417 protein-coding genes, 8 tRNA genes, 1 other RNA gene, 1 pseudogene and 5 riboswitches (1 of these 432 running past the window's edge) are annotated in these 442716 nt (G+C 65.7%); of the genes and pseudogenes, 228 read left to right on the plus strand and 199 right to left on the minus strand.

Translation table 11 applies throughout. The annotated features are described in order from the left end of the window. Positions 1-796 carry the 5' portion of a tripartite tricarboxylate transporter substrate binding protein gene (locus tag ACLIJ1_RS19075; RefSeq protein WP_411367141.1) on the minus strand. It extends 74 nt beyond the left edge of the window, so the window shows 796 of its 870 coding nt (coding positions 1-796); the start codon lies at positions 794-796; the stop codon falls past the left edge of the window. 364 nt (positions 797-1160) lie between these two features. On the opposite strand from ACLIJ1_RS19075, the gene ACLIJ1_RS19080 reads away from it, so the two are divergent. The 8 genes from ACLIJ1_RS19080 to ACLIJ1_RS19115 all read left to right on the plus strand — a co-directional run bounded on the left by ACLIJ1_RS19080 (position 1161) and on the right by ACLIJ1_RS19115 (position 8997). After that, a complete protein-coding gene (locus tag ACLIJ1_RS19080; protein ID WP_411367142.1) occupies positions 1161-2165 on the plus strand; it encodes a PQQ-dependent catabolism-associated beta-propeller protein in 1005 nt (334 codons plus the stop codon). Further along, positions 2162-3361, plus strand: a complete 1200-nt coding sequence (locus ACLIJ1_RS19085) for a branched-chain amino acid ABC transporter substrate-binding protein (RefSeq protein ID WP_411367143.1) — start codon at positions 2162-2164, stop codon at positions 3359-3361. The genes ACLIJ1_RS19080 and ACLIJ1_RS19085 overlap by 4 nt, the downstream gene beginning before the upstream one ends. Beyond that, positions 3343-4182 (plus strand): ABC transporter permease, encoded by an 840-nt coding sequence (locus tag ACLIJ1_RS19090; protein WP_411367144.1) that lies wholly within the window; start codon positions 3343-3345, stop codon positions 4180-4182. Before ACLIJ1_RS19085 ends, ACLIJ1_RS19090 begins: the two co-directional genes overlap by 19 nt. Before the next feature lie 18 nt (positions 4183-4200). Further along, positions 4201-5001, plus strand: a complete 801-nt coding sequence (locus tag ACLIJ1_RS19095; protein ID WP_411367145.1) for a quinoprotein dehydrogenase-associated SoxYZ-like carrier — start codon at positions 4201-4203, stop codon at positions 4999-5001. Further along, the gene (locus ACLIJ1_RS19100) at positions 4998-5993 is read left to right on the plus strand and encodes a quinoprotein relay system zinc metallohydrolase 1 (RefSeq protein ID WP_411367146.1); all 996 of its coding nucleotides are present in this window, start codon (positions 4998-5000) and stop codon (positions 5991-5993) included. The genes ACLIJ1_RS19095 and ACLIJ1_RS19100 overlap by 4 nt, the downstream gene beginning before the upstream one ends. A 286-nt stretch (positions 5994-6279) precedes the next feature. Beyond that, positions 6280-7968 (plus strand): PQQ-dependent methanol/ethanol family dehydrogenase, encoded by a 1689-nt coding sequence (locus ACLIJ1_RS19105; protein ID WP_411367541.1) that lies wholly within the window; start codon positions 6280-6282, stop codon positions 7966-7968. Positions 7969-8131: 163 nt separating this feature from the next. After that, entirely contained in the window at positions 8132-8455 is a 324-nt protein-coding gene (locus ACLIJ1_RS19110) for a c-type cytochrome (protein ID WP_411367147.1), read from the plus strand. Next, positions 8431-8997: a hypothetical protein gene (locus tag ACLIJ1_RS19115; RefSeq protein WP_411367148.1), complete on the plus strand. Its 567-nt coding sequence runs from the start codon at positions 8431-8433 to the stop codon at positions 8995-8997. The genes ACLIJ1_RS19110 and ACLIJ1_RS19115 overlap by 25 nt, the downstream gene beginning before the upstream one ends. Before the next feature lie 49 nt (positions 8998-9046). Here the strand turns inward: ACLIJ1_RS19115 and ACLIJ1_RS19120 are convergent, their stop codons facing one another. From ACLIJ1_RS19120 to pqqA, 10 genes are all read right to left on the minus strand, one after another. Beyond that, on the minus strand, positions 9047-9763 hold the full coding sequence (locus tag ACLIJ1_RS19120) for a DUF5666 domain-containing protein (protein ID WP_411367149.1): 717 nt from the start codon (positions 9761-9763) through the stop codon (positions 9047-9049). Between the two features lie 128 nt (positions 9764-9891). After that, positions 9892-10554, minus strand: coding sequence for a hypothetical protein (locus ACLIJ1_RS19125; RefSeq protein ID WP_411367150.1), 663 nt, complete (start codon positions 10552-10554; stop codon positions 9892-9894). Between the two features lie 29 nt (positions 10555-10583). Next, complete coding sequence (locus ACLIJ1_RS19130) at positions 10584-11108, minus strand: hypothetical protein (protein WP_411367151.1); 525 nt, start codon at positions 11106-11108, stop codon at positions 10584-10586. Positions 11109-11130: 22 nt separating this feature from the next. Beyond that, complete coding sequence (locus ACLIJ1_RS19135) at positions 11131-11742, minus strand: hypothetical protein (RefSeq protein WP_411367152.1); 612 nt, start codon at positions 11740-11742, stop codon at positions 11131-11133. Further along, on the minus strand, positions 11717-12469 hold the full coding sequence (locus tag ACLIJ1_RS19140) for a hypothetical protein (RefSeq protein ID WP_411367153.1): 753 nt from the start codon (positions 12467-12469) through the stop codon (positions 11717-11719). The genes ACLIJ1_RS19135 and ACLIJ1_RS19140 overlap by 26 nt, the downstream gene beginning before the upstream one ends. After that, the gene (gene pqqE / locus ACLIJ1_RS19145; protein ID WP_411367154.1) at positions 12466-13617 is read right to left on the minus strand and encodes a pyrroloquinoline quinone biosynthesis protein PqqE; all 1152 of its coding nucleotides are present in this window, start codon (positions 13615-13617) and stop codon (positions 12466-12468) included. Before pqqE ends, ACLIJ1_RS19140 begins: the two co-directional genes overlap by 4 nt. Continuing rightward, on the minus strand, positions 13601-13870 hold the full coding sequence (gene pqqD / locus ACLIJ1_RS19150) for a pyrroloquinoline quinone biosynthesis peptide chaperone PqqD (RefSeq protein WP_411367155.1): 270 nt from the start codon (positions 13868-13870) through the stop codon (positions 13601-13603). Before pqqD ends, pqqE begins: the two co-directional genes overlap by 17 nt. After that, a complete protein-coding gene (pqqC, locus tag ACLIJ1_RS19155) occupies positions 13867-14598 on the minus strand; it encodes a pyrroloquinoline-quinone synthase PqqC (protein ID WP_411367156.1) in 732 nt (243 codons plus the stop codon). The genes pqqD and pqqC overlap by 4 nt, the downstream gene beginning before the upstream one ends. 8 nt (positions 14599-14606) lie before the next feature. After that, positions 14607-15524 (minus strand): pyrroloquinoline quinone biosynthesis protein PqqB, encoded by a 918-nt coding sequence (gene pqqB, locus ACLIJ1_RS19160; RefSeq protein WP_411367157.1) that lies wholly within the window; start codon positions 15522-15524, stop codon positions 14607-14609. Positions 15525-15631: 107 nt separating this feature from the next. Next, a complete protein-coding gene (gene pqqA, locus ACLIJ1_RS19165) occupies positions 15632-15706 on the minus strand; it encodes a pyrroloquinoline quinone precursor peptide PqqA (RefSeq protein WP_068167214.1) in 75 nt (24 codons plus the stop codon). Positions 15707-15783: 77 nt separating this feature from the next. Between pqqA and ACLIJ1_RS19170 the strand changes: the two genes are divergently transcribed. Both ACLIJ1_RS19170 and ACLIJ1_RS19175 read left to right on the plus strand, forming a co-directional pair. Next, the gene (locus tag ACLIJ1_RS19170; protein ID WP_411367158.1) at positions 15784-16845 is read left to right on the plus strand and encodes an alpha/beta fold hydrolase; all 1062 of its coding nucleotides are present in this window, start codon (positions 15784-15786) and stop codon (positions 16843-16845) included. After that, positions 16842-17864 carry an MBL fold metallo-hydrolase gene (locus tag ACLIJ1_RS19175; protein ID WP_411367159.1) on the plus strand — a complete coding sequence of 341 codons (1023 nt, stop codon included), beginning with the start codon at positions 16842-16844 and terminating at the stop codon, positions 17862-17864. Before ACLIJ1_RS19170 ends, ACLIJ1_RS19175 begins: the two co-directional genes overlap by 4 nt. Here ACLIJ1_RS19175 and ACLIJ1_RS19180 read toward each other — a convergent pair. Further along, a complete protein-coding gene (locus ACLIJ1_RS19180; RefSeq protein ID WP_411367160.1) occupies positions 17841-19901 on the minus strand; it encodes a sigma-54-dependent Fis family transcriptional regulator in 2061 nt (686 codons plus the stop codon). The two genes, ACLIJ1_RS19175 and ACLIJ1_RS19180, sit on opposite strands and share 24 nt — an antisense overlap. Positions 19902-20323: 422 nt before the next feature. Here ACLIJ1_RS19180 and pedF point away from each other — a divergent pair, with 422 nt between their 5' ends. Beyond that, entirely contained in the window at positions 20324-20821 is a 498-nt protein-coding gene (gene pedF, locus ACLIJ1_RS19185) for a cytochrome c-550 PedF (protein WP_411367161.1), read from the plus strand. 57 nt (positions 20822-20878) lie between these two features. After that, the gene (locus ACLIJ1_RS19190; RefSeq protein ID WP_411367162.1) at positions 20879-21772 is read left to right on the plus strand and encodes a substrate-binding periplasmic protein; all 894 of its coding nucleotides are present in this window, start codon (positions 20879-20881) and stop codon (positions 21770-21772) included. A 110-nt stretch (positions 21773-21882) separates the two neighbouring features. Here ACLIJ1_RS19190 and ACLIJ1_RS19195 read toward each other — a convergent pair whose 3' ends face one another. The 8 genes from ACLIJ1_RS19195 to ACLIJ1_RS19230 all read right to left on the minus strand — a co-directional run bounded on the left by ACLIJ1_RS19195 (position 21883) and on the right by ACLIJ1_RS19230 (position 30756). Continuing rightward, positions 21883-22968: a helix-turn-helix domain-containing protein gene (locus tag ACLIJ1_RS19195; RefSeq protein ID WP_411367163.1), complete on the minus strand. Its 1086-nt coding sequence runs from the start codon at positions 22966-22968 to the stop codon at positions 21883-21885. Positions 22969-23135: 167 nt separating this feature from the next. Further along, on the minus strand, positions 23136-24209 hold the full coding sequence (locus ACLIJ1_RS19200; protein WP_411367164.1) for an XdhC family protein: 1074 nt from the start codon (positions 24207-24209) through the stop codon (positions 23136-23138). Positions 24210-24244: 35 nt separating this feature from the next. Then, positions 24245-24862 (minus strand): CoxG family protein, encoded by a 618-nt coding sequence (locus ACLIJ1_RS19205; RefSeq protein ID WP_411367165.1) that lies wholly within the window; start codon positions 24860-24862, stop codon positions 24245-24247. A 37-nt stretch (positions 24863-24899) separates the two neighbouring features. Next, positions 24900-26084 (minus strand): vWA domain-containing protein, encoded by a 1185-nt coding sequence (locus ACLIJ1_RS19210; protein ID WP_411367166.1) that lies wholly within the window; start codon positions 26082-26084, stop codon positions 24900-24902. A gap of 18 nt (positions 26085-26102) precedes the next feature. After that, entirely contained in the window at positions 26103-27023 is a 921-nt protein-coding gene (locus tag ACLIJ1_RS19215) for an AAA family ATPase (RefSeq protein WP_411367167.1), read from the minus strand. 73 nt (positions 27024-27096) lie between these two features. Beyond that, positions 27097-27885, minus strand: a complete 789-nt coding sequence (locus ACLIJ1_RS19220) for an FAD binding domain-containing protein (protein ID WP_411367168.1) — start codon at positions 27883-27885, stop codon at positions 27097-27099. Between the two features lie 15 nt (positions 27886-27900). Then, on the minus strand, positions 27901-30273 hold the full coding sequence (locus ACLIJ1_RS19225; protein ID WP_411367169.1) for a xanthine dehydrogenase family protein molybdopterin-binding subunit: 2373 nt from the start codon (positions 30271-30273) through the stop codon (positions 27901-27903). A 12-nt stretch (positions 30274-30285) separates the two neighbouring features. Further along, on the minus strand, positions 30286-30756 hold the full coding sequence (locus tag ACLIJ1_RS19230; RefSeq protein WP_411367170.1) for a (2Fe-2S)-binding protein: 471 nt from the start codon (positions 30754-30756) through the stop codon (positions 30286-30288). Between the two features lie 430 nt (positions 30757-31186). On the opposite strand from ACLIJ1_RS19230, the gene ACLIJ1_RS19235 reads away from it, so the two are divergent. The 6 genes from ACLIJ1_RS19235 to ACLIJ1_RS19260 all read left to right on the plus strand — a co-directional run bounded on the left by ACLIJ1_RS19235 (position 31187) and on the right by ACLIJ1_RS19260 (position 36179). After that, a complete protein-coding gene (locus tag ACLIJ1_RS19235; RefSeq protein ID WP_411367171.1) occupies positions 31187-31663 on the plus strand; it encodes a 4Fe-4S dicluster domain-containing protein in 477 nt (158 codons plus the stop codon). 28 nt (positions 31664-31691) lie between these two features. Continuing rightward, positions 31692-33539 carry an aldehyde ferredoxin oxidoreductase family protein gene (locus ACLIJ1_RS19240; RefSeq protein WP_411367172.1) on the plus strand — a complete coding sequence of 616 codons (1848 nt, stop codon included), beginning with the start codon at positions 31692-31694 and terminating at the stop codon, positions 33537-33539. Between the two features lie 77 nt (positions 33540-33616). Beyond that, on the plus strand, positions 33617-34972 hold the full coding sequence (locus ACLIJ1_RS19245; protein WP_411367173.1) for an NAD(P)/FAD-dependent oxidoreductase: 1356 nt from the start codon (positions 33617-33619) through the stop codon (positions 34970-34972). 7 nt (positions 34973-34979) lie between these two features. Next, positions 34980-35234, plus strand: coding sequence for a sulfur carrier protein ThiS (locus ACLIJ1_RS19250; RefSeq protein ID WP_411367174.1), 255 nt, complete (start codon positions 34980-34982; stop codon positions 35232-35234). 21 nt (positions 35235-35255) lie between these two features. Further along, positions 35256-35561 (plus strand): hypothetical protein, encoded by a 306-nt coding sequence (locus ACLIJ1_RS19255; protein WP_411367175.1) that lies wholly within the window; start codon positions 35256-35258, stop codon positions 35559-35561. Positions 35562-35720: 159 nt separating this feature from the next. Further along, on the plus strand, positions 35721-36179 hold the full coding sequence (locus ACLIJ1_RS19260) for a hypothetical protein (protein ID WP_411367176.1): 459 nt from the start codon (positions 35721-35723) through the stop codon (positions 36177-36179). 25 nt (positions 36180-36204) lie between these two features. Here ACLIJ1_RS19260 and crcB read toward each other — a convergent pair whose 3' ends face one another. The 6 genes from crcB to ACLIJ1_RS19290 form a co-directional block, all read right to left on the minus strand. Continuing rightward, on the minus strand, positions 36205-36591 hold the full coding sequence (gene crcB, locus ACLIJ1_RS19265) for a fluoride efflux transporter CrcB (protein ID WP_411367177.1): 387 nt from the start codon (positions 36589-36591) through the stop codon (positions 36205-36207). Between the two features lie 23 nt (positions 36592-36614). Continuing rightward, entirely contained in the window at positions 36615-37619 is a 1005-nt protein-coding gene (locus ACLIJ1_RS19270; RefSeq protein ID WP_411367178.1) for a recombination-associated protein RdgC, read from the minus strand. Positions 37620-37691: 72 nt separating this feature from the next. Next, positions 37692-38459, minus strand: a complete 768-nt coding sequence (locus tag ACLIJ1_RS19275; RefSeq protein ID WP_411367179.1) for a LamB/YcsF family protein — start codon at positions 38457-38459, stop codon at positions 37692-37694. Then, positions 38456-39508, minus strand: coding sequence for a biotin-dependent carboxyltransferase family protein (locus tag ACLIJ1_RS19280; RefSeq protein WP_411367180.1), 1053 nt, complete (start codon positions 39506-39508; stop codon positions 38456-38458). Before ACLIJ1_RS19280 ends, ACLIJ1_RS19275 begins: the two co-directional genes overlap by 4 nt. Beyond that, positions 39505-40251 carry a 5-oxoprolinase subunit PxpB gene (gene pxpB, locus ACLIJ1_RS19285; RefSeq protein ID WP_411367181.1) on the minus strand — a complete coding sequence of 249 codons (747 nt, stop codon included), beginning with the start codon at positions 40249-40251 and terminating at the stop codon, positions 39505-39507. The genes ACLIJ1_RS19280 and pxpB overlap by 4 nt, the downstream gene beginning before the upstream one ends. Then, a complete protein-coding gene (locus ACLIJ1_RS19290) occupies positions 40251-40802 on the minus strand; it encodes a winged helix DNA-binding protein (RefSeq protein WP_411367182.1) in 552 nt (183 codons plus the stop codon). Before ACLIJ1_RS19290 ends, pxpB begins: the two co-directional genes overlap by 1 nt. Positions 40803-40973: 171 nt before the next feature. Between ACLIJ1_RS19290 and ACLIJ1_RS19295 the strand changes: the two genes are divergently transcribed. The 3 genes from ACLIJ1_RS19295 to ACLIJ1_RS19305 are packed head-to-tail and all read left to right on the plus strand — an operon-like array spanning position 40974 to position 43769. Continuing rightward, positions 40974-41960, plus strand: a complete 987-nt coding sequence (locus ACLIJ1_RS19295; protein ID WP_411367183.1) for a TRAP transporter substrate-binding protein — start codon at positions 40974-40976, stop codon at positions 41958-41960. Between the two features lie 14 nt (positions 41961-41974). Then, a complete protein-coding gene (locus tag ACLIJ1_RS19300) occupies positions 41975-42481 on the plus strand; it encodes a TRAP transporter small permease (RefSeq protein ID WP_411367184.1) in 507 nt (168 codons plus the stop codon). Further along, complete coding sequence (locus tag ACLIJ1_RS19305) at positions 42474-43769, plus strand: TRAP transporter large permease (protein ID WP_411367185.1); 1296 nt, start codon at positions 42474-42476, stop codon at positions 43767-43769. Before ACLIJ1_RS19300 ends, ACLIJ1_RS19305 begins: the two co-directional genes overlap by 8 nt. A gap of 9 nt (positions 43770-43778) precedes the next feature. On the opposite strand, the gene ACLIJ1_RS19310 is transcribed toward ACLIJ1_RS19305, so the two are convergent. From ACLIJ1_RS19310 to gyrA, 10 genes are all read right to left on the minus strand, one after another. Further along, entirely contained in the window at positions 43779-45047 is a 1269-nt protein-coding gene (locus ACLIJ1_RS19310) for an NAD(P)/FAD-dependent oxidoreductase (RefSeq protein ID WP_411367186.1), read from the minus strand. A 13-nt stretch (positions 45048-45060) separates the two neighbouring features. Further along, positions 45061-46206, minus strand: coding sequence for a lipopolysaccharide assembly protein LapB (gene lapB, locus ACLIJ1_RS19315; protein ID WP_411367187.1), 1146 nt, complete (start codon positions 46204-46206; stop codon positions 45061-45063). After that, positions 46196-46504: a lipopolysaccharide assembly protein LapA domain-containing protein gene (locus tag ACLIJ1_RS19320; RefSeq protein ID WP_411367188.1), complete on the minus strand. Its 309-nt coding sequence runs from the start codon at positions 46502-46504 to the stop codon at positions 46196-46198. Before ACLIJ1_RS19320 ends, lapB begins: the two co-directional genes overlap by 11 nt. Positions 46505-46537: 33 nt before the next feature. Next, positions 46538-46858 (minus strand): integration host factor subunit beta, encoded by a 321-nt coding sequence (locus ACLIJ1_RS19325; protein WP_374407396.1) that lies wholly within the window; start codon positions 46856-46858, stop codon positions 46538-46540. A gap of 87 nt (positions 46859-46945) precedes the next feature. Continuing rightward, complete coding sequence (gene rpsA / locus ACLIJ1_RS19330; RefSeq protein ID WP_411367189.1) at positions 46946-48622, minus strand: 30S ribosomal protein S1; 1677 nt, start codon at positions 48620-48622, stop codon at positions 46946-46948. 181 nt (positions 48623-48803) lie between these two features. After that, positions 48804-50822, minus strand: a complete 2019-nt coding sequence (locus tag ACLIJ1_RS19335) for a bifunctional 3-phosphoshikimate 1-carboxyvinyltransferase/cytidylate kinase (RefSeq protein WP_411367190.1) — start codon at positions 50820-50822, stop codon at positions 48804-48806. A gap of 15 nt (positions 50823-50837) precedes the next feature. Continuing rightward, entirely contained in the window at positions 50838-51734 is an 897-nt protein-coding gene (locus ACLIJ1_RS19340) for a prephenate dehydrogenase (RefSeq protein ID WP_411367191.1), read from the minus strand. A gap of 1 nt (position 51735) precedes the next feature. Next, positions 51736-52839, minus strand: coding sequence for a prephenate dehydratase (pheA, locus tag ACLIJ1_RS19345; RefSeq protein ID WP_411367192.1), 1104 nt, complete (start codon positions 52837-52839; stop codon positions 51736-51738). Continuing rightward, a complete protein-coding gene (gene serC / locus ACLIJ1_RS19350) occupies positions 52836-53945 on the minus strand; it encodes a 3-phosphoserine/phosphohydroxythreonine transaminase (protein ID WP_411367193.1) in 1110 nt (369 codons plus the stop codon). Before serC ends, pheA begins: the two co-directional genes overlap by 4 nt. Continuing rightward, positions 53942-56590 carry a DNA gyrase subunit A gene (gene gyrA, locus ACLIJ1_RS19355; RefSeq protein ID WP_411367194.1) on the minus strand — a complete coding sequence of 883 codons (2649 nt, stop codon included), beginning with the start codon at positions 56588-56590 and terminating at the stop codon, positions 53942-53944. Before gyrA ends, serC begins: the two co-directional genes overlap by 4 nt. A gap of 251 nt (positions 56591-56841) precedes the next feature. On the opposite strand from gyrA, the gene ompA reads away from it, so the two are divergent. From ompA to ACLIJ1_RS19385, 6 genes are all read left to right on the plus strand, one after another. After that, on the plus strand, positions 56842-57519 hold the full coding sequence (gene ompA / locus ACLIJ1_RS19360) for an outer membrane protein OmpA (protein WP_411367195.1): 678 nt from the start codon (positions 56842-56844) through the stop codon (positions 57517-57519). Between the two features lie 539 nt (positions 57520-58058). Further along, positions 58059-59267: a hypothetical protein gene (locus ACLIJ1_RS19365; protein ID WP_411367196.1), complete on the plus strand. Its 1209-nt coding sequence runs from the start codon at positions 58059-58061 to the stop codon at positions 59265-59267. Between the two features lie 21 nt (positions 59268-59288). Next, a complete protein-coding gene (gene ubiG, locus ACLIJ1_RS19370) occupies positions 59289-59993 on the plus strand; it encodes a bifunctional 2-polyprenyl-6-hydroxyphenol methylase/3-demethylubiquinol 3-O-methyltransferase UbiG (protein WP_411367197.1) in 705 nt (234 codons plus the stop codon). After that, complete coding sequence (gene gph / locus ACLIJ1_RS19375) at positions 59990-60661, plus strand: phosphoglycolate phosphatase (protein WP_411367198.1); 672 nt, start codon at positions 59990-59992, stop codon at positions 60659-60661. The genes ubiG and gph overlap by 4 nt, the downstream gene beginning before the upstream one ends. Positions 60662-60674: 13 nt before the next feature. Next, positions 60675-61063: a transfer-messenger RNA gene (gene ssrA, locus ACLIJ1_RS19380) on the plus strand. Between the two features lie 62 nt (positions 61064-61125). Beyond that, positions 61126-61860 (plus strand): pseudouridine synthase, encoded by a 735-nt coding sequence (locus ACLIJ1_RS19385; RefSeq protein WP_411367542.1) that lies wholly within the window; start codon positions 61126-61128, stop codon positions 61858-61860. 6 nt (positions 61861-61866) lie between these two features. Here ACLIJ1_RS19385 and ACLIJ1_RS19390 read toward each other — a convergent pair whose 3' ends face one another. Together ACLIJ1_RS19390 and ACLIJ1_RS19395 are read right to left on the minus strand one after the other, a co-directional pair. Further along, a complete protein-coding gene (locus ACLIJ1_RS19390) occupies positions 61867-62598 on the minus strand; it encodes a hypothetical protein (RefSeq protein ID WP_411367199.1) in 732 nt (243 codons plus the stop codon). A gap of 294 nt (positions 62599-62892) precedes the next feature. After that, positions 62893-63711 carry an alpha/beta fold hydrolase gene (locus ACLIJ1_RS19395; RefSeq protein ID WP_411367200.1) on the minus strand — a complete coding sequence of 273 codons (819 nt, stop codon included), beginning with the start codon at positions 63709-63711 and terminating at the stop codon, positions 62893-62895. 58 nt (positions 63712-63769) lie between these two features. Here ACLIJ1_RS19395 and ACLIJ1_RS19400 point away from each other — a divergent pair, with 58 nt between their 5' ends. From ACLIJ1_RS19400 to ntrC, 6 genes are all read left to right on the plus strand, one after another. Next, positions 63770-64666, plus strand: a complete 897-nt coding sequence (locus ACLIJ1_RS19400; RefSeq protein ID WP_411367543.1) for an EI24 domain-containing protein — start codon at positions 63770-63772, stop codon at positions 64664-64666. 8 nt (positions 64667-64674) lie between these two features. Further along, the gene (locus tag ACLIJ1_RS19405; RefSeq protein WP_411367201.1) at positions 64675-65505 is read left to right on the plus strand and encodes a competence/damage-inducible protein A; all 831 of its coding nucleotides are present in this window, start codon (positions 64675-64677) and stop codon (positions 65503-65505) included. Between the two features lie 242 nt (positions 65506-65747). Next, entirely contained in the window at positions 65748-67163 is a 1416-nt protein-coding gene (gene glnA, locus ACLIJ1_RS19410; RefSeq protein ID WP_411367202.1) for a type I glutamate--ammonia ligase, read from the plus strand. A 226-nt stretch (positions 67164-67389) separates the two neighbouring features. Further along, positions 67390-67905 carry a hypothetical protein gene (locus ACLIJ1_RS19415; protein WP_411367544.1) on the plus strand — a complete coding sequence of 172 codons (516 nt, stop codon included), beginning with the start codon at positions 67390-67392 and terminating at the stop codon, positions 67903-67905. Between the two features lie 110 nt (positions 67906-68015). Beyond that, positions 68016-69047, plus strand: a complete 1032-nt coding sequence (glnL, locus tag ACLIJ1_RS19420) for a nitrogen regulation protein NR(II) (RefSeq protein WP_411367545.1) — start codon at positions 68016-68018, stop codon at positions 69045-69047. 38 nt (positions 69048-69085) lie between these two features. Continuing rightward, positions 69086-70642: a nitrogen regulation protein NR(I) gene (ntrC, locus tag ACLIJ1_RS19425; protein WP_411367203.1), complete on the plus strand. Its 1557-nt coding sequence runs from the start codon at positions 69086-69088 to the stop codon at positions 70640-70642. 108 nt (positions 70643-70750) lie between these two features. Here ntrC and xth read toward each other — a convergent pair whose 3' ends face one another. From xth to ACLIJ1_RS19450, 5 genes are all read right to left on the minus strand, one after another. After that, complete coding sequence (xth, locus tag ACLIJ1_RS19430) at positions 70751-71515, minus strand: exodeoxyribonuclease III (RefSeq protein WP_411367204.1); 765 nt, start codon at positions 71513-71515, stop codon at positions 70751-70753. Positions 71516-71523: 8 nt separating this feature from the next. Then, a complete protein-coding gene (locus ACLIJ1_RS19435; protein WP_411367205.1) occupies positions 71524-72033 on the minus strand; it encodes a dihydrofolate reductase in 510 nt (169 codons plus the stop codon). After that, positions 72026-72940, minus strand: coding sequence for a DMT family transporter (locus ACLIJ1_RS19440; RefSeq protein WP_411367206.1), 915 nt, complete (start codon positions 72938-72940; stop codon positions 72026-72028). The genes ACLIJ1_RS19435 and ACLIJ1_RS19440 overlap by 8 nt, the downstream gene beginning before the upstream one ends. A gap of 118 nt (positions 72941-73058) precedes the next feature. Next, the gene (locus tag ACLIJ1_RS19445) at positions 73059-74909 is read right to left on the minus strand and encodes a M48 family metalloprotease (protein WP_411367207.1); all 1851 of its coding nucleotides are present in this window, start codon (positions 74907-74909) and stop codon (positions 73059-73061) included. 37 nt (positions 74910-74946) lie between these two features. Then, positions 74947-75780, minus strand: coding sequence for a thymidylate synthase (locus ACLIJ1_RS19450; RefSeq protein WP_411367546.1), 834 nt, complete (start codon positions 75778-75780; stop codon positions 74947-74949). Between the two features lie 98 nt (positions 75781-75878). On the opposite strand from ACLIJ1_RS19450, the gene ACLIJ1_RS19455 reads away from it, so the two are divergent. Together ACLIJ1_RS19455 and ACLIJ1_RS19460 are read left to right on the plus strand one after the other, a co-directional pair. Beyond that, a complete protein-coding gene (locus tag ACLIJ1_RS19455; RefSeq protein ID WP_411367208.1) occupies positions 75879-76508 on the plus strand; it encodes a glutathione S-transferase family protein in 630 nt (209 codons plus the stop codon). A 29-nt stretch (positions 76509-76537) separates the two neighbouring features. Beyond that, positions 76538-78463, plus strand: coding sequence for a tetratricopeptide repeat protein (locus ACLIJ1_RS19460; RefSeq protein ID WP_411367209.1), 1926 nt, complete (start codon positions 76538-76540; stop codon positions 78461-78463). Positions 78464-78481: 18 nt separating this feature from the next. Here the strand turns inward: ACLIJ1_RS19460 and ACLIJ1_RS19465 are convergent, their stop codons facing one another. The 3 genes from ACLIJ1_RS19465 to ACLIJ1_RS19475 are packed head-to-tail and all read right to left on the minus strand — an operon-like array spanning position 78482 to position 81200. Then, positions 78482-79279, minus strand: coding sequence for a TylF/MycF/NovP-related O-methyltransferase (locus ACLIJ1_RS19465; protein ID WP_411367210.1), 798 nt, complete (start codon positions 79277-79279; stop codon positions 78482-78484). Further along, on the minus strand, positions 79276-80733 hold the full coding sequence (locus ACLIJ1_RS19470; protein WP_411367211.1) for an FAD-binding oxidoreductase: 1458 nt from the start codon (positions 80731-80733) through the stop codon (positions 79276-79278). Before ACLIJ1_RS19470 ends, ACLIJ1_RS19465 begins: the two co-directional genes overlap by 4 nt. Continuing rightward, positions 80730-81200, minus strand: coding sequence for a DUF2069 domain-containing protein (locus tag ACLIJ1_RS19475; RefSeq protein WP_411367212.1), 471 nt, complete (start codon positions 81198-81200; stop codon positions 80730-80732). The genes ACLIJ1_RS19470 and ACLIJ1_RS19475 overlap by 4 nt, the downstream gene beginning before the upstream one ends. 23 nt (positions 81201-81223) lie before the next feature. Between ACLIJ1_RS19475 and ACLIJ1_RS19480 the strand changes: the two genes are divergently transcribed. After that, on the plus strand, positions 81224-82459 hold the full coding sequence (locus tag ACLIJ1_RS19480) for a YihY family inner membrane protein (RefSeq protein ID WP_411367213.1): 1236 nt from the start codon (positions 81224-81226) through the stop codon (positions 82457-82459). Here ACLIJ1_RS19480 and ACLIJ1_RS19485 read toward each other — a convergent pair whose 3' ends face one another. Beyond that, entirely contained in the window at positions 82460-83746 is a 1287-nt protein-coding gene (locus tag ACLIJ1_RS19485; RefSeq protein ID WP_411367214.1) for a cytochrome P450, read from the minus strand. A 43-nt stretch (positions 83747-83789) separates the two neighbouring features. Beyond that, positions 83790-85304 (minus strand): PLP-dependent aminotransferase family protein, encoded by a 1515-nt coding sequence (locus ACLIJ1_RS19490; protein WP_411367215.1) that lies wholly within the window; start codon positions 85302-85304, stop codon positions 83790-83792. A gap of 194 nt (positions 85305-85498) precedes the next feature. Between ACLIJ1_RS19490 and ACLIJ1_RS19495 the strand changes: the two genes are divergently transcribed. Next, on the plus strand, positions 85499-85837 hold the full coding sequence (locus ACLIJ1_RS19495; RefSeq protein ID WP_411367216.1) for a DUF2917 domain-containing protein: 339 nt from the start codon (positions 85499-85501) through the stop codon (positions 85835-85837). On the opposite strand, the gene ACLIJ1_RS19500 is transcribed toward ACLIJ1_RS19495, so the two are convergent. Both ACLIJ1_RS19500 and ACLIJ1_RS19505 read right to left on the minus strand, forming a co-directional pair. Continuing rightward, the gene (locus ACLIJ1_RS19500) at positions 85774-86592 is read right to left on the minus strand and encodes an alpha/beta fold hydrolase (protein ID WP_411367217.1); all 819 of its coding nucleotides are present in this window, start codon (positions 86590-86592) and stop codon (positions 85774-85776) included. The two genes, ACLIJ1_RS19495 and ACLIJ1_RS19500, sit on opposite strands and share 64 nt — an antisense overlap. Before the next feature lie 2 nt (positions 86593-86594). Then, the gene (locus ACLIJ1_RS19505; RefSeq protein WP_411367218.1) at positions 86595-87905 is read right to left on the minus strand and encodes an O-acetylhomoserine aminocarboxypropyltransferase; all 1311 of its coding nucleotides are present in this window, start codon (positions 87903-87905) and stop codon (positions 86595-86597) included. A 117-nt stretch (positions 87906-88022) separates the two neighbouring features. Here ACLIJ1_RS19505 and ACLIJ1_RS19510 point away from each other — a divergent pair, with 117 nt between their 5' ends. Beyond that, the gene (locus ACLIJ1_RS19510; RefSeq protein ID WP_411367219.1) at positions 88023-88493 is read left to right on the plus strand and encodes a CBS domain-containing protein; all 471 of its coding nucleotides are present in this window, start codon (positions 88023-88025) and stop codon (positions 88491-88493) included. 63 nt (positions 88494-88556) lie between these two features. On the opposite strand, the gene ACLIJ1_RS19515 is transcribed toward ACLIJ1_RS19510, so the two are convergent. After that, on the minus strand, positions 88557-89774 hold the full coding sequence (locus ACLIJ1_RS19515) for a polyhydroxyalkanoate depolymerase (RefSeq protein ID WP_411367220.1): 1218 nt from the start codon (positions 89772-89774) through the stop codon (positions 88557-88559). A 134-nt stretch (positions 89775-89908) separates the two neighbouring features. On the opposite strand from ACLIJ1_RS19515, the gene ACLIJ1_RS19520 reads away from it, so the two are divergent. After that, complete coding sequence (locus ACLIJ1_RS19520; protein WP_411367221.1) at positions 89909-90565, plus strand: glutathione S-transferase; 657 nt, start codon at positions 89909-89911, stop codon at positions 90563-90565. A 1-nt stretch (position 90566) separates the two neighbouring features. Here the strand turns inward: ACLIJ1_RS19520 and ACLIJ1_RS19525 are convergent, their stop codons facing one another. Beyond that, complete coding sequence (locus tag ACLIJ1_RS19525) at positions 90567-90995, minus strand: cupin domain-containing protein (protein WP_411367222.1); 429 nt, start codon at positions 90993-90995, stop codon at positions 90567-90569. A gap of 99 nt (positions 90996-91094) precedes the next feature. Between ACLIJ1_RS19525 and aroC the strand changes: the two genes are divergently transcribed. Genes aroC through ACLIJ1_RS19540 form a run of 3 tightly spaced genes read left to right on the plus strand, consistent with a single transcriptional unit; the run spans position 91095 to position 94774 of the window. After that, positions 91095-92195, plus strand: coding sequence for a chorismate synthase (aroC, locus tag ACLIJ1_RS19530; protein WP_411367223.1), 1101 nt, complete (start codon positions 91095-91097; stop codon positions 92193-92195). Further along, on the plus strand, positions 92188-93360 hold the full coding sequence (locus ACLIJ1_RS19535) for an MFS transporter (protein WP_411367224.1): 1173 nt from the start codon (positions 92188-92190) through the stop codon (positions 93358-93360). Before aroC ends, ACLIJ1_RS19535 begins: the two co-directional genes overlap by 8 nt. Before the next feature lie 58 nt (positions 93361-93418). After that, positions 93419-94774, plus strand: a complete 1356-nt coding sequence (locus tag ACLIJ1_RS19540) for a tetratricopeptide repeat protein (protein WP_411367225.1) — start codon at positions 93419-93421, stop codon at positions 94772-94774. A 25-nt stretch (positions 94775-94799) separates the two neighbouring features. Here ACLIJ1_RS19540 and ACLIJ1_RS19545 read toward each other — a convergent pair whose 3' ends face one another. Together ACLIJ1_RS19545 and ACLIJ1_RS19550 are read right to left on the minus strand one after the other, a co-directional pair. After that, positions 94800-96335, minus strand: coding sequence for a rhomboid family intramembrane serine protease (locus ACLIJ1_RS19545; protein ID WP_411367226.1), 1536 nt, complete (start codon positions 96333-96335; stop codon positions 94800-94802). A 24-nt stretch (positions 96336-96359) separates the two neighbouring features. Next, entirely contained in the window at positions 96360-97148 is a 789-nt protein-coding gene (locus ACLIJ1_RS19550) for an IclR family transcriptional regulator C-terminal domain-containing protein (protein ID WP_411367227.1), read from the minus strand. Between the two features lie 162 nt (positions 97149-97310). Here ACLIJ1_RS19550 and ACLIJ1_RS19555 point away from each other — a divergent pair, with 162 nt between their 5' ends. Together ACLIJ1_RS19555 and ACLIJ1_RS19560 are read left to right on the plus strand one after the other, a co-directional pair. After that, entirely contained in the window at positions 97311-98234 is a 924-nt protein-coding gene (locus tag ACLIJ1_RS19555) for a 4-hydroxyphenylpyruvate dioxygenase (protein ID WP_411367228.1), read from the plus strand. A 4-nt stretch (positions 98235-98238) separates the two neighbouring features. Beyond that, the gene (locus ACLIJ1_RS19560; RefSeq protein ID WP_411367229.1) at positions 98239-99150 is read left to right on the plus strand and encodes a sugar phosphate isomerase/epimerase family protein; all 912 of its coding nucleotides are present in this window, start codon (positions 98239-98241) and stop codon (positions 99148-99150) included. Positions 99151-99163: 13 nt separating this feature from the next. On the opposite strand, the gene ACLIJ1_RS19565 is transcribed toward ACLIJ1_RS19560, so the two are convergent. The 4 genes from ACLIJ1_RS19565 to ACLIJ1_RS19580 all read right to left on the minus strand — a co-directional run bounded on the left by ACLIJ1_RS19565 (position 99164) and on the right by ACLIJ1_RS19580 (position 102921). Beyond that, the gene (locus tag ACLIJ1_RS19565) at positions 99164-99496 is read right to left on the minus strand and encodes a rhodanese-like domain-containing protein (protein WP_411367230.1); all 333 of its coding nucleotides are present in this window, start codon (positions 99494-99496) and stop codon (positions 99164-99166) included. 15 nt (positions 99497-99511) lie between these two features. After that, the gene (chrA, locus tag ACLIJ1_RS19570; protein WP_411367231.1) at positions 99512-100876 is read right to left on the minus strand and encodes a chromate efflux transporter; all 1365 of its coding nucleotides are present in this window, start codon (positions 100874-100876) and stop codon (positions 99512-99514) included. A 114-nt stretch (positions 100877-100990) separates the two neighbouring features. Further along, a complete protein-coding gene (locus ACLIJ1_RS19575) occupies positions 100991-102547 on the minus strand; it encodes a methyl-accepting chemotaxis protein (protein WP_411367232.1) in 1557 nt (518 codons plus the stop codon). Between the two features lie 215 nt (positions 102548-102762). Further along, positions 102763-102921, minus strand: a complete 159-nt coding sequence (locus ACLIJ1_RS19580) for a hypothetical protein (RefSeq protein WP_411367233.1) — start codon at positions 102919-102921, stop codon at positions 102763-102765. A gap of 204 nt (positions 102922-103125) precedes the next feature. Here ACLIJ1_RS19580 and ACLIJ1_RS19585 point away from each other — a divergent pair, with 204 nt between their 5' ends. Together ACLIJ1_RS19585 and ACLIJ1_RS19590 are read left to right on the plus strand one after the other, a co-directional pair. After that, the gene (locus ACLIJ1_RS19585; protein ID WP_411367234.1) at positions 103126-104493 is read left to right on the plus strand and encodes a DUF1800 domain-containing protein; all 1368 of its coding nucleotides are present in this window, start codon (positions 103126-103128) and stop codon (positions 104491-104493) included. A 4-nt stretch (positions 104494-104497) separates the two neighbouring features. After that, entirely contained in the window at positions 104498-105637 is a 1140-nt protein-coding gene (locus tag ACLIJ1_RS19590) for a DUF1501 domain-containing protein (protein ID WP_411367235.1), read from the plus strand. A gap of 27 nt (positions 105638-105664) precedes the next feature. Here the strand turns inward: ACLIJ1_RS19590 and ACLIJ1_RS19595 are convergent, their stop codons facing one another. Next, the gene (locus ACLIJ1_RS19595) at positions 105665-106921 is read right to left on the minus strand and encodes an Hsp70 family protein (protein ID WP_411367236.1); all 1257 of its coding nucleotides are present in this window, start codon (positions 106919-106921) and stop codon (positions 105665-105667) included. A gap of 235 nt (positions 106922-107156) precedes the next feature. Between ACLIJ1_RS19595 and ACLIJ1_RS19600 the strand changes: the two genes are divergently transcribed. From ACLIJ1_RS19600 to ACLIJ1_RS19615, 4 genes are all read left to right on the plus strand, one after another. Beyond that, positions 107157-107624, plus strand: coding sequence for a (2Fe-2S)-binding protein (locus ACLIJ1_RS19600; protein WP_411367237.1), 468 nt, complete (start codon positions 107157-107159; stop codon positions 107622-107624). A gap of 2 nt (positions 107625-107626) precedes the next feature. Then, a complete protein-coding gene (locus ACLIJ1_RS19605) occupies positions 107627-109780 on the plus strand; it encodes a molybdopterin cofactor-binding domain-containing protein (protein ID WP_411367238.1) in 2154 nt (717 codons plus the stop codon). Positions 109781-109864: 84 nt separating this feature from the next. Continuing rightward, positions 109865-110578: a YebC/PmpR family DNA-binding transcriptional regulator gene (locus ACLIJ1_RS19610; protein WP_411367239.1), complete on the plus strand. Its 714-nt coding sequence runs from the start codon at positions 109865-109867 to the stop codon at positions 110576-110578. Beyond that, positions 110578-111999 (plus strand): phospholipase D-like domain-containing protein, encoded by a 1422-nt coding sequence (locus ACLIJ1_RS19615; protein WP_411367240.1) that lies wholly within the window; start codon positions 110578-110580, stop codon positions 111997-111999. Before ACLIJ1_RS19610 ends, ACLIJ1_RS19615 begins: the two co-directional genes overlap by 1 nt. Before the next feature lie 22 nt (positions 112000-112021). Here the strand turns inward: ACLIJ1_RS19615 and ACLIJ1_RS19620 are convergent, their stop codons facing one another. Then, the gene (locus tag ACLIJ1_RS19620) at positions 112022-112849 is read right to left on the minus strand and encodes a DUF3047 domain-containing protein (protein WP_411367241.1); all 828 of its coding nucleotides are present in this window, start codon (positions 112847-112849) and stop codon (positions 112022-112024) included. 642 nt (positions 112850-113491) lie between these two features. On the opposite strand from ACLIJ1_RS19620, the gene ACLIJ1_RS19625 reads away from it, so the two are divergent. From ACLIJ1_RS19625 to ACLIJ1_RS19635, 3 genes are all read left to right on the plus strand, one after another. Further along, positions 113492-114169, plus strand: coding sequence for a DUF2971 domain-containing protein (locus ACLIJ1_RS19625; protein WP_411367242.1), 678 nt, complete (start codon positions 113492-113494; stop codon positions 114167-114169). A 144-nt stretch (positions 114170-114313) separates the two neighbouring features. Further along, on the plus strand, positions 114314-114904 hold the full coding sequence (locus tag ACLIJ1_RS19630; RefSeq protein ID WP_411367243.1) for a hypothetical protein: 591 nt from the start codon (positions 114314-114316) through the stop codon (positions 114902-114904). 727 nt (positions 114905-115631) lie between these two features. After that, positions 115632-117242 carry an AAA family ATPase gene (locus tag ACLIJ1_RS19635; protein WP_411367244.1) on the plus strand — a complete coding sequence of 537 codons (1611 nt, stop codon included), beginning with the start codon at positions 115632-115634 and terminating at the stop codon, positions 117240-117242. Between the two features lie 410 nt (positions 117243-117652). Here ACLIJ1_RS19635 and ACLIJ1_RS19640 read toward each other — a convergent pair whose 3' ends face one another. The 14 genes from ACLIJ1_RS19640 to ACLIJ1_RS19705 all read right to left on the minus strand — a co-directional run bounded on the left by ACLIJ1_RS19640 (position 117653) and on the right by ACLIJ1_RS19705 (position 131797). Beyond that, the gene (locus ACLIJ1_RS19640; protein WP_411367245.1) at positions 117653-118513 is read right to left on the minus strand and encodes a DMT family transporter; all 861 of its coding nucleotides are present in this window, start codon (positions 118511-118513) and stop codon (positions 117653-117655) included. A 38-nt stretch (positions 118514-118551) separates the two neighbouring features. Continuing rightward, positions 118552-119385: a shikimate dehydrogenase family protein gene (locus ACLIJ1_RS19645; protein ID WP_411367246.1), complete on the minus strand. Its 834-nt coding sequence runs from the start codon at positions 119383-119385 to the stop codon at positions 118552-118554. A gap of 142 nt (positions 119386-119527) precedes the next feature. Next, positions 119528-120004 carry a type II 3-dehydroquinate dehydratase gene (gene aroQ / locus ACLIJ1_RS19650; RefSeq protein ID WP_411367247.1) on the minus strand — a complete coding sequence of 159 codons (477 nt, stop codon included), beginning with the start codon at positions 120002-120004 and terminating at the stop codon, positions 119528-119530. A 69-nt stretch (positions 120005-120073) separates the two neighbouring features. Next, positions 120074-121072 carry a TRAP transporter substrate-binding protein gene (locus ACLIJ1_RS19655; RefSeq protein ID WP_411367248.1) on the minus strand — a complete coding sequence of 333 codons (999 nt, stop codon included), beginning with the start codon at positions 121070-121072 and terminating at the stop codon, positions 120074-120076. Positions 121073-121166: 94 nt separating this feature from the next. Further along, positions 121167-122444: a TRAP transporter large permease subunit gene (locus tag ACLIJ1_RS19660; RefSeq protein WP_411367249.1), complete on the minus strand. Its 1278-nt coding sequence runs from the start codon at positions 122442-122444 to the stop codon at positions 121167-121169. Between the two features lie 23 nt (positions 122445-122467). Beyond that, positions 122468-123001, minus strand: a complete 534-nt coding sequence (locus ACLIJ1_RS19665; protein WP_411367250.1) for a TRAP transporter small permease — start codon at positions 122999-123001, stop codon at positions 122468-122470. A 175-nt stretch (positions 123002-123176) separates the two neighbouring features. After that, a complete protein-coding gene (locus ACLIJ1_RS19670; RefSeq protein WP_411367251.1) occupies positions 123177-123860 on the minus strand; it encodes a TetR family transcriptional regulator in 684 nt (227 codons plus the stop codon). 34 nt (positions 123861-123894) lie between these two features. Beyond that, positions 123895-125475: an acyl CoA:acetate/3-ketoacid CoA transferase gene (locus tag ACLIJ1_RS19675; protein WP_411367252.1), complete on the minus strand. Its 1581-nt coding sequence runs from the start codon at positions 125473-125475 to the stop codon at positions 123895-123897. Positions 125476-125488: 13 nt separating this feature from the next. Further along, complete coding sequence (locus tag ACLIJ1_RS19680; RefSeq protein ID WP_411367253.1) at positions 125489-126652, minus strand: acyl-CoA dehydrogenase family protein; 1164 nt, start codon at positions 126650-126652, stop codon at positions 125489-125491. Positions 126653-126680: 28 nt separating this feature from the next. Then, the gene (locus ACLIJ1_RS19685; RefSeq protein ID WP_411367254.1) at positions 126681-127493 is read right to left on the minus strand and encodes a sugar phosphate isomerase/epimerase family protein; all 813 of its coding nucleotides are present in this window, start codon (positions 127491-127493) and stop codon (positions 126681-126683) included. A 7-nt stretch (positions 127494-127500) separates the two neighbouring features. Beyond that, positions 127501-128127, minus strand: a complete 627-nt coding sequence (locus ACLIJ1_RS19690; protein ID WP_411367255.1) for an NIPSNAP family protein — start codon at positions 128125-128127, stop codon at positions 127501-127503. A gap of 18 nt (positions 128128-128145) precedes the next feature. After that, on the minus strand, positions 128146-129879 hold the full coding sequence (locus ACLIJ1_RS19695) for an FAD-dependent oxidoreductase (RefSeq protein WP_411367256.1): 1734 nt from the start codon (positions 129877-129879) through the stop codon (positions 128146-128148). 18 nt (positions 129880-129897) lie between these two features. Further along, the gene (locus ACLIJ1_RS19700) at positions 129898-130731 is read right to left on the minus strand and encodes an IclR family transcriptional regulator (RefSeq protein ID WP_411367257.1); all 834 of its coding nucleotides are present in this window, start codon (positions 130729-130731) and stop codon (positions 129898-129900) included. 19 nt (positions 130732-130750) lie between these two features. Beyond that, positions 130751-131797 (minus strand): Gfo/Idh/MocA family protein, encoded by a 1047-nt coding sequence (locus ACLIJ1_RS19705; RefSeq protein ID WP_411367258.1) that lies wholly within the window; start codon positions 131795-131797, stop codon positions 130751-130753. A gap of 127 nt (positions 131798-131924) precedes the next feature. On the opposite strand from ACLIJ1_RS19705, the gene ACLIJ1_RS19710 reads away from it, so the two are divergent. The 7 genes from ACLIJ1_RS19710 to ACLIJ1_RS19740 all read left to right on the plus strand — a co-directional run bounded on the left by ACLIJ1_RS19710 (position 131925) and on the right by ACLIJ1_RS19740 (position 139294). Further along, a complete protein-coding gene (locus ACLIJ1_RS19710) occupies positions 131925-132719 on the plus strand; it encodes a shikimate dehydrogenase family protein (protein WP_411367259.1) in 795 nt (264 codons plus the stop codon). Positions 132720-132721: 2 nt separating this feature from the next. Beyond that, on the plus strand, positions 132722-134446 hold the full coding sequence (locus ACLIJ1_RS19715) for an FAD-dependent oxidoreductase (RefSeq protein WP_411367260.1): 1725 nt from the start codon (positions 132722-132724) through the stop codon (positions 134444-134446). 157 nt (positions 134447-134603) lie between these two features. Beyond that, positions 134604-135770: an ABC transporter substrate-binding protein gene (locus ACLIJ1_RS19720; protein WP_411367261.1), complete on the plus strand. Its 1167-nt coding sequence runs from the start codon at positions 134604-134606 to the stop codon at positions 135768-135770. 72 nt (positions 135771-135842) lie between these two features. Further along, the gene (locus ACLIJ1_RS19725) at positions 135843-136718 is read left to right on the plus strand and encodes a branched-chain amino acid ABC transporter permease (RefSeq protein WP_411367262.1); all 876 of its coding nucleotides are present in this window, start codon (positions 135843-135845) and stop codon (positions 136716-136718) included. Continuing rightward, on the plus strand, positions 136715-137707 hold the full coding sequence (locus ACLIJ1_RS19730; RefSeq protein WP_411367263.1) for a branched-chain amino acid ABC transporter permease: 993 nt from the start codon (positions 136715-136717) through the stop codon (positions 137705-137707). Before ACLIJ1_RS19725 ends, ACLIJ1_RS19730 begins: the two co-directional genes overlap by 4 nt. A 29-nt stretch (positions 137708-137736) precedes the next feature. Beyond that, positions 137737-138528: an ABC transporter ATP-binding protein gene (locus ACLIJ1_RS19735; RefSeq protein WP_411367547.1), complete on the plus strand. Its 792-nt coding sequence runs from the start codon at positions 137737-137739 to the stop codon at positions 138526-138528. A 13-nt stretch (positions 138529-138541) separates the two neighbouring features. Then, positions 138542-139294, plus strand: coding sequence for an ABC transporter ATP-binding protein (locus ACLIJ1_RS19740; RefSeq protein WP_411367264.1), 753 nt, complete (start codon positions 138542-138544; stop codon positions 139292-139294). 40 nt (positions 139295-139334) lie between these two features. On the opposite strand, the gene ACLIJ1_RS19745 is transcribed toward ACLIJ1_RS19740, so the two are convergent. Continuing rightward, positions 139335-140225, minus strand: a complete 891-nt coding sequence (locus ACLIJ1_RS19745; protein WP_411367265.1) for a DMT family transporter — start codon at positions 140223-140225, stop codon at positions 139335-139337. An 89-nt stretch (positions 140226-140314) separates the two neighbouring features. Between ACLIJ1_RS19745 and ACLIJ1_RS19750 the strand changes: the two genes are divergently transcribed. Next, entirely contained in the window at positions 140315-142321 is a 2007-nt protein-coding gene (locus ACLIJ1_RS19750) for a hypothetical protein (protein ID WP_411367266.1), read from the plus strand. A gap of 32 nt (positions 142322-142353) precedes the next feature. Next, positions 142354-143013, plus strand: a complete 660-nt coding sequence (locus tag ACLIJ1_RS19755; RefSeq protein ID WP_411367267.1) for a glutathione S-transferase family protein — start codon at positions 142354-142356, stop codon at positions 143011-143013. A gap of 21 nt (positions 143014-143034) precedes the next feature. Here the strand turns inward: ACLIJ1_RS19755 and ACLIJ1_RS19760 are convergent, their stop codons facing one another. The 6 genes from ACLIJ1_RS19760 to ACLIJ1_RS19785 form a co-directional block, all read right to left on the minus strand. Beyond that, a complete protein-coding gene (locus tag ACLIJ1_RS19760) occupies positions 143035-144963 on the minus strand; it encodes a potassium transporter Kup (RefSeq protein ID WP_411367268.1) in 1929 nt (642 codons plus the stop codon). Positions 144964-145049: 86 nt separating this feature from the next. Next, positions 145050-145760, minus strand: coding sequence for a response regulator (locus ACLIJ1_RS19765; RefSeq protein ID WP_411367269.1), 711 nt, complete (start codon positions 145758-145760; stop codon positions 145050-145052). Further along, complete coding sequence (locus ACLIJ1_RS19770; protein WP_411367270.1) at positions 145757-147361, minus strand: ATP-binding protein; 1605 nt, start codon at positions 147359-147361, stop codon at positions 145757-145759. The genes ACLIJ1_RS19765 and ACLIJ1_RS19770 overlap by 4 nt, the downstream gene beginning before the upstream one ends. A gap of 61 nt (positions 147362-147422) precedes the next feature. Further along, complete coding sequence (locus ACLIJ1_RS19775) at positions 147423-148058, minus strand: FMN-binding negative transcriptional regulator (protein WP_411367271.1); 636 nt, start codon at positions 148056-148058, stop codon at positions 147423-147425. Positions 148059-148064: 6 nt separating this feature from the next. Further along, the gene (locus ACLIJ1_RS19780; protein WP_411367272.1) at positions 148065-148709 is read right to left on the minus strand and encodes an FMN-binding negative transcriptional regulator; all 645 of its coding nucleotides are present in this window, start codon (positions 148707-148709) and stop codon (positions 148065-148067) included. Between the two features lie 9 nt (positions 148710-148718). Continuing rightward, complete coding sequence (locus tag ACLIJ1_RS19785) at positions 148719-149363, minus strand: LysE/ArgO family amino acid transporter (RefSeq protein WP_411367273.1); 645 nt, start codon at positions 149361-149363, stop codon at positions 148719-148721. 73 nt (positions 149364-149436) lie between these two features. On the opposite strand from ACLIJ1_RS19785, the gene ACLIJ1_RS19790 reads away from it, so the two are divergent. The 10 genes from ACLIJ1_RS19790 to ACLIJ1_RS19835 all read left to right on the plus strand — a co-directional run bounded on the left by ACLIJ1_RS19790 (position 149437) and on the right by ACLIJ1_RS19835 (position 158355). Further along, complete coding sequence (locus ACLIJ1_RS19790; protein ID WP_411367274.1) at positions 149437-150333, plus strand: LysR family transcriptional regulator ArgP; 897 nt, start codon at positions 149437-149439, stop codon at positions 150331-150333. Next, positions 150330-150941, plus strand: a complete 612-nt coding sequence (locus tag ACLIJ1_RS19795; RefSeq protein ID WP_411367275.1) for a tetratricopeptide repeat protein — start codon at positions 150330-150332, stop codon at positions 150939-150941. The genes ACLIJ1_RS19790 and ACLIJ1_RS19795 overlap by 4 nt, the downstream gene beginning before the upstream one ends. Before the next feature lie 60 nt (positions 150942-151001). Then, entirely contained in the window at positions 151002-151634 is a 633-nt protein-coding gene (locus ACLIJ1_RS19800) for an FxLYD domain-containing protein (RefSeq protein WP_411367276.1), read from the plus strand. A 21-nt stretch (positions 151635-151655) separates the two neighbouring features. Continuing rightward, entirely contained in the window at positions 151656-152090 is a 435-nt protein-coding gene (locus tag ACLIJ1_RS19805; RefSeq protein ID WP_411367277.1) for a hypothetical protein, read from the plus strand. Further along, positions 152075-152455, plus strand: coding sequence for a hypothetical protein (locus ACLIJ1_RS19810; RefSeq protein WP_411367278.1), 381 nt, complete (start codon positions 152075-152077; stop codon positions 152453-152455). The genes ACLIJ1_RS19805 and ACLIJ1_RS19810 overlap by 16 nt, the downstream gene beginning before the upstream one ends. 89 nt (positions 152456-152544) lie before the next feature. Further along, positions 152545-153294, plus strand: a complete 750-nt coding sequence (locus tag ACLIJ1_RS19815; protein WP_411367279.1) for an ABC transporter ATP-binding protein — start codon at positions 152545-152547, stop codon at positions 153292-153294. Positions 153295-153375: 81 nt separating this feature from the next. After that, positions 153376-155745, plus strand: a complete 2370-nt coding sequence (locus tag ACLIJ1_RS19820) for an ABC transporter permease (RefSeq protein WP_411367280.1) — start codon at positions 153376-153378, stop codon at positions 155743-155745. Beyond that, positions 155742-156962, plus strand: coding sequence for an efflux RND transporter periplasmic adaptor subunit (locus tag ACLIJ1_RS19825; protein WP_411367281.1), 1221 nt, complete (start codon positions 155742-155744; stop codon positions 156960-156962). The genes ACLIJ1_RS19820 and ACLIJ1_RS19825 overlap by 4 nt, the downstream gene beginning before the upstream one ends. A gap of 172 nt (positions 156963-157134) precedes the next feature. After that, positions 157135-157527 carry a cupin domain-containing protein gene (locus tag ACLIJ1_RS19830; protein WP_411367282.1) on the plus strand — a complete coding sequence of 131 codons (393 nt, stop codon included), beginning with the start codon at positions 157135-157137 and terminating at the stop codon, positions 157525-157527. A 15-nt stretch (positions 157528-157542) separates the two neighbouring features. After that, positions 157543-158355, plus strand: coding sequence for a transglutaminase-like domain-containing protein (locus ACLIJ1_RS19835; protein ID WP_411367548.1), 813 nt, complete (start codon positions 157543-157545; stop codon positions 158353-158355). A 12-nt stretch (positions 158356-158367) separates the two neighbouring features. On the opposite strand, the gene ACLIJ1_RS19840 is transcribed toward ACLIJ1_RS19835, so the two are convergent. Next, entirely contained in the window at positions 158368-158919 is a 552-nt protein-coding gene (locus tag ACLIJ1_RS19840; protein ID WP_411367283.1) for a hypothetical protein, read from the minus strand. 373 nt (positions 158920-159292) lie between these two features. Here ACLIJ1_RS19840 and ACLIJ1_RS19845 point away from each other — a divergent pair, with 373 nt between their 5' ends. The 10 genes from ACLIJ1_RS19845 (at position 159293) to ACLIJ1_RS19890 (ending at position 165760) form a co-directional block, all read left to right on the plus strand. Continuing rightward, positions 159293-159649: a DUF6794 domain-containing protein gene (locus ACLIJ1_RS19845; protein ID WP_411367284.1), complete on the plus strand. Its 357-nt coding sequence runs from the start codon at positions 159293-159295 to the stop codon at positions 159647-159649. A 110-nt stretch (positions 159650-159759) separates the two neighbouring features. Further along, positions 159760-160305, plus strand: coding sequence for a hypothetical protein (locus ACLIJ1_RS19850; RefSeq protein ID WP_411367285.1), 546 nt, complete (start codon positions 159760-159762; stop codon positions 160303-160305). A 99-nt stretch (positions 160306-160404) separates the two neighbouring features. Next, complete coding sequence (locus ACLIJ1_RS19855; protein WP_411367286.1) at positions 160405-160752, plus strand: hypothetical protein; 348 nt, start codon at positions 160405-160407, stop codon at positions 160750-160752. Positions 160753-160854: 102 nt separating this feature from the next. Continuing rightward, positions 160855-161307 carry a DUF4259 domain-containing protein gene (locus ACLIJ1_RS19860; RefSeq protein ID WP_411367287.1) on the plus strand — a complete coding sequence of 151 codons (453 nt, stop codon included), beginning with the start codon at positions 160855-160857 and terminating at the stop codon, positions 161305-161307. 100 nt (positions 161308-161407) lie between these two features. Further along, the gene (locus ACLIJ1_RS19865; protein WP_411367288.1) at positions 161408-161842 is read left to right on the plus strand and encodes a hypothetical protein; all 435 of its coding nucleotides are present in this window, start codon (positions 161408-161410) and stop codon (positions 161840-161842) included. Positions 161843-162450: 608 nt separating this feature from the next. Beyond that, positions 162451-162882 (plus strand): DUF4826 family protein, encoded by a 432-nt coding sequence (locus ACLIJ1_RS19870; protein WP_411367289.1) that lies wholly within the window; start codon positions 162451-162453, stop codon positions 162880-162882. 130 nt (positions 162883-163012) lie between these two features. Then, the gene (locus ACLIJ1_RS19875; RefSeq protein ID WP_411367290.1) at positions 163013-163408 is read left to right on the plus strand and encodes a hypothetical protein; all 396 of its coding nucleotides are present in this window, start codon (positions 163013-163015) and stop codon (positions 163406-163408) included. Between the two features lie 124 nt (positions 163409-163532). Continuing rightward, positions 163533-164075 carry a demethoxyubiquinone hydroxylase family protein gene (locus ACLIJ1_RS19880; RefSeq protein WP_411367291.1) on the plus strand — a complete coding sequence of 181 codons (543 nt, stop codon included), beginning with the start codon at positions 163533-163535 and terminating at the stop codon, positions 164073-164075. An 85-nt stretch (positions 164076-164160) separates the two neighbouring features. After that, positions 164161-164847 (plus strand): hypothetical protein, encoded by a 687-nt coding sequence (locus tag ACLIJ1_RS19885; protein WP_411367292.1) that lies wholly within the window; start codon positions 164161-164163, stop codon positions 164845-164847. 190 nt (positions 164848-165037) lie between these two features. Then, the gene (locus ACLIJ1_RS19890; RefSeq protein ID WP_411367293.1) at positions 165038-165760 is read left to right on the plus strand and encodes a hypothetical protein; all 723 of its coding nucleotides are present in this window, start codon (positions 165038-165040) and stop codon (positions 165758-165760) included. A 191-nt stretch (positions 165761-165951) separates the two neighbouring features. Here the strand turns inward: ACLIJ1_RS19890 and ccoG (ACLIJ1_RS19895) are convergent, their stop codons facing one another. Continuing rightward, positions 165952-167385, minus strand: a complete 1434-nt coding sequence (gene ccoG / locus ACLIJ1_RS19895) for a cytochrome c oxidase accessory protein CcoG (RefSeq protein ID WP_411367294.1) — start codon at positions 167383-167385, stop codon at positions 165952-165954. An 11-nt stretch (positions 167386-167396) separates the two neighbouring features. Beyond that, on the minus strand, positions 167397-168026 hold the full coding sequence (locus ACLIJ1_RS19900) for an acyl-CoA dehydrogenase family protein (RefSeq protein WP_411367295.1): 630 nt from the start codon (positions 168024-168026) through the stop codon (positions 167397-167399). 48 nt (positions 168027-168074) lie between these two features. Between ACLIJ1_RS19900 and ACLIJ1_RS19905 the strand changes: the two genes are divergently transcribed. Next, complete coding sequence (locus ACLIJ1_RS19905; RefSeq protein WP_411367296.1) at positions 168075-169514, plus strand: PLP-dependent aminotransferase family protein; 1440 nt, start codon at positions 168075-168077, stop codon at positions 169512-169514. Positions 169515-169573: 59 nt separating this feature from the next. Beyond that, positions 169574-169978, plus strand: coding sequence for a GFA family protein (locus ACLIJ1_RS19910; RefSeq protein ID WP_411367297.1), 405 nt, complete (start codon positions 169574-169576; stop codon positions 169976-169978). A gap of 6 nt (positions 169979-169984) precedes the next feature. On the opposite strand, the gene ACLIJ1_RS19915 is transcribed toward ACLIJ1_RS19910, so the two are convergent. Next, positions 169985-170464 (minus strand): VOC family protein, encoded by a 480-nt coding sequence (locus ACLIJ1_RS19915; RefSeq protein WP_411367298.1) that lies wholly within the window; start codon positions 170462-170464, stop codon positions 169985-169987. A gap of 192 nt (positions 170465-170656) precedes the next feature. Here ACLIJ1_RS19915 and ACLIJ1_RS19920 point away from each other — a divergent pair, with 192 nt between their 5' ends. Both ACLIJ1_RS19920 and ACLIJ1_RS19925 read left to right on the plus strand, forming a co-directional pair. Next, entirely contained in the window at positions 170657-171148 is a 492-nt protein-coding gene (locus tag ACLIJ1_RS19920) for a Cache 3/Cache 2 fusion domain-containing protein (protein ID WP_411367299.1), read from the plus strand. A 21-nt stretch (positions 171149-171169) separates the two neighbouring features. Next, the gene (locus ACLIJ1_RS19925; RefSeq protein WP_411367300.1) at positions 171170-172747 is read left to right on the plus strand and encodes a methyl-accepting chemotaxis protein; all 1578 of its coding nucleotides are present in this window, start codon (positions 171170-171172) and stop codon (positions 172745-172747) included. A gap of 18 nt (positions 172748-172765) precedes the next feature. Here the strand turns inward: ACLIJ1_RS19925 and ACLIJ1_RS19930 are convergent, their stop codons facing one another. Both ACLIJ1_RS19930 and aroE read right to left on the minus strand, forming a co-directional pair. Continuing rightward, on the minus strand, positions 172766-173656 hold the full coding sequence (locus tag ACLIJ1_RS19930; protein WP_411367301.1) for an EamA family transporter: 891 nt from the start codon (positions 173654-173656) through the stop codon (positions 172766-172768). 99 nt (positions 173657-173755) lie between these two features. Continuing rightward, positions 173756-174577 (minus strand): shikimate dehydrogenase, encoded by an 822-nt coding sequence (gene aroE / locus ACLIJ1_RS19935; RefSeq protein WP_411367302.1) that lies wholly within the window; start codon positions 174575-174577, stop codon positions 173756-173758. Between the two features lie 78 nt (positions 174578-174655). Here aroE and ACLIJ1_RS19940 point away from each other — a divergent pair, with 78 nt between their 5' ends. Next, positions 174656-175312 carry a DsbA family oxidoreductase gene (locus ACLIJ1_RS19940; RefSeq protein WP_411367303.1) on the plus strand — a complete coding sequence of 219 codons (657 nt, stop codon included), beginning with the start codon at positions 174656-174658 and terminating at the stop codon, positions 175310-175312. A 9-nt stretch (positions 175313-175321) separates the two neighbouring features. On the opposite strand, the gene ACLIJ1_RS19945 is transcribed toward ACLIJ1_RS19940, so the two are convergent. From ACLIJ1_RS19945 to ACLIJ1_RS19990, 10 genes are all read right to left on the minus strand, one after another. Further along, positions 175322-176878: a cryptochrome/photolyase family protein gene (locus tag ACLIJ1_RS19945; RefSeq protein WP_411367304.1), complete on the minus strand. Its 1557-nt coding sequence runs from the start codon at positions 176876-176878 to the stop codon at positions 175322-175324. Next, positions 176871-177038, minus strand: a complete 168-nt coding sequence (locus ACLIJ1_RS19950) for a DUF2256 domain-containing protein (protein WP_411367305.1) — start codon at positions 177036-177038, stop codon at positions 176871-176873. The genes ACLIJ1_RS19945 and ACLIJ1_RS19950 overlap by 8 nt, the downstream gene beginning before the upstream one ends. Positions 177039-177092: 54 nt before the next feature. Beyond that, positions 177093-177587 (minus strand): alpha/beta fold hydrolase, encoded by a 495-nt coding sequence (locus ACLIJ1_RS19955; protein WP_411367306.1) that lies wholly within the window; start codon positions 177585-177587, stop codon positions 177093-177095. Between the two features lie 17 nt (positions 177588-177604). After that, positions 177605-178207: a glutathione S-transferase gene (locus ACLIJ1_RS19960; protein ID WP_411367307.1), complete on the minus strand. Its 603-nt coding sequence runs from the start codon at positions 178205-178207 to the stop codon at positions 177605-177607. A 21-nt stretch (positions 178208-178228) separates the two neighbouring features. Then, a complete protein-coding gene (locus ACLIJ1_RS19965; protein WP_411367308.1) occupies positions 178229-180169 on the minus strand; it encodes a B12-binding domain-containing radical SAM protein in 1941 nt (646 codons plus the stop codon). Positions 180170-180207: 38 nt separating this feature from the next. Then, complete coding sequence (locus tag ACLIJ1_RS19970; protein ID WP_411367309.1) at positions 180208-181212, minus strand: hypothetical protein; 1005 nt, start codon at positions 181210-181212, stop codon at positions 180208-180210. Between the two features lie 84 nt (positions 181213-181296). After that, complete coding sequence (locus ACLIJ1_RS19975) at positions 181297-182685, minus strand: L-serine ammonia-lyase (protein WP_411367310.1); 1389 nt, start codon at positions 182683-182685, stop codon at positions 181297-181299. A 34-nt stretch (positions 182686-182719) separates the two neighbouring features. Continuing rightward, positions 182720-183979: a D-amino acid dehydrogenase gene (locus ACLIJ1_RS19980; protein WP_411367311.1), complete on the minus strand. Its 1260-nt coding sequence runs from the start codon at positions 183977-183979 to the stop codon at positions 182720-182722. 64 nt (positions 183980-184043) lie between these two features. Next, positions 184044-184151: riboswitch (glycine riboswitch) on the minus strand. Positions 184152-184163: 12 nt separating this feature from the next. Further along, a riboswitch (glycine riboswitch) is annotated at positions 184164-184259 on the minus strand. 8 nt (positions 184260-184267) lie between these two features. Further along, a complete protein-coding gene (locus ACLIJ1_RS19985) occupies positions 184268-185254 on the minus strand; it encodes a Bug family tripartite tricarboxylate transporter substrate binding protein (RefSeq protein ID WP_411367312.1) in 987 nt (328 codons plus the stop codon). A gap of 30 nt (positions 185255-185284) precedes the next feature. Continuing rightward, a complete protein-coding gene (locus tag ACLIJ1_RS19990; protein ID WP_411367313.1) occupies positions 185285-186466 on the minus strand; it encodes a M20 aminoacylase family protein in 1182 nt (393 codons plus the stop codon). A gap of 105 nt (positions 186467-186571) precedes the next feature. Between ACLIJ1_RS19990 and ACLIJ1_RS19995 the strand changes: the two genes are divergently transcribed. Then, positions 186572-187495 carry a LysR family transcriptional regulator gene (locus ACLIJ1_RS19995; protein WP_411367314.1) on the plus strand — a complete coding sequence of 308 codons (924 nt, stop codon included), beginning with the start codon at positions 186572-186574 and terminating at the stop codon, positions 187493-187495. On the opposite strand, the gene gcvP is transcribed toward ACLIJ1_RS19995, so the two are convergent. The 7 genes from gcvP to ACLIJ1_RS20030 form a co-directional block, all read right to left on the minus strand. Further along, positions 187441-190368, minus strand: a complete 2928-nt coding sequence (gene gcvP / locus ACLIJ1_RS20000) for an aminomethyl-transferring glycine dehydrogenase (protein WP_411367315.1) — start codon at positions 190366-190368, stop codon at positions 187441-187443. The genes ACLIJ1_RS19995 and gcvP overlap by 55 nt on opposite strands. A gap of 33 nt (positions 190369-190401) precedes the next feature. Beyond that, positions 190402-190773 carry a glycine cleavage system protein GcvH gene (gene gcvH / locus ACLIJ1_RS20005; RefSeq protein ID WP_411367316.1) on the minus strand — a complete coding sequence of 124 codons (372 nt, stop codon included), beginning with the start codon at positions 190771-190773 and terminating at the stop codon, positions 190402-190404. Between the two features lie 37 nt (positions 190774-190810). Continuing rightward, entirely contained in the window at positions 190811-191938 is a 1128-nt protein-coding gene (gene gcvT / locus ACLIJ1_RS20010; RefSeq protein ID WP_411367317.1) for a glycine cleavage system aminomethyltransferase GcvT, read from the minus strand. A 69-nt stretch (positions 191939-192007) separates the two neighbouring features. Further along, positions 192008-192112: riboswitch (glycine riboswitch) on the minus strand. 12 nt (positions 192113-192124) lie between these two features. Continuing rightward, positions 192125-192225, minus strand: a riboswitch (glycine riboswitch). A gap of 50 nt (positions 192226-192275) precedes the next feature. After that, a complete protein-coding gene (locus ACLIJ1_RS20015) occupies positions 192276-192806 on the minus strand; it encodes a hypothetical protein (protein ID WP_411367318.1) in 531 nt (176 codons plus the stop codon). Between the two features lie 83 nt (positions 192807-192889). Continuing rightward, on the minus strand, positions 192890-194188 hold the full coding sequence (locus ACLIJ1_RS20020; protein WP_411367319.1) for an ABC transporter substrate-binding protein: 1299 nt from the start codon (positions 194186-194188) through the stop codon (positions 192890-192892). Further along, positions 194185-195504: a TAXI family TRAP transporter solute-binding subunit gene (locus ACLIJ1_RS20025; protein ID WP_411367320.1), complete on the minus strand. Its 1320-nt coding sequence runs from the start codon at positions 195502-195504 to the stop codon at positions 194185-194187. The genes ACLIJ1_RS20020 and ACLIJ1_RS20025 overlap by 4 nt, the downstream gene beginning before the upstream one ends. A gap of 161 nt (positions 195505-195665) precedes the next feature. Beyond that, entirely contained in the window at positions 195666-197348 is a 1683-nt protein-coding gene (locus tag ACLIJ1_RS20030) for an electron transfer flavoprotein-ubiquinone oxidoreductase (protein WP_411367321.1), read from the minus strand. 148 nt (positions 197349-197496) lie between these two features. On the opposite strand from ACLIJ1_RS20030, the gene ACLIJ1_RS20035 reads away from it, so the two are divergent. From ACLIJ1_RS20035 to ACLIJ1_RS20045, 3 genes are read left to right on the plus strand one after another with little or no spacing between them, the layout of a single operon-like run. After that, the gene (locus ACLIJ1_RS20035) at positions 197497-198279 is read left to right on the plus strand and encodes an SDR family oxidoreductase (RefSeq protein WP_411367322.1); all 783 of its coding nucleotides are present in this window, start codon (positions 197497-197499) and stop codon (positions 198277-198279) included. A gap of 4 nt (positions 198280-198283) precedes the next feature. Then, positions 198284-199222 (plus strand): DMT family transporter, encoded by a 939-nt coding sequence (locus ACLIJ1_RS20040; protein ID WP_411367323.1) that lies wholly within the window; start codon positions 198284-198286, stop codon positions 199220-199222. A 24-nt stretch (positions 199223-199246) separates the two neighbouring features. Continuing rightward, positions 199247-199696, plus strand: coding sequence for an acyl-CoA thioesterase (locus tag ACLIJ1_RS20045; RefSeq protein ID WP_411367324.1), 450 nt, complete (start codon positions 199247-199249; stop codon positions 199694-199696). A 6-nt stretch (positions 199697-199702) separates the two neighbouring features. On the opposite strand, the gene ACLIJ1_RS20050 is transcribed toward ACLIJ1_RS20045, so the two are convergent. Next, positions 199703-200296: a peroxidase-related enzyme gene (locus ACLIJ1_RS20050; protein ID WP_411367325.1), complete on the minus strand. Its 594-nt coding sequence runs from the start codon at positions 200294-200296 to the stop codon at positions 199703-199705. A gap of 81 nt (positions 200297-200377) precedes the next feature. Here ACLIJ1_RS20050 and pcaC point away from each other — a divergent pair, with 81 nt between their 5' ends. Both pcaC and ACLIJ1_RS20060 read left to right on the plus strand, forming a co-directional pair. Continuing rightward, a complete protein-coding gene (gene pcaC, locus ACLIJ1_RS20055) occupies positions 200378-200755 on the plus strand; it encodes a 4-carboxymuconolactone decarboxylase (protein ID WP_411367326.1) in 378 nt (125 codons plus the stop codon). Between the two features lie 83 nt (positions 200756-200838). After that, positions 200839-201822 (plus strand): Bug family tripartite tricarboxylate transporter substrate binding protein, encoded by a 984-nt coding sequence (locus ACLIJ1_RS20060; protein WP_411367327.1) that lies wholly within the window; start codon positions 200839-200841, stop codon positions 201820-201822. A 5-nt stretch (positions 201823-201827) separates the two neighbouring features. Here the strand turns inward: ACLIJ1_RS20060 and ACLIJ1_RS20065 are convergent, their stop codons facing one another. After that, positions 201828-202388 (minus strand): LuxR C-terminal-related transcriptional regulator, encoded by a 561-nt coding sequence (locus ACLIJ1_RS20065; RefSeq protein ID WP_411367328.1) that lies wholly within the window; start codon positions 202386-202388, stop codon positions 201828-201830. A gap of 109 nt (positions 202389-202497) precedes the next feature. Here ACLIJ1_RS20065 and ACLIJ1_RS20070 point away from each other — a divergent pair, with 109 nt between their 5' ends. Next, positions 202498-203199, plus strand: a complete 702-nt coding sequence (locus ACLIJ1_RS20070) for a CoA transferase subunit A (RefSeq protein WP_411367329.1) — start codon at positions 202498-202500, stop codon at positions 203197-203199. Between the two features lie 10 nt (positions 203200-203209). After that, complete coding sequence (locus tag ACLIJ1_RS20075) at positions 203210-203848, plus strand: CoA transferase subunit B (protein ID WP_411367330.1); 639 nt, start codon at positions 203210-203212, stop codon at positions 203846-203848. Positions 203849-204288: 440 nt separating this feature from the next. On the opposite strand, the gene ACLIJ1_RS20080 is transcribed toward ACLIJ1_RS20075, so the two are convergent. The 15 genes from ACLIJ1_RS20080 to gabT all read right to left on the minus strand — a co-directional run bounded on the left by ACLIJ1_RS20080 (position 204289) and on the right by gabT (position 220733). Continuing rightward, entirely contained in the window at positions 204289-205734 is a 1446-nt protein-coding gene (locus tag ACLIJ1_RS20080; RefSeq protein WP_411367331.1) for a TolC family protein, read from the minus strand. Positions 205735-205750: 16 nt separating this feature from the next. Then, entirely contained in the window at positions 205751-207949 is a 2199-nt protein-coding gene (locus ACLIJ1_RS20085) for a peptidase domain-containing ABC transporter (RefSeq protein WP_411367332.1), read from the minus strand. After that, positions 207946-209229, minus strand: coding sequence for an HlyD family secretion protein (locus tag ACLIJ1_RS20090; RefSeq protein ID WP_411367333.1), 1284 nt, complete (start codon positions 209227-209229; stop codon positions 207946-207948). The genes ACLIJ1_RS20085 and ACLIJ1_RS20090 overlap by 4 nt, the downstream gene beginning before the upstream one ends. Positions 209230-209347: 118 nt before the next feature. Next, positions 209348-209421 (minus strand) — tRNA-Gly (locus tag ACLIJ1_RS20095). Positions 209422-209434: 13 nt separating this feature from the next. Continuing rightward, a complete protein-coding gene (locus tag ACLIJ1_RS20100) occupies positions 209435-210913 on the minus strand; it encodes an NAD-dependent succinate-semialdehyde dehydrogenase (protein WP_411367334.1) in 1479 nt (492 codons plus the stop codon). Positions 210914-211018: 105 nt separating this feature from the next. Then, positions 211019-212095 carry an ABC transporter substrate-binding protein gene (locus tag ACLIJ1_RS20105; RefSeq protein ID WP_411367335.1) on the minus strand — a complete coding sequence of 359 codons (1077 nt, stop codon included), beginning with the start codon at positions 212093-212095 and terminating at the stop codon, positions 211019-211021. A gap of 11 nt (positions 212096-212106) precedes the next feature. After that, positions 212107-212391 carry a cupin domain-containing protein gene (locus ACLIJ1_RS20110; RefSeq protein WP_411367336.1) on the minus strand — a complete coding sequence of 95 codons (285 nt, stop codon included), beginning with the start codon at positions 212389-212391 and terminating at the stop codon, positions 212107-212109. 16 nt (positions 212392-212407) lie between these two features. Then, complete coding sequence (speB, locus tag ACLIJ1_RS20115) at positions 212408-213367, minus strand: agmatinase (protein WP_411367337.1); 960 nt, start codon at positions 213365-213367, stop codon at positions 212408-212410. Between the two features lie 4 nt (positions 213368-213371). After that, the gene (locus tag ACLIJ1_RS20120) at positions 213372-213977 is read right to left on the minus strand and encodes a GNAT family N-acetyltransferase (RefSeq protein WP_411367338.1); all 606 of its coding nucleotides are present in this window, start codon (positions 213975-213977) and stop codon (positions 213372-213374) included. A gap of 15 nt (positions 213978-213992) precedes the next feature. Next, a complete protein-coding gene (locus ACLIJ1_RS20125; RefSeq protein WP_411367339.1) occupies positions 213993-214811 on the minus strand; it encodes an ABC transporter permease in 819 nt (272 codons plus the stop codon). Between the two features lie 13 nt (positions 214812-214824). Continuing rightward, positions 214825-216066, minus strand: coding sequence for an ABC transporter permease (locus ACLIJ1_RS20130; RefSeq protein ID WP_411367549.1), 1242 nt, complete (start codon positions 216064-216066; stop codon positions 214825-214827). Beyond that, complete coding sequence (locus ACLIJ1_RS20135; RefSeq protein WP_411367340.1) at positions 216066-217091, minus strand: ABC transporter substrate-binding protein; 1026 nt, start codon at positions 217089-217091, stop codon at positions 216066-216068. Before ACLIJ1_RS20135 ends, ACLIJ1_RS20130 begins: the two co-directional genes overlap by 1 nt. Before the next feature lie 66 nt (positions 217092-217157). Continuing rightward, positions 217158-218240 (minus strand): ABC transporter ATP-binding protein, encoded by a 1083-nt coding sequence (locus ACLIJ1_RS20140; RefSeq protein WP_411367341.1) that lies wholly within the window; start codon positions 218238-218240, stop codon positions 217158-217160. A gap of 40 nt (positions 218241-218280) precedes the next feature. Then, a complete protein-coding gene (locus ACLIJ1_RS20145; RefSeq protein ID WP_411367342.1) occupies positions 218281-219441 on the minus strand; it encodes a CaiB/BaiF CoA transferase family protein in 1161 nt (386 codons plus the stop codon). Then, a complete protein-coding gene (gene gabT / locus ACLIJ1_RS20150; RefSeq protein WP_411367343.1) occupies positions 219438-220733 on the minus strand; it encodes a 4-aminobutyrate--2-oxoglutarate transaminase in 1296 nt (431 codons plus the stop codon). Before gabT ends, ACLIJ1_RS20145 begins: the two co-directional genes overlap by 4 nt. 144 nt (positions 220734-220877) lie before the next feature. On the opposite strand from gabT, the gene ACLIJ1_RS20155 reads away from it, so the two are divergent. Further along, positions 220878-222281 (plus strand): PLP-dependent aminotransferase family protein, encoded by a 1404-nt coding sequence (locus ACLIJ1_RS20155; protein ID WP_411367344.1) that lies wholly within the window; start codon positions 220878-220880, stop codon positions 222279-222281. Positions 222282-222302: 21 nt separating this feature from the next. Here the strand turns inward: ACLIJ1_RS20155 and ACLIJ1_RS20160 are convergent, their stop codons facing one another. The 5 genes from ACLIJ1_RS20160 to ACLIJ1_RS20180 are packed head-to-tail and all read right to left on the minus strand — an operon-like array spanning position 222303 to position 227709. Beyond that, positions 222303-223742: a gamma-aminobutyraldehyde dehydrogenase gene (locus ACLIJ1_RS20160; protein ID WP_411367345.1), complete on the minus strand. Its 1440-nt coding sequence runs from the start codon at positions 223740-223742 to the stop codon at positions 222303-222305. Positions 223743-223788: 46 nt separating this feature from the next. Next, entirely contained in the window at positions 223789-224589 is an 801-nt protein-coding gene (locus tag ACLIJ1_RS20165; protein ID WP_411367346.1) for an ABC transporter permease, read from the minus strand. Beyond that, complete coding sequence (locus ACLIJ1_RS20170; RefSeq protein ID WP_411367347.1) at positions 224579-225481, minus strand: ABC transporter permease; 903 nt, start codon at positions 225479-225481, stop codon at positions 224579-224581. The genes ACLIJ1_RS20165 and ACLIJ1_RS20170 overlap by 11 nt, the downstream gene beginning before the upstream one ends. Before the next feature lie 10 nt (positions 225482-225491). Further along, positions 225492-226517 (minus strand): ABC transporter ATP-binding protein, encoded by a 1026-nt coding sequence (locus tag ACLIJ1_RS20175; RefSeq protein WP_411367348.1) that lies wholly within the window; start codon positions 226515-226517, stop codon positions 225492-225494. Positions 226518-226557: 40 nt separating this feature from the next. Then, positions 226558-227709 (minus strand): ABC transporter substrate-binding protein, encoded by a 1152-nt coding sequence (locus ACLIJ1_RS20180; RefSeq protein ID WP_411367349.1) that lies wholly within the window; start codon positions 227707-227709, stop codon positions 226558-226560. 230 nt (positions 227710-227939) lie between these two features. On the opposite strand from ACLIJ1_RS20180, the gene ACLIJ1_RS20185 reads away from it, so the two are divergent. The 4 genes from ACLIJ1_RS20185 (at position 227940) to ACLIJ1_RS20200 (ending at position 233383) form a co-directional block, all read left to right on the plus strand. Next, a complete protein-coding gene (locus tag ACLIJ1_RS20185; RefSeq protein ID WP_411367350.1) occupies positions 227940-228869 on the plus strand; it encodes a LysR family transcriptional regulator in 930 nt (309 codons plus the stop codon). 89 nt (positions 228870-228958) lie between these two features. Continuing rightward, entirely contained in the window at positions 228959-231580 is a 2622-nt protein-coding gene (gene alaS / locus ACLIJ1_RS20190) for an alanine--tRNA ligase (RefSeq protein ID WP_411367351.1), read from the plus strand. Positions 231581-231618: 38 nt separating this feature from the next. After that, on the plus strand, positions 231619-232140 hold the full coding sequence (locus ACLIJ1_RS20195) for a TlpA family protein disulfide reductase (protein ID WP_411367352.1): 522 nt from the start codon (positions 231619-231621) through the stop codon (positions 232138-232140). 94 nt (positions 232141-232234) lie between these two features. Beyond that, a complete protein-coding gene (locus tag ACLIJ1_RS20200) occupies positions 232235-233383 on the plus strand; it encodes a transglutaminase-like domain-containing protein (RefSeq protein ID WP_411367353.1) in 1149 nt (382 codons plus the stop codon). On the opposite strand, the gene ACLIJ1_RS20205 is transcribed toward ACLIJ1_RS20200, so the two are convergent. After that, a complete protein-coding gene (locus ACLIJ1_RS20205; RefSeq protein WP_411367354.1) occupies positions 233384-234316 on the minus strand; it encodes a pseudouridine synthase in 933 nt (310 codons plus the stop codon). It lies immediately after the preceding gene. An 81-nt stretch (positions 234317-234397) separates the two neighbouring features. Here ACLIJ1_RS20205 and ACLIJ1_RS20210 point away from each other — a divergent pair, with 81 nt between their 5' ends. After that, positions 234398-234652 carry a hypothetical protein gene (locus ACLIJ1_RS20210; protein ID WP_411367355.1) on the plus strand — a complete coding sequence of 85 codons (255 nt, stop codon included), beginning with the start codon at positions 234398-234400 and terminating at the stop codon, positions 234650-234652. A 23-nt stretch (positions 234653-234675) separates the two neighbouring features. On the opposite strand, the gene ACLIJ1_RS20215 is transcribed toward ACLIJ1_RS20210, so the two are convergent. Together ACLIJ1_RS20215 and trmB are read right to left on the minus strand one after the other, a co-directional pair. Next, a complete protein-coding gene (locus ACLIJ1_RS20215; protein WP_411367356.1) occupies positions 234676-235158 on the minus strand; it encodes a hypothetical protein in 483 nt (160 codons plus the stop codon). A 16-nt stretch (positions 235159-235174) separates the two neighbouring features. Then, positions 235175-235918, minus strand: a complete 744-nt coding sequence (gene trmB, locus ACLIJ1_RS20220; RefSeq protein WP_411367357.1) for a tRNA (guanosine(46)-N7)-methyltransferase TrmB — start codon at positions 235916-235918, stop codon at positions 235175-235177. A gap of 178 nt (positions 235919-236096) precedes the next feature. On the opposite strand from trmB, the gene ACLIJ1_RS20225 reads away from it, so the two are divergent. After that, positions 236097-237248, plus strand: coding sequence for an ABC transporter substrate-binding protein (locus tag ACLIJ1_RS20225; RefSeq protein WP_411367358.1), 1152 nt, complete (start codon positions 236097-236099; stop codon positions 237246-237248). On the opposite strand, the gene gluQRS is transcribed toward ACLIJ1_RS20225, so the two are convergent. The 3 genes from gluQRS to ACLIJ1_RS20240 all read right to left on the minus strand — a co-directional run bounded on the left by gluQRS (position 237220) and on the right by ACLIJ1_RS20240 (position 240303). Next, positions 237220-238146, minus strand: coding sequence for a tRNA glutamyl-Q(34) synthetase GluQRS (gene gluQRS / locus ACLIJ1_RS20230; protein ID WP_411367359.1), 927 nt, complete (start codon positions 238144-238146; stop codon positions 237220-237222). The two genes, ACLIJ1_RS20225 and gluQRS, sit on opposite strands and share 29 nt — an antisense overlap. A gap of 7 nt (positions 238147-238153) precedes the next feature. After that, entirely contained in the window at positions 238154-239287 is a 1134-nt protein-coding gene (locus tag ACLIJ1_RS20235) for an NAD(P)/FAD-dependent oxidoreductase (RefSeq protein WP_411367360.1), read from the minus strand. Positions 239288-239355: 68 nt separating this feature from the next. Further along, positions 239356-240303, minus strand: a complete 948-nt coding sequence (locus ACLIJ1_RS20240; RefSeq protein ID WP_411367361.1) for a LysR family transcriptional regulator — start codon at positions 240301-240303, stop codon at positions 239356-239358. A gap of 150 nt (positions 240304-240453) precedes the next feature. On the opposite strand from ACLIJ1_RS20240, the gene ACLIJ1_RS20245 reads away from it, so the two are divergent. Together ACLIJ1_RS20245 and ACLIJ1_RS20250 are read left to right on the plus strand one after the other, a co-directional pair. Beyond that, entirely contained in the window at positions 240454-241155 is a 702-nt protein-coding gene (locus ACLIJ1_RS20245) for a pirin family protein (protein ID WP_411367362.1), read from the plus strand. 77 nt (positions 241156-241232) lie between these two features. Next, positions 241233-241787 (plus strand): flavodoxin family protein, encoded by a 555-nt coding sequence (locus tag ACLIJ1_RS20250; RefSeq protein ID WP_411367363.1) that lies wholly within the window; start codon positions 241233-241235, stop codon positions 241785-241787. Between the two features lie 55 nt (positions 241788-241842). Here the strand turns inward: ACLIJ1_RS20250 and ACLIJ1_RS20255 are convergent, their stop codons facing one another. Then, positions 241843-242550, minus strand: a complete 708-nt coding sequence (locus ACLIJ1_RS20255; RefSeq protein ID WP_411367364.1) for a phosphatase PAP2 family protein — start codon at positions 242548-242550, stop codon at positions 241843-241845. Positions 242551-242719: 169 nt separating this feature from the next. Here ACLIJ1_RS20255 and ACLIJ1_RS20260 point away from each other — a divergent pair, with 169 nt between their 5' ends. From ACLIJ1_RS20260 to ACLIJ1_RS20330, 15 genes are all read left to right on the plus strand, one after another. After that, on the plus strand, positions 242720-242965 hold the full coding sequence (locus ACLIJ1_RS20260; RefSeq protein WP_411367365.1) for a phosphopantetheine-binding protein: 246 nt from the start codon (positions 242720-242722) through the stop codon (positions 242963-242965). After that, positions 242962-244221 carry a beta-ketoacyl-[acyl-carrier-protein] synthase family protein gene (locus tag ACLIJ1_RS20265; RefSeq protein ID WP_411367366.1) on the plus strand — a complete coding sequence of 420 codons (1260 nt, stop codon included), beginning with the start codon at positions 242962-242964 and terminating at the stop codon, positions 244219-244221. The genes ACLIJ1_RS20260 and ACLIJ1_RS20265 overlap by 4 nt, the downstream gene beginning before the upstream one ends. 16 nt (positions 244222-244237) lie before the next feature. Further along, positions 244238-244519 carry a phosphopantetheine-binding protein gene (locus ACLIJ1_RS20270; protein ID WP_411367367.1) on the plus strand — a complete coding sequence of 94 codons (282 nt, stop codon included), beginning with the start codon at positions 244238-244240 and terminating at the stop codon, positions 244517-244519. Then, positions 244516-245868, plus strand: a complete 1353-nt coding sequence (locus ACLIJ1_RS20275) for an AMP-binding protein (protein WP_411367368.1) — start codon at positions 244516-244518, stop codon at positions 245866-245868. The genes ACLIJ1_RS20270 and ACLIJ1_RS20275 overlap by 4 nt, the downstream gene beginning before the upstream one ends. After that, positions 245855-246160: a 3-hydroxyacyl-ACP dehydratase FabZ family protein gene (locus ACLIJ1_RS20280; protein WP_411367369.1), complete on the plus strand. Its 306-nt coding sequence runs from the start codon at positions 245855-245857 to the stop codon at positions 246158-246160. Before ACLIJ1_RS20275 ends, ACLIJ1_RS20280 begins: the two co-directional genes overlap by 14 nt. After that, entirely contained in the window at positions 246157-247077 is a 921-nt protein-coding gene (locus ACLIJ1_RS20285; RefSeq protein ID WP_411367370.1) for an acyl-CoA synthetase, read from the plus strand. Before ACLIJ1_RS20280 ends, ACLIJ1_RS20285 begins: the two co-directional genes overlap by 4 nt. Further along, positions 247077-247643, plus strand: coding sequence for a LolA-related protein (locus ACLIJ1_RS20290; protein ID WP_411367371.1), 567 nt, complete (start codon positions 247077-247079; stop codon positions 247641-247643). The genes ACLIJ1_RS20285 and ACLIJ1_RS20290 overlap by 1 nt, the downstream gene beginning before the upstream one ends. Further along, entirely contained in the window at positions 247640-250003 is a 2364-nt protein-coding gene (locus ACLIJ1_RS20295; RefSeq protein WP_411367372.1) for an MMPL family transporter, read from the plus strand. Before ACLIJ1_RS20290 ends, ACLIJ1_RS20295 begins: the two co-directional genes overlap by 4 nt. Next, entirely contained in the window at positions 250000-250641 is a 642-nt protein-coding gene (locus tag ACLIJ1_RS20300) for a hypothetical protein (protein WP_411367373.1), read from the plus strand. The genes ACLIJ1_RS20295 and ACLIJ1_RS20300 overlap by 4 nt, the downstream gene beginning before the upstream one ends. After that, on the plus strand, positions 250638-251438 hold the full coding sequence (locus ACLIJ1_RS20305) for a polysaccharide deacetylase family protein (protein WP_411367374.1): 801 nt from the start codon (positions 250638-250640) through the stop codon (positions 251436-251438). The genes ACLIJ1_RS20300 and ACLIJ1_RS20305 overlap by 4 nt, the downstream gene beginning before the upstream one ends. Before the next feature lie 65 nt (positions 251439-251503). After that, a complete protein-coding gene (locus ACLIJ1_RS20310) occupies positions 251504-252694 on the plus strand; it encodes a beta-ketoacyl-[acyl-carrier-protein] synthase family protein (RefSeq protein ID WP_411367375.1) in 1191 nt (396 codons plus the stop codon). Further along, positions 252691-253491 carry a beta-ketoacyl synthase chain length factor gene (locus tag ACLIJ1_RS20315; protein WP_411367376.1) on the plus strand — a complete coding sequence of 267 codons (801 nt, stop codon included), beginning with the start codon at positions 252691-252693 and terminating at the stop codon, positions 253489-253491. The genes ACLIJ1_RS20310 and ACLIJ1_RS20315 overlap by 4 nt, the downstream gene beginning before the upstream one ends. Then, positions 253476-253934, plus strand: coding sequence for a 3-hydroxylacyl-ACP dehydratase (locus ACLIJ1_RS20320; protein WP_411367377.1), 459 nt, complete (start codon positions 253476-253478; stop codon positions 253932-253934). Before ACLIJ1_RS20315 ends, ACLIJ1_RS20320 begins: the two co-directional genes overlap by 16 nt. 7 nt (positions 253935-253941) lie before the next feature. Further along, on the plus strand, positions 253942-254679 hold the full coding sequence (gene fabG, locus ACLIJ1_RS20325; protein ID WP_411367378.1) for a 3-oxoacyl-ACP reductase FabG: 738 nt from the start codon (positions 253942-253944) through the stop codon (positions 254677-254679). Positions 254680-254695: 16 nt separating this feature from the next. Then, positions 254696-255178 carry a hypothetical protein gene (locus tag ACLIJ1_RS20330; RefSeq protein WP_411367379.1) on the plus strand — a complete coding sequence of 161 codons (483 nt, stop codon included), beginning with the start codon at positions 254696-254698 and terminating at the stop codon, positions 255176-255178. A gap of 15 nt (positions 255179-255193) precedes the next feature. Here ACLIJ1_RS20330 and ACLIJ1_RS20335 read toward each other — a convergent pair whose 3' ends face one another. The 8 genes from ACLIJ1_RS20335 to ACLIJ1_RS20370 all read right to left on the minus strand — a co-directional run bounded on the left by ACLIJ1_RS20335 (position 255194) and on the right by ACLIJ1_RS20370 (position 263872). Continuing rightward, positions 255194-256366 carry a cation:proton antiporter gene (locus tag ACLIJ1_RS20335; RefSeq protein ID WP_411367380.1) on the minus strand — a complete coding sequence of 391 codons (1173 nt, stop codon included), beginning with the start codon at positions 256364-256366 and terminating at the stop codon, positions 255194-255196. Next, positions 256363-257136 carry a glycosyltransferase family 2 protein gene (locus tag ACLIJ1_RS20340; RefSeq protein WP_411367381.1) on the minus strand — a complete coding sequence of 258 codons (774 nt, stop codon included), beginning with the start codon at positions 257134-257136 and terminating at the stop codon, positions 256363-256365. The genes ACLIJ1_RS20335 and ACLIJ1_RS20340 overlap by 4 nt, the downstream gene beginning before the upstream one ends. A gap of 2 nt (positions 257137-257138) precedes the next feature. Next, the gene (locus ACLIJ1_RS20345) at positions 257139-257906 is read right to left on the minus strand and encodes a lysophospholipid acyltransferase family protein (protein ID WP_411367382.1); all 768 of its coding nucleotides are present in this window, start codon (positions 257904-257906) and stop codon (positions 257139-257141) included. Continuing rightward, positions 257899-258750, minus strand: coding sequence for a MipA/OmpV family protein (locus tag ACLIJ1_RS20350; protein ID WP_411367383.1), 852 nt, complete (start codon positions 258748-258750; stop codon positions 257899-257901). The genes ACLIJ1_RS20345 and ACLIJ1_RS20350 overlap by 8 nt, the downstream gene beginning before the upstream one ends. Positions 258751-258761: 11 nt before the next feature. Beyond that, entirely contained in the window at positions 258762-260096 is a 1335-nt protein-coding gene (locus ACLIJ1_RS20355) for an NAD(P)/FAD-dependent oxidoreductase (protein ID WP_411367384.1), read from the minus strand. 75 nt (positions 260097-260171) lie between these two features. After that, complete coding sequence (locus ACLIJ1_RS20360) at positions 260172-261809, minus strand: NAD(P)/FAD-dependent oxidoreductase (RefSeq protein ID WP_411367385.1); 1638 nt, start codon at positions 261807-261809, stop codon at positions 260172-260174. 57 nt (positions 261810-261866) lie between these two features. Next, positions 261867-262667: a beta-ketoacyl synthase chain length factor gene (locus ACLIJ1_RS20365; RefSeq protein ID WP_411367386.1), complete on the minus strand. Its 801-nt coding sequence runs from the start codon at positions 262665-262667 to the stop codon at positions 261867-261869. Further along, entirely contained in the window at positions 262664-263872 is a 1209-nt protein-coding gene (locus ACLIJ1_RS20370) for a beta-ketoacyl-ACP synthase (RefSeq protein ID WP_411367387.1), read from the minus strand. Before ACLIJ1_RS20370 ends, ACLIJ1_RS20365 begins: the two co-directional genes overlap by 4 nt. 107 nt (positions 263873-263979) lie before the next feature. Here ACLIJ1_RS20370 and ACLIJ1_RS20375 point away from each other — a divergent pair, with 107 nt between their 5' ends. The 3 genes from ACLIJ1_RS20375 (at position 263980) to ACLIJ1_RS20385 (ending at position 270581) form a co-directional block, all read left to right on the plus strand. Further along, positions 263980-264669 carry a hypothetical protein gene (locus tag ACLIJ1_RS20375; protein WP_411367388.1) on the plus strand — a complete coding sequence of 230 codons (690 nt, stop codon included), beginning with the start codon at positions 263980-263982 and terminating at the stop codon, positions 264667-264669. A gap of 8 nt (positions 264670-264677) precedes the next feature. Next, positions 264678-268244: a DNA polymerase III subunit alpha gene (gene dnaE, locus ACLIJ1_RS20380; protein ID WP_411367389.1), complete on the plus strand. Its 3567-nt coding sequence runs from the start codon at positions 264678-264680 to the stop codon at positions 268242-268244. Positions 268245-268358: 114 nt separating this feature from the next. After that, positions 268359-270581: an ATP-binding protein gene (locus tag ACLIJ1_RS20385; RefSeq protein ID WP_411367390.1), complete on the plus strand. Its 2223-nt coding sequence runs from the start codon at positions 268359-268361 to the stop codon at positions 270579-270581. Positions 270582-270613: 32 nt separating this feature from the next. Here ACLIJ1_RS20385 and tolA read toward each other — a convergent pair whose 3' ends face one another. The 19 genes from tolA to ACLIJ1_RS20480 form a co-directional block, all read right to left on the minus strand. Next, entirely contained in the window at positions 270614-271540 is a 927-nt protein-coding gene (gene tolA / locus ACLIJ1_RS20390) for a cell envelope integrity protein TolA (protein WP_411367391.1), read from the minus strand. Between the two features lie 12 nt (positions 271541-271552). Beyond that, the gene (locus ACLIJ1_RS20395; protein WP_411367392.1) at positions 271553-272005 is read right to left on the minus strand and encodes a biopolymer transporter ExbD; all 453 of its coding nucleotides are present in this window, start codon (positions 272003-272005) and stop codon (positions 271553-271555) included. Positions 272006-272008: 3 nt separating this feature from the next. Continuing rightward, the gene (gene tolQ, locus ACLIJ1_RS20400) at positions 272009-272713 is read right to left on the minus strand and encodes a protein TolQ (RefSeq protein WP_411367393.1); all 705 of its coding nucleotides are present in this window, start codon (positions 272711-272713) and stop codon (positions 272009-272011) included. A 43-nt stretch (positions 272714-272756) separates the two neighbouring features. Then, positions 272757-273275: a tol-pal system-associated acyl-CoA thioesterase gene (gene ybgC, locus ACLIJ1_RS20405; RefSeq protein ID WP_411367394.1), complete on the minus strand. Its 519-nt coding sequence runs from the start codon at positions 273273-273275 to the stop codon at positions 272757-272759. 5 nt (positions 273276-273280) lie between these two features. Then, positions 273281-274501 (minus strand): pyridoxal phosphate-dependent aminotransferase, encoded by a 1221-nt coding sequence (locus tag ACLIJ1_RS20410; RefSeq protein WP_411367550.1) that lies wholly within the window; start codon positions 274499-274501, stop codon positions 273281-273283. Between the two features lie 14 nt (positions 274502-274515). Then, a complete protein-coding gene (nusB, locus tag ACLIJ1_RS20415; protein WP_411367395.1) occupies positions 274516-275010 on the minus strand; it encodes a transcription antitermination factor NusB in 495 nt (164 codons plus the stop codon). 2 nt (positions 275011-275012) lie between these two features. After that, the gene (ribH, locus tag ACLIJ1_RS20420; protein WP_411367396.1) at positions 275013-275477 is read right to left on the minus strand and encodes a 6,7-dimethyl-8-ribityllumazine synthase; all 465 of its coding nucleotides are present in this window, start codon (positions 275475-275477) and stop codon (positions 275013-275015) included. Positions 275478-275501: 24 nt separating this feature from the next. Beyond that, on the minus strand, positions 275502-276134 hold the full coding sequence (locus ACLIJ1_RS20425) for a riboflavin synthase (RefSeq protein WP_411367397.1): 633 nt from the start codon (positions 276132-276134) through the stop codon (positions 275502-275504). Positions 276135-276204: 70 nt separating this feature from the next. Further along, the gene (gene ribD / locus ACLIJ1_RS20430) at positions 276205-277353 is read right to left on the minus strand and encodes a bifunctional diaminohydroxyphosphoribosylaminopyrimidine deaminase/5-amino-6-(5-phosphoribosylamino)uracil reductase RibD (protein WP_411367398.1); all 1149 of its coding nucleotides are present in this window, start codon (positions 277351-277353) and stop codon (positions 276205-276207) included. 4 nt (positions 277354-277357) lie between these two features. Next, on the minus strand, positions 277358-277849 hold the full coding sequence (locus ACLIJ1_RS20435) for a type IV pilin protein (protein ID WP_411367399.1): 492 nt from the start codon (positions 277847-277849) through the stop codon (positions 277358-277360). A 10-nt stretch (positions 277850-277859) separates the two neighbouring features. After that, positions 277860-282158, minus strand: a complete 4299-nt coding sequence (locus ACLIJ1_RS20440) for a pilus assembly protein (RefSeq protein ID WP_411367400.1) — start codon at positions 282156-282158, stop codon at positions 277860-277862. Between the two features lie 42 nt (positions 282159-282200). Further along, positions 282201-282794, minus strand: coding sequence for a hypothetical protein (locus ACLIJ1_RS20445; RefSeq protein WP_411367401.1), 594 nt, complete (start codon positions 282792-282794; stop codon positions 282201-282203). 25 nt (positions 282795-282819) lie between these two features. Next, the gene (locus ACLIJ1_RS20450; RefSeq protein ID WP_411367402.1) at positions 282820-283815 is read right to left on the minus strand and encodes a PilW family protein; all 996 of its coding nucleotides are present in this window, start codon (positions 283813-283815) and stop codon (positions 282820-282822) included. Positions 283816-283817: 2 nt separating this feature from the next. Beyond that, positions 283818-284429, minus strand: a complete 612-nt coding sequence (gene pilV, locus ACLIJ1_RS20455) for a type IV pilus modification protein PilV (RefSeq protein ID WP_411367403.1) — start codon at positions 284427-284429, stop codon at positions 283818-283820. 13 nt (positions 284430-284442) lie between these two features. After that, positions 284443-285012: a GspH/FimT family pseudopilin gene (locus ACLIJ1_RS20460; RefSeq protein ID WP_411367404.1), complete on the minus strand. Its 570-nt coding sequence runs from the start codon at positions 285010-285012 to the stop codon at positions 284443-284445. 125 nt (positions 285013-285137) lie between these two features. Then, positions 285138-285716, minus strand: coding sequence for a GspH/FimT family pseudopilin (locus tag ACLIJ1_RS20465; RefSeq protein ID WP_411367405.1), 579 nt, complete (start codon positions 285714-285716; stop codon positions 285138-285140). 109 nt (positions 285717-285825) lie between these two features. Further along, positions 285826-286275 carry a transcriptional regulator NrdR gene (gene nrdR, locus ACLIJ1_RS20470; RefSeq protein WP_066158421.1) on the minus strand — a complete coding sequence of 150 codons (450 nt, stop codon included), beginning with the start codon at positions 286273-286275 and terminating at the stop codon, positions 285826-285828. A gap of 19 nt (positions 286276-286294) precedes the next feature. After that, positions 286295-287539, minus strand: a complete 1245-nt coding sequence (glyA, locus tag ACLIJ1_RS20475; protein ID WP_411367406.1) for a serine hydroxymethyltransferase — start codon at positions 287537-287539, stop codon at positions 286295-286297. Between the two features lie 61 nt (positions 287540-287600). After that, positions 287601-287756, minus strand: a riboswitch (ZMP/ZTP riboswitch). A 47-nt stretch (positions 287757-287803) separates the two neighbouring features. After that, positions 287804-288721: a transglycosylase SLT domain-containing protein gene (locus ACLIJ1_RS20480; protein ID WP_411367407.1), complete on the minus strand. Its 918-nt coding sequence runs from the start codon at positions 288719-288721 to the stop codon at positions 287804-287806. Positions 288722-289495: 774 nt separating this feature from the next. Here ACLIJ1_RS20480 and ACLIJ1_RS20485 point away from each other — a divergent pair. Beyond that, positions 289496-292165 (plus strand): DUF349 domain-containing protein, encoded by a 2670-nt coding sequence (locus tag ACLIJ1_RS20485; RefSeq protein WP_411367408.1) that lies wholly within the window; start codon positions 289496-289498, stop codon positions 292163-292165. A 3-nt stretch (positions 292166-292168) separates the two neighbouring features. On the opposite strand, the gene ACLIJ1_RS20490 is transcribed toward ACLIJ1_RS20485, so the two are convergent. The 6 genes from ACLIJ1_RS20490 to ACLIJ1_RS20515 form a co-directional block, all read right to left on the minus strand. After that, positions 292169-293029, minus strand: a complete 861-nt coding sequence (locus ACLIJ1_RS20490) for a zinc-dependent peptidase (protein ID WP_411367409.1) — start codon at positions 293027-293029, stop codon at positions 292169-292171. After that, positions 293026-293817 (minus strand): UDP-2,3-diacylglucosamine diphosphatase, encoded by a 792-nt coding sequence (locus ACLIJ1_RS20495; RefSeq protein ID WP_411367410.1) that lies wholly within the window; start codon positions 293815-293817, stop codon positions 293026-293028. Before ACLIJ1_RS20495 ends, ACLIJ1_RS20490 begins: the two co-directional genes overlap by 4 nt. Positions 293818-293852: 35 nt before the next feature. Beyond that, entirely contained in the window at positions 293853-294359 is a 507-nt protein-coding gene (locus ACLIJ1_RS20500; RefSeq protein WP_411367411.1) for a peptidylprolyl isomerase, read from the minus strand. A gap of 2 nt (positions 294360-294361) precedes the next feature. Beyond that, positions 294362-295003, minus strand: a complete 642-nt coding sequence (locus tag ACLIJ1_RS20505; protein WP_411367551.1) for a peptidylprolyl isomerase — start codon at positions 295001-295003, stop codon at positions 294362-294364. 92 nt (positions 295004-295095) lie between these two features. Then, a complete protein-coding gene (locus tag ACLIJ1_RS20510; protein WP_411367412.1) occupies positions 295096-296523 on the minus strand; it encodes a L,D-transpeptidase family protein in 1428 nt (475 codons plus the stop codon). An 89-nt stretch (positions 296524-296612) separates the two neighbouring features. After that, complete coding sequence (locus ACLIJ1_RS20515) at positions 296613-297695, minus strand: tetratricopeptide repeat protein (protein WP_411367413.1); 1083 nt, start codon at positions 297693-297695, stop codon at positions 296613-296615. Between the two features lie 186 nt (positions 297696-297881). Between ACLIJ1_RS20515 and cysS the strand changes: the two genes are divergently transcribed. From cysS to ACLIJ1_RS20560, 9 genes are all read left to right on the plus strand, one after another. Next, positions 297882-299267 carry a cysteine--tRNA ligase gene (gene cysS, locus ACLIJ1_RS20520; protein WP_411367414.1) on the plus strand — a complete coding sequence of 462 codons (1386 nt, stop codon included), beginning with the start codon at positions 297882-297884 and terminating at the stop codon, positions 299265-299267. After that, on the plus strand, positions 299267-299917 hold the full coding sequence (locus ACLIJ1_RS20525) for a DNA-3-methyladenine glycosylase family protein (RefSeq protein WP_411367415.1): 651 nt from the start codon (positions 299267-299269) through the stop codon (positions 299915-299917). Before cysS ends, ACLIJ1_RS20525 begins: the two co-directional genes overlap by 1 nt. Positions 299918-299976: 59 nt before the next feature. Continuing rightward, positions 299977-300960, plus strand: a complete 984-nt coding sequence (locus tag ACLIJ1_RS20530; RefSeq protein WP_411367416.1) for an acetyl-CoA carboxylase carboxyltransferase subunit alpha — start codon at positions 299977-299979, stop codon at positions 300958-300960. Between the two features lie 8 nt (positions 300961-300968). Then, on the plus strand, positions 300969-301934 hold the full coding sequence (gene tilS, locus ACLIJ1_RS20535) for a tRNA lysidine(34) synthetase TilS (RefSeq protein ID WP_411367417.1): 966 nt from the start codon (positions 300969-300971) through the stop codon (positions 301932-301934). A gap of 91 nt (positions 301935-302025) precedes the next feature. Further along, positions 302026-303306 (plus strand): aspartate kinase, encoded by a 1281-nt coding sequence (locus ACLIJ1_RS20540; protein WP_411367418.1) that lies wholly within the window; start codon positions 302026-302028, stop codon positions 303304-303306. A 59-nt stretch (positions 303307-303365) separates the two neighbouring features. Continuing rightward, a tRNA-Ser gene (locus ACLIJ1_RS20545) sits at positions 303366-303458 on the plus strand. 535 nt (positions 303459-303993) lie between these two features. Next, positions 303994-304620: a class I SAM-dependent methyltransferase gene (locus ACLIJ1_RS20550; RefSeq protein WP_411367419.1), complete on the plus strand. Its 627-nt coding sequence runs from the start codon at positions 303994-303996 to the stop codon at positions 304618-304620. A gap of 389 nt (positions 304621-305009) precedes the next feature. Next, complete coding sequence (locus ACLIJ1_RS20555; protein ID WP_411367420.1) at positions 305010-305288, plus strand: TIGR02450 family Trp-rich protein; 279 nt, start codon at positions 305010-305012, stop codon at positions 305286-305288. Between the two features lie 917 nt (positions 305289-306205). Beyond that, positions 306206-307123, plus strand: a complete 918-nt coding sequence (locus ACLIJ1_RS20560; RefSeq protein ID WP_411367421.1) for a DUF6929 family protein — start codon at positions 306206-306208, stop codon at positions 307121-307123. A 271-nt stretch (positions 307124-307394) separates the two neighbouring features. Here the strand turns inward: ACLIJ1_RS20560 and ACLIJ1_RS20565 are convergent, their stop codons facing one another. After that, on the minus strand, positions 307395-307541 hold the full coding sequence (locus ACLIJ1_RS20565; protein ID WP_411367422.1) for a hypothetical protein: 147 nt from the start codon (positions 307539-307541) through the stop codon (positions 307395-307397). A 97-nt stretch (positions 307542-307638) separates the two neighbouring features. Continuing rightward, positions 307639-308079, minus strand: coding sequence for a hypothetical protein (locus ACLIJ1_RS20570; protein ID WP_411367423.1), 441 nt, complete (start codon positions 308077-308079; stop codon positions 307639-307641). 334 nt (positions 308080-308413) lie between these two features. On the opposite strand from ACLIJ1_RS20570, the gene ACLIJ1_RS20575 reads away from it, so the two are divergent. The 7 genes and pseudogenes from ACLIJ1_RS20575 (at position 308414) to ACLIJ1_RS20605 (ending at position 315252) form a co-directional block, all read left to right on the plus strand. Further along, complete coding sequence (locus ACLIJ1_RS20575) at positions 308414-309019, plus strand: TetR/AcrR family transcriptional regulator (protein WP_411367424.1); 606 nt, start codon at positions 308414-308416, stop codon at positions 309017-309019. A 112-nt stretch (positions 309020-309131) separates the two neighbouring features. After that, positions 309132-310133 (plus strand): NADP-dependent oxidoreductase, encoded by a 1002-nt coding sequence (locus ACLIJ1_RS20580; RefSeq protein ID WP_411367425.1) that lies wholly within the window; start codon positions 309132-309134, stop codon positions 310131-310133. A gap of 86 nt (positions 310134-310219) precedes the next feature. Beyond that, on the plus strand, positions 310220-310924 hold the full coding sequence (locus ACLIJ1_RS20585; protein ID WP_411367426.1) for an SDR family oxidoreductase: 705 nt from the start codon (positions 310220-310222) through the stop codon (positions 310922-310924). Between the two features lie 43 nt (positions 310925-310967). Then, a complete protein-coding gene (locus ACLIJ1_RS20590; protein WP_411367427.1) occupies positions 310968-312044 on the plus strand; it encodes an alkene reductase in 1077 nt (358 codons plus the stop codon). A 13-nt stretch (positions 312045-312057) separates the two neighbouring features. Further along, on the plus strand, positions 312058-313026 hold the full coding sequence (locus ACLIJ1_RS20595) for an alpha/beta fold hydrolase (RefSeq protein WP_411367428.1): 969 nt from the start codon (positions 312058-312060) through the stop codon (positions 313024-313026). Between the two features lie 42 nt (positions 313027-313068). Continuing rightward, positions 313069-313893 carry an SDR family NAD(P)-dependent oxidoreductase gene (locus ACLIJ1_RS20600; protein ID WP_411367429.1) on the plus strand — a complete coding sequence of 275 codons (825 nt, stop codon included), beginning with the start codon at positions 313069-313071 and terminating at the stop codon, positions 313891-313893. 246 nt (positions 313894-314139) lie between these two features. Continuing rightward, positions 314140-315252 (plus strand): annotated as a pseudogene (locus tag ACLIJ1_RS20605) (IS3 family transposase). A gap of 390 nt (positions 315253-315642) precedes the next feature. Here the strand turns inward: ACLIJ1_RS20605 and ACLIJ1_RS20610 are convergent. After that, a complete protein-coding gene (locus ACLIJ1_RS20610; protein WP_411367430.1) occupies positions 315643-316071 on the minus strand; it encodes a DUF2513 domain-containing protein in 429 nt (142 codons plus the stop codon). 205 nt (positions 316072-316276) lie between these two features. Here ACLIJ1_RS20610 and ACLIJ1_RS20615 point away from each other — a divergent pair, with 205 nt between their 5' ends. After that, on the plus strand, positions 316277-317185 hold the full coding sequence (locus ACLIJ1_RS20615) for a DMT family transporter (RefSeq protein WP_411367431.1): 909 nt from the start codon (positions 316277-316279) through the stop codon (positions 317183-317185). Between the two features lies 1 nt (position 317186). Here the strand turns inward: ACLIJ1_RS20615 and ACLIJ1_RS20620 are convergent, their stop codons facing one another. From ACLIJ1_RS20620 to ACLIJ1_RS20630, 3 genes are read right to left on the minus strand one after another with little or no spacing between them, the layout of a single operon-like run. Then, positions 317187-317639: an RNA-binding S4 domain-containing protein gene (locus ACLIJ1_RS20620; RefSeq protein ID WP_411367432.1), complete on the minus strand. Its 453-nt coding sequence runs from the start codon at positions 317637-317639 to the stop codon at positions 317187-317189. After that, entirely contained in the window at positions 317629-319068 is a 1440-nt protein-coding gene (locus tag ACLIJ1_RS20625) for a sensor histidine kinase (RefSeq protein ID WP_411367433.1), read from the minus strand. Before ACLIJ1_RS20625 ends, ACLIJ1_RS20620 begins: the two co-directional genes overlap by 11 nt. A gap of 19 nt (positions 319069-319087) precedes the next feature. Next, positions 319088-319774 carry a response regulator transcription factor gene (locus ACLIJ1_RS20630; protein WP_411367434.1) on the minus strand — a complete coding sequence of 229 codons (687 nt, stop codon included), beginning with the start codon at positions 319772-319774 and terminating at the stop codon, positions 319088-319090. 211 nt (positions 319775-319985) lie between these two features. Between ACLIJ1_RS20630 and ACLIJ1_RS20635 the strand changes: the two genes are divergently transcribed. The 20 genes from ACLIJ1_RS20635 (at position 319986) to ACLIJ1_RS20730 (ending at position 341822) form a co-directional block, all read left to right on the plus strand. Beyond that, positions 319986-320951 carry a Bug family tripartite tricarboxylate transporter substrate binding protein gene (locus tag ACLIJ1_RS20635; protein WP_411367435.1) on the plus strand — a complete coding sequence of 322 codons (966 nt, stop codon included), beginning with the start codon at positions 319986-319988 and terminating at the stop codon, positions 320949-320951. A 79-nt stretch (positions 320952-321030) separates the two neighbouring features. Next, entirely contained in the window at positions 321031-321567 is a 537-nt protein-coding gene (locus tag ACLIJ1_RS20640) for a tripartite tricarboxylate transporter TctB family protein (protein WP_411367436.1), read from the plus strand. Between the two features lie 13 nt (positions 321568-321580). After that, positions 321581-323074 carry a tripartite tricarboxylate transporter permease gene (locus tag ACLIJ1_RS20645; protein WP_411367437.1) on the plus strand — a complete coding sequence of 498 codons (1494 nt, stop codon included), beginning with the start codon at positions 321581-321583 and terminating at the stop codon, positions 323072-323074. 207 nt (positions 323075-323281) lie between these two features. Continuing rightward, a complete protein-coding gene (locus ACLIJ1_RS20650) occupies positions 323282-323965 on the plus strand; it encodes a response regulator transcription factor (RefSeq protein ID WP_411367438.1) in 684 nt (227 codons plus the stop codon). Positions 323966-324017: 52 nt separating this feature from the next. After that, on the plus strand, positions 324018-325034 hold the full coding sequence (locus tag ACLIJ1_RS20655) for a sensor histidine kinase (protein ID WP_411367439.1): 1017 nt from the start codon (positions 324018-324020) through the stop codon (positions 325032-325034). Further along, positions 325027-326088: an ABC transporter ATP-binding protein gene (locus ACLIJ1_RS20660; protein WP_411367440.1), complete on the plus strand. Its 1062-nt coding sequence runs from the start codon at positions 325027-325029 to the stop codon at positions 326086-326088. Before ACLIJ1_RS20655 ends, ACLIJ1_RS20660 begins: the two co-directional genes overlap by 8 nt. Positions 326089-326150: 62 nt before the next feature. Further along, complete coding sequence (locus ACLIJ1_RS20665) at positions 326151-327173, plus strand: ABC transporter substrate-binding protein (protein ID WP_411367441.1); 1023 nt, start codon at positions 326151-326153, stop codon at positions 327171-327173. Positions 327174-327197: 24 nt separating this feature from the next. After that, positions 327198-329390, plus strand: coding sequence for an ABC transporter permease (locus ACLIJ1_RS20670; RefSeq protein WP_411367442.1), 2193 nt, complete (start codon positions 327198-327200; stop codon positions 329388-329390). 16 nt (positions 329391-329406) lie between these two features. Continuing rightward, entirely contained in the window at positions 329407-330453 is a 1047-nt protein-coding gene (locus tag ACLIJ1_RS20675) for an ABC transporter ATP-binding protein (protein ID WP_411367443.1), read from the plus strand. 22 nt (positions 330454-330475) lie between these two features. Further along, positions 330476-331114, plus strand: a complete 639-nt coding sequence (locus ACLIJ1_RS20680; protein ID WP_411367444.1) for an HAD family hydrolase — start codon at positions 330476-330478, stop codon at positions 331112-331114. 107 nt (positions 331115-331221) lie between these two features. Then, positions 331222-331602, plus strand: a complete 381-nt coding sequence (locus ACLIJ1_RS20685) for a YciI family protein (RefSeq protein WP_411367445.1) — start codon at positions 331222-331224, stop codon at positions 331600-331602. Next, complete coding sequence (locus tag ACLIJ1_RS20690) at positions 331599-332849, plus strand: RNA polymerase sigma factor (protein ID WP_411367446.1); 1251 nt, start codon at positions 331599-331601, stop codon at positions 332847-332849. Before ACLIJ1_RS20685 ends, ACLIJ1_RS20690 begins: the two co-directional genes overlap by 4 nt. A gap of 9 nt (positions 332850-332858) precedes the next feature. Beyond that, positions 332859-334346: a sigma-54 interaction domain-containing protein gene (locus ACLIJ1_RS20695; RefSeq protein WP_411367447.1), complete on the plus strand. Its 1488-nt coding sequence runs from the start codon at positions 332859-332861 to the stop codon at positions 334344-334346. A gap of 164 nt (positions 334347-334510) precedes the next feature. Continuing rightward, entirely contained in the window at positions 334511-335707 is a 1197-nt protein-coding gene (locus ACLIJ1_RS20700; RefSeq protein WP_411367448.1) for a substrate-binding domain-containing protein, read from the plus strand. A 126-nt stretch (positions 335708-335833) separates the two neighbouring features. Beyond that, entirely contained in the window at positions 335834-337312 is a 1479-nt protein-coding gene (locus ACLIJ1_RS20705; RefSeq protein ID WP_411367449.1) for a PHB depolymerase family esterase, read from the plus strand. Between the two features lie 45 nt (positions 337313-337357). After that, entirely contained in the window at positions 337358-338131 is a 774-nt protein-coding gene (locus ACLIJ1_RS20710; RefSeq protein ID WP_411367450.1) for an ABC transporter ATP-binding protein, read from the plus strand. Further along, positions 338128-338865: an ABC transporter ATP-binding protein gene (locus tag ACLIJ1_RS20715; protein WP_411367451.1), complete on the plus strand. Its 738-nt coding sequence runs from the start codon at positions 338128-338130 to the stop codon at positions 338863-338865. The genes ACLIJ1_RS20710 and ACLIJ1_RS20715 overlap by 4 nt, the downstream gene beginning before the upstream one ends. Continuing rightward, positions 338862-339848 carry a branched-chain amino acid ABC transporter permease gene (locus ACLIJ1_RS20720; protein ID WP_411367452.1) on the plus strand — a complete coding sequence of 329 codons (987 nt, stop codon included), beginning with the start codon at positions 338862-338864 and terminating at the stop codon, positions 339846-339848. The genes ACLIJ1_RS20715 and ACLIJ1_RS20720 overlap by 4 nt, the downstream gene beginning before the upstream one ends. A 10-nt stretch (positions 339849-339858) precedes the next feature. Next, positions 339859-340959, plus strand: a complete 1101-nt coding sequence (locus ACLIJ1_RS20725; RefSeq protein WP_411367453.1) for a branched-chain amino acid ABC transporter permease — start codon at positions 339859-339861, stop codon at positions 340957-340959. Next, positions 340956-341822 carry an alpha/beta fold hydrolase gene (locus tag ACLIJ1_RS20730; protein ID WP_411367454.1) on the plus strand — a complete coding sequence of 289 codons (867 nt, stop codon included), beginning with the start codon at positions 340956-340958 and terminating at the stop codon, positions 341820-341822. The genes ACLIJ1_RS20725 and ACLIJ1_RS20730 overlap by 4 nt, the downstream gene beginning before the upstream one ends. A 642-nt stretch (positions 341823-342464) precedes the next feature. Here the strand turns inward: ACLIJ1_RS20730 and hemH are convergent. Next, positions 342465-343556, minus strand: coding sequence for a ferrochelatase (gene hemH, locus ACLIJ1_RS20735; RefSeq protein WP_411367455.1), 1092 nt, complete (start codon positions 343554-343556; stop codon positions 342465-342467). Positions 343557-343575: 19 nt separating this feature from the next. On the opposite strand from hemH, the gene ACLIJ1_RS20740 reads away from it, so the two are divergent. Together ACLIJ1_RS20740 and ACLIJ1_RS20745 are read left to right on the plus strand one after the other, a co-directional pair. Continuing rightward, positions 343576-344316 carry an HAD family hydrolase gene (locus ACLIJ1_RS20740; protein ID WP_411367456.1) on the plus strand — a complete coding sequence of 247 codons (741 nt, stop codon included), beginning with the start codon at positions 343576-343578 and terminating at the stop codon, positions 344314-344316. Between the two features lie 13 nt (positions 344317-344329). Next, entirely contained in the window at positions 344330-344986 is a 657-nt protein-coding gene (locus tag ACLIJ1_RS20745; RefSeq protein ID WP_411367457.1) for a glutathione S-transferase family protein, read from the plus strand. Positions 344987-344996: 10 nt separating this feature from the next. On the opposite strand, the gene hpnE is transcribed toward ACLIJ1_RS20745, so the two are convergent. The 3 genes from hpnE to ACLIJ1_RS20760 are packed head-to-tail and all read right to left on the minus strand — an operon-like array spanning position 344997 to position 347938. After that, positions 344997-346325: a hydroxysqualene dehydroxylase HpnE gene (gene hpnE / locus ACLIJ1_RS20750; RefSeq protein WP_411367458.1), complete on the minus strand. Its 1329-nt coding sequence runs from the start codon at positions 346323-346325 to the stop codon at positions 344997-344999. Then, positions 346322-347188: a presqualene diphosphate synthase HpnD gene (gene hpnD / locus ACLIJ1_RS20755; RefSeq protein WP_411367459.1), complete on the minus strand. Its 867-nt coding sequence runs from the start codon at positions 347186-347188 to the stop codon at positions 346322-346324. Before hpnD ends, hpnE begins: the two co-directional genes overlap by 4 nt. Before the next feature lie 45 nt (positions 347189-347233). Continuing rightward, positions 347234-347938 (minus strand): Crp/Fnr family transcriptional regulator, encoded by a 705-nt coding sequence (locus ACLIJ1_RS20760; protein WP_411367460.1) that lies wholly within the window; start codon positions 347936-347938, stop codon positions 347234-347236. A gap of 391 nt (positions 347939-348329) precedes the next feature. Between ACLIJ1_RS20760 and ACLIJ1_RS20765 the strand changes: the two genes are divergently transcribed. Continuing rightward, positions 348330-349133, plus strand: a complete 804-nt coding sequence (locus ACLIJ1_RS20765) for a sensor histidine kinase (protein ID WP_411367461.1) — start codon at positions 348330-348332, stop codon at positions 349131-349133. Here the strand turns inward: ACLIJ1_RS20765 and hpnC are convergent. Further along, positions 349108-350013, minus strand: coding sequence for a squalene synthase HpnC (gene hpnC / locus ACLIJ1_RS20770; protein WP_411367462.1), 906 nt, complete (start codon positions 350011-350013; stop codon positions 349108-349110). The genes ACLIJ1_RS20765 and hpnC overlap by 26 nt on opposite strands. 201 nt (positions 350014-350214) lie before the next feature. On the opposite strand from hpnC, the gene ACLIJ1_RS20775 reads away from it, so the two are divergent. The 13 genes from ACLIJ1_RS20775 (at position 350215) to ACLIJ1_RS20835 (ending at position 363359) form a co-directional block, all read left to right on the plus strand. Then, on the plus strand, positions 350215-351330 hold the full coding sequence (locus ACLIJ1_RS20775) for an efflux RND transporter periplasmic adaptor subunit (protein WP_411367463.1): 1116 nt from the start codon (positions 350215-350217) through the stop codon (positions 351328-351330). Between the two features lie 8 nt (positions 351331-351338). Next, entirely contained in the window at positions 351339-354494 is a 3156-nt protein-coding gene (locus ACLIJ1_RS20780; protein ID WP_411367464.1) for an efflux RND transporter permease subunit, read from the plus strand. A 61-nt stretch (positions 354495-354555) separates the two neighbouring features. Next, positions 354556-354642, plus strand: a tRNA-Leu gene (locus ACLIJ1_RS20785). Positions 354643-354711: 69 nt separating this feature from the next. Next, positions 354712-356022, plus strand: coding sequence for a trigger factor (gene tig, locus ACLIJ1_RS20790; RefSeq protein ID WP_411367465.1), 1311 nt, complete (start codon positions 354712-354714; stop codon positions 356020-356022). A gap of 196 nt (positions 356023-356218) precedes the next feature. Beyond that, positions 356219-356836 (plus strand): ATP-dependent Clp endopeptidase proteolytic subunit ClpP, encoded by a 618-nt coding sequence (gene clpP / locus ACLIJ1_RS20795; RefSeq protein WP_411367466.1) that lies wholly within the window; start codon positions 356219-356221, stop codon positions 356834-356836. 149 nt (positions 356837-356985) lie between these two features. Then, a complete protein-coding gene (gene clpX / locus ACLIJ1_RS20800) occupies positions 356986-358251 on the plus strand; it encodes an ATP-dependent Clp protease ATP-binding subunit ClpX (RefSeq protein ID WP_411367467.1) in 1266 nt (421 codons plus the stop codon). Between the two features lie 75 nt (positions 358252-358326). Next, complete coding sequence (gene lon / locus ACLIJ1_RS20805; protein ID WP_411367468.1) at positions 358327-360759, plus strand: endopeptidase La; 2433 nt, start codon at positions 358327-358329, stop codon at positions 360757-360759. 86 nt (positions 360760-360845) lie between these two features. Next, positions 360846-360921, plus strand: a tRNA-Gly gene (locus ACLIJ1_RS20810). Positions 360922-360993: 72 nt separating this feature from the next. After that, positions 360994-361067, plus strand: a tRNA-Cys gene (locus tag ACLIJ1_RS20815). A gap of 16 nt (positions 361068-361083) precedes the next feature. Next, positions 361084-361159: transfer RNA gene (locus ACLIJ1_RS20820), tRNA-Gly, on the plus strand. A 125-nt stretch (positions 361160-361284) separates the two neighbouring features. Beyond that, a tRNA-Leu gene (locus ACLIJ1_RS20825) sits at positions 361285-361377 on the plus strand. A gap of 51 nt (positions 361378-361428) precedes the next feature. Continuing rightward, positions 361429-362052: a DUF6806 family protein gene (locus ACLIJ1_RS20830; protein WP_411367469.1), complete on the plus strand. Its 624-nt coding sequence runs from the start codon at positions 361429-361431 to the stop codon at positions 362050-362052. Positions 362053-362060: 8 nt separating this feature from the next. Beyond that, positions 362061-363359 (plus strand): MFS transporter, encoded by a 1299-nt coding sequence (locus ACLIJ1_RS20835; protein ID WP_411367470.1) that lies wholly within the window; start codon positions 362061-362063, stop codon positions 363357-363359. A gap of 21 nt (positions 363360-363380) precedes the next feature. Here the strand turns inward: ACLIJ1_RS20835 and murI are convergent, their stop codons facing one another. The 3 genes from murI to ACLIJ1_RS20850 are packed head-to-tail and all read right to left on the minus strand — an operon-like array spanning position 363381 to position 366374. Then, a complete protein-coding gene (gene murI / locus ACLIJ1_RS20840; protein WP_411367471.1) occupies positions 363381-364193 on the minus strand; it encodes a glutamate racemase in 813 nt (270 codons plus the stop codon). Beyond that, entirely contained in the window at positions 364190-365740 is a 1551-nt protein-coding gene (locus tag ACLIJ1_RS20845; RefSeq protein ID WP_411367472.1) for a fumarate hydratase, read from the minus strand. Before ACLIJ1_RS20845 ends, murI begins: the two co-directional genes overlap by 4 nt. A 31-nt stretch (positions 365741-365771) precedes the next feature. Continuing rightward, on the minus strand, positions 365772-366374 hold the full coding sequence (locus ACLIJ1_RS20850; protein WP_411367473.1) for a TIGR00645 family protein: 603 nt from the start codon (positions 366372-366374) through the stop codon (positions 365772-365774). 184 nt (positions 366375-366558) lie between these two features. Here ACLIJ1_RS20850 and acs point away from each other — a divergent pair, with 184 nt between their 5' ends. Further along, complete coding sequence (gene acs / locus ACLIJ1_RS20855; protein ID WP_411367474.1) at positions 366559-368553, plus strand: acetate--CoA ligase; 1995 nt, start codon at positions 366559-366561, stop codon at positions 368551-368553. 96 nt (positions 368554-368649) lie between these two features. Here the strand turns inward: acs and ACLIJ1_RS20860 are convergent, their stop codons facing one another. After that, a complete protein-coding gene (locus ACLIJ1_RS20860) occupies positions 368650-368955 on the minus strand; it encodes a c-type cytochrome (protein ID WP_411367475.1) in 306 nt (101 codons plus the stop codon). Positions 368956-369078: 123 nt separating this feature from the next. Here ACLIJ1_RS20860 and ACLIJ1_RS20865 point away from each other — a divergent pair, with 123 nt between their 5' ends. The 8 genes from ACLIJ1_RS20865 to ACLIJ1_RS20900 all read left to right on the plus strand — a co-directional run bounded on the left by ACLIJ1_RS20865 (position 369079) and on the right by ACLIJ1_RS20900 (position 377620). Then, positions 369079-369318, plus strand: a complete 240-nt coding sequence (locus ACLIJ1_RS20865; protein WP_411367476.1) for a TIGR04438 family Trp-rich protein — start codon at positions 369079-369081, stop codon at positions 369316-369318. A gap of 101 nt (positions 369319-369419) precedes the next feature. Continuing rightward, complete coding sequence (gene ilvD / locus ACLIJ1_RS20870; protein WP_411367477.1) at positions 369420-371276, plus strand: dihydroxy-acid dehydratase; 1857 nt, start codon at positions 369420-369422, stop codon at positions 371274-371276. Between the two features lie 33 nt (positions 371277-371309). Then, positions 371310-372116, plus strand: a complete 807-nt coding sequence (gene lgt, locus ACLIJ1_RS20875) for a prolipoprotein diacylglyceryl transferase (RefSeq protein WP_411367478.1) — start codon at positions 371310-371312, stop codon at positions 372114-372116. Between the two features lie 125 nt (positions 372117-372241). Then, positions 372242-372910 (plus strand): GntR family transcriptional regulator, encoded by a 669-nt coding sequence (locus ACLIJ1_RS20880; RefSeq protein WP_411367479.1) that lies wholly within the window; start codon positions 372242-372244, stop codon positions 372908-372910. Further along, on the plus strand, positions 372907-374235 hold the full coding sequence (locus ACLIJ1_RS20885) for a malonyl-CoA decarboxylase domain-containing protein (protein ID WP_411367480.1): 1329 nt from the start codon (positions 372907-372909) through the stop codon (positions 374233-374235). The genes ACLIJ1_RS20880 and ACLIJ1_RS20885 overlap by 4 nt, the downstream gene beginning before the upstream one ends. Positions 374236-374270: 35 nt before the next feature. Further along, entirely contained in the window at positions 374271-375260 is a 990-nt protein-coding gene (locus ACLIJ1_RS20890; protein ID WP_411367481.1) for a Bug family tripartite tricarboxylate transporter substrate binding protein, read from the plus strand. 29 nt (positions 375261-375289) lie between these two features. Then, positions 375290-376057, plus strand: a complete 768-nt coding sequence (locus ACLIJ1_RS20895; RefSeq protein WP_411367482.1) for an enoyl-CoA hydratase/isomerase family protein — start codon at positions 375290-375292, stop codon at positions 376055-376057. 21 nt (positions 376058-376078) lie between these two features. Then, a complete protein-coding gene (locus ACLIJ1_RS20900; protein ID WP_411367483.1) occupies positions 376079-377620 on the plus strand; it encodes a malonate--CoA ligase in 1542 nt (513 codons plus the stop codon). 61 nt (positions 377621-377681) lie between these two features. Here the strand turns inward: ACLIJ1_RS20900 and ACLIJ1_RS20905 are convergent, their stop codons facing one another. After that, on the minus strand, positions 377682-378125 hold the full coding sequence (locus ACLIJ1_RS20905; protein WP_411367484.1) for a universal stress protein: 444 nt from the start codon (positions 378123-378125) through the stop codon (positions 377682-377684). A gap of 114 nt (positions 378126-378239) precedes the next feature. On the opposite strand from ACLIJ1_RS20905, the gene ACLIJ1_RS20910 reads away from it, so the two are divergent. The 9 genes from ACLIJ1_RS20910 to ACLIJ1_RS20950 all read left to right on the plus strand — a co-directional run bounded on the left by ACLIJ1_RS20910 (position 378240) and on the right by ACLIJ1_RS20950 (position 386342). Beyond that, positions 378240-380621 (plus strand): heavy metal translocating P-type ATPase, encoded by a 2382-nt coding sequence (locus ACLIJ1_RS20910; RefSeq protein ID WP_411367485.1) that lies wholly within the window; start codon positions 378240-378242, stop codon positions 380619-380621. A gap of 19 nt (positions 380622-380640) precedes the next feature. After that, the gene (gene ccoS, locus ACLIJ1_RS20915; protein WP_411367486.1) at positions 380641-380778 is read left to right on the plus strand and encodes a cbb3-type cytochrome oxidase assembly protein CcoS; all 138 of its coding nucleotides are present in this window, start codon (positions 380641-380643) and stop codon (positions 380776-380778) included. Positions 380779-380845: 67 nt separating this feature from the next. After that, positions 380846-382291 (plus strand): cytochrome-c oxidase, cbb3-type subunit I, encoded by a 1446-nt coding sequence (ccoN, locus tag ACLIJ1_RS20920; RefSeq protein ID WP_411367487.1) that lies wholly within the window; start codon positions 380846-380848, stop codon positions 382289-382291. 13 nt (positions 382292-382304) lie between these two features. After that, entirely contained in the window at positions 382305-383060 is a 756-nt protein-coding gene (gene ccoO, locus ACLIJ1_RS20925; protein ID WP_411367488.1) for a cytochrome-c oxidase, cbb3-type subunit II, read from the plus strand. A gap of 11 nt (positions 383061-383071) precedes the next feature. After that, positions 383072-383209 (plus strand): cbb3-type cytochrome oxidase subunit 3, encoded by a 138-nt coding sequence (locus tag ACLIJ1_RS20930; RefSeq protein WP_411367489.1) that lies wholly within the window; start codon positions 383072-383074, stop codon positions 383207-383209. Positions 383210-383239: 30 nt separating this feature from the next. After that, positions 383240-384154, plus strand: coding sequence for a cytochrome-c oxidase, cbb3-type subunit III (gene ccoP, locus ACLIJ1_RS20935; protein WP_411367490.1), 915 nt, complete (start codon positions 383240-383242; stop codon positions 384152-384154). A 141-nt stretch (positions 384155-384295) separates the two neighbouring features. Continuing rightward, complete coding sequence (gene ccoG, locus ACLIJ1_RS20940; protein WP_411367552.1) at positions 384296-385669, plus strand: cytochrome c oxidase accessory protein CcoG; 1374 nt, start codon at positions 384296-384298, stop codon at positions 385667-385669. Between the two features lie 92 nt (positions 385670-385761). Then, a complete protein-coding gene (locus tag ACLIJ1_RS20945; RefSeq protein WP_411367491.1) occupies positions 385762-386001 on the plus strand; it encodes a hypothetical protein in 240 nt (79 codons plus the stop codon). A 47-nt stretch (positions 386002-386048) separates the two neighbouring features. Next, entirely contained in the window at positions 386049-386342 is a 294-nt protein-coding gene (locus tag ACLIJ1_RS20950) for a hypothetical protein (protein WP_411367492.1), read from the plus strand. Positions 386343-386402: 60 nt separating this feature from the next. Here the strand turns inward: ACLIJ1_RS20950 and fnr are convergent, their stop codons facing one another. Then, complete coding sequence (gene fnr, locus ACLIJ1_RS20955) at positions 386403-387122, minus strand: fumarate/nitrate reduction transcriptional regulator Fnr (protein WP_411367493.1); 720 nt, start codon at positions 387120-387122, stop codon at positions 386403-386405. Between the two features lie 175 nt (positions 387123-387297). Here fnr and hemN point away from each other — a divergent pair, with 175 nt between their 5' ends. Both hemN and ACLIJ1_RS20965 read left to right on the plus strand, forming a co-directional pair. Further along, entirely contained in the window at positions 387298-388677 is a 1380-nt protein-coding gene (gene hemN, locus ACLIJ1_RS20960; RefSeq protein ID WP_411367494.1) for an oxygen-independent coproporphyrinogen III oxidase, read from the plus strand. 50 nt (positions 388678-388727) lie between these two features. Further along, a complete protein-coding gene (locus ACLIJ1_RS20965; RefSeq protein ID WP_411367495.1) occupies positions 388728-389405 on the plus strand; it encodes a sulfite exporter TauE/SafE family protein in 678 nt (225 codons plus the stop codon). Here the strand turns inward: ACLIJ1_RS20965 and ACLIJ1_RS20970 are convergent, their stop codons facing one another. Beyond that, positions 389406-390347, minus strand: a complete 942-nt coding sequence (locus ACLIJ1_RS20970; RefSeq protein ID WP_411367496.1) for a DMT family transporter — start codon at positions 390345-390347, stop codon at positions 389406-389408. A gap of 351 nt (positions 390348-390698) precedes the next feature. On the opposite strand from ACLIJ1_RS20970, the gene aceA reads away from it, so the two are divergent. Both aceA and ACLIJ1_RS20980 read left to right on the plus strand, forming a co-directional pair. Continuing rightward, positions 390699-392030: an isocitrate lyase gene (aceA, locus tag ACLIJ1_RS20975; protein WP_411367497.1), complete on the plus strand. Its 1332-nt coding sequence runs from the start codon at positions 390699-390701 to the stop codon at positions 392028-392030. 265 nt (positions 392031-392295) lie between these two features. Further along, positions 392296-392670: a DUF4189 domain-containing protein gene (locus tag ACLIJ1_RS20980; protein WP_411367553.1), complete on the plus strand. Its 375-nt coding sequence runs from the start codon at positions 392296-392298 to the stop codon at positions 392668-392670. 88 nt (positions 392671-392758) lie between these two features. Here ACLIJ1_RS20980 and ACLIJ1_RS20985 read toward each other — a convergent pair whose 3' ends face one another. Both ACLIJ1_RS20985 and ACLIJ1_RS20990 read right to left on the minus strand, forming a co-directional pair. Further along, positions 392759-393373, minus strand: coding sequence for a hypothetical protein (locus ACLIJ1_RS20985; RefSeq protein WP_411367498.1), 615 nt, complete (start codon positions 393371-393373; stop codon positions 392759-392761). Between the two features lie 98 nt (positions 393374-393471). After that, positions 393472-395913: a glycosyltransferase gene (locus tag ACLIJ1_RS20990; protein WP_411367499.1), complete on the minus strand. Its 2442-nt coding sequence runs from the start codon at positions 395911-395913 to the stop codon at positions 393472-393474. A 342-nt stretch (positions 395914-396255) separates the two neighbouring features. On the opposite strand from ACLIJ1_RS20990, the gene thrS reads away from it, so the two are divergent. From thrS to ACLIJ1_RS21035, 9 genes are all read left to right on the plus strand, one after another. Next, a complete protein-coding gene (thrS, locus tag ACLIJ1_RS20995; RefSeq protein ID WP_411367500.1) occupies positions 396256-398163 on the plus strand; it encodes a threonine--tRNA ligase in 1908 nt (635 codons plus the stop codon). 103 nt (positions 398164-398266) lie between these two features. Further along, positions 398267-398869, plus strand: coding sequence for a translation initiation factor IF-3 (gene infC / locus ACLIJ1_RS21000; protein WP_411367554.1), 603 nt, complete (start codon positions 398267-398269; stop codon positions 398867-398869). Positions 398870-399050: 181 nt separating this feature from the next. Beyond that, on the plus strand, positions 399051-399254 hold the full coding sequence (gene rpmI, locus ACLIJ1_RS21005; RefSeq protein WP_159596967.1) for a 50S ribosomal protein L35: 204 nt from the start codon (positions 399051-399053) through the stop codon (positions 399252-399254). Positions 399255-399278: 24 nt separating this feature from the next. Continuing rightward, positions 399279-399638 (plus strand): 50S ribosomal protein L20, encoded by a 360-nt coding sequence (rplT, locus tag ACLIJ1_RS21010; protein ID WP_066151478.1) that lies wholly within the window; start codon positions 399279-399281, stop codon positions 399636-399638. 128 nt (positions 399639-399766) lie between these two features. Then, entirely contained in the window at positions 399767-400819 is a 1053-nt protein-coding gene (pheS, locus tag ACLIJ1_RS21015) for a phenylalanine--tRNA ligase subunit alpha (RefSeq protein WP_411367501.1), read from the plus strand. An 18-nt stretch (positions 400820-400837) separates the two neighbouring features. Beyond that, positions 400838-403264 (plus strand): phenylalanine--tRNA ligase subunit beta, encoded by a 2427-nt coding sequence (gene pheT / locus ACLIJ1_RS21020; RefSeq protein ID WP_411367502.1) that lies wholly within the window; start codon positions 400838-400840, stop codon positions 403262-403264. Between the two features lie 36 nt (positions 403265-403300). Next, positions 403301-403630, plus strand: a complete 330-nt coding sequence (locus ACLIJ1_RS21025) for an integration host factor subunit alpha (protein ID WP_411367503.1) — start codon at positions 403301-403303, stop codon at positions 403628-403630. Positions 403631-403834: 204 nt separating this feature from the next. Then, positions 403835-404296, plus strand: coding sequence for a MerR family transcriptional regulator (locus ACLIJ1_RS21030; RefSeq protein WP_411367504.1), 462 nt, complete (start codon positions 403835-403837; stop codon positions 404294-404296). Between the two features lie 35 nt (positions 404297-404331). Continuing rightward, positions 404332-404408 (plus strand) — tRNA-Pro (locus ACLIJ1_RS21035). Positions 404409-404488: 80 nt separating this feature from the next. Here ACLIJ1_RS21035 and ACLIJ1_RS21040 read toward each other — a convergent pair. The 6 genes from ACLIJ1_RS21040 to ACLIJ1_RS21065 form a co-directional block, all read right to left on the minus strand. Next, positions 404489-405043, minus strand: coding sequence for an NUDIX hydrolase (locus ACLIJ1_RS21040; RefSeq protein ID WP_411367505.1), 555 nt, complete (start codon positions 405041-405043; stop codon positions 404489-404491). A gap of 69 nt (positions 405044-405112) precedes the next feature. Further along, positions 405113-406192: a TRAP transporter substrate-binding protein gene (locus ACLIJ1_RS21045; RefSeq protein ID WP_411367506.1), complete on the minus strand. Its 1080-nt coding sequence runs from the start codon at positions 406190-406192 to the stop codon at positions 405113-405115. Between the two features lie 80 nt (positions 406193-406272). Further along, entirely contained in the window at positions 406273-406968 is a 696-nt protein-coding gene (locus ACLIJ1_RS21050) for a fumarylacetoacetate hydrolase family protein (RefSeq protein WP_411367507.1), read from the minus strand. A 34-nt stretch (positions 406969-407002) separates the two neighbouring features. Beyond that, on the minus strand, positions 407003-407332 hold the full coding sequence (locus tag ACLIJ1_RS21055; protein WP_411367508.1) for a 2Fe-2S iron-sulfur cluster-binding protein: 330 nt from the start codon (positions 407330-407332) through the stop codon (positions 407003-407005). An 11-nt stretch (positions 407333-407343) separates the two neighbouring features. Further along, positions 407344-408822 carry a glutamine synthetase family protein gene (locus ACLIJ1_RS21060; protein WP_411367509.1) on the minus strand — a complete coding sequence of 493 codons (1479 nt, stop codon included), beginning with the start codon at positions 408820-408822 and terminating at the stop codon, positions 407344-407346. Further along, entirely contained in the window at positions 408819-410204 is a 1386-nt protein-coding gene (locus ACLIJ1_RS21065) for a Rieske 2Fe-2S domain-containing protein (RefSeq protein WP_411367510.1), read from the minus strand. The genes ACLIJ1_RS21060 and ACLIJ1_RS21065 overlap by 4 nt, the downstream gene beginning before the upstream one ends. 81 nt (positions 410205-410285) lie before the next feature. Here ACLIJ1_RS21065 and ACLIJ1_RS21070 point away from each other — a divergent pair, with 81 nt between their 5' ends. From ACLIJ1_RS21070 to pgeF, 4 genes are read left to right on the plus strand one after another with little or no spacing between them, the layout of a single operon-like run. Continuing rightward, complete coding sequence (locus tag ACLIJ1_RS21070; protein WP_411367511.1) at positions 410286-411857, plus strand: thymidine phosphorylase family protein; 1572 nt, start codon at positions 410286-410288, stop codon at positions 411855-411857. Next, on the plus strand, positions 411857-412753 hold the full coding sequence (locus ACLIJ1_RS21075; RefSeq protein ID WP_411367512.1) for a ribose-phosphate diphosphokinase: 897 nt from the start codon (positions 411857-411859) through the stop codon (positions 412751-412753). Before ACLIJ1_RS21070 ends, ACLIJ1_RS21075 begins: the two co-directional genes overlap by 1 nt. Positions 412754-412789: 36 nt before the next feature. Further along, positions 412790-413431, plus strand: a complete 642-nt coding sequence (gene maiA, locus ACLIJ1_RS21080; protein WP_411367513.1) for a maleylacetoacetate isomerase — start codon at positions 412790-412792, stop codon at positions 413429-413431. After that, positions 413431-414234, plus strand: a complete 804-nt coding sequence (gene pgeF / locus ACLIJ1_RS21085; RefSeq protein WP_411367514.1) for a peptidoglycan editing factor PgeF — start codon at positions 413431-413433, stop codon at positions 414232-414234. The genes maiA and pgeF overlap by 1 nt, the downstream gene beginning before the upstream one ends. On the opposite strand, the gene ACLIJ1_RS21090 is transcribed toward pgeF, so the two are convergent. After that, entirely contained in the window at positions 414154-414465 is a 312-nt protein-coding gene (locus ACLIJ1_RS21090; RefSeq protein WP_411367515.1) for a hypothetical protein, read from the minus strand. The two genes, pgeF and ACLIJ1_RS21090, sit on opposite strands and share 81 nt — an antisense overlap. Before the next feature lie 128 nt (positions 414466-414593). Here ACLIJ1_RS21090 and phaC point away from each other — a divergent pair, with 128 nt between their 5' ends. From phaC to ACLIJ1_RS21110, 4 genes are all read left to right on the plus strand, one after another. Further along, entirely contained in the window at positions 414594-416423 is a 1830-nt protein-coding gene (gene phaC / locus ACLIJ1_RS21095) for a class I poly(R)-hydroxyalkanoic acid synthase (RefSeq protein ID WP_411367516.1), read from the plus strand. A gap of 78 nt (positions 416424-416501) precedes the next feature. After that, entirely contained in the window at positions 416502-417683 is a 1182-nt protein-coding gene (locus ACLIJ1_RS21100; protein ID WP_411367517.1) for an acetyl-CoA C-acetyltransferase, read from the plus strand. A 51-nt stretch (positions 417684-417734) separates the two neighbouring features. Continuing rightward, a complete protein-coding gene (gene phbB / locus ACLIJ1_RS21105) occupies positions 417735-418472 on the plus strand; it encodes an acetoacetyl-CoA reductase (RefSeq protein ID WP_291102368.1) in 738 nt (245 codons plus the stop codon). Positions 418473-418618: 146 nt separating this feature from the next. Next, entirely contained in the window at positions 418619-419629 is a 1011-nt protein-coding gene (locus ACLIJ1_RS21110; RefSeq protein WP_411367518.1) for a PfkB family carbohydrate kinase, read from the plus strand. A 19-nt stretch (positions 419630-419648) separates the two neighbouring features. Here the strand turns inward: ACLIJ1_RS21110 and ACLIJ1_RS21115 are convergent, their stop codons facing one another. After that, positions 419649-420464 (minus strand): GntR family transcriptional regulator, encoded by an 816-nt coding sequence (locus ACLIJ1_RS21115; protein ID WP_411367519.1) that lies wholly within the window; start codon positions 420462-420464, stop codon positions 419649-419651. Between the two features lie 150 nt (positions 420465-420614). On the opposite strand from ACLIJ1_RS21115, the gene ACLIJ1_RS21120 reads away from it, so the two are divergent. From ACLIJ1_RS21120 to ACLIJ1_RS21140, 5 genes are read left to right on the plus strand one after another with little or no spacing between them, the layout of a single operon-like run. Continuing rightward, positions 420615-422396, plus strand: a complete 1782-nt coding sequence (locus ACLIJ1_RS21120; protein WP_411367520.1) for a DUF1566 domain-containing protein — start codon at positions 420615-420617, stop codon at positions 422394-422396. Between the two features lie 51 nt (positions 422397-422447). Next, positions 422448-424259, plus strand: coding sequence for a DUF1566 domain-containing protein (locus ACLIJ1_RS21125; RefSeq protein WP_411367521.1), 1812 nt, complete (start codon positions 422448-422450; stop codon positions 424257-424259). Positions 424260-424300: 41 nt separating this feature from the next. After that, positions 424301-425875, plus strand: a complete 1575-nt coding sequence (locus ACLIJ1_RS21130; protein ID WP_411367522.1) for a hypothetical protein — start codon at positions 424301-424303, stop codon at positions 425873-425875. Positions 425876-425929: 54 nt separating this feature from the next. Continuing rightward, positions 425930-426952: a tRNA dihydrouridine(20/20a) synthase DusA gene (gene dusA / locus ACLIJ1_RS21135; RefSeq protein ID WP_411367523.1), complete on the plus strand. Its 1023-nt coding sequence runs from the start codon at positions 425930-425932 to the stop codon at positions 426950-426952. A gap of 10 nt (positions 426953-426962) precedes the next feature. Further along, on the plus strand, positions 426963-427412 hold the full coding sequence (locus ACLIJ1_RS21140; protein WP_411367524.1) for an FKBP-type peptidyl-prolyl cis-trans isomerase: 450 nt from the start codon (positions 426963-426965) through the stop codon (positions 427410-427412). Between the two features lie 15 nt (positions 427413-427427). On the opposite strand, the gene ACLIJ1_RS21145 is transcribed toward ACLIJ1_RS21140, so the two are convergent. The 3 genes from ACLIJ1_RS21145 to ACLIJ1_RS21155 all read right to left on the minus strand — a co-directional run bounded on the left by ACLIJ1_RS21145 (position 427428) and on the right by ACLIJ1_RS21155 (position 430427). Further along, positions 427428-428717, minus strand: coding sequence for an NAD(P)/FAD-dependent oxidoreductase (locus ACLIJ1_RS21145; protein WP_411367525.1), 1290 nt, complete (start codon positions 428715-428717; stop codon positions 427428-427430). Positions 428718-428832: 115 nt separating this feature from the next. Then, positions 428833-429723, minus strand: a complete 891-nt coding sequence (locus tag ACLIJ1_RS21150) for a Dyp-type peroxidase (protein WP_411367526.1) — start codon at positions 429721-429723, stop codon at positions 428833-428835. 68 nt (positions 429724-429791) lie between these two features. Then, complete coding sequence (locus tag ACLIJ1_RS21155; RefSeq protein WP_411367527.1) at positions 429792-430427, minus strand: GntR family transcriptional regulator; 636 nt, start codon at positions 430425-430427, stop codon at positions 429792-429794. A 161-nt stretch (positions 430428-430588) separates the two neighbouring features. On the opposite strand from ACLIJ1_RS21155, the gene scpA reads away from it, so the two are divergent. The 6 genes from scpA (at position 430589) to ACLIJ1_RS21185 (ending at position 438713) form a co-directional block, all read left to right on the plus strand. Then, complete coding sequence (gene scpA / locus ACLIJ1_RS21160) at positions 430589-432745, plus strand: methylmalonyl-CoA mutase (protein ID WP_411367528.1); 2157 nt, start codon at positions 430589-430591, stop codon at positions 432743-432745. Beyond that, complete coding sequence (meaB, locus tag ACLIJ1_RS21165) at positions 432742-433746, plus strand: methylmalonyl Co-A mutase-associated GTPase MeaB (RefSeq protein WP_411367529.1); 1005 nt, start codon at positions 432742-432744, stop codon at positions 433744-433746. The genes scpA and meaB overlap by 4 nt, the downstream gene beginning before the upstream one ends. Before the next feature lie 32 nt (positions 433747-433778). After that, positions 433779-435311 (plus strand): acyl-CoA carboxylase subunit beta, encoded by a 1533-nt coding sequence (locus ACLIJ1_RS21170; protein WP_411367530.1) that lies wholly within the window; start codon positions 433779-433781, stop codon positions 435309-435311. Positions 435312-435333: 22 nt separating this feature from the next. Further along, positions 435334-436110, plus strand: coding sequence for a YdcF family protein (locus ACLIJ1_RS21175; protein ID WP_411367531.1), 777 nt, complete (start codon positions 435334-435336; stop codon positions 436108-436110). Between the two features lie 63 nt (positions 436111-436173). Then, positions 436174-438225, plus strand: coding sequence for an acetyl-CoA carboxylase biotin carboxylase subunit (accC, locus tag ACLIJ1_RS21180; RefSeq protein WP_411367532.1), 2052 nt, complete (start codon positions 436174-436176; stop codon positions 438223-438225). After that, complete coding sequence (locus ACLIJ1_RS21185; RefSeq protein WP_411367533.1) at positions 438222-438713, plus strand: VOC family protein; 492 nt, start codon at positions 438222-438224, stop codon at positions 438711-438713. Before accC ends, ACLIJ1_RS21185 begins: the two co-directional genes overlap by 4 nt. Positions 438714-438806: 93 nt before the next feature. On the opposite strand, the gene ACLIJ1_RS21190 is transcribed toward ACLIJ1_RS21185, so the two are convergent. After that, positions 438807-439178, minus strand: coding sequence for a cupin domain-containing protein (locus ACLIJ1_RS21190; RefSeq protein WP_411367534.1), 372 nt, complete (start codon positions 439176-439178; stop codon positions 438807-438809). Positions 439179-439307: 129 nt separating this feature from the next. Between ACLIJ1_RS21190 and ACLIJ1_RS21195 the strand changes: the two genes are divergently transcribed. Together ACLIJ1_RS21195 and ACLIJ1_RS21200 are read left to right on the plus strand one after the other, a co-directional pair. Continuing rightward, a complete protein-coding gene (locus ACLIJ1_RS21195; RefSeq protein ID WP_411367535.1) occupies positions 439308-439646 on the plus strand; it encodes a hypothetical protein in 339 nt (112 codons plus the stop codon). A gap of 86 nt (positions 439647-439732) precedes the next feature. Further along, a complete protein-coding gene (locus ACLIJ1_RS21200) occupies positions 439733-442048 on the plus strand; it encodes a methyl-accepting chemotaxis protein (RefSeq protein WP_411367536.1) in 2316 nt (771 codons plus the stop codon). Positions 442049-442064: 16 nt separating this feature from the next. Here the strand turns inward: ACLIJ1_RS21200 and rsxB are convergent. Next, the coding region (gene rsxB, locus ACLIJ1_RS21205) for an electron transport complex subunit RsxB (protein WP_411367537.1) at positions 442065-442716 on the minus strand (652 nt) is incomplete at its 5' end.

Here is a 442716-nt window from a genome sequence, read left to right on the forward strand (position 1 = left end):
ACTGGCGGTAGTCGCGCGTGCCGAGGTATTCCAGCGTCTGCTCATAGCGCGCGAGCGCCGACGTGTGGCGCTCGGCGTTCATCGCACGGCGGAACACATCGTGCAGCTTCTGGATCACTGCCTCGGGCGTGCCGGCGGGCGCTGCAAGGCCCCAGGGCGAGGTGTAGACCGCCTGCGGGTAGCCCAGCTCGCGCATGGTCGGCACCTCGGGCCAGCGGCTGCTTCGCGTTGCGTTGAAGGTGGCGATCAGCCGCATCTGGCCCTTTTCAACCCAGGGAGCGAAGCCGGTCGAGTTCACGCCGGCCATGATCTGGGCGCCCGCGATGGCCAGCATCTGGTCGGCCGTGCCCTTGTACGGCACGTGCACGTACTTCACGTTGTTTTGCAGCAGGATCTCTTCCATCGCGAGGTGAGCCGTGGTGCCGACGCCGGTCGAGCCCATGATGAGTTCGCCCGGACGCTTGACGGCCCAGTCGATCATGTCGGCGACGTTTCGGAACGGACTGTTGCCGGGCACCAGCAGCCCGAAGCTCACACCCGAGACTTGCAGGATCGGGGCGAGGTCGGTCACCGGGTCCCAGTTCACATGGTTCATGAGCGCGTGGCGGTAGACGGTGAGCGGCACCTGTCCGATCACGTGCCCGTCCGGCTCGGCGGCCTTCAGGGCTGGCGCGACCATGGTGCCGGCCGCGCCGGGCTTGTTGACCACGACGATGGGCTGCCCCAGCAGGGGTTCGGCTTCTTCGGCCAGGATGCGGATCGTCAGGTCGGTCTGTCCACCGGCGGGCCAGGGCACGATGAGCTGGATCGGTTTTGAAGGGAAGGGCGCCTGTGCCTGCGCCAGGGGGCTGACAGCGGTCAGCGCGAGCGCACCGGCGGCACCGAGAAAGTCCCTTCGCGAGACGGCAGTGTTCGGCCGGCTGGATCGAGTCAGGGTTATCCCTGTGTCATTTTTGAACGCTGGTCGCGGCGGTGTGTGTCTCATGCGTGGCCTGATAGTCTCATGTCCCTCGGAAAGCCCCCGGGACGCGGCATGATCAGGCAAATTCCGTTCCTGTACCAGCCGAATTCTGTTGGCACCGATTTTGCAGAATGATCGCGCGCTTCGGGCGCACCGGGCCATTGGTGCCCGGGTTTCGCAAAACAGTAGGAGACACACCATGGCCCTTTGCGCCAGCTTTGCTTCGCATTCCCTGCGCGCCCTGACCGCGGCCCTGTGTGCCGCTGGCGCAACCCTCGCCTTCAGCCTCCCGGCCCACGCCCAGAGCAAGGTCTACGTGTCCAGCGAGAAGGACAACAAGATCTACGTCTTCAACACGGCGGGCGAGCGCCAGGCCGCGATCGATGTCTGCAAGCGTCCGCGCGACATGTCGTTCAACGCCGACGGCAAGCAGATCTACGTGATCTGCGGCGACAGCAATGCCATGGGTGTGGTGGATGTGGGCGCGGGCAAGATGGATGGCACCGTACCGCTGGGTGAAAGCCCCGAGATGTTCGACCTCAGCCCCGATGGCAAGACCGCCTACGTGTCGATCGAAGACGACAGCGTCATGGCGGTCTACGACATCGCCACGAAGAAGGCGCTGTTCGAGGTCAAGACCGGCGGGGAGCCCGAAGGCGTGCTGGTCACAGCCGACGGGAAGACGGCCTATGTGACCTCCGAGGTTGCCAATGTGGTCCACGTGATCGATCTGGCCACCAAGAAGGTCACCAAGAACATCAAGGTCGGCAAGCGCCCGCGCCGTTTCGTCATGTCGCCCGACGGCGCCGAGCTATGGGTCACCAACGAGCTGGATGCGACCGTGAGCGTGGTCGACACCAAGACCCACACCGAAAAGCAGAAGATCAAGTTCGAGGTCAAGGGCATGCGCCAGAACGACATCACCCCGGTGGGCATGGCCATCAGCCCGGACGGCAAGAGCATGTGGGTGGGTCTGGGCCGCGCCAACCACGTGGCCGAGGTGGATGTGGCCAGCAAGACTGTGAAAAGCCAGGTTCTGGTGGGCAAACGGGCCTGGGGGCTGGGTTTTTCTCCCGACGGCAAGACGCTGTTCGTGGCCAACGGCATGTCGGACGACATGACGCTGATCGACACCGCCTCGGGCAAGGCGCTGAAGACGGTGCCGGCCGGCCGTGTGCCCCACACGATCCTGGTTTCCAAATGACCGTAGGCCTGAGCAAGCCGCTGCGCGCCCTGGCCGGCGCGCTGGTGCTGGCGGCGGCACTGCCGTCGCTGGCCGCGACCAAGGTCACGGTCGCCGTGGTGTCGCTCGACGGCGACCCGCGCTTTGCGCCGCGCCGCATGGAGAAGGCCTATCCCGGTCACCCGACCGGGCGCGCCATCGACGGGGTCAAGCTGGCGGCCGAAGACTCGGCGTTCGAGCTCGATGCCGCCGGGATCGAACTCGTGGTCCGGGACGTGGTGCTGCCCAACGTGGCGGCCTTGCCGAAGGTGCTCGCCGATCTCAAGGCGGCCAAGGTGCAGCACGTGGTGGCCGACCTGCCGGTGCCGGAGCTCAATGCGCTGGTGCAGGCGGCGCCGGCCGCGCTGGGTGGTGCGATCGTGATCAACAGCGGGCAGAAAGACGATGCGCTGCGCGGCGCGCAATGCGCAGCGTATCTGCTGCACACCTATCCGAGCCGCGCCATGTTCAGTGACGCGCTGGCGCAGTACCTGGCGGCGCGCAACTGGCGCAAGGCGCTGGTGCTGCAGGGCGCCTTGCCGGAAGATGTGCTGGAGCTGGAAGCCTTCAACCGCTCGGCCAAGCGCTATGGCATCAAGACGACGCAGCTCAAGCCTTTCAAGCTGACCGGCGATCCGCGCGAGCGCGACCTGGCCAACGTGCGGCTGCTCACGGGCGACCGCGAGCATGATGTGGTCGCGGTGCTCGACAGCGACGGCGAGTTCGCGCGCACCGTGCCCTATGCGACGCAATGGCCGCGGCCGGTGGTGAGCGCCAACGGTCTGGTGGCGGCACCCTGGCATCCTCTGTGGGAACGCAACGGCGGGCCGCAGCTCTCGCGGCGCTTCGCGAAGAAGGCCGGTCGCCCCATGAGCGGACACGACTGGGCTGCGTGGACCGCCGGCCGTGCGATCGCGACCGTGCTGGCCGAACAGCCCAAGGCGCCGATTGCCGCACAGCTCAAGGCCTTGCGCGGCGGTGCCGTGGGCGTCGACGGCTTCAAGGGGCCTCGCCTGTCGTTCCGAGCCTGGGACGGCCAGCTGCGCCAGCCGGTCTTCCTGAGCCACGTCGACGGTGTCGCCGGTGTGGCGCCGGTCGACGGCGTGCTGCATCCCAAGGAAGTGATGGACACGCTGGGTGTGGACGAAGCGGAGAGCACATGCAAGCAACGACCCTGAGCCCCGTCGATCCCGCGCCCGCACTGCTGCCTCACCTGCTGCGCGCGTTGCGGGCGGTCGTGGGCCGCGAGATCGGGCGCTTCCTGCGCCAGCCTTCGCGCCTGGGTTCGGCGCTGGTGCGGCCGCTGCTGTGGTTCGTGGTGTTCTCGGCCGGGTTTCACAACGTGTTCGGCGTGGCCATCGTGCCGCCCTACGAGACCTACATCGAATACAAGGTCTACATGGTGCCCGGGCTGCTGGGCATGGTGGCGCTGTTCAATGGCATGCAGAGTTCGCTCTCAATGGTCTACGACCGCGAGATGGGCGTGATGCGCCTGCTGCTGACGGCACCGCTGCCGCGCGGCTGGCTGCTGGCGTTCAAGCTGCTGGCGGGCACCAGCCTGTCGGTGCTGCAGATGACGGTGTTCCTTCTCATTGCCTGGGCCTTCGGGGTCGAGGTGCCGCTGGAGCACCTGCCGTGGCTGCTGCTGTCCATGGTCTGTGCGGCGGTGATGCTGGCCTCGGTCGGGCTGGTGCTGTCGGTCTACGTCAAGCAGCTGGAGAACTTCGCCGGCACGATGAACTTCGTGATCTTCCCGATGTTCTTCATCAGCCCCGCGCTCTACCCGCTGTGGAAGCTGGAGGAGTCGGGCGCGTGGTGGCTGCTCAAGCTGGCCGAGTTCAACCCCTTCACGCACGCGGTGGAAGCGATGCGCTTTGCCATGTACGGTCAGTTCAACGGCACGGCATGGGCCGTGGTGCTGGGCTGTACCGCCGTGTTCTTCCTGGCGGCGCTCTGGGGCTACGACCCGCAGCGTGGCTGGATCCGCCAGCGCGGCTGACTTTTCCGGAGCCCATTCATGCCAATGCCTTTGACCCGTCGCCATTTCGCCGCCGGTGTGGCCGGGCTGGCCTGCTGGCCTGTGGTTCACGCGCAGGAAGACCAGACCGGCGGTGACCCGCTGGGCTCCATGCAGTACCCCAGCCTGCGCGAGCAGACCATTGGCAAGGCGGTGGCGAAGTTCAGCGATGCCGTGATCGTCAAGGGACCGGACTTCGCCGACGACGCGATGAACGTGCCGCTGCTGGTCGACGCGCGCGGACTCTCAGGCACCGGCGGCGGGGTGCAGCGCATCCGTGTGGCGGTCGACCGCAACCCGGTGCGCCAGGTGCTGGAATTCGAGCCGTTGCGTTCTCTGCCGATGCTGGCGTTCCGCATTCGCATGGAACAGGCTTCCCCGGTGCGGGCCTTCGTGCAAACCATGGATGGCCAGTGGCATGTGGGCAGCACCTGGGTGCAGGCTTCGGGCGGGGGGTGCACCGTGCCCGGCCTGACGCGCGCCGACGGCTCGTGGAGCAAGACGCTGGGGCAGGTACAGGCGCGCTTCTTCAACAACGTCATCGAGGGCAGCCGCCGCTTGCGCCTGCGTGTCATGCACCCGATGGACACCGGTCTGGTTTCCGGCATCCCGTCGTTCCACATCGAGAACCTGCAACTCGAAGACGCCGGCGGGCTGGCCTGGTGGCGTCTGGTGCTGCACGAGCCGGTGTCGGAGAACCCGCTGATCACTTTCGAGCTGCCGACCCAGCTGCCGCCCAGCCTGCGCCTGGTAGGCCGCGACAACAACGGCAACCGCATCGATGCGGAGCTGCGGACATGAAGCGCATCGCTCTGCCGTTGCTCATTGCGTGCGTGATGTCGGCGCAGGCGCAGACCATTCCGGTCCCGCCACCCGCCTCGGTCCCTGACGTGGTCCGGCTCGACTACGACCTCAAGCCGCGCCAGATCGCGGCCGACACCTGGGTGATCGAGGGTGAGGTGGCGGACTTCAGCCGCGCCAACGGCTGCAACATCATCAACACCGCCTTCATCGCCACCGGCGCGGGCGTGCTGGTGATCAACACCGGACCGTCGCGTCTGTACGGCGAGCAGCAGCGGCGTGCGATCGAACGGGTGACGAAGGAGCCCGTGCTGCGCGTGCTGCAGCTGAACCTGCACCCCGACTATTTCTTCGGCAACCAGGCCTGGACCGACCGCCCGACGCTGGCGCTGGCCGGCAGCATCGCCGGCATGAAGGCCGAAGGTGGCGCATACGCCGACAACCTGTACCGCCTGTGCGGCGACTGGATGAAGGGCAGCGAGTCGACACCTTCACAGCAGGCCATCGACCCGAAGACGCTGCCGCGCACCGAGCAGCTCGGGAGCCACCGGCTGGAAATGTGGCGCCTCCATGGCCACACCGGTGACGACCTGGTGCTGCTGGACCACACGACCGGCGTGTTGTTCACCGGCGGGCTCGTGTTCGCCGAACGCGTGCCGACCACGCCGCATGCCGACTTCGCCGCCTGGCAAGCCAGCCTGGGCGCGCTGGAGCAGAAGATCGCCAGCGGTGCGGTGCGGGCGGTGGTGCCCAGCCACGGCCGGGTGCATGAAGGCCCTGCGGGCCTGCGGCAGACGCGCGACTGGCTGCAGTGGCTGACCACGACCATGCAGTCTGCTGCAGAGCGGGGCCTGGACCTCGGCGAGGTGCTGCGCACGCCGGTGCCCGAGCGTTTCGCGCGCTGGGCCGCGCAGCCGGCGGAGTTCCACCGCAGCCTCACGCAGTGGTATCCGCACTTCGAACAGAAGGTGCTGGCCGGGCCGGCGAAGTGACACATTTTTGAACAGTGTCACAAAGGTGTCCTGTCGCAGTGGCAGGCCTTTGGCGCAGTTGGGGTCGGCTCAAGGGCTTTCGGCGGCGTTTGATGCGCTGCAGCGTCCGTATAAACCCTAGGGCTTTTGCTGGCACAGAAGTTGCCAACTTCGGGTGGCGTGAACGTCGAAGACCGGAGGGTCGGAGCCACGAGAGCGGTCAGACGTCACCAACCACCGAAAAGCCATCAACCTTCGAACGAGCAGGAGACCCACAGTGAAACGCACCCTATTGAGCCTTCTGGTCATGGCCGCCACCGCACAGGTGAGCGCGCAGGTGACCGACGCCATGATCGCCAAAGACGCGGCCACCCCCGAAAACGTGTTGACCTGGGGCATGGGTACCCAGGGCCAGCGCCACTCGGACCTCAACGACGTCAATTCCAAGACCATCTCCAAGCTGGTCCCGGTGTGGTCGATGTCGTTCGGCGGTGAAAAACAGCGCGGCCAGGAATCGCAGCCGCTGGTGCACAACGGCAAGATGTTCGTCACCGCGTCCTATTCGCGCATCTTCGCGGTCGACTCCAAGACCGGCAAGAAGCTCTGGAAGTACGAGCACCGTCTGCCCGAAGGCATCATGCCCTGCTGCGACGTGATCAACCGCGGCGCTGCCCTGTACGACAACCTGGTGATCTTCGGCACGCTGGACGCCCAGCTCGTGGCCCTGGACCAGGACACCGGCAAGGTGGTGTGGCGCGAGAAGATCGACGACTACTCTGCGGGCTACAGCTACAGCGCTGCGCCCCTGATCGCCGAAGGCCTACTGCTGACCGGCGTGTCCGGCGGCGAGTTCGGCGTGATCGGCCGTGTCGAGGCCCGCGATCCCAAGACCGGCAAGATGGTCTGGACGCGTCCGGTGGTCGAAGGCCACATGGGCTACAAGGACGGCAAGGAAAACGGCATCACCGGTACCACCAACGCCTCCTGGCCGGGTGAGACCTGGAAGACCGGCGGCGCAGCCACCTGGCTGGGCGGCACCTACGATCCCAAGACCGGCCTGGCCTACTTCGGCACTGGCAACCCCGGCCCGTGGAACAGCCACGTGCGTCAGGGCGACAACCTGTACTCGGCGTCCACCGTCGCCATCGACGTGAAGTCGGGCCAGATCAAGTGGCACTACCAGACCACCCCGAACGACGGCTGGGACTATGACGGTGTGAACGAGTTCATCACCTTCGACATGGGCGGCAAGCGCATGGGCGCCAAGGCAGACCGCAACGGCTTCTTCTACGTGATCGACGCAGAAAACGGCAAGCTGCAAAACGCCTTCCCGTTCGTCAAGAAGGTGACCTGGGCCACCGGCGTGGACCTCAAGACGGGCCGCCCGAACTTCGACCCGGCCAACCGTCCTGGCGACCCGACGGCCGCTGGCGGTGACGGCACCAAGGGCAAGTCGGTGTTCTCGGCACCTGGCTTCCTGGGTGGCAAGAACCAGATGCCCATGGCCTACAGCCCGAAGACCGGCCTGTTCTACGTGCCTTCCAACGAATGGGGCATGGAGATCTGGAACGAACCCATCACCTACAAGAAGGGCGCTGCCTACCTGGGTGCTGGCTTCACGATCAAGCCGCTGAACGACGACTACATCGGCGCGATGCGCGCGGTCGATCCGAAGACCGGCAAGATCGTCTGGGAAGTCAAGAACAACGCTCCTCTGTGGGGTGGTGTGCTGACCGCCGGCGACCTGGTGTTCTGGGGCACGCCTGAAGGCTACCTGCAGGCCGCCGACGCCAAGACCGGCAAGATCGTCTGGAAGTTCCAGACTGGTTCCGGCATCGTTGCGCCTCCCATCACCTGGAAGGAAGGTGGCGAGCAGTACATCTCCGTCGTGTCCGGCTGGGGTGGTGCGGTTCCGCTGTGGGGCGGCGAAGTGGCCAAGCGCGTGAACTTCCTCGAACAGGGTGGTTCCGTCTGGACCTTCAAGCTGGCGAAGTGATTCCCTCCTGCGCCGCTACGCGGCTTCCCCCCTGAGGGGGGACCACACCTGAGGCCCGGTGAAGCCGGTTCCTCGGTGTGTGCCGGACAGGAGCACTTCTTCTGTTGTTGTCGAAGTGCTCCTGTCCTTTTTCTTTTTTCAGACTCTTTTCCCTTGCTGAGCCATGCGTACTTTCCTGATCCTCACCTCCAGCCTGCTGCTTGCCGCGGGTTCTGCCCACGCCGTTGACGAAGCTGCTGCCATGGAACTGGCCAAGAACAACGGATGCCTGTCCTGCCACTCGGCCAAGGAAAAGATCGTGGGCCCGGCCTACGCCTCGGTCGCAGAAAAGTACAAGGACGACAAGGACGCGGTGGCCACCCTGGTCCAGTCCATCCAGTACGGCAGCAAGGGCAAATGGGGCCGCATCCCGATGCCGCCGCACCCCAGCATGAGCGCAGCCGACATCAAGACCCTGGCCCAATGGGTGCTGTCCACCAAGCCCTGAGCGGGCTCTTTCTTGCCTTGATCGCCGGCGTGGCCGCTGCACAAGCGGCGCTGCCCGACGGCGAGAAGTCCATCGTGGCCGTCACCCGCGACGGCCAGCGCACGCGCATCGGAGCGATCACCTTTCGTCCAGCGGCCGCAGGCAAGGCCAGCTTTCGCGTGCAGATGGACCACGCGGTGATGAAGGACCATTTCCTGTCGATGCGGGAGTTCAAGTGCCTGCCCGCCGCCCAGGAGGTCAGCTGCTTCGTTCCGTATCCGTACGCCAACCCGGCCACCGTGTCGGCTGGTGACTGGGCCTGGCTTGAGCACAACCTGCTGTTCTTTTACAAGTTGCCGGCAGACTTCGGCGCCAAACTCTGGAATGGCGTCATCTTCACGCTGGTGCAGACCGAGAGCGGCCTGGTGGGCAAGCCGCAGGCCATCGACCTCAACCGCATCGGTTCGCCGCCCGACGATCTCAGCCTGCCGCCCTACGGCCCGATGGAGCGCGACGACTTCGCGCCCGGCGCGCGCTGGATCCAGCAACTGCGCATCGAGTGACGGTCACGGGGCACACGGCCCCGTGGTACCGATCTGAACGGCTGGTGACTCAGCGCTTGCCGCGGTTCTTGTCGTCGTCGCAGTCGGACGACTTGGTGCCGCCTGTCGCGGCCGTGGTGGTGCAGCGGCTGTCGTCCTTGTCGTCGTCTTTGTCGTCGTCCTTGCCGTCGTCGCAGCTGGACTTCGTGGTGGACGAGCAGTTGTGGTCGTCCTTGTCGTCGTCCGATCCGGAACTGGACGAACTGCCGCCCGAGTGATCCTCGATCTGGACGCGGCTGGCGACCATCACGCCGTTGCTCACCGTGCCGTGGATTTCGACGTGGGCGCCGACGGTCAGCGTCGTGGGGGCGGCACTGGCATCGACCGGGATGCCGTCGACGCTGAAGCTGGTCGGGCTGGTGTAGCTGGTCACGCGGCCATCGAGCTCGCTGGGGTCGGACTTGCTGTCGTCGGTGGAACTGTCGTCGTCGAATTCGACGCGTTGGGCCTGGATGGTGCCGTTGACCATCTGGCCCTGGATCTCTACCCGGCTGCCGGTCGTGACGCCTTGCGCTGCGGCGTTGGCAGCGCTGGCGTCCACCGGAATGCCATCGACGCTGAAGCTGGTGGGGCTGCTGACGCTGGTGACCGTGCCCTTGAACGACTTGTCGGTGGTAGTGCTGTCGCTGCCACCGCCACCGCCGCAGGCGGTGAGTGCCGCGAGAACGACCGAAGCGGCCAGCAGCTGGAAGCGGGGAAGGGGCAGGGGAAAGAGAGCTTGTCTCATGCAGGTTCCTTGGGAGTTTTTCGAACGTCCGGCAGGTTCGAAGCCGAGGCTTACAGCCAGATTAAGGCTGAAACAGCTTTGCATGACTTACCTTTGGTTTCGGCCGCCTCCGGCGGCCGCAGTGCCTTTCAGGGCTGCCACTCGGCGGTCAGCTTGCCGCCAGTGATGAAACCGGCCGGCACCTTTTCCTCGCGCTCAAACTTGATCAGCCCCTCACCCCGGCAGTACCACTCCCGGCTGGTCAGCGGTACCTCGTTGAAGCCGTTGACCGGGTCGGTGTAGAGGTTCAGGCGGGCCTGACCCAGCACCCGCAGGCAGGGCTTGTGCACGCTGCCGTCGGAGAGCGTGACGCTGTCGTCGACGGCTTCGATGCGCCAGGTCATCGGCACCTTGTGCGAGTACTTCAGGTCGCGCGGGTATTCGTTCTTGCGCTGCAGCAGGTAGGGCACGGTCGGCGTAACCCACTCGGTGCCGACCTGGAAGGGCGCCTTGAGCACCCACAGCGGCTCCGCGTCGGGGGTGGGGTCGCGGTCGATGTCGGTTCGGGTGGCCACGCGGCGCACACCCTGGTCGTCGGCCAGCAGGAAGTAGCTCACGCCGGCGGAGTGGTGGCGCACGGCGACCTTCTGGTCCTTGATCGTGGCTGGCGCCATGACCTGCATCGTCCACTGTTCGGGCTCGCGCGGCTCGTCCATCGCGTAGCGCACGTCCATCGTCTGTGAGGCACCCTCACGCAGCGGGAACCATTCGTTGCCCTGGTCGCGGCCGGCGCAGCCGCTCACCAGCAGCATGGTGAGAAGGTGTGGCAGGAGGCGGTGCATCATTTTTCGGGCAGCTGTGCGCGGGGAAGATCCCGCAGCTTGATCTCGACCTTGTCGTTGGCTGCGGGCCGCAGCCAGGCCAGGCCACCCTGGCCTCGGCGAGGTTCGGTCTCGCCCAGCTGGGTGTTGCCATCGCGTGCCTTCTTGACGCCGTCGCCCAGGATGCGGTGCAGGTCCTTCTCGTAGGGCAGCTTGAACTGGCGTGGCATCTCCAGCGGCTGGTTGTCCTTCATCGGGTTCACCCAGAGATAGATCGCACCCGGATGGCCGCGACCCGGACTTGGTTCATCGAACACCGCCGCCAGCAGGATGAACTTGGCTGGCAGCTCGTCGTCGGCCGGCCAGCCGGACATGCCGCGCAGCGACTGCCAGGAGAACATGTAGAAGCCGCTGACCACCAGCACGAGGGCGACCTTCAGGCTCCAGCGCCAGCGTGTGCCCAGGCACAGCACCAGCAGCAGGAACGCCAGCAGCGCATAGACGATCGCCAGCAGCAGCAATTGGGAGGGAACGGCAGGAATCATGTTGTTCTGGTCTCTGGGTATTTCACAGGCCGGTGCGCTGCACGATGGTCTTTGGGTTGGTGCTCAGGTCCAGCACCCGCCCACTCTCGTCGATCGTGAACCGCACCAGGGTGCGCTCGTCGCCCTTGCGCGGGATCTGCTGGGTGCCGGTGTAGACGATCTCTGCCTGCGGGTTGACCTTGACCACAGCGACCGAGACGTCGACCGGTTGCTGGTCGCGGCTGTCGTAGTAGTGCGCATTGACCACGTATTCGCCAGGCACGATGCCGCGCAGGGTGACGATCTCCTGCCGGATCGGGCTGGAGAGCTCGCGGCCGTTGACGATCACGCTGTTGTTCTTGGCGCCGCGGTCGTCGCGGTCCAGGTGCAGCAGGCCGGCATCGCGCTGGCGGAACCACAGCGTCTTGCCGCCGGGCTCCAGCACCCAGGTGTCGATGTCGTTGGGGTTGTTGTCGGGCCAGGAAACGGTGACCATGAACTCGGCCTTGGCCGGCACATCTCCGGCCTTGCGGGCTCGCGGGTTGAAGGCCAGGATGGCGATGACGAAACAGAAGACGAACGCGATCAACATGTTGAACAACATGTCGTAGAACGGATCGGCTTCGGTGTCACGGACCGGTCGGCCGATGGCCATCGCTACCTCCGTCGGTCGTGCCCGTTTGCCTGAGCGAGAGCGCCAGCGCATCGGCCACCAGTGCATCGGCGAAGCGGTCCAGCCGCATCAGCTGCAGGCCCAGCAGGATGTTGCCGGTCAGGCCGGTGACGGTGGTCAGCAGCGCGATGCCGAGGCCACCGGTCAGGCTCTTGAGCAACTGCGCGCTCTGGCTGGGGTCGAAGCTGTCCATCTGGCCCAGCTGCAGGGCGAGGATGGAAAAGCCGATCACCTTGCCCAGCAGGCCGAGCTTGAGCTGGATGCCGTTGAGCCACCAGGCCATCTCGTGCGGACCGTGCGCCTGTTCGCCCAGCACCTGCAGCCAGGCCGAACGATCGGCACCGGGCTGGCGCGTACCTTGCAGAAACTCGCCGCTCCAGCTGCCTTCGCCGATGTGACCGGCATCCAGCCGCTGGCGTTCCAGCCCCAGGAGCCAGGCGCGCTGGCCGGTCCAGAGCGAGCAACCGATGAACAGCAGCACGATGGCCACCGTGAGATGGGTCGGGTCGGCTTCGATCAGCCGGTGCCAGGCGCCGGCCTTCCACAGCAGCCAGGATGCAAACACCAGCAGACCCATGAAGGCCAGCCAGAGCAGGAACAGGCCCTGGTCGGCGCGTTCGAGGTTCATCGATGGCCGGTTCGCACCCGGCAGCCGGCGTGCCAGCAGGGCGCCGAACATGCGGTGGTTGGGGGCGCTGGTGGTGCTCATGGGTGCAATATGCGCGATTCGGCGTCGCTGCGGAACACGATGGGAATGTTTCGGCGCTTGGGCGCGTCGCGCACCACCGCGACCACCTTTTCGTGGTGTGCCGATTTGCTGCACACCGGGTCCGTCTCGGTCGCGTCGCCGGTCAGCAGGAATGCCTGGCAGCGGCAGCCGCCGAAGTCCTTGTGGCGGTCGTCGCAGCTGCGGCAGGTCGGCTTCATCCAGGCGTCGCCGCGGTAGGTGTTGAAGGCGTTGCTGCGTTGCCAGATGTCGGCGATCGACATGTCCTTGACGTTCGGCAGTTGCAGGCCGGGCAGGTCGCGCGCGTTGTGGCAGGGCATGGCCAGACCATCGGGCGCGACCGATAGGAACACGGAGCCCCAGCCGTTCATGCAGGCCTTGGGCCGTTCCTCAAAGTAGTCGGGCACGACGAAGAGCACGCGGCACTTCTGGCCCGTGGTCTTCGCGTCCTGCTCGGCGCGGAAGGCGTTGACTTCCGCCTCGGCGCGTTCCAGTTCTTCGCGCGTGGGCATCAGGTGGTCGCGGTTGACCCAGGCCCAGCCGTAGTACTGCGTGTTGGCGAGTTCGAGGTATTCGGCTTCGAGCGCGACCGCCATGTCAATGATCTTGCGCACGTGCGGCAGGTTGTGCCGGTGCAGCACGCAGTTCATCACCATCGGCCAGTCGTGCTCCTTGATCAGCCGCGCCACGCGCTGCTTGAGCTCGAAAGTCTTGGTGTGGCTGAGGAAGTCGTTCAGCTCCTTGGTCGAGTCCTGGAACGAGAGCTGCACGTGGTCCAGGCCAGCATCCTTGAGCTTCTGCGCCCGCGCGGGCGTCAGGCCCACGCCGGAGGTGATGAGGTTGGTGTAGTAGCCCAGCAGGTGCGCTTCCTGCACCAGCTCTTCGAGGTCGTCGCGCAGCAGCGGCTCGCCGCCCGAGAAGCCCAGCTGGGCCGCGCCGAGCTTGCGCGCCTGCACCATCACGTCGACCCATTGCGCCGTGGTCAGCTCCTCGGTGACCTTCGCGTGCTGCGTCGGGTTGTAGCAAAAGACGCAGTGCAGCGGGCACTTGTAGGTCAGCTCCGCCAGCAGCCACAGCGGCGGGCCGGCCGGGATGGGGGCCGCACTCAGCGGTTCACTCGATCCAGCCACGGCGTTGGCCTTCTTCCAGCAGGTTGCGGACTTCGGGGGCGATGCCCTGGGCGTTGAAAGTGGCTTCGAGCTCGCCCACGATGGCGTCGATGCTGCGTTCACCGTCGCAGCGCTTGAGGATTTCGGCCGCGCTCGGGTTGAGCTGCACCATGCCTTCCGGATAGAGCAGCACCCAGCGTTGCTGCACTTCTTCGTACTGCAGGCGGAACTTGCGCGAAAGCCGGGGCTGGTCGGGCAGGGTGGTTGCGGTCATTGGCAGGCTTTCTCGATCGCGTCGAGCATGGTCCACAGGATGTCGAGCTTGAACTGCAGGATGTCCAGCGCGCGGTGCTGCTGCTCGCGGGTCTTGAAATGGTCCAGTGTCACGCGCAGGCCGTGTTCCACGTCGCGGCTGGCCAGCGGGATGCGGCTGCGGAAATAGGTCAGGCCGTTGGCCTCGATCCAGGGGTAATGCGTGGGCCAGGTCGCCAGGCGGTCCTTGTGGATCTGCGGCGCGAACATCTCGGTCAGCGACGAACACACGGCTTCCTGCCACGGCGCGGTGGCGGCGAAGTTCACGTAGGCATCACAGGCGAACCGCACCGCTGGCACCACGTGCTGCAGCGACCACAGCTCTTCGCGCGACATGCCCACCGCTTCGCCCAGCCGCGTCCAGGCCTCGATGCCGCCGGCCGCCGAGCCCTGGTGGTCACCGTGGCCATCGTGGTCGAGGATGCGCTCGACCCAGAGGCGGCGGTGCTCGCGGTCCGGCATGTTGGCCAGGATGGCCGCGTCTTTGCGCGGGATGCAGATCTGGTAGTAGAAGCGGTTGGCCACCCAGCAGCGGATTTCGTCGGGCGTGCAGCCGCCCGAGTTCATGCGCACGTTGAACGGGTGGTGGATGTGGTAGCTGCGACCCTTGTCGCGCAGCTGCGCTTCGAACTCTTCGGGGCTCCAGGCCGGCAGGCCGGCGTGGGGGCGGGGGTAACGGGCGATCTCCATGGCTCTGCTCAGAAGGAAATGTCCATGCCGTCGTGGGCGACCTCGATGCCGTGCTGCGTCAGCAGTGCGCGCTCGGGCGAGTCTTCCACCAGCATGGGGTTGGTGTTGTTGATGTGAATGAGGATCTTGCGCACGCCGGCGGGCAGGCGGTCGAGCTGTTCGATCATGCCGCCCGGGCCGCTCTGCGGCAGGTGGCCCATGTCGAGCGCGGCCTTGGTCGACAGACCCAGGCGCTGCATTTCGTCGTGGGTCCAGAAGGTGCCGTCGACCAGCACCACGGCGCAGCCGCTCATGAGTTCGATCAGCGCGGGCGTGACCTCCGCCAGCCCGGGCGCGTAGAAGGCCTTGGCGCCGTTGGCCGGGTTGGTGACCAGCAGCCCGATGTTGTCTCCCGGGCGCGGGTTGCCGCGAAACGGTGAGTAAGGCGGCGGTTTGGACGACAGCGACACGGTCTGCATCTGCAGGCCGGGCAGGGCGGGGATCGCGACCGCGCTGCCGTCGATCGGCAGCTCCTGCTTCGCGGTATCGCAGTAGTGCGAGAGGATGCCGGTGATCGGGAACCCGCTGCCGATGTCGGAGAAGACTTCGGGTGTGGCCAGCAGAGGCAGCGGCGACTTGCGCTCGCGCAGCATCAGCAGTCCGGTCACGTGGTCGATCTGCGCGTCCATCAGCAGCACGGCGGCGATGCCGCTGTCGCGGATGGCGCGCGCCGGTTGCAGTTCGGGGTTCTCGCGGATCTGCTGCAGGATGTCGGGGGATGCGTTGACCAGCAACCAGTCCTGGTGGTTGTCGCTGATCGCAATCGATGACTGGGTGCGTGCCCGCGCGGTCAGGGTGCCGCGGCGCAAGCCGTCGCAATTGGGGCAGTTGCAGTTCCACTGGGGAAAGCCGCCGCCGGCCGAAGAGCCGAGAACGCGAATGCGCATAGACTGGATTGGCACGTCGCGGTGGAGCCGCCCGTGCAGGGGTCAGTGGAAAAGAAAAAGGCGCACGCGTGAAACACCCGTGCGCCTGAGTTCGCTCTCGCTGGTGGTCAGCGGTTGGCGATGTACATCGTGATTTCGAAACCGAAGCGCAGGTCGGTGAAGGCGGGCGTGGTCCACTGCATGGGTTTGTCTCCAAGTTGAGGTTGGCATGAATCATGACTGCTGACTTGCCTGCACCGTTGCAGCTCAAGCGCACCCGATGAAAAGCAATATCGATGCCAAAAATACCGGTCACTGGCGACGCCAGCGTGACCTGTCCCTGGGGGCGCCACACCGCATGGCCTGGTACGTCGGTGGAAACCCTGAGGGGCAGGCCTGGCTGCTCTTGCACGGAGGGCCGGGCGGTGGTGCCAATCCGGGACTGATGGCGCCGCTGGATCTGGCACGCCAGTGGGCCATCGCACCCGACCAGCGAGGCAGTGGCCTGAGCCGTCCGCGCGGCGCCACCCGCCGCAACCACACGGCGGCGCTGGTGTCCGATCTTGAAGCGCTGCGATTGCACCTGGGGTTGCAGCGGTGGTCGGTGCTGGCCGGATCGTGGGGAACGGTGCTTGCACTGGCCTACGCGCAGGCGCATCCGCAGCGGGTCGAGCACCTGGTGCTGCGCGGAGCGTTCGCCGTGTCGCGGCGCGAGATCGGTGGGCTGCTGCAGGCCCGGAGCTTCGGGAAAACACCTAAGGTGCCAGAGCGGCTCTGGCCGTCTTCGCGCAGCGTTCCACTGCCGGCTTTGCTGGCCCGTCTGCATCAGGTGCTCCAAAGCGTGACACCGGGTGTTGCACGGCTGGGCGTGGCGCGCCGCTGGGCACAGCTCGAATCCCGCGCAGCGGCCCGGGGCATGTGGCGCGCCTTGCTGCATGCGCCGCGGCCAGCGCCCGCGTTGCGGGTGGTCTGGGCGATACAGCGGCGGCGCGAGCGGCGGGCCATGGCGGGTTTCCAGCGCCGGGGCTCACGGGCAGACGGAAGCGACCGGCAGTTGTGCGCGAAGTTCCGCATCCTGGCGCACTACCTGCTGCACCACGGCTTTGTGAGGCCCGGTCAACTGGACGGTGCCGTGTGGTCGCTGGCGCAGGCGGGAGTGCCGGTGGACTGGGTGCACGGCCGCTACGACACGGTCTGCCCGCCAGTGAACAGCCGGCGCTGGAGCGCCATCGGCCGGCGCATCGATGTGTCAAGGATGTCGCTGACACTGACCACGGCCGGGCATCTGGGCCACGAACCGGACACGCTGGCAGCGCTGCGCGCCAGGGTGAGGCGCGCATGACCGGCTGCCTGCTGCCTTCGTGGTCCCGGTTGGTCCTGTGGCTGGCGGCACTGCTGTGGTGGCCGTCGCTGCAGGCCGCGCAGGACTGTAAGTCGCTGGAGCCCGTCCCCTGGCGTGCCGTGGTACCGGGGGTGTGGGTCTGGCTGCCGCCGGAGCGTGGTGACGTGACGCCTGCCAACGGCGGTCATGTGATGCCGGTGAGTGCCCTGATCGCCGGGCGAGAAGCGATGGTGATCGACCCGGGGCCCAGCCAGGCGCACGGACAGCGTCTGCGCCGCTCACTGGCCTGCCGCTTCGGTGCCCACGTGCGCTGGATCGTCAACACGCACGCACATTCGGAGAACACGCTGGCCAACTCGGCGTTTGCCGACGACATCGCGGCGGGCCGGGTCGAGGTGCTGGCCAGCGGGCCGACGCGCGAAGGCATGTCGCTGCGTTGCCCGGACTGTCTCGCCAGTCTGGTTCACCGTGCCGGCGAGCGGGCCATGGCCGGGACACGGATCGCGCTGCCAACGCGCACGCTGTCTGAGGGCGAGGAGCTGCGGGTGGGCCGTCTGCAGCTGCAGGTGATGCGGGTGGAACACGGGCACACCGAAGGCGATCTGGTGTTGTGGAACGCGCGCAGCAAGCTGTTGTGGGCAGGTGGACTGGTGTACCAGGACCGCGTGCCCGAGCTGGCGCAGGGACAGTTGCGCGGCTGGCTGTCCGCGCTGGATCGGTTGCAGGCCCTGGCGCCGCGCCACCTGATTTCGACCGTGTGGTCCATTTCGCCCGCAGAAGGCGAGCCTCCGCCGGCCTTGCCCGAGACACGCGCCTACCTGCAGGCGCTGCGCGAGGCCACGCTGCAGGCGATGGACGAAGGGGTGCAGCCGCAGGAGACCGGGCGGGTGGCCTTGCCAGCCTTCAGCGGCTGGGCAGGCTACGAGGCGCGGCACGGCTTCAATGTGCTGCGCGCCTGGCGCGAGCTGGAACCCGAGTGGATGGACCGGCTGCCGTCAGCCCAGGACGTCCGGCGGTAGCAGATTCTTCTTGCGGTAGATCGTGTTGCGCGAGACGCCCAGAGCCTTGGCCGCCGCCGACACGTTGCCCTTGTGCTGCCGCAGCATCTGCGCCATCGCGCTGAGCGCCACGTCCTGCAGCTTCTGACCGTCCACCGCCGGTTCGGGCATCGGCGGCGTGCTGGGAAACTCGGGCAACGCAGCGACGTCGGTGGGGACGATCGGCGTGCTCAGCCGCTGGGCGATCGGGTGCGGCAGGCCATGCTCCAGCTCTTCGAGGAAGTCGTCGGGCAGATGGACCATGTCGATCAGGCCGTCGTTGCCGACCATGACCACCGCCGTGCGCAGCAGGTTGTGCAGCTGCCGGAAGTTGCCGGGCCAGTGGTAGCGCTTGAAGATGTCCATCACCCGCGGCGCAATGCCGATGTGCTGGCCGCTCTCGGCCAGCGCCTTGACGATTTTCTGCACCACCAGGTCGAAGTCGGTCCGTTCGCGCAGCGCCGGCAGGCGCACCACCAGGCCGTTGAGCCGGTAGTAGAGGTCTTCACGGAAGTCGCCGCGCGCGATCATGTCCTTGAGGTTCTTGTGGGTCGCACTGACGATGGCGACATCGACATCGACCTCCTTGCCGGCGCCCAGCGGACTGACCTTGCGCTCCTGCAGCACACGCAGCAACCGGGCCTGCAGGTGCTTGGGCATGTCGCCGATCTCGTCGAGGAACAGCGTGCCGCCGTTGGCCTGCAGGATCTTGCCGATCGAGCCCTTCTTGCGGGCGCCGGTGAAGGCGCCTTCTTCGTAGCCGAACAGTTCGGACTCGATCAGGTTGTCGGGAATCGAGGCGCAGTTGACCGAGACGAAAGGCTGGCCCGAGCGGTTGGAATCGCCGTGGATGGCCTGGGCCAGCAGATCCTTGCCGGTACCGGTCTCGCCCAGGATCATCACCGGGATGTCCTTGCCCGAGACCATGCGCAGCTTGTGGATCACGGCCGACACCTGCGGATCCCCGGTGTCCAGGTACTGCAGGGTCGACAGGTGCGACTTGCGCGGCACAGGCCGGACAGGCGAGGACGTTGCTGGTGCGACGGAGGCCTGTTCTTCGGCCTGCTGCGGCGTGATCGGCGCGGTGCGCTCGGCCGACCAGGGGCTGGCCGCCTTGACCTTGACCCGGCACCACACCGCTACCCCGTTGTGCAGCACCAGTTGCTTGGGGGTGGGCAGCGACCCGCTGAACAGGTCGATCAGCGACGAGATCGGGATACCGAACAACGAGGAGAAGGTGTGCGCCTTGAGCGCGGAAAAGGGCAGGCCGATCTGGAACTGCGCGCTGCGGTTGGCAGAAATGAAGCGGCCCTCGGGCGAAAACACCGCGATGCCTTCGACCAGGGTGCCGAGGAACTCGGAGCGGGTGTGGAAGTGCACCCGGATCGCCTTCGGGAAGATGTCGGCGAACATGTGGTTCTCGATCATCTGTGCCGACATGCGCACCAGGGCGAGGGTGTGCTGGTGGAAGCTGCGCTGGTCGCCGGTCACGTCCAGCGCGCCGATCACCTGGCCGTAGGGGTCGAAGATCGGCGAGCAGGAGCAGGTGAGGAACTTGTTGGCGTTGAGGTAATGCTGGTTGCCGTGGACCGTCAGCGCTTCCTCTTCGGTCAGTGCGGTACCGATGGCGTTGGTGCCCTTGGTGCTTTCGGACCAGTCCATGCCGGGCATCAGGGCCACGCGCGAGGCCTTTTCCAGGAAGTCCGAGTCGCCCAGCGAATGCAGCACCATGCCTTTGGACGAGGTCAGCAACACCATGCTGTGGGTGTTGGCGATCTGGTCGTACAGCGTCTCCATGACCGGAGCTGCGTGCTGGAACAGGAAGCGGTTCTCGTCCAGCGCGCTGGTCAGGTCACCGCGCAGCGGGCTGGAGAAATCCGGCTCGGCCTGTTCGGTGATGCCAAAGGCACGCGACCGCTGGTGCGATTGACCAATGGGGTCGCGACCGACCGGGCTACCGACCGAAGGGGGCATGTCGACACGCTCCCCGCCGGAGGGCGTGTACGTGGCGGCACTCATGTTGTCTCCTGAGTCCGGAGGGAAACCCCCCCAGTAGTCCATCGTCCATATCGGCTCTTGCGAGCCGGACTGAAAGTGCTGATTGTCGTCGTGGTCTTGAGTCATGCGATTTTCTTCATATCTGTGCCACGAATCAACAGCGGGAATCCCCGAATGAAACAAGCTCGCAGCAAATGCCTCCTTCCGGTACAAAGCAATTCCCCGGCCAAGACTGGCAGGCCCCAGAGGGCAGTTCATGGCGGCTCTGGTGTCCCGGTGTGTGCCCTGTGTGACAGCGGGCTGATTCAATTTGGAACACTTGTGCCGTGTCACGCCGACGGTGTCTACCGGCTGGGGGTGGGCAGATCGCGATGGGGCGTCGGTGGCCTGCTTATTGCTTTTCAGGCCGCCAGTGCCCTTTTCCTGAATCCGGAGACAACCCCATGAAATCCATCTTTTCGTCCCATTTCCAGCGTCGCGCCGCCCAGGCCCTGGTGCTGTCTGTCGCCGCACTGGGCGCTGCCGCTGTCCTGGCCCACGGTGACGTGGTTCCCCAGGCAGTCGATACCCACACCCTGCCGCAGCTGGGTGCCAAGTGGCTGGAAGCCAACCCCTACAACGAACAGAGCCCGGCGCGCGCCGAAGCGCTGCGCATCGGCACGTCGGCCTACAACCAGAACTGCGCCCGCTGCCACGGCCTGGAAGCCATCTCCGGCGGCATCGCGCCCGACCTGCGCAAGATCGACAGCGAATGCCTTGGCCTGTCCGATGCGGGCAAGAAGGCCGCCTGCTTCAAGGAAATGGACGACTACTTCCTGTCCACCGTGCGCCGCGGCCGCACGCGCGATGGCCGCGTCTACATGCCTCCGTTCGAAGCCACGCTCTCGCAGGAAGCGATCTGGACGGTCCGCACCTACCTCGAGACCCGCCGCGTGCCCTGAGCCGGCTGATTCGGCGGGGCCGCAGCAACAGAACACCAACAGACAGAGACAAGACCCATGACCGATACCTCGAAGATGTCACGCAGCCAAGGCATGCGTCGCCGTGACGCGCTGGCCCTGCTGCCGCTGGCGCTGGCCACACCCTGGACGGCGATGGCACAGACCGATCTGACCGATCTGGAGCGTGTCCGCGCCACCGGCACACTCAAGGTCGCCGTGTACAAGGACAACGCGCCGTTCTCCAGCGGTCCGGTGGCCGACATGAAGGGTCTGGATGTTTCGCTCGCCGAGGCGCTGGCCCGTCAGATGAACCTCAAGCTCTCGCTGCTGCCCTTCGATGCGGGCGAGAACATGAACGACGACCTGCGCAACATGGTCTGGCGCGGCCACTACCTGGGCTACGGCCCGGCGGACGTGATGCTGCAGGTGCCGGCCGACCGCTACCTGGCCAATGCGAATCCGCAGGTCGCGATCATCTCGCCCTACATGCGCCAGTCCAATGTGCTGCTGCACGACACGCGGCGTCTGGCCGACCCGGCATCGCCCGAGGACCTCAAGGGCCTGGCGCTGGCGGGCGAGAAAGGCTCTGGCGCCGCCAGCGTGCTGATGGGCTATGGCGGCGGGCTGTTGCGCAACCAGGTGGTGATCTACAACTCCGGTGTCGAGGCGGCGCAGGCGGTGCTCGATGGCAAGGCCGTGGGGGCATTCGTCTCGCGTGCCCAGGCGGAGTCGGCGCTGTCGCGCCAGCCTGCAACCGCAGCCCAGTTCCGCATCAGCAAGCTCACCTTCAACAACGGCGTCGTCGACAACGGCTGGCCGGTGGCGCTGGCGATCAAGGCGTCCAACAAGAACCTGGGCAATGCGCTGGAGGCTGCGATGAAGGCCATCCGCGAAAGCGGGGAGATGCTGGCGATCTTCAAGCAGCACGGCTTGACGCTGACGGCGCCGTAACTGGGTCCCCCCCGCGCCTCGCTGCGCGCGGCACCCCCCAAGGGGCGATGCCTGTGGCCCGGCTGAGCCGGTTCCACGGCATCCTGGAGTGGAGACAACCTCCGCTCCGATTACGCCTTCTTCCTTGTCAGCTTGCGGTAGACGGTGGCGCGGCTGATGCCCAGGGCGCGGGCGGCTTCCATGACGTTGCCGCGGGCGTCTTCGACGGCGCGGCGGATCAGGGCGGCTTCGACGTCTTTGAGCGGCATGCTGTGGCTGGCTGGCCGTGCAGCGCCCGAGATCCGCCCCGGGCCCTGTGCCAGCAGCTGCAGGCGCAGTCCGGACCAGAGTGGGACTTCAAACGCCTGGCGCTGCGAACGCGCCGCGTCGAACAGGCTGTCGGTGGGCACGGCGAACACTTCACTGCAATGCATGGCGCCGTGCTGAGGTACCAGGCCCAGCATGTCGGTGGCGGCGCGGTTGGCGCCGGTGATCCGGCCCTCTTCGTCGACACAGACCAGCCCGTCGTTGTCGTCGCCCAGTACGCGGCCCGGCCAGTTCAGGCGCAGCAGCAGGCGGTGCGGTCGCGAGGTAGTGAGCGCGTTTTCGATGCTGCGGGCGGACTGCGTCACCAGGTGCTTGAGTGCCGGTTGCTCGGTCACGTCGATGCCGGTCAGGTCGAGCATGCCGACACAGTGGCCGTCCGGCCCCCAGATCGGTGCGCCAGCGCAGCTGAACACGCCGGTGTCGTTGAAGAAGTGTTCGCCCCGGTGGAGCCAGACCGGTTCATGCTCGGTCAGCGTGGTGCCGATGGCGGTGGTGCCGACAGCGGACTCCGACAGGTCGACACCGACCCGGGCAATGGCCGCCGCCCGCGGGTTGTTGCGGTCCACCGGACCGTCGACATCGATCACCGTGCCGCTGGCATCGGTCAGGATGGCGAAGTAGCGCGTGTGCACCATGGCCCGCGACAGCGAGCGGATCACCGGGGTGGCGGCCTGCACCAGAGGCTTGCTGGCCTCCAGCGCCAGCCGCACATCGCCCGCGGTCACCGGTTCGAAGGCCACCCGCTGCTGCGGCTGGTGCCCCATGGCCAGACAGCGCCGCCAGGAACGTTCGATCGAAGGGGCCAGCCACGGCGTTGGACCGTTCTCGCGGGCATCCAGTACCGCATGACGGGCGCGCTCGATGAGGGCCAGTCGCTGGTCGGGGGGCATGGGAGTCTGTGCGTTAGGGATCACGTCGGCCTCTGCGATCGGGGACAGTAGTGTTGCAGATTGCGACACGGATGAACAACTTGTTGATCCATGCGCCGCTGCAACACCCTTTCCGCAAATCACGTGCCACGCCGGCCACGTGACACGCCGTGACACCGGGTTGCCACTCAGGCGGTGCGCGACCCGCTGAAGCACACGGGGGCATCGGCTTCCCGGGGCTGGATGCGGTCTTTGGCCGGCCCGACCTGCGTGTCGCGGGGCAGGGCCACGCCGTTCTTCACCGCCAGAAGTTCGGCCATGATGCTGACCGCGATCTCCGAGGGCATCTTGCTGCCGATGTAGATGCCGATCGGCCCGCGCATCATGGCCAGGCTTTCTTCGGTCTGTTCGAAGTGTTCGATCATGCGGGCGCGCCGTGCCTCGTTGTTGCGCCGCGAACCGATGGCACCGACATAGAAGGCCTCGGTGCCCAGGGCTTCCAGCAAGGCCAGGTCGTCGAGCTTGGGGTCGTGGGTGAGGGCGATCACGCAGGTGCGCCGGTCGACATTGAATTCGCGCACCACGTCGTCGGGCATGCCAGTGACCAGCTGCGCGGCCGGCACGTTCCAGCTGCCGCGGTATTCCTCGCGCGGGTCGCAGACCGTGACCGAGAAGCCGCAGAAGATCGCCATGGTCGACAGGTACTCGGCCAGCTGGCCGGCACCGATCAGCAGCATGCGGTATTCGGGGCCGAAGGTGTTGCGCAGCACCTTGCCGTCGTCGCTGAGGCCCTCGGGCCGCTCGCAGGGCGCGATCGTCACCTCGCCGGTCGAGAGGTTGGTGCAGCGCAACATCAGGCGCCCTGCGCCCAGCGACTGCACCAGCGCGGCCAGCACCGCCGCATCGGGGTTGAATTCGAGCATCAGCTCCAGCGTGCCCCCACAGGGCAGGCCGAAGCGGTGGGCCTCGTCGGCGCTGACGCCGTACTTCACACGCTCAGGCGGACCATCGGGAATGTCGTGCGTCGGGCCGGTGGTGTCAGCGGCATCGGCGGGCCGGCGGTAGCGGTAGATGAGGTCGTCCTCGATGCAGCCTCCCGACACCGAACCGACGACCGAACCGGTTTCGCACAGGGCCATGATCGATCCCACCGGGCGTGGCGATGAGCCCCAGGTGCGGATCACCGTCGCCAGCAGCGCGCGGCGCCCTTGCTGACGCCACTGCAGCAGCTGTCGCAGGACGGTGATGTCGAGGTTTTCCATGAAAGGTCTCCGGGGCGGGATGCGGTCGGGCTGATTCAGCGATTGAACCACCAGAGTGCCAGCAGCACAGCCGCGCCCGCGACCCAGACCCAGGTGGGGATGCCCCCGCCCTGGGCTGGAGCGCCGGTCACCGCCGGTGTTCCGCCGGAACCGGCGGCGGGTGCTACGGCCGCCGCCTGTGCTGCGTCACGCGCGGCGTAGGCTTCAGGGTGGGCCTTCTGCATCGCCTCGTCGAAGCGCTTGAAGAAGTCTTCGGCCATCGACTTGGCCGTGCCGTCGATCAGGCGCTGGCCCAGCTGGGCGACCTTGCCGCCGACCGTGGCGTGCACCTTGTAGTCCAGCTCGCAGCCCGTGCCGCTGGGCGTGAGCTTGACCTCGGCCGTGCCCTTGCCGAAACCGGCCACGCCGCCCTGGCCTTCGAAGTTGATCTTGTAGGACTCGGGCGCAACGATGTCGGAGAGCAGGATCTTGCCGGCGAACTTGGCCGCGACCGGCCCGATCTTGAGCGCCATGCCGACCGCGTACTGGTTGTCGCCGCTGGCCTCGACCTTGTCGCAGCCGGGGATGCAGGCCTTGAGGACTTCGGGGTCGTTCAGGGCGTCCCAGGCGTGCTGCTGGGAGATGGCCAGGGATCGGTTGCCTTGCATGTCCATGGTGGTGTTCCTCTTTGTTGTGTGGGGCGTGGATCGGTCAGCGTTGCAGCACAGCCGCGATGCTCGCGGCCAGGTCTTCGAGCTTGCTGAGGTTGTGCACGGCGAGCATGCCGTGCGCGTGGGTGTGCAGCGCGGCTGCGCCGCGGGCGAGCGGGGCGTAGCCGTCAAAACGCAGCAGCGGGTTGAGCCAGAGCAGGCGGCCGCAGCGCCGGCGCATCCAGGCCAGCGCGTCGGACAGTACCTCGGGCTCGCCCGTGTCCAGTCCGTCGCTGACGACCAGCACCAGGGTGCGCCGTCCGACCAGTCGTCGGCCGTGCTCGTGGCGCAGGGTCTGCAGCGCGGCGCCCAGCTGGGTGCCGCCGGCGAAGTCGGCGATGGCTTCGTTGGCGTGCGCCAGCATCTCGTCGGTGTCGGCCAGCTTGAAGGCGGGCGTAAGGTCGGTGAGGCGTGTGCCGAAGGCGAACACGTCGCGCCGCCGGTGGTTCCGGGTCGCTGCGTGCAGGAAGGCCAGCAGCAATCGGGTGTAGCGCTCCATCGAGCCCGACACGTCGACCAGCACCATCAGTGGCAGCGGCTGCTCGCGGCGCGCCAGCCGGGGCAGTTCCATCAGCTCGCCGCCGTGGCGCACCGCGCGGTGCATCGCGCGTTGCCAGTGGGGCCGCGCGCCTTTCGGCCCGGGCTGCGTGCGGCGCGCGTCGTAGGTGGGCAGTGGCAGACGGATGTCACGCGCCAGCCGCTCGACCAGCCGGTACTCCTTGCCCGAGAGGGCGTTGAAGTCGGCGTGGCGCAGGCGCTGGATGTCGCTGGCCGTCATCGCCGCGTCGAACTCGACCTTCTGGTCCTCTTCCTTGGGCTTGGCCTGGTGGCCGTAGGCTTTCTGCGGCGAGAGCGCCTCCCGCACGCGCGGACGGCGCTTGCTCGGCTCGGCCTTGCCCTCGGCAGAGGGCAGCAGTTGTGACAGCAGCTTCTGCGCGATCTCGGGGTTGCGGAAGTAGGTGTCGAAGAGTTCGCGGAATACCATGCGGTCCTGCTCGCGCGCGACCAGCACGGCCTCCATCGCGGCACTCACGTCTTCCTTGCGTTCCAGGCGGACCGCCAGTGCCGCCGAGGTGGCGAGCGCGATGCGCGAACTGTCGACGCGCACGCCGGCGCGGCGCAAGGCGCGCCCGAAACCGGCGATGTTGTCGGCCAGCTTGCCGCTGCGTGCGTCACCGAGTTGCATGGCGAATCCGCGGGGCCATCAGGCGGGAGCGTCCGCCGGCTTGAGCAGTTCGGCGGCCATGTCGCGGGTCAGGGCCGCGACGTCTTCGCGCTGCTTGAACAGGATGCCGGCGGTGTCGGCCAGCACCTCCGGATCGATCGCCAGCGTGTCCAGTGCGACCAGGGCCTTGGCCCATTCGACGCTCTCGGCGATCCCGGGCGAACGCTGGAAGGCGTTGGCAAACGGCGCGCTGCGCAGCCGGCCGACGACTTCGGCGACCTGCGCCGAAAGTTCGGCGGAAGCCTGCGGCACCTGAGCCCGCACGATGTCCAGTTCGCGCTCGCGCTCGGGGTAGTCGAGCCAGTGGTAGAGGCAGCGGCGCTTGACCGCGTCGTTGAGCTCGCGGGTGCGGTTGCTGGTCAGGATGGTGACTGGCGCGAACGCGGCGCGCACCGTGCCCAGCTCGGGAATGCTGACCTGGTATTCGCCCAGGTATTCCAGCAGGAAGGCTTCGAAGGGCTCGTCGGCGCGGTCGACCTCGTCGATCAGCAGCATCGCGCCGGGGGCCGGGGTCTGGAGCGCGGCGAGCAGCGGGCGCTTGATCAGGTAACGCTCCTGGTAGACCTCGCGCTCGATGTGTGCGACGTCGTCCGCCTGGGCGTGTTCCAGCCGGCTCTGCGCCGCGCGCATGTGCAGCAGCTGCGCCGCGTAGTTCCATTCGTACAGGGCTTCGCGCTGTTCCAGCCCGTCGTAGCACTGCAGGCGCAGCAGTTCGCGCTGCAGCGCCACCGCCAGTGCCTTGGCCAGCTCGGTCTTGCCGACGCCGGGTTCGCCTTCGAGCAGCAGCGGGCGCTGCAGCTTCAACGCCAGGAACACGGCGGTGGCAAGGCGCCGGTCCGCGTAGTAGCCGGCACCCTGCAGGGCCTGCGTCAGTGCGTCGATGGAAGAAAAGGCAGTCATGGGGTGTGGGCACGGTGGCGGAAAAAGGGCCCCGGGTCGGTCAACGCGGGGCCCTGGCGGTGACAGCCGGAAATCAGGCCAGCTGGGCGACGGCGCGCTGGGTCAGCACGCTGATCAGGTTGGCGCGGTAGGCGGCGCTGGCGTGGATGTCGGCGCCACAGTCGTCGGCGCTGACCTTCACGCCGGCCGCGGACTGGGCCGTGAAGCTGGCGTTGAGCGCGCCTTCCAGGCCGGCGTGGCGGAACACGCCGTTGCCCGCACCGGTCACCGCCACCCGTACACCGCTGTCGGTCTGTGCGACGAACACGCCGATCAGCGCGAAGCGCGAGGCCGGTTGGTTGAACTTCACGTAGGCCGCCTTCTTCGGCACCGGGTAGCTGATCGCGGTGATCAGTTCACCCTCTTCGAGGGCAGTGGTGAACATGCCCTGGAAGAAGTCGTCGGCCGCGATCTTGCGTTTCGTGGTGTGCACGGTCGCGCCCAGGCCAAGCACGGCGCTGGGGTAGCAGGCCGACGGGTCGTTGTTGGCGACCGATCCGCCCATGGTGCCCATGGCGCGCACCTGCTTGTCGCCGATGTGGCTGGCCAGGTGGGTGAGGGCGGGAATGGTCGCGGCGACGTCGGCGCTGGTGGCCACATCGACGTGGCGCGTCATGGCGCCGATCACCAGGGCGTTGCCTTCCTTGCGGATGCCGGCGAGCTCCTTGACGCCGCCCAGGTCGACCAGATTGCCCGGGTCGGACAGGCGCAGCTTCATCGAGGCCAGCAGGGTCTGGCCACCGGCCAGGGGCTTGGCGCCGCCGGCGGTCGCCTTGGTGGCGTCGGCCAGGGTCGCGGGTTTGTCGAGCGTGAATGTGTACATGAGGTGCTCCTGCGGTCAGGCCTTGGCAGACTGGATGGCTTCCCAGACACGGCCGGGCGAAGCGGGCATGTCGAATTCCTTGACGCCCAGCGGTTTGAGAGCGTCCAGCACGGCGTTGATCACCGCCGGTGGCGAGCCGATCGCACCGGCTTCACCGCAGCCCTTGGTGCCCAGCGGGTTGTGGGTGCATGGCGTGCAGATGGTGCCGATCTTGAACTCGGGGAAGTCGTCGGCGCGCGGCATGGCGTAGTCCATGAACGAGCCGGTCAGCAGCTGGCCGGTTTCCTTGTCGTAGACACAGTTCTCGAGGATCGCCTGGCCGATGCCCTGCACGATGCCGCCGTGGACCTGACCCTCGACGATCATCGGGTTGATGATGGTGCCGAAGTCATCGACCGCGGTGAACTTGTCGACGCGGGTCTTGCCGGTCGCCGGGTCGATCTCGACCTCGCAGATGTAGGTGCCGGCCGGGAAGGTGAAGTTGGTCGGGTCGTAGAACGCGGTCTCGTTCAGTCCCGGCTCCAGCTTGTCCAGCGGGTAGTTGTGCGGCACGTAGGCGGTCAGCGCGACCTGGCCGAAGGTGACCTTCTTGTCGGTGCCCTTGACGGTGAACTCGCCGTTGGCGAACTCGACGTCGGCGTCGCTGGCCTCCATCAGGTGGGCCGCGATCTTCTTGGCCTTGGTCTCGATCTTGTCGAGCGCCTTCATGATCGCTGCGCCGCCGACCGAGATCGAACGCGAGCCGTAGGTGCCCATGCCGAAGGGCACGCGACCGGTGTCGCCATGCACCACGTCGACCGCGTCGACCGCGATGCCCAGACGGGCAGCGACGACCTGCGCGAAGGTGGTTTCGTGGCCCTGACCGTGGCTGTGCGAACCGGTGAAAACCGTCACGCTGCCGGTCGGATGCACGCGCACTTCGCCGCATTCGAACAGGCCGGCGCGCGCACCGAGCGCACCCGCGATGTTCGACGGCGCAATGCCGCAGGCCTCGATGTACGAGCTGTAGCCGATGCCGCGCAGCAGGCCCTTGGCGGCGCTGGCTGCCTTGCGCTGGGTGAAGCCGGCCACGTCGGCCATGTCTTCGGCCTTGGTCATCGCGCCCAGGTAGTCGCCCACGTCGTACTGCAGCGCGACAGGAGTCTGGTAGGGCCAGCTTCTGATGAAGTTGCGCTTGCGGATCTCGGCCTGCGACAAGCCCAGGTCCCAGCCGCATCGGCTGACCAGGCGTTCCAGCAGGTAGGTCGCTTCCGGACGGCCGGCGCCGCGGTAGGCGTCGACTGGCGCGGTGTTGGTGAACCAGGCGTCGACCTCGACGTAGATCTGCGGGCAGGTGTACTGGCCGGCCAGCAGGGTGGCGTAAAGGATGGTCGGCACCGCGGACGCGAAGGTCGACAGGTAGGCGCCCATGTTGGCGTCGGTGTGCACGCGCATCGCCAGGAACTTGCCGTCCTTGTCCATCGCCATTTCGGCGTGGCTGATGTGGTCGCGGCCGTGGGCATCGGTCAGGAAGGATTCGCTGCGTTCGCAGGTCCACTTGATGCTGCGGTTGGTCTGCTTGGCGGCCCAGGTCAGCGCCACGTCTTCGGCGTACAGGAAGATCTTCGAGCCGAAGCCGCCGCCGACGTCGGGCGCGATCACGCGCACCTTGTGCTCCGGCAGGCCGAGCACGAAGGCCGTCATCAACAGGCGCTCGACGTGCGGGTTCTGGTTGGCGACATAGAGGGTGTATTCCTCGGTCGCGCGGTTGTACATGCCGATGGCGGCACGCGGTTCCATCGCGTTGGGCACCAGGCGGTTGTTGGTCAGGTCCAGCTTGGTCACATGGGCCGCGTTCGCGAACGCGGCGTCGACTTGCGACTTGTCACCGATGGCCCATTTGTAGCAGTGGTTGTCGGGCGCGGCGTCGTGCACGGCAGGGCCTTGTGCGGCGGTGCGCATGTCGATCACGGCGGGCAGCACGTCGTAGTCGACGTCCACCGCCTCGGCCGCGTTCTTGGCCTGCTCCAGCGTCTCGGCGATCACCATCGCCACCTGGTCACCAACGTAGCGCGCCTTGCCGATCGCCAGGATCGGGTGCGGCGGTTCCTTCATCGGTGTGCCGTCGGTCGAGGTGATGAGCCAGCCGCAGGGCAGCCCGCCCATCTTGCCGTCGATGTCGGCGCCGGTGAAGATCGCCACGACGCCGGGCATTGCCTTGGCGCGTGCGGTGTCGATGCTCTTGATGTTGGCGTGTGCGTGCGGGCTGCGCACGAACACCGCATAGCTCTGGCTGGCCTGCGTGATGTCGTCGGTGTACTGACCGGCACCGGTCAGGAAACGGTAATCCTCCTTGCGGCGGACTGCGGAGCCGATGTGCGGCAGGTTGCTGAAGTCGGAAGCGCCCATGTTCTGTTCTCCTCAGGCGGAAGCCATGTCGGCCTTGCCCTTGAGCACGGCCTTGACGATGTTCTGGTAACCGGTGCAGCGGCACAGGTTGCCTTCAAGCAGTTCACGCACCTCGGCCTCGCCGGCCTTGGGATGGTGTTTGCACAGGTCGACCGCGCTCATGACCATGCCCGGAGTGCAGAAACCGCACTGCAGACCGTGGCACTCCTTGAACGCTGCCTGCATCGGGTGCATGGTGCCGTCGGCGCTGGCCAGGCCTTCGATCGTGGTGATCTCCGAGCCGCTGACCTGGGCGGCCAGCACGTTGCACGACTTGATTGCCCGCCCGTCCTTGATCACGGTGCAGGCGCCGCACTGCGAGGTGTCGCAGCCGACGTGGGTGCCGGTGAGCTTCAGGTGCTCGCGCAGCACCTGGACGAGGAGGGTGTTGGGAGGGACGTCGACGGACTTCGACTGACCGTTGACCTTGAGCTGAACCTGCATCGTTGTCTCCTGTTTGTGGGGTCCTCAAACAGTTGAGCATCGACGCTCGGGCCTTGAATTGCGTGTTAACCCTCAAACCCAAATCTCGGTCTGAAACATTCTCAAATTGAGACGTTTGGATGGGTCGTAAAAGTTGTTGATTTCAAAGGAAAAATATGAATTCACAGTGTGCTGTTTTGTTATGCTGTTCAATGCATAAGTGAGCGGTTTCAGTGAATTGAAAAGAAGCCGGTGGAGGTGAAATTGCCTTTAAATTCAATTGACTTTCCGGAATTCTTCTCAATGTCTCAAACTGAGACTTTCTGGATGAAGTGACAGGTGTTTCGGGTTAACCCTGACGATTTCAAAGGGTTTGGCGACAACAATCCTATGAACACATGGTCATACGCCCGTCGATGTCTGTGTGTGCCCCACCACCGGAGAAAAAACCATGCAGAAAACACTCCACATCAACCCGGACAAATGCACCGGCTGCCTGCAGTGCGAAATGGCCTGCTCGTTCGAGAACTACGGCACCTACGCCACCTCGAAATCGCGCATCAAGGTCTTCGACTTCCACCACACGGGCAAGAAGGTTCCCTACACCTGCACGCAGTGCGATGAGGCCTGGTGTCTGCACGCCTGTCCGGTGGAGGCCATCACGGTCGACAAGGACACGGGTGCCAAGGTGGTGAACGAAACCACCTGCGTGGGCTGCAAGGTCTGCACCATCAGCTGCCCCTTCGGCACCATCAACTACGTGCAGGAAACGGGCAAGGTCCAGAAGTGCGACCTGTGCGGTGGCGATCCGGCCTGTGCCGACGCCTGCCCGACCGGCGCGATCACCTTTGTCGACGCCAACTGGACCGGCATGGACAAGATGAAGCAGTGGGCCGACAAGCTGGGCAACCAGCCTTCCGCCGCCTGATCCCCCAACACATTCAAGGAGCATCAACATGTCTTGGGCTGGAAAAATCCTCCGCGTCAACCTGACGGCGGGCACCGTCACCTCCGAACCGCTGAACATGGAGTGGGCCAAGGCCTACCTGGGTTCGCGCGGTCTGGCGTCCAAATACCTCATCAGCGAGATCGATCCCAAGGTGGATCCCCTCGCCCCAGAGAACAAGATCATCTGGGCCACCGGCCCGCTGACCGGCACCATGGCCTCCACCGGCGGCCGCTACACCGTGGTCACCAAGGGTCCGCTGACCGGCGCCATTGCCTGCTCCAACTCGGGCGGCTACTGGGGCGCCGAGCTGAAGATGGCCGGCTGGGACATGGTCATCTTCGAAGGCAAGTCGGCCAAGCCGGTCTACCTCTACATCAACGACGACGTGGCCGAGTTGCGCGATGCGTCGCACCTGTGGGGCCAGAGCGTCTGGAAGACCGAAGAAGCCCTCAAGACCAGCCTGCAGGATCCGCTGCTGCGCGTCTCGAGCATCGGCAAGTCCGGTGAAGTCGGCGTGCTCTATGCGGCCGTCGTGAACGACCTGCACCGCGCGGCCGGCCGCTCGGGCGTGGGCACCGTCATGGGTTCCAAGAACCTCAAGGCCATCGCCGTGCGCGGCACCAAGGGTGTCGGCAATGTGCGTGACCCGAAGGCCTTCATGGCCGCTGCCAAGGCCGCCAAGAAGGTGCTGGCCGACAACGCCGTCACCGGCCAGGGCCTGCCCACCTACGGCACCCAGGTGCTGATGAACGTGATCAACGAGATTGGTGGTCTGCCGACGCGCAACCACCGTGACGTGCAGTTCGAAGGCGCCAAGGACATCTCGGCCGAGGCCATGGTCACACCACGGGCCACCGACGGCAAGAAGCACCTGGTGACCAACCAGGCCTGTTTCGGCTGCACCATCGCGTGCGGCCGCATTTCCAAGATCGACGAAGGCCACTTCTCGGTCGCCAACAAGCCCGAATACTGGGGCGCCAATGGCGGACTGGAGTACGAAGCGGCCTGGGCGCTGGGCGCCGCCAATGGCGTGAACGACCTGGAAGCGCTGCAGTTCGCCAACCTGATCTGCAACGAAGAGGGCATGGACCCGATCTCCTTCGGCGCCACCATCGGTGCGGTGATGGAGCTGTACGAAATGGGCGTGCTGACCAAGGAGCAGATCGGCATTGAAGCGCCGTTCGGCTCGGCCAAGGCGCTGTGCGAACTGGCGATCATGACCGCGCGTGGCGAAGGCTTCGGCAAGGAAATCGGTCTGGGTTCCAAGCGCCTGACCGCCAAGTACGGCCACCCCGACCTGTCCATGAGCGTCAAGGGCCAGGAATTCCCGGCCTACGACGGTCGCGTGATCCAGGGCATCGGCCTGGCGTACGCCACCTCCAACCGCGGCGCCTGCCACCTGCGCGGCTACACCATCGCCTCCGAAGTGCTGGGCATCCCGGTGAAGACCGAGCCGTCCGAGAGCGAGGGCAAGCCCGAACTCGTGAAGGCCTTCCAGGACGCGACCGCCGCGTTCGACTCCGCCGGCATCTGCATCTTCACCAGCTTTGCCTGGACCCTGGCCGACGTGGCGCCTCAGGTGCAGGCCGCCTGCGGTGAGGAGTTCACGATGGAACACCTCAACCACATCGGCGAGCGCATCTGGAACATGGAGCGCGAGTTCAACAACGCAGCCGGCTTCACCAAGGCCGACGACAACCTGCCCAAGCGCCTGATGACCGAAGCCGCCAAGACCGGCCCGGGCAAGGGCACCGTGAGCAAGCTGCCCGAAATGCTGCCCAAGTACTACGCCGCCCGTGGCTGGGACAGCGAAGGTCGCCCGACCACCGACACCAAGGCGCGCCTGGGTCTCTGACCTGCGCATCGGGGACCGATGCATGGAAGAAGCGGTCCCCGTGACCGCTTCTTTTTTTGGAGTTTGGAGAACAGAACATGACCCATCACGTCATCCTCGGCGCCGGCCCGGCCGGCGTCATCGCGGCCGAAACCATCCGCAAGCACGCACCCAAGGACCAGATCACGGTCATTGGCGACGAGAACGAGTCGCCGTATTCGCGCATGGCGATTCCTTATCTGCTGATCGGCAAAGTGGGCGAAGAGGGCACGCACCTTCGCCACACCGAGGGGCATTTCGAGAAGCTCAACATCACCATCAAGCGCGGCGTGCGCGCCAAGCTGCTGGACTCGGCCAAGCGGACCATCGAACTGAGTGACGGCAACACCATTGCCTTCGACAAGCTGCTGATTGCCACCGGCTCTTCTCCCGCCACACCGCCGATTCCTGGCATCAAGGGCCCCGGCGTGCACAGCTGCTGGACTTTGGCCGACGCACGCGCCATCGCCAACCTTGCGAAGCCCGGCGCCAAGGTGCTGCAGATGGGCGCAGGCTTCATCGGCTGCATCATCATGGAAGCGCTGCAGCAGCGCGGTGTGGAGCTGTCGGTGGTCGAGATGGGCGACCGCATGGTGCCGCGCATGATGGGCCCGACGGCGGGCGGCATGATCAAGGACTGGTGCGAAACCAAGGGTGTGAAGGTCTACACCGGCGCCAAGGTCGAGGCCATCGAGCGCGGTACCAGCGCCGAACCCGGCCTGCTGGGCAAGATCGCTGCGGTGGTTGGTCTGGGCAGTTCGGCCATGCCCACCGGCAAGATGACGGTGCGCCTGTCCACCGGCCAGCAGCTTGAAGCCGATCTGGTCATCAGCGCCACCGGCGTGCGGCCCAACATCGGCTTCCTGGAAAACTCCGGCGTGCGCTGCCTGGTCGGCGTGCTGACCGACGAGCACCTGCAGACCAACGTGCCCGGCATCTATGCCGCGGGCGACTGCGCGGAAGCTTTCGACAAGGTCAGCGGCAAGACCATCGTCAGCGCGATCCAGCCCAATGCCGCCGAACAGGCGCGGGTGGCGGCGCTGAACATGGTGGGGCAGACGGCAGAGCTCAATGGCGTGACGCAGATCAACGTGCTCGACACGCTGGGCCTGATTTCCAGCAGCTTCGGCAACTGGGAAGGCCTGGCTGGTGGCGAGCATGTGGAGCTGACCGACAAGGCCAACCACAAGCACCTGAGCCTGCAGTTCAAGGGAGATCAGATGGTGGGTTGCAACAGCGTGGGCTGGACCGACCACGTCGGCGTGATGCGCGGACTGGTCGAAGGTCAGGTGAATCTGGGCGAGTGGAAGGACCGGCTGATGGCGGACCCCACGAAACTGATGGACGCTTACCTGTCGGCCGCGCAGGGTCAAGGCCACTGGGCTGGTGCGGCCGACGGGCGCCGCCGGGCATGATCCGGGCATGAAGATCACCTTCAAGCTCTTTGCCACGCTCACCGACTACCTGCCCCCCGACGCCCGGCGCAGCAACCAGGTCGAACTGGATGTCGCGCCGGACGCGCCGATCAGCCAGATCATCGAGCCCTTCGGCCTGCCGGCGAAGCTGGTGCATCTGGTGCTGGTCAACGGCAAGTACATCGCACCCGAACTTCGGCTGACGGCCACGCTCACCGAAGGCGATGTGCTGGCCATCTGGCCGCCCATTGCCGGCGGGTGAGTCGGCGGCAGATCTGGCCCCATGCAGTCGTCCTATCCGGAGCGCTTCGAGCGCGACATGGGGACCACCGAAGCCGAATGGCTGGCTGCGCTGCCGCGTGCCATCGGGCCCGCAGGCCAGTGGTCCCTGGACGGTGAACGCAGCGCGGTGGTCCATGTCGGCGCCGGCATCCTGCGCATCTCCTGGACCATCCTGCCGGAGCGGCGCATTGCTCTGCTCGTGATGAAACGGCTGGCTGTGTCGTTCGAGTTCCAGGGAGTGGATGCCGGGCAGCGTCTGGCCTTCATGAAGCCTTTTGATCTGGCGATGCAACGCGGCGGCGGTTGAACTTTGGTGTTGCGCGGAACAGCCTGCTTAACACTTGGGTGTCCGTTGTAAAGCTTTGTTCGGGCGGTCAATTTCCCCGGTTTCCTGTCGATGTACTGGTCAGACCCCAGGCTCCGCCCGGGGGCTGGCCAAAAAGTCCAACGCTCGAAAGGGAATGACATGAAGCTCACCGCCATCGTCCTGTCTGCCTGCGCCGTCCTGGCGCTGTCCGCCTGTTCCACCGCACCGGTGTCGGCACCCGCGGCGGCGGTCAAACCCACCTTCCTGGCACAGATCACCCAGTTCGGCGACCCCAAGGTCAACGAAGCAGCGAGCGCGTATGTCTCCTCCTACAAGCAGGCGATCGAAGAGAGCCTGCAGTCGGGCAAGTACCAGCGCGAGCTGGCCTTCAAGCACCTGAACGCCGAGTCCTGCTTCGACAGCCGGGTCAGCCGCCTGCTCGAGAGGTCGCTCACGCCCGAACAGAAGGTCAGTCTGGTGCAGCCGTATGTGGCGCCCGAGAAGCTCAAGGCCTACGAGACCCTGGCCCGCGGCCATCTCCTGCGCGCCAACGGCCTGGAGACTTTCTCCTGCGAAATCGCCGGTCTGTCGGTCGATCGCGCCAACGTCAAGTACTGATCGGCGGCGGGCGCTGCGAACGGACTCAGCCGGCGGCGCCGAACCAGCCACCGGCCATCTTCATGCCGAACAGCGTCAGCGCCAGCGAGCCCAGTACGTGCAGGCTCGCCGTGCCGAAGGCCAGCAGGTAGCGCCCATGCTGCAGCATGCTCACCACCTCGGCAGAGAAGGTGGAGAAGGTGGTCAGACCGCCGAGGAAGCCGGTGATGATGGCCAGGCGCCAGGCCGGGTCAAGTTGCGTCTGGCTCTGGAAAAACACCACAGCCACGCCTACCAGCCAGGCTCCCGCCCAGTTGGCCGCCAGCGTGCCCCAGGGCAGGACCGCGTGGCCCTGGTTGAGCCAGAGGCTCAGCTGCCAGCGAGATAGCGCGCCAACGCTGGCCCCCAGGCTGATGGCGATCACTTGCAGCATGGTTCAGGTACCGGTTGGTGCAATCAGAACGGCGGGTCGTCGTCGCCGACGGCGGTGACGGCTTCCTGCTTGGGTTTCGCCGGCTTGGTGACGGGCGCTTCGGATGCCGTGGGCAGCACGGCGCCGGGTTCGATCTCGCCACCCAGCGCGGCAATCACGGCCGGGATCAGCTTGCTCAGTTCGCCGGTGGCCAGCGCGACGTCGGTGTCGAAGCCGCTTTCATCGTCGTTGGGCCGGTCGTCGAACACGCCTTCGAGGAACGCCAGCTTCTTGAGCTGCATGGACTCGGTGAGGGTGAAGCCGATGCGGCCTTCCCAGCTCAGCGCCAGTCGCGTTGGCAGCTTGCCTTCGGCGAGGTGCTTGCGGACTTCGTCGGTCAGCAGGTAGTGGCGGGTGAATTTCACTGCCGACTTCTCTTCGTCGGCCGACTTGAGTTCGCACTCGCGCTCGACGTTGAATCCTTCGGGCCAGTCGTTCTCGGGCTCGGTGGTCGCCAGCCATTGCGTCATCACGGTCTGAGGCGTCATGGCGGTTTGCAGCAGTGTGAGGGCCAGGCCGTCAAAGACGCGCACCAGCGCGGTCACGACTTCGTCGTTTTTGCCCTGGCTGCTGGCGTCGGTGACCAGAAGGCCGTTCTGCAGATCGAACCAGACCCAGACGCTGCCGCGGCGCGGAAATGCCTGCGGCAGCAGGGTCTGCAGCGCGTCTTCGCGCAGCTCTTTCGTTTCTTTCTTGCCGGGCTTGCGGCCGGTGGTGGCCTCAATGTGGTCGGCCGCTTCCTGCGCCTTTTCCTTCACCACGGCGCCGGGCACGGCCTTGGTCTCGATCATCAGCTTGAGGATGCGCTGGCCGGCCACGGATTCGACCAGCGGGCCGTGCTCTTCGCCGCGGGGTTCGGCCCAGCCGACCGATTTGTCCTGCGAGGCGCTGCAGGGCACGAAACGCACCGCGTCCAGCACGGCCTCCATCGACTCCAGCGTCGCTTCCCAACCGGGAGCGATGCGGTAGATCGTCACATTCTTGAACACGGATTTCCTTCGAACGGGTGGTGCGCGGTGTCGCGAACCTCGGGTTCGATGATACCGAGACGGGCTGGCCGGTCAGGGCAGGTCGGGCAGCGTGGCGAGCTGGTAGCCGGCGCCCTGCAATGCCACCCGGATCAGCTGTGCCGAGGCCACCGCGTCCGGCCCGTCGCCGTGCACGCAGATGCTGTGGATCGGCGTTGGCAGGAGCCGGCCCTGCGCGGTGACGATGCCACCGGCTTCCAGCATGCGCAGCACATGGTCCACACACTCCTGCGCAGCGTGCAGCACGGACCCGGGCTGGGAGCGCGGCGTGAGCTGGCCATCGTCCTGGTAGGTGCGGTCGGCAAACACCTCGCGGCACACCCGCAGGCCCGCCGCCTCACCGGCCCGTTCCAGCGCGGAGTGCGCAGGGGCCAGCAGGATGAGCTCGCGGTCCAGCGCCCGCACGGCCTTGGCGACGGTGGCTGCCATGGTGTCATCGGCGCAGGCCATGTTGCTCAGCGCACCGTGCGGCTTGACGTGCGTGACCCGGCCACCTTCGGCCGCGGCCATGGCCTGCAGCGCGCCGACCTGGTAGAGCACGGTCGCTTCCAGTTCCCTGGGCGACAGCTGCATCGCGCGGCGGCCAAAGCCCTGCAGATCGGGAAACGAGGGATGTGCACCCAGGCTCACCCCGTTGGCCAGCGCCAGGCGGACGGTTTCGCGCATCACGACCGGGTCGCCGGCGTGGAAACCGCAGGCGATGTTGGCGCTATTGATCACCTGCAGCAGCGCCGCGTCGTCGCCCATCCGCCAGGCGCCGAAGCTTTCGCCGAGGTCGGCGTTGAGGTTGATGGGGATCATGGGGTGTCCTCTCCGGGTTGGGTGGCCAGCATGCCGCTGATCAGGTTGCTGCCATACAGCGCCGCATCGTCGACGGTGCCGGGCGGCAGGAAGGTTTCGCGCGACGCCAGCCAGTGCACCCAGCGCTGGCGTTCGGCCTGCAGCGCCTGGTGCGCCTGCGCGAGCGTCACCGGTTCGAAGCGGATGCGGGTGCCCGGCCGCAGGTGCGCCAGGCGCGGCAGGTCGGCGCTGATGATGGTCGCGATCTTGGGGTAGCCGCCCACGGTCTGACCATCGGCCAGCAGCACGATGGGCTGGCCGTTGGCGGGTACCTGGATGGCGCCGGGCGTCACGCCGTCGGACACGATGTCGGCCGTGGCCGGACTGAGGTGTGCCAGAGGCTCGCCCTGCAGCCGCAGTCCCATGCGGTCCTGCGCCGCTGTGGCCTGCCATTCCTGTGCGAAGAACGATGCGATCGCGGCGGGCGGGAAGTGGTCGTCCTGCGGGCCGGGCACGACGCGGACCGTGCCCTGCGAGCCGTCCCACGGCGATCGGCTGCGCCATTCGCGCGGATCGGTGCCTGCGTCGCTGCGGCACGGCAAGCGATCCCCCGGCTGGAACGGTCGCCCGAGCACGCCAGAGAGTCCGGCGCGCCAGTAGCTGGAGCGGCTGCCAAAGGCCAGCGCAAGGTCGATGCCGCCAGAGACCGCGAGGTAGGCACAGCCACTTTCTGCCGCGCCCAGTTGCAGCAGGTCGCCTTCGCGCAGCGTGGCGCTGTGCCAGGCCGGCAGCGCACTGCGCGCGCCGTCCGCACCGAGACGGATCGCGCCGACACGCCCGGCGAGTGCGACACGCACCGGTCCTTTGACGACCTTGAACACCGTGCCCACACCGCGCAGTTCCAGCACCGCTGCGTGCAACGGATTGCCCAGCAGCGCGTTGGCCGCCTGCGCGAGCGGCCCGTCCATCCAGCCCGACAGCGGCAGGCCATGGTGCCGGTGGCCAGGGCGGCCCCGGTCCTGCACCGTGGTGCCGATGCCGGGTTGAACCACTTCCAGCAGGCCGCTCATGCCTTGGTCACCAGAAACGTCTCGCGGGGCAGGCCCCGGGCGATGTCGGCGGCGAGCTGGTCGTGGGTGGTCCGGTCGACCGAGGTCCACCGCACCTCGTCGCCCGCGCTCAGCATGGCGGGTTGCTCGGTCTGCGAGGGATCGAACAGCACGACCGGTGTGCGGCCCAGCAGGTTCCAGCCGCCAGGGCTTTCCCAGGGATAGACCGAACACATGTCCAGCGCGATCGCCACCGACTGCGCCGGCACCTTCTGGCGCGGCGACGGCAGGCGCGGCGTGGCCAGTTCGGGGGGGAGGCCGCCCATGTAGGGGAAGCCGGGCTGGAATCCGAGCATGTAGACGCGAAAGGTGGCGGCGAGCAGGTGGTCGATCACCTGCGTGCGCGAAAGCTGCCTGAGTTCGCACACCCGCGTGAGGTCGGGGGCAAAGGCGTCGTCGAAACACACGGGCAGCTGCCAACGCCGGCCCAGCGTCGCGACGCCGGTGCCCTCCTGCGCCATCGTGAGCAGCGTCTGTCCCAGCGCACCGGCATCGGCCGTCCACGGGTCGAAATGCACCGTGAGCGAGCGGAATGTCGGCACCAGGTCGGTGATCGGGGCGCACCGCGGGTCCGAGATGCGAGCCTGCGCAATCCGTTGGGCCAGCCCCATGACACTGGCGTTGGTTGCCGCGTCGATGGTGCTGCCGAACTCCAGGGTCCAGGCGCTGTCGCCCAGCGGCAGCAGACGGGGAGAGACGGTCATCACAAAGAGGCTGCGGACCGCGCCGCCTGGTCGTACATGCCCGAGAGCACGCGCAGCAGTCGCGCCAGCTCGCCGATGTCCTTGTTCAACCCGTCGTCGGCGTGCAGCGCCTGGATCAGACATTGCTCTCGGATCTCGCGGTAACGCTGCACGCTGACGCTGCCCGCTTCGGTGGCGGCGTAGGTCACTTCCTTGCCCGATTTGCTCGACGCCACCACGCCCAGGCTCACCAGCTTTTTGAGCGAGTAGTTCACCAGGTGCGTGTCTTCGATGTTCATGATGAAGCAGATGTCCGACAGGCGCTTGTCCCTGGCGCGGTGGGAAACATGGTGCAGCACCAGCACGTCCAGCGGCATCAGGTCTTTCAGGCCCGCGGCGGACATGCAGTGCACCACCCATCGGTGGAACGCGTTGCTGGCCACGATGAGGCCGAACTCGAACTCGCTCATCTCCGCGCTCTGGGGTGAGACCAGGTGGGCCGAGGACACGATGTGCGTGCTCGGTCGGGTGGTTGCCACTGGCGTGCTGCTTGCTTTGGGGGACTTGGCCATGGGTGTCTCCGGGTATGCCGGGGAGTTTATGGATTTGGCGACGATTTGCCAACAATTTGTTGACGATAAGGGAAAACACTGGTCACAATGTGTTGCCCTGGCTTCTACAGTCCACGCACCCGTTTCCCGCAGAACCTCTGCGATCTGTTCAACCCCGCACCCGGAGCTTTCATGAAACGTCGCGCTTTCCAACTCTCCATGGCCGCTGCCGCCATCGCTTTCACCACGATGACCGCGACCTCGGCGTTTGCCCAGGCCAAGTGGGACCTCGCCACCGCCTACCCGGCCACCAACTTCCACACGGTGAACATCAACCAGTTCGCCGCCGATGTGGACAAGGCCAGCGGCGGCAAGCTCAAGATCACGGTGCACGCCAACGCCTCGCTGTTCAAGGCGCCCGAGATCAAGCGCGCAGTGCAGGGTGGTCAGGCCCAGGCCGGCGAAATCCTGCTGGTGAACTACCAGAACGAGTGGCAGATCTTTGGTGCCGATGGCCTGCCGTTCGTGGCCGACAGCTATGACGAAGCCGCCAAGCTGTGGAAGGTGCAGCGCCCGGTGCTGGAGAAGAAGCTGGCCGAGCAGGGCATGATGGTTTTGTACGCTGTGCCGTGGCCGCCACAGGGCGTCTACAGCAAGAAGCCGCTGAACAGCGCGGCCGATCTCAAGGGCATCAAGTGGCGCGCCTACAGCCCGGCCACCTCCCGCATCGCCGAACTTGTGGGAGCCCAACCCGTGACGGTGCAGGCGGCCGAAGTCAGCCAGGCCTTTGCCACTGGCGTGACCGAAAGCATGATGTCCAGTGGCTCCACCGGCGCCGACGCGAAGCTGTATGAGCACGTGAAGTACTGGTACGACACCCAGGCCTGGCTGCCCAAGAACGCGCTGCTGGTCAACAAGAAGGCCTTTGACGCGCTGGACAAGCCGACGCAGGATGCGGTGATGAAGGCGGCCGCCGAGGCCGAGACCCGCGGCTGGGCCGAAAGCAAGAAGGCCAACGGCGAGAGCCTGGACAAGCTCAAGGCCGGCGGCATGCAGATCCTGCCAGCGCCCGCACAGCTCAAGGCCGACATGAAGAAGGTCGGCGACACCATGCTCAAGGAATGGCTGGAAAAAGCCGGACCGGAAGGCCAGGCCCTGGTCGACGCGTTCCGCAAGTGAGCGGCGGCAGCACCATGCGGCGCACGCTGAATGCTCTGTACGACGGCTGCGCCTGGCTCGCGGCGGTATTCATGATCGGCGTGCTGGTCATGGTGCTGCTGTCGGTGCTGGGCCGGCAGTTCCATTTCCATGTGCCAGGCACCGACGCCTACGCGGGTTACACCATGGCGGCGGCCGGCTTCCTGGCGCTGGCGCACACGCTCAAGCGCAACGAGCACATCCGCGTGACACTGGTGCTGGGCAAGCTCACCGGCGGCGCACGCCATGGGCTGGAACTGTGGTCGCTGAGTGCGGCGGTGCTGCTCTCCGGCCTGTTCGCCTGGTTTGCGCTGCGTCTGGTGCTGCAGTCGCACGAGTTCAACGACATTTCGACCGGCAACGACGCCACGCCGCTGTGGATTCCGCAGCTGGCGATGGCGCTCGGGACGCTGGTGCTGTTCATTGCCTTTGTCGACGAGTGGGTGCTGGAGTTGCGTGGCCAGCGCCAGCACATCGGCGGATCGGAGACGCGCCATGAATGACATGCTCGTCACGGGTCTGCTGATCGTCTCGCTGTTCCTGCTCCTGGGCAGCGGGGTCTGGATCGGGCTTACGCTGGCCGGTGTGGCCTGGATCGGGATGGAGCTGTTTTCCTCGCGCAGCGCAGGGGATGCGATGGCGGTTACCATCTGGGGCTCGGCCAGCAGCTGGACGCTGACCGCGCTGCCGCTGTTCGTCTGGATGGGTGAAATCCTGTTCCGCACCAAGCTGTCCGAGAACATGTTCAAGGGGCTTGCGCCGTGGGTCAATGCGCTGCCCGGCCGCCTGCTTCACACCAACATCCTGGGCAGTACCATCTTTGCGGCGGTATCGGGCTCGTCGGCTGCGACCTGCGCGACCATCGGCAAGATGACGATCCCCGAGCTGACCGAACGCGGCTACCCCGTCGAGCGCGTCATCGGTTCGCTCGGAGGCGCCAGCACCTTGGGACTGCTGATACCGCCCTCGATCGTGATGATCGTCTATGGCGTCGCGGCCGAGGTGTCGATCGCCAAGCTGTTTGTCGCAGGCGTCATTCCGGGGCTGATGCTGGCCGGGCTGTTCAGCGGCTATCTGATGGTCTGGGCACTGATGAACCCAGACAAGATTCCCAAGGCCGACGCCGACATGAGCTTTGCCGAGAAGATGCGAGCCTCCAGCGAGTTGATCCCGGTCATCCTGTTGATTGGAGGAGTGATAGGGTCCATCTATGTTGGCGTGGCCACCGCGACCGAAGCGGCCGCCATCGGCGTGGTCGGGTCATTGCTGCTGTCGGCGTACCAGCGCTCGCTCTCCTGGCAGAACTTCAGAGACGCGCTGCTGGGGGCGACGCGGCTGTACTGCATGATGGCGCTGATCCTCGCGGGCGCCGCTTTCCTGACGCTGTCGATGGGCTACATCGGCCTGCCGAGGCACCTCGCCGAATGGGTCGGTTCGCTGGGCCTGTCGCCTGGCCTGCTGCTGATCGCGCTGGCGCTTTTTTACATCGTGCTCGGCTGCTTCCTCGACGGCATCTCGATGATCGTGCTGACCATGGGCGTGATCGTGCCGACGGTGCAGGCCGCCGGCATCGATCTGATCTGGTTCGGCATCTTCATCGTGATCGTGGTCGAGATGGCACAGATCACGCCACCGGTGGGCTTCAATCTGTTCGTGTTGCAGGGCATGACGCGGCGCGAGATCAACTGGATCGCACGGGTCTGCATGCCTTACTTCTTCATCATGGTGCTGGCGGTGTGCCTGCTGTGGTGGTTCCCGCAGATCGTGATGTGGCTGCCGGGGAACATGTGACCGGTCGGTTCAGCCCCGCAGGAAACGCTGCGGTCTGAACGGGTGCGGGTCGATGCTGGTCGGTTCGCCCAGCATCAGCTGAGCCAGCAGCTCACCGGTGCCTGGACCGGTGGAGAAACCGATGTGCTGGTGGCCCAGCGCCAGCCACAGGCCTTCGTGGCCAGGGCACTCGCCGATCATGGGGCGGCAGTCGGGCAGGGTGGGGCGGCTGCCCAGCCAGTCGGGGTCTGCGGTGCGCTCGCCCAGCGGCAGGGCTTCGCGCGCTGAGCGCTCTGCCGCTGCCAGCTGTTCCTTGTGTGGCGGCGCATGTTGTGCGTTGAGCTCGACGCCGGTCGTGAGGCGCAACCCCTGCGCCATCGGCGCCAGCACGTAACCACCGGCGGTGTCGTACACCGGCCGGTTCAGGGTCGCATCGCCCACTGGCTGGAAGTGGCGGTGCTGGCCGCGTTCGAAGCCCATGGGCAGCTTCAAGCCCGTTTGCGTCCGCAGGAAGTCGCGTGACCACGGTCCGAGTGCCACGATGACCTGATCGGCCCGTTGTGACGCGCCGTCGGCGGTGCCGACGCGCCAGCCCGTGTCGTCACGTTGCAGGTGCGCGGCCTCGGTGAGCAGGAACGTCCCGCCGCGTTCCACTAGAAGCCTGGCATAGGCCTGCACCACCGCAGCCGGGCTGTCGACTGAGCTGGCGTCCCGGACCCACAAGGCGCGCTGGAACACCGGTTTGAGGTGCGGCTCCAGATCGTGCAGCTCGTGCGGCGACAGCGCCGCCGTCGCGACGCCGAAGTGCGCCAGCGTCTCGCGACCGAAGGCTCCTGCGTCGAACCCGGCCTGGCTGCGGTAGAGGAACAGCCAGCCATCGTCGCGGCGCCGGTGCGTCACGCCGGCTTCCTCCATCCACACGCGATGCACCGCGGCGGAATGGCGGATGAGGGTGTCGAGCGCGATGGTTGTTGCCTGAAAGTCTTGCTCGCGCGCGTGGGCCAGGAAGGCCAGGCCCCATCGCCACTGCTCCAGCAGCCACAGCGGGTGGTAGCGAAAACCCGGGTTCTTCCCGCGCAGCAGTCCGGGCAACTGCGACCAGAGGCGGGGGTGGTTGAACGGCATGAGCGAGCTGCGCGCCAGCACGCCGGCATTGCCGTGTGAGGTCGCGGCGCCCGGTCCCAGCGGGTCGATCACGGTGACCATGAGGCCACGTTGCCGCAGCGACAGCGCGCAGGCGACGCCCACCATGCCAGCTCCCAGCACCACCGCGTGTTGTCCGGGTCTGGCCCGCGTCATGGGGCGATCGCGTTCAGAGCTCTTCGACGCGCCGGGCCGGATAGCTGTCCCAGCTCTGGCAGCCTGGGCAATGCCAGAAATGCTGGCGTGCCTCGAAGCCGCAGGCGGCACAGCGGTAACGCTTGAGTGGATTGCTGGCCTGTTCGAGCGCAGCCTGCACGCGCTTCTGTGCCACCGGATCCGAGAAAGTTTCACCGGCGAGCCACTGCGCAGCAATCACCAGCGAGGGTTCGCGCTCAAGATGCTGGAGGTAGTGCGCACGGGCAGACTGGGCATTGCCGCTGAGCGCGGCGAGGGCTTCGGTGATGTCCAGCGAAGGCGCATGCGCCTGGGCTTCGTTCAGCAGCTCGACCGCTTCAGCCTGGCGGCCGGTCGCGACCGACAGGTCTGCAATCGGGCGCGCCGCGAGCGGCAGTCCTTGAGGTGCATGGCGGGCCAGCGACTTCAGGCTGTCAAACGCGCCCTGTGCGTCACCCTGCTGCGATCGGAGAGCCGACAGCGCCATCCAGCCGCGCGCCTGCTCGGGAGCACGTTCCACGGCCTTTTTCAGCAGCCGCAGCGCCTCGGTTGCGTCTCCCTTGCTCTGGGCCAGCTCAGCCTCTTCGCACAGATAGTGGCCCAGGCGCGGGGCAAAGCTGCCCTGGTGGGTGTCTTCCAGACGCTGCGCCAGACCCTGTGCCTGGGGCCAGTCGCGCGAGCGTTCGGCGATCGCCAGCAAGGCCATCAGGGCCTCGGCTTCGTAGGCAGAGCCTTCGAGCTTGTGCAGCGCCGATTCGGCGCGGTCAAGCAGGCCGGCCTTGAGGAAGTCCATCGCCAGCGCGTGCTGCGCGCGGTCGCGGTCCTTGCGGTCTAGGTCGGCGCGCGCCAGCAGGTGTTCGTGCACCCGCACGGCGCGGTCGTAGTCACCGCGGCGGCGGAACAGGTTGCCCAGTGCAAAGTGCAGCTCGGCGGTGTCGGGATCGCCCTGCACCGCTTCGATGAAGGCGTCGATGGCCTGGTCCTGCTGTTCGTTGAGCAGGTGGTTCAGGCCGCGGAAATAGGCCTTGGGTGTCTGGCGGCTTTCCATGCGCCATTGACGCAGGTCCAGCCGCGAGGCGACCCAGCCCAGCGCAAAGGCCAGCGGCAGGCCCCAGAGGAGCCAGGTCAGGTCAAGATCCATGGGGAAGCGATTGGGGTGGGACGGCGACCGCGTCGGGTACCTGAGGGGCGACCGGTGCAATGGGCGCGGGTGCGACGGCGATCCGGCGCGAACGGCGGGCACGCAACCACAACGGGAGCATCACCACGACACCCAGCACCACACCGAGCAGCAGGGCACACAGCAGGATCAGCACCAGCGGCGCCTGCCAGCGGGCACCGAAGAACAGGTGCAGCGTCACGGCGTCCTGGTTGTTCAGCGCGAAGGCGAACAACACAAAAAAAATGGCTGCGTTGAGCAGCCACATCAGGTACTTCAAATCATCCCCTCTGTGGTGGGACGATTGTAGCGATCAGTCCGGTTTTTTCGGCTCGCGTCCGAGGATCTCGGCCGTCTTGGCATCCACCTGCTCGCGCAGGGCTTTGCCAGGCTTGAAATGCGGCACACGCTTTTCCGGAATCATCACGCTCTCGCCCGAACGCGGATTGCGTCCGATGCGGGGGGAGCGGCGGTTGACGGAGAAGCTGCCGAAACCACGGATTTCGATGCGGTGGCCTTTCACCAGGGCGTCACCCATCGCGTCGAGGATGGCCTTGACGGCAAATTCGGCATCGCGGTGGGTGAGCTGGCTGAAACGGCTGGCCAGGGCTTCGACAAGGTCGCTGCGGGTCATGACTGAAATCGGGCGTGGAATGGTCCGTTACAGCATCTGGCGCCGCCGACACCCGAAGGCATCGGCGGTGGGCCATCAGGCGGGATCTCAGTTGTTGCTGTCCAGCTTGGCCTTGAGCAGGGCGCCCAGGTTGGTCGTGCCGGCGTTGCCGGTGTTCTGGTTCAGGCTGGCCATGGCTTCGTTCTGGTCGGCCATGTCCTTGGCCTTGATCGACAGCTGGATGTTGCGGGTCTTGCGATCCACGTTCACCACCACGGCGTTGACTTCGTCGCCTTCCTTGAGCACGTTGCGGGCGTCTTCCACGCGGTCGCGGGAGATTTCCGAAGCGCGCAGGTAGCCGATGACGTCTTCGCCCAGGTCGATTTCAGCGCCCTTGGCGTCCACGGTCTTGACCTTGCCGGTCACCACGGAGCCCTTGTCGTTGACCGACACGAAGGTGCTGAACGGGTCACCGTCGAGCTGCTTGATGCCCAGGGAGATGCGCTCGCGCTCGACGTCGATGGCCAGCACGATGGCGTCCACTTCCTGGCCCTTCTTGAAGTTGCGCACGGCAGCTTCGCCCGGTTCGTTCCAGGACAGGTCAGACAGGTGCACCAGGCCGTCGATACCGGCAGCCAGACCCACGAACACACCGAAGTCGGTGATCGACTTGATCGGGCCCTTGACGCGGTCGCCGCGCTTGGTCTGCTCGGCGAACTCGTGCCAGGGGTTGGCGCGGCACTGCTTCATGCCCAGGGAGATGCGACGCTTGTCTTCGTCGATGTCCAGCACCATGACTTCGACTTCGTCACCCAGCGACACCAGCTTGGAAGGAGCAACGTTCTTGTTGGTCCAGTCCATTTCGGAGACGTGCACCAGGCCTTCGATGCCGGGTTCGAGTTCCACGAACGCGCCGTAGTCGGCGATGTTGGTGATCTTGCCGAACATGCGCGTGCCTTGCGGGTAGCGGCGGCCAACGCCCATCCAGGGATCGTCGCCCATCTGCTTCAGACCCAGCGAGACGCGGTGCTTCTCGGTGTCGAACTTCAGGATCTTGGCGGTGATTTCCTGGCCAGCCGTCACCACTTCGCTCGGGTGACGGACACGGCGCCATGCCATGTCGGTGATGTGCAGCAGGCCGTCGATGCCGCCCAGGTCCACAAACGCACCGTATTCGGTGATGTTCTTGACCACGCCGTTGACGATGGCACCTTCCTTGAGGTTTTCCATCAGCTTGGCGCGCTCTTCGCCCATGGAGGCTTCCACCACGGCGCGGCGGCTCAGCACCACGTTGTTGCGCTTGCGGTCGAGCTTGATGACCTTGAATTCCAGGGTCTTGTTTTCGTACGGGGTCAGGTCCTTGGTCGGACGGCTGTCGACCAGCGAGCCCGGCAGGAAGGCGCTGATGCCGTTGACCATGACCTTCAGGCCGCCCTTGACCTTGCTGGAAGTCGTGCCGGTGACGAATTCGCCGGATTCCAGGGCCTTTTCCAGGGCCATCCACGAAGCCAGGCGCTTGGCCTTGTCGCGCGACAGCAGGGTGTCGCCGAAGCCGTTTTCGACGGAGTCGATCGCCACGGAGACGAAATCGCCCACCTGGACTTCAAGTTCACCCTGGTCGTTCTTGAATTCGGCCAGCGGAACGTAGGCTTCCGACTTGAGGCCGGCGTTGACCACCACGTGGTTGTGCTCGATGCGCACGACCTCGGCGGTGATGACTTCGCCCGAGCGCATTTCAGCGCGTTTCAGGGACTCTTCGAACAGGGCGGCAAAAGATTCAGACATTGAATTTCCTAAAGCCAGCTCAGCGTCGGGGCACAGCACCGCATGCGCGGGATGCACGGAAATCGACGGATGGGCGGCGTTGACATTGCGGTGCGTGACACCGCGGGTTAAGTGAAAGAACCATCGGGCCTGCGGGTTGTGAACACCCGGCGGGGCCATCTGGGCCATCGCGATGGCGGATTCAGCTGCCCGAATCCGCCGGTTTGCCTTGCCACCAGTCCAGAACCTGTTGCACCGAGGCTTCGATGCTCAGCTCGGAGTTGTCCAGCAGCTTGGCGTCTTCGGCGGGCTTCAAGGGGGCGTGTGCCCGGGACATGTCCCGGTGGTCACGGGCCTTCAGGTCCGCCAAAAGGTCGCCGATGTTAGCAGGAATTCCCTTGGAAATCAATTGTTTATGGCGTCTCTGGGCCCGTTGCTCGGCGCTGGCGGTGAGGTACACCTTGAGGGCCGCGCCTGGGAAAACGACGGTTCCCATGTCGCGCCCGTCGGCCACCAGGCCGGGCAGACGCTGGAAGCCCAGCTGGAGCCCGTGCAGGGCCTGCCGGACGGACGGGTACTGCGACACGCGCGAGGCCATGCCGCCGGTGGATTCGAGCCGCAATGGGTCGGTGATGTCGCGACCGCCCAGGAAAACGCTGTGGTCCTGGAAACGCACCGGCAGCCGCGCGGCCAGGAGGGCCAGTGCGGCTTCGTCGTCCAGGTCGATGCCGGCGTCCTGTGCGGCCAGCGCGGTGGCACGGTACAGTGCGCCCGAATCCAGCAAGTGGTAGCCGAGTTTCTTGGCAACCTCCGAGGCCAGTGTGCCCTTGCCGGAGGCGGTAGGGCCATCAATGCAGATCACCGGGATCCGGTCTGCGGGCGTGGCGCACAGTTCGAACAGCGCCTCGAAGTAGTCCGGAAAAGTCTTGGCGACGCACTTCGGGTCTTCGATGCGCACCGTGACGCCGGCCGGATTGAACGCGGCCAGCGAAAAACACATGGCGACCCGGTGGTCGTCGTAGGTGTGGATGCTTGCGGACGTCCAGCGGGTCGGGGGCGTGATCCGGATGAAGTCCTGGCCTTCTTCGACCGTGGCGCCGAGCTTGCGGCACTCCTTGGCCATGGCGGCAATGCGGTCGGTTTCCTTGACACGCCAGCTGGCGATGTTGCGCAGCGTGGTCGTGCCGTCGGCATACAGTGCCATCACGGCCAGCGTCATCGCCGCGTCGGGAATGTGGTTGCAGTCCAGGTCGATGGCCTTGAGCGGCCACTGCCCGCGCCGGATGTGCAGGCGGTTGGCTTCGCCCGAAATCTCGGCCCCCATGGCGCGCGCCGCTTCGACGAAGCGGATGTCGCCCTGGATCGAAGCCAGACCCACGCCTTCGATGGTCACACCATCGGTACCTTCGCGGGCCGGTGCGATGGCACCCAGGGCAATGAAGTAGCTGGCCGATGAGGCGTCGCCCTCGACATGGACCAGGCCGGGCGACAAATAGCGACTGCCGGCCGGGATGGTGAAGCGTGACCATCCCTCGCGTTGCACGCGCACGCCAAAGCGTTCCAGCAGGTTGAGGGTGATCTCGATGTAGGGCTTGGAAATCAATTCACCGACGACGTCGATCACCACCGGCTGCTCGCGCGCCACCAGTGGAAGGGCCAGCAGCAAGGCGGTCAGGAACTGGCTGGAGACGTCGCCGCGCACGCGGATCGGCTGGTCGAGCTTCAGGTCGACCAGCGATCCGTTGCCCAGACGCAGCGGAGGGTAGCCTTCCTGTCCAAGGCACTCGACCGGGCAGCCCAGCTGGCGCAGGGCATCGACCAGGTCGCCGATGGGACGTTCGTGCATGCGCGCGATGCCGCTGAGTTCAAAGCAGCCACCCAGCTCGGCCGCCAGCAGGGCCAACGCCGCGGTGAGCGGGCGCATGGCGGTGCCGGCATTGCCCAGGAACAGTTGCGTATCTTTGACTGGCAGTTGGCCACCAAGCCCCTGCACCCGGATCACGCCGTCGGGGCGGTGTTCGATGGCGCAACCAAGCTTGGCCAGCGCCGCCAGCATCACACGGGTGTCGTCCGAATCGAGCAGGTCGGCGATGTCGGTGTGACCGACGGACAGTGCGGCCAGCAACAGGACGCGGTTGGAGATGCTCTTTGAGCCAGGCAGGCGGACCGTGCCGCCCGCGCTTTGCAGAGCCGGGATGTCGAGATGGTCAATGGCGTACATGCGCGGGAAAAGTCGTCAGCCCTGGGGCTTGTGGGCGTTCATGCGCCAGTGCGAGCGCGCCTGGCTGGCCTTGTCGATCAGGGCCTCCAGTGCGTCTGGGTCGCCGGCGGCAACGGCCGCCTCGAAGGCGTGCAGCGCGCGCTGGAACTGGCGCGACTGCGCGATCAGCTCTTCGCGGTTGGACGACAGGATGTCGCGCCAGACGCTCGGGTCGCTGGCGGCGATGCGGGTGAAGTCACGGAAACCCGGGCCGGCCAGCGACAGGAACTGCTTGCCGTGCTCCTGGCCGGTGATGGCGTTCATCAGGGCAAACGCGATCATGTGCGGCAGGTGGCTGACGGCGGCGTAGGCTGCGTCGTGGGCCTCGGGCGACATGACCTGCACATGGCAACCCAGGGCGGTCCAAAGCTGGGTGGCTTTTTCGACCTGGGGAGCATCGGTGCGTTCGATCGGTGTCAGGATGACCTGACGGCCGTGATACAGATCGGCGTCGGCATGCTCGACGCCAGCCTGTTCCTTGCCGGCGATCGGATGCGCGGGCACGAACACGCCGACCTGGTCCTTGAGCACGCGCCGTGCGGCGTCGATCACATCGCGCTTGGTGGACCCGACGTCCATCACCAGCGTGTCTTTGGAGAGCAGGTGGCGGATCGCCTTGAACGTCGATTCGGTGGCGGAGACGGGCACCGCCAGCAGCACCAGATCGGCGCCCGACACGGCCAGCAGCGCCGACGGAGCCTCGATGTCGATCACGCCCATCTGGCGCGCGCGCTCGGTGGTGGACGGCGACTTGCTGTAGCCGACCACGCGCTTGACCAGCCCGGCTTTCTTCAGGGCCAGCGCAAACGAGCCGCCCATCAGCCCGCAGCCGATCAGGCCCAGTTGTTCGAATTTCACAGGGGACGCGGCCATGTCATTCGCTGACCGGGTAGGCACCCAGCACTTTGTAGAACGCGCACAGCCCCTGGAGTTCTTTCAGGGCCGCTGCGACGTGGGGTTGGGTGGGATGTCCGGCGATGTCGATGTAGAAGTAGTACTCCCACTGACCGGACTTGGCCGGACGCGACTCGAACCGCGTCATGGACACGCCGTTGTTCTTCAGCGGCACCAGCAGGTCGTGCACTGCTCCCGGCCGGTTGGGCACCGACACCACAAGGCTGGTGCAGTCCTTGCCCGAGGCTGGCGGCATGGCCAGGGTCTGGGGCAGGGCGATCACGGCGAAGCGCGTGCGGTTGTAGGCCTCGTCCTGGATGGCGTGCGCCACGATGTGCAGGCCGAACTGCGCGGCGGCGCGTTCGCTCGCCAGCCCGGCCCAGGCCGGGTTGGTGGCCGCCAGTCGTGCACCTTCGGCGTTGCTCGACACCGCGCGGCGTTCGGCATTGGGCAGGTGCTGCGTGAGCCAGCCCTGGCATTGCGCCAGCGCCTGCGGATGCGCCATCACCACCTCGATGCCGTCAAGGTGGTTGACCTGGCGCAGCAGGTTGTGCCGCACGAGCAGGCTGACTTCGCCCACCACATGCACCGGCGACCGCAGGAACAGGTCCAGCGAGCGCGCGACCACGCCTTCGGTCGAGTTCTCCATGCCGACCACGCCGTACTGCGCCGTGCCCGCCGCCGTGGCGTGGAAGACCTCGTCGAAGTTGGCGCAATAGATCATGTTCGCGGCGCTGCCGAAGAACTCGATGGCGGCCTGCTCGCAGAAGGTACCTTGCGGGCCGAGCACGGCCACGCGCTGTGGCGCCTCGAGCGCCAGGCAGGCAGACATGATCTCGCGCCAGATCGAAGCCACATGCTGGTTGAGCAGCGGGCCCTGGTTGGCGCCCTGAATTTTCTCGATCACCTGGGCCACGCGGTCCGGCCGGAAGAACGGCGAACCTTCGGCGCGCTTGATCTCGCCCACCTTTTCGGCCACGTTGGCGCGCTGGTTGAGCAGCGAGAGCAACTGCTGGTCGATGCTGTCGATCTGCACCCGAAGCGCACCCAGGGCTTCGGATTGAACGGGCTTGCTGGTGCTCATGCGCTGGTCTTTTCGAAGTCGCGCAGGTAGTCCACCAGCGCCTGCACGCCCGCCAGAGGCATGGCGTTGTAGATGCTGGCGCGCATGCCGCCCACCGACTTGTGGCCCTTGAGTTGCAGCAGGCCACGCTCCTTGGCACCGGCCAGGAAGGCGTCGTTGCGCGACTCGTCGCGCAGGAAGAACGGCACGTTCATCCGCGAACGGCAATCTTTGGCGACCTTGTTCACATAGAACTGCGAACGGTCAATGAAGTTGTAGAGCAGGGTGGCCTTGGCGATGTTGCGCTCTTCCATGGCTGCGATGCCGGTGAAGGCACCTTCCTTCTGGCGCTTGAGCCACTGAAACACCAGACCCGCCATGTAGATGCTGTAGGTCGGGGGCGTGTTGTACATGGACCCGTTGTCTGCCACCGTCTTGTAGTCGAACGCACTGGGGCAGATGGACAGCGCCTGACCCAGCAGGTCTTCGCGCACCACCACCAGCGTCACTCCGGCCGGGCCAAGGTTCTTCTGCGCACCACCGAAGGCCAGGCCGACGCGCGACCAGTCCACGGGCCGGGAAGCCACATGCGACGAAAAGTCGATCACCAGCGGGGCAAGGCTGCCCAGGGCCTTCAGGTCAGGCAACTCGTGAAACTCCACGCCATGGATGGTCTCGTTGCTGCAGATGTGCACGTACTTCGCGTCTTTGCTCAGTTTCCAGCTTCCCGGGACGGGCAGGGAGGTGTGGCCGTCAGCCTCATTGCTGGCGATCACCGTCGAGGCAGCGTACTTGCGCGCCTCCTTGGCCGACTTCTGGCTCCAGCTGCCGGTGACCACGAAATCCACAGCGCCACCGCGGGAGAGGTTCAGCGGCACGATGGCGTTTTCGGCCAGGCCACCGCCCTGCATGAACAGGATGCGGAAATTCGACGGAACCGACAGCAATTCGCGCAGATCCGCTTCGGCCTGCGCAGCGATGGACATGAATTCCTTGCCGCGGTGGCTCATCTCCACCACGCCCATGCCGCTGCCGTTCCAGTCCAGCATCTCCGCCGCAGCCTGCTGCAGCACTTCTTCGGGCATGGCGGCCGGACCGGCCGAGAAGTTGTACGGACGTTGCGTCATTCGGCGTCACCCGCCGCGTCGTCCCCGCCTTCTGCGGCATCCGGTGCACCGGCATCAACGTTGGCGTCGTTCTCGACAATGCGCTGCAGACCCGACAGTTCGGCGCCTTCGTCCAGCGCGATCAGCGTCACGCCCTGCGTGGCGCGGCCCATTTCGCGGATCTCGCTCACGCGGGTGCGCACCAGCACACCCTTGTCGGTGATCAGCATGATTTCGTCTTCGCTGTGCACCAGGGTAGCGGCGACCACCTTGCCGTTGCGTTCGCTCTGCTGGATCGCGATCATGCCCTTGGTGCCTCGGCCGTGGCGGGTGTACTCGCCGATCGGCGTGCGCTTGCCGTAGCCGTTGATGGTCGCGGTCAGCACGCTCTGCTGCTCGTCTTCGGCCACCAGCATGGCGATCACGCTCTGGCCTTCTTCAATGGTCATGCCACGCACGCCGCGTGCATTGCGACCAAGCGGGCGCACGTCGTTTTCATCGAAGCGCACGGCCTTGCCACCGTCGCTGAACAGCATCACGTCGTGCTGGCCATCGGTCAGCGCCGCGCCGATCAGGAAGTCGCCTTCATCGAGGTTGACCGCGATGATGCCGCCCTTGCGCGGGTTGCTGAATTCGTCCAGCGATGTCTTCTTCACCGTGCCCATGCTGGTCGCCATGAACACGAAACGGTTGTCAGGGAAACTGCGGGCGTCGCCGGTCAGCGGCAGCACCACGTTTATCTTCTCGCCGTCCTGCAGCGGGAACATGTTGACGATGGGGCGGCCACGCGAGCCGCGCGAACCGGCCGGCACTTCCCAGACCTTGAGCCAGTACAGGCGGCCGCGGTTGGAGAAGCACAGGATGTAGTCGTGCGTGTTGGCGATGAAGAGCTGGTCGATCCAGTCGTCTTCCTTGGTCGCCGTGGCCTGTTTGCCGCGACCGCCTCGCTTCTGGGCGCGGTATTCGGACAGAGGCTGGCTCTTGATGTAGCCGCTGTGGGACAGCGTCACCACCATGTCGGTCGGCGTGATCAGGTCTTCGGTGCTCAGGTCCTGGGCGCTGTGTTCGATCTCGCTGCGGCGGGCGCCCAGCTTGGTCTGGCCGAACTCGTTCTTCACCGCAACCAGCTCTTCGCTGATGATGATCGAGACCCGCTCAGGCCGGGCCAGGATGTCCAGCAGGTCGTCGATGACAGCCATGACGTCCTTGTATTCGGCGACGATCTTGTCCTGCTCAAGGCCGGTCAGGCGCTGCAGACGCATCTGCAGGATTTCCTGCGCCTGCGTTTCGGACAGGCGGTACAGGCCGTCGGCCTGCATGCCGAATTCGCGCTCCAGGCCTTCGGGGCGGTAGTCGTCGGCGCTGACCGTGCCCCCGTCCTGCTTGGCCCGGGTCAGCATCTCGCGCACCAGCTGGCTGTCCCAGCTGCGGGTCATCAGCTCGGCCTTGGCCACCGGCGGGGTGGGGCTCTCGCGGATGATCTTGATGAACTCGTCGATGTTGGCCAGCGCGACCGCGAGGCCTTCGAGCACGTGGCCGCGCTCGCGCGCCTTGCGCAGCTCGAACACCGTGCGGCGGGTCACCACCTCGCGGCGGTGTTCCAGGAACACCGTGATCAGGTCCTTCAGGTTGCACAGCTTGGGCTGACCGTCGATCAGCGCCACCATGTTGATGCCAAAGGTGTCCTGCAGCTGCGTCTGCTTGTACAGGTTGTTCAGCACCACCTCGGGCACTTCGCCGCGCTTGAGCTCGATCACCAGACGCATGCCGGATTTGTCGGACTCGTCCTGGATGTGGCTGATGCCTTCGAGCTTCTTCTCGTGCACCAGCTCGGCAATGCGTTCCTGCAGCGTCTTCTTGTTGACCTGGTAGGGGATCTCGTCAACGATGATTGCCTGGCGCTGACCCTTGTCGATGTCTTCGAAATGGCACTTGGCGCGCATCACCACGCGGCCACGGCCGGTGCGGTAGCCGTCCTTGACGCCATTGATGCCGTAAATGATGCCGCCGGTGGGGAAGTCTGGCGCCGGGATGATCTCCATCAGCTCGTCGATGGAGCAGTCCGGGTTCTTGAGCGAGTGCAGGCAGGCGTCCACCACCTCGTTGAGGTTATGCGGCGGGATGTTGGTGGCCATGCCCACGGCGATGCCGCCAGAGCCGTTGACCAGCAGGTTGGGCAGGCGGGTGGGCAGCACCAGCGGCTCTTTTTCCGAACCGTCGTAGTTCGGGCCGAAATCCACCGTCTCCTTGTCGATGTCCGCGAGCATCTCGTGGGCGATCTTGGACATGCGGATTTCGGTGTAGCGCATGGCGGCGGCGTTGTCGCCGTCGACCGAGCCGAAGTTGCCCTGGCCGTCGACCAACATGTGACGCAATGAAAAATCCTGCGCCATCCGAACAATGGTGTCGTACACCGCACTGTCGCCGTGCGGGTGGTATTTACCGATCACGTCGCCGACGATACGGGCCGATTTCTTGTATGGCCGGTTCCAGTCGTTGTTGAGTTCGTGCATCGCGTACAGGACGCGGCGATGCACCGGCTTCAGACCGTCCCGGGCGTCCGGCAGCGCGCGACCCACAATCACGCTCATGGCGTAGTCGAGGTAGCTTCGGCGCATTTCCTCTTCAAGGCTGATCGGCAGGGTTTCTTTGGCGAACTGGGTCATGAGCGTTGAAGAAGTCGGAAGTCGTCAGGGGGAAACCCACCAATTTTAGTGGACAGGGGGACAGACGCTTTGGGTGTGTCTATGTTGTGTGTGGGCAACGAGTTCGGCGGCCATCGTCTCGTGGTTGTCCCGGGGCCGACCCTGGCAAATTGAATGCTTGTGGCACAATGATTTGAGCGTTTCTGGTGGTGGTCACCTTGAGCGCGCTCATTCGAAATCAGCCGTCTGCGGCTTACTCCAAGAGGAAAACCATGAAAAAACTGAACTCAGTGGCAATGCTGTTCGCAACCGCCGCCATGGCATCGGCCGCTTTCGCTGCTCCCTCCAGCGGTACTGCGACGAACGACAACTGGCGCAGCGGCCATGGCAACCTCCAGTGGAAGAACGGTGACGGCACCCTGTGCTGGCGCGATGCCAATTGGACGCCCGCCACCGCTGCCAAGGGCTGCGACGGCGAAATCATCCCGGCTCCTGCGCCTGCTCCGGCTCCTGTCGCTGCTCCGGCACCCGCTCCCGCTCCGGCACCTGCTCCCGCTCCCGCTCCCGCACCAGCTCCTGCCGCTCCGGCCGCCACCAAGGTGACCTATGCCGCCGACGCCTTCTTCGACTTCGACAAGGCTGTGCTCAAGCCCGAAGGCAAGGCCAAGCTGGACGACCTCGCCGACAAGGTCAAGGGCATCAACCTGGAAGTCGTGATCGCCGTGGGTCACACCGACTCCAAGGGTACCGATGGCTACAACCAGAAGCTGTCTGTCCGCCGCGCCGAAGCCGTCAAGGCCTATCTGGTGAGCAAGGGCATCGAAAGCAACCGCGTCTACACCGAAGGCAAGGGCGAAGGCCAGCCGGTGGCCGACAACGCTACCAAGGAAGGCCGCGCCAAGAACCGTCGCGTGGAAGTCGAAGTGGTCGGTACCCGCACCAACAAGTAAGACTTGCCCGGCTCGTCTTGCCGAAAGAACCCCAGGCGTGCAAGCGCCCGGGGTTTTTTTTCGCCCTTTCGCTTCGGTTGGCTGATCGCCGGAGCGCTGGTGAGCACAGTTGGCCGTGCAGACGTTCTGCCTCTGCCGGGTGAATGTTTGCGCGCGATTGGGCTGCCCGAGCAACGGACTGTTGTGCTGAGTGTGCTGTCACCGCGCATGGTTTACAGCGTGACGGAGTGGCCGCGGATGCAGGCAGCCGCCGAGGCCGAGGGGTTTGTCGTCATGGCGTGGCGGTCGCCGCTGGTTCCACAGGCAGAGTGGCGGTCTGCGGTGGCGCAGGCAGGGTGGGCGAGGGACTTGTCGGAGCTGGTTCCCACTGTCTGCACGGCCTGGCTCGGTCGTCCGAACCATTTTCCTTACAGCCTCGTGATCGCGCAGGGGCGCGTCCATCCCTGGCCGATCTGGGGTGTTCTGCCGGATGCGGCATGGATCGATTCGCTGCGGTGCCGGCGGGTTGCACTGGCATCCACCGGTCAGGGTTGCGAGCCATGAGCAGCCGTGATTTCTTTCCAGCCATCTTGCTGTTGGCGGGTTTGACCTCGTGGCCCTGTGGAGCCGCCGATCGCACCGAGGCTTCGGCGTGCATTCCTGCCGTCAGCTACCTGGCGCTGGATGGTGCGATGGTGGGCTTGGACAGCAATGGCGTGCCGGCGCTGGGGACCTACGAGCGAATCAGTCCGGACGGGCGGTTTGTCCTGCGCTCCTATTCCGGGGCGCAGCTCGGGCAGGTCTCTCTGGTCGAGTTGCCGGCCGACAGTGCAACGGCGGTCCGGCGCGTGTTCCGGACCCCGCTGAGCAACGAGGCGTTTCCGGTGCAAGGCAGTTGGCGTTACCTTGTCGATGTCGACGGGCGGCACTTCCGGTTGCGCGATGTGCTGCGCCTGGAGCAGAAAGCCTCGCCGCTGTTCCAGGGTGGAATGCGGGGCTTCTATGCGGCTGCCTCCGAGCTGGACCCGGGCGGGGCGGCCGATCCTGCGCTGATCTGGATCCGGTCCATGAGCTGGCCACAAGGTGACCGTTCCGGTCAGGGCACCGGGCCCCTGCAGGTGCGGACGATTGGAGTCAGGGATTTCGGCGATAAGGCCGAAGTGGTTGCCGACACCGGGCCGCAGTTCATTTGCGGCACCCGACAGGCCACCGATGGCGGGGTGTACACGCTGCCCATGATTTCGGTCGACGGCAAGGAGTTTTCGGCCATTCCAATCAACCCGCGGGCCGGCCGACCCTCGATGCGTGTCTATGGGCTATCGCCCGCCGTCCCGGGCGAGCAGCACGCCTGCGATCTCCGCATGGACTTGCAGGCGTCGCCGGGAAAGGCTGTGTTCGCCTTTGGCGGGAGGCCCTCCGCGATGCTGGCCTACACCGATAACGCCAGTGTCTACTTCGTCGACCGGCGGGCGGCGCTGCAGGACCAGGTGTTCCGCATCGACGACGAACGCACACAAGTGCTGGCCAGCGCCTTTCCCGGTTTCACAACGGATGGTCGCATCGTGTTCGGGGCCAGCTGGAAGGACTGTTTGGCCAAAGGGACATGCGTGAACCGTTCGGGCTATGTGGTCGCAGACCCGTACCAGAACGCGGACTATCGCCAGCAGCTTCAACGCTTCGGACTGCGAGCAGACAAGGCATGCATCACGCTGGCCGATGTCCGCAGCGAACGTCAGCGATTCGCCGATGCCTGGGGGCTGCCGCGCTGAGGCCATGGGAGAATCGGCGGCATGAGCACCGTCAACGCCGATCCGGCCGAACTGGCCAAATTTTCCGACCTGGCCCACCGCTGGTGGGATCCTGAAAGCGAGTTTCGTCCCCTGCACCAGATCAATCCGCTGCGTCTGGGCTGGATTGACGGACTGGCACCTCTGGCGGGCAAGCGGGTGCTCGACATCGGTTGCGGTGGCGGCATCCTGTCCGACTCAATGGCCCGCAAAGGGGCCGACGTCACCGGTATCGACCTTTCCACCAAGGCGCTGAAAGTCGCCCAGCTCCATGCGCTGGAAGCCGGCACCACCGGGGTGAACTACCGCGAAGTCAGTGCCGAGGCCTTGGCGCAGGAGCAACCGGCGTCGTTCGATGTGGTGACCTGCATGGAGATGCTGGAACATGTGCCTGACCCTTCGTCGGTGGTGCGAGCGTGTGCCACGCTGGTGAAGCCGGGCGGCTGGGTGTTTTTCTCGACCATCAACCGCAACCCGAAGTCGTTCCTCTTCGCCATCGTCGGGGCGGAATACCTGCTGCGCATGTTGCCCAGGGGCACGCACGAATACGCCAAGATGATCCGGCCCAGCGAGCTGGCGTCGTACTGCCGCGCGGCGGAGCTGTCGCTCCAGCAGACACGGGGCATGGAATACAACCCGCTGACCCAACGCTACTGGCTCAGCGGCGACACCAGCGTGAACTACATGATCGCTACCCGCCGGCCATGACGCCGTTTGCTGGCATCTGCTGTGTGCTGTTCGATCTGGATGGCACGCTGATCGACAGTGCGCCCGATCTGGCCGGTGCCGCGAACGCCATGCGGGAGGCTAGGGGGCTGGCTGCGCTGCCTCTGGACTGGTACCGGTCGCACTCAGGCTCCGGGGCGCGTGGCATGTTGCGGGTGGCCTTCGACACCGAGCCCGGAGATGCCGTTTTCGAGGCGCTCAAGCAGGAGTTCTTCGACGCGTATCAGAGCAGATTGACCTTGAACACCCGGGCGTTTGACGGTGTGGACCGTCTGATCTCCGCGTTGTCTGGTGCAGGACTACCCTGGGGCGTGGTTACCAACAAGGGCCAGCGTTTCACCGTGCCCCTGTTGCAGGCTATGCCGCTGTTCCAGAGCGCCGCCACCGTGATCAGCGGCGACACCACGCCGCATGCGAAACCACACCCAGCGCCCCTGCTGGAGGCGGCGAGGCAGGTTGGCTTGTCGCCCCAGTCCTGTCTGTATGTGGGGGACGATTTGCGCGACATTCAGGCTGGCCGAGCAGCAGGCATGCGCACCGTGGCCGCTCTGTACGGGTACCTGGGTCCGTCTGCGGATGTGGGGACATGGGGCGCTGATCAAACGATTTCAGCGCCGGAAGAGCTCTTGAAAAGTCTGGAACTGCCTTAAACTGCAGGGTTCAGGGGCTGCACTGGTTTCGACGTGGGTTCGGACGCGCAGCAGGGCATGTCGAGGTTCTGTCACCTCGTAAAACCGCAGAAAAAAACTAACTGCAAACGACGAACGTTTCGCACTCGCCGCTTAATTGCCGGTGAGCTTTGCAACAGCATGCCTATGGGCTGGGCAAGGGTCCGAACGGCGCAAGCCGCCAGGGTCCAGGCTGCAAAGATAATTTCATAGGCTGGTCGGTCGCCGGGCAACTTGGCAGCTGACGAGATCCAAGGTTGCTGGCGTCTTGCAAAGCGTGCTGCTGCGCGTTGCAGGAAGCGAGATCCAAATCAGACGGCTACACATGTAGAACTGCTCGAAGAAGGCTTGCGGACGGGGGTTCAAATCCCCCCAGCTCCACCACTCAACAGCCCCTTGGCCCTCCAGGCCAAGGGGCTTTGCTTTTTGGGTTTCATGGTTTCATGCTGGCACTGAGCGAAGTATTGTTTTCACAGGGTTTTGGCACCCGGCGCGTCTGCAGTGGCCTGGTCCAGATGGGGCATGTCCAGCTCGGCGAGGAGCGCCAGCCTTGCGACGATCCGGGCCTGGAGGTGGACACCGATGGCCTGGTGTTCTGGGTACAGGGCCTGCGCTGGCTGTACCAGGAGCGTGCCTACCTGATATTGCACAAGCCGGCCGGCTATGAGTGCTCTCAGAAGCCGAGCACCTATCCCAGCGTTTACACCCTCTTGCCAGGACCTCTGAGGCAGCGCGGTGGTGGCGCTGCCGCGGGCGTGCAGGCCGTGGGGCGGCTCGACCAGGACACCACCGGTCTTCTGCTGATGACCGACGATGGCAAGTTCATCCACCGGCTGACGTCACCCCGTCACCACGTGCCCAAGGTCTACGAGGTCACAGTCAAGCATCCGCTGGACGAACGGCAGGTGGCACGGCTGCTGGAAGGGGTAGTTCTGGATGACGATCCGGCGCCGGTGCGCGCGGCGTCCTGCCGAGCAACCGGCGCGCACGCCCTGGAGCTGACCCTGACCGAAGGCAAGTACCACCAGGTCAAACGCATGCTGGCGGCGGTGGGCAACCGGGTCGAAGGCTTGCACCGCTCTCGCATTGGTGAACTCAGCCTGACGGCGGAGTTGGCACCAGGTCAGTGGCGCTGGCTGACGTCCAGCGAGGTGGATGCGCTGACCCGCAAACGGGCCTAGCCGGGTTCAGAGCAGGTCGCCTTTGCGGCTGTCCAGGGGGACGAGGAACGAATTGTCCTGCCACTGCGAGCCCAGATCGCTGACCCGGGAGTCTCCCGTGGTGCTGCCGGGCCATGTCGAGAGTGGGCTGAAGTCGCTTTGGCGATTGTTGCGCTGGCGGGTGATGGCCGAGCGCAGGTTGGCTTGCGCGGCGATGATGGCCCTCTCTTCCTGCTCGCGTTCGCGAAGAGTCTGCGCGGTCGGCGTCTCTCCCAGAAACTCGGCACGGATCTCGGAAACCGTTGGGAGGTTGGACGAGCGAACTACCCAGTAAGGCAGGCCGCATTGGGTGAGCAGGGAGTGTTTGATTTGCCGGGTGCTTCTGGGAATGCCAGCGCGGCCCGGCACATCGACACAGCCAACCACGCGGCCGTCGGTCTTGCAGATGGTGAACGTGCTGTAGACACCACCCAGCAGGCGGTACCACTCCATGCCTTCTTCCCGGTCGCGCGGCAGCGTGAAGCGGGTCACCGGCAGTTTGATCATCACGTGATGGTCGTAGAACGCACGCCCCAGCCAGTGCCAGACCTGAAGTTCTTCGGTGTTGGCGATGGCGCGGGTGTCCAACGGCCACTGCTTGGGAATCCTCCGCCGGGCCTTGGTCTTGCGCGCATCCCAGGCACGGTACAGCAGCGCGCCGACCCCCAGAAGGGCAGGCGCGAGCAGGGCCAGCAGCCAAGGTTCGCTCAGAAAGGTCATGGAAAGAATCGGAAAGCAGAGTTACCAAATGTATTGAATCGGCCGGTAAGAAGGGGGTAAGTGTCGCAATCTGAGTCGGGAATAGCGTGAATTTCTTGGTGGTGGCGGCGTACTTCGGACAGCCGTCGCCTGGCCGTGGCCTGGCGGATGCACAAGCGGGGAGAAGGTTGGCCCACGGGCAGAAGATGTCCGCAGGTCGGGGCAGTCGCCGAGCGGACGAAGCCCTGAAAACCGGGAATTGTGCCCAAACCCGGGTCAGCGGCATATCCCGCGAATGTGGGATATGCCCACGTTTCAGGGCAAATTCCGCAAGAAACCGGTCAAGGCCCGTGTCAGCGCATCGGGCTGGTCCCGGTGTGGGCTGTGACCGCAGTCCGGCAGCTCGAGGAGGGAGGCTCCATGCACCGTTTGCAGGATGGCGGCGAGCTGGTCCATGCTGCCGTATTCGTCGTCCATGCCCTGAATGGCCAACAACGGAGACCGGATCGACCGGCAATCGTCGCGGATGTCGAACGCCCGGAAGGGGGCGCTGAGCCAGACATCGTTCCACTGCCAGAAGGCGTTGTCGACGTCCAGGTGGTAGCGGGCCAGCCTTTGTCGCATGCCGCGCTCACCCGGGTCGGACAGGTAGGTCTGCCGTGCCTGTTCGATTGACCGGATCGAGACATCCTCGACAAACAGGTGCGGCGCCATCACCACGCAGGCAGAGACCGTGAGGCGGCTGGCATGCAGCAGGGCGATGGTGGCGCCGTCCGAATGCCCGATCAGCACAGGTCGCTGGATGTCCAGCCTGCGCAGCAGTTCCGGCAGCACATCGAGCGCTTCGCGGTGCATGTAGTCGGGCTCGTGCCGGCCGACATGCCAGTGGCCTTCAACCCGGGATGGTCCGCGAACATCAGCCACCGGGTCGGACCGGCCGTATCCCCGGCGGGAATACAGCCAGCCGGCGCGGCCCGTGGCGGCGCAGATCTCGCGTGGCCAGTCCCGGCCCCGCTGCGCCCACATGGACACGCTGCCAAGACCTTCGTGCAGGAACAGCAGGGGGGCCAGTTCTGGGGAGCCGGGGATGTGCGCAACTTCCAGCCGCACACCGTGAATGTCGACACTGTCCAATCGGTTCTCCTCGGGCGTGGCTGCGCCGGACCGCAGCGAAAACCTGTATTCTGACCGGATGACTCAGCTGTTCGATTCGTTCTGGCGCGCGGTGGCGTATTGCATGCATCCGCGGGTGATTGGCCTTTCGTTCCTGCCCCTCGTGTTGATGGTGGCGCTGTCGTTCGGGTTGGGGTATTTCTGCTGGGACTTCGCGGTTCAGGCCGTGTCCGACTGGCTGCAAGCCTGGTCCCTGGTGCAGAGCTTCCTGGGCTGGCTTGACGGTGTCGGACTGGGCTACCTGCGCACTGTTTTCGCGCCGCTGGTGGTGCTGGTGCTGGCGACGCCGGTGATCGTGCTGCTGAGTCTCTTGCTGGTGGCGTTTTTCATGACGCCCGCCATGGTGGACCTCGTGGGGCAGCGCCGCTTTGCCCAACTGGAGAAGAAGAAGGGTGGCTCGCTGTGGGTGAGTCTGGCCTGGTCGCTGGGGTCCACGGTGGTGGCTGCCGTGGCGCTGGTGCTGTCGATGCCGTTCTGGCTGGTGCCGCCGCTGGTGCTCATCCTGCCGCCACTCATCTGGGGCTGGCTGACTTACCGTGTGTTTGCCTTCGACGCACTGTCCATCCATGCCAGCAGCGCCGAGCGAAAGACCATCTTGCGCGAGCACCGTGGCAGCCTGCTGGCCATGGGTGTCATCAGTGGTTATCTGGGTGCAGCACCCAGCCTGCTGTGGGCATCCGGCGCCATGTTTGTGGCGCTGGCGCCGCTGCTGGTGCCGGTGGCGATCTGGATCTACACCCTGGTGTTTGCGTTTTCCTCGCTCTGGTTCGCCCATTTCTGCCTGACGGCCCTGCAGAAGCTGCGGGGGCAGGTGGCCGTGGACATCGTGGACGCTGTCCCTGGCCAGACCATCGGCGCAGCGATACCTCCTGCGCAGTCCGCGGCCGGTGGCGAGCTGCCTCCGCCCCAGTCCTGACAAGCACCATGGAACAAACTTCGGTTTCTGCTCCCGCCTTCGGGCTCATCATCATTGGCGATGAAATCCTGTCCGGCAAGCGCGCCGACAAGCACCTTCCCAAGGTGATCGAGCTGCTGTCGGCCCGCGGGCTGTCGCTGGCCTGGGTGCGCTGCATCGGCGACGATCGCCAGCGCATCACTGCCGCCCTGCGCGACGCCTTTGCGGGCAACGACATCGTTTTCAGCTGCGGGGGGATAGGCGCGACTCCCGACGACCACACCCGGCAATGCGCGGCTGCAGCCTTGGGGACGGAGCTTGCGCTGCACCCAGAGGCCCGCGATCTGATCGAGCAGCGCATGAAGGACCTGGCACTTGAGCGCGGCGAGACCTATGACCCTGACCGCCCCGACAACGTGCACCGGTTCAACATGGGCGTGTTCCCGCAGGGCGCCCGCATCATTGCCAACCCCTACAACAAGATTCCGGGTTTCAGCTGCGACGGACCGGGAGGTGGAACGGTCCATTTCGTGCCAGGGTTTCCCGTGATGGCGTGGCCGATGATTGAGTCCCTGCTCGATGGCCCATACGCACATTTGCACCGGCGCGGGGCCTGGCAGGAGCACTCGGTGGTGGTCAAGGGTGCGATGGAAGCCAGCCTCACGCCGTTGATGGAAACGATCGAGAGGGACCATCCGGTCAAGGTGTTCAGCCTGCCCAGCGTCGATCACCCGGAACACGGCCGGCACATCGAACTGGGGGTCAAAGGTGATCCGGAGAGTGTCGCGCTCGCGTTTGTGGCCATGCTCGACGGACTGCGTCAGTTTGGCGCCGAGCTGGGCCCTGAAATGGTGCGCTGAAGAGTTGCACCAACCATGTGCGGCGCTGACTGGATGCACATAAACGGTGCATTCCTTTGGCGTGACGCTGGCACGTTTGCGCTTGCGCTGCTGGGGCGACCACCCGTGTTGCTGCGCCATAATCCCAAATGGAGTTCACGCCCCGCGTTGCGCAGGCAACCCAGGGCATCGCAGTGGCACAAAAACTGCTTCGTGTCCACGTCGAATTTCACTTTCCACCCACACAGCAACAGGAGTATTTGATGGCAAAGACCGTCGCAGACGTGATGCAAATGGTGAAGGACAACGAAGTCAAGTTCGTTGATTTCCGTTTCACCGACACCCGTGGTGCGCAGCAGCACACCACCGTGCCCGTGTCCCACTTCGATGAAGACAAGTTCGTTTCGGGTCATGCGTTCGACGGTTCCTCCATCGCTGGCTGGAAGGGCATCGAAGCCTCTGACATGCAGCTGATTCCGGATCCGAACACGGCCAACATCGATCCGTTCTACGAAGAGACCACGCTGATTCTGACCTGCGACGTGCTCGAGCCCGCCGACGGCAAGGCCTACGACCGCGATCCCCGTTCCATCGCCAAGCGCGCCGAGGCCTACCTGAAGTCCACCGGCCTGGGCGACACCGCCTTCTTCGGACCGGAACCCGAGTTCTTCCTGTTCGACGGCGTGCGCTGGAGCACCGCTCCGGGCCACACCTTCTACGAAATCGAAGAGTACGAAGCTCCCTGGAACAAGGGTGCCAAGCTCGAAGGTGGCAACCGCGGCCACCGTCCGACCGTCAAGGGCGGCTACTTCCCCGTGCCCCCGGTCGACAGCACGCAGGACATGCGCGCCGAGATGTCCCTGATCCTCGAATCGCTGGGCATCCCTGTCGAAGTGTTCCACCACGAAGTGGCAGGCGCTGGCCAGAACGAGATCGGTACCCGCTTCAGCACCCTGGTGCAGCGCGCCGACTGGACCATCCTGCAAAAGTATGTGGTGCACAACGTTGCCAATGCCTACGGCAAGACGGCTACGTTCATGCCCAAGCCCTACGCCGGTGACAACGGTTCTGGCATGCACGTGCACCAGTCGGTCTGGAAAGACGGCAAGAACCTGTTCGCTGGCGACGGCTATGCCGGTCTGTCGGAATTCGCGCTGTACTACATCGGCGGCATCATCAAGCACGCCCGTGCCCTGAATGCCATCACCAACCCCGGCACGAACTCCTACAAGCGTCTGGTGCCTCACTTTGAAGCCCCGGTGAAGCTGGCCTACTCGGCCAAGAACCGTTCTGCCTCGATCCGCATCCCGTACGTGGCCAACCCCAAGGGCCGTCGCGTGGAAGCCCGCTTCCCCGATCCCCTGATGAACCCGTACCTGGGCTTCTCGGCGCTGTTGATGGCCGGTCTGGATGGCGTGGAAAACAAGATCCACCCGGGCGAAGCTGCCACCAAGGATCTCTACCATCTGCCGCCGGAAGAGGACAAGCTGGTCCCGACCGTGTGCCACAGCCTGGACATGGCGCTGGACTACCTGGACAAGGACCGAGCCTTCCTGACCAAGGGTGGCGTGTTCACCGACTCCATGCTGGATGCCTACATCGAGCTGAAGATGGGCGAAGTCAACCGCGCCCGCATCGAAGTGGCGCCGGTCGAGTACGACATGTACTACAGCCTGTGATGGGCCACCCGGGTTCCGGGTGCTCACCGCGAAAAGGACGGCTCCGGCCGTCCTTTTTTTGTGCCTTCCGCCCGCAAACCATGGATTTCCGGTCGGGCTCTGGCAATATCGCGCGAGTTTTTCGTCATACTGAAAATTGCTGACGTTTGCGCCCCTAGCGCTGGGAGTACCCGTGTTGTCCAGATTCGTTGCAGTTGATTCGTTGAAGGCTTTTGCCCTGATCGCCATGGCGGCCAGTCTGTCGACGGCCATGGCGCAGGAGCGCATCTATCGCTGCGGCAACGAGTACACCAACAATGCCACGGTGGCCAAGGCCAAGGGCTGCAAGGTCATGGAAGGCGGCAATATCACCATCGTGCAGGGAACCGCGCCCCAGGCTGCTCCGCGCACCGCGCCGTCGTCTGCTGCGCCGAAGGCAGCGCCGCGCAATGACTCGTCCGAGCAGCGCGCTCGCGACAGCGACGCCCGCCAGATCCTCGACGCCGAGTTGCGCAAGGCCGAAGAACGGCTGTCGCAGGCGCAGAAGGCCTACGCCAATGGGCAGCCCGAAAAGGAAGGCATCGAATCGCGCAACAACCAGCGTTACATCGATCGCGTGGCCGAGCTGAAGGCTGCGGTGACGCGTGCCGAGGGAGATGTCAATGGTCTGCGCCGCGAGCTCTCGCGGATGGGTGGAACACCGACTTCGGCTGCGCCCGTGCCGTCTGGCGCGGGAAGCGCGCCGGAAAGTGCCGCAAAATAGGCCGCTTGACCAAGCACGCCTCACCCCCTTCTTCGCCCCTCGGCCTCGACGCGACGTCGAACGTCCGGGATCCTCTCGGCCCCTCATCGGCACACAGCCGGTTTCATTCGCTGGACCTGCTCGCCACCCTGGTTGCGGTGGTGGGATCTGACGGCGTGGTGCTGTTTGCCAATGCTGCACTCGAAGATGCCCTGGGCATCTCCCGCCGCAGCATCAGCGGGGCACAGCTCCAGGACTGCTTCACAGAACCCCAGCTGCTGGAAAACGCGCTGTCGGGTGCCCGTGTCAACGAGTTCGCCGCCTTGCGCTACGACGCCTGGCTCAAGCGCACGTCCCACGATCCGCTGCCAGTGCATGTGGTTGTGGCGCAGACCGAGGTGCCTGGTGAGGTGATCGTCGAACTGCTGCCGCTGGAGCAGCAGACGCGGCAGGAACGCGAGGAACGCCTCATCGACCAGGCGCAGGCCAACAAGGAGCTGATCCGCAACCTGGCCCACGAGATCAAGAACCCGCTGGGTGGCATCCGTGGGGCCGCACAGCTGCTGGAGCTGGAGCTCGACAACAAGCAGCTGACCGAATACACGCAGGTCATCATCCACGAGGCCGACCGCCTGCAGTCGCTGGTCGATCGCCTGCTGGCGCCGCACCGCCGCCCGCACGTGGTGGGCGACGTGAACATCCACGAAGTCTGCGAGCGGGTGCGGGCGCTGATCGTGGCCGAGTTCCCGCGCGGGCTGAAGGTGATCCGTGACTACGACACTTCGATTCCCGAGTTCCGCGGCGACAAGGAGCAGCTGATCCAGGCGGTGCTCAACATCGCGCACAACGCCGCACAGGCCTTGTCCGAGCGCATGGCAGCGGGCGATGCGCAGATCACGCTGCGCACCCGCGTCAACCGGCAGGTGACCTTTGGCAAGCAGCGCTACCGGCTGGCACTGGAATTGCATGTGATCGACAACGGGCCGGGCGTGCCCGCGTCGATCAAGGACCGCATCTTTTTCCCGCTGGTGTCGGGGCGCGAAGGTGGTTCCGGGCTGGGGCTGACCCTGGCGCAGACTTTTGTGCAGCAGCACCACGGACTGATCGAATGTGAAAGCGCGCCTGGCCACACGGATTTCAAATTGCTGATTCCGTTGCCATGAAACCGAAACGCCTCGACTGAGGAAGGGAAGACGCACACATGAAGCCGATCTGGATAGTGGATGACGACCAATCGATCCGCTTCGTTCTGGAGAAGGCGCTGTTGCGCGAGAACCTGCCGACGCGCAGCTTCACCAATCCGCAGGAGGTCCTCAAGGCACTGAACGAAACGCCCGAGAGCGAAGGGCCGCAGATCCTGGTCAGCGACATCCGCATGCCGGGTGGGTCGGGTCTGGACCTGCTGGAGAAGGTCAAGGAAAAGCTGCCTGGCCTGCCAGTCATCATCATGACCGCGTTCTCCGATCTGGACAGCGCGGTCTCCGCCTTCCAGGGCGGTGCCTTCGAATATCTGCCCAAGCCGTTCGACCTGCCCAAGGCGGTGGAATTGATCCACCGCGCGGTCGAAGAAAGCCAGCGCGAGGAAGTGGCGCACGAGTCGGTCGCCGGGGCACCGGAGATGCTGGGCCAGGCACCCGCGATGCAGGACGTGTTCCGCGCCATCGGTCGCCTCTCGCAGAGCCAGGTCACGGTCCTGATCACCGGCGAGTCCGGCTCCGGCAAGGAGCTTGTCGCCCGCGCGCTGCACAAACACTCGCCGCGTGCCGACGGTCCCTTTGTCGCCATCAACACCGCAGCGATTCCGAAGGACCTGCTGGAGTCCGAGCTGTTCGGTCACGAGCGCGGTGCGTTCACCGGTGCGCAGACCATGCGCCGTGGCCGGTTCGAGCAGGCTGAAGGCGGCACGCTGTTCCTTGATGAAATCGGTGACATGCCGTTCGACTTGCAGACCCGTCTGCTGCGCGTGCTGTCGGACGGGCACTTCTACCGGGTCGGCGGCCACAGTGCGGTCAAGGCCAATGTGCGTGTGATCGCCGCGACCCACCAGAACCTCGAGCAGCGTGTCAAGGAAGGCGGCTTCCGCGAAGACCTGTTCCACCGCCTGAACGTGATCCGCCTGCGTCTGCCAGCGCTGCGCGAGCGGCGCGAAGACGTGCCGATGCTCACACGTTACTTCCTGCAGCAGAGCGCCAAGCAGCTGGGCGTGGAGCCCAAGCGCATCTCCGACCCGGCACTGCGCCTGCTCAGCGGTTTCGACTTTCCCGGCAATGTGCGACAGCTCGAAAACGTCTGCCACTGGCTGACGGTGATGGCGCCAGCGCAGGTGATTGAGGTCAAGGACCTGCCGCCGGAAGTGTTGGCCATGGTGGGCGCAGCGGTGGTTGCTGCGCCAGAAGCACCGCTTGTCGGTGCCGAATCGCTGCTGGTGCCTTCGGCGCCGGCCGCACCGGCTGCGGTGGCGGAATGGTCACCACCGGTGCCAGCCGAACTGCCGATGGCACCTGCCGGTGGTGTGGTGGCGTCTGCTCCGGTGCCGGCTGCGACCTCCGCCTGGGAAGCCGGGCTGCAGGCCGAGGCGCGCTCGTTGCTGGAAGCAGGACGTACCGACGTCTGGGACGTGCTCACGCGGCGCTTCGAGACCGGCCTGATCCTGACCGCGCTGGCCAATACGCGCGGGCGCCGCATCGAGGCCGCCCACAAGCTGGGCATCGGCCGCAACACGATCACGCGCAAGATCCAGGAATTGAATCTGGAGTGACACCCCCGCCGCGCTGCGCGCGGCCCCCTCACGGGGGCAACGCGGTACGGCCCGGCGAAGCCGGTTCCGCCACGTTCTCGTAGAACTCCCCTGCGCGTCCGAACTTGGCTAGATGATCGTCAGCACCACCGGTGCGTGGTCACTGGGCTGGGGGTTCTTGCGGGGTACGCGGTCGACTTCGCAGGCACTGGCGCGGGCCTTGAGGGCATCGGAGATCAGGATGTGATCGATGCGCAGTCCGCGGTTCTTCTGGAATCCCAGCATGCGGTAGTCCCACCAGCTGAAGGTCTTGGGTGGGTGCTCGAACAGGCGGTGCGCGTCGTGCAGGCCCAGGCCGATCAGGCTCTTCAGATGGTTGCGTTCTTCGGTCGTGCAGTGGATGGTTTCATGCAGGCCGACCGGGTCCCAGACGTCGGCGTCGTCGAAGGTGATGTTGTAGTCACCCATCAGCACCAGCTTCGGGTGGGCTGCCATCTCGGCGCGCACCCATTCGCGCATCGCGTCGAGCCAGCGCATCTTGTAGGCGAACTTGTCGCTGCCCGGCTCCTGCCCGTTGGGGAAGTAGGCGCCGATCACGCGCACTCCGTCGATGGTGGCGCACAGCACGCGCGACTGCTCGTCCTCAAAGCCCGGAATATTCCTGATGACGTCCGCAGCGGGTGTCTTGCTCAGCAGGGCGACGCCGTTGTAGGTCTTCTGCCCGAACCACTGGGCGTGGTAGCCGACTTCGGCAAAAGCCTGCGCCGGAAACTTGTCGTCGGTGAGCTTGAGTTCCTGCAGCGCCAGCACGTCGACCGGGTTGGTCGCCAGCCAGGCCAGCACTTGCGGCAGGCGCACATTGAGGGAGTTGACATTCCAGGTGGCGAGTTGCATGGGGGGTCTCAGGCAGAGCGGGTGTAAGTGACGAAGGCGAAAGGCAGGCCGCTGGTGGCCACATGCGCCTCGCGCGCGGTTTCGATCCATTCGGGGCCGAGCATCGGGGCATGGGCGTCGCCCTCGAAGTCCTGCGCGATTTCGGTCACGACGACGCGTCGCGCCAGCGGCAAGGTCAGGGCGTAGACCTGCGCGCCGCCGATGACCCAGGCATCCTGGCCGACAGGGCACCGTGCGAGTGCATCAGGCAAGGTGTGCACCACTTCGGCGCCTTCGGCGCGCCAGTCGCGGTCGTTGGTGAGCACCACATTCAGGCGTCCCGGCAGCGGCCGGAAGCGCTGTGGCAGCGAATCCCAAGTCTTGCGGCCCATGATGACCGGGCAGCCCATGGTGGTGCGCTTGAAGTGGGCCAGGTCCTCGGGCAGGTGCCATGGGATCTGGTTGTCCTTGCCGATCACGCCGTTGGCGGCGCGGGCATAGATCAGGTTCAGGTGGACGGGAACATTGGTCTCAGGCATCGGGCGATTGTGCCGCGGACCCGGCACGCCGCAGCGCGCCGGCTGGCAGTAATACGCTGGCGATGGCGACCATCACGAACACCATGGCCAGCCAGTCCTGCCAGTGCGGCATTTCTCCGGTGATGACGGTGGCGCTCAGCGTGCCGACCAGCGGGATGGCCATGACGCTCATGGCGCTGGTAGCCGGCGGCAGGTTGCGCGCCAGGCCGAACCAGATCAGCTGCGCGAAGCCGTAGTTGATGACCACGCCGTAGACCAGGCTGATCCACATGCGGGTGGAGAAGGTCGAGGGGCTCGGCAGCGGCTCCAGCGACAGCGCCAGAGCCCAGACGACACCGCTGCCCAGCAGCAGCATCCAGACCGTGACCACCAGCGGTGAGAGCGTCAGCTGCGCGCGGCGGAACATCAGCGTGCCCAGCGCCCAGGACGCCGCGGCACCCAGCATCCAGACGACGCCCGCCGGCCGTCCCGAGAGGCGCTGCAACTCGTGCCACAGCAGCAGCCCAATGGCGACACTCACGCAGGCCACGGCCAGCCGCACGCGTGGCGTGATGCGTTCGCCGAAAAAAGCGGCGCCAATGAGCACCGTGAAGATGGGCATCGTGAAACCCAGGATGGCTGCGCGCCCCGAGGCCAGTTCCTGCACCCCGAAGATGGAAAGCGTGTGCCAGCCCAGCACGTTGGGCAGGCCCAGCGCAGCGATCGCCAGCCATTCGCGCCCCACCGGCCGCATGCGCTCGCCCCTGGTCGCCACGTAGATGAACAGCCAAGTCGCGCCCAGCAGCATGGTGCTGGCGCGGAAGTACAGCGGCGAGAGCTGCTGCAGCGAGAGCTTCATCATGGGCCAGTTGACCCCCCACATGAGCGTGAGGGCGAGCAGCGCCCAGAGCTGGCGGCGGGAGATCACGTGAAAGTCCGCCGCGGTTGAGTGATCGGTTTTGCGAAGAAGAAGGTGTGTTTTGCCGTGCCTGTTTCGCCCGTCAGGCGCATGATCAAGGAGTGGCCTGCCAAGTATTCAAGAGTCTTCACGCCAGATCCGTCTTCAGAATGTCGTTCCGTATTGGAGTCAAAGGCGCAAAGATCTCCGCTCCTTCGGTAGATTGCAGCTTCACCACCAATCGTGGATTTACTGCTTCCGTCGTGAACCACAGTGTTGAGATGACGAGGTCCCGTGGACTGATCAATGACTCCACGCAAGAGGTGACATCACGCAGAAGTGACTGCTCCTTGGAGGGCACATGCGCTGAGACAAGTGGATTCATTCTCACAACGACGACGCAGGCCGCGTGTTTTGAATCATTGACCCCGGAAAGCTCTGTGCGAACGACCCATAGACCGTCAATATCTTCTTCACCAGAAAGGGAGCGCCTCAACAGTTTCGCCGTCGGCCCTTCGAGAGAGGAGAGTTTGGAATTCAGAAGGATCGACCCGATGGAAGCACTGGGTCTTTGAATGCGGTCACTAGCGAGCTGGAGTTGTTCGTGGCAGTAGCGAACCTGGCTGGGCCTGCCATGCAGGTAGTAAAAACCCAGCAACACCTCGTACCCGCGGATGGCCAAATGCGGGTCTGCTTTGATCGCCTTTCGGACGAATCTGGCTCCTTCAGACAAACCTCTGTTCAGCAGTGCGACGCCAAGGACATACGAGGCCAACGGAAATCCGACATGAGCGCCCTCGAAATCGCGCAGCGCGTTCAAGGTGTCATCTGACCATTGGGCTTCATCGTCTCGCGTCAGTTGTCGAAGGGTCCGATGTTCGGGAGCCAGGGTTGTGTCGTCCGCATCCCCAATCGACGCCATGCGAAGGTGTTGCAAGCGCCATGTGTTTTTGTTGCGCGATCGCCAATTCTCATTGCTCTGCCGATATAGCTTTGCCCAGTCGCTTCCCAGAAGCGCTTCTCCAGCCGCTTCGAAGGAAGTCCAGTCGGGCACCTGCACATCCACACCAATTGCAAGGGCCCTCTCGTTCACAGGTGGGTGGGTGTTATCGGGGTGCGAAGGCTCTGCAAGCGAACTGACCGATGAGACATCGAAGGGCTTCGCAACCTTGCTGGCGGCAAGGGTGGCCACAATTTCCCAGTAGTTGTCGGGCGCCTCTGGCGTTGCCTTCTGCAGGTGCGCCAAATGACGGGCCAGATCGGTTTTCGATGTGGAATGAACGACCAGGAGTTTTGTCAGTGCTGACACCAGTTCTCTACCCGCACCCGGCACCGATGCGGCCACAGCATCTGCCTCAAACTCGCACCGTCTGGACCAGGCGGCGGAACGCGTAAGGAAGCCGGGCAGAAAGTGATCCGCGAGCACTTGGCGCAAGCTCGCAATGGTCGAGTCCTCAGCATCGGCCAAATAGAGATAGGCCATCCACTTGGCGCGCACCAAGTAGATCCAGTGACCAAGACGGCCGTGTCTTCCTGAAAAGTGGCCCAACTCGTGGGCGATCACTGCTCTTGCTTCTGCCTTATTGAGCAACCTGAGCAATGGCAAGCCAAGGATGAGTGTGCGTCTCACGCCAATCATGGACAGAAAGCCCCGCGACTCGTAGGCACCAGCGTTCAACGAGCCATCCAATAGAACCTCGTCAATCTGCGGCGCATCCAGGGCTTTTGCTAGCTGGTCCAGTTCTTTATAGAGCAGGGGGGCGTCGGCTCGAAGAACCTTGAAGCCCTCAACCTCTATAGAAGGTTGAGACCACCACCAGCTCAACACGCTGAGTCCGACCGCTGCAGCCCAAGCCCAGCTGGAGGGGTAGAAGACACTTGTGAGTATCAGGATTGGTACCCACAACAACATGGTTGTGAGCCAGAAAGCCGTCTCGGCAAACATCGCTTGGCCAGTCAACAGCCAACGCTCTATGGGCGATATGACCTTGTCCTGCATTTGCCAGTTGTAATGCGATCCGTTGACGAAGCAATTGTCAGATGGCGACTGGTGCCTTGATCGCCGGGTGGCATTCGTAGCTGAGCACTTCGAAATCCTCGTATTCGTAGTCGAAGATCGAGGCTGGCTGGCGCTTGATGTTCAGCGTCGGGTAGGCAAAGGGCTGGCGGGAGAGTTGCAGTTCCACCTGTTCGTGGTGGTTGCTGTAGATGTGGCAGTCGCCGCCGGTCCAGATGAAGTCCCCCACGTCCAGGTCGCACTGCTGCGCCAGCATGTGGGTCAGCAGCGCGTAGCTGGCGATGTTGAAAGGTACGCCCAGGAAAATGTCGGCGCTGCGCTGGTAGAGCTGGCAGCTGAGTTTGCCGCGGCCGCCGGGTTCGGAGGCGGGCGCCACGTAGAACTGGAAGAAGGCGTGGCAGGGCATGAGCGCCATCTGGTCGAGATCGGCCACGTTCCAGGCGCTGACGATGATGCGGCGGCTGTCGGGGTTGGACTTGAGTTGCCTGACGACTTCACTGATCTGGTCGATGTGTCCGCCGCCGGGCTTGGGCCAGTTGCGCCATTGCACGCCGTAGACCGGGCCGAGCTCACCGTCTTCGCGCGCCCATTCGTCCCAGATGGTGCAGCCGCGCTCCTGCAGCCACTTCACGTTGCTGTCGCCGCGCAGGAACCACAGCAGCTCGACGATGATGGCCTTGAGGAACACCTTCTTGGTGGTGACGAGCGGGAAACCTTCGCTCAGGTCGAAGCGCATCTGGTGGCCGAACACGCTGCGCGTGCCGGTGCCGGTGCGGTCACCTTTCTGCACGCCGGTCGTGTAGACAAGGCGCATGAAATCTTCGTACTGGGAGCGGACGGGGCGAGGGGTCAGAACGGCGGTCATCCCGCCATTTTGCCTGCTGAGTTGTTCCCCCCCCAGCCACCGGCTAGCATCGACCTTTTGCCACCACCGTCTTCCGGAGGAAAACCATGAGCGACCTGATCCTCTATACCAATCCCCAGTCCCGGGGCCGCATTGCGCACTGGATGATGGAGGAGCTGGGTCAGCCCTATCAGACGGTCTGGCTCGGTTATGGACCCGAGATGAAGTCCCCGGTCTACAAGGCGGTCAACCCGATGGGCAAGGTGCCGGCGATTCGCCACGGCGATGTGGTCGTGACCGAAGCTGCCGCGATCTGCGCCTACCTCGCCGACGCATTTCCGCAGGTCGGGCTGGCGCCGGCGCCAACCTCGCCGCAACGCGCGCCCTACCTTCGCTGGATGTTCTTTGCCGCCGGGCCGCTGGAGCAGGCCGTGACCGCCAAGGCCATGGGCTGGGTCGTGCCCGAGGGGCGTGCCGCCATGGCCGGCTTCGGCAGCTACGCCGACACCCTGGATGCGCTGGAAACCGCGCTGCAGCCTGGTCCCTACATCTGTGGGGAACAGTTCACGGCGGCCGACGTGTATGTCGGCTCCAGCCTGTCCTGGGGGCTGATGTTCGGCACCATCGACAAACGCCCGGTGTTTGAGGAATACGTTGCCCGCATGCGGGCGCGTCCGGCCTTGCTGCGCGCCGGCCAGATCAACGAAGAGCGCATCCAGAAGCAGGCCGCCGCCTGAGCTGGCCCGTCGACATCCTTTCCCTGTCCATGTCCAGTCCTTCCGACCCTGCGCAAGCCACCGCCCAGACCCGTCCCCGCGTCACGATCTCGGGCCAGCTGACCCGCACCGGCGCGCAGCCGGTGGCCACGCCCGTGGCGTCGCCAGCGCCAACCCGACCCGTGCAGACCGTCACGTTGGCGCCCGCAGCCGATCCTTCGACCCAGGCGCTGGTCCAGGCGCGGCGGCTGGGAGGGCAGGGGCGTTACCACGAGGCGGAGCAGGTGCTGCTCCGGGCCATGGCGTCCGACCCCGCGTCGGTGCCGGTGCGGCGCTACCTCGCCACCGTTTTTCTCGCGCTGGCGAAGAACCGCGAGGCGCACGCCATGCTCAAGGCCATGGTGCAGCAACTGCCCGACGACGAACAGCTGCTGCTGAACTATTCGACCGCGCTGTTCCGGCTGGAGCTGATGCACGAGGCGCACATGGCGCTGGAAGACCTGGTGCGGCGCTTCCCGGCGAACACGCAGGCACGGGTGAACCTGGCTTCGATCCACCTGAACAATCTGCGCGATCCGAACAAGGCGCTGGAGGTGCTGAAGCCGGTGGCCGCCGAGGCAAGCGCCGACCTGCAGTTCGCGCTCGGCTGTGTGACCGCCAAGCTGGGCGATTTCGGCGAATCGCTGGCGCACTACGAGCGCGCGCTGGCGATCCAGCCCGCCCACACCGAGACCCTGAGCAACTTCTTGTTCTCGTTGCACTATCGCCACCCGGTGGATCTGGACCGCGTGCGCGAGCTGAGCAGAAAGCATGGCCAGGCCGTGCATGAAAACGCGGTGCGCCGCGGACTTGTGCTGGCACCGGCGCCGCCGCGCCCGACGGGTCGGCGCCTGCGGGTCGGCATTCTTTCTGCCGACCTGCGGCTGCACCCGGTGGGCCATTTCCTGGAAACGGTGCTGGACGCGCTGCGCCAGCGGGGAGTGGACCTGGTGGCCTATGCCAACCAGGCAAAGGGCGCGTTTGTGCCCGCTCGCATTCGCGGCGCCTTCGGCCAGTGGCGCGACATCGCGGACGAGACCGACCAGCGCGTGGCCGACACCATCGCGGCCGACGACCTGGACGTGTTGCTCGACCTCAGCGGTCACACCACCGGCAACCGCATCGGCGTGCTGATGCGCCGGCCGGCGCGGCGTCAGGTGTCGTGGCTGGGCTACTTCGGCACCACGGGTCTGCCGTTCATCGATGCGGTGATCGCCGACCCGCTGTGCGTGCCGCCGGGCGAAGAGCGCTTCTTCACCGAGCGCCTGCTGAAGATGCCGCACACGCGGCTGTGCCTGACGCCGCCGGCCAAGGCCCCGGATGTCGCGCCCGAGCCGCCGATGGCCACGCTGCCCTGGATCACCTTCGGCTGCTTCCAGAACGCCAGCAAGATCAACGACAGCGTGATCGCGCTCTGGAGGCGCGTACTGGACGCCGTGCCAGCCTCGGTGCTGCGGCTGCAGAACGGCCGCTTCGAGGAGGAGCAGCAGGTGTTGCGCATGCGCGAGCGGCTGCGCAACGCGGGGATCGATCTGCGCCGGGTCTTCATCTCCACCAACCTGCCGCGCGAACACTACCTCGGCCAGTACGCCGAGGTCGACGTGCTGCTCGACACCTTCCCGTACCCGGGTGGCACCACGACGGCCGAAGCGATCTGGATGGGCGTGCCGACGTTGGCGCTGGCCACGCCCGGCATGTTGGGCCGCCAGGGAGAGGCCATGCTGGAGAACGTCGGGCTGGGCGACTGGGTTGCGCACAGCGAAGACGGCTATGTGGCCAAGGCGCGGGCCTTGGCCGATGACCGGCAGGCGGCAGTGGCAACGCTGCGGTCGTTGCGGCGGAACCTGCGCGAGACGGCGCGCAAGAGCCCGCTGTTTGATGCGGTCACGTTTGCCGCCGACCTGGAGCGGCTGCTGCGGACGTTCTGCTCGTCCTGATTGTTTCGAGGCGGGGCGTCAGCGTTTGACCAGCATGCCCTGTCCGGTGGGCAGGGGGATGACGCGGTAGTTGCGCTCCTGGAACCAGAGATCTTCGGCCTGTTTCTGCGCGCGGAACTTGCCGCCCCACTCGTAGTCGTCCAGGATGATCATGCCGCCCGGGACCACCCGGTCGAACAACTTTTCCAGGCAGGCGATCTCGCCCTCGGCGTTGTTCAGGTCGATGTGCAGATAGGCCACTGTCTCGGGCATGCCATCGGCAAAGCTGGCGGGCAGCATGCCCTTGATCAGGCGCACCTGCGGGTAGTCGGCAAAGCGCTGTGTGACCCGGTCAAACAGGCCTTCCGACTGGCCTTCCATGTTGCGGCCCGTGGGGTGGTAGTCAAAGGTGTCGTAACCCCAGAATGTCTTCGGAAACGCGGTGCCGCCCAGGTAGTCCATGACGGTCTTGATGCCGGTGCCGGCATTGACGCCGCACTCCACGAAGTCGCCCTCGAGCTGGATGCAATGGCAGGCGCTGGTGGCCAGGATGTAGCGGCGCCAGACGATGGCCTGGTCCGCCTTGTTCTGGATGTTGCTGCGCCAGGCGACGTTGAACGACGGGTCTTCCATCGCCGAGTTGTTGCGGCCCCAGGTGAACAGGTTGTCGGCGAAGTGGAAACCGTGCGCCACCAGCGGCAGCACCTCCTTCATGAGCGCAGAGAACCGCGCCGGATCGCTCACGCCCCACGAAATGGGCGAGACGAAATCGATGCCGCGCTCCATCGACAGGGGCGGAACCTGGGGCAGCGTCACCGGCGGCTTGGGGGGCTTCATCGAGGGCTTTCTGTGGGAGGAGTGGCGTCGGGCAGTGCCACGACCCGGCCCGGGTTCATCCGGTTCTGCGGGTCCAGCGCCCGCTTGATGGAGCGCATCAGTGCCAGCGCGACCGGGTCCTTGTAGACCGGCAGCTTGTCGATCTTGAGGCTGCCGACGCCGTGTTCGGCGCTGATCGAGCCGTCGAAACGCGCGACCTGGTCGAACACCAGGTGGTTGACCCGCTCTTCCTGCTCGCGCAGGAAGATCGTCGGATCGCCTCCTTCGGGCGCCTGCACGTTGTAGTGCAGGTTGCCGTCACCCAGGTGGCCGAAGTTCACCAGCCGCACGCCGGGCACCTCGCTCGCCAGCAGCGCGTCGGTCTCGGTGCAGAACGCCGGGATCTTCGACACCGGAATGCTGATGTCGTGCTTGATGTTCAGGCCTTCTTCGGCCTGTGCCAGCGGAATGCTTTCGCGGATGTGCCACAGCGCATGCGCCTGCTGCAGGCTTTCGGCCACCACGGCATCGTTGACCACGCCCTGTTCAAACGCCGTTTCCAGCAGGCGCTCGAACTGGCTGCGCGCGTGCGCTTCCGATTCGCTGTCGCTGTTTTCGAGCAGCACGCAGTACGGGTGCTCGGACCACAGCGGCACGCGCTGCTGGGGAAAGTGTCTGTTCACCAGCGACAGCGCGAACTGGCCCATGACCTCGAAGCCGGTCAGGCCGGCGCCGAGGTGCCGGTGCGCCAGGCCCAGCAGCTGCACGGCCGCCTCCAGCGAGGACACTGCGGCCCAGGCGGTGAGCTGCGCGGCCGGCAGCGGGTAGAGCTTCATGGTCGCGGCGGTGATCACGCCCAGCGTCCCTTCGCTGCCGACGAACAGGTCGCGCAGGTCGTAGCCAGTGTTGTCCTTGCGCAGGCCGGAGAGCCCGTGCCAGACCTCGCCCTGCGCCGTCACGACCTCCAGGCCGAGACACAACTCGCGCGCATTGCCGTAGCGCACGACCTGGGTGCCGCCAGCGTTGGTGGCGAGGTTGCCGCCGATGGTGCAGCTGCCTTCGGCCGCCAGCGAGAGCGGGAACAGGTAGCCGGCTTTCTCCGCGGCTTCCTGCACCGCCTGCAGCACGCAGCCGGCGTCGACCGTGATGGTCAGGTTGTCGCCGTCGATCGCACGCACGGCGTTCATGCGGGTGAGGCTGAGCACCACCTGTGTGCCCGAGTCGTCCGGCACCGAGCCGACGACCAGGCCGGTGTTGCCGCCCTGGGGAACGATGGACACGCCCGCGTTCACGCAGGCCCGGACCACAGCGGCCACTTCGGCGGTGCTGCCGGGGCGCACCACGGCCAGCGCGCGGCCGTTGGAGCGTTTGCGCCAGTCCTGCTCCCAGGCCGAGAGGTCGGTGGCGGGGTCGTCGTGGGTCAGCACCTGGGCATCGCCCACGATGCCGCGCAGGGTGGAGATGAGGGCGTTCATCGGGTCTTGGTCGGAGGAACCGGGTCCGCCGCATAGCCGGCCTCGGCGGCGCGCTGCGCGGCGTCGGCCGCAATCGCTTCCTTGCCGGCGGCGCGCAGACGGGTGCGGATGTGCCAGGTGCAGGCCACAAACAGCACGATGCACAGCAGCAGCTCCAGCCCGGCCAGCCATGCCGAGAGGCTGCTCGTGTCACTGGTCATGCGCACCGCACCCTCGGCGGCATACAGCCAGACCATCAGGCTGAGCCAGCGGTAGGTGTACATGCGGTGCTTGAGCAGGCCAGCCAGCGGGATGGTCAGTGGCAGTACCTTGAGCACCAGCCAGGAGCCGCCGGGTCGCAGCGGTGCCAGCCACAGCTCCCAGGCCAGACACAGCGCGATCAGGGCCAGCAGGCTGCCGACGGCCAGCGCGCGGCTGCGGGCGATCGCGGGAAGCGGGGACGATGGGGGGGCGGGAGGATGGGTCATGGGGCGGGTGGCATGATACCGGGATGACTTTTTCCGAGCGCCTGGACCGCGCACAGACCCTGCTGGCCGCCCTTTGGCAAGACCTGCTGCGCTTTCCCTGGCGCAACACGGCGCTGACACTGCGAGAACGCTTCCGCGAAGACCGGCTGGGGGTGACTGCGTCGAGCCTGACCTTCACCACCACGATTTCGCTGGTGCCGCTGTTCACCGTGGCGCTGGCGATCTTCAGCGCCTTCCCGATGTTCGCCCGCCTGCAGGCGACACTGCAGCGCTGGCTGATCGAGAGCCTGGTGCCCGAGAACATCGCCAAGCAGGTGCTGGCCTATCTCAACCAGTTCGCCGCGAAGGCCGGGCAGATGGGCTGGGTGGGAGCGCTGTTCCTGCTGGGCACTGCGCTCGCGCTGATATTGACCATCGACCGCAAGCTCAACGACATCTGGCGCGTGCGCACCGCCCGGCCGCTGACGCAGCGCATCCTGGTCTACTGGGCCGTGCTCACGCTGGGGCCACTGCTGCTGGCGGCCAGCCTGGCCGGCACTTCGTATGCGCTCTCGGGGGCGGACGGCGTGGTGCGCTCGGGCACGGTGAAGCTGCTGCTGGATTCGCTGCAGTTCGCGCTGATGACCGCCGGCATGGCCGCGCTCTACCGTTTTGTGCCCAACACCCAGGTACGCTGGACCCATGCCCTGGTCGGCGGGTTCTTCACCGCCGGCGCGCTGGAAATCGCCAAGGGTGTGCTGGCCTGGTACCTGGGCAAGGTACCGACCTATTCGCTGGTCTACGGGACTTTCGCCACCGTGCCGATCCTGCTGGTCTGGTTCTACGTGGCCTGGGTGATCGTGCTGCTGGGCGCCGTGGTGGCGGCCTACCTGCCCAGCCTGCTCTCGGGCATCGCGCGGCGCGGCAACTATCCCGGCTGGCGCTTCCAGCTGGCGCTGGAGTCGCTGGCGCAGCTGCAGGCGGTGCGAGAAACCCCGGCGCGTGGCCTGAGTCTGGAGGCGCTGGCGCAGGCGCTGCGGGTCGATCCGCTGCACCTCGAAGATCCGATCGGCGCCATGGTGGCGCTGGACTGGCTGGGGCGGCTGGACGAAGCGGACGAGCGCTATGTGCTGCTGCAGGACCCGGTGCACATGCCGGTCGCGCCGCTGGCGCAGCGCCTGTTGTTGCCCGACTCTCCCAGCACCGAAGCCTTCTGGTCGGTCACCGGTCTTCGGGACAAGACGGTCGCCCAGGTGCTGACCACCCCGTCCGTGCCCTGATCAGGCGGTCCGGAACGGCGCCGACAGGAAGCCGCGGAACCGAGCCCTGCCGCCACGCACCGGCGTTTCGCTGAGTTCAAAACGCGGAAAGCGGTCCAGAAAACGCCCGATGGCGATGCGGCCTTCCAGCCGCGCCAGACTGAGGCCTGCGCACTGGTGGATGCCGAAACCGAAGGCCAGGTGCTTGTTGCCTTCGCGGCGCAGGTTCAGGGTTTCCGGCTGGTCGTACACGGCCGGATCCCGGTTGGCGGCGCCGATGCACAGCGTGACCAGCGTGCCTTCGTTCAGCGCCACACCACCGACCGACGCCGGTGACAGCGCGCGCCGGTTGCCCAGCTGGTTGGACGACTCGTAGCGCAGGCATTCGTCGACCGCCAGCGTGAGCACCTGTTCTTTCGCCGAGGCATCCCCTACTGCGCGCAGGTCGGCCAGCAGCTGCTCGCGCTGGTCTGGGAACTCCTGCAGCAGGATCAGGCCGTTGCCGATCAGGTTGGTCGTGGTCTCGTGGCCGGCGTTGAGCAGGAAGATGCAGTTCTGCAGCAGCTCGACCTCGCTGAGTTGGTCGCCGCCGGCTTCGCCCTGGATCAGTCGCGTGAGCACGTCGCGCTCCGGGTCGCCGGGGGCCTTGCGCCGCTCGGCCACCAAGCCGCGCAGATAGTCCAGCATCTCGGTCACGCTGCGGTTGCCCAGCGCGTGCTGCTCGGGCGTAGGCACCGGTTCGAGCGCACCCAGGATGGCCAGCGACCAGCCGCGCAGCGGCCCGCGATCTTCATGTGGCACGCCCAGCAGGTTGCCGATGATCTCCACCGGAATGGCCGAGGCGAAATCCTCGACCAGGTCACCGCCGCCCTGCGCCTCGATGCGGTCCAGCAGGCTGTCGACCAGCGCCACCAGACCCGGCTCCATGTCGGCAATGGCGCGGCGGGTGAGGGCGCCCATGATCAGCTTGCGCACCCGCGTGTGCAGCGGCGGGTCGTTGAACACCAGGCTGGTGGTGTGGTGCTCGTACAGCGGCGAGTCCACGCCGTACTTGGGGCCGTACTCGACGTGTTTGTCCGAGCTGAACACCGCCGCGTCGCGGTACACCGCCATCAGGTCGGCGTGGCGCGTGAGGAAGACCGAGCCGTCGGGCATGCGCCGCACCGGAGCGGTCTCGCGCAGCACGGCGTAGACCGGAAACGGGTTGGCGAGAAAGTCGGCTGGCAGCGCGCGCAGGTCGAAGCTGTCGGCGATTTCGCGCGCCCGTTCGGCGCTCATCGGCGGGGTGATCTGGTGCGGCTGGATCATGGTCCGGCCATTGTGGCAGCGCACCGGTGCCCGGGCCCGTCACCTAGGCGCGGCGGCGTTCGGGAGGGCGGTCCTCGGCCTGCATGGCATGGGCGATCTCGCCGATGCGTGCCAGCGCCTGCATGTGCTGCGTGTTCCACGGCCCGGAGAAGTTCAGCCGCAGGCAGTGGCGGTAGCGGTCGGTGGCGGTGAAGAACTCGCCGGGGCCGAAGGTGATGCCTTCGGCGGCGCAGCGGCGGAACAGTTCCATGCTGGAAAAGCCCGGTTCCAGTTCCAGCCAGAGCGTGTCGCCCGAGGGCGGGTTGCTCACGCGGGTGCCGGCGGGAAAGTGGTGCGCGATCAGGCGCCGGGCTTCGTTGCGGCGCTGGTTCATGAAGGTCGTCAGCCGCCGCAGGTGGGCCTCGTAGCTGCCCTGGGTCAGCAGGTCGGCCAGCGCTTCTTCGAGAACGACGGGCGTGGCGGCGCCTTGCAGGCGCTTGCTGGAAGCGACGCTGTCGCGCCAACGGCCGGCCTCGACCCAGCCCAGGCGGATGCCTGGTGTGAGCGTCTTGGCGAACGAGCCGCAGACCATGACGTGGCCGTCCGCGTCGAACGACTTGGCCGCCTTGCGCCGCTCGTCGCCGGCCAGCAGGTCGTTGAACACCACGTCCTCGATCAGAGGCACGCCGCGCTGCGCGAGCAGCTTCACCAGTTTGTGCTTGGCCGCCAGCGGCATCACCGAGCCCAGCGGGTTGGACAGCGTCGGCGCGGCGAGGACAGCCTTGACCGGCTGCGTGTCCAGCGCCAGTTCCAGTGCAGGCAGCGACAGACCGGTGGCGGGATGCGTGGGGATTTCCAGCACGCGCAGACCCAGCGACTCGATCAGGTCGAGGTAGCCGAAGAAGGTCGGCGATTCCAGCGCCACCACATCGCCCGGCACCGTCACCGCCCGCAGGCAGAGGCTCACGGCCTGCGTGCAACTGGCCGTGATCACGATATCGGCCGCGTCGAGCGCGCAGCCCAGGTGCAGCGCGCGCCTCGCAACCGCCTGCCGCAGGGCGGGCCGGCCGGCGTCGGCCTTGTTGTATTCGGTCAGGCTGTGCCGGTGCACGCGCGAGGCGCGGCCGATGGCCACCCGCAGCCGCTCTTCGTCGAACAGCGCGCTCTGCTTCGGCGAGAAGCCGCCGAAGCTGGCGCGGTCGCCCGGCTGGTGCAGCATGGCAAAGCTCTCGGAGCGGGTCTGGTGCTCGATCAGGAAGCTGCGCTGCGGCGGTGCGCTCAGGCCTGGCTGGGCGATGCGTTGCGGGCGCCGCACGAAGTAGCCAGCCTTGGGCCGTGCCTGCGCCAGGCCTTGTTCTTCGAGCTGGCGGTACGCCTGCATGGCGGTGGAGATCGAGACGCCATGGGTCAGCGCAGTCTCGCGCACCGAGGGCAGCCGCTGTCCGGCCTTGAGGGTGCCGCCGTGGATCAGCTGTGCGAGTGCCTGCGCGATCTGCTGGTACAGCGGCGATGCAGGTTCGGGAGGCGGCGAAACCGGTGGGACCGGGCGCAGCGTGGGGTGCTGGGGCGGCTCGGACATGGCGTTCCCATGCTAACCGAGCACTGTCCGGCCAGCCCTTCAAAAGGTGTGTGGGGACCAGTACAGATGACCGCCAAACGGGGCACACAGATGGGCATCTGTGTACCGTTGAAAGGCTGTTCTGGTGCATCTGTGTGTCTGTCACGCGGGCGGGGAAATCCCGACAGTAGAGCCTCATTCACGAAAGGTTCGCCATGCACACCACCCATCCCGCTCCGACCCGCCTGTTGCCCCAGCAGACCCGCGTGATCAACGCCAGCGCCGGCATGCGGTTGCGGGTGGTCAGTGGCCGGGTCTGGCTGACGCAGCCCAACGTGGCGCAGGACCTGTTTCTCGGCCCGGGTTCGGTGGTCGACCTGCTGCAGGACTGGATCGTGGTTGGCGCCGACGCCGAACCTGCCCGCACCCGTCCCGAGCTCTACAGCGAATATGTGCTCACCCCGCTGGTCGAGCCGGCGCCCAGCTGGTTTCAGCGTTTGAGGAAGTCGCGGATCGCGAACAGGGTCAGGTCCGGGGTTTCGGTCATCTGGTGATGGCCGACCGGCAGGGTGACCACCTGTACCGCCTTGCCGGCTTCCCTGGCCGCCTTGATCAGGCCTTGCGCCGCCTTGGGCTGGGTCATCTGGTCCAGCCCGCCGAGCAGGAACAGCACCGGGCAGGTGAGGGCGGCCATGGCCGCCTCGCCGCCCGCGTAGCGGTCGCAGGCGACGAAGCCACGGTGGAACAGGTTGACCTTGGCATTGCTGCGCAGCACACGCCGGCCCAGCGCCATGCTGGCGCCGTAGACCCACGTGCCCGGGCCAAGCGCCGACGGAGGTGCGGCCAGGGTCGAGCGCGAGAACACGTTGACCATGGCCAGTGCCTTCTCGGGCTCGTTCAGCGAGGCATCGATCAGCGCGGGTGAGACCTTCATCGGGAAGGCGGTGCCGACCAGCACCGCGTGCGTCACGCGGTCCTTCAGGCGCGCCGCGGCCTCCATCGTGATCAGCGAACCCCAGCTGTGACCGACCAGCGCGGCTTTGCGCACGCCGGCCGCGTCGAGCAGGGCGCCGACGAAGTCCGCCGCTTCCTCGACCGTCGAAGGCGCTTCACCGCCGCTCTTGCAATGGCCCGGCAGGTCCACCGCCAGCACGTTCCAGCCGTGGTTGGCCAGGTAGCGGCTCTGCAGGATCCAGACGCTGTGGTCGTGGAGCACGCCGTGGACGAAAACGACGGTGGGCTTGGCCGCGTCGAAGGCCTTGCCGCCGGTGTAGCAGTAGGTGCTGGCGCCGTTGACTTGCAGGTACATGGTCAGGCCCCCGCTTTCTCGGCCGCTTTGAGCGCGCGCTTCAGATCGTCGATCAGGTCGTCCGGATCTTCCAGTCCGATGGACAGGCGGATCGTGCCCGGGCCGATGCCAGCGCCCGCCAGCGCCTCGTCGCTCATGCGGAAGTGCGTGGTCGAGGCCGGGTGGATCACCAGCGAGCGGCAGTCGCCCACGTTGGCGAGGTGGCTGAAGATCTTGAGTGCTTCGATGAAGGCCTTGCCCTGATCACGGCTGCCCTTGATGTCGAAGCTGAACACCGAGCCGGCGCCTTTGGCGCCATGTCGCAGCAGCTTGTTTGCCAGTGCGTGGCTGGGGTGCGATTCGAGCAGCGGATGGCCGACGCGGCCGACCAGCGGATGGCTGGCGAGGAAAGCGACGACTTTCTCGGTGTTGGACATGTGCCGCTCCATGCGCAGCGGCAGCGTCTCCAGCCCCTGCAGGATCAGCCAGGCGCTGTGCGGGCTGAGACAGGCGCCGAAGTCGCGCAGGCCTTCGCGGCGCGCGCGCAGCAGGAAGGCACCCACGGTGCTCTCCTCGCTGAAGGTCATGCCGTGGAAGCCGTCGTAGGGTTCGGTCAATTCGGGGAACTTGCCACTGGTCTCCCAGTCGAAGCTGCCGGCGTCGACCACCACGCCGCCAATCACGGTGCCGTGGCCGGACAGGAACTTGGTGGCCGAGTGGTAGACCAGATCGGCGCCCAGCTCGAACGGCTTGACGAGGTAGGGCGTGGTCAGCGTGGAATCGACCAGCAGCGGCACCTTGGCCTCGTGCGCGATCTGCGCCACGGTCGGCATGTCCAGCACGTCCAGGCCCGGGTTGCCCACGGTCTCACCGAAGAACAGCTTCGTATTCGGTCGCACGGCAGCCTTCCAGCCGTCGATGTCGCCGGGTTGGACGAAGGTGGTCTCGATGCCGAAGCGGCGCAGCGTGTAGTGAAGCAGGTTCTGGCTGCCGCCGTAGAGCGCCGTGCTGGCGACGATGTGCGAGCCCGCGCCCATGAGTGTGGCGATGGACAGGTGCAGCGCGGCCTGGCCGCTGGCGACGGAGATCGCACCGATGCCGCCTTCCAGCGCCGCCATGCGCTGCTCGAACACCGCGTTGGTCGGGTTGCTGATGCGGCTGTAGACGTGGCCGGCGCGCTCCAGGTTGAACAGGGCGGCGGCGTGGTCACTGGACTCGAAGACGAACGAGGTCGTCAGGTGGATGGGCACGGCGCGGGCGCCGGTGGTCGGGTCGGGGGCGGCGCCGGCGTGCAGCGCCAGGGTGTCGAAGCCGGGATCGGAATAGCCGGGCATGCGTGTCTCCAGGGTGGCCTCCGGGCGAACCCGGTGTGTTGTTCGCGCAGATTGTGGGCTATATTCGTTCCCACGCCTGCGCAGCGGGCGACAGCATCCATCCCGAGGAGAAGTGCCATGAAGGTCAGCGACATCCTGCGTGTCAAGGGCAATACGCTCTACACCACCACCCCCGAGGACAGCCTGGCCGAAGCCGCCCAGCTCATGGCCGAAAAGGACATCGGATCCCTGGTCGTGATGTCCAACGGACTGGTGGTCGGCATGCTCACCTTCCGTGAAGTCATCAACGCCCTGGTCAAGAACGGCGGCGCCTTCGGTGGCACCACCGTCTACCGCGCCATGGACCCCGGTCCCCTGACCTGCACCATGGCGACCGAGATGGACGAAGTCCGCCGCATGATGCTCGACCGCCACGCGCGCTACATGCCGGTGATCGAGAACCGCATGCTCATGGGCGTGATCAGCTTCTACGACGTGGCCAAGGCCGTGGTCGACGCGCAGAACTTCGAAAACAAGATGCTCAAGGCCTACATCCGCGACTGGCCGGAAGAAGACTCCGAAGGCAAGAACGAGCCGAACTTTCCCTGATCCGTTGGTGACCAGATGAAAAAACGCCCCGCATGCGGGGCGTTTTGCATGAGGGGGTGTCGCTCAGCCGAGCGAGGCGTGGATGTGGTCGCGCACCCTTGGGTAGATCTGCTGGTTCCACTTGCGGCCGCTGAACACGCCGTAGTGGCCGACACCGGTCTGGATGTGGTGGGTCTTGAGGTAGGGGCGCACGCTGCTGCACAGGTCCTGCGCCGCCACGGTCTGGCCGACCGAGCAGATGTCGTCGCGTTCGCCTTCGACGGTCATCAGCGCGGTGCGCCGGATCGCGGCCGGATTCACCGTGCGGTCCTGGTAGCTCAGCACACCGCGGGGCAGGTCGTAGGTCTGGAACACCTTCTCCACCGTCTCCAGATAGAACTCGGCCGGCAGGTCGTTGACCGCCAGGTACTCCTCGTAGAAGTTCTGGATCGCCGCAGCTTCTTCGACCCGGCCGTGTTCCAGGTGGTCGTAGATGTTGCGGAACGACTGCTTGTGGCGTTCCGGGTTCATGCTCATGAAGGCGCTGAGCTGCACGAAGCCGGGGTAGACGCGCCGCATGAACCCTGGGTGCGGCAGCGGCACATGGCTGATCAGGTTTTTCTCGAACCAGTCGATGGGCTTGCTGGTCGCGAGCTTGTTCACCTCGGTCGGGTTGACGCGGCAGTCCACCGGGCCGGCCATCAGCGTCAGACTGCGCGGCTGCGCGGGGTTGTCGTCTTCGGCCATCACGGCGGTGGCGGCGAGCGCGGCCACGCAGGGCTGGCACACCGCAACCATGTGCGAGCCGGGGCCGACCGCTTCGGTGAAGCGGATCAGGTAGCTGATGTAGTCGTCCAGGCTGAAGCCACCATGGGCCAGCGAGACGTCGCGGGCGTTGTGCCAGTCGGTGATGTAGACCTCGTGGTCCTGCAACAGGGTGCGAGCGGTTTCGCGCAGCAGCGTGGCGAAGTGGCCCGAGAGCGGCGCGGCCAGCAGCACCTTGGGTTGCTCGGGCAGGTCGGCGCCGGTCTTGCGAAAGCGCAGCAGGGTGCCGAATGGCAGCTTCAGCACCTCCTCTTCGACGACGGGCACCTCCTGTTCGCCGATCGTCACCGAATGGATGTTGTAGGGAGGGCGCGAATGCGTCAGGCGCAGGCGCGAGAGCACGTCGCAGGCGGCCGCCACCTTGCGCACCACCGTGCGCTCGGTTTTCTGGATCCACAGCGACGCACTCAGGTGCTGTGCCGCCAGCCGCAGCGGGGAGACCAGGTCGGACTGAAATTGGTAGGCCTGATACAGCATGTCGGTCCTTCCTTTGGGATGTTCCGGACTCACGCAAGGAACGGACCAGAGAGAACCGCACCGGGGCGGTGCGCGAAGCATGCACAAAGGTGGCACAGGGATTGCTCTTGGGTCTGCTTCAAGAGGAGCAAGACATGGCCAAGGCGGTACTCACGATCAGCAGCAAGAACTACGGTGCCTGGGCCTTGCGCGGCTGGCTCATGTGCCGGCTCGCGAAGCTCGATTTCGACGAACACGTGATCTCGCCCGACGATCCGGCGATGAAGGCCGAGATGCTGCTGCTGTCGGCCTCGATGCGCGTGCCATCGCTGGATCACGACGGCGTGCATGTCTGGGACACGCTGGCGATTGGCGAGTACCTCAACGAGATCAAGCCCAAGGCTGGCCTGCTGCCGGCCGACCGCAAGGCGCGTGCACATTGCCGCGCCATCTGCGGCGAAATGCACTCGGGCTTCTCGGCCCTGCGCAGCTCGCTGCCGATGAACATCAAGGCCCACTTTCCGGGCTTCAAGGTCTGGTCGCGCGCGCAGTCCGACATCGAGCGCATCGAGTCGATCTGGAACGAGTGCCTCGATACCTACGGCGGCCCCTACCTGTTTGGCGAAAAGCCCTGCATCGCCGACGCGATGTTCGCGCCGGTGGTGACGCGGTTCATCACCTACGACGTGCCGCTGGATCTGCCCTGTGTCGCCTACTGTGAGACCGTCATGGCCTTGCCGGCCATGAAGGAGTGGGTTGCGGCCGCCGAAGAAGAGCCCGACGAGATCGACGAGCTCGACGCAGAGTTCTGAATCAGGGTTCGTTCCACGGCGTCGGGGCCGGGATCTCGCAGACCGGGTCCACCGGCAGCGACTGGAAGTCGGCAGGGCCGACGATTTCCAGGTACTCCATGTCGGGCGAGTAGTCGAACAGGTAGTGGCGGATGCCCGGGCGCTGGTGCACCACGTCGCCGGCCTCGACCAGGGTCACCTTGTCCTCGTACATGAACTTCGCCCAGCCCTTGGTCATGACCACGATCTGGAAGTCGGCGACGTGGATGTGCCAGCCGGTGCCACCGTCGGGCGGCAGGTTGGCCTTGACCAGGTGCGCGACCACCTTGCCATGGGTGGCGGCGGCCACGCCCAGGTCGCGGTAGAGGAAGAAGTCGCGCAAGCCGCCACGCACAAACTCGGTTTCGCCGGGCTTCACATGGGAGAAAAGGGTGCCTGTTTTGTCCAGCATGGTGCGCTCCTTTGGGTTTTGGGCAGCGAAATGGCTGCGGTTTGTGCGTTGCACAAAGCGCGCCAATCCATCCGTTGGGCTCGGGGATAATCCCTGCCCATGAGCGGAAACACCTTCGGCACCCTGTTTTGCGTCACCAACTTCGGTGAGTCCCACGGCCCGGCCATCGGTTGCGTGATCGACGGCTGCCCGCCCGGCATGTCGCTGACCGAAACCGACATTCAGCACGATCTGGACCGCCGCCGCCCCGGCACCAGCAAGTTCGTGACCCAGCGCAACGAACCCGACGCGGTGGAAATCCTGTCTGGCGTGTACGAAGGCAAGACCACCGGCACGCCGATCGCCCTGCTGATCCGCAACACCGACCAGCGCAGCAAGGACTACGGCAACATCCTTCAGACCTTCCGCCCTGGCCACGCCGACTACGCGTACTGGCAGAAGTACGGCATCCGCGACCCGCGCGGCGGCGGCCGCAGCTCGGCCCGGCTGACGGCGCCGACGGTGGCGGCCGGCGCGGTGGCCAGGAAGTGGCTCAAGGAAAAGTTCGGCACCACCTTCCACGCCTGCATGACGCAGATCGGCGAGGTGCCAATCGGCTTCGAGAGCTGGGAACATGTGCCCAACAACCCGTTCTTCGCCCCGGTGGCCGACGTGTCGGCGCTGGAGGCCTACATGAACGAACTGCGCAAGAGCGGCGATTCCTGCGGCGCACGCCTGCGCGTGGTGGCAAAGAACATGCCGGTCGGGCTGGGCCAGCCGCTGTACGACAAGCTGGACGCCGACATCGCCTACGCGATGATGGGTCTCAACGCCGTGAAGGGCGTCGAAATTGGCGCCGGCTTTGCGTCGGTGGCCGACAAAGGCAGCACCCACGGCGATTCGCTGACCCCCGGCGGCTTTGTCGGCAACAAGGCCGGCGGCGTGCTCGGCGGCATCAGCACCGGGCAGGACCTGGACGTGTCCATCGCGATCAAGCCCACCAGCTCCATCCTGATCCCGCGCGACTCCATCGACGTGGCCGGTGCGCCGACCGAGGTCATCACCAAGGGCCGCCACGACCCCTGCGTGGGTATCCGCGCCGCGCCCATCATGGAAGCGTTGCTGGCGCTGGTGGTGATGGACCACGCGCTGCGACACCGTGCGCAGTGCGGCGACGTTCACGTGGACACCCCGGACATCGCTGCCGCATCGCGTGGCTGAACAACGCAAGCAGCTGCTGCCTTTCGCAGCGCTTTCGGCCAGCTACTTCGCGCACATTGGCTTCTTCAACCCCTACCTTCCGCTCTGGCTGAAAGACCTGGGGTTCGGGCTGTTCGCGATCAGTGTGTTGACCTCGGTGCAGTCGGCCACGCGCCTTTTCGCTCCCTACGCCTGGGGCACGCTCTCTGACCGAACGGGAGAGCGCGTCAAGCTGCTGCGCTACGGCGCCACGGCGGCACTCATCTTCTCGCTGGCGCTGTGGTTCCCGCTGGGGCCGGTGGCGCTGTTCGTGGTGCTGCTGCTGATGTTCACCCACACCAGCGCCATGATGCCGATGAGCGAGGCAGCGCTCGCGCACCTGGTGAGTCAGGGTGGGGCGTTCGATGCGAAGCGTTATGGCCGCGTGCGGCTCTGGGGCTCGCTGGGTTTTCTGGTCACGGTGATGGTGGCGGGCTGGTGGTTCGAGCACTTTGGTCTGGGGCACTTCCCGGCCTGGACCCTGGTGACGCTGATCGCGGTGGTGGTGAGCGTCTGGCTGCTGCCCGACTTCAAGGAGTCGGTGCACCACGACGACGACCATCCGGCCGTCTGGCCGCTGCTGCGCCAGCCGGCGGTGCGCTGGTTCTTCGCGGCAGTGTTCTTTCATGTGCTCTCGCACATCTTCATCTACGTCTTCTTCTCGCTCTACCTGGATTCGCTGGGCTACAGCAAGACCCTGATCGGCCTGCTCTGGGCTGCCTCGGTGCTGATCGAGATCGGCTGGTTCTTCACGCAGGGGCGCTGGCTGCACCGGCTGTCGCTGACGGGCTGGCTGGTGCTGGCTTCGGGTCTGATGGTGCTGCGCATGGGCATCACGGCGGGTCTGCCATCCGTCTGGCCGCTGCTGCTGGCGGCGCAGGCGCTGCACGCGATCACCTTTGCGGCCCACCACACCGTCTGCATTGCGCTGCTCTCGCACCACTTTCCGGGCCGGCTGCGAGGTCGCGGCCAGGCGCTTTACACCGTGATCGGCTACGGGCTGCCAGGCGTGCTGGGTGGGCTGGGCGGTGGTGTGCTGTCCTCGGCGCTGGGCCTGTCGTCGGTGTTCTGGCTGGCCGGTGGGCTGGCCGTGGTCGCCACTTTGTGCGCTGTGCGGTTGCGGCAGCTGGACCGCCGGTCTGGATGAGCGTCTGGCCGCGGGCACAATGGTTTTGTTACCCATTGTTTCTGCTGTCACACACACCATGAGTACGCACAACCCGTCCAGCACCACCAGCACCCGAACCCGCGACACCCGATCCGCTCCCAAAATACCCCCGTTCTGGCACCGGCTGAACGCCTTCTTCCTGTTCCCGTTCCAGGCCAGGCCGCTGATGTACGCGGTGTTCCTGTCGCTGTGCTCGCTGACGGTGATGGTTTCGGAGCTGATCGGCTTCTTTGTCGTCATCGGCATCCTGCTGGCCACCGCCCGCTACAGCTTCAAGGTCTCGGCAATGGCCTCGATGGGCGTGCTGAACAGTTCCGACTACGACAACGCGCGCAGCGATCCGGCCTGGACCAACCTGCCGTGGAAGTTCCTCGGTGTGCTGCTGGTGCACGGTTTCGTCATCTCCCTGCTGATGACGGCCGGCGAGGGGCTGGGAGACATTGGCCGGCTGATCTCGTCGCTGCTGGTGCCTGCCACGCTGATGGTGCTGATTCAGACCACGAGCTTTCTCAGTGCGATCAACCCGTCGGCGCTGCTGCGGGCGATCGCAGCGGTCGGCATGCCGTACCTGCTGCTGTGCGTGTTCATGCTGCTGCTGAGCACGGGCATGCCGGTGGCCTGGGGCCTGCTGCTGCCGCTGGCGCCCAAGGGTCTGATCGCCCCGGTGATGGCTTTCGTGCTGGTGTACTTCTCCTGGGTCACGGCGAGCATGGTCGGGTATGTGATGTTCCAGAACCATGAGAACCTGGACATCGATCTGGTGCAGGACCCTTCCAGCGAACTGATCCAGGCCGGACAGGGAGCGCGCCGCTCCGGACCGGTGGTGGACCCTGTGGTGCGTGAGCGCGATGCGCAGGTGGCCGCACTGATCAAGGACGGCAGCATCAAGGAAGCCCACGAGCTCGCCTACGACTGGCAGCGCGCCAACCCCGAATCGCTGAACGACCAGCGCCGCTACCACCGGGTGCTGCTGCTGACCGACAAGAAGGACACGCTGGCCTGGTTCACGCAAAAGGTCATCCAGAGCCTGATGAAGGAGCAGAAGGGTCAGGAAGCGCTGCAGGTCTACGCCGCCACCCTGCCCAAGTGCCCGGAGCTGTCGCTGGAGTCGGCCGAGCTGACCCTGACGCTGGCGCAGCTGGCCTGGAAGGGGCTGGACCACCAGCAGGCGCTGGCACTGCTCAAGGGCTTCGACAAGCGCTACCCGCGCGACCCGGCGGTGCCCAAGGCCTACGAACTGATTGCGCGCGTGCTGCACCAGGGCCTGGGCCGCACGGAGCAGGCGCTGGCGGTGTACCGCGCCATGGCCAAACACTTTCCGCAGCACCCCAGTACGCAGGAAGCAGCGTGGCTGCTGCGGGAGCACACCGGAGCGGTGGCAGGCGCCACCTGAACCAGGCCGCTGGCTGTGCCGCTGCTCAGGGCGCGGCGGGAGGATCGCGGCGGGCCAGCATCCGGGTCACCGGATCCTCGGGCGCGTGCACCATCAGTGCAGGCAGCCAGCCCATGGCGGCCTCGAACTGCTTGTGGTGCACCAGCTGGTTCACCAGCAGGGTCAGAGTCGCCGGCCATTGCGGGTGAACCGGAGAGCTGCGGTGCAGCACCCTTGCCAGGTGCTGGGCATCGTCCCAGGCCTGCAGCTTCACGAACGACACGACCAGGTGGACCAGGGTGCCGCCGCTCAGGCGGGCGCCGGGCTTGGCCAGCTTCAGGTACTCGTGGTAGCGCGTGTGCTGGCGCCGGCGGGCAGCCGAGTCGGCTGCGGGCAGCGTCAGCAGGCCCTTGGCCGCAGCGTGGAACTCGTCGCTGGACGGGAAGTGTTTCGCCACATCGAACCACGGCGCCAGTACCGCTTCGTCGCGCGGCCGCAGCCGGGCTGCGCGGTGCCAGGCCTGGCTGGCGGCGGCGAAATCCAGCCCATCGGTCAGTGCCTGCGCGCGGTCGATGGCGGCCTGTGCGGCGGCCTCATCTTCGCTCGCGGGAGCGGCCTCGACCGGTGCCATGTTCGAGGGAGCCTCGAGCTTTTTCACCGACATCAGCAGCGCCATCAGCACGGCACCGCAGGTCAGCCCGCCCAGGTGCGCCATGTAGTCCACGCCGTCGTTGCCCAGCCATTGCTGCAGCAGTTCGTGCCCCATGTACACCGGCAGCATCACCAGCGCGGGCCAGCGTGCGTAGTTGAAATAGAACAGCAGCAGGTAGAAGAAATTGACGCGCCGCAGCCGGTACATCACCACGTACATCGCCATGAGCCCGGAGATCGCGCCCGAGGCGCCCAGGCCCATGCCCGGGTCGCCGGCATGGGACCACAGCGACGCCATCGACGCGCCGACGCCGCTGAGCAGGTACATCGCCAGGTAGACCCCCGCACCGAGCGCCATCTCCAGCGTGAAGCCGAACAGGAACAAAAACACCATGTTGCCCAGCAGGTGTTCGGTGCTGCCGTGCAGAAAGGTTGCGGTCAGCCAGTTGGCGGAGGGATCGGTGAGCCCATGGTCGAAATGCAGGGCCCAGCGCCAGGTGAAGGGTTGCGGCTCGTAGGGTGTGACCTGCGACCGTAGGCTGCGCCACTGTTCGTACTGCGGATCGGATTTCGTGATCACCTGGCCGGCCAGCAGGGCCTGGCGGAAGTTCTGCTCGTGCCACATGTCCACATAGAGCTGCTCGGCCAGTTGCTGCTCGTCGTTCTTCGCCCAGTGTTTTTCGATCGCCTCGACGTGCTCCTTGCTGCGCGCGTCGGTCGAGGGCGCGCGCCTGAGGTGTTCGATGTAGCGCGGCACCTCGATCGCGGCCAGGCCGCTGGCCGCATAACGCTCGGCGTTGCGCTCCACCTTCTGGTCTTCCGACGCCTGCCAGCCCCAGTAGATGGCCATGTTGATGACGATCAGCAGCACCGTCATCCAGGGCGGTGATTTCCAGGTGGGCTTGTTGGCCAGGGGAATGGCAAAGAACATCGGCGGCGTCCGGAGAAAGCGGTTTCAGATCAGGTTGCGCAGGCTGCGCGCGGCTTCCTGCAACACCGGCAGCACGCGCTTGACGGCGTCTTCGCTGGTTTCCTGGTTGATCGGCATGGTGATGCTGATCGCGCCGTGGACCAGGTTGTTGCGGTCCAGCAGCGGCACCGCGATGCCGCGGAAGTTCAGCTCCATCTGCTGCTCCGACAGCGCCCAGCCCTGGCGCCGCACGCGCGCCAGTTCGCCACGCAGCGCTTCCTTGCTCGACAGGGTGAAGGGTGTGAAGGTGCCCAGCGTGCGCGGCGCCAGCCATTCGTCGGCTGCGGCCTCGCCCATACTGGCCAGGATCGCCATGCCGGCTGCCGTCACCTGCGCCTGCACGCGCGAGCCCAGCATGTAGCCGGTGTTCATGTGGCGGTGCGCACCGCTGCGCGCGATGTAGACCGTCTCGCCGCCGTCGAGCACGCCCAGGTATGCGACCTCCTGCGTGCCACCCGCGATGCGCTGCAGGAAGGGCTGCACCAGCCGAGGCAGCCGCGCCGATTCGAGGTAGGCGTGGCCCAGGCGCAGGATGCGCGGTGTCAGCCAGAACAGCTTGCCGTCGGTGCCGACATAGCCCAGGTGCGCCAGCGTCAGCAGGTAGCGCCGCGCGGCGGTGCGTGTGAGGCCGCAGCGGGTGCCGGCCTGGCTGGCGGTCAGGCGCGGGTGCTGGTCGTCGAAGGCTTCGATCACCGCCAGGCCTTTTTCGAGGCCGGCGATCCAGTCGCGTTTCTCCAGCGGCGGTGTGTTCCAGGCGGTCAGGTTCTGCGTCATATAAACCCTGATATCGTGCGATCAACGCGGTCGGGCGTTCGATTATCGAACGAATGGGCCAGGTCTCCGGCCACCGGCAGGCGTCCCGGCGCCTACAGTGCTGGCTGGCACCAACACCGGCGCGCGGCGGGGCTGCGCGCGGCATCTGATGGAGACTGGAACATGAGTGATCTGCTGATCAACCCCGCCGCTGGCCGCGAGCCGCTGCAAGCTTCATTCAGCGACGCCGCCAACCCACTGGGCCTGGACGGCATCGAGTTCATCGAATACGCGACCACCAAGCCGCAGGCCCTGGGCCAGGTGCTGGAGATGATGGGCTTCAAGCCCGTGGCCCGTCACCGGTCGCGCGAGGTCCTGCTGTACCGCCAGGGCGACCTCAACATCGTCGTCAACGCCCATCCCAGTGACGCGCAGGGCGCCAGCCACGGCAGCGACGTGCCCTCGATCTCGGCAATGGCGCTGCGCGTGCGCGATGCCCGCGCCGCCTACCACTACGTGATCGAGCGCGGCGCCTGGTCGGTGGCGACCCACGCCGAAGTGATGGAGCTGAACATCCCCGCCATCCACGGTGCGGGCGGCAGCCGCATCTACTTCGTCGACCGCTACAAGGAGTTCTCGATCTACGACGTGGACTTCGTGCCGATTCCCACGGTCGACCAGCGCCCGGCGCCCACCGCCGGCATCCACTTCTTCGGCATCGTGCAGTACATCGGCCCCGAGCGCAGCAACGACTGGATCGCGTTCTACGACGAGCTGTTCGGTACCGAGCTGATCCCCGACGAACAGCGCTTCGGCATCATGCCCAAGGGCACACTGCTGCGCACCCCGGCGCTGGAGGCGTCCAGGCGCTTCATGCTGCAGCTGGTCGAGCCGCCGGTGAACGTGCACGACGCCGACGAAAAGCTGCAGCGCATCGGCCTGGGCGTCCCCGACGTGATGGCCGCTGTGAACGCGCTGCGTGCGCTGGGGGTCGAGTTCGTCGAGACCGAAGCGGCGCACAGCGACCAGCGCGGCGCGATCACCAAGACCTACCTGGGCTCGGTGGTGTTCGAGCTGGTGCACAGCGAACAGCGCACTGGAGGCTGAGCCCATGAAACCGACCCAAGCCGCCATCGCCGAGGCCATCGCCGGCTTCGGCATGGACACCATCACGCTGGCCGGCCCGTTGGAAGCCAAGCTCGCCGCCATGAAGGCCGCCGGTTTCTCGCAGGTCATGCTCAAGGCCAACGACATCAACGGCCACCCGGGCGGCATCGAGGCTGGCGTCGCCGCGGTGAAGGCCAGCGGCCTGCGCGGCACGGGCTTCCAGGTGCTGCGCGACTTCGAAGGCCTGTCTGGCCACCTGCACAGCTACAAGATTGACATTGCCAAGGCCATGCTCGAGATGTGCGCCGCGCTGGACTGCAAGGTGCTGCTGGCCTGTTCGTCGACCTCGGCCCACGCCACGCAGGACCTCGACCACATCGCGCGCGACCTGCGCAAGCTGGCCATGCTGGCGCTGCCGCTGGGCATCAAGATCGCCTACGAAGGCCTGTCGTGGGGCCGCACGGTCAACGAGTTCACCGCGTCCTGGGACGTGGTCTGCCGCGCCGACTGCCCCAACCTGGGCATCGGTCTCGACTCGTTCCACATCTTCGCCGCCAAGACCGCGCTGGACGAGATCGACTACCTCGACCCGAGCAAGATCTTCCTGGTGCAGCTCTCCGACTTCATGTGGCAGGAGACCAAGACCTTCGAGGAGCGCATGGCCACCGCGCGCACCTTCCGCGTCTTCCCCGGCGAAGGCGTGCACAGCGAACAGATCGTCGACCTGGTGTTGCGGCTGGACAAGCTGGGCTACGCGGGCGACTACAGCTTCGAGGTCTTCAACGACGACTACCAGCAGATGCCGTTGCCGATGGTCGCCGAGCGCGGCAGGCGCGCCGCGCTCTGGCTGGCCGAAGACGTGCTGCGCCGCTCGGTGCCGCTGCCCAACCAGATGCGCCTGAAGTCGCTGGGCTGACCGGCGTTGGCTTTCAGGCGGTGGGTTGCAGGGGCTCGCAGGTGCCACCGCCGGCTTCCCACGCCGCGAATCCACCATCCAGAAACACGGCGCGCGCGCCAAGGACCTGCAGCGCCGTGGTCAGCGCCTGGCTGATCTCCTGTCCGTGGGCGCAGTACAGCACCACCGGCGCGCGCTGGGCGATCTCGTCTTTCCAGTCCAGCCACAGGGCCGGGTCGCGCCAAACGGCGCCGGTGATTTGCCGTCCGGACTTGGTTCTCGCAGCGGCGCGCCGCACATCCAGCACCAGAGGTGGCTGGGCGTCCGACAGGGCTTTGGTCAGGGCTTCAGGTGAGATGGCATGCATGGTGTTTGCTCCGGTTCAGGTCAGGACATGGGCCAGCAGGCCCAGCACCGCGCAGCCTGCGATCACATGGATCACCTTGCGCTGGAACCGGATCAGTGCGATGGCCGCCAGCACCGAGATGCCCACCGCCACGAGGTCGACTCCGCCGTCGGCGCCGCGGGGCCACCAGGTGTGCCAGGCAAAGAACAGCGCGAGGTTCAGGATCACGCCCACCACGGCGGCGGTGATGGCCGCCAGCGGTGCGGTGAACTTCAGGTCGTCGTGCGTCGACTCCACCAGCGGGCCGCCGGCCAGGATGAAGAGGAACGAGGGCAGGAAGGTGAACCAGGTCACCAGCGCGGCCGCCATCGCGCCCGCCTGGAACAGCGCGTCGGGTCCGAACAGCGCTTTCGTGTAGCCGCCGACGAAGCCGACGAACGCCACCACCATGATCAGCGGCCCCGGCGTGGTCTCACCCAGTGCCAGCCCGTCGATCATCTGCGTCGGCGTGAGCCAGCCGTAATGTGTGACGGCACCCTGGTAGACGTAGGGCAGCACCGCGTAGGCCCCGCCGAACGTCAGCAGCGCCGCCTTGGTGAAGAACCAGCCCATCTGTGTGAACGGGTGTGACCAGCCGAAGCTTGCGTTCAGCAGACCCATCGGCAAGCTCCAGAGCAGGGCACCGGCCAGCAGCACCGCCGCCAGCCGGCGCCAGCGGAACCGGGCGTGGGGCGGTGTCGGTGTGTCATCGTCGATCAGCGCCGGCAGACCGGTGGACTTTGCCCCGCCATGGCCGCCGCCGCTGCGGAAGGCCTGCGGCGCGATGCGGCCGCCGATCCAGCCCACCAGCGCCGCGCCCGCCACGATCGCGGGAAACGGCAGTTGCAGCGCAAAGATCGCCACGAAGGCCGCCGTCGCGATCGCCCACATCCAGCTGTTGCGCAGGGTGCGCCCGCCGATGCGGTGCACCGCCTGCACCACCAGCGCCACCACCGCCGGCTTGATGCCGTAGAACAGGCCGGCCACCAGCGGCGTGTGTCCGAACGCGAGGTACACCCACGACAGCGCGATCAGGATGAACAGCGAGGGCAGCACGAACAGCGCCCCGGCCAGCACGCCGCCCCAGGTGCGGTGCATCAGCCAGCCGATGTAGGTCGCCAGCTGCTGCGCCTCCGGCCCGGGCAGCACCATGCAGTAGTTGAGTGCGTGCAGAAAGCGCTTCTCGGAGATCCAGCGCTTGTCGTCCACCAGGTCGCGGTGCATGAGAGCGATCTGGCCGGCGGGGCCGCCGAAGCTGATCAGGCCCAGCTTGAACCAGTACCGTGCGGCCTGCGCCAGGGTGACCGGCGCGGGCGGCTGGTTCGGGGAAGGATCGGGGGTTTGACGCGGAGCGTTGTCCAAAAGCAGTTCTCCATCGGGCGACGTGCCCGGATTGGAGCAGACCTTGGACGAATGCGTCTTGAAGCGGGGAGGCTGCAGGTTCCCCGCAGGATTCAGCTGCGCATCATATCGGGCTCAGGCCTGCGCAGGCAACCGGAAACCCGACACCGCCTGCACCAGCCGGCCGGCCTGGTCGCGCAGGCTGGCAGAGGCCGCCGCGCTTTCTTCGACCAGTGCGGCGTTCTGCTGCGTGGTCTGGTCCATCTGGCTGACCGCGACATTGATCTGCTCCAGCCCGTCGTTCTGTTCCCGGCTTGACGTGGTGATCTCGGCCATCAGCTGGCTCAGCCGCTGGATGCCCGCCGCAGAGTGCTGCACGCTTGCGGCCGCATGCCTGGTCAGCTCGGTGCCACGCTCGACCTGTTCGTGGCTGCGGTGGATGAGACTGCGCACCTCGCGCGCGGCCTCGGCGCTGCGCTGGGCCAGCATGCGCACCTCGCCCGCGACGATGGCAAACCCGCGGCCCTGTTCGCCCGCACGTGCCGCCTCGACGGCAGCGTTGAGCGCCAGGATGTTGGTCTGGAACGCGATGCCGTCGATCACGCCCACGATGTCGGTGATGCGGCCGGAGGCGTCGTCGATGGCCTCCATGGTCTGCGCCATGCGCGCCACGAGCTGACCGCTTTCGGCGGCATCGTCGGCGGCCTTGCGCGCCAGTGTGTCGGCCTGCAGCGAGTGGTCGGCGTTCTGGCGGACGGTGGCGCTGATCTGCTCCATCGACGCGGCGGTTTCTTCGAGCGCGCTGGCCTGCTCCTCGGAACGGTGGCTCAGGTCCTGGGTGCCTTGAGCGATCTCGTTGCTGGCGGTGCTCACGCTGTCGGCGTTGTGTCGGACCTCGGCGACAACGCTGGCGAGCTGGCGGGTCATGCGCTGCATCGATGCCATCACGCTGGACTCGAACCCCGGGCGTACTGTGATGTCGTTCGTGAGGTCGCCTTCGGCCACCGCCTCGGCCACGGCCCGCACCTCATGCGGCTCGGCCCCCAGCTGGTGCGTCAGCCGCCAGGTGATCCACAGCGACGCCGCCAGACCGAGCGCGATCGCGGCCAGCGTGGCGGCGGCCATGCCCAGCACCAGCGTGCGCACGCCCGCCTCCGAGGTGTTGTACATGCTTTCGGACACCTTCAGCTGCAGCCCGATCAGGTCACCGATCACGCCCTGCATCGGGTCGAACACCGGGTACATCTCGCGTTCGCGAAAGCGCGCCACGGCGGTCCGGTCGCCGGCATCGATCAGCTTGTGCAGGCCGGGCAGGGTGGCGTCCGCCGCGGCCATCAGCGGCTTGAGCTTGTCGATCAGCACCACTTCCTCGGGCACGAGGTAGGTCGCGGTGTAGGCCTTCCACTCGCTGTCGATGTGGGCCCGCGCCTGGGCGATGGATTCGCGCGCCTGAGCCGCGCTGAGCGCACCGTCGGCGAACTTGTGGGCGGTGTCGACGATGTTGACCGCGTACATGTCGGAGACCGCCTTGATCTGCCGCAGCGGCACCACACGGTCCTGGTACATGGACTGCATGGAGCGGCTTTGCGCAATCGCCTGCCAGAGACCGAAGGCACCGATGCCCAGCAGCAGGGTGACGAACATGGCGCACAGGAGCAATAGCTGGGTGCGGACCCGGACCGGCTGTTTCACGTGGGGACTCCTTCGCACGTTCGATCTCGATGCGCACCCGGACAACGGATGGCATGGCATGCGTGCTTGTGTTCAGTATCGGACACACGGAAAGAGCCTTAACGGTCAAACATCCGGACCAATCGGGTCCATTTCTTTCTCGCGGACGCAGCTTTGGTGCCGGGTGAGACATGCATGCCAAATGCGTCACGCCCGGTCGCGGGAATGGTCGGAACTCAATCGAGCATCAACACCGCCGCGCCTGCGCTGCTGATGCCGCTGAGCGAACCCAGCAAGGCGAGGTCGCGCCGCTCGGTGCGCTGCCACCAGGCCAGCAGGGTGGTGAGCAGGAGGATGGCCGCCACCGCGGTGGCGATCAGAAAAACGGTGTCCATGTATTTCTCCGAGTTTGGAACTGCCCAAGTCTCGGCGGAGGCCGTGCCCGGAAGAATCAGGTTTTCCGGAAAGGGCTTTCCGGTCGAAGTGGAACGCCGGTCGCGCCGGTCAGCTGTGGGCGAGGCCGCCGGCTTTGAGTCTCTTTACGTGCCGGACACCATGCGTTCACCCAAGGCAGCCTTCACTGGACCGAGAATGCGGCGATGAACGCTCCAGCGATAGCCCTGAACCGCTTTGGCCTCGGCGCCCGACCCGACGAGCCGCCGCCCACCGACCCGCAGCGCTGGCTGTTGTCGCAGTTCGACCGGTACGAGGCGCTGCCGCCGGCCTGGAAGGCTGCAGCGCGCACACCGGGACTCGTCGACGCCTGGCTGGCGCAGCAGCGCTCGGTGCGCCAGGCCCCGGAAGGGCAACGCAGCGGCATCCGGGAGGCCTACCTGCGCCAGGGGCGGGATGAATATGTGGTCGCGGCGGGCGCCCGGACCGCCAGCGCGCTGCAGACGGACACCCCTTTCGTTGAGCGGCTGGTGCACTTCTGGTCCAACCACTTCGCGGTGTCGGTGGACAAGCTGCTGATGGTCGGGCTGGCGGGCGGGTTCGAGGCCGAAGCAATCCGCCCGAACGTGCTGGGGCGCTTTGAAGACCTACTGCTGGCGGTGGTGCGCCACCCGGCGATGCTGCTGTATCTGGATCAGGCCCAGTCCATCGGCCCGGACAGTGCCGCCGGACAGCGGGCGCAGGAACGGCAGGCACGGGGCCGTGGCCTCAACGAGAACCTGGCGCGCGAGATTCTGGAGCTGCACACGCTGGGCGTGCGCAGCGGCTACACGCAGGACGACGTGACCGAATTTGCCCGGGCACTGACCGGCTGGACCTTGCCCGGCGATGCGCCGCAGGACGGCGCCGGATCGACCTTCCGCTTCGTGGCTGCGCTGCACGAACCGGGCGCCCGAACCGTGCTTGGCCGCAGCTATGCCGAGGGCGGAGAGCCGCAGGCGCGCGCCATCCTCCATGACCTCGCCACCGCGCCCGCGACCGCCCGGCACATCGCGACCAAGCTCGCGCGCCACTTCGTCGCGGACGATCCCCCGCCCGGGCTGGTACAGCGTCTGACCGACAGCTTCCTGCGCACCGGCGGTGACCTGACCAGCCTCTACCGCGAGCTGGTGGCTGCGCCGCAAGCCTGGGAGCCAGGTCAGGCCAAGTTCAAGTCGCCGTGGGACTGGGGCGTGTCCAGCCTGCGCGCCCTGGGGCGGCGGGAGTTGCCGCCCCAGCAGGCCACCAACCTGTGGAACCAGCTCGGCCAGCCGGTGTGGCGGCCCGGGTCGCCGGCCGGTTACGGCGACATGGCCGCAACCTGGGCGGCGCCCGACGCGCTGATCCGGCGGGTGGAGACCGCGCAGCGTCTGGCCCAGCAGGCCGGCAACACCGTCGACGCCCGGGCGCTGGCGCCGCGGGTGTTGCCCGGCGATGCACTGACCACGGCCACGGCGGGCGGGATTGCCCGCGCTGACAGCGCGGAAACAGCCCTGGCGCTGCTGCTGGTGTCACCCGAATTCCTGAGGAGATAAGGCCATGGACCGACGCCGCTTTCTGGGCTCCGCCGCACTGCTGGCGGCCCCACGCATCGTGTTCGCGAAGGCCGCCACCGAGCGGCGCTTCGTCTTTGTCATCCAGCGCGGCGCGGCCGATGGCCTGAACACGCTGATCCCCTACGCCGACCCGGCCTATGCGAGCGCGCGAGGCGCACTGGCCATCGACCCGGCCAGCGCGCTGAAGCTGGATGGCAGTTTTGCCCTGCATCCCTCGCTGGAGCACCTGAACCAGCTGTACGCCGCCAGGCAGGCGACGTTTTTCCATGCGGTCGCCTCACCGTACCGCGACCGCTCCCACTTTGACGGGCAGAACGTTCTGGAGTCCGGCGGCACGGCGCCGTACCAGGTCAAGGACGGCTGGATGAACCGGCTGCTGGGCGTGTTGCCGCGCAATGGCAAGGAGGCCATTGCCTTTTCTCCCGCTGTCCCGCTGGCGTTTCAGGGGGTGGTCCCGGTGACCTCCTACGCGCCGTCTGCGCTGCCGCAGGCCCACGAGGAGCTGCTGATGCGCGTGGAACAGTTGTATGCGCAGGACGGGCAACTGCATGCGCTGTGGTCGTCCGCGATGGAGGCGCGCAGCATGGCGGGCGGCATGGCCGGTGGTGCCAACCGCCAGGAAGCGGGCGCGCTGGGCCGCATGGCGGCCGGCTTCCTGGGGCGCGCCGATGGTCCCCGTGTCGCCATGATCGAGACCAGCGGCTGGGACACGCACAGTGGCCAGGCGGCGCGGCTGGCCACCCAGCTGCGGAACCTGGACAAGCTGCTGGCAGGCCTCCAGGAAGGACTCGGGCCGGTGTGGGACCAGACGGTGGTTCTGGTGGCCACCGAGTTCGGACGGACGGTGGCGGCCAACGGCACGGGCGGCACCGACCACGGCACCGGGGCTGTGGCGATGCTGGTCGGGGGTGCTGTGGACGGTGGGCGGATCGTGGCCGACTGGCCGGGGCTGTCGGCCGCCAACCTGCAGGACGGGCGCGACCTGAAGCCGACGCTGGCGCTGGACGCGCTGATCACCGCCGCGTGTGCGGAGAGCTTTGCGCTGGAGCCGAGCCGGTTGGCACCGGTGCTGTTCCCGTCCGGCCGGCCCACACAGCCGGTGCCGCGCCTCTTGCGCGCTTAAGGACGCCGCGCGACAAGGCTTGCGCCGTCAGCGTTGCGAGTACGCCAGCCCGGACGCCACGCCGCCGAACAGGTCGCCCTCTACCAATGGCACGCCCGCGAAGGCCGCGCGCAGCGTCTGCTGGAACGGCCGCAGCGCCGAAGAGCCGCCGGTGAGGTAGACCGCGTCGAGCTGGTCGTCGCGCAGGCCGGCGCGCTGCACGCAGTCGCGCGCGCAGGCCACGGTGCGCTCCAGCAGGGCGTCCAGGTGCTGGTGCAACGCGGCCGTGCCCATGGGGGCGGTAAGCGCGGCTTCGACGATGGACAGGTCGACCTCGGTGTCGGCGTCGGTCATCGAGCAGCGGATCTTGGCCAGTTCGACCTCGTGCGCGATGTGGTGGCCGTGGCGCTCGCGCAGTACGCGCATCAGGCGCTCGTGGAGGGTGACGTCGCGGTAATTCACGCGCAGACCCTGCGCCTGGCTGAGCGCGCGCGGCAGGTAGAGCCACTGGATCAGGTGCCAGGTCGAGAGGTCGAAGAAGATGCGGCTGGGCACTTCGCGGCCCTGCGGCCCCAGGTGGCGGTAGCCCAGCAGCGGCATGACCTGCTCCAGGCTGAGCCGGTGGTCGAAGTCGGTGCCGCCGATGTGCACGCCGCTGGTCGCGAGCACGTCGCCCGAGCGGTCGGCCAGCGCCATGCGTTGCGGCCCCAGGCGCACCACGGTGAAGTCGGAGGTGCCGCCACCGATGTCGACGATCAGCACCAGGGACTCGCGCGTCAGCCGGCGTTCGTGGTCCAGCGCGGCCGCGATGGGTTCTAGCTGGAAGCTGACCTCGCGAAAGCCGGCGGCCTGCGCGGCTTCGAGCAGGGACTGCTGGGCCGCGGCATCACGCTGGGCGTCGTCGTCGACGAAATGCACCGGACGGCCCATGACCACCCGCTCGGGCGCGCTGCCCAGCGACCGGGCTGCGCGCTCGCGCAGCTCGGCCAGGAAGGTGGTCACGATCTCCAGAAAGCTGATCGAGCGGTGGTTGATCTCCGTGCTTTCGTGGATCAGCGGGCTGCCCAGCAGGCTCTTGAGCGAGCGCATCAGGCGGCCTTCGGTGCCGGACAGGTACTGCGCCACCGCGTCGCGGCCGAAGTGGGTGCGATGGTCTTCGGTGTTGAAAAAGACGGCGGTCGGCATGGACACGGCGTCGCCTTCGAGCGGAATCAGGCGCGAAAGACCGCCGGGCGCGGCCCAGGACATGGCCGAGTTGGACGTGCCGAAGTCGATGCCGAGCGTGCCGGCAGGGTGTTTTTGCATGGGGGGAGAGCGGAAATGAGGGCGGACGGGGCCAGGCCCGGGCGCACACGGGGGACCGGCATTCTGCCACCGCGAGGCCACGCCGTCGGTGGGCACTGGCCTGAAACGGAACACCTTGTCCCCACAGCGACGTGGGACAAGGGTTTGTCCCGCCGGGCGATCCGGCGGCGACTCGCTACATTGGCGCACGTCCTTGGCGCACGGATCGCCGGGCGAACCCTACCGGAGACCCCCCATGTTGAAACTCAACGTCAACGGGAAGCCGGCGTCGCTCGACGCCGATCCCGAGATGCCCCTGTTGTGGGCGATTCGCGAAGACCTCCAGCTCACCGGCACCAAGTTCGGCTGCGGCATGGCGCTCTGCGGCGCCTGCACCGTGCACCTGGACGGCAAGCCCGTGCGCTCCTGCTCGACCCCGCTGTCGGCCGCGACCGGCAAGAAGGTGATCACCATCGAATCCGTCGGCAACAGCAAGGCCGGCAAGGCGATCCAGGCCGCCTGGGTCAAGCACGACGTGCCGCAGTGCGGCTACTGCCAGTCGGGCCAGATCATGAGCGCGACCGCGCTGCTGGCGTCGAACGCCAAGCCCAGCGACAAGCAGATTGACGAAGCCATGAGCGGCAACATCTGCCGCTGCGGCACCTACAACCAGATCAAGGCGGCCATCAAGGACGCATCGGTCGCTCTGAGCAAGGGAGCCTGACCATGAGCACCGTCGAACAACAAGTCACCCCCGGTTTCGAGACCAGTCGCCGCGGCTTCATGGCCGGTTCGGGCGCTGCCCTCGTGGTCGGCTTCACGCTGCCGGCCTCGGGCCGCGCGCTGGCCGCCAAGGCCGCGCCCGCCGCCTTCACCCCCAACGCCTGGCTTCGCATCACCGCCGACAACCGCGTCACCGTGGTCTGCGGATCGTCGGAAATGGGGCAGGGCGTGCTGACCGCGATTCCGCAGCTGATGGCCGAAGAGCTGGACGCCGACTGGCCGCAGGTCTCTGTCGAGCAGGCGCCGGTCAGCCAGGCCTTCGCCAACCCGGCCTTCGGCATGCAGGCCACCGGCGGTTCGACCACGGTGCGCGGCCACTGGGACGTGATGCGCAACGCCGGCGCGACGGCGCGGGCCATGCTGGTCGCGGCCGCGGCCGAGCAGTGGAAGGTCTCGCCCGCCGATTGCCGCACCGAAGCGGGCCATGTGATCCACGGCAGCAAGAAGCTGAGCTACGGTCAGCTCGCCGAAGCCGCCGCCAAGCAGAAGGCGCCCGAGAAGGTGGCGCTCAAGGACCCCAAGGATTTCAAGATCCTGGGGCAGCGCAAGAAGCGCCTGGACACCGCCGGCAAGACCAACGGACAGGCGAAGTACGGCATCGACGTGAACCTGCCCGGCATGCTGGTCGCGGTGATGTCGCGTTCACCGACCCCTGGCGCCAAGGCGGTCAAGGTCGACGACAGCGCGGCCAAGGCGGTCAAGGGCGTGAAGCAGGTCATCACACTGCCGACCGGCGTGGCGGTGCTGGCCACCGGGTACTGGGCCGCCAAGAAGGGGCGCGACGCGCTCAAGATCGAGTGGGACGCCGGCGCGCTCAAGGGCCTGTCGTCGGCCGGCATCACCAAACAGCTCGCTGCCGCTGCCGACAGCGCGACCGCTGTGGCCAAACAGGAAGGCGCGGTGGAAGTTCGGTCTGGCAAGGTGGTCGAGTCGACCTACGAGGCGCCGTACCTCGCGCACGCCTGCATGGAGCCGATGAACTGCACCGCCTGGGTCAAGCCCGACGGTGTCGAGGTCTGGGCCGGCACGCAGAGCCAGGGGCCGGTGCAGGGCATCCTGTCGCAGGTCGCGGCGGTCGATCCGGGCAAGGTCAAGGTCAACACCATGATGCTGGGCGGCGGTTTTGGTCGCCGTTTCGCGCCCGACTTCGTGATCGACGCGACCCTGCTCTCCAAGATCAGCGGCTCGCCGGTCAAGCTGGTCTATAGCCGCGAAGACGACATGGCGGCAGGCTTCTACCGCCCGGCGTCGGTCGCGAAGTTTGCCGGTGCCGTGGGCGCCGACGGTCGTGCCACGCTGCTCGAGTCGGGCGTGGGTTCGCCGTCGATCATGGCCGCCTCGGGCTTCATGAAGATTCCCGAAGACGGCGTCGACACATTCGCGATGGAAGGCATTGCCGACCACCCGTACGACATCCCGAACCAGCGCCTGGCCTATGGCCGCAGCGAGCCGGGGCCGGTGGTCTGGTTCTGGCGCTCGGTCGGCCACTCGCAGAACATCTTCTTCATGGAGAGCTTCATCGACGAGCTGGCCGCCGCGGCGGGCAAGGACCCGTTCGAGTTCCGCCGCGCCATGCTGGACAAGCAGCCGCGTTACAAGAAGGTGCTGGAAGTGGCGGCCGAGAAGGCCGGCTGGGGCAAGCCGCTGCCGGCCGGCGTGACGCGCGGCATCGCCGTGGCGCAGAGCTTCGGCAGCTACGTGGCCGAGGTGGCCGAGGTGTCGCTGGGCGCCGACGGCACGCCGCGGGTGCACCGCGTCGTGGCGGCGGTTGACTGCGGCATGACGGTCAATCCGGCCATCATCGAGCGGCAGATCGAAGGCGCCATCGTCTACGGCCTGAGCGCCGCGTTGTACGGCAAGATCAGCTACAAGGATGGCCGCGTCGAGCAGGGCAACTTCCACGAGTACCCGGTGCTGCGCCACAACGAGATGCCCAAGGTCGAGGTGCACATCGTGGCCAGCAGCGAGAAGCCCGGCGGCATCGGCGAACCCGGCACGCCGCCGATCGCGCCGGCCGTGGCCAACGCGATCTTCGCGGCCACCGGCAAGCGCCTGCGCAGCCTGCCGTTCGATACGGAACAGCTGAAGAAGGCCTGACCGTCCGCGATCCTGCGCTTCCGGTGTGACGACCGGGGTCCACTAAACTCGTGGGCTCCGGTCGGACACACACAAGGACACCCCATGGGCGCGCAGTGGAAAGCGAAACACAAGGATCTGGCGGCCAACGCCAAGGGCAAGCTGTTCGGCAAGCTGGTCAAGGACATCATGATTGCCGCGCGCAGCGGTGCCGATCCCTCGGCCAACGCCCGTCTGCGGCTGGTGGTCGAGCAGGCGCGCAAGGTCTCGATGCCCAAGGACACGCTGGACCGCGCGATCAAGAAGGGCGCAGGCCTGACCGGTGAGGCGATCCACTACGAACACGTGATGTACGAAGGCTTCGCGCCTCACCAGGTGCCGGTGATGGTCGAGTGCCTGACCGACAACGTGAACCGCGCCGCCTCCGAGATGCGTGTGCTGTTCCGCAAGGGGCAGCTGGGCACCAGCGGCTCGGTGTCCTGGGACTTTGACCACGTCGGGATCATCGAGGCCGAGGCCGCCACCAAGGACGCCGACGCCGAAGTCGCCGCCATCGAAGCCGGCGCTCAGGACTTCGAAGCCGCCGACGACGAAGGCGTGTGCGTCTTCCTCACCGATCCGACCGACCTCGATCTGGTCAGCCGCGCGCTGCCGGCGCAGGGCTTCACCGTGCTGTCGGCCAAGCTGGGTTACAAGCCCAAGAACCCGGTCGACCCCGCCAGCCTCAGCGCCGAGGCGCTCGAAGAAGTCGAGGCCTTCCTCGCGGCGATTGACGACAACGACGACGTGCAGAACATCTTTGCGGGGCTCGGCGGCTGATGCGGCGCGTCGCCCGCTGGATCGGCATTGCCCTGCTGGTGCTGCTGGTCGGCGTGCCGGTGGTGTTTGCGGTCGCCTTCCTGGGCATCCAGGAGGCCAGCGAGCGACAGTGGCTGGGCAAGGCGCCGCAACACGCCGCCATCGGCGTGCGCTCGCACCAGCCGCACACCGTGTCGCTGCTCGACGTCGGCTTCGATTCGCTGGCCACGCGCCTGCACATGATCGAAAGCGCGAAGCAGTCGATCGAGCTGGAATTCTTCATCTACGAGATCGACGAGGCCAGCCGCGTGATCACGCAGGCGCTGGCGCGCAAGGCGGCCGAGGGCGTGAAGGTGCGCATCCTGGTCGACTTCGCCCGGCCGGTGTTCAAGCTCGCGCCGCACTATGCCCGCACGCTCGAAGCGGCCGGCGTGCAGGTGCGCTACTACAACACCTCGGGCATCGCGCGCTTCTTCGCCGCGCAGCACCGTACGCACCGCAAGCTGCTGGTGGTCGACCGCAGGACCGCGATCATCGGCGGCCGCAACATCGGTGACGACTACTTCGACCTCTCAAACCACTACAACTTCCTCGACAGCGACCTGAAGATCGAGGGCGAAGTGGCTGCGTCCATCGTCGACAGCTTCGAGCTGTACTGGAACTCCGACTGGGTTACGAAGTCGCAGGACGTGTCGGACGGCGACGCCGCCGGGCCGGACCTGCTGACACCGCCCAGCGCCGAGGAGCAGGCCCTGAGCGCCGAACTGGCGCGGCACCTACCCTCGCCCGGCAGCTCGACCTGCAATGACATCGAGTTCGTCACCGACTACCCGGGCTCGGGCGTCGAGAAGCGCAAGGTCTTCACCGCGATCAGCGGTCTGGTGAAAGAAGCGAAGAGCCACATCACGGTGGAGAGCCCCTACCTCGTGCTGCGCGAAGACGGCATTGGTCTGCTCAGCAGCGTGGTGCAGCGCGGGGTGAAGCTCCGGTTCCTGACCAACACGCTGCAGTCGACCGACGCCTTCTACGCCGTCGCCAGCCTGACCGACACCCTGCCTCGGCTGCAGCTGCCGAACCTGGAGGTCTGGGGCTACGACGGCCGGCCGCTCAAGCAGAACGACCGGGCGCCCGCCTCGTCACGCTGGGGCGTGCACGCCAAGCGCGCCGTGTTCGACGACCGCACCGTCGTCATCGGCACCTACAACATGGACCCGCGCTCGGCCAACCTCAATTCCGAGCTGATCGTGATCTGCCGCAACAACCCGACGCTGGCCGCCACGATGTCGAAGAGCCTGCAGGCCCGGCTGGCGCAGTCGCGGCCCATCGTCGGCACGCCCACCGCCGGCGGTTACGAGGCGCTGATCCAGGACGCCGACCGCGACACCATCTTCCAGATGCGCATGGTCCGGCCGTTCGCGAGTTTTCTGGACTTCCTGCTGTAGGCGCAGCAGAGGCGCGAGCGGTTTACTTCGCCGGCGCCGACATCGTCAGTTCCAGCGGCCCGTACCAGGCCGTGATCGACGCGCCCGAGTTGTTCGAGTCGGTCATCAGGCCCAGGCCGATCATCGGCCCTGGCGCTTCGCCAAAGGCCTTTCGGAAGTCGGCCTCGACATCGCGGTCGAAGTCGACCCACTGGTTCAGCCGCGCCGGCCCCGACTCGACCACGATCTGCCGGATGCGGCTGGTGTACGGGTTGGGGATCACCGTACCGGCCGGGTGGCGGTTGTCCCAGACATACATGATCGAGGCGTAGGGCAGGGGCTTGCCGGCGATCAGGCCCGACAGCTCGGAGACGATGTGGTCGCGCGCCTGCCAGGTGCCGTTGTAGCGGTCGCCATCGAAACTCAGGATCAGCCGCGCCACCGCGTCGTCCTCGCCCTTTTCGCTCAGGTTGAAGCTCGGGTTCAGCGCCGGCACGAAGAGCGAGAAATGCAGGCGCCTGGGCAGCACGCCGGGCTTGGGTGTCAGCAGCAGGTTCAGCGTGCTGTTCGAGCCGAGCGCCTCGGCCATCAGGGCGGGCCGTCCGTCCTTTTCCGTGGCCTGATAGCGCGTCGGGCGGCGGTTCATGAAGACCTGGTGTTCCCAGGTCGTCGCCGTGGCCGCGCCATCGATGTGGTTGGCGGACTGCCAGGCTGTGCCGTCCAGCACCACCGGGCGCTGCTTCTGCTGGACGACGGCATCGGCCGTGTCGTCGGCGTCGTCGTCACCAGGCGACGGGGCGCTGGCGCAGGCGGCGAGCAGCAGGGCGAACAGCGGGACCGCCCAGAGGCGGGAGGGGCGGTGGCGGGGCATGGCTGGAGGCTGCATGTCGTCGGGCGGGCGCGTGAGGGGAAAAGCTGGCGCGTATTGTGCCGGGCCGCGCTGGCGGCCGTCGGTTTCAAGTTGTTTGGGTGGACTGACGCTACTCAGGGGGCGCTGATTGATGGTTGGCGGACTGAATCAAACGTGTCCTGAATGGACGTATGTGTCCGGTTTAGGCTGGTTGCTGTCACACAGTTTCGACGGCTGAGTCCATTCGCCCGTCCGCAACCCGTCGTTCACCGGGCAGGATCTCAAACGACCGCTCGACCGCCTGGACCGGTCGCTCAGCAGGGGCTAGAGTCGCGAAACTCGGGAAGGGCGCTCACGCTGTGGGCGAACTGGTGCTTCCGACCCTGAGCGGCCCTTTCCACCGATGTTGTGTGATCGTCGCCCATATCTTGTCGGGTTGCCGCAAGGCCTGTTTCCCAAACCGACGACTCGCCGCTAGACTGCTTCGCAGATAGCAAAGATGTACCGTCGGATTTGTCGATTCTGTTGTAGATGTCCATGTTTCTAGGCGCCTGTGCTATTGGATTGATTTCAAAGGCTTTTCGGAGGTGTTATGCGACTTTTCTTAACGGCAGCGACTATGGGTATCCGGCGTTTTGTCGTTTAAATCAAAGCTAAGCAAACATGAGCTCTTCGGCAGGCCGTCTGTATCGCATCCTTAGCTTCGATCGAGCGGTTCAGATCTTCGAAAAAGGGGAGTTGCACTTCGCGCACCCGTCGACATGGGAGGATCCGTATGAGGTACGGCTCAAGCACAACCAAAGCCATCAGCTATTCGGGCAGTGTTGGTGTACAAAAGGTGTGTCGGATGCAATGTGGCGAATTTATTCACCTAACCATCTAGGTGTTCGCATATCTACCAGTACTGCGGTACTGCGTCGCCAACTCGCCAGTGTGGCCAAAGAGCGAGGCTACGCCCTTCGCATGGAGCCTGTGCAATACGCAAGTCAGTACAAAATTAACAAAGAGTTTGTCGCCCTTCGAGATGATCTGCAGCGTCAGTTCTCTGCAAGCCGAGCAATGGACGCGCTTTTTCTTAAGCGGGAAGCGTTCGACCATGAATCCGAATATCGTGTGCTTCTTAACGTGCCGGAGGCAAATCGCAAAATGGGGAGAGAAGGGCTAAAGATCCCCATCAATGCCCATCGTCTTATCGATAGCGTGTTGCTCGACCCAAGAGCACCTGATGAGCTAGTTGCTGCATTTACGTACTACCTACAACAGAAAATCGGCTTCAAGAAGCGCGTCGCTCGGTCCGTTCTCTACAAATCCAATGAACCATACCTTGTGGAAGGCGAGTGATGCACAATCATTCGCACAACTGGTCGGCCAAGCGGATGCCAACACAGGCCAAGCCTTCGGCATTCTCATGGCCTGTGCAGGTGCCATCCGCCCTGTCGGGCTCCGGCGCCGCTTACCTGCGTGTCATAGGTCGGAGCCGATCACATGACTGAGATTCCCGGTCGCGAGTGGTACTCAAGGCTGAGCCAAGAGCGCGGCGCTCCTTTTCGCTGTCCATTCGCAACTGTCGAGGCATGTCCGCGCTATTACCAAAGCTTGTCCCTCCTTGGCGCGGCCGGCAGTACAAGGATTCCTGAGGTCGAAGACGAACGACTTCTCATGCATTGGAAATCAAGCGACCTTTGGCCGCGAACTGATGAGCAAGCCACTGGGATCTTCGGCGAGCCCGGCAATCCGTCTATCTATTCCAATTTCTGCCCAGAAGTCACATTTGAACGGTTCGGCCACTTTGCAATGTCTTTGACCCGCTACGCGGACGAACTTGACTCTGGTCATGCGCATGAGCGCTTGGCGAAAGAATGTGTTCCTCCGGGCCATCCGAGCTGGTCATGGTCTTCGTGTGCTCCCCAGCACTTCACGGACTGCTCCATCTACGCCGCGTTGGCACATCGCTTTTCCGCGCCGCAGCCGCAGCCGCAGAAGCGGGAACCTTGGTGGCGAAAGCACCTCGCTGAAATTTTTGTCGCAGTCGTAATCGCCCTAGCTACAGCCACCATTACGAAAATATTCACATAACGCTCAACCCATCACTCCGCGGGCTTTGTGCATATAGCTGCGCAAGGCCGGTAAATTCAGACGTTAGGCTTCATAAAGAGATGTGTTAAACCAAGGGGAATAAACAATGGCAACAAAAGCGAAACAGCATGCTTGGCTTGAACAAGCTCTAGACAAAATGCAACCTGGCATCGAAGCGGGAAAAACCCGGCGACGCAAAGTTGAAACCATCACAAATCTTGGCATCCCAGAGAAAGATCTAAGGAAAGCCGCGAATGAGAGAGGTGTGAAAGTTGCTCAGGTCGGAAACGACTATGTATTTACACCCAGTGACTACACAATTCGTCCGCTTTAGGTTCTCCCATGCGTGCTTCAGCCCAACAAGGCGCTCCAGCCGACCGCCCACTCGCTTCGCGGGCGGTCGTCAGATGAGTTTTGGCGCTGAACGACTCGACTGCTCTCCCGCCTGATCAAAGCCTGCTCCTTGCCGGGAGTGTGAGAGCAAGGGCTTGCCAGGAAGCTGACTTTCGATTCACTAGCCAGTGTCGTCCAAGGACAGCCATAGACAAGGTCCACGAACTGGCGCTGTCGGCCATGAGCTGCCCCTGCCAATACCAATCCAGAATGGCCATCTAAGCTGATAGCATTCAAACCCTTTGCTGTTAGCTGGCGCTGGACGAATCAAGGCAAAGATTTAAGCGCCTTTGTGCTAAAGAAATCAATTTACTTATATTTTCGGATATTTGACATGTCATTCCCTTTGTCAATCCCAACGGGCAAACCGGCAGGCTCTCTAGAACTGACAGTAAATGCTGGGCAGATGCTATTTATCCTTGGTGCAAACGGTACCGGAAAATCGAGTCTTATGCAGGCTTTTGCCTCGGCCAACAGCAAGAACACGCGGCGAATTACCGCCCACCGTCAAACATGGTTTCGATCTGGATCACCCGAGTTCACGGGGAAACAGCGTGCTGAGTACGAGCAAAATGTATTCCGTTATGACCAGCAGACGAGTGCGCGTTGGATGGACGAATACTCGCAGCAGCGTGCTCAGATGGCCATCTACGATTTGGTTAACTCCGAAAACGTACGTGCCCGCGAGATTACGAAAGCTGTCGATGCAAAGAGTGGTGAAGTCGAAAGACTGTCAGCTAAAGACGGTGTATTTACAGTTTTGAATCGCTTACTACGGCTGTCCAATCTTGACATTGTTGTGTCTGTCGAAGATAACGACGAGATCATGGCAAGCCGGAACAGCAGCAGGCCTTACAGCATCTCCAAACTTTCCGACGGAGAGCGGAACGCAATCCTTATTGCCGCCAACGTACTGACGGTGTCAGCAGGAACACTTCTTCTCATTGATGAGCCGGAACGTCACCTGCATCGTTCGATCGTATCCCCACTTCTGACGCTTCTGCTGAAGGAAAGACTAGATTGCGCGTTCGTCGTTTCTACGCATGAGCCATTACTTCCCGTGGACAATCCGGGATCGAAAGTCCTGCTCACGCGCGCCTGCGTTTACGAGAATGACAGGGTCACATCTTACGACATCGATTTGCTGGAGAACACTAGTGGGATTGATGATGATCTGAAAACAACTATCTTGGGTGAACGTCGGAAGATCGTATTTGTAGAGGGCGTCGAGCACAGCCTTGACAAGCCACTATACAGCCTCCTATTTCCGAATGCGTCCATCGTGGCCAAGGCCGACTGTCGTGAGGTGGAGTATGCGGTAGTGGGTATCAAAGGCACTGCTGAACTTCTCTGGGTGAAGCCGTATGGTCTGGTGGACAACGATTCTTCAGAACCACAGCGAATCGAGGATTTGAAAACTAAGGGTGTACTCCCAATAAACGTTTACTCGGTTGAATCGATCTACTATCATCCCGAAGTACAAAAGCTTGCAGGTGAGAAACTTGCGGCAGTCGTCGGCGGTGATCTAACAGTCAGGCTGGAGAAAGCCAATAAAGAGGCCATAACAGCGATTCATGAAAATGCCAAACACCTCAGTACCCGAATCGCCGAGAAATCGGCACGTGCTCATGTGTTCTCGCTTCTTCCCAAGAAGGGTGAGGTAGCAGCAGGTGGCAAGCGTACCGCTGAAATTGACTTCGCGAAATGCGCTCAGCATGAGGCGGCTATTTTAGATGGATTTATCAAGAAATCCGACTTCGTCGGTATTCTCCAGAGGTACCCAATTCGAGAATCGTCTGCGCTTGATGTTATTGCCAAGGCGCTTAACTTTACAAATCGTGCACAGTATGAAGCGGCTGTTCGTAACCTCCTAGTGCGCGATTTGGATGCGGTTAAGCTCGTCCGAAACTTGCTCGGGTCGTTCCCTTCCGAATTGATCGAATAGTTACCTCGCGGGAGTCGTCGAACAAGATTCCCATCGACATTCTTGCCACCGCCTCTATACATTTTCCGCTCAGACAGAACTTCTAGTGAACATGGGCTTCGAATGTCTAATTCTGTATTCCGACTAACAGCTAAGGGTTGAGAGCGTGAGTTAGACACTTCAAGCAGCTGACCTTTGTCCGCGATTCGTGGAGCAATCGGCGGCCGACCACGCCGGAAGACTGCAGCACTTTCGATACCTGTCATTGATTCCGCCGCGCTGCTGGGTGAGCCGATGACGGCTTCGTGCCAGGTACCGTGAACGCAGCTCCCGGGCGCGACCGGATGCTACCGCTGCCCACCAGTCATTCGGTTCGCAACCAACCGACCAAAGCTTCACTGCGAATTCGGTCCATCACCCATCCCCATCTACTACCGAGCCCGCACCCCCAGCACCCCGCACACCGCGATCAGTGCGATGCCCAGCACCGTCCAGACATCGGGTGCGTGGCCGAAGACGAGCCAGCCGGCGCCGGTGGCGAACGCGATCTGGGTGTACATGTAGGGCGTGACGCGCGAGGCGGGCGCCTTCTGGTAGCCCTTGATCATGAAGTAGTGGCCCAGCGAGCCGAACACGCCGAGCAGGCCGACCAGCAGCCAGATCTTCAGCCCGTGCATCGGTGCCCAGCTCCAGGGCAGGGCCACCGTGCCGAACACCAGGCCGGTGAGGCCGGTGTAGAAGTGCATGGTGCCGGGGTCTTCGGTGCGGACCATCTTGCTGGTGACGATCTGGTAGCAGGCGTTGATCAGGACCAGCACCAGCGGCAGGAACATGCCCATGTTCAGGTCGCTGCCCTTGGGCCGCACGACGATCAGCGCGCCGCTCAGGCCGCCGGCCACCAGCAGCCAGGTCAGGCCGCTGACGTGTTCGCGCAGCAGCAGCGAGGCCATGAGCGTGATGACCAGCGGCACCAGCATCAGGATGGCGGTGAATTCGCCGACCGGCACGTGCTGAAGGCTGATGTAGGCCACCGACCCGGAGGCAACCATCAGCGCACCGCGCAGCAGCTGCCACCAGGGCGCATGGGTGACGAAGAGGGCCTTGCCCTGGCTCGGGTAGAGCATCGCAGCGGTCATGCCGGTCTGCACCAGGAACCGCAGCCACACCGCCATCAGCACCGGCACCACGCCGCCCACGTACTGGGAGGTGGTGTCGAGCAGGGCGAAGCAGGCGGTGGCTAGGACGGCCAGAGCGATGCCGCGGCCGGGGTGGGGATAGTGCGGGTCGGACAAAAGCGGGGGAGGGCGCGGATCAGTGGCGCATCCGTAGATCAGTAACTGAGGCGGGCCACCGAGCGCAGCACGTCGGCGGTCGTGGTGGGGAAGCCGAAGTATTCCAGATACGCGGGAATCATCTCGAACAGCATGTCCGAACCCACCTGCACCTGGCAGCCCCGCGCGGCCGCGGCGGTCAGGAAGGCGGTCATCTCGGTGCGCATGACGACTTCGCCGACGAAGGTGGTCGGGTCCAGGCGCGCCACGTCCAGCGGCAGCGGGTCGCCTTCGTTCATGCCCATCGGAGTGGCGTTGACCACGAGGTCGAAGCCGGCCGGGTCGTTGCTGCCGGTGGCAACGCTGATCGCGGGATAGTTGTCGCGGATGCGCTGGCCCAGGGCCTCGGCCGCGGCGGTGTGGACGTCGAACAGGCCGATGTGGGCGATGCCCGCGCCGGCCAGCGAGGCCGCGATCGCGCAGCCGACGCCGCCGCTGCCGACCACCAGTACGCGCGCTCCCTTGAGCTGGAGGCCCTTGCGAATGACGCCGCGCACGAAGCCGGCGCCGTCGAACTGGTCACCGACCAGTCGGCCGTCGGGCAGGCGCTTGACCGCGTTGCAGGCGCCGGCCACGCGCACGGTGGGCGTGACTTCGTCGAGCAGGCCGACGGTGACGACCTTGTGCGGCATGGTGATCAGGGCACCGCGGATGTTGGTCAGCGTGAACACGCTCTTCAGGAAGACGGGGTAGTCCTCGGGCTTGCAACCCATCGGCACCACGATCGCGTTGATCCCTTCCTGCTCGAAGAAGGGGTTGTAGATCATCGGCGACTTGAACGTGTGCGTCGGGTAGCCGATGTGGGCGATGAGTTCGGTGTTGCCGTTGATCATGGTGGGCGGGACTGTAGAAGCGCGGTGCGGCAATAGGGCGGTCTGACCAGCTTGTTTTGTTTGTTCAGTGAACGAGACCGTTCATTAATCGCGCAGATTGCGGGTAAACCTGCATGCGTCACCGACGCTGCGGACCAGGGATTCAGGGCATTTTCGTGGCGGCCGAGTTCACGTATTTGCGCACCAGGCCGTCGATGGCGACCAGGTAACCGTCGACCCCAAAGCCGACCACGATGCCGGCGGCGGCGGGCGAGACCCAGGAGTGGTGGCGGAACTCTTCGCGCGCATGCACGTTGGAGATGTGGCACTCGATGACCGGCAGCGGGTCCACGCCCTTGATCGCGTCGTGCAGGGAGATCGAGGTGTGGGTCAGCGCGCCGGGGTTGATCACCACGCCCAGCAGTTCACCGGCCTTGTACTGGCGGCCGGCTTCGTGGATGCGGTCAATCAGCGCGCCTTCCCAGTTGCTCTGCAGGCACTCGACCTCGTAGCCGATCTTCTCGCCGTGGGCCTTGCAGAACGCCTCGACATCCGCCAGCGTTGTGTAACCGTACTGGGCGGGCTCGCGCGTGCCGAGCAGGTTGAGGTTGGGGCCGTTGAGGATCAGGATCTTTTTCATGGCAGGAAGTCGGGTGAGGGTGGCCGGTGAGCATAAACCGGGCGCCGCAGCGCCCGGTTGGTGCGCCGGTTACTTGCGTGCTTTCGCGAGTTCAGCCAGCAGATCGGACACCGTGGCTTCACCCACGTTGGCGGCGTGCTTGGTGATCACGGGCTTCATCTTCTCGACCAGCTTGCTCAGCTCGGCCGGCGGCAGCTCGGACACGGTCATGCCGGCCTTCTTCAGGTTGTCCAGCGTGCTGGCGACCGAAGAGCGGGCCTGCTGGCGCTGGTACTTGGCGGACTCGCTGGCGGCGTCCTGCAGGATCTTCTTCTCGTCGGCCGAGAGGGTGTCCCAGAACTTCTTGCTGATCACCACCGACTGCGGGTTGTACTGGTGGTTGGTCAGCGTCATGTACTTCTGCACTTCCTGCAGCTTGGCGCCCCAGATCGTGGCGACCGGGTTTTCCTGGCCGTCCACAGCCTTCTGCTCCAGCGCGGCGTACAGCTCGGGGAAGGGCAGCGGCGTGGGGTTGGCGCCCAGGGCCTTGACCCAGTCGACGTTGATCGGGTTGGGGATCACGCGCAGCTTCAGGCCTTCGATGTCTTCGACCTTGGTGATGGGGCGCTTGCTGTTGGTGATGTTGCGAAAGCCCAGCTCGTAGTAGCCCAGACCGACCATGCCCTTTTCTTCCAGTTTGGCGTGCAGCTTCTTGCCGAAGGGGCCGTCGACCACGGCGTCGGCTTCCTTGCCGTTGGAGAACATGAAGGGCAGGTCGAAGACGGCGAAGTCCTTGACCTGGCTGGCGAAGATGCCCGAGTTCATCGAGGCCATCTCCAGCGTGCCACCCTGCAGGGCCGACACGTTGGCCTGGTCGCTGCCCAGCTGGCCGCTGGGGAACACGGTGACCTTGAGCTTGCCGCCGGACTTGGCCGCCACGATCTCGGCGAACTTCTCCATGCCCTGCACGATGGGGTGACCCGCCGCGTTCTGGTTGGCGAACTTGATGACCTTTTCCTGGGCGGCGGCGATGCCGACGGTGGCCAGGGCGGCCACGGCCACCAGAGTCTTGATGAACACACGCTTCATGAAATGTCTCCTGCAGACGGGTTGGGACGCGAAATGAAAAAGATCCCTTGCCTTGGCGTGCCCGTTCAGGGCAAGGGTGTTGAAACCTGGGGGATCAGTAGAACCAGTGCAGCGGTACCAGCACGATCTGCGGGAACAGCACCATCAGGAACATCAGGGCGAACTGCGCGATCATGAAAGGCCAGACACCGCGGGTCACTTCGTCCATGCTGACCTTGCCGACGCCGGCCACCGTGTTGAGCACGGTGCCCACCGGAGGTGTGATCAGGCCGATGGCGTTGTTCATCACGAACAGCACGCCGAAGTAGACCGGGTCGATGCCGGCGGCCTTGACGATGGGCATCAGTACCGGCGTCAGGATCAGGATGGTCGGCGTCATGTCCATCGCCGTACCAACCACGATCACCAGGACCATGATCGCGAACATCAGCAGCGTCGGGCTGTCCAGCAGCGGCTGCAGCAGTGCCACGAGCTGGTTGGGCAGCTGGGCGACCGTGATCAGCCAGGCCGAAACCATCGCGCCAGCGACCAGGAACATGATCACGGCGGTGGTCTTGGCGGCGGCCAGGAACAGGCTGTAGAGCTGGCTGATCTTGAGTTCGCGGTAGACGAACAGAGAGATCAGCAGGGCGTAGACGGCAGCGACCACGGCCGCTTCGGTGGGCGTGAACACGCCGAACTTCAGACCGACGACCACGATGAAGGGCAGGCCCAGGGCGTAGGCAGCTTGGCGCAGCGCCTGGAAGACCTCTGCGCGGTTCTTGCGCGGTGGGGGCGTCACGTTTTCCTTGCGGGCCACCCACCACCAGGTCAGGCACAGTGCCACACCCAGCAGCAGGCCGGGCACGATGCCGGCCATGAACAGTTTGGAGATCGACACGTTGGCGGCCACGCCGAAGATCACGAAACCGATCGAGGGCGGGATGATTGGGGCAATGATGGACGCGGCGGACAGCAGGCCGGCCGAGCGGGCCTTGTCGTGGCCGGCGGTGTGCATCATCGGCAGCAGCAGGGCGGCCAGCGCGGCGGCGTCGGCGACGGCCGAGCCCGAGAGCGAGGCCATGATGACGGCGGCCATGATGGCCACGTAGCCCAAGCCGCCACGCACGTGGCCGACCAGGGACATCGCGAAGGTCACGATGCGCTTGGACAGGCCGCCCGCGTTCATGATTTCGCCGGCCAGCATGAAGAAGGGCACGGCCAGCAGCGGGAAGCTGTTGGAGCCTTCGATCAGGTTCTGCGCCAGGATCTGCGCGTCGAACATGTTCAGGTGCCACATCAGCGCGGCGCCGCACAGCAGCAGCGAGAAAGAGATGGGCACGCCGATCATCATCGCGGCGATGAGGGAGCCCAGGAAGATGGCAATGGTCATTGGGGTGGTCTCCGGGGCGGGGTTCAGGCGTGCGGGTCGCCGTGGGGCATGTCGTCGGATTCGCGGATGCCGATCAGTTCGCTGTCGGGCATCTGGCCGGTCAGCAGGCGCAGCAGGTTCAGCAGCAGGATGGGGGCGGCGAGCACGGCGAACGCCACGCCGCTGGCGTAGAAATAGCCCATCGAGGTTTCCATCACCGCGCTGGTCGAGTCCCAGTTGATCTTGGTCTGGTCGAGCGAGCCTTTGAAGATCAGCCAGCAGATGAACAGCATCAGCAGCAGCGAGGCGCCCAGGCAGAGCTTCTTGCCGGCGACCGGCAGGCGGGCGATCAGCGAGTCGGTGCCCAGGTGGCCACGCTCGTTGAGTGCGACCACGGCGCCCAGGAAGGTCATCCACACGAACAGCCAGCGCGAGAGCTCTTCCGAGAGTGTGATGCCGGAGTTGAAGCCGTAACGCATCACGACGTTGCCGAACACCATGACGACCATGGCGAAGAGGGAGAGCACCATGAGCGCACCCAGCAGGCGGCAATAGGCATTGATGAACTTCTGGACCAAGAGATGTCTCCGGAATCGTTGGAAGCTGTAATGTACGAACTGGTTAGTTTTTCAGAATCAGGGATTTCCCTAGGATTGATGTCCAGGGCAGCCGTGGAACGGGCTCCGCCCGGCCACAGGGTGCGTCCCCCCGCGCAGCAGGGGGGAAGCCGCGCAGCGGCGCAGGGGGGAGAACCTACTTCTTCACGAAGCGCACGACCATGTCGACGATGGAGGCGCGTCGCAGCGTGGCCACCGTGGGGCTGGCGAAGTCCCGCTTGAAGATCAGGCCGAAGGTGTGGCGGTTGGAGACGTTGAAGAACGACAGCGCCGAGATCGAGGCGTGGATGTCGATCGGGTCCAGGCCGGGGCGGAAGATGCCCAGCTCGACTCCGCGGGCGTAGAGCTTCTCGATGGCCGAGATGGCCTTGAGGTTGAGCGCCTGGATGCTCTTGCTCTGGGCGAGGAACTGGCCGCGGTTGATGTTTTCCGAGACGACCATGCGGATGTAGGGCTCGTTGCCGGCGTGATGATCGAACGTGAATTCGACCAGCCGGCGCAGCGCAGCCTCGGGGTCCAGGTCGTCGAGATTGAGCTCTGCTTCGGTGCTGCGCACGCGGCGGTAGGCCTCTTCCAGCGCGGCCAGGTACAGGCCTTCCTTGCTCTGGAAGTAGTAATAGATCATCCGCTTGGAGGTGTGCGTCTCGTCGGCGATCTCGTCGATGCGCGCCCCCGCCAGACCCTTCTCGGCGAACTCTTTCATGGCCACCTCGAGGATGTTGGCCATGGTGCGTTCGGGGTCGTTGGTGCGGGTCGTTGTTTTGCCTTCGAGGGCCTTGCCGCGAACTGCCTGTCTCCGGGAATGTACTGGTTCGTTCATTCCAGAAGTATAGGACGCAGTGCCTCGAAAACGGTCAACCCGCGCGGAAATGCGCCGCGTCCATCAGCTTGAGGTCTGTCGCGATCCGCGGCACGAAGTCCATCTGGTCCAGGATGTCGCGTTGCAGATCGATACCCGGTGCGATCTCGAACAGCTCGATGCCCTGTGGCGTGAGCCGGAAGCTGCCGCGTTCGGTGAGGTAGAGCACTTCCTGCCCGCGCACCAGGCCCTGCGGGCCACTGAAGGTGATCTGGTCGACCCGCGTCACCAGCTTCTTCACGCTGCCCTGTTGCAGCACGCGCATCTGGCCGTCGCCGGTCTGCAGCTGCACGCCCTTGGCGGCGAGCGTGCCGCAGAACACCACCTTCTTCGCGTTCTGCGCGATGTCGATGAAGCCGCCGGGGCCAACGGTGACGCCGCCCAGGCGCGAGACGTTGACGCTGCCTTCGGCGTCGAATTCACCAAAGCCCAGGCAGGCCACGTCCAGCCCGCCGCCACCGTAGAAGTCGAACTGCGTGGCCGCGTCCAGCATGGCGGTCGCGTTGCGCGCGTAGCCGAACAGCACGCCGTCCATCAGCGTGCCGCCGTAGGTGCCGTGTTCGATGGTCTGGTAGATGCGGTGCTGCTCGTTGCGCGCCGCGATCAGCTTGGCCACCGCATCGGGCACGCCCACGCCGTAGTTGATGACCGGGCGGGGCTTGCCGGTGTTGAACAGTTCGACGTGTGCGCGGCGCGCCACGGCCTGGCGTTCGCTGAAGGCTTCCTGTGAGGCGGCGACTTCGCGCACGTGGTCCTCGGCCTCGCTGGAGGCACGGGCCTCGCCAGTGAGTTCGCCGCTGAAGGCCGGGTCGAACGGGATGTCGTAGCTGGTTTGCTGGTTCGGGTCGACCACGATGGCGTCCACCCAGGCCGAGGGAATGCGCACCTCGCGCGCCTTGAGCGCGCCTTTGGGCAAGCGCTCCTTGACCTGCACGATCACCGTGCCTCCGCTGTTGCGCGCGGCCAGGGCCAGCGACTGTGCGTCCAGGTTGGCGGCTTCGTGCTCGAAACTGATGTTGCCGTCTTCATCGGCGGCGCTGGCGCGCACGATGGCGACGTGGATGGGGAAGGGCTTGTAGCGCAGCCATTCGCGGCCGTCGATCTGAATCACCTCCGCCAGGTCTTCATTCGCGGCTTCGTTCATGCGCCCGCCGCCAAAGCGCGGGTCGCAGACCGTACCCAGACCCACGTGCGAGATCAGTCCGGGCCGGCCGGCGCCGATCTCGCGCATGAGCTGGCTGCTCACGCCGCCGGGCAGGATGTAGGCCTGAATCTTGTTGCTGAGCGCCAGCTGCTGCATGGCGGGCGACCACACCCAGTGGCCGCCGATGACCTTCTTCACCAGGCCTTCGTGCGCGAAGCAGTTCATGCCCTTGGTCTTCTTGTCGCCGATGCCCAGCGCGTGCATCACGGTGAGGTTGCTTGGCTGTTGTGTGGCGAGGAAGCGCGCCTGCACCGCCTCGAACACGTGGGTCGCTTCCATCAGGCCGCCGCCGCCGCCCATCAGGCCCACGGTGTCTCCGTCCTGGATCAGTTGCACCGCCTCGGCCGCGCTCATGAACTTGCTGCTGCTCATCGTGTGTCCCCGTTCAGCGGTTCACGTCGAAGAGCTGCGCGCCCTTCTTGAGCGCGCTCTTGGCGATCACGCCGCGGTGGATCTCCGAGGTGCCGTCGAAGATGCGGTAGATGCGGGCGTCGCGGTAGTAGCGCTCGATCGGCAGTTCCTTGCAGAAGCCCATGCCGCCGAATACCTGCACCGCACGGTCGACCACGCGGCCCAGGGTCTCGGCCGCATGCACCTTGACCATGGCAATCTGTTCGCGCGCGTCCAGGCCCTGGTCCAGCATCCAGGCGGCCTGGTAGACCATCCAGCGCGCGGCGTTGATCTCGATCACGCTGTCGGCCAGCATCTGCTGGACCATCTGGAAATCGCCGATGCGGGTGTTGAACTGCTGGCGCTGGTTCGCGTAGTCGAGCATCAGCTCGCACACATGCGTGGCCTTGCCCACCGCGCGCGCACCCACCTGCGCCAGGCGCACCACGTTGAGTGCGCCCATGGCCAGCTTGAAACCCTGTCCCTGCTCGCCCAGAAGGGCTGCGTCCTCCAGCTCCACGTTGTCGAAGAAGAGTTCGAGGTGGGGCGTGCCGCGGATGCCCATCATGGCCTGGTCCTTGCCGACAGTGAAACCGGGCAAGTCCTTGTCGACCATGAACATGCTGATTTCTTTCTCGCCGGTTTTTGCGGAGACGAGGAAGAAGTCGGACCACAGGCCGTCGCTGATGAAGTGCTTGCTGCCGTTGAGCACCCAGCGGCCCTCGGCGTTGCGCTTGGCATTGGTCTTGATCCCGGCGGCATCCGACCCGGCCCCCGATTCGGTGATGGTGATGGCGCAGGTGCGTGTGCCTTCGACGGTGGGTTTGAGCCAGCGCTCGACCTGCTCGCCCTTGCAATGCAGCAGCGGCTCGTAGACGTTGCCGAAGGCGCGGCGGATCAGCATGTCGCTGGTGTGCCCGAACTGTTCCTCGCAGAGGATGCGGTCCAGGTTCGAGAGGCCACCGCCACCGAGTTCGGCCGGCATGTTGAGCGCGTACAGGCCCAGTTCTTTCGCCTTGGCGTGGATGCGGCGGGCGTCGGCTTCTGGCAGCGCGCCGGAGTTCTCCAGCGGGTCCTCGAGGGGCTTGAGTTCTTCGGCGATGAAGCGACGCACAGTGTCGATCATCATTTTCTGTTCGTCGTTGAGCGCGAAATCCATGGGTTTGTCTCGGGTGTTTGTCGGTGGTTCAGCGGGCGGCGGTGTAGGGCAGGCTGGCGGCCAGGCAGATGGCGGCCCACTGCGTAGGGTCGGCGGTCTTTTCGCGCTCGAAGTTCACCACCTCGACGCTGACCGGCAGGTCGTCGGGCAGGGCGGCGAACAGGCCGGTGATGTCGATGGTTCCGTCACCGGGCAGCAGGCGTTCGCAGCGCGCGGTGTGGATCATTGCTTCGGTCGTGAACTGCGTGCCGGCGACGGCGTCGCAGATCTGCGCGTAGTGCAGCAGCTGGCGCGGGATGGCGCGGATGTCGTCGAGCGTCGTCGTCGACCGGCCGACGTGCAGCGCGTCGACCAGAATGCCGGCGTTGGCGGGAGTGCCGGCGTTCTGCACGATCCGCATCGCGCTATTTGCGTCCTTGACCGCGGTCCAGGGCATGAACTCCAGGTCGGCGGTCAGGCCGTAAGGCGCCATCACTTCGCACAGGCGTGCGTAGTTCTGCGTCAGGCGTGCCTCGTCGGCGTCGTCGCCGGCCACGAGGATGGCCTTGGCCTTGAGCGCCGCGCAGGCGTCGTACAGCGCGTCCCAGGTGTGCGGGTCGAAGGCCTCGCCGATGCGGATGATCTCGACATCGAAGATGCCCACGCCGGTGTCGGCGATCGCGGCCAGAGTCTCTTTCAGCACTTCAGGTCGGTCGATCAGGAATTGTTGCGGCGCTCCCGGTGCGTTGGGCCACAGGCGCAGACCGACATACTGGTACCCGTTGGTCGCGGCCACACGGATCGCTTCCGGTGGCGTGCATCGGTGGGAGCTGAGGTAAGCCAGTGAATGGACGCGTGCCATCTTCAGCTCACTTCAATGGCGAAACCGCCGTCGGCAGCGCAATCGTCGAGAACATGCTGGTCGTCAGGTGCGCCGGGCCCCCCTTGGGCGGCCAGATGCCTTGCGCCACGGCGTCGGCGCGGGCCTTGCTACGCGCGTCCAGCGAGGGGTAGGCCCAGATGTTGGTGTAGCGCAGCGGGCCGTCCATCGCGACCATGGCGACCACGCAGGGCGAGAGCTGTTCGCGCGGCGGCACGTACTGTTCCCACAGGTCGATCGTCGGTTGCACGCCGCCCGGCTTGATGCCGTAGGTGCGGATCTCGTAGACCGGGCCGGAGATGCCGCTCTCGGCGCTCGGGCGCACTGCCTTCATCCACGGGAAGCCCTCGTAGCTGTGCTGCTCCAGTGTCTGGAAGATCTCGCCGTTGTCGAAGGGCGAGGCGCTCTGTTGCGTGCGCCCGCGCTCGGCCTGCAGGTCGGCCAGCGAGGCAAAGCCGCGCAGCACGATCATCTGGTTGAGCTGGCCGATGTCGGTGAACCAGCAGGCCAGCAGTTCGCCTTTCGCGTCGGGCGCGGTGCAGAAGGTCTGCACGTTCTGGGCGGCGGTGCCCGCGGTGCCGAAAGGCAGGGTCATGGTGGCGAGTTCGTAGTACATGCGGGTCCTTGTGGGGGATCAAAGTGAAAAGGGTTGGCCGGCGGCGTGGTGCGCCGCAATCCAGCCGAAGGTCATGGCGGGGCCGAGCGTGATGCCGCCGGCGGGGTAGTGGCCGGCCATCATGGAATCCATGTCGTTGCCGCCGGCGTACAGGCCGGGAATGGGCTGACCCACTGCGTCAAGCACCTGGGCATTCGCGTTGACCCTGAGACCAGCAAACGTGCCCAGGCTGCCGGCCACCACGCGCACGGCGTAGAACGGGCCGCGTTCGAGCGGCCCCATGCAGGGGTTGGACCAGCCGCGTCCGGCCGCAAAGGGTGCGTCACCCTGCATGCGGTTGTAGGGCGTCTCGCCCTTGGCGAAGTCCTCGTCCTTGCCGGCGCGGGCCATGGTGTTGTAGCGCTGCACGGTGGCCTGCAGCCCGTCGGCCGCGATGCCGCAGGACTGTGCAAGTTCGGCGAGCGTGTGGCCGCGCTGGAGGTAGCCGTTGGCCAGCATCGGTCCGAGCGGCATCGGTGCGGGTTTGGCGGCGCCCAGGCCGTAGTGGCGCATGAAGCCGTGGTCCGCGATCAGCCAGGCCTGCACCGGCTGGCCGGGCGGCGTCGCCTGGATCAGCGCCTGCATCACGTCGTGGTACGAGTCGGCTTCGTTGGCAAAGCGCCTGCCATCGGCGCGCACCATGATCAGCCCGGGCTTGGCGCGTTCGATCAGGTGCGGGAAATGCGCGAACGAACCGTCGGCGCGCGGCACCAGCGAGACCGGAGCCAGCGCTGCTGCCTGCAGCAGATCAGTGCCGACATGGCCGCCCGCGCTCTCGCCCAGGCGCAGGCCATCGCCGGTGTTGCCGCGCGAGGCGGCAGAGTGGTGCTCTTTTCCGGTCGGTGCATGTGGCAGCAGCGCGGCCTTGCGACCATCGTCGTGCGGGAAGCCGCCGCAGGCCAGCAGAACGCCGCCGCGGGCAAGCACCTCGACCGGGCCGTCGGGCGTGTGCAGCACGGCGCCGGTCACGCGCTCTCCGTCGCGCAGCAGCCTGCGGGCCGGGCTGCGGGTGCGGATCTGCACGCCCGCTTCCAAAGCTGAGGCGGAGAGTGCCGCCACCAGTGCGTTGCCGTTGACCAGGCGCATGCCGCGGCGGTACATCAGCAGGTCTTTCCAGTGCGCCAGCACGCGCTTTGTCACGTACCAGAAAGAGGCCGGCTGGCGCATGGCGTTGAGGAAATGGCGCAGCTCGGCGCCCGAGGCGATGCCCATGCCCCAGAGCGTGGTTTCGGCCAGGGGCGGCTTGAGGTCGGCGATGCGTTGACCGAGGCGCCGGCCATCGAAGGGCGCCGCACACAGCGAGCGGCCGCCGGTTGACGCATGCGCTGTGCGGCCGTGGAAATCGGGAATGGCGTTGCCGTCGATGAAGCGCAGCGCGGTCTTGCGGCGAAAGAACTCGACCATGTGCGGCGCAGCGTCCAGGAAGGCGCGGGCCCGGGCCTCGTCGAAGCGCTCACCGAGTTCGTGGCGCAGATAGTTCAGCGGTTCATCGATCGGTTCGACGATGTCGGCCTCGACCGCCAGCGGATTGCGCGGCAACCACATCCAGCCGCCGGACCAGGCCGTGGTGCCGCCGTACTGCGGGTCCTTCTCCGCGACGATGACTTTGAGACCCAGGTGGGCCGCCGTGACCGCGGCCGAAAGCCCGCCGGCCCCGGAGCCGATCACCAGCAAGTCGCAATGAAGAGAAGAGGCGGGTGACCGGTCGGGCATGTACGGGGGTGAACGCGGTCAGACCGCGTAGATCGGCTTGCGGCCTTTGACGTCGCCCGGGGCGGCGGTCTCGGCCGTGAGTTGGAAGAAGGGCGAGGCCCCGCTGGCGGCGGCCAGCTGCGCCGCGATGGACAGCAGCTCGGGCGCGAGGGACTGCATCCGCTCCAGCGTGAAGCGCACCGTGGGGCCGGCGATGGTGATGACGCCGATGGCGGGCTGGCCCGCGAAGCGCACCGGGGCCGACATGGCCGACAGGCCCAGGCTGTAGGTGTCGACCGTCAGGCTATAGCCGCGTTCGCGCGTCTCGTGCACGGCGGCCAGCACGGCCTGCAGCGTGGTCGGCGCGTTGGGGCCGAACTGTTCGGGCGCACCCAGGCCCTGCTTGGCAACCAGGGCCAGCGCAGCGTCGTCGCTGAGCGTGGACATGAGCGCCCAGCCCGAGGAGGAGCACGAGAGGCGCGCGTCGGAGCCCATGTCGGGGTCGTAGCGCAGGCCTTGGCGCGCACCTTGGGCGCGGGCGACCCAGGTCAGGCGCTCGCCGTCGACCACCGACAGGCGCACCAGCTCGCCCGAAACCTCGGCCAACTGGTTGAGCAACGGCTGCGCGATGTCGACGATGCCGGAATTGCTGAGGTACGAGAGGCCCATGCTCACCAGCTTGGTGGTCAGCAGGTATTCGCCGTGGCCACGGGCCTGGCGCACGTAGCCCAGGCGCACCAGATCCGCCAGCAGGCGATGCACCCCGCTGCGCGGAATGTCGAGCTGGTCGGCGATCGTGGCCAGCTCCATGCCCTCGCCATGTTGCGAGAGCAGTTCGAGGATGCCGAGGGTTCGTTCGAGGACGCCGTTCATGGTGGGGGTTCCGCTTCGTTCAGGAGGTCGAAACCGAGCATGTTACGGACTGGCCACTGGCGGCGGCGTCGAGCAGGGCGCGTGTGGCCTGCAGGGTGCGCAGGCCATCCAGCGCGCTGCACAGCGCTGCTTCGTCGCCACGGATCACGGCCGCGAAGTGCAGCAGCTGGCGGGTGTAGGTGTCGGCTTTGCTCGTGGCCGTCTGCTCGCGCGTGAGCGGCTGGTGCCAGTGGCGTTCGCCTTCGTAGTGCCAGAGCGAGAGGTCAGGCAGTGACAGCGAGCCGTGGGTGCCGGCGATGAACAGGGCGTTGGCGTCCTGGCGCGGGTACTGGTCCTGCTCGCCCGCGCACATGTCCCAGCACCAGGGTGAAACGGCGGTGTCCGACAGCAGCACCGTGCCCAGCGCACCGTTCTCGAAGCGCAGCAGGGCGGCGGCCGTGTCTTCGACCGGGTAGCCGCGCACCGCGTTGCTGCTGAGCGCCTGCACCTGCACGATCTCGCCGCAGAGGAAACGCAGCATGTCGATCTCGTGGATCAGGTTGATCAGCACCGGGCCGCCGCCCGGCTCGCGTCGCCAGGCCATGGCGAAGTAGCCCTGTGGCTTGTAGAAGCAGGCCATGGCATTGGCACCCACGATGCGGCCGAGCCTGCCGCTGGCAATGGTCTCGCGCGCCTGGCGGTTGATCGGGTTGTGGCGCCGGTGGTGGCCGACCAGCACTGGCACGCCGCAGGCTTTCTGCGCGTCGACCAGCTGCTGCGCCTCGGTCACGCTGTCGGCCAGCGGTTTTTCCACCAGGGCCGCGACGCCGCGCGCCAGGCAGTCCAGCGCCATCGGGACGTGTTGCGGATTCGGCGTGGCGACGATGGCGCCCTGCGGCTGGAGGCGTTCCAGCGCGCTCAGGTGATCCGGCGTCCAGGGCACGTCCAGCGACTCGGCCAGCGCGCGGCCGGCGTCCGACGGGTCGGCGATGCCGGCCAGCGCCAGACCCGGCGTGCGGTGGATGCGGTCGATGTGGGTGCGGCCGATGGCGCCGGCACCGATGACCAGAAGTCGGGTGGTGTTCATGGACGGTGTGTGTCTCTGACCCGAAGTCTAGTCAAAAAAAGAACAACATTCAATACTTGAACACAATTCCACTTTTGCATATGATCTCCCCCAACCACCCGATCCACACGAGATCCGAGCGAGACAGATGACACAGAACTTGAGCGGCGCCACGCGCCTGCACTACATCGTGGGCGACCCGATCGCCCAGGTGAAATCGCCCGCCGGCATGAGCCAGGCCTTCGCCGACCACGGCCGGGACGCGGTCTGCGTGCCGGCCCATGTCTCGCCCGCGCACCTGGCCGACTGGGTGCGTGGTGTATCGCTGGCGCAGAACGTGGACGGCATCATCGTGACCGTGCCGCACAAGTTCGCCTGTACCGTGCTCTGCGCCACCAAGTCCGACCGCGCCGCCTTCCTGAACACGGTCAACACCATGCGCCGCAACACCGACGGCAGCTGGCACGGCGACATGTTCGACGGCCTGGGCTTTGTCACCGCGATGCAGGACAAGGGCTGCCAGCCCATTGGCAAGAAGGCCTTGCTGGTGGGGGCGGGCGGCGCAGGGTCGGCCATCGCGCACGCGCTGGTGATGGCTGGCGTGAGCCAGCTCGCGATCCACGACCCCGACGACCAGCGCCGTGCTTCGCTGGTGGACCGGCTGGCCGGGCTTGGCAAGTGCCCGGTCACGCACGGCAGCGCCGACCCGGGCGGCTTTGATCTGGTGCTCAACGCCACGCCGGTGGGCATGAAAGCCGGCGATCCCTTCCCGCTGGATGTGACCAAGCTCCAGCCGCAGACGTTCTGTGGCTGCGTGATCACGGCGCCGGCCATCACGCCGTTCATTGCAGCCGCGCGCGATAGGGGATGCAGCACGATGACCGGCGCCGACATGTTCGCGCGCGTCCGCGACCTCATGGTTGCCTTCCTTCTGGGTGAATGAGCATGCAGGTTCTTCACTCCGTCAAAGACCTTCCTGCGGACGCGAGGTACGACCTGGTCGTGGTCGGTGCTGGCGGTGCGGGCATGGCCTCGGCGCTGTTCGCCGCAATCGAAGGCAAACAGGTGCTGCTGGTCGAACGCACCGAGTACGTGGGCGGCACCACCGCGCTGTCGGCCGGCACGACCTGGGTACCCGGCACGCACCACAGCGCCACCGTCAACCCGACCGACACGCTGTCCGACGCCGCGCGCTACCTGAGCAATGCGATCGGAGAGCGCACGCCGGCCGCGCTGCGCCAGTCTTTCCTGGACCACGGGGCCGAAGTCGTGACGCTGGCCGAGACGCGCACGGAGGTGAAGTTCCGGCCCTATGCCAGGCACCCGGACTACATCTCCGACCTCGGCGGTTCAACGCTGAACGGCCGCGCGCTGGAGCCGCTGCCGTTCGACGGCCGGCTGCTGGGCGACCTGTTCCAACTGATCCGACCGCCGATTCCCGAATTCACAGTGCTCGGCGGGATGATGGTCGACCGCACCGACATCAACCACCTGCTGGCGCTCACGAAGAACGTCGCGTCGTTCAAGCATTCGCTGAAGATCCTGCTGCGTCACGCCGCGGACCGGCTGTCGTACCCGCGTGGCACGCGGCTGGTGATGGGCAATGCGCTGATCGCTCGCCTGCTGTACTCGCTCTCGAAGCATCCGAACGTGACGCTCGCGCTGAACACCAGCGTCGGGGCGTTCCGGCGCGAGGGCAGCTGTGTCACCGGCCTGACGCTGCAAGCGGGCGATGAGCGCCGCGACGTCGCGGTGCGCGGCGGCGTGGTGTTGGCCTCGGGCGGATTCAACCGGCACCCGGCGCTGCGCGCGCAGCTGCTGCCCGGCGCCGACATCGCCTGGTGCCCGGCCGGTCCGGGCCACACGGCCGAGGCGCATGCGCTCGCGAAGGATGCTGGCGCGGTCTACGGCCAGGGCGCTTTCAGCAATGCGTTCTGGGCGCCGGTTTCCCTGAGAAAACGCGCCGACGGCAGCACCGCCGTGTTCCCGCATTTCGTGATGGACCGGGCCAAGCCTGGCATGCTGACCGTCAACCGGGCGGGTGAGCGTTTCGTCAACGAAAGCACCTCGTACCACCTGTTCGGCATGGCCATGCAGGCCACCGGCAGCGTGCCCGCCTTCCTGGTCTGCGACGCGACCGCGCTGCAGAAATACGGCATCGGCATGGTCCGACCGGGTGCCTCGCACAAAGACCTAGCGCCGTTCCTCGCCGACGGCTACCTCACGCAAGGCGCCACGCTCGATGAACTGGCAGGCAAGCTGGACATCGACGCTGCCAGTTTGACTGCGAGCGTGCAGAAGATCAACCGCTACGCCGGGACCGGCGTCGACCCCGACTTCCAGCGCGGCGTCACGGCCTACCAGCAGAACATCGGCGACGTGACGGCCGGCACGAAGAACCCCAATCTCGGCGCACTGAGCACCGCGCCGTACTACGCGGTGAAGCTCTACCCCGGTGACATCGGCGCCGCCACTGGCTTTGCCACCGACGGCAACGCCTGCGTGCTCGACGCCGCCGGCCAGCCCATCGCCGGCCTCTACGCCGTGGGCAATGACATGCACTCGATCATGGGTGGCGTCTACACCGCACCCGGCATCACCATCGGCCCCGGTCTGGTGTTCGGCTACCTCGCGGCGCGGCACGCCTGCGCGCGCGCCAGTCCACCCTAGTGCTTACCCCGGTTGCGTTCGATGATCGATCAGGCCTGTGCGTTTTTCGTGCGTGGTACGCCGATTCACCGGATGCGCCAACGGGGGTGATCGCTACATTTCTTCCACGCTTTCCGTTCCCGCCTGCCCTCAACCTCTGGTTCCCTTGGAGACACACATGCAAAAACGATTCGCCCTCAAATGCCTTGTCGCTGCCAGCCTGGTCGCCGCCTCCGGCCTGGCCGCGGCCCAGAACGTGATCAAGATCGCCAACATCGTCGAGCTCTCGGGCGGCGGCGCTTCGGCCGGCACCAACTTCAAGAACGGCGTGGAACTGGCCGTCAAGGAAATCAACGCCGCGGGCGGCATCCTGGGCAAGAAGATCGAGACGGTGACCAGCGACACCCAGACCAACCCTGGCGTGGCCAAGGGCCTGACGCAGAAGGCGGTCGACGACGACGTGTTCGCCATCTTCGGCCCGGTGTTCTCCGGCTCGATCATGGTGTCGATGGCCGAGTCGCGCCGCGCCGAAGTGCCCAACTGGACCGGTGGCGAAGCCGCTGCCATCACCGCCCAAGGCAACCCTTACGTCTTCCGCACGGCCTTCGGCCAGAACTTCTCGTTCCCCAAGCTGGCCCGCTACATCGGCGCCAAGGTCAAGACGCTGGCCGTGGTCTATGTGAACAACGACTTCGGCAAGGGCGGCCTGGACGCGATCAAGCGCGAGCTGGGCAAGACCCAGACCAAGATCCTGGCCGAGATCTCCACCGACTCCGGTCAGGTCGACTTCTCCTCGGCCGTGCTCAAGGCCAAGCAGAGCAACGCCGACGCCGTGTTCGTCTATACCAACGAAGAAGAGTCGGCCCGCGCCCTGCGCGAACTGCGCAAGCAGGGCTGGACCAAGCCCATCATCGGCGAGACCACCCTGGTCGGCCAGAAGGTGATCGAGCTGGCCGGTGAAGCCGCCAACGGCGCCGTGGCCCACGTCGGCCTGACCGTCGACGCGCCCAAGCCCGAGATGCTGGCCTTCAAGGCCAAGTACTACCAGGCCTACAGCTCGATCTCCGACCACAACGGCATCAAGGGCTACACCGGCGTGTACGTGCTCAAGGCCGCGATCGAGAAGGCCGGCAAGCTCGACCGCAAGGCCGTGGCCCAGGCCATGAAGGGCCTGACCATCAGCGCCAAGAAGTACCCCGGCGTGATCATGGACGTGTCGTTCGACCAGAACGGTGACCTGGACCGCGAGAGCTTCCTGGTCGAGGTCAAGAACGGTCGCCAGATCGTCGTCGAGACGCTGCCTGCGCTGAACCCGGTTGCCGCCGCCGCGCCGGCCAAGAAGTAAAGCCAGCCCCAGGCTGCCGGTGACCGCCTGCGCGGTGGTCACCGGCCGTCGGCATACCCGGACGCATCTTCGATGACCGACTTTCTCCAACTCTTCTTCAGTGGCCTGTCCACCGGTGCGATCTACGCGCTGGCGGCACTGGGCTTCACGCTGCTCTGGCAGGCCAGCGGCACGATCAACTTCGCCCAGGGCGAGTTCGTGATGCTGCCGGCCTTCATGATGCTGGCGTTCTTCAGCGCGGGCATCCCGCTGTTGCCGGCCTTCCTGATGGCCTGTCTGGTCGCCGTCTTCGTGCTGGGCTGGATGTTCAAGCGCGGCATCGTCGACCCGCTGTTCAAGTACGGAATGATGCCGATCGTGGTGGCCACCATCGGCCTGTCGATCGCGATGCGCAACGGCATCCGCGCCGGCTACAGCGCCGAGGCGCACCCGTTCCCCTCGCTGTTCCCCGACCAGATCTACAACATTGCCGGCGTCACCATCACGCTGCAGGACATCGGCACCTTTGTGCTGGCCATGCTGCTGGTGGTGGCGACGCAGGCGTTCCTCGCCAAGACCGTGACCGGCCGCGCGATGCAGGCCGTGGCGCAGAACACCGAGAGCGCCAGCGTGCTGGGCATCAACGTGCCGCGCATGATCTTCTACACCTTCGCGATCAACGCGGTGCTGGCCGTGGCTGCCGCGCTCCTGGTCACGCCCACGTATCTCGCCAAGTTCGACATGGGCGAGTCGCTGGGCAACAAGGCCTTCTTCGCCGCGATCATCGGCGGCTTCAACAACTCGCGCGGCGCGCTGCTGGGCGGCCTGATCGTGGGCGTGTGCGAGAACCTCGCTGCGGCCTACATCTCGCCGGCCTACAAGGACGCCGTCGCCCTGGTCATCTTCATGGTCGTGATCCTGTTCAAGCCGCAGGGTCTGCTGGGCAAGAAAGTGGAGCGCAAGGTATGAACAAGCTCACCCTTCCGCTGATCGTGGCCTCCGCGCTGCTGTTCCTGTTGGCTCCGCAGTTCCTCAAGAGCTACGGCCTGTACCTGCTGACCTACTGGCTGGTCTACATCATTGCCACCATGGGCCTGAACCTCACGGTGGGCTATGCGGGTCAGAAGTCGCTGGGCCACGCCGCCTTCTTCGGCATCGGTGCCTACACGGTGGCGATCCTGATGAAGGCCGGTCTGAGCTTCTGGATCGGTCTGCCGGCCGCCGCGCTGCTGTGTTTCGTGATCGGCATCATCCTGGGCTTTCCGGCCCTGCGCGTGCAGACCATCTACCTGGCGTTCGCGACGCTGGGCTTCAACACCGCGGTCTGGCTGGTGATGCGCAACGAAGAATGGCTGACCGGCGGCACCTTCGGCATCAACAACATCGCGCGGCCCTCGCTGTTCGGCTTCAGCCTCGAAGGCAACCTGGCGTACTACCACTTCGTGCTAGGCGTTACGTTGCTGATGGCACTGCTGCTCTGGGGCCTGCTGCGCAGCCCCTGGGGCAAGGCGTTCACCGCGCTGCGCGACAACCCGATCCGGGCCGAAAGCCTGGGGGTCGACATCCGCAGCTACACACTGCTGAGCTTCGCCATCGGTGCGGTCTACGCGGGTGTGGCCGGTGCGCTGTTCGCCTCGCTGGTGCAGTTCATCGAGCCGGCGCCGTTCACCGTCGGCGCCTCGATCATGATGTACCTGATGGTGGTGGTCGGTGGTCCCGGCTACTTCCTTGGCCCGGTGGTGGGTGCAGCGGTGGGCGTGATCCTGCCCGAGTGGCTGCGCTTCGCCCAGGCCTGGTACCTGTTCGTCTTCGGTACCGCCGTGGTGCTGCTGATGATCTGGCTGCCCGATGGCCTGCTGTCCATTCCCGACCGCCTGCGCGCCAAGCGCCAGTCCCGCGAGGCCTCGGCCGCGCGCACCGCCGCCGCACAGGCCGCCAGCCAGGGAGCCAAGGCATGAACGCGACCACTGCTTCCGCGGACCAGCCCATGACCCAGCACGCCCACCACCACGAGCGCCCGGCCGGTGCGCCGGTGCTGCAGGTGCACAACCTCAAGAAAGCCTACGGCGCGATCCAGGCCGTGGGCGGCGTGAGCTTCCAGGTCCAGCCCGGCGAGATCTTCGGCGTGATCGGGCCCAACGGCTCCGGCAAGACCACGCTGTTCAATTCGATGCTCGGCCAGATCACGCCCGACGAAGGCCGCATCGAGCTCAATGGCGAAGACGTCACCAAGCTCGGTCCGCTCGAACTCAACCGGCGCGGCGTCGGCCGCACTTTCCAGACGCTGCAGGTGTTCGGCAAGATGACGGTGCGCGACAACCTGATCGTGGCGGCCCAGGAGCACAAGGGCAGTATGTTCAGCCGCATGTTCGCGCCCGGTGACTCCGGTCTGGGCGAGAAGGCCGACGCCCTGATCGACCAGTTCCGCATCCGCCACGTGGCCGACAAGAAGGCGGGCGAGCTGTCGTACGGCCAGCAGAAACTGGTCGACATCGCGATGGCCTTCATGAGCGAGCCCGATCTGGTGCTGCTCGACGAACCCTGCGCCGGCGTCAACCCGAGCCTGGTAGGCGGCATCAGCACGCTGCTGAAGGACCTCAACCGCAATCCGCGCTTCGGCAAGCACAGTTCTTTTGTCGTGATCGAACACAACATGGACTTCGTGATGGACCTGTGCCACCGCATCATGGTGATGGTCGAGGGCCAGGTGATGGCCATCGGCACGCCCGATGAAATCCGTTCCAACAAACAGGTGCTGGACGCCTACCTGGGCAGCTGAAAAGGACGACCCCATGTCAGACATCTGCATCGAATTCGACGACGTGGTCGCGGGTTACAAGGATTTCATGATCCTGAACAACCTCAGCTTCAAGGCGCACCGCGGCTCCATCACCCTGCTGCTCGGCCCCAACGGCGCGGGCAAGTCGACCGCGCTCAAGGCGCTGTTCGGACTGCTCAAGCCGCGCCAGGGCCGCATCCTGCTGGACGGCCGGAACATCGCAGGCGCCACCCAGAAGGAATTGCTGGCTGCCGGCGTCGCCTTCGTCCCGCAGGGGCGCAACCTGTTCGGCCAGCTCTCGGTTTACGAGAACCTCGAGCTGGGTGGCATCACGCTTGGCATGAAGACCACGCACGAGCGCATTCCGGAAATCCTGGAGCTGTTCCCGCGTGTGAAGGAACGCCTGCACAGCGCCGCGGCCAGCCTCTCGGGCGGTGAGCAGAAGCAGCTGGAGATCGGCCGCGCGTTGCTGTTGCGGCCCAAGGTGATCCTGATCGACGAGCCTTCGATCGGCCTGTCGCCGCTGGTGGTGCAGGACGTGTTCCGCCTGCTGCGCCGCTTGGCCGACGAGCAGGGCGTGACGGTGCTGATGGTCGAGCAGAACGTCAAGAGCGCGCTCAAGATTTCTGACTACGCGATCGCGCTGGAGTCGGGCCGGCTGGTGTTGCACAAGCCGGCAGGCGAACTGTTGGCCGATCCGAACATCGAGCGCCTGTTCCTCGGCGGCGCCCACGCAGCGGCGGCTGTGGCACCCGCGACGGTCTGAAGCTGTACGGGCCCGCTTCATGGCCCGGTGGGCCGGCGCCTCAGGGCGTCGGTTCGACCGGGAAGTCGCGGCGCAGCGGGTTGAAACCGGTCACCAGCGCGGTGGCCACCAACACCAGCGCGCCGCCGACGAAGATGCCTGACGACAGCTCCTCGCCCAGGAAGATGTGGCCCCAGGTCACGCCGAACACCGGGATCAGGAAGGCCGGGCTGGTCGCCGCGACCGGTGAGACGTGGCGCACGATGCGCAGGTTCAGCCAGTAGGCCAGGCCCGAGGTCACCACCCCCATCACCAGCAGCGCACCCATCGCGGTGGGGGTGAAGTTGGCCTGCGGCAGCCCCCAGATTCCGGCGGGCAGCAGCATCACGAAGGCTGCCGCGCTGATGCCGGTCGCGATCGCCAGCGGCTGCATGTGTTCGGTCGCCTTCTTCATCAGCGGGGTCGACACGCCGTAACAGGCGGCGGCCGCCACGCAGGCCAGCGCCGCCATGAGCGTCTCGGTGGTCGGCGCGACAGGACCGAGCTGCAGGATCATTCCCACGCCCGCGAAGCCGATCGCGCAGCCGACCAGCTTGCGCGCCGTGAGCGTGTCCTGGCCGAACCAGGCCGAGGCCAGGGTGCCGAACAGCACCACCGTTGTGTTGAGCAGGGCGCTGTAACCGGCCGGCAGCCGCAGCGCCGCCCAGGCGTACAGCAGGAACGGCGCCGCCAGCGCCAGCAGACCGAGCCGGAACAGTTCACGCCAGTGCTTCCAGGGCCAGGGCTCGCGCAGCACCCCCATCACGGCCGCCAGCGTGATGGTGGCCAGCAGCACGCGGCTGGTCGCCATCACGGTCGGCCCCAGCAGGGGACTGGCGATGCGCAGGAAGAGGAAGGAGGCGCCCCAGAGCGCAGAGAGGCCCACGAGCTGGGCGAAGTGACGGGTTTGCACCGGTGGATTGTCGGGCAATTGGTAACCACTTGCGGCTTGCATACGCGACAGTCTGTGCGGCGCAACAGGGCCTCGACATACTTTTCAACATGAAGCACTGGCTGCACAAACTGTGGGCACCCTTGCTCTTTGTGAGCTATGTGGTGCTGGGGATCGCCATCCATGGCGACTATGGCGTGTCGTGGGACGAATCGATCTCGCGACAGAACGGACTGGTCAACCTGCGGCACGTGAACCAGCGGTTCTTTCCGCCCGTGACCCGGCCTGTCCTCACCCAGGTGCCCGATCTCGACGACTGGCCCGACCGCGACTACGGCGTGGCCTTCGAGCTGCCGGTCGAGGCGTTGGACCAGTGGATGGGCAACGATGTTGACCAGTCGTTCCGTTTGCGCCATCTGGCGACCTTTCTGGTCTTCGCCGCGGGTGTCGCGGCGCTGTACCGCGCGGCGGTGTCGATCCGTGGCAGCCAGCTGATGGGCCTGGCCGCCGCCCTGATGATGGTGCTGTCGCCGCGCATGTTCGCGGAGTCCTTCTACAACTCCAAAGACGTGGTGTTCATGGCTGCCTGCGCCATGGCCATTGCGACGATGAGCCAGCTGCTGCGCCGGCGCACGCTGCCGCTGGCCCTGCTGCATGGCTTCGTCTGCGCACTAGCGATCGACATCCGGGTCATGGGCATCGTGCTGCCCGCGGTGACGCTCGTTGCCTGGATGGTGATGGTGCTGCAGGGCAATGAGCGCTGGCCTCGCGCGCTCGCGCTGGCAGGAACCTACCTGCTGGCCCTGATGGCTTTCGTTTACGCCATGTTTCCGTTTCTCTGGCCGCACCCGCTGGAGAACTTTGCGGCGGTGTTCGGCAACATGTCGCGCTTCCGCTGGGACGGCGAGGTGCTTTTCAAGGGGCGCTACGTTCTTGCGGAGCAGTTGCCCTGGACCTACATTCCGGTCTGGATCGGGGTGACCACGCCGTTGCCGGTGCTGGGGCTGTTTGTCGCAGGCACCGCGATGACGCTCGCGGCGTTGTGGCACCGTCGCTGGCGCCTCTGGTGCGGGCACGCGGAGATGATGGATCTGGTCTGCCTGGCGTTGCTGGTCGGGCCGATCGCGGCGGTGGTCGCGCTGCATTCGGTGCTCTACGACGGCTGGCGCCAGCTGTACTTCGTCTACCCCGCACTGGTGTTGCTGGCCGTGCGGGGGCTGGACGGGGTGTTGAAGGCGCTGGGCGGGCGCGTGCTGTTGCGCCGTCTGGCACTGGCGGGACTGGCCGCCGCGGCGTTCTGGCAGGCGCAATGGATGGTGCAGGCGCACCCGCTGCAGAACGTCTTCTTCAATGGCTTCGTCCATGGCCCGTGGAAGGACCGCTTCGATCTCGACTACTGGGGGCTGGGCAACCGCGAAGCGCTGGAGGCGATCCTGGCGCGCGACCCGAGTCCCTTCATCACCGTCGGTCCTGGTTCCCGCACCGAGCTGGCCGAGTCGCTGCCGCTGGTGGACAAAAAGCACAAGGATCGACTGATCGTTGTCGGTCCCGAGATCACTCCGAAGTACGTCGTCACCAACTACCGGCTGGTGCGCGACCGCAGCGACAGCCAGTGGCTCAAGGACCATGACCTGTTCTGGCAAAAAAAGATCGGCGACCAGGTGATTCTTTCGGTCTTCCGGCTGCGCGATCTGTCCAGGGCCACGCCCGTGTCGCGCTCGAGCCGGCCCTACACGCCGGAGGAACTCCTGCAGCTCAAGATGGAACTGAATGGGCGGCGGGTGGTGCAGGGGAGCAGCCTGGTGGATGTCACGCTGGTCAATGACTCCGATATCCGTTTCTCTGCGCTGTCCGCGACGGGCAACCAGCTGGCGCTGACCTGGCGCTTCCTGGACGCGCAGGGGAACCCGGTGACCCCGTGGGACGGGCGCATGGATCTTCCGGTCGATGTCCCGCCGCGTTCGCGCCTGCCGCTCACCATTGCGTTCGACCCGGGTGTGTACCTCGAAGGGCGGCCCTTGCAGGTCGACCTGTTCCAGACCGGCCGCTTCTGGGCCCACGAGGCGGGCGCGCCGCTGGCCATCCTGCCGCCGGACCGAAAGACGGTGGTACCCTGACCCCAGACGGATTCACATCCAGAGGATTTCTCGTGACACTTGCGCTCTACGGTCATCCCTTCTCCTCGTACACCCAGAAGGCGCTCGCCGCCCTCTACGAGAACGGCACGCCCTTCGAATTCCGCTGCATCGGCCCCGACACGCCGGAGCACGCCGGTGAATGGCTGCGGCGCTGGCCGATCGCCCGGTTTCCGATGCTCGTGGACGGCGAGCGCCAGATCGTCGAAACCAGTCTGATCATCGAATACCTGCAGCTCGCTCACCCCGGCCCGGTGCGCCTGCTGCCCGCCGACCCGATGGCGGCGCTGGACGTGCGCTTCCTCGACCGCTTCTTCGACCTGTACGTGATGAGCGCGATGCAGCTGGCGGTGGATACCGCGCTGCAGCGCTACCCGATGAAGGTCGAAAAAGGGCGGGCCATGGCCGGCGAGCGGCTCGAGCGCGCGTATGCATGGCTCGAAGGGCACCTGGCCGGCAAGACCTGGGCTGCGGGCGAGGACTTCACGCTGGCCGACTGCGCGGCCGCGCCCTCGCTGTTCTATGCCGACTGGGTGTACCCGATCGCCGAAAGCCATCCCTTGCTGCGGGCCTACCGCGCACGCCTGCTGGCGCGGCCGTCGTTCGCCCGCGCGGTGGACGAAGCGCGGCCGTTCCGGTCGTTCTTCCCGCTCGGGGCGCCCGACCGGGACTGAGTGGCCGACCCCCGGCGCCGCTCAGATCGGCACCCGGGTACCCAGTTCCACCACCGCGTTGCCGGGCAGGCGGAAGAACTCCACCACCCCGCCCGCGTTCTGGCTCATGGCGGCGAACAGCTTTTCGCGCCAGTGCGCCATGCCGCCGCCCGGTGTCGGCACCACGGTCTCGCGGCTGAGGAAGTAGGTCGTTTCGAACAGCGGGATTTGCAGGCCGTGTGACTTCGCCAGCTCCAGCGCCTTGGGCACGTCCGGCGTGTTCATGAAACCGTAGTGGACGCGCACGCGCCAGAAGCCATGCCCCAGCGGCTCGACCTGCAGGCGTTCGGCCATCGGCACCCACGGCACATCGCGAAAGTGCACGGTCAGGATCACGTTGCGCTCGTGCAGCACCTGGTTGTGCTTGAGGTTGTGCAGCAGCGCCTGCGGCACGGTGTCGGGGTCGGCCACGGCGTAGACGGCGGTGCGCTGCGCGCGCTGGATGCTGCGCGGGTCCAGGCCGTCGACGAAGTCGGTCAGCGACAGGCCGTCGCGGCGGATGCTGTCCATCAGCAGGGCACGGCCGCGCCACCAGGTGCTCATCATCACGAACAGCGCCAGGCCCAGCAGGATCGGGAACCAGCCGCCGTCGAAGAACTTGATCGCGCAACCCGCCACCAGCAGGGCGTCGATCACGAGGAAGAAAACCGTCGCGCCCCATGCCACCGGCGCCGGCATGCGCCAACCCACGCGCACCACGAAGAAGGTCAGCACGGTGGTGATCATCATGGTCAGCGTCACGGCGATGCCGTAGGCGGCGGCCAGCGCCGAAGAACTGCCAAAGTGCAGCACCACCGCGACCACGCCCGCCAGCAGCGCCCAGTTCACCGCGGGCATGTAGATCTGGCCGATCTCGCGCGCGCTGGTGTAGTGCACCCGCATGCGCGGCAGGAAGCCCAGCTGGATCGCCTGCTTGGTCATCGAGTAGGCGCCGGAGATCACAGCCTGCGACGCGATGATGGCTGCCAGCGTCGCCAGCACCACCACGGGCAGCACCCAGGCGTCGGGGAACAGCCGGTAGAACGGGTTTTCGATGGCCGCCGGGTCGCCCATCAGCAGCGCCCCCTGGCCGAGGTAGTTCAGCGCCAGCCCGGGCAACACCAGCGTGGTCCAGGCGATCTGGATCGGCCGGCGGCCAAAGTGGCCCATGTCGGCATACAGGGCTTCGGCGCCGGTCAGTGCCAGCACGATGGCGCCCAGCGCGGCAAACACATGCCAGCCGCGGCCCGAGAGGAACTCCCAGGCGTGCACCGGGTTGAGTGCCGCGAGGATGGCGGGTTGCTGCGCGATGTGCCACATGCCGATGGCACCCAGCACCGCGAACCACATCACGATCACGGGGCCGAAAAACCGCCCGACCTTCGCCGTGCCAAAGCGCTGCATCAGGAACAGGCCTACCAGCACCACCAGCGTGAGCGGCACCACGTAGGGCTTGAGCACCGGAGTCAGCAGCTCCAGCCCCTCCATCGCACCGAGCACCGAGATGGCCGGCGTGATCACGCTGTCGCCATAGAACAGCGTCGCGCCAAACACCCCCAGCAGCAAGAGGCCGCGGCGCAGGGCAGGGCGGCCTTCGACGGCCTTGGCCGCCAGCGCGGTCAGCGCCAGACCGCCGCCTTCACCATGGTTGTCGGCGCGCAGGATCAGGATCACGTACTTGAGCGTGACCACCAGCATCAGCGCCCAGAAGATGGTCGAGATGGCGCCGATCAGGTGCACCGCGTCCAGCGGCACGCCGGTGTGCGGCGCGAAAATTTCCTTGACGGTGTAGAGCGGGCTGGTGCCGATGTCGCCGTAGACGACGCCGATGGCAGCCAGGGTGAGGGCGGCCAGGCCCTGGCGGCGGGCGTTGCTTTGGTCTTCTGGCGCGGTGCCGCCGACCGTGGAGATGGATGGTGTCTGGGTGGACATGGGGTCCCCGGAAATGTCGAGGACGCCACGATGCCCGGGGGCGGATCAGGAACGCATAAGGGTCCCCGGCCGGCGGTGTTTCATGCTCAGGCGTCGGCGTCCGGCTCGGCGATGCGGTAGCCCACGCCCGGCTCGGTCAGCAGGTGCTGCGGATCGGCGCTGTCTTCTTCGAGCTTGGCCCGCAGCTGGCCCATGTAGAGGCGCAGGTAATGTGTCTGCTCGGTGTGTTCGGGCCCCCAGACGTCGGCCAGCAGCTGCCGGTGGGTGACGACCTGGCCCGCCTGACGCACCAGGCGGGCCAGCAGTTCGAACTCCGTCGGAGTCAGATGCACCTCGTCGCCGTCGCGCCGCACGCGCCGCACACGCAAATCGATGTCCAGCCCGCCATGCCGGTAGGACAACACCGCCGGCTGACTGCGGTGGCCGCGGTGCCGCAAGGCCACGCGCACGCGCGCCAGCAGCTCGCCGATGCCGAACGGTTTGACCAGGTAGTCGTCCGCGCCTTCGTCGAGCAGGCGGATCTTCTGGCCCTCGGCCTCGCGGGCCGAAATCACGATCACAGGGCAATTGGAGGTCCGGCGCAGCTCGGCCAGCAACGACTGGCCGTCGCCGTCGGGCAGGCCCAGGTCCAGCAGCACCAGATCCATGCTGGACGTGGCGCCCGCATTGCGCACCTGTGCCCGCGCATCGGCCAGGCTGGCGGCCGGATGCACCTCATAGCCTTCGACGCCCAGGGCTTCGCGCAGGGTGGCGCGCAGCTCCCGGTCGTCTTCCACCAGCAGGATGCGCAGGCTCATGGGGGCGTGACCTCCGGCGGTGGTGGCGTTTCGGCGCCCGGCGCCGGTTCGCGCAACGGCAACCGGAAGTCGAAACGGCAGCCGCCGTGCGGGCGGGCGCTCAGGCGCAGTTCGCCACCATGCGCGCGGGCGATGGCCCGGCACACCGCCAGTCCCACACCCGCGCCCTGGCGCGCGGCTTCGACGCCAGCCTCTGGGCTTGAAGTCTTGTCGCCGCGCTGGAACACGTCGAAGACTTTCTCCCGCCAGGCCAGCGCAATGCCCGGCCCACGGTCGCTAACGCTCAGGCTCACGTGGCCCTCCACCAGCCGGGCCTGTACCTCCACCGGCGCCTCGGCCGGGCTGTACTTCAGTGCGTTGTCCATCAGGTTGTCCAGCAGCTGAGACACCAGCAGCGTGTCGCACCACAGCAGGGGCAGTCCCGGTTCGACCCAGGCCTTGAGCCGCGCTCCGTGGCCGCGCCGGCGCGCGCGGCCCAGCACCGCACCGATGATCTCTTCGGCCGATTCCCAGTCGCGGCGCAGCGCCACGTCGGGCGCGTCCAGCCGTGCCAGCTGCAGGGTGTTGTCGGTCAGGCGACTCAGGCGCGTGGCTTCTTCCACGATGCCGGCCGCCAGCCGCTGGCGTTGGGCCGCGTCCAGCTTGTCGGCCTGGTCGTGCAGCGACGAGGAGGCGCCCATGATGGTGGCCAGTGGGGTGCGGTAGTCGTGCGAGATCGCGGCCAGCAGCGCGTTGCGGGTGGCCTGAAGCTGCGCCTGCTCGCGCGAGGTGCGGGCCTGCCGCTCGGTCAGTGACCGTTGCAGCGCCTGGCCCATCTGGTCGCACAGCGCCTGAAGGTGCGCGCGCAGCGACAGGGCGTCGGTGGTCTGGCCTTGCTCGGGCAGCACCGCCGCACCCAGCGTGACCCCGCGTCCACGCAACGGCAGGTACCAGTCGTGCAGGTCGCCGTAGCGGGCCGTGCCTTCGCCCATCGGGCGGCCATCGCGGATGCACAGCGCCAGGCCTTCGCGTTGCTCGCCATTGGCCTGACCCACGTGCAGCGTGGTGTCGTCTTCCGGCCTGGCGTTCAGGTCCTGCAGCACCGCCAGAGCCACCTCGGCGCCGGTGGCCTCGGTCAGTGCGGTGTGCAGGGCGCTGGCGTGGGCGGCCGGGTCGGGGGCATCGCGCAGCGTGTCGCTCCAGGCGCGCAGCCGCGCCTCCCGGTCGGCCACCAGCCGGGCGGCATCGGCCGTCTGGCGCAGGCGCACCACCAGCCCGGCAATGATCCAGTTGACCACCAGCATCGCCAGCAACAGCAGCGCATGCTGCTGCAGGTCCACGTCGAAGGTGTGCCTCGGCGGGACGAAGGACCAGTTGAACGCCAGCACCGCCCCTGTGCTGGCCAGCGCGCTGGCCCAGCCGGGCCACCACAGCGATGCCACCACCGAGGTCAGCATCAGCAGCATCGCCTCGTTGGAGAGGTCGAACTGGCCGTCCAGCAGCAGCATGGCCGACCAGCCGGCCAGCCATGTCAGCCACGGCCACCAGCGGCGGCCCTGCGCCAGCGGCAGGGCGTTGTGCGGGGCGGAAGAGGAGGGTGCGGCAGGCAAGGTGGTGTCCATGACGGGGCAGCGTAGGACCACCCCCATCAGGAAAGCATATGCCCTGCGGGCCGGCCCCCGTTCAGGAAGGGTCGCGGGTGGCGCGCATGGCGCGGGCGATGTCGTGCTGCCCTAGCGCGTCCAGCCCTGCCGCGGCGCCTTCCAGGTCGCGCGCCTCGCGGTTCTGGCCGAGCTTGAACTTGCCCACCAGGCGGGTGATCTCGATTTCGATGCCGACGATGGCCTTGAGCATGCCGTCGATGAAGTCGGGCGCCGAGTCGCTCATGCGCCAGGGCCTTTCCTGTTGCGAGCGCTGCTCGTGCTCGCGCGTCAGGCGGCCGACCAGGCCACGCAGGAAGCGCTCGTCGTCGCGCACCCTCAGCACACCGTGCGCATGCGCGACCTGGTAGTTCCAGGTCGGCACGTGGCGATGGTGTTCGGGCTTGCTCGGGTACCAGTTGGGCGAGATGTAGCCACCGGCCGCCTGGAAGATCACCAGCACCTCGGTGTCGGCGGCGTGCTGCCACACCGGATTGGTGCGCGCCACGTGGGCCCGCAGGGTGCCGTGCGGGCTGGCAGTGCTGTCCAGTTCGAAGGGCAGCGGGTTGGCGTCCAGCCCGTCGGTGCCGTGTGTGACCAGCTGGGCCAGCGGGTGCGCCTGCATCAGCGCGTGCAACACCTCGGTGCGGTTCTCTTCAAAGTGGGCAGGGCGGTACATGGTGGTTCAGGGGTGGTTGCGCATGGCGTTTTCTACCAGATCGGCCACGGCGTGGTCGGCGTTGTGCCCGCGGGCACGCAGGCCGTCCACCGTGCCCTGCCGGTCGGCAGGGGCCTCGTCCTGGCTGGCCTTCAGGCGGCCTTCGATCCGTTCGATGGGGATTTCGATGCCGACGATGCCCTCCATCAGCCGGCGAACGAAGTCGGCTGGTGCATCGGCCACACGCCAGGGGGCGGGGCGTCCGGCTTCCTGGGCCTGGGTCAGCCGTTCCAGCACGTCGAGCAGGCGTTCGCCGTCATCGATCACCCGCGCCACGCCGTGCACATGGGTTGCTACGTAGTTCCAGGTCGGCACGACCCGCCCGTGTTCGGCCTTGCCCGGATACCAGCCCGGCGTGATGTAGGCCTGCGGCCCGAGGAAGGTCACCACCGAAGCGGCCGTTGCGTCCCATTGCTGCGAGACGGGGTTGGCCCGCGCCACGTGGCCCAGCAGCGTGCCGTCCGGCCCCGCCTGGCGGTCCAGCACAAAGGGGATGTGGTTCGCGATCAGGCCGTCCGCGCCCCGACACACCCAGGTGCCCAGCGGGTGGGCATCGATGAGCCCGTACAGCGCGTCGCGGTTGTCCAGTCGGTGGTACGTAGGCAGGTACATGTCGCGATCTCAGGTGCCGTTCAGCGCCAGCCGCAGCAGCATGACCGTCAGCACCCACATGGTCAGGCCAATCAGGGCGTCCAGCACCTGCCAGGCGCGTGGTCTGGCGAACAGGGGCGCCAGCCAGCGCGCACCAAAGCCCAGCGCGGTGAACCAGCCCAGGCTGGCGATGCTGGAACCGGCGATGAACCAGCCGCGCAGCCCGTCGGGCTGCTGGGCGCCGATGCTGCCCACCAGCAGCACCGTGTCCAGGTACACATGCGGGTTCAGCAGGGTGAAAGCCGCTGCCTGCGCCAGGGCGGCGCCGCGGCTCAGGCCGGCACCGCCGGCCGCAGCCTGCAGCTGGCTGGCGCGGCGCGCGCGCTGCAGCGCCTGCCAGCCGTACCAGGCCAGAAAGGCCGCGCCCGCCAGCGCCATGGCCTGGGCCAGCGCAGGGTGGCGGCCCAGCGCCTGCGCCATGCCCAGCACTCCGGCGGTGATCAGCACCGCGTCGGCCAGTGCGCAGAAAGCCACCACCGGCAGCACATGCTCGCGGCGCAGACCCTGGCGCAGCACGAACGCGTTCTGCGCGCCGATGGCGACGATCAGCCCCAGGCTGAGCAGCAGCCCCTGGACGAACACGGGAAGGATCTGGGCAAACGCGGTGGACGACATGCAGCGAGATTGCCTCGGTTCCAGGATGAAGGCAAACTGTCTTTGCTTTACCTGATTAAGAAAAACTTCACACATGCTGGACTACGCTGCCCTCAACGCCCTGGCCGCCGTGGTGCGCGAAGGCAGCTTCGACCGCGCCGCCCGCGCGCTGCACGTCACCCCGTCTGCGATCTCGCAACGCATCCGTCTGCTGGAAGAGCGCGTGGGCTGTGCGCTGGTGGTGCGCGGCCAGCCCTGCGTGCCCACCGACACCGGGCGCCGCATGTGCCAGCACATCGACCGGGTGCGCCTGCTGGAGCAGGAGCTGAACGAGGCCCTGCCGGCGCTGGCGCCTGAGGGCTCGGCGCGTGTGAGCCTGCCGGTGGCTGTCAACGCCGACAGCCTGGCCACCTGGTTCGCGCCCGCCATGGCCGCCTACGCTGCGCAGGCGCCGGTGCTCATGGCCATCAGCGTGGACGACCAGGACCACACCGCCGAGTGGCTGCGCACCGGTGCCGTGCTGGCTGCCGTCACCAGCGCGGCGCGCCCCGCCACCGGCTGCAACAGCCAGCCGCTGGGAGCCATGCGCTACCTGGCCACCGCCAGCCCGGCGTTCGTGGCGCAGCACTTCGTTGGTGGCGTGGGCGCGGGCAGCCTGGCGCAGGCGCCCAGCCTGCTGTTCAACACCAAGGACGAGCTGCAGGTCAGCTGGGTGCGCCGCCTGTGCCACCGCCACGTGGAACTGCCCCGCCACACGTTGCCCTCATCGCACGCCTTCGTCACCGCCGCGCTGGCGGGCATGGGCTGGGGCATGTTCCCGCAGGCCATGGTGGCACCGCAGCTGGCCGACGGCAGCCTGGTCGAACTGGTGCCCGGAACGCCGCTGGACGTGCCGCTCCACTGGCAGACCGCGCGGGCCGCTTCGGGCCTGCTGGATGGCCTCACGCGGCAGATCGTGGCGGCGGCGCGGACGGGGTTGCTGGTGGGATGAACACCGTGGCTAAACTGCCGCAGGATCACTTCCAAACCCTGCACGCAATGACCTCCTGGCTTCCGAAGTCTGTTCTTGCTCTCGTCCTTGGCCTTGCGTACCTTGCCGCGATCGCCGAGGAGTCGCCGTACAACAAAGGCGTCGAGGCTTGGCGCGCGAAGGACTATGTCGAGGCGCGGAAGCAGTGGGCCCAGTCGCTGGCCGAAGGCGGTTCGGACCTTGCCCTCAACAACCTGGCCTATCTGCTCTACACCGGGCTGGGCGGCGAGGCGCGACCGCAAGAGGCGGTCGAGCTGTGGCGGAAAGGGGCGGCGCTGTCGGTTTCAGAGGCCCAATGGCATCTGGGTCAGGCCTACGAAGCGGGGAAGGGTGTAGAAGCGAACAAGGTGCAGGCCTATGCTTGGTACCTCTGTGCGGTCGCCACTGCCAGCTTGGTTACCAAGGAAGACTCGATCGAACGGGAGATTGAAGCCGACGCGCGCCGTTCAGCCAGCCAGGTGGCAGAACAACTCTCCTTGTCTGAGCAAGAGCGGGGAAAAGAGATCTCCAAAACACTGATTGCCCGCTACTCCAGGCGTTTGTCGATACCGCAGACTGGTGACGAATAGACGGAGTCTTGGTTCATCACAAAAAAGTCGACTCATTTCACAATATCAAGGAGGACTGAGATGAAACGTTATTCGGGACTGCTGGCGCTCGCCATGGTGGCGAACGTTCTTGCCTGCAACGATCACGATCTCGAACAACCCGGCACCGCCGTGCAGGTCATCAACGCGGCAGTGAGCACAGCCAAAGCCGAAGGACCTTTGCTTGTCACGGTGATCGGTGAGCTAAAGAACACGACCGACGAGAAGGTCGACAACCTTGTGCTGGAAGCCAGGCTGACGGATGCCAACGGCAAGGTGGTCGACGTACTGAGCGAATCTGTTTACGGACTTGTCGTGCCGCCCGGAGACCAGGTTTCTTTTCGTCTCCAAGGGGCCGCGGCCACCACGGCTGCGAGCTACGTCAACGCGCAAGTTCGGGTGGTCAGCGCCGAGTCGCACCCGCGGGTGCCGGAAACGCCGCCCAAAGCTGGCTGGGGATCGATTGGGGAGATAGCCATCGCCTGGGCGCCGATGCTGCTCCTGATCCTGGTCTGGATCGTCCTTGCTCGGCGATTCAATGGCAAGGGTTCGAATCAACACAAGATGCTGCTCGCAGTCAACGAGCAGAACGCGCTGCTGACCAGGCAGAGCGCCGCCATAGAGTCCATTGCTGCTTCATTGAGCGCGGGGAACAAGAAGCTCGACATGGGGTAGCCACTTCAGGTTTGGTTCGCCATGTCATTCATCTCTGAAGCCCTTGTCGCTGTGCTTCTCGCCGGTCTCACCTCTGCGGTTTCGGGGCCGGACATCCACGAAGAGCGGTTTGCGAGCGTCGCGGATGCGCAGGCAAAGGGGGCGGTAGCTGATGGCCGGGTGCCGGCCTGGCTTCCGCCTGCGGCCACCCATATCCTGGCAGCGCGCGAGACCGGGTCGAAGCGCTTCATGCTCCGCTTTTCCGTTCCGAAGGACGCGCCGTTCACGCTCGATCCCGCGTGCTCGCAAGTTGCCCCGCGTTCTCCGGCTCCGCCGCCTTTTGCCCGGGGGTGGTGGCCGGGTGATGTGCCGGCCAACAGTTTCGCGACCCACCGGCACGCCTTCTTTCGCTGCGATGACAGCTTCTTCGCCTACGCGGGCCATCTGGGCGAAGGGTTTGTGTGGCGTCCGAAGTGACGCCCGTGCCGACTGTCGGTGCGGTGCGCCACAGAACCACCGTCGTTGCTGTTCTGTTTGTGGTCGGACTGCTGCTGGCGTTTTTCGGTTGGACACGGCTGGAGCATCGACCGCAGGCTCCTTTGGACGCCGTTCGCACCTATCTGGCACAGGCCGCGCCTGCCACAGTCACGGCCTGCCAGCAGCCCGGCGCGTTCGAGCCGTACCAGACCAACGGCAACCGCCTGCGCCGCCTGTTGCAGGGGCGTGAGGTCGACGAAAGCGCCATCAGCATCGAGTTTCCCGACTGCCTGGTGCGGTTCTATCTGCGCCGGGAAGGCGACGGCGTGTGGCGGGTCTATCGTGTCCATCCGCACGCCGGGTAAGGCCACCCGTCTTGTGGTTGGCGTACAGCCGCCGCGCACCCTTTGACCCTCGTCAGCCGCGCGAAACGAAGCCGGTTCAACAATGGGGCATGGCAGATTCCGTCCCCAACGCTCCAGCGGTCTCCCCCGCCGTCTTCACCGCCCGCGCCCTCACCAAGACCTATGGCGAAGGCGACACGGCGGTGCACGCCCTGCGTGGTGTCGATCTGGACATCGTGCGTGGCGAGTTCGTGGTGCTGCTCGGGGCCTCGGGCAGTGGCAAGTCCACGTTGCTCAATATCCTCGGCGGGCTGGACACAGCGACCAGCGGATCGGCCACCTGGACGCACGACGGACAGGTGCACGAACTCATCGGCGCGGGCGACGCCGAGCTGACGCGCTACCGGCGCGAGCACGTGGGCTTCGTGTTCCAGTTCTACAACCTGATCCCCAGCCTGACCGCCGAAGAAAACGTGGCGCTGGTGACCGAGCTGGCCGAGGACCCGATGGACCCCGGCGAGGCGCTGGCGCTGGTGGGGCTGGCCGAGCGGCGGCATCACTTTGTCTCGCAGCTCTCGGGTGGCGAGCAGCAGCGGGTGGCGATTGCGCGCGCGATTGCCAAGCGACCCGAGGTGTTGCTGTGCGACGAGCCCACCGGCGCGCTGGACTGCGCGACCGGCATTATGGTGCTGCAGGCGATCGAGCGCGTGAACCGCGAGCTGGGCACGACCACTGTCGTCATCACCCACAACGCGCCGATCGCCGAGATGGCCGACCGCGTGCTGCGCCTGGCCGACGGCCGCATCATCGACAGCCGGTCCAATACCCACAAGAAGCCGGCCTCGGCGCTGAGCTGGTGAGCCGATGAGCGCAGCGCCGGGCCGCCCCAAGCAAGCTCGCTCCCGCTCGGCGGGACAGGCCGCAGGCCGAAGGGTGCCATCTTGACCACCCTTCACACCAAGCTCTGGCGCGACCTGACGCGGCTGCGCGCGCAGGTGCTGACCATCGCCATGGTGGTGGCGATCGGCGTCGCGGGCTTCGTCGGCATGTTCGCGGTGCACGACTCGCTCAAGACCTCGCGCGACGCCTTCTACCGCGACAACCAGCTGGCCGACGTATTCGTCGGTGTCAAGCGCGCGCCGGTGCATCTGCGCGAGCGGCTGGCCGCGATCCACGGCGTGGCCGACGTGAAGCTCGATGTGCTGTTCGACGCGCAGATCGACCTGCCCGGCGTGATCCCGCCCGTCACCGGCCGCTTCATCGCGCTCGACCTCCCGGCCGTGCACGCCGGGCGCCAGGGCCTGAACGCGCTCACGCTCAAGCGCGGGCGCTGGCCCGAGCGCGGCAGTGCGCTTGAAGCCCTGGTCAGCGACCGTTTCGCGACCGCGCGCACTCTCAAACCCGGCGACGTGGTTCACGCCATCCTCAACGGCCGGCGCGAGCGCATCCTCATCGTCGGCACCGCGATCACGCCCGAATACGTGTTTGCCTCGCAGGGCGGGGCGCCTGACGACTCGGCCTTTGGCGTTTGGTGGATCGATGGCCAGCGCCTGACCGAGCAGTTCGACATGGAGGGCGCCTTCAACCAGGCTTCGCTCAGCCTGCACGCAGGCATGCCGGTCACCCCCGTGCGCGCGCAGGTTGACCGTCTGCTGGCCGACTATGGCAGCGTCGGCGCCGTGGGTCGCGACGGCCAGCTCTCGGCCAAGATCGTCGACGACGAACTCGCCTCGCTCAAGGTCATGGGCACGGTGCTGCCGGCGATCTTTCTCGCGGTCGCCATGTTCATCCTCAACGTCGTGCTCAGCCGCCAGGTCGCCACGCAGCGCAGCCAGATCGCCGCGCTCAAGGCACTGGGCTACACCGACGGCGCCATCGCCGGGCACTACACGCAACTCGCGCTGGTCATCGCCGGCCTGGGCGTGGTGGCCGGGCTGGGCATGAGCGAGCTGATCGGCCGCGGCATGCTGACCCTCTACGACGAAGTGTTCCGCTTCAACCGGCTGGTCTACGTGATGAGTCCATGGCTGGTGCTGGCATCGGTGCTGATCGCTGCACTCGCCGCCGCGACCGGCACCTGGGCCGCGATCCACGCCGTGGTGCGGCTGCGCCCGGCGCAGGCCATGTTGCCGCCCGCGCCGCCGGCCTATTCGCGCACGCTGGTCGAGCGCCTGGGCCTGGGCCGCTTCCTCTCTACCGGCGCCCGCATGGTGGTGCGTCAGGTCGAGCGCCGGCCGCTGCGCGCCCTGTTCACCATCACCGGCATCGCGATGGCCGTGGCGCTGCAGATCTCGGGCGCCGCCTGGCTCGACGCCATCGGCCACATCGCCGACGTGCAGTACCGCCAGGTGCAGCAGGGCGACGTGCTGGTCAACTTCCGCCGCCCGGTGCCGCCCAACGTGGTGCAGGACCTGCAGCGGCTGCCCGGCGTGATCGACGCCGAACCCTACCGCACCGAGCCGGTCAAGGTCAGCCTGCGCGGGCGCAGCGAAGACACGGCGCTCAGCGGCTATGTCGGCAACGCGCAACTGTTGCGCGTGATCGACGAAGAGCGTGGCCCCGTCGCGATGCCGACGCACGGGGTGGTGCTCTCGGGTTTGCTGGCGCGCGAGCTGGGCGCGCGCGTGGGCGACCGCATCACGCTGGACTTCCGCCTCTGGAACCGGCGGCAGGTGCAGATCGAGGTGGTCGACATCGTGCACACCATGTTCGGCAAGCTGTTGTTCATGAACCTCGACGCGATGAACCGGCTGGCCGGCGATGGCGACGGCGTGGCCGACGCGGCGCTGCTGGTCGACCCCGCCGCGATGACGGCGTTCTGGACCGCGGTCAAGAGCGCGCCGACCATCTCGTCGGTGTTCGACAAGGCCGGCTCCTACGAAGCCTTCAGCCAGCGCACGTCCAAAAACCTTGGCATCTTCAGCGGCATCCTGACCGTGTTCGCCATCGCGCTGGCGGTCGGCATCATCTACAACGCGGCGCGCATCTCGCTCTCCGAGCGCGCCTGGGAGCTGGCCAGCCTGCGCGTGCTGGGCATGACGCGGGCCGAGGTCTCGGTGCTGCTGCTGGCCGAGCTGGGTGCCGAACTGCTGATCGCGCTGCCCATCGGCGCCGGCCTGGGCTACGCGCTGACCAGCGCCATGATGGCGCTGATGGCCAGCGACGCGATTGATTTTCCGGTGGTGATCAACCCCTCGACCTACGCGTCGGCGGGGCTCATCGTGCTGGCCGCCGGGGTGGCCAGTGCCCTGCTGGTGCGCCGGCAGATCGACCGGCTCGACCTGGTTTCCGTCTTGAAGGTGCGTGAATGAAAACTACCAACTCCTGGAGCCCGGCCCGCCGCTGGGGCGTGGGCATCGCGGCGCTCGGCGCCGTGGCCGTGCTGGTCTGGGCCGCCTACCGGCCGCGCCCGCTTGATGTGGAGACGGCGCCTGTCGCCCAGGGCCGCTTCGAGCAGGTGATCGAAGAAGACGGTCAGCTGCGCCTGCAGCACCGCTACCTCGTCACCGCGCCGACCGCCGCGCAGCTGCAGCGGCCCACGCTCAAGGTCGGCGATATGGTCAAGGCGGGCGACGTGGTCGCCGTGCTCGCGCCCGCCGCGCCCGGCCTGATCGACGCGCGCACCCGCGAGGTCCTGCAGCAGCGCGTGGGCAGCGCCGAAGCCGCGACCCGCAGCGCCGCTGCCAATGTGCTGCGCCTGCAGGCTGCGCTGTCGCAGGCCACGCTCGACGCCGAACGCTCGGCCCAGCTCGCCAAAGAGAACTTCATCGCTCCGTCCGCCCGCGACCAGAGCCGCCTTGCCCGCGAAGCCGCCGCGCAGGCGCTCAAGGCTGCGCAGGCCGAACAGGCGGCGTCCGAACATGCGCTGGGCGAAGCCCGCGCCGCACTCGGCCGCGCCGAACCGTCGGGCAATGCACCCCATGGGCTGTGGTCGCTCAAGAGCCCGGTCAACGGCCGCGTCATCAAGCTGCACAAGGACAGCAGCGAACCGGTGCAGGCCGGGCAGGCGCTGCTCGAAATCGGCGATACCGGCGCGATGGAAGCCGTGATTGACGTGCTCTCCGGCGACGCGCCGCGCATCGTTGCGGGCGCCGCCGTGCAACTGTCCTCAGGCCGCAACCAGCCGCCGCTGGCCGGGCAGGTCGCGCGGGTCGATCCGGTCGCCTTCACCAAGACTTCGGCACTGGGCATCGAAGAACAGCGCGTCAACGTCACCGTGGCGCTCAAGGCGCCGCCCGAAGAACTGCAGAAACTCGGCGACGGCTTCCGCGTCGACGCGCGCATCACCGTGTCGTCCAAAGACGGCGCGCTGCTCGTGCCCTCTGCGGCGCTGGTGCGCCAGGGGGAGGGCTGGCAGGTGTTCGTGGTGGAAGAGGGCAAGGCACGTGCCAGAGCCGTGACCTTCAGCGACCGCAACGCCGACAGCGCCTGGGTCAAGGACGGGCTGAATGCGGGGGAGACGGTGGTGCTGTATCCGGGAAGCGGGATGAAGGATGGGCAGCCGGTGAAGAACCGGGCAGCACCTTGATTCGCTGGATCGTCACCTGGCTGTGGTGAGGCTGTGTCTGATACCGCACAGACGACCCTGAGCGACGGGGCTAACGTCCTGTCTTTATTGCGGTGATGCGGCCGGCGCGTTGGGCGTGTCTGCCAGTGTCTCCAACTGCAGTGATGCCGTCCAACCACTCACCGGAGGTGCCATGAAGGGCTACGTACAGGACATCGAGGCGATTGCCATTCGAAACGAGGACTTCCGTCAGGTGCTCTACACCGCCAGACATTGCCAGCTTGTGGTCATGGCGTTGAAACCCAATGAAGAGATCGGCGCGGAAGTTCACCAGCTGGATCAGTTCTTCCGGGTCGAGCAGGGCACTGGCGAGGCCGTGCTTGACGGTGTCCGGACACCGCTGCAAGCTGGTTATGCTGTGATCGTCCCTGCAGGTGCGAAGCACAACATCATCAACACGGGCACCGAGCCCCTGAAGTTGTACACGCTCTATGCGCCGCCGAACCATCGTGACGGCGTGATTCACCACACGCGGGAAGATGCTCAGGCCGACACCGAGCACTTTGACGGCAAGACCACCGAATAGAAGAAGGACGGCATGTTGCAGTTGCGTGTGGGTTTCGAGATGGTTTATGAGTTCGTCCAGCCGACGCCGGTGATCCTGGCGCTGAGCATCCACCACTCGCGGGCGGGCGATCTGGTGGTGCCGGACCAACTGGTGACCGATCCGTTCGTGCCTGCCACCAGCTACCAGGATGTCTTTGGCAACCGCTGCACCCGCCTAGTCGCACCACAGGGCCGGCTGGTGCTGACCAGCAACGCCGTGGTGAACGACTCGGGTCTTGTGGACATCGTGGTGCCTCAGGCCTTTCAGTCCCGGGTGGAAGACCTTCCCGCCTCCACGCTGATCTACCTGCTGGGCAGCCGATTCTGCGAAACCGAATTGCTGTCCGCCATCGCGTGGCAGCGGTTTTCCGCCTTCCCGCTGGGCTGGCCCCGGGTGCAGGCCATCTGCGACTTTGTGCATCACCACATTGAATTCGGCTACCACCACGCACGAAGCACGCGCACGGCCATGGAGGCCTACAACGAAGGCCGCGGCGTCTGCCGCGACTACGCCCACCTGGCCATTGCCTTGTGCCGGTGCATGAACATTCCGGCGCGCTATTGCACCGGGTACCTTGGCGATGTCGGCACCGAGCCTCCATACGGCCCGATGGACTTCGCCGCCTGGTTCGAGGCCTATCTCGGCGACGACTGGTACACCTTCGACGCGCGCAACAACGTGCCGCGGATCGGCCGCGTGCTGATTGCCCGCGGCCGCGACGCCTGCGACGTGGCGCTGTCCAGCACCTTCGGGCCCAACAAGCTGGAAGGCTTCAAGGTCTGGACCGACGTCGTGGGCACCGCGTAGCGTGCAGCGATCTCAGTTCTGGCCAAACTTCGTCTTGGCCGCAGCGACGCAGCCGCTCTTGGCATCGCCCGCCAGGGCATCGCACTTTTCGACCGCCACCTTGTAGTCCGCATCGCGCTTGTCGGTGGCCGCGTCTTTCTTCGCTTCGCCGATCTCCTTGCCCATCTTGGCGTCGGCCAGCGCCTTGGTCTCGACCGCCTTGGCCTCCTTCACGCACACGTCCTTGGCGTTGCCGGCTTTGTCGTCGCAGCGTTCCTTGGCCACGGCGTAAGCCGATTCGGCCTTCGCCACCAGCACCTTGTTGCCGTCGGCCGCCTTGCCGGAGTGACCGTACTCGAGCTCAGCGCGTGCGACTTTCTCCTTGGCCTTGGCCTCTTCGACGCAGACATCCTTGGCGTTGGACGTCTGTGATGAACAAGCGGCCTTGTCCTGCTTGTAGTCCGCGCTGATGCGGGTCTTGCCGGCCTTGTAGTCCGCATCGGTCATGGTGGCGGCGTAGGCCATCGGCAGCGTCAGCAGGGTGGCAACCAGCAGTGAGGTACGGGAAAGATGGAGGGTGTTCATGGGGTGCTCTCTTCTGGTCGGAATCGGGATGGGAATGGGGGAAGCGAATCCTCCGCCTTGCGCCTGCGAGATGCTGCGGTTCAGACAGCATTCAACTAGGCGACAGTCCCAGTGTCTGCCCGATGCCAGTCGATTTCCGTGCGTCAGCGAACACAGGGGCTGATGCCCGCGTACGAGACTCCGCGCGAAGGGGTCTTTGGGGGGAAGTGGATGCCGGGTTTCGTGGTTTACTTATCCCTGTATACAAATCAGGTCATGGCCTCCAACCCCTTGATCTGATTGATTTGTTCGGAGATTGGTGTGACCAGAATATCCCGCACCGTCCAGCTTATCCCGCAGGTTCTGCGGGATACATTACGTTAGCCCTATTCTTATGCGCATCGTCAAACGCACACGATCTCTTCTGGTATCAGTGCTTCTCTGTTTCTCCACGTCTGCGTTTGCTGACGAGTCAGAAGGTCTTGGCCCAGACAAATGGCCCGAGACTGTTGAGGCTGCGATGCAAATGATCATTTCTCGTCTTCCCGAAAAATATCGTTTGCTGGTCAAGAACACAAGAAAAGAAGATCTAATTCAGTATCACCACGGTTGGGGTACAGGAATTCGCAACTATTACGGATTGTGGCGAGGCAACAAAAAACTTCTGTTGTCGGCATGTGGAAAGCCTTGCCATCCCGATGATGCATCAATGAAAATCATCGAGGCGGTTTGGGAGGAATTGCAGAAGTGACTGATCGGGCTAACCTGGCGCTCCACCTCGCTCCCTTTGGTCGCAGGACGCTGCGCGATAAAGCCGCGCAGCGCCGGTTAGCTCTACGTTAGGCTGCAGAACTTCCGGTCATGCGCACTGAAAAGAATCGAACTGCCTTGGCAGGTGCCTCAAGGAATGCCGCGCGCGCCTTTGAGGCGCTCAAGGCTCCTGAGTTCTCGCACGTGCCACCTGAAGAAAAGTCCGCATGGGCTATGGCCGCGCTCATTCACTGCGATATTTGTCGGCTTGTGATTGCGTACGCTGAATGCGAGCGCGAAGGCATTGCTCGCCTGCTCTGCATGTCAGATATCTCTTCGAAGTTGTATGAAGCCAGGAACTGGTACAGCAACGCCGGCACCGCTCTTCTTCGTGGCATTGCCGCACGGAAGCCGTACGGCTTGGTCAAGGCCAACAAGGAAATCGAGCATCTTAAAATCACCCACCAAGTACACCGAATCAACAAGTACGCTGACTATCGGAACCGGATCGGCTATCACTATGACGAACAGGCTCTCCAATACTTGGAGAAGTTTTCAAACGAAGATGCCGAAGAGTTCTTTGAGGTCTTGACTTCGTTCGTAAAGTTCGCTGGGGCATGGGCTCAGCTGACCAAAGATCTCATCCAGAGCCAATGAAATCGAAGTTTCAACGTGCTGCTGGCGTGCAGCTGCAGCCTAACCCTTCCATCGAGGGGACGGCCTCCTGCAGGCTTCGCCCGCCTCCATCTGCCCCTCATGGCAAACGTTAAAGCGCAAAAATCTGTACCAATGTTCTTTGCCAGTCGGACACATCAACGGGTCAAGGTCGCATCGCTGGTGCTGCTCGTCTTGGTTTGTGTTGCGGCGGCGCTTGGTCTGCTTTTCCCGCAAAACGGTGGTACCTTTTGGGATTCATTTCGCTGGTGGGTATTGGGCATCCCGATTGGACTGGCGGCTTGGCTGGGCCTTGAGTGGTGCGGCACAACGCTGTTGGGCTTCTCTTTTTGGCAGAAGATGCCTAGCGCTGTTCGAGTCCTGATGCTTTTGGCAATCATCGTCATAATCGTTACGGTGTTCACCAAGCAGTTTGCGTATGCGCTTTAACAGGTTCGTCGAATGGACCCCCCAACGGCGGCCAGCGTGGTCGCCAATCTTCCCAACTGAGTGCGCTGTTGCGGCCCACTCACGGCCAACGTTAGGCATCCCATGAAACGTATCGCTACTGCACTGGCCGCCATCGCAGTTTCAGTATCTGCGCTGTCTGGCGCCTGGGGCGATGGCAGCTTCGAGAACGACGATGCCCTAGATTGGGTAAGTCAGTGCACCCAAAGCGCCTGCGTCGACACCATTTCGGCAACGCTCAACAACGCAATCAACGCGAAGTTCATTGAGGCTTCCGAAGGGGCGGCCGTTGTTGCCGCGTCTGAGGTTATTGCGGCAGCGTCCGGAAAACCGAGTCCAAGTCTTCCGCCTGAGTTAAGTAAGTGGCTCAAGAAGCAACCCTCAGCTAAGCTGATTGAACTTGCACCCAAGGCAAGGCAGGCGCTGGCAAGAGTAAAAGATCCCAAAGCTTCCGAACTGCAGCAACTTTGGGCAGAAGGTAAGAAGAACGAGTGGGCGAAGCGCATCCAGGAACTGGAAGCTAGGTTAGCCAAATAGGCAACCATGCTCGCCGGTATGCCTAACCTTTCAATCGAGAGGACATGCCTCGGCAAGCCGGGTAATGCCTCTCATCTCAAACGTTAGGCGTCTCAAGTACATGCAAAGCTACTCCTTCTCTGTCGCCCTGAGAATCTGGCATCCAAACATCGATCCGGAAGTGATTTCCCAAAACCTCTGGTTGAAGGCAAAGCACGCTGCAATGGCCAGAGCAGAACGGACTACGCCGAAGGGCCGAAAGCTCTCGGGAGTGCACGCCGAAAGCTACTGGCACTCTGATCCATTCGAAAGGGACGACTACGCGTCCACCGACGACTTGGCAGAAGACATCCTCGCAAGCGTGGTTGAAGTACTTGCTCCTAAGAAGGCGTTCCTGCTGCTGCTGCGCGAGCAGGGAGCAAGGCTCCATCTCCAAGTCGCATCGTTCAGCCATCGAAACTACGCTGTCGAGCTTTCGCCGCACTTCCTTATAGCTTGTGGTGAGCTTGGGTTGAGCGTAGTTCACGATGTCTATCCGTGCGCACAAGGCATCTAGTGGCACAGCCACCTAACCCTTCCATCGAGGGGACTTGCCCTGGCAAGCCGGGTCAAGCCCCTCATGTCAAACGTTAGGCCGCATGGAACCAAGGCTGCCCATCGTCTCTGCCAAAGTCACGCTCTTGCCGGAACTCGACAACGGGAGAGGTATTGCCGGTGCGCAGTATCGGCCGCACATCGTTCTTGCTCCCACGAGCCAGCGGCGCGCAGTCGTCGCAAGTGGGAACACCTTGGTTGAGCCGTACCTGGGCGTAGTCGTCGTCTCAGGTCCGCAGGTGCTTCGCCCTGGAGAGGAAGCCTCCGTAGGACTCGCGCTTGTGTACTGGGCCAACACGCCCGCTGCCTATGTTGGTGTCGTCCCTGGTGCAACGTTCACTGTCCGCGAGGGAGGAAACATCGTTGGCTATGGTCGTGTCGAATCAAGAGTCGACCCGTAACACTCGCACTCCTACCAGCCAAGCGAGCAATGCAGCCTAACCCTTCGCTCGAGCGGGGACCTCCACTGGCCTGGCACTTGGCCCGCGAAGCGCTCGCTGTCTATCATCCGCTTCACAGGCCAAGCGCCATTCCGGTTCCGGCCCCTCAGCTCAAACGTTAGACATCATCATGAGCGACTACGACGATCCCGAGACAGAGGCTCAATGGTGTGCCGAGCGACGTCAAGAAGTTGCCGACTACCTTCGTCGCGAAGGATTGATCCACGGCCAAGTTGGTGAGTGGCCGGCTTGGCACGTTTGCCCATACGTCTCCGTCTGGGCTATTGAGAGCCTGTCGACTCCAGGGGCAGTCGGTTGGTGGGCAATCTCCGGAGATTTGCCGAACGACTATGTCTCATCTGCCAATGCAAAGTCTCCACGAGAGGCTGTTCAAGCCATTGCCTCACTTTGGCGAGAAGCCTCCGAGTACATGGCACGTGGCGAGAAGCATCCGACGTTCCGAATCGGCTCAGGGCAGCAAGATGAAGAACTCGCCCCAATGTTGGCATCCAGAGCCGAGCTTCTTCTTGAGTGGGTCCACGACGCCGAGGCTTGGGAATAAGATCATGTTTAACCATTCCATCGAGTGGATGCCACGCCGTCTGAGCCGTCTTGTCCCCGCTCATGTCAAACGTTAGGCCGCAAGGGCTACCCCGAGCCAGGCAACAGTGAATTCGCGCTCGTTTCAGCAAATGTCAATCGTGCACCACTTCTCCGCAGTCTCTGCTTCCGAGGAAGACTGGGGCTGGCAAGTCGCGATTGGCGGCAGAGCGCTGTCAGAAGGAGCGCCTTACCTGCTGGTCCAGTTGAGCCGAGCTCCCACTGAGCAGGATCGCCAGTTCGGGCACGACCTGCCTTACGTTGAGATCAACGATCAACGCTGGTCCTGGTATGGCCAAGTCAAACGAGTGGCCCTAGCGAGAACAGAGCTGCAACTCTCTCTGGGTGCACTTGCTCAGGCTCAGCTCGGCAACGATGGAGAGTTCGTGTTTCGGTTCGAACTAAGTCCGCCCGAGCACGAGCACTTGGCCTCCGTGCTTGCGCAAATCTTCGTTGGCCACCCCGCGTACACCGAGATTGCGGCCTAACCCTTCGCTGGAGCGGACCTCCACCGGCCTGGCACTTGGCCCGCGAAGCGCTCGCTGTCATCATCCGCTTCGCGGGCCAAGCGCCATTCCGGCGTCGGCCCGCTCAGCTCAAACGGTAGGCCTCATGAAATCCTTCCCATCAGCCAGCGAAGACAGTGAGTTCGCGTCGCGCGTTCTCAAGGTCAACCATGCGGGTGAGAACGGCGCCGTAAACATCTATGCCGGGCAAATCTTCTTTGCTCGAATCACGGCGCCAGGCATGGTTGCCGAACTAGCCGAGTTCAAGTCTCACGAAGAGGGGCACCGAGCCATCTTCTGGGCAGAGCTTCTGCGCCGCAATCGTCCTCGCTGCCGTAGCTACTGGCTTTGTGGCATCGGCGGTTTCACACTCGGTCTAGTCACGGGGCTCTTTGGTCGCAAAGCAATCGCCGCAACCACCGTGGCAGTAGAGCGCGTCGTCCTCCGCCATCTGGAACACCAACTCGAACTGCTGCAAGGGAAAGACGAAGCTGCAGTCAAAGCCATTGAGTCCATCGTTGCGGAGGAGCGGCAGCACCACGATCAGTCTGCCTCTCACATTACAGTTGGTCAGTTTTTGCCACGGGTTCTGTCGCCCGTAGTCTCGGCATCCACGGAGGCGGTCATATGGGTCGGCATGCGCGCCTGAGGCCTAGCCCTTCCATCGAGAGAACTCGCCCCGGCAAGCCGGGTCGAGCCTCTCATGTCAAACGTTAGGCCGCGAAATCCAGACCATGCGCACCTCCGCCATTGCAAGCTGCTGGCCAGCCACTCAGTCGCTCGATCTTGTTCAAGCCCCCATCGAAGCGGCAGCGAATGCGGTTGAGAAGGAGCTACGTCGTTTTCTTGGTGCCGAGCAGATCGAAGGGCTTTGGCTCACAGCATCTTCAATTGATCAAGCGATCAAGTCCTGCGAAGAGTTCACCAACGTTCCCACGTGCTTTTTCGTCTTGCCAACGAAATCTCGCTGGAGTGTGCTCTGGAACAATAGTTGGCTATGCGATGGCTACGACTCTCTGTGCCACGGCTTGACCACGAATCACGGTCTGACAACCTTGCATTGGTCAGCGCACGACCAAGACACTACATTCCAGTCAGGTGCCGCATTCTCGTACCGGGCCTGCGTCAATGGGGCTGTCACTGAGCGTTCGGTCTACTGTGGTCGCCAAGACACCGGCTGGACGTTCTACGAAGGTGGCGTGCCGCTTCCGGAGGAGGACATCCAGGTATATGAAGCCCGGCGGAAACGAGATCGCTTGAATGAGCGCGTCCTTCTATCGCTCATTGAGCGTCTTGGTGCCCAGCCATGGAACGAAGCCTTCTATGACTTGCCGTCACAAAAATGCTATGTGCTTCGGCGCGCGTCGTACCCGTCGACAATCACGAGGCGGCGCCCGAGCGAGGTGTTCGTCGCGGCCTAACCGGTCGCTCAAGTGGCCCTCCACCAGCTGGCCGCGCTACGCTCAGCAGTTCATCATCGCTTCGCGCGGCCAGCTGGTTCCAGCCCCTTAGCTCCAACGTTATGCGTCAAGATCGTGAGATGCCGAATGCGATGAAAGAACGCTTCTGATTTGTAGTGATTGGCTGACATTGATCAGAATTGGTGAAGTTATGATTCGACCTAAGACGACCATTGGTTTGCACCTGAAATTTGCAGCAATGTTGCTGATGGTTGCTCTATGCTGCCCTCAATCAGCTTCCAGTGCCGATAAATTAGTTCGAGCTGAAAGATATGTTGAGAAAGGGGTCTATGAAACAACTTTCATCAGACAAAAGCAGACGGGCGATTCCGATGCGCGGGCAACTTTTGTCACGCTCGACGGGGTAGAACACACTGTGGTCTTCCCAGACGCCTCTGCCGGTGTTTCGCTTGAACACGTTGAGATAAACGACGGAACCGGGACGACGCAAGGAAACCCCTTTGTTAGGTGGGTATACACAAAGGGAGAGCTTCGAGTCAGAGCTACCGTTCGCTATGGGTGGTTTGATGGTTTCGAATCCTACGACGATAACCAACCGATTCTGGAAATTTTCGTCAATCCTGACTTCACACTTAAGCTCCCTCGTTTTGAACACAACAAGGCAGGTTGGGTGGACGAGTTTACGGTCGTCAACGAGGATAAGGTCCTTAAGTCGCTTTTCAGCCCAAAAACTCTTCGATTGATTCGCACGAAGAAGCTCCTGTTTGCTGAACGGGACTCTGATTTGGTTCTTGATGCCATAAACTTTGGAAACGAGTGTGGCATTCGATACAAGGCAAGAGCCAAATCGTCGGCGCCCCGGGCAAATGCGACCGTTGCGTCGAGAAACAACGGTTGGCAAATACATTGCTAAGTAGCTGCATGGTGATTCTTGGCAAATAGAGCCTAGATCGGGATGTGCCAGACGGGGTCCAAATCTATATGCACAAATGCCGCATAACCCATCATTTGATCGGACCTGCTCGAAAAGCCGCGCAGTCCGCTCAATTCAAACGTTGAGCGTCCGCTCCTCGCCGAATCCAGCCATCGCCTCGCCGCCCGACCTCAACGCGGCAACAACAAGGTAGACCGGGTTTCGGCAAGCTCAACTACAGCTGCGCTAGCCTCCACATCCCCCACCCCAAACCAGATCGGCACCACACGCCCCGCCAGGGCCTGTGCCTGCGCCGCATCCACCCGCACTGTCACGCTGTGCTGCGCCGCGCCTGCTGGCGGCAGGTGCAGTGTGTCGTCCGACGTCAGCTGTAGGCCATCGATACCGTACACGCGGATGCGCAGGTCGCGGGGGCGTTCCAGGGCGTTCATCACCTGCAGGCGGTAGACGTTTTCCACCGCGCCGTGTTCGATCTGCCGGGTCAGCACGCCGCGGTCGCGCAGGGCGTTGACGCGCAGGGTGGGGCGCTCGGCGAAGCTGGCGACCAGCAGGCCGGTGCCGAGCAGCAGCAGGCCGCCGTAGACCTGCACGCGGCGGCGCGCGAAGTGACCGCGCCAGCCCAGGCCCTGGGTCTGTGGTCCGGACCGTTCGCGCTCGGAGGCCATGCGGATGAGGCCGCGCGGCGCACGCATTTGGTCCATGACCTTGTTGCAGGCGTCGATGCACAGGCCGCAGCTGATGCAGGCGGCCTGCAGGCCCTGGCGGATGTCGATGCCGACGGGGCAGACCTGCACGCACAGGGTGCAGTCCACGCAGGCGCCGCTGCCTTGTTGTCCGGGGTCGCTGCCGCGGGGCCGCGAGGCGCGCGGTTCGCCGCGGCGCTCGTCGTAGGCGACGTAGAGCGTGTTGGCGTCCATCAGCGAGCCCTGGAAGCGGCCGTAGGGGCACATGTGCTGGCACACGCTCTCGCGCAGGAAGCCGGCGTTGCCGTAGGTGGCCAGGCCGTAGAACAGCACCCAGAACGCTTCCCACGGGCCGAGCTGGCCGGGCACGGCCAGTGCGAGGTCGCGGATGGGGGTGAAGTAGCCGACGAGGGTGAAGCCTGTCCACAGCGCGAGCAGCGCCCAGGCCAGGTGCTTGCCGCCGCGCCGCGCGAGCTTGTGCGCGGTCCAGGGGCTGCGGTCCAGCCGCAGCCGGGCCTGGCGGTCGCCCTCGAAGCGGTGCTCGATCCACTGGAACAGCTGGGTGTAGACCGTCTGCGGACAGGCAAAGCCGCACCACAGTCGCCCGGCCAGCGTGGTCACGAAAAACAGCAGCAGGGCGCTGAGCACGAGCAGGCCAGCGAGGTAGATCAGGTCCTGCGGGTAGAGCACCGCGCCGAAGAGGAAGAAGCGGTCGGCCTGCAGGTCGAACAGCACCGCCTGGCGGCCGTTGAAGCTGAGCCAGGGCGTGCCGTAGTAGGCCAGCTGCGTGAGCCAGACCAGTGCCCAGCGCCAGCGGGTGAAGCGGCCGCTGGTGGATCGGGCTTGGATGGTGGCGCCGTCGGCGATGGCGGCGACCGGAAGGATGGGGATGGTTCGGGTGAGGTTGGGGCGGGAGGTCATGGTGCTCAGGCCTAGGCGGCCGGCGGACGGGGTTGGAACGGGGCGAGGGCTGATGCGACCGGGGCCATGCGCTGCGCGAGGTCGGCCTCGCCCAGCCATTCGTCTTCGCGGAAGTACACGCGGCGCAGCTGGAGCGTGGCCGTGTGCGGGTCAGCGCAGGGCAGGGCCGAGAGGCCGTCTTCTTCGCTGCGCAGCAGGGCCCAGCCGGTGGGCGCGTCGCCCAGGCGCAGCGGCGCCACCAGCGAGAAGCCTTCCCACGGGCGGTTGGGCACGTCTGGCAGGTGACCGCTCAGCAGCCAGCCGCGGCCGGTGTCTTCACCGGTCAGCGGGGCGGCGCAGGGCGACAGGGTGCAGGCGCGCAGGCCGCTGAGCAGGTCGGGCAGCCAGAGTTCGCGCAGGGCGACGTTGGGCGACTGCACCAGCGCCTCGATCGCCAGGCGCTGCGCCCAGAACACGGCGGCGGCCGGGGTGTCCCGCGGCAGCAGCAGGCTGGCCGCCAGCGCCAGGTCGGCCGCGTCACCTCCGTCGCCGCCCATGCGGGCCGGCACCGCGCAGCGCAGCAGCCCGGTCTGCGCCAGGTGCTCCAGCGGAGTGAGGGTGGAGGGTCGCGGCGCGGCGTGGGCAAGGCTTGGGCTGAGCATGCCTTGTATGGTGGTCGCGGCCCATCTGATGCGGTAGATTCAGATGAAATGAAAATTGACCAGATCAGATCGCTGCCCCGCTACCAGCAAATGGCCGAAGACATGGCCGATGCGATCCGCGCCGGGGTGCTGCGGCCGGGCGAGCGCTTGCCCTCGGTGCGCGTGACTTGCGAGCAGCGGCAGGTCAGCCCGTCCACCGTGTTCCAGGCCTACGGCCAGCTCGAAGCGCTGGGGCTGATCGAGGCGCGGGCACGGTCCGGCTTTTTTGTGCGGGCCACGCGGCGTACGCAGCGCCCTGCGCCTGAGGCGGCGGCGCCGCGGCGCGAGGCCACGCCAGTGGCGATCAGCGAACTGGTGTTCGACCTGCTCGGCTCTACCCGCGACGCCGACGTAGTGCCGCTGGGCTCAGCGTTCCCGGCGCCGCACCTGTTCCCGTTCGACGAACTCGCGCGTTCTGGTGCGCGGGCCATGCGGCGCCTGAAGGCCAGCCAGATCACCGGCGCGCTGACCGCCGGCGACGAAAGCCTGCGGCTGGCGCTGCGCAAGCGCTACGCGCTGCAGGGTGTGCCGCTGGCCGACAACGAACTCATCATCACCAACGGCGCGATGGAGGCGCTGAACCTGTGCTTGCAGGCGGTCACGCAGCCCGGCGACGTGGTGGTGGTGGAGTCGCCGACCTTCTACGCCGCGCTGCAGGCGCTGGAGCGGCTTCACCTGAAGGCGGTGGAGGTGGCGACCGATCCGCAGGAGGGCGTGGACCTGGACGCGCTGGCCGAGCTGCTGGCGCGGCAGAAGGTGGCGGCCTGCTGGTTCATGCCCAGCTTCCAGAACCCGCTGGGCGCGCTGATGCCGGTGGCGCGGCGGCAGGCGCTGGTCGCACTGCTGGCGCAGCACGGCGTGCCGCTGATCGAGGACGACGTGTACGGCGAACTGCACGCCGGCGCCCGCCGCCCGCCGCCGGCCAAGGCCTTCGACCAGCAGGGCGGGGTGCTTCACTGCTCATCGTTCTCCAAATGTCTGGCGCCGGGCTACCGTGTGGGCTGGGCCGCCGCCGGGCGTTACGCGCCACAGGTGGAGCGGCTGAAGATGATGACCTCGCTGGCCACGGCGATCCCGCCGCAGCTGGCGTTGGCCGATTACCTGGCCCAGGGCGGCTACGACCGGCATCTGCGCCGCCTGCGCGAGGCCCTGGCCGCGCAGCGCACCCACGCACTCAAACTGGTGGAGCGGCACTTCCCGGCCGGCACCCGGGTGACGCGGCCCGAGGGCGGCTATTTCCTCTGGCTGGAACTGCCGCCGCAGGTGGACACGCTGGCCCTGCACCAGCGCGCCCGTGCCGCGTCGATCAGCACCGCCCCCGGTGTGCTGTTCTCGGCCGACCACCGCTTCACCCACCACCTGCGGCTGAACGTGGGCCACCCGGGCGATGCGCGCTTCGACGACGCGATCAGGACGCTGGGGCGGCTGGCGGTGCAATTGGGGCCATGAACGTGGCAGCATTCACCGCTGGACCCGGCACGTTTCGCAACTGCAACCAGGAGCAGCACATGTCACTTCTCGCCCGAGGAAGTTGTCTGTGTGGAGCGGTCGCGTTTTCGGCCAAGCTCCCCGCCCGCTGGGTCGCCCACTGTCACTGCACCCGCTGCCAGCGCGCCCACGGCGCGCCGTTGGTGACCTGGGCGGGGTTTCTCGAAGCAGATGTGGAGATCGCCTCACCGGATGGGGCGCTGCGCTGGTTCGAGACGGCGGAGGGTGCGGGGCGCGGCTTTTGCGGGCATTGCGGCAGCCCGATGTTTTTCCGTTCGCCGCGATATCCCGGCGAACTGCACATCGCGCGGGCCCTGTTCCACACCGCGCTGGAGCAGTTGCCGTCCTGCAATGCGTTCTTCAGCTCACACGTGCCCTGGGCAGTGGACGCGCACCGGCTGCCATCGGACCCGGAGCCGGTCTGAGCGGGGTCAGCCGCGCCGCGCGGCCTCGATCGTCGCGATATCGATCTTGGTCATTTCCATCATCGCGTTGAACGCGCGCTTGGCTGCGTCGCGGTCGGGATCGGTGATCGCGGCAGAGAGGGCGCGTGGCGTGATCTGCCACGACAGGCCCCACTTGTCTTTGCACCAGCCGCAGGCGCTGGCTTCGCCGCCGTTGTGAATGATGGCGTTCCACAGGCGGTCGGTCTCGGCCTGGTCGTCGGTGGCGATCTGGAACGAGAAGGCCATGCTGTGCGGCACGCCGGGGCCGCCGTTCATGCCCAGGCAAGGGATGCCCGCGACGGTGAATTCGACGGTCAGCACGTCGCCTTCTTTGCCCGCGGGGTAGTCACCCGGCGCACGCAGGATCGCGCCGACCGCGCTGTCGGGGAAGGTGGCGGCGTAGAAGCGCGCGGCTTCTTCGGCGGTGCCGTCGAACCAGAGGCAGAGGGTGTTTTTGGCGGGCATCGGGGTCTCCTTGAGGAGCGGCCACGATAGCCCGAAAGCGCACGCACCGGGCATCCCGCCCGCACCCCGTCCGGAAAAACCCTGATCGCATCGGTGTCTGTTTCAAGTTGGAACTTCGACCGTCGATATGGGTTGCACATCCGCCGGATGTCTTGTCATCCCCCGCATTTCTCCCCGTTCACAGGAGCTGCCATGAAATTCCAACGCGTTCTGTTCACCCTTGTTGCCGGTCTGATCGGTGTCTCCGCAGCCCAGGCCGCCGACCCCAAGGCCACGATTGCCGACCTCGACGCCCGTCTGGCCAAGATCGGAGCCCCCCGCCTGGAGGGCACGGACAAGGTGGCTGACAAGGATGTGCCGGCGATCTTCTTCGGCCAGCGCAAGATCAACAACAACTTCGACGTGGTGGATGCCATCCGCAAGGAGCACCAGGCCACCGCCACTGTGTTCGTTAAGGCGGGCGACGAGTTCGTGCGCGTGAGTACCAACGTACTCACACCCGAAGGCAAACGCGGCACGGGCACCCAACTGGCACGCAACGCGGCCTACGACGCGGTGAGCAAGGGGCAGCAGTTCTGCGGCCCCATCGACGTGCTGGGCACGGCCTATGACGCCTGCTACAACCCGATCAAGGACGGCGGCGGCAAGATCATTGGCGTGAGCTACATCGGCCACAAGAAGTGACGCACTGAGCCGGAGCACGCCATGAAATTCCCCATCCGACCCGGTCGGTGGCTGGACAAACTGTCGGTCGGCGGACAACTGCTGGCTGCGTTTGCCACCGTTCTGTTGCTCACGGCCGCCCTGGGCGCCACCTCACTGGTCGGATTGCGCAGCGTGGACGGCGAGGCCGTCGCGCTGTCGGCCCAATGGCTCAAGGGGGTCGGTGACCTCTCCGAGGCGAGGGCCGGCGTGCTGGAATCGCGCGATCTGGAGATCAAGCACAGCCGGACCGACGACACCAGCTACCACGCCGAATACGAAGAAAAGATGGCGGCGATCACCCAGAAGACCCGGGAGCTGGTCGAGCGCTACAAGTCGCGCGGTGTCGAGGCACAGGCCAGCGAACTGCTGGCCGGGCTGGACAAGTCTCTGGCGGCTTACCGGCAGTCGCAGGAGCGGGTCATCAAGCTCGGCCGTGACAAGAAACAACAGGACGCGGCCGATATTGCCGACGGCGCGTCCAGCATGGCGTTCGACGAGGTCGTGGGCACGATCGACAAGCTGCTTCAGTACAACTACGCTGGCGGCGACGCGGCGGCCGCCCACGTCACGGGCGTGTACGACCAGGCGCGCCTGGCGGTGGTGGTGCTGCTCGGTCTGGCGCTGGTGCTGGGCATTTCAATGAGCACCCTGATCACCCGCAGCCTCCAGCGCCAGCTGGGCGGCGAGCCGCGCACGGCAGTGGCCGTGGCCCGCGCGGTGGCCGAGGGCGATCTGAGCACCCGCATTGCGCTGAAGAAGGGCGACACCGAAAGTCTGCTGGCCTGGCTGGACCAGATGCAGCAGGGGCTGTCCCGCGCCGTGAGCGACGTGCGCCGCGGCTCCGACTACGTCTCGCACGCCAGCCAGGAGATCGCGACCGGCAACCAGGACCTGTCCACCCGCACCGAGCAACAGGCCAGCGAACTCCAGCAGACCGCCGCCACCATGGAAGAGCTGGGCACCACGGTGCAGCACAACGCCGACAGTGCCCGCCAGGCCAGCCAGCTGGCACACAGTGCCTCTGCAGTGGCGGTGCAGGGCGGCGAGGTGGTGGGCCGCGTGGTCGAGACCATGAAGGGCATCAACGAGAGCAGCCGCAAGATCAGCGACATCATTGGCACCATCGACGGCATCGCCTTCCAGACCAACATCCTGGCGCTCAACGCCGCAGTGGAAGCGGCGCGCGCTGGCGAGCAGGGCCGGGGCTTTGCGGTGGTGGCGGCAGAGGTGCGCAACCTCGCGCAGCGCAGCGCCGAAGCGGCCAAGGAGATCAAGGGCCTGATCGGCGCCAGCGTGGACCGGGTCGAGCAGGGCTCGGCCCTGGTGGACCAGGCCGGCGTGACGATGCAGGAAGTGGTGAGTTCGATCCGCCGCGTCAGCGACATCGTTTCCGAGATCAGCGCCGCCAGTTCGGAGCAGAGCTCGGGCGTGTCACAGGTGGGTCAGGCCATCACCCGCATGGACCAGGGCACGCAGCAGAACGCGGCGCTGGTGGAACAGAGCGCTGCCGCCGCCGACAGCCTGAAGCAGCAGGCCGACCAGCTGGTGGCCGCCGTGGCGGTGTTCAAGCTGACCTGAACCGGCCAGCACGCGGCGTCACTGCACGATTTCGTCCGCCGGCCCGCGGTGTGTCTCGGGCTTGGCGGTCGCGGCGCTGCCGGCGGCAGCGCACATCACCAGCACGATGGCCAGCCATTGCAGGCCGCTGAGCTGCTCGTGGAGCACCAGCACGCCCATCAGCGCGGCCACGGCCGGTTCCATGCTGGCCATGACGCCGAAGGCGGCGGGTGTGAGGCGCTTGAGGGCGACCATTTCCAGCGAGATCGGGATGGCGCTGGAGACGGCGGCGACACCCAGGCCGTAGAGCAGGATCTCGGGCTGGAGCAGCGCGCTGCCCGCGTGCCAGACGCCGAAGGGCACGACGGTGATGGCGGCCATGGTCAGGCCCAGCGCGACCGAGTGGCCGGCGTGCAGGTGGCCGACCTTCTTGCCGAACAGGATGTAGGCGGCCCAGAACACCGCGGCGCCGAGGCCGAAACCGACCCCGACCGGGTCGAGGCTCCTGACGTCGTGCCCCAGGGGCAGCAGCAGGCCCAGGCCTACGATGGCGAAGGCGATCCAGAGGTAGTCGATGCGCTGGCGCGAGGTGAAGAAGGCGACGGCCAGCGGCCCGCTGAACTCGATGGCCACCGCGACGCCAAACGGGATCGTCTTGATCGACTGGTAGAACATCAGGTTCATGCAGCCCAGCGCCATACCGTAGCGCACCAGACTCTTGAAGTCGGCGCGGGTGGTGGTCCAGCGCCAGGGTCGCCAGATCAGCAGCAGCCAGCAGGCCGAAAAGCCCACGCGCAGGGCGGTGGTGCCCAGCGAGCCGACCAGCGGGAACAGCTGTTTGGCGAACGAGGTGCCGATGCCGAGCGCGACGACTGAGCCGAGCACGGCCAGCAGGGGCACGGCCTGTGCCCAACGAGAAGAAGATGTCATGTGCAAGCGGTAACGACCCGCCGCCGGGCCGCCCCAAGGCGGGTCAGCCCCCGTGGGGGGCAGCGACCCGCGCAGCGGCGGAGCGTGGGGGCCCGTGTTTTAGACCAGAGGGACGGTGAAGCGGGCAATCACCGGTTGGGTGTCCGGACGCACGCCGCGCCACCATTCGAACGCCTCGGCCGCCTGCTCGACCAGCATGCCCACGCCGTCGGCGAGTTGCGTCACACCGGCGGCCTGCGCCTGCTTCAGGAACGTGGTCAGGCCCTTGCCGTAGACCAGTTCGTAGGCCAGCGCCTCGGGCGCGAACACGCCGGCGGGCAGCGGGAGTTCGTCTTTCGAGAGGCCGGTGGAGGTGGCGTTGAGGATCACGTCGAACGACTCGCCGGCCAGTTGGTCGTAGCCGCCGGTCTGCAGAGCGGTGTGGGCCGCGAAGTCGGCCTCGAGGCCGTGGGCCTTGTCGGCGGTGCGGTTGGCCACGGCGATCACGGCGGGCTTCTGCGCCGCGATCGGCAGGATGGCGCCGCGCGTGGCGCCGCCCGCGCCGCAGATCAGCACGCGTTTGCCGGCCAGCGAGACGCCCAGGTTGCGCTGGATGTCGTTGACCAGGCCCAGACCGTCGAAGTTCTGCGCATGGATGCGGCCGCCCTCGAACTTCAGCGCGTTGACCGCGCCGGCCAGGCGGGCCGACTCCATCGGGTCGGTGGCGATGTCGAAGGCCTGCAACTTGAAGGGAATCGTCACGTTCATGCCGCGGCCGCCATTGGCGATGAAGGCTTCAACCGTGGCCCTGAAGCCGTCCAGCGGCCCTTCGATGGCGGTGTATTCGATGTCCTGCCCGGTGGCTTGCGCGAAAGCGCTGTGGATCAGGGGGGACTTGCTGTGGCCAATGGGGTTGCCGATGACGGCGTAACGGTCGGTCATGGTGGAGCGAATCGGGGCTTTTCTGGGGCAATTCGGCGGAGCCCGACATTGTCGCGCATGGGTGATTACCATTCGCCGATGACCAAGACCCTCAAAATCGATTTCGTCTCCGATGTGTCCTGCCCCTGGTGCGCCATCGGCCTGGCCGGGCTAGAGCAGGCGCTGGCCCGGGTGCAACCCGACATCACGGCCGAGTTGCATTTCCAGCCGTTCGAACTGAACCCGCAGATGGCGTCCGAGGGCGAAGACGTGGGCGAGCACCTGAGCAAGAAGTACGGCAGCACGGCCGAGCAGCAGGCGCAGATCCGCGAGACCATCCGCGAGCGCGGCGCAGCGGCCGGCTTCAGCTTCAACAAGGACGGCCGCGGCCGCATCTGGAACACCTTCAACGCGCACCGGCTGCTGACCTGGGCCGAGGCCGAGGGCGCGCCGGGCGAGCAGCACGCGTTCAAGCGGGCCCTCATGGAGGCGCACCACGGTCGTGCCGAAAGCCCGGCCGATCCCGCCGTGTTGCTGGCGGCGGTGAAGCAGGCGGGGCTGGACGTGGACCGCGCGCAGCAGGTGCTGGCCGGCGACGAGTTCACCGACGAAGTGCGCGAGCGCGAACAGTTCTACACCGGCCACGGCATCCACTCGGTGCCCGCCGTGATCGTGAACGACCGCCACCTGATCTCCGGTGGGCAGCCGGCCGAGGCCTACGAGCAGGCGTTGCGCCAGATCGCGCAGGAAGTCTGACCGGGCGGATCAGCCCGCCTGCGCGGCCCGGTGCGCCCGGGCCTGCGCGGCAATCGCTTCAAGCGCCTCGGGCGCCAGCCGGTCCAGGTTCTTCATCTGCATGGCCATGCGCGGGTTTTGCCGCAGCATCGCCTCGTGCCGCATCAGGAAGTCCCAGTACAGCGTGGTGAAGGGGCAGGCTTTCGGACCGGTGCTCTGCGCGGGATCGAAGCGGCAGCCGCTGCAGTGGTTGCTCATGCGCTGGATGTACTTGCCGGTCGCCACATAGGGCTTGCTGCCCAGCAGGCCGCCGTCGCCGTACTGGCTCATGCCCAGGGTGTTGGGCAGCTCCACCCATTCCACCGCGTCCACGTAGACGCTGAGGTACCACGCATGCACCGACTGCGGCCGCACGCCCAGCAGCAACGCGTAGAGGCCGGTGACCATGAGGCGCTGGATGTGGTGCGCGTAGCCGTGCGACAGGGTCTGCGTGATGGCGTCGCGCAGGCAGGCCATGTCGGTCTCGCCGGTCCAGTACCAGGCGGGCAGCGGTGCTTGCGCATCGAGCGCGTTGCGTTCCAGATAGCCCGGCATCTGCGTCCAGTAGATGCCGCGCACGTACTCGCGCCAGCCCAGGATCTGGCGGACGAAACCTTCGACGGCCGCGAGCGGCGCGTGGCCGCTGCGGTACGCGGCTTCGGCCGCGGTCACGACCTCGCGCGGGTTCAGCAGCTTGAGGTTGAGCGCCGCGCTCAGCTGCGAATGCCAGAGCCAGACCTCGCCGGCCCACATCGCGTCTTCGAACTGGCCGAACAGGGGCAGGCGCTGCTGGATGAAATTGTCCAGCGCGCGCAGGGCGTCGGTGCGGGTGACCGGCCAGGCGAAGCTGTCCACTGAGCCCGGGTGGTCGGCAAAGCGGGCGTTAACCAGGGCGATGACCTCACGGGTGATGGCATCGGGCGCGACGCAGAATGGCGGCGGCACATTCTGCGGCCCGGCCTTGCCAAAGCTTTCGCGGTTGTCGGCGTCGAAGTTCCACTGGCCGCCCGCCGGCTGTTTGCCGTCCATCAGCACGCCGTGCTTCTGCCGCAGTTCGCGGTACCAGTATTCGAGACGCAGCTGCTTGCGGCCTTTGGCGTGGGCGGCGAAGTCGCGCACGGTGGAGAAGAAGTGCGTGTCGTCGCGCAGGTCGAGCGGCAGCCCGGCCCTGGCCGCCACGCCGCGCAGAGACTGCAGCACGCGCCAGTCGCCGGGGGCGGTCATCACCAGTTGCTCCGGTTGGAGCGCGTCGATGGCGCGTTGCAGTTCACCGGCCAAGGTGCCGGCGTTGTCTGCATCGTCCATCCGCGCGTAGGACAGCGGCATGCCCCGCTCACGCAGTTCTGCCGCGAAATGCCGCATGGCGGCGAGGAAGAGGGCGATGCGCTGTTTCGCCGACCAGACGTGCGTGGATTCATCGGCCACCTCGGCCATCCACACCACGTCCAGCGCAAGATCGAAACCTTGCAGTGCGGAGCTTTCGTGGTCCAGCTGGTCGCCCAGCGCGATGACCAGGTGCCGGACGGGCGCGGCAGCTCGCTCAGCCATGCGCAGGCGGCGCGCCTTTGCGCGCACGGCAGGCGTCCGAGCAGTACTTCACCGCATCCCAGTTCTTGGCCCAGGCCTTGCGCCAGCTCATGGTCCGGCCACAGACCTCACAGGGCTTGCTGGGCAGGTGGGCCTTGTTGCCTTTGAAGTCTTTTTGCACCCGGGGGTTCTACCGCAGTTCGTCATCCCTGCGACCGCACAAGGCTTTGCACGCTCAGGGTTGTTCCGTGAGGAACTCGCGGACCGTGGACATGGAGGCCGCAGGCTGGTCGTTGAACATCGCATGCCCGGCATCGGGCAGGTTCACCAGCCTGGCCTGCCGGAAATGCACCATGTGACGGCGCTGCTGGGCCTCGCCCATGCGCGGGCTGCACTTGCCGGTGAGGAACAGCACGGGGCCCGTGAAGGCCTTGACGCCCTGGCGGAAGCTCAGGCTGGCGGCGAAGGCAGGGTCGTCGCCCATGCGACCGATCATGGCGTCGTAGACTGCGCCGCTGGCGCGCCAGCCTTCCAGCCGGTGCAGCACGATCAGCACCGGCAGCCTGTTGTCGCCAAAGGACTGGGCGTGGAAGCGATAGCCGTCGACGGTGAGCGAAGGCAGGTTGGGGTCCTGCGCGGTCGTGGCCGGCACGGTGGGTGCCGCGGCGCGGGCGGCGAGCGACAGGAGCAGCAGGCTGGCGAAGGAGGCAATGGTCCGGAACATGGGCATGCCGTCAGCCTGGCCGCTCAGGGCTTGTAGGTGCTGTCCCCGTGCGGCGCCGCCGCGAAGGCGGGATGGGCCTCAGCCGCTTGCGAAAACGCCACCAGCCTCGGGTAGCGCCCGGCGGGCACCGCGTCCGGCACCATTTTCTGGATGAACTCCCACGCGACGGCGGTGCTGACGCCGGCCTGGTCCATGCCGCCGGGCATGGCCTGTTCCAGTCCGTCGCAGGCGGCCAGCAGCTGCCCGGTCACCCGGTCCAGCCAGGGCTGGTGCAGCTTGTCGGCGGGGCGCAGGCCATGCTCGTAGACGATCTGCACCGCCTTCTCGCAGGCGGCCAGCGCCAGGCCCACGGTGCGCAGCGACAGGGCCAGGGCTTGCGGTTCGGCGGGCAGCAGGCTGCGCCCGGCCAGCGCTTCGGCGTACTGAAGGATCAGGGTCGAGTCCATCAGCACGGTGCCGTCGTCGCACACCAGGGTGGGGGCCTTGACCACCGGGTTGGTGCGGCGGAATTCGTCGAAGCCGCGGAACACCGAGAGCGACTGGTGCTCGAAGGGCAGGTCCAGCAGTTGCAGGGAAATCGCGACCCGGCGCACATAGGGCGAGTCGAGCATGCCGATCAGTTTCATGCGCGTTCTCCTTTGAGGCGCTCAGTGGTGCGCCGCCAGCGCCTTGGCGATCTTGCCGCGCTTGACCGTGGGGCGTGGCACCTGGCAGGGCAGGTGCTCGAACCAGCGGCGCACGTCGTCTTCCACGCACAGACCGTGCATGTAGTTGTAGATCGCCTTGCGCAGGCCTTCGCCCAGCACGTTGTGGTCCACGCCGGGCGGCATGGGCGTGGGGTCGGTGAAGCCGATGTCGTTTCTGGCGAACGTGGTTTCCGGCAGCGGGATCAGCTCGATGCCGTAGGCCGCCGGGTCCAGGCCCACCGGGGAGTGCACGGTGCAGCTGAAGCGGTGGAAGAAACCGCTCTGGATGCAGCCAGCCTCGAACAGCTGGCGCACGTATTCGAGCGCGTCCACCGTGTCCTGCAGCGTCTGCGTCGGAAAACCGTACATCAGATAGGCGTGCACCAGGATGCCGGCGTCGGCAAAGCCCTTGGTCACGCGCGCGACCTGCTCGACCGAGACGCCTTTTTTCATCAGATGGAGCAGCCGGTCGCTGGCCACTTCCAGTCCTCCGCTCATGGCGATGCAGCCGCTTTGCGCCAGCAGCTCGGCCAGCTCGGGCGTGAAGGTCTTCTCGAAGCGGATGTTGCCCCACCAGCTGATCTGCAGGTCGCGGCGGATCAGTTCCTCGGCCAGGGCCTTGAGCGCCTTGGGTGGCGCGGCCTCGTCGACGAAGTGGAAGCCGGTCTGGCCGGTTTCCTCGACGATCTTCTGGATGCGGTCGGCCAGCGTGGACGCGGTCGCGGTTTCGTAGCGGCCGATGTAGTCCAGGCTCACGTCGCAGAAGCTGCACTTCTTCCAGTAGCAGCCGTGCGCGACAGTCAGCTTGTTCCAGCGGCCGTCGCTCCACAGCCGGTGCATCGGGTTGAGCATGTCCAGCAGGCTCAGGTAGCGCTCGATGGGCAGGCCGTCCCAGGTGGGGGTGCCCACGTCTTCGAACGGGATGTCGGGCTCGGCGAGGTTGATGTACTTCACCGCGCCGTTCTCGCGCACGAACGTGCGCTGCAGTCGCTGGCGGCCGCGCTCGCCACGCAGGTGTTCCACCAGCGAGAGCACCGGCCGCTCGCCCGCGTCCAGCGTCACGTGGTCGACGAAGTCGAACAGGCGCGGGTCGGACAGTTCGCGCAGTTCGGTGTTGGCAAAACCGCCGCCGAGCGCGATGCGGATGTGTGGGTTGTGCGTCTTGATGGTCTGCGCGATGCGCAGCGCCGCGTACATCGCGCCGGGGAAGGGCACGGAGAGCAGAACCAGGGTGGGGTGGTGGCGGTGAATGGCACCCAGCGTCAGGTCCTGCAGCAGCTGATCCACCAGTGTCGGCGGGGCAGCGAGTGCGGCGGCCATCGGGTCGAAGCTGGGCTGGCTGCTGGCCAGCGATTCGGCGTAGCGCACGAACTCGAAGCGCTCGTCGGCCGCGTCGCGGACCACATCGGCCAAGTCGTTGAGGTAGAGCGTGCAGAGGTGGCGCGCCTTGTCCTGCACGCCCAGGGCCCCGAAGGCCCAGCCCAGCGGGTCACCGCCGCCGTCGCTTTCGTCCAGGCTTTGATAGTTGTCCAGTGCAGAGAAGCGCGGCCCCTCGGGCAGCAGGCCACGCGCGGCGATGCGGTAGGCCAGTGTCGAGTCGCGCCCCTGCAGGTAGGCGATGGCCGGGCCGATGGTGGCGCGGTAGGCGTCGAACTGGTCGAGGAAACTGTGCACGCTGCCTGTGCGCAGTGCCTCGGGCTGGGCCAGTGCACAGCCCCGCAGCGCCTCCAGACCGGCCGGCGTGAACAGCTGGAGCACCAGCGCCAGCGCCAGGTCTTCCTGCACCGCGTCGATGCCGCGCGAACGCAGGAAGCCGGTCAGATAGGCGGTGGAGGGGTAGGGCGTGTTGAGCTGCGTCATCGGGGGGATGAGGCTCAACACGCGGAAGGCGGGGCTGGTCATGCCCCGATTGTGTCGGCAAAGTCCGACGGACCTCGGGTTCAGTCGGGTTTGACCATCACCGGCCGCACCGTGAACACGCCCGGCTTGCGGGTGTTGACCGTCACGTGCACCCAGTGGTTGTTCGGGCTGCCGAAGGTCTGCAGGCGCGTGAAGTTGGGCAGCAGGTCCAGCGGTGCGTACAGCGGCTTGTCGAGTTTGAACACGTGGGTGTCGCCGTGCACGAACAGCACCTGGCCATCGAAGGCCTTGGTCTCGCGGATCACGGTGTCCATCAGGTCCTTGTAGCCCGACTCGGGACGGTTCCAGCCGCGGGTCTTGGCTTCATCCAGGTCTTCGGTTTCGGCCAGGTCGAAGCCCGGGTCGGCCTGCAGCGTCAGCACGAGGCCCTTGGCCTTGCGCTGGCGGGCCTGCGCGAAGCTCTCTTCGATCCAGCGGTTGACGGCGGCATTGCGCGCCGCGTATTCGGCGTTGTCGGCCTCGCAGTCGGCGGCGGTGCGGGCGCTCTTGGAACCGCACTCCTTCTCGTCGAGCACGCGGTTGTTGTTGCTGCCGGCCACGTTGACCTGCGCGAACACGACGCCACCCTTGTGAAAGCGGGAGTTCTCGACGAAGGGCGCGTCCTGGTGCTCCAGCGCCAGCTTGCGGCGGCCAAAACTGCGGCTGTCGGCGTACATGAGCTTGCGCAGGGCGTCCAGGCGCTCCAGGTTGTTCCAGCCGCCGTTGTTCTTGCGGTGGCAATCGGTCCACTCGTTGTCGCCCGGGACGTAGACCATCGGTGCCTTCATGCCGTTGAAGGTCTTCGTGGTACGGGTGAACACCTCGTCGGTGCAGGCCGAGCTGCCGTCCTTGATGTCGCCGTCGAAGATCGAGAAGGCGACGTCGGAGTTGTCGATGCTTCGGATCACGGCGGCCGTGGTCTGCGCGTCGTTGTTCTTTTCGTAGGGCATGTCGCCCCAGAGGCCGAAGGTGAAGCTGCCGGCGAAGGCCGCCGGGGCGAGGGCGGCCGAGGCGAGGAGGGTGATCAGGGGACGGGCGATGGTCATGGGGTTGGGTGGCAGATGGGACAACCCACCATGGTTCCGGCTCTCCGTGACATCCCTGTGAAATCCGGCCCGGCCGGATCGGACTCAGCACTCCACGATGTTGACCGCCAGCCCGCCGCGCGCCGTTTCCTTGTACTTGGTCTTCATGTCGGCGCCGGTCTCGCGCATGGTCTTGATGACCTTGTCCAGGCTGACATGGTGCGTGCCGTCGCCGCGCAGCGCCATGCGGGCGGCGTTGATGGCCTTGACCGAAGCGATGGCATTGCGTTCGATGCAGGGGATCTGCACCAGGCCGCCGACCGGATCGCAGGTCAGGCCCAGGTGGTGCTCCATGCCGATTTCAGCGGCGTTCTCGGTCTGCTCGGGGGTGCCGCCGAGCACCGCGCAGAGGGCCGCTGCGGCCATCGAGCAGGCCACGCCGACTTCGCCCTGGCAGCCGACCTCGGCCCCGCTGATGCTGGCGTTCTCCTTGTACAGGATGCCGATCGCTGCCGCGGTGAGCAGGAAGTCCACCACGCCGTCGTCGGTTGATCCGGGCACGAAGCGGCGGTAGTAATGCAGCACCGCGGGCACGATGCCGGCCGCGCCGTTGGTGGGCGCGGTCACGACCCGACCGCCAGCGGCGTTCTCTTCGTTCACCGCGAGTGCGTACAGGTTGACCCAGTCGAGCACCGCCAGCGGGTCGGTCAGCGCCTTCTCGGGGTGGCCGGTCAGGTCCCGATGGAGGGCCGGCGCGCGGCGCCGAACCTTGAAGCCGCCGGGCAACACGCCGTCGGTGGCACAGCCGCGCTGCACGCAGGCCTGCATCACATCCCAGATGCGCAACAGGCCGGCGCGGATCTCGTCGTCGCTGCGCCAGTGGCGCTCGTTGACGCGCATCACGCCGGCGATGGACAGGCCGTGTTCGCGGCAGCGCTGCAGCAGCTCGTCGCCGGTGCGGAACGGCACCGGCAGCTGCGTCGCGTCGGGTGCGATCACTTTCTGCCGCTGGCCGTCGGCCATCACTTCTTCGCTCACCACGAAGCCGCCGCCCACCGAATAGAAGGTGCGCTCGGCCAGCACGGCACCCGCCGCGTCCCACGCGGTCAGGCGCATGCCGTTGGCGTGCAAGGGCAAAGGTTGACGGTGCAGGGTCAGGTCTCCACGGTCGTTCCAGTCGATGGTGTGCGTGCCCATGAGCGCGATGCGACCCTGTTCCCGGGTGGCGGTCACGGTTGGTTCGACCGATTCGATGGGCACCGATTCGGGTTCGTGGCCGCACAGGCCGAGCAGCACCGCCTTGTCGCTGCCGTGGCCGCGGCCGGTGGCGCCCAGCGAGCCGTACAGCCCGCAATGCACACGGGCCACGGTTGGCAGCAGGCCACCGGTCTCCAGCCCGTGCACGAACAGGCGCGCGGCCCGCATCGGCCCGACGGTGTGCGAGCTGCTGGGGCCGATGCCGATTTTGAACAGGTCGAAGGCTGAAACGGCCATGGGTGTCTCCTGGTGATTTTGTCGTCGCGCGGGTTCAGGCCAGGGCCGGCCGGATGCTGGGGCGGCCCGCACGGGCACGATCCCAGAGTGTCACGTGTTCCGTGAGCTGGTGCGCGGTGATGGCCGACAGCGTCCAGCCCAGGTGGCCGTGGCCGGTGTTGTAGAACACGTTGGGCAGGCGGCCGGGGCCGACGCGGGGCATCATGTCCGGCATCATGGGCCGCAGGCCGGCCCAGGGTTCGACGCGGCGCGTGCTCACGCCCGGGAAGCACTGGTTGACCCAGTCGACCAGCGGGCGGATGCGGTCGGCGCGGATGTCGAGGTTATGGCCGTTGAACTCGGCGGTGCCGGCCACGCGGAAGCGGTCCGCGCCCAGTCGGCTGGTCACGAGCTTGGTCTCGTCGTCGAGCAAGCTGACCTGCGGCGCCGCGGCCTGGCTGGCTGCGTCGTTCAGCATCACGGTGATCGAGTAACCCTTGACCGGATAGACGTTGAGCCGGTCACCGAGCTGGGCGCCCAGCGCCCGGCTGTGCACGCCGGCGCAGACCACGACCGCGTCGCCGCTGACCACTTCGCCGTTCGACAGCGTGACGTGGGCGGTCTTGCCGGTGCTCTGCACACGGGCCACGGTGTGACCGGTCAGCAGCTTCACGCCACGGCGCTCGGCCGCGAGCGACAGGCCGTGCGTGAACTTGTGGATGTCGCCAGTGCTGTCGCTCTCGGTGTAGTAGCCGCCGAAATAGTCGCCGGCCAGGGTGGGCTCGATGGCGCGCATCTCGTCGGGGGTGACGGCGCGGCGCGGCAGGCCGCCTTCGGCCAGCAGCCTGGAGACCTCGCCCGCGTGGTCGAAGCCGGCCTTGTCGCGGTAGATGTGCAGGATGCCCTGCTTCTTCAGATCGAAATCGATGTGCTCGGCTTCGGCCCAGCCGAACAGGTGCTCGCGCGCGGCGATCGCCAGCCGCGCGGTGGCAATGGTGTTGTCGCGGTACTTGGGAATCGACGCCACGAACTCGGCGAACCAGGACAGCTTGTGCCAGCTCGGCTTGGGGTTGACCAGCAGCGGTGCGTCGGCCTTGAGCATCCACTTGATGCCCTTGAGCAGCGTCGAGGGGTGGGTCCAGGTTTCGGCGTTGGAGGCCGAGAGCTGGCCGCCGTTGGCGTGGCTGGTTTCCATGCCCGCGTAGCGGTGCTTTTCGATCAGGGTGACCTGGTGACCCTGACGGGCCAGGGCATAGGCGCTGGTGACACCGGTGATGCCGCCGCCGATGACGATGATGTGCGTGGACTGAGCCATGTGGAATCTCTCTGGAAAGGCCGTCAAACAGGGATGGGCACGACCCGCACACCGTGTGCGGACCATGACCCCCTCTGTTTGTGACCTGAGAGATTCACCCGTCCTGTGAGGACTGGCTTGCTCCTGCGGTGGGCCGGGGGACGAATCCCGGCCACTCTTCAGAGTGTTGCGCTGTGAGCGCGCTGAACGCCGATCGGTCCTTTTGCCTGAGAGTTTCCGGGGCGGTTGCTCCTTCGGCGCCGGCTTCCCTGAGGGGGCCGGTCTCTCCCGATCGACGGAAGAAGGCGCTTATTGTGCCTGCAGGGCGATGGACTTCGCAATCGCCCGGAATTGCTGGATGCCGTCGGTGTAGGCCTTGTCGGCTTCGGCCAGGGTCTGCGGCTTGGGCAGCAGCTGGCTGTTGGCTTCGAGCGCGGCGTGCACGGCCGGGTCACCCAGCGTGCCGGTGATCGCCTTGTGCAGCGCGGTGACCACCGGTTCCGGCGTGTCCTTCTTGACGAAGTAGCCGGTCCAGATCTTGAAGGTGAAGTCCTTGAGCGACTTGCTCTCGCTGATGGCCGGGTATTGCTTCACGCTTTCCAGCCGCTCGCTGTTGAGCATCGCCAGCACCTTCACGCGGCCCTGCTTGGCCATCTCGTCGTATTTCTTGCCGTAGGGCGCGAGAAAGAAGTCGACCTGGCCGGCCATCAGGTCCTGCTCGGCCGGGGCCGCGCCTTTGTACGGCACATGGACCATCGGGATGCCGGTGACCTTGGACAGGTGCTCGCCCAGCAGGTGATAGAACGAGCCCGGGCCGACGCTGGCGAACGTCAGCGGCTTGCCGTCCTTCGCGGCCTTGCGGGCGTATTCCACGAACTCGTCCACGCTGTTGACCGGCAGGTCCTTCTTGGCGAGGAAGGCGATCTGGGCGGTCGCGATCATCTGCACCAGGCGGAAGTCTTCGCTCCTGAGCTTGCTGGAGGCGATCGCCAGCGGCGCCAGGATCAGCTCGTTGGGCGAGCCCTGGAACACGGTGTAGCCGTCGCTGGGGTTGTTGAGCACCTTTTGTGCAGCAATCCCGCCGCTGGCGCCGCCCAGGTTCTCGATCACGACCGGCTGGCCCAGCTGCTTGCCCAGCGTGACGTTGACGGAGCGCGCGATCACGTCCGACAGGCCGCCGGCCGGGTAGGGGACCATCAGGGTCACCGGCTTGGTGGGGAAGGTCTGGGCCTGGGCGGTGACGCTGGCCAGGGCGATGGCGGTGACGGCCATCAGGGTCTTGATGCGAGGGATCATGGTGAGGCTCCGGTGGGCTGGCGGGTGGGATCAGGGCTGGGGTTGGGCGGGGGAAAGCAGTTCGTGCACCAGTGCGATCCAGTAGGACGCGCCGGGGCCGATGTTCTGGTCGTTGAAGTCGTACGCGGGGTTGTGCACCATGCACGCACCGGGCTCGCCGTCGGCGCCATTGCCGATGAACAGGTAGCTGCCCGGCACGCGTTCGAGCATGAAGGCGAAGTCTTCGCTGCCGGTCAGCATCGGGCCCTGGGCCACGACCTGATCTGCAGCAAAGTGTGACCGGGCCACGGCGAGCGCTCGCGCGGTCTGCTGCGGATCGTTGACCAGCACCGCATAGCCGGGCCGCCAGGCGATCTCGGCGCGCACGCCGAAGCTCTGCGCCTGCAGCTGCACCAGTTCACGGATGCGCTGCTCCACGCTGCGCCGCACCTGCGGGTCCAGCGCGCGCACGCTCAGCTCCAGCCGGGCTTCGGCCGGAATCACGTTGTTGGCCTGCCCGGCGTGCACCGCGCCGACCGTGACCACGGCCGGCTGCAGCGGGTCGACGTGGCGCGAGACCACGGTCTGCAGCGCCATGACCAGCGAGGCCGCCGCGACCACCACGTCGGTCGCCTTGTGCGGCATGGCGCCGTGGCCGCCGTGGCCGTGCAGGGTGATCGTGGCGTAGTCGGACGAGGCCATGGTCGGGCCGCTGCGGAACACCAGCTGGCCTTGCGGCATGCCGGGCATGTTGTGCATGGCGAAGATCGCGTCGCAGGGGAAGTGGTCGAACAGGCCGTCGTCCATCATCTTCAGCGCGCCGCCGCCGCCTTCTTCGGCCGGCTGGAAGATCAGGTTCAGCGTGCCGTCGAATTCACCATGCAGCGCGAGGTGTTGCGCAGCCGCCAGCAGCATGGTGGTGTGGCCGTCGTGGCCGCAGGCGTGCATGACGCCATGGGTGCAGCTGGCCCATGCCGTTCCGCTGGCTTCCAGGATGGGTAGCGCGTCCATGTCGGCGCGCAGGCCGATGGCGCGGGCCGAGGCGCCGCGCTTCAGTTGCCCGACCACACCGGTGCCGCCCATGCCGGTGGTGACGGCGTAGCCCCAGGCGCCCAGCTGTGCTGCCACCAGGGCTGCCGTGCGGCGTTCCTGGAACGCCAGCTCCGGGTGCTGGTGGATGTCGCGGCGCAGGAGGGTGAACTCCTGGATGGCGGCGTCGCTGAGTCGATCCATGCAAAACGCTCCTGAAACATGAACTTTGTTGCATGTTAGGAAGCGACTGATCTAAAGTCCAATGCATTGATCATCAATGATCCATGCATTTGACTGGAGGTTTACATGACGCTGGTGCAACTGCGGCACTTCGTGGTGCTGGCCGAACTCGGGGCTTTCGTGCAGGCATCCAAGGCGCTGTACCTCACCCAGCCCGCGCTCACGCGCAGCATCCAGGGGCTGGAAGACGAGCTGGGCGGACGTCTGTTCGACCGGCTGGGCCGGCGCATCGCGCTGACACCGTTTGGGCAAGAGGTCTTGCAGCGCGCGCGGCGGCTGGTGGCGGATGCCGAAGCGCTGAAGCAGACCGGTAAGGGCCTGCACGCCGGCCTGATCGGCACGCTGCGCATCGGCCTGAGCTCAGGGCCGGGAGCGCTGCTGTCCACACCGCTCATGCTGCACATGGCCGAACGCCACCCGAAACTCCAGCTGCAGATCTCGCGCGGCAACACCAGCGTGCTGGTGGGCGAACTGCGTGAGCAGCACCTGGACGCGGCGGTGCTGGACGTGCGATCGGTGCGACCGTCGGCCGACCTGGAGATTGCGCAGGTGTTCGAGCTGGATGCCGGGTTTCTGGTGCGGCCGGACCATCCGCTGGCGCGGCGCGGCGCGCCCGTGGGCATTGCCGATGTGCTGGCCTACCCGGTGGCGTCCACGCCGCTGAGCGACGAGGTGGCGCGCATCCTGATTGGCCGTTTCGGGCCGCAGGCCAACCCGGACGACATGGTGACGCTGCGCAGCGACGAGACGCTGAGCCTGGTCGAGGCGGCCCGGCAGAGCCAGGCCATCGTGCTGACGGTGAACGCGGCCGCGCCGGGGCTGGTGCCGCTGACGATGTCGCCCGCGCTGGACGCCACCGCGCGCTTCGGCCTGGTCACGCTCAGCCGGCGCCAGGAGGCACCGGCCTTGCGCATCCTGCGCGAGTGGCTGACGGATCAGGCCAGTTCGCTGACCGGCACGCAGCTGCAGAACAGGTTGCGGTCGCCGTAGACGTTGTCCACGCGACCCACCGACGGCCAGTACTTGGTGTTGACCGCATGGCCCTTGGCCGCAGCAGCGAGTTCGCGCGAATAGGGGTGCGACCACTCGCTCGTGAGCACGCTGGCCGCGGTGTGCGGGGCGTTCTTCAGCGGGTTGTCGTCCTGCGGCCACTCGCCCTTTTCGATCTGCCGGATCTCGTTGCGGATCGCGATCATGGCGTCGATGAAGCGGTCCAGCTCTTCCAGCGTTTCGCTCTCGGTCGGTTCGACCATCAGCGTGTTGGCCACCGGGAAGGAGAGCGTCGGCGCGTGGAAGCCGTAGTCCATCAGGCGCTTGGCCACGTCCTCGGCCATCACGCCGCTGGTTTCCTTGAGGTCGCGCAGGTCCAGGATGCACTCGTGCGCCACGTGGCCGTTGGCCGACGCGTAGAGCGTGGGGTAGTGGTCGGCCAGGCGCTTGCTGATGTAGTTGGCCGAGAGGATCGCAGCCTCGGTCGCGTGCTTCAGACCGTCGGCGCCCATCATGCGGATGTACATCCAGCTGATGGGCAGCACCGCCGCATTGCCCAAAGGAGCAGCACTGACCGCGCCCACGGCGTGGGCCGACGCGGGCGTGCCGCAGACACCACCCGGCTCCGCGCCACGGCCGTGGCCGGGCAGGAAGGGGACGAGGTCTTCGACCACGCAGACCGGGCCGACACCCGGGCCGCCACCGCCGTGCGGGATGCAGAAGGTCTTGTGCAGGTTCAGGTGGCTCACGTCACCGCCGAACTCGCCCGGTGCGGCCACGCCGACCAGGGCGTTCATGTTGGCACCGTCCACGTACACGCGGCCGCCATGGCTGTGCACCAGGGCGCAGAGTTCCTTGACCGTGGTCTCGAACACGCCGTGGGTCGAGGGGTAGGTGATCATGATGGCGGCGAGCCTGTCGCTGTACTGCTCGCACTTGGCCTTCAGGTCGGCCATGTCCACGTTGCCGTGTTCGTCGCACTTGGTCACCACCACCTGCAGTCCCGCCATCTGGGCCGAAGCGGGATTGGTGCCGTGGGCCGACGACGGGATCAGGCAGATGTTGCGGTGGCTTTCGCCGCGCGAGGCGTGCCAGCCCTGGATGGCTAGCAGGCCGGCATATTCACCCTGCGAGCCGGCGTTGGGCTGCAGGCTGATGCCGGCGTAGCCCGTGGCCTGGCACAGCCAGGCGCGCAGCTGCTCGTCCAGCTCCTTGTAGCCTTGCAGCTGGTCGACCGGGGCGAAGGGGTGCACGTGGGCGAACTCGGGCCAGGTGATGGGGATCATCTCGCTGGTGGCGTTGAGCTTCATGGTGCACGAGCCCAGCGGGATCATGCTGCGGTCCAGCGCGAGGTCCTTGTCGGACAGCGCGCGGATGTAGCGCAGCATGCCGGTCTCGCTGTGGTGGCTGTCGAACACCGGGTGCGTCAGGTAGGCGCTGGTGCGGCGCAGTTCGGCCGGGATCAGCGGCTCGACGCCCTTCTCGAAAGCGTCGAATGACGGCAGGGCCTGGCCTTCGGCGGCGAACACCGACCACAGTAGCGTGATGTCTTGCCGCGTGGTGGTTTCGTCCAGCGACATGCTGACGTAATGGCCCCACGACAGCTTGAGGTTGGCGCCCTGGGCGAGTGCCTTGGCCAGGATGGCCTGGGCGTGCGCGGCGTCCTTGGCTTTCACGGTCAGCGTGTCGAAGGCGGTGTCGCTGGTCAGCGTGTGGCCCAGCTGTTGCAGGCCGGCGGCCAGCACCGCGGTGTAGGCCGCCACGCACTGTGCGATGCGCTTCAGACCCTCTGGGCCGTGGTAGACCGCGTACATGCTGGCCACGACGGCGGGCAGCACCTGCGCCGTGCAGATGTTGGAGGTGGCTTTTTCGCGGCGGATGTGCTGCTCGCGCGTCTGCAGCGCCAGGCGGTAGGCCGCGTTGCCGTGCGTGTCCACGCTCACGCCGACCAGACGGCCGGGCAGGGAGCGCTTGAACTCGTCGCGGCAGGCCATGTAGGCGGCGTGCGGGCCGCCCGCGCCCATGGGCATGCCGAAGCGTTGCGTGGTGCCGATCACGATGTCGGCGTCGAACTCCCCCGGGGGCACCAGCAGGGTCAGCGCCAGCAGGTCGGCCGCCACGATGAACGCGGCCTGCTTGCCGTGCACCGTCTGCACGTCGGCGCGCAGGTCGTCGATGCGACCGCTGGTCGAAGGGTACTGCGCCAGCACGGCAAAGTAGTCGTCGGCAGCCAGCGCGGCGGCCCATTCGGGCGCCGAGTTGGCCAGTTTCACGGTCAGGCCCAGTGGCTTGGCGCGGGTCTGGATCACCTCGATGGTCTGCGGGTGCGCGTCGCCGGCGACCACGATCACGTGGCCCTTGGCCTTGACCGAGCGCTTGGCCAGGGTCATGGCTTCGGCGGCGGCGGTGGCCTCGTCGAGCATGGATGCGTTGGCGATCGCCATGCCGGTCAGGTCGGTCACCATGGTCTGGAAGTTGACCAGCGCTTCCATGCGCCCCTGCGAAATCTCTGCCTGGTAGGGCGTGTAGGCCGTGTACCAGGCGGGGTTTTCCAGGATGTTGCGCAGGATCACGCCCGGTGTGTGGGTGCCGTAGTAGCCCTGGCCGATGAAGCTCCTGAAGACCTTGTTCTTGGCCGCGATGGCCTTGAGTTCGGCCAGCGCGGCTGCTTCGGTGGTCGCGGGCGGCAGGTCCATGCCGGTGCTGCGCGCAATGCTGCGCGGCACGATGCCGTCGATCAGGGCGCGGCGCGAGGCCTCGCCGATGACCGACAGCATCATCGTTTCATCGGCTTCGCTGATGCCGATGTGGCGGGCGATGAACTCGCTGGCGTTTTCGAGTTCACCCAGGGGTTTGACGGACGGCATCAGCATGGCAATGTTCTTGGCAGATCGGTTCGGGGGAATTCAGGCGGACTTGGAAAAGGCGTCGTAGGCGGTCGCGTCCAGCAGAGCGTCGACTTGAGCGGCGTCGCTGAGCTTGACCTTGAAGAACCAGCCTGCGCCCAGCGGGTCGCTGTTGGCCAGCGAGGGGTCGTCGCGCAGGGCTGTGTTGACTTCGGTGATCTCGCCGCTGACGGGCATGTAGACGTCGGCCGCAGCCTTGACGGACTCGACCACGCCGGCCACGTCCTTCTGGGCAAAGCTCTTGCCGACTTCGGGCAGGTCGACAAACACCACGTCGCCCAGCGCGTCCTGCGCATGGTGGGTGATGCCGACGGTGGCGATGCCGCCGTCAACGGTGATCCATTCGTGGTCTTCGGTGTACTTGGTGGTCATGGTGTGGCTCCAGTGAAGAAAGTTGGAAAGGGCTGACTCAGCCGCGGAAGTATCTATTGGGAACGAAGGGCATGGGTGCGACCTCCATCGGCACGGTCTTGCCACGGACGAGGGCGCTGACGCGGGTTCCGGTGGCAGCAAATTCGGGGGTGACGTAGCCGATGGCGACCGGCTTGTCGGCCGTGGGGCCGAGCAGGCCGCTGGTGACTTCGCCGATCTTCGTGCCGTTCAGGCTCTGCAGCTCGACGTGTTCACGCACCGGCACGCGCTCCAGCGCCACCAGGCCCACGCGCTTGCGGGTCAGGGCTTGCGTGCTGTCCAGCTGGGCCAGCACGCGGGCAGCACCCGGGAAACCGCCGGCGCGTTCGCCACCGGTGCGGCGCACCTTCTGCATCGCCCAGTTCAGCGCCGCTTCCACCGGCGTGGTCGTGGTGTCGATGTCGTTGCCATACAGGCACAGGCCGGCTTCCAGGCGCAGGGAGTTGCGAGCACCGAGGCCGATGGGTTTGACCTCGGGTTGTGCCAGCAGGGCGCGGGCGAAGGCCTCGGCGCTGGCGGCCGGCAGGGAAATCTCGAAACCGTCTTCACCGGTGTAGCCGCTGCGTGTGACGAACAGGTCGTCGCCGTTCCAGGTCGCAGCCATGCCGGTCATGAACACCAGCTTCTCGATGCCCGGCAGCAGGCGGGCCAGCGCGGTCACTGCCTGCGGGCCCTGCAGGGCGAGCAGGGCGCGGTCGAATTGCGGAGTGACGGTGCAGCGGCCGCCGATGCGTTCAACGATGTGCGCCAGGTCACCGTGTTTGCAGGCGCCATTGACGATCACGAAGATGTCCGACCCACGGTTCACGAACATCAGGTCGTCGATGATGCCGCCTTCGTCGGTCAGCAGCAGGCCGTAGCGCTGCTTGTTCACGCCCAGGCCGATCACGTCCACGGGCATCAGCGATTCAAACGCGGCCGCGGCATCGGGGCCGGAGAGCGTGAGCTGACCCATGTGCGAGACGTCGAACAGGCCGGCGGCGTTGCGGGTGTGGTGGTGTTCGGCCATGAGGCCGGCGGGGTACTGCACCGGCATGCTGTAGCCGGCAAAGGGCACCATGCGCGCACCGAGTTCGAGGTGCAGGGCGTTGAGCGGGGTCTGGAGCAGGGCAGAGGTGTCGGACACAGGCGGACTCTCGTTGGGTGGGGCAGATGCCGCGGCACAGCGCCACAGCGACGACACGGTGCATCCGTGTGCTGCCCCACTGTCCGCTTTACCTGAGAGATTCGCGCGGGCGATGCCGCACTTGCTCCTTCGGTGGACCACCTGCTGGGGTGGCCTCTCTCCAGTGGGGGACACCGGCTTTTCAGCCAGTGGTCATCAGTCCTTTTGCCTGAGCGTTCAGGGCCGTTGCAACGACCGCCTGCGCCTTCGGCGGCTCCACGGGGGGAGCACTCTCCTGATGGGTCGAGTTTACCGGAAGCTTTGCCGCAAATCCGTGGGCCAGCGGTCCTGCGCCGTGTCAAGCGGCCGATTCCAGCAGGTGGCCCGGGAGCAGCTTGGCCAAGCGCTCGCTGATGCCGTCAGCCCGTTCGCTGCCGGCCAGGGTCTCGACGTCGGCGATCAGCGCCCGCCCGACGGCCAGCATGGCTTCGGGGCTCCGTGCCTCGCGCAGCGCTTCGCGGTAGCGGCTGGCCATGGCCTTGTCGCGCGGCGCAAACAGGCGTTCGCTCAGGTCAAACAGGAACATGCGGGCCGTGGCCAGCGAGCGCGTGCCGGCGAACTGTTCACCGTGGATGGTGGTCGTGTCTGGCAGGGTTGGTGCGGCGGGTGGGATCGGCGCCGGAGCCTCGCGCGCCGTAGCGATCCGGGCCAGAAAGCCTTGCGCGACCAGCCGCTCGATGAGCTGGCGGCCCGCGCCGTCAAACAGGTCGGCCATCCTTGATTCACTCTGCTGCCCGTCGGCCACCAGCAGCAGGGCCCGCTCACGCTGCCCCAGGGAGCGGTTTCCCGGGCGCAGCTCGTGGCGACCTTTGTCGGTCTTGATCAGCATTTTTTGACTCCAACGACGAAGCGCGCACTGTGCGCGCGCCGTGTGTCGCCGGTGTGAAACTCTGCGGCTCGGGGGCCGGCCGCTCAGGCTGCCTCGGTGGCGGCCCGGATGCGCAGGCGCACCTCGTCCAGGTGTTCGCGCAGGGTGTACCAGCGGTCGGTGAACTGGTCGGGAAGTTCGAGCGAGGTCACCATGCGCTCCAGCGCATCCACGCGCTGCTCGAACTGCCAGAGGATGTCTTCCCCGGGCTGGGCGAGGTGGGAGAACTCGTCTTCCAGGAACTGCAGTTCGCCGTAGAAGTGCAGCAATGCCGCCTCGATGCGCCACTCGATGTAGCGTGGCGCGCGGATCAGCAGTATCGAGCCCAGCAGGCCCAGTGGCAGCACGACGAACAGGATCAGCTGTGCCCACTGGGCGGTGCCGTAAGGGAGCAACGTTTCCAGCCAGGGGCGCGTGCCCTGCTGGTGCAGCAGGGCCTCGGGTGCGACCGGAAAGTCGCTGCCCACGGTGGTCGGATAGACGCCCTGGCGCTCCAGGAAACCGGCCATCACATGGATCTCGTCGGCCACATCCAGCAGCGTGCGCTGCAGGGCCGGATGCAGCCCGGGGCGGGCGACCAGGTGCGTGAGGGTGACGGCGCTGGGCAGATCGGCAGAAGGCAGGTTGCTGCGCAGCTCGATCGAACCCTGCGGCATGATGACCGCCCGCAGGTGCGGCGCCTTGGCCACCAGCGAGCCGACATGCTCCACCGGCAGCAGATGAAAGCCCTCCATGCGCACCAGCGTGCCTGCGGTGCGGGAACCGCCCGTGGCCACATGGACGACCGCGTCGACGCGCCCTTCGGTGAGGGCTGCCACGGCCTTGTCGCCCACTTCTTCGGAGAAAACCACTTCGCCGGGCGGGATCCGCGCATGCTGGAGCAGCATCTGCGCCGCCAGACGGTTCGAAGATCCTTCGACAGAAGCCGCGATGCGGCGGTTGCGCAGGTCCTGCAGGCTCTGGATGCCTTCTCGCGCCACCACCCAGAGGATCTCGTGGCCGATGACAGCCAGGGTCTGGGCGCCCGGGGCGTTGTCGGCGTAGAGACCCTGGGCAAAGGTGATGTCGATCCGCGGCTGGGCCGAGGCAAGCTGCGCCAGCGGATCCTGTGGGCGCGAGAACGGCACGATCTCCACGGCAATGCCCGCGCGCTCCAGCCGCACGGCGTATTCCCGCGCCAGGTCGAGATAGCTGCTCTGGGCCGGACCGGTGCCGATCACCACGCGCTGCGGCGGCAGCGGCTCCCACCACAGCAGGGTCACCGCCATCGCGGCCATCAGCATCACCGCCAGCGGAAGATAGATCAGCCACCAGCGTCGGCGGTACAGCAGCAGCAGCTTCATCGTCCCTGGTACTCCCGGACCCGGCCCTTGACGAAAGCCACGTGGTGCCGCAGCAGGTACCAGCGGCGCGCCAGTTCCGGCGGCAGCGCCATGCCCTGCACGGCGCGCTCGATGAGGCGCACGCGGCCGACGATGCGGTTCAGGCCGATGCCACCCATGTCGATGGCGTCGCGGGCCAGGTCGTGTTCGATGAACTTGAGTTCGCCATACCAGCGCGAGATGCGGCTCTCCAGGCGCCAGCGCAGCCACAGCGGGATCAGCCAGCCCAGCAGCACGACAGTGACCAGGATCGGCAGGCCGATCACCAGCAGCCGCTGCAACACCTGCACCCACCAGAACGGCAGGTTGCGCTCCAGCACGCTGAGCCCGCGCCGCAGCACCTGCCGCGCCTCAGGTGCCGCCGGAAAGTCGCTGTTCTGCAGCAGCGGGTACTCGCCGGCCCGGTGAAATGTGCCTTGTCCCCCGTGCACCTTGACCGCTACCGCGGTTGCCAGGCGCTTGAGCGCCGGATCAAGCGCTTCGCTGGCCAGCAGGTGCGTGTGTGTGGTCAGGATGGCCATGTCCTGCGGCGGCTGGCTGGAGCCCAGGCTGCCCTGCGCCAGCAGGCGCCGTTCCAGGAAGTTGTTGCGGTCCGCGATGCCGGCCGTCAGCTTCAGAGCGGCCAGGTGGATCCCGGGCGACTGGACCAGCTCCTGCACCACGGGGGCCTGCGGCGAAGCCACCAGGAAGACCGCGTCCAGTTGCCCTTGTCGCAGGGCCTGCACCGCAGCGGCTCCGGTCAGCAGGGACATCTGTACCGCGTCCGCCGCTATCAGCTGTTCCGCCAGCAGCCGCCGGAACAGCACGCGGTGGCCGCTGCCATCGGGCCCGGCGGCCACGCGCAGGTTGCGCAACTGGTCGAGGCTGGTGAGATCGCTGTGGTGGGAAAACAGCCAGAGTCCTTCGATGTCGACCGCCGCCAGGGTCTGCGGGTTGCCGCTGGCGGAGGTGGCTTCCGAGATGGAGTTCCAGCCAAAGCCACCTTGCACGAAGGCCAGATCGGCGCTGGCGGGTTGGCTGCGCAGACGGCTCAGGTTTTGCGCCGATCCGGCGGACGGCAGCACCTCGCAGTGCACGCCGTGGCTGGCGAACTCCTGTGTATAGCGCTGGGCAAACAGTTCGTAGGCTCCGCCGGGCAGGCCAGCGGAGAGGGTGATCCGCGAGGGCGGCATCGGATAGATCCATCCCCACACGAAAACGCCCAGCGCCAGCCCGAGGATTGCCAGGGGCAGGCGAATCAGCAGCCAGCGGCGACCGTACAGGTTGTGCGCATTCACGCGAGGGACTCCTTGAGCTCGCGTGGAGAATAGTTGTAACGCTTCGTGTGCGCCAGTCCCGAAAGCAATGCTTTCTTGCTTGTGGCGGCAGGTGTGCCCGAATGACAACGCCTTGCCAGAAAAAAAGCCACCCGAAGGTGGCCTGTCTGTGCCGGAACGGGTTACATGCCCGAATAGTTGGGCCCGCCGCCGCCTTCCGGCGTGACCCAGACGATGTTCTGGGTTGGGTCCTTGATGTCGCAGGTCTTGCAGTGCACGCAGTTCTGGGCGTTGATCACCAGCTGGTCCGCGCCGTCCTTGTTGACGAACTCGTACACCCCGGCCGGGCAGTAACGGCTCTCCGGGCCGGCGTACTTGGCCAGATTGATCTTCACCGGCACGCTGGCGTCCTTTAGCGTCAGGTGCGCCGGCTGGTTTTCTTCATGGTTGGTGTTGGAGACGAACACGCTGGAGAGCCGGTCGAACGTGATCACGCCGTCGGGCTTGGGGTAGCTGATCTGCGGCATCTCTGCCGCCGGCCTGAGCTTGGTGTGGTCCCTGGTCGTGTTGTGCAGCGTCCAGGGCGGGGTCTTCACGCCCACCTTGGGCAGGAACCAGTGCTCGATGCCGGTCATCAGCTTGCCCACCAGCGCGCCCTTCTTGAACCAGTTCTTGAAGTTGCGGTAGGTCCAGAGTTCGTCGTACAGCCAGCTCTGCGCGAAGGCGACCGGGAAGCCGTTGAGTTCGTCGCTGCTGCGGCCGGCGGCCACGGCGTCAAACGCGGCCTCGGCGCACAGCATGCCGCTCTTGATGGCCGCGTGACTGCCCTTGATGCGGGCGGCGTTGAGGAAGCCGGCGTCGCAGCCGACCAGCGCACCGCCGGGGAACACCGTCTTGGGCAGCGCCTGCGGCGTACCGTTGTTCAGGGCACGGGCGCCGTAGCTCAGGCGGCGGCCGCCTTCGATGTGCGCCTTGATGGCCGGGTGGGTCTTCCAGCGCTGCATTTCTTCGAACGGACTCATCCAGGGGTTCTGGTAGTCCAGGCCGATCACGTAGCCCAGCGTGACCTTGTTGCCTTCGAGGTGGTAGAGGAAACCGCCGCCGAAGGCGTCGTCGCCCAGTGGCCAGCCGGCGGTGTGCACCACCATCCCGGGCTTGGCCTTCTCGGCCGGCACTTCCCACAGTTCCTTGATGCCGATGGCGAAGGTCTGGGCGTCCTTGCCGTCGTCGAGCTTGTATTTGGCGATCAGCTGCTTGCCCAGGTGGCCGCGGGCGCCTTCGGCGAACACGGTGTACTTGGCGTGCAGCTCCATGCCGATCTGGAAGTTGTCGGTCGGCTCGCCGTCCTTGCCCACCCCCAGGTTGCCGGTGGCCACGCCCTTGACCGATCCGTCGTCGTTGTAGAGCACTTCAGCGGCGGTGAATCCGGGGAAGATCTCCACGCCCAGGGCTTCGGCCTGTTCGCCGAGCCACTTGGTCACTGCGCCCAGGCTGATCACGTAGCAGCCATGGTTGTGGAAGTTGCGCGGCATCAGCCATTCGGGGGTGCGGGTGGCGCCGGTCTCGGTCAGAACCAGCAGGTCGTCGTGGGTGACGGGCTGGTTCAGCGGCGCCCCCATCTCCTTCCAGTTGGGAAAGAGCTCGGTGATGGCGTGCGGGTCCATCACGGCGCCCGAGAGGATGTGGGCGCCTGGCTCGGAACCCTTCTCCAGCACGCAGACGTTGACTTCAGCGCCTTTCTCTGCGGCCAGCTGCTTCAGTCGGATCGCGGTGGACAGGCCCGATGGCCCGCCGCCCACCACGACCACGTCGTATTCCATTGCTTCTCGCGGACCGTAGGTGCTCAGGATCTCTTCGGGGCTCATGTGTCGGGTCTTCCTCTGTGTGTGGCCGGGGCTCCGATGCCTGCGGCCTGTCGTGGTCGTGACGGATTCTAGTGGCCGATGGCGCACAATCCTTGTCACCTGGGCCGCCTGGGCGACCCGCTCACTGTCTTTCGAGGAGCATCTCTAAATGGCCTACAGCCTTGACCTTTCGGGCCGCGTGGCCCTGATCACCGGCGCTTCGGGCGGCTTGGGCGAGCAGTTTGCAAAGACGCTGGCCAAGGCCGGCGCCGCCGTAGTGCTGGCCAGCCGCCGTACCGACCGCCTGATGGCGCTGCGCGCGCACATCGAGGCCGAGGGTGGCGATGCGCACGTGGTGGCGCTGGACGTGACCGACCTGGCGTCGATCAAGGCGGCGATCGCGCACGCCGAAACCGAGGTCGGCCCGATCGACATCCTGATCAACAACTCGGGTGTGAGCACGACCCAGCGGCTGCAGGACGTGACCGAGGACGACTACGACTTCATCCTCAACACCAACACCAAGGGCGCCTTCTTCGTGGCCCAGGAAGTGGCCAAGCGCATGCTGGCCCGCGCCAAGGGCGCCGCGCCCGGCACCTTCGTGGGCGGCCGCATCATCAACATCGCGTCGATGGCGGGCCTGAAGGTGCTGCCGCAGATTGGCGTCTACTGCATGAGCAAGGCTGCCGTGGTGCAGATGACCAAGGCCATGGCGGTCGAATGGGGCAAGTTCGGCATCAACGTCAACGCGATCTGCCCGGGCTACATCGACACCGAGATCAACCACCACCACTGGCAGACCGAGCAGGGCCAGAAGCTGATCCAGATGCTGCCGCGCAAGCGCGTCGGTCATCCCGCGGACCTCGACGCCATCCTGGTCATGCTGGCCAGCAACGAGAGCCACTTTGTCAATGGAGCGGTGATCGCGGCGGATGACGGTTTCGGTGCCTGAGCGGATGTCTGCCGGGCTGCCGCCCGGCATGGCCACCGGCATCGCGGCCGGGCTGGGGACTGGCGCGTTCTGGGGCACGACCTTTGTGGCGCCGCTGATGGCGCCCGGCTTTTCGTCGGCCGACTACACGGCCGGGCGCTTCATTGCCTGCGGTCTTTTTTCGCTGGTCTGGCTGTTGTGGCAGACGCTGCGTGCGCCCGCTGGCGCGCGGGCTGCGCTCTGGCCCGACGCAGCACAGGCGCGCGCCGCCACGTGGCTGAGCCTTCTGGGCTACACCGGCTACTACCTGCTGCTGGTGTATGGCATCGCCGATGTCGGTGCGCCGCTCCCGGCGCTGGTGATCGGTACCTTGCCGCTGTGGATGATGCTGCTGGGCAAGCCGGACCACCTGCGATGGGCGGCCTTGTTGCCTGGCCTGGTGCTGACCGCCGGCGGCATGGCGCTGATGATCCAGGTCACTTCGGCCGAGGCGGAGGTGGGCGGCACGGGTCATTTCTGGCGCGGCATGCTGCTGGCGACGGCTGCCATGCTGTGCTGGCTGGCCTTCGGCCTCCTGAACGCCCGCTGGATCCGCCGCCACCCCGACATCAAGTCCATGGCCTGGGCCAACTGGCTGGGGCTGGCCGCCGGTCTCGGCGGGCTGTTGATCTGGCTGGGCTGGGGCACGGACTGGAGCGACCTGCTGTCGCGCCCGGGGCTTGGAATCTTTGTTTTTGTCTGCACCTTCACCGGGATCGGTTCGGCCTGGATCGCCTCGGTGCTGTGGAACGTCGCCAGCCGGCGGCTGAGCACCAGTCTTGCCGGACAGCTGGTCGTGAGCGAAACCGTGTTTGCCCTGATCTACGCCTTTGCCTGGAGCGGAGAATGGCCGGCGACCGCGCAACTGCTGGCCTGTGTGCTGTTCGTGGCCGGGATCCTGGCTTCCATCCGTGCCCACCGCTGAACTTTAGGACTTCGAGGACCCTGCATGAAACTGGAACTGCCTGCCGAAAAACGCCTGGTGCACGAAGTCGTCGTCCCCATCCGCTGGGGCGACATGGACGCCATGGGCCATGTCAACAACACGATCTACTTCCGCTACATGGAGATCGCCCGGCTGGACTGGTTCTTCGGGATGGGCCTGCCGGCCGATCCCCAGGGCGAAGGTCCGGTGATCGTCAACGCCTTCTGCAACTTCATCCGCCAGTTCGAGTTCCCTGGCGATGTGCTGGTGCGCACCTATGTTGGCACGATGGGCAAGACCTCGTTCGACACCTTCCACGAGATGCTGCGCACCGACGACCCGAAGACGGTCTACGCCAATGGCGGTGCCACCATCGTCTGGGTCAACTTCCCTCAGCAGAAGTCGGTGCCAATGTCGGAGCACGCCCGGGCACTCATCGAAGGCGCCGGGCACCCTCCGTTGCTGGGACGCTGATTTGGCTCATTTCTGTTTGGGGACGCGCCCCATCAGATAGAACTCGGGGTTGGGCATCATCCCGCTGAAGCTGGCCATGCGGTTGGACAGGCCGAAGAAGGCGGTGATGGCCGCAATGTCCCAGGCGTCTTCGTCGTTGAAGCCGTGGGCGGCGAGCGCCTCGAAGTCGGCGTCGTCGATTTCGTGCGAGGCCAGGCAAACCTTCATCGCGAAGTCGAGCATGGCGCGCTGGCGCGGCGGAATGTCGGCCTTGCGGTGGTTCACCGCGACCTGATCGGCCACCAGCGGCTTCTTTTCATAGATGCGCAGGATCGCGCCGTGCGCCACCACGCAGTACAGGCAATGGTTGGCGGCGCTGGTGGCGGTCACGATCATTTCGCGCTCGCCCTTGGTCAGGCCAGAGCTGCGACCGGCCGTCTCCGGGGTCATCAAGGCGTCGTGGTAGGCAAAAAACGCGCGCCATTCGGCGGGCCGACGCGCCAGCGCCAGGAACACGTTGGGCACGAAGCCTGCTTTCTCCTGCACCTCCAGAATCTTCGCCTTCAGGTCATCCGGCAGGGTGTTCAGATCGGGCAGGGGATAGCGTGTCGCGTCGGTCATGTTGGTCTCCGTTCAGGTTCTGGATATGGGGCCAGCTTATCCTCCGCCGTGAATCCGACACTGACACCTGGGGAACAAATCATGCAAGACGAGCAATACCACCGAGGCCTGAAAACCCGCCGCGACGTGATGGGCGACGAATTTGTCGACCGGGCCCTGGCCGGCACCACCCCTTTCACCCAGCCGATCCAGGACCACATTTCCCGGGCCGCCTGGGGCGATGTCTGGCAGCGGGAAGGCCTGGACCGCAAGACGCGCAGCCTGATCACCGTTGCGATGCTGACCGCGCTTGGCAAGCAGCACGAGCTCAAGGGCCATGTGCGCGGCGCCCTCAACAACGGCGCCACGGTCGAGGAGATCCAGGAAGTTCTGTTGCACGCCGCCATCTACTGCGGCATCCCGACGGCCGTCGAAGCCTTCCGGACGGCCGCCGAGGTGGTCGCGTCAACAAGCCCCTGAAATCGTTCATCGAACCAAAACCGGTTTGATGAATATCACTGTATTCAAAAATTTGAACATCGTTTAATAAATTGGAGAGTTCCATGCACAAATCCGTCCGTTCAATCCAGCGCCGTTCGTTCTCGGCACTCGTCGCCGTTGCCTTTGGCGGCATGGCGTTCACCGCGCACGCACAGACATCAACCACCAAAATGCTGGTCGGTTTTCCGCCTGGCGGTGGCACCGATGCCATCGCCCGCATCCTGGCCGAGCGGCTGCAGGCCGACCTGGGCAACCCGGTGGTGGTGGACAACAAGCCGGGCGCCGGTGGCCAGCTGGCGGCGCAGGCCCTGAAGGCGGCGGCGCCCGACGGCCACACCCTGTTCCTCAGCCACGACCACACCATCACCATCCTGCCGATGGTGGTGAAGAGCCCGGGCTATGACTCGGCCAAGGACTTCGTGCCGGTGGCCGGCTTCGCCACCTTCGTGAACGCCATCGCGGTGTCGGGCGGCACGCCGGTGCAGGGCTACAAAGCCTACATCGACTGGGTCCGACAGCAAGGCGGCAAAGGCTCGGTCGGCATTCCGGCACCGGCCTCGGTGCCGCAGTTCCTGGTGCAGGAAATCGCCAAGAAGAATGGACTGGATCTGGTGGCCGCACCGTACCGGGGCAGCGCGCCCATGATGGCCGACATGCTGGGCAACCAGATCGCGGCCGGCGTCGCCTCGATTCCCGACTTCATCGAGAACCACAAGGCCGGCAAGCTGCGCGTGGTTGCCGTCATGGGCACCCAGCGCCAGGCCGCCATGCCCGAGGTGCCCACATTCGCCGAGCTGGGCCTCTCCGGCTTCGAGGAAGTCCCGTACTACGGCGTGTTCGCCCCGGCCGGCACACCCAAGGCCACTCTGGACAAGCTGGGCGCCGCGATCCAGAAGGCCATCGCCGTGCCGGAAGTGAAGGACAAGCTGACCGCCATGGGCCTGAGCGTGGGATACATGACCGGCGAACAGCTGGCGGCCCGAGAGCGTGCCTATTCCAGGGTCTGGGCGAAGATCATCAAGGACAGCGGCTTCCAGCCGCAGTGATCTGACTAGCTGCCGGCGATCAGCCGGTGGACCAGATCAGGCGTGCTGTGCGCCTGGTACTTGCGCATCAGCCGCGCGCGGTGGATCTCCACGGTGCGGTGGCTGATGCCCAGCTGCTTGCCGATTTCCTTGCTGGTCAGGCCGTCCATCAGGCAGGCGGCGACCTCGCGTTCCCGGGGCGTCAGCGCCGCGCCCACCGGCCGGCGCGCGCTCAGGTCTTCGAAGCTCCAGATGCCCGCCGCGTGCGGGTCGGCCGGGTCCAGCGCGCGCCCGGTCACGTGGCACCAGAAGGTTTCGCCCTTGAAGCGGCCATCCACCCGCTGCATGATGCGTTCGTCGGCGTAAGTGCCGCCGCGGCCCAGGATGGGCACGATGCGCGCGCCGGTGCGTTCGTACTCGTCGGCGCTGGGGTAGAGGATGCGGAAGCTCTGACCCACCAACTGGTCGCGCGTCGCACCGAACATCTCGCACAGGGCCTGGTTGCAGTCCACCATTGTGCGCTTGCGCGACAGCGCGAGGCCCACCGGGGCCAGGTCAAAGGCGAGGCGGTAGTCGATCTGGTCCATTGCGGTGTGCGGGTTAGTCTCTAGGTCAAACTACGTATGTGGATACGTAGTATCGTGCAGCCACTCGATTTCTCGATCCCTGTTTGTTCAACCACTGGAGTCTTTTCACGTGAACAAGATTTATCCCAGCGCGGCCGAAGCCCTCAAGGGCGTGGTGGCCGACGGCCAGCTGATTGCGGTCGGCGGTTTCGGCCTCTGCGGCATTCCCGAGGCCCTGATCGACGCCCTGCGCGATTCGGGCGTCAAGAACCTGACCGCCATTTCCAACAACGCCGGCGTGGACGATTTCGGTCTGGGCAAGCTGCTGCAGACGCGCCAGATCAAGAAAATGATCTCGTCGTACGTGGGCGAAAACAAGGAGTTCGAGCGCCAGTACCTGGCCGGCGAGCTCGAACTGGACTTCACGCCGCAAGGCACGCTGGCCGAGAAACTTCGCGCCGGCGGTGCCGGCATCCCGGCCTTCTTCACCAAGACCGGCGTCGGGACCCTGGTGGCCGAAGGCAAGGAACTGCGCGAGTTCGGTGGCGAAACCTATGTGATGGAACACGCACTGTTCCCCGAGGTGGCGCTGGTCAAGGCCGACGTGGCCGACAAGTCGGGCAACCTGCGCTTCAACCTCACTGCGCGCAACTTCAACCCGGCCGCCGCCATGGCCGGCAAGATCTGCATTGTCGAAGTCGAGCGCATCGTCGCCACCGGCGAGATCGCGCCGGACGACGTGCATCTGCCCGGCATCTACGTGCACCGCATCGTGCACAACCCCACGCCCGAGAAGCGCATCGAGAAGCGCACCACCCGCGACCGCAAGTAAGGAGCACGACATGCCTTGGACCCAAGACCAGATGGCCGCGCGCGCGGCGCAGGAACTGCAGGACGGTTTCTATGTGAATCTCGGCATCGGCATCCCGACGCTGGTGGCCAACCATGTGCCCGACCACGTCGAGGTGTGGCTGCAGAGCGAGAACGGCATGCTGGGCATCGGCCCCTTCCCCTACGAGGACGAGGTGGACGCCGACCTGATCAACGCCGGCAAGCAGACGGTGACCACGCTCAAGGGCTCGGCCATCTTCGGCAGCCATGAGAGCTTCGCCATGATCCGTGGCGGCAAGATCAACCTGTCCATCCTGGGCGCCATGCAGGTCACGGCCGAGGGCGACCTGGCCAACTGGATGATCCCCGGCAAGATGGTCAAGGGCATGGGCGGCGCCATGGACCTGGTGGCTGGCGTCAAGCGCGTGATCGTGCTGATGGAGCACGTGGCCAAGAAGAAGGACGGTACCGAAGACCTGAAGATCCTGCCCCAATGCACGCTGCCGCTGACCGGCAAGGGCGTGGTCGATCGCATCATCACCGACCTGGGCGTGATGGACGTGACGCCCGAAGGCCTGAAGCTGGTGGAGCTGGCCGATGGCGTGACGCGCGAGTTCATCCAGAGCAAGACCGGGGTGCCGCTGGTGTGATGCGGGAGCCTCTCGGCGGGGCTCGGCGTGCAGCCCTTTGGTAGTCATTCCGACGGGCGGTATGTATCAAAGTGTTTACTTTTTCACGGGCCAACACGTATACTAAAGTAGTTGGTTGTGCGTTAGTTAACACTATTTAGGAGTACCACATGCGCGTCCTGAGCAACGAAGAAATGGGTGAAGTTGGTGGTGGTTGGTTCTGGTGCTGGTGGGGTTACCGCACCAGCTGCACGCCCACGACGACCACTTGCAACCCGAAGCCGACCTGCGATCCCAAGCCGGTGTGTGACCCCAAGCCGACCTGTGATCCGAAGCCGAGCTGCGGGGGCACCACCCCGAACGAGCCGCCGCAGGTTCCCTGACCGGACCTCCCGGTCGACAGGCCAGAAAAAAGCACCCTCGGGTGCTTTTTTTGTTTTGTGTCTCAGGTCTCGGGAGATTCAGAGGCCAGCACGCCCGGCCGCCAGTCCGAGCTGGGTGCGGGCTGTGAGTTGGTCGACCAGAGAGGCCACCCGCTGACGGCGCGCCTCGGCCAGGGCCGACTGGGCGTTCAGCAGCTCCAGCACCGATCCCACGCCCGCCTTGTAACGCCCCTGGGCCACCCGGTAGGTGCCGCTGGCAGACACCAGCAGCCGCTCGCTGGCCAGCAGACTCTGGCGGCTGGTCAACAGTGCCTGATGGGCCTGCCAGAGTTGGCTGTCCACGTCGCGTCGTGCGGTCTCCAGTTCGGATTCTTTCGCGCTTTTCTGCGCGACTACCTGGGCCTGCTGTGCCGAAGACTCGCGGCCGTTGAACAGCGGAATGGATGCGATCACCGCCGCGTTGGCCGTCGGAATGTTGCCGTTGCCGGCTGCGCCCCAGTTGCGCGAACTGCCGCCGCTCGCGCTGACAGTGACCGAACCGCGCGCCTGCGCCTGCAGGGCTTCCAGCCTGGCCTGCAGTGCATCCACCTGGGCCTGGGCGGCCCGCAGTTTTGGGTGCTGGCTGCGCGCTTCCCGGCGCAGTGTCGCCAGGTCCGGCAACTCCTTGCCGGGGCGGGTCCATGCGGTCCACTCGGCCAGCCGCAGCGGTTGTTCCACATCGCCGCCGAGCGCCAGCGCCATCTTGCCGCGTGCACTTTCCCAGCTGCTCTGCGCGCGCACCCGCTCCAGCGTGGCCTGGGCCAGCGCGGTCTGTGCCTGCAGGCGGTCGATCTGGCTGCCGACCTGGGCTTCGTAGCGGGCCTGTGCGGCCGCCGCGGTCTGGTTGGCGGTGGCTTCGGCCTCGATGGTCGCGTCCAGCGCGGCGGACGCGACCACCGCTTCGCCATACAGGCGCGTCACTTCGCGCACCGATTCGAGCAGGGTGTTGCCCTGGCTGGCCATTGCGGCGGCGAGTCCGAAACGTGCTTCACGCAGGCCGGCGCTGCGCTGACCGAAGTCGAACAGTGCCCAAGAGAGACCGACCGACGCACCGAGCGTTCGGCCGGAGTTGCCCGACGAGTTGAAGTTGCGCGCGCTGCTGTATTCGACGTTGGCGTTCCAGCTGGGCCAGAACGCAACTTCACCCAGTTCGACATTGGCGGACTGGGCGGTGACCTCTGCGATGGCTTGGCGCAGGGTGGGGCTCTTGCAGAGCGTGAGCGCCAGCGCGTCGCCCAGCGTCAACCGCTCCCAGGGTGGGCTCTGCGCGGCGCCACAGGCATCGCTGCCGGGTTGCCAGCGCTCGGCCTGCAAGGCCCAGTGGCCGGTGGCCTCGGGCTCATGCGGAACCACGACCGGCGGCTGGGCCAGCATCGGCGAGAGGCGCAGTGGCTTTTCGGCCGGTTGCGCCTGTGCGGTCACCGCCAGCAGCGCGAGCGCGAGGGCCACGGCGGTGCGGACAAGGGGAATGGCGGGTTGCGTCATGCGGCGCTCTTGCAGTTCAGGCCCGGCGCGACCGTTCGGCCACCCGGGCGAAATAGGCCTCGGGCGTGCCGTCAAAGGCGACACTGCCGCCTTGCATCTCGACCACACGCTGCGCCGAGCGCAGGGTTTCCGGACGGTGGGCGATGACGATGCGCGTGACCGGCAGGCCGGCGATGGCCTGGTTCACCTGCGCCTCCGACTCCAGGTCGAGATGGCTGGTCGCTTCGTCGAGGATCAGCAGACGGGGGCGCTTGTAGAGCGCACGGGCCAGCAGAAGGCGCTGCTTCTGGCCACCCGAAAGGACCGTGCCCATGTCGCCAATCAGTGTCTGGTAGCCCATCGGCATGGCTTCGATGTCGCTGTGCAGCGCGGCCATGCTGGCGCATTCGACCATCCAGTTGAAATCGGGCTGCGCATCGAAGAAACAGATGTTGTCGGCAATCGAGCCGGCGAACAGGCTGTCGTCCTGCATTACTGTCGCCACGCCCTGGCGCCAGCGTTCGATGCCGATCTGCGCCAGCGGCACGCCATCGGCCTGGATCTGACCCTCCAGCGGGGCGTAGGTGCCCAGCAGCAGGTTGATCAGCGTGGTCTTGCCGCAGCCGGAGCGGCCGGTGATCGCGACCACCTCGCCCGGCTGGATGTCCAGCGACAGGCCATCGAGCACCCAGGGCGCCTGGTCGGCGTAGCGGTAGCGCAGCTTATCCAGCTTCAGCGCCGGGCCTTGTCCCTGGTCCGCCGCCGCGGTCAGGTCGCGCGCGCCCAGCCGCTGGGCCTGCGGCATCGCGGGCGTGAGCACCAGATCCGCCAGCCGCTCGGCGTGCAGGCGCAGCATCTTCAGGTCGATGGCCTTGTCGATCAGCGCCGTGACACGGGTGTCGAACTGGCCGCGGTAGGCCAAAAATGCCATCAGCATGCCGACCGTGAGTTCGGTCGCCAGGATCTGGCGTGCGCCCAGCCAGACGATTAGCACCATGAAGCCGCCGCTGAGCAGGCCACGCAGCAGCCGGTAGAAGATCTGCAGCTTCTGCACCTTCAGGTGCGCATTGGTCGCGTTGACCAGCAGGGTCTGCCAGGCGCCCTGGCGCTGGTTCTGCCGACCAAACAGCTGGATCGCGCGCATGCCGCGGATGGTCTCGAGGAAGTGGGTTGACTGGGTCGCGTCGCGCACCAGCGTCTCTTCCGAGGCCGCGTAGAGCGGGCGGTACCAGAGCAGCCGCATCGCCAGGTACAGCGCCACCGCAATCAGCGACACCACCGCCAGCGTCGGGCTGTAGATGAACATCAGCACCAGGGTCAAGATCACCAGCAGGCCGTCGAACAGCGCCTCGACAAAGGCGGCAGTGAGCGTGCGCTGGATTTCGTCGACCGATCCGGCGCGCGAGACCACATCGCCCAGGTGCCGGTTCTGGAAGTACGACAGCGGCAGCCGCGTCATGTGCGCGAACACATTGGCCTTCCACTGCAGGCCCACCGAGGTGTTGATCACCATCAGTAGCCAGGAGCGCAGAAGCGACACCGCCTGCTGGATCAACATCAGCAGTCCGAAACCCAGCGCCAGGGTGGTCAGCAGCTGCGTGTCGCGCGCGACCACGACATGGTCCAGCACCCATTGCATGAACAGCGGCGAGACCAGGCCAAAGACCTCCAGCGCCAGCGACAGCAGCAAGACCTGTGACAGCGAGGGCCAGAAACCGGACACCTGGCCGATCAGCTGCGTCAGCCGCACGCGGGTTTTCTCCTCCTTGGGCGCAAAGCCCGGGTTGGGCCAGACCTCCAGCGCCACGCCGGTGAAATGGCGCGAAGTTTCTTCGAAGCTCAGCCGCCGTTCGCCGAAGGCCGGGTCGTGCACCACGACGTGACCGGCCGAGACAGACTTGAGCACGACGAAGTGGTTGAGGTCCCAGTGCAGGATGGCTGGCAGGCGCAGTTGGGACAGCTCGTCCAGTTCGAGCCGCAGGCCGCGCGTGCCCAACTGTTCGCGCTGGGCGATGTCGGTCAGCGTGGCCAGCGTGACGCCGGTCAGCGAGACGGTGTGGCGCGCGCGCAGTGCGGCCAGGTCGGTGGCCGAGCCATGCTGGTTGAGCACCATCGCCAGACAGGCCAGGCCACACTCGGCCGCTTCGGTCTGCAGGATCACGGGCAGCGTGCGGCCCAGGCCGAAGGACAGCCGGTCGGTCCAGCCGGCGTTGTTCAGGGGAGGGCTGGTGCTCATGGTTCGATCCGGCGGGTCACGCTGAACAGGGGTTCGAGCATCCACTCGTAGAGCTTGCGGCGTTCCTGGAGGATGTCGGCCTCCAGCTGCATGCCAGCCTGCAGGGGGCGCAGCTCGCCGTTGGCGGCGATGGTGCCGGCCTTGAGCTTGACCTGGATGGCAAACACCGGCTCGCCCGCAGGCAGGCCAGTGGCGGGCAGACCGGCGAGTTCGCCCGGGTTCACGGCCGACGTCGACACGGTTTCCACGGTGCCTTCCTTCTGGCCGAACTTCTGGTACGGAAAGGCCTGGTAGCGCAACAGCACCTGGTCGCCGGGGCGCACGAAGCCGATGCTGCTGCTGGGCGCGTACAGCCGCCCCTGCAGCTCGCCGGTGGTGGGCACCAGCGTGGCCAGGGCCTGGTTCACGTCGACGGTCTGTCCGACTTCGGACACCACCAGGGTGGCGCGGCCGGCTTCGGGGGCGGTGATCACGACGCGGCGGCGGGATTCGACCTCGGTCAGCTGCTGGTCGGTGCTGGAGACGTCGCGTTCGAGTTGGGCCAGCTGGTTGGCGTTGCGCAGCTTGGTCGCTGCAATGTCCTGCTGCACCTGTCCGAGCTCGCGCTGCACGCCCAGTGCGTCGCGCTCCAGACCGCGCAAGCGCGAGCGCTGCTCGGTCAGGTCGATGTCTTTCTGCACCAGCTCTTCGCGAGCGATGTAGTCCTGGTCGGCCAGGCTCTGGTAGCGCTTGCGGGTGTCTTCCGCGATCGACAACCGGGTCTTCTGTTGTTCGATCTGGGCAGCAATGGCGGCGGACTCGCCGCGCAGCGTATCGGAGCGGCGCTGCAGGTTGGCCAGTTCGTCGTCCTGCACCTTGCGCGAGCGTTCGATTTCCTGCTCCAGCGATCCTTTGCGGGCGCCGACCTGGCGCGCGATGTCGGCCTGCAGTTCGCGTGCGCCGTCGCCCTGGCGGTCGCTGGTCAGTACATAGAGGACGTCGCCCTTCTTCACCACCTGGCCGTCGGCGACCCGTTTCTCGAGCACCACGCCGGCCTGCGGTGTGTGCACCCGGATCAGGCCGCCGGCGGGCATTAGCTGGCCGGTCACCGTGACGCGCCGGGTGTGGCTGCCGAAGACGAGGAAAAGGATCACGGCCAGCGCCAGCGCCGCAGCGACCAGGCTCAGCCAGAGCATCGAGATGCGGGGCGTCAGGACGATCTGGCCCAGCAGCTGCGTGCGTTGCGCAGCCAGGGCCTCATCCCTGAACAGCCGCTGGGGAGGCGGGGAAGGGGGTGTCATCGCGGGGTGGGGTCCGAGCGCGCGTCGGTCACACGCTGATACAAAAGTTCGACACAGTGTATCGGCATTCCCCGGCCGTCCTGCAAAACAAAAGGGCCCCGAAGGGCCCTTGGCAAACTGGAGCGGGTGAAGGGAATCGAACCCTCGTATGAAGCTTGGGAAGCTGCCGTTCTGCCATTGAACTACACCCGCAGAGCGCCGTAGTTTACTTGAGCACGTCGCCCACGCAGATGTACTTGACCTCGACGTAGTCGTCCATGCCGTAGTGCGAGCCTTCGCGGCCCAGGCCCGACTGCTTCACGCCGCCAAAGGGCACGTGCTCGGTCGCCAGGATGCCGACGTTCACGCCGACCATGCCGTACTCCAGCGCTTCGCTCACGCGGGTGATGCGGCCGATGTCGCGGCTGTAGAAGTAGCTGGCCAGGCCGAACTCGGTGTTGTTCGCCGCGTCGATGGCTTCCTGTTCGGTCTTGAATTTGAACACCGGCGCGAATGGGCCGAAGGTTTCTTCCTTGGCACACAGCATGTCGGCGGTCGCATCCGCCACCACGGTGGGTTCGAAAAACTGTCCGTCCAGGCGCTTGCCGCCCACCAGCACTCGGCCACCCTTGGCCTGTGCGTCGGCGACGTGGCGTTCGACCTTCTGCAGCGCCGCTTCCTCGATCAGCGGCCCCTGGTTCACGCCGTCCTCGAAGCCGTTGCCGACCTTGGCGGTCTTGACCTTGGCGGCGAACTTCTCGACGAAGGCGTCGTACACGCCTTCCTGCACATACAGACGGTTGGAGCAGACACAGGTCTGGCCGGCGTTGCGGTACTTGCTGGCGAAGGCACCTTCAACCGCAGAGTCGATGTCGGCGTCGTCGAACACGATAAAGGGCGCGTTGCCGCCCAGTTCCAGCGACATCTTCTTGACCGTCGGCGCGCTCTGCGCCATCAGGATGCGGCCGACTTCGGTGGAGCCGGTGAAGCTGATGTGGCGCACCACGTCGGAGGCGCACAGCACCTTGCCCACGGCGATGGAGTTTTGGTCGTCGGCGGTGAGGATGTTGAGCACGCCGGCCGGGATGCCGGCGCGGATCGCCAGTTCGGCGGCGGCCAAAGCGGTCAGTGGCGTGAGTTCGGCCGGCTTGATGACGACCGGGCAACCGGCGGCCAGCGCGGGCGCGACCTTGCGCGTGATCATGGCCAGCGGGAAGTTCCACGGCGTGATGGCCGCGCAGACACCGATGGGCTGCTTGAGGATCATCAGGCGGCGGTTGTTGTCGAACTGGGGCAGGGTCTCGCCGTTGACGCGCTTGGCTTCTTCGGCAAACCACTCGACGAAGCTGGCGCCATAGGCCACTTCACCTTTGGCCTCGGCCAGCGGCTTGCCCTGTTCGGCCGTCATCAGGCGGCCCAGGTCGTCCTGATTCGCCATCAGCAGGTCGAACCACTTGCGCAGGATGATGCTGCGCTCTTTGGCGGTCTTGTTCTTCCAGCCGGCCCAGGCGGCGTTCGCGGCAGCAATGGCTTTCTCGGCATCGGCCGGGCCAAGGTTGGCCACGTCGGCGAGCTTGAGGCCCGTGGCCGGGTCGAGCACGTCAAAGCGGCTGGCGCCCTGGACCCATTCGCCGTTGATCAGGCCGTCGGTCTTGAGCAGGGTGGGGTCCTTGAGCAGGGCCAGGGGGGAAGTCTTCATGTCCATGTTCGTCTCCTTGAAAGCGATGGAAGAGATTTTATTTAACTTATTAAACAATTGCAGCCAGAGGGTGATGTGGCACCCCCGGCCGGCCGGGAACTGGATCGGGATTCACTTCAGCAGGTCGGCCAGCTTCTTCTCGATCGCTGCTCCGTTGGCCACCCAGAACGAGGGGCTGAAGGCCAGCGAGCGCCGCAGATTGCCGGGTGCCGAGGGCAGGTCGCTGGGCGCCATCGACAGATCGATCAGGTGCTTGTCGTCGGGCGCGCGCTTGCGGCCGGTGTCATAGGCCAGGATCGCGTTGTAGTTGGTCGGTCCGTAGGTGATCTCGCGCGAGAAGGCCAGCTGTGCCGGGTCGGAGGTCGCGAAGTTCACGAAGGCGCGGGCCTGATCGGCGCGCGGCGAACCTTTGACGATGGCCCAGTAGTCCAGGTCGTAGATGGCATCGTTCCATGCGATGGTCAAACCGCTGGCGCCATCGGCCACGGCGGCAGAGATGCGGCCGTTGTAGGCCGTGCTCATGACCCACTCTCCGTTGGCCAGGGCCTTGGGCGGCTGCGAGCCGGACTCCCACCAGACGATGTGCGGTTTGAGCTGCTGCAGCTTGTTGAGCGCGCGCTGCACACCGGCCTCGGTGCCCAACAGGGCGTAGACGTCGCGGCGGTGCACGCCGTCGGCCATCAGTGCGAATTCGAGGTTGTAGCGGGCGCCCTTGCGCATGCCGCGCTTGCCGGGAAACTTCTTGACGTCCCAGAAATCGGCCCAGCTGCCTGGCGCCGTCTTGAGCTTCTCGCTGTTGTAGGCCATCACGGTCGACCAGACGAAGGCGCCGACGCCGCAGGCCTGCACGCTGCCGGGCATGAGCATCGACGCGTTCTTGAGCTGGGCTTTGTCGAAGGGCTCGAACAGGCCTTCCTTGCAGCCGGTGGTCAGCTCCGACGACTCCACCTCGACCACGTCCCAGGTGGGCTTCTTCGCCTGCACCATCTTGCGCACCGCGCCGAGGTCACCGTCGTACTCCACCCCCTGGGCCGCCGCGTTCGTCTCACGCGCGAAAGGCTTGAGGAATGCGACCTCCTGGGCCTTGCCGTTGGCACCACCGAAATTGGCGACCACCAGCGGCGCTGTCTGGGCAGAGGCCAGGACGGGGAGAGCGAGAGCCAGCAGGAAAAGACGTTGTGATGGCATGGGTTGGGGGCTCAGCGCATTTCGATTTCCACGAACACGACTTCGTGTTCCGTGGGGTTGATCACGTTGTGTTCCACGCCCACATGGCGGGTGTAGGACTGGCCCGGGGTCAGCGGCGACGTGCGGTTGCCCTCGGGCGTCTCCAGCAGCAATTCGCCACCGGTCATGGGCACGACCACGTAGTCGTGCGCATGGCGGTGCCAGCCGGTTTCGGCGCCCGGTGCGAAACGCCATTCGGTGACGATCACGCGCTCGTTGTCGATCTGCACGGTGGGGACGGCTTGGGGTCGGTTCATGGGGAAAGTCTCGGGATCAGCGGTAGGCCACGCCGGGCAACACGCACAACATTTCAAACAGCAGATTGGCGCCCAGCAGCGCGGTGTTGCCGCTCGTGTCGTAGGCGGGCGAGACTTCGACCAGGTCGCAGCCGACCAGGTTCAGGCCGCGGCAGCCACGCACGATTTCCAGCGCCTGCGGCACGTTCAGGCCGCCGATCTCGGGCGTGCCGGTGCCGCCGGCGTAGGCCGGATCGATGCCGTCGATGTCGAAGCTGAGATACGTGGGCGTGTCGGGGCCAATCTTGTTGCGGATGTCGGCCATCAGTGGCGCCAGGGATTGCCACCAGACCTCGTGCGCCGGCACGATGGTGAAGCCTTGCTGACGTGGCCAGTCGAAGTCTTCGGCCGAATAGCCGCTGCCGCGCAGGCCGATCTGCCAGACCTTGTCGCCGATCAGCAGGCCTTCTTCGACGGCGCGGCGGAAGGGCGTGCCGTGCGCGATGCGTTCACCGAACATGTCGGGGTTCACGTCGGCGTGCGCGTCCACATGGATCAGCGCCACCGGGCCGTGTTTGGCCTTCATCGCGCGCAGGATAGGCAGGGCAACAGTGTGGTCGCCGCCCAGCGTGAGCGGGATGCAGCCGGCGTCGAGGATGGGGCGGTAGTGCTGCTCGATGATGTCGACCGACTTGAGCAGGTTGTAGGTGTTGATCGGCACGTCGCCCAGGTCGGCCACCTGCAATGCGTCGAACGGCGCGGCACCGGTCGCCATGTTGTAGGGGCGGATCAGGCACGACTCCGCGCGGATCTGGCGCGGGCCGAAGCGGGCGCCGGGGCGGTGGCTGGTGCCGATGTCCAGCGGGATGCCGATGAAGCCGGCGTTCAGGCCGGCGGCCGAGGTCGCCACGGGCAGCCGCATCATGCTCGCGATGCCGCCGAAGCGCGGCATCTCGTTGCCGCCCAGCGGCTGGTTGAACACGGAGGGTTCGCTCATGACTTCAGGTGCGTGGCTTGCTCAACTGGAAGTCCAGATGCGCTTTGACTGAGGGCCATTCGCTGGCCACGATGCTGTACACACAGGTGTCGCGCAGCGCGCCGGGCGCATCGGGGTGCCGGTTGATCTGGTGCGAGCGCAGCACGCCGTCGAGTTTGGCGCCCAGGCGTTCGATCCCCTTGCGACTCTGGTGGTTGAACCAGTGGGTGCGGAACTCGACCGCGATGCAGTCCAGCGTCTCGAAGGCGTGGCCCAGCAGCAGGCGTTTGCACTCGGTGTTGAGCGGCGTGCGCTGCACCGCGTGGCGGTACCAGGTGGAGCCGATCTCGACGCGTCGGTTGGCTGCGTCGATGTTCATGTAGGTCGTCATGCCCACGGCTTGGCCGCTGGTGTCGAGCACGGCGAAAGGCAACATGCTGCCGGCCTGCTGCAGGCCCAGGCGGCGCTGGATCTCGGCCGCCATGCCTTCGGGCGTCGGGATGGCGGTGTACCAGAGCTTCCAGAGTTCACCGTCGCGCACCGCCTCGACCAGGTCGTCGTGGTGGGCAGCGGCTAGGGGAACGAGGCTGGCGTGCTGGCCGCGCAACGTTGTGTCTTGTGTGAAGTGCATGGAAGCCACTCTGGCTCACTTCCTGCGACCGCGCAGCCATTCCAGCGTCAGCATCAGGGCGGTGGTGAACAGGATCAGCAGCGTGGCGACGGCAGCGATGGTTGGCGAGATGTTTTCGCGGATGCCAGTGAACATCTGGCGCGGCAGGGTGACTTGCTCGGGGCCTGCGAGGAACAGCGTCACGACCACTTCGTCGAACGAGGTCGCGAAAGCGAACAGGGCGCCGGAGATCACGCCCGGTGCGATCACCGGGAGCGTGACGCGGAAGAACGTCTCCAGCGGGCTCGCGCCCAGGCTCAGGCTGGCCTTGACCAGGTTCTGATTGAAGCTCTGCAGCGTGGCCAGCACGGTGGTCACAACAAACGGCGCGCCCAGGGCTGCGTGCACCAGAATCAGGCCCAGGTAGGAGTCGTTCAGTCCCCAGCGCGCAAAGTACAGGTAGGTCGAGACACCGACCACGACGATGGGCACGACCATGGGCGCGATCAGCAGACCCGTGATGAAGCTCTTGCCGAAGAACTTGGTGTGGGCCAGGCCCATGGCGGCCAGTGTGCCCAGCGTGGTGGCCAGCAGCGTGGCCAGCGGCGCAACGATGAAGCTGTTGCGGGTGGCGCGCGACCAGTCGTCGGACGCGAACATCTCGCGGTACCACTTCAGCGACCAGCCTTCGATGGGGTAGGCCAGGAACGAACTGTCGCTGAATGACAGCGGGATGATGACCACCACCGGCAGCAGCAGGAAGACCAGCACGGCGATGCCGCCGCCGCGCAGGGCGAACCAGCCCAGTTTGTCGAGCAGGGTGTAGTAGGCAGGAAAGTCGGGGAGCTTGAACATCGTGGTTTCCTGATCAGCCCAGGCTCAGCTCGGCTTTCGAGACCTTGCGGTAGATGGCGTAGAGAACGAGGGTTGCGGTCAGCAGCACGCCACCCAGCGCACAGGCCATGCCCCAGTTCACTTCCACGTTGGTGTATTGCGCCACGTAGTAGCTCAACATCTGGTCGCCCGCGCCACCCAGCAGCGCAGGCGTCACGTAGTAGCCGATGCTGGTGATGAAGACCAGCAGGCCGCCAGCGGCGACGCCCGGGTAGGTCTGCGGCAGGTAGACGCGCACGAAGGCGGCAAACGGTGCGCTGCCCAGCGAGATCGCGGCACGCAGGTAGTTCGGCGGCACCGACTTCATGACGCTGTACAGCGGCAGGATGGCGAATGGCAGCAGGATGTGCACCATCGCGATGATCACGCCCACGCGGTTGAACAGCAGCGGAATCGGCGTGTCGGTGATGCCCAGCCAGATGAAGAAGCGGTTGATCAGGCCGTTGTTCTGCAGCAGCACGATCCAGGCGGCGATGCGCACCAGCACCGAGGTCCAGAACGGCAGCAGCACGAGGATCAGCAACATGTTGGCCTTGCGCTCCGAAAGCGTCGAGAGCCAGTAGGCCAGCGGATAGGCCAGCAGCAGGCAGAAGAAGGTGACCACCGCGCTCATCTGGAAGGTGCGGCCCAGGATGTCGCTGAAGGCGGCTTCGTCGGCGGGGACCTTGATGATCTCGCCCTGTGGCGTGCGCTTGAGGTCAACCGCGGCCAGCAGGTAGTCGGGGGTCCAGCGCGAGCTGTTCTTGGCGATCGCCTGCCAGTAGGGCAGTTCTTCCCAGCGCGCATCGGTTTCGAGGAGCTTGGTCCGGGCCTGCTCCGACGTCAGGTCCTTGGAGATCTCTTCCGACTGAAGGGCACGGTAGGTGCCCATGATCAGCGAGCGCCCGCCGGGCACTTCGCTGTTGAGGCGCCGCGCCAGCACGCCGGCTTGCGCGGTCTCCTTGATGCCCGAAAGGTCGGACATCACCGCCGCATAGGCGGCGGTGGGGGGCGGGCTGTTGCGGTCCCAGCCGGCAAGCGCCTGTCCCGTCTGGGGCAGGACGTCGGCGACTTCGGGATTCTCAACCGCCCGCACCAGCAATGACGCCAGCGGAACCAGGAAAAACACGACCAGGAAGGCCAGCAACGGCAGCGTGAGCGCCACCGCGCGCTGTTTGCGCCGACGTTCGGCACGACGCAGCTGCGTGGCCAGGTCCAGGGTTCCGCCGGCCATCATCATTGCGCTGCCCAGGCCGAGAAGCGCTTCTCCAGGGCTTCACCCTGGTCAGCCCAGAAGGCGATGCCGAACTGCAGTGCGTCCTTGCTGTTGGCAGCAGACGTCGGCAGCAGACCCAGCACCTTGGCGTCCAGCTTGGCCAGCGCCTTGTTGTTGGTCGGGCCGTAGCTGATGTTCTTGGCGTATTCGGCCTGCGCCTCTGGCGAGCTGGCGGCAGCGATGAACTTCACGGCAGCGTCCTTGTTGGGCGTGCCCTTCGGGATCACCCAGTAGTCCAGGTCATAGATGCCACCGGTCCAGGTGATCTTCAGGTTCTTGCCTTCGCGCTGGGCGGCGTCGATGCGGCCGTTGTAGGCCGTGGTCATGGTCACGTCACCGGCGACCAGGAACTGGGGCGGCTGCGCGCCGGCTTCCCACCACTGGATGTTCGGCTTGAGTTCGGTCATTTTCTTGAACGCGCGCTCGGCACCTTCCTTGGTGGCCAGCACCTTGTAGACGTCGGCGGGCTTGACGCCGTCGGCCATCAGGGCGAATTCGAGGTTGTAGCGGGCGCCCTTGCGCATGCCGCGCTTGCCCGGGAATTTCTTGGTGTCCCAGAAATCGGCCCAGGTCACCGGAGCGTCCTTGAGCTTGTCGCCGTTGTAGGCCATCACGGTGGACCACACGAAGGTGCCCACGCCGCACTCGTGCACGGCAGCTTTCTGGAAGTCGGCCTTGTTGCCGACCTTGGCCCAGTCGATCTTCTCGAACAGGCCTTCGTCGCAGCCGCGGGCCACGTCAGGGCTTTCCACTTCGACCACGTCCCAGGTGACCTTCTTGGTCTCGACCATGGCCTTGATCTTGGCCTGTTCGCCGTTGTATTCGACGGCGGTGATCTTGCCGCCGGCCTTTTCGAAGGGCTCGAAGTAAGACTTCTTCTGCGCGGCGCCGTTGGCACCACCGAAGTTGACCACGGTCAGGTTCTGGGCCATGGCGGGCAGGGCCACGAGGGCAGCCACGGCAATCAGCACGGGTTTCAGTTTCATCTGGAGGGTCTCCATGGGTTGAGGAACAGGGGAACGGGAATCAATGTGGTGTGGATGCGCGCAGCGTCACTTGTACACGCGCAGATGCAAAGCCGGCAGGTGCAGGTGCACCGTCTGGCCAGCCTGCATGTGGCCCAGGTGCTGCAGCGGCACCTTGACGCTCATCTCGGGCTGCTCCGGCACCAGGCAGCGCAGGCGCAGATGGTCGCCGAAATAGATCACGTCGGTGATGGTCGCAGCCACGCGGTTGCCACCGCTGTGGTTCTCGTCGACCACGGCGATGCGCTCGGGCCGCACGCTGCACTGCACGGCGTCACCGACCTGAGCGTGGTTGACGTTGACACCTTTGAGGTGCGTGCCGTCGGCCAGTTGCACTTCGCAGGTCTCGCCATCGTTGTGGATCACGCGCGCATCGAGCACCGAGTTGTCGCCCACGAAGCCGGCGACAAAACGGTTGGCCGGGGTTTCGTAGAGGCGATCGACCTGGTCGATCTGCTGGATCACGCCTTCGTTGAACACCGCCACGCGGTCGGACATGGTCAGCGCTTCCGACTGGTCGTGCGTCACGTAGACGAAGGTCACGCCCAGGCTGCGGTGCAGGGCCTTGAGCTCAATCTGCATGTGCTCGCGCAGCTGTTTGTCCAGCGCGCCCAGCGGCTCGTCCATCAGCACCAGCTGCGGATCGAACACCAGCGCACGGGCCAGGGCCACGCGCTGCTGCTGGCCACCCGACATCTGCGAGGGATAACGTTGTCCCATGTGCCCCATCTGCACCATGTCGAGCGCGCGCTTGACCTTGGTGTCGATGTCGTTCTTGTCGAGCTTGCGCACCGTCAGCGGGTAGGCGATGTTGTCGGCCACCGTCATGTGCGGGAACAGCGCGTAGTTCTGAAACACCATGCCGAAATTGCGCTTGTGCGGCGGTGTGCGCGTGATCGGCACACCATTGAGCGCGATCTCGCCCGAGGTCGGTGATTCGAAGCCTGCGAGCATCATCAGCGTGGTGGTCTTGCCCGAGCCCGAGGGGCCCAGCAGCGAGAGAAATTCCCCCTTCTGGATCTCGAGGTTGAGGTCGCGCACCACCAGGGTGTGCCCGTCGTAGGTTTTCTGCACACCGGTGAAGGTGACAAGTGCGGAAGGGGAGGTCATGAACGCTTGTCTGTCTGAAGAGTTGTCGTTGTGGGGCGAATCATGTGGAGGTATGCAACCACCGTGCCTGGTGTGCGTTCAACACCGGTGGCGGCAGATCGGCCACCGGGCGCTGACCGTCGAACAGCATGGGGTTGGCGACCATGGGCGGCGTTTGCGCGTCCTGCGGTTGTAGCGTCAAACCACGCGCGGCGACATGCGGATGATCCATGACTTGAGCAATGTCAAGGATCGGCGCGCAGGGTACGCCCGCCTGGTCGAGCTGCTGCACCCATTCGGCGGTGTCCTTCTGCATCGTCCAGCCTGTGATCAGCGGCACCAGCGTGGCACGGTGTTCGACCCGCGAAGGGTTGGTCGAGAAGCGCGCGTCGCGCGAGACCGCAGGATATCCGGCGGCGTCGCAGAACTTCGCGAACTGTCCGTCGTTGCCCACCGCTAGCACCATGTGGCCATCGCGCGTGGGGAACACCTGGTAGGGCACGATGTTCGGGTGCGCATTGCCCATGCGGGTCGGGGTCTTGTTGCCGATCAGCTGGTTGCTGGCCTGGTTGGCGAGCATCGCGACCTGCACGTCGAACAGCGCCGCATCGATCACGCGCCCCTTGCCGGTGCGCGCGCGCTCATGCAGTGCGGCGAGGATGGCCGTGGTCGCGTAGACACCGGTCATCAGGTCGGTCACGGCGACGCCGACTTTCTGTGGTTCTTCACCCTTGTTGCCGGTGATGCTCATCAGGCCGCCTTCGGCCTGGATCGCGAAGTCGTAACCGGCCTTGTGGGCCAGTGGACCGTTCTGCCCGTAGCCGGTGATCGAGCAGTAGATCAGGCGCGGGTTGATGGCTTGCAGGCTGGCGGCGTCGAGGCCGTACTTGGCCAGTTGCCCGACCTTGTAGTTCTCGATCAGGATGTCGGCTTCGCGCGCCAGTTCGCGCACGGTCTGGATGCCCTCGGCGGTGGCGATGTCGATCGCGACCGAGCGCTTGCCGCGGTTGGCGCAGACGAAATACGCAGCGACCTTCTGATCGCCTTCGCCCCACCACGGCGGACCCCAAGCGCGGGTGTCGTCACCGGCGCCCGGGCGCTCGACCTTGAGCACTTCAGCGCCGTAGTCGGCCAGCAGCTGACCGGCCCAGGGGCCGGCCAGCACGCGCGAAAGATCGAGCACGCGCACGCCCGCGAGCGGGCGGGGAGGCTGGGGGTTCATTGGGCCGCAGCGGCCAGGGACGCGGCCATGATGTCCAGGCCTTCGTCGAGCAGGGCGTCGCTGGCCACCAGCGGCACCAGCACACGAATCACGTTGGCGTACACACCGCAGCTCAGCAGGATCAGGCCACGCTTCTGCGCCTCGGCCACCATGCGCTTGGTCAGGTCGGCGTCGGGCTGGTGCGGGTCGCCGTTCTTGCACAGCTCGATCGCCACCATGGCGCCCAGGCCGCGCACTTCGGCGATGCAGTTTGTCTGTGCCTGCAGCGCCTTGAGGCGGGTGGTCAGACGCTCACCGACGGCACGGCTGCGCGCCAGCAGGTTTTCCTTTTCGAAGGTGTCGATCACTGCCAGCGCCGACGCGCAGGCCAGCGGGTTGCCGGCGTAGGTGCCGCCCAGGCCGCCCACAGCCGCAGCGTCCATGATTTCGGCCTTGCCGATCACCGCCGACAGCGGCATGCCGCCGGCCAGCGACTTGGCCATGGTGATGACGTCGGGTGCCACGCCCCACTGCTCGCAGGCCAGCCAGGTGCCGGTGCGGCCGGCGCCGGTCTGCACTTCGTCGGCGATCAGCAGGATGCCGTGCTGGTCGCACAGGGCGCGCAGACGTTGGGCGAAAGCGGGCGACGCGGCGTAGAAGCCGCCTTCACCTTGCACCGGCTCCAGGATGATGGCGGCCACGCGTGCGGCTTCCACGTCGTACTTGAACAGGGCTTCCACCGATGCGATGGCGTCGTCTTCGCTCACGCCGTGCAGCGGGTTCGGGAACTTGGCGTGGAACACCTCGGCCGGGAAGGGACCGAAGCCGGCTTTGTAGGGGGCGACCTTGCCGGTCAGTGCCATGCCCATCATGGTGCGGCCGTGGAAGCCGCCACCAAAGGCGATGACGGCCGAGCGCTTGGTGTAGGCGCGGGCCACCTTGACCGCGTTTTCCACCGCTTCGGCGCCGGTGGTCAGGAAGAAGCTCTTTTTGGCGAAGTTGCCTGGCGCCATGGCGTTGAGCTTTTCGGCCAGTTCCACGTAGGACTCATAGGCCAGCACCTGGAAGCAGGTGTGGGTGAAGCGCTCGAGCTGGTCGGCCACGGCCTTGACCAGTGCCGGGTGGCGGTGACCGGTGTTGAGCACCGCGATGCCGCCAGCGAAGTCGATGTAGCGACGGCCTTCCACGTCCCAGACTTCGGCGCCTTCGGCGCGGTCGGCAAAGATCTCGAAGCCCTGGCCCAGCCCGTTGGGCAGGGCGGCACGGCGACGGGCCATCAGGGCGGCGTTGGTGAAATGAGGTTCGCGTTGCATGCACTGGCTCCGATCAGGAAGAAGTTTCAGACTGGGGCGGACTGTAGGGCGTGGGGGCGGGGGCTAACATATACAGACACCGGCCATACAGCGAAGCACTGTGCAGCCAGCCGGACCAGTACACATTTACCCTAATCCCTGCCGATGTTCACCCTCAACCCCAAGAGCACGACCGCGCTGGTGGTGCAGATCGTCGAGGGCTTTCGCGAGCTGATCCAGAGCGGCAACCTGCGTCCCGGGTCCAAGGCGCCGTCAATCCGCCAGTTCGCCCATGCCCACGGCGTGAGCGTCTATACCGTCGTCGACGCCTACGACCGCCTGGTCGCGCTGGGCTATTTCGTCTCTCGCCCGCATTCGGGCTTCTTCGTGCGCAAGCGCGAAGGCACCACGGCCCAGGCGCCCGGGGCGGCCGCGTCGGAGACGGCGAACTACAACTTCGATTCCATGTGGTACCTGCGCCGGGTGTTCGAGGCGCGGGCACTGCGCATGAAGCCGGGTTGTGGCTGGCTGCCGGGCGACTGGCTGTTCGAGGAAGGGCTGCGGCGCAGCCTGCGCACGCTGGCGGGTGAAAACGTCGATCTGGGTGGCTACGGCGAGCCCAAGGGCTTTGCGCCGCTGCGCCAGCTGGTGCGCGACCTTCTGGCGGAGCAGGAGATCGCGGTCAGCGCCGACCAGGTGTTGCTGACCCAGGGGTCGAGCCAGGCCATGGACCTGGTGGCGCGTCGCCTGGTGCGGCCGGGCGATGCGGTGCTGGTCGACGACCCGGGCTATCCGAACATGCTGTTCTCGCTGCGCTTCCTGGGCGCGAAGCTGATCGGCGTGCCGCGCACGCCCGACGGCTACGACCTGCAGGCGCTCGAAGCCCTGGTGCAGCAGCACAAGCCCAAGGTGTTCTTCACCCAGCCGCGGCTGCAGAGCCCGACCGGCTCGGTCGCCAACCTGGCGCATCTGCACCGGGTCGTGCTGCTGGCCGAGCAGCACCAGTTCACCGTGGTCGAAAACGACATCTACGCCGATCTGGACCCCGAGCCGCGCCCCTCGCTGGCCAGCCTGGACCAGCTGCAGCGGGTCGTCTACATCAGCAGTTTTTCCAAGACCATTTCACCCAACATCCGCGTCGGCTTCATGGCGGCGCCGCCCGACCTGCTGGAGGACTTTGCCCAGCTCAAGATGATCTCGGGCCTCACCTCATCGGAGTTCAGCGAACGGCTGGCCTACGGCGCGCTGGTCGACGGGCGCTGGCGCAAGCACCTGCGCGGCCTGCGTGAGCGGCTGGCGCAGGCGCACCAGCGTGTGGCCCAGCAGCTGGAGAACCTTGGCTTCGAGCTGTTCTGCGAACCGAAGGCCGGCATGTTCCTCTGGGCGCGCCACCCCGAGATCCCCAACGCCACCGAACTGGCCTACCAGGCGGCAGAGCAAGACATCCTGCTCGGCCCCGGCCATCTCTTCGACCCCGAGCTGCAGCCCAGCCCCTGGTTCCGCTTCAACGTGGCCTTCACCGAAGAGCCGCAGGTGCTGGCCTTCCTGAAGGGGCAGAGCAAGGGCTGAGAAGGCCTCCAGGGGTGCTTCTCAGTGCTTGACCATGATGTGTCGGGCGCAGCTGTAGTCTTCCAGCGCGTAGACCGACATGTCCTTCCCATAGCCCGAGTGCTTCATGCCGCCGTGCGGCATTTCGGACACCAGCATGAAGTGGGTGTTGACCCAGGTGCAGCCGTACTGCAGGCGTGAGGCGATGTTCATCGCTGTGCCCAGATTGCTGGACCAGACCGAGCTGGAGAGCCCGTATTCCGAATCGTTGGCCCAGGCCACGGCCTGTTCCGCGTCTTTCACGCGGGTGATCGACACCACCGGACCGAACACTTCGCTGCGCACGATTTCGTCTTCCTGCAGGGCACCAGCGATGACCGTGGGTTTGTAGAAGAAACCCTTGTTGCCGGCGGTAGCGCCACCGGCCGTGACCTCGGTATGGGCCAGCTGGGCCGCGCGGTCGACGAAGCTGGCGACGCGGTCGCGCTGGCGGGCCGAGATCAGCGGGCCCATCTCGACGCCGGGTTCCTGCTGGCTGCCCACCTTGATCGAGGAGACGGCGCTGCTCAGGTCGGCCACCAGTTTTTCGTAGATGCCTTCCGTGGCGTAGACGCGGCAGGCGGCGGTGCAGTCCTGGCCCGCGTTGTAGTAGCCGAAGGTGCGCAGGCCTTCCACCACGCTGCCGAGGTCGGCGTCGTCCAGCACGATCACCGGCGCCTTGCCGCCGAGTTCGAGGTGGGTGCGCTTGATGCCGCGCGCGGCGGCTTCCATGATCTTGCTGCCGGTCGAGACGTCGCCGGTCAGCGAGGCCACGCGGATGCGCGGGTCGCGGATCAGGGGTGCGCCCACCGAGTCACCGCGGCCGCAGACGATGTTGACCACGCCCGGCGGCAGGATGCCGGCCAGCAGTTCGCCGAAGCGCAGCGTGGTCAGCGGTGTGTTTTCCGAAGGCTTGAGCACCACGGTGTTGCCCATGGCGATGGCCGGGCCGAGCTTCCAGGCCGCCATCATGAGCGGGTAGTTCCACGGCGCGATCGAGGCCACGACGCCCAGCGGGTCGCGCCGGATCATGCTGGTGTGGCCCGCCAGGTATTCGCCCGCCAGCGGCCCCGACAGGTTGCGGATGGCGCCGCCGAAGAAGCGGTAGACGTCGGCGATGGCGGGGATTTCGTCGTTGCGCGCGGCGGCCAGCGGCTTGCCGCAGTTCAGCGATTCCAGCATGGCGAGTTCATCGCCATGGGCTTCGATGGCGTCGGCGATCTTGAACAGGAAGGCGCTGCGGTCGCGTGGCGTGAGCGCGGCCCAGGCGGGGAAGGCGGCGCTGGCCGCGTCCACCGCCAGGCGCAGCTGGTCGGCGCTGGCCTCGCGCACCTCGCACAGCGGTTCGCCGGTGCAGGGGTTGAGGATGGACTCGGCGCGCCCTTCGCCGGCTACGCTTTGGCCATTGATCAGGAGCTGGGTGGTGAAGCGGGTGGCAGCCATGTGGAGATCCAGAGGTGGGTGGAAAGGAGCAGAAGGACGAAAGCTTTCAGCGCGCGCCGCCAGGGCTGGCGTCGCCGTCGCGGGTGAGGCGCCAGGCCAGCAGGATCAGTGGCATGGTGATCACCATGATGGCCAGCGCCACCACGTTGGTGATGGCTGCCTCGCGGGGCCGCCCGAGCTGGCCCATGAGCCAGATCGGCAGGGTCTTGTCGGTGCCGGCGGTGAAGGTGGTCACGATCAGTTCGTCCACCGACAGCGCAAAGGCCAGGATGCCGCCGGCCAGCAGGGCGGTGCCCAGCTGCGGCAGGATGATGTGGCGCAGCGTGGTCAGGGTGTCGGCGCCCAGGTCCATCGAAGCTTCCCACAGGCGGCCGGGCAGGCGCCGCAGGCGGGCCACCACGTTGTTGTGCACGATGACCACGCAGAAGGTGGCGTGACCGACCACGATGGTCCAGAAGCCCGGGTTGACCTCCATGAGCTTGAAGGCCGTGAGCAGGGCCAGGCCGGTCACGATGCCCGGCAGCGCGATCGGCAGGATCAGCATGGTGGTGAACGCGTCCTTGCCAAAGAAGCGGTCGCGGTTCAGCGCGGCAGCGGTGAGCGTGCCCAGCACCATCGCGATCAGGGTGGCCATCGCTGCGACCGCCAGCGAGAGGTAGATCGCCTCATGAATGTCGGTGCGCTCCAGCGCGCGGGCGAACCAGCGCAATGTCAGGCCTTCCATCGGGAAGCTGTAGTTGCTGTCGGCGCTGTTGAAGGCGTAAAGCGCGATGAACAGCAAAGGCAGGTGCAGGAAGGCCAGGCCCGCATAGGCGACGAGGCGCAGCGGTGAAAACTTAGAGCGCATTGAAAGCCCCCAGTCGGCGCGCCATGGCGAGGTACAGCGTGATCAGTGCGATCGGCAGGCAGGTGAAGGCCGCGGCCATGGGAATGTTGCCGATGGTCCCCTGCATGGTGTAGACCATGTTGCCGATGTACAGACCCGAGGGGCCAACCAGCTGGGGAATGATGTAGTCGCCCAGCGTGAGCGAGAAAGTGAAAATCGAGCCCGCGACCACGCCCGGGAAGGCGAGCGGCCACAGCACGGTGCGAAAGGTCTGGAACGGGCGGGCGCCGAGGTCGCCCGAGGCCAGCAGCAGGTTGGCCGGCACGCGTTCGATGGCGGCCTGGATCGGGAGCACCATGAAGGGCAGCCAGATGTAGGTAAACACCACGAAGCGTCCGAGGTTGGAGGTGGCCAACGTGTCGCCGCCGATCACCGGGATGGCGAGCACCGCGTGCAGTGCGCCCTGAAGGCCCAGGGCATTCAGGGCCCAGTAGATCACGCCGCCCTGTGCCAGCAGCACGGTCCAGGCGTAGGCCTTGACGATGTAGCTGGCCCACATGGGCAGCATCACGCCGACATAGAAGAAGCCCTTTTCGGCGGGGCCGGCATGGTGGGCCATGTACCAGGCCATCGGGAAGCCGATGAGCGCGGTGGCCAGCGTCACGGCGATCGCCATGCCCAGCGTGCGCAGAACGATGTCCAGGTTGGCCGGGTCCAGCAGGCTGGCGAAGTTCGCCGCGGTGAGTTCGGGCACCACCGCCATGCTCATGTCGTCGAACACGAACACGCTCTGGCTCAGCAGCATCAGCAGCGAGCCCAGGTACACCGCGCCGAACCACAGCAGCGGCGGCGTGAGCATCAGCAGCAGCGTGAGCGTGCGCCGCCGGTAGAACAGGTTGGAGAGGGTGCGCATCGCATTAGCCTCAGGCGTCCAGCATCACCATGTGCTGCGGCGCCCAGCTGAGCGCCACGCGCTGGCCAGCCTGGGTGTGTGCGGCCAGGGCCGATGCGGCTTCGCCGTCCGTCTGCAGGGCCGCGATGATCTGTCCGCCCACCTGGACTTCCAGCCGCTGGCTGGCACCCAGGAACTGGATCGCCAGCACCTCGCCCTCCACCTGCATGCGGCCCTCGGCAGGTGCCGAACCCGCCGGCTGCATGGCGATGTTTTCCTGGCGCACGGCAAACGGTGTGGGCTTGCCCGTGATGGCCTGCGCCAGTGCGCCGTCGATCACGTTGGCGCTGCCGACGAAGTCGGCGACAAAGCGGGTGCGCGGCTGGTGGTAGAGATCGCGCGGGCTGGCAATCTGCTCGATCTTGCCGCGGTTGAACACGGCCACGCGGTCCGACATCGAGAGCGCTTCGCCCTGGTCGTGGGTCACGTACACGAATGTGATGCCCAGCTTGCGGTGCAGCACCTTGAGCTCGACCTGCATCTGCTCGCGCAGCTTCATGTCCAGCGCGCCCAGCGGCTCGTCCAGCAGCAGGATGCGCGGCCGGTTGACGAGGGCCCGCGCCAGCGCCACCCGCTGGCGCTGGCCGCCCGAGAGCTGGGCCGGCGTGCGTTCGGCGTGGTCGGGCAGGGCGACCATGGCCAGGGCCTCGCGGGCCTGGGCATGTCGCTCTGCCCGGGGGACCTTGCGCACCATCAGGCCGTACGCCACGTTGTCCAGCACGTTCATGTGCGGGAACAGCGCGTAGTCCTGGAACACGGTGTTCACGTCGCGTTCGTAGGGCGGTGTGCCCGAGGCTTCGCGGCCCATCAGGGTCAGGCTGCCGCTGCTCGGCTGTTCAAAGCCGGCCATCAGCCGCAGGGAGGTGGTCTTGCCGGAGCCCGAAGGCCCCAGCATGGAAAAGAACTCGCCTTCCTGCACGGTGAAGCTGACGCCATCCAGCGCCTTCACGTCACCGTAGTGCCTGGAGATGTCCTTGAACGCGATCGCAACGGGCATGTTTTCTTTTCTGAAGTGAAGTCGCCGCAGGGCCGCTTGTTCAGCGACCGCCCATGATCGCGATGTAGTCCATCGCCCACTTGGCGTACGGCACGCAGGTGCCCTGGGTGGTGCACTTGGCCTGCGGCGTCTTCCAGAACTTGATCTTGGCCAGGTCGTCGAAGCCGTTGATCTTGCAGAAGTCGCTGCCGCCAGGAGCCTTGGCCTTGCAGGCGGCCGGCGTGACCGGCACGGTGCCGAACCATTCGGCCAGGGGGGCCTGCAGCTTGTCGCTGAGCTGGTGCTCCATCCACTGGTAGGCGCAGTTCACGTTCTTGGCGTTCACGTGCAGCATGGTGGTGTCGGCCCAGCCGGTGGCGCCTTCCTTGGGCACCACGGAGGCAATCGGCTTCTTCTCGCCCTTGAGCGAATTCACCATGAAGCCCCACGAGCCCGAGGCGACCACGCCTTCGCTCTTGAAGTCGTTCATCTGCACCGTGGCGTCGTGCCAGTAGCGGTGGGTCAGCTTCTTCTGGGCGCGCAGCAGCTCCAGCACGGCGGCGTACTGCTTTTCATTGAGTTCATACGGGTCCTTGATGCCCAGTTCGGGCTTCTTGGACATCAGGTAGAGCGCGGCATCGGCGATGTAGATGGCGCCGTCGTAGGCCTGCACGCGGCCCTTGTTGGACTTGCCGTCGGGCAGCTTCTGTTCTTCAAACACCACCGACCACGAGTCGGGCGCCTTCTTGAAGACGTCGGTGTTGTACATCAGCACGTTGGGGCCCGACTGGTAGGGCACACCGTAGTGCTTGCCGTCCACGGTGTGCCAGGCGGCGTTCTGCAGGCGCGGGTCGATGTTCTTGTAGCTGGGCACCAGACCTACGTCCACTTCCTGCACCAGCTTGGAGGCGATCAGGCGCCCACTGGCGTCACCCGACGCGGTCACGATGTCGTGCCCGCCCGCCTTCATCAGCGACACCATTTCGTCGGAGGTGGCGGCGGTCTTGACGTTGACCTTGCAGCCGGTGGCTTTTTCGAAGCCGGTGGTCCAGTCGTAGGCCTTGTCGGTCTCGCCGCGTTCGATGTAGCCAGCCCAGGCAATGATGTTGAGCTGTCCTTCGCCCTTGCCGACGGCCTTGGGCGGAGCTGCGAGGCTGGCGGTGGCGGAGACGGTCGCCAGCAAGCCGATGAGAAGTGCACGGGTTCGGGACATGGGGAACTCCTGACAGGGGGTTGGGGCGCGCCGGTGCGAGCCTGAAAGGCATCTTAGGGAGAGGCCTTCTGCCGAACCATCCCCGTCAGACAATACAATCCATCGGAAAAACAGAAACCTCCGACCGTTCGGCACTGTTTTAGTGGATTACCCTGTGCCACAAACCGGTGCGTTTCAGGGTTTTCCCTTTATCTGGCCCAAAAGAGTGCCTGAAACAGCGAAATGACGCGATGAGCACCTCGTTCAAGAGCATTCGGTATTTCATCGCGGTGGCCGAAGCCGGGTCGATTTCCGCCGCCATCCACGAGCTGGGTGTGTCGCAGTCGGTGGTGTCTGCCGCCATCGCGCAGATCGAGGCCGACCTGGGGACCCTGCTGTTCGAGCGCCGCGCCCGCGGCATGTCGCTGACCCACGCCGGTCACCAGTTCCTGCGGCATGCCCACCAGATCGAGGTCGCGATGCGCAACGCCCGCGACGCGCTGGCTTCCAGGCCGCACACCGTCACCGGCAGCCTCAACATCGGTGTGACCAGCCTCATGGTGGGCTACTACCTGCCGTTTCTGCTGGACCGCTTTCGCCGCGTGTTCCCGCGCATCCAGGTGCAGATCACCGAGGACCGGCGCGACTACCTGGAGCACCTGCTGATCAGCGGTGAACTCGATGTCGCCCTGATCGTGGTGTCCCAGCTGCAGAACCGGCAGGCGCTGGAGACCGAAACCATCCTGCGTTCGGGCTGGCGCGCCTGGTTCCCGGTCAACCACCGGCTGGCGGGCGAAGAAAAGATCGAATCCACCGAGCTGGCCCAGCAATCGCTGATCCTGCTGCAGGTGGACGAACTGGGCGACGCCACCACGGCGCTGTGGAACGCCGGTGGTGTCGATCCCACGGTGCTGATCCGCACGTCGTCGGTAGAGGCGGTGCGCAGCCTGGTGGCGACCGGCGCGGGATGTTCGGTGCTGCCGGACATGCTGTACCGGCCCTGGTCCCTGGAAGGCGACCGCATCGAGGCCCGTCCGCTGGTCCGGCCGCTGCCGCACCTGGAGGTCGGTCTCGCCTGGCGGCGCGGCGCCACCCTGCCGGAATCGCTGAGCAATTTCCTGACGGCGGTGCGGCCGACGCTCGAAGGGCACGCCGCGGGTGGTGTCGGCATGGTCCGCTAGCGGCTGGCCAGCGGCACCGGCCGGCCTGCCAGCACCCGGCTGCGGCGATAATGCAAGGCTGTTCTGAACCTGCCCGAAGCGCCAACGACATGACCCGCCCAGCCTCCGTCGCCGACATCCGCAAGACCTTCCTGGACTTCTTCGCCTCCAAGGGCCACACCGTGGTGGCGTCCAGCCCGCTGGTGCCGGGCAACGACCCCACGCTCATGTTCACCAACTCGGGCATGGTCCAGTTCAAGGACGTGTTTCTGGGCACCGACAAGCGCCCCTATGTGCGCGCGGCCTCGGTGCAGGCCTGCCTGCGCGCCGGCGGCAAGCACAACGACCTGGAAAACGTGGGCTACACCGCCCGCCACCACACCTTCTTCGAGATGCTGGGCAACTGGTCCTTCGGCGACTACTTCAAGCGCGAATCGCTGAAGTGGGCCTGGGAACTGCTGACCGAGGTCTACAAGCTGCCGCCCGAGCGCCTGCTGGCCACGGTGTACGCCGAAGACGATGAGGCTTTTGACATCTGGACCAAGGAAATCGGCCTGCCGCCCGAGCGTGTGATCCGCATCGGCGACAACAAGGGCGGCCGCTACAAGAGCGACAACTTCTGGATGATGGCCGACACCGGGCCTTGCGGCCCCTGCTCGGAAATCTTCTACGACCACGGCGACCACATCGCCGGCGGCCCTCCGGGCAGCCCCGACGAAGACGGCGACCGCTTCATCGAGATCTGGAACAACGTGTTCATGCAGTTCAACATGGACGAGACCGGCGCGGTCACGCCGCTGCCCGCCCCCTGCGTGGACACGGGCATGGGCCTGGAGCGCCTGGCCGCGATCCTGCAGCACGTGCACAGCAACTACGAAATCGACATCTTCGACGCCTTGATCAAGGCCGCCGGCCGCGAGACCGGCACCGCCGACCTGACAAACCCTTCGCTCAAGGTGATCGCCGACCACATCCGCGCCACCTCGTTCCTGATCAGCGACGGCGTGATCCCCAGCAACGAAGGTCGCGGCTACGTGCAGCGCCGCATCATCCGCCGCGCCATCCGCCACGGCTACAAGCTCGGCCAGAAGACCCCGTTCTTCCACAAGCTGGTGCCCGATCTGGTCAAGATGATGGGCGAGGCTTATCCCAACATGGCGTCGCAGGCCCAGCGCATCACCGAGGTGCTCAAGGCCGAAGAAGAGCGCTTCTACGAGACCCTGGCCAACGGCATGGAAATCCTCGACGCTGCGCTGGCCGATGGTGCGAAAGTGCTGCCGGGCGACGTGGCCTTCAAGCTGCACGACACCTACGGCTTCCCGCTCGACCTGTCGGGCGATGTCTGCCGCGAGCGCGGCCTGACGGTGGACGAGGCCGGCTTCCACGCCGCCATGGAAGCGCAGAAGGCCAAGGGCCGCGCGGCCGGCAAGTTCAAGATGGACAAGGCGCTGGAGTACACCGGCGCCGGCAACACCTTCGTCGGCTACGAGCAGCTCGAAGCCTCGGCCAAGGTGGTGGCCCTGTACCTAGACGGCACGGCCGTGGCCGAGCTTAAGGCCGGCCAGCAGGGCGTCGTGGTGCTGGACACCACGCCGTTCTACGCCGAGAGCGGCGGCCAGGTGGGTGACGAGGGCGTCATCTCCAGTGGCGTGGCGACCTTCGCCGTCGGCGACACGCAAAAGATCAAGTCCGACGTGTTCGGCCACCACGGTGTGGTGGAGCAGGGCACGCTGGCGGTGGGCGACACGGTCAAGGCCTCGGTGAACCTGGCGCTGCGCGCCGCCACCGTGCGCAACCACAGCGCCACCCACCTGATGCACAAGGCCTTGCACCAGGTGCTGGGCTCGCACGTGCAGCAGAAGGGCTCGCTGGTCAACGCCGAGCGCACCCGTTTTGACTTCACCCACAACGCGCCGGTGACCGACGCGCAGATCCGCCAGGTGGAAGCCATCGTCAACGCCGAGGTGCTGGCCAACGCCGCCACCCAGGCCCGACTGATGGGCATCGAAGAAGCCAAGACCACCGGCGCGATGATGCTGTTCGGCGAGAAGTACGGCGAGATCGTGCGCGTGCTGAGCATCGGCAGCACCACCGAACTGTGCGGCGGCACACACGTGAAGGCCACCGGCGACATCGGCCTGTTCAAGGTGGTGGCCGAGGGCGGTGTGGCCGCGGGCGTGCGCCGTATTGAGGCCGTGACCGGCACCGGCGCGCTGGCCTATCTGCAGTCGCTGGAAGACACTGTGAACCACGCAGCGGGCACCCTGAAGGCCCCGACCGCCGAGCTGACGGCCCGCATCGGCCAGACGCTGGAACAGGTCAAGGCGCTGGAAAAGGAAGTCGCGGCCCTCAAGGGCAAGCTGGCCTCCAGCCAGGGCGACGAACTGATGACGCAGGCGGTGGACATCAAGGGCATCAAGGTGCTGGCCGCGGTGCTCAACGGCGCCGACGCCAAGACCCTGCGCGACACCATGGACAAGCTCAAGGACAAGCTCAAGACCGCCGCCATCGTGCTGGCCGCCGTGGACGGCGGCAAGGTGCAGATCGCCGCGGGCGTGACGGCCGACAGCATGGCCAAGGTCAAGGCCGGCGAGCTGGTGAACTTCGTCGCCCAGCAGGTCGGCGGCAAGGGCGGCGGCAAGCCCGACATGGCCATGGCCGGTGGCACCGACGCCGCAGGTCTGCCCAAGGCCCTGGCTTCGGTGCAGGGCTGGGTCGCCGAACGCCTGTGACCAGCGGCCCGGCCGTCCGGCTGACGCGCCGCCAGTGGATGGCAGTATCGCTGGTCGCCGGGCTGGCCTTGCCCGCCTGGGCGGCCGACGCACCAGGGCCGAAAACCGCCGGGGTCCAGATCAGCGACTGGCCGCGCCAGCGGCCAGTGCCGGCGTTTGAGGCGCTGAGCCTGCAGAGCGATCCGGTGCGTCTGTCCGATTTTCAGGGCAGGGTGCTGGTGCTCAACTTCTGGGCCACCTGGTGCCCGCCTTGCCGGGCCGAATTGCCGACATTGCAGTCCCTGCCCGAATGGTTCGGCGAGGACAAGGTGTCGGTGTTGGCGTTGAACTTCCAGGAAGCCGGGCGGACCGTGCGGCGCTTTCTGGAGTCGAGCGGACTGAAGCTGCCGGTGGCGCTGGACGCGAACGGCGACATCACCCGCGCCTGGGGCATCCGCGCCTTTCCGACCACCGTGCTGATCGACCGCCAGGGCAAGCCGCGCCAGATCGTGCAGGGCGAGGTCGACTGGGCCAGCGCCACCGCCCTGGGCTGGGTCGAACGCCTGCTCGCCGTGCGCTGAGCGGCAGCGCGGGATAATCCAGCGTCTTTCCCCGGCTTTGCACTGCACCCTGTGTGTGCGGTTCGGCCTTTCTTCCCATTCCGGAGTTCTCTGAATGACCACCGATCGCCGCAGCTTCCTGCGCCGCGCCGCCACGTCCGTGGCCGCCGCTGGCGCCGTTTCTTCCCCCCTGTTTCATTCGACCCGCGCGTTTGCCCAGGCAGCGCCTGCGGCAGCCCCAGCGGCGGCACCCACGGTGTTCAACCCGCAACCCGGCGAATGGCGCCAGTTCGATGTCACGACCCGCGTCGACATCGCCGATGCCAAGGGCTTGAGCCAGGCCTGGCTGCCAGTGCCGTCGGTCGACAGCGGCTGGCAGCGCTCGCTGACGCACGACTTCACCAGCAATGGCAAGGGCAGCTTTGTCGAAGATGGCCGCTACGGCGCGCGCATGCTGCACGTGGTGTTCAACGAGGGCGAAAAGGCGCCGTTCGTCGAATTGACCAGCCGCGTGCAGACCCGAAGCCGCGCGGTCGACTGGGCCGCCAAGGGAGCCGCTGAGGACGCTGCCACGCTGAAGTTCTGGACCGAGCCGACCAAGCTGCTGCCGACCGACGGCATCGTGCGCGAGACCGCGCAGAAGGCAGTCAAGGGTGCGCGCAGCGACCGCGAAAAGGCCCAGGCCATCTACGACTGGGTCGTGACCAATACCTACCGCGAGCCGAAGACGCGCGGCTGCGGCCCCGGTGACATCAAGGCCATGCTGGAAACCGGCAACCTGGGCGGCAAGTGCGCCGACCTGAATGCGCTGTTCGTCGGCCTGTGCCGCTCGGTCGGCCTGCCGGCGCGCGATGTGTACGGCGTGCGTCTGGCACCGTCGGCCTTCGGCTACAAGCAGTTGGGCGCCGGCTCGGCCAGCCTCAAGGGCGCGCAGCACTGCCGTGCGGAAGTGCATCTGGCGGGGCTGGGCTGGGTCGCGATGGACCCGGCCGACGTGACCAAGGTGATGCGACACGAGGCCCCCGAGTGGATCAAGAGCGCCCAGCATCCGCTGGTGGCGCCGGTCAACCAGGCGCTGTTCGGCAGCTGGGAAGGCAACTGGATGGCCTGGAACATGGCACACGACCTCAAGCTGCCCGGCGCCAAGGGGCCTGAGCTGGGTTTCTTCATGTACCCCGCCGCCGAGACCGGAGGCGAGCGCCTGGACTCCTACGAGCCCGACGCCTTCAAGTACCAGATCTCCGCCCGCGAGATCAAGGCCTGATCAGGGCCAGGCGAGCTCCAGCCGGCTGTCGAACCGGCGGGCTTCGCCGGTCACCGGGTCGGTGAAGGCGATCGACCGCGCCAGCAGGCGCAGCGGGTCGGCGAAGTCTTCGGCTTCGCCCGGCCCGTGGCGCACCACCGGATAGAACTGGTCGCCAGCGATGGGCAGGCCAAGCCCGTTCAGGTGCACCCGCAGCTGGTGCCGCTTGCCGGTCACTGGCGTCAGCCGGTAGCGTGCCCAGTCGCGACGCCGTTCGACCGGTTCGATGCCGGTTTCGCTGTTCGGTTCGCCGTCGGCCTCGACCATGCGGTAGAACGCTGCCGGGTCTTCCTCAATGCGGCTGCAGCGCCGTTGTGGCCAGGGCAGGGTGTCGCTGGCCGGCGCGATCGCTTCGTAGACCTTGTCCACCGCGCGTTCGCGGAACAGCGCCTGGTAGGCGCCGCGGTCCTGTGGCCGCAGGCTGAACACGACCAGCCCCGCCGTCTCGCGGTCGATGCGGTGGATCGGGCTGAGCGTGTCGATGCCGGTGGCCTGTTTGAGGCGCACCAGCAGGGTTTGCTGCACAAAACGCCCGGTTGGCGTCACCGGCAGGAAGTGCGGCTTGTCGGCCACCAGCAGGTGCGTGTCCTGGTGCAGCACCGTGGCCTCGAACGGGATCACCGGCTCGGCGTCCAGCGCGCGCCAGTAGTACAGCCGAGCGCCGCCCCGATACAGGTCGTTGCCATTCACCGGTTGAGCGCTTTCGTCGAGCACATCACCCGCCGCCAGGCGCAGCGCCCATCCCTCGCGCCCGACCGCGGGCAGGCGCTCGTCCAGAAAGTCGAGCACCGTTGGCCAGCGCCGGTCGCCGGCGGGCAGCAGCGGCAGCGCCACGCAGCTGGGCGACACGCCGTTGCGGGCGGGGATCAGGGGGTTCTTCGGCGGGCGTGCCATGGTGCGGGCGCGGGTCGGGGCGTGGTCGGTGTGTCGGAAAATGGGGGTATTCTCGGCGCCTCCGCCCTGCACACTGTCGCCATGCACCGATTTGCCGCTCTTGCCACCCCGAAGTCCACGCGCCGCTGGCGCCTGTGTTTCGCTGCCTTGCTGTGCGTGCCGCTGCTGGGAGGGTGTGCGGTGGTGGCGGTGGCCGATGTCGCAGCCTCGGCCGTGGTCGGCGTGGCCGGGCTGGCGGTCGATGCGGCTGTGGGCACGGTGCGCATCGGCGGCAAGATCGTCGGCGCCGGCGCCAATGCGGTGCTCGGCAGCGACGAGAAGAAAAAGGACGAGTAACCCGTTCGGCGGGGCGATTCAGCTCAGGCGGGATCGACCTGCATCCAGCCGATGCCCAGGGCCAGGTGCCGCGGATCGGCACTCATGCCGAGTTCCTTGGGGCAGTAGGTCTGCGGCACTTCAATGGTGACTGTCATGCCGTCGGTGTCGCCATCCGGCCAATCTTCCGGGTCGACGTGGCACTGCCACTCGAGACCACCCGGACAGGTCACCACCTGCGTGGGGTCGATGCGGTGCCCATTGACAGAGAGCGTGCTGCCGAGCAACAGGTTGGGCTGGACCTCGTACAGCACCTTGATCCGCAGATGCACACGGCGGTCCAGATGGATGGGCAGGACGCGGGAGGCACGTGTGGACAGGCCCATCCAGCGGAAATGGCAACCGTCGCTGTGGATTTCCAGACCGTGCCATTCGCTGGCACCGGCCTCGTCGTCCGCCAGGAAGCGCAACGGCCGGTCCGGCACCAGCACGTAGCGCAGAGAGATGGGGTCGGCGTGTGAGCTCATGGAGGGAGTGAGGGGTTCAGACGCGGCGGAAGACCAGGTCCCAGACCCCGTGGCCCAGCTTGAGGCCGCGGTTCTCGAATTTGGTGAGCGGCCGGTAGTCGGGTTGGGGCACATAGCCGTCGCCACCGGCCGGCGCCGTGTTGGCCAGCATGGGCTCGGCCGACAGCACGGTCAGCATCTGTTCGGCATAGGGCTGCCAGTCGGTCGCCAGGTGCAGGTAGCCGCCCGGCTTGAGGTGGCGCACCAGCCGGTTCACGAACGGCGCCTGGATCAGCCGGCGCTTGTGGTGGCGGCTCTTGTGCCAGGGATCGGGGAAGAAGATGTGCACACCGTCCAGGCTCTGCTCGGGCAGCATGTGGTCCAGCACCTCGACCGCGTCGTGGCGGAAGATGCGGATGTTCTCGATCCCTTGTTCGCCGCAGAGTTTGAGCAGGGCACCGACGCCCGGTTCATGCACCTCGCAACACAGGAAGTTGTCACCCGGGCGGACCTGCGCGATGTGGGCCGTGGCGCCACCCATGCCGAAACCGATTTCCATGATGAGCGGCGCGCTGCGCCCGAACACGGCGGTGGTGTCCAGCGTCTGGCCGGCGTCATAGTTCAGCAGGAAGCGGGGTCCGAACTGCTCGTAGGCGCGTTGCTGGCCGGGGCCGGTGCGACCGGCGCGCAGCACGTAGCTCTTGACCACCCGCATGAAGGGCTTGGGCGCTTCGTCTTGCGTGGGGTCGGAATGGGGGGCGGGGGAAGTGGCGTCGGACATGGCGAAAGCGTGGCTCAGGACCGGGAGCGCCTGAGGCCCGTGATTGTAGGAGGGAGGGGGTACTGAAAAAGACCGCTTCGCCCGCGATCATGCGATGGACGGCCGCGCGGACCGGTCGAACGATGGTTGCAAACGGCACCGCCGTGGGTAGGATGCCTTGCAGTTTCGTTGGGGTTCCATGACAAACCAAAAAGTCTCCGCTGGCGGACTGAGCCGCCGCGCGTTTGCCTGCGGCCTGTCCGGTGCCGCGGTGCTTGCCGTGCCTTCGCTTCGGGCACAGTCGTCCAGCCGCATCGTGCTGGGCCAGTCGGCCGCCTTCACCGGGGCGGCCGCCCAGCTGGGCATCCAGTTCAACGCGGGGGCCAAGCTGTTTTTTGACCAGTACAACGCCCAGGGCGCAGGGAAACGCATCGAGATCGAGACGCTGGACGACGGTTACGAACCCGATCGCTGCGCCGAGAATACCCAGAAGCTGCTGGACCGCGAGGTGTTCGCGCTGTTCGGCTACATCGGCACCCCCACCAGTCTGGCGGCCCTGCCGCTGGCGACCAAGGCGGAGGTGCCCTTCATCGCCCCGTTCACCGGCGCGATGTCGTTGCGGCAGCCGTTCAACCGCATGGCCTTTCACCTGCGGGCCTCGTACAACGACGAGACCGAGCTGATCGTCAAGAACCTGCACAACCTGGGTCTCACGCGGGTCGCGGTGTTCTACCAGAACGACGCCTATGGCAAGGCCGGGCTGGACGGCACCCTGCTGGCCTTGGCCACCCGTGGTCTCAAGCCGGTGGCCCTGGCCACGGTCGAGCGCAACTCGGTCGACGTGGCCGCAGCGGTCGCCACCATTGGCGCCGCAAGTCCGCAGGCGGTGGTGCAGATCAGTGCCTACAAGTCGTGTGCCGCCTACATCCGCGCTGCGCGCAAAGCGGGCTTTGGGGGCAGCTTCTACAACGTGTCGTTCGTCGGCACCCAGGCGCTGGCCGACGAACTGGGCAAGGACGGTGCTGGCGTCGTGGTGTCGCAGGTGGTTCCCAGCCCTTACAACTCGGCCAGGGCCTTGACCCGGGAGTTCAGGGACGCCATCACGCAGGGTGGCAACAAGGTGCAGGCCAACTTCTCCAGCATGGAGGGCTTCCTGGCCGCCCGGCTGCTGGCCGAAGGTCTGAAGCGTTCCGGCAGCCGCGCCGGTCGCGACGGGTTGATCGCCGGGCTGGAGTCGATCGGGGAGATGTCGATGGGCGGCTTCTCGGTCACCCTCAGCGCGAAGGACCATGTGGCCTCGCACTTTGTCGAGTTGTCGATGCTCAGCGGAGACGGCAAGGTCCGGACCTGATCGCTCCGCAGTGGCTCGCCGTCGCGCGCCAGGGCCAGGCTGTGGTCCACGTCGCCAGTGCTTGCGGGATCGTGCCATTGGCATTCGGCAAGCCCAGCGCGGCCGCCGCGTCCTGCAGCGCCGTCAGCGGATCGGAGAGATCCAGCGCCTGTGCGCCGTTCTGCTTGCTCAGCTTTTCGCCGTTGTCGCCCAGTACCAGGGGGGTGTGCAGGTAGGTCGGTGTCGGCAGGCCGAGGGCCTTCTGCAGGTGGATCTGGCGCGGCGTGTTGTCGGCCAGGTCTTCGCCGCGCACGACATGGGTGATGCCCTGCGCGGCGTCGTCCACCACCACGGCCAGCTGGTAGGCCCACAGTCCGTCGGCCCGGCGCAGCACGAAATCGCCGACCTCGGCTTCCACGTCCTGTCGCTGCGGCCCGAGCCGCCGGTCGACCCACTGTTGAATGCCGGGTTCCACACGCAGGCGCCACGCACGCGGCGCACGCCCGGCCAGGCCGCCGCGCTCAGGGCGGCAGGTGCCGGGGTAGACCGCGGCGTGGTGGCGCTCCCGGGCGAGGCCCGAGGCGTGCAGGGCGGCTTCAATATCCTTGCGGGAGCAGGCGCAGGGGTAAGCCGTGCCCGTTGCAATCAGGCGATCCATCGCGGCCTGATAGATGTCGCCGCGCGCCGCTTGCCACACCACGATTTCGTCGGACACCAGACCACAGGCGGTCAGTTGCTGCAGGATGGAACGGTCGGCGCCGGGTACGCAACGCGGCGAGTCCACGTCTTCGATGCGCACCAGCCAGCGACCGTCGTTTGCGCGGGCATCCAGCCAGCTGGCCAGCGCGGCGACCAGTGAACCCGCATGTAGCGGGCCGGTGGGCGAGGGCGCAAAGCGGCCGCGGTAGCCGGACACCACGAAAACGTCAGATCACGGCCAGTGCCAGATCCAGACCCGACACGAAGGCGTCCTCGACCCGGTGGCCCAGGCACCAGTCGCCGCAGAGACCGATGCCCAGCGCCGGATCGAACAGGTGGGATTGACCCAGTGGCACCTGGGTCTGCGCGAAGCGCCAGCGGTGCACCACGGCGTGGGGCGCCGTGACGCGGATGCCGGTGATCTCGGCGAAACCCTTGAGGAGCTTGGCCTTGACCCGCTCGGCGTCGTCTTCCAGATGCTTGTACGACCAGGCCGGGCTGGCCTGCACGGTCCAGCGCTCGATGCGTTCGCGCCCGGGCTTGCTGTTCTCGCGCGCCAGCCAGCTGATGCGGTGGTGGGTGCTGCGCGCGGCGTTCCACTGCGGGCCCAGGGTCGACATCCCCGGCTGCATCGCATTGGGGTAGGCCACCATCAGAGTCCAGCAGGGCGCCACCTGTACCGCGGTCAGCGCCTTGCGCATCTGCGGCGCCAGGCCCGAGGCCAGCAGCAGGTCGTGCGCCTGCAGGTGTGGAATCGCCAGCAGCACACGGTCGAAGCCGCCCAGCACTTGCTGGCCGCCGCTGGCGTCCTCGACGCGCAACTGCCACTGTTCGGGATGCAGCGCATCGCGTTCGATGTGGTGCACACGGGTTTCGGTGAGGGTTCGCGCCGGCAGGTTGCCGTGCTGCTCGGGATGGGCCAGCGGCTGCGCCCAGTGGTGCACCAGGCCGCTCATGCCCGGCACTGCGACAAAGTGTGGCTCGGTCGGGGGAGGTGCGCTGGCCAGCACATGGCCGAATTCGTCGAGCACACGCACCGTGCTCACGCTCCAGGGGCGCACCACCGCCTGCGCAGTCAGCAAGGCCCGTGCGAAGCGGCTGTCGCGCACGGTGAAGTACTGCGCGCCATGGTCGAAGCCGCCGAACTCCGTGCGCCGGGTCGACATGCGACCGCCAAAACCGCGGCTCTTCTCGAACACCGTGACGCGGTGCCCGGCCTGCAGCAGCGTGCGTGCGCAGGCCACGCCCGCCAGACCCGCGCCCACCACCGCAAAGTGCAGGGGCACGGCGGGTGCCGTGCTGGCTGCGGGCGCAGGCGCGGCGGTGGTCGTTCGTTTGCGGGGAGCCTTCTTGTTGTTCATGGTGTGGCGCGTTGGGTTGGGATGTCTGCACTGTAGCAGTCGGGATGCGATTTCCGGCTTGCGCCGGCTCAACCCACGTGATGGTTTTCCAGCAGTGCGTCGCGGGTCGTCTGGTGCTGCAACTGGTCGAGCCACCAGCGCATGGCCTGCCCGGTGTCGCCACCGCTGCGGGTGCGCCGCCAGGCATAGCCGACGCGGAACACGTGGTTGGGCCGCTGCACCGTCTTGACCACCAGATGGCCGGCGGAAATGTAGGGCTGGGCCAGCGGCAGGGGCAGAAAACCGCAACCCAGGCCGCGCAGCTGGGCTTCGAGCTTGTGCTGCATGGTCGGCACGGTCAGCACATCCTGCCCCGGCAGGATGTTGAACGACTGGCCGGCGCCGCGTTGCGTGCTGTCGGCGACGGCCACTGCGCGGTGCGGCCGGATTTCGTCGTCGCTGATGCCGTGTTCGATCGCCGCGAGCGGGTGGTGTGGTGCCACCGCGAACACGAAACGCAACTGACCCAGCGGCGCGATCTGGATGTCGGGAAGACTCATCTCGGCCGACACGCCCAGTGCCAGGTCGGCCAGGCCGCCCTGCAGCGCCTCCATCGTGCCCGACAGCGTTTCGGCGCGGATCTTCAGCCGGGTCGGCGCGCCGGTGGCGTAGAAGGCCTCGCACAGCTCGAACAGCGTGCCGCGCGCCATCACCGCGTCGGTCGCGATGGTCAGCTGCGGCTCCCAGCCGGTGGCCACGCGCTTGACGCGTTGCGCGACGGCGTCCAGTTCGTCCAGCAGGTACTGGCCGGCGCGCAGCAGCTCGGCACCCGCCGGGGTGAGCTGGGCGCGGCGCGCGCTGCGGTCGAACAGCAGCACGTCGAGTGCGTCCTCGATCTGGCGCACCCGGTAGGTCAGGGCGCTGGGCACCATGCCCAGCTCGCGCGCCGCGGCCGCCATGCTGCCCAGGCGAGCCACTGCTTCCAGCAGGCCCAGGTTTTCAGGGGAAAGCGCTGAGCGGGGGGTGGAAGAGGCCATGGAGTCACCGTGTGGGAAGGGGTTATGACGGTATTTTCATTCAAACAGATTGAATGAAGCCATCAATCCGGTGCGGCCCGTTGCGGGGACTGGCTGCCCACAATGATGTCCATACCGGCCACGAGCCGGTGCACCACAGGAGACCTCACCATGCTGCAGATCCGACGTTCCCAGGACCGTGGCTATGCCGACCACGGCTGGCTCAAGAGCCACCACTCGTTCTCGTTCGCGGGCTATTTCGACCCCGCCTGGATGGGCTGGGGCAACCTGCGCGTGATCAACGAGGACCGCATCGCCCCGGGCACCGGCTTCGGAACCCATGGTCACCGCGACATGGAAATCATCAGCTACGTGCTGCAGGGCAACCTGGCGCACAAGGACAGCATGGGCAATGTCCAGGGCATTCCGCCGGGCGAGGTGCAGCGCATGAGCGCTGGACGCGGCGTGATGCACAGCGAGTTCAACCATGCGCCCCAGTGCGTCACGCACTTCCTGCAGATCTGGATCGAGCCGTCCGAGCGTGGCATCGAACCCGGCTACGAACAGAAGCGCTTCGACTCCACGGAGAAGCAGGGCCAGTTGCGCCTGATCGCCTCGCCCGACGGTGCGCAGGGCTCGGTCACGATCCACGCCGACGCCACGCTGCGTTCGGGTCTGTTCGATGGCGACCAGCGCGCCGAGCTCGCGATCGACCCGGCCCGCAAGGCCTATGTGCATCTCATCCGCGGTTCGCTCGATGTCAACGGCCAGCGACTGAATGGCGGCGACGCCGCGCTGCTGGCCGACGAGAGCCGCATTGCGCTGGAGCACGGCCAGGACGCCGAGGTGCTGGTGTTCGATCTGGCGGCCTGACGGCGCCGGCTTCCTCTCTCTTTCTTCTTTTCTTCACAACCCCGCGCGTTCTGCGCTTTCACTCAGGAGTCCGAAAAATGGCAAAAGTAGTTGTGGTCTATCACTCGGGTTACGGTCACACCCAGCGCATCGCCCAGGTGGTTGCGCAAGGCGCTGGCGCTGACCTGCTGCCCATCGATGCTGATGGCAACCTGTCGGAAGCCGACTGGGCCGCTCTGAACGCGGCCGACGCGATCATCTTCGGCACGCCGACCTACATGGGTGGCCCGAGCTGGCAGTTCAAGAAGTTCGCCGACGCTTCGTCCAAGGCCTGGTTCACCCGCGCCTGGCAGGACAAGTTCTTCGCCGGTTTCTCGTGCAGCGCCAGCCTGAGCGGCGACAAGGGCCAGACCCTGGCCTACCTGAACACGCTGGCTTCGCAGCATGGCGGCCTGTGGATCAGCCTGGGCTTCCCGCCCGCCAACGCGCTGGCCTCCACCCGCAACGACGTGAACAACCTCGGCGGCTCGGTGGGTCTGCTGGTGCAGGCGCCTTCGGACGCCGGTGCCGACAAGATCCCGCAGGGCGACGTTGACACGGCGCAGAAGTTCGGCGAACGCGTGGCCGCCGTGGCCGCGAAGTTCAAGGGCTGATTGGTGTGAGCTTGCGGGCCGCGTGGCTGACGTGCGGCCCGTGAAAGACCGGGCCTCAGTCGGTGCGGCGGATGTGCCAGAGCGAGGCTGCGGCGAACACCAGACCGAGCACCGCCCCGCTGAGAACGTCCAGCGCCACGTGCTGGCGCGTGGCCATGGTCGACCAGGCGATGCCCACGCACAGGGCTGCCGACAGCCACAAGGTCACCGGTGGCGACCGCATCTGGCGCAGGATGCGGTGCAGCCAGCAGCCGCTGAACACTGCAGAGGCCACATGCAGCGAGGGGCACGCATTGCCCGCCGCATCCACGCCCTTGATCAGCGAGAGGCCCGGGTGCTGTGCCCAGTCGATGGCGAAGGTCGGTGTTTGGGTCGGCCACCACCAAAAGATGCCAAGTCCGAGCAGGCACATCGCGCCGACCCAGACGCCGAACCAGATCAGTGCCCGCAGGTTGCCCATCAGACCGGGCGCCAGCGACACATACACCCAGAGCGAGAGATAGACCGGGAAGGCTGCGGGCGTGAAGGCGACCCAGTGGTCCAGCCAGATCTCGGGCATGACTGTCGGCGTGCCGCGCGGGTTTTCCAGCAGCGCGAAGTAGGCCCGGAAGAACAGGAACATGAACAGGCTCGTGCCCACCGTCTTGAGCAGGGTGTGGTAGCAGATCCGCTGCCAGACCCGGCCCCGCCAGCCCATGGCCGGAGAGCCCGCACCGGATCGGGCCTCCTGGCCGGTGGACGGATGGCTCGGCGCAGGGCTCATGGTGCGGGTCGGGAACCGGGTTCCCCGAGGTGCGGGTTGTACAATCAAAAGCTTTCAAAAAGTGACGTTCGGCGGTCTGCGCCGGGCTTCGTGCAGGCATCAGGCCCATCGGGAGGCACCATCGGCGGTGCCAGGGTCCGAACTCCCTGCCAGCCATGAAATGTATGCCATGCAATCGACCGAACTGATCCGCCAATTTCTCCATGAGCGCCTTGGTGCCGATCCGGCCCTGGTGGTCAATGACGCTGTGCTTGCTGATCTGGGGGTCGATTCCCTGATGCTGGCCGAACTGATGTTCGAGGCCGAAGACCGGCTGGGCATCTCGATCGGCTCCAATGTCACTGTGCCCAAGACCGTGGGCGACATGGTCACGCTGATCGATTCGCTGCAGGCCGCCAAAGCCGCCCGCCCATGACCAGCCGCCGGGTCGCCATCACGGGCCTGGGCATCGTGAGTCCGTACGGAGGCGGTGTCGACGCCTTCTTCGGACACCTGCTGGCCGGGCGATCGGCCGTGCGCTTTCTGCAGACCGAAGACAAGCCGCGCCCGCTGGCAATGCCCTTCGTCAATTGCCACGACTTCGATGCCAACGTCGCCCTGGGCAAGCCCCTGGCCGGCATGATGGAACGTTTTGCCCACCTGGGCGTGTCGGCCGCCTTTGATGCCTGGCAGGACGCCGGGCTGGAGCGCCAGGCCGCAGAGCCCGCGCTGCGCAACGACTGGGCCTGCATCTGGGGCACGGCCCTGGGCGGCATCCTGGCTTTCGAAAAGGGATACCGCGACATGTGGCAAAACGGGCGCGAACGCCTGTCGCCGCTGTCGGTGATCTTCGGAATGAACAACGCAGTCAACGCGCACCTGTCGATCCAGCTGGGTCTTGGCGGCATCAGCATGAGCCACACGGTCGCCTGCGCTTCCTCGACGGTGGCGATCGGCGAAGCCTTCCGGCGCGTGCGCGACGGTGAAGCAACGGTGGCGATCACCGGTGGCTCCGACGCCACACAGGCCTACGGCGTGGCCAAGGCCTGGGAAGCGATGCGGCTGGTCGCCCCGGGCAACACCGAGACCGCCTACATGGCCTGCCGGCCGTTTTCCGCCGACCGGGCCGGCCTGGTGCTGGGCGAGGGCGGGGCGGCCATGGTGCTGGAAGACTGGGACCACGCAGTTTCGCGTGGCGCCCGCATCCACGCCGAAATCGTCGGTTACGGCGCCAGTTGCGACCGCAGCCATCTGGTGCGGCCCGAGGCCGACGGCCAGGCCCGCGCGCTGCGCGCAGCGCTGGCCGATGCCCGCATGGACATTGCCGAAGTCGGCTATGTGAATGCCCACGGCACGGCGACCGTCGAGGGCGATCCGGTGGAGGTGTCGGCCCTGCGCCAGGTGTTTGGCGACCGTGCCGCCGCACTGGCAGTCAGCGCGACCAAATCCATGCACGGCCACCTGCTGGGTGCTGCCGGCGCGATCGAGGCGCTGGCGACCGTGCTGGCGCTGCGCGAACAGGCGATTCCGCCGACCGCTCACCTGCAGGGCCGGCTCGACCCAGCCTGCGAGGGTGTTGACCACGTGTTCGAAGGCCGTGACGGCATGCCGCTCAAGGCCGCCGTGTCCAATTCGTTCGCCTTCGGGGGCAGCAACGCCGTGCTGGCGTTCCGTGCTGTACCCACCCACTGATTCCGAGAGACCGACCATGTCCCAAGTACCGCAAATCTCCCTGGACGCCCTCATGGCCGAGGTCGCCGCAGTGATCGTCGAGGCGCTCAACCTCGACGTCAAACCCGAAGAGATCCAGGCCGACGACCCGCTGTATGGCGAAGGCCTGGGGCTGGATTCGATCGACATGCTGGAGATCTCACTCGTGATTTCCAAGCAGTACGGCTTCCAGCTGAAGTCGGACAACGAGAACAACGTCAAGATCTTCGCCTCCTTGCGTTCGCTGTCGGAACACATCGCCAGCCAGCGCACCAAATGAAGCTGATCAGCGGCCACGGACTCGATGATGTCCTGGCCTGGCGCCCCACCGGCCCGGTGCGGGTGCGCGAGTTCCTCGCCGATGCCCACGCGCTGGCCACGGCGCTGCCTGCCGGCGGAGACGTGCTCAATCTCTGCGAAGACCGTTACCACTTTGCTGTTCTGTTCGCAGCCTGCCTGCTGACCGGCAAGGTCAGCCTGCAGCCATCGTCGCACTCGGCCGAGACGCTGCAACGCCTGGCCGTCGACCACCCAGGCTGTTTCGCCGTGATCGACAGCACACTGGACGTGGCTGGCCTGCCCAGCGTGACATTTCCCGATCTGTCCACGCTGAACCGTGCTCCGGTGGATGGCGTGCCGGAGATCGATGAACAACGCGTGGTCGCCATCCTGTTCACCTCCGGTTCGACCGGAATGCCGCAGGCGCAGGCCAAGACCTGGGGCCGTCTGGTGCAGAACGGCCGGGCCGAGGCCGCCGGCCTGGGCCTGGACCGGCAACCGCATGTGCTGGTCGGCACGGTGCCGGTGCAGCACAGCTACGGCTTCGAGTCGACCTTCCTGCTGGCGCTGCACGGCGGCTGCAGTTTCTGGAGCGGCAAGCCCTTCTATCCGCAGGATGTGGTCGATGCGCTGGCCGCGGTACCGCGCCCGCGCATGCTGGTGACCACGCCATACCACCTGTCGGCGCTGCTGGGCTCGGGGCTCGACTGGCCGGCGCTGGACATCTGCCTGTCGGCGACGGCGCCGCTGGGCGCCGAGCTGGCCGCGCGCGTGGAGCAGCACGGCGGCGCGCCGGTGCACGAGATCTATGGCTCGACCGAATCGGGCCAGCTGGCCTGCCGCCGCACCACCGACGGCCCGGCCTGGCAGGTGCTGCCGGGCGTGGTCCTGAGCCAGGAGAACGACACCACCTACGCCAGCAAAGGCCATGTCGAAGGCCGCGTGCCGCTGTCGGACATCATCGAACTGCAGGGCGGCGGCCGCTTCCTGCTGCACGGCCGCCATGCCGACCTGGTCAACATCGCCGGCAAGCGCAGCTCGCTGGCCTACCTCAACCACCAGCTGTGCGCCATCGACGGCGTGCGCGACGGGGCGTTCTTCCTGCCCGACGGCGCCGACGACGACAGCGATGGCATCACCCGGCTGACGGCCTTTGTGGTGGCGCCCGGTGTCGCTTCGAAAGCGCTGCTGTCGGCGCTGCGGCAGCGCATCGACCGCGTGTTCATGCCGCGTCCGCTGGTGTTCGTCGATGCATTGCCGCGCAACAGCACCGGCAAGCTGGTGCGTGCGACGCTGCAGGATTTGTACCGCCAGCACGTGTCCGGTGGAGGCGCACATGGCGGCGCTTGAGCGCGTCTGGCGCGTGCCAGCGGATCACCCCACGTTTGCCGGGCATTTCCCGGGACACCCCATTGTTCCCGGCGTCGTGCTGCTGGACCGGGTGATGCAGCTGGCATTCGAACTGTCCGGTTCGCCTGCCGACGGCTGGCAGGTGAGCCAGACCAAGTTCCTCAGCCCATGCGGCCCTGACGATGAACTGCGGTTCTCGTTGCGCGACGGCGCGCGCGGTGGCCTGGCCTTTTCTGTGCACTGCGGCGACCGCGAAGTCGCCACCGGCAGTCTGCTGCCACCGTCCGCATGAGCCCCGAACGTCGGCCGCCCGATGCCCAGCCCGAGTGGATGCGGCGTCAGGAACGCAGCAACCTCGCCATCCTGCGCCTCATGGTCTGGATCTCGCTGTCCTTCGGACGCCAGGTCGGGCGCATCGTGCTGCATGGCATTGCCGCCTATTTCGTGCTGTTCGCGCCGGCCGCGCGCCGGGCCAGCCGCGACTATCTGCACCGGGTGCTGGGCCGCTGGGCGGGCTGGCGTGACGGTTACCAGCATGTGCTGAGCTTTGCCAGCACGATCCACGACCGCATCTACCTGCTCAACGACCGTTTCGATGTTTTCGACATCGAGGTGCATGGTGGCGAGCAGATGATCGAGGCGGCCAAGACGCAACCCGGTGCGCTGCTGATGGGCGCCCACCTGGGCAGCTTTGAGGTGCTGCGTGCAATGGGGCGGGGCAAGGCCGGTCTCAAGGTCGCGATGATGATGTACGAGCAGAACGCGCGCAAACTCAACGCGACGCTGGCGGCCATCAACCCCAAGGCGATGCAAGATATCATTTCCCTCGGTCAGATGGAGTCGATGCTCGAGGCCCGCGACAAGCTCGACGAGGGTTATCTGGTGGGCATGCTGGCCGACCGCTCGCTCAGCGACGACGCCACCATCGAGGTGAACTTCCTGGGTGCACCGGCGTCTTTCCCTCTGGGGCCCTGGCGCATGGCGGCGATGCTGCGGCGTCCGGTCTATCTGATGGCGGGGCTGTATCTCGGCGGCAATCGCTACGAACTGCATTTCGTGCCGCTGACCGATTTTTCCCAGGTCGAACGCGGTAGCCGTGACGCCGCGATCCGGCAGGCGGTGCAGACTTATGCCGACAGCCTGGCCGCGCTGTGCCATCAGGCTCCGTACAACTGGTTCAACTTCTTCGACTTCTGGCAGAAAAAATGATGCGACGCTTTGTGCTGGCCCTGCTGGGTCTGGGATGGGTGACCGGTGCGCTGGCCGCCTACGACATCGATCAGTTGATGACCGACCTGGCGGCGCAGAAGGGCGGCCGCGCGAAGTTCGTCGAGACGCGCCATGTGGCGCTGCTGGACAAGCCGCTGCAGGCCAGTGGCGAGATGATCTACAGCCCGCCCGACCGGCTGGAGAAACGCACCCTGCTGCCCAAGCCCGAGACCATGGTGCTGGACAAGGACATGCTCAGCCTGGAGCGCGACAAGCGCAAGTTCACCATCAACCTGGCCAACCGCCCCGAGGCGCAGGCGTTCGTCGAGAGCATCCGCAGCACGCTGGCGGGCAACCGCAAGGTGCTGGAGCAGGACTATTCGCTCAAGCTCGAAGGTGAGGCTGCGCGCTGGGTGCTGACCCTGGTGCCCAGCGATCCGACCATTTCCGGCCTGCTCAAACGCATCACCGTCAGCGGGAGCAAGAGCCAGGTGCGGCGCATCGAGTACCTGCAGGTCGATGGCGACCGCTCGGAAATCACCATCGAGCCGATCGAGACTCAATGAAATCGTCGGCGATCCGTGTCTTCCTGATCTGGCTGGCGCTGATGCTGGCCGGCCTGGCGGTGGTCCGCAACAGCCGGTTCACCGCCGACATGTCGTTCTTCCTGCCGACGAACCCGAGTGCCGAACAGCGTGCGCTGGTGGGGCAGCTGCAGGACGGCACCGTCTCGCGCCTGCTGATGGTGTCGGTGGGCGGTGGCGATGTGGCGCAGCGCGCTGCGTTGTCGCGCGAACTGCGCAAGCTCTTGGCGGCACAGAACGATTTCCTGTCGGTGCAGAACGGAGAGGCGGGTGGCCTGGAAGGCGAGCGCGACCGTCTGCTGGCGCACCGCTATGCGCTGAGTCCTGCGGTGAACGCAGAACGGTTCACCGAGGACGGGTTGCGCTCGGCCGTGACCGACACCATCGATCTGCTGTCGTCGCCGGCCGGCATGCTGCTCAAGCCGTTTCTGGCGCGCGACCCGACTGGCGAGGTGATGGCCATCATTGGTCAGCTCAACCCCGGCGTGCAGCCGCAGGTGCGCGGCGGTGTCTGGGCCTCGCGCGATGGCGAGCGCGCCATGCTGCTGCTGCAGACGCGGGTGCTGGGTTCCGACACCGATGGTCAGGCCATCGCGATCGACAAGGTGCATGCCGCGTTCGAACAGGCCCGGACAGCCACCGGCCACACCGCCTTGACCATGGAGCTCTCCGGCCCCGGCCAGTTCGCGGTGCAGTCGCGCGAGACGATCGCGAGCGAAGCCAAGCGCCTGTCGATGATCAGTTCGATCTTGATCTGGCTGGTGCTGTTCTGGATCTACCGCTCGTTCAAGTTGCTGGCGCTGGGCCTGATTCCGGTGCTCAGCGGCACGCTGGCCGGCATCGTGATGGTCAGCCTGGTGCACGGCAATGTGTTTGGTGTCACCGTCGGTTTCGGCTCCGCGCTGATCGGCGAAGCGGTCGACTACGCAATCTACTATTTTGTGCAGGCGGGTCACCAGGGCGTGGACCGCTGGCGCCGGGTGTTCTGGCCCACGATCCGCCTGGGCGTGATGACCACCGTCATCGGTTTTGGTGCGCTGCTGTTCTCCGGCTTTCCCGGCCTCGCCCAGCTGGGCCTGTACGCACTCACGGGGGTGTTGACCGCAGCCCTGGTCACGCGCTTTGTGCTGCCGTCGCTGACCGGGCCGGGCCTGAAGGTGCCGGAACATGGGCGCTGGGTGCACGGATTCATGGCGGTGCTGGGGCAGGCGCACCGCCTGCGCTGGCCCGCGGTGGCGCTGGCGGTGGCGGTGACGGCCTACCTGTGGAGCGCGCGCGCGAGCCTGTGGGATTCCAACCTGTCCGCGCTGTCGTCGGTCACGCCCGCGGAGGCGGCGGCCGACATGCGCATGCGCTCGGACCTGGCCGCGCCCGATGCCCGCTATCTGGTCACGGTGGCTGCGCCCGATGCCGAAGGCGCGCTGCAGGCGGCCGAACGCGCCGGCGAACGCCTGGACGCGCTGGTGGAACAGGGCGTGATCGGCGGCTACGACTCGCCAGCGCGCTTCCTGCCGAGTGCGAAACAGCAGCAGCAGCGCCTGGATAGCCTGCCCGCCGCCGACGAGTTGCGTGCCCGGCTGCAGAAGGCACTGGTTGACGCGCCGCTGTCGGCCTCCAAACTCGAACCGTTCATTGCGGATGTGCAGGCCGCGCGCAGTGCTGGCGTGATGCGCCGCAGCGACCTGGAGGGCAGCGCACTGGCGCTGGCGGTGGACTCGATGCTGCTGCACAGCAAAGACGGCGGCTGGACGGTCATGCTGCCGCTGCGCCCGGCGGCCGACGCGAACGACGCGTCGATTCCTGCACAGAAGCTCGAACAGGCGCTGGCGGGTAGTGGAGCGCTGTTCGTCGATCTGAAGACCGAGTTCGAATCGCTGTACGGTACCTACGTGAGCGAAGCGGCCAAGCTCTCGCTGATGGGCGTGCTGGCGATCGCTGTTCTGCTGGCGGTGTCGCTGCGCTCGGTCAAGCGCCTGGCCCGCGTGTTGTTCACGCTGGCCCTGGCGGTGGGCATCGTCATGTCTGGCCTGCACCTCGCGGGGGTCAAGCTGCACCTGCTGCACCTGGTGGGCCTGCTGCTGATCGTGGCCGTCGGCTCCAACTACGCACTGTTCCTGGACCGTCCGGAAGGCGGCGAACCGCTCGACGCGGGCACGCTGTTGTCGATGGCCGTGGCGACCCTGACCACGGTGATCGGTTTCGGTACCCTGGCCAGCTCCAGCGTGCCGGTGCTGCAGGCGGTCGGCATCACGGTCGGGCCCGGTGCGCTGCTGGCTCTGCTGCTGTCCATGGTTCTGGTGCACCCCAAGCTCCCGGACCGTTCCACAAGGGCCACGGCGTGAATCCGACCGAGCAGCTGATCCAGGGCGGAGACAGTCTGCTGCTGATGCTGCCTGGTGCCCTGATGACGCCGCAGCACATGGTGCAGGCGGGCCTGTTCGCGGAACTCGCTTCGCGAAAGCTCCCGCTCGATTTGGTCGCGCCCGACCTGCACGCCGAAGGCGCCGACAACCGCCTCGCGCTGCGCACCCTAGAGTCCGAATGGCTGGCGCCGGCGCGCCAGCGCTACCGGAAGGTCTGGCTTGGTGGTATCTCGCGCGGCGGCCAGCTGGCGCTGTCGTGCTGGGCCGGGCAGGTGGGGGCAGTCGACGGCCTGTGCCTGCTGGCACCCTATGCGGGCGGCCGCCTGACCACCAACGCCATCGTTCGGGCCGGTGGTTTGAACCAGTGGACGCCAGGCGAAGACCTGAAGACCGACCCCGACGTGCGCCTGTGGCACTGGCTGCAGTCGCCGCCGAAGGCCGTGCCGATGTTCATGGGCTATGGCGATCGCGACCGGTTTGCCGATGGCATGGGCTTGCTTGCGCAACACCTTCCGCAGCCGCGTTGCGAGGTGGTGCCGGGCGACCACGACTGGTCGGCGTGGTTGCCGCTGTGGCGGCAGTTCCTCGATCAGGGTCACTTTTCCGTCCGCGCATGAGCCGCCCCTGGTCACCGTCTCCGGCCCTCAAGGCCTCGGCCGCGCTGCACGCGGGTGCCGCGATCGGCACGGTTGCGGCACCCTCGCTCTGGCCATGGGCCGTCGGCGCACTGGTGGCCAATCACGCAGTGATCACCGTCGCCGGCCTGTTGCCACGGACGACCCTGCTCGGCGCCAACATGACGCGTCTGCCGACCGCCGCGAAGGCCCGTCGCGAAGTGGCGCTGACGATTGACGACGGGCCGGACCCGGACGTCACGCCGCGCGTGCTTGATCTGCTGGATGCCGCGCAGGCGAAGGCGACCTTCTTCTGCATCGGCTGGCGCGCCCGAGAACACCCCGAGCTGTGCCGCGAGATCGTGGCGCGTGGCCACCGCGTCGAGAACCACGGCGACGCGCATTCCAACCTGTTTTCTCTGTTCGGCCCGGGCCGCATGCGGGCCGACATCGCCGCGGCCCAGGCCACGCTGTCGGACATCACCGGACAGGCGCCGCTGTTCTTCCGGCCGACCGCCGGCCTGCGCAACCCCTTTCTGGATCCGGTGCTGGCCAGCCTGGACCTGCAGCTCGCCGCCTGGACCCGCCGCCCCTACGACACGCGCGACGGCCGACCTGAGCAGGTGCTGCAGCGCCTCACGCGCGGTCTCGGCCCCGGTGACATCCTGCTGATGCACGACGGCCATGCGGCACTCGCACCCGATGGCCGGCCGGTGTTGCTGAGTACTTTGCCGGTGTTGCTGGAGACCTTGCGCGCGCAGGGTTTGCGGCCGGTCACCTTGCAGCAGTCCCTGACCTGACTGGGGTGTGCGGCGCCAGACCGATCCCCTACACTGATCCATTCCTCCCGCCATCGAAGCCCACCGTGACCCCGCTTGCGCTTTCCGCTTACACCCTGACCACCTGCCTCGGGCAGGGCATTGCGCCCAACCGCGAAGCCTTGCGGGCCGAGCGTTCGGGGCTTGTCCCCTGTGCCTTCGAGTCCGTGCAGCTCGACACCTGGATCGGCGAAGTGGCGGGCGTCGACCAGCAGCGGCTGCCCGAAGCGCTGTCGCGTTACGACTGCCGCAACAACCGCCTGACCCTGATGGGGCTGGAAGCAGACGGCTTTGCGCAGAGCGTGCGTGAGGCCGCGAATCGTTATGGCGCGGACCGCGTGGGCGTGTTTCTGGGCACCAGCACCGCCGGCATCCTGCAGACCGAGCTGGCCTACCGCCGCCGGGATCCGGACACCGGAGCCTTGCCCGACGACTTTCACTACCGCACCACCCATAACGCCTTTTCGCTGGCCGAGTTCACGCGCGACTACTTCGGGCTGGCTGGCATGGCGATGGCGATTTCCACCGCCTGTTCGTCCAGCGCCAAGGTGTTCGCCGCCGCAGCACGCCAGCTCGCGCTGGGCACAATCGATGCGGCCATCGTCGGTGGCGTCGACACGCTGTGCCTGACCACGCTCTATGGGTTCGCCTCGCTGCAATTGACCTCGAAGAATCCCTGCCGCCCGTACGACGCGACGCGCGACGGCATCTCGATCGGCGAGGGTGCAGCCTTCGCGCTGCTGGAGCGCAACACGGCCCCAGCCGCGGGCACGGTGATGCTCCTGGGCGTGGGTGAGTCGAGCGACGCTTACCACATGTCCTCGCCGCACCCCGAGGGCCTGGGCGCACGCATGGCCATGGAAGCCGCGCTGCGCTCGGCCGGCCTGACCACCGCCGACATGGACTACATCAACCTGCACGGCACCGCCACGCCGGCCAACGACGCGGCCGAAGGCAAGGCGGTGGCCGCGCTGTTCGGTGACCGCGTGCCGGGCAACTCGACCAAGGGCGCGACCGGGCACACCCTGGGTGCTGCCGGCGCGATCGAGGCACTGATCTGCGCGATGGCGCTGACCGATGGCCGCCTGCCCGGCAGCCCAGGCACCGGCGCGCTTGACCCGTCGATACCGATCCGCTACCAGCTGCACGGCGAACGCGCGCCACTGCGCCGCGCGCTGAGCAATTCGTTTGGCTTCGGGGGCAGCAACTGCTCTCTGGTGCTGGGGGTGGCGCAATGAGCACGACTGCCTTGAAGGCCTACGTCACCGGCATCGGCCTGATCGGGCCCGGCTTGCCCGACTGGCCGACCACCGCGGCTGTGCTGCGCGGCGAGCAAGCCCACCTGCCCGCGCCCACGGTGTTGCCCGTGCCCGAGTTGCTGCCGCCCGCCGAACGCCGCCGCGCCAGCCGCGTCATCAAGCTATCGCTGGGCGCGGGCCTCGAAGCCGTGAAGCAGGCGGGCGCCGATGCCTCCACACTGGCCACCGTGTTCGCCGCCTCGGGCGCCGACGGCCACAACTGCCATGCGCTGTGCGAACAGCTGGCGGGGGAGGACCGTCAGATCTCGCCGACCCGCTTCCACAACTCGGTGCACAACGCGGCGGCCGGGTATTGGGGCATTGCGACCCGCAGCATGGCACCGTGCCAGGTGATCGGCGCCTACGACGCCAGCTTTGGCGCCGGCCTGCTGGACGCGCTGGCGCAGGTCGCGGTCGACGGTCAACCAGTGCTGCTGATCGCCTACGACAGCGAATACCCCGCGCCCCTGCACGCCAAGCGCGACACGCCCGACTGCGGCGCCGTGGCGCTGCTGCTCTCGCCGAATCCCGAAGGCTCGATGGGCGCGATCACTGTGGCGCCGACGACCGTTGCTGCCGATCCGCTGGCCGACGCCTCGCTGGAGTCGCTGCGTGGCGCGATCCCGGCCATGCGCGCCTTGCCGCTGCTGCGCCGTGTCGCGCGCGGCGAGGCCGGCGCAGTGGTGCTCGACTACCTCGCGCCGATGCAGCTGGGCGTGGAATGGCGCCCATGCTGAACACCGCCGCGCTGGACCACGGCTGGATCGCCGCCCACATTCCGCACCAGGGCAGCATGTGCCTGCTCGACCGCGTGCTGGAGTGGGACGGGCAGCGCATCGTCTGCGAGGCAGTGAGCCACAACGATCCGGCGAACCCGCTGCGCGACGCCGGCCGGCTGGGCGCAGCGAACGGGGTGGAGTACGCGGCGCAGGCGATGGCCGTGCACGGCGCCTTGCTGGCGCAAAGCGACGCCGCGCCGACCCAGGGCTACCTCACCAGCGTTCGCGGCCTGAGCCTGCACACCGACCGGCTCGACGGCCAGCCCGGCCCGCTGCGGGTGACCGCCGAGCGACAGTCGGGCGATGCGCGCCTGATCCTTTACCAGTTCTCTGTCCACTGCGGCGAACGTTGCCTGCTCGAAGGCCGCGCGTCCGTGGTGCTCGACGCACAGTCCCTTTGAGCCATCCATGAACACCGACACCAAGCGCCGTCGCGCACTCGTCACCGGCGGCAGCGGCGGCATCGGCGCCGCGATCTGCGAGCGCCTCGCCGCCGACGGCCACCACGTCATCGTGCACGCCAACCGTGGCCTGGACAAGGCGCAGGCCCTGGCCGAGAAGATCGTTGCGTCCGGCGGCAGCGCCGAGGCCGTGGCCTTCGACATCACCAACCGTGCGGCCACTGCCGCCGCGCTCGAAGCGCTGGTCGAGGCGGCGCCGATCCAGATCCTGGTCAACAACGCCGGCATCCACGACGACGCCGTGTTCCCTGGCATGACCGGCGAGCAGTGGGATCGGGTGCTCGACGTTTCGCTGGGTGGCTTCTTCAATGTCACCCAGCCGCTGACGATGCCGATGATGCGCACCCGCTGGGGCCGCATCGTCAGCTTGTCCTCGGTCGCAGCGGTCGCGGGCAACCGTGGGCAGGTGAACTACTCGGCCGCCAAGGGCGCGCTGCACGCGGCCAGCAAGTCGCTGGCGCTGGAACTGGCCAGCCGCGGCGTGACCGTCAACGTGGTCGCGCCCGGTCTGATCGCGACCGGCATGATCGAAGGAAGTTTTGACGCCGACGCGGTCAAGCGCATGGTGCCGATGCAGCGTGTCGGTCAGCCGGCCGAAGTGGCCCATCTCGTGGCATTCCTGGCGTCGGACCAGGCGGCCTACATTTCCGGGCAGGTGATTTCGATCAATGGCGCGATGATCTGAGGAGGCGCGTGACGCGATGAAGACCCTTGGCCGATTCCTCCTGGTTTCGGCGCTGCTGACAGCCGGCGCGGTTCACGCGCAGAGCCAGGGCGGCGCAGACGATTCGCTGTCTGCAGCCCGCGCGTGCATGCGGGCCTGGGCACAACATCCGTTCACCGACAACCCGCCGCTGCGCGCGGTGTCCGGATCGGTCCGCGTGATGGGCCGCGGGCCGGCCATCTCCGACCGCACAGTGACCGACTTCCCGGTGCTGGTCGTGGTTCAGCCGGGCGTGAACGTGATGGGCGCGTCCGAGATCGAACTGCTCAACCCCAACGGCTGGTACTGCCTGCGCGCGGCGGTGAACGTCATGGGCGGCATGGACATCAAGCTGCACTGCAACGCCCAACTCGCCTCGGCGACATCCGGCACCACCGTCATGAGCGGCGAAAACGCCGCCAAAGGTGTGTCGGTGATGGGCGCGATCACCGTGCAGCGGGTAGGTTGCGGCAAGAGCTGATCGCCGCCGAGGTGCTCAGCGCCCCATCCGCGGCGCCACCATCGGCACCGTCAGCATGGTGCTCGCCACCGCCATCAGCAGCAGGGCGGTGAAGCTTTCGCTGGTGATGATCTGCTTGTCCAGCAGGATGTTGACGAAGATGATCATGATCAGGGCCTTGGTCTGCAGCAGCCAGCCGATGATGGTCGCTTCGCCTTTGGCCCAGCCGAGCACGCGGCCGGCGATCTGAATCCCGATCAGCTTGCCGACCACCGAAACGACCAGCAGAAGCGCCGCGGCGGCGAAGACTTCGGCGCCGCCAACGGCCCAGTTGGTGCGCAGGCCGGTCGAGAGAAAGAACACTGGCATCATCACCAGCAGCACGTGGTGGCGCAGCTGGTCGAGCTTTTCCTGGTTGAACCAGTGTGCGTCCATGATCGCGCCAGCGAGAAATGCGCCGACCATGAAATGCAGGCCGGACCAGTCGGCGCCGAAGCCGCACAGTGCCAGCCAGATCAGCGCCACATACCAGCGGTCGCGCTCCTGCAGCCAGGCCATCAGGCGGCGGAAGCCCCAGCCCAGCACGATGAAGCCCACGAGGAAGGCGGCCTGCTTGCCGATGCGGGTCCAGTCCATCAGGATCAGCGCCAGCACGCCCCAGATCGCGATGTCGTCCAGGCTGGCGTAGCGCAAGATGCGCTGGCCCAGCGGCTGGCGCAGGATGTCCAGCTTCTCCATCAGCAGGATCAGGATCGGCAGCGCCGTCACGGCGCAGGCCATGCCGATGCCGACGACGAACTGCCAGTCGAGCGCCTTGAGGCCGATCCAGCCCGGGAACTTCAGCATCACCAGCGCGGCGCCGCAGCCCAGCAGCAGCGGCACGCCCAGCGCCAGACCGGCCGTGATGCCGCTTTCGCGCCGGTGTTTCCAGGCCTGGCCGAGGTCGAGCTCGACGCCGGCAATCATCACGAACAGCATCACGGCCCACCAGGCGATGCCATTGAGCGACTGCACCACCGTGGGCGTGAAGACGAACTGGTAGTACTCGGGCGACCACTTGCCCAGCACACCCGGGCCCAGCAGGATGCCCATCAGGATCTGCACCACCACCAGCGGCGCGAAATAGTCGGTGTTGAACACTCTCCAGACCAACCAGGGCAGGCTGAAGATGATCAGCATCGCGATCAGGAAGACTTCGGTCGTGTTCATCGCTGGGTCAGGCGGCGGGAGATCAGCACGGGCAGGCGCAACATGAAGCCCAGGAACAGGCGGGTGTGCATCCAGGTCAGCAGGGTGTTGTCGCGCAGGTATTTGAAGTGCGACACGCCGCCTTCCTCTGCGCTGAGGTAGCGCACCGGCGCATCGATGTTGACCGGCCGAACGCCGGCCCAGCACAGCCGCACCACGGCTTCAGGGTCGAAGTCGAAGCGGCGCATGAAGCGGTTGCCACGCATGATCTTGGCCAGCGGCGCGATCGGGTAGACGCGAAAGCCGTAGAGCGAATCGCCCACGCCCATCCACAGCGTTTCCAGGTTGGCCCAGCCGTTGGACACCTTGCGGCCGTTCACGCGCAGGGCCGGCGCTTCGGGGCCGAACACCGGCTTGCCCAGCACCATGGTGTTGGCGTCCCGCTGCGAGGCGGCCATGAAGGCCGGGATCAGGTCGGCCGGGTGCTGGCCGTCGGAGTCCATGGTCAGCGCATGGGTGAAGCCTTCGCGCGCCGCCCATTCGATGCCTTCAAGCACCGCTGAGCCCTTGCCGCGGTTCTCGGGCAGCACGATCAGGCGCAGGCCCGGATCGCGCTCCGTTTCCTTGCGCAGCAGCTCGTCGGTGCCGTCGGTGCTGCCGTCGACCACGACCCAGACCGGCGTCCATTGGGCGCGCGCCTGACGGACGGTTTCCAGCACGCCCGGGCCCGGGTTGTAGCTCGGGATCAGGACCAGGTGGGTGGTCGATGCAGGGGGGGATCGGTCGGTCATGGTCAGAAAGGGTTGGCCGGTACGCGGACCTCGCGGCGGAAGATGGCTTCCAGTTCGGCGGTGAAGGCGACGTGGTCGGCCGGAGGCGCCAGGCGCGGACCCAGACGGGCGCAGATCACGAGCGGCAACACCGGCGGGCGCAGCAGCGGCCAGGCCTTGCCCAGGTAGGCGGTCGAAAAATCCAGCAGCACGACCTGCACCGGCACACCTGCGCGCCGGGCCACCATGCCCAGCGTGGGCGGGAACGGGTCGACCGGGAAGTTCACCGTGCGGCTGCCCTCGGGGAACAGCACCAGGTGGCCGCCTTCCTGCAGCGCGTCGCACCCGCGGGCGATGATCTGCAGGATGCCGTCATTGCGCACATAGCGGGCGAGGCGGGCGGCCGAGCCGAACAGCGGGTTGTCCATCAGGCTGGCCTTCATCACGCAGACCGCATTGGGCAGGCGCGAGACCAGGATCACCGCGTCTAGGAGTGAGGGGTGGTTGGCCGCGATGATCATCGGCCCTTCGTGGCGCAACTGCTCGATGGCCCGAAAGTCGAAGCGGCATCCGCACACCGCTTCCAGCAGCCGCAGATAGATGCGGAAACCAAAGCTGATCGTTTCCCGGCCCCAGCGCTGGCCCAGGGTGCGCGGCAACAGCGGGTGCAGCAGCATCGCAAACGGCAACCAAAACAGGCACAGCGCCGCCAGCGAACCCAGACCGATGTGCATCGCCAGGCGTTGGTACTGGGCCCACAGCGGGCCGCGCGCGCGCCCCTGGTCAGTCATTGACCAGCACGCGCTCGGCCGACTCCCCCAGGATCCAGGAGACCGCGACGCCACCTGCGACATAGTTGCGCGTGCGCACCAGCGGGCTGTCGGCGAAGGTCGCGCCACGCAGGCTGTCGTAACGAAGGAAAGCGCCAACCCAGGTCTTGTCGTACCGTTTGGAGACGCCCAGGACGTACTGCATGCCCGCGAAGCCGCCCTTGGCCTGGTAGGCCGGGCGATTCACTGTCGCGTTGGCGCTGTCGACCCCGTAGAAGTACTGGTGCTGCTTGCCGTCGCCAAGCAAGGGGCCAAGCTGCATGCCGGCGTTCCAGCCGGTGAGGCCGGGAATGCCGCCGAAATCGACGTTGAACTTGGGGTGGAACACCCAGCCGATGCTCCTGGGGCTGCGCTCAAGGGTGAAAGCGGCGCGCAAGGGCAACAGCAGCTTCAGTTCCTGGCGCCGGTTGTCCGACTCCCACAGCGTGAGGTTCACCTGTGGTCCGACTTCGAAGTTGGCGCGCAGGTCGGGCATGCCCTCGCGCACCTTGATGTCCCTGCTGTAGGCCGGCGGCGACAAGGCGCCAGAGACGGTGACTTTCACCCGGTCGGCGTCGAACAGCTGGGCCCGCACGCCGTCTTTGTCCGCCTTGAGAAACTCGCCGCGGTACACGAAGTACGGCGTGGGCAAGACGAAGGCCTGTCGCTGGTCGGAGCCGCGGTAGGCCGGAAAGCTCACGGTGGCCACGCCCATACCGGCTTCCCACAGGGGCTTCTCTTCGGCGGCGCTGGCCGCGAAGCTTGCGCAGCCTGCGAGCAGCGCCAGCGCCAGGCGGCACAGGGCCGGAAACGGTTGCTGCGCCATGGAGCGCCTCCTCATGCGTTGTACACGGCGGGGTCGTCCACCTTGCGGATGTTGAAACGGCGCTTCTGCCAGGCCATGAAGGCGCGCTTGGGCTGGGCGATGTTGGCGACGTAGTACATCGTCTTGAACACCAGGATCGAGCGCCAGATCGGGGTCTTGCCGAACACGTCCCCGGCCAGCACCGAGAGGATGGCCTCCTTGACGCGCAGTACGTTCTTCGGCCCCATCAGGAAGTCGCGCATGATCGGATTGGTCACGCGGTAGATGAACCACGAGAACTCCTTGGGGCCGTGGCGCATCACGCGGTCGAAGTTCCTGAGGGCGGCGCTGGCCTTGGCCGGGTTGCGCAGGCAGGTATCGATGGCGTCGGCACCGACCACGGCGCTGTTCATCGCCAGCCAGACACCCGATGAGAACACCGGGTCGATGAAGGCGTAAGCGTCGCCCAGCATCAGGTAGTCCTTGCCGTGGTTGCGCTCTGAGACGTAGGAGAAATTGCCGGTGGCCTCGGTCGGGCTGGTCTGCGTGGCCTTCATCAGGCGTTCTGCCAGCGGTGGGCAGGTCGCGATGTTGTCCATCATGAATTCCTGCAGGCTGCGCGTGCCCTTGGATTTCATGTGGTACGGCCAGGTGACCATGCCGATGCTGGTGGTGCCGTTGGTCAGCGGGATGAACCAGAACCAGCCGTGCGCGAACCAGAAGATGCGGATGTTGCCTTCTTCGGCGCCTTCGCCGCGCGTCGCACCGTCGAAGTGGGCGTAGATCGCCGAGCTGTTGTGGCGCGGGTTGCGGTGCTTGATGCGAAAGCGGGTGGACAGGAAGGTGTCGCGGCCCGACGCGTCGACCACGAAGCGGGCTTTCCATTGCCGGGTCTGGCCGTCTTCGTCCTGTGCGGTGACGCTGGCACCGCCTTCGGGCAGGAACTCGACGCCGGTGACCTTCACGCCTTCGAGCGCGGTGGCACCCTTGTCGCGCGCATGGCGGAACAGGATCTGGTCGAAATCGGCGCGCCGCACCTGGTAGGCGTAGGGCATGGACTTGTCCCAGGCCTCGGCGAAGGAAAACGCCTGCGAGCGGCCGTGTTCCATCGAGACGAACTCGGCGCCGGGCTTGTGCATGCCGATGGCCTTGATCTCGTCGGCGATGCCCATCTTTTCAAACAGGGGCAGGTTGGCCGGCAGCAGCGATTCACCGATGTGAAAGCGCGGGTGGTGGGCCTTTTCGAGCATCACCACCTGGTGCCCCTTTTCGGCCAGAAGGGCGGAGACGGTGGCGCCGGCCGGGCCTCCACCAATGACAAGAACGTCGCAGGAGGAGCCTGCTTTTTCCAGGGCCGTGGTATTCATGGGCGGGACTCAGGGGCAATGCAGAAAGCCGTCCGGCGGGTGCCGGCGGCATCCCGTGATCATAGTGCGTCGACCTCAGGCCACCATCTCGGGAAGCATCCGTTCGGGGGAGGCAGCGCCGGGTGCCGGGCTCAGGGCCGCCAGCAGGCGCCCGAGTTCGCCGGCGTCCAGTTCCGGATGGTCGTCCAGGGCGCGCGCAAGGATCTCGGCCGCCAAACCGGTCAGGCGCGCGTGCGATTCGCGGATGCGTGCCGCAAAGCCGGCGGTGTCCAGGGTGTCGTTGAGGCTGCGGTTGAGTTCGGCGAACCAGGGCAGTTCGGCCTGGTCGAGCATCACGGCAGGGTTGCGCTTTTTGCTGACGGCGGACCACTGGCGCAGGAAATCCTGCACCGCGACGTTGAGCGCCTGGCATTGCGCCAGCTCGGTGCGCAGGGCCGCCAGCGACGACAGGTCGGCCAGCCGGTCGTGGAACACGAACTGCGCCAGCACGCCCCAGTAATAGGTGTAGTCCCAGATCACCTTGACCGGCAGCACCTCGGGGTCGCCGAAGATGGCGTACTGGTCCTGGTAGAGCGCCATGGTGCTTTCGTAGAACGAATGCAGCAGCTGGTCGAACACTTGCGTGCGGGCGCCCAGCCGCTCACCCCGGCGGTCCAGGCTGACCAGTTCGGTGATGTAGGTGTTGCTGATGGCGATGAAATCGCTGCCTGGCGAATAGAAAGGGTCGAGGAACAGGCCGGCCTCGCCCGTGAGCGCCCAGCGGTCGGCCGAATACACCTGCTTGCAGCCGTAGGAGAAGCGCTTGAAGAAGGCGAAGTCCTGCAGCAGGTGGCGTTTGCCGTCCAGGTCGTCGAACAGCAGCGGCTGGTAGGTCTTGAACCAGTCCATGGCCTTCTCGAAGGTGTCCATGGTGTCCAGCGGGTGGATCGCCGGGTCGGCCACGATGCCGACCGAGTGCGAGCCCGATGACAGGGGAATCAGCCAGACCCAGTAGCCCTTGCCGACCAGGTGGTTGGTCGAGAGCCAGCGCGCCTGCGGGTCGCAGCGTTCGCGCCATTCGGCGTTGTCGGTCCAGCGGTCGATCTCGATGCGGTCCTTGATGCGGAACCAGATCGCGTGCGCCGGGTGGTTGTTCAGCTCGGCCAGGCCCAGCTTGCGTTTGATCAGGCCGGCCCGGCCGCAGGCGTCGACCACCCAGCGGGCCGAGACACTGCGGGCCTCGCCCTGGTGGGTGTAGCCGATGCGGTGCAGGGCGGCGGCGTTGGACGAGGACTCGGCCAGGTCGATCTGGCGCACCACCGAGCCTTCGATCACCTCGATGCCACGGCGACGCGCCTCTTCGACCAGGAAGTTCTCGAAGATGCCGCGGTCGATCTGGTAGCTGGGCACCGAAAGGTGGCGGCTGGCGCCGATCTCGGTCACCTGGTCCAGGTCGCGCCGGCCTTCTGAAAAGAAGAACCGGAACCCGAACTTGCGCAGGTGCCGCTCGCGCAGATGTTCACCCAGCCCGATCACCTTGTCGAAGTAGTGCGCACCGACCTCGACGGTGGACTCGCCGACCTTGTGTGCCGCCTCGGGGGCTGGCTCGGAGCGGCGCTCCAGCACCAGCACATCGATGTCCGGCTCGCGCCGCTTGAGCTGCATCGCCAGGGTCAGGCCAGCCAGGCCGCCGCCCAGGATCACGACATCGCGAGGTGTTGCTTGGGAGTCCATCCGGGAAGTATCGCCGCAATCCATCGCTGGATCAGGTATTTCCCGGTGACCAGGTGTTCAGCCGGCGAGGCTCAACCGCAACGCCTGGAAGGGCGACAGCGGCCAGGCCAGCGATGCTGGCCGCTGCGCGGCGAGGGCTTCGAAGAGGGGCAGCGCGGGCGCCATGGCGTTGTCCTGCAGGGTGCGTGCGGCCCCGGTGGAAAGTGCCGGGATGGCACAGGTCAATGGTTCCAGCATCCAGTCCAGCCGTGTCAGGCTGTGCGGGCCGGGCTGTGGGGCCACCACCAGGGCGACCGCGAGCGAGCCGCGGCTCGCGGTGGTGTGGGTCAGGGCGCCAGGCGCTGCGGTGTCGTAGGCGACGAAGAGCACGGGCCGCTGCTCGGTTTCGCACTGGACCAGTGCCTCCATCAGCCCCTGGGCAAAGCTGTGCTGCGCGCCGCTGACAGCGGTGTTGGCCTGGTGGTTGCGGTGAAACTGGCTCCAGACGCCGGCTGGCGCGTTGTGGATCGAGTGCAGGAAGCGGGTCGGCGAGACCTGGGTCGGTGTGTGCACCAGCGTGCGACAGAGCTCTTCGATCACGGGCAGGTCGCCGTGCGCCGACGCGAACACAGCCTGCAGCGCGCCGGCCGGGCGGCCACTGGCGCGCACCGCTTCTTCGGCTGCCGCCAGCGACAGCGTCACCGTGAGTGGTGCCCGGCGGCGTTCGGCCATCGGCAACCGGTGCTGCACGGGCATCGGGTGGGGTGGTTCGGCGGCGCGTTCACCGCGGAGAACGGCGCTGGCCACTGGCCAGCCAGGCAGGGTGGGTGCCCAGAGGGAGATGCCTTCGATGTGGGCGCGGAAGCTCGTGGTGCTCATGCCGCATCCTCCGTGCGCCCGAACACCAGCACCGCATTGCTGCCGCCAAAGGCAAAGGCATGGCTCACGACATGTTGCACGACCTGCTGCCGGGGCCCGGTCAGCAGGAATCCATGCATTCCGGCGGCGACCTCGCCGGTGTGGGTGGTACCGGGCAGCAAGCCATCCTCCAGCGCCAGCAGGCTGAAGACGGCGCCCAGCACGCCGGCCGCACCGAGTGTGTGTCCGGTCATGCCCTTGGTCGAGCTGGCCGGGGTACCGGGCGCGAACCGGCGCTGCAACAGCTGTGCTTCGACTTCGTCGTTGCGCGGCGTGGCCGTGCCATGCAGGTGCACGTAGCCGATGTCGGCGCTGGTCAGTCCGGCCCGCGAAAGCGCCTGGTCCAGGGCAGCCTCGGCACCGGCGCCATCCGGGTCGGGCGCTGAGAGGTGGTGGGCGTCGCTCGACTCGCCGTGGCCCAGCAGCCGCAGTCCACCGGGCACGTTCTCCAGCAGGGCAAACCCGGCGGCTTCGCCGATGCTGATGCCCTGGCGCCGGGCGTCGAACGGGCGGCAGGGCTCGGGCGAGACCAGTTGCATCGCGTGGAAGCCGAACAGCACGCTGCCGCACAGGCTGTCGACGCCGCCGACCACGGCCGCGTCGGCCAGCCCCAGCCGGATCAGGCGTTCGGCCGCGGCAAAGGCCTTGGCGCTGGACGAGCAGGCGGTGGAGATCGTGAGGACAGGACCCTGCAGGCCCAGGGCCTCCTGCACGAAGCCGGTGAGCGAATGCAAGGTGTGCAACGCGGGGTTGTCCGGCTGCGGCGGGAACACACCGGTGGCGTCGAACGTGCGGCACGCGTCTTCGGTGGCGCCGACACTGGCGGTCGACGTGCCCAGCACCAGGGCGATGCGGCTGGCGCCATGGCGGCCCACGGCCGCAGCGACCCGACCGGCAAAACCGTCGGCCAGCAGCCCGCGCCAGGCCAGGCGGTTGTTGCGGCAATCCCAGTGGCTCCAGCGCGCAGGAAGGGGCTGCTCCAGCCCGGCCACGCGGCCGACCCAGGTGGTCAGCGGTTCGGCCAGCGGGCCGACGCCAAAATCGTGCGTACCCAGCGGGGTCAGGCCGCTTCGGCCGACGGCGATGGCCTCGCGCATCGCCTGCAGACCGTCGCCGAGCGCTGAAACCGCCGTGTAGGCGCTGACGCGCAGGGAAATCGGTGTCACAGATTCAAAAACGGGTGGTGTTTCAAGGCTGGCGGATTGTAGGAAGGCCGGGAAGGCCCCGGGGGCGGCCGGTAAAATTGACCGCTTTCCGCACGAGACTCCCTCCGATGACCCCACCTGTTCCAGACGCCGACGAAAGCCTTCCGGGACCGGCGTGGTGGCGGGTGCTGATCGTCGCGCTGGTGGCGGTGGTCTGGGCGCTGGCCTCGCACCACGCCAGTTCCAGCGAGAACCCGCCCGCCTGGGGGGCGGTCCTGGCGCTGACACCGGCCAGCATCGCGCTGGCGCTGGCACTCTGGCGCCTGCCGCGGCGCTGGATGGGTGTGGGGGCGATCGCGCTGCAGGCGGGGCTGTTGCTGGCCGGGTGGCCCTGGCTGCAGACGCAGGCGGCGCTGCTGTTCCTGGTGGAGCAATTGGGTGTCTATATTCTTCTGGCGCTGTTCTTCGGCCGCTCCCTCAAAGGCCCGGGTGAGTCGCTGGTGACGCAGATGGCGCGCCGCGTGCATGGCGGTGTGCTGTCTCCCGCCCAGCTGCGCTACACCCGCCAGGTCACCCTGGCCTGGACGCTGTTCTTCCTCGGCATCGCCCTGGTGTCGCTGCTGCTGTTCCTGCTGGTCCCGGTGGCCATCTGGTCGACTTTTGCCAACCTGCTGGCTGGGCCGCTGATCGGTCTGATGTTCGTCGCCGAGTTCCTGTGCCGCCGCCTTGTGCTGGCCGGCGAGGACCAGACCACCATCGCCGACGCCGTCCGCGCCTGGAAAGCCCACAACGCGAGCAACGCCCACAAGGCACCCTGATACCCCCGATGTTCATCCACCTGCGCCTGCACACCGAGTTCTCTGTCGTCGACGGCACCAACCGCATCGACGATGCCGTCGAAGCCGCGGCCAGCGACGGCCAGCCCGCGCTGGCGATCACCGACCTGAACAATCTGTTTGGCGCGGTCAAGTTCTACAAGGCCGCGCGCGGTGCGGGCGTCAAGCCGGTGCTGGGGGCCGAGGTCATGCTGGCCGGCTTCAACGACGAGACGCCCGGCGCCATGCCGGGCAGCCACCAGCCGGCGCTGCCGCGCGTGATCCTGCTGGTGCAGGACAAGCAGGGCTACCTGAATCTGAGCGAGCTGCTGGCCCGCGCCTGGACCCGGGCCGATGGCCGCGCCGGCGCGGTGATCCAGCGCGACTGGCTCGACGAACTCAACGGTGGCCTGCTGATGTTGTCGGGCGCACAGGCCGGCCCGGTCGGGCAGGCGCTGATGGCTGGCGACGCCAACAAGGCGGCCGATGTTGCGCTGCAGCTGGCTGGCCTGTTCACCCACCGCTTCTACATCGAGCTGCAGCGTGCCGGTCGGCCCGACGACGAGCGCCATGTGGTCGCTGCGGTGCAGCTGGCGGCGCGCCTGCACCTGCCGGTGGTGGCGACGCATCCGGTGCAGTTTCTGGCCGAAGACGACTACGAAGCGCACGAGGCGCGGGTCTGCATTGCCGAGGGCGAGATACTGGCCAACAACCGGCGCGTGCGCCGCTTCACGCGCGAGCAATACTTCAAGTCGTCGGCGCAGATGGCGGCGCTGTTCGCCGACATTCCCTCGGCCGTGGCCAACACGCTGGAAATTGCCAAGCGCTGCAACCTGACCCTGGTGCTGGGCAAGCCGCAACTGCCCAACTTCCCGATCCCACCGGTGAATGGCGTGGTGATGTCGGTGGAAGAGTACTTCCGCCACGTCTCGCACGAAGGGCTGGAAGGGCGCCTCAAGCACCTGTTCCCCGACGAAGTCAAACGCGATGCCGAGCGCCCGCGTTATGTCGAGCGGCTGGAGTTTGAGCTGAACACCATCCTGAAGATGGGGTTCCCGGGCTACTTCCTGATCGTGTCGGACTTCATCAAGTGGGCCAAGGAAAACGGTTGCCCGGTGGGACCGGGCCGGGGCTCCGGCGCCGGCTCGCTGGTGGCCTACGCGCTGCTGATCACCGATCTGGACCCGCTGCAATACAACCTGCTGTTCGAGCGCTTCCTGAACCCGGAACGCGTCTCGATGCCCGACTTCGACATCGACTTCTGCCAGTCCAACCGCGACCGGGTGATTGACTACGTGAAGGACCGCTACGGCAAGGATGCGGTGAGCCAGATCGCGACCTTCGGCACCATGGCCGCGCGCGCCGCGATCCGCGACGTGGGCCGCGTGCTCGACTTCTCCTACGGCTTCTGCGATGGCATCTCCAAGCTCATCCCCAACAAGCCGGGCATGAGCGTGACGCTGCAGTACCCGCCGGTGCCCAAGAAAGAGGGCGACAAGAACAACTACGCCATCGAGATGGAGCCCATCCTGGCGGAGCGCATCGAGAAGGAAGAGGACGTCAAGACCCTGATCGAGCTGGCGCAGAAGCTCGAAGGCATGACCCGCAACATCGGCATGCACGCCGGCGGCGTGCTGATCGCGCCGGGCAAGCTGACCGACTTCTGCCCGCTGTACATGCAGCCGGGCAGCGATTCCGCGGTGAGCCAGTACGACAAGGACGACGTCGAAGCCATCGGCCTGGTGAAGTTCGACTTTCTGGGGCTGGCGACGCTGACCATCCTGGAGATCGCGCGCGAGTTCATCATGAAGCGCCACAAGGGCCAGGAGAACTTCGACTTCGCCAACGTGCCGCTGGACGATCCCAAGGTCTATGCGCTGTTCTCCAAGGGCATGACCGAGGCCGTGTTCCAGTTTGAAAGCCGCGGCATGCAGGGCATGCTGCGCGATGCCAAGCCCTCGCGGCTGGAAGACCTGATCGCCCTGAACGCGCTCTACCGCCCAGGCCCGATGGACCTGATCCCCAGCTTCGTGGCGCGCAAGCACGGCCGCGAGGTGGTCGAGTACCCGCACCCGCTGGTCGAGCCCGTGCTGGCCGAGACCTACGGGATCATGGTGTACCAGGAGCAGGTGATGCAGACCGCCCAGGTGCTGGGCGGCTACTCGCTGGGCGGCGCCGACATGCTGCGCCGCGCGATGGGCAAGAAGAAGGCCGAGGAGATGGCCGAACACCGCGCCATCTTCCGCGCCGGGGCCGCCAAGAAGGACATCAGCGAGGCCAAGGCCGACGAGGTGTTCGACCTGATGGAGAAGTTCGCGGGCTACGGCTTCAACAAGTCGCACGCGGCCGCTTACTCGCTGCTGGCGTACCACACCGGCTGGCTCAAGGTCCACTACACGGCCGAGTTCTTCTGCGCCAACATGACCGTGGAAATGGACGACACCGACAAGCTCAAGGTGTTGTGGGAGGACGCGCGCAAGATGGGCATGGCCTTCGAGCCGCCCGACGTGAACCGCGGCGGCTACCGCTTCGAACCGGTGACCGACAAGCTGATCCGCTACGGGCTGGGCGCGGTCAAGGGCACCGGTCAGCAGGCGATTGAAGCCATCGTGGCGGCGCGCGAAGGCCGCGGCGAAGGCCCCAACGGCGACGAAAAAGGTCCGTTCACCAGCCTGTTCAACTTCTGCCTGCGGGTCGATCGGCAGCGCATCAACAAGCGCACGGTCGAGGCGCTGGTCAAGGCCGGCGCCTTCGATGCGCTCAACCTCAACCGCGCCGAGCTGCTGGCCTCGGTCGACGTGGCCTTCGAATACGCGTCCGCCACGCAGGCCAACGCCAACCAGGGCGGCCTGTTCGACATGCTGGGCGGCGACGACCACGGCTCCAGCACGCAGGAACCCGCCTACGAAGCGACCACGCCCTGGGGCGTCAAGGAACGCCTGACCTACGAAAAGACGGCCATCGGTTTCTATTTCTCCGGCCACCTGTTCGACGAGGTCGAGCGCGAGGTCCGGCGGTTCGCGCGCACGCCGCTGGCCGAGGTGAAGGAAAGCCGCGACCCGGTGATCCTCTCGGGCATCGTGTCCGACTTCCGGGTCATCAACGGCCAGCGCGGCAAGCTGGCCTTCTTCAAGCTCGACGACAAGAGCGGCGTGCTCGAGGTCAGCGCCGACGAGAACCTGATCAATCTCTACCGCAACCTGCTCAAGGACGACGAGCTGGTGATCGTGCAGGCGACGGTGCAGCCCGACCGCTTCTCCGGCGGCCTGCGGCTGAAGATCCAGCAGATCTGGGACCTGGCTGCCGCACGCTGCCGTTTTGGCAAGTACCTGCGGGTCGCGGTCAACGGCCAGGCGCCGGCGATTGCCCAGCTGGTGCGCGAATTCCCGCCCAGGCGCGAGGTCACTGACCAGGGCGAACTGGTGCGCGGACTGCCGGTGCGCCTGGCGGTCCAGCGCGAAGGTGCGCAGTGCGAGTTGCACCTGGATGACCGTGCGCTGTTCTTCCCGACCGACGCGGCGCTGGCCAGCTGGATGGCGCAGGCGCATGACCGACGGGCCGAAATCGTGTTCGACTGAGCTCTTCAGGGGTTGGCGCACTGTTCGGAAGAACCGACAAACGTCAACCCTGTCACGTCGGCGGGAAGCTGCTGATTCAAGTGTCTGCTGACTGGGCCGATGATCCAGACAACCATGAAACTGCAGTACAAAGCCTGGGCGCTGGTCCTGGTCGTCGTCGGCCTGTGCGCGTCGTCCGCCATGTTCGGCGCCCGATACATCGTCGGAGAGTCGTTCGAGCAACTGGAAGCCGACCGCTCGGCCAAGGAGGGCGACCGTGCCCGTCGCTTGCTGGACCAGCAGCTCCAGAACCTGGCGGGGACCACGCGCGACTATGCCTACTGGGCCGATGCGGTCGACTTCGTGCGCGGCCGCAAACCGCAGTTCATGTCGGAGAACTTCGAAGTCGACAACCTGGGCTATCTGCGCATTTCCGAGGCCGTGGTGTTCGACGAACATGCCAAGCAGTTGGCGAGCGTGACCATCGGCGACCAGGGCAAGCTCGTGCCGGTCTCGCCTGAGCGCGTCGAACCGTTGCGGGGCCTCGCCGCCGCCGTGCTGGCCTCCCCGGATCCCAAGTTCATGATCCGGACGCTGCGGGTGGCCGACGGACAGCTGGACATGGTGGTGGCCGCCGCGATTCACCGCCCGAGCGATGCACAGCCGGCCATCAAGGGAGCAATGGTGATGGTGCGCCGCTTTGACCAGGCCGAACTGGCGCGGTTTTCCGAACTGCTGATGATGCCGGCCCGCTTGTCTCTGCAGTCGCCCGACCATGCCGGCAAGGAAACCCATGTGGTCAAGGTCGGTGAGCACCAGTTCGAGCTGCACTCGATGTTGTGCGACTATCGGGACCAGCCCATCGCCGAGCTGGTGCTCACCCTGGACCAGCGGCTGGAAGAACAGGGTCGTTTCCTGACCTGGCAGGGCATGGGCCTGGCCGCCCTCGCAGGCTTGGTGGCGAGCGTGCTGCTGGTGTTCCTGCTGGACCGGTTGCTGCTGCGTCGTTTGCAGGGGCTGCACACCGACCTCACACAGGTAACCGCCGAAGGCCCCGCGGCAGGTGGTCTGGTGCGGGAGGTCGGCAAGGACGAGTTGTCGCAGCTGGCTGCAGGCATCAACGGCCTGCTGGCGCGCGTGCGCAACGACGCACGGGCGCAGCTGGAGTCGCATGAGCAAAAGGAAGCGCTGCAGATGCAGCTGATGCAGTCGCAGAAGACCGAGGCACTGGGGCGCCTGACCGGCGGTATCGCGCACGATTTCAACAACTCGCTGGCAGCGATCACCGGCTGGGTGCGGCTGGCCTCGGAAGACCTGGACACTGCGCACCCGAGCCACGAAGCCCTGCAGCAGGCCCTCAAGTCCACACGCTATGCCGACGGCCTTATGCGCCAACTGCTGGCATTCGGGCGCCAGTCGGCACCGCGCCTGCGCCGTCTGCACTGGTCGACGCTGATCGAAGAGACGCGGCAGATGGTCTCGGCCGGACTGACCAAGGACTGCGCGCTGACCGTCGACTACCTGGTGGACGACGACGAGGTCGATGCCGACCCGACGCAACTGCAGCAGGTGCTGGTGAACCTTCTGATCAACGCCGCCGACGTGATGCAGGGCCGCGGCCGAATCGAACTCACATTGCGCGACTTGACCCTGCCGGTGGGGGACGCGGAAATGCCCGCGGGCGCCGCCGGCCTGCCCGAGGGGCGCTATGTGGTGCTGGCGGTGCGCGACCACGGACCGGGTATTGCACCCGAACACCTGGACCGGGTGTTCGATCCCTTCTTCACCACCAAGGCCAAGGGGCGTGGCACCGGGCTGGGCCTGTCGGTGGCGCAGGGCATCATGGCCAGACACCATGGCTCGATTGGCCTGGTGAACAGCTCCGAGGGCGCCTGCTTCCTGCTGTACCTGCCGGCCAGCCGCCACGATGAAACCGTGGCCCCCATCACCTCACCGGGTGGCCCGGGGCGCGGTCGCCAGCTGCTGTTTGTCGACGACGACCAGTCGGTGCGGCACGCCTGGAGCGCACTGCTGGAGCGCAAGGGCTGGCAGGTCACGCGCTCGCGCGACGGCGAGGAAGCCTGGGCCCAGTTCTCGCAGACCGGCAAGCACTTCGACGTGGTGCTGACCGACCAGTCGATGCCGCGACTGGACGGCGTCGGGCTGGCGCAGCGCATCCGCGCGACCGAAGCACCGCCGCCGGTGGTGCTCATGAGCGGGCACGTCGACGAGGTCGATGCGGGACAACTCAAGATATTGTTTGCCGCCGTGCTGCACAAGCCGGTCGATCCGGGCGAGCTGGACAGCGTGCTGCAGGGCCTGCCGCTGGGCGAAGGCGCTGTGATGACGCAGTACTGACCCGCTGCGGCGGCTGCCGCAAAGCAGCAAGTTCAGTCGGTCGGGCGGACGACGATGATGATCGGGGAGGGCACCCGACCGTCAACGTCGCGCGGCAGAGAGCCGGTCCGGTCGATGGCCTTGAGGGCCGCTTCGTCCCAGGAGGGGTTGCCGCTGCTCTCGACAACCCGTCGGCCGGTGATGGTGCCGTCCGGCAGGGCTCGCACTTCAATCTCGGTGCGCAGCGAACGCGGGAACTCTTCCGTGTAGCGGATGTTCGGGCTGACCTTGGCCTTGACGCGGCCGGCATAGCCTGATGATGGGCCGCTTGACTGCTGCGCCGAGCCCTTGGCTTCTGGACCACCGGTCGCGCCGGCTTGGCCCATCATGCGGGCAAGGTTCTCCTTGCGACGCTTGTCGGCGTCGGCGGCCTCTCGCTTGTCAGCCTCTTTGCGCTCCTGCTCCTTCTTGGCGAGATCCTTCTTCTTCTGCTCCTCGGCCTTCTTGTTCTTCTCGGCCAGCTCCTTGTCCTTCTTCTCGCGCTCAGCCTGTTCGACCTTTTCCTTCTTGGCCTTTTCCTTCTTCTTCTCTTCTTCCAGCTCGCGCTTCTTCTCGTCTTCGAGCTTCTTCTGCTTGGCCTTCTCGGTCGCGATGTCCGGCGCCTTCACCGTCGGTTGGGGCGGCGGAGGTGCGGGCTTGGGCTCTGGCTTCGGTTCCGGCTTGGGCTCGGGTTTGGGCTGGGGTTCCGGCTCGGGGGGCGGAGGCGGGGGAGGCTCCACGGCGCGCGGGGCTGCTTCGCGTGGCAGGGCGGACCAAAGCTCGGCCTCGAAGGCTGCTTGCGGTTCTTCTTCTTTCCAGTGAATGCCCCAGGTCAGCGCCGCCATCAGCAGCGCGTGCGCGACCAGTGCAAGCACGACCGGCGTGCCCCAGCGGCCGGGGCGGGGCGGCTTGAGGTCGAGGATGTCGGCGGTGACGTGCATGGATGAGGTAGATCAGCGGCTGGCCTGGACGGCGAGGCCGACGCGCTCGACGTTGGCTCTTTTCAGCGTGTCCATGGCCTTGACCACGGTGTCGTACTTGATGTCCTTGTCGGCGCTGATGACGACCGGCACCTTGTCGGGGTCGCCACCCGCGGCGGTGGCGACCTGCTGGCTCTTCACTGCGTCGGCGAGCTGAGCCATCTTGATGCCCTTGCCGCCACCCTTGCTGGACGTGCCCTGGCGCACCTGGATGGTTTCGTCCTTGTCGATCACGACCTGCACGAAGCCCTTGGGCTGCGCGTCGGCCTGGCCCACGCTGGGCAGGCTGATCTGGCTGGGCGAGATCAGCGGAGCGGTGACCATGAAGATGATCAGCAGCACCAGCATCACGTCGATGAACGGGACCATGTTGATCTCGTTCTTGGTGCGGCGGGCGCGACGACCCCGCGAGGAGACGGATGCCATGGTTCAGTGACCCGAGGGGGTGGCCTGGGCGGACTGCTGGCCTAGGTTGCGGTGCAGGATGTTGGAGAACTCTTCCATGAAGGTCTCCATGCGGTTGGCCACGCGGTCGATGTCGGTGGCGAATCGGTTGTAGGCGACCACGGCCGGGATCGCAGCGAACAGGCCGATGGCGGTGGCGACCAGGGCTTCAGCGATGCCCGGAGCGACCGTGGCCAGTGTCACCTGCGCCAGCGCGGCCAGACCGGTGAAGGCGTGCATGATGCCCCAGACGGTGCCGAACAGGCCGACGTAGGGAGCGACCGAGCCGACCGTGCCCAGGAAGGACAGGTTGGTTTCGAGGGCGTCGAGCTCGCGCTGGAAGCTGGCGCGCATGGCACGACGGGCGCCGTCAAGCAGGGCTCCGGCGTCGGTGATGCGGCGCTCACGCAGCTTGTGGTACTCGCGCATGCCGCTGGCGAAGATGCGTTCCATCGGTCCGCCGTGGCGCGCGCTCTGGGCGGCGGCGGCGTACAGGTCGTTCAGGTTGGTGCCCGACCAGAACTCCTTCTCGAAGTCTTCGTTGTGGCTGTTCACCCGCTTGAGCGTGAACACCTTGCGAAAGATGGCGGCCCAGCTGATGACGGAGACCAGCACGAGCAGGGCGACCACGGCCTGGACGACCCAGGACGCGTGGAGCAGCAACTGGACGATGGAAAGATCTTGGGGCATGGGGCGGTGTCGGTGGAGGACGAGGTTCGGAGGAAAAAATCGTTCAGCGGTTCCCGCCCGCGAGCGCGTCGAGCACCTGGGCTGGAATTCTCTGCGGGCGCAGGGCGGTGGCGTCGACCCAGCCGATGCGGATGCTGCCTTCGCAAAGCAGGATCGGGGCCTGGCCGTCGGGAGACTGCAGCAGGGCGGTCTGTTCGATTGTGAGCGAGGCCCGTCCCGATTCGGTCACACGGGCCGTAACCAGAAGCAAATCGTCGAGGCGGGCCGGGCGGTGGTAACGCAGCTGTGTGCCGGTGACCACAAACATGCCACCGACTTGCTCGCGCAGCTTCTGCTGTTCGACGCCCAGGTGGCGCAGCCACTCGGTGCGCGCGCGCTCGAAGAACTTGAGGTAGTTGGCGTAGAACACGATGCCGCCGGCATCGGTGTCTTCCCAGTAGACGCGCACGGGCCAACCGAATGCTGCCCCCACGCTCCCTGCTTCGCGAGGTTCGCTGCCCCCCGAGGGGGCTGGCCCCGCCTTGGGGCGGCCCGGCGCCGGGGCTGATGCGGGGTCCTGCATTGCTTTCACAGTGCGGCCTCCAGGCGTTGCACGGCTTCCTGCAACTGCGGCATGGCGTTGGCGGTGGAGAAGCGCAGGTAGCGGCCCGGGTCGGCCAGGCCGAAGTCGCGGCCGGGCGTGGTGGCGAGCTGGCAGCGGCGCATCAGCTCGAAGGCCAGCGCCCAGCTGCCGCCTTCGCCAGGGCGCTCGCCCTGCATGGGAATGCCCCAGCGGTCGCACAGTGGTGCGACGTCGGCCCAGGCGTAAAACGCGCCGTCGGGCATCACCGGCACGCGCAGACCTAGCCGGCCCAGCGCGGGAATGAAGTAGTCTCGGCGGGCCTTGAACTCGGCGCGGCGGCCCTCGTACTCGGCCAGGCTTTCGGGCGCAAAGCAGGCGAGCGCCGCGTGTTGCGCAATCGTACTGGCGCAGATGAACAGGTTCTGCGCGAGACGTTCCACGGCAGGCACCAGCGCGGGTGGCAGCACCAGCCAGCCCAGGCGCCAACCGGTCATGTTGAAGTACTTGCTGAAGCTGTTGATGCTGATGATCTCGTCGCCCACGCCGTCGGGCAGGCCCAGCGCGCTGTGGCCATAGGCCTCGTCGTAAGACAGGCCGAGGTAGATCTCGTCGACCAGGGTGATGCCGCCCTTGTCGCGCACGAAGCGGGCGATGCGCTCCAGCTCGTCGCGGGCAATCGAGGTGCCGGTCGGGTTCGACGGCGAGGCCAGCAGCACGCCGCGCGTGGCGGGCTTCCAGGCCGCAGCCACGTGCTCGGCGCTGAGCTGGAAGCGGTCTTCCGGTCCGGAGGGGATGAGCACCGGCGTGCCTTCGGCCGCCTGCACGAACTGGCGGTTGCAGGGATAGCTGGGGTCGGGCATCAGCACTTCGTCGCCGGCCTCGATCAGTGCCAGGCAGGCCAGCTGCAGCGCGGCCGAGGCGCCGGCAGTCACGACGATGCGGCCCGGATCGATGGAGAGACCGAAGCGGCTGGCGTACCAGCCGCTGATGGCCTCGCGCAGCGCGGGCAGGCCGGTCGCCTGGGTGTACTGGCTTCGACCGTCACGGATGGCCTTTTCGGCGGCGGCCTGCACCAGCGGCGGCGCGGTGAAGTCGGGTTCGCCGATGTTCAGGTAGATCATCGGGCGGCCGCCAGGAGCCGCTTGGCGTGCCATGTCGGCGGCCGCCTTGGCCAGCTCCATGACGTAGAAGGGCTCGACCCGCTGGGCGCGCTGGCTGATGCGCATGAGTCTGGCGCCGCTCATTCGCCCTTGGCTGCCTTGCGGCCGGAAGCCTGTGCCGCCGCTTCGTGCGGGCGCAGCTGTTCGCCCAGCGGATGCAGCACGCCGTTGATGTACTTGTGACCATCGGTGCCGCCGAAGGCCTTGGCCAGTTCGACGCATTCGTTGATCACCACGCGCAGCGGCACGTCAGGGCAGTGCTGGAACTCGTAGGCGCCGATCCACAGCACCGCGCGTTCGATGGGGGAGATTTCCACCATCGGGCGGTCGAGCAGGGGAGCGATGAGCGCGTCCAGCTGTTCGGACTGCTCCACGCAGCCGTGCAGCAGGGAGTCGTAGTGCACGCTGTCGGCCTTGTGAAAGCCCGACAGGTCGCGGGTGAAGACGTCGATGTCGCTGGCGTCGTTGCGGCCGACCAGGTGCTGGTAAAGCGCCTGCAGCGCGAATTCGCGTGCCCGGGTACGGGCCGATTTGTCGGCGGCCTTGCGGGGCTTGGCGGTGATGGGTTCGTTCATGGTCAGCCGATCTGGTCCAGCAGGTTGGCCATCTCCACCGCCACACGGGCCGCGTCGCGGCCCTTTTCGGTCTGGCGGGCCACGGCCTGTTCCAGGTTCTCGGTGGTCAGGATGGCGTTGGCGATCGGGGTGTGTGTGTCAAGGGCCACGCGGGTGACGGCGGCGCCGGACTCGTTGGCCACCAGTTCGAAGTGATAGGTCTCGCCGCGGATGATGCAGCCCAGCGCGATCAGCGCGTCGTACTCGTCCTGCTCGGCCAACGCCAGCAGGGCGATCGGCACTTCGAGCGCGCCTGGCACCGTCACGTGGTCGATGTTCTTTTCCTGCACGCCCAGGGCCAGCAGTTCGGCGCGGCAGGCCGCGTACAGGGCATTGGTGATGCCTTCGTTGAACCGTGCCTGCACGATGCCGATTGACAGCTTCTTGCCGTCCTGGAGATGGGAGCTGCCTTTGTCTGCGCCAAACATGGGGATCTTTCTTTTTGGGGAATGTCAGTTCGAGGGCGCCGGAGTGCCGAGCATGCGCTCGACGTACCGGGCCACGGTGTCGATTTCGAGGTTCACGCTGCTGCCGGCCGATAGGTCGCCAAGCGTGGTGTTCTCCACCGTGTGGGGAATCAGGTTGATGCTGAACTCGCAGCCGTCGGCGCGGTCAGCGAAGCGGTTCACCGTCAGGCTCACGCCGTTGATCGCGATCGAGCCCTTGTAGGCGAGGTACTTGCCCAACGCCGGCGGCGCCAGCACGCACAGCTCCCAGCTTTCGCCGATGCGCTCGAAGCGGGTCACGCTGCCGACGCCATCGACGTGGCCCGAGACAATGTGCCCACCCAGACGGTCATTGGCCCGCAGTGCCTTTTCGAGATTCACCCGGCGACCGGCCTCGGACAGACCGGTGGTCTTGGACAGTGATTCGGCCGAAATGTCGATGGTGAAGCGGGAGGCGGCGGCATCCAGCGAGGTGACGGTCATGCAGGCGCCGTTGTGCGCAATGCTGTCGCCGAGAGCGACGTCGTCGAGATAACCCGGCGGCGCCTCGACGGTGAGTCGCTTGCCGTGGTCCAAAGAGCTGCCCAGTGGGTGGAGGTCGGCGATGCGCCCCACCCCGGTGATGATGCCGGTAAACATCCGGCTATTTTCGCAGGGTTTGAGGCGTCGGGCCGGGCCACGTGCCCAAGCGCCCGATATTGAGTGGAGCTCAGGGGTGCAGGAAGGCGTCCCGCCCCTGCACGCGGGCCAGGATCCTCAGGTCGCCGCCCACTGGCTCCACCGGGCCAAACCGAAGATTCAGGCGCTGGTCCAGGGACTGCAGCGGCCCCCAGCTGGCGATGCCCGATCCGCCGGTGCCCAGCAGTTGAGGCGCGACGTACAGCAGCAGTTCGTCGACCAGACCTTCGCGGATGAACGATCCGTTGAGCTTGTGGCCGGCCTCCAGATGGACTTCATTGACCTCGCGCACCGTGGCCAGGTCGCGCAGCATGGCGGCCAGGTCGACCTTGCCGTTGGAGCCGGGCAGGGGGATGACGGTGGCGCCCTGCTGTTCCAGTGCTGCCTGTCGCTGGGCATCGGCCGTGGCACAGTAAACGAAGAGCTTTCGGGTCAGACCCGGCGCCGGAGTCTGGAACAACCGAGCGGTGGGCGGTGTTTCAAGTCGGCTGTCGACGATCACCAGATGCGGCTGGCGGGTGGCAGGCACTTCACGAACGTCCAGCATTGGATCGTCTTCGAGCACCGTGCCGATGCCCGTGATCACCGCACAGGCCCGGGCGCGCCAGGCATGACCGTCGGCGCGGGCAGCCTCGCCGGTGATCCATTGGCTTTCGCCGTTGGCCAGGGCCGTGACCCCGTCCAGAGACATTGCGGCCTTCATCCGGACCCAGGGAGTCTGGCGGACCATGCGGCTGAAGAAACCGATGTTCAGTTCGCGTGCAGCGCGGGCTTCGGCGCTGTCGGGCGGCAGCAATTCCACCTCGATGCCCGCGGCGCGCAGACGCTCCAGACCCTGGCCCGCGACCAGCGGATTCGGATCGGAGGTGGCGACCACCACCTTGCGCAGACCCGCAGCAATCAATGCGTCGCAGCAGGGCGGGGTACGGCCGTGGTGGGAGCAAGGCTCCAACGTGACGAAGGCGGTGGCGCCAACGGTGGAGTCGCCCCGCGCTGCCGCGTCGCGCAGCGCCATCACCTCGGCGTGTGGACCACCTGCCCGCTGTGTGTGGCCGCGCCCGATCTCGCGGTCGTCCGCTGCTACGAGCACGCACCCGACACGCGGGTTGGGGTTGGAAAGGCTCAGCGCCTGTCCGGCCAGTGCCAGCGCTTGCGCCGTCGGCCCGGCGACTGAAGTCATTCGCTCAGGATGCCTTGAAGCAGTCGGCCACCGTCATGCCAGCCGTGTAGTTGGTCAAGGTCTTGACGCCGGTATTGGTGACGGTCAGGTCACCACACTTGTCGGTAAGCATGACGCCCGTGCGCACTGCTCGCAGCGTGAAAGTGGAGGTAGACAGTGCGGTGGTCGTTGCAACAGCAGCGTTGTTTTCAATCAGAACGATGTTGTAGCTGGCAGCGCCAGAACCGGCCCTTGGAGAAGCCGCCAGTGCCGCTGGAAGCGTCACGCCCTCGAAAGTGTCGCGGGCATTGAAGTAGCGTCGCATGTACTGCTCTGCTTCCATCAAGGCACGCTGCACATCGGCGCGGCGAGATTTCGCGACCTGCTCCTGGAACGACGGATAGCCAATGGCTGCGAGGATGGCAACCACAGCCACCACAATCATGAGCTCGATCAGGGTGAAGCCGTGCTGCACCTTGTCACGGGTGAGGAGTGGGGTGAGGCGGAGGGTGGACATGGTCAGACGCTCAATTGGACGGAGGAGTGCTCAGCTGGAACTGGGTACGGCTCCAGCCGGTGGTAGGGCAAAAGACGCCGCCTTGCAGCGAATTGGTTTCGGTGCCCAGCACGGTGGCGCGCATGTTCTTGCAGCCGCTACTCGAACCCTTTTCACTGCCCGCATATTCGCCGTCAGCACCGACACCCATGGGGCGGTCGATGACGTCCGGAGGGATGTAAGGATCAGACCCGTTCGTGGGAGCGGGCAGCGCGTAGGTCGTCATCGGTGTGCCATCGGGTCGCGAATAGTACGAAACCACCGACACGCCGCGGGTGAACCCGCCTCGGGGAAGGAAAGCCACCGCATAGGGGTCGAGGCGCGTATCGCCGTTCACGTCGAAGGAGCGGCTGCGCGATTGAGCGGCAGTGCGCGCGTCCAGCCAATACACATAGTTGGACGGCAGATCTGAGACCGAGCACATTTCGGTGTTGGAAGCGCGGCGAAGCACCGTTGTGGTGACCAGCACGGTCGAGCCAATGTTTTGCACTTCGGCGATGGAGCGCTCACCCGCCTTCAGGGCTGCATCGGTCTGGTTGGGGTTGGACAGAGGCATGAACCAGCCGCGCTGGGTCTTCCAGTCGATGGGGTTGTCGGTGATGCTGTAGAAGGTGGACCCGCTCTTGACCAGCGCCGTGGCAGGCAAGACAGACTGAAGCTGAAGCTGTGCCGGCAACACCTCGACATACGGGTCGGTGCCTGTGATGGAACCATCGGTGTTCTTGCGGTCCCAGATGCCGTAGATGGCTTGGGCCCCCAGATCATCCAGATCGCTGTCTTCCAGCATCATGCCGGTGGCGAACACCACCATGAAACCGTCGCTGCTGCTCTTGAGGTCGTGCGGCTGCCAGGCTGGGGCGCCAAAAATCGGGCGGTTGCCAGGCACGGTGAACAGGGGCCTGTTGTTCTCGACGTGCCAGGTGCTGGGCTCGCCAGTCAGATTGAAACGCCAGAGCTGGCCGTTGGCGTCACCTGCATAGGCCGCCACCACGCGGTGGTTCAGCTCGTAGTTGCGCAGCAGGGTGACACCGCTGAGACCGCGCCCGGCTGAATATCCCGCGGGCAGGGGAATGGTGCGGATCACGTCGCCCGTGAGCGCATCCAGAACCACCAGACCCGCCTTGGCGCCACCCGCCACTCCGTTGTAGTGGCCGTTGTTGATGGCAACGATCCACTTGCCACGCTGCGGGTTTGTGGCGTTTGCCGTGTCTTCGGTCTGACCACTGCGTGCGGGATTGGCTATGTAGCCGAGCGTCACATCGTTGCCGTCGGCGCTGTTCACGAGGTCAGGGCCGGTTTCCCAGAGAAAGTCGTCCTTTTCCGGCGCCCGGCTGGGGATGGCGCCGTTCTTGAAAGGGGAGTTCACGGCGTAAATCAATTGTTCACCACGGCCGCCCGAGCCAACGCCGATCTGACGCCAGGCTTTCCATTGTTCCGACACGGGCAGTCCGTTCAGGTTTGCATACCGCCGGTTGAAGATGTCGTTTGAGCTGATTGGCCCGTCTAGCACGTATTCGAAGTTGTAAGGCTCATTGGCGAATGCAAGCATGCGCTTGAGGCTGCGACGCGGCATGAAGGCCGCCTGTTCGTTGCCTGTGTCGCTGTTGAAGGCATGCATGGTGCCCGCATTGGTCGCGACAAACAGAGAAGCGGGGTAACCGAGCTTGCGCCCTGCAAAACCTTCATAGCTGTCCCAGCCGTCGACGCCTCCACCGGTGGTGACCTTGTCGTACTGGTAGTCACGCGAGTAGTTCATCAACACCGAAGGGGGGTTGACCATGGCCGCAATCTTGGTGGCCCGTTGACGGAACAGCTTGTTGTCCGCATCGAGTTCCGTGTTGTCACCCCGCAGGTAGTTGATGAAGTTGTCTCCATTGGGGACGCGGGCCATGTAGGGCCCCTGCTTGAGCGCACTGCGGACATCGCTCGGCAGATCGGTGAAGTTACCGCTGAAGTCCCATGCCTGATTGGTGTCGTGCATGGTGAACACCTTGCGGGCCGATGGCAAAGGCATTTGTACTTCGGCAGACCATGCAGTGGCTCCAGTTTCGTTGCCTGCCGCGTCGAGTACACGCGCCATGATGTTGCCGGAGTTGTCTAGGGTGCGGTAGGAAACGGTGTACTTGAAGCGTCCCGCCAGCGTGGAGTTGTCACCGCTGCCGGAGCTTACAGAGACGCCGGCGTCCCGGCCCGCGGAGCTCAGGATATCGGCGAGCACCGTGTCAAAGATCTTGCGAACGTCTTCGGCCGAACGCGCGCTGAAGGCCTTGCCGCCACCGGTGTAACCGGCTTGCACGAAGTCGTCCACCCGGAGCTGGTTGGTGGAGGTGGTCACCAGGTTGCCCGTAGGCCAGGCTGGCTTCGGCGTGGCGGCATTGCCGACCAGTGCGTACTGGGTCTTGTAGTTTTCAATGCTTGCAAAAGTGAGTCCGGTGCCGGTCACTTCACCAGTGGGTTGAACAAAATAGCCCACGGTGTAGGTCGCCATGTTCTGCCAGAAGGTCGGTTGCCCTGGCCGTGTCTGGATGTTGTCGGCCAACCCCGTCCGGAAATCCTCTCTCCAGTAGAAGCCAGCGGTCAGGTCTGCCAGGCCCCCGGTGCCGGTGCTGGGATATGGCGTGTATTTCATGCGACCTGCAACCGTGTTTTCACCGGTGGGCTGGTACTGGAAGGACTCTGTGGAACCATCAGCCAGGGTGCGGCTGAACGTGGGGCCCGCGATGTTGTCGTTGTCGGGCCCAGCAGCTGGAGCGTAGCTCTGTGTCCAGCCGCCATCTGAAAACAGCAGGTTGAACGAGCGGCGGCAGGACATTTCCAGATTGCTGGCGGAGGGAAGGGCAGCTGGGTTGACGGCCCAGGGGTTCTCCACGGCACCCGCTGGAACCTTGTAGTACTCGGCGACCTTGCTGATGGCGTTGTGCAGCGGTGTGCCACCTCGGGGCTGGATGTTGTTGAGGAACCCAAACAGCTCTGTGCTGGCGGTCGTGCTGCCTTGCAGGGTGCGCACGCCTCGCAGGACGTTCACATCGCCAGTCCCTGTGCCTGGTGCGGCGATGGCTGGATTGCGGACCGTCGGGATGAAACTGCTTGTGCCTGCAAGCGTGTAGTCATTGATCGGCAGATAGCCGATGCGCAACTGTCCCTGAAATTCGGTCTTTGACAGAGCTTGACCAATGGCCGTGCTGGTCGCCAGCTGGCGGGTGCTGTACCAGACGTACCAGTTCAGGACGTTGTTGAGTTCCTCCGCATTGGTGCACGAGTTGACCGCAGCGCAATCGGTGCGTTTGTGGTCGCCGGGCAGCGCAATGATGTTGGCGGCCGCACTTGGGTGGCCGGGCGCAAAGACACTGACGAATGTGCCGGCCGCCGAGGTGTTGATCGGGGTTCGACGGACGCTGCTGCACCCGATTTCAGCGCCTGCAGCATCTTTTTGCACTGTAGAAACGCCAGTCGTGTCGCCGGCATTTGCAGGGCTGCGGCAATATGTGTAGGTGAATGCCGGAGTCGCTACGCTGCCGGCATTGTTGTATTCCAGGTGCGTTGGAAACGGGGTGTTGGTGGCCAGTGAGTAGACGATGTTCCCTGCCGTGGAGGCCCAGGCTCCCGGCAGCGTTGGTGCAGGCTTCTGCACATTGATCGCGTACAGCGCGCCGCCCACCGGGTTTCGGTAGACGGTGTAAAAGTTGTTGGCCGGGTCGTACAACCCTTGGTTGGACACAAAGATCAGGTTTGCCGGTCGAGCCAGGTTTGCGTAAGTGGGGCCGAGCCTGGGCAGATAGGTGGTCCGAGGGTTGTAGTAGACCGGATTCACATCGGCCGACCGCTGCGCCAGCAGGTTGTTGTTGACCGTCAGCGACGGAGCGTAGTTCTGGGCTCCACCGGTCCAGTTACCCGCAGTGGGATTGCCGTTCGCGTCGAAGGCGGTTGCCTGGATGCAAAAAAGCCCAGCGCCTCCGTTTTGCGGGTTGGTGCCGTCAATGCGTCCACCCAACACCCAGCCCACACCGCGCTGCGGCGCGTAGCGCGGTGCCGGGCAGAATTGCAAGGTGTGGGGATTGTTGTCGTTGTACAGAAGGCCGTACGACTCATGGAACGGATAGGCCATGGAACCCGAGTTGTCCAGCGCAATCATCAGGTTGGGTTTGGCGCCCGACTGGGTGGACAGCAGCGGCTTGTTGCTGGGCTGCGCAGAAGCGAGCAGGGCAGAACAACCGACAGCGATCAGCAGAAGCGCTTGGCCGATGGTCTTGACGTTGAATGGGGTCTTCATCGGAACCTCTCTGGAAGACTTTGTGGAATTTCGGAGCGCGGGTTACTCGACGCCGTTATTGGCGGAGAGCACTGGAATGGTCGGGCTCAGGATGGCCTGAAGCCATACTTCCGACCCGGTGGTCAGCGTCCCATTGGCGGCGACTTTTGCGTCGCTGGACAGGCCACGCGTCGTGACCAGGAAGCGCGAGTTGCTCATTGCCTGGATGATGCAGGTCGGGTTGTTCTTCAGCCGGGCATTGCTCTTCACTGTGCTGTCGAACTGGGGTGTGATGGTGATCAGGTTGGCGGCACCGGGGGCCCAGTTGGCCTTGGTGTTCCAGGCGCCGGCCTTGATGGCGGTGTCTGTGTCTGCCGCGATCACGGTCGCAACAATCTTGCCGACTTCGGTGGGGAAGGTCGCGCCCCCGTTGTCGATGCTGTCCTTGGCCACGCGTTCGCATTGGCGCAGTGCATCTTCAGCCGCCACACGGGATACCTGATTGGTGCGCATGTTGCTCGAGAACTGCTCGTAGGTGGCCGAGTTCTTGGCCGCAAGCAGTCCGGCAAACGAAATGATCACCAGCATGATCAGCGCCATGGGGAGAACGACGCCGCGCTGGTCGCGATGCCGGATGGAGGAGATATGCGATTGCATGGCGAAGGTCCCGAGTGGCGATGCGTCAGTTCTCGTACAGGTAGGCATAAGGGTCGTTGCCTGCCTGGTACTCGGCCGGCAGCCCAGGGCGCATGTTGCGCAACTGGATGGTGGTCACGTAAGCCCGGCGGACATAACGATCGTTGGCGGTTTGCACGGCACCGTTGCAGTCGTAGTAGCGGCCGATGTCCACGGTCGTGTTGTCTCCAGTCGGCACCGGACGGGCACTTCGGGCGAGCAGACAGACGCGCATCGCCGACACCCTTGACCAGTTGACGGGGGTGACGGATCCAAGTACAGCATTCTGGGCTTCGACATAGCCGGCCACCTGGTGCGGGATGGGATTTCCCGCCGTTGGCAGCGCAGTGACCGCGTATTGCACCTGCATGTTTTCGATGTTGGGAATCAGCGCGGTGGCGTTGCCGAAACCAGCGCCGGTGCGGCCCTGGCAGAACAGCGACGGCGTGCCATCCGCGTCGTTGGCGACGTAGTAGCGGTTGTCGGCCAAAGTCATGGGCGTGGCGGTCGCCGCACCTTCGGCCAATGCGTTCCAGGCAGTAATGCCTTCATTGGCACAATTGGCTGGACGCTGCACGCCAGCATTGGTCACGGCTTGGCTGTTGAGCAAGGTGGCTTCATAGCGCACGGAGAAGGCGTCCGATCCGGTTGCTGTTCCGCTGCAGGTCTGGGCTTCGAACGCCGTACCACCAGCGTTGTTGGTGAAGCCCCCGTCGCATCCGCGAACGGCTCGTCCGGGGAACAGGCGAGCCCCGCCGGCGTCCACATTGGAGAAACCCGCCAGCCTGACCTGCTGTTGCAGCAATTCAAGAGCCAGCGTGGCATCTTCGTTCATCTGCGCTTCCATGACACTGCTGCGCGACGTGGTTGCCGTGTTCACGTAGATGATGCTCACAGCGCCGACAAGGAACAAGCCGATGGTCAGCGCGACCATCAGCTCGATCAGACTCAGACCACGCTGACGGTGCATGGGAGCATGGCGAGACAAGTTTTGATTGGCCATGATCAGAGCCCCACCTTGAAGAACATGCAGCTGTATTCCGCCTGTTCGGCCAGCGTCAGGCTGGTTGGGCAATTGCCTTGGGCCGCACTGAACAGTGTGTCACCAGCATCGGTCCTGGGCTCTTTCCACACCAGCCACACGTCCATGTCCCGCGTCGTGCCGGTCGGGCGGCTGATCACCACGGCGTCGCCTTGAGGAAGGCGATTGCGTACGTTGCGCAGGAACTGGTCGACGTCGGCTGCGGCAAGGTTGTCGGCGATCGTGATCGCATTCGCTGCGACCGAAGGATCAAGGTTGAGGTTCGCTGCTGGAACGGTCACCGCCGTGCCTGCGAAGTTCGTTGGCAGAGCAACGGTGTAGCCGCCTCGGTCGTATCCGTAGATATTGATGCGGGCACGGTCGGCATAGTCGTTGACGAGCGCCATGGCGGTCAGCCGCACCTGCGACGTCTTGTTGTAGTTGAACGTGGCACCCGAAAGGCCAGCAATGCCCAGAAGCCCAATCGACACCAACATGACGGCGACCAGCACCTCGATCATGCTGGAGCCTGTTTCACGACGGCGCAGCCTCCGCTCCGCGGCAATCTGTTTGGGGTTTGAGAACAATGCGTTCATTGAGGTCCCGTGATCAAGGGTAATCGGTGGTCACTGTGGCGCGCCCGACCCGGGACACAGCGATCTTGTCGACCTTGGTGGACGATGTCAGCCCGGAGGGCGTCACGGTGAAAGTCGTGTGCGCCGTACCGGCTGCCGCCGTGGAAAACATCAGGCCGTTCGGCCAGAATTGCAGAAACCGCACGCCAGAAGAACTTGCGAGTGATGCAATCCCTCCCTGGGCGGTCGTGACCTGGAGGATGCGTTCACCAGCGTCATAAGCTTGGTCAGTCGCTCCATCGTCAACAAACATCATCCAGCCGGTTTTCCACTCGGTGCTGTTGGCACAACTGGTTCCTGTGGTAGTGGGGCAAACCATGACTTTTCTCGTGGATTTGATGGCTTCCGCTCGGCCTTGCAGCAGGGTCGTGTTCAATGCGCGTGTCGCGCTGTCGCGGCGCCAGTTTCGCAAGGTTTCTCCGAACGTCGGTGCCATCACGGCGGTAAGGATCCCGACAAGCGTGAGCGTGATCACCAACTCAAGGATCGTGAAGCCGCGCTGACCGGCGGGCAGCGGCTGGGTGGGGTAGGACGGGTGTTTCAATTTGCGGCTCCGTACTGCAATGTACCGGCCGCTTTGCAGTGATCTTGAGCTGTGCTGACGCGCGGTCGCTTTTGGGTTCCTCAGCGGTAAAAAGCATTCATTTGTCACGAAAATCCCGCGACTGCTCAGGATCCAGTCGCTGTCTCCGTTGTGCTCAGGCGCACACGGCCGATTCGGTTGATGGTGATCTTCTGGCTGTTTCCCCGTCGGGGAATCACCTCCAGCGTCGCCATGCCGGACGACATCATGCCCGTTGGCTGAAATACGAAGCGCTGAACCGTGGCATTTCCCTTCAGGCTCAGGATACCGGTCTGCCCTTGTGAAACGGCAATGAGTTTGTCTGAAGCACCAAACTGGTTGTCGTCGTCGAGATCCTGAAACACCAGCCACCCGGATTTCCATTCCTTGTCGGCCATCGGGTTGCATGTTCGACCGTCACTGCTGCTGCACATGACGACCCTGCGGGACCAGTGAATCGCTTCGGATCTCGCCAGGGCAAGGTGGTCTGTGACAGAGCGCGTCGCCAGGTCCCTTTGCCATTCGGCCAAGAGGCCCGTCAGGGGAGGTACAGCCAATTGAATCAGGATCGCCAGCAAGGCCGTGGAGATCACCAATTCAATCAACGTGAATCCGCGATCCCGCCTGCAACAAATGCTATGTGTTGTTCCCATCCCTGAACCCCCTGTTTGAATGATGGGATTCATTATTCCCACGCTTCACGTCCAAATCGACGGCAAACGAGGTCGTTGGTAATCGTTTCGTCCCCACGATGGAGGAGGACTGTGGGCTAATGGCCCATTGGACGCGGGGCGATTAACGGCGGACTTCGTCCACCAGGGCCCGGAATTCGTCAATGTCCTCGAAGCTGCGATACACACTGGCAAAGCGGATGTAGGCCACCTTGTCGAGCTTCTTGAGTTCGCGCATGACCATTTCACCCAGTTTGGTCGAGGCGACCTCCCGGCTGCCGAGGTTGAGCAGCTTTTCCTCGATGCGCTCAATGGCGGCATCGACCTGTTCCGTGCTGACCGGGCGCTTGCGCAGGGCCAGGGTGAACGAGGCGCGGAGTTTGGCCGGCACGTAGTCCACGCGCCGGCCGTCCTTCTTGACCACCGCCGGGAAGCTGACTTCCGGCCGCTCGTAGGTGGTGAAGCGTTTTTCGCAGTGACCGCACTGGCGGCGGCGGCGGATGAAATCCGCGTCTTCGGAAACCCGGGTCTCGACGACCTGGGTTTCCAGATGGCCGCAGAAAGGGCACTTCATCGCGCTGCGCCGCCTGGAATCACTTGTAGACCGGGAAACGCGCGGTCAGGGCGTTGACCTTGGCACGCACCGCTTCGATGTTCGCGGGGTCGCGCGGGTTGTCCAGCACATCGGCGATCAGGTTGGCGGTCAGGCGGGCTTCTTCGTCCTTGAAGCCGCGGGTGGTCATGGCCGGGGTGCCGATGCGCACGCCGCTGGTGACCATCGGCTTCTCCGGATCGTTGGGGATCGCGTTCTTGTTGATGGTCATGTGGGCGCTGCCCAGGACAGCCTCGGCTTCCTTGCCGGTGATGCCCTTGGCGCGCAGGTCGACCAGCATGACGTGGCTTTCGGTGCGGCCCGACACGATGCGCAGACCGCGCTGGGTCAGCGTTTCGGCCACGATCTGGGCGTTCTTCACCACTTGCTGCTGGTATGTCTTGAACTCGGGCGTCAGCGCTTCCTTGAAGGCCACGGCCTTGGCCGCGATCACGTGCATCAGCGGACCGCCTTGCAGGCCGGGGAAGATGGCGCTGTTGATGGCCTTCTCGTGCTCGGCCTTCATCAGGATGATGCCGCCACGCGGGCCGCGAAGGCTCTTGTGGGTGGTAGAGGTCACCACGTCGGCGAATGGCACCGGGTTGGGGTACACGCCGGCGGCGATCAGGCCGGCGTAATGGGCCATGTCGACCATGAAGATGGCGCCGATTTCCTTGGCGATCTTGGCGAAGCGCTCGAAATCGATGCGCAGGCTGTAGGCCGAAGCGCCGGCCACGATCAGCTTGGGCTTGTGCTCGCGCGCCTTGGCTTCCATGGCGTCGTAGTCGATGGCTTCGTTCTTGTCCAGGCCATAGCTGACCACGTTGAACCACTTGCCGGACATGTTCAGCGGCATGCCATGGGTCAGATGACCGCCTTCGGCCAAGCTCATGCCCATGATGGTGTCGCCGGGCTTCAGGAAGGCAAGGAACACAGCCTCATTGGCGGATGCGCCGCAGTGGGCCTGCACGTTGGCGGCGTCGGCACCAAACAGTTGCTTGACGCGATCGATGGCCAGCTGCTCTGCCACATCAACAAACTCACAGCCGCCGTAGTAGCGCTTGCCGGGGTAACCCTCGGCGTACTTGTTGGTGAGCTGGGTGCCCTGGGCGGCCATCACAGCCGGCGAGGCGTAGTTCTCGCTGGCGATCAGCTCGATGTGGTGTTCCTGGCGGGCGTTCTCGGCCTGGATGGCAGCGAACAGCTCGGGGTCGGTTTGCTCGATGAGGATGTTGCGGTCGTACATGGTTTGGCAGTCTCGGGTGACGTGGACCCCGCGCACTTCGGTCGTTTTTGGATGAAGCTGCAGGGACTGCCCAGGCGAACGGCTGAACACCCGGAAACCGGGCGGTGCGCTTCCCAGTGGTTGTCCCGATCCGCGCAGAGGCGGGAGCGGAGGGCCACGTCAGCGCGGACGGCGGGTGTGATCCGCCGCGCGCCTATCGCCAGTTGCGCACCTGACTAGTTTATCCGAGCCGCAGGGCCGGCGTGGCGCAAGCTGGAAATCCCGTCAGGAACTCGTGAGGTCGCCTGTTCGGGGTTCGGCCGGGGGCGGAGCGATGCCAGGAGCAGGCTCGGTGGCTGGTTCCAGCAAGCCCGTCTGGGTGGTCGATTCGGCACCCGGCATGGCCGGTGCGGCCACTGGCATCGCTGAGAAGACCGGGAACGAGGTGGGCATCGGCTTGCCCAGCGCCACGCTCTGGATGCGCAGATGTTCACTCATCACCTTGTTGATGTAGTCGCCGCCGTCGGAAGACACCGCACCAACATACAGGCGCAGTCCGCCTTCGACCGAGCCGGCCTGCTTGATGCAGTCCTGCAGCACCTTGACGCCGACGCGCAGGTTGCTCAGCGGGTCAAATGCGGCCGCCTGCCCGCCGAAGTTGGCGTATTTGTCCGTGTGGGCGCGCGTGAGCACCTGCATCAGGCCCTGGGCGCCGACCGGACTTTGGGCATAGGGGTTGAATCGGGACTCGATCGCCATCACGGCGAGGATCAGGGTCGGATCCAGCCGAGCCTTCTCACCCATGGAGAACGCCTCGGCCACCAGCGCAGCCAGCGGTTCCTGCGCCACGCGATAGCGGCGGCTGAGCCATTGGGTGACCGCAGCCTGCTGTTTGGGCAGGGCCACGGGGGCGGAAGCGAGGGTGCGATCTGCGGCGTCCAGGGGCGCCTCACTGTCCTGTGCACTCAGCGTCACGTCGTGGCGTTCCAGCAGCCAGCCCAGCAACTGTTGTTCGGCCTGGGTGCGCAGATCGGCGCGCGCCACCATCGTGAGCGCCAGCGCAGCGAGGCCGACGCCGAGCAGCGCCATGCCGTTGTGTGTGAAAGCCACGAAGCCGTGGTACGCGTCAGCCAGGGCCAGACGCCAGGGAGTTGCGGCAGCTTCGGTGCTGCTCTTGTGGGGCTCAGTCAGGTACGGGGTCATTTTGTCGCTCCTTGCAAGGCGGGGCCATCCCGGAGGAGGGCTGCATGCGGTGGGGGGCGCCATCAATGGCGGGACCGCTGGCCGAAGGAGAGGGGAGGCCAGCGATGTTCGGGTTATCCCTGAGCGGGAAAACGGGCGAATGGTATGGTCAGGCTAATGTCTAGTCAATGTTTTAAACTGTGTTTATTATAATTTATGGTTATTAACATTCCATGTGGGGTCGTGTTCTTTCACTTCCCTAGCAGCGCAGGCAAGCACTGCGGGGCCGTGCGGCGAGGCGGTACCCAGTGACGCCGCTTGTCGGTTCAGGCGGCTTTTGCACTTCGTTGCAGGCGCGGCTGACTACCTGCCGACCAGAGTTAAAACAAAGGTGTTGGGCCAGTAACAGTGCTTGCCAGCCGGAGGGCGCGGGAGTAATCTTTGCGGTCCGACCTGATGTCGGTACCCCCGCCAGACAAGTGGTTCAGCCACAGTCTGGCACCCCACGGAAGCAATCTCTTGCTTCCAGGACGCAGGGACACATCCCTCCCTGTTTCCGACCAGACGGCAAGTGCGTTTTTGCCCCGCCGTCAACCCCGGCAGCTTCGGCTGACCGGGGTTTCTCGTTTCTGAAGCGGCGTTCTCTGTCGATGGGCGGTTCCGCGGCGACAATAGAGGTTTGAGCCTCCTTGCCCGGACACCTCGGGCAGGCGCGGTTTCCGACCAATCATTGCCCGCCCTATGTCGCTGTTCTCATTGCGCAAAACTCCCCCGTCTTCTCCCGCGACCGATCCGATGGCTGCCGCCAGTGCCGGGGCCAAGGCTGCGGGTGCAAGCCAGACCCCCCATCCTCTCGATGCCGTCACCGGTGGTGCGTTTTCTGCGCCGACATCGGGCGACCGGGCGGCCCGCGTACGGGCCTGGTTGCTGACCGAGCCCTCCTGGGAGGTCATGAATGAGGTGTTCAAGGAGCTGTCGCAGCGCGACCGGGGCGCCGCCAAGCCGCTGAAAGAGAAGCTCGACGAGCTGCGCCGGCAGAAAGCCCAGGAACACATTGGCGTCGAGTGGGCGCAGAAGGCCGAGACATTGATTGGACAGTCGCGGATGAACCTGGCCGATGCCCTGGCGTGGCAACGCGACGCAGCTCGCGCCGGAGCTCCGCTGTCGCGCGAACCGCTGGCAGGCCTGAAGGTGGCGCTGTCCGAGCGTGTCAAGGCGATTGAAGATCTGCAGGACCGGGTTCAGGTCAAACGCGAATCGGCTGTGCTGATGGCCCAACGCATCGAAGTGCTGTCCACCAAGTCCTGGCGTGAAGCGCAATCCAGTGCCGAGGCTTTGCGGGAAGACGTCACCGACTGGCAGAAGCAGGCGGGTGAGCTGACGGCGGAACCACAGTGGGCGAGTGTCGAACCCAAGTTTCCGCCGATGCTGGACGCCTCCCGTCAGCAGCTGCAACTGGTCTGGGATGCATTCGAAGCGGCTCTGGCAACCGCAGTGGCTGCCGATGCCGATCCGCAGGCTGCCTTGCCGGCGGTGCCAGTCTGGGCCGACGAGTTGCGCCAGTCCCGCGGTGAAACGGTCGAGGCCGTGGCGTCCCAGGACGCCCAGGCCCACAAGGAGCGCCGCGAAAAGGCCGTTGCCGAACTGGAGCGTGCGTTGGCCGTGCTGGAAAAGGAAGTTGGCGAGGGCCATGGCAAAGCCACCCCCAAGGCAGCGGCCGATGTGCGTGCGGTGCTCAAGTCCCAGGGACGTCTGCTGGGCCCGGATCTCGAAGCCAAGGCGCACGCCGTACTGGCCCAGGCGGGGGAACTGGAAGACTGGCAGCGCTGGCGTGCCGACCAGTTGCGCGAAGAACTGGTGAAGAAGGCCGAAGCGCTGCTGGCGCCGCCAGAAGGTCAGCGCATGGGCGGCCGCAAGCTGCAGGAAACGCTGCGCACCTTGCGCGAGCAGTGGAAAACCACCGACCAGGGCGGCCAGGCCAATCACGCGCTGTGGAAGCGCTTCGACGAGGCGTGCACCCTGGCCCACAAGCAGGTGGAAGTCTGGCTGACGCAGGTTCGCCAGCAGGCGGAAGCCCACAAGGCGCAGCGCCTGGGGCTGATCGAAGAGCTGAAAGCATGGACGGCCGCGCACACCGGCCAGTCCGACTGGAAGATCCAGATCCGCGATCTGCATGCGTTTTCGGAACGCTGGCGCGAGGCTGGCCATCTGAGCGAAAAGGCCTTCGCCGAGTTGCAGCCGCAGTGGAAAGAAGCCATGCATGTGGCCCACGCTGGTCTCGAGGCCGCGCAGTCGCAAAGCATCGCCCGACGCCGTCAGATGATTGAGGAAGCCACGGCGCTGGGGGCGAGCCCGGCGCTGCGCATCGATGCGGTGAAGGAGCTGCAGCAGCGCTGGCAAGCCGAAGCCCACACTGTGCCGCTGGAGCGCAAGCTGGAGCAGAAGCTCTGGGAGGCGTTCCGCAAGCCAATTGACGAAGCTTTTCAGCGCAAGAGCAGCGAACGCGAAAAAGCGGCTGCCTCGCTCAACGAACACGACCAGCGCGTGCTGGACGCGGCGCGCGCCCTGGACGCCGCCTGTGCTGCCGGCGACGTACAGCAGATCCGCAGCGCCCAGCAGGCACTGGAGCGGGCCCTGCGCGGTGAATATGAGGCGGCAGCCGCTGCGGTCAGCACTGAATCCAAGGCCGAGGCAGTGAAATCTGCGCCAGTGGGTGACGTCGATGCAGTCTCCGAAGCGCCTGCTGCGACCCCAGCGCCCGACGGTGATGAAGCTGCCGTTGCGCCGGATGTGCCAGCGCCGGCTCCTGCACCTGCCGCTCCCGCCCGAAAGCTGGTGGCCATGCGTGGCGACGACAGGCCAGGCATGAAGAAGACCGAGCCGGCGGGTCGCGACGACCGCCGCGGCCCGGGCGGCCGCGATTCGCGCGATGGTCGGGACGCCCGAGCGCCGCGTGGCGCCTGGGCGGACAACCGTCCTCCCCGTTCGGCGCCCGCCCATGCGACGCCCCGTCTGGGCGATGCCGCGTTCCGTGCACAGCGCCAGGCGCTGGAACATGCCGAGGCCACCATGCGCAAGCTGGCGGCGCAGGCGCACGGCGAAGTGTTGACGCAACTCGTCAGTGCCTGGGAGAAACGCGATCCGTCCTTGGTCCCGACGGCGCAGGCGCTGGGTGGCCGGGTGACTGCGGCGGCCCGCTCCGCCTGGACCAGTGCGTTGGGTGCGGCGGCCTCTTCGGCACCCGCAGAAGCCTTGCTGCGGCTGGAAATGGCCGCCGAAGTGCCAACGCCTGCGGAGCAGCTGGATGCGCGCCGCCAGTTGCAGCTGCAACTGCTGACCCGCCGCCACGATGCGCCGCCGGCCGATACCTGGAGCCAGGATCTGGGCAAGGTGCTCTCGGGGGCGCATGACGCCGGAGCGGCACGCCGGGTGCAGAACGTGCTGAAGGTGCTGCTGCGCCGCTGAGGTTCAGGGCCTGGACCGGAAGAACCCGTCGTACAGCGCAAGCAACGCCGGGAACTCCTGGGCCAAGCGGTCCCGGTTGACGAAGTAGGCCTCGCAGCTCACGGCGAAAAACTCGGCCGGGTGCGTGGCCGCGTAGGCGTCGAGCCAGGGCATGTCGCCGCCAAAACGTTCGGCCATCGACAGGGTCTCGCGAAACTGGGCATAGGCATCGGCCATCACGGCGCGCCAGTGTTCGCGGGCCTGTGCATCGCTGCGTGTGCCCCACAGTGGGCCGGGCAGTGGCGGGGCGCCGTCCGGCGCGTTGCCAGCCCCCATCCCGTGCATGTCAATCTTGTGCGCGAATTCGTGGATGACGAGGTTGCTGCCGCGCTCGATGGTGTGCGGTGCGGCATGCACGTCTTCCCAGCTGAGCATGATGGGCCCCCGGTCCATGGCTTCCCCGGCCAGGACTTCCTCGTACTGGTGGACCACTCCGGTGGCGTCGGTGTGGTTGCGCCGTGCCACGGCCGCACCCGGCTGGATCACGATGCCGACGAAATCGCCGTACCAGTCCAGGGCAGAGAGCGGATGGGCTGAGCGCTTCCCCGAAGGCGGCAGCATGTGCAGCAGCGGCAGGCAGGCTTGGGCCGCCACGCTCAGTGCCATGGCGTCGGTGACCGCCAGGCCATGCGCGCCGTGAAACTCTTTCTCCTGCAGGAAGTGCGTGCTCAACAGCTTCAGTCGCTGGCGCTCGGTCTCTGTCAGTGCGCGCAGGAAGGGGTGGCGCTGCACGATGTCCTGCCACAGTGCATTGGGGGGCTCCGGCAGGCGGCGCCAGGTGCGCGGCAGCCAACGCTGCAGGGCGGCCGGAAGCAGGGCGCTCATGCGAGAGGCAGGCGCTGCAGACCGCCAGCGGTCAGACGAAGCACCTCCAGTCGCGGTGGGCGGGCGTCGGCGTCCCAGTCGCTGAGCACCACGCGCCGCAGTCCATTGCCGAGATCGTGTTCCGCGGGACGGTGCGTGTGTCCATGGATCAGAGTGGGTGCGCCCGCACGCTGCAGCCATTCGCGGGCGGCCGCAGCGTCGACATCGGCCCAGAGTTCAGGGTCGTGGGCCATACTTTGCTTGCGTGCTTCGCTGCGTTCGCGCAGGTCTCTGGCCACCGCCTCGCGCTCGGCCAATGGCCGCGACAGGAACGCCTGTTGCCAATCGGCAGAGCGCACCTGCGCGCGGAAGCCCTGGTAGTCGGTGTCGTCAAGGCAAAGGGCATCGCCATGGCTGAGCAGCCAGCGCTGGCCCTGGAAGTCGAGTGACGTGGGATCGGAAAGGCCCAGCATGCCGCAGGCAACCAGTGCGGCGTCACCCAGCAGGAAGTCGCGGTTGCCGCAGAGGAAGTAGGTGGGGGTGGTCTGGCTGAATGTGCGCAGCGCCCGGGCGCAGTGACTGGCAAACCCGTTCGGATTGTTCAGTGCGTCGTCGCCGATCCAGACCTCGAACAGGTCACCCAGGATCACCAGCGCGTCGGGACGGCCGATGGCAGGCGCTCGCAGGTAGTTCAGCCAGGCCTGCACCGTGCTGGCTTGCGCCGCCTGGAGATGGAGATCCGAAATGAAATCGACCGCTTGCCAGTGCGCGGGAGCGCGCCATGCGGCAAAGCGGTCGTCGGTCGCCATCGTCAAGGTTGGCGCAGGGGCCTGGGCCCCGCGGATCAAAGGGCGATGGCCTTTTCGATCACGACGTCCTGCTTGGGCACGTCGTCGTGGAAACCTTTGCGGCCGGTCGGCACGGCTTCGATCTTCTTGACCACGTCGGAGCCCGAGACCACCTTGCCGAACACGGCGTAGCCCCAGCCTTGGGCGCTGGGCGCCGTGTGGTTGAGGAAGCTGTTGTTGGCGACGTTGATGAAGAACTGCGCGCTGGCCGAGTGAGGATCGTTGGTGCGCGCCATGGCGACCGTGTAGACCTCGTTGCGCAGGCCGTTGTTGGCCTCGTTCTGGATCGGCGCGTCGGTGGGCTTCTGGGTCATGCCCGGCTCGAAGCCGCCGCCCTGGACCATGAAGCCGGGGATCACGCGGTGAAAGATCGTGTTGTTGTAGTGACCCTTGTTCACATACGACAGGAAGTTCGCGGTCGTCAGCGGCGCTTTGTCGGCGTCGAGTTCCAGGGTGACGACGCCGTGACCGGCAATGTGCAGTTCGACCTGTGGGTTGGCCATGTTCATTTCTCCAGAGTGGCTTTGAGGATGGTGACGGGCGCCTTGGGGACGTCCGTGGGGAAGGGGCCACCGGCGCCGGTGGGCACGGCCTTGATCTTGTTGACGACGTCCATGCCGGCAATCACCTTGCCGAACACCGTGTAGCCGTAGAGCTGCCCGGCCGCCAGAAGCTTCGCACGGGCAATGTTCTCGTAGACTCGGCCCTGGTACTCGAAGCGTGCCACCGGGTCGCCCGGTGGGATCGGCGTGGGGTCGAGGAAGGCGTTGTCCTTGACGTTGATGAAGAACTGTGCCGAAGCCGACTGCGGATCGTTGGTGCGAGCCATCGCAATGGTGCCGATCACGTTCTTCGGACCACCTTTTTGGATCGCGACCTGGCCCTCGTGTACCACCGGCGGACGGGTCGGCTTTTCCTGGTACTTGGCGTCAAAGCCGCCACCTTGCACCATGAAGTTGTCGATCACGCGGTGAAAGATCGTGCCGTCGTAGTGCTTGTCCCGCACGTACTGCAGGAAGTTCTCGACCGTGCGCGGGGCTTTGTCCGGGTAGAGCTCCAGGACGATGTCGCCCATGGACGTTGTGAGGCGCACCTTGGGTGCTGTGGCTGCGGCGGGCGCGGGTGCCTTGGCTGCAGTCTGCGCCATGGCTGTCACCACCACCGACGACAGGGTCGACACCAGCATGGCCTTCAGCAGCGGGCGCCGCAACAGACCAGGAAAACCGTTCACCTCACGCATCATGGCGTTCCTTCGAAAAATATCTTCCACTGGTCGCGGTCGCGTGCCCAGTACTGGCGGCGCGTCACGCCGCGGGCCTGGTTCTGCGCCAGTTCGCCAAAGGTCACCACCATGGTGTCCTGGCTGTCTTTCCAACGCAGCATGGACACGTCCTTGATCGACAGGTCCTTGGGTGTGTGTTGCGATCGCATCTCGGTTTCCACGCGGCTCCAGGCCTGGCCAGCGTCCTTGCCGTTGTCGGATCGGACGGCATAGAAGTCCTTGAGGCGGTCGATCTGTCCGTCGCTCTTGGCCTTGCGCCAGGCCTCCAGCGATGCTTCGAATGAGCGCCTGTCTTCGTCGAGCGCGTCGGGTTGCACCCATTGCAGCTCCGGCGCGATCACGACAGGCGTGGTCCGGATCTGTACCGTGGCCAGCAGCTTTTCAAGATCGGGATTGGACAGCACCACACAACCGTCCGACGCTTGCGGTGCCCGCACGAACTGTTCCTTGGGCGTGCCGTGCAGCCAGATGCCGCCGCCGGTCTTGCCGCGCTGGATGTCCAGAGGGTTCGGATAGCTGATTGGCAAGGCACCGACACCATACAGGTCGGGCAGTGTGGACGGGTTCAGGTTGCTGGTGATGTAGTACACCCCCAGCGGGGTGCGCTTGTCGCCTTCGGCTGCCTTCTCGATGCCCAGCAGACCCACCGAGATGTAGAAGTCGCCCAGAAGCTTGAGCTTCGGTGCTGGCGCGAGTCGGGAGCCGGAAGCCGCAGGCGTCTGGTTCTCGAACAGGTAGAGGCGGGATTTTGAGGCATCGACCGCGATCGCATGCCGGCTCTGCGAAGCCAGCGCGATGAATTGCGAAGGCACTGCCCCTTCGGGCGGCCGCTCGGTCAGCGCCAGCATGCGGCGGCGCGACTCTTCGCGCAGGATCGCCAGTTGCTGGGCGGCGGCTGTGGCCTTGGTGTCGGGCACATCGCCGAGCTGGCGAACCGGGCGGACCTGCAGGCTCAGCAGGTCACCGTGCACCAGATGGGCCAAGTGGAAGTTCGGATAGTCGCGGACCAGCTCATCGGCCTTGCCCAGCGCTTCGCGGTGCTGTCCCTGGCTGATGAGCCGATAGATCGACAGCAGCCTCGCTTCTGCCTGGCCAAGCTTGGGCGTTACCTGGGCAACGGCTTCGTCGGTCAGGGCCTGTGGCTGCAGACCGTTGCTGCGTGGCGAAATCGTCGTCAGCGGGTGGGTGGCGGCCTGTACCGTGGACAGCGCCGAATCGATCAGGGACTGTCCCGCCGAAACGGGAGACGTGGCATTTGGCGGGGCGGCGGGTGCAAGGGGCGCTGATGCCGGTGCCGAGAACGATCCGCTGCTGCGGAAAAACACCGACTTGACGGCGTAGGCAGCACCGGCAGTTGCAGCCAGGGCAATCGCGCTGACCAGCATCCACCGCGGAGCCCCGCTGCTGAAACCCGAATTCAGGGAGGCGGAAGAAACGCTGGCGTGACCCCGTTGGAAATACCGCCGACCCGACATCAGGATCCCGTGGATTCGCGAACGATCAGCCAGCGGTTGCCACTCTTGACCAGATCAAGCGTCTTGCGGCTGCTCACGCTGATGGAGTCGGAAGCATAAGCCTGACGGAAACGCACCGAAGCGCGGTCGCCGTTGAGCGTCACGGCCATGTCGCTGACGCCGACATCAATCTTGTTGCGCGGCACGATGCGGGCCTTGCGGTCGGCTTCCCAGTCTTTGCGCGTCTGGCCACCGGGTGGCGTGAAGTTGGATGCATAGGCACCGAGGTAGCCGGACATGTTCTTCGACGACCAGGCCTTGGCCCAGGCATGTACAGCCGCTTCGACATCGGCCTGGCCGCTGCTGGCCGCAGCGGGTGCCGCCGGCATGGCTGCAGCGGGTGCGGGTGCAGCCGCCGCAGTCGTGGCGGCAGGAGCAGGGGCGGCTACCGGGGGCTTGGTCGCGGCCACGGGGGCTGCGGCAGCAGGTGCCGCAGAGGTTGGCTTCACACCCTTGGCGTCGGCGGCAAACAGGTTGCGGATCAGGCTCAGCTTGGGCGCGACGCCAGCATTGCCGGCATCGAGCTGTAGAGCCTTGCTGTAGGCCTGGCTGGCCAGCTTGGCGTACACGTCGCCCAGGTTCTCATGGGCGGTGGCGTAGCTGGGGTTGGTGCGGATGGCCATTTCGAGCGCCGCGCGGGCCTTGTCGAACTGGCTCTGGCCAGCGTAGAGCACGGCCAGGTTGTTGTAGGGCTCGGGCAGTTCGGGGAAATCTTCGGTCAGCTTGGAGAACGTCGTGATGGCGTCGGTCGGCTTGCCGCTTTCGGTCTGGATGACACCCTTGAGGAAACGCATCTGCGGGTCGCGCGGCTTGCCGGCCAGGTACTGGTCGGCCTTGCCCAGTGCATCAGCCAGTTGACCGGCACGCAGGAGGCGGTTGACCTCGGCGTAGTCATCGCTCTGGGCCCATGCCATGGACACGCCCATCGCGGCGGACACGGCAATCGAGAGCGCCACCATGCGCAGCGGAGCGGCCAGCGAACGGCGGCTCTTGCCGGTAACGGTGATGGACTGGGAAGAAGAGAAAGTCTTGGGGTGGTTCATGGGACCTCAGATGGCGAAAGCGGCAAACCGAAGGCCTAAACGGGCCAACATGTAAGACTATAGCGCTCAGTCGGAACGGCAATCCCGACCGGGCTGGCTATACTGCCGCATTGTATCTGAGGGTATCGCGTCGATGCCTGTGTTCAGGTGCGTCCGAGCAGCCGGATCGGCCCGGTTTCCCCCTCCATGTCCTTGCGAATCTTCAACTCCCTCTCCCGCGGCGTCGAGCCGTTTGCGCCCATCGATCCCGGACACGTGCGCATGTACGTCTGCGGCATGACGGTTTACGACCTCTGCCACCTTGGTCACGCCCGCTCCATGCTGGCTTTCGATGTGGTGCAGCGCTGGCTCAAGGCGAGCGGCTATCGCGTGACGTACGTCCGCAACGTGACGGACATCGAAGACAAAATCATTGCCCGCGCGGTGAAGAACGGCGAGACCATCAAACAGCTGACCGATCGGATGATCGATGCGCTGCATCAGGACGCCGACGCGCTGGGCATCGAGCGTCCGACCCACGAGCCGCGCGCGACCGAGTACGTGCCGCAAATGCTGGACATCGTTCGCCGCCTGGAAGTCAAGGGTCTGGCTTACCGCAGCTCCAATGGGGATGTGAACTATGCGGTGCGCAGATTTCCCGGCTACGGCAAGCTCTCGGGCAAGTCGCTGGATGACCTGCGCGCGGGGGAGCGCGTGGCGGTGGACGACGGCAAGCTGGATCCCCTGGACTTTGTGCTGTGGAAGTCGGCGAAGGCCGACGAGCCCGCCGAAGCCCAGTGGGACAGCGACTATGGCAGTGGCCGCCCGGGCTGGCACATCGAGTGCTCGGCCATGAGTTGCGAAATGCTGGGCGAGAGCTTCGACATCCATGGCGGCGGGGCCGACCTGCAGTTCCCCCATCACGAGAATGAGATTGCGCAGAGCGAAGGTGCTACCGGCCAACCGCTGGCGCGTTTCTGGATGCACAACGGTTTTGTGCGCGTGGACAACGAAAAGATGTCCAAGAGCCTGGGCAACTTCTTCACCATTCGCGAAGTGCTGGAGAAATATGACGCCGAAACGGTTCGTTTCTTCGTGCTGCGCGCCCACTACCGCAGCGCGCTCAACTACAGCGATGCGCACCTGGACGACGCGCGTGCAGCACTCAAACGCCTGTATACCGCGCTGGCGACCGTGAAGGCGGAAGTGCCCGTGGCCATCGACTGGTCTTCGCCGTTTGCGGCGCGCTTCAAGGCTGCCATGGACGAGGACTTTGGCACGCCCGAGGCGGTGGCGGTGCTGTTCGACCTGGCTGGTGAAGTCAATCGCACGCGAGACGCCGCCGCGGCGGGTCTGCTCACCGCTCTCGGCGATGTGCTGGGTCTGTTGCAGCAGGATCCCCAGGCTTATCTGCAGGCTGGCGGTGCTGGCGAAGGGCTTGACGAAGCGGCCATCGCACAGCAGATCGCCGACCGCGCGGCCGCCAAGGCGGCCAAGAACTTTGCCGAAGCGGATCGCATCCGTCAGGCTCTGCTGGCCCTGGGCATCGTGCTCAAGGACAGCCCTGCGGGTACGACCTGGGAGCGCAGCTGATGGTTACTTCCATGTTGCCCGAGCCTGGGCCGGAAGCGCCGCTGTATTGGCAGGAAGCCTGCCGCCACCTGATGAAGCGCGACCGCGTGATGAAAAAACTCATCCCGCAACACCCGGGTGTGAGCCTGCAGTCGCGCGGGGATGCATTCGTGACGCTGGCGCGCAGCATCGTGGGCCAGCAGATTTCGGTCAAGGCTGCGCAGTCGGTCTGGGAGAAGTTTGAAAAGCTGCCGCGCAAGATGACGCCGGCCTATGTGCTCAAGCTCAAGGTCGACGACATGCGCGGGGCAGGGCTGTCTGCCCGCAAGGTCGAGTACCTGGTGGATCTGGCGCTGCACTTCGCCAACAACCAGGTGCACACCGACCAGTGGGCAGAGATGGACGATGAGGCCATCATTGCCGAGCTGGTGGCGATCCGCGGCATCGGTCGCTGGACCGCAGAGATGTTCCTGATCTTCCATCTGATGCGCCCGAACGTGCTTCCCCTGGACGATATCGGCCTGCAGAACGGCATCAGCCGGGCCTATTTTTCCGGCGAACCCGTCAGCCGCAGCGAGATCCGTGAGGTGGCCGCTTCGTGGGCACCGTATTGCAGCGTCGCCACTTGGTATATTTGGCGCTCGCTGGACCCGCTGCCGGTCAGTTACTGAGCCCCCGGGGCTTCTCCGTTTCCGGACGTCGTTCACACAAAGACCAAAGGAGTCACACCTTGGCCAAAAGAAACTTCCTCGACTTCGAGCAACCGATTGCCGAGCTCGAAAGCAAGATCGAAGAACTCCGCTATGTGCAGACCGAATCCGCGGTCGACATTTCCGCCGAGATCGAGCAGTTGTCGGGCAAGAGCCTGCAGCTGACCAAAGACATCTACAGCAACCTGACGCCCTGGCAGATCACCAAGATCGCCCGGCACCAGGACCGGCCCTACACGCTGGACTACGTGAACGAAATCTTCACGCACTTCCAGGAACTGCATGGCGACCGCCACTTCTCGGACGACCTGTCCATCGTGGGTGGTCTTGCGCGCTTCAACGGCCAGCCCTGCATGGTGCTCGGTCACCAGAAGGGACGCGACACCAAGGAGCGTGGCCTGCGCAACTTCGGCATGACCAAGCCCGAGGGCTACCGCAAGGCGCTGCGCCTGATGAAGCTGGCCGAGAAATTCAAGTTGCCGGTGTTCACCTTTGTGGATACGCCCGGCGCCTATCCTGGCATCGACGCTGAAGAGCGCGGCCAGTCCGAGGCCATTGGCCGCAACATCTTCGAGATGGCGCAGCTGGAAGTGCCGATCATTTCCACCATCATTGGTGAAGGTGGTTCGGGCGGTGCTCTGGCCATCTCGGTGGCCGACCAGGTGCTGATGCTGCAGTACTCGGTGTACTCGGTGATCAGTCCTGAAGGTTGTGCTTCGATCCTGTGGAAGACCAGCGACCGCGCCAGCGATGCCGCGGAAGCCCTGGGCATCACGGCCCACCGCCTCAAGGCTCTGGGGCTGGTCGACAAGATCGTCAACGAGCCGGTCGGCGGCGCGCACCGCGACCACGGGCAGATGGCGGCATTCCTCAAGCGCGCGCTCAACGACGCGTGGCGCCAGGTCGCCGATCTCAAGGTCAAGGAGTTGCTGGAGCGCCGCCACGCGCGTCTGGACAGCTACGGCCGCTTCACCGACACCAAGGCCGACAGCGCCAAGCGCTGATCCGCGCTGTGGCCGCGTCGCCCAATCCGTGCGGGCCGGCGCTGGCCGGGTGGTGCGGGCGGCACCTTCAGAATCCTCAGCAGGTCGCCGTTGCCTATAGCGCGGGGGCTGATTCCACCGCTCTTTTGCTCGCCGCGCATGAGCGCTGGCCGGGCAGGGTGATGGCGATCCACATCCATCACGGTCTGCACGCTGCGGCCGACGCATTCGAGAACCTTGCACTCGACCTGTGTGCTCGTCTGGGTGTGCCGATCAGGGTATGCCGGGTGGATGCCCGCCATGCGCCGGGCCAGAGTCCGGAAGACGCGGCGCGGCGCGCCCGCTACCATGCCCTTGCGGCGACGGCCAGAGAGCAGGGCGCCGATGCCGTGCTGTTGGGGCAGCATGCCGATGACCAGGCGGAAACTGTGCTGCTGGCACTCAGCCGGGGCGCTGGTCTGCCTGGCCTGGCTGGCATGGCCGAACGGTTCGAGCGCGACGGTGTGCTGTTCGGTCGCCCGTTGCGGGAGATGGCTTCGCAGACCTTGCGCGACTGGCTGCTCCACGACGGACATCCGTTCGTCGACGATCCCACGAACGCAGACGCTCGCTACACCCGCAACCGCATCCGCGCGGTGCTGACACCCGCCTGGCAGGCCTGCTTTCCCGGCTACCGCGAAGCGCTGGCCCGCAGTGCGCGCCATGCCGCACAGGCCCAGTCCTTGCTCGACGAACTGGCCGAATCGGATCTGGCGTTGACAGGCAACCCGCCGGTGATTGCGGCGGTGCAGGCGCTCAGCCGGGCGCGACAGGCGAACGTACTGCGCTTGTGGCTCAGGCGCTGCGCCGGCACTGCTCCGAGCGAAGTCCAACTGGATGAGTTGCTCGATCAGATCGATGCTTGTCGCACCCGTGGGCATGGGCTGAGGATCCGGGTGGCGGCGGGCTTGGTCGTGAGGGATGCTGACCGGCTGCGCTACGACCGGCCGATATAATCAGTAGGTTTTGCCCGGCCCGGTGGTCGCGGCATGTGGCAAGGGTCCAGCGGACGCCTGCCTTCTTTTCGACCCCAACCATTCTTCTGCGATGGCATTGATTGTTCACAAGTACGGCGGCACCTCCATGGGGTCGACCGAGCGCATCCGCAATGTGGCCCGGCGCGTGGCCAAGTGGCACAAGGCCGGCCACCAGATGGTGGTGGTGCCCAGCGCCATGAGCGGCGAAACCAACCGCCTGCTGGCCTTGGCCAAGGAGCTGCAGCCGGCGACACAGGGCCAGGCCTACGGCCGCGAGCTGGACATGCTGGCCTCCACCGGCGAGCAGGCTTCGTCGGCGCTGCTGGCGATTGCGTTGCAGGCCGAAGGCATCGACGCCGTCAGCTACGCTGGCTGGCAGGTGCCCATCAAGACCAACGACGCCTACACCAAGGCCCGCATCGAGTCGATCGATGATGCCCGCGTGCGCGCTGATCTGTCCGCCGGCAAGGTCGTGATCGTCACGGGCTTCCAGGGCGTGGACCCCGACGGCAACATCACCACGCTGGGCCGTGGTGGCAGCGACACCTCGGCCGTGGCTGTGGCCGCCGCGATGAAGGCCGCCGAGTGCCTGATCTACACCGACGTGGACGGCGTGTACACGACCGACCCGCGTGTGGTGCCCGAAGCCCGCCGCCTGGAGCGCGTCAGCTTTGAAGAGATGCTGGAAATGGCCAGCATGGGCTCCAAGGTGCTGCAGATCCGCTCGGTGGAGTTTGCCGGCAAGTACAAGGTGCCGCTGCGCGTGCTCTCCAGCTTCACGCCCTGGGACATCGACCTGAATGAAGAAGCCAGCTCTGGCACCCTGATCACTTTTGAGGAAGACGAAGATATGGAACGAGCCGTTGTTTCCGGCATTGCCTTCAACCGCGACGAAGCCAAGGTGTCCGTGCTGGGCGTGCCCGACAAGCCGGGCATTGCGTACCAGATCCTGGGCGCGGTGGCCGAGGCCAACGTGGAAGTGGATGTGATCATCCAGAACCTGTCCAAGGATGGCAAGACCGACTTTTCGTTCACGGTGCACCGCAACGACTTCCAGAAGACGCTGGACCTGCTCAAGGGCAAGGTCGTGCCGGCGCTGGGCGCGGCCGACGTGGTGGGCGACAACCGCATCTGCAAGGTGTCGATCGTCGGCATCGGCATGCGCAGCCACGTTGGTGTGGCCAGCCGCATGTTCAAGTGCCTGAGCGATGAAGGCATCAACATCCAGATGATCTCCACCTCCGAAATCAAGACCTCGGTCGTGATCGACGAGAAGTACATGGAACTGGCCGTGCGCGCACTGCACCGCGAGTTCGATCTGGACCAGACCGCCGACACCATCACCAAGTGATGCGGCGGGTGCCCGTCGGCCCGGAATCCCGGGCGACTTGAGGCATAATAGATGGCTCTGGAGTGATGACCGAGTGGCCGAAGGTGCTCCCCTGCTAAGGGAGTATGGGGTGTAGAGCCTCATCGAGGGTTCGAATCCCTCTCACTCCGCCAGTAAGACAAGGCTCCCACGCAAGTGGGGGCCTTTTGTCTTTCTGGGTCCAGTGTTTTCGCGGGTTTGCGGGCGGTGACCGTTTCTCTGTGGCTTCTCTCCCAGAGACATAGCCGGCAACTGTCGCAAGGCATTCTCAAACGGCGGTTTTTGGCAGTGAGGGTTTTGTCAAAGCAACTGGCCAATTCAATCTGTGCGTGCTGGCGATCAGCGTGCTGCCCAGTGATCTCCACAGACCATCTCAGGTAAGGGAGGCCAGAAGTTGTCGAGGTAGGGTAGGGTGGTCCGGCCCGCAGCGGGAGCGTGATTCCGGCAAGCTCCGAAGCGACCTGTCAGCGCGGCTTTGTGGCCCCCCTCCTACGTGACGGGGAGACAGCGATCTCGCGGTTCCAGAGCGAATCCTGTGAGACTCCGAAATGGATGGGAGACCATCTTGAGTGCCACGTGTCAGGACGCAGCACGTCGATGCGACAACCTGCAAAAGACCGCCGCGCCCGGTCTTCTGGATCGAAAGAGTGCGGTATGAAATGATGCGGAATGCCATTGAGTTCCGAAGACCTCCAACAAATCGTCGCGCGCACCCTGGCGCACTACGAACAGCACGCCCAGAGCTACTGGGAGGGCACACGCGATCACGATGTCAGCCAGAACATTGCGGCCCTGCTGAAACACATACCCGGACCACCGCCTTTTGATCTGCTGGATTTCGGCTGTGGTCCAGGGCGCGACCTGTACACATTCAAAACGCTGGGACACCGTGCCGTGGGCTTGGAAGGGGCACCCAGCGCGGCGGCGCTCGCGCGCGTCCACAGCGGCTGCGAGGTGCTGGAGCAGAGTTTCCTGCAGCTCGATCTGCCCGAGCAGCGCTACGACGGCATTTTTGCAAATGCCGTGCTGTTCCATGTACCCTCTCAGGTGCTTCCGCAGGTGCTTAAACAATTGCGCGCATGTCTTCGGCCGGGCGGCGTGCTGTTCAGCTCCAACCCGCGCGGCGATGGCCAGGAAGGCTGGAACGGAGAGCGCTACGGCGCATTTCACGACTGGCCAAACTGGCTCGCTTTGATGATCGCCGCCGGCTTCGACGAACTGGAGCACTTCTACCGTCCGCCAGGCCTACCGATCGAGCAACAACCGTGGCTGGCGAGCGTGTGGCGCAAGCGCTGAGCCTTGGCTCCAAGTTACATTGCATGCGCTGGTCTCGCCGCTGTTGCAAATGCAGTCTATGACTGCACTGCGCATGATTGCCTCTTCGGTCAGATACTCGGATTGGATCAACACTCGATAGTTGCTGTCCATGAAGCAGGGTCCTTCAATCCGATGATCTACTATAGACCGCTATTGAGCTTGACAGAGAGCTAGCAGACTCAGCAAGAAGCTGACTGGCCACAGTCTAGGTCAGCTTGGCAGCGATCGCTGCCCGCCATGTTCAGCTGCGATATTCACGGTGACCGGCATCAAGCAGTCGTTGGCCGAAGCGAAGATGCGCTGGGTGAACGTCGGCTGTCTGGCGAACAGCGGCTGAAGGTTTGACGCCTGCCGCATCATCACTATCTATGAAAGCTAATCCTGAGCCCGTAGGTGAGGCGACGTCACCCAGCCCCCGCGCGCGAAAGAACCCGCTGAGCCCGAAGAAGCTTTTGCTGACTAAGTGGACGGCGGTGAAGCCGCGCAATCGCGAGAAACACTTCGTTGTCACGAGGGTCATCGAGCCCGAGCCACCTTCGATGCGTGTCGAGCAGATCGAACTGGAGGCCGTGCATTCCAAGCAGGTGTATCTGCTGCACTGGCGCGAGCTGACCGACGCGAGCTTATGGCGCCAAGGCTGGGTATGACTCGATGCCTTCCTGGACGTCTGCAATCTGGTTACTTAGACTGGCGATCACGGCCATCACCTGACAGTCACGAGCGACCGGTATCGAGCGATCTATCAAGCCGATCGATCATTGCGCATGTCGCCGAGGCGTCGGTGCAAGTTGGCAGTCACCTGGGGTCGTCGGGGCGCCGTCAGTTGCCCTTGTGGCCCTTTTCGCTGCGCTCTGCCGGCCGTTTGGACTCGCGAGGAGCAGGCACCCGCGCAATCGATTCACGCACCTGTTCTCGACTGGCAGTGGCATCTGTCTGCCCATGCGTCGGGCCTTGTGGCGGGCCCTGGGGAGCGGGCGGCGTCTGCGGCCCGGTGGTAGTGTGGACTTCTTGCTTCATCACGGACTTTCGGTCTCGAATGGGCGGGCCGGTACGTACCGGGTGCGGCAGTGCCTCAGGCGTCGCGGGGTGCCAGACTGAGCCACTGGTGGACTGTCGTCCACGCAGCGCCGAAAGTCTGTGCGGTAACCTACCTGCGCGGCCAAGCGCGCGCCGACCACGCGGCACGCGCCTGAACCTGCAAGCATTGATCTCTTTACGTGTGCCGCAGGAGTTCGCTTGGCGTGGATTTCTTGGCTTGAGCGGATTGAGGATCAGTGCCCCAGGTTGGGGGCGTCGGGCCAGACTGCACCACTTACAGGCGATCGAACTTGCTCCGCCCAGCCCTACCCAAGCAGTTCGACGGCGGAATCCGGCAACGGCACATAGTCGAGGTTGACGGCAGCTTGTTGGCCGCCGCTTCAGGGCCCAGTCGAAGAACTGCAGTCTGTCGCATGTCGAGTGAGGTTTCGATCGATCCGACAAGACAACGTAGTCATCGCTTCAGAAACGGCGCAATCCAGAGCGGATCGATAATCGAACGCCCAAAGTCGCAAATGGAACCGGTGTGGTCAACGCTCGAATCCTTCGCACGCTCGACGTGTCGGCACCGCCCGGTGAGGACGCGATTGAGTACCTGAGCGCGGCCAGCGGCCTGGCGCTGATCGGACGGCGTCTCTATGTCATTGCCGATGACGAACACAGCCTTGGCGTCTTCGACCTCGGCGACAGCGGTCCAGGCCGCTTGTTCCGGCTCTTCGCAGGCCAACTGCCCCAGCGTCACAAGGATCGCAAAGCCGGGAAGCCCGATCTGGAGGCGATGGCGGTGCTGCCCGCGTTTGAGAGCCATCCCTTCGGTGCCTTGCTTGCCGTTGGGTCGGGTTCGAAGCCGAACCGGCAGCGCGCCGCGTTGTTGCGGCTGGATGGAAACGGTGCCATCGACGGTTCCGCCAGGCACGTCGACCTTGGCCCCCTCTACGATCCGCTCCGGAATCGGTTCCCTGACCTCAACATCGAAGGACTGTTCGTCGCCGGCGGCGAACTGTGCCTGCTGCAACGCGGCAACCGAGCGTCAAGAGTCAATGCCTGCGTCCGGTTCGCCTGGCCCGATATCGAGCAATGGATTCGAGGCATCGGCCCAACGCCGTCATGTCGGTCCGTCAGCGTTTTCGAGCTGGGCGAAGTTGAGGGGGTCCCGTTGAGCTTCACCGACGCTGCCGGCCTGACGACCGGCGGATGGGTGTTCTGCGCTGCCGCCGAAGACACCTCCGACAGCTACGCCGACGGACACTGTGCGGGCTCGGCCGTCGGCATCGTCAGCGCCGAGGGCAGACTGGTCCTGCTGGAGCCGATCGATCTGGCCTGCAAGGCCGAAGGGATTGCCGTAGCGGATGATGGCAAAGGCTTCGAATTGCTGCTGGTGACCGACGGCGATGACCGAGGGGTGCCGGCGCAGCTGCTGTCCGTGACGCTGCCGCGGGCATAGTTGCAGGGGTCGTCGCGCCGGACAACGGATGCCGAGAATCGAGCTGAGAACGTAGCCCGAAGGTCGGCCGGGAGAGCTTCGGCCGAGCCGGTCTTCACCCAGAACCCGGCGCCGGGTGCGTTCAGGGGCCGTTGAATCGAATGACGGGGTGTCGCTGTGACCTTTCTGTGGCCGGCAGGGCTGTTGCCCCCCTGCTGGTCAGCCTGTACGCCTGGCTGCTGCAGCGGCGCAAGGAGGTCACTTTGCGCTTCGCGAGCCTGGCCCTCGTCAATCAGGCGGTCGGAAAGTCCATCGGCTGGCGAAGGCATGTGCCGCCCCTCTTGCTGCTCGCCGGCTTCGAGGCGCTGGTGGTGTCGGCCGCGCGGCCAATGGCGGTGATCGAGTCGCCGAACCAGCAGCAGACCCTCATCCTGGCCATGGACGTCTCGGGCAGCATGCGAGCCACCAATGTGGTGCCGGACCGCGCCTCGCGTGACCCAGAGCCTGCGAACCCGATCTCTGCTGGGTTCGGCCGTTCATATCTTAGCGAGGAAGGCCGCTGCATCACCCGCTTCACACTTCCAGTCTGCGAAGACCCCGACCAGATTGCATTCCACGCAGCGGCAAGCGATGTAATACCAACGCACGTCGTGTGTGCCCTCGTACACGGAGACGCCGGACATCAGCTCAAACACCTCGTTTTCACACACGCACTCGTGCGCCTCGGGCACGGCTTCTTCAATGTATTCCGCACTGTCGCCCATCAGGTGTTCCTGCCCGCAGTCGGAGCAGGTGCGGATTGCCACGCCGGCTTCTTCATCGGTCTGCAGCGCGAAGCTCCGGCACCCGCAGTCGCATTTGGACGCGGCAAACCGGACGGCCTCATGGCGATTCGCAACGCTGTAGCTGCGCAGCTCGGCTTGGGTGTCGCCCGACGTCGTCCCGTACCAGAACTCGCCCTTCTTCGTCAGTGCCATCGATGTTGCTCCGTTCTTCAAGGTGGGATTCCCGGCAGGCCCGACGCCAAGCTCGCCTCGATCATCAGGATTTTGCCCGGAGGCCGGGCGAATCCTCGTCAGGGGCCCTGGTCGGGGTGGTCGCTTGGAGGCGAGAAGCATTGGCGATCGGCAGATCTGCAGCGATAGCTGCCTGTAGAGACTGGACAGTGACCTCACGGTAGTTGTGCTGCAGCGGACATTCAAGAGCAGCGGTCCCAGCCAACGCGTTGGCTGTTCTCAGGTGGCGCGGCGGAGACTGCAGTCAACTTTTTGCCGTATGGAAGTCCCATTGCACTGCAGATTCTTCTTGTGTATGATGATCATCATGCGAAAGTCGCCAACCAACATCCGCAGCGCCGCCAAAGAGGCCTCGCACGAGCGCATCGTGCAGGCGGCCGCGCGCGCCATCCGGCGCAGCGGATATGACGGCACGGGGGTCGCCGACATCATGAAGGAGGCGGGCCTGACGCACGGTGCGTTCTATGCCCACTTCGATTCCCGTGAAGCCATGCTGGCCGAAGCGGCGGACCTTGCGGGAGCCGAGTCCAACGCCTTCGCAGCCAGTGTCATTGCCGCTGCACCTCCCGAGCAGGCATTGCAGGCGCTGATGCACACCTACCTCTCCAAGGAGCACCTGGCGGCCATCGAGACAGGCTGTCCGGTGTCGGCCCTGGGTTCTGAAATGCCCCGCCAGTCGCCCGAGGTGCGTCGCGCCGCCACGCGCCGCATCAAGGAGATGATTGATCTGGTGGCCCGTCAGTCGCCGGACTGGGGGCAGCCCGGTGCCCATGAGCGCGCGCTGGTGACGGTGGCGACCATGGTGGGCACCTTGATGCTGGCCCGTGCCGTCGATGACCCTGCGTTGTCGGACGCACTGTGCAGCGCCGCATTGAAATGCCTGGCCCCTTCCGGGGGCTGATCCATGGGCCCCGCTTTTTTTTGCCAACAAGTATGATGATCATCATGCCAAATGCCATTTCAACCGGATCCAACGGATTCGTCCCTTGCACTGTCTGTCAAAAGGAAAAAGCATGAAAGCCTTCATCCTCGACCGCTACGGGAAGAAAGAACAGTTGCGGGCCGCCGATGTGCCGGAACCGGAGCTGCGTGACGACGATGTCCTGATCCAGGTACACGCCGCAGCGGTGAACCTGATCGATGCCAAGGTCCGCAACGGGGAGTTCAAGCTCATCCTGCCGTACCGCACACCCTTCGTCCTGGGGCACGACGTGGCTGGCGTGGTGGTCCGCGTCGGGCCACGGGTGCGACAGTTCAAGGCGGGCGACGAGGTTTACTCCAGGCCCGACGACTTGCGCATCGGCACCTTTGCCGAGCTGGTGGCCGTCAAGGAAGCTTCGGTGGCCATCAAGCCCAAGAACATGAGCATGGAAGAAGCCGCGTCCATCCCCCTGGTGGGGCTGACGGCATGGCAGGCGCTGGTGGAAAAAGCCCGGCTCAAGAAAGGGCAGAAGGTCTTTATCCAGGCGGGATCCGGCGGTGTCGGCACATTTGCGATCCAGTTGGCCAAGCACTTGGGCGCCACGGTGGCCACCACGACCAGCGCTGGCAACGCCGCCCTGGTCAAGAGCCTGGGCGCCGATGTGATCGTCGACTACAAAAAGGACGCCTTTGAAGAAAAGCTGGGCGGCTACGACGTGGTGCTCAACAGCCAAGACGGCAAGACCCTGGCGAAGTCGCTGGGCGTGCTCACGCCCGGTGGCAACCTGATCTCCATCTCGGGGCCACCCGATCCGCAGTTTGCGCAGGACATCAAGGCCCCGTGGGTGGTGACTCAGGTCATGCGCGCCCTGAGCTTTGGCGTGCGCAGGCAGGCCCGGCGCCTGCAGGTCGGTTATTCATTCCTGTTCATGAAGTCCAGCGGTAGCCAGCTGCAGAAGATCACGCATTTGATCGAGTCAGGCACCATCCGCCCGGTGATCGACAAGGTCTTCCCCTTCGACGCCACCAACGAGGCCATGGCCTACGTCGAAAGCGGTCGGGCCAAGGGCAAGGTGGTCATCAAGCTTCGCTGAACCTTTCCATCCTTTCGCTTTTTCACGTCCCTACATATGACGATCGTCATGTGAATTTTGTAACCCAACCTTTTCAGGAGCTATCCATGAACATTCAAAACACCGTCGTCCTCATCACCGGCGCAAACCGCGGCATCGGCCTGGCCTTTGCGCGCGAACTGCTGGCGCGGGGCGCCCGCAAGGTCTACGCCGCCGCGCGGGATCCCTCCACCGTCACCTTGCCTGGTGTCCAGGCATTGCAGCTGGACGTCACCAAACCCGAAGAAATCGCAGCTGCAGTTCAGCAGGCTCCCGATGTGACCCTGGTCATCAACAACGCGGGCATCGCCCAACCCGGCGGCTTCCTGGCAGACGGCAGCGACGCGGTGGCGCGCCGCATCTTCGAGACCAACTTCTTTGGCGTGCTGAACGTGAGCAAGGCCTTTGCGCCTGTGCTCAAGGCCAATGGCGGCGGCGCACTGCTCAATGTGCTGTCGGTGGCGTCGTGGGTCAACGGTGGCGAGCTGGCCGCCTACTCGGCCAGCAAATCGGCGGCGTGGTCGCTGACCAACGCATTGCGCCACGAACTGGCCGCCCAGAAAACCCAGGTGCTGGGCCTGCACATGGCCTATGTCGACACCGACCTCACGCGCGGTTTCGAGGTGCCCAAAAGCAGCGCCGAGGAGATCGTCCAGCGGGCGCTCGACGGGCTGGAAGCGGGCGCCGACGAGGTGCTGGCCGACGCGCTCACCCAGCAGGTCCGGCAAGGCCTGGCGGCCCCGCGTCCGGTCTACCTGCCGCAGGGCCAATGAGCCCAGACCCTCAGCCTCAACTCACCCCCACAGAAAGACCATCATGCTCTTTACGCCCCTTTCCGCGCCTTCCCTGCAACTTCGCAACCGCATCGTCATGGCACCCATGACACGCAGCCGGGCCGTGGAGGCCAACACGCCCAACGCCCTGATGGCCGAGTACTACGGCCAGCGGGCCTCGGCCGGCCTGATCGTCACCGAGGGCACCTCGCCATCCCCCAACGGCCTGGGCTACGCCCGCATTCCGGGCCTGTTCACCGAAGCCCATGTGCAGGGCTGGAAGCAGGTGACAGAGGCCGTACACGCCAAAGGCGGCAAGATCTTCGTGCAGTTGATGCACACCGGGCGCGTGAGCCATGTGGCCAACCTGCCCGCCGGGGCCGAAGTGCTCGCTCCCACTGCCGAGGTCTGCCCGGGCGAGATGCACACAGACACCCTGGGCATGCAGCCGCACAGCGCGCCCCGCGCAATGACCGAAGAAGACGTTGCCCACGCCGTCGGGGAGTACGCAAGGTCGGCGCAGCTGGCCATCGAAGCGGGGTTTGATGGGGTCGAGTTGCACGCGGCGAACGGCTACCTGATCGAGCAGTTTCTGAACGCGAACGTGAACCACCGCACCGATGGCTACGGGGGCAGCATCGAAGGCCGCAATCGCTTCGCGCTGGAGGTGGTCCAGGCCACGGTCGCCGCCATCGGTGCAGACAAGGTGGGCATCCGGTTGTCGCCCTATGGCGTGTTCAACGGCATGGGGGCCTACCCCGAGGTCGAGGCGCAGTACCTGTCCCTCACGGAAGAACTTGCGCAGTTGGGCATTCAATATGTGCACCTGCTGGACCACTCGGCTCTGGGCGCGCCGCCTGTGCCTGCGGAGTTCAAGTTCCGCCTTCGCGTGGCGTTCCACGGTGTGTTCATCCTCGCCGGGGGCTTTGACCAGTCCAGTGCGGAGAGTGCGCTCAAGGCGGGTCACGCGAATCTCATCGCCTTTGCCCGCCCGTTCATTGCCAACCCCGACCTGGTCGAGCGCATGCAGGCGAAAGCGGCGTTGAACCCGCTGGACATGGCGACCTTCTACACGCCCGGCCCCCGGGGCTACACCGACTATCCGGCGCTCGGTGGCTGAAGGCTGGCCCACGATGAAGCACCTGCTCAAGTCGGCCATGCTGGGCATCGCCCTGTCAACCACGCTCCAGACCGCGACGCTGCAGGCGGCGGAGCCCGTCGCCACCTTGGCGACCTCAACCCGGCTGACGGCCGGACAACCGTCCGAGGTGACCTGGAAGAACGTGCCCACACAGACCATCTCGGCCGGTGGCGTGAACATCGCGTACCGCGAGCTGGGTAAGCACCACGGCGGCACGCCGGTGGTGCTGCTGACCCACCTGGCGGCGGTGCTGGACAACTGGGACCCGCGCATCATCGACGGCCTCGCGGCGAAGCACCACGTCATCGCCTTCGACAACCGCGGCATCGGGGCCTCCAGCGGCTCGCCCTCGAGTTCGATGGAAGCGATGGCGGATGATGCCATCACCTTCATCCGGGCCAAGGGCTTGCAGAAGGTGGACCTGCTCGGCTTCTCGCTGGGCGGCATGGTCGCCCAGGAGGTCGTGCTGAAGCAGCCGCAACTCGTGCGCAAGATGGTGCTCGCGGGCACCGGCCCTGCGGGTGGCGAAGGCATCAGCACCGTGGCGGGAGTGACCTTCTACGACATGGCCCGGGGCTTCTTCACCGGCCAGGACGCCAAGCAGTTCCTGTTCTTCACGCGAACGCCCCAAGGTATCGAGGCCGGCAAGGCCTTCCTGGCGCGCCTGAAAGAACGCACCGAGGACCGCGATGCCGAGATCTCGGTGAGCGCATTCCTCGCACAGCTGGAGGCGCTGCGCATGTGGGGCAAGAAGGCGCCCGCCGATCTGTCCGTGGTGACGCAGCCGGTGCTGGTGGTCAACGGCGACCACGACCGCATGGTCCCGACGGTCAACACGCACGACCTGGCCCGGCGGCTTCCCAACAGCCAGCTGGTCGTCTACCCGGATGCGGGACACGGCGGGGCCTTCCAGTTCCATGCCGACTTCGTGCGCAGCACGCTCGAGTTTCTGGCTCGCTGACGCAGGCCAGGAAGTGCTTCCCAACGCGATCAGGAGAACAACATGCGTGCTCAAACCACCCGCTTCAAAGGCCAGCGCGCGCTGGTGACCGGCGCCTCCAGCGGCATTGGCGCGGCCATCGCTCGTGAGCTCGCGGCACTCGGTGTGGACCTCGTGCTGACCGCGCGGCGGCGCGACGCCCTGGAGGCCGTCGCCGCGACCTGCCAGGGCGTGAAGGTCGAGATCATCACCGCCGATCTCGGCCAGCCCGATGCCGCACGCGCCCTGTGGGCCGCCGCCACCGCCGGTGGCCCGATCGACATCCTGATCAACAACGCCGGGTTCGGCTACTTCCGCCGCTTCGACGAGGTGGACTGGGCGCGCGATGCCGAGCTCATCCAGCTCAACATGACCTCGCTCGTGGCGCTCGCACGGTGCTTCGTCGATGCGCACAAAGCCAGCACAACACCTGCGCACATGCTGAACACCGCCTCGACCGGCGCTTACCAGTCCGTGCCCAACATGGCGCTGTACGCGGCGTCGAAGGCGTTCGTGCGCAACTTCAGCGAGGGCCTGCACGACGAGCACCGTGGCACGCCGCTGAGCGTGACCTGCGTCTGCCCCGGTAGCACCGACACCGGGTTCCACGCCGCCTCCGGCGGGGGCGACTACTCGTGGATCGCGAACGCATCGACCCAAAGCCCCGAGTTCGTGGCGCAGGCTGCGGTCCGCGCCATGTTGCGCGGCGAGCGCACCGTGGTGCCCGGCCTGTTCAACCAGTTGTCCACCTTCGGGGTGCGCTTCCTGTCGCGGCGGTTGGCCTCCCGGGTGGCGACCCAGGTGCTCGGCAAGCCGCGCCTGGCGCTGCCTGCGCGCACCACGACCTGAGACCGCTGTCCGTAGCCGAACCTCCGTTCACTCTCTGAAGGACTCCAACATGAGCCACACCCACCTCACCGCGCCCACCCATCTGGTGGAAGTCAATGGCGACCAGTTCGCCTACCGCCGCTGGGGCAATACCGCGACCGACCAGCTGCCCATGTTCTTCCTGTGACGTTCCCCCGGAAAACCGCGACAGGTCAAAACTGGAGGTACGGTTGCTTCCCGAGGCCCCGAGAGGGGCAAGGAGAAGCGATGAAGAAGTCCCGATGCAGCGAAGAGCAGATCGCCTATGCGCTGCGGATGGCCGACGGCGGCACGCCGGTGGTGGACGTGTGCCGTCAGATCGGCATCTCGGAGGCCACGTTCTACACGTGGAAGAAGAAGTTCGGCGAGCTTGGCGTGAGCGAGTTGCGCAAGCTCAGGCAGCTTGAGGATGAGAACGCGCGCCAGCGGCGCATCGTGGCCGATCTGACGCTGGACAAGCAGATCCTTCAGGAGGTCGTCAAAAAAAAGCTCTGAGGGCTGCCAAGCGCCGCGAGCTGGCAGCCTGGATGCAGGATCGTTTCTAGGTCAGCGTGCACCGCTCGTGCCGACTGGCGGCTGTTGCAGCGCTCAAGCTGGTACGCCAAGAGCAAGGCACGCGACCAGGGTGCGCTGCGCCAGCGCATCCGGGACATCGCGCTGAGCCGACCGCGGTTTGGCTACCTGAGGGTGTTGGTGATGCTCAAACGCGAAGGCTGGCCGGTGGGGAACACGCGGGTGTATCGCCTGTACCGGCTCGAAGGCCTGCAGTTGCGCATGAAGGTCAAGCGGCGCAAACGCATTGCCCTGTTGCGCGGCAAACCGCAGAAGCCCACGGGCCCGAATCAGCACTGGAGCATGGACTTCGTGCACGACAAGACACACGATGGCCGCGCGTTTCGCATCCTCACGGTCATTGATCAGTGGAGTCGCGAGAGTGTGTGCCTGGAGGCCAACTTTCGGCTGTCAGGCCGGTGCGTGGCGCAGGCGCTGGATGAGGTCGCCAGGCACCGCGGTTGGCCCAAGGCAATCACCGTGGACAACGGGACGGAATTCACCTCTAAAGCTCTGGACGAATGGGCGTATCGCCGGGGAATCAAACTCGACTACACCCGCCCTGGAAAGCCCACGGATAATGGCCTGATCGAGTCGTTCAACGGACGGCTGCGGGACGAATTCGTCAATGTCAACGAGTTCGTCACACTGCACGATGCTCGGGAGAAATTGAAGGTCTGGAAGGACGACTACAACCACCACCGACCACACGGCTCGCTCGGTAACCTGACCCCGAACGAGTTCGTCAACAGCAGGTCAGTTCAACCAAACGAAGCAGCCAGCCTGTAGTTCAGAACTGTCCGGTTTCCGGGGGAACGTCAGCGCCACGCCGGGCTCATCGAGTGATGTGTGTATTGCCGCGGGTCAATCTCCACCTCGAGGACTGCCGAAAGCAAGTGGGCATTGGTGTTGAGATTGGACCATCGGGTCCCCAAAGCGTTTGGTGGGAGATCTCGGTGGTGTCTCGTTCAGGTTGGTTCGAAGTCTTGAGTGTTTGCTGGAGAAGTGATCTGTACATGCGTGCTTTGTGTGCATCCGCAGCAGAGGCCAGCAACGGCGCGGGTTCCACGCGTCTATACACGAGATATCCACAGCCTTCTTCAGGGCAGATGGGGACAATCCCGAATGTTTCAGGAAAGGCTGTGTGCCCGAGCGCACAGTCTTCCCGTTTGGCCTTCGTCAGCCGGGGACATCATCTCCAGTGATCTTCCTGCCAGCACTCGCCACCTGATCAAAGGTCATCTCCTTGCCGCTGTCGCGACATGTGTCCTGGATCTGCTGCCAGGCTGCATCGTCTCGGGTGCCCTGAAGCAGTTCGTGACCCGATTGGTTGAGGCGAAGTGCGATGGCGGGATGGATGTCTCCCATGCCCGTTCGGCCTTCCTGGATCGTCGCCTCGATGAACCCGGCTTCGGCAAGCAGGCGCATGTTGTGTGCCACGTCGTGGGGGGCGAAATCCTCAAAATGGTCAGGACGCAAGACCATGTTCAGGGTGGGAGCCTCTTGCAGTCTGACCAGAATCTGTCGAATGATGGCCCAGTCTTTTTGCATGGCTGTTGTCTTCTTGTGTGCGGAGGCGGCGAACCGGTTTGCGAGCGGGGCAAGCATGCCCAAGTTTCCGGCGGTTCATTCCTGGAGTGAGTAAAAAGGCATACAGAATGTGAAGGGTGTTGGTTGACTGATGTTACAAACCAACACAAATTGCTGACCAAGAACGCTTTTTGGTCTGCAGCCGGCATCGCGAATCGCATCGCGCCGAACTGCCTCACACCGCGCCGGGCGCGGAATCTGGGCACCCGCGCACAATCGCGTCATGACCGCTCCCTTGACCAAAGCCCTGTCCGGTTCCGCTTTCGCGACCCTGCTGCTCATCGCATTGATGATGGGTGCCAACCATGTGGCCGCACGGATGGCGTTCGACCACGGCGTCACGGTGTCGACCGCCGTGCTGTTTCGCAGCGCCGTGACCGCGGCGGTGGTCTGGGCGATCGTGCGTTTCGCCGGGGTGCCGATCCACCTCACCGGCGCGCAGAAGACGGCGCTGCTCAGGATCGGGCTGCTGATCGGCCTGCAGAGCCTGTGCCTGTATTCGGCGGTGGCGCGCCTGCCGGTGGCGCTGGCTCTGCTGGCATTCAACACCTATCCCTTGTGGACAGCGCTGTGGGCCCGAACGCTCAAGGGCGAACGCATCGAGCCGCGGCTGCTGCGTGCGATGCCGGTGCTGCTGCTGGGTCTGGCACTGGCGCTGGACGTGGCGGGCGCAGCCTCGGGGCTGGGAGCTTCGGCGCAGTGGGGGAGCATCGGTGCCGGCGTGGCGTTTGCGCTGACAGCCGCCGCCTCGTTCGGTCTGGCGCTGGTCTTCACCCAGCACGATACCGCCGGGCTGGACGGCCGGGTGCGCACGGCCGCCACCATGGCGCTGGTCGCGGCCTGTGCCCTGGTGGGCGTGGTGGGGCAGGGCGGGCTGTCGCTGCCGGATGCGCCGGCCGGCTGGTGGGGTCTGATGGGTCTGACGGTGCTGTATGGCACGGCCTTCACCATCATGTTCACCGTGCTGCCGCGCCTGGGCGTGGTCGGTGGCTCGCCGATCATGAACGTCGAGCCGATCTTCGCGCTGGTGCTGGCCTGGGCGGTGCTTGGCCAGGCGGTGGCCCCCGTGCAGGTGATCGGCGGATTGCTGGTGGTGGCGACGGTGATGTGGCTGGGCCTGCGCCGCCGCTGACTCAGTCTTCGCTGCGATCGAGCGACGCGCTCCAGCGGTCATTCCAATTGCCCGCCGGCCGGCGCATGGCGTCGAGGTCCCGGCGGTCCCGCTTGCTCGGGCGTCCCTGCGCGATGGTTTCGGCCGGCTCGGGCGCGAGGCGGCGCCGCTCGGCCACCGCGAGCCGCAGCGACACCGACTCCGCCGTTTCTTCGTAGAGCAGGGCGGCGGCCGACGCCGGGCCACGCACGCCACTGAGCGCGCGCACGTCGACCGTGCGCGTGACCGGTCCGATGCGCAACTCGATGCGATCGCCGACGCGCACCTCGCGCGCCGGTTTGGCCGCGGCGCCGTTGACCGCCACGCGACCCTTGTCGATTTCGTCGGCGCTGAGTCCGCGGGTCTTGTAGAACCGTGCTGCCCACAGCCACTTGTCCAGCCGCACCTTGCCGCTGCCCTGGGGTTCATGGGCCATGGGTGTCCTCCGTGTCTGGTGGCGCCAGCGGCAGGCGGACGGTGACGTCCAGCCCGGCGATGCGCCCGTGTGTCTCGCGGTTCTGCATGTCGATGCTGCCGCCCAGCGACTGCACGATGCCGTGGCAGATTGCCAGTCCCAGCCCGGATCCGCTGCTGCTGGGGCGTGCGCCATGGTCGGTGGCAAATGGCTGGAACAGGCGTTCGCGCAGATGCTCCGGGATGCCCGGCCCGCTGTCGCAGATCGACAGCGCGGCGGTGCGGCTGTCGCAGGCCATGGCCATCGACAGCCGGGAGTCTGGCGGGCAGTGCTTGATGGCGTTGTGCAGGAGGTTGCGGCTGAGTTCGCGCAGCGCCCATTCGTGCGAGCGCACCGGCGCGTGCTGCACGTCCAGCGAGAAGTCGAGTCCGCGGTCGGCGATCAGCGGCGCCAGGTCCAGCGCGACCGAGCGCACAACCTCGCCCCAGTCGACGACCGGCGCATCGCGGTCCTGGCGCAGCTGCTCGACCTTGGCCAGCGCCAGCATCTGGTTGGCCAGTTCGGTCGCGCGGTCGACTGTGTGGCCAATTTCTTCGAGCGCCTGCAGCGGCGGCACGTCGCCCCGGCGCGCCGATTGCACCTGCGTCTTGAGCACGGCCAGGGGCGTGCGCAGCTGGTGCGAGGTGTCGCGCACGAAGCGCTTCTGGTGGTCCAGCAGTTGCGACAGGCGTTGCATGTGCTGGTTGGTGGCTTCGAGCAGGGGGAGCACTTCGCGCGGCGCGCTATCGGTGGGCAGTGGCGAGAGGTCGTTCTCGCTGCGCCGGGTCAGCGCCTGGCTGATCGAGCGCACCGGGCGTGTCGCACGCTGCACCACGAAGACAACGACCAGCACGATCACGATCACCAGCGCCGCCTGGCGCCAGAGCGTGTCGATCAGGATCTGGCGCGCCAGGGTCTGGCGCAGTTCCAGGGTCTCGGCCACCTGGATGGTCGTCATGCCCTGCGAGGTGGAGCTGGCCACCGGCTGCAGCAGCACCGCCATGCGCACCGGCACGCCGCGGTATTCATCGTCGTAGAAGTGCACCAGCGCGGCGTAGATCTTCTGGTCGGGCATGCGTTTTCTGGGTGGCGGCAGGTCGTCGAAGCCCGAGACCATTTCGTTGCTGAAGCCGCTGACGCGGTAGAAGATGCGGCTGCGGTTGTCCGCCTCGAAGGCTTCGAGTGCCGAATACGCCAGCGATGAGCGCACTTGGGCCTCGGTGCCTTCGCCGACCACGGCCAGCTGTTCGCTCAGCGACTTGGCCGTGGCCAGCAGGGTACGGTCGTAGGCGGTGTCGGCCGCGGCCAGCGCCTGCCGGTAGAGCACCACGGTGTTGATGATCACGAAGCCGAACAGCGGCAGCAGGATGCCCAGCAGCAGCGTGCGCCGCAGCGACATCGGCGCGTTCATCGGGCGATCCGTGTGGCGCTCATGCCGCTGCCTTGAGCAGATACCCCAGGCCGCGCAGCGTCACCAGCTGCGCGCCGGTGTGACCGATCTTCTTGCGCAGGCGGTAGGCGACGACCTCGATGGCTTCGGGTTGCACATGGTCTTCGCCAGGAAACACCAGCTCGAACAGGCGTTCCTTGGTGATGGCCTGTCCGGGCTGCGCCAGCACCGCCCGCAGCAGGGCCAGCTCGCGCGGCGCCAGCTCCATCGGCACACCATCGTGGTAGACCGCGCCACTGTCGCGGTCGATCTGCATGCCGCACCAGCCCGCGCTGCGTGCGGGCAGGGAGCCGTTGCCGTCGCTGTCGGCCGAGCGCCGCACCAGGGCGCGCACGCGCGCTTCCAGCTCGTCGAGGTCGAAGGGCTTGGGCAGGTAGTCGTCGGCGCCGGTGTTCAGGCCGATGATGCGGTCGCCAACCGTGCCGCGCGCGGTCAGGATGATCACCGGCGTCTTCAGGCCTTCGGCCCGCGCTTCGCCCAGCACCTGCAGGCCATCGCGCCCGGGCAGGCTCAGGTCCAGCAGCACCACGTCGGGCAGGCTGGAGCGCCACAGCGCCAGCGCCCGGTCGCCGTCGCCGCAGGTCAGCACCTGCATGCCACGGCGCTCCAGCGTGCGCTGCAGTGTCGCCTGCATGGTGGGGTTGTCTTCGATCAGCAGCAGTTTCATGCTGGGGACATTATCGACACGACTTGGGGGCCGGGCCAGCCGCCGGGCCGCCCCAAGGCTGGCCCAGCCCCCTCGGGGGGCAGCGACCCGCGTCAGCGGCGGAGCGTGGGGGCTCAAGGTCTAGGGGTTTCTCCGTATCCGGGAGACAGCCGAATGACAGCGGCCGACAGGAAGATCACGAACGTCGATCAACCTCCAACGGAGACAACACATGCGTCGCGATACCTTCATCAAATCCCTGGCCGCCATGGCCGCCGCCGGTGCCCTGCCGAACCTGTCCTGGGCCGCTGCCGCCAACGTCAAGATGATGATTCCTGCCAACCCGGGTGGTGGCTGGGACGGCACGGGCCGTGCCCTGGGCGAAGCGCTGCGCGATGCCAAGGTGGCCGACACGGTGACCTTTGAAAACAAGGGCGGTGCCGCCGGTGCCATTGGCCTGGCCCAGTTCTACAACGCCGCCAAGGGCGACCCGAACGCCATGATGGTGATGGGCGCCGTGATGCTGGGCGGCATCATCACCGGCAAGCCGCCGGTTTCGATCACGCAGGTGACCCCGATTGCCCGCCTGACCACCGAATACAACGTGTTCGTGCTGCCCGCCAACTCGCCCTTCAATACCATGAAGGACGTGGTCGAGGCCCTGAAGAAGGACCCCGGCAGCATCAAGTGGGGCGGCGGTTCGCGCGGCTCCACCGAGCACATCGCCGCCTCGCAGATCGCCCAGGCCGCGGGCGTGCCTGCCGCCAAGATCAACTACGTGCCGTTCCGTGGGGGCGGTGAGGCTGTCGCCGCCATCCTGGGCGGCAACGTGACCGTTGGTGGCTCCGGCTACAGCGAGTTCCAGCAGTACATCGAGAGCGGCAAGATGAAGGCGATCGCCGTCACCTCGCCGACCCGCGTCAAGGGCATGGACAAGATCCCGACGCTCAAGGAGCAGGGCATCGACGTCGAGATCGGCAACTGGCGCGGTGTCTACGGCGCCGCCGGCATCACCCCCGAACAGCGTGCCGCGCTGACCGACATGATCGTCAAGGCCACCAAGAGCAAGGCCTGGCAGGACGCCCTGGTCAAGAACAACTGGACGCCCGCACTGTTGACCGGCAAGGCCTTCGACGAGTTCGTGGACAAGGACTTCTCCGCCCTGCGCGCGACCATGGTCCGCGCCGGCATGGTGTAAACGGCCGACAGAGCCGGTCCCACACAGCGGCCGCGGCGTTCGCGTCGCGGCTTTTTTGTTCCTGCGAGGAGTTGCAAACATGTCCACCGAATCCCTTGACGCGTCCGAAACGCGCCCCGATCACCGACCCGGCCAGCTGGCGATGGGCGTGGCCGCCATCGTGCTGGCCGCCGTGCTCGCCTATGGCGCGGCCAACATCCCGTCCGACGCCGGCTATGCGGGCGTCGGCCCTGACTTCCTGCCGTGGGTCGTGTCGGCCGTCATGGTGATCTGCGGCGTGATGCTGATCTGGGAAGTGCGCACCGGCGGCTACCGCAACATGGAAGAACCCTCGGGTGCGGCCCGCGGCGACTGGCACGCACTGGCCTGGGTGGCGGCCGGCATCCTGGGCAACGCGGCGCTGATCACGAAGATCGGCTTCATCCTCAGTTGCGCGCTGTGTTTCGTGCTGGCGGTGCGCGGTCTGCGCATCAGCGAAGGCAAGCCCGGCGGTGATGCCATGCAGCTGGTGCGCGACGCGGTGACGGGCATGCTGATTTCGGCGCCGACCTACTGGCTGTTCACCAAGTTCCTGGCGGTGAACCTGCCAGGCCTGACCAGCAGCGGCTGGATCTGAACGGGGACACACCATGCTCGAACTCTGGAACAACCTGCTGGGCGGCTTTGCCACCGCCGGCACCCCCATCAACCTGCTGTGGGCGCTGGCCGGCTGCGCGCTGGGCACCGCCATTGGCGTGCTGCCCGGCCTGGGCCCGGCTGTCACCGTGGCCATGCTGCTGCCGATCACCGGTCAGGTCGAAGCGACCGCTTCGATGATCTTCTTCGCTGGCATCTATTACGGCGCGATGTACGGCGGCTCGACCACCTCGATCCTGCTCAACACCCCGGGCGAGACCGGCACCATGGTGACCGCGCTCGAAGGCTTCAAGATGGCCAAGAACGGCCGCGCTGGTGCGGCGCTGGCGACCTCGGCGATCGGCTCCTTCGTCGCGGGTTCGGTCGCCACCGTGCTGGTCACGCTGTTCGCGCCATTCCTGGCCGAGTTCGCGGTCAAGCTTGGCCCGCCCGAGTATTTCTGCCTGATGCTGCTGGCCTTCACCACCGTGAGCGCGGTGCTCGGCCAGAGCACGCTGCGCGGCATCACCGCGCTGTTCGTTGGGCTGGCCATGGGCCTGGTCGGCATGGACCAGATCACCGGCCAGGTGCGCTACACCGGTGGCGTCATCGAGCTGATGGATGGCATCGAGGTGGTGCTGGTGGCGGTTGGCCTGTTTGCCGTGAACGAGACGCTCTACAACGCGCTCTACGAAGGCAAGGCCGACGCGACCATGAACAAGATGAACAAGGCCCACATGACCAAGGCCGAGTGGAAGCGCTCGTGGCCGGCCTGGATCCGCGGCACCATCATCGGTTTCCCGTTCGGCACGATCCCCGCCGGCGGCTCCGAGATCCCGACCTTCCTGAGCTACGCGACCGAACGCAAGCTGGCCAGCCCCGAGCACAAGAAGGAATTTGGCACCACCGGCGCGATCGAAGGTGTGGCCGGCCCGGAAGCGGCCAACAACGCCGCCGTGACCGCGACCCTGGTGCCGCTGCTGACGCTGGGCATTCCGACCTCGGTGACCGCCGCCATCCTGCTGTCTGCCCTGCAGAACTACGGCATCAACGCCGGCCCGCAGCTGTTCCAGACTTCGTCGACGCTGGTCTGGGCGCTGATCGCCTCGCTCTACATCGGCAACGTCATGCTGCTGGTGCTTAACCTGCCGATGGTGGGCCTGTGGGTCAAGCTGCTGAAGATTCCGAAGGCGCCGTTGTACGCCGGCATCCTGATCTTTGCGACCGTGGGTGTGTATGGCATGCGCCAGAGCTCGTTCGACCTGTTCCTGATGTTCGGTCTGGCGCTGGTCGGTGTGGCGATGCGCCGCTTCGATTTCCCGACCGCACCGGTGATCGTCGGTCTGATCCTGGGCCCGCTGGCCGAGGCGCAGTTCCGCAACGCCATGTCGATCGGCGAGGGCAGCTTCACCGTGTTCTTCCAGCGCCCGATGTCGGCAACCCTGCTGGTGATCGTGCTGCTGGTGCTGGTGACGCCGCGTTTGCTGGCCTGGCACCGGAAGAACTAGAGCCCCCACGCTCCGCCGCTGCGCGGGTCGCTGCCCCCCGAGGGGGCTGGGCCAGCCTTGGGGCGGCCCGGCGCCTGCCCCGTCGGCCCCCACTCTTCGCCGCCTTGAGCGGCGCTTGAAAGCCGGACGAAGATTTCGTCCGGCTTTCGCGTTTCTCTAAGGTTTCCTCTATGCGGCCGGGCAGGGCTGCCGGGCATGATCGTTGGCATGAAAGTGCTGATGGTGGAAGACGATCTGGCGCTGGGGGACGCGCTGGGTCGTGTGCTCCAGGCCCGCGGTTTCGAGGTCACGCGTTGTGCCGATGGCAACGAAGCGCTGGCCATGTTCCGGCGCCGCAGCCACGACGTGGTGCTGCTGGACCTGAGCCTGCCGGGGCTGGACGGCATGGAGGTGCTGCGGCTGATGCGCGACGGTGGCTCCAGCGTGCCGGTGCTGGTGATGACGGCGCGCAGCGCGGTGCAAGACCGTGTCCTGGGCCTCAACGAAGGTGCCGACGACTACCTGACCAAACCCTTTGACATCGAGGAACTCGCTGCCCGCCTGAAGGCGCTGGTGCGCCGCAGCCATGGGGCGCAGGAGCTGCGCTGTGCGCTGCTGCGGGTCGACGCGCAGACCGGAGCGGTGTTTCGCGGCGCGGTACCGCTGGACGTGTCGAGCCGCGAGCTGGCCCTGCTCAAGACCCTGTTGGCGCGGCCCGGGCAGGCCATCGGCAAGGAGGAACTGCACCGCGCGGTGTTCGGCGACGAGCCGGTCGGCGCGGACGCGATCGAGGTGCTGGTGCACCGCCTGCGCAAGCGCATTCAGGGCTCCGGCGCACAGCTGGTGACGCTGCGCGGTGTGGGCTACCTGATGATCGATGAAGCCATCACGGAAGGGCCGGTCGCGGCCTGAGCAGCGCATGGTGTCGTCTTCACCCCCCACTGCTCCGAGTGCGGCCAGAAGAGTGGCGCCGCTGACCCCGGTGCGGCCCTGGTCGATCACGCTGCGGCTGGTGCTGTGCCTGGCCCTGTGTCTGCTGCTGGTCGAGGTGTTGCTGCAGGCGCTGCTGCCCGAGATGGCGCTGGCGCCGGTGTGGGGCGGCCTGTTGCGGTTGCTTGCGGTGTTGCCGCTCTTTGCCTGGTGTGCGCGACGCGCGCTGGCGCCGGTGCGCTGGCTGGAAGGCGCCTTGCGAAGCGCCGACGCGCAGGAAGCCCCGCAGCCAGTGCCGGCCGAGCTGCAGCCTTTGTCCGATGCGGTTCACGGTGTGCTGGCGCGGCAACGCGAAGCGACCGAGCAGCAGCGCCGTTTCCTGGCGGACGCGTCGCACCAGCTGCGCACACCGTTCGCCGTGCTGCGCACGCAGCTGCAGGGCACCATGTCGGGCCAGCTGGAGGTGAAGGACACCCTGCCCAAGATGCTGGCCACCGTGGACCGCTCCAGCGAGCTGGTGCGGCAACTGCTGTCGCTGGCCAAGGTCGAGCAGCTGGTCGCCAATGGCCACTGGAAAGAGGTCGACCTGGAGGCCGTGGCGCGGGAGGTCTGTCTGGAGTTCGGCCCGCTGCTGGCGCGCAAACAGCTGGATTTTTCTTTCGAGGCGGTGCCGGTGCGGCTGACCACCGATCCCTGGATGCTGGGCGAACTGCTGCGCAATCTGCTGTCCAACGCGATCCACCACGCACCGCGCGGCTCGGCGCTGGGCATGGTGGTGCGGGTGCTGCCGGACCAGGCGGAGCTGCTGGTCTGGGACAACGGCGGCGGCATCGATGCCGCGGTGATGGACCGCCTGTTTGAGCCGTTCCAGTCGGCCGCGGGCGGCACCGGCATCGGTCTGGGCCTCTCGATCTGCCGCCAGATCGCGGAGTCGATGCACGCGAAGGTGCAGCTGTTCAACCGGGTGCTGGAAGACCGGGTGGTCGGCGTCGACGCGGTGGTGCGCTGGGACCTGGCGCCCGCGGGCGAAACGGGGAGGCCGCATGCCTGACGCGGTTCGCCTGGACGCGGTGGAGAAGACCTTTGCCGACGGCACGCGCGCGCTGCGTGGCGTGCAGCTGCGGTTTGCGCGGCGCCAGCTCACGACTTTGCTGGGGCCGTCCGGCTGCGGCAAGTCGACGCTGCTGCGCATCCTCGCCGGACTGGAGCAACCCAGCGCCGGCCGGGTCTTCATTGGCGAGCGCGATGTGACCGGCACCGGCCCGGAGCAGCGACCGATCAGCATGGTGTTCCAGAGTTATGCGCTGTTTCCGCACCTGGACGTGCAGGGCAACGTCGGCTATGGGCTCGGTCTGGACAGCCACGCGGCGGCGCGCGATCCGCGCGTGCAGACGGCATTGGCCCAGGTGGGGCTGGCGGGTCTGGCCGGCCGCAGCACGTCGGCGCTCTCGGGCGGACAGCAGCAGCGGGTGGCGCTGGCGCGGGCGCTCGCGCTGGCGCCCGAGGTGCTGCTGCTGGACGAGCCGCTGTCCAATCTCGATGCCGGCTTGCGGCGCCAGATCCGCGAAGAGATCCGCGGGCTGCAGCAGTCGCTGGGTCTCACCGTGGTCTACGTGACCCACGACCAGAACGAAGCCATGGCGGTCAGCGACCGCATCGTGGTGCTGCGCGACGGTCAGGTGCAGCAGGTCGGCAGCCCGCGCGAGATCTACGAGCGGCCGAGTTCCGAATTCGTGGCCGGCTTCATGGGCGATGCCGCCGTGTTCGACGCCGAAGCGGACGGGCAGGGCAGTCTGCGGCTGGGCCCGCTGACGGTGTCGGCCGGCCTGGCCCGGCGCCGGGGCGCGACCCGTGTCGTGGTGCGGCCCGAGGCCTGGCGGCTGGCGCCGGCCAGCGGTCAGGGGCTGGCCGGCCGCATCGCGTCGCATGCCTACGAAGGGCGCCTGTCTCACTACCGCGTGCACACCGCGCTGGGCCTGCTGCAGGTGCATCGCCACCACGAGCGCCAGACGCTGCAGGTCGGCTCGCCGGTCAGCGTGTTTCTCGACGGCCCTGGCGTCAGCGTGCTGCTGGCCGGCGCCACCGCGATGCCGGAAGGCCCCTGAGCGCCCGGCCGCCCCCAACGAATCCCGTTCCCGAACCCCGTGTCCATCCCAGGAGAAAACCCATGAAAAAGAACCTCTGGCTCGCCGCTCCCATCCTGCTGCTGCCCGCGCTGTCCGCGCAGGCGCAGAGCAGCGAGTTCAACCTGATCTGCTCGGCCCAGGCCGCGTGGTGCAACATGCTCGCGGTCACCTTCGAGAAGAGCCAGGGCGTGAAGGTCAACATGACGCTCAAGGGCTCGGGCGAGGCGATCGCGCAGATCATGGCCGAGCGCGCCAATCCCAAGACCGACCTCTGGTTCGGCGGCACCGGCGATCCGCACCTGCAGGCGGCCGAGCAGGGCCTGACCCTGGAATACAAGTCGCCGAGCCTGCCCAAGCTGCACGACTGGGCGCAGAAGCAGGCCGCGCAGTCGGGCTACCGCACCGTCGGCATCTATTCCGGCCCGCTGGGCTTTGGCTACAACACCGAGCTGATCGCCAAGAAGAAGCTGCCGATCCCCAGAACCTGGGCCGACCTGCTCAAGCCCGAATACAAGGGCGAGATCCAGTCCGCCAACCCCTCGTCCAGCGGCACGGCCTACACCATGATCGCGACGCTGGTGCAACTGATGGGCGAAGAGAAGGCCTTCGACTACCTCAAGAAGCTGCACGGCAACATCGCCACCTACACCCGCTCGGGCACGGGTCCGATCAAGGCGGTGGCGCGCGGTGAGTCCACGATCTCCATCAGCTTCGTGCACGACGGCCCCGGCGAAAAGGCGCAGGGCTTCCCGCTGGAGACCGTCACGCCCACCGACGGCACCGGCGCCGAGATCGGCTCGATGTCGATCATCAAGGGCGCGCGCAACGCCGACGCGGCCAAGAAGTTCTACGAATGGGTGCTCACGCCCTCGGCCCAGGCGCTGGGCGCGGCGACCCTGCAGTTCCAGCTGCCGTCGAACAAGGAGACCAAGGTCGACCCGCGCGTGCCCGATTTCCGCAAGATCAAGATGATCGACTACGACTACGCCAAGTACGGGCAGACGGCCGAGCGAAAGCGCCTGATCCAGCGCTGGGAAAAAGACGTCAACAGCCTGCCGCGCTGATCGCCCGCCACTTCGGAAGCTCCCATGAACTCCTCGACCTCGCGGTCCGGGCGGGCGATTGCCGCCTGGGCCTTGCTGGGGCTGGCCGCCTATGCGCTGCTGCCCTGGTACTTTCTTCAACAGCAGTCGATCTGGGCAGCGCTGCCCGCGGTCTGGGGCGGTGACGCCACGGCCAGTGGCATGGTGCAGGCGGCGCTGCACGGTCGGCCGTGGCTCTGGACCGGGCTGGCCGGGCTGCTGATCGCCGGCGCCGGCCTGCTGCTGCCCGTGGGTCGGGCGCAGGGCGGGGTGCTGGTCGGCGGCGCCTTGCTTGGTCTGGCCGGATTGCTGGCGAGCGGCTTTGCCATCGGCGCGCCCGGCTGGAGCTTCCAGACGCTCGAAGCCTGGTTCGGTCCGCTGGACCACGGCCAGTTCGGCATGGGCTGGGGTGGCTTCATCGCCATCGCCTGTCTGGTGATGCTGCTGGGCGCAGGGGTGGCGCGGCTGGGGTTCTTTCGTGGCGATGTGTTCATTGCCGGCGCGGTGGTCGGCTGCGTGAGCCTGCTGGCGCTGTTCGTGGTCTATCCGGTGCTGCGTTCGCTGTCGTCGGGCCTGTACGACGACATGGGCCTGTGGTCGCCCGGCTCGCTGGTGGATCGGCTGGCGACCGCGCGCATCTGGGGCCTGGGCTGCGTCTCGGGGGGCGCCCATTGCGGCGTCGCCTGGAACACCCTGTTCCTCGCGCTGCTGACGGCGGGCGGCACGACGGTGATGGGCACGCTGATGGCGCTGTGGGCCGAACGCGGCGGAACGCGGCTGGCGCGGCCGCTGAACGTGCTGGCGATGCTGCCGATCATCACGCCGCCGTTCGTGGTCGGTCTCGGGCTGATCCTGCTGTTTGGTCGCGCGGGGCTCTACAACCAGTTCATGGAATGGGCCTTCGGTGTGCAGCCTTCGCGCTGGTTCTACGGCGTGTTTGGTGTCTGGCTGGCGCAGATGTTTGCCTTCACGCCCATCGCCTTCATGATCATGCGTGGCGTGGTGCAGGGCGTGAGCCCGTCGCTCGAAGAAGCGGCGCAGACGCTGCGCGCCGACCGGCTGCGCACCTTCATGACGGTGACGCTGCCGCTGCTCAAGCCGGGTCTGGCCAATGCCTTCCTGGTCGGCTTCATCGAAAGCATGGCCGACTTTGGCAACCCGATCATCCTGGGTGGGTCCTATGCGGTGCTGTCGACCGACATCTTCTTCGCCATCGTCGGCGCCGCGCTGGACCCGGGCATGGCGGCGGCGCTGGCGCTGGTGCTGACCTTCTTCGCGCTGGCGGTGTTCTTCATCCAGCGCGCCGTGCTGGGCCGCACCAGCTTCACCACCGTGACCGGCAAGGGCGACGCCGGGCTGCCGATGCCGCTGCCCGATGCGGTGCGGCGCCTGTGTTTCGGTGTGGCCGGGCCCTGGCTGGTGTTCACCGTGGTGGTCTACCTGTTCGCGTTTGCAGGCGGCTTCGTGAAGACCTGGGGCCGCGACTACACGATCACGCTGGACCACTTCCGCGGCGCCTTCGACCTGCAGTGGGGCGAGCACGGCCTGGTCTGGGCCGGCACGGCCTGGAACTCGCTGTTCACCACCGCCTCGCTGGCGGCGATGGCCGCGCCGGTCTGCGCCTTCCTGGGCCTGCTGATCGCCTGGCTGCTGGCGCGCACCGAGTTTCGCGGCAAGGCGGGCTTCGAGTTCGCAGCGCTGCTGACCTTCGCCATTCCCGGCACGGTGCTGGGCGTGAGCTACATCCTCGCGTTCAACGTCCCGCCGGTGGAGCTGACCGGCACCGGGCTGATCATCGTGTTGTGTTTCGTGTTTCGGAACCTTCCGGTGGGCGTGCGCGCCGGTACGGCGGCCTTCAAGCAGCTCGACCGCTCGCTGGACGAAGCCTCGTTCATGCTGCGCGCCGGCACGCTGACCACGCTGCGCCGCGTCGTGCTGCCGCTGCTCAAGCCGGCGCTGACCGCGGCGCTGATCTACAGCTTCGTGCGCTCGATGACCACGGTCTCGGCCGTGATCTTCCTGGTCTCGGCGAAGTACGAGCTGGCCACGACCTACATCATCGGGCGCGTGGGCAATGGCGAGTACGGGCTCGCGCTCGCGTATTGCACCGTGCTCATCGTCTTCATGTCCCTCATCACCGCGCTGGTGCAGCGCCTGGTCGGTGAGCGGCAACTCGGCCGCCGCGCGGGCGGCCACTGATTCCGGAGAACCAGCCATGACCACACACGGCATTCAATTTCGCCAGGTGACCAAGCGCTACGGCGGCGCCGGCGCGCCCCTGGTCGTCAAGGGCATCGACTTCACCGTGCCCAAGGGCACGCTGACCACCATCCTCGGCCCCTCGGGCTGCGGCAAGACCACGACGCTGCGCATGATCGCCGGCCTGGAATCGTCCAGCGGCGGACAGATCCTGATCGACGGGCGCGACGTCACCTCGCTCGGCCCCAGCGAGCGCAACGTCAGCATGGTGTTCCAGAGCTACGCGCTGTTCCCGCACATGACAGTGCTCGACAACGTGGGCTACGGCCTGAGCGTGAGCGGCCTGCCCAAGGCGGAGATCGCCGAGCGCGCGCGGGCAGCGATGGCGACGGTGGGTCTGGTGGGCATGGACACGCGCCTGCCCAGCGAACTCTCCGGCGGACAGCAGCAGCGCGTTGCGCTGGCGCGGGCGCTGGTGATCGAACCGGCGGTGCTGCTGTTCGACGAGCCGCTGTCCAACCTCGATGCGCGACTGCGCCGCAGCATGCGCGAAGAGATCCGCAGTCTGCAGCAGCGGCTGGGCCTGACCGTGGCCTACGTGACGCACGACCAGAGCGAGGCGCTGGCGGTGAGCGACCAGATCATCGTGATGGACGCTGGGCAGATCGCCCAGGCCGGTGCGCCGCAGGACCTGTACGAACGGCCTTCGAGTGCCTTCGTGGCTGGCTTCATGGGCGAGGCCATGTTGTTTGACGGCGTGAGTGAGAGCGACGGCTCGGTGCGCGTCGGTCCGATCCGCCTGCGGCCACGCCAGTCGCTGCCGCCCGGGCCGGTCAAGGCCGCGATCCGGCCCGAAGCCTGGTCCATCGGCGCGCGCGAAACCGGGGGGCTGGGCGGCGCGCTGCTCAAGCAGGCCTACCTTGGCGCTTTCCAGGAACTGACGGTGCAGACCGAACTCGGCCCGATCTTCGTGGTCAGCCCGCAGGTCGACCGCGAATGGCAGCTGGGCGAAGAGCTGGGGCTGACGCTCAAGGAGCATGGCGTGACGGTGGTGGCGGCCTGAAACGAGGGGGCAGAGGGTCAAGATGAAAGAAACCGTGGTGTTCGACCTCGGCGGGGTCGTGTTCAACTGGCAGCCGACGGTGCTGCTGCGGCAGGCGCTGCCCGCGCGCGCGGTCGACGAAAGCAGTGCCCAGCACTGGGTGCGCGAGATCTTCCAGACCTTCGACCCGGACGGCAACTGGGCGCAGTTCGACCTCGGGAACGCAGAGTCCGAGGTGCTGGCGCAGCGCATCGCCCGGCGCACCGGGCTGGAGGAGGGCGAAGTGATGGCAGTGATCGATGGCCTGGCGCCGCACATGCACGTCAAGGACGACACGGTGGCGTTGATCCACGACCTCAAGACGGCCGGGCACCGGCTGGTCTACCTCTCGAACATGCCGCACGGGCTTTCGCACTGGATCGAAGACGACCATCCGTTCGCCGACTGGTTCGAGGATGGCATCTTCTCGGCCCGCGTGGCGCTGATGAAGCCCGATCCGGCGATCTTTCGGCTGACGGTGGAGCGGCTGGGTGTGCGCGATCCGGCGCCGGTGTTCATCGACGACGCCCAGCGCAACATCGACGCCGCGTGCGCGCTGGGCTGGCGCGGCATACGGTTTGAGACGGCGCGGCAGGTGGGCGATCAGCTGGTCCGACTTGGCCTGTTGCCGCGTCGGTCCTGATCAACAGAATAATTTCCGGCGGCATGTCGATCGGCGGTGGTGCCGCGCATCACATGGTCAGAGCGCAACATCGGGTTGTGTCTCGTTGAACCCTCATGGAGCCTTTCATGCAATACATGCTGATGTTTTTCGACAGTGCAGAGAACCAGACACCTCCCGCCGATCCGGCCCAGGCCAAGACCTACATGGGCGCCTGGGGTGCCTACATCGGCGCCCTGCATGCGGCCGGTGTGGTCGTGAACGGGCACGGATTGCAGCCGCGCAGCACGGCCACGACGCTGCGCCTGAAGGACGGTCAGCGGCAGGTGCAGGACGGCCCCTTTGCCGACACCAAGGAGCAACTGGGTGGCTACTTCGTGATCGATGTGCCGACCCTGGACGATGCGCTCGGCTGGGCGGCCCGCTGCCCCGTGGCGGCGACCGGGGCCGTGGAGGTGAGGCCGGTGATGGTGGTGCCTGCGGGTCTGCGCCCGGGTACTGGCCAGTGACGGAGGGCGATCCGTCGCCCGAATCGGCCTCCCGGGTGGCGGTCGAGCTGGTCGCTCGGGCCTCTTACGGTCGGTTGCTGGCCTGGCTGGCCTACCAGTGGCGGGATCTGGCGGCGGCAGAAGACGCCTTGTCCACGGCGCTGGCCAAGGCGCTGGCGCTGTGGCCGCAGCAGGGTGTCCCGCAACTGCCGGATGCCTGGTTGCTGAGTGTGGCGAAGCGCGAGCTGCTGCAGGTGGCGCGGCGCGAGCGATTGCACCGCAGCCCCGAGGTGCAGGCGCTGCTGGAAGACGACGCTGCCTGGGTGGAGGCGCCCACCATCCCGGACGATCGGCTCAAGCTGCTGTTCGTCTGTGCCCACCCGGCCATCGATGCGGGCATCCGCCCCGCGCTGATGCTGCAGGCCGTGCTGGGCCTGGACGCCCAGGTGGTGGCGCAGGCGATGTTGACCTCGCCCGCGGCCATGGCCCAGCGCCTGGTGCGTGCCAAGCAGAAGATCCGTATCGCCCGGCTGCGCTTTGAGGAGCCGGGCGCCGACGAGCTGCCTGGTCGCCTGCAGGCAGTGCTTGAAGCCATCTATGCCGCCTACGGTCTGGGCTGGGACGCCTTGGACGGCGGTGAGGCCGCCATCGTGGGCCTGCGGTCCGAAGCGCTCTTTCTGGGCGATCTGGTCTGCTCCCTGCTGCCCGAGTCTGCCGAGGCACTGGGCCTGATGGCCATGATGCTGTTCTGCGAAGCCCGCACCGCAGCCCGCCTCGACGCCCGGGGCGACTTTGTGCCCTTGCCCGAGCAGGACACGGCGCTTTGGGACCGCGACATGATCGCGCGCGCCGAGCGCTGCCTGTGGCGGGCATCGGGCCTGGAGTCACCGGGACCTTTTCAGCTCGAAGCGGCGATCCAGTCGGCCCACTGCCAGCGCCTGTTCGGCGGTGACACGCCCTGGGGTGCGGTGGCAGACCTCTATCGGCAACTGCTGGCGCTGGCGCCCACACTGGGCGCCGAGGTGGCCCATGCCCTGGCCTGGGCCCGTGCGGGCGAGTCGGAGCGGGCCAGTGAACTGCTCCTGTCCGTGGACCCTGCGAGGCGCGCGAATTACCAGCCGTACTGGGTCGCCAAAGCCTACGTCGAGCGGCTGAGTGGCGAGCAGGAAATGGCTGTTCACAGCCTGACCCAGGCTGTCGGGTTGACAAGCTCACCGGCCGCTCGGCGCTACCTGCTGGGGCAACTGGCTGCACTGACCAAGGCTTAACATCCGGGCATGAGCCCCGACACCCGCCTTCCGCGCGACGCCCAGAGCATCCTGGAGCTGGCCGCGCGCTCGATGTTCGACCTGTTCGCCAACGCCAGCGAGGGCATGCTGCTGGTGGACCGGGCGGGGCGGGTGGTGTGGATCAACGACCAGTACCGCCGCTTCCTGCCGGCGCTGGGCTACGAGCGCGAAGAAGACTTCGTCGGCCACCCTGTCTCCAGCGTGGTGCAGAACACGCAGATGCACCAGGTGCTGGAAACCGGCAAGCCGATCCTGATCGACCTGCTGACCAACCGCGCTGGGACCTTTGTGGTCAGCCGCATCCCGCTGCGCGACGAGGCGGGCGAGGTGATCGGCGTGCTGGGCATCGTGCTGTTCGACCACCCCGAGACCACGCTGCAGCCGCTGATCGCCAAGTTCGCGCGGCTGGAGCAGGACCTGAACGATGCCCGGCGCGAGCTGGCCAGCCAGCGCCGCGCCAAGTACACCTTCGCCAGCTTCGTCGGCACCAGCGCGGCCGCGCAGGAGGTCAAGCGCCAGGCCCGCCGCGCCGCCCAGTCGGCCAGCCCGGTGCTGCTGCTGGGCGAGACCGGCACCGGCAAGGAGTTGCTGGCGCACGCGATCCACGCGGCCTCGCCGCGCGCCGGCCGCGCCTTCGTCGGCGTAAACATGGCGGCCGTGCCCGAGGCGCTGCTCGAAGCCGAGTTCTTCGGCGTCGCGCCCGGCGCCTACACCGGGGCCGACAAGAAGGGCCGCGACGGCAAGTTCAAACTGGCCGACGGCGGCACGCTGTTCCTCGACGAACTGGGCGACATGCCGATGGCCGTGCAGGTCAAGCTGCTGCGCGCGCTGCAGGAGGGCGAGATCGAGCCGCTGGGCTCCAACAAGCTGCTGCGTTGCGACGTGCGTGTGGTGGCCGCGACCTCGCGCGACCTGGCGGCACTGGTGCGCAACGGCCAGTTCCGAGAAGACCTGTATTACCGGCTCAACGTGTTGCCCATCCGCGTGCCGCCGCTGCGCGAGCGGCGCGACGACCTGCCGCTGCTGGTCGAAGCGCTGTGCGAAGACATCGCCACACGTGGCGCCACCGCCCACCTGGATCTGGAGCCGGCCGCGCTGGCATTGCTGGCGGCCCAGCCCTGGCGCGGCAACATCCGCGAGCTGCGCAACGTGCTGGAGCAACTGGCGCTGCGCAGCGACTCGCCGCAGATCAGCGCGGCCCAGGTCGAGCAGGTGTTGCGCGACGCGGGGCAGGGGCGCATCGAACCGGCGATGGCCGTTCCTGCCGCTGTTGCGGCGGTTGTGCCGGTGGCGGCCACCGATGAGGACCTGCGGCCGCTGCCGCAGCGCATCGCCGAACTGGAACGCAGCGCCATCGCGGCGGCCCTGAAACACACCGGCGGGAATCGGACGGCGGCGGCCAGGTTGCTGGGCATCTCGCGGGCCAGCCTGTACGACAAGCTGGGTGAGGTGTCTGAAATTCAGACAACCGTCTGATGTTTGGACATTTGTTTGTGGCCAGTTTCGTCTGAATTTCAGACGCTTCAAAACGGTTGATCCGGTAAGTCCTTGATTCACAAGGACACCACCCGCTGGCACGCTCCCTGCAAAGTGGCTGAAAGGCACCGCCCCGGTGACCCGACCACAACAGGAGACAAGACATGTTCCAGACCACGCGCCGCGTTGCGGTGATGGCCCTTGCCTGCACCGCTTCGCTGGGCTTTGCCCAGGCCAACAAGGGCGAAATCCGCATCGCCCACATCTACAGCAAGACCGGTCCGCTGGAGGCCTACGCCAAGCAGACCCAGACCGGGCTGATGATGGGCCTGAACTACGCCACCAACGGCACCATGATGGTGGCGGGCAAGAAGATCGTGGTCATCGAGAAGGACGACCAGGGCAAGCCGGACATCGGCAAGAGCCTGCTGGCCACCGCCTACGCCGACGACAAGGTCGACCTCGCCATCGGCCCGACCGCGTCGCCCGTCGCGCTGGCCATGCTGCCCGTGGCCGCCGAGTACCAGAAGATCCTGCTGGTCGAGCCCGCCGTGGCCGACTCGATCACTGGCGACAAGTGGAACAAGTACATTTTCCGCACCGGCCGCAACAGCAGCCAGGACGCCGCCGCCAACGCCGCCGCGCTGGACCAGCCGGGCAACGTGATCGCGATGCTGGCCAACGACAACGCCTTCGGCCGCGACGGCGTGAAGGCCGCAAAGGAATTCACCAAGAAGGCCAAGATCGTTCACGAGGAATATCTGCCCGTGGGCACGACCGACTTCACCGCCGGCCTGCTGCGCATCGTCGACAAGCTCAAGGACCAGCCGGGCAAGAAGTACATCTCGGTCGGCTGGTCGGGCGCGCCGACGCCGTTCCCCAAGATCGCCGAGATGGAGCTGGAAAAGCGCTACGGCATCAAGCTGGCCACCGGCGGCAACATCCTGCCTGCCATGGTCGCCTACAAGAACTTCCCGGGCATGGAAGGCGCGCTGTATTACTACTTCGGCATCCCCAAGAACCCGGTGAACGAAGCGCTGGTGGCCCAGCACTACAGCCAGTTCAAGACGCCGCCGGACTTCTTCACCGCCGGTGGCTTCAGCGCCGCGATGGCCGTGGTGACCGCGCTCAAGAAGACCAACGGCGACACCAAGACCGACACGCTCATCAAGACCATGGAAGGCATGAGCTTCGAGACGCCCAAGGGCACGATGACCTTCCGCAAGGAAGACCACCAGGCCCTGCAGAGCATGTACCACTTCAAGATCAAGGTGGACCCGGCGTTCGCGTGGGGCGTGCCTGAGCTTGTTCGCGAAATCAAGCCCAGCGAGCTGGATATCCCCATCCGCAACAAGCGCTGAGTCCGTCGCGGGGGGGCGCAGCGCTTCCCCCCCTTTCGCAGGTGCCGCCATTCCTGAAACGACCTCCCTCAGCGCGAGGGGGCAGGGTGGTGCGTGTTCGAAACCCCGATGTGCGGAGGTGTTCCCATGCGACAGCCCTTGGTGGATTTCCTTTGGAATGCATGTAGCGGCGCTCGCCGCGCCCTGCTGGTGGTGGCTCTGGGTGCGCCGGTGGCGTTCAACGCTGCGGCAGCGGTGCAGGCCATGCCGCAATTGAACATCGACGGCACGCAGACCACGGTGTCCGGTGTCTCGTCGGGCGGCTACATGGCGGTGCAGTTGCATGTGGCCTATTCGGCGACGTTCCGCAAGGGCGTGGGCGTGGTGGCGGCCGGTCCGTTCTACTGTGCCGAAGGCTCGGTCGCCTATGCCACAGGCCGCTGCATGACCCACAGCACCAGCATCCCGGTCAGCACGCTGGTGTCGACCACCAACAGCTGGGCGACCAGCGGGGCCGTGGATCCCACGGCGAACCTGGCCAACAGCAAGGTGTACCTGTTCTCCGGCACCTCGGACTCGGTCGTGAAGACCGCCGTGGTGGACGACCTGAAAACCTACTACGGCAACTACGTGCCGGTCGCCAACATTGCCTACCAGAAGAACCTGCCGGCCGAACACGCATGGCTCACCGACGACTTCGGCAGCGCCTGCGGCCTCAAGGCCGAGCCCTACATCAACGACTGCGACTTCGACCAGGCGGGCGCGATGCTCCAGCACCTCTATGGCGCCCTGAATCCGCGCAACAACGGCGCGCTGGGCGGGACCTTTGTCGAGTTCGACCAGACCGGGTTCACCACCGGTCATGCCATGGGCACCACGGGCTGGGCCTATGTGCCGCAAGCCTGCCAGTCCGGCGCCACCTGCCGCCTGCATGTGGCGCTGCATGGCTGCAAGCAGAACGTGGCCACCATCGGGCAGCAGTACGTGCGCAACACCGGCCTCAACCGCTGGGCCGACACCAACCAGATCGTGGTCCTGTATCCGCAGACCGGCCAGACCGCCACCAATGCCTGCTGGGACTGGTGGGGCTACGACAGCGCCGACTACGCCAAGAAGTCCGGTCCGCAGATGAAGGCGGTCAAGGCCATGGTGGACCAGATCGGCAGCGGCGTGTCCAGTGGCAGCCTGCCGCCCACCACGTCGGTCGGCGCTGGCAATGCCACCGCCTCGACCATGAAGATCACCTGGCCCGCGGTGTCGGGTGCCAGCGGCTACCACGTGTACCGCAACGGCGCACGGGCCACGGCGTCGCCCGTCACGACGGCTTCCTTCACCGACGCCGGGCTCAACCCCGGCACCAGCTACCGCTGGTCGGTGAAGACGGTCGACGCGAGCGGAAAAGAGAGCGGGTTCTCGCCCGTCGCCACCGCCAGCACCACCGGCTTCACGCCGGTGTGCCACACCGCCGACAACGTCAGCCACGTGGCCTGGGGCCGGGCGTATGTGTTCTGGGGCTACGACTACGCCTATGGGTCGAACCAGGGCATGGGGCTCTACAGCGTCCTGATCAACACCACCCTGCGCCAGACCGGCGCGGGCTATTACGCCCCGGGCACCTGCTACTGAGCGGCCCCAGGCGACACAAACACAGGCATCCAGACACAGGCATCCATGATTTCACTGAAAACCACCGACCTGACCGTGCGGTTCGGCGGGCACTACGCAGTCAACGGGGTCAGCTGCGCGTTCGAGTCGGGCACGCTGACCTCGATCGTCGGCCCCAACGGCGCCGGCAAGACCACCTACTTCAACCTCATTTCGGGGCAGATCAAGGCCACCTCCGGCAGGGTCCAGCTGCAAGGCCAGGACATCACCGGCGACGGCGCTGCCGCCCGGGCGCGCGCCGGCCTGGGTCGCGCCTTTCAGCTGACCAACCTGTTCCCCAACCTCACGGTGCGCGAGAACGTGCGGCTGGCGGTGCAGGCGAGGGCGGGCGCCGGCCTGAACCTCTGGAAGATCTGGAGCGACCGCAAGGACCTGGTGGTGCGCGCCGACGAGGTGCTGGAAGCCGTGGCGCTGGCCGACAAGGGCGACCAGCTCGCGGCCAGCCTGCCGCACGGCGACCAGCGCAAGCTGGAGGTCGGCATCCTGATGGCGCTGGAGCCGCAGGTCTTCATGTTCGACGAACCCACGGCCGGCATGAGCGTGGACGAGGTGCCGGTCATCCTCAACCTGATCCGCCAGCTCAAGGCCGACCGGAGCAAGACCATCCTGCTGGTCGAACACAAGATGGACGTGGTGCGCGAACTCTCGGACCGCATCATCGTGCTGCACAACGGCGAACTCGTGGCCGATGGCGACCCGGCGACCGTGATCGCCTCGCCCGTGGTGCAGCAGGCTTACCTCGGCATCAACCCGGAAGAAAAAGAAGAGGCCGCGGCATGAGCGAAGCATTGTTGAAACTCGAGGGTGTCCATACGCACATCGGCGCGTACCACATCCTCCACGGCGTCGACCTCACCGTGCCCAAGGGACAGCTGACCATGCTGCTGGGCCGCAACGGCGCCGGCAAGACCACCACGCTGCGCACCATCATGGGCCTGTGGCACGCCAGCCAGGGCCGCGTCACGCTGGCCGGGCAGGACATCACTGCGCGCCAGACGCCCGAGATCGCCACCAGCGGCGTGGCCTACGTGCCCGAAAGCATGGGCATCTTTTCGGACCTGTCGGTGCGCGAGAACATGCTGCTGGCCGCGCACGGCGCGCGCACGCTGGACGACATCGACACCACGCGTCTCGAATGGATCTTCGGCCTGTTCCCGGCCATGAAGAAGTTCTGGAACCACCCGGCCGGCAAACTCAGTGGCGGGCAGAAGCAGATGCTGGCGGTCTCGCGCGCCATCGTCGAGCCGCGCCAGCTGCTGCTGATCGACGAGCCCAGCAAGGGCCTGGCGCCCGCGATCATCCAGAACATGATCGAGGCCTTCCGCCAGCTCAAGGCGGCGCAGACCACGATCCTGCTGGTCGAGCAGAACTTCAACTTCGCCAAGCAGCTGGGCGACAGCGTGGCCGTCATGGACGACGGGCGCGTGGTGCACAGCGGGTCGATGGCCGAGCTGGCCGCCGATGAAGCTCTGCAGGGCAAGTTGCTCGGCCTGAGCCTGGGAGCCCACCAATGAGCGCGCTCAAAGAACTCGACTGGAAGCCCATGGCTCTGGTGCCGGTGCTGGCCCTGGCCGCATTGCCGGCCATCGGCAGCCCCGCGACCTGGCTGACGCTGACCGTGGCGGGGCTGGCGATGGGCATGATCGTCTTCATCATCGCCTCGGGCCTGACGCTTGTGTTCGGCCTGATGGACGTGCTGAACTTCGGCCACGGCGTGTTCATCGCGCTGGGCGCCTTCGTGGCGACCACGGTGCTGGGAAGCATGAGCGCCTACACGACGGCCGACAGCCTCTGGATGAACCTGCTGGCGCTGCTGCCGGCGATGCTGGTCGCGATGGCGGTGGCGGGTGCGCTGGGGCTGGTGTTCGAGCGCTTCATCATCCGCCCGGTCTACGGCATGCACCTCAAGCAGATCCTGATCACCATGGGCGGCATGATCATCGGCGAGGAGCTGATCAAGGTGATCTGGGGCCCGGGGCAGATCGCGCTGCCGCTGCCCGAGGCGCTGCGCGGCTCGCTGCTGCTGGGCGATGCCTCGGTCGAGAAGTACCGCATCGTCGCGGTGCTGGTCGGTACCGCCGTGTTCGCCGCCATGGTCTGGACGCTCAACCGCACCAAGGTTGGCCTGCTGATCCGCGCCGGTGTGCAGGACCGCGAGATGGTCGAGTCGCTGGGCTACCGCATCAAGCGCCTGTTCGTCGGCGTGTTCGTGGCCGGTAGCGCGCTGGCCGGCCTGGGCGGCGTGATGTGGGGCCTGTACCAGCAGAGCGTGACGCCGCAGATGGGCGCGCAGGTCAACGTGCTGATCTTCATCGTCATCATCATCGGCGGCCTGGGCTCCACGCTGGGTGCGCTGATCGGTGCGCTGCTGGTGGGACTGATGGCGAACTACACCGGCTTCCTGGCCCCGAAGGTGGCGCTGTTCTCCAACATCGCGCTGATGGTGGCGATCCTGCTGTGGCGGCCGCAGGGTGTCTATCCCGTGACGAGCCGGTGAGAGGTTGAAGATGCTGCAACGAATCCTCTCCAAAGACCTGCCGCGCAGCCCCTGGCTGGCGGCGCTGCTGGTGGTCCTGTTCCTGGGCCTGGCCTTCGCGCCCTTCTTGTTTCCGGGCGTGAAGGCGCTCAACGTGGCGGCCAAGATCCTGGTCTTCGTCGCGCTGGTCGCCAGCTTCGACCTGCTGCTGGGCTACACCGGCATCGTCAGCTTCGCGCACACCATGTTCTTCGGCATCGGCGCCTACGGCGTCGCGATTGCGCTGGGCTCGTTCGCGGAGCCGTCCTGGGGTGCGATCGTCGTCGGCGTGCTCGGCGCGCTGCTGGTGTCCACGCTGTTGTCGCTGCTGATCGGCCTGTTCTCGCTGCGGGTGAAGGCGATCTTCTTCGCCATGATCACGCTGGCCGTGGCCTCGGCTTTCCTCACGCTGGCCTCGCAGCTGTCGGACTTCACCGGCGGCGAAGACGGGCTGAGCTTCAGCGTGCCCGAACTGCTGTCGCCCGGTTTCGAGCTGAGCGAAGAACCGCTGTCGCTGCCCTGGGGCGACGTGTCGCTCAATGGCAAGCTGATCACCTACTACCTGCTGTTCGTCGGCGTCTGCGCGATCTTCCTGACCATCCTGCGCATCGTGAACTCGCCCTTCGGCCGCGTGCTGCAGGCGATCCGCGAAAACGACTTCCGCGCCGAGGCGCTGGGCTACCGCACCGTCGTCTACCGCACGCTCTCCAACGTACTCTCGGCCCTGTTCGCTACGCTGGCCGGATGCCTGCTCGCGCTCTGGCTGCGCTACAACGGGCCGGACACCTCGCTGTCGTTCGAGATCATGCTGGACATCCTGCTGATCGTCGTCATCGGCGGCATGGGCACGCTCTACGGCGCACTGATCGGCAGCGTGCTCTTCGTGCTGGCGCAGAGCTACCTGCAGGACCTGCTGCGCATGGCCGGTGAGGCGACGGCCGGCGTGCCGCTGCTGCCCGCGCTGCTCACGCCCGACCGCTGGCTGCTCTGGCTGGGCCTGCTGTTCGTGCTCTCGGTCTACTACTTTCCCACCGGCATCGTCGGCAAGCTGCGCGAACGCGCCGTGCTGGCCAAACTCAAGGGCTTGCAATGAGCGCTTCGTCTGTCACACCCCAGTCGCGCTACCTGACCTGCGAGGGCCGCGAGATTCACTTCATGGACTGGCCGGCCGCGCCCGGCACCACCGACCACGGCACCGTGATCGCCTGGCACGGCCTGGCGCGCACCGGGCGCGACATGGACGCACTGGCGGCGCACCTGAGCGGGCTCGGCTACCGCGTGATCTGTCCCGACACGATTGGCCGGGGCCTGTCGCAGTGGAGCCCGGAGCCCAAGGCCGAGTACTGCCTGACCTTTTACGCCATGCTGGCGTGCTCGCTGGTCGACCAGCTCGGGCTGGACCGTTTCCACTGGGTCGGCACCTCCATGGGCGGCGCCATCGGCATGGTCGCGGCCGACGGACTGCTGCGCGGGCGCATCCGGCGCCTGGTGCTCAACGACAACGGCCCCAAGCTGGCCGACGCCGCCATCGAGCGCATCCGCAGCTACGCCGGCAACCCGGCGAGCTTCGCGACGGTGAGCGAGCTGGAGCAGTACTTCCGCACCGTCTACAAACCCTACGGCCACCTCAGCGACGCGCAATGGAAGCTGCTGACCGAAAGCTCGGTGCGCCGCCTGCCCGACGGCCGCGTGACGCCGCACTACGACCCGGCCATGGTGATGCAGTTCACCGAACACCCGGGCGACTACGACCGCTGGCCCGAGTACGACCGCATCGACATCCCGGTGCTGTGCCTGCGCGGCGCGGAGTCCGACCTGTTGCTGGCCGACACCGCGGAACAGATGCGCGACCGCGGACCGCGTGCGCTGGTGGTGACGATTGCGGGTTGCGGGCACGCGCCGGCGCTGAATGTGCCGGACCAGCTGGAGCTGGTTAGCCGGTTTCTGGCGGGGTAGTGAGGCAGTGGGCCTTGCTCAGATCGCGCTATTGAATCGAGCCGATCAGAGAAGCTCGCAATAGTTCTGCTGACCAATGATAGACAACGACCCCGTGCGGGCCACGCCCATCCAGTGCTGCACGAATAAGTTCTTCCGCTCTAGATAAATCGCACCAATGTTCCGCGAACGGAATTGCAAAGGTCGAAACCGCTTGCGAAATGGTCTCAACTGCAGTCTGAGAGCCTGCTTCATCTTGAAAGTACCACCTCAAGATGTCATTTCCACAAAGGTAACCAAGATAGATGTGAGCAAATCTCGGGTATTTTTCTTTTTGGTCTGGCTCTATTTGCCTGCTTCGGAGTGTCTTGTTCTCCAGGCCTAGAACGGGTTCGAAATAGCTGATCCCTGCGCGCCGATGCACCTTTGCAAAGATGAATAGCTCTGAATCAGATCCAATCGGGCGCCTATAGGGTGCACTTCGGTTCTGACGCCGAAAGCCTGCACTTCCCAAAGCATCCGCCATCAATTGCTCGGATTTGCGTTGTAGATCTAGTGAATGCTGGGGTGAGGGCATACGTCAATACTTGGCTTTGACTCAGATTGCAATGGGCAAGACACCGGCCTTGACAGTAAATACGGCTGGCAACTCTGGAGACTTGATCAACTTTTCGCCCCCAACGCCAACGCCCGCTCCCGGCTCGCCACCAACTGCATCGGATCATCCGCATGCTGCGTCCCCCAGCCCTGCAGATGCCGCTCCGCCAAGTCGGCCAGCGCGCGAATCCAGTCCGGGCTGTCGTTGAGGCACTCGATGTATTCGAAGCGCTGGCCGCCCGCGTGCTTGAAGGCTTCCTGCGCTTCCATGCGGATTTCTTCCAGCGTCTCCAGGCAGTCGCCGGTGAAGCCGGGGCAGACCACGTCCACGCTCTTGAGCCCTTTTTTCGCCAGCGCGATCAGGGTCGGCTCGGTGTAGGGCTCCAGCCACTTGGCCTTGCCGAAACGCGACTGGAAGGTGACGCTGTAGCGGTCTTTCTCCAGCCCCAGTTTTTCTGCCAGCATGCGCGCCGTCTTGTGGCATTCGCAGTGGTAGGGGTCGCCCAGGTGCAGCGTGCGCTCGGGTACGCCGTGGAAGCTCATCACGAGGTGGTCGCCCTGGCCGTGGTGCATCCAGTGCGCGCGGATCTTGCGGTGCAGTGCGTCGATGTAGCCGAGGTCGTCGTGGTAGCGGTTGACGAAGCGGAACTCGGGGATGTTTCGGATCTTCAGGCTCCAGGCCGACACGGCGTCGATCACGCTGGCGGTGGTGGTGCCGCTGTATTGCGGATAGGCCGGCAGGATCAGGATGCGGGTCACGCCCTGCGCCTTGAGCTCGTCGAGCACCGACGGCATCGAGGGGTTGCCGTAGCGCATCGCGTAGCGCACGGTGACCTGGTGGCCGCGTTCGCCAAGGTAGCCCTGCAGCATCTTGGACTGTTTGTCGGTCCAGACCTTCAGCGGCGAGCCTTCGGGTGTCCAGATGCTGGCGTACTTGGCGGCCGACTTGGCGGGGCGGGTGCGCAGGATGATGCCGTGCAGGATCAGCATCCATAGGGCGCGCGGGATTTCCACCACGCGCGGGTCGCCCAGGAACTCGCCGAGATAGCGGCGCAGCGCGGGCGCCTTGGGTTCGTCGGGGGTGCCGAGGTTGCACCACACGATGGCCGTGCGGGGCGCCTGGCCATGTTTGAAAGCGGGTTCTGTCTGGAAGGGCATGCGCTATTCTCCCGCAGCCATGAATAACCCCGCCCCCCCGCGCACGAACCCGCCCGATCAGGGGCTGGACCTGTCCCGCATCCGCGCCATCACGCTCGATCTGGACGACACGCTGTGGCCGATCTGGCCGACGATCAAGAGGGCCGAGCAGGTGCTTTCAACGTGGCTCGCGCAGCATGCGCCGACGACCGCCGCGCTGGGCGCCGACCAGAAGACCTTGCGCGAAGTGCGCGAGGAAACGGGCCGGACCCGACCCGATCTTTCACACGACCTCAACGCGCTGCGCCGCGAGTCGATCCGCACGTTGCTGCAACGCGCGGGCGACGACCCTTCGCTGGCCGAGCCGGCCTTCGAGGTGTTCTTCGCCGAGCGGCAGCGGGTCGAACTGTTCGACGATGCCTTGCCGGCGCTGGCGCACCTGAGTGCCCGATTTCCGGTGGTGGCACTGACCAACGGCAACGCCGACGTGCACCGCGTCGGCATCGGCGCCCACTTCGTCGCCACGATCGGCATGCGCGAGTTCGGCGTGGGCAAGCCCGACCCGCGTATCTTCCACGCCGCCGCCAACGCGGCCGGCGTGGCGCCGCACGAGGTGCTGCACATCGGCGACGACGCACATCTCGACGGCGTCGGCGCGCTGAACGCCGGCATGCAAGTGGCCTGGGTGAACCGCGGTGGTCACGCCTGGGAACATGCGCCGCTGGTGCCCCACATCACCGTCAGCGAGCTGGGCGCGCTGTGCCGAGCGCTGTCGGCCTGACGCGGGAGCCGGCATGGGCCTGACCGTCCACGGCATCGCCGCCTCGCGCGCGCTGCGCCCGCTCTGGGCCGCGACCGAGTTGGGTCTGGATTTCCAGCACGTGGCCACGCCGTACCAGGGCGGCGCCACGCGCACCCCGGAGTTCCTCGCGCTCAACCCGAACGGCCACATCCCTGTGGTGGTCGACGCGCGCGCGGAAGGCGATGTCGTGGTCTGGGAGAGCATGGCCTGCGCGCTGTACCTCGCGCGGCACCACGGCGTGGCCGATGGTCTCTCGATCACGCCCGCCACCGCGCGCGAGGACGCCGAGGCGCTGCGCTGGAGCTTCTGGGTCATGAGCGAATGCGAGGCCGATGCGCTGACGGTGTTGATGCACCGCGTGGTCATGCCGGTGGAGCGGCGCAAGCCTGAGCTGGCCGATGTGGCCGAGCGGCGGCTGGCGGTGCCGCTGCGGGTGCTCGAACAGCATCTGGCGCAACAGCAGGCGCGCGGCGAGGCGCATCTGGCGGCGGACCGGTTCACCGTGGCCGACCTGTGTGTGGCCAGTGTGTTGCAGTGGTTGCGGCCGGTGCGCGAATTGACGGAACCCTATCCGTTGACGCGCGAATGGGTGCGGGCTTGTGTGCGCCGCCCCGCGTTTGCTGCGGCGCAGGCGCTGGGCGTCCGCTGAAGACTTCGGTTCAGGCCGCGCAGGCCAGCCGCGCTGCCGCCAACCCGCTGCGCACCGCACCTTCGAGCGTGGCGGGGTAGGGACCGTCGATGTAGTCCCCCGCGGCCCACAGACCCGGTGCGATCGCCATTGGCGGGCGCAGAAGGCCGGGTGTGCAGGCAAAGGTCGCGCGTTTTTCCACCACAGTCTGTATCGGTTGCAGATCGCGCAGGCCCAACTGGCTGGCGGCCTGCGCCAGCACTTGCGCTTGCAGCGCGTCGCGTTCGCCTTCGCTGGCGCTGATCACGAAGGCAAGCAGGCCTTGCGCCGACGCATCGTGTGGTCGCAGCAGGCCGCGGTCGAACACGAACTGCGCGGGCGCTTGCAGGCTGCAGCGCAGCGCGACCATGGGCGCGTTCAGACGCGCGCCCGGTGCAAAGGCATAGACGGTGGTGATGGCCGTGAAGTCCAGCCGCTTGGTGGTGGCAGCCCAGTCGCGCAAGGCCGCGCCGGTGGCATTGACGCCGGTGGCCGCGCCCATGACCGACACGGCCGGGCTGGCGGCGGTGGCCCAGATCACGCGGTCGAAGCTGTCCGACCAACCGTCGCCGGACAGCGTCCAGCCGGAAGGGGTTCTCTGCAATGCCGTGACCCGTGTGCCGCGCCGCACTCGCTCACCCAGATGCCGGCAGGCGGCCTCGGGCAGCAGGGTGCCGAGGTCTTCGCGAGGCAGCAGCAGGGCCGAGGCCGACCAGGCACCGAATCCCTGGCCGAACAGCGCGTCGCGCATGACGGTCAGGAACACCTGCCCGCTGGCCGCGGCGGCCGGCAGGTTCAGGGCCGAGACACACAGCGGCTCGATCAGTTCGTCCATCACCCGGGCGGGCAGCACAGCGCAGAGCTCGCCGACGGTCATCCGGGGATCGCAGGCAAAGCCCGAGCGCTGCCAGCCCAGCGAAGCGCGCACCAGCGCCAGCCGTTCGCTCCAGCGCCAGCCGCGCGCGGTCAGGATCGCGGCCACGGCGTCCAGCGGCGCGGGCCAGCGCGCGGCCCAACGCGGCGTCTGCAGGCCGCTGCCGTCGGGGTAGGGCAGGGACAGCGGCGTGCCCAGCAACACCGCCTGCGGGTCGACACCCAGACGCTGCATGAGCGCCAGCGTCTCGCGGTAGGCGCCGATCAGGATGTGTTGCCCGTTGTCCAGCAACAGCGGCACGCCGTCCGGGCGCTGCGCGGGCAGGGCGCGCGCGCGACCGCCAGGGGTGCGGGTGGCTTCGAACAGCGTGACGTCGGCGCCCAGCGCCACGGCTTCGACGGCGGCCGAGAGCCCTGCCCAGCCGGCGCCGACGATCGCAATGTTCACAGACGGCCCAATGCTTGGACTTTCCACGCCAGCCACAGCTTGCGCAGCGGCGTCAGGCTCACCCGCTGGGTCAGGACCAGCACCGGGTCGGCGGCGATTTCCTGCAGCAGGGTGCGGTAGATGCTGGCCATCATCAAACCTGGCTTCTGCGGGCGGCGGTCGGCCTCGGGCAGCAGGGCCAGCGCTTCGTCGTAGGTCTTCAGTGCGCGTTCGCACTGGAACTGCATCAGCGGCAGGAAGCGGCGCTGGAAGTCGGCGGTGTCCATGCCCGGCGCGGCACCGCGCTTGATCAACTCGTGCGCCTTGACGTCGAAGCGCTGCAGTTCGTTGACCGGCAGGTAGATGCGGCCGCGCGCGGCGTCTTCGCCGACGTCGCGGATGATGTTGGTCAGCTGGAACGCCAGGCCGAGCTGGTGGGCGTAGTCGGTGGTGCGCGGGTCGGTCTGGCCGAAGATGCGCGCCGCCACTTCGCCCACCACGCCAGCCACGAGATGGCAGTACTGCTGCAGGTTGGCGAAGTCGAGGTAACGGCTCTGGTCCAGGTCCATCTGGCAGCCGTCGATCACCGCCAGCAGGTGCCGCGCCTCGATGCCGAAGACCGGCGCGTGTGGCATCAGCGCCTGCAGGGCAGGGTGGTCGGCGCGGCCGCCGTAGGCCTGTGCGACCTGCTGGCGCCACCAGCCCAGCTTGGCCTGCGCCACGCCCAGGTCGGTGACTTCGTCGACCACGTCATCGACCTCGCGGCAGAAGGCGTAGAACGCCGTGATCGCCGCACGGCGTTCGGGCGGCAGGAACAGGAAGGCGTAATAGAAGCTGCTGCCTGAGGCGGCGGCTTTCTGCTGGGCGTAGTCTTGGGGTGTCATGTCTCGGGAGGTGGTTCCCGAGTGTAAACAGCCCTTGCGCAGGGATCAGTCGGGGTCGCGGAACACCTGGTGGTGCGTGCCGGTGAGTTCCCCGTGCCAGCGGTCGCGGCGCTGCAGGTGTCCGTCTTCTTCCAGCTGCTTGAGCGCGCGCGCCACCGACTCCCGGGTGGTCGAGAGCACGGCCGCCAGGGCAACCTGGCTGGGCAGCAGCACGGTGGGCGACCCCTGCTCCCGGGCCAGCAGGCGCAGCGCCGCCACCAGCTGACGCTGCAGTCCGCGCATGCGCAGCACATGGCCCCAGTCTGCCAGCGATTCGAAAGATCGCCCCATCTGCTGGTGCAGCCCATAGAGCTGGGCCGGTTCCTTGTCCAGGATGCTGCGCAAGGCGCTCACAGGCACTTCGCAGAAACGACCCGCCGACAGCGCCTGCGCGCCGAGCAAGGCCTTCGTGCCGACCAGCGAACAGACGTCCAGCAAGTGGCTGCGTCCGACCATGGCCACCGCGCGGGACTGCCCGTCGGGGCCTTTGCGCGTCAGCATGACCGTGCCGACCTTGATGCTTCGCACCACGGGGGGCTGGGCGCCCTCGGTCTGGAGCATCTCGCCTTTGCGGAAGTCGTGTTCGCGGATCTGCGAATCCAGCCGATCCAGCTGGATGGGCGGCAACTGCCCAAACAGGCAACTGGCGCGGGCAACACAGAGTCGGCAGCGCTGGGGGGTGTCGGGCGACGGGGCGGAAGCGGGAGACATCGGGGCAGGGGATGGGGCAGTTCGGTCAACCCATGAGGGCTGATCCTTGCTCATCGGCTGCAGCGGCGTTTTCTCCAGCGGCTGAAAGGTCCGTTTCGTGGTTTTTTGCACACCCGCTGGCGCTGGGGCACTGGAGGCTGACGGCCGGGAAGACTTCTTGGGTCTTCTGGAGGGTTTACCGCTGGTTGTCATGAGCAAGATGTGCCACAGGCACGGCTGCTGCCGGGGCAGTGACTGCGGTTTGCGTCACATTCGACGCAGAAATACCCGTTTCACAGGAACCAATGTCGTATGTCAACAAAGGTTTGCATGGCTTGCCGCGATAGTGTCGGTATATCGCCGGGAAGTGCTCCCTTGGCGGCTGCCGTTGCACCTTTCGACTGCCATCCTCATGTCTTCCCCTCACGAATTCCGGCATCCGCTGGCCATGCGGTCCGATCAGGCGACTTCTCCGTCGGGTTCCGGTGGTGCGGCTGCCTCCGCAGACGCGGCCGTGCTGGGCCGGCTGGTCTCGGCGGAACAGACGCTGCGCGACATCTCCCACGCGCTGGCCCACGACCTGCGAACTTCGCTGCGTCACGTCGCCAGCTATGCGCAACTGCTTGGTGACCTGCCCGGCGCCGAGCAGCCGGAGCAGGTTGCCCGGCTATCGCAGAAGGTGCTCGACTCCAGCCGCCGGTTGCAGCGACTGATGGAGTCGGTGTCGGACCTGGCCCGGCTGCAGGTGGAAGATCTGCGCCATGAGTGGGTGGACAACGCAGCCTTGGTCCGGTCGGTGATGCGGGGTCTGGACATCGGCGGGGAGTCGGGATCGGTGCGCTGTGAAGTGGTGGCCGAACTGCCGCCGGCGTTTGCCGACGCGGGCTTGCTGCGCAGGGTCTGGGTCGAGCTGCTCGACAACGCGGTGCGGCACGCGAGCACCAGCGACCATCCTCTGGTGGAGGTTGGTCACGAGGCGGTGCCGGGTGGCAGCGCCTATTTCGTGCACGACAACGGTCTGGGGTTTGAGCCTGAAAGATCGGCGATGCTGTTTGGTCTGTTCCAGCAGGGGGCTGGAGCGCCTTCTCCGGGGCCGGGCGTGGGTCTGGCGATGGTCCGCCGCATCGTCGAGTGCCACGGAGGCCGCGTCTGGGCCAGCAACCGCCCGGGACAGGGCGCCAGCTTCGGTTTCAGCCTGCCAGCGGCCGCCGATTGAGGTGCGTGCCGGTCACGGCGCGCCAGAGCATCACCGGGATGTCGGCCTTCCCGACCGTGGGGCGCTGCAGCCAGCTGCTGTGATCGATGGCGGCGATCTTGTCCAGGATGCGCAAGCCGCCTTCGACAACCAGCCGCAGTTCCCAGCCGGCACGGCCCGGGATGCGCCGGGCCAGCGGCGCGCCCTGCAGCATCATCTCCCTGGCCTCATCGCACAGCGCGGCAATCACCCTGCGGCAACGCACCTGAACGTCGGCTGGCGCATCGCCCGAAAAATCTTCTAGCGTGAGACCTTGGCGCGCCAGCGCGTCGGCCGGGAGATAGTGGCGACCGCGCGCGTGATCAACCGATATGTCCTGCCAGAAGTTGATCAGCTGCAGCGCGCTGCAAACGGCGTCGCTGCGTTCCAGCGAGAGGGCATCGCCGATGCCGTACAGGTGCAGCAGCAGCCGGCCGACCGGATTGGCGGAGAGGCGGCAGTAGTCCAGCAGTTCTGCCGTGTTGGCATAGACATGGCCACTGGCGGTGTGGCGTACGTCCTGCTCGAAAGCGCTGAGCAGGTCGTGCAGCAGCGGCATCGGCAGACTGTGCAGCGCGATCTGCCGGGCCAGCGGGCCGAAGACTTCGGGCCACGCGCTGGGGTCCGCCGTCTCGCCGGGCGCCTTCACGCAGCGATCCAGTGCCACCCTGTAGGACGACAGCGACTCCAGCCGCTCAGGGGCCGATGCCGTGCCTTCGTCGGCCAGATCGTCTGCCGTGCGGGCAAAGTGGTAGATCGCCATCACCGCCGGCCGGATGGCGGCCGGGCAGAGCCAGGACGCGACCGGGAAGTTCTCATAGTGACCGACCTGACTGGTCAATGGCGTGTCTGGCGCGGGCATGTAGGGGGCTGGGCGTTGCAGGGGTTGACGGGGCAAAGCGTTCCGAGCAGTTTCTCACGGGCACAGTCGCGGCCTGCCGGCAGACGGGCCGCCACCCCCTGGCGCGTTGTCAGCCGGCATTCGATTGCACTACAATTTGATTACTAACCGGTCAGTCATTAATTTGTACGGGCCGTTTTTCTTTTTCCATACCGCTGCGCCATGAAGAAGACCCCCTTGCTTGTGCCTCTCCTGTCGACCGTGCTGTTGCTCGCGGCGTGTTCCCGGCCGGAGGCGCCGCAGGAGCCAATCCGCTCGGTCAAGCTGATGACGGTCAGTCATGGCGCATTGCAGACCCGTGCGGGTTACGCGGGCGAAGTCCGGGCCAGGACCGAATCCAGGCTGGGCTTTCGGGTCGGCGGCAAACTGATCCAGCGCCCGGCCGAGGTCGGACAGCGCGTGACCGCTGGCCAGTTGCTGGCCCAGCTGGATGCCCAGGACCTGGCGCTGGCTACCCAGGCGGCCCAGGCCCAGATCGCGGCCGCGCAGACGCAGCGCGATCTGGCAGCGGCCGACCTCAAGCGCTTCTCGGACCTGAAGGCGCAGGGGTTTGTCAGCGGCGCAGAGATCGAACGCCGGCAAGCAACGCTCGACGCTGCGGAGGCGACGTTGCGCCAGGCACGCGCCCAAGGCGCGGTGCAGGGCAACCAGGCGGGGTACGCCCGCCTGGTGGCGGACGGTCCGGGGGTGGTGCTGTCGGTAGAGGCCGAGCCCGGGCAGGTGGTGGCGGCCGGCGCGCCGGTGGTGCGCATTGCACGCGATGGCGCGCGCGATGCAGTGATCGCCGTGCCCGAGGACCGGGTTGCGCGTGTGCGCACCGGCCAGTCGGCGCAGGTGGTTCTTTGGTCGGGAGCTGGTGTGGCGCCCGCGCCGCTGCCCGCGCAGGTCCGCGAAGTCGCGGCCAGCGCCGACCCGGTCACACGGACATTCCAGGTCAAGCTGTCCCTGCCAGCCGATGCCACGGTGCCGCTGGGAGCGACGGTGTCGGTGCAGTTCGACGGTGAAGCAGCGACGGGAACAGCCGCGCCGGCCGGGCAGATCCGCCTGCCGACCAGTGCGCTGGTGCGGGCCTCCGGTGGCAAGGACAGCGCCGTGTGGGTGTTCGACCCGGCCAGCGGCTCGGTGTCGATGCGGACCGTGATCGTGGCCGGCGCGGACGGCAACGAAATCGTGATCGCCTCGGGACTCAAGGACGGTGAAGAAGTCGTGGCGGCTGGCGTGCACGTGCTTTCGCCGGGCCAGAAGGTGGTCCGTTTCGTGGCCACCGCTGCCCGCTGAGGTTCACCATGAGCCAGAACCAAGCGCACAGCGGCCAGCCCGCCGCTTCCTGGGTGTCGCGTTTCAACCTTTCCCAGTGGGCCCTGGACCACCAGGCCTTCACGCGGTACCTGATGATCGTGCTGATGGTGCTGGGCGTGGCGTCCTACTTCCAGCTCGGGCAGGACGAAGACCCGCCGTTCACCTTTCGCGCCATGGTGGTGCGGGCTTACTGGCCGGGCGCCACGTCGCAGGAAGTGGCCGAGCAGGTTGCCGACCGGATCGAGAAGACGCTGCAGGAAGTGCCGTATGCCGACAAGATCCGCAGCTATTCCAAGCCGGGCGAAACGCTGATCCTGTTCCAGGTGCGCGACAACTCGCCTGCCGCCGAAATCCAGCAGATCTGGTACACGGCGCGCAAGAAGGTCGGCGACATTCGGAACACGCTGCCGCAAGGCGTGGTCGGACCGTTCTTCAACGACGAGTTCGGCGACGTGTTCGGCGTCATTTATGCGCTGCAGGGCGAAGGCTTCACGCCGGCCGAGCTCAAGCAGGAGGCCGACCAGGTGCGGCAGAAGCTGCTGCGGGTCAAGGACGTCAACAAGGTCGAGCTGTTCGGCGCACAGGACGAGAAGCTCTTCATCGAGGTCTCGCACCAACGCCTGGCCACGCTGGGTCTGGACATGCAGGCCGTCCTGACCGCGCTGGGGCAGCAGAACGCGGTGGAGTCGGCGGGTGCTGTGCAGGCGCCGCACGATGTGGTGCAGGTGCGGGTGGATGGCGCTTTCGATACGGTCGAACAGCTGCGCTCCATGCCGATCCGCGCCGCCAACGGCACGCAACTTCGACTCGGTGACATTGCGCAGATCCGCGCTGGCTATGTCGACCCACCGCAGGTGATGGTGCGACACAACGGCCGCGACAGCATCGCCCTGGGCATATCGATGAACAAGGGCGGCGACATCATCGCGCTGGGCAAATCGTTGAAAGAGGCCATGGGCGAGATCCGGCCGTCGCTGCCGGCCGGCATGGAACTGGTGCAGGTGCAGGACCAGCCCGAGGCCGTGAGCCGGTCTGTCAACGAGTTCGTGGGCGTGCTGATCGAGGCGGTGCTGATCGTGCTGGCGGTGAGCTTCATCAGTCTCGGGTTGCACAAGCGCGAAGGCGGTACCGGACTGCGGCGCTATGTGCTGGACGTGCGTCCGGGCCTGGTGGTGCTGATCACGATCCCGCTGGTGCTGGCGATCACCTTCCTGGCGATGCGCTACTGGCACATCGGCCTGCACAAGATTTCCCTCGGCTCGCTGATCATCGCGCTGGGCCTGCTGGTCGACGACGCGATCATTGCGGTCGAGATGATGGTGCGCAAGCTGGAAGAGGGCTATTCGATGATGAAGGCCGCGACCTTCACCTGGGACGCCACCGCCATGCCGATGCTCACCGGCACGCTGATCACGGCGGCCGGCTTCCTGCCGATCGGGCTGGCCAATTCGACTGTCGGCGAATACACCTTCGCCATCTTTGCGGTCACGGTGATTGCGCTGGTGCTGTCCTGGATCGTGGCGGTGATGTTCGTGCCCTATCTGGGGGTGCGGCTGCTCAAGGTGAAAGCCCTCGTCGGGCCCGCGCACGAGGTGTTCGACGGTCCGTTCTACGTGAAATTCCGGGCGCTGGTGAACTGGTGCGTGCAGCACCGCTGGATCACCATCGGCCTGACGATTGCCACCTTCGTGCTCGGCATGGCCGGCATGGGCCAGGTACAGCAGCAGTTCTTCCCCGACTCGGCGCGACCGGAGGTGCTGGTCGACATCTGGCTGCCTGAAGGCGCGAGCATGGCGGCCAACGACGAGGTCGCGCGCCGGGTCGAGGCGCGGCTGGCCAAGGAGCCGGATGTGCTCAGCGTCAGTACCTGGGTCGGCTCGGGTGTGCCCCGCTTCTACCTGCCGCTGGACCAGATCTTTCCGCAGAGCAACGTGTCGCAGATGATCGTGCTGCCCAAGGACCTCGTGGCGCGCGAACGCATCCGCAAGGCTTTGCCGGCACTGCTGGCGACTGAATTTCCTGAGGTGCGGGGGCGCGTGAAGCTGCTGCCCAACGGGCCGCCGGTGCCGTATCCGGTGCAGTTCCGCGTGGTCGGGCCCGACCCCAAGGTGCTGCGTGGCCTGGGTGACGAACTCAAGGTGCTGATGCGTGCGAACCCGAACATGCGCGGCGTCAACGACAACTGGAACGAGTCGGTCAAGGCGCTACGCCTGGAGGTCGACCAGACCAAGGCGCGGGCGCTGGGCGTGTCCAGCCAGTCCATCGCGACTGCCACCCGCACTGCGCTCACCGGCAGCAACGTGGGACAGTACCGGCAGGGCGACAAGCTGATCGACATCGTGCTGCGCCAGCCGCTGTCCGAGCGCGACGCGATCACCAGCCTGAACAACGCCTACCTGCCAACCAGCAGTGGCAAGAGCATCCCGCTGTCGCAGATCGCACGGCCGGTGTTCGACTGGGAGCCGGGAGTGCTGTGGCGCGAGAACCGCGAGTTCGCGATCACGGTGCAGGGCGACGTGGTCGAGGGCCTGCAGGGCGCTACCGTGACCGCAGAGTTGCTGCCGACGCTGCGCCAGGCCGAGTCTGCCTGGGCGGCCAAGGGCCTGACCGGTTACCGGGTGCAGGTCGCGGGTGCGGTGGAGGAGAGCAGCAAGGGTTCGTCGTCGATCGCGGCAGGCGGGCCTGTCATGCTCTTCATTGTGTTGACCTTGCTGATGTTGCAGCTCCAGAGCTTCAGCCGCTCCATGCTGGCGTTTTCGACTGGGTTCATGGGCATCGCCGGTGTGGCCGGTGCGCTGCTGGTGCTCAACCGACCGTTCGGCTTCGTGGCGTTGTTGGGCGTGATTGCCCTGTTTGGAATGATCGTGCGCAACTCGGTGATCCTGATCGACCAGATCGAGCAGGACCGTGCGCGCGGGGTACCGGCCTGGGACGCGATCGTCGAAGCTGCAGTGCGCCGGATGCGTCCGATCGTGCTGACGGCGGCCGCGGCGGTGCTGGCCATGATTCCGCTTTCCCGCAGCGTGTTCTGGGGACCGATGGCGGTGGCGATCATGGGCGGCCTGGTGGTGGCCACCGTGCTCACGCTGCTGGCGCTGCCGGCGATGTACGCCGCCTGGTTCCGGGTGCAACGGACCGCCTGACCCAGCAGATACAATAGAAGGTTGCCGTCAACGGAGCCCTCCAAGGCTTCGTGTGTCCGGCGCGCGGGTGGCGAAATTGGTAGACGCACCAGGTTTAGGTCCTGACGCCAGCAATGGTGTGGGGGTTCGAGTCCCCCCCCGCGCACCACCTCACAGACGAACAGACCCACACCGGTCGGCCGCGCTGGCCAACCGATATTCCTGATTGGAGAACACCATGACCGTGACCGTAGAGACCCTGGAAAAGCTGGAGCGCAAGATCACCCTGACGCTGCCCGCCGACGTGATCCAGAACGAAGTGGCCAAGCGCCTCAAGCGTCTGGCCCGCGACGTCAAGATGGACGGCTTCCGTCCCGGCAAGGTGCCGATGAACGTGGTGGCCCAGCGCTATGGCTATTCGGTCCACTACGAAGTCATGAACGACAAGGTTGGCGAAGCGTTCGCCAGCGCTGCCGGCGAAGCCAAGCTGCGCGTGGCTGGCCAGCCCCAGATCACCGAGAAGGAAGGCGCTCCCGAAGGCCAGCTGGCTTTTGACGCCGTGTTTGAGGTCTACCCTGAAGTCAAGATCGCCGATCTGTCGACGGCCGAGATCGACAAGGTCACCGCCGACGTCAGCGACGCTGCCATCGACCGCACGCTGGACATCCTGCGCAAGCAGCGCCGCACCTTCGCCCAGCGCGCTGCCGACCAGGCCGCTGCCGACGGCGACCGTGTGACCATCGACTTCGCCGGCAAGATCGACGGCGAAGCCTTCGAAGGCGGCAAGGCCGAAGGCTTCCAGTTCATCGTCGGCGACGGCCAGATGCTCAAGGAATTCGAAGACGCCGTGCGTGGCATGAAGTCCGGCGAGTCCAAGACCTTCCCGCTGCCGTTCCCCGCCGATTACCACGGCAAGGACGTGGCCGGCAAGACGGCCGACTTCCTGGTGACCGTCAACAAGATCGAAGCAGCCCACCTGCCCGACGTGGATGTGGCTCTGGCCAAGTCGCTGGGCATCGCTGACGGCACGGTTGAAGGCCTGCGCGCCGACATCAAGAAGAACCTGGAGCGCGAAGTCAAGTTCCGCGTCCAGGCCCGCAACAAGCAGGCCGTGATGGACGCGCTGGTAGCCAAGGCCGAGCTGGATCTGCCGAAGTCGGTGGTGCAGTCCGAAGTCGACCGTCTGGTCGAAGGCGCCCGTGCCGACCTCAAGCAGCGTGGCATCAAAGACGCCGACAAGGCCCCGATTCCTGCTGAGCTGTTCCAGGAACAGGCCGAGCGCCGCGTGCGCCTGGGTCTGGTGGTGGCCGAGCTGGTGCGCGTCAACGAGCTGCACGCCAAGGCCGACCAGATCAAGGCACACATCGACGAACTGGCTTCGTCCTACGAGAAGCCGGCCGACGTGATCCGCTGGTACACCAGCGACAACCGCCGCATGGCCGAGATCGAAGCGGTCGTGATCGAAAACAACGTGACCGAGTTCGTGCTGTCCAAGGCCAAGGTCACCGACAAGTCGATCGGTTTCGACGAGCTGATGGGCCAGGCCTGATTGGCTTGCTGGCGCCCGTCGCCAGGCCATCCGGAGAAGGGCGGAGCGATCCGCCCTTCTTGTTTTTGTGTCGGGCACTTGTGTTTTTTGCCAGGCACGCCATATGCATGCCTCGGGCAAAGTCGCTGGTCCGGATGCGGCTTTGGCGGGTTGGTTACAGTAGTGACATCGACGCACTCAAACATTGGAGAAACGCATGAGCGCAATGGACATTCAGGGTCTGGGCATGGTGCCCATGGTGATCGAGCAGTCGGGCCGCGGTGAACGCGCTTACGACATCTATTCGCGCCTGCTCAAGGAGCGTGTGATCTTCCTGGTCGGCCCGGTCAATGACCAGTCGGCCAACCTGGTGGTGGCGCAGCTGCTGTTCCTCGAAAGCGAGAACCCCGACAAGGACATCTCGTTCTACATCAACTCCCCGGGCGGCTCGGTCAGCGCCGGCATGGCGATCTTCGACACGATGAACTTCATCAAGCCGGACGTGTCCACGTTGTGCACGGGCATGGCCGCGAGCATGGGTGCCTTCCTGCTGGCTGCGGGTGCCAAGGGCAAGCGCTTTGCGCTGCCGAATTCCAAGATCATGATCCACCAGCCGCTGGGTGGCACGCAGGGCCAGGCGACCGAGATCGAGATCCATGCCCGCGAGATCCTCAAGACCCGCGAGCAGCTCAACAAGATCCTGGCCGAACGCACCGGCCAGCCGCTGGAAAAGATCGAGCGCGACACCGAGCGCGATTACTACCTGTCGGCCGCCGAGTCGGCCGAATACGGCCTGATCGACAAGGTGATCGACAAGCGTGCAACGGCGGCCTGATCGCCTGAATCGGCAAACGTCATGAAAAAGTGCTCGTTCGGTGGTGGTTTTCGCCTCGAATGGGCCGCTTTTCTGCGGTTTCAGGCCCACCGGCCTTGAACTATCATTGATTCCATCCTTACCACCAGGTAGTCCCGACCTCCAGACCCATGGCCGACAAAAAAGCCGCTTCCGGCGAAAAGGCGCTCTACTGCTCGTTCTGCGGCAAGAGCCAGCACGAGGTGAAGAAACTCATCGCCGGTCCGTCGGTGTTCATCTGCGACGAATGCATCGATCTGTGCAACGACATCATCCGTGATGAGTTGCCCGGACTCGAGTCGGTCAAATCGGCCGGAGACGACCTGCCCACGCCCGCCGACCTCAAGGCCAACCTGGACGGATACGTGATCGGCCAGGACCCGGCCAAGCGCGCGCTGGCCGTGGCCGTCTACAACCACTACAAGCGCCTGCGTCACAAGCAGGCTGCCCGCAAGGACGAGGTCGAGCTTGCCAAGAGCAACATCCTGCTGATCGGGCCCACGGGTTCGGGCAAGACGCTGCTGGCGCAGACCATGGCGCGCATGCTCAACGTGCCGTTCGTGATGGCCGATGCGACCACGCTGACCGAAGCGGGCTATGTGGGCGAAGACGTCGAGAACATCGTTGCCAAGCTGCTGCAGAGCTGCAACTACGACGTCGAGCGCGCACAGCAGGGCATCGTCTACATCGACGAGATCGACAAGATCACCCGCAAGTCGGACAACCCTTCGATTACCCGCGATGTTTCGGGTGAAGGCGTGCAGCAGGCGCTGCTCAAGCTGATCGAAGGCACGATGGCCAGCGTACCGCCTCAGGGCGGCCGCAAGCACCCGAACCAGGACTTCCTGCAGGTCGACACGACCAACATCCTGTTCATCTGCGGTGGCGCGTTCGCGGGTCTGGAAAAGATCATCGAGAACCGCACCGAAGCTTCTGGCATGGGCTTCGCCGCCGTGGTCAAGAGCAAGCAGCAGCGCAGCCTGACCGAGGCATTCAAGGACATCGAGCCGGAAGACCTGATCAAGTTCGGCCTGATTCCCGAACTGGTGGGGCGTCTGCCGGTGATCGCGAGCCTGGCCGAGCTTAGCGAAGACGCGCTGGTGGAAATCCTGACCACGCCCAAGAATGCGGTGGTCAAGCAGTTCGCCCGTCTGCTGTCGATGGAGGGTGCCGACCTGGAAGTGCGCCCGGCTGCGCTGAAAGCGATCGCTCGCAAGGCGCTGGCCCGCAAGACTGGTGCGCGCGGACTGCGGTCCATCCTGGAAAACGCCCTGATCGACACCATGTTCGAACTGCCTGGCATGAGCAATGTCGAGAAGGTGGTGGTTGACGAGTCCACCATCGAAGAAAACAAACCCCCCCTGCTGGTTTACCGCGAGGCGGCCAAGCAGGCCTGAGCGCGTGCGCCGAATGGACCAGGGTGAACAGGCTGCGCCTGCACCTTGGCCCGCTATTCCTTTCTGAGGTCTGAAATGTCCGGACAAGTACCCCTGCCCAGCACGCCGGTCGACCTGCCACTGTTGCCATTGCGCGATGTGGTGGTCTTTCCCCACATGGTGATTCCGCTGTTCGTCGGCCGCCCCAAGAGCATCAAGGCTCTGGAAGCCGCGATGGAGGCAGAACGCCGCATCATGCTGGTCGCCCAGAAGGCGGCCGCCAAAGACGAGCCCTCGACCGAGGACATGTTCGAGATGGGTTGCGTCGCCACCATCCTGCAGATGCTCAAGTTGCCCGACGGCACCGTGAAGGTGCTGGTCGAAGGCGTGCAGCGCGCCAAGGTGTTGTCGATCAACGACGGTGAAAGCCACTTTGTGGCCAATGTGGCGCCGATCGATCCCGCGCTGGAAAAGCTCGCGAGCCAGAACAACGAACTCGAAGCGCTGCGCCGCGCGGTGATGCAGCAGTTCGACCAGTACGTCAAGCTGAACAAGAAGATCCCGTCCGAGATCCTGACCTCGATCTCCAGCATCGACGACCCGGGTCGCCTGGCCGACACCATTGCCGCGCATCTGCCACTCAAGCTGGAGTCCAAGCAGGTTGTGCTGGATCTGGATCTGGTCAACAAGCGGCTGGAGAACCTGTTCGAACAGCTCGAGAGGGAAGTCGACATTCTCAACGTCGACAAGAAGATCCGTGGGCGCGTCAAGCGCCAGATGGAGAAGAACCAGCGCGACTTCTATCTGAACGAGCAGGTCAAGGCAATCCAGAAGGAGCTCGGCGAAGGCGAAGAGGGCGCCGACATCGAGGAGATCGAGAAGAAGATCAAGCTCGCCAAGATGCCGGCCGAGGCACGCAAGAAGGCCGAAGCCGAGTTCAAGAAGCTCAAGCTGATGTCGCCCATGTCGGCCGAAGCCACCGTGGTGCGCAACTACATCGATGCCCTGGTTGCTCTGCCATGGAGCAAGAAGACCAAGATCAAGCACGACCTGGCGCATGCCGAGGAAGTGCTCAACGAAGACCACTACGGGCTGGACAAGGTCAAGGACCGCATCCTCGAATACCTCGCGGTGCAGCAGCGCGTGGACAAGGTCAAGGCCCCGATCCTGTGTCTGGTCGGCCCTCCGGGTGTGGGCAAGACATCGCTCGGTCAGTCGGTGGCCAAAGCCACCGGGCGCAAGTACGTGCGCATGGCGCTGGGCGGCATGCGCGACGAGGCCGAGATCCGCGGGCACCGCCGCACCTACATCGGTGCGATGCCGGGCAAGGTGCTGCAAAGCCTGTCCAAGGTCGGCACGCGCAATCCTTTGTTCTTGCTTGACGAAATCGACAAGCTGGGGACCGACTTCCGCGGTGACCCGTCGTCGGCGCTGCTGGAAGTGCTGGACCCCGAGCAGAACCACACTTTCGGTGACCATTATGTCGAGGTCGACTTCGACCTGTCGGACGTGATGTTCGTGGCGACCTCGAATTCGATGAACATTCCGCCGGCCCTGCTCGACCGGATGGAAGTCATCCGCCTCTCGGGGTACACCGAAGACGAAAAGACCAACATCGCGATGCGCTACCTGCTGCCCAAGCAGGTCAAAAACAACGGCATTCGCGATGGTGAACTGGAAGTCAAGGAAGAGGCGGTGCGCGACATCGTGCGCTACTACACCCGTGAGGCGGGTGTGCGTTCGCTCGAGCGCGAACTCTCCAAGATCTGCCGCAAGGTGGTCAAGGGGTTGCTGCTCAAGAAATACACACCGACCCTGGTGGTCGATGCCGCCAACCTTGACGAATTTCTGGGCGTGCGAAAGTACTCCTACGGCCGGGCCGAGCAACAGAACCAGGTCGGTCAGGTGGTTGGTCTTGCGTGGACCGAGGTGGGCGGTGACCTCCTGACCATCGAAGTCGCGATCATGCCGGGCAAAGGCGTCATCACGCGCACCGGCTCGTTGGGTGATGTGATGAAGGAGTCGGTCGAGGCTGCCCGCACCGTGGTGCGAAGCCGCGCTCGTATGCTGGGCATCAAGGACGAGCAGTTCGACAAGCGCGACATCCACATTCACGTGCCGGACGGGGCGACGCCCAAGGATGGGCCGAGTGCAGGCGCTGCGATGACAACTGCACTGGTGTCGGCCCTGACGGGCATTCCGGTGCGTGCTGACGTGGCCATGACGGGGGAAATCACCCTGCGAGGTGAAGTGACCGCGATCGGTGGACTCAAGGAAAAGATGCTCGCTGCGCTGCGCGGTGGCATCAAGACCGTAATCATTCCGGAAGAGAACGTCAAGGACCTTGCCGACATTCCCGACAACGTCAAGCAAGGCCTGGAGATCGTTCCGGTGAAGTGGATCGACAAGGTGCTGTCTATTGCGCTGGAACGTCAGCCGGTGCCGTTGACGGATGAGGAGGTTGCGGCGCAGGTCGCGGCCGCCGCTGGTCGCTCGCCTGCACCTTCGCCGGATGCCGTCAAGCACTGAGCAAAAAGTGGAGGGGTCTTGAAAAAGCCCCGTTTTTTGCGCTAGAATTCCAGCTTCTGACGAACATCACCAAACGTCGGAAGTTTGCGGGAATAGCTCAGTTGGTAGAGCGCAACCTTGCCAAGGTTGAGGTCGCGAGTTCGAATCTCGTTTCCCGCTCCAGTTTGAAAAAAGGGAAGCCCGGCTTCCCTTTTTTGTCGAAAGAGAAGGGCCGGTCTCCGGGTCTTCGAATCGGGCGCGATAGCAAATCGGTTATGCAACGGATTGCAAATCCGTCTAGCCCGGTTCGACTCCGGGTCGCGCCTCCAGTCACACTGGATTTTTGCGGGAATAGCTCAGTTGGTAGAGCGCAACCTTGCCAAGGTTGAGGTCGCGAGTTCGAATCTCGTTTCCCGCTCCATTCAAGAAAAACGGGAAGCCTCGGCTTCCCGTTTTCGTTTCGGACATCCCTGCTGGCTCTCTGGTGCTGACATGCTGCCTCAGGCGAAGCGCGCAGAGTGAACCTGCGACAATGCCCGACCGTCCGCCTCGATGGTGAAATTGGTAGACACAGCGGACTTAAAATCCGCCGCTTACCCGTGAGGGAGCGTACCGGTTCGACCCCGGTTCGAGGCACCAGATCCAGTGCACCTTTGCCCCGGGGCGCATTCGCCGCTACAGTGAGTTTCCATGACCCGATACAACGCGCCTTTTGAAATCCATGTGCACGGAGACGTTCCGCTGCGCGAGGATGTGGCCTACGCCCAGATCCAGGACGCGCTCAAACCCCTGTGGCAGTACGCTGGAGCGAAGTCGCTCGCGGCCGCCGCCGAGAGCTCCTACGAAGACGAGCCAGGCATCCGGTTCGATGCGCAGGAGCATGTGCTCCAGATGTGCTGGACGGTTCCGGGTGACGAAGATTTTCGCCAGGTGATCGAAGAGGCCTGCATGGGCCTGAATGAAATCGCTTCGGCCGGAGCACCGATCGAGGTTTCTTTCTACGACACCGAATTCGACGAAGAAGAGGCGCCCGAAGACGAAGAGGCGCGCGACGATTTCATGATGTGTTTCGTGGGACCGACGCCCGCGGCCATCATGCAGGTGCAACGCGATCTGCTGGTGCAAGACGTGGTGCACGTCATGGAGCGCCACTTCGATGCTTCGGAGCTGACGGACGTGGTGGCTTCGATCGACAGCTTGTTCAATCAGCGTTTTGACGCACTGGTGAACTCGATGCAGCTGGGCCGTCCACCGCGCGGTCATGGTGGCTCTTCCGGCCACGGTGGTGGACGCAAGCCGCGCCATCTGCACTGACGCGGCACATGGGCCGACCGAAGGGCGATGCCCTCAACCCTGGCGTTCAAAAGCGCGAGGTGTTTGCGTGGGCGATGTACGACTTCGCGAATTCGGGCTACACCACGGTGGTCCTGACGGCTGTCTTTTCGGCCTACTTCGTCGGGGTGGTCGCTGACGGTGCTCCCTGGGCCACTTTCGCCTGGACCGCTGCCCTGAGCGTGTCCTATGCCATCGTGATGCTCACCATGCCCCTGATCGGTGCCTGGGTGGACCGGCGTGCGGCCAAGAAGCGGTTTTTGCTGTTCAGCACGGTCGGTTGTGTGCTGTCGACCGCTGCGCTTGCCTTTGTCGGGCGCGATGCGGTGGCGCTTGGCGTGCTGCTGATCGTTGTTTCCAATGTCTGTTACTCGTGGGGTGAGTCGCTGATCGCGGCGTTTCTGCCTGAACTGGCGCAGCCGCATGCACTGGGGCGTGTCAGCGGCTGGGGCTGGAGTTTTGGCTACCTGGGCGGCATGTTGGCCCTTGGGCTGAGCCTGGTGGTGGTGCTTCAGGCTCAGGCGGCTGGGCAGTCGGCCGAACAGTTTGTGCCAAAGACCATGTGGATCACGGCGGGGATCTTCGCGGCGTCGGCTTTGGTCACCTTTGTGTGGCTGCGCGAGCGCGCGATGCCCGGCACCGCTGCCGTTGGCGGGGGGCTGGGGCAGGCATGGACGCAACTGCGGACCACGTTCCGTCAAGCACAGCGCTACCGGGATTTCATGTGGCTGCTGGCCTGTGCCGTGGCCTACCAGGGAGGTGTGGCCGTCACGATCACGCTGGCGGCCATCTACGCCGAGCAGGTGATCGGCTTCGAAAAACAGGAGACGATGGTCCTGATCTTCGTGCTGAACATCGCCGCGGCGGTGGGGGCCTTTGCGTTCGGCCACTGGCAGGACAGGGTCGGTCACAAACGGGCGCTGGGCGTGACGCTGCTGGGCTGGGTGCTCACCTGTGTGATTGCCGCACTGACCACCACCAAGGGCGGCTTCTGGTACGCCGCCGCGATTGCCGGTGTCTGCATGGGATCGAGCCAGTCGGCAGGTCGTGCGCTTGCGGGTCTGTTTGCGCCACCCGCCCAGTTGGCCGAGTTCTACGGGCTCTGGGGTTTTGCCGTCCGTCTGTCCAGCATCATCGGGCCGCTGAGTTACGGGGCCATCACCTGGATGACGGGAGGCAACCAGCGGATCGCGATCGCTGCCACGACGCTGATGTTCTTGGCCGGCTGGGTTCTGTTGCAGCGTGTCGATGTCGAGCGCGGCCGCCTGGCTGCGCTGGGCAGCACCTGAATCTCTGCCTGCGGTTCGCTTTCAGCAGGCGAAGTTCTGCCCTGGCGAGGCCAGTCCCAGCCAGCGCTGCGCCGCTTGGGACAGTGGTGCGGGATCGCCGGTCGACAGCAGGACCACACCCGTAGGCGCAGGACTTTCTGTCCCATTCGGTGGAGGCAGGTCCAGCACCGCACGCGTGCGGCGCGCCACCGGAATGCCGGTCTCCACCAGAGTCACTGCATCGCCTGCGAGCTTTTGCAGCATGTCGGCTGCGAACGGGTAGTGCGTGCAGCCCAGTACCAGGGTATCGATGGGAGACGACGTGTGTTCTGACTGAAGCGCTGACCAGTAGCGCTGACACAGCGATTCGATGGCAAGCCGGTCGTTGCGTTCGATGGCGTCGGCCAAGCCGTCGCAGGCCTGGCAGCTGAAGTGCAGGGGATTCTCCGAGGCTTGTTCCAGCCGCTGCCGCAGTCGGGCGAAACGTTCGCTCTCGACCGTGCCGCGGGTGGCCATCACGCCGACATGTCCGGTGCGCGTGATCGCTGCTGCGGGCTTGAGTGCTGGCTCCACGCCCACGATGGGCCATTCCGGGTGCTGGGCGCGCAGGCCTTCGATGGCCAGCGCAGTGGCGGTGTTGCAGGCGACCACCAGAGCGTCGATGCCGAAGTGGTTGCGCAGCCCGTCCGTGATGCGGTGCGCACGCTCTGCCACCTGCTGCTGGCTGCGTTCGCCGTAGGGCGCGTGGGCGCCGTCGGCGAGGTAGACGTAGCGAGCCTGCGGCATTTCGGCCAGCAGGGCACGCAGCACGCTCAGGCCGCCGACCCCACTGTCGAAAACACCGATTGTCTTCAAGCGGCAGCGACCGCGATGCCCTTGAACTCGCCGCTGGCGATGCGCTTCTGCCACTCGGCCGGGCCGGTGATGTGTGCGCTGGTACCGCCGGCGTCGACCGCCACGGTCACTGGCATGTCGACCACGTCGAATTCGTAGATGGCTTCCATGCCCAGATCGGCAAAACCCACGACCTTGGCGCCCTTGATGGCCTTGGACACCAGGTAGGCTGCGCCGCCGACGGCCATCAGGTAGGCGCTCTTGGCGTCCTTGATGGCCTCGATGGCGACCGGGCCACGCTCGGCCTTGCCCACCATCGCGATCAGGCCGGTCTTCTCCAGCATCATGCGGGTGAAGCCATCCATGCGGGTGGCGGTGGTCGGGCCGGCAGGGCCGACGACTTCATCACGCACCGGATCGACCGGGCCCACGTAGTAGATGACGCGGTTGGTGAAGTCCACGGGCAGAGGTTCACCCTTGGCCAGCATGTCCTGGATGCGCTTGTGGGCGGCGTCGCGGCCGGTGAGCATCTTGCCGTTGAGCAGCAAAGTCTGGCCGGGCGTCCAGCTGGCGACCTGTTCCTTGGTCAGCGTATTCAGATCCACACGCTGGCTCTTCTGGGTGTCGGGCTGCCAGTCGACCTTGGGCCACAGGTCCAGGCTCGGGGCTTCGAGGTAGACCGGGCCGGAGCCGTCCATCACGAAGTGAGCGTGGCGTGTCGCAGCGCAGTTGGGGATCATCGCGACCGGTTTGGACGCGGCGTGCGTCGGGTACATCTTGATCTTGACGTCCAGCACGGTGGTCAGGCCGCCCAGGCCCTGCGCGCCGATGCCCAGGGCGTTGACCTTCTCGAACAGTTCCAGGCGCAACTCTTCGACCTGCGTGAGCTTCTCGCCCTTGGATGCCTTGGCCTGCAGCTCGTACATGTCGAGGTCGTCCATCAGGCTTTCCTTGGCCAGCAGCACGGCCTTCTCGGCGGTGCCGCCGATGCCGATGCCCAGCATGCCGGGCGGGCACCATCCGGCGCCCATGGTCGGTACGGTCTTGAGCACCCAGTCGACCAGGGAGTCGCTGGGGTTCATCATGATCATCTTCGACTTGTTCTCCGAGCCGCCACCCTTGGCCGCGACGGTGATGTCTACTTTGTCGCCCGCGACGATCTCGGTGAAGATGACCGCCGGCGTGTTGTCCTTGGTGTTCTTGCGGGCGAACAGCGGGTCGGCCACCACGCTGGCGCGCAGCATGTTGTCGGGATGGTTGTAGCCGCGACGCACACCTTCGTTGATGGCGTCTTCCAGGCTGCCGGTGAAGCCTTCCCACCGCACATCCATGCCGACCTTGAGGAACACGTTGACGATGCCGGTGTCCTGGCAGATCGGGCGGTGCCCGAAGGCGCTCATCTTGGAGTTGGTCAGGATCTGGGCGATGGCGTCCTTGGCTGCGGCGCTTTGCTCACGCTCGTAGGCGCGGGCGAGGTGGGCGATGTAGTCGGCCGGGTGGTAGTAGCTGATGTACTGCAGCGCGGCGGCGACGGATTCGATCAGGTCGTTCTGGCGGATGGAGGTCATGGGGCGGGTCCGTGGGGTGTTGTGCGAAAAATCAGTGATCGGCTTTCTCGGCCACCGGATGCATCAGCCGGTCGGTGGCGGCAATCGCCATGGCGCTGAGCAGGAAGACGACATGGATGATCGTCTGCCACTGCAGCACCTTTTCGTCGTAGTTGGCGGCGTTGATGAAGGTCTTGAGCAGGTGGATCGAGCTGATGCCGATGATGGCGGTGGCCAGCTTGACCTTGAGCACCGAGGCATTGACATGGCTGAGCCACTCGGGCTGGTCGGGATGGTCTTCGAGGTGCATGCGGCTGACAAAGGTCTCATATCCGCCAACGATCACCATGATCAGCAGGTTGCTGATCATGACCACGTCGATCAGCGCCAGCACCACCAGCATGATGATGGTTTCGTTGAGTCCGGTGACCTCGAAATTGTCCTTGTAGCCGATGCTCTTGACCAGGGCAGCCAGTGCGTCCTTGTTGCCGAAGGCGGCCTCGATGAGGTGCACCAGTTCGACCCAGAAATGGACGACGTAGATGGCCTGCGCGGCGATCAGGCCGATGTAGAGCGGCAGCTGCAGCCAGCGGCTGGCAAAGATCAGGTTGGGCAGGGTGCTTCGGGTACCGGGGGTTTTGACGGGGTGGCTCATCGGGCTTGCGTGGATAGACTGGTGCTCGCACACGGGCTGCGCGAACCGGGAATTGTAGGAGCCCCGGCGGATGCGCCGCAGGTGAATCGTCTCAGGATGCGCCGGTGCATGTAAGTGGCTCGTAAGAGCCTTTGCGCACATTCGCCGGGTTCCCAGTTTCATACCCCCCAGAGGAGACACATCCATGTCCACGCCTTCGTCGTCGATCGAATCCACACTGGTTGAAAACCGAGTCTTCGAACCCTCCGAAGCGATGCGCAAAGCCGCTCGCATTTCCGGCATGGACGCCTACAACGCACTGTGCGCCGAGGCCGAAAATGACTTCGAAGGTTTCTGGGCCAAGCACGCCCGCGAAACCCTGACCTGGAGCAAGCCGTTCACCAAGGTGCTCGACGAGTCCAACAAGCCGTTCTACAAGTGGTTCGAAGACGGCGAGCTCAACGCATCGTTCAACTGCCTGGACCGCCACATGGGCACGCCGGTCGAGAACAAGATTGCGATCATCTTCGAAGCCGACGGTGGCGAAGTGACCAAGGTGACGTACCGTGAACTGCTGAACAAGGTGTCGCAGTTTGCGAACGCGTTGAAGGCGCGCGGCGTGAAGAAGGGTGACCGTGTGGTCATCTACATGCCGATGACCATCGAAGGCGTGGTGGCCATGCAGGCCTGCGCCCGGATTGGCGCTACGCACAGTGTGGTGTTTGGCGGCTTCTCCGCCAAGGCGCTGCAGGAGCGCGTCCAGGACGCCGGCGCTGTCGCTGTGATCACCGCCAACTACCAGCTGCGCGGCGGCAAGGAACTGCCGCTGAAGTCCATCGTGGACGAAGGCCTCGCCATGGGTGGCTGCGACACGATCAAGGACGTGATCGTGTTCCAGCGTACCCAGACCGCCGTGAACATGGTCGCTGGCCGCGACAGCTTCATGCATGAAGTGATGGCTGGCCAGTCGACCGACTGCCCCGCCGAAATGGTGAGCGCCGAGCATCCGCTGTTTGTCCTCTACACCTCTGGCTCCACCGGCAAGCCCAAGGGCGTGCAGCACAGCACCGGTGGCTATCTGCTGTGGGCCAACATGACCATGAACTGGACCTTCGACCTGAAGGACAGCGACGTGTTCTGGTGCACCGCCGACATCGGCTGGATCACCGGTCACACCTATGTGGCCTACGGCCCGCTGGCCGCCGGCGCCACGCAGATCGTTTTCGAAGGCGTGCCGACTTACCCGAACGCAGGCCGCTTCTGGCAGATGATCGAAAAGCACAAGTGCACGATCTTCTACACGGCACCGACCGCGATCCGCTCCCTGATCAAGGCTGCAGATGGCGACGAGAAGGTGCACCCGAAGAACTGGGACTTGACCAGCCTGCGCCTGATGGGCTCGGTCGGCGAGCCGATCAACCCCGAAGCCTGGATGTGGTACTACAAGCACGTCGGTGGCGAGCGCTGCCCGATCGTGGACACCTTCTGGCAGACCGAAACCGGCGGCCACATGATCACGCCGCTGCCAGGTGCCACACCGCTGGTGCCGGGTTCCTGCACCCTGCCGCTGCCCGGCATCACTGCCGCCATCGTGGACGAAACCGGCAATGACGTGCCCAACGGTGCGGGCGGTATCCTGGTGGTGAAGAAGCCCTGGCCTTCGATGATCCGCACCATCTGGGGCGACCCTGAGCGTTTCAAGAAGAGCTACTTCCCCGAAGAACTCAAGGGTTACTACCTCGCCGGTGACGGCGCGGTGCGCAGCGCTGACCGCGGGTACTTCCGCATCACCGGCCGCATCGACGACGTGCTGAACGTGTCCGGTCACCGCATGGGCACCATGGAAATCGAATCGGCGCTGGTGGGCAAGAGCGATCTGGTGGCCGAAGCAGCTGTGGTGGGTCGTCCGGACGACCTGACCGGCGAAGCGATCGTGGCATTCGTGGTGCTCAAGCGTTCGCGCCCCACCGGGGACGAAGCCAAGGCGATTGCCAAGGAGCTGCGTGACTGGGTGGGCAAGGAAATCGGCCCGATCGCCAAGCCCAAGGACATCCGTTTTGGTGACAACCTGCCCAAGACCCGCTCGGGCAAGATCATGCGCCGCCTGCTGCGCTCGATCGCCAAGGGAGAGGCCATCACCCAGGACACCTCGACCCTGGAAAACCCGGCCATCCTGGACCAGCTGTCCGAGAACAACTGATCGGTCTGCTGTCACACACCCGGTGTCCTGAGCGGCACCGGGCAACAAAAAACCCGCTGGATTCCAGCGGGTTTTTTGTTGGAGCGAGAGAAGCGATTACTTCTGGCTCAGGACCCAGGCGACCAGCTTCTTGGCTTCGGCTTCGCTCACTTGGGTGTTGGCGGGCATCGGGACAGCGCCCCAGACACCGGAACCGCCCTTGAGCACCTTGGCAGCCAGCATGTCGGCGGCCTTGGGGTCCTTCGCGTACTTGGCAGCGACTTCCTTGTAGGCCGGGCCAACCAGCTTCTTGTCGACAGCGTGGCAGGTCATGCAGTTCTTGGCGGTGGCCAGAGCTTGGTCGGCCATGGCCGAGGTGGAAATGGCGGCCATCGCGGCCATAATGATCAGAGCACGTTTCATGGTGTTGTCCTCGTGGGTAAAAGTGAGAAGCTCACAGCCCAATATTCTATCGAGTCGGCCTGGGCGGACACCACTGCTTACAGTTGCTTGCTGTGTTTTATCCAGCCTTTACCGGAGGGTGTGATGTATTTGTTGCTTGCAGGCATTGGCCTGCTCATCTGGAACTACAACCGGATCGGATTCGTGGCCGACATGTCCTGGTGGTGGGCGCTGTCCCCGTTCGCCCTGGCGGTCGCCTGGTGGACCTGGGCAGACATGACCGGCTACACCAAGCGCAAGGAGATGGAGAAGATGGACCAGAAGAAGCAGGACCGCATCGACAAGCAGCGTGCTGCCCTGGGCATCCGGACCCGCAAGCGCTGAGACAGCCCCGGGACCGTGGTGGGCTTGACCGGTTTCGGTCGGTCGCTGCGGGATAATCGTTGGCTCCCTGACGGCCTCTTGGCCATAACCGTTTCCCTCCCATGCCCGCATACCGTTCCAAGACTTCCACCGCTGGCCGCAACATGGCTGGTGCCCGTGCCCTGTGGCGTGCCACCGGCATGAAGGATGGTGACTTTGCCAAGCCCATCATCGCGATCGCCAACAGCTTCACCCAGTTCGTGCCCGGTCATGTGCACCTGAAGGACCTGGGCCAACTGGTGGCGCGGGAGATCGAAGCCGCCGGCGGTGTGGCCAAGGAGTTCAACACCATCGCTGTGGACGATGGCATTGCCATGGGTCACGACGGCATGCTGTATTCGCTGCCCAGCCGTGAGCTGATCGCCGACTCGGTCGAGTACATGGTGAATGCCCACTGCGCCGATGCGCTGGTGTGCATTTCCAACTGCGACAAGATCACTCCCGGCATGCTGATGGCCGCGATGCGACTGAACATTCCCGTGGTGTTCGTCTCGGGTGGTCCGATGGAAGCTGGCAAGGCCCGCCTGGCCAACCCGCAGACGCAGATCATCGAGCTCAAGAAACTGGACCTGGTGGATGCCATGGTGATGGCCGTGGACAGCAAGGTCAGCGAGAGCGATCTGGCGGAGGTCGAGCGTTCGGCCTGCCCGACCTGCGGATCCTGCTCGGGCATGTTCACCGCCAATTCCATGAACTGCCTGGCCGAGGCGCTGGGCCTGGCGCTGCCGGGCAATGGCACCGTGGTGGCCACCCATGCCGACCGCGAGCAGCTGTTCAAGCGCGCCGGCCGCACGGCGGTGGCACTGTGCGAGCGGTATTACGAACTGGGTGACGAGTCCGTGCTGCCGCGCTCGGTGGGCTTCAAGGCTTTCGAGAACGCGATCACGCTGGACATCGCCATGGGCGGCTCGACCAACACCATCCTGCACCTGCTGGCGATTGCGCAAGAAGCCGGGATCGACTTCACCATGACCGACATCGACCGCCTCTCGCGCGTGGTGCCGCAGCTGTGCAAGGTGGCGCCCAACACCAACAAGTACCACATCGAAGACGTGCACCGCGCAGGCGGCATCATGGCCATCCTGGGTGAACTCGATCGCGCCGGCAAGCTGCACACCGACGTGCCCACCATCCACGCGAAGACCATGAAGGACGCGCTGGACCTGTGGGACATCGCTCGCAACCCGTCCGACGAGGTCAAGACCTTCTACATGGCCGGCCCCGCCGGCATCCCGACGCAGGTGGCGTTCAGCCAGGCCACGCGCTGGCCCAGCCTGGACCTGGACCGCGCCGAGGGCTGCATCCGCTCCTTTGAACACGCCTTCTCGAAAGAGGGCGGTCTGGCCGTGCTGCGGGGGAACATCGCGCTCGATGGCTGTGTGGTGAAGACTGCGGGTGTGGACGAATCCATCCTGGTGTTTGAAGGCTCTGCCTATGTGACCGAATCGCAGGACGAAGCGGTGGCCGACATCCTGGCGGACAAGGTCAAGGCCGGTGATGTGGTGATCGTGCGCTACGAAGGACCCAAGGGCGGTCCGGGTATGCAGGAGATGCTGTACCCGACGAGCTACATCAAGAGCAAGGGCCTGGGCAAGGCCTGTGCGCTCCTGACCGACGGCCGCTTCTCGGGTGGTACTTCGGGCCTGTCCATCGGCCACTGCTCGCCCGAAGCGGCGGCGGGTGGCGCGATTGGCCTGGTGAAGACCGGCGACAAGATCCTCATCGACATCCCCCAGCGCAGCATCAACCTGCTGGTCAGCGACGAAGAACTGGCCAAACGCCGTACCGAACAGGACCAACTGGGCTGGAAGCCGGCGCAGCCGCGTCCCCGCAAGGTGTCGGCGGCGCTCAAGGCGTACGCCCTGCTGGCCACTTCGGCAGACAAGGGCGCTGTGCGGGATCTGTCGTTGCTGGACTGATCCGGGTCTGGCCTGCGTGCACAATCGCAGGCCATGTTGACCCACCCCCAGATCGATCCCGTCGCCCTGCAGCTTGGCCCGCTGGCCATCCACTGGTATGGCATCACGTATCTCGTGGCCTTCGGGCTGTTCCTGCTGCTGGCGCGCGCCAGGCTGAAGCACGAGCCGTTCGTCTCCATCCGGCAACCCCGGCCCTGGGAGTTGCGCGACGTCGAGGACATCCTGTTCCTTGGTGTCATGGGCGTCGTGGTTGGAGGACGCCTAGGCTACTGCCTTTTCTACAAGCCAGCGTACTACCTGAGCCATCCGCTGGAGGTGTTTTACGTCTGGACCGGCGGCATGAGCTTTCATGGCGGCATGCTCGGTGTGCTGGTCGCCATGGTCTGGTATGCGCGCAGCCGCCAGCGGCCCTGGCTGCAAGTGATGGACTTCGTGGCGCCCTGTGTGCCGACCGGGCTGGCGGCCGGGCGGGTGGGCAACTTCATCAACGGTGAGCTCTGGGGCCGGGTGGCCGATCCGTCACTGCCCTGGGCGATGGTTTTCCGTGGCGCTGGCGATCTGCCGCGGCACCCGTCGCAGGTCTACCAGTTCCTGATGGAGGGCGTGCTGCTGTTCGTGTTGCTGTGGCTGTACGCCCGCAAGCCGCGCGCGACGGGGCAGGTGGGGGCGGTGTTCCTGTTCGGCTATGGTGTGTTCCGCTTCATCGCCGAGTTCTTCCGTGAGCCCGACGCCCATCTCGGCCTGCTGTCGTTGGGCATGAGCATGGGGCAGTGGCTGTGCGTGCCCATGATCGTCGGTGGCGCGTTGCTCTGGCTGTGGAGCGGCCGGCGAGCCGTCTGAGCCCTGGGGGAGGGCAAGGGCCTTCCCCTGAATTCCCGTCGGATGTCACGCCGGTGCAAGGGTAAACACCGGTGATCAACTTCGTGTGCTGGACGAAAATTATCTGTAATTACAGGTAATCACAGATGCGACTGGTGCTCAACTCCCTGCACGATGAAGTGGCGGCCAAGCTGCGCGAACGCATCTTCGCCGGCGAGCTGGCGCCGGGCAGCTTCATCGACGAACCGGCGCTGTGCGCCGCCTTGTCCATCTCGCGCACTCCGCTGCGCGAGGCACTCAAGGTGCTGACCGCGGAGGGCCTGCTGCGCCATGAGCCACGCCGGGGCTGCTTCGTTAGCCAGATCACCGAGCAGGACCTGGACGAGATCTTTCCTGTGATTGCGCTGCTCGAAGGGCGCTGTGCCTTTGAGGCTGCCCGCAACGCGACCGACGCCGACCTCGCCGCGCTGGAGCAGTTGCACGACCGGCTGCAACGCAGTGCCAAAGCCCGGCGCATCACCGATTACTACGAAGCCAACTTCGCGATCCATGAAGCCATCATCGTGCTGGCCAACAACCGCTGGCTCGCACAGGTGATCGGTGACCTGCGCAAGATCGTCAAGCTGGCGCGTCTGCAGCAGCTGCATGCACCCGGGCGCCTGGAGCAAAGCCTGTCGGAGCACATGGCGGTGTACGCAGCACTCAAGGCGCGCGACGCAGAAGGCGCCGAAGCCGCCATGCGCACCCATCTCACCCGCCAGCGTGTGGCACTGCGCGACCTGGCCCGTCACCAGACTTCGAGGATTTCGGCATGAACACCCGCGAATGGCTGACCGAACGTGTCTCTCGTCTGCGCCAGCCGGCCCCTGTGGCGGTGCGCTCCACCCAGGAGCGGCTCAAGGCGCGGTTGCGACAGGGCGAAGAAGCGATGTCGCCGCGTGCGCTGCGACAGAAACTCGACGAGCTCAAAGCCATCGTCGATCCGCTGGTCAGCGAGGTCGAAGGCGGTCGGCGCGCGGGCGCTCTGATCGACTGGTACGCGGGCGCCTCGGTGGCCCACCGACGCGATCTGTGGCTGCTGATGAGCGAGCGTTTCGTGGCCGACCCGCTTCAGGTCAAGGCCGCGCAGGAACAGTACCTCAAGTCGGTGGGCACGCCCGACGAGGCGGCCGCCGAAGTGCTGTACCGCCGCGCCACCGTGTCGCCACGGCGGCGCCTGCTGCAGCGCTTCAGCGCTCATCCGGACGGCATTCCCTTTCTGGTGAACCTGCGGGCCGAGATGCAGCCGCCGCTCAAGGCAGACAAGCGGCTGCTCGCGCTGGACGTGGAGATGGAGTACATGTTCTCCACCTGGTTCGACGTCGGGTTTCTGGAGCTGCGTCGCATCAGCTGGGACTCGCCAGCGTCGTTGGTGGAGAAGCTCATCAGGTACGAGGCGGTGCACGACATCCGCAGCTGGGACGACGTGAAGAACCGGCTGGACAGCGATCGCCGCTGCTACGGCTTCTTCCACCCGCGCCTGCCAGGCGAGCCGCTGATCTTCGTGGAGGTTGCGCTGATCAACGAAGTGGCGTCCAGCATCACGCCACTGCTGGACGAAGCCGCCGCGCCAGCCGATCTGGACCGCGCCACCACGGCGATCTTCTATTCCATCAGCAACACGCAGACCGGTCTGCGTGGTGTCAGCTTTGGCGATTCGCTGATCAAGCGGGTGGTGGAGTGCCTGCACGAAGAGTTTCCGCGCCTCAAGACCTTTGCCACGCTGTCGCCGATCCCCGGGCTGCGGGCCTGGCTGAACAAGAACGCGCCCGCCGAACTGCTGCAGGCCTGGGATGCCGCCCCCGACCTGGCCGAGAAGTCACCACCCCGCGTGGCCCTCAAACAGTGGGCGGCCCGCTACCTGGCCAGCGAACTGCACGACGGCAAGCCGCTGGACGCGGTGGCGCGTTTCCATCTGGGCAACGGCGCCCGCGTCGAGCGGCTGAACTGGGCGGCCGATCCGTCGGCCAAAGGCCTCCGGCAGTCCTACGGCCTGATGGTGAACTACCTCTACGATCTCAAGAAGATCGACAAGAACCGGGCCGCCCTCGCGCAAGGCAAGATTCCGATCGCCCCGGCGATCAAGGACCTGCTCCCCTGATGACGACACTTTGACAACCACAACGGAGACAAACCATGCAAGCAAACGGATTCCAGCGGCGCGATGTGCTGCGCCTCGCCGCGGCCAGCGCCGCCCTGTTCGGCACCGTCGGCCACGCGCAGAGCGCCTGGCCCAGCAAACCGGTGACCTTGATCGTGCCGTTCCCGGCCGGCGGCGGCACCGATGCCTTTGCGCGACCGATGGCGGCCCAGTTCAGCCGGCTCTCCGGCAAGTCGCTCGTGATCGACAACCGGGGTGGTGCCGGTGGCACGCTGGGGGCAGGCATCGCGGCCAAAGCCGCCCCCGATGGCTACACCCTGTTCATGGGGGCGGTGCACCACACCATCGCACCCAGCATGTACCCGAAGCTGGACTACGACCTGGAACGCGATTTCGTGCCGCTGATCCTCGTGGCCAGCGTGCCGCAGGTGCTGGTGGTCAACGCCAAGAAGTTCGCCAACCAGGACTTCAAGGCCTTCCTGGCCCAGGTCAAGGCCAACCCTGGCAAGCTCAACTACGGCTCGGCCGGTGGCGGCACTTCCCACCACCTGGCCGGCGAGCTGTTCAAGCAGCAGAGCAAGACGTTCATCACCCACATTCCCTATCGCGGCGCCGGTCCGGCGCTCAACGACCTGATCGCCGGCAACGTGGACATGATGTTCGACGGACTCGGCTCTTCGGCTGCGCACATCAAGGGTGGGCGGATCAAGGCCTTGATGGTCTCTGGTGGCAAGCGCAACCCGGCGTTTCCGGATGTGCCCTGCGCGGCCGAACTGGGGATGCCCGACTACAACGTGACCACCTGGTACGGCATCTGGGCGCCCAAGGGCACCCCTGCCGACGCGCAGTCGCGTGCGGTGGAGGAGATCCGCAAGGCCGCGCAGACCGACGAAGCGAAGGCCGTCTGGGCGGCGCAAGGTGCCGAGTTCCCCAACCTGACCGGCGCGCAGTTCGACGGGTTCATCAAGGGTGAACTCAGGAAGTGGGCGCAGGTGGTCAAGGCCTCGGGCGCCACGCTCGACTGATTCACCCCACAGAAAGCAGAAAGGCACGCATGAGCGGACAGGTCCGTCTGATCGTTGAAGGCAGCACCGCGCAGGTGACCTTGTCGAATCCCGCCAAGTTCAACGCCATGTCGCGCGCGATGTGGCGGGAGCTTCGGCAGGTGTTCACCGGGCTGCAGCGAAGCACTGAGGTTCGGGCGGTGCTGGTGGCGGGGGAGGGGGGGCATTTCTGTGCGGGCGGAGACATCGCCGAATACACCGACTTCCGCTTTCACTCCGAGGGCCTGCGGGACTTTCACGAGAGCGACGTGTGGGGCGGTCTTTCGGCCATGCAGGACTGCGAACTGCCCATCGTGGCGCAGATCGAGGGCAACTGCATGGGCGCCGGCGTGGAGATCGCCAGCTGCTGCGACATCCGCATCGCAGGGCAGGGCGCACTCTTCGGCGCACCGATCGCCAAGCTGGGCTTTCCGATGGCGCCGCGCGAGGCCGAACTGGTGGCGCGTGAGGCGGGACTGGCCACGGCGCGTCAGATGTTGCTGGAAGCGGCGGTTCTGGACGCCGGCACGCTGCTGGCGCGGGGCTTTCTGCACACAGTGGTGGCCGATGCCGAAGTTCCGGCCGAGACGCTGTCGCGCGTCCAGCGCATCACCCGCCTGGCGCCGCAGGCTGCGCGCCTGAACAAGCAGATGCTGCGAGCCCTGGCGCAGGGACGCACCGCCGAAACTCTCCTGCCGACCGCCTACGACTACGCCGACAGCGCCGAACACCGGGAGGGGATTGCCGCATTCCTGGCCAAGCGTGCGCCCCATTTCTGAACGCTTCTTTCGACCCACACCATGAGCAACAGCAACCTCTTTGTCGCACTGCGCGACGCTTTTCCCGCCGACCTCGACCTCGCTGCGGTCGAAACCGACGACGGCCTGACCTATTCCTGGCGCGACCTGGACCGCGCCACTGCCATGGTGGCCAATCTGCTGGATTCACTGGACCTGCCGCCCGCGTCCCGCATTGCGGTGCAAGTGGAGAAGTCGGTCGAGGCCATGGTGCTGTACCTGGCCACGCTGCGGGCCGGCCATGTCTTCCTGCCGCTGAACACGGCCTACCAGAGCGCCGAAATCGAATACTTCATCGGCAACGCCGAACCCGCGGTGGTGGTCTGCAGCCCCAAGAACCACGGCTGGGTCAGCAAGATCGCTTTCACCGCCGGCACGCAATACGTCTTCACGCTGGGTGATGACCGCACCGGCAGGCTGCTCGAGCGCGCCGCCCACCACAGCGACCGCCACACGCCCGCCGTGCGGCAGGACGACGACCTGGCCGCCATCCTCTACACCAGCGGCACCACCGGCCGCAGCAAGGGCGCCATGCTCACGCACGGCAACATGCGCAGCAACGCGCTGATGCTGCGCGACTACTGGCAATGGCGGGCGGACGACGTGCTGATCCACGCGTTGCCCATCTTCCACGTGCACGGCCTGTTCGTGGCCATCCACGGGGCGCTCATCAACGGCAGCAAGATGATCTGGCTGTCGAAATTCGATCCGAAGCTGGCGATCAGCAAGTTCCCCGAAGCCACGGTCTTCATGGGCGTGCCCACGTTGTACGTGCGCATGCTGGCCGAGCCGACGCTGACCCAGGCACAGGCCGCACACATGCGCCTGTTCATCTCGGGCTCGGCGCCGCTGCTGATCGAGACCTTCACCGAGTGGCAGAGCCGCACCGGCCAGACCATCCTGGAGCGCTACGGCATGAGCGAGACAGTGATGCTGACCTCCAATCCCTGCGGGACGGACGCGCGCTTTGGCGGTGCCACCGAACGGCGCGGCGGCACGGTCGGTTTCCCGCTGCCGGGCGTGACCTTGCGGGTGGTGGACGATGCAGGCAATGCGGTGCCTCGTGGTGAGATCGGTGGCATCCAGGTCAGCGGTCCCAATGTGTTCAAGGGCTACTGGCGCATGCCCGAGAAGACCGCCGAAGAGTTCACTGCCGACGGATTCTTCAAGACCGGCGACGTGGGCCGGGAGGACGCCGACGGTTATGTGACCATCGTCGGCCGCAGCAAGGACCTGATCATCTCCGGCGGCTACAACGTCTACCCGGCCGAGATCGAGGGCTACATCAACGACATGCCGGGGGTGGCCGAGAGCGCGGTGGTCGGGGTGCCGCACCCGGACTTCGGCGAAGTTGGCGTCGCGGTCATCATCGCCAGGCTTGGCGCCACGGTGAACCCGGACCAGGTGGTCGCCGATCTCAAGGCGAAGCTGGCGAACTTCAAGATCCCCAAGCGCTGTGTGGTGGTCAGCGAACTGCCGCGCAACACCATGGGCAAGGTGCAGAAGAACCTGCTACGAGACCAATACAAGGGTTCGTTCGCCTGATCGGCCTGTCCCCAACAAAAAAGGCCCGCTGTGCGGGCCTTTGTTTTTCCGGAACAGGTGCTCAGCGCAACACAAGGACCGGAATGTGCGAGTGCGTCAGCACCTGCTGGGTTTCGCTGCCCAGCAGCAGGCGCTTGATGCCCTTGCGGCCATGCGAGGCCATCACGATCAGGTCGACCTTGTTGCGCTTGGCAGCCGCGATGATGGCTTCCGCAATCAGGTCAGACTTGACAGTCACCGGCTTGACCTTGACTTCCATCTTCTGGCCGGCTGCCTTCACGGCATTGACGGCCTCCAGGGCTTCGTCGTTCCACTGCTTTTCGATGCGAGCCACTTCGGCCGCCGCCAGAGCGACGCCGCCTTCGAAGTAGGTTTGCGGATAGCGCGGAACCACCTTGAGGGCCACGACCTCAGCGCCGGTGATGTCGGCCAGGTTGATGGCGTGTTCGACCGCCATGTTCGACAGTTTGGAGCCGTCAGTGGCCACGAGGATGCGCTTGTACATGGTTTTCTCCTTTGTGAGGGAACTTGGAAAGACAATATAGGCTATGCGACGCTCGCCGGGTGACGCTTGACGCATGTCAATCGAATGAATCGCGACCTCCAGTACCCTCGCGGCATGAACGAGGCAGCCACCGTGCCCCCGGTGGGGCTGATGATGAACAACGCACCTTCGAACCCGGCTTCCCCAGTGGAAAGCCTGTTCGGAACCCACCGTGGGCCGCTGACGGTCACCGACGATTTCACCGTGCTGGACGACCCGGTCGAGCAGCGCGAATTCACGGAAATCAAGGAAATCGACGGCCAATCGGTCGCGGAATCCGTGCTGCTGGTGCAGGGCATGTACTGCGCGGCCTGCGCGGACACGGTCGAGTGCGCCCTGCAGGATCTGCCGGGCGTGCGCAGTGCGCGGGTCCATGCGGCCACGCGGCGCCTGATGCTGCAATGGGACCCGTCCGCCACCCGCATGTCCTCGCTGGCCGGAGCGGTCGGCGCCACGGGCTACCGGTTGCTGCCGTTACATCAGGCCCTGTCGATCAGCGAGCGGCTGAAGGAGACGCGGCTCGCGTTGTGGCGCCTGTTCGTGGCCGGCTTCTGCGCCATGCAGGTGATGATGTATGCGTGGCCGGCCTACGTGGCTGGTCCGGGCGAGATGGAGCCGGACATCGAGCAACTGCTGCGCTGGGCCAGCTGGGTGCTGAGCGTGCCGGTGGTCACCTTTGCCAGCGGTCCGTTCTTCCGCGGTGCGTGGCGCGACCTCAAGCTGGGTCGCGTGGGCATGGACACGCCGGTGTCGATTGGCATCTTTGTGGCCTTCGTCGCCAGTTCCGCCGCCACCTTCGATCCGACCGGGCCGTGGGGCCGCGATGTCTGGTTCGACTCCATGACCATGTTTGTGTTCTTCCTGCTGGGAGGGCGCTATCTGGAGCTCAAGGCGCGCGACCGCACGGCGGGGGCGCTGGATGCGCTCATGAACCGTCTGCCCGAGACCTGCGAACGCCAGAAACCCGACGGTGCGTTCGAGACGCTGTCGGTGCGTCGCCTGGAGGTGGGCAATGTGGTGCGGGTGCAGGCAGGGCAGGCGTTCCCCGGCGATGGGAGGCTGCTCGCCGAATCGGCCACGGTGGACGAGGCCTTGCTGACTGGCGAGTCCCGTCCGGTCACGCGCAGGGCCGGTGAGTCCGTGGTGGCGGGCAGTTTCAACCTCGCGGGCCCGGTACTGGTGAGTGTCGAGCGGCTCGGCCGCGACACGCGGTTCTCGCAGATCGTGGCCCTGATGGAAAAGGCATCGACAGAAAAGCCTCGCCTGGCTGTGCTGGCCGACCGGATCGCGGCGCCGTTCCTGATGCTGGTGCTGGCGGCCGCTGCTGCGGCGGCCTGGTATTGGTGGCACATCGACCACTCCAAGGCGCTGGCAGTGGCCATCGCGGTGCTGATCGTGACCTGTCCCTGCGCGTTGTCGCTGGCCACGCCGGCGGCCATGTTGAGCTCGGCAGGGGCACTGGCCCGGCGCGGCATTCTCGTGCGGCGCCTGCAGGCCTTTGAAACCCTGGCCAATATCGATACCGTCGTGTTTGACAAGACCGGCACGCTGACTCAGGATCGCCTGGTGCTATCGGGCATTTCGCTGCGGGATGGTGCGGACCGCCAGCAGGCGTTGCTGCTCGCCGGAGCGTTGGCGCAAGGATCGCTGCACCCGGTGTCACGGGCCATTGCGGAAGCCGCCAGTTCAGAGAGCGATGCGGAAATGCCTGCCCTGACCGACATCGTCGAAACGCCAGGGCAGGGCATGCAGGGCCGCGATGCGCAAGGCAAGCGGATTCGCCTCGGCTCTGCCGCGTTCTGTGGTGTGACGGATGCCGATGGCGATGCAGACACCCGGGTGTGGCTGGCCGATGCCCAGGGTTGGCTGGCCCGTTTCTCGATGGAAGAGGGCCTGCGCGAAGACGCTCGGGCGGCAGTGGTCGCTCTGCACGATGCAGGCGTCAGGACCCGTCTGCTGTCGGGTGACCGCGCGCAGGCGGCCGAGACGGTGGCCCGGCTGATCGGGGTGCAGGACGTGGTGTCCGGCGCATCGCCCGAGGACAAGCTCGCGGATGTGGTGGCGCTGCAGGCCAAGGGGCACACGCTGGCGATGGTGGGCGACGGGCTGAACGACGGTCCAGTGCTTGCGCGGGCCGATACCTCGTTTGCGCTTGGCCACGCGGCTCCCCTGGCCCAGGCCCAGGCCGACTACGTGCTGCAGAGCGGTCAGGTGATGGACGTCGTGTCGACACTTCTGCAGGCGCGCCGCACCATGCGCATCGTCCGTCAGAACCTTGTATGGGCCGCGGTGTACAACGTGGTCAGTGTGCCGATGGCACTGGTGGGCTGGATGCCTCCTTGGCTGGCCGGTCTGGGCATGGCGGCGAGTTCATTGCTGGTGATCCTCAATGCCCTGAGGCTGGCTGCCGGGCCAGGTGCTGCCGAGGCAGTCGGACAGATCACTGTTTCAGATTGAGATTTTTCGAGGATCCGACATGGACATCCTGTATCTGCTGATTCCCGTTTCCGTGGTGCTGGTCTTCGCGATCATCGGCGTGTTCTGGTGGGCCTTGCACACGGGCCAGTTCGACAACGTCGAACGTGAGGGTGAGCGCATTCTTAGAGGCGATTGACGTAAGTCAAGGCGTTCACAGGGTTACATGTGGACACTTGAACAGTGGCATTAATGAGGAGTTCTGTATGTCCGTGACAACAAAGACCGGCCAACCGGCGGTCTACAACGACAGCGTCGTCCGCTGGTTCTCCATCGCAGCCGTGATCTACGGCGTGGTGGGCATGCTGGTGGGTGTGATCATCGCGGCCCAGTTGACCTGGCCCGAGTTGAATATGGGGATCGAATGGATCACCTACGGTCGCCTGCGACCGCTACACACGAATGCCGTGATCTTCGCCTTTGGCGGGTCCGTGCTGTTCGCCACGAGTTACTACGTTGTCCAGCGGACATGCCATACACCGCTGTTTTCCAATGCGCTGGGGTGGTTCACCTTCATCGGATGGAACATCGTCATCGTCTCGGCCGTGATCACCTTGCCGCTGGGGCTCACCACCGGCAAGGAGTACGCCGAGCTGGAGTGGCCGATCGACATTCTGATTGCCGTGACGTGGGTGGCGTATGCCATCAACTTCTTCGGCACCGTCGGCATCCGCAAGGTCAAGCACATCTACGTGGCCAACTGGTTCTTCGGCGCCTTCATCATCGCCGTGGCCCTGCTGCACATCGTCAACAGCGCTGAGCTGCCGGTGTCGCTCTTCAAGTCCTACTCGGCCTACGCCGGTGTGCAGGACGCCATGGTGCAATGGTGGTACGGCCACAATGCCGTGGGCTTCTTCCTGACCGCCGCCTTCCTGGGCATGATGTACTACTTCATCCCCAAGCAGGCCGAGCGCCCGGTGTACTCGTACCGCCTGTCGATCGTCCACTTCTGGGCCCTGATCTTCACCTACATGTGGGCGGGTCCCCACCACCTGCACTACACCGCACTGCCCGACTGGGCCCAGTCCGTCGGCATGGTGTTCTCCCTGATCCTGCTGGCTCCCAGCTGGGGCGGCATGATCAACGGCATTATGACTTTGTCGGGTGCCTGGCACAAGCTGCGTGACGACCCCATCCTGCGCTTCCTGATCGTGTCCCTGTCGTTCTACGGCATGTCCACCTTCGAAGGCCCGATGATGTCCATCAAGACCGTCAACGCGCTCTCGCACTACACCGACTGGACCGTCGGCCACGTTCACTCCGGCGCTCTGGGCTGGGTGGGTCTGGTTTCCATGGGTTCGCTGTACTACCTGATCCCGCGCCTGTTCGGCCAGAAGAAGATGTACTCGGTGCCCGCCATCGAACTGCACTTCTGGATCGCGACCATCGGCATCGTGTTGTACATCGCCGCGATGTGGATTGCCGGTGTGATGCAAGGTCTGATGTGGCGCTCGGTCAACCCCGATGGCAGCCTGACCTACACATTCGTCGAATCGGTGAAGGCCACCTTCCCGTTCTATGTGATCCGTCTGGTCGGTGGTCTGCTGTACCTGACCGGCATGATCGTGATGCTGTGGAACGTGGTCATGACCGCGCTCCAGGGCAAGGCGCACAACGCCCCTGTCATGGCCGTCAACCCCGCTCACGCCTGAGGAGAAGAACAACATGGCCAGCAATGAACATCTGTCCGGTCACGCCCGGATCGAAACCAGCAACTTCCTGATGATTGTCCTGATCACCCTCGTGGTGGCCGTGGGCGGTCTGGTGGAAATCGTTCCCCTGTTCTTCCAGAAGTCCACCACCCAGCCGATCGAAGGCCTCAAGCCTTACACCGCGCTGCAAGTGGCTGGTCGCGACGTCTACGTCAAGGAAGGTTGCTACAACTGCCATTCGCAGATGATCCGCCCCTTCCAGGCCGAGACCCTGCGCTATGGTCCTTACTCGGTGGCAGGCGAATACGTCTACGACCACCCCTTCCAGTGGGGTTCGAAGCGCACCGGTCCTGACCTGCACCGCGTGGGTGGCCGCTATAGCGACGAATGGCACCGTGCCCACCTGAACAACCCGCGTGACGTGGTGCCCGAGTCGAACATGCCTGCCTATCCCTGGCTGGCCACGAAGACGGTCGACGCCGCTGGCATCGCTCCCCGCATGAAGGCCCTGCGCACGCTGGGTGCTCCGTACACGGACGAAGAAATCGCCAAGTCCGCCGAAGGCGTCAAGGGCAAGACCGAGCTGGAAGCCCTGATTTCTTACCTGCAGGTGCTGGGTACCGCACGCTCGGCGGCTGTTGCAGCTGCTGCTCAACCCGCTGCAGCCGCTCCCGCTCCCGCCCCGGCTGCTGCCGCACCTGCGGCAGAAGCTGCCGCTCCGGCGGAAGCCAAGCCTGCTGCTCCCGCAGCAGATGGCAAGGCCCAGTAAAAGGTACCGTCATGGACATCAACGATCTTCGCAGCATCGTCACGCTGATCAGCATGCTGACCTTTGTCGGCATCCTGGTCTGGGCCTGGTCCAAACGCAATCAGCGCGACTTTGAAGAGGCGGCCCAGCTGCCCTTCCAGGAAGACTGACTCCCTGCGGCACGAACAAGAGAAATCATCATGAGCGACTTCATCAACGACTTCTGGCATCTGTATGTTGCCGGCATTACGCTCGTCAGCATTCTTGCCTGCGCGGTCCTGCTGTACATCAGCGGCACCACCAAGGCAGCGACCCATGCTGACAACACCACCGGCCACGTCTGGGACGGTGACCTCCGTGAAATGAACAATCCGCTGCCCAAGTGGTGGGTGTACCTGTTCATCATCACGGTGGTGTTTGGCCTGGTTTATGGCGCCCTCTACCCGATGTTCGGCAAGTTCCAGGGTGCCTTGGGCTGGTCGTCGCGCGGTCAACACGCGGCAGAAGTGGAAAAGGTCGAGAAGGCCATTGCACCGATCTACGCAGCCTACAACGGCATGAAGCCCGAGGAAATCGCTGCCGACGCCAAGGCGATCGCCATTGGTGAGCGCCTGTTCATGAACTACTGCGCCCAATGCCATGGTTCTGACGCCCGCGGCTCCAAGAGCTTCCCCAACCTCGCCGATGGCGATTGGCTGGGTGGTTCTGGCCACGAATACATCAAGACCACGGTGACCAATGGCCGTACCGGTGTCATGCCTCCCATGGCTGCCGCTGTCGGTACACCCGAAGATGTGCGCAACGTGGCCAACTATGTGCTGAGCCTGTCTGGCAGCCCCCACGACTCCGTGCGCGCCGCCCAGGGCAAGGCCAAGTTCGGCGCCTGCGCAGCTTGCCACGGTCCCGACGGCAAGGGCATGCAGGCAGTGGGCTCCGCCAACCTGACCGACGGTGTGTGGCTCCACGGCTGGGGCGAAGACGCCATCGTCCGTGCGGTGAACAACGGCTTCACCAACCAGATGCCGGCTCAGGCTTCGAAGCTCAATGCCTCGCAAATCAACGTGCTTGCCGCCTACGTGTGGAGCCTGTCGAACAAGCCGGCTGCCAAGCAATGATGGCCGTCTGCCATTGATTCCCCCGTAGCCAGGTTTCCCGTGCTTTCACCCAGTCCCGACGTTGCTTCAAACTCCGTTCAATCACCCGTGATTCCCATCGTTCCGGACACGCCTCAGGGCGTGCCTGAAGACGATGAGGTGATGGTCTCCCTGTACGCTGCGCGTCAGAAGATCCATCCGAAGGCGGTCTTTGGATTGTTTTCGAAGTGGCGTTGGGCCTTCGTCTGGTTGACCCAGATTGTTTTTTACGGGTTGCCCTGGCTGGAGTGGAATGCCCGACAAGCGGTGCTCTTCGATCTCGATGCGCGCCGCTTTTACATTTTCGGACTGGTCCTCTATCCGCAGGACTTCATCTATCTGACAGGGCTGCTCGTCATCTCGGCACTGGCCCTCTTTTTGTTCACGGCTGTGGCCGGGCGTCTCTGGTGCGGCTACGCCTGTCCCCAGACCGTTTACACCGAGATATTCCTCTGGATCGAGAAGAAGGTGGAGGGCGACCGGTCGGCACGTATTCGCCTTGACGATGAGGCGCTCAACGCGCACAAGTTCGGCAAGAAGTGGCTCAAGCACACACTCTGGGTCCTGTTCTCCCTGTGGACCGGGTTCACCTTCGTCGGCTACTTTGCTCCCATTCGAGAGGTGGCTGCGCTGTCGCTGTCGGCGTCATTGGGCCCCTGGCAGACGTTCTGGATCTTCTTCTACAGCTTTGCCACCTACGGCAACGCCGGATTCCTGCGTGAGCAGGTGTGCAAGTACATGTGTCCTTACGCGCGGTTCCAGAGCGCGATGTTCGACAAGGACACCATGATCGTGACCTACGATCAGGCGCGTGGTGAGCCTCGCGGAGCCCGGTCGAAGAAGGCCGATCCAAAGGCCCTTGGACTGGGAGCCTGCGTCGATTGCACGCTGTGTGTTCAGGTGTGTCCTACCGGCATCGACATCCGCAAAGGTTTGCAGTACGAATGCATCGGATGTGGTGCCTGCATCGATGTGTGTGACGAAGTGATGGACAAGGTGGGCTATCCGCGAGGGCTGGTCAAGTACTCGACCCAGAACGGGATGGCCCAAGGCTGGACGCGCGATCAGATGGTCCGTCATGCGTTCAGGCCTCGGGTGCTGGTGTATTCCGCCATTCTGGGGGCCATCACGCTGGCAGTGTTCGTCAGCCTGTTCCTGCGTACTCCTCTCAAGGTGGATGTGATCCGGGACCGTGGGGCGCTCTCCAGGATGGTGGACCAGGGGCGCATCGAGAACGTGTTCCGGCTCCAGATCATGAATGCGACCGAGTCGACGCAGCACTATTCGATCAGCGTGGACGGTCTTGAGGGCGTGATGATCGCGTCCGAAAGCCAGGCGGAGGTCCTTCCGACGGAAGTTCGCTCGGTCGCGATCCGGGTTCAGACACCTCCGAACGTCGCACCTGCAGGCTCGCACCCCATCCATTTCACCATTCGTTCCCAGGGGCCGGACGTGGCGCAGGTGATCGAGAAGGCCGTTTTCATCGTTCCGCGCTAAACTGAAAGCTCATATCCATGTCATACGCCATGTCTGCCCAACCAACTGCCTCCAACAATTCCACCCGCACTCCATGGTGGAAGGTCCCCCACATGTGGATGGTGGTTGGTGGCCCCCTGGCAGTGGTGGTGGCCAGTGTGGCGACGTTTGTGATCGCCGCCAGTCATCCGGACCCGGTGCTCAACAAGGCGGACTACGAACGCGACCTCGCAGCTGCCCAGAAACTGCAGGGGCAGGCGCGGGTGGATGCGTTGATCACCCTGCAGCCTGCCGGTCAGGCGCGCAATCACGCGGCCTCACCGGTCGTAGGTACCACGGACCCGACGAAATAAGCGCCCCACACACCGGTTGAGGCGTCAAGCGAACAAGGAGACAGTTCATGAAGACTCAACGGTGGATGTGGATAGCGTGGCCCGCCTTCCTGGTGGCGGCGGTGCTGGAAATGATCGTGTTTGCGATGGTCGATCCCGGTGACCTGCACTGGTTCGGAAACCCGCTGGGGCTCTCGCGACAGGCGATCTATACCTTGGCCTTTTTTGTCTTCTGGGGCATCACCATGGCCTCCAGCGCGCTGACCACCTTGTTGGCCATGTCTCCGTTCGAAGTCAACCGCTGCCCGGTGCCCGAGGGGCAACGCCCGGAGGATTGCGCCAGGAATGGCCAGTGTTGTTGACTCAGCCTGTGCAAACAAAAAGCCCCGCTGATGCGGGGCTTTTTCATGTCGGGAGCTTCCTCAGCGGCAGGTCTGTGGATTCACGATCTGCTTGAGCGCGTCGGTGTTCTTGATGTGCACGTAGCGCTGCTTGACCTCGATGATGCCCTCGTCGACGAACTTGGAGAAGGTACGGCTCACCGTTTCGAGCTTCATGCCGAGATAGCTGCCGATTTCTTCGCGTGTCATGCGCAGGATGAGCTCGGACTGCGAAAAACCGCGGGCGTGCAGACGTTGGACCAGATTGAGGAGGAACGCCGCAAGACGTTCTTCCGCCCGCATGCTGCCCAGCAGAAGCATCACGCTGTGGTCACGCACGATTTCCCGGCTCATGATCTTGTGCACATGGTGCTGCAAGGTCGTGAACTCCCGCGAAAGCTCTTCCACCTGGTCAAACGGCATGACGCAGACCTCGGCGTCTTCCAGCGCGATGGCATCACAGGAATGGCGGTCACTGACGATCCCATCCATGCCGATGATTTCACCCGTCATTTGAAAGCCGGTGACCTGGTCACGCCCATCGGCCGTGGTGACACTGGTCTTGAAGAATCCGGATCGGACGGCATAGAGCGAAGTGAACTTGTCCCCGGTGTTGAACAACGCCGATCCCCGCTTGATCCGTCGGCGGGTCGAAATGACGTTGTCGAGTTTGTCCATCTCCTCGGGATTGAGCCCCATGGGCAAGCACAACTCCCGCAGGTTGCAGCTCGAACAAGCCACTTTGATGCTTTGAATATCCATAATTCTTCCGGAATTGTGGCGAAGCTTAACCCATCGCTGGCGCCAGCATCAAGGCGCGGCGGGACAGTGAAAGGGTCACAAGGGAAAACCCGCGGGGCAGAGGGCCGCTTGATCTTGATCAAGGGCCTCTCCAAGGCCTTGCGGCACATTCGTCGCCTGAACTGGAGAACTGTTTGTGAGCCACGCCATTTCCGACGAACTTCTCAAGCGATTTGACATCCCGGGCCCCCGGTACACGTCATATCCGACGGCGGACCGTTTTGTTGAAGCCTTCGCCGAAGCCGACTATATCCAGGCACTGGAGCAGCGCCGGGCGGGCTCCCTGGCTTTGCCGCTGTCGCTGTATGTGCACATTCCCTTCTGCGAATCGGTGTGCTACTACTGCGCCTGCAACAAGGTCATCACCAAACACCACGAGCGCGCCGCCGAATACCTGCGCTACCTCTCGCGCGAGGTTGAACTGCAGGTGCAGCACTTTGGCAGGGGACACAGCGTTTCCCAGCTGCACCTGGGTGGAGGCACGCCCACCTTCCTGTCTGACGCGGAGCTTGAAGATCTGCTGGCCATGATCCGGCGCAACTTCACCCTGGTGCCGGGTGGCGAGTATTCGATCGAGGTGGATCCCCGCACAGTGACAGGGCAGCGTCTGCAGACGCTGGCTCGGCTGGGCTTCAACCGCCTGAGCTTCGGTGTGCAGGACTTTGACCCGGCGGTGCAGAAGGCGGTGCACCGGGTCCAACCGGTGGAGCAGGTGTTCGAGTTGGTCGAAACCGCCCGCAAGATCGGCTTTGAGTCGGTCAACGTCGATCTGATCTACGGGTTGCCGCTGCAAACACCCGAGTCATTCGCGCGCACGTTGGCACAGGTCAACCAGTTGCGGCCGGACCGGATCGCGTTGTATGCCTATGCTCATCTGCCGGCGCGCTTCAAGCCGCAGCGCCGCATCGTGGCGGCAGAGCTGCCCAGCGGGGGAGACAAACTGTCGATGCTTTCGGCTTCGCTGGATGCGATGAGCGAGGCCGGTTATGTGTATGTGGGCATGGACCACTTTGCTTTGCCGACCGACGCCTTGGCGGTGGCCAAGCGCCAGGGCCGTCTGCACCGCAACTTCCAGGGCTACAGCACGCAACCGGATTGCGATCTGATCGCTCTGGGTGTGTCCGCGATCGGACGCATCGGGGCAACCTACAGCCAGAACGCAAAGACGATCGAAGAGTATTACGACGCGCTGGACCAGGGACGGCTGCCGATCGTGCGCGGCCTGGCTTTGACGCGCGACGACCTGCTGCGCCGCTCGGTCATCATGTCGCTGATGTGCCAGGGGCAGTTGCAGTTCGAATCCATCAATCTCGGTCATCTGATCGATTGCAAGACGTACTTCGCCAGAGAACTCGAGGTCCTCGAGGACTATGCCAAACAAGGGCTGGTGCGCATCGATGAGGCAGGGGTGGAGGTGACGGCGACCGGCTGGTATCTGGTGCGGGCCATCGCCATGGTGTTCGACAAGAATCTGCAGGTCGATCAGGATCGCGCGCGGTTCTCGAAGATCATCTGACCGGCGCGGGTTTCGTCCGTCCTGCAGGCATGCCCTGCTAGAGTGCCTGCATGCAAACTTCCATGGCTCTGACAGCCCTATTCATGGGCATCGCCGGTGGACCGCATTGCGTGGCGATGTGCGGTGCTGCCTGTGCCGGCATCAGCCGTGGAGCGGCTGGTGGGCAAAACAGCAACGTGGCATTGCTGACCTTTCAGGCCAGCCGTCTCGTGGGTTATGCGACGTTCGGTGCGTTCGCGGCCGGCTCGGTGCAGGGGCTGGCCTGGCTGGGCACCAACACCGCCGTCATCCGTCCGATCTGGGCGATGTTCCATGTGGCCGCTTTGCTGCTGGGGTTCGTGCTGATCTGGCAGGCGCGCCAGCCTGCCTGGCTGGACGGTCTGGCACAGGGGGTCTGGCGACACACCCGGCCGATGTTGAACCGCCTGGGTAGCCGCGCGCCCGTGGTCCTGGGCGTGGCCTGGGCGCTGATGCCCTGCGGGCTGCTGTATTCGGCCTTGATGGTGGCCTCGCTGTCTGCAAGCGCCGTGCAGGGCGCGATGATCATGGCGCTGTTTTCCGCGGGCACTTCGCTTTCCCTCACCATCGGACCCTGGCTGCTGCTGCGCCTGAAGGGCGACGGCTCGGGCGGTTGGGGAATCCGGCTGGCGGGTCTGGCACTCGCCGCCACCTCAGGCTGGGCACTCTGGATGGGCATCACCAACCCGACAGGGTTATGGTGCGCGTGATCAGGTCGAGCGACTTGGCAGCGTGGCCAGAACCAGTCCCAGCAAGGCCACCGCAAAAGCCACGGTCTGACCCGGAGTCAGTGTCTCGCCCAAGAAGATGACCCCGATGGCTGCGGCGCTGACAGGCAGCATGACGGTGAACACACCAGCGCGCGAAGCAGGAATCGATTTCAGACCGGTCATCCAGAGCCAGACGGTCCACATGCTCGCGGCAAGGGCATAGAAGACCAGCAGCGCCCAGATCGGGGGATCGACGCTCGCGAAATCGAAGTTCCTGGCGGCCCAGATGCCCATCGGAGTCACCAGTACAAAGCCCCACAGGTTGATGATGGCCGAGATGCGCTTGGGGCTCAGACCTTCGGTGAGTCGCTTTCCGATCACCACGTAGGAGGCTTCGCACACCACGGCGGCGAAGACCAGGATGTTGCCCCAGACCTGGCGGGACAGCCCCAGCAGGGCTTCGGGGTCTGCAAGGCTGGAAGGGCCGGCTTTCTGCATCGAGAACAGTCCGATACCCACCGCAGCGCAGGCAATGCCCGCTGCTGTCTGGCGAGTAAGCCGCTCCCTGAGGAAGATCCAGGAAAGTACAGCAACGACAGCGGGAATCGAGGACATGATCACGCCCGCAGAGACTGCGGTGGTGAGCGCCACGCCAAACAGCATGAACACCGAGAACAGGAAGTTTCCGAGAAAGGACTCCAGAAAAAGCAGGCGCTTGGTGTGCGCGGAAAGCGGCAGTTCGTCCTCTGGTTTTTTCAGCCAGAGCGACATGGCCAGTCCCCCGAGGGCAAAACGCATCCAGGCCAGTAGAAAGACAGGAAATGCCGCAACCAATGGTTTAGACAGCGCGACGTAGCTGCCGACCAGCGACATGCTGGCTGCCAGGCAAAGATAGGGCAGGGCGTTCGCCACCACCTTCAGATTCCGATGAGCGAGAGTCATGGGTCGGCATCATGCCGCATCGCAAAACAGTGCTCTGCGGCGTGCACCGATGCACCTTGTCGAATCCCTCCTGCACTGGAGTTCCGATGTCTTTCCATATGGATGAATGTTGATGCCATATTGCGAAAATTCAAAATGGTGCGCCGCAAGAAAATTTCTTGATACAAGAAAATGATTCCTGCATCGTGGAGTCTTTGGCGTAAGTCATTGATATGTAAAGAGAAAAATTATCTCTTATATAAGACATAAGAGCTTTTCAAAGTCTTCTATAAGACTTACATTTATCCCATCGGCACTGCACTTGCATGCGCAGTGCTTCAGACCTCTCATCAACCTCAAGGAGTTAGCACCATGCCCCAATCTCTGAAAGAACAACTGAGCCGCCAGCAGCAGATCGAAGCCCTGGAAAAAGACTGGGCGACCAACCCCCGCTGGAAGCTGGTCAAGCGGGGCTACTCCGCTGCTGACGTGGTGCGCCTGCGCGGCAGCATGCAGCCCGAGTACACGCTGGCCCAACGTGGCGCTGAAAAGCTGTGGGACAAGGTCAACGGCGGCGCCAAGAAGGGCTACGTCAACGCCTTCGGCGCCATCACCGCCGGCCAGGCGATGCAGCAGGCCAAGGCTGGCCTGGAAGCTGTGTACCTGTCGGGCTGGCAGGTGGCCGCCGACGGCAACACCAGCGAAACCATGTACCCCGACCAGTCGCTGTACGCGTACGACTCGGTGCCCACCATGGTCCGCCGCATCAACAACACGTTCAAGCGCGCCGACGAAATCCAGTGGGGCCGTGGCGTGAACCCTGGTGACGAGGGCTTTGTCGACTACTTCCTGCCCATCGTGGCCGATGCAGAAGCAGGGTTCGGCGGCGTGCTGAACGCCTTCGAACTGATGAAGAACATGATCGCCGCTGGCGCTGCCGGCGTGCACTTCGAAGACCAGCTTGCCGCTGTGAAGAAGTGTGGTCACATGGGCGGCAAGGTGCTGGTCCCGACGCAGGAAGCCGTCGAGAAGCTGATCGCCGCGCGCTTCGCCGCCGACGTGATGGGCGTGCCCACCATCGTGCTGGCCCGCACCGACGCCGAAGCCGCCAACCTGATCACCAGCGACCACGACGCCAACGACAAGCCGTTCCTGACCGGTGAGCGTACCCAAGAAGGCTTCTACCGCGTCAAGAACGGTCTGGAGCAAGCCATCAGCCGTGGTGTGGCCTACGCCCCCTACGCCGATCTGGTGTGGTGCGAAACCGGCGTGCCCGACATCGGCTTTGCCCGTGAATTCGCGCAAGCCGTGCACGCCGCCTGCCCGGGCAAGCTCCTGAGCTACAACTGCTCGCCGTCGTTCAACTGGAAGAAGAACCTGGACGACAAGCAGATCGCTTCCTTCCAGGAAGATCTGTCGGCGCTGGGCTACAAGTACCAGTTCATCACGCTGGCTGGCATCCACATCAACTGGTTCAACACCTTCCAGTTCGCGCATTCCTACGCCCGTGGCGAAGGCATGAAGCACTACACCGAGATGGTGCAGGAGCAGGAATTTGCGGCGCGCGAAAAGGGCTACACCTTCGTGTCGCACCAACAGGAAGTCGGCGCCGGTTACTTCGACGATGTGACCACCGTGATCCAGGGTGGCTCTTCCTCCGTGAAGGCCCTGACGGGTTCTACCGAAGAAGAGCAGTTCCACTGATCGTCAGCACGGTCATCGCCGCCGCTGCGCGGCGGTGACTGTGGCCTGCAGACCCCGGCACATCTCGCATGTGGCCGGGGTTTTTTCTGTTCTGCTCCCAGTGATTTGTCGCCAATAACATACATTGACCGCTGCTGCGCGGGGATAGACTCGTCCGGTAGGAGATTTGCCCCTGGTGGCAGGTCGTACCAAACGTTACGAAACAGGAGAGATTCACGTGTTGAGCAAATGGAAATGGGCCTCAGTGCTCGCTTTGGCTTCCTTGGTGTCGGCTTGTGGCGGTGGTGGCGCTCCCACGGCGCGCGGTGCGATTGCGTACAACGCCTCCGCGGGATACGGCTCCATTGTTGTCAGTCACACGTCCCAGCCGGATGCCAACACGGATGCCCTGAAAAAGTGTCCGGTGGGTGGTTGTGCCATTGTTCTTGAGTTTTCTGGCAACGGAACCTGCGGGTCCTTGGTGGTATCGAGCAACGGTGCCTGGGGTGTTGGTAGCGCAGGCTCCAAAGAAGAGGCGGACTCCCGTGCCTCCGAACAGTGCACGAAGCGCGGCGGAGTTGGGTGCCACTTGTACCAGTGGAACGGGTTGATCCTTAACGGTCAACCGATCGTTGGTCAGGACACCATGCAATGCAACTGAGTCTGCTGTGATCCAACGGCCAAGGGCTGTAGGCGAACGCATACAAAAAACGCGGCTTGGCCGCGTTTTTTTGTTGGCGTGCCCATCGTCACTTGCCGGGCGTCTGTGGCATCCACAGTTCCCCATCGTCCGTGTGCGGAGGCATGAAGTTGCGCTCCGGTGTGATCACCTCCAGCACGGTGTTGGAGTCGTCGGCTAGGTAGTCGTACCCGATCGGCTGGTATTTCCGGTCCGGATCCAGGTGGGTGTAAAGCGCCGCCCGCGCTGCGCGTCGCTCGGCAGTGAGCATTTTGAGGTGGTAGAGATTGAAGTCGGTGTTCACCACCTGCACGTCGGGAATCATCTGGTCCCAGGGAGTGTGCAGTGGCCTCGGTTGCGGATGCCATTGCGTCGGCAATCTGAACAGGCGTGTCTGGCGCTTCTGGCCCCATACCCCATCCACTCGGTAGTGCTGGCTGGTGAACATCTCGCGCAAGGCAAACGAATAGGCCATCGATCCGTGGGCTGCGGTCAGTCGTGGCATGGCCTCTGCGAGCCCTGGCTCAAAGCGCTCGTCCGGGTCTACTGCCAGCACCCAGTCAGCGCCGGCCACCTTGGCAGCTTCCAGAAGCCGATGGCGCCGTGCGGGTTCGTCGCTGTAGAACTCGGTGCTGCTCCGGTCATCCCAGGCGACCCATCCGTCGACGAGTGGCCAGATGTTCACCAGAAGGTCCGGGACCAGATGGGCGTCGTACCGGAAACAGAAGACAGCCAGGATCCTTTCCGTCTGGCCAGGCATGCGCGGCCTGTGGTGTATGGAGATCATTGAGATGCGCTCTGCGCGGTGGGTGAAGTCACTGTTCCGGTTCGTGTGCGCGGTCTGCCAGACAAGGCGCCTGCGGCATAGAACGCACCGCCCAACGCGATCAAGGGAAGCGCCACCAAAGTGCTGAAGAAAAATCTGCGCTCCGTCACCCGAACCGAAATGTTCATGGTCGATGCGATGCGACCCAGGATTCCCCACGCGAATGATCGGCGGCCGCGCCCGGCGATGGCCATCCATGCATCCGCAGCGCGCCTTCCCCGTTTGAATTGGTCGCACACAAATCCCCGCAGAGTCGACGGCCCGCGGTGAACCGTCTGAACGGTCGGGCACCAGAACGGGCGTTGGGTGGGGTCCAGCCGCAGGTGGAAATCGGTATCTTCGCCGCCCTCTATGTCCTCGCGAAACGGGCCGTGTTGCTCGAAGAGCCTCCGATCGTAGGACGCTCCATAGCATTGGGCCAGACCGACCGGAACGAGCGGCATGCGTTTGCAGAACAAGGTCAGATGGGCCGCGAGTGCGATCGGATGTCTGGGGCGGTGGCACAGCAAAGCGCTGGCGACAGCGCTGTGTCCCGTTCTGTGCGCCGCGAGCCGTTCACTGACCCACCCTGGTTGGGCCAGGCAGTCCGACGCCAGAAAAGCGACGTAGCGGTGGCTCGTCGCTGCAAGGCCGAGGTTGCGTGCTCCCCCGGGGAATAGCCTGGCCTCTCGCTCGATCACCCGGACTTCGAGGCCGGCTTCCCGCAGCTTGGCCTGGGCGCCACCACCTCCGGAGTTGACCACCACCACGTCGTGGCCATCCTGTTGGACGAGCAGTGAGCGGACAGCGTCGACCAGGGAGTTCGGACTCCGGTAGGAAATGACCACTGTGCAAAGCCCCTCGTCGGTCTTCGCGGTCCGGTCCAGATCTTCGGGAGGTGTCAGTGTCGTGTCCCGATCCAGCAGGGTCAGCGCAACGATGCCGATGCCCAGGCAACGTGCGTCTGAGCCAGTGCCATCGGCGCGCGGCGAGGAAGCATGGGACGTCTCGAACGAGACGAAGACGGCACCACTTTCCCGCAGCGCTTCGCCGATCGGCACGCAACGCCGCTGGAGGCCCTTGGCCGTTGCTGCTTCGTCGATCCAGCGCGCTGCAGGAGCGCCGTTGATGGAGCACAGGGTTTGCCGGGTCCTCATGGAAGGCGACAGGTACGGCATGTACTCGATCTCAAGCCATTGAGGATGGTCCGACGGTGGACGAACAGCCGTGAGCACCGCTTGGTCCTTGGCTGTCCACTGTCCCCAGGGTTCCTGCCCATGAAAGCCGGTCAGTGCAATGCGGGAACGGTCGTTGACACTGGCCGGCTGGTCTGTGGCGAGAGGCATCAGTCCCGTCAGCTCCATGGCGCGCATCGGCGCCTTGAGGGCCGCCTCCCGTCTGCGGGATGTCTGCGTGGCGGAGCACCATTTTTCCATGTGTGCGGCGATGGCTGCATGCGAGGGTGCAGGAGGCTGTTCGCGAAATCGATCGATGCACATCCGATACAACGCCAGGTATCGGTCGACCCAGGGCTCCAGCGAGCAGTCCCGGCGCACCCGCTGGCCGATATTGGTGGCTTCCGCAGCCGAGAAAAGATCGATCTCTGCGAGGAGCGCCTCCTTGGACAAAGGCTGTGCCAAGGCCCTCAGTCCAAAGTTCTGGGCCCGCCATTCGCTATAGCGCGTCGGATTGACGAAACCTGCCAGGCCCCGGTGGTCGCACAACACGACCGGTCGCAGGCATGCCATCGCCTCGATGGCGGTCAGTCCGCTGGCAAACACCAGGTCGTATTCCGGGAACAGTTGCTCGGGGTGCTCGTGAGGGCGCCCGGTTGCTGCTCCGGCCACGTCGAGCTGGATGCCGCGCTCCTGGCACGCAGCTTCGATCGGAGCCAGCTGTGCAGCCCCCTTCAGCATGACCAGAGCCTTTCGCGGGCGTGACGGAGCTGGTGGCCCTGGCAGGTACAGCTGCATGTCGGTGGCGTTTTCCACCAGGCTCAAACGCGATGCATCGATGCCGCTCTCAACTGTCAGGCGGTCGCGGGTTGCATCGCCGACGGCCACGTAGTGAAGGATGTTGTCCAGCAGCGGTGGCTCGTCGTGCCAGGCAGTGAAGTCGTGGCAGACGAAGATGCCGGGTACATGGGGGAACCTGGCGGCTGCGACGCCCGTCTGGATGACATGGTGTCCGTGAATGATGTCCGGATCGGTCCTGATCTGTTCGATCCGTGACAGCACGGGAATGCCCTGAGACCTCAATTCTTCCGCAATGGGTCCCAGGTGCGGGCTATACACCATCGGAAGATGTCCTGCTGCTTTGAGCCCAACCGCCAGATTGCGGGTGACGATTTCGGTACCGCTGCGTCCGTCCAGGCGGATGTTGGTGATGAGAACGCGCAATGCTCGAAACGGCGGAGTCATGATTTGGACCAATGGACCAGCTGGGGAAGGGCGATCACAGTGGGTAAATCAATGTAGCAGGACTTCCCCGATACCGATTCCCGGCACGCTCATGTTTTTTTGAGAAGGGCTGCCGGGGCGACTTTGTTGTGGCTGTCGAGACCGGTTTCGAACTGTGCGAAAATTCGACATCAGCCAATCTCATTTTTCGAGCCAAAGCAGCAGGTTATGACACCGCGAACTACATCGAATCCACTCCTTGGGGTCCTTTGACCCCAGCAGTTCGCGCCTGCCAGTTCGTTTCCACCCTGTTCCCACCAAAGCGCGGCCCCTGCCGCGCTTTTTTGTTTCCGGATCTCGCCCATGCCCAACATCACGCTCCCAGATGGTTCACAGAGACAGTTCCCAGGTCCCGTGACTGTGGCCGAAGTGGCTGCCTCCATCGGCACTGGCCTGGCCAAAGCTGCCCTGGGTGGCAAGGTCGATGGCAAGTTGGTGGACACCAGTTTCCAGATTCTTGACGACGCTTCGCTGGCCATCGTCACCGCCAAGGACGCAGACGGTCTGGAGATGATTCGCCATTCCACGGCCCACTTGCTGGCATACGCAGTCAAGGAGCTTTTTCCCGATGCGCAAGTCACCATCGGTCCGGTGATCGAACACGGGTTCTTCTACGACTTCTCGTACAAGCGCCCGTTCACGCCCGAAGACTTGGCGGCCATCGAAAAGAAAATGTCCGAGCTCGCCAACAAGGACGAGGCGGTGGTGCGCCGCGTATTGCCCAGAGATGAGGCTGTGGCGTATTTCAAGGGGCTGGGAGAGAACTACAAGGCCGAGATCATTGCCAGCATTCCGAGCAATGAAGATGTGTCGCTGTACCGCGAGGGTGCCTTCGAGGACCTGTGTCGCGGTCCGCACGTGCCCAGCACCGGCAAACTCAAGCACTTCAAGCTGATGAAGGTGGCAGGTGCCTACTGGCGCGGCGACCACCGCAACGAGATGCTGCAGCGCATCTACGGTACAGCGTGGGCGAGTAAGGACGAGTTGCAGCAGTACTTGACGATGTTGGAAGAGGCCGAAAAGCGCGATCACCGCAAGCTGGGTCGTGAGCTGGACCTGTTCCACATCGACGAGCACTCTCCAGGCACCGTGTTCTGGCATCCCAAAGGCTGGACGGTGTGGCAGGAAGTGGAGCAGTACATGCGCAAGGTGTACCGCGACAACGGCTACCAGGAGGTCAAGGGTCCGCAGATCCTTGATCAAAGTCTGTGGGAGAAGACTGGCCACTGGGACAAGTACCGGGAGAACATGTTCGTGACTGAGTCGGAAAAGCGCGACTACGCGCTCAAGCCGATGAACTGTCCCGGCCACATCATCATCTTCAAGCAGGGCATCAAGAGCTACCGCGACCTGCCGCTGCGCTTTGGCGAGTTCGGCCAGTGCCACCGCAATGAACCCTCGGGCGGATTGCACGGAATCATGCGGGTTCGCGCCTTCACGCAGGACGATGGCCACATTTTCTGCACCGAAGAACAGATCCAGTCAGAGGTGGTGGCTTTCACGACCCTGCTGCAGAAGGTCTACAAGGACTTCGGCTTCACCGACATCATCTACAAGCTCTCGACCCGCCCGGAAAAACGCATCGGAACCGAAGAGAGTTGGGACCGCGCTGAAGCTGCATTGGCCAATGGCCTGAAGGCTTCGGGTTGCGCATTCGAATACTTGCCGGGCGAGGGGGCCTTCTACGGCCCCAAGATCGAATACACGCTCAAGGACGCGCTGGGCCGGCCGTGGCAGTGCGGCACGATCCAGGTCGACCCCAATTTGCCGGAGCGCCTGGATGCCGAGTTCGTCGGGGAAGATGGGAACCGCCATCGACCCATCATGTTGCACCGCGCCATCGTGGGCAGCCTGGAGCGATTCATCGGGATCCTGATCGAGCAGCACGCTGGTGCGCTCCCCGTTTGGCTGGCTCCCATGCAGGTTTCGGTGCTCAACATCACCGATTCCCAGGCGGATTATGTCCAGGAAGTGGTGAAAACGCTGCAAAAACAAGGGCTTAGAGTCGAATCAGACCTGCGCAACGAGAAAATCACGTATAAAATACGGGAGCACGCGTTGCAAAAGCTGCCTTACATCCTGGTCGTGGGCGACAAGGAAAAAGCCGCTGGTGCCGTGGCTGTGCGGGCACGAGGTAACAAAGACCTCGGTGTCATGTCGCTGGAGGACTTCTCCAAACTGATTGCGACAGACGTTTCCTCCAAAGTGTGATTTTCATCCGCTCCGGAAGGGCCCCTCGGCTGCTGCGCCCCGCGCGTGGACCCCGAGGGGTTTTGTTTTTTCAGCCAGATCTGCCCACGACAAGGAATTCACCATAGCTACCAACTTTCGCGACCGCCGCCAGCGTGAAGAGCGTGCACACCGCCTGAACCGGGAAATCATGGCCCCTGAGGTTCGCCTCAATGGCCCAGAGAACGAGCCCTTGGGCATCGTCAGCCTCCAGGAAGCGTTGCGCATGGCCGGCGAGCTGGATGTGGATCTGGTGGAGATCGCGGCCACGGCCAACCCGCCGGTGTGCCGCCTGATGGACTACGGTAAGTTCAAGTACCAGGAGCAGAAGAAGGCTGCGGAAGCCAAGGCCAAGCAGACGGTCATCGAGATCAAGGAAATCAAGTTCCGTCCCGGCACCGACGACGGCGACTACAACATCAAGATGCGCAACATCCGTCGTTTTCTGGACGACGGTGACAAGTGCAAGATCACACTGCGGTTTCGCGGTCGCGAGATTACCCACCAGGAGCTGGGCCTTGCATTGCTGAACCGGATTCGGGACGACCTTGGTGACACCATCCTGGTCGAGCAGTTCCCGAAGCTGGAAGGGCGCCAGATGATCATGATGATCGCACCCGGACGCAAGAAAGTTGGTGCCACGCCCAAGGGTGAGGCATCGGCAGCTGCGGAGCAGCCGGCGGCCTGATGCCGTCGCACTGAGATAGAGGATTGGAGGGGCAGGGTAGTCGCCTGCCTCCCGAGGCCTGCAGCGAAAGCTGTAGAGCCGAATGAGCGGTCGAAAGGCCGCTCCTAAAAGTGGCTCGGGGCCAGCAAGTCCGCGGAAGGTTCGCGGCGCCTCACGAGCACAAATGAAAAGGAGCATGAAGATGCCCAAAATGAAGACCAAGAGCAGCGCGAAGAAGCGTTTTCGCGTTCGTCCCGGTGGCACCGTCAAACGCGGTCAAGCCTTCAAACGTCACATCCTGACCAAGAAGACCACCAAGAACAAGCGCCATCTGCGTGGTGCGGTGACTGTTCATGAGACCAACATGGGTCACATGGCACAGATGCTGCCCGGCACGGGCATTTGATCAACGACGAACAAGGAGTCACACATGCCTCGCGTCAAACGTGGTGTAACGGCACGCGCCCGTCACAAAAAAGTTCTCGCCCTTGCCAAAGGTTTCCGCGGTCGCCGCGGTAATGTCTTCCGCATCGCCAAACAGGCGGTGATGAAGGCCGGTCAATACGCCTACCGTGACCGCCGCACCAAGAAGCGTGTTTTCCGTCAGCTGTGGATCGCGCGTATCAACGCCGGTGCACGTGCTTGCGGCCTGACGTACAGCCAGTTCGCCAACGGCCTGAAGAAGGCCCAGATCGAAATCGACCGCAAGGTCCTGGCCGATCTGGCCGTCAATGACGTTGCTGCTTTCAACAGCATCGTGGAGCAAGTCAAAGCCAAGCTGGCCGCTTGATTCACGACGGATCCTGGTCGGTCCGCAAGGGGGGCTGACCCGGCTTCCACGTCGCTCAAAGGGGTTGAGGCTTGAGGGTGTTCCCTCGCTGGCTTCAGCCCCTTTTTTGTTTTTACGCACAAGACACCATGAACGAGTTGGACGCACTGGTCGAGAGCGCTCGCGCAGGTTTCGCGCAGGCCGCCACCCCCGCCGATCTTGAGAATGCCAAGGCGCAGTACCTGGGCAAATCGGGCCGCATCACCGAGCTGATGAAAGGCATGGCGGCCTTGCCGGTCGAAGAAAAGAAGACCCGCGGGGCGGCGATCAACGTGGCAAAGCAGGCCATCGAGGCTGCGCTGACCGAACGTCGTCAGGCGTTGGCCGATGCCGAGTTGGAGGCCCAACTCAAGGCTGAGGCGCTGGATGTGAGCCTGCCGGGCCGCCAGCGCGGGCAGGGTGGCTTGCACCCGGTGAGCCTGACGCTGGAGCGCATCGAAGCCATCTTCGGCTCGCAGGGCTTTGAGGTGGCCGAAGGCCCCGAGATCGAGTCCGACTGGTTCAACTTCACCGCACTGAACACGCCTGAGGACCACCCGGCGCGTTCCATGCATGACACCTTCTATGTGGAAGGCGGCAGCGCCAAGGCGCCGAATCTGCTGCGCACCCACACCAGCCCAATGCAGATCCGTCACGCGGTGCAGCACGTCAAGCGCCACCGTGCTGCGCTGGATGCCGGTCAGCCCATGCCCGAGATCCGCGTCATCGCGCCGGGCCGCACCTACCGTGTGGACAGCGACGCCACCCACTCGCCCATGTTCCATCAGTGTGAAGGCCTGTGGATCGGAGAAAACGTGAGCTTCAAGGACCTCAAGGTCGTGTTCACAGACTTCTGCCGCACCTTCTTCGAAAGCGACGATCTGGTGCTGCGATTCCGCCCCAGTTTCTTCCCGTTCACCGAGCCCAGCGCCGAGATCGACATTCAGTTCCAGAGCGGTCCGCTGGCCGGACGCTGGCTGGAAGTGGCCGGTTCAGGCCAGGTGCACCCGAACGTGGTGCGCAACATGGGGCTGGACCCCGAGCGCTACATCGGCTTTGCCTTTGGCATGGGCCCGGACCGCCTGACCATGCTGCGCTATGGCGTGAACGATCTGCGCCTGTTCTTTGACGGCGACATCCGTTTCCTCTCGCAGTTCCGCTGATTCCTCCGGTACGACACGATGCAATTCCCCGAATCCTGGCTGCGTGCCTTCTGCAACCCGTCCCTGACCAGCCAAGAGCTGGCCGACACCTTGACCATGGCTGGTCTGGAGGTCGAAGAACTGCGCCCGTTTGCCCCCGCCTTCACTGGCGTGGTGGTGGGCCAGATCCTGAGTGCCGAGCAACACCCCAACGCCGATCGCCTGCGCGTGTGCCAGGTGGACGTGGGGCAGGGCACTCCACTGAACATCGTCTGCGGTGCACCGAATGCGCGCGCCGGCATCAAGATCCCGTGCGCCACCGTGGGCGCTCTGCTGCCGCCTGGCGAAGACGGCAAGCCGTTTGCCATCAAGCTGGGCAAGCTGCGCGGCGTCGAGAGCCAGGGCATGCTGTGCTCGGCCAAGGAACTGCAGATATCCGAAGAGAGCAACGGCCTTCTGGAGTTGGGCGATGAATCCGTGATCGGTCGGAACATCCGCGAGCAGCTGGGGCTGGACGACATGCTGTTCACGCTCAAGCTCACGCCCAATCTGGCGCACTGCCTGAGCGTCTATGGCATCGCACGTGAGGTCTCCGCCTTGACCGACACGCCGCTGCAGCAACCCGAATTCCCCAAGGCCGCCGTGCAGGTGCAGGACCGCCTGCCGGTGAGCGTGCAAGCGAGCGACCTGTGCGGCCGTTTCAGCGGTCGTGTGGTGCGCGGCGTGAACACCAAGGCCGCGACACCGGCCTGGATGGTCGAGCGCTTGGCGCGTTGTGGCCAGCGCAGCATTTCGCCGCTGGTGGACATCTCCAACTACGTGATGTTCGAGTTGGGCCGCCCCTCCCACATCTTCGATCTCGACAAGATCCATGGCGGCCTGCAGGTGCGCTGGGGCGGCGAGGGCGAGCAGCTCAAGCTGCTCAACGGCAACACCATCACGGTGGATGCCGAGGTCGGGGTGATCGCCGATGACCAGCAGGTCGAATCGCTGGCCGGCATCATGGGCGGTGACGCCACCGCTGTGTCCGACGACACGCAGAACATCTTCATCGAGGCTGCGTTCTGGTGGCCGAAGGCGATTGCCGGCCGTTCGCGCCGCTACAACTTCAGCACCGACGCAGGGCACCGCTTCGAGCGCGGCGTGGATCCGTCCACGACTGTCGAACACGTCGAGCGCATCACGCAACTGGTGCTGGACATCTGCGGTGGCAAGGCTGGCCCGCTGGACGACCAGACCCTGGCGCTGCCTGAAGGCAAGCCGGTCACGCTTCGCGTGGCTCGCGCCAACAAGGTGATCGGTATGCCGGTCACGCAAGAGCAATGCGCTGGAGCTCTGCGCCGCCTCGGCCTGGAGGTGACCGAAGGCGAGGGCACGGTCACTGTGGCACCGCCAGCGTTCCGCTTCGACCTGCAGATCGAGGAAGACCTGATCGAAGAAGTGGCGCGCGTGATCGGCTATGAGCAGTTGCCGACCAACCCGCCCCTGGCGCCCATCACCGCCAAGCTGCGTGCAGAAAACAAGCGAGGTCCGTTTGCAGTGCGCCGGCAGCTTGCCCAGCTGGGCTACCAGGAGACCATCAACTTCAGCTTCGTGGAAGAGCGCTGGGAGCATGAACTGGCGGGCAATGCTGACCCGATCAAGCTGCTGAACCCGATCGCCAGCCAGATGAGCGTGATGCGCTCTTCCCTGCTGGGCAGCCTGATCGCGGTTCTCAAGTTCAACCTGGACCGCAAGGCTGAGCGTGTGCGCCTTTTCGAGCTGGGCCGCGTGTTCCGCAAGGACGCGTCAGTGATGGACAGCGACACCAGCGTGGCTGGTTTCGACCAGCCCATGCGTGTGGCGGGACTGGCCTATGGCGGAGTGGACAGCCTGCAGTGGGGCAGCACCGAACGCAACGTCGACTTTTTCGACATCAAGGGTGATGTGCAGGCGCTGCTGGCGCCCTTGTTGGCGACGTTCAAGCCGGCGGAACATCCGGCCATGCACCCGGGTCGCTGCGCCAGCGTCTGGCTGGGTGATCGCTGCATCGGCCATGTCGGCGAGCTCCACCCCAAGTGGCGCCAGGGCTACGATCTGGCCCAGGCACCGGTGATGTTCGAGCTGGCGCTGGAGGCCGTTCTGCAACGCGAAGTGCCGGTCTTCCAGGCCGTCAGTCGCCATCAGCCGGTCGAGCGCGACATCGCCACCGTGGTCAAGGAGTCTGTGACGCACTCGGCCGTGATGGACGCCATCCGGGCGACGGGCAGTGCGTTGCTGCGTGAGGCCGTGCTGTTCGACGTGTACCGCCCGAAGAAGCTGGCCGACGGCAGCCTGACCGGTGGACTGGCTGCAGATGAAAAGAGTCTGGCAGTGCGACTGACGCTCAGCCGCGACGACGCTACACTGACCGACGAAGAAATCGAGTCGACGGTCAATGCGGTGGTTGCGTCGCTGGATCAACGCCTGGGTGCGCGCTTGCGCTGAGCCCTTTCAATTGGACAAGTTTTGGAGCACCTCCCGATGGAACTGGCGGTTGAAAGTCTGGAAACACCGGCGCTGACCAAGGCACAGCTGGCCGAATTGCTGTTCGACCAGATTGGTCTGAACAAGCGCGAATCCAAAGACATGATCGATGCCTTCTTCGACCTGATCACTGACTGCCTGGTCGAAGGCACAGACGTGAAGATTTCAGGTTTCGGCAACTTCCAGATCCGGACCAAGGCTCCCCGTCCCGGGCGAAACCCGCGCACCGGAGAGCCAGTGGCGATTGAGGCACGCCGGGTGGTCACTTTCCACGCCAGTCCCAAGCTCAAGGAGCAGGTGCAGGCGGCGGCAACGGTGTCTGGCTGAGTAGCCTCGACAGCGTGCGTTCAGCACCCTGAACCCGGCGCCGAAAGGTGCCGGGTTTTTTCATGGTTTCGCGGCAAGGCCAATCACTGAAACTAGTCCAAACGATGCATTTGCAACAGCTTGTACGTTTTTTTGAAGGTCGTGACCCGCTCCGAAGCTTGTTAGAGTAAATTTCAAGGTTCGGTTTCTACCGCTTTGATTTTCATGGAAAAATCGCTCCCCCCGATTCCCGCCAAACGCTACTTCACCATCGGTGAAGTCGGCGAGCTCTGCGGTGTCAAACCGCATGTGCTGCGGTATTGGGAGCAGGAATTCACCCAGCTCCGCCCGATGAAGCGGCGGGGTAACCGACGCTACTACCAGCACCATGAGGTGCTGATGATCCGTCGCATCCGCGAGCTGCTGTACGACCAAGGCTTTACCATCAGCGGTGCGCGCAACAAGCTTCAGGAGCTTGTGCAGGCCGAACGCGACAAGCGCCGTGTGGACGGCGAAGAATTCGGCGAAGTCGGAGATTTCGACGTCGTTGGAGACAGCGACGTCGGAGCCGATGATGCGACCGACAGAGGGCCTGAACAAGCGCCATCCGTCATGCCCGCCACAGCCTGGATAGGCATGCGCCGTGAATTGCTTGAAATACGTGAGCTTCTGAGCTTTCCGGCGTGAAAGCCCCTGTTTGCAGGATATAATATGAGGCTTGTCGGCGTGTAGCGCAGCCTGGTAGCGCACTTGCATGGGGTGCAAGGGGTCGCGAGTTCGAATCCCGCCACGCCGACCATTTATTGCAAAGCCTGTCATCGAAAGATGACGGGCTTTTTGCTTTGGACCATCCCGTTTTTCAACGGAACGCCGCAGCTTTCACGCAATGTCGATCGTGTGGAAGCCGAATGCGCCACGCCGCCGGTCGGCGAAGTAGCACTCCAAAGTTTCCCGCACCGTCCGGAATGCGATCTCGTCCCAGGGGATCTGGTCTTCGGTGAACAGGCGGGCTTCGATGGTTTCGAAGCCAGGGTCGAACTGGTCACTCAAGAGGCGGGCCCGGTAGTACATGTGGACCTGGCCAACGCGCGAGACGTTCATGAGCGTGAACAGCGGCCCCATTTCGACCTTGGCGCCAGCTTCTTCGATCGTTTCCCGGTGCGCGCCTTCCGCCGTGGTTTCGTTCAGTTCCATGAAGCCGGCCGGCAAGGTCCATTTGCCGCGCCGTGGCTCGATGTTGCGCAGGCAGAGCAGCACCTGGGCGCCGTCCTCGCCCCAGGCGGGGACCGTGCCCACCACGTTCAGCGGATTCTCGTAGTGCACCGTGGCGCAGGCCGTGCAGATAGCGCGTGGCTTGGTATCGCCATCGTCGGGGATGCGGTAGACCACGGGAGCGCCACATTGGCGGCAGTGCTGGATCGGGCTGCGGTGCATGGCGTCAGTGTAGGGGCAAAGAAATGGGCTCCCGAGGGAGCCCATTCGGAGTCGGCGACGACAGAAGGGTCAGGCCTTCTTGGCAGGGGCCTTGGCAGGAGTCGCGGCGGTTTTGCCGTGCTTTTCGATCAGCGCGCGGGCGCTTTCCAGCAGTTCCTTGCCGTTGAAGCCGCGCTTGTCCATGTCCTGCATCCACTCGACTTCCACCAGGCGGGCCTTGCGCTTGAACTCCTGGGCTTCTGCCGCGGGAATCGTGTAAATCGTATTGCCCTGCTTGACGGCGGATTCGCGACCGGCGACGTCACCAGCCTGCTGGACTTTGCCCAGCCAGCCAGAGGTCTCGATGCCGGAGTTCTTGTCGATGATGGCCTTCAGGTCCGGCGGCAACGAAGCGTATTTGGCCTTGTTCATCGCCATGATGAAGGTGGTCGTGTACAGGGCGCCACCGGCGGGATCGAACTCGCTGTGGAACTTGGTCAGCTCGTGCACCTTGACCGAAGGAACCACTTCCCAGGGAATGACGCAGCCGCTGATCACGCCCTTCGACAGCGCGTCGGGAATCTGCGGCAGCGGCATGCCGACGGGCGTTGCGCCCAGGTAGCCCAGCATCTTGGTGATCTGGCGGGTCGGGCCGCGGACCTTGGCACCTTGCAGGTCGGCCGCGGTCTTCACCAGCTTGTCTCGCATGTGGAACATGCCGGGGCCGTGCACCTGCAGGGCCAGCGGCTGCACATCCTTGAACTCGTCCTTGGCGACCGTCATGGTGTATTCCCAGAAGGCCTTGGAGGTGGCCTCGGCGTTGTTCATCATGAACGGCAGCTCGAACACCTCGATGCGCGGGAAGCGACCGGCCGTGTTGCCGGGCAGGGTCCAGACGATGTCGACCACGCCGTCTTTGGCCTGGTCATAGAGCTGCGCGGGCGAGCCTCCCAGCTGCATCGCGGGGAAGCCTTCGAACTTGATGCGGCCGTCCGAGTCCTTGGTGACCTTGTCCATCCACGCCTTGTGCATGTTCAGCCAGACGTTGGACTGGGGTGCCATGAAGGTGTGGAACTTGAGGGTCACGCTCTGCTGGGCAAAGCCGACGAGGGCAGGGGCACCGAAGGCAACGGCGGCACCGGACTGGAGCAGGGTTCTGCGCTGGATCATGTTGTTTGGCTCCTGGAAAAAGGGCAGTTCAGAGATCGGTCATTCTAGGGAACGGTTCCAAGGGGTTAACCCTTGGTTCGTCAGACTACTTTCACGGTGATGCCGGTCAGGCCATCGACACCGCCGGTCATGGTGTCGCCCTTGACCACCGCAGCGACGCCCTCGGGCGTGCCGGTGTAAATCAGGTCACCAGGCTGCAGCTCCCAGGCAGCGGACAGGTGTTCGATGGTCTCGGCGATGTTCCAGATCAGCTTGGCGACATTGCTGCGCTGGCGGTCGCTGCCGTTGACCTGGATCCAGATCGCGGCGTTGCCAATGTCGCCGGCCTCGCCGGCGGGTGTGATGGGGCCAATGGGGGCCGACTGGTCGTAGCCCTTGCCGATGCACCAGGGGCGGCCCTGTTTTTTCATCTCGGTCTGCAAGTCTCGGCGTGTCATGTCCAGACCCACAGCGTAGCCGTAGATGTGTTGCGCTGCATCCGCAGCCGCGATGTTGCGGCCGCCGCGGCCGATCGCCACCACCAGTTCAATCTCGTGGTGCAGGTTGGCGGTCAGGCTGGGGTAGGGGATGGTTGCGGTCTGGCCGGCGTCGCCGACCACGATGGCGTCCGCCGGCTTGAGGAAGAAGAAAGGCGGCTCGCGGCCGGTGAACCCCATTTCCTTGGCATGTTCTTCGTAGTTGCGGCCGACGCAGTAGATGCGGTGCACAGGAAAGCGCTCGGCGCGGCCGGCCACCGGCACAGACACGACGGGGGGTGGGGTGAAGACAAAACTCATCGCGAACCTTTCAGGTCAGGGAGTGGGTGTGTGGTCAGAGTTGCGAGGCCGGCAGGCGCACCACCATGCCGTCCAGCTCGGGCGTGAGCTTCACCTGGCAGCTCAGACGGCTGACGGGCTCAACCGGGCTGGCCGCGAAGTCGAGCATGTCGGTTTCGTCGGCGACCGGCTGGGGCAGCTTCTCGGCCCAGGGGTTGTCGATCATCACGTGGCAGGTGGCGCAGGTCAGCACGCCGCCGCAATCGGCGTCGATGCCACGCACGTTGGCGTCGACGGCGGCCTTCATCAGGCTTTGGCCGGTCTTGGCCTCGATGGTTTCTTCGCTCTTGTCGGTCCGGACGAACCGGATGCGGATGGTGCTCATGGGGTGTTCAATCAGTAGCGGCTGAAGTATTCGCGCCGTTCGAAATCGGTCTTGTCCTTGGCGTCCGTGTGGCGGTCGAGTTCGGACTGTTTGATGCGGCGGAAGTGCTGGACCACGGCCTCTCCCAATCCTGCCACAAGGCAGGCGTCGGCTTGCAGTGCGGCCAGCGCGTCGCCCAGGTTGTCTGGCAACAGCGCCTGCCCGCTGGCATACGGCGACTCGGTAGCGGCCGGTGGCTCCAGCCCCTTCACCAGACCGTCGAGACCGGCGTGGATCTGCGAGGCCATGTACAGATAGGGGTTGGCCGCCGGCTCCCCGATGCGGTTTTCGATCCGGGTGGCGCCGTCGCCCGCACCACCGACCACGCGCAGCATCGCTCCACGGTTGTCCTGGCCCCAGAGGATGTTCTGCGGTGCCAGCGCGTTGGGGCGGAAACGGGCAAAGCCATTGACTGTGGGTGTGCACAACGGAGTCATGCCCCGCGCGTGCGCCAGCAGGCCGGCCAGCCAGTGCGTGCCGGCGTCGGACAGCGTGTGGCGGGCGTCGGCCGGGTTGCTGCCCTCGGCCGGTGCAGGGCGGGCGAAAGCATTGCGGCCGCTATCGCGTTCGACCAGCGACTGGTGCAGGTGCCAGCCACTGGACATGATGTTCGGGAATGGAGGCCGGCACATGAAGGTGGCCAGATAGCCGGCGCGGCGCAGCGCCTGGCGTACGCCATTGCGGAACAGCACCATCTGGTCGGCTGCGGTGAGCGCATCGGTGGCGTCGAACACCGCTTCGACTTGGCTGGGCCCGAGTTCGATTTCCAGCGACTGCAACGGCAGCCCCAGCGCCTGTGCCGTGGCCATCACGATGCGCAGCGGCTCGTCGGCCATGTCGCTCATGGCTTCGGCCTGAAGGTTGTAGCCCGGGTGGATCATCTGCACCGCAGGCGGCAGGCCCGGCCATGCCGCCAGTTCCGGATCCAGCTGCGGCGAGGCGTCGGTGATGCGGTAGATGTGGAACTCGACCTCCAGCCCGGTCTTCAACCCGAAGCCGGTCACCCCCAACGTCGCTAGCGCCTGCTGCAGCACGCGGCGGCTGTCGATCTCCACCGGGCGGCCGTCGGGGAACCAGGGCTGGCAGCGCAGCCAGCCCGTGCCCTCGGCCCAAGGCAGGACCACAAAGCTCGCAGGATCGGGCAGCAGCATCAGGTTGGACGCGCCGGAGAACCCGGGCAGGCCGTCGGTGCCGCCGGCCTCGAACACCTTCCAGGCGGTGCGGTCGGCGGTGTCCTTGAGCATCATGGTGCCGACCATGCCGACGCCGTCGCGCAGGGCGCGGATCGCGGCATGGGGCATCAGCGTCTTGCCGCGCAGTTGGCCGTGCGCGTCGCACCAGCCCATGCGCACCCGCTGCACGCCGCTGGCCTCGATCACGCGCGCCAGCTGCTGGCACGCGGCTTCCCGTTCGGCGTCGTGCACGCCGCAGCGCTGGGCGAAGTACCTCATTTCGCGCCTGCCAGGGTGTCGGCCGTTGCAGCGGCTTCGTTTGCCCAGGGCGCGCCTTCGCGTTTGGCTTGCACTGCGTTCTGCCACCAGCGCTGCCAGTCGTCCGCCGGTGTGATGCCGTCCACGGTGTCCGGGCCGACGATGGCCGGCGCCTGCGCAGGATCGGCGATGCCCGGCGGCGTACCGCCTCGTTCCACCGTGTCCATCGCCTGATTCAGCAGGCGGCGGTTGGCCATGATCACCTTGTCGGTCGTGCCCAGGTGCTCGCGCGTTCGGTCCTGGATCGCGCCCATGCTCTCGCAGGCCCACTGGTCGTGCACGTTGATGTCTTCCTCGCCCATGCCCAGGTAGGTGCGGTCCTGCTGCTCGTCGGGGTTGAAGCCCCACTGGTTCCACCTGCCGGCCTTGGGGATGTAGTCGGGCAGGGTCACGGCCTTGAGGCGCTGCTGGCGCATGGTGGCCTTGTCGACCGGCGCGTCGAAACTGGTGAAAAAGGCATACCAATAGTTGCGGGTGTCGTCGACCGGTACGTGCATCTGTGTGATCGTCATGGTCTCCGACAGAGGGATCACGAAGGTCTGCGGAAACACGGCGTTGGTCACCCGCACATGGGTCAGCGCATCGTTCAATGGTCGCAAGGCCGTGAGCTGCAGTCCATAGGGTTGGGTGCTGAACGAAATCTCAGGGCGCGCGAATTCACGCATCACTTTGGTCATTGGCCAGCGCTCGCCGCCGATGTCGCCAGCACTGGCGCCGCGGAACTGCTTGCCGTAGCTGCCCTCGAGCGGCGCGTCTTCGAAGAAGCGGTGCAGGTAGGAGGCGTGCGCCGGGTCGATGCCGACTTCGAAAGCCTGCAGCCAGTTGCAGTGCCAGAGGCCCTTGAACACGAAGCTGTGGGAGGCGGGAGCCGTGAAGCAGTCCAGCGCGGGGAAGGGTGGCGGTTCCATGCCTTCCGGCCCCAGCCAGGCGAACAGCGCACCGCCCTTTTCGACCAGCGGGTAGCTGCGCTGGCGCACGCGGCTGCACAGCGTGCTGCCGACCGGCTCGGCCGGGGTGTCGGTGCACTGGCCAGTGGCGTCGAATTTCCAGCCGTGGAACGGGCAGCGCAGGCCATCGCCTTCGTTGCGGCCATAAGCCAGATCGGCGCCGCGGTGCGGGCAGTCGCGGTCCAGCAGGCCATAGCGCCCTTGAGCGTCCTTGAACAGCACGAAGTCTTGTCCGAGCAGCCGCACAGCCTTCACCGGACGGGACGCCATCGGCGGATCGAGCGCAGGATCGAACTCGTCGAGCATTGCCACCGGCTGCCAGTAACGCCGCAGCAGTTCACCGCCGGGTGTGCCCGGGCCGACCTGGGTGAGTCGCTGGTTCTGTTCGGCTTTCATGCGCGTCTCCTGCGTGATTGCGTCGAACGTTAACCGATTTTGGTGGCCGTGGAGGCCTTTGCGGAGGTGTATCGTGGAGCCATGGAGACACCTGAAATCAAGCCACCGTCCAATGGCAGCGGACTGACGCTGCGGCGGGTGGCGATCGATACCTGGCGCGAAAACGTCGCCTACCTGCACCGCGACTGCGAGGTGGTGCGTGCGGAAGGTTTTCAGGCGCTGGCCAAGGTCGAGATCCGGGCCAATGGCAAACGCATTCTGGCGACGCTCAACGTCGTCGACGACCCCTGCATCGTGGGGCAGCAAGAGATCGGCGTGTCGGAGGACGCGTTCCTGCAGCTGGACATTGCCGAAGGCCACCCCGCCAGCGTGACGCAGGCCGAACCGCCGGCCTCGATTCCGGCGCTGTTCCGCAAGATCAACGGCGAGCGGCTGGGGCAGGCTGACTTTCGCGCCATCGTGGCCGACATCGCGCAGCGCCGCTATTCCAAGATCGAACTGACGGCGTTTGTGGTCGCCAGCAACCGCAGCGAGCTCGACCGCGAGGAGGTGTACTTCCTGACCGACGCCATGGTGGCGTCCGGGCGGCGGCTGGACTGGCACGAACCGCTGGTGGTCGACAAGCATTGCATCGGCGGCATTCCCGGCAACCGGACCTCGATGCTGGTCGTGCCCATCGTCGCGGCCTACGGTCTGGTGTTTCCCAAGACCTCGTCGCGCGCCATCACCTCACCCGCCGGCACGGCAGACACCATGGAGGTGCTGGCCGATGTGGAGCTGCCATTCGACCGGCTGACCGACATCGTGCGCGAGCACCGCGGTTGCCTGGCCTGGGGCGGCACCGCCGACCTGTCGCCGGCGGACGATGTGCTGATCTCGGTGGAACGACCGCTGGCGCTGGATTCGCCGGGGCAGATGGTCGCGTCGATCCTGTCCAAGAAGATCGCAGCGGGCGCCACGCATCTGGTGCTCGACATTCCGATCGGGCCGACCGCCAAGGTGCGTTCCATGCCCGAGGCGCAACGCCTGCGCCGCCTGTTCGAATACGTGGCGCAGCGCCTGCACCTGTCGCTGGACGTGGTGATCACCGACGGGCGCCAGCCCGTGGGGCGCGGCATCGGTCCGGCGCTGGAGGCGCGCGACGTGATGCGGGTGCTGGAGAACCACCCTGACGCCCCAGACGACCTGCGACAGAAGTCGTTGCGGCTGGCAGGCCGGCTGATCGAGTGCAGCCCCGATGTTCGGGGCGGGCAGGGCTACGCGATTGCGCGCGACATCCTGGAGTCGGGGCGTGCCCTGACCCGCATGCGGTCCATCATCGCCGCGCAAGGCGCCCGCGATTTCGACCCGCACCATCCGCAGTTCGGCGCACTGACCTTCCAGGTGACGGCGCAAGCAGACGGCATGGTGGTCGGCATCGACAACTTGCAGGTGGCGCAGATCGCGCGCCTGGCCGGCGCGCCCAAGGTCAAGCGGGCAGGCGTTGACCTGATGTGCCAGCTCGGTGATGTGGTGCGCCAGGGGCAGACCCTGTACCGCATCCACGCCGACTATCCCTCCGATCTGGCTTTCGCGCGCCACGCGGTCGAGCGCCAGTCGGGCATCGTCATCGGGGCGGCCGAACAGCTGCCCCAGGTTTTTGTGGAGTTCTGATGTCGCCGCAGATTCTTTCGGGTGCGTTGCTGTGTTTCGACGACGAGCGTGCGGTGGCGCAGGCGACGGCCGACCTCACCGGCCTCACGCTGTCGGTCATAGAGCGCCACCGCTTTCCCGATGGCGAAGTGCGTGTGCGCCTGCCCGACCCGCTGCCATCGCGGGTGGTGATCTGGCGCGGGCTGCACCAGCCCAACGAGAAGCTGGTCGAGCTGCTGCTGGTCGCCCGCACGGCGCGCACGCTGGGTGCTCAGCACCTGACGCTGGTGGTGCCGTACCTGGCCTACATGCGGCAGGACATTGCGTTCAACCCCGGCGAAGCGGTGAGCCAGCGCATCATCGGGGCGCTGCTGGCGGATCTGTTCGATGCCGTGATCACGGTCGATCCGCACCTGCACCGGGTCGCGACCCTGCAGGAGGCGATTCCGGTGCACGACGCGATCGTGCTCAACGGCGCCCCACTGCTGTCTGACCACATCGCAGCGCAGTGTGCGGCCGACGTGCTGCTCATCGGACCGGACGAGGAGTCGCTGCAATGGGTGGCCCGCGCGGCGAACCGGCATGGCTGGGCGCACGGCGTGTGCCGCAAGACGCGCCATGGTGACCGGCAGGTCGACATCGAATTGCCGGATTTGCCGGTGAAAGGGCGCGCCGTGGTGCTGATGGACGATGTGGCCAGCTCGGGCCATACGCTGGCGCGGGCGGCGCAACTGCTGGGTGCAGCCGGTGCGGCGTCGATCGATGTCGCCGTGACCCACGCGCTCTTTGCCGACGGCGCCGTCGCGCTAATCCGCGAGGCGGGAGTCGATCGGATCTGGAGCACCGACTGCATTCCCCACGAGAGCAACGCCGTCAGCATCGTGCCCGAGGTGGCTGCACTGCTAAGAGGCCTCTGAAAGGCCTCTGAACACGTTCAACGTTATTCTTTGACCATGAAGCTCTACAACTACTTCCGATCCTCGGCCTCCTTCCGCGTGCGCATTGCGCTGGCGCTCAAGGGCCTGCCTTACGAATATGCGGCGGTGCATCTCGCGAAGGGCGAGCACAGGCAGACGGCGTACGCCGACATCGCGGCCGATGGCCTGGTTCCGCTGCTGGAGCTGGACGATGGCACGCGGCTGTCGCAGTCGATGGCCATCATCGAGTACCTGGACGAGGTCCATCCCGAACCGGCGCTGGTGCCGCGCGACGTGGTCGGCCGCGCGCGGGTTAGGGCGCTGGCACAGTCGATCGCCTGCGAGATCCATCCGATCAACAACCTGCGCGTGCTCAAGTACCTGTCGTCGACGCTCAAGGTGGACGAGGAAGCGAAGAACACCTGGTACCGCCACTGGGTGCGCACCGGGCTGGAATCGTTCGAACGCCAGCTGTCGCAGCTGCCGTCCTCGCGCTATTGCTTCGGCGACACGCCGACCCTGGCCGACTGCTGCCTGGTGCCGCAGATCTTCAACGGCAAGCGCTTCAACACGCCGCTGGACGGACTGCCGCGCACCATGGCGGCCTTCGACGCCTGCATGGCATTGCCTGCCTTCCAGCAGGCACAGCCTTCGGCCTGTCCGGACAACGAAGCCTGATGGCGTTCCCCTCCGACTGGCTGGTGCCCGACTGGCCGGTGCCAGCCCACATTCGTGCGGTGTTCACGACGCGCGCCGGCGGTGTGTCCGTGGCGCCGTTCGACACCTTCAACCTCGGCGACCATGTGCGCGACGATCCGTCGGCGGTGGCCGCCAACCGTCACCTGTTGCGGGACGCCACCGAAGCACGTCCGGTGTTCCTGCGGCAGGTTCACGGCGTAAAGGTTGCTCGGCTGGATGCATCGACGGCCGACGACACCGTGGCCGATGCCTGCCTGAGCAACGAACGTGGTGTGGCCTGCACGGTGATGGTGGCGGACTGCCTGCCGGTGCTCTGGTGTGCGCCGGATGGTTCGGCCGTTGCAGCTTCGCACGCGGGCTGGCGTGGGCTGTTGGGCGAGGGGGGGCGAGGGGTCCTTGAGTCGACGCTGGAAGGAATGCTTGAAACCGCGGCCCGCACTGGCACCCGTGCTGCAGCGAGCGAATTGCTCGTCTGGCTCGGACCCTGCATCGGTCCGACGGCTTTCGAAGTGGGTTCCGAGGTCCGCGATGCGTTCGTCGCGGTCCAGCCGGCGGCCGTGACCTGCTTCAAGGGATTGCCGGAAGCCGGCAAGTTCCTGGCCAACCTGCCTGCGCTGGCGCGGCTGCGCTTGCAGGCCATGGGCGTTGCACAGGCCTACGGCAACGACGGCAGCGAGGCCTGGTGCACGGTCACCCAGCCTTCACGGTTCTTTTCGCACCGGCGCGACGCCATCCGTCTCGGCAGCACTGGCCGCATGGCCGCCTGTGTCTGGATTGCCTGAGCTTGTCTGGCTGGGTTCCTGCAGTTGAAGGGCTTGCGCCGCCGCCTCACGCTCACGGATGGCCTGCCGCCGCCGCGGTCCGAGCATCAGGTAAACCACCAATGAGAGCGGCAATAAACCGTAAAGAAAAAAGGTCACAATGGCTCCCAGCAGTGAACCGTTGTCGGCAGTGGCTTCCGCCGCAGACATCATCACCGCCACGTAGAGCCAAGCGATCACAACCAGATACATAGCGACCTGCGCCCGGGAAGATGGATTGTCAGTTTGTTGGAAGTGAGCAGACTGACACTAGGGAAAACCCGGCATTTTTTCCGAAGAGGAAAAGATAATAAGCCGCAGGACAAACATCGGAGACTTGCATGACATCTGGTAAGACACCGCAGCCCGACTGGCTGCAGGCGGCTGAGCAGTTCCAGAACCAGCTCATCCAGCAATGGACCCAGGCCGCACAGGCCTTTCCCGGCGCGGCTCAGGCCTCCGCCAACACCCCCGACCCCTTCGCTGCATTCAAGGCCTTCATGCCCCAGAGCGGGGCAGCCAATCCGTTCGGCATGGCGATGCCGCAGATGGGCAACCTGCCGGGCATGGGCGACCTGCTGGCGCAGGCAACGGGGCAGAAGGTCAGCTTCGATCCGGCCAAGCTGTTGGAAATCCAGAATCAGTACCTCAAGGATGTTGCAGGCCTGTGGAACCAGGGGCCTGCTGTCCAGCCCAAGGGCGACCGCCGTTTTGCGGACGAGTCCTGGGGCAGCAACCCCGTGGCCGCGTATGCCGCGTCGGTGTACCTGCTCAACGCCCGCACCCTGATGTCGCTGGCCGATGCTGTCGAAGGCGACGCCAAGACCCGTACCCGCGTGCGCTTCGCGGTCCAGCAATGGATCGACGCCAGCGCACCGAGCAACTTCCTGGCCTTCAATGCCGAAGCGCAGAAGAAGGCGATCGAGACTCAGGGCGAAAGCATCGCCAAGGGCGTGGCCAACCTGCTGCATGACATGAAGCAGGGCCATGTCTCGATGACCGACGAGAGCGTGTTCGAGGTCGGCAAGAACGTGGCCACGACCGAAGGCGCCGTGGTGTTCGAGAACGAGCTGTTCCAGCTGATCGAATACAAGCCGCTGACCGCCAAGGTGTTCGAGCGCCCGTTCCTGCTGGTGCCGCCCTGCATCAACAAGTTCTACATCCTCGACCTGCAGCCGGCGAATTCGTTCATCCGCTACAGCGTCGAGCAGGGCAACCGCACCTTTGTGGTCAGCTGGCGCAACCCAGACGCGTCCATGTCCGGCAAGACCTGGGACGACTACATCGAGGACGCGGTCATCAAGGCGATCGGCGTGACGCAGGACATCACCGGCGCCAAGGACATCAACGCCCTGGGCTTCTGTGTCGGCGGCACCATGCTGAGCAACGCGCTGGCGGTGCTGGCGGCGCGCGGCGAGTCGCCCGTGAACAGCGCGACCTTCCTGACCACGCTGATCGACTTCACCGACACCGGCATCCTCGACGTCTTCATCGACGAGGCCTTCGTCAAGATGCGCGAGATGCAGTTCTCCGAAGGTGGCCTGATGCCGGGTCGCGACCTGGCGACCACCTTCAGCTTCCTGCGTCCGAACGACCTGGTCTGGAACTACGTCGTGGGCAACTACCTCAAGGGTGAGTCGCCGCCGCCGTTCGACCTGCTGTACTGGAACTCCGACGCGACCAACCTGCCCGGACCGTACTACGCCTGGTACCTGCGCAACATGTACCTCGAGAACAACATCGTCAAACCCGGCAAGACCACGGTCTGCGGGCAGAAGGTGGACTTCCGCAAGGTCAAGCTTCCGGTCTACATCTACGGTTCGCGCGAAGACCACATCGTGCCCATCGGCGGAAGCTACGCGAGCACCCAGGTGTTCCCGGGCAAGAAGCGCTTCGTCATGGGCGCGTCCGGCCACATCGCCGGCGTGATCAACCCGCCGGCCGCCGGCAAGCGCAGCCACTGGATCAGCAACACCGGCAAATTCCCGGCCGACGTGAACGAGTGGATCGACAGCTCCACCGAACACAAGGGCAGCTGGTGGACCGACTGGGCCGCCTGGCTCAAGCCGCTGTCGGGCAAGCAGATTCCTGCGCCCAAGACCTATGGCAAGGGCAAGGCCTACCCGGCCATCGAGCCAGCGCCGGGACGCTATGTGAAGGCGAAGGCCTGAACGTCTTGACCGGTTGCGTTCCTTGCTGAACGCAACCTTCTCATTTTCCGCAGCATTCTTTCCCCCTAGGAGACCTCCATGGAAGACATCGTCATCGTTTCCGCCGCCCGCACCGCCGTCGGCAAGTTCGGCGGTTCGCTCGCCAAGACCCCGGCCACCGAACTGGGCAGCATCGTCATCAAGGAACTGCTGGCACGCACGGGTCTGCCGGTGGATGCGATCGGTGAAGTGATCATGGGCCAGGTGCTGGCCGCTGGCGTGGGCCAGAACCCCGCCCGCCAGGCCATGATGAAGGCCGGTGTGGCCAAGGAAACGCCGGCGCTGACGATCAATGCCGTGTGTGGCTCGGGCCTGAAGGCCGTGATGCTGGCCGCCCAGGCCGTGGCCTGGGGCGACAGCGAAATCGTGATCGCCGGTGGCCAGGAAAACATGAGCGCCAGCCCGCACGTGCTCAACGGCAGCCGCGACGGTCAGCGCATGGGCGACTGGAAGATGACCGACACCATGATCGTCGACGGCCTGTGGGACGTCTACAACCAGTACCACATGGGCATCACCGCCGAAAACGTGGCCAAGGCCCATGGCATCACCCGCGAGATGCAGGACGCGCTGGCTGCAGGCAGCCAGCAGAAAGCCGCCGCGGCGCAGGCCGCCGGCAAGTTCAAGGACGAGATCGTCGGCGTGAGCATCCCTCAGCGCAAGGGTGATCCGGTCGTTTTCAACAGCGACGAATTCATCAACGCCAAGACCACGGCCGAAGTGCTGGCTGGTCTGCGCCCCGCCTTTGACAAGGCCGGTTCGGTGACCGCCGGCAACGCTTCTGGCATCAACGACGGCGCCGCCGCCGTGGTGGTGATGAGCGCCAAGAAGGCCGCGGCTCTGGGCCTCACACCTCTCGCCCGCATCGCCGCTTTCGGCACCAGCGGTCTGGACCCAGCCACCATGGGCATGGGCCCTGTGCCCGCGTCGCAGAAGGCCCTGGCCCGCGCCGGCTGGAAGGCCTCGGACGTCGACCTGTTCGAACTCAACGAAGCCTTCGCCGCCCAGGCCTGCGCCGTCAATCAGGCGCTGGACATCGATCCGGCCAAGGTCAACGTCAACGGTGGCGCGATCGCCATTGGTCACCCCATCGGCGCGTCCGGCTGCCGCATCCTGGTGACGCTGCTGCACGAGATGCAGCGCAGTGGCGCGAAGAAGGGCCTGGCCGCGCTGTGCATCGGCGGCGGCATGGGCGTTTCCCTGGCCGTTGAACGCGCCTGACATTCATCCATTTTTACCGCCATTTCGGCACCACCTAGAGGAGCAAATAACATGAGTCAAAAAGTAGCGTACGTCACCGGCGGCATGGGCGGCATCGGTACCGCCATCTGCCAGCGCCTGCATAAGGAAGGCTTCAAGGTCATCGCCGGCTGCGGCCCGACGCGCGATTTCACCAAGTGGCTGGACGAGCAGAAGGCACTGGGCTACACCTTCTACGCCTCGGTCGGCAACGTGGGCGACTGGGACTCCACCGTCGAGGCGTTTTCCAAGACCAAGGCCGAGCACGGCACGATTGACGTGCTGGTGAACAACGCCGGCATCACCAAGGACCGCATGTTCCTGAAGATGTCGCGCGAAGACTGGGACGCGGTGATGAACACCAACCTCGACTCCATGTTCAACGTGACCAAGCAGGTCGTCGGCGACATGGTCGAAAAGGGCTGGGGCCGCATCATCAACATCTCGTCGGTCAACGGTGAAAAGGGTCAGGCTGGCCAGACCAACTACTCCGCCGCCAAGGCCGGCATGCACGGCTTCTCGATGGCGCTGGCACAGGAGCTGGCGACCAAGGGCGTGACGGTCAACACCGTGAGCCCGGGCTACATCGGCACCGACATGGTCAACGCCATCCGTCCCGACGTGCTGGAAAAGATCGTTGCCACGGTGCCGGTCAAGCGCCTTGGCAAGCCCAGCGAAATCGCTTCCATCATCGCCTGGCTGGCCAGCGAAGAGGGCGGTTACGCCACCGGCGCTGACTTCTCGGTCAACGGTGGTCTGCACATGGGGTAACCTGCCGAGATGGCGTTGCAGGTGCCCTGTTGAAGAGCATTTTGTAGACGCATCTGTTTCGGTTGTGCAAGGAGCCGCTCCGGATTTCCGGGGCGGTTCTTTTTTTGCCTGGCCTTCATTCCTTCCAGAGCCGTTGAGGTCGATTCATGTCCAGCGTCGAAGTGGTCGACGGGTCCTCAGGGCCCGACATCTTTGTTCTCGGCAACCATGTGCAGGCCTGCTGCCTGCAGGTTCCACGGACACCCAAAGCGGGCGAAACCCTGCTCGCTTCTGGCATGGATGTCGAGCCGGGCGGAAAGGGATTGAACGTGGCCGTGGCGCTGGCCCGGCAGGGCTGGAATGTTGGAGCCCTGTTCGCGGTCGGGCGCGATGCAGCCGGAGAGGGATTGCAGCGATTGCTGGACGCCGAGGGCATGAGCCGTGCGACCTGCCTGAGCCTCGGCCCGCAGTCGGGTTTTGGTGTCGGGCTGATCGGTGCCGACGGACAGAACAGCATCGCGGTGTTTCTGGGGGCCAACGCGCTGCTCACGGCACAGCATGTGCGCGACCACGCGGCGCACGCCATCCGTTCCTCCCGATGGGTCTATTGCCCGTTTGAGCTGGCGATGGACGCGGTGCGGGAGACCCTTCTTGTGGGGCGTGCTGCTGGCGCGTTCAACGTGGTCAATCCGTCTCCCTTCGTTCCGATGGACGCTGACTTCTGGGACCTTTGCGACGGCATCCTGGTCAACGAAACTGAGGCCCAGGCCCTCCTGGGTTTGCCGGACGACCTGGTGTCTGAAGGGCGGCTGGCCGAGGTGGATCGGTGGATCAGCTGGTTCGGCTCGCGTCCGCAGCTGGCGCTGGCTGGCAGGGTCTGGCGCGGGCAATGGCTAGTCGTCACGCTCGGGGAGCAGGGTGCCCTGATGTGGCGCCTTGGTCATTCACCGGTGTGGGTGGCCGCCCCGGTAGTTGCAGCGATCGACACCGTGGGTTGCGGGGATGCTTTTGCCAGCGGCTTTCTGACGGTATGGGCGCAAACGCGGGATCCGGTGCGGGCGCTCACGGCTGGCAATGCCTGCGGAGCAAGGATGGCGACACGGCAAGGTGTGCTGGCTGCGTTGCCGGGCCGGATTCAGTTGGCGAACTGGCTGGACAAGGATGGTCTGATGGCGTGAAGCGCCCGTGACCAGTGGCTCAGGTGTTGAGCTGCACCCGATAGACGTAGGCATCGCCCCGGAACGTGCCTTCGACATATTCCGCCAGCTGGTGGCCGGCTGTGTAGGTCTTGCGCTTGAGCAGGAGGCAGGGCTGAGGGTCTGAGAAGCCGAAGCACTCCTGCTCCTGCGCGCTGCTCAGAATGGCTTCGATGCTTTGCTCTGCCTGGGCCAGCCGAATGCCGCAGCGCTGGTTCAGGAACTGGTAGGTCGATTGCTGTTCCTGCCATTCCAGCATTTCAGGCGCGAGTGTCAGGTCGTACCAGGCGCACTCCCGTGTCATCGGCACATCGTCGCCGAAGCGGACCCGCACCAGCTTGAGAAATCGTGCGCTGGAGGAGCGCCCGAAGATAGATGCAATCGTGCGGTCCTGCACCACCTCGCGTTCGAGCAGGCGCGTCGACGCGGTCATGCCCAGTTCGCGCATTTCTTCGGTAAACCCCTTGAGGCGCCCCATCTGCGGTGCCACCGCCTGCGCAGGGACCTGGATCCTGACGCCCCCCCGCCCGTGGGCGGTCATGGCCTGCTCGCTCTTCAGGGCTTCATAGCACATCTTGACGGCCGTGCGGCTGATGTTGAGCTGTTCGGCCAGCACCCGCTCCGAAGGCAGGCTGTCCCCGGTCTTGAGGGTGCCCTGGGCGATCTGCGCCTTGATCTGGCGCACGAGTTGGCCGTAGTAGGGCTCGGAGAGGCGCCGGTCGATGGTCAGTCGCAGAGGCGAGTCACCGCCTGCCTCGAAGGTGAACACCTCCACGGGAGAGTCTTTGTTGACGGAGGAGGCGGAATCTGTCTTCACCACGCAGGGACCTTTTGTGCAGTTGGCGGCCATTCTGACACCGTTCGCGATGGCTGAATCCGTTAAAAAAAGATCCAAAATGTATCTATCATTCGAAAAGTACCTTATTGGATATTGTTTGGTCTCTTGGAGCCCGCAGGAGGAATCCGCATGAACAAGACTTTCACCGCTGTCAGCGATGCTTCTTCGTCGATCCGGTGGGCCATTGCGGTTGCGTTGTGCACCTGGCTGGCTGCCTGTGGCGGCAGCGGTACCTCTGCGGATCCCCATGCGGGAGCCAGCGCGGCTTGGCAAGATCCATCGCAGCTCTCCAAGGGTGCGGCACTCAGCACCATGGAGTTGACCGCCGCCGAGAAGCGGGCTACTGCAGCCGATGCGTCGTCGCCGACTGCATTGGACGAACTGCCTGCCGGCCAGATCGCGGCCAAGAGTGCCTATGCCTCCGGTGCAGTCGCGCGCAAAGCCCTGGCTGTTCGCATCCCCGTCTACAGGTTCTACAACGGCCGCACTGGCGCACATTTCTTCACCACCAACACCACCGAGCGAGACACGGTGGTTGCCACGCTCTCGCCGCCGTTCAGCCTGGAAGGTGCGGCATTCTCGGTCGCCAGTGCCTACTCGCCCGGTCTCTCGCCTGTGCACCGCTTCTTCAACACGCAGACCGGCGTTCACTTCTACACGATCAGCGAGGCCGAGCGGGCCAACGTGGTGGCGACCTTGCCGCACTTCCAATACGAGGGTGTGGCCTATTACGCCAGCCAGGTGGCGGGGCAAGGCCTGATCCCGTTCTACCGGTTCTATGTGCCCAGCAAAGGGTTTCACTTCTACACCGCGAGTGAGACCGAGAAGAACAGCATCATCGCCAACCTGGCGGCGACCTACAGCTTTGAGGGTATCGGCTACTACGTGCTCGACAGCAACTGGATCGCCGAGAAGCTGCCGCACACGGGCCTCACATCCAGCCAGTGCTATCAGCCAGCAAGCTCCACGCTGACCGCTTGTAGCAGCTCCTTGGTCACCGACTTCAACGCTCAGCAGGACGGGCACCGCGCAGCCATCACCCCCATGCACTACAGCGCGGTCGGTGGACGTCCGCTGACCAGTTGTGTGCGCGATGACGTCACCGGTTTGATCTGGGAAGGCAAAGAGGCCAGTGGCGCGCGATACGGCAACAACATCTACACCAACCTGGGCGGAGGCGCGCCGACGGACGTCAGTGGCTATGTGGCGGAGGTGAACACCGCCAACCTTTGTGGCTTCAGCGACTGGCGCTTGCCCACGACGCAGGAGCTGTTGAGTCTCGTGGACTATGGTCGCATCGCCGGCCTCCCGCTGAACCCTACCGCGTTTCCGAACACCGGAGGCGGCACCCACTGGACTTCCGATTTGTGGGGCGGCGCCTCTGCCTGGATCGTGCACTTTGGTGCGTCATCTGGGTATTCAAGCTTCGCGAACCGCACCAGCACAGCCTATGTCCGTCTCGTGCGCGGTAGTGGACCCAGCGGGGCGCGCTTCACGTACAGCACGGTGCCCTACGGGAGCGACGCCGCCAACAACCTGGTGAGCGATGCGTGGACCGGGCTCCAGTGGCGGCGCTGCGAGGAGGGGCGGGTCTGGAGCGGCAGTACCTGTACCGGCAACCCAGCGACATTCACGCATGAGCAGGCGCTGGCGCATGCCAGGGTGCAAGCCGGATGGCGGCTGCCCAACATCAAGGAGCTGGCCAGCCTGACCGACTTGGCCGTGGGCGGAGCAGCAGCCATCCATCCAGCGGCATTTCCGGGCGCCAGCGGGACTTTTTTGTGGTCGTCGTCCCCGTATGCCGGCGACCCCTATTACGCCTGGTACATCTACTTCGGCTATGGCACCGTCAACTACGGCAGCAGTCGCAGCAGTCCTTACGCGATACGCCTGGTGCTTGCCAGTCAGTGACCGGTTTTCGACGTCGCCGTGCATCGGCTTCTTTTCTTTGAAGGTTTTTTCATGAGCTTTTCTGTGTCGCTCCACCGCATCCCTTTGTGCTGGCTTTTTGTTGCGTTTCTGAGTGGCTTGCTGGTCGCCTGTGGTGGCGGTCAATCCGCAACCGCCGAGGACAAAGGCGCTGCACCTGTGGCGAACGGATCGGCCTTGCTCGCGAAGGGTGCGGCCCTCAGCAGTGCAGACCTGGCCGCCGCCGAGAAGCGGGCCGTGTCGGCGGATGCCATGGCGTCGCCAACCTCACTGGACGGGCTGCCTGCCGGCCAGATTGCGGCCAAGAGTGCCTATGCCTCCGGTGCGGTCGCGCGCAAGGCCCTGGCTGTTCGCATCCCCGTCTACCGGTTCTACAACGGCCGCACCGGCGCGCATTTCTTCACCACCAACACCACCGAGCGAGATACCGTGGTTGCCACGCTCTCGCCGCCGTTCAGCCTGGAAGGCGCGGCCTTCTCGGTCGCCAGTGCGTACTCGCCGGGATTGAGCCCCGTGCACCGCTTCTTCAACACGCAGACCGGCGTTCACTTCTACACGATCAGCGAGGCCGAGCGGGCCAACGTGGTGGCGACCTTGCCGCACTTCCAATACGAGGGCGTGGCCTACCACGCCAGCCAGGTGGCGGGGCAGGGCCTGATCCCGTTCTACCGGTTCTATGTGCCCAGCAAAGGGTTTCACTTCTACACCGCGAGTGAGACCGAGAAGAACAGCATCATCGCCAACCTGGCGGCGACCTACAGCTTTGAGGGTATCGGCTACTACGTGCTCGACAGCAACTGGAACGCCGAGAAGCTGCCGCACACGGGTCTCACATCCAGTCAGTGCTACAAGGAAGGCGGGGACGCGCTGGTGACCTGCGCACCGACACCGTTGCAGACTTTGCTCGGCCCGACATCGCTCACGCTCAACCCGAACCAGGACGGGCACCGGGCCAGCGTCAATCCGATGACCTATAGCCTGGTGGGAGGCAACCCCACGGTCAACTGCGTCAGAGACAACGTGACCGGCCTGGTCTGGGAGGGCAAGACCGCCGCCGATGACAGGGCTGGTTCCAGGACATTCACCCATCTCGGCAATGCCCAGTACGCCGACACCAGTGGCTACGTGACTTCCGTCAACGAAACCCAACTCTGTGGCTTCAGTGACTGGCGCATCCCGACGGTGCTGGAGTTGCAGTCGCTGGTGAACTACTCGAAGAACAGGTCCGGCGGTGAACCCGTCATCGACAGTCTGTTCTTTCCCAACACATCTGCAGCCAGCTACTGGAGCGCAGATTTCGCCGACGCCAATGTTGGCCAGTCGTTCGATGTGAGCTTCCAGAGCGGCATGGTCAGTACGAGCCCGAGAACCCCCGCCCATGCACGCCACCTGCGGCTGGTCAGGGGCAGCATGGCTGGTGGGACCCGGTTCAGCTATTCCACCGTGGCCTATGGCAGCGATGCACCCAACAACCTGGTGAACGATGCGCTCACCGGCTTGCAGTGGCGCCGGTGTGCCGAGGGCATGCAGTGGACGGGCAGCGCATGCACGGGCTCGGCTTCTTCCTTCAGTCACGAAGCGGCGTTGGCGCATGCCAATCAGTCTGGATGGCGCATGCCCAATATCAAGGAACTCAACAGCCTGCTGGACCGTTCCGTCTTTCAAGCTCCCCGAACCGACACCACCGCGTTTCCCCAGACGCCGGCGCAGTACTTCTGGAGCTCGACGCCGGATGTCTATGCGAGCGAATACGCCTGGTCGGCCAGCGTTGGCTCCGGTGTGGTCAGTTCGTCAGGCGCGCGCAGCGGGACGAACGCTTTGCGCCTGGTCCGTTCGGTCCCATGACCACGTGGCCCGGCGTCCTTCGGCGCATTCGCCGGGGTGCGATGTCCGGGCTGCTGGCGTTGGTGGCCGTTGCATGTGGTGGAGCCCATACCGACGGAACAGGCGGTGCAGGAGAGAAAGAACCGGCGTCCCGCAGCGCTGAAAGGCAGTTAGACGCCAGTCCTCAACCGAAGCTGGCAGCCCTGTCGACGCTGCGCACGCCGATATTCCGCTTTTTCAACGAACAGACGGGTGCGCACTTCTTCACTGGCAGCGCCACCGAGCGCGACATGGTGCAGAGCACGCTGTCTCCACCGTTCAAAGACGAGGGCACGGCGTTCTTTGCGGCCAGTGCTTCCACGCCTGGTCTGTCACCGGTCTACCGCTTCTACAACCTCCGGACCGGGGTGCATTTCTACACCATCAGTGAAAGCGAGAAGGCCAGCATCGAAGCCAGCTTGCCCGACGTGTTCAGACTGGAGGGTGTGTCCTACCACGCCAGCGGGGTCGCCGGCCAGGGCCTGATCCCTCTGTACCGGTTCTATCTGCCGAGCAAGGGCGTCCACTTTTACACCGCCAGCGAAAGCGAAAAGGACCGTGTCATCGCGACGCTGGGTGCCGTCTATCGCTACGAAGGCATTGGCTACTACGTGCTGGGCGAGGATTGGCAGCCCGCGGAGAATGCGGCGCGCACGGGCACCGCTTCCATGCTGGTGACCGGGCTTGGCCTGCCGAAGTTGCGAACCTATGCGTGGCGGATTCCAGCGGGGCCGGCGCCGGCCGGTGGGAGGCCACTGGTGTTGACGCTGCATGGCAATGGCGGCACGCAGGACATCCCTGCGCAGTTGTCCCGGTGGACCGATGAGGAGGGCGCCGTCGTGGTGGGCTTGCAGGGGCTGGCGCCAGGATCTGGTGCCAGCAACTGGGAGTTCCGCATGGATGGTCGGTACGCGGCGGCGGTTCCGGGTTCGCGGCCTCCCCAGGGAGCCGACGACATCCAATTCATCTCAGATCTCATCGACCGCGTGCTGGCCGGATCCCTCGGCGAGTCCGTCAACCCCGCCAAGGTGTTTGTGGTGGGGTACTCGCGCGGTGCGGGCATGGCGTTCTCTGCCTACGCCGATCCGAGAACCAGGAACAAGATCGCCGCCATCGCGCCAGTGTCCGGCACGTTCTATTGCGACATGGTCACTGCCAACAACGGAGCCCTGACTGTCTTCCCCGCCGATGCGGACCCCAACTGCGGTGCGCTGGGTGGCGGCTGGTATGCGCCGCGGGCAGATCTGTTTGGGCGCCCGAACCCGATGCGGATCCTCGGTATCTGGGGAAAGACGGCCAACGGTGAGCTGGCATATACCCAGCTGGAAAGCGATCTGGACAACCCGTACGGCAGTCTGGGGCTCTGGGCCGCCTGGGGCAGTGCGGCCTGCGAGCGCGCGATTCGCTCGTCTTACCGGCGAGTGATCTCCGGACACACGAGCACCATGGGCTATCGCCAGCGGGCATCGGCCGGCAGTACCTCTGCCTGTGCTACGGATGTCACGTTCCTGCTGGACCAGACCCAGGGGCATGTGCCTTCCGGCTACGAGCAGAAGATCGTTCAGTGGATGGTGGGCAAGTACCAGCCGTTGCCTTGACTTCTGGGCATGGAGCTCTCCGGTGTGTCGTCGGGGGCGGGATAATCCAGCCCCATGTCTGTTTCCGTTTCTCCCTGGCGCCTGTCGGTCGCCCCCATGATGGGCTGGACCGATCGCCATTGCCGGTACTTCCACCGCCTGCTCACCCGCCACACCCTGCTGTACACCGAGATGGTGACGACGGGTGCGCTGATTCATGGCAACGCTGCCCAGCATCTGTTCTTCAACGACGAGGAGCACCCGGTCGCGCTGCAGCTCGGCGGCAGTGAGCCGGCGGACCTGGCGGTCTGCGCGAAGCTGGGCCAGGAGCGTGGCTACGACGAGATCAACCTCAACTGCGGCTGCCCGAGCGAGCGGGTGCTGCGCGGAGCGTTTGGCGCCTGCCTGATGGGCGAGGCCGCATTGGTGCGCGACTGCGTCAAGGCGATGGTCGATGTGGTCGACATCCCCGTCACGGTCAAGCACCGCATCGGCATCGACAAAGTCGAGAGCTACGACTTCGTGCGCGATTTCGTGGGCACGGTGGCCGAGGGCGGCTGCAAGGTGTTCCTGGTCCACGCGCGCAACGCCTGGCTCAAGGGCCTTTCGCCGAAAGAGAACCGCGAGATTCCGCCACTGCGCTACGAGCTGGCCTACCAGCTCAAGCGGGACTTCCCCGACCTGACCATCGCGGTCAACGGCGGCATCACCACGGACGAGCAGATCGCCATGCATCTGCAGCATCTGGACGGCGCCATGATCGGCCGCGAGGCGTACCACAACCCCTGGCTCATGAGCGGCTGGGACGCGAAGTTCTATGGCGACCACGCCCGCCCCGCCATGACGCGCGACGAGGTCGAGCTGGCCATGATCGACTACATGGAGCGCGCCCATGCCGAAGACGGTGTGAACTGGTACTCGATCGCCTGTCACATGCTGGGCCTGCGCCATGGCCTGCACGGTGCCCGCAAGTGGCGCCAGGTCTGGAGCGACCACCGGCTCAAGCCACTGCCACCCCGCGAGGTCTGGGCCATGGCCCAGGCCCACGTCGGTCGTGACCTCGATGTCGCGGCCGAACTCCCTGTTTCAACCCACTGAAAGAAGTTTGATGAACCGACTCGTTTCCCGCACGCTGGCCGTTGTCCTTGGCCTGAGCGCCATCCACGCCTTTGCACAGACCGCTGCCCCGAACCCCGTTCTCGACGCCGCAGCGAAGGAGCCCGGCGCCGTGGTGTCGAAGACCGGGCTGATATTCCGTTCGCTCAAGGACGGCGCCGGCGCCAGCCCGACCGCGGCCGACACGGTCAAGGTGCACTACAAGGGCACGTTCCCGGACGGCAAGGAGTTCGACAGCTCCTACTCGCGCGGCACGCCGATCGAGTTCCCGCTGGGTCGCGTGATTCCCTGCTGGACCGAGGGCGTGCAGCGCATGAAGGTCGGCGGCAAGGCCAAGCTGACCTGCCCGAGCCAGATCGCTTACGGCGAACGCGGTGCGGGCGGCGTGATTCCGCCCAACGCCACGCTGCTGTTCGAAGTCGAGCTGCTCGGCATCAAGTAAGGCGCGCTGACGGCATCACTTGCCGGTCAGTTTGGCCTTGAGCTTGGTGATGCCGATGAAGTCCATGATGATCTTTTCGTAGATCGGCTCGGACGTGCCTTTCTCCATCTTGCGCATGAAGTACTTCTCGAAGGCCACCTTGGCCAGGTGAACCCACTTGCCTTCGCTGAACCAGCTCACGTTGCGCGGCGGGATCTGGGGCAGGGCCACGAAGGCAGCGCCGGTGTCGCCGAAATCGGCCAGGCACACCGTGTTCCAGGTCGCCTTGTGGCTCGGCTCCTGGCCGTCGAGCAGCTCGCGGATGTTGTGCGCGGTGGCCGTGACCATCGACTCGATCATGTAGCCGGTCTTGGGCGTGCCGCAGGGGATCGGCGTCGCTTCCACGGGCGGGATCGCGACGCAGACGCCGATGCTGAAGATGTTCTTGAACTTCGCATTGCGCTGGTGTGCGTCGATGGTGATGAAACCCCGCGGGTTGGTCAGACCTTCAATGCCAAAGACGGCGTCCACGCCCTTGAAGGCGGGCAGCATCATGCTGTGCTTGAACGGCAGCACGTGTTCCTTGATCGGCTGCCCCTGGTCGTTGTGTTCCGTCACGAACATCTGGCCGTTCTCGACCTTGGTGGTCTTGGCGTTGCAGATCCACTTGATGTGGCGCTGGCGCATGGCCGATTCAAGCATGCCCTTGGAGTCGCCGACGCCACCCAGGCCCAGGTGGCCGATGTAGGGCTCCGGCGTCACATAGGTCATCGGAACCTGGTCGCGGATCTTTCGGCGGCGCAGGTCGGTGTCCATGATCATGGCGAACTCGTACGCCGGGCCGAAGCACGAGGCGCCTTGCACCGCGCCGACCACGATCGGGCCCGGGTTCTGCACGAACGCGTCCCATGCCGTCTTGCTCGTCTCGGCGTGGTTGACGTGGCAGATCGACTGCGTGTGCCCGCCGTGTGGGCCCAGACCCTCGACCTCCTCAAAGGCCAGCCTGGGGCCGGTGGCGATCACGAGGTAGTCGTAGTCGACCTTGCTGCCGTCGTCGAGTTCGACCTGGTTGGTCTCGGGGTGGACGCGTTTTGCGCGCTGGATGATCGACTCGATGCCCTTGCGGGCCAGGGCTGGCGCGATGTCAACCTCGATGTCCTTGCGCTTGCGCCAGTCGACCGCCACCCAGGGGTTGGACGGCACGAAATGGAACTTGGGTGCTTCGCTGATGACGGTCACCGTGTCGCCGGGTCGGGCGAGGGCTTTCATCTCGTAGGCCATGGGCATGCCGCCGATGCCGGCGCCCAGAATGACGATGCGGGCCATGATGTCTCCTGACGTGTTTGTGTGAAGACGTCATCATGGATGCCCCCGGGAGTATATGACTTGAGAAATGTCAAGCCAGAGGCCGGGGTAAACCCGGCAGCGGACGATCAGGGGGTCAAAGACCGACCGCGCGCAGGTCGATGAGGCCGTCGGCGACCGGCGGGCACCAGAAGTACGCGCCGGTTTCGGGCTCGGTGAAGCTGTACAGCGCATCGATCACGCCGTCTTCCGCGCCCGACATGCGGCGCAGCTGGGCTTCGAAGGCATCGAACGAACAGCCGAAGGCAGCGAACACCAGACCTCCCTGGTTGCCCTCGGCCCAGGGCATGGAGCGCCGCAGCACGAAGGCCTCGGGCTGGAAGTTCTCCTGTGCGGTCCGCTTGACGTGGGCCGACTCGGGGGCATCGTCGAGCTCTTCGTTGGAGTCGCGCTCGCGGCCGATGGTGTGGTCCTGCTGTTCTTTCGACATGGCTTCAAAGCGGCCCATGTGGTGGCGCCAGCGTTGCATGGCCACGAAGCTGCTGCCCGCCAGCTTGCCGGCTTTCCTGGGCAGCAGGGCCGCTGCGAGTGCCTTCTTGCCTTCCGGGTTTTCGGTGCCGTCTTCATAGCCGGTCAGGTCACGGCCGTGGTCGTGCATGAAGGCGTCGGTGATGTCGTGGATGTCGAACGCAGGCGCCAGCAGGTTTTCCAGGTGGCGGCTGCGGATCAGAAGGGCGCCACGGTCGTCGCCGCGCAGCCAGATCACCAGATCGGCCGGAGTCGCCGGCAGCTTGGTGCGGGCGCCCTCGATGCCACGGAATGTGCGCAGGCCGGGAATCTCGGCGCCCAGTTCACGCACCAGGGATTCACCCAGCCCCACCACGGCTGAGCGACCGTCTGCCTGGGTGGCCAGCAGGCGCAGCACCGCGCGTGGGTCCAGGCCGACACGCAGCTGGCAGGTGAGGTACCGGGCCAGCGGGGGAAGGGGTTCGAGGATGCCGGGCTGGGCAAGTTGGGCAATGCTCATGGAGACTCCAGGACGATTTCGCCCGGGAATTTACCAGCCCCCGAGGGGCGCGTGCGCCAAGCCCTGCCTCAGGCGGCGGCTTCGAGACCGTTGGCGAAATGCTCCTGCATCCGCGCCCGGGTCAGGGCCGGATCGCGGGCGAGCAGGGCGCCCATCACCGCCTGGTGTTCGGCCAGCGATTCGTGGATGCGGCCGGTCTTGAACAGCGAGTTGTGGCGATTGAGCTTCATGACCTTGCGCAGGTCGGCCACCATCTGCATGCGCCAGCGGTTGTCCGCCATCTCCAGCACCCGCATGTGGAAGCGCTCGTTGACCGCAAAGAAGGCGTCGCGGTCGCCGATCGAGGCTTCCAGATCAGCATGCAGCGCCTTCAGTTCCTCCAGTTCGGCGTCGCTGCCGCGCTCGGCGACCACGCCGGCGGCGTCGGATTCGAGCAGTGAGAGCAGGTGGTAGACGTCGGCCAGGTCCTTGTCGGACACTTCGGTGACGTAGGCGCCGCGGCGCACCTTCATGGTCACCAGGCCTTCGGCGGCCAGCACCTTCAGGGCTTCGCGCAGGGGGGTGCGGCTGATGCCGTATTCCTCGGCGATCTTGAGTTCGTCGATCCAGCTGCCCGGCTCCAGTTCGCGCTTGAAGATGCGCTGACGCAGCAGTTCAGCGACTTCTTCATACAGGGCGCGGGGGGCGAGAGACAGGGCGGACATGCAGGCGGAAAATGGCAAAGAGTGGCGAAACGGGCGCCAACGGAACGTCAACGAGGGCGCATTGTAAGTCCGCCGGAATATTTTGCATCAATAATTATGAATGATGTAAACTCGACAGTCTCTTCTGTTGCTTCCCCACACTGCACCGCAGCATCGACGCCATGAGCCAGAAACCGTCCGAATTCGCCCCCGCCAACCTCGAAGCATGGGCCAAAGCCGCCCAGAAATCCGCGCCCGGTGGCGACGTGAACGCCCTGAACTGGATCACGCCCGACGGCATCAGCGTCAAGCCGCTGTACACGGCCGAAGACACCAAAGACCTGCCGTACGCCAACACCCTGCCTGGCTTTGAGCCCTTCATCCGCGGCCCGCAGGCCACGATGTATGCGGTGCGCCCCTGGACCATTCGTCAGTACGCCGGCTTCTCGACCGCCGAAGAATCCAACGCTTTCTACCGCAAGGCCCTGGCTGCCGGCGGGCAGGGCGTGTCGGTGGCCTTCGACCTGGCCACCCACCGCGGCTACGACTCGGACCATCCGCGCGTCACGGGCGACGTGGGCAAGGCCGGCGTGGCCATCGACTCGGTCGAGGACATGAAGATCCTGTTCGACCAGATCCCGCTGGACAAGGTATCGGTCTCGATGACCATGAACGGCGCCGTGCTGCCGGTGCTGGCGGGCTACGTGGTGGCGGCCGAAGAGCAGGGGGTGTCGCAAGACAAGTTGAGCGGAACCATCCAGAACGACATCCTCAAGGAGTTCATGGTCCGCAACACCTATATCTACCCGCCCGAGCCGTCGATGAAGATCATCGGCGACATCATCGAGTACACGGCCAAGAACATGCCGAAGTTCAACTCGATCTCGATTTCGGGCTACCACATGCAGGAAGCCGGTGCCAACCAGGCGCTGGAGATGGCCTTCACCCTGGCCGACGGCAAGGAGTATGTGAAGACTGCCATCGCCAAGGGCATGGACGTGGACGAGTTCGCCGGCCGCCTGAGCTTTTTCTGGGCGGTGGGCATGAACTTCTATCTGGAGATCGCCAAGTTGCGCGCGGCCCGTTTGCTGTGGACGCGCATCATGAAGGGCTTCAACGCCAAGAACCCGAAGAGCCTGATGCTGCGCACGCACAGCCAGACCTCGGGCTGGTCGCTGACCGAGCAGGACCCGTACAACAACGTCGTGCGCACCACCATCGAAGCCATGGCGGCTGTGTTCGGCGGCACGCAGTCGCTGCACACCAACTCGCTGGACGAAGCCATCGCGCTGCCCACCGAGTTCAGTTCGCGCATCGCTCGCAACACCCAGCTGATCATCCAGGAAGAGACCCACATCACCAACGTGGTCGATCCCTGGGCCGGCTCCTACATGATGGAGTCGCTGACGCAGGAAATGGCCGACAAGGCCTGGGCCATCATCGAAGAGGTCGACGCCATGGGCGGCATGACCAAGGCGGTGGACTCGGGCTGGGCCAAGCTCAAGATCGAAGCCGCCGCGGCCGAGAAGCAGGCGCGCATCGACAGCGGCAAAGACGTGATCGTGGGCGTCAACAAGTACAAGCTGGCGAAGGAAGACCCCATCGACATCCTCGACGTGGACAACGTCAAGGTGCGCGACGGCCAGATCGCGCGGCTCAAGGAAATCCGGGCCAAGCGCGACAATGCCGCGGTGCAGGCTGCGCTGACGGCGCTGACGACCGCCGCCGAGTCCGGCCAGGGCAACCTGCTGGATCTGGCGATCCAGGCGATCCGCCTGCGTGCGACCGTCGGCGAAGTGTCCGACGCGCTGGAAAAAATCTACGGGCGCCACCGCGCTGACACACAAAAGGTGACGGGTGTGTATGCCGCTGCTTACGACTCGGCCGAAGGCTGGGACAAACTGAAGACCGAAATCGCCGACTTCGCGACCGCGCAGGGCCGCCGCCCGCGCGTGATGATCGCCAAGCTCGGCCAGGACGGCCACGACCGCGGTGCCAAGGTGGTGGCCACGGCCTTTGCCGACCTCGGCTTTGACGTCGACATGGGACCGCTGTTCCAGACGCCGGAAGAATGCGCGCGCCAGGCGATCGAGAACGACGTGCACGCCGTCGGCGTTTCCACGCTGGCCGCCGGCCACAAGACCCTGGTGCCCGCCATCATCAAGGCGCTCAAGGAGCAGGGCGCCGACGACATCATCGTGTTCGTGGGCGGCGTGATCCCGCGCCAGGACTACGAAATGCTGTACGAAGCGGGCGTCAAGGGCGTCTACGGCCCCGGCACCCCGATTCCGGCCAGCGCCAAGGACGTGCTGGAACAGATCCGGAAAGCGGTGGCGTGACGCCTGAGCAGATCCAGGCCGGCATCGTTGGCGGTGCGCCGGCGGTACAACGGCGCGCGATGGCCAAGGCCATCACGCTGCTGGAGTCCACCCGGCCGGACCACCGCCTGCAGGCCGATGCACTGCTGACCGGGCTGCTACCACATTCCGGCGGTGCGTTTCGGCTGGGCATCAGCGGCGTGCCGGGTGTGGGCAAGAGCACTTTCATCGAAGCGCTCGGTCTCTATCTGATTGCACAGGGCCACCGCGTGGCAGTGCTGGCGGTCGATCCTTCTTCTTCCGTCTCGGGTGGTTCCATCCTGGGCGACAAGACGCGCATGGAGCAACTGAGCGTGCACGAGAAGGCCTACATCCGGCCCAGCCCGAGCAGCGGCACGCTGGGCGGCGTGGCCGAGAAAACGCGCGAGGCCATGCTGGTCTGCGAAGCGGCGGGCTACGACGTGGTGATCGTCGAGACCGTGGGCGTCGGGCAGAGCGAGACCGCGGTGCACGGCATGACCGACATGTTCTGTCTGCTGCAGCTGCCCAACGCGGGCGACGACCTGCAAGCGATCAAAAAGGGCGTGATGGAGCTGGCCGATCTGGTCGTCATCAACAAGGCCGACATCGACCCCGACGCCGCCACGCGCGCGCGCGCGCAGATCACCTCGTCTTTGCGCCTGCTGGGGCTGCATGGCAACCCCGACCATGTTCACCACGACCAGCAGATCTGGCACCCGCAGGTGATCCAGATCAGCGCACTGCACGGGCAGGGCGTGGACACGTTCTGGTCGTCGGTCAGCGAGTTCCGACGCCTACAGACCGCCAATGGACGCCTGGCCGCCCGGCGCCTGCAGCAGGCCACGGCCTGGATGTGGGAACGCATCGACGCCGGGCTCAAACAACGCTTTCGCGAACACCCGCAGGTGCGCGCGAAGCTCGACCTTTTCACGCAGCAGGTGCAGGGCGGCCAGCTGGCTGCTTCGACCGCTGCACGGCAGTTGCTCGACCTGTTCGAGTAAAGCCATTTCCTGATTTCACCGGAGAGACCACCATGCAAGACATCCTGGACCAACTGGAAAAGAAGCGCGAGCTGGCTCGCCAGGGCGGGGGCGAGAAACGCATCGCCGCCCAGCACAGCAAAGGCAAGCTGACGGCGCGCGAGCGCCTGGAAGTGCTGCTCGATGAGGGCACGTTTGAAGAGTGGGACATGTTCGTCGAGCACCGCTGCGTGGACTTCGGCATGCAGGACCAGAAGATTCCCGGCGACGGCGTTGTGACCGGCTACGGCATGATCAACGGCCGCCTGGTGTTCGTCTTCAGCCAGGACTTCACCGTCTTCGGCGGCGCGCTCTCTGAAGCCCACGCGGAGAAGATCTGCAAGGTGATGGATCAGGCCATGAAGGTCGGCGCACCGGTGATCGGCCTGAACGATTCGGGCGGCGCCCGCATCCAGGAAGGTGTGGCCTCGCTCGGCGGTTACGCCGACGTGTTCCAGCGCAACGTGATGGCCAGCGGCGTGATCCCTCAGATCAGCATGATCATGGGCCCGTCGGCCGGTGGCGCGGTGTACTCGCCGGCCATGACCGACTTCATCTTCATGGTCAAGGATTCGAGCTACATGTTCGTGACCGGCCCCGAGGTGGTGAAGACCGTGACGCACGAAGAAGTGACCGCCGAAGAGCTGGGCGGCGCCGTGACGCACACCACCAAGAGCGGCGTGGCCGACCTGGCCTTCGAGAACGATGTGGAAGCGCTGCTGATGCTGCGCCGCCTCTACAACTACCTGCCGCTCAACAACAAGGAAAAGGCGCCGGCGCGTCCCAGCGGCGACCCGATCGACCGACTTGAGAAGAGCCTGGACACGCTGGTGCCAGAGAATCCGAACAAGCCCTACGACATGAAGGAGCTGATCCTCAAGACGGTCGACGACGGCGACTTCTTCGAGATCCAGCCCGACTACGCCAAGAACATCCTGATCGGCTTCGCCCGCATGGACGGTCAGACCGTGGGCATCGTGGCCAACCAGCCGCTGGTGCTGGCCGGCTGCCTGGACATCAAGAGCTCGATCAAGGCCGCGCGGTTCGTGCGCTTCTGCGACGCCTTCAACATCCCGGTCGTGACCTTCGTCGACGTGCCCGGCTTCATGCCCGGCACCAGCCAGGAGTACGGCGGCATCATCAAGCACGGCGCCAAGCTGCTTTACGCCTACGCCGAGTGCACCGTGCCCAAGATCACCGTGATCACCCGCAAGGCCTACGGCGGCGCCTACGACGTGATGGCCTCCAAGCACCTGCGCGGCGACGTGAACTTCGCCTGGCCCAACGCCGAGATCGCGGTGATGGGCGCCAAGGGCGCGGTGGAGATCATCTTCCGCGAGGAGAAGAAGGACCCGGCCAAGCTGGCCGAGCGCGAGGCCGAATACAAGGCCCGCTTCGCCAACCCGTTCGTGGCCGGCGCGCGTGGCTTCATCGACGACGTGATCCTGCCGTCCGAGACCCGCAAGCGCATCTGCCGCTCGCTGGTGATGCTCAAGGACAAGAAGATCGAGAACCCGTGGCGCAAGCACGGGAACATCCCGCTCTGATGTCTGTGCTGGTGTGGTGCTGATGATCCGTCTGCTGCTGTCGATCCTCGGGCTGGTGCTGGCCGCTTCGGGCGCGCTGTTGCTGCTCGAAGGCACGTTCCATTTCGGCGTCGTGTTCTCGCTCGGCCTGGGTCTGCTGCTGCTGGTGGCTGCCCTGGCCTGGGGAGCGCTGAGCCGCTGGAGCGCGGCCTCGGCACCGCGGCGCTGGTTCTGGCGCGGCTCGTGGGGTCTGGCATCGGTCTGGGGGGTGTCGGTGCTGGCCCTGTTTGCCATGCCGATTCCCCACGGCCTGGCCGCCGCCGTCCCGACCGACACGCCCAGGGCCGTGATCGTGCTGGGCGCCGGGTCGGCCCGCTGCGAGCCGTCGCCGGTGCTGCAGGGTCGGCTGGACACCGCGGCGGAAGCGGCGCGGCGCTGGCCCTCGGCGCTGATCGTCCTCAGCGGTGGCCGCAACCACTTCCACAACGTGGCCTGCACCGAGGCCCAGGTGATGCAACAGGCCCTGGTCGCCCAGGGTGTCGACGCGTCGCGGCTGGTGCAGGAAGACCGCAGCGCCAACACCACCGAGAACCTGGCCTATTCGGCCCGGCTGCTGGGCGAGCGCGGCATCACGCCCGACCAGCCGCTGGCCGTGGTCACCAGCGAGTTCCACGGCGCGCGCGCCCTGCGTCTGGCTGAACACCAGGGCTTCACGCACCTCGCTTTCGTCGCCGCACCCACCCCCATCCGCTACCGCTACCACCTGTGGCTGCGGGAGTACTTTGCTTCTGCCTGGAGCTGGGTCAGCGGGGAAGGCTGAGCCTTCTCCTCCCAGTTCCGAACCCTTTCGAGAATCGCCCAGTTTCCCAAGACGGAGTCACCCATGTTCAAGAAGATCCTGATCGCCAACCGTGGCGAAATCGCCTGCCGCGTGATCGCCACCGCCCGCAAGATGGGCATTGCCACCGTGGCGGTGTACTCCGAGGCCGACAAGGAAGCGCGCCACGTGCAGCTGGCCGACGAGGCCGTGCTGCTGGGCCCGGCGCCGTCGCGCGAGTCCTACCTGGTGGCCGACAAGATCATCGCAGCCTGCAAGGCCACGGGCGCCGAGGCTGTGCACCCGGGCTACGGCTTCCTGTCGGAGAACGAAGCCTTCGCCAAGCGCTGTGAAGACGAGGGCATCGCCTTCATCGGCCCGCGCCATTTCTCGATTGCCGCCATGGGCGACAAGATCGCTTCCAAGAAGCTGGCCAATGAAGCCAAGGTCAACACCATTCCCGGCTACAACGACGCCATCGAGTCGGCCGAGAAGGCCGTCGAAATCGCCAAGGGCATCGGCTACCCGGTGATGATCAAGGCCTCGGCCGGCGGCGGCGGCAAGGGCCTGCGCGTGGCCTACAACGACAAGGAAGCGCTGGAAGGTTTCACCGCCTGCCAGAACGAGGCCCGCAACAGCTTCGGCGACGACCGCATCTTCATCGAGAAGTTCGTCGAGCAGCCGCGCCACATCGAGATTCAGATCGTCGGGGACAGCCACGGTAACGTGGTCTACCTGAACGAGCGCGAATGCTCCATCCAGCGCCGCCACCAGAAAGTGATCGAAGAGGCGCCGTCGCCCTTCATCTCCGACGCCACCCGCAAGGCCATGGGCGAGCAGGCCGTGGCGCTGGCCAAGGCGGTGAAGTACCAGTCGGCCGGCACGGTCGAGTTCGTGGTCGGCAAGGACCAGGACTTCTACTTCCTGGAAATGAACACCCGCCTGCAGGTGGAGCACCCGGTGACCGAGTGCATCACCGGCCTGGACCTGGTGGAGCTGATGATCCGTGTGGCCGCCGGCGAAAAGCTGCCGATCACCCAGGCCGATGTGAAGCGCGACGGCTGGGCAATGGAGTGCCGCATCAACGCGGAAGACCCGTTCCGCAACTTCCTGCCGTCCACCGGCCGTCTGGTGCGCTTCGACCCGCCGACGGAAACCATGTGGCAGGCCGATACGGCCCACAAACTCGGCGTGCGCGTGGACACCGGCGTGTACGACGGCGGCGAGATCCCGATGTACTACGACTCGATGATCGCCAAGCTCATCGTGCACGGCAAGGACCGCAACGACGCCATCGCCAAGATGCGCGAGGCGCTCAACGGCTTCGTGATCCGCGGCATCAACAGCAACATCCCGTTCCAGGCCGCGCTGCTGGCGCACCCGGACTTTGTCTCGGGCAACTTCAACACCGGCTTCATCGCCAAGCACTATGCCCACGGCTTCCGAGCCGAAGACGTGCCGCACAGCGATCCCGACTTCCTGGTCGCGCTGGCCGCCTTCGTGCGCCGCAAGAGCCGCGAGCGCGCCACCGGCATCTCCGGCCAGCTGCCGGGCTATGGCGTCAAGGTGGGCAAGGACTATGTGGTGGTCAGTCTGGACGCTGCCGGTCAGCACAAGTACACCGCGGTGCACGTGGACGAGTTCGTCGGCGAGACCGGCTACGCCTCGGTGCAGGTGGGTGAGAAGCGCTACAAGATCAGCTCGCCCTCGCGCCTGAACGACATCGTCATCAGCGGCGAAGTGAACGGCCAGCCGTTCACCGCCCAGATGGAGCGCGGCTCGCCGCGCAATCCGCTGGCCCTGGTGGTGCAGCACAACGGTACCAAGCTGGAAACCGTGGTGGTGTCGCCGCGCATGGCCGAGCTGCACAAGCTGATGCCATTCAAGGCGCCGCCGGACATGAGCAAATATGTGCTCTCGCCGATGCCGGGCCTGCTGGTCGATGTGGCGGTGCAGGTCGGCCAGCGGGTGCAGGCCGGCGAGCGCGTCGCGGTCATTGAAGCCATGAAGATGGAGAACGTGCTGTTTGCCGCCGCCGACGGTGTGGTGGGCAAGGTGCTGGCGTCCAAGGGCGAATCGCTGGTGGTCGACCAGCCCATCGTGGAGTTCGAGAAATGAAAGGCACGCCACGTCCCTTCAAGGTTCTGGGCGTCCAGCAGATCGCCATCGGTGGCCCGGACAAGCTGCGCCTGCAGACGCTCTGGGTCGACATGCTGGGTCTGGAGAAAACCGGCACCTTCCAGAGCGAACGCGAGAACGTCGACGAAGACATCTGTGCCATCGGCAGCGGCCCGTTCAAGGTCGAGGTCGACCTGATGCAGCCCATGGATCCGGAGAAGAAGCCCGCGGTCCACGCCACGCCGCTCAACCACATCGGCCTGTGGATCGACGACCTGCCGGTCGCGGTTCAATGGCTGACCGCCAACGGCGTGCGCTTTGCCCCCGGTGGCATCCGCAAGGGCGCCGCCGGTTTCGACATCACCTTTCTGCATCCCAAGGCGAACGACGAGTTCCCCATAGCGGGTGAGGGCGTGCTGATCGAACTGGTGCAGGCGCCGCCGGAAGTGGTCAGCGCCTTTGCCAGGCTGGCCGGTCAGCCGGGCTGAAGCCGTTCAAAGGCCAACAGAAACACAAGGGCCGAGGAGACAGACGCCGTCCGGTGCAACCCGGGCGGCGTCATTTTTTTGGGCGGCGCCGAATCACTCGCAAATCATGTAGGTCTTGGTCAGCGCGTCCAGCACCTCGAACGCGCCCTCAAAGCCCGGCGGGATGTAGATGCCCTCGCCAGGCCCGGCCTCCTCAAAGCCGCCCAGCGCGTCGTGTACCCGGCAGCGGCCTTCGAGTACGGTGAACAGCTCGCGCTCGGTCGGCCCCATGGCGATGCGCCAGTGGCCCGGCTCGCAGCGCCAGACCCCGCAATACACTTGGCCGGCGGGCAGGCCTTCATCGATGAGGTTCCAGGTTTCCCGCATCGGGTTGCCACGCAACAGTCGCTCAGGGCGCGGGTGGTCGATGGCGGGTGTGCCGGCGGGCTGGGCGGTCAGTTTCAGGAGACGGGCGGTGTTGCTCATGGCCGGCATTGTGCCGTCGCGCAGGTGTGCGCAAAACTGGGCCGGATTGGGTGGCTTGTTCCGGGCATTGGATGCCATCCCCCGGTCTTACGCTGGGAACCATTGTGTCAACCCACCGGGGAAACCAACATGCCCACGCAGCAACAACCCTTGGAGGCCGACCGCGGCCGTTCCGACAAAGCCTCCCGGCCGCTGCTGGACGACGGCCGCTGGGCGCAGCGCAATTCGGGTTGGCGCGAACGGGAACCGGCCATGCCCTGGCCCCAGGAATTGCTGGAGGCCTTCAGCTTGCGCATGGCGGGGCACGGCATGTCGATCAGCCGCCCGCTGATGCTGTGTGACAAGTGCTACGCGCTGCGCCAGCTGGTGGATGCCCAGACCCTGGGCGACGAGACGCTGCGCCTGCTGTCGGTGCAGCTGTTCCGCCACTTCGAAGCCCGACAGTCCGGCCTCCCGATGGTCCATTGAACCTGGCACTGCGGGTCAGTCCTGATTCAAGGGAAGGACCTGCCTGCCGATAGAGCTGCATCGCCCGCGCACAGGAACTTTCGCCCATGCCACGCCTTTCCCTCTTTACCCCTGGTATCTGGCTGATGCGACGGTTGCGGTTGCCGATCAAGCTGAGCCTGCTGTCGCTGGCGATCGTGATCCCGCTGGTGGTCATCTGTGTGGCGCTGGTGGAGCGCATCTCGGGCGAGATCGCATTCATCGAACATGAAATGCAAGGCTCGGCCGGCATCGCCCGCCTGTCGGAACTGGTGTCGGTGGTGCAGAAGCACCGCGGGCAGACCAACATGCTGCTGTCCGGCAACGACAAGGCGCGCGCCGATCTCCAAAAGACCCGCGCAAGCTTGCCGGCCGCACTGACCGCCATCCGCGAGGCATTGGGCAACAACCCGCAATTCAAGCTCGACAGTGAGTGGAGTGCCCTGGAAGGGCGTCTCCAGCAGTTGTCCGCAACGGAGAAGCAGACGGCTGCGCAGGCGTTCGAACTCCACACGGCCTTGATCGGCGACATCAAACACCTGATGTACACCGTGGGTGAACGCTCCAATCTGCTGTTCGATCCCGACCCGGCCAGCTACTTCCTGATGGACATCGTCGTCTCCCGGGCAGTGCCCTGGAGCGAACGGATCGCGCAGGTGCGCGGCCAGGGTGCCGGCTTGCTGAGCCAGCCACAATGGTCCGACGAGACTGCGTCCGGCCTGCGCCAGCAGCTGGGCACCCTGGCCAGCGACACCAACGACTTCCGGTTCGCCAGTGAGTTCGCGCCCCGCTACGGTCAGCAGGGCCTTCCTGGCAGCGAAGCGATCAAGGCGGCCGAGTCGTTTGTCTCCCTGGCGCGCCAGGCGCTGCAGGGGCCGGGCAAGGTCACGGCTGCGGCGTACTTCGAGGCCGGCACGGCCGCCATGGACGCTTCCCAGGCCTACCAGAAGGCGGTGCTGCAACGGCTGGACAAGCTGCTGGCCGAGCGGCGTTCCGATGCCCAGAACCAGCGCATTCTGTCGCTCGTTTCAGTGCTGACCGGGATGGCGGCCATGGTCTACTTCCTGACCGCGTTCTACCTGAGCTTCGTGATCGACTTCAAGCATGTGAGCAAGGTGATGGGCGAAACCGCCAAGGGCAACCTGCGGGCCCATGTGCTGGTGCGCGGCAGCGACGAACTGGCGGATCTGGCGACGCAGCTCGAAGGCATGATCGGCAACCTGTCGGGCATGGTGGCCGAAGTGCGCAGCAACTCGGCGCTGGTGGCCTACGCCGGCAAGAGCCTGGCGGCCGGCAACCGCGAGCTGGCCGACCGCACCGAGCAGCAGGCGGCCAACCTGGAGCAGACCGCAGCCAGTGTGCAGGAGCTTTCCAGCACGGTGCAACAGAACGCCCAGACGGCGGGCGATTCCGACACCCAGGCCTCCCGGGTGCGCGACATCGCTGAATCGGGATCGCAGGCCATGGTGCGGGCCGTCGAATCGGTCGAAGGCATCCAGAAGAGCGCCCAGCAGATGAACGAGATCATCGGGGTGATCGACAGCCTGGCCTTCCAGACCAACATCCTGGCGCTGAACGCAGCCGTCGAGGCCGCGCGTGCGGGCGAACAGGGCAGGGGGTTTGCGGTGGTGGCGGCCGAGGTTCGCAACCTGGCGCAACGCTCCGCCGCGTCCTCGCGCGAGATCCGGGAGCTGATCCAGGCTTCCGGCGAGCAGGTCTCGACCAGCGTCGCCCAGATCCGCGCTGCCGGCTCAAGCATGACCGAGATCGTCAACGGCGTGCGCGGCGTCGCGGCCAACATGTCCCTGATCTCTTCGGCCAGTGCCGAGCAGAGCGGCGGGCTGACCGAAATCTCGTCCGCCGTCGGCCAGCTCGACGAGATCACCCAGCGCAACGCCCGCATGGTCGAGCGCGCGGTGCAGCAGGCCACCCAGCTCGAAGGCCGGGCCGCCACCCTGGCGCAGGCGGTGTCGTCGTTCCAGCTCCAGCAGGGCGCGGCCGAGGAGGCCATGCAGCTGGTGGATCGGGCGATGGCGATGCGGGCCCACAGCGGGCGCGACGCATTTGTCCAGCAGGTCACCGACCCGGCGCAGGCCTTCTACGATCGCGACATGTATGTGTTCGCACTGGACCGCAGTGGCGCCTACCGCGCCTTCGGTGGCAAGCCGGAGAAGGTCGGCAGCCGGGTGCAGGACATCCCTGGTGTCGACGGCGCGGCCTTGCTCGATGCCATTGTTTCGCAGGCTGAACTCGAGCCAGGCTGGGTCGAGTACGACATCACCAACCCGCAGACCGGCACTGTGCAGACCAAGATGTCCTATGTCGTCAAGATCGACGACCTCTACGTCGGCTGCGGTGTCTACAAGTCTCTGACCACGCTTTGAGCCGGTTGCGCCCGGTTCAGGCCTGCCCGCGGCGCTCGCGGGCACGCGCCAGCGCCGCCTCGATCACGGCGCGCTTCTTGTCCAGCACCGCAGGGTCGGTGTGCTGGGAGTGCGCCGCGAGGTCGGCCAGCTTCATCTTTGCCTTGGCTTCCAGCCGTTGCTCGTGTTCCTGCTTTTCGCGGGCCAGGCGCACGGTGCGGTCTGCGTAGCGCCGGCGGGCCAGGTCGGCCTGCTGCTGCGGCCACGCGGCCCAGCCTGTGCGTTCACCGCTGACCACCTCCAGCGCGATGCAGTCGACCGGGCAGACCGGGATGCAGAGCTCGCAACCGGTGCAGTACCGCTCGATCACGGTGTGCATCTGCTTGTTGCTGCCGACGATGGCGTCCGTCGGGCAGGCCTTGATGCACAGCGTGCAGCCGATGCACCAGTCTTCGTCGATCACCGCCAGGGTCAGCGGCCCTTCGATGCCATTGGCTGGATTGAGCGCGGTGGCGGGTCGGCCGGTGATGGCGGCGAGGCGGTCGACGCCCTCGACGCCACCGGGGGGGCACTGGTTGATGTCCGCCTCACCCACGGCCACGGCGCGGGCGTAGCTGGCGCAATCGGGGTATCCACAACGGGTGCACTGCGTCTGCGGCAGCGCGGCGTCGATGCGCCGGGCCAAGTCT

Source organism: Hydrogenophaga sp. RWCD_12, assembly GCF_046604225.1.
GTDB lineage: Bacteria > Pseudomonadota > Gammaproteobacteria > Burkholderiales > Burkholderiaceae_C > Hydrogenophaga.

What these genes read in the sequence shown, in the direction of transcription:
- ACLIJ1_RS19735 (WP_411367547.1), top strand. Translation starts at nt 137,737, where the DNA reads ATGACCCAGCACGCCCACCACCACGAGCGCCCGGCCGGTGCGCCGGTG.
- ACLIJ1_RS20495 (WP_411367410.1), bottom strand. Translation starts at nt 293,817, where the DNA reads ATGGCGACCGACGACCGCTTTGCCGCATGGCGCGCTCCCGCGCACTGG.
- tolQ (WP_411367393.1), bottom strand. Translation starts at nt 272,713, where the DNA reads ATGCCCCAAGATCTTTCCATCGTCCAGTTGCTGCTCCACGCGTCCTGG.
- ACLIJ1_RS20090 (WP_411367333.1), bottom strand. Translation starts at nt 209,229, where the DNA reads ATGACACCCCCTTCCCCGCCTCCCCAGCGGCTGTTCAGGGATGAGGCC.
- ACLIJ1_RS19090 (WP_411367144.1), top strand. Translation starts at nt 3,343, where the DNA reads ATGCAAGCAACGACCCTGAGCCCCGTCGATCCCGCGCCCGCACTGCTG.
- ACLIJ1_RS19730 (WP_411367263.1), top strand. Translation starts at nt 136,715, where the DNA reads ATGAACAAGCTCACCCTTCCGCTGATCGTGGCCTCCGCGCTGCTGTTC.
- ACLIJ1_RS20330 (WP_411367379.1), top strand. Translation starts at nt 254,696, where the DNA reads ATGAAGACCCTTGGCCGATTCCTCCTGGTTTCGGCGCTGCTGACAGCC.
- ACLIJ1_RS19795 (WP_411367275.1), top strand. Translation starts at nt 150,330, where the DNA reads ATGAACACCGTGGCTAAACTGCCGCAGGATCACTTCCAAACCCTGCAC.
- ACLIJ1_RS20500 (WP_411367411.1), bottom strand. Translation starts at nt 294,359, where the DNA reads ATGGCCAACCCACAGGTCGAACTGCACATTGCCGGTCACGGCGTCGTC.
- ACLIJ1_RS21045 (WP_411367506.1), bottom strand. Translation starts at nt 406,192, where the DNA reads ATGATCCAGCGCAGAACCCTGCTCCAGTCCGGTGCCGCCGTTGCCTTC.
- ACLIJ1_RS21125 (WP_411367521.1), top strand. Translation starts at nt 422,448, where the DNA reads ATGAGCTTTTCTGTGTCGCTCCACCGCATCCCTTTGTGCTGGCTTTTT.
- ACLIJ1_RS21185 (WP_411367533.1), top strand. Translation starts at nt 438,222, where the DNA reads ATGAAAGGCACGCCACGTCCCTTCAAGGTTCTGGGCGTCCAGCAGATC.
- ACLIJ1_RS21130 (WP_411367522.1), top strand. Translation starts at nt 424,301, where the DNA reads ATGTCCGGGCTGCTGGCGTTGGTGGCCGTTGCATGTGGTGGAGCCCAT.
- ACLIJ1_RS20660 (WP_411367440.1), top strand. Translation starts at nt 325,027, where the DNA reads ATGCCTGACGCGGTTCGCCTGGACGCGGTGGAGAAGACCTTTGCCGAC.
- ACLIJ1_RS20215 (WP_411367356.1), bottom strand. Translation starts at nt 235,158, where the DNA reads ATGAGCTCACACGCCGACCCCATCTCTCTGCGCTACGTGCTGGTGCCG.
- ACLIJ1_RS20950 (WP_411367492.1), top strand. Translation starts at nt 386,049, where the DNA reads ATGAAGACTCAACGGTGGATGTGGATAGCGTGGCCCGCCTTCCTGGTG.
- ACLIJ1_RS20600 (WP_411367429.1), top strand. Translation starts at nt 313,069, where the DNA reads ATGCGTGCTCAAACCACCCGCTTCAAAGGCCAGCGCGCGCTGGTGACC.
- ACLIJ1_RS20180 (WP_411367349.1), bottom strand. Translation starts at nt 227,709, where the DNA reads ATGTCCCGAACCCGTGCACTTCTCATCGGCTTGCTGGCGACCGTCTCC.
- ACLIJ1_RS20650 (WP_411367438.1), top strand. Translation starts at nt 323,282, where the DNA reads ATGAAAGTGCTGATGGTGGAAGACGATCTGGCGCTGGGGGACGCGCTG.
- ACLIJ1_RS19435 (WP_411367205.1), bottom strand. Translation starts at nt 72,033, where the DNA reads ATGCCTGAGACCAATGTTCCCGTCCACCTGAACCTGATCTATGCCCGC.
- hpnD (WP_411367459.1), bottom strand. Translation starts at nt 347,188, where the DNA reads ATGACACCCCAAGACTACGCCCAGCAGAAAGCCGCCGCCTCAGGCAGC.
- nrdR (WP_066158421.1), bottom strand. Translation starts at nt 286,275, where the DNA reads ATGAAGTGCCCTTTCTGCGGCCATCTGGAAACCCAGGTCGTCGAGACC.
- ACLIJ1_RS20200 (WP_411367353.1), top strand. Translation starts at nt 232,235, where the DNA reads ATGACCACCGATCGCCGCAGCTTCCTGCGCCGCGCCGCCACGTCCGTG.
- ACLIJ1_RS20345 (WP_411367382.1), bottom strand. Translation starts at nt 257,906, where the DNA reads ATGACTGACCAGGGGCGCGCGCGCGGCCCGCTGTGGGCCCAGTACCAA.
- ACLIJ1_RS19955 (WP_411367306.1), bottom strand. Translation starts at nt 177,587, where the DNA reads ATGCCCATGTTCCGGACCATTGCCTCCTTCGCCAGCCTGCTGCTCCTG.
- ACLIJ1_RS20775 (WP_411367463.1), top strand. Translation starts at nt 350,215, where the DNA reads ATGAAGAAGACCCCCTTGCTTGTGCCTCTCCTGTCGACCGTGCTGTTG.
- ACLIJ1_RS21090 (WP_411367515.1), bottom strand. Translation starts at nt 414,465, where the DNA reads ATGTATCTGGTTGTGATCGCTTGGCTCTACGTGGCGGTGATGATGTCT.
- pqqC (WP_411367156.1), bottom strand. Translation starts at nt 14,598, where the DNA reads ATGGAGATCGCCCGTTACCCCCGCCCCCACGCCGGCCTGCCGGCCTGG.
- pxpB (WP_411367181.1), bottom strand. Translation starts at nt 40,251, where the DNA reads ATGACCGTCTCTCCCCGTCTGCTGCCGCTGGGCGACAGCGCCTGGACC.
- ACLIJ1_RS20210 (WP_411367355.1), top strand. Translation starts at nt 234,398, where the DNA reads ATGCACCGATTTGCCGCTCTTGCCACCCCGAAGTCCACGCGCCGCTGG.
- gcvH (WP_411367316.1), bottom strand. Translation starts at nt 190,773, where the DNA reads ATGACCACCAAGTACACCGAAGACCACGAATGGATCACCGTTGACGGC.
- ACLIJ1_RS19985 (WP_411367312.1), bottom strand. Translation starts at nt 185,254, where the DNA reads ATGATCCCTCGCATCAAGACCCTGATGGCCGTCACCGCCATCGCCCTG.
- crcB (WP_411367177.1), bottom strand. Translation starts at nt 36,591, where the DNA reads ATGCTGCAAGTGATCGCCATCAGCCTGGGGGCCAGCGTTGGCGCGCTA.
- ACLIJ1_RS20540 (WP_411367418.1), top strand. Translation starts at nt 302,026, where the DNA reads ATGGCATTGATTGTTCACAAGTACGGCGGCACCTCCATGGGGTCGACC.
- ACLIJ1_RS20175 (WP_411367348.1), bottom strand. Translation starts at nt 226,517, where the DNA reads ATGCCCGTTGCGATCGCGTTCAAGGACATCTCCAGGCACTACGGTGAC.
- ACLIJ1_RS19925 (WP_411367300.1), top strand. Translation starts at nt 171,170, where the DNA reads ATGAAATTCCCCATCCGACCCGGTCGGTGGCTGGACAAACTGTCGGTC.
- ACLIJ1_RS20630 (WP_411367434.1), bottom strand. Translation starts at nt 319,774, where the DNA reads ATGAAACTGCTGCTGATCGAAGACAACCCCACCATGCAGGCGACACTG.
- ACLIJ1_RS19800 (WP_411367276.1), top strand. Translation starts at nt 151,002, where the DNA reads ATGAAACGTTATTCGGGACTGCTGGCGCTCGCCATGGTGGCGAACGTT.
- ccoP (WP_411367490.1), top strand. Translation starts at nt 383,240, where the DNA reads ATGAGCGACTTCATCAACGACTTCTGGCATCTGTATGTTGCCGGCATT.
- ACLIJ1_RS20350 (WP_411367383.1), bottom strand. Translation starts at nt 258,750, where the DNA reads ATGGCGCAGCAACCGTTTCCGGCCCTGTGCCGCCTGGCGCTGGCGCTG.
- ACLIJ1_RS19230 (WP_411367170.1), bottom strand. Translation starts at nt 30,756, where the DNA reads ATGCAGGTTCAGCTCAAGGTCAACGGTCAGTCGAAGTCCGTCGACGTC.
- ACLIJ1_RS19310 (WP_411367186.1), bottom strand. Translation starts at nt 45,047, where the DNA reads ATGACGCGGGCCAGACCCGGACAACACGCGGTGGTGCTGGGAGCTGGC.
- ACLIJ1_RS20505 (WP_411367551.1), bottom strand. Translation starts at nt 295,003, where the DNA reads ATGGCGCAGACTGCAGCCAAGGCACCCGCGCCCGCCGCAGCCACAGCA.
- ACLIJ1_RS20050 (WP_411367325.1), bottom strand. Translation starts at nt 200,296, where the DNA reads ATGACCGACGCGACACGCTATCCCCTGCCCGATCTGAACACCCTGCCG.
- ACLIJ1_RS21060 (WP_411367509.1), bottom strand. Translation starts at nt 408,822, where the DNA reads ATGAGGTACTTCGCCCAGCGCTGCGGCGTGCACGACGCCGAACGGGAA.
- ACLIJ1_RS20620 (WP_411367432.1), bottom strand. Translation starts at nt 317,639, where the DNA reads ATGGCCCATGAACCCCAGGGCAGCGGCAAGGTGCGGCTGGACAAGTGG.
- ACLIJ1_RS20565 (WP_411367422.1), bottom strand. Translation starts at nt 307,541, where the DNA reads ATGGCCAGGATGAGGGTCTGCTGCTGGTTCGGCGACTCGATCACCGCC.
- ACLIJ1_RS19865 (WP_411367288.1), top strand. Translation starts at nt 161,408, where the DNA reads ATGCAAAGCTACTCCTTCTCTGTCGCCCTGAGAATCTGGCATCCAAAC.
- ACLIJ1_RS20670 (WP_411367442.1), top strand. Translation starts at nt 327,198, where the DNA reads ATGAACTCCTCGACCTCGCGGTCCGGGCGGGCGATTGCCGCCTGGGCC.
- ACLIJ1_RS19660 (WP_411367249.1), bottom strand. Translation starts at nt 122,444, where the DNA reads ATGACCATTGCCATCTTCCTGGGCTCCCTCATCGCCGCGATGATGATC.
- ACLIJ1_RS20385 (WP_411367390.1), top strand. Translation starts at nt 268,359, where the DNA reads ATGAAACTGCAGTACAAAGCCTGGGCGCTGGTCCTGGTCGTCGTCGGC.
- ACLIJ1_RS20360 (WP_411367385.1), bottom strand. Translation starts at nt 261,809, where the DNA reads ATGGACTCCCAAGCAACACCTCGCGATGTCGTGATCCTGGGCGGCGGC.
- ACLIJ1_RS19960 (WP_411367307.1), bottom strand. Translation starts at nt 178,207, where the DNA reads ATGAAACTGATCGGCATGCTCGACTCGCCCTATGTGCGCCGGGTCGCG.
- ACLIJ1_RS20100 (WP_411367334.1), bottom strand. Translation starts at nt 210,913, where the DNA reads ATGGACATGAAGACTTCCCCCCTGGCCCTGCTCAAGGACCCCACCCTG.
- ACLIJ1_RS20270 (WP_411367367.1), top strand. Translation starts at nt 244,238, where the DNA reads ATGTCCCAAGTACCGCAAATCTCCCTGGACGCCCTCATGGCCGAGGTC.
- ACLIJ1_RS19465 (WP_411367210.1), bottom strand. Translation starts at nt 79,279, where the DNA reads ATGAAGCCCCCCAAGCCGCCGGTGACGCTGCCCCAGGTTCCGCCCCTG.
- ACLIJ1_RS19110 (WP_411367147.1), top strand. Translation starts at nt 8,132, where the DNA reads ATGCGTACTTTCCTGATCCTCACCTCCAGCCTGCTGCTTGCCGCGGGT.
- ACLIJ1_RS19890 (WP_411367293.1), top strand. Translation starts at nt 165,038, where the DNA reads ATGATTCGACCTAAGACGACCATTGGTTTGCACCTGAAATTTGCAGCA.
- ccoS (WP_411367486.1), top strand. Translation starts at nt 380,641, where the DNA reads ATGGACATCCTGTATCTGCTGATTCCCGTTTCCGTGGTGCTGGTCTTC.
- ACLIJ1_RS20700 (WP_411367448.1), top strand. Translation starts at nt 334,511, where the DNA reads ATGTTCCAGACCACGCGCCGCGTTGCGGTGATGGCCCTTGCCTGCACC.
- ACLIJ1_RS19850 (WP_411367285.1), top strand. Translation starts at nt 159,760, where the DNA reads ATGCGCACTGAAAAGAATCGAACTGCCTTGGCAGGTGCCTCAAGGAAT.
- ACLIJ1_RS19085 (WP_411367143.1), top strand. Translation starts at nt 2,162, where the DNA reads ATGACCGTAGGCCTGAGCAAGCCGCTGCGCGCCCTGGCCGGCGCGCTG.
- ACLIJ1_RS20440 (WP_411367400.1), bottom strand. Translation starts at nt 282,158, where the DNA reads ATGAAGACCCCATTCAACGTCAAGACCATCGGCCAAGCGCTTCTGCTG.
- ACLIJ1_RS20020 (WP_411367319.1), bottom strand. Translation starts at nt 194,188, where the DNA reads ATGAAGCTGCTGCTGCTGTACCGCCGACGCTGGTGGCTGATCTATCTT.
- ACLIJ1_RS19875 (WP_411367290.1), top strand. Translation starts at nt 163,013, where the DNA reads ATGTCAATCGTGCACCACTTCTCCGCAGTCTCTGCTTCCGAGGAAGAC.
- ACLIJ1_RS20695 (WP_411367447.1), top strand. Translation starts at nt 332,859, where the DNA reads ATGAGCCCCGACACCCGCCTTCCGCGCGACGCCCAGAGCATCCTGGAG.
- ACLIJ1_RS19550 (WP_411367227.1), bottom strand. Translation starts at nt 97,148, where the DNA reads ATGACGCAGAACCTGACCGCCTGGAACACACCGCCGCTGGAGAAACGC.
- ACLIJ1_RS19250 (WP_411367174.1), top strand. Translation starts at nt 34,980, where the DNA reads ATGAAGATCACCTTCAAGCTCTTTGCCACGCTCACCGACTACCTGCCC.
- ACLIJ1_RS21145 (WP_411367525.1), bottom strand. Translation starts at nt 428,717, where the DNA reads ATGGCCCGCATCGTCATTCTGGGCGCCGGCATCGGCGGCATGCCCATG.
- ACLIJ1_RS19870 (WP_411367289.1), top strand. Translation starts at nt 162,451, where the DNA reads ATGAGCGACTACGACGATCCCGAGACAGAGGCTCAATGGTGTGCCGAG.
- ACLIJ1_RS19990 (WP_411367313.1), bottom strand. Translation starts at nt 186,466, where the DNA reads ATGGATCGACTCAGCGACGCCGCCATCCAGGAGTTCACCCTCCTGCGC.
- trmB (WP_411367357.1), bottom strand. Translation starts at nt 235,918, where the DNA reads ATGTCCGACGCCACTTCCCCCGCCCCCCATTCCGACCCCACGCAAGAC.
- ACLIJ1_RS19790 (WP_411367274.1), top strand. Translation starts at nt 149,437, where the DNA reads ATGCTGGACTACGCTGCCCTCAACGCCCTGGCCGCCGTGGTGCGCGAA.
- ACLIJ1_RS20610 (WP_411367430.1), bottom strand. Translation starts at nt 316,071, where the DNA reads ATGCTTGCCCCGCTCGCAAACCGGTTCGCCGCCTCCGCACACAAGAAG.
- ACLIJ1_RS19975 (WP_411367310.1), bottom strand. Translation starts at nt 182,685, where the DNA reads ATGGCCGTTTCAGCCTTCGACCTGTTCAAAATCGGCATCGGCCCCAGC.
- ACLIJ1_RS20680 (WP_411367444.1), top strand. Translation starts at nt 330,476, where the DNA reads ATGAAAGAAACCGTGGTGTTCGACCTCGGCGGGGTCGTGTTCAACTGG.
- fnr (WP_411367493.1), bottom strand. Translation starts at nt 387,122, where the DNA reads ATGGATATTCAAAGCATCAAAGTGGCTTGTTCGAGCTGCAACCTGCGG.
- ACLIJ1_RS19335 (WP_411367190.1), bottom strand. Translation starts at nt 50,822, where the DNA reads ATGTACGCCATTGACCATCTCGACATCCCGGCTCTGCAAAGCGCGGGC.
- ntrC (WP_411367203.1), top strand. Translation starts at nt 69,086, where the DNA reads ATGAAGCCGATCTGGATAGTGGATGACGACCAATCGATCCGCTTCGTT.
- ACLIJ1_RS19920 (WP_411367299.1), top strand. Translation starts at nt 170,657, where the DNA reads ATGAAATTCCAACGCGTTCTGTTCACCCTTGTTGCCGGTCTGATCGGT.
- ACLIJ1_RS20035 (WP_411367322.1), top strand. Translation starts at nt 197,497, where the DNA reads ATGGCCTACAGCCTTGACCTTTCGGGCCGCGTGGCCCTGATCACCGGC.
- ilvD (WP_411367477.1), top strand. Translation starts at nt 369,420, where the DNA reads ATGCCCGCATACCGTTCCAAGACTTCCACCGCTGGCCGCAACATGGCT.
- ACLIJ1_RS20030 (WP_411367321.1), bottom strand. Translation starts at nt 197,348, where the DNA reads ATGAGCCCCGAAGAGATCCTGAGCACCTACGGTCCGCGAGAAGCAATG.
- aroC (WP_411367223.1), top strand. Translation starts at nt 91,095, where the DNA reads ATGAGCGGAAACACCTTCGGCACCCTGTTTTGCGTCACCAACTTCGGT.
- ACLIJ1_RS21025 (WP_411367503.1), top strand. Translation starts at nt 403,301, where the DNA reads ATGGAACTGGCGGTTGAAAGTCTGGAAACACCGGCGCTGACCAAGGCA.
- ACLIJ1_RS20120 (WP_411367338.1), bottom strand. Translation starts at nt 213,977, where the DNA reads ATGCACTTCACACAAGACACAACGTTGCGCGGCCAGCACGCCAGCCTC.
- ACLIJ1_RS20250 (WP_411367363.1), top strand. Translation starts at nt 241,233, where the DNA reads ATGGCAAAAGTAGTTGTGGTCTATCACTCGGGTTACGGTCACACCCAG.
- ACLIJ1_RS19290 (WP_411367182.1), bottom strand. Translation starts at nt 40,802, where the DNA reads ATGGCCAAGTCCCCCAAAGCAAGCAGCACGCCAGTGGCAACCACCCGA.
- ACLIJ1_RS20340 (WP_411367381.1), bottom strand. Translation starts at nt 257,136, where the DNA reads ATGACCGACCGATCCCCCCCTGCATCGACCACCCACCTGGTCCTGATC.
- ACLIJ1_RS19585 (WP_411367234.1), top strand. Translation starts at nt 103,126, where the DNA reads ATGAACGCTCCAGCGATAGCCCTGAACCGCTTTGGCCTCGGCGCCCGA.
- ACLIJ1_RS19710 (WP_411367259.1), top strand. Translation starts at nt 131,925, where the DNA reads ATGACACAGAACTTGAGCGGCGCCACGCGCCTGCACTACATCGTGGGC.
- ACLIJ1_RS19115 (WP_411367148.1), top strand. Translation starts at nt 8,431, where the DNA reads ATGGGTGCTGTCCACCAAGCCCTGAGCGGGCTCTTTCTTGCCTTGATC.
- ACLIJ1_RS19510 (WP_411367219.1), top strand. Translation starts at nt 88,023, where the DNA reads ATGAAGGTCAGCGACATCCTGCGTGTCAAGGGCAATACGCTCTACACC.
- ACLIJ1_RS19915 (WP_411367298.1), bottom strand. Translation starts at nt 170,464, where the DNA reads ATGCCCGCCAAAAACACCCTCTGCCTCTGGTTCGACGGCACCGCCGAA.
- ACLIJ1_RS20155 (WP_411367344.1), top strand. Translation starts at nt 220,878, where the DNA reads ATGTTCACCCTCAACCCCAAGAGCACGACCGCGCTGGTGGTGCAGATC.
- phaC (WP_411367516.1), top strand. Translation starts at nt 414,594, where the DNA reads ATGACATCTGGTAAGACACCGCAGCCCGACTGGCTGCAGGCGGCTGAG.
- ACLIJ1_RS19940 (WP_411367303.1), top strand. Translation starts at nt 174,656, where the DNA reads ATGACCAAGACCCTCAAAATCGATTTCGTCTCCGATGTGTCCTGCCCC.
- ccoO (WP_411367488.1), top strand. Translation starts at nt 382,305, where the DNA reads ATGGCCAGCAATGAACATCTGTCCGGTCACGCCCGGATCGAAACCAGC.
- ACLIJ1_RS19525 (WP_411367222.1), bottom strand. Translation starts at nt 90,995, where the DNA reads ATGCTGGACAAAACAGGCACCCTTTTCTCCCATGTGAAGCCCGGCGAA.
- ACLIJ1_RS20910 (WP_411367485.1), top strand. Translation starts at nt 378,240, where the DNA reads ATGAACGAGGCAGCCACCGTGCCCCCGGTGGGGCTGATGATGAACAAC.
- pheT (WP_411367502.1), top strand. Translation starts at nt 400,838, where the DNA reads ATGCAATTCCCCGAATCCTGGCTGCGTGCCTTCTGCAACCCGTCCCTG.
- pcaC (WP_411367326.1), top strand. Translation starts at nt 200,378, where the DNA reads ATGCAAGACGAGCAATACCACCGAGGCCTGAAAACCCGCCGCGACGTG.
- ACLIJ1_RS19680 (WP_411367253.1), bottom strand. Translation starts at nt 126,652, where the DNA reads ATGGATTTCGCGCTCAACGACGAACAGAAAATGATGATCGACACTGTG.
- ACLIJ1_RS20275 (WP_411367368.1), top strand. Translation starts at nt 244,516, where the DNA reads ATGAAGCTGATCAGCGGCCACGGACTCGATGATGTCCTGGCCTGGCGC.
- accC (WP_411367532.1), top strand. Translation starts at nt 436,174, where the DNA reads ATGTTCAAGAAGATCCTGATCGCCAACCGTGGCGAAATCGCCTGCCGC.
- ACLIJ1_RS19725 (WP_411367262.1), top strand. Translation starts at nt 135,843, where the DNA reads ATGACCGACTTTCTCCAACTCTTCTTCAGTGGCCTGTCCACCGGTGCG.
- ACLIJ1_RS19840 (WP_411367283.1), bottom strand. Translation starts at nt 158,919, where the DNA reads ATGAACACCCTCCATCTTTCCCGTACCTCACTGCTGGTTGCCACCCTG.
- ACLIJ1_RS20705 (WP_411367449.1), top strand. Translation starts at nt 335,834, where the DNA reads ATGCGACAGCCCTTGGTGGATTTCCTTTGGAATGCATGTAGCGGCGCT.
- ACLIJ1_RS20880 (WP_411367479.1), top strand. Translation starts at nt 372,242, where the DNA reads ATGCGACTGGTGCTCAACTCCCTGCACGATGAAGTGGCGGCCAAGCTG.
- ACLIJ1_RS20675 (WP_411367443.1), top strand. Translation starts at nt 329,407, where the DNA reads ATGACCACACACGGCATTCAATTTCGCCAGGTGACCAAGCGCTACGGC.
- ACLIJ1_RS20205 (WP_411367354.1), bottom strand. Translation starts at nt 234,316, where the DNA reads ATGGCACGCCCGCCGAAGAACCCCCTGATCCCCGCCCGCAACGGCGTG.
- ACLIJ1_RS20015 (WP_411367318.1), bottom strand. Translation starts at nt 192,806, where the DNA reads ATGCTGATCAAGACCGACAAAGGTCGCCACGAGCTGCGCCCGGGAAAC.
- ACLIJ1_RS19845 (WP_411367284.1), top strand. Translation starts at nt 159,293, where the DNA reads ATGCGCATCGTCAAACGCACACGATCTCTTCTGGTATCAGTGCTTCTC.
- ACLIJ1_RS21200 (WP_411367536.1), top strand. Translation starts at nt 439,733, where the DNA reads ATGCCACGCCTTTCCCTCTTTACCCCTGGTATCTGGCTGATGCGACGG.
- ACLIJ1_RS20450 (WP_411367402.1), bottom strand. Translation starts at nt 283,815, where the DNA reads ATGGCCAATCAAAACTTGTCTCGCCATGCTCCCATGCACCGTCAGCGT.
- ACLIJ1_RS20760 (WP_411367460.1), bottom strand. Translation starts at nt 347,938, where the DNA reads ATGTCTCCCGCTTCCGCCCCGTCGCCCGACACCCCCCAGCGCTGCCGA.
- ACLIJ1_RS20075 (WP_411367330.1), top strand. Translation starts at nt 203,210, where the DNA reads ATGCCTTGGACCCAAGACCAGATGGCCGCGCGCGCGGCGCAGGAACTG.
- ACLIJ1_RS19565 (WP_411367230.1), bottom strand. Translation starts at nt 99,496, where the DNA reads ATGCATGCCATCTCACCTGAAGCCCTGACCAAAGCCCTGTCGGACGCC.
- ACLIJ1_RS19280 (WP_411367180.1), bottom strand. Translation starts at nt 39,508, where the DNA reads ATGAGCGGCCTGCTGGAAGTGGTTCAACCCGGCATCGGCACCACGGTG.
- ACLIJ1_RS19135 (WP_411367152.1), bottom strand. Translation starts at nt 11,742, where the DNA reads ATGGCCATCGGCCGACCGGTCCGTGACACCGAAGCCGATCCGTTCTAC.
- ACLIJ1_RS20305 (WP_411367374.1), top strand. Translation starts at nt 250,638, where the DNA reads ATGAGCCGCCCCTGGTCACCGTCTCCGGCCCTCAAGGCCTCGGCCGCG.
- ACLIJ1_RS20745 (WP_411367457.1), top strand. Translation starts at nt 344,330, where the DNA reads ATGGGCCTGACCGTCCACGGCATCGCCGCCTCGCGCGCGCTGCGCCCG.
- ACLIJ1_RS21050 (WP_411367507.1), bottom strand. Translation starts at nt 406,968, where the DNA reads ATGAGTTTTGTCTTCACCCCACCCCCCGTCGTGTCTGTGCCGGTGGCC.
- ACLIJ1_RS19855 (WP_411367286.1), top strand. Translation starts at nt 160,405, where the DNA reads ATGGCAAACGTTAAAGCGCAAAAATCTGTACCAATGTTCTTTGCCAGT.
- ACLIJ1_RS19080 (WP_411367142.1), top strand. Translation starts at nt 1,161, where the DNA reads ATGGCCCTTTGCGCCAGCTTTGCTTCGCATTCCCTGCGCGCCCTGACC.
- gabT (WP_411367343.1), bottom strand. Translation starts at nt 220,733, where the DNA reads ATGCAACGCGAACCTCATTTCACCAACGCCGCCCTGATGGCCCGTCGC.
- ACLIJ1_RS19645 (WP_411367246.1), bottom strand. Translation starts at nt 119,385, where the DNA reads ATGATCAACGGCAACACCGAACTCATCGCCCACATCGGCTACCCGACG.
- ACLIJ1_RS19120 (WP_411367149.1), bottom strand. Translation starts at nt 9,763, where the DNA reads ATGAGACAAGCTCTCTTTCCCCTGCCCCTTCCCCGCTTCCAGCTGCTG.
- ACLIJ1_RS20285 (WP_411367370.1), top strand. Translation starts at nt 246,157, where the DNA reads ATGAGCCCCGAACGTCGGCCGCCCGATGCCCAGCCCGAGTGGATGCGG.
- ACLIJ1_RS19830 (WP_411367282.1), top strand. Translation starts at nt 157,135, where the DNA reads ATGAAGGGCTACGTACAGGACATCGAGGCGATTGCCATTCGAAACGAG.
- ACLIJ1_RS20395 (WP_411367392.1), bottom strand. Translation starts at nt 272,005, where the DNA reads ATGGCATCCGTCTCCTCGCGGGGTCGTCGCGCCCGCCGCACCAAGAAC.
- ACLIJ1_RS20295 (WP_411367372.1), top strand. Translation starts at nt 247,640, where the DNA reads ATGAAATCGTCGGCGATCCGTGTCTTCCTGATCTGGCTGGCGCTGATG.
- ACLIJ1_RS20085 (WP_411367332.1), bottom strand. Translation starts at nt 207,949, where the DNA reads ATGAGCACCAGCCCTCCCCTGAACAACGCCGGCTGGACCGACCGGCTG.
- fabG (WP_411367378.1), top strand. Translation starts at nt 253,942, where the DNA reads ATGAACACCGACACCAAGCGCCGTCGCGCACTCGTCACCGGCGGCAGC.
- ACLIJ1_RS19340 (WP_411367191.1), bottom strand. Translation starts at nt 51,734, where the DNA reads ATGGCCGCGTCCCCTGTGAAATTCGAACAACTGGGCCTGATCGGCTGC.
- ACLIJ1_RS19945 (WP_411367304.1), bottom strand. Translation starts at nt 176,878, where the DNA reads ATGGCTGAGCGAGCTGCCGCGCCCGTCCGGCACCTGGTCATCGCGCTG.
- ACLIJ1_RS19100 (WP_411367146.1), top strand. Translation starts at nt 4,998, where the DNA reads ATGAAGCGCATCGCTCTGCCGTTGCTCATTGCGTGCGTGATGTCGGCG.
- ACLIJ1_RS19705 (WP_411367258.1), bottom strand. Translation starts at nt 131,797, where the DNA reads ATGAACACCACCCGACTTCTGGTCATCGGTGCCGGCGCCATCGGCCGC.
- ACLIJ1_RS20165 (WP_411367346.1), bottom strand. Translation starts at nt 224,589, where the DNA reads ATGCGCTCTAAGTTTTCACCGCTGCGCCTCGTCGCCTATGCGGGCCTG.
- ACLIJ1_RS20245 (WP_411367362.1), top strand. Translation starts at nt 240,454, where the DNA reads ATGCTGCAGATCCGACGTTCCCAGGACCGTGGCTATGCCGACCACGGC.
- ACLIJ1_RS20885 (WP_411367480.1), top strand. Translation starts at nt 372,907, where the DNA reads ATGAACACCCGCGAATGGCTGACCGAACGTGTCTCTCGTCTGCGCCAG.
- ribD (WP_411367398.1), bottom strand. Translation starts at nt 277,353, where the DNA reads ATGACTTCAGTCGCCGGGCCGACGGCGCAAGCGCTGGCACTGGCCGGA.
- maiA (WP_411367513.1), top strand. Translation starts at nt 412,790, where the DNA reads ATGAAGCTCTACAACTACTTCCGATCCTCGGCCTCCTTCCGCGTGCGC.
- aroE (WP_411367302.1), bottom strand. Translation starts at nt 174,577, where the DNA reads ATGACCGACCGTTACGCCGTCATCGGCAACCCCATTGGCCACAGCAAG.
- xth (WP_411367204.1), bottom strand. Translation starts at nt 71,515, where the DNA reads ATGCAACTCGCCACCTGGAATGTCAACTCCCTCAATGTGCGCCTGCCG.
- ACLIJ1_RS20170 (WP_411367347.1), bottom strand. Translation starts at nt 225,481, where the DNA reads ATGCGCACCCTCTCCAACCTGTTCTACCGGCGGCGCACGCTCACGCTG.
- ACLIJ1_RS20335 (WP_411367380.1), bottom strand. Translation starts at nt 256,366, where the DNA reads ATGAACACGACCGAAGTCTTCCTGATCGCGATGCTGATCATCTTCAGC.
- ACLIJ1_RS19995 (WP_411367314.1), top strand. Translation starts at nt 186,572, where the DNA reads ATGACGCTGGTGCAACTGCGGCACTTCGTGGTGCTGGCCGAACTCGGG.
- ACLIJ1_RS19205 (WP_411367165.1), bottom strand. Translation starts at nt 24,862, where the DNA reads ATGGACATGCAAGGCAACCGATCCCTGGCCATCTCCCAGCAGCACGCC.
- ACLIJ1_RS19655 (WP_411367248.1), bottom strand. Translation starts at nt 121,072, where the DNA reads ATGAAGCGTGTGTTCATCAAGACTCTGGTGGCCGTGGCCGCCCTGGCC.
- ACLIJ1_RS20585 (WP_411367426.1), top strand. Translation starts at nt 310,220, where the DNA reads ATGAACATTCAAAACACCGTCGTCCTCATCACCGGCGCAAACCGCGGC.
- rpmI (WP_159596967.1), top strand. Translation starts at nt 399,051, where the DNA reads ATGCCCAAAATGAAGACCAAGAGCAGCGCGAAGAAGCGTTTTCGCGTT.
- ACLIJ1_RS20105 (WP_411367335.1), bottom strand. Translation starts at nt 212,095, where the DNA reads ATGCCATCACAACGTCTTTTCCTGCTGGCTCTCGCTCTCCCCGTCCTG.
- ACLIJ1_RS19615 (WP_411367240.1), top strand. Translation starts at nt 110,578, where the DNA reads ATGCGGCGCGTCGCCCGCTGGATCGGCATTGCCCTGCTGGTGCTGCTG.
- ACLIJ1_RS20480 (WP_411367407.1), bottom strand. Translation starts at nt 288,721, where the DNA reads ATGACCCCGTACCTGACTGAGCCCCACAAGAGCAGCACCGAAGCTGCC.
- ACLIJ1_RS19130 (WP_411367151.1), bottom strand. Translation starts at nt 11,108, where the DNA reads ATGATTCCTGCCGTTCCCTCCCAATTGCTGCTGCTGGCGATCGTCTAT.
- ACLIJ1_RS19775 (WP_411367271.1), bottom strand. Translation starts at nt 148,058, where the DNA reads ATGTACCGCCCTGCCCACTTTGAAGAGAACCGCACCGAGGTGTTGCAC.
- glnA (WP_411367202.1), top strand. Translation starts at nt 65,748, where the DNA reads ATGGCAAAGACCGTCGCAGACGTGATGCAAATGGTGAAGGACAACGAA.
- ACLIJ1_RS19740 (WP_411367264.1), top strand. Translation starts at nt 138,542, where the DNA reads ATGTCAGACATCTGCATCGAATTCGACGACGTGGTCGCGGGTTACAAG.
- thrS (WP_411367500.1), top strand. Translation starts at nt 396,256, where the DNA reads ATGCCCAACATCACGCTCCCAGATGGTTCACAGAGACAGTTCCCAGGT.
- ACLIJ1_RS19175 (WP_411367159.1), top strand. Translation starts at nt 16,842, where the DNA reads ATGACCGGCTGCCTGCTGCCTTCGTGGTCCCGGTTGGTCCTGTGGCTG.
- ACLIJ1_RS20225 (WP_411367358.1), top strand. Translation starts at nt 236,097, where the DNA reads ATGACAAACCAAAAAGTCTCCGCTGGCGGACTGAGCCGCCGCGCGTTT.
- rpsA (WP_411367189.1), bottom strand. Translation starts at nt 48,622, where the DNA reads ATGTCTGAATCTTTTGCCGCCCTGTTCGAAGAGTCCCTGAAACGCGCT.
- ACLIJ1_RS20900 (WP_411367483.1), top strand. Translation starts at nt 376,079, where the DNA reads ATGAGCAACAGCAACCTCTTTGTCGCACTGCGCGACGCTTTTCCCGCC.
- ccoG (WP_411367552.1), top strand. Translation starts at nt 384,296, where the DNA reads ATGGTCTCCCTGTACGCTGCGCGTCAGAAGATCCATCCGAAGGCGGTC.
- ACLIJ1_RS19295 (WP_411367183.1), top strand. Translation starts at nt 40,974, where the DNA reads ATGAAACGTCGCGCTTTCCAACTCTCCATGGCCGCTGCCGCCATCGCT.
- ACLIJ1_RS20130 (WP_411367549.1), bottom strand. Translation starts at nt 216,066, where the DNA reads ATGATGGCCGGCGGAACCCTGGACCTGGCCACGCAGCTGCGTCGTGCC.
- ACLIJ1_RS20990 (WP_411367499.1), bottom strand. Translation starts at nt 395,913, where the DNA reads ATGACTCCGCCGTTTCGAGCATTGCGCGTTCTCATCACCAACATCCGC.
- ACLIJ1_RS20365 (WP_411367386.1), bottom strand. Translation starts at nt 262,667, where the DNA reads ATGAGCACCACGAGCTTCCGCGCCCACATCGAAGGCATCTCCCTCTGG.
- pheS (WP_411367501.1), top strand. Translation starts at nt 399,767, where the DNA reads ATGAACGAGTTGGACGCACTGGTCGAGAGCGCTCGCGCAGGTTTCGCG.
- ACLIJ1_RS21040 (WP_411367505.1), bottom strand. Translation starts at nt 405,043, where the DNA reads ATGCACCGCAGCCCGATCCAGCACTGCCGCCAATGTGGCGCTCCCGTG.
- ACLIJ1_RS19805 (WP_411367277.1), top strand. Translation starts at nt 151,656, where the DNA reads ATGTCATTCATCTCTGAAGCCCTTGTCGCTGTGCTTCTCGCCGGTCTC.
- ACLIJ1_RS19625 (WP_411367242.1), top strand. Translation starts at nt 113,492, where the DNA reads ATGAGCTCTTCGGCAGGCCGTCTGTATCGCATCCTTAGCTTCGATCGA.
- gyrA (WP_411367194.1), bottom strand. Translation starts at nt 56,590, where the DNA reads ATGACCCAGTTCGCCAAAGAAACCCTGCCGATCAGCCTTGAAGAGGAA.
- scpA (WP_411367528.1), top strand. Translation starts at nt 430,589, where the DNA reads ATGAGCCAGAAACCGTCCGAATTCGCCCCCGCCAACCTCGAAGCATGG.
- ACLIJ1_RS19600 (WP_411367237.1), top strand. Translation starts at nt 107,157, where the DNA reads ATGTTGAAACTCAACGTCAACGGGAAGCCGGCGTCGCTCGACGCCGAT.
- ACLIJ1_RS19225 (WP_411367169.1), bottom strand. Translation starts at nt 30,273, where the DNA reads ATGGGCGCTTCCGACTTCAGCAACCTGCCGCACATCGGCTCCGCAGTC.
- ACLIJ1_RS19485 (WP_411367214.1), bottom strand. Translation starts at nt 83,746, where the DNA reads ATGATCCAGCCGCACCAGATCACCCCGCCGATGAGCGCCGAACGGGCG.
- ACLIJ1_RS19180 (WP_411367160.1), bottom strand. Translation starts at nt 19,901, where the DNA reads ATGAGTGCCGCCACGTACACGCCCTCCGGCGGGGAGCGTGTCGACATG.
- ACLIJ1_RS19240 (WP_411367172.1), top strand. Translation starts at nt 31,692, where the DNA reads ATGTCTTGGGCTGGAAAAATCCTCCGCGTCAACCTGACGGCGGGCACC.
- ACLIJ1_RS19970 (WP_411367309.1), bottom strand. Translation starts at nt 181,212, where the DNA reads ATGACCATCGCCCGTCCCCTGATCACCCTCCTCGCCTCGGCCGCCCTC.
- gcvP (WP_411367315.1), bottom strand. Translation starts at nt 190,368, where the DNA reads ATGCTGATGCCGTCCGTCAAACCCCTGGGTGAACTCGAAAACGCCAGC.
- clpP (WP_411367466.1), top strand. Translation starts at nt 356,219, where the DNA reads ATGAGCGCAATGGACATTCAGGGTCTGGGCATGGTGCCCATGGTGATC.
- lapB (WP_411367187.1), bottom strand. Translation starts at nt 46,206, where the DNA reads ATGGATCTTGACCTGACCTGGCTCCTCTGGGGCCTGCCGCTGGCCTTT.
- ACLIJ1_RS19405 (WP_411367201.1), top strand. Translation starts at nt 64,675, where the DNA reads ATGGAACAAACTTCGGTTTCTGCTCCCGCCTTCGGGCTCATCATCATT.
- hemH (WP_411367455.1), bottom strand. Translation starts at nt 343,556, where the DNA reads ATGCCCTTCCAGACAGAACCCGCTTTCAAACATGGCCAGGCGCCCCGC.
- aroQ (WP_411367247.1), bottom strand. Translation starts at nt 120,004, where the DNA reads ATGAAAAAGATCCTGATCCTCAACGGCCCCAACCTCAACCTGCTCGGC.
- ACLIJ1_RS19980 (WP_411367311.1), bottom strand. Translation starts at nt 183,979, where the DNA reads ATGGCTCAGTCCACGCACATCATCGTCATCGGCGGCGGCATCACCGGT.
- ccoG (WP_411367294.1), bottom strand. Translation starts at nt 167,385, where the DNA reads ATGACCTCCCGCCCCAACCTCACCCGAACCATCCCCATCCTTCCGGTC.
- ACLIJ1_RS20685 (WP_411367445.1), top strand. Translation starts at nt 331,222, where the DNA reads ATGCAATACATGCTGATGTTTTTCGACAGTGCAGAGAACCAGACACCT.
- ACLIJ1_RS20425 (WP_411367397.1), bottom strand. Translation starts at nt 276,134, where the DNA reads ATGTTTACCGGCATCATCACCGGGGTGGGGCGCATCGCCGACCTCCAC.
- ACLIJ1_RS20595 (WP_411367428.1), top strand. Translation starts at nt 312,058, where the DNA reads ATGAAGCACCTGCTCAAGTCGGCCATGCTGGGCATCGCCCTGTCAACC.
- ACLIJ1_RS20485 (WP_411367408.1), top strand. Translation starts at nt 289,496, where the DNA reads ATGGCTGCCGCCAGTGCCGGGGCCAAGGCTGCGGGTGCAAGCCAGACC.
- ACLIJ1_RS19540 (WP_411367225.1), top strand. Translation starts at nt 93,419, where the DNA reads ATGAGTACGCACAACCCGTCCAGCACCACCAGCACCCGAACCCGCGAC.
- ACLIJ1_RS19900 (WP_411367295.1), bottom strand. Translation starts at nt 168,026, where the DNA reads ATGCTCAGCCCAAGCCTTGCCCACGCCGCGCCGCGACCCTCCACCCTC.
- ACLIJ1_RS19720 (WP_411367261.1), top strand. Translation starts at nt 134,604, where the DNA reads ATGCAAAAACGATTCGCCCTCAAATGCCTTGTCGCTGCCAGCCTGGTC.
- ACLIJ1_RS20830 (WP_411367469.1), top strand. Translation starts at nt 361,429, where the DNA reads ATGACCCGATACAACGCGCCTTTTGAAATCCATGTGCACGGAGACGTT.
- ACLIJ1_RS19760 (WP_411367268.1), bottom strand. Translation starts at nt 144,963, where the DNA reads ATGTCCACCCAGACACCATCCATCTCCACGGTCGGCGGCACCGCGCCA.
- ACLIJ1_RS20235 (WP_411367360.1), bottom strand. Translation starts at nt 239,287, where the DNA reads ATGAACAACAAGAAGGCTCCCCGCAAACGAACGACCACCGCCGCGCCT.
- serC (WP_411367193.1), bottom strand. Translation starts at nt 53,945, where the DNA reads ATGACGCAACGTCCGTACAACTTCTCGGCCGGTCCGGCCGCCATGCCC.
- ACLIJ1_RS20835 (WP_411367470.1), top strand. Translation starts at nt 362,061, where the DNA reads ATGGGCCGACCGAAGGGCGATGCCCTCAACCCTGGCGTTCAAAAGCGC.
- ACLIJ1_RS19605 (WP_411367238.1), top strand. Translation starts at nt 107,627, where the DNA reads ATGAGCACCGTCGAACAACAAGTCACCCCCGGTTTCGAGACCAGTCGC.
- ACLIJ1_RS19785 (WP_411367273.1), bottom strand. Translation starts at nt 149,363, where the DNA reads ATGTCGTCCACCGCGTTTGCCCAGATCCTTCCCGTGTTCGTCCAGGGG.
- ACLIJ1_RS20905 (WP_411367484.1), bottom strand. Translation starts at nt 378,125, where the DNA reads ATGTACAAGCGCATCCTCGTGGCCACTGACGGCTCCAAACTGTCGAAC.
- ACLIJ1_RS20465 (WP_411367405.1), bottom strand. Translation starts at nt 285,716, where the DNA reads ATGAATCCCATCATTCAAACAGGGGGTTCAGGGATGGGAACAACACAT.
- ACLIJ1_RS20730 (WP_411367454.1), top strand. Translation starts at nt 340,956, where the DNA reads ATGAGCGCTTCGTCTGTCACACCCCAGTCGCGCTACCTGACCTGCGAG.
- lgt (WP_411367478.1), top strand. Translation starts at nt 371,310, where the DNA reads ATGTTGACCCACCCCCAGATCGATCCCGTCGCCCTGCAGCTTGGCCCG.
- lon (WP_411367468.1), top strand. Translation starts at nt 358,327, where the DNA reads ATGTCCGGACAAGTACCCCTGCCCAGCACGCCGGTCGACCTGCCACTG.
- ACLIJ1_RS20970 (WP_411367496.1), bottom strand. Translation starts at nt 390,347, where the DNA reads ATGACTCTCGCTCATCGGAATCTGAAGGTGGTGGCGAACGCCCTGCCC.
- ACLIJ1_RS19200 (WP_411367164.1), bottom strand. Translation starts at nt 24,209, where the DNA reads ATGGAAAACCTCGACATCACCGTCCTGCGACAGCTGCTGCAGTGGCGT.
- ACLIJ1_RS19255 (WP_411367175.1), top strand. Translation starts at nt 35,256, where the DNA reads ATGCAGTCGTCCTATCCGGAGCGCTTCGAGCGCGACATGGGGACCACC.
- glyA (WP_411367406.1), bottom strand. Translation starts at nt 287,539, where the DNA reads ATGTACGACCGCAACATCCTCATCGAGCAAACCGACCCCGAGCTGTTC.
- ACLIJ1_RS19215 (WP_411367167.1), bottom strand. Translation starts at nt 27,023, where the DNA reads ATGACTGCCTTTTCTTCCATCGACGCACTGACGCAGGCCCTGCAGGGT.
- ACLIJ1_RS21140 (WP_411367524.1), top strand. Translation starts at nt 426,963, where the DNA reads ATGAACCGACTCGTTTCCCGCACGCTGGCCGTTGTCCTTGGCCTGAGC.
- ACLIJ1_RS20930 (WP_411367489.1), top strand. Translation starts at nt 383,072, where the DNA reads ATGGACATCAACGATCTTCGCAGCATCGTCACGCTGATCAGCATGCTG.
- ACLIJ1_RS20490 (WP_411367409.1), bottom strand. Translation starts at nt 293,029, where the DNA reads ATGAGCGCCCTGCTTCCGGCCGCCCTGCAGCGTTGGCTGCCGCGCACC.
- ACLIJ1_RS20515 (WP_411367413.1), bottom strand. Translation starts at nt 297,695, where the DNA reads ATGAACCACCCCAAGACTTTCTCTTCTTCCCAGTCCATCACCGTTACC.
- tolA (WP_411367391.1), bottom strand. Translation starts at nt 271,540, where the DNA reads ATGCACGTCACCGCCGACATCCTCGACCTCAAGCCGCCCCGCCCCGGC.
- cysS (WP_411367414.1), top strand. Translation starts at nt 297,882, where the DNA reads ATGTCCTTGCGAATCTTCAACTCCCTCTCCCGCGGCGTCGAGCCGTTT.
- ACLIJ1_RS20410 (WP_411367550.1), bottom strand. Translation starts at nt 274,501, where the DNA reads ATGCGCATCAGCCAGCGCGCCCAGCGGGTCGAGCCCTTCTACGTCATG.
- ACLIJ1_RS20580 (WP_411367425.1), top strand. Translation starts at nt 309,132, where the DNA reads ATGAAAGCCTTCATCCTCGACCGCTACGGGAAGAAAGAACAGTTGCGG.
- ACLIJ1_RS19965 (WP_411367308.1), bottom strand. Translation starts at nt 180,169, where the DNA reads ATGACCAGCCCCGCCTTCCGCGTGTTGAGCCTCATCCCCCCGATGACG.
- ACLIJ1_RS19260 (WP_411367176.1), top strand. Translation starts at nt 35,721, where the DNA reads ATGAAGCTCACCGCCATCGTCCTGTCTGCCTGCGCCGTCCTGGCGCTG.
- ACLIJ1_RS20445 (WP_411367401.1), bottom strand. Translation starts at nt 282,794, where the DNA reads ATGCAATCGCATATCTCCTCCATCCGGCATCGCGACCAGCGCGGCGTC.
- ACLIJ1_RS20570 (WP_411367423.1), bottom strand. Translation starts at nt 308,079, where the DNA reads ATGGCACTGACGAAGAAGGGCGAGTTCTGGTACGGGACGACGTCGGGC.
- ACLIJ1_RS19635 (WP_411367244.1), top strand. Translation starts at nt 115,632, where the DNA reads ATGTCATTCCCTTTGTCAATCCCAACGGGCAAACCGGCAGGCTCTCTA.
- ACLIJ1_RS19765 (WP_411367269.1), bottom strand. Translation starts at nt 145,760, where the DNA reads ATGAGCCTGCGCATCCTGCTGGTGGAAGACGACCGGGAGCTGCGCGCC.
- ACLIJ1_RS20550 (WP_411367419.1), top strand. Translation starts at nt 303,994, where the DNA reads ATGCCATTGAGTTCCGAAGACCTCCAACAAATCGTCGCGCGCACCCTG.
- ACLIJ1_RS19780 (WP_411367272.1), bottom strand. Translation starts at nt 148,709, where the DNA reads ATGTACCTGCCTACGTACCACCGACTGGACAACCGCGACGCGCTGTAC.
- ACLIJ1_RS19400 (WP_411367543.1), top strand. Translation starts at nt 63,770, where the DNA reads ATGACTCAGCTGTTCGATTCGTTCTGGCGCGCGGTGGCGTATTGCATG.
- ACLIJ1_RS20945 (WP_411367491.1), top strand. Translation starts at nt 385,762, where the DNA reads ATGTGGATGGTGGTTGGTGGCCCCCTGGCAGTGGTGGTGGCCAGTGTG.
- ACLIJ1_RS19210 (WP_411367166.1), bottom strand. Translation starts at nt 26,084, where the DNA reads ATGCAACTCGGTGACGCACGCAGCGGCAAGCTGGCCGACAACATCGCC.
- ACLIJ1_RS20715 (WP_411367451.1), top strand. Translation starts at nt 338,128, where the DNA reads ATGAGCGAAGCATTGTTGAAACTCGAGGGTGTCCATACGCACATCGGC.
- ACLIJ1_RS20320 (WP_411367377.1), top strand. Translation starts at nt 253,476, where the DNA reads ATGGCGCCCATGCTGAACACCGCCGCGCTGGACCACGGCTGGATCGCC.
- ACLIJ1_RS19910 (WP_411367297.1), top strand. Translation starts at nt 169,574, where the DNA reads ATGTCACTTCTCGCCCGAGGAAGTTGTCTGTGTGGAGCGGTCGCGTTT.
- pgeF (WP_411367514.1), top strand. Translation starts at nt 413,431, where the DNA reads ATGGCGTTCCCCTCCGACTGGCTGGTGCCCGACTGGCCGGTGCCAGCC.
- ACLIJ1_RS20665 (WP_411367441.1), top strand. Translation starts at nt 326,151, where the DNA reads ATGAAAAAGAACCTCTGGCTCGCCGCTCCCATCCTGCTGCTGCCCGCG.
- ACLIJ1_RS20110 (WP_411367336.1), bottom strand. Translation starts at nt 212,391, where the DNA reads ATGAACCGACCCCAAGCCGTCCCCACCGTGCAGATCGACAACGAGCGC.
- ACLIJ1_RS20040 (WP_411367323.1), top strand. Translation starts at nt 198,284, where the DNA reads ATGTCTGCCGGGCTGCCGCCCGGCATGGCCACCGGCATCGCGGCCGGG.
- ACLIJ1_RS19105 (WP_411367541.1), top strand. Translation starts at nt 6,280, where the DNA reads ATGGCCGCCACCGCACAGGTGAGCGCGCAGGTGACCGACGCCATGATC.
- ACLIJ1_RS20725 (WP_411367453.1), top strand. Translation starts at nt 339,859, where the DNA reads ATGCTGCAACGAATCCTCTCCAAAGACCTGCCGCGCAGCCCCTGGCTG.
- ACLIJ1_RS21195 (WP_411367535.1), top strand. Translation starts at nt 439,308, where the DNA reads ATGCCCACGCAGCAACAACCCTTGGAGGCCGACCGCGGCCGTTCCGAC.
- ACLIJ1_RS20435 (WP_411367399.1), bottom strand. Translation starts at nt 277,849, where the DNA reads ATGTCCACCCTCCGCCTCACCCCACTCCTCACCCGTGACAAGGTGCAG.
- ACLIJ1_RS19685 (WP_411367254.1), bottom strand. Translation starts at nt 127,493, where the DNA reads ATGGCACGCGTCCATTCACTGGCTTACCTCAGCTCCCACCGATGCACG.
- ACLIJ1_RS20265 (WP_411367366.1), top strand. Translation starts at nt 242,962, where the DNA reads ATGACCAGCCGCCGGGTCGCCATCACGGGCCTGGGCATCGTGAGTCCG.
- ACLIJ1_RS20780 (WP_411367464.1), top strand. Translation starts at nt 351,339, where the DNA reads ATGAGCCAGAACCAAGCGCACAGCGGCCAGCCCGCCGCTTCCTGGGTG.
- ACLIJ1_RS19480 (WP_411367213.1), top strand. Translation starts at nt 81,224, where the DNA reads ATGACTTTTTCCGAGCGCCTGGACCGCGCACAGACCCTGCTGGCCGCC.
- ACLIJ1_RS20645 (WP_411367437.1), top strand. Translation starts at nt 321,581, where the DNA reads ATGCTCGAACTCTGGAACAACCTGCTGGGCGGCTTTGCCACCGCCGGC.
- ACLIJ1_RS19455 (WP_411367208.1), top strand. Translation starts at nt 75,879, where the DNA reads ATGAGCGACCTGATCCTCTATACCAATCCCCAGTCCCGGGGCCGCATT.
- ACLIJ1_RS20080 (WP_411367331.1), bottom strand. Translation starts at nt 205,734, where the DNA reads ATGACGCAACCCGCCATTCCCCTTGTCCGCACCGCCGTGGCCCTCGCG.
- ACLIJ1_RS19675 (WP_411367252.1), bottom strand. Translation starts at nt 125,475, where the DNA reads ATGAGCAGCAGCAAGTTCATGAGCGCGGCCGAGGCGGTGCAACTGATC.
- ACLIJ1_RS19630 (WP_411367243.1), top strand. Translation starts at nt 114,314, where the DNA reads ATGACTGAGATTCCCGGTCGCGAGTGGTACTCAAGGCTGAGCCAAGAG.
- ACLIJ1_RS19690 (WP_411367255.1), bottom strand. Translation starts at nt 128,127, where the DNA reads ATGTACTACGAACTCGCCACCATGACCCTGCCTTTCGGCACCGCGGGC.
- ACLIJ1_RS19880 (WP_411367291.1), top strand. Translation starts at nt 163,533, where the DNA reads ATGAAATCCTTCCCATCAGCCAGCGAAGACAGTGAGTTCGCGTCGCGC.
- ACLIJ1_RS20260 (WP_411367365.1), top strand. Translation starts at nt 242,720, where the DNA reads ATGCAATCGACCGAACTGATCCGCCAATTTCTCCATGAGCGCCTTGGT.
- pedF (WP_411367161.1), top strand. Translation starts at nt 20,324, where the DNA reads ATGAAATCCATCTTTTCGTCCCATTTCCAGCGTCGCGCCGCCCAGGCC.
- ACLIJ1_RS19620 (WP_411367241.1), bottom strand. Translation starts at nt 112,849, where the DNA reads ATGCCCCGCCACCGCCCCTCCCGCCTCTGGGCGGTCCCGCTGTTCGCC.
- ACLIJ1_RS19475 (WP_411367212.1), bottom strand. Translation starts at nt 81,200, where the DNA reads ATGACCCATCCTCCCGCCCCCCCATCGTCCCCGCTTCCCGCGATCGCC.
- clpX (WP_411367467.1), top strand. Translation starts at nt 356,986, where the DNA reads ATGGCCGACAAAAAAGCCGCTTCCGGCGAAAAGGCGCTCTACTGCTCG.
- ACLIJ1_RS19195 (WP_411367163.1), bottom strand. Translation starts at nt 22,968, where the DNA reads ATGCCCCCCGACCAGCGACTGGCCCTCATCGAGCGCGCCCGTCATGCG.
- ACLIJ1_RS19460 (WP_411367209.1), top strand. Translation starts at nt 76,538, where the DNA reads ATGTCCAGTCCTTCCGACCCTGCGCAAGCCACCGCCCAGACCCGTCCC.
- ACLIJ1_RS20160 (WP_411367345.1), bottom strand. Translation starts at nt 223,742, where the DNA reads ATGGCTGCCACCCGCTTCACCACCCAGCTCCTGATCAATGGCCAAAGC.
- ACLIJ1_RS21175 (WP_411367531.1), top strand. Translation starts at nt 435,334, where the DNA reads ATGATCCGTCTGCTGCTGTCGATCCTCGGGCTGGTGCTGGCCGCTTCG.
- ACLIJ1_RS20315 (WP_411367376.1), top strand. Translation starts at nt 252,691, where the DNA reads ATGAGCACGACTGCCTTGAAGGCCTACGTCACCGGCATCGGCCTGATC.
- phbB (WP_291102368.1), top strand. Translation starts at nt 417,735, where the DNA reads ATGAGTCAAAAAGTAGCGTACGTCACCGGCGGCATGGGCGGCATCGGT.
- ACLIJ1_RS20140 (WP_411367341.1), bottom strand. Translation starts at nt 218,240, where the DNA reads ATGACCTCCCCTTCCGCACTTGTCACCTTCACCGGTGTGCAGAAAACC.
- dnaE (WP_411367389.1), top strand. Translation starts at nt 264,678, where the DNA reads ATGTTCATCCACCTGCGCCTGCACACCGAGTTCTCTGTCGTCGACGGC.
- ACLIJ1_RS20065 (WP_411367328.1), bottom strand. Translation starts at nt 202,388, where the DNA reads ATGGACCAGATCGACTACCGCCTCGCCTTTGACCTGGCCCCGGTGGGC.
- ACLIJ1_RS19590 (WP_411367235.1), top strand. Translation starts at nt 104,498, where the DNA reads ATGGACCGACGCCGCTTTCTGGGCTCCGCCGCACTGCTGGCGGCCCCA.
- ACLIJ1_RS20615 (WP_411367431.1), top strand. Translation starts at nt 316,277, where the DNA reads ATGACCGCTCCCTTGACCAAAGCCCTGTCCGGTTCCGCTTTCGCGACC.
- ACLIJ1_RS20510 (WP_411367412.1), bottom strand. Translation starts at nt 296,523, where the DNA reads ATGCTGGTCAGCGCGATTGCCCTGGCTGCAACTGCCGGTGCTGCCTAC.
- alaS (WP_411367351.1), top strand. Translation starts at nt 228,959, where the DNA reads ATGACCCGCCCAGCCTCCGTCGCCGACATCCGCAAGACCTTCCTGGAC.
- ACLIJ1_RS19445 (WP_411367207.1), bottom strand. Translation starts at nt 74,909, where the DNA reads ATGCAGGACAAGGTCATATCGCCCATAGAGCGTTGGCTGTTGACTGGC.
- ACLIJ1_RS19670 (WP_411367251.1), bottom strand. Translation starts at nt 123,860, where the DNA reads ATGAACGAACCAGTACATTCCCGGAGACAGGCAGTTCGCGGCAAGGCC.
- ACLIJ1_RS21110 (WP_411367518.1), top strand. Translation starts at nt 418,619, where the DNA reads ATGTCCAGCGTCGAAGTGGTCGACGGGTCCTCAGGGCCCGACATCTTT.
- ACLIJ1_RS20860 (WP_411367475.1), bottom strand. Translation starts at nt 368,955, where the DNA reads ATGAAACGTGCTCTGATCATTATGGCCGCGATGGCCGCCATTTCCACC.
- ACLIJ1_RS20195 (WP_411367352.1), top strand. Translation starts at nt 231,619, where the DNA reads ATGGCAGTATCGCTGGTCGCCGGGCTGGCCTTGCCCGCCTGGGCGGCC.
- ACLIJ1_RS20635 (WP_411367435.1), top strand. Translation starts at nt 319,986, where the DNA reads ATGCGTCGCGATACCTTCATCAAATCCCTGGCCGCCATGGCCGCCGCC.
- ACLIJ1_RS19515 (WP_411367220.1), bottom strand. Translation starts at nt 89,774, where the DNA reads ATGCTGTATCAGGCCTACCAATTTCAGTCCGACCTGGTCTCCCCGCTG.
- ACLIJ1_RS19305 (WP_411367185.1), top strand. Translation starts at nt 42,474, where the DNA reads ATGAATGACATGCTCGTCACGGGTCTGCTGATCGTCTCGCTGTTCCTG.
- ribH (WP_411367396.1), bottom strand. Translation starts at nt 275,477, where the DNA reads ATGTTTGGCGCAGACAAAGGCAGCTCCCATCTCCAGGACGGCAAGAAG.
- ACLIJ1_RS20255 (WP_411367364.1), bottom strand. Translation starts at nt 242,550, where the DNA reads ATGAGCCCTGCGCCGAGCCATCCGTCCACCGGCCAGGAGGCCCGATCC.
- pheA (WP_411367192.1), bottom strand. Translation starts at nt 52,839, where the DNA reads ATGAGCACCAGCAAGCCCGTTCAATCCGAAGCCCTGGGTGCGCTTCGG.
- ACLIJ1_RS20640 (WP_411367436.1), top strand. Translation starts at nt 321,031, where the DNA reads ATGTCCACCGAATCCCTTGACGCGTCCGAAACGCGCCCCGATCACCGA.
- ACLIJ1_RS19275 (WP_411367179.1), bottom strand. Translation starts at nt 38,459, where the DNA reads ATGATCCCCATCAACCTCAACGCCGACCTCGGCGAAAGCTTCGGCGCC.
- ACLIJ1_RS21155 (WP_411367527.1), bottom strand. Translation starts at nt 430,427, where the DNA reads ATGTCCGCCCTGTCTCTCGCCCCCCGCGCCCTGTATGAAGAAGTCGCT.
- ACLIJ1_RS20135 (WP_411367340.1), bottom strand. Translation starts at nt 217,091, where the DNA reads ATGAAACTGAAACCCGTGCTGATTGCCGTGGCTGCCCTCGTGGCCCTG.
- ACLIJ1_RS20240 (WP_411367361.1), bottom strand. Translation starts at nt 240,303, where the DNA reads ATGGCCTCTTCCACCCCCCGCTCAGCGCTTTCCCCTGAAAACCTGGGC.
- ACLIJ1_RS20145 (WP_411367342.1), bottom strand. Translation starts at nt 219,441, where the DNA reads ATGAACCCCCAGCCTCCCCGCCCGCTCGCGGGCGTGCGCGTGCTCGAT.
- ACLIJ1_RS20895 (WP_411367482.1), top strand. Translation starts at nt 375,290, where the DNA reads ATGAGCGGACAGGTCCGTCTGATCGTTGAAGGCAGCACCGCGCAGGTG.
- ACLIJ1_RS19170 (WP_411367158.1), top strand. Translation starts at nt 15,784, where the DNA reads ATGAAAAGCAATATCGATGCCAAAAATACCGGTCACTGGCGACGCCAG.
- ACLIJ1_RS19220 (WP_411367168.1), bottom strand. Translation starts at nt 27,885, where the DNA reads ATGTACACATTCACGCTCGACAAACCCGCGACCCTGGCCGACGCCACC.
- ACLIJ1_RS20890 (WP_411367481.1), top strand. Translation starts at nt 374,271, where the DNA reads ATGCAAGCAAACGGATTCCAGCGGCGCGATGTGCTGCGCCTCGCCGCG.
- ACLIJ1_RS21170 (WP_411367530.1), top strand. Translation starts at nt 433,779, where the DNA reads ATGCAAGACATCCTGGACCAACTGGAAAAGAAGCGCGAGCTGGCTCGC.
- ACLIJ1_RS21150 (WP_411367526.1), bottom strand. Translation starts at nt 429,723, where the DNA reads ATGAGCATTGCCCAACTTGCCCAGCCCGGCATCCTCGAACCCCTTCCC.
- ACLIJ1_RS21055 (WP_411367508.1), bottom strand. Translation starts at nt 407,332, where the DNA reads ATGAGCACCATCCGCATCCGGTTCGTCCGGACCGACAAGAGCGAAGAA.
- ACLIJ1_RS19365 (WP_411367196.1), top strand. Translation starts at nt 58,059, where the DNA reads ATGAGCAGCCGTGATTTCTTTCCAGCCATCTTGCTGTTGGCGGGTTTG.
- hpnC (WP_411367462.1), bottom strand. Translation starts at nt 350,013, where the DNA reads ATGCCCGCGCCAGACACGCCATTGACCAGTCAGGTCGGTCACTATGAG.
- ybgC (WP_411367394.1), bottom strand. Translation starts at nt 273,275, where the DNA reads ATGCAGGACCCCGCATCAGCCCCGGCGCCGGGCCGCCCCAAGGCGGGG.
- speB (WP_411367337.1), bottom strand. Translation starts at nt 213,367, where the DNA reads ATGAGCGAACCCTCCGTGTTCAACCAGCCGCTGGGCGGCAACGAGATG.
- ACLIJ1_RS20865 (WP_411367476.1), top strand. Translation starts at nt 369,079, where the DNA reads ATGTATTTGTTGCTTGCAGGCATTGGCCTGCTCATCTGGAACTACAAC.
- ACLIJ1_RS20375 (WP_411367388.1), top strand. Translation starts at nt 263,980, where the DNA reads ATGACCCCACCTGTTCCAGACGCCGACGAAAGCCTTCCGGGACCGGCG.
- ACLIJ1_RS19695 (WP_411367256.1), bottom strand. Translation starts at nt 129,879, where the DNA reads ATGCCCGACCGGTCACCCGCCTCTTCTCTTCATTGCGACTTGCTGGTG.
- ACLIJ1_RS20125 (WP_411367339.1), bottom strand. Translation starts at nt 214,811, where the DNA reads ATGTTCAAGCTCCCCGACTTTCCTGCCTACTACACCCTGCTCGACAAA.
- ACLIJ1_RS20590 (WP_411367427.1), top strand. Translation starts at nt 310,968, where the DNA reads ATGCTCTTTACGCCCCTTTCCGCGCCTTCCCTGCAACTTCGCAACCGC.
- ACLIJ1_RS21070 (WP_411367511.1), top strand. Translation starts at nt 410,286, where the DNA reads ATGGAGACACCTGAAATCAAGCCACCGTCCAATGGCAGCGGACTGACG.
- ACLIJ1_RS19815 (WP_411367279.1), top strand. Translation starts at nt 152,545, where the DNA reads ATGGCAGATTCCGTCCCCAACGCTCCAGCGGTCTCCCCCGCCGTCTTC.
- ACLIJ1_RS19885 (WP_411367292.1), top strand. Translation starts at nt 164,161, where the DNA reads ATGCGCACCTCCGCCATTGCAAGCTGCTGGCCAGCCACTCAGTCGCTC.
- pqqB (WP_411367157.1), bottom strand. Translation starts at nt 15,524, where the DNA reads ATGCGCATTCGCGTTCTCGGCTCTTCGGCCGGCGGCGGCTTTCCCCAG.
- ACLIJ1_RS20525 (WP_411367415.1), top strand. Translation starts at nt 299,267, where the DNA reads ATGGTTACTTCCATGTTGCCCGAGCCTGGGCCGGAAGCGCCGCTGTAT.
- ACLIJ1_RS19500 (WP_411367217.1), bottom strand. Translation starts at nt 86,592, where the DNA reads ATGTACCTGCAAGTCAACGGCGCCAGCACCTACTGCTACACCGGCGGC.
- ACLIJ1_RS19930 (WP_411367301.1), bottom strand. Translation starts at nt 173,656, where the DNA reads ATGACATCTTCTTCTCGTTGGGCACAGGCCGTGCCCCTGCTGGCCGTG.
- ACLIJ1_RS19390 (WP_411367199.1), bottom strand. Translation starts at nt 62,598, where the DNA reads ATGACCTTTCTGAGCGAACCTTGGCTGCTGGCCCTGCTCGCGCCTGCC.
- ACLIJ1_RS19490 (WP_411367215.1), bottom strand. Translation starts at nt 85,304, where the DNA reads ATGTCCGAGCCGCCCCAGCACCCCACGCTGCGCCCGGTCCCACCGGTT.
- ACLIJ1_RS19520 (WP_411367221.1), top strand. Translation starts at nt 89,909, where the DNA reads ATGGCCAAGGCGGTACTCACGATCAGCAGCAAGAACTACGGTGCCTGG.
- ACLIJ1_RS19190 (WP_411367162.1), top strand. Translation starts at nt 20,879, where the DNA reads ATGACCGATACCTCGAAGATGTCACGCAGCCAAGGCATGCGTCGCCGT.
- ompA (WP_411367195.1), top strand. Translation starts at nt 56,842, where the DNA reads ATGAAAAAACTGAACTCAGTGGCAATGCTGTTCGCAACCGCCGCCATG.
- ACLIJ1_RS19610 (WP_411367239.1), top strand. Translation starts at nt 109,865, where the DNA reads ATGGGCGCGCAGTGGAAAGCGAAACACAAGGATCTGGCGGCCAACGCC.
- ACLIJ1_RS19580 (WP_411367233.1), bottom strand. Translation starts at nt 102,921, where the DNA reads ATGGACACCGTTTTTCTGATCGCCACCGCGGTGGCGGCCATCCTCCTG.
- ACLIJ1_RS20555 (WP_411367420.1), top strand. Translation starts at nt 305,010, where the DNA reads ATGAAAGCTAATCCTGAGCCCGTAGGTGAGGCGACGTCACCCAGCCCC.
- ACLIJ1_RS19245 (WP_411367173.1), top strand. Translation starts at nt 33,617, where the DNA reads ATGACCCATCACGTCATCCTCGGCGCCGGCCCGGCCGGCGTCATCGCG.
- ACLIJ1_RS19825 (WP_411367281.1), top strand. Translation starts at nt 155,742, where the DNA reads ATGAAAACTACCAACTCCTGGAGCCCGGCCCGCCGCTGGGGCGTGGGC.
- ACLIJ1_RS19300 (WP_411367184.1), top strand. Translation starts at nt 41,975, where the DNA reads ATGCGGCGCACGCTGAATGCTCTGTACGACGGCTGCGCCTGGCTCGCG.
- ACLIJ1_RS21030 (WP_411367504.1), top strand. Translation starts at nt 403,835, where the DNA reads ATGGAAAAATCGCTCCCCCCGATTCCCGCCAAACGCTACTTCACCATC.
- ACLIJ1_RS19415 (WP_411367544.1), top strand. Translation starts at nt 67,390, where the DNA reads ATGGCGGCCAGTCTGTCGACGGCCATGGCGCAGGAGCGCATCTATCGC.
- ACLIJ1_RS20185 (WP_411367350.1), top strand. Translation starts at nt 227,940, where the DNA reads ATGAGCACCTCGTTCAAGAGCATTCGGTATTTCATCGCGGTGGCCGAA.
- ACLIJ1_RS20045 (WP_411367324.1), top strand. Translation starts at nt 199,247, where the DNA reads ATGAAACTGGAACTGCCTGCCGAAAAACGCCTGGTGCACGAAGTCGTC.
- pilV (WP_411367403.1), bottom strand. Translation starts at nt 284,429, where the DNA reads ATGAACGCATTGTTCTCAAACCCCAAACAGATTGCCGCGGAGCGGAGG.
- ACLIJ1_RS20765 (WP_411367461.1), top strand. Translation starts at nt 348,330, where the DNA reads ATGTCTTCCCCTCACGAATTCCGGCATCCGCTGGCCATGCGGTCCGAT.
- ACLIJ1_RS19125 (WP_411367150.1), bottom strand. Translation starts at nt 10,554, where the DNA reads ATGCTGCTGGTGAGCGGCTGCGCCGGCCGCGACCAGGGCAACGAATGG.
- ACLIJ1_RS19235 (WP_411367171.1), top strand. Translation starts at nt 31,187, where the DNA reads ATGCAGAAAACACTCCACATCAACCCGGACAAATGCACCGGCTGCCTG.
- ACLIJ1_RS20845 (WP_411367472.1), bottom strand. Translation starts at nt 365,740, where the DNA reads ATGACCTCCATCCGCCAGAACGACCTGATCGAATCCGTCGCCGCCGCG.
- ACLIJ1_RS20280 (WP_411367369.1), top strand. Translation starts at nt 245,855, where the DNA reads ATGGCGGCGCTTGAGCGCGTCTGGCGCGTGCCAGCGGATCACCCCACG.
- ACLIJ1_RS19905 (WP_411367296.1), top strand. Translation starts at nt 168,075, where the DNA reads ATGAAAATTGACCAGATCAGATCGCTGCCCCGCTACCAGCAAATGGCC.
- ACLIJ1_RS20290 (WP_411367371.1), top strand. Translation starts at nt 247,077, where the DNA reads ATGCGACGCTTTGTGCTGGCCCTGCTGGGTCTGGGATGGGTGACCGGT.
- gph (WP_411367198.1), top strand. Translation starts at nt 59,990, where the DNA reads ATGACGCCGTTTGCTGGCATCTGCTGTGTGCTGTTCGATCTGGATGGC.
- ACLIJ1_RS19140 (WP_411367153.1), bottom strand. Translation starts at nt 12,469, where the DNA reads ATGAGCACCACCAGCGCCCCCAACCACCGCATGTTCGGCGCCCTGCTG.
- ACLIJ1_RS20710 (WP_411367450.1), top strand. Translation starts at nt 337,358, where the DNA reads ATGATTTCACTGAAAACCACCGACCTGACCGTGCGGTTCGGCGGGCAC.
- tig (WP_411367465.1), top strand. Translation starts at nt 354,712, where the DNA reads ATGACCGTGACCGTAGAGACCCTGGAAAAGCTGGAGCGCAAGATCACC.
- ACLIJ1_RS20740 (WP_411367456.1), top strand. Translation starts at nt 343,576, where the DNA reads ATGAATAACCCCGCCCCCCCGCGCACGAACCCGCCCGATCAGGGGCTG.
- ACLIJ1_RS19700 (WP_411367257.1), bottom strand. Translation starts at nt 130,731, where the DNA reads ATGAACGGCGTCCTCGAACGAACCCTCGGCATCCTCGAACTGCTCTCG.
- ACLIJ1_RS21100 (WP_411367517.1), top strand. Translation starts at nt 416,502, where the DNA reads ATGGAAGACATCGTCATCGTTTCCGCCGCCCGCACCGCCGTCGGCAAG.
- ACLIJ1_RS20355 (WP_411367384.1), bottom strand. Translation starts at nt 260,096, where the DNA reads ATGAATACCACGGCCCTGGAAAAAGCAGGCTCCTCCTGCGACGTTCTT.
- ubiG (WP_411367197.1), top strand. Translation starts at nt 59,289, where the DNA reads ATGAGCACCGTCAACGCCGATCCGGCCGAACTGGCCAAATTTTCCGAC.
- ACLIJ1_RS19545 (WP_411367226.1), bottom strand. Translation starts at nt 96,335, where the DNA reads ATGTTCTTTGCCATTCCCCTGGCCAACAAGCCCACCTGGAAATCACCG.
- ACLIJ1_RS19095 (WP_411367145.1), top strand. Translation starts at nt 4,201, where the DNA reads ATGCCAATGCCTTTGACCCGTCGCCATTTCGCCGCCGGTGTGGCCGGG.
- ACLIJ1_RS20575 (WP_411367424.1), top strand. Translation starts at nt 308,414, where the DNA reads ATGATGATCATCATGCGAAAGTCGCCAACCAACATCCGCAGCGCCGCC.
- pqqD (WP_411367155.1), bottom strand. Translation starts at nt 13,870, where the DNA reads ATGACCGCAACCACCCTGCCCGACCAGCCCCGGCTTTCGCGCAAGTTC.
- ACLIJ1_RS19770 (WP_411367270.1), bottom strand. Translation starts at nt 147,361, where the DNA reads ATGGACACCACCTTGCCTGCCGCACCCTCCTCTTCCGCCCCGCACAAC.
- ACLIJ1_RS19715 (WP_411367260.1), top strand. Translation starts at nt 132,722, where the DNA reads ATGCAGGTTCTTCACTCCGTCAAAGACCTTCCTGCGGACGCGAGGTAC.
- ACLIJ1_RS21075 (WP_411367512.1), top strand. Translation starts at nt 411,857, where the DNA reads ATGTCGCCGCAGATTCTTTCGGGTGCGTTGCTGTGTTTCGACGACGAG.
- ACLIJ1_RS19595 (WP_411367236.1), bottom strand. Translation starts at nt 106,921, where the DNA reads ATGCAAAAACACCCTGCCGGCACGCTCGGCATCGACTTCGGCACGTCC.
- ACLIJ1_RS19470 (WP_411367211.1), bottom strand. Translation starts at nt 80,733, where the DNA reads ATGAACGCCCTCATCTCCACCCTGCGCGGCATCGTGGGCGATGCCCAG.
- rplT (WP_066151478.1), top strand. Translation starts at nt 399,279, where the DNA reads ATGCCTCGCGTCAAACGTGGTGTAACGGCACGCGCCCGTCACAAAAAA.
- ACLIJ1_RS19560 (WP_411367229.1), top strand. Translation starts at nt 98,239, where the DNA reads ATGAAACCGACCCAAGCCGCCATCGCCGAGGCCATCGCCGGCTTCGGC.
- ACLIJ1_RS20965 (WP_411367495.1), top strand. Translation starts at nt 388,728, where the DNA reads ATGCAAACTTCCATGGCTCTGACAGCCCTATTCATGGGCATCGCCGGT.
- ACLIJ1_RS19750 (WP_411367266.1), top strand. Translation starts at nt 140,315, where the DNA reads ATGAAGCACTGGCTGCACAAACTGTGGGCACCCTTGCTCTTTGTGAGC.
- ACLIJ1_RS21120 (WP_411367520.1), top strand. Translation starts at nt 420,615, where the DNA reads ATGAACAAGACTTTCACCGCTGTCAGCGATGCTTCTTCGTCGATCCGG.
- ACLIJ1_RS20720 (WP_411367452.1), top strand. Translation starts at nt 338,862, where the DNA reads ATGAGCGCGCTCAAAGAACTCGACTGGAAGCCCATGGCTCTGGTGCCG.
- ACLIJ1_RS19495 (WP_411367216.1), top strand. Translation starts at nt 85,499, where the DNA reads ATGCACACCACCCATCCCGCTCCGACCCGCCTGTTGCCCCAGCAGACC.
- ACLIJ1_RS21065 (WP_411367510.1), bottom strand. Translation starts at nt 410,204, where the DNA reads ATGAAAGCCGAACAGAACCAGCGACTCACCCAGGTCGGCCCGGGCACA.
- ACLIJ1_RS20060 (WP_411367327.1), top strand. Translation starts at nt 200,839, where the DNA reads ATGCACAAATCCGTCCGTTCAATCCAGCGCCGTTCGTTCTCGGCACTC.
- ACLIJ1_RS19505 (WP_411367218.1), bottom strand. Translation starts at nt 87,905, where the DNA reads ATGCCCGGCTATTCCGATCCCGGCTTCGACACCCTGGCGCTGCACGCC.
- acs (WP_411367474.1), top strand. Translation starts at nt 366,559, where the DNA reads ATGTCCACGCCTTCGTCGTCGATCGAATCCACACTGGTTGAAAACCGA.
- ccoN (WP_411367487.1), top strand. Translation starts at nt 380,846, where the DNA reads ATGTCCGTGACAACAAAGACCGGCCAACCGGCGGTCTACAACGACAGC.
- ACLIJ1_RS19860 (WP_411367287.1), top strand. Translation starts at nt 160,855, where the DNA reads ATGAAACGTATCGCTACTGCACTGGCCGCCATCGCAGTTTCAGTATCT.
- dusA (WP_411367523.1), top strand. Translation starts at nt 425,930, where the DNA reads ATGTCTGTTTCCGTTTCTCCCTGGCGCCTGTCGGTCGCCCCCATGATG.
- ACLIJ1_RS20625 (WP_411367433.1), bottom strand. Translation starts at nt 319,068, where the DNA reads ATGAACGCGCCGATGTCGCTGCGGCGCACGCTGCTGCTGGGCATCCTG.
- nusB (WP_411367395.1), bottom strand. Translation starts at nt 275,010, where the DNA reads ATGAACGAACCCATCACCGCCAAGCCCCGCAAGGCCGCCGACAAATCG.
- aceA (WP_411367497.1), top strand. Translation starts at nt 390,699, where the DNA reads ATGCCCCAATCTCTGAAAGAACAACTGAGCCGCCAGCAGCAGATCGAA.
- ACLIJ1_RS19325 (WP_374407396.1), bottom strand. Translation starts at nt 46,858, where the DNA reads ATGACCCGCAGCGACCTTGTCGAAGCCCTGGCCAGCCGTTTCAGCCAG.
- ACLIJ1_RS20850 (WP_411367473.1), bottom strand. Translation starts at nt 366,374, where the DNA reads ATGAGCCACCCCGTCAAAACCCCCGGTACCCGAAGCACCCTGCCCAAC.
- ACLIJ1_RS21190 (WP_411367534.1), bottom strand. Translation starts at nt 439,178, where the DNA reads ATGAGCAACACCGCCCGTCTCCTGAAACTGACCGCCCAGCCCGCCGGC.
- ACLIJ1_RS19555 (WP_411367228.1), top strand. Translation starts at nt 97,311, where the DNA reads ATGAGTGATCTGCTGATCAACCCCGCCGCTGGCCGCGAGCCGCTGCAA.